Below are 461,373 nucleotides of genomic sequence, written 5' to 3' on the forward strand. Positions count from 1 at the left end.
CAGTGGAATTCCAAAAGACTCCGCAGTCGTGTATGGCATTTCCAACGTAGATATGGACTTTTCCATTCCCATCATCTGATAAGTCTGTTCGACCTCCATCATATCGTCGGAGGTTTCACGAATTCCTACAATTGTCACCTCCTGAATACCGCTGTCAACCGCAAGCTCCAGACTCATTCCAATGACGTTGGTATTTCCAAAGAGATACAAGGCTGCGATTTCATCAATTACACAGACGGGGTTCGCATTGGAGACATCATTGTCCGTAAAATATTTTCCCTTTACGAGAGGAGAAGTGTACTGCGCGTTTTCATAGTCTGGTGTAGTAAAGGTAATATAAGTATCGAAGGTTCCTTTTCTTGTCGTTGCTTTTCCAATAGAAGTCTCTGCGGCAGATACGCTTTGCACACTGTCATTTAAAGAGGTCTTCAGATAAGCAATATCGTCTCCGGTAATGATTTTTGTGTCGGTGACCTCGTCTTCATTTGCCTGGATAGTTACAGTATTGTTCTGCTCATTGGAAGCGTCAACCACATCTTTTTTCAAACCATTGCCGATAGAAACAATCGTGACAACGGAGGTGATGCCGATGATGATACCGAGCATTGTCAGAAAGGAACGGCCTTTGTTGGAACGGATATTATCCAGAGCCATTTTTACATATTCAAGAAATTGTCCCATAGTATGTCCTCTTTTCTTTTTAGAGCAGAAGCATTATTCTTCTTCCTTTTCGACTGCAACTGCCTTCATTCCTTCTTTTATATCCACATTCAGATCATTTACAACCTTGTCACCTTCTTTTAGTCCACTTTTGATTTCTGTATGCGTAGTAGAAACTGTTCCAAGCTCTACAGGCCGTTCTTTCACGACGCCGTTTTCCACCACATAGACGAAATCTCCGTCAGAGGAAGCATTGATAACTTCGTTGGGAACAATGAGCACGTTGTCTGACTTGGCAACGGTCATTGTAATTTTTGCGGTTGCCCCGATACAGATATTTTCATCCGGGTTACTGATATGGATCTTGGCTCCGATGACAGGAGTTCCTTTTTCGTTTTTTACAGCGATTTTATTGGTTTCTGTCAGGGTACCCTGATAGGTATGTTCACCGACTTTAATAGAAACGGCGCTGCCAGTTTTCATTTTTTCATAATCATCCGGAGAAACTTCGATTTTTACCCGAACATTCTCTGTGCTGGCGATTGTAAAGAGCGCCACACCCTGCGTAGCCATGTTGGTCTGCAGAGCGTCTACGGAGGCAATTACACCATCCATATCAGCTTTCATTCCCTCTTTTCCCTTTTCCAGAAGTTCCTCCGGAGAGAGCGCTGCGAGCTCTGCGAGGTTATCGCTGATGTCCAGGTTGTTCAGCTCTGCCGCACTCATACCAACAGAAGCAGAGCTGCCGCCTGCCGCCGTATAAGCGGACTGCCACTGGGCGTAAGCTTCATCATACTGGGCTTTTAATGCAGTATATCCGGCATCGTCCACATTCGGATCCACAAGGGAATTGAGCTGGCTGTTGGCGTCGTCGATTGCCGCCTGTGCCGCATTGCGCGCCGAAACGGCGTTGTCGTAATCTTGAAAAACAGCTTTGAGAGAGGTTAAAAGTTCTTTTTCTTGTGGGGTTAAGTCTTCTCCCTTAGACTCTAGTTCGGCAATCTGCGCGCGTCCGCCGGAGTAGCCGGAGTCAATACTATCAATAATGGACTGGTTATAGCTGACCGTCTTTGTGTTTTCTGCAATCACTGCGTTTAATTGTTCCCGTTTTGCCTGTATCTCCTGTGCCTGTGTACCGGCCAAAGCAAGATTTGTCTGGTACTGCTCGTAAGCGGTGTTTACCTGCGCGGCAAGTGCATTTACAGTGTCTGCAAGTGCATTTGCGGTTTCTGCTGCCTGAGCGCTGGCTGCATTTGCCGCATCGATTGCCTGGGCATTCTGTGCGCGGGCTGCCTGTGAGGTATTGAGGCTGGATTGTAAATTTAGCTGTGCTTGTTCATTGCTGCGCTCTAAATCGGTTGTATCAAACGTGACAAGCAGATCCCCAGATTTGACGGTTTTGCCTACTTCGGCGTTGCATTCTTTGATAGGCGCCGAGACGGGAGAATAGTAAGTCTTTGTGTTTTCACTTTCAATCGTTCCCGTAGAATTGTAAACTTCTTTTACATTTCCTTTTTTGACTTCCGTTACTTTTAATGTACTGCTTGCAGATGCCTCCTTAGAGCCTCCTGTGAGTTTGGAAAGTCCAAAGGCGCCAAGCAGGAGAACGGCGAGAATTGGCACGATGACCCAGGCGGGCAATTTCTTTTTTGGTGGTTTGGAGGAGGTGCCGGCTTCTTCATCTGGAAAATCGTCTTCCAAAAGGATATCTGTAGTGTCAAAGTGTTCTTCCTGTGTGTTCTTCTTTTTAGAAAACATAGTGTGTATCCTCTCTTTCTTCATTCAAATAATCGTCTTCGATTCTGCCGTCTATAATACGGATGACACGATGAACCTGACTGGCGATTTCATCATCATGGGTGATAATGATAACCGTGCGTCCGCCTGTGTGCAGTGCTTTTAGGATATTCATAATTTCTTTGGTAGATTTGCTGTCCAGATTTCCTGTCGGCTCGTCTGCCAGAATGATAGGAGGCTGTGCCGCAATTGCGCGCGCCACAGCGACACGTTGTTGCTGTCCGCCGGAGAGTTCGTTTGGCTTATGCTTCATTCTTGTGCCAAGTCCTACTTTTTTCAGCGCCTGTACAGCAATGCGGCGACGCTTTTGTTTGCCAAGTCCGCGGTAAATGAGGGGGAGTTCAACGTTGCCTATAGCATCCAGATTGGCGACGAGGTTGAAGCCCTGGAAAATAAATCCGATTTCTTTATTCCGAATTTCAGATAGAGCATTGTCAGACAGACGAGACACATCTTTCCCATTCAGAAAATAGTTACCGGAGGTTGGAATATCCAGACAGCCGAGCATATTCATCAGAGTCGACTTACCAGAACCAGAATGTCCGATAATCGCGACAAATTCACCTTTTTGAATTTCAAGGCTGATTCCGTCCAGTGCTCTTACCTCGTTTTCGCCGGGATTATAAATTTTATGTAAGTCCTCGACTTTAATGAGTGGTTCCATGTAAATTCCTCCATCAATATAAGTATGATATATTGTATTAGTTAAATAATACAATATACTTGCCCCTTTAAAATGTCAATACATTTTTATAAATTTTTCTCTTTTTGCGTATCAGTTCAGCCATACAGTGTGAGGGAAGCATAAAACATGCTTGCATGTTTTTGCGAGCGTACATCTGTATGAGCTTAAGCGCCCATCAATGAGTAAAACGGTGGCGGCAGCCACGATAAGCACGCAGTGCAGTTTTACGAATGGCGCGGGCTGAACTGATATGTAATGACATTTGTCAATAGATAAATCACAAAAATCATCACAAATTTTATGTTTTTGTTTTGGAGACATCCTGAAAAGGCTTTAGACATATCAGTCCCCGGCATTGGCCACTCTGATATACGTGGATTCGGATCGCTCCTTACCGACAGGTCAATGGTCCGCCGTGAGCCCTGCTGTCTGTTAGCGTGGATCATAGTTCCCTATGCCGACATAGTTCAGTCGCAGATAGCTCGAACCTTGAAAGATGCTAAAGCCCTTCCAGGGTGTCTCCAATCGTTCGGTTTTCCTGCCGTAAGCAGCACTATCCTGCTTACGGCGCTTGTTTATCCGCCATAACTGCGGAATGGAAATGTCAGGGCTGCCCGGCACCGCCTGCGGCGGCTCGGCCTTGATATTTCTGGGACGCTGTGATAAATCCTTGTTTATCTTTCCGTCAGATTTCCTACCATCATCCCCCATATAAAGCACGCCAATTCTCTTGCAATCGCTGTCTTTACAACATTCACCTTTTTCCCTTTCGTCAAAACCATCGTATAATACTTACGCCGAAAACGTTCGTTGGCTTTGTCGGCATATGCGATGACATCTGCCGGGTTACCGTACTGTCTTTCCTTCAATGCCTTTGATTTAAACCCGACACGTCCCCGCGTGTAACTTTGGGCTGCTTCTACCAACAAGGTACGGATGTGGCTGTTTCCCGCCTTTGTGATCCCCAGTCTGTTCTGGGACTCACTGCTGGAACGCTCCCCGGGCACAAGCCCCAGATAAGCAGCAAAACGCTGGGCAGAAGAAAAACGTTTGAAATCTCCAACCTCAACCATTGTAGAAAGCGCAGTCTGTATCTTGATTCCAAGAAAACAGGATAGTTTTTTGACGCCCTCCCTGTATTGCGGTTCGCCTGCAAGTTCCTCAATGCGTCTGTCCATACGTTCGATCTTATCTGTCAGCTGATCGTAGGTAGACAGGTATTCCATCAAAATATCACGATAAAGCCCTTCCGGTTTTAAAGCCCTCAGCCATTTGAGATGAGCCTGTGTCCACTGGTTTACAGTTGCGTCATAGCGGTAGCCATGCCGCAGGCAGAACGCACTGATTTGCTGCTTTACTTTTTTGAGGGCAATCTTATGGTCGTTACGCATCCGGATATATTCCTTCACCTGTTCATCTTTTTCGGAAGGAATGTGTACCGGGCTGTAATCGTGATGTGCCAGACATCTTGCGATCAGTGCGGCATCGCGTTTATCCGTTTTGACCTTTTTCCTGCTGGTTGGCTGTGGTATTGTTGTCGGGGCGAGAAGGATACATTTTACGTTATGGTCCATGAGTTCGTGGTATAAGGTGTAGCCAAGGCATCCCGCCTCATAACCACAAATAAACAAAACATCATCGCCATAGTGGAAACGCATAGCTTCCAGATAATTCAGGACTTTGCTGTAATGAGGGGCTGTTTTTTGAGGATATTCAGCCTGCTCTTTTTCATTTGTGTAGCAGCAAAGTGAAAAACTTTTTTTGTGTACATCCATTCCTACGTAAACTGTGTTATAATTCATTTGATGACCTCCATTTGTATGCGGTAATCCCTGTTACCATTTATTGTTCCGATTTATAGTATACAGGTAAATCCACGAACCTACAAATCGGAGGTCATTACATATTGTCTGTTACCTTTTTGCTGTAGAGAATTTAGTCGAAAAGCATTTTATAATTTGTCGGGAGAGGCATCATAAAGAAAAAACTCCATCTCTGCATTTTTACCCTTCATGTCTAAAGTACATCTATACATTTGACGCCGTGTCATTTTCTGATGCTCATAAAAACCGAAATTGCAGCTTGAATCTGTATATAAAAAGAAAGTGTTAAGCTGTTCTTGTTTCATGTAGTTAAGCATGCTGTGAAATAATTGATTGCCTAATCCTAGTCCGCGGTACTCCTCGTCTAGGACAAACAGAGCAACCTCCCCGTCATACTGCCTGTCGGCCTGTCGAAAAAGACGTGCATCTATCTGGCTGATATGCTGAAAAAAATGAAGCAGCTCTCGTCCTTCTTTTCTAGAGAGAAGCTGGCATAGCCCAGTGAACCAGCGGAGATAATATTTAAAAGAACAGGTGCGTTTTGTATGATTTTTTGCTAAAATAACGCCTGCCGCAGTGCCGTTTACTTCTGCAACCTGTGACCAGGTATGGCGTATAAGACAGGAGGCGAGATAAACCTTTGCCAACCTGCGGGCGCTTTCTGGAGATGTAAATGTATCATACTTCCAGGTTCTTCTGATGATGTTTTCTAACGCATTTAAATCCGAATGGTTTAAGGGTCTTAAGATAATTTTGTTTTCCATAGTATTTTTCCTTTCTTTTTGTTTCTGTACGATTTATACTAAGGATAAACTATCTAGTAACTGTAAAGTCAAGGAGGAGTTGTCCGGTGAAAAAGAGGGAAACATTGAAGCTGACTACAGCACAGTTTGCAAAGCTGCATAATGTGAACAGAAGAACGCTGCACTATTATGACAACATTGAGTTATTTTCTCCTGCCTATAAGGGTGATAATGGATACCGATATTATGATTACGCGCAGAGTATGGAATTTGAGTTTATCAGGATGCTAAAAGAGCTGCATTTAAGTATTGAGGAAATCAGAAGATTCACAGCCGGACTGGATGAACAGGAGTTTTTGCAGATAGCGGCAGAAAAACAAAAAGAGATTGATGAAGAAATAGGAAAGCTGCGGCGCATAAAAAAAGCACTTATTAAAAAGCAGGAAGAGGCCTTGCTCTGTCAACGTGTCAAAGATATGGAGATCGGGATAATAGAATGTAAAGAAGAATATTTTCTGACAGTACCATACAAGTTTGAAAATGATAATTATTTGGATGTACTTCAATATATACAGACTGTGTGGAAGCCGGAGCAGTATCGGGCAGGGGTTGGCAGTTATATTTCCCTGGAGAAGGTAAAGAAGGCACAGTTTGAAGAATATGACGGTCTGTTTTCACCGGCATATAAAAAAGAAAAGAAGATTCTGACAAAACCAAAAGGAAGATATTTGTGCGGGTATTTAAAAGGAACCTGGGACAGACTGCCAGAACTATATGGTAAAATGCTTTGTTATGCGAAAGAGTGTGGATTAGAATTAACTGGATACGCATATGAACAAGGGATGAATGACTTCATAATTGGAAAAGAGGAAAATTATGTGACACAGATAACCATTCAGATTGTAGAATAGTACAGAGGGAAAATAGAGTATTTTTATATGATGAGGTTTATGATAAGATAAGTGGGAAGATTAGCGTCGCCCCTTATACACCGACGCTAGGAAAAGACAGGAGAAAGAGATGAAATCACTGCTGGTATATTTAAAAGACTATAAAAAAGAAACAGTGCTTGCGCCGCTGTTTAAGCTTCTGGAGGCTTCGTTTGAACTGATTGTACCTCTTGTTATGGCAGCAGTCATTGACGTAGGAATTGAAAATAGGGACAGGCCGTATATTATAAAAATGTGCCTTATCTTAATCGCGCTTGGAGGGATTGGCCTTATCTGCTCGATCACAGCACAGTACTTTGCTGCAAAAGCGGCCACAGGGTTTGCGGCAAAGCTGCGTCACGAACTGTTTTGGCATATACAGAAATTTACGTTTACACAGATGGATACTATCGGAAGCGCAACGCTGATTACAAGAATGACAAGTGATATAAACCAGGTGCAGGCAGGCGTAAATCTGGTGCTTCGTCTATTTCTGCGCTCTCCGTTTATCGTGTTTGGCGCAATGGTGATGGCATTTGTTGTGGATGTGAAGGCTGCTTTTGTTTTTGTGGTTGTAATTCCGCTGCTTTCTATTGTTGTATTCGGAATTATGCTCATTACTATGCCTCTATATAAAAAGGTGCAGGCGAACCTGGACAGAGTGCTTCTTGTGACGCGGGAGAATCTGACCGGAGCGAGAGTGCTTCGTGCCTTTAATAAGGAAGAAAGCGAAAAAAAACGGTTTTTATCTGGAAATCAAATTTTGACAGATGCACAAAAATATGTCGGACGTATAGCAGGACTGATGAATCCTCTTACTTATATCATTGTAAATGCAGGAACTATCCTGCTGCTTTATACAGGCGCGGTTCGGGTGGATAAGGGAATACTGACACAGGGAGAAGTCGTCGCACTTGTCAACTATATGTCGCAGATTCTGGTAGAGCTTGTAAAGCTGGCAAATTTGATTATTACAGTGACAAAGGCGATTGCCTGTGGAAACCGTATTGAGAAAATACTGGAGGAAAAACCGGACAGAAAAGACGGGAAGTGGAAATGGGAGGAAAACGAGGAGACCCCTTTCATAGAATTTAAGCATGTTTCTCTTGTTTATGACGGAAATGGCGCAGAATCTTTAGAAGATATTACATTTACAGCAAAAAAAGGGGATATCATAGGGATTATCGGAGGAACTGGATCTGGAAAGTCTTCTTTGGTGAATCTGATTCCGCGGTTCTATGATGTCACAAAAGGAGAAGTGCGCATTAACGGTAAAGATGTCAAAGAATATGAGACCGAAAGCTTACGCGCGCGGATTGGGGTTGTCCCGCAGAAGGCGGCGCTCTTTAAAGGGACGATTGCAGAAAATATCAGATGGGGAAAGGCGGACGCCACCGAGGAAGAGATTGCAAAGGCGCTTGAAACGGCGCAGGCAGCGGAGTTTGTAGAAAAAAAAGAAGGAAAGCTTTCTTATAACATTGAGCAGAATGGAAGGAATTTGTCTGGAGGACAGAGACAAAGACTGACGATTGCAAGAGCGCTTGTCAGAAAACCGGAAATTCTCATTCTGGATGACAGTGCTTCTGCGTTGGACTTTGCCACAGATGCGGCGCTTCGAAAAGCGCTCCGCGCAAGAAAAGAAAAAATGACGGTGTTTATTGTGTCTCAAAGGGCAGCGTCAGTACAGGAGGCAGATCAGATTATTGTGCTGGACGACGGAGAAATAGCGGGGAAAGGAACACATAAGGAGCTGCTTCTTAACTGTCCGGCGTATCAGGAGATCTATTATTCGCAGTTTCCAAAGGAGGCGGAAAATGGAAGATAAGAAAAAAGTAAAACAAACAGAGATATTGAAAAAAGTGTTCCGCCGTCTTGGAAAATACCGAATTTTTCTAGTGTTTTCTATATTGTTGGCTTCTCTGTCTGTCGCTTTAACTTTATATGTGCCGAAATTAATCGGACATGCGGTGGATTATATCATAGGTGCAGGTGCGGTAAATTTTGCCGGTGTATATAAGGTGATGATTTCCATTGGAGTATGTACGTTGGTTACGGCTTTTGCGCAATGGATTATGAATATATGCAATAATAAGATGACGTATCAGATTGTGCGGGACATTCGCAATGAGGCATTTCAAAAAATTGAAATCCTTCCTCTAAAATATATAGACACCCATCCACATGGAGAGCTGGTAAGCCGTGTGATCGCAGACGTAGATCAGTTCGCGGACGGGCTTTTGATGGGATTTACACAGCTTTTTACAGGGGCGGCTACGATCTTGGGGACGTTCTGTTTTATGTTGTCAGTGAATGTAAAGATTACTTTTGTGGTTGTATTGATTACGCCGGTGTCATTTTTTGTGGCAAACTTTATCGCAAAGCATACCTTTGCCATGTTCAAGCTGCAGTCAGAGACACGAGGGGAACAGACAGGGCTGATTGACGAGATGATAGGGAATCAGAAAGTAGTGCAGACATTTGGCAGAAAAGAAGAAGTGACAGAACGTTTTGACGAAATCAACAAGCGCTTGCAGAAATATTCTCTTCGGGCAACCTTCTTTTCGTCCATTACGAATCCTGCCACGCGGTTTGTAAACAGTCTGGTATATACGGGTGTCGGGATTACAGGGGCATTTTCAGTATTAGGGGGCGGATTAAGCGTTGGACAGTTGACCAGCTTTTTAAGCTATGCAAACCAGTATACAAAACCGTTCAATGAAATTTCCGGTGTAGTGACAGAATTGCAGAATGCAGTTGCCTGTGCACAGAGAATTTTTGAACTGATTGAGGAAGAGCCGGAAATTCCGGATGGAGAAAGTGCAGTATGCTTAAAAAATATAAAAGGGAAGGTGCAGGCAGAGCATGTGTATTTTTCCTATCTTCCCGAACAAAAGCTGATAGAGGATTTTAATCTGGAGGTTGTTCCCGGACAGAAGATAGCAGTGGTTGGCCCGACAGGATGTGGCAAGACGACATTAATCAATCTGCTTATGCGTTTTTACGACATAGACAGTGGAAGTATCCGAGTGGAGGGACTGGATATTCGACAGGTGACGCGCCGAAGCCTGCGTGCGGGATATGGAATGGTGCTGCAGGATACCTGGCTGAAAACAGGAACTATATGGGAAAATATTACAATGGGAAAACCAGATGCGACAGAAGAAGAGGTGATTGAGGCGGCAAAAGCCTCTCATATACACAGCTTTATCCGACGGCTGCCAAAAGGCTATGAAACATGGATAACAGAAGATGGAAGTACACTGTCACAGGGGCAAAAACAACTTCTGTGTATTGCGCGGGTTATGCTTTTGCGGCCGCCGATGCTGATTCTGGATGAGGCGACATCTTCGATTGATACAAGAACAGAGATGAAAATTCAGGAGGCATTTGCAAAGCTGATGGAGGGAAGAACCACATTTATTGTGGCACATAGACTTTCCACTATCCGTGAGGCCGATGTGATTTTGGTGATGAAGGATGGGAAAATTGTGGAGCAGGGCAGACATGAAAGCCTGTTGAAGCAAAATGGGTTTTATAAGCATCTGTATGAAAGCCAGTTTGTAAAAAATGAAAGCGCCGGGAATTAATTCCGGCGCTTTCACTATTTTCCCCTATTCGATTATAGGTATTGTCAGTATTATTCTTCTGCCTGTTCTTTGTTTCCTTTTAGCTGCTTTTGTATCGTTTCGTGTTCTCTACGGATTTCGCTGAAGCATTGCAGCGCGTTCCAATTTTGATTTGTCGGGGTGAGAATGGCCTTATACGGAAAAGTTCCGGCTCCAGACTTCCTAAGCGCTGCTAAAGCTTGGTTTAAACGGTTGTCACTAAAGAAGGCAAAGACAAACAGAGTGTCCGAAAGCTCGTCTCCTTCGTAGGTTTCTTCAATTCGCGGTATATCCTTTACGCCTGCAAGTGCTCCTAAGGGCTGGACATAGTCCTCCTTTGCCACGCGGCGCAGCCGGACATGCAGCGGGAAAAGAGCCATCTCTATTTTTAACAGAGTATCTTTGTCAGGTGCATGAAAAAGTAAAATCGTTTCTTTCATTTTTCCCTCCTGGTGAGTCTTTATTTCCGCAGTGAAAAAATATATTTCAAATATCTGGCAGGATAGCTGTAGAGAAAATTTAAAAATTTTTCCGCAACAGAAAAATTGACTCAAAATTTTAGATAGCAGTAAATTTTAGTCGGCACAGATTGCATTTGTATATGCCGTTGTTCCTATTGTAGACGATTTGGAGAAAGAATGGAAGAGAAAAAGAAAAGGATTGACAATATAATAAAATATAAATATAATTGTATTAACACAACAATACAGTGAGACAAAGGACATTTTTTTCTATATGATTAGGGTGTCAAAAGGTAACTTTTGCAAATGCTTCCGGTAATTTTCACAAAAAGATAACTTGCCAGACGACTTTATGCGCGATGGAGATGAAACTCAAAAATCACGGAAGCCTTTGCTGACGTGATTTTCGTATTAAGAGGTTCAGCGGAATGCTCCGCGCACCGGAGTCTGAAAAGTTACTTTTTGTGAAAATTGATAAGAGAATTTAAATAAGTTACCTTTTGACACCCGAATCCTATAAAGAAAAAGGTGTCAAAGGAATCGCAATAAGGAAGTGTGAGATAAGGAGGGTAACGAAGTGATTGAGATAAAAAACCTGACGAAAATTTACCGTCTGAATAAAAAGCAGATGAAAGAGTCTAAAACGACCAATCCGGTCAAAACTGCTGTAGATGACTTAAGCCTTACGGCAAAACCGGGAGAAATCTATGGTCTGCTTGGCCCGAACGGAGCTGGAAAAACAACGACTCTGCGCTGTATTTCCACAATCATAAAGCCTACAAAGGGAGAAATTTTTGTATCTGGGCATGAAGTACAAAAAGAACCAGAGAAGGTTAGAGAAAAAATTGGATTTCTGACGGGAGATATTAAACTAGATCCCCAGTTTTCTGTTGATTATCTTTTTGAATTTTTCGGAAGACTTCATAAGGTGCCGGCAGAAAAGATAAAAGCGAGAAAAGAGGAACTATTTGCATATTTTGGCATGAAAGACTTTGCACAGAAGAAAATTAAGGAATTATCTACCGGTATGGCACAGAAAGCAGCGATTGCAGTCTGCCTGGTTCATGATCCGGACATCATCATTTTTGATGAGCCTACAAACGGACTGGACATTGTTACGGCAAGGAGTGTGACGGATTATCTCAAGAAATTAAGGGACGATGGAAAATTGATTATTATATCTACACATATTATGTCAGAAGCAGAAAAGCTGTGTGATAGAATAGGAATGATTATTGACGGGCGGAAGGCGACAGAGGGAAGCCTGGAAGAAATCTTACATGAAACAAATACACAGGATTTAGAAGACGCATTCTTTGTTTTATATAAAAATCAGAAGGAGGGACGATAAATGGAGGGAATCAGACAGATATGCGCGAAAGAACTTGCACGAGTATTTAAGGATGGGAAAATGCTGATTTCTGTTTTTATCTTTCCGGTTGCGATTATGATTGTGGTGATGAGTTTAGTCAGCAATTTGTCAAATCGTGCTGAAAAAGATGTAGAAGCACATAAATCAATTGTGTATGTAGAAAATGTACCGGAAGGATTTGAAAGCTTCCTTTTGACGGCAGATCAAGAATGCAGCATCTATACAAAAGAGACGATAGCGGACGTACTAGAAACAGAATGGAAGGGAACACCAGATGATACACAGGTAAAAGAGGCGGTGAAAGCCGCGATCAAAGAGGGTGGAATCGATTTGATGATAGCATTTCCCAAAGAGTTTACCCAATCTGTAAACTCCTATCAGGTAGGAGAAGAAATCCCTCAGGTCAAGACATTTTATAATCCCTCTGAGGAGTATTCGAAAGCAGCCTTTGAAGTGATTTCAAACGGCGTGCTGGAAAGCTACAGACAGAGCCTTCTTGCCCAGAGAGTGGACGATATGGAAGAATTGACCGTATTTACAGTCAATTCAGATAATCCAGATATGATACTTCAGGATAAAGAAAAGGCAGGAGGAAAGGTACTCGGTATGCTGCTTCCATATTTTGTAACAATTCTGCTGTTTGCAGGAGCGATGGGGATTGGAACAGATATGATTGCAGGGGAAAAGGAGAGAGGGACTTTGGCAAGCCTTCTTGTTTCTCCTGTTAAGAGAAGCTCCATTGTACTCGGAAAAGTATTTGCTCTGATGATTATTTCCGGAGCGACATCGGTTGTCTATGTGGCGGCGATGGTTGCTTTTATGCCTCAGATGATGGGAGGGCTTTCCAGTGAAGAATTAGGAATTGATTTGACTCTGAAGCCGGAACAGATTGCTATGCTTGCATTTTTATTGATTGCAATTGCATTTTTGTACTCTGCAATTATTGTTCTTGTTTCCGTATTTGCCAAGACAATCAAAGAGGCAAATTCTTATGTAATGCCAGTATATATAGTGATTTTAATTTTAGGTATCACTACGATGTTTACAACGGGGGCGCCGAAAGAATGGTTTTATGTAATTCCAATTTATAATACCTCGCTTACCCTGCAGGGAATACTGACACAAGAAGTGACAATGGCACAGTATGGTATGACTTTAGGCGTGACACTTCTGGCAGGAGGAATACTAATTACAGTAATTGCAAAGGCATTCGAAAGCGAGAAAGTGATGGCAGTATAGATATATAAATTTAAGTGACAAAATGCATTCCTTGTCTGTTAGAAAAATTTTAATAGAAGGTACGCAAAAAACACTGTATCAGAACACAGGGCAGGACCCGCTTTACCTCATCCGTTCGAGTGGTTCTAAGCACAAAACATCTGTGTGTCCATTGGAACACGCAGATGCCCTGCGCTAAGAACCAGGCGAACTGTATTCGGAACGCTCCTTGTCAATGCCCTGCTTATCTGATACAGTGTTTTTTGCTGTCACCTCCAGTCAGAAGTTTTCCCCCGCCATTCGGAAGGTACCTTGTTAGTTAAATTTTATAAAAAAGAAATCGGCTTCACGCTGTTATGCATTTCCAATCGGAAGTAGTATAGATACTTCTAATTGAAGGGCTGGAACAACGTGAAGCCGTTCTCTTTTTTATGAATTTCAGTTAGGGCGCCACCTTCCTATAGACGAAGGAAAAACTTCTGACTGGGAGTCTGTAGCAGCGTGAAACCGGTTCTGTTCTGTCTGAAATTGTGAATTTAATTGGGGAAGAACGTAAGCATAAAGAGAAGGCAGTGCATAAGCAGGGAATTTTAAGCGGAGCGTGGTAGATACAGATTGTTCTGTTTGTTAAGTGGGAAGCATGGAGTTCCAATGGACGATATGCTTCTTCACTGTTACAAACATTCAATCGGATTTACCACAGTGGAGCCCTGACCTGCGTTGCACTGCCTTCTCTTTTTGCGTACCATTCTTTCGTCAATTAAATTTATATTTATTTTTCTTGTAGTTTGTTTTCTGATGTGTTAAGGTAAGGGTACCTTTTCTATTATATTTTGGGAAAGGGAAGTATCTTTATTTCTTATATAAGGAATCTACATTCTAAAAATTTACATGTATCATTCTATTTATGTTCATCTGATGGACAATCGGTTTTTCTGGTATTTAACTGCCAGGGCATTCTAAATTTTTACCCAATGAAACAAAGGAAACTGCTGTGACAGCATCTGTTTTATTACTTACACTGCAGGTGAGGTATATATTTGTGTGTTTAATGTCTACTTTGCAGAAAGCACTATATCGTTTGCGGCAAATGCTGTGTAACTTAAGGGGAAAGTGTTGTAAACCGTAAGGCTTTTCCCTATAATAAAAGGAGGAAAAGTAAATATGGAACAAAAACAAAAAACATTGAAGGATTTGAATTTGCTGGATCGTTTTTTATTCTCACAGGCTGCCGATGACCCAGATACAATGCGGGACATGCTGGAGATTATTCTGGGAAGGGAGGTTGTCTTAAAACTCCTGCCCCAGACAGAAAAAGAGCAGCGCACCCATCCCTTGAACCGGTATGTCCGTCTGGATGTCTGGGCAATGGATGAAGAGGAACGCATATACAACACAGAAGTGCAGAGAGAGGATACAGGAAATCTGCCGAAGCGAAGCCGGTTTTACCAGGCGTTAATCGATTCCAACCTTTTAAAGCCAGGAGAAGTGGGGTTTCAAAGACTGAATCCCGTCTACATTATTCTTATCTGTCCCTTTGATCTGTTCGGTTATGGGTGGTTATACCGATATACCTTCCAGATGCAGTGTAAGGAAGTTCCTGGATTGTCATTACAGGACGGTGCTATTCGGATATTTTTAAATACCCGCGGACAGCACGCAGAAGGAGTACAGAAGGAGCTGATAGAGCTACTAAGGTATATGGAGCATACCACAGAGGAGGTAAGTGCCTCTTGTACCAGTGAGAGGATACATAATATCCAGAAACGGATCCACGCCATCAAATCCAGTGAAAAGATCGGGGTGAAATACATGCAGGCATGGGAAGAAAAGATATTAGAGCAGGAGAAAGCACGTGAAGAAGGACGCAAGGAAGGTCTTGCTGCGGGACTTTCACAGGGACATGCTTCCGGTTTAAGAGAAGGTTTAACACAAAAATTAAAAGAACAGGTAGAAAAGAAAGTACAAAAAGGATATGCAGCGGAAGAGATTGCAGAGATGCTGGAAGAAGATATAGAAGTTATACATGAGATAATGAAAAAATTATAATTTAATTGACAAAATGGTTCGCGCAAGAGGGCGTGTATTGCAACGTTCGTCAGGGCTTCGCCGGAATTCCTCACTTTTGCAACACACGCCCTCTTGCGCTTACACTTTCGCCAGCTTAAGTTTATAATTTAAGACAAAACAGAACCGACTTCACGCTGCTACAGAGTTCTAGTCAGAAGTTTTTCCTTCGTCTATAGGAAGGTGGCCCCCTAACTGAAATTCATAAAAAAGAGAACGGCTTCATGTTGTTATAGCTCTTCAATTAGAAGTATCTATACTACTTCTGATTGGAAATGCATAGCAGCGTGAAGCCGATTTTTTCCGTTACGAATTATAAACTTAAGCTGGCGAAAGTGTAAGTGTGAAAGAGATGCTTTGCGTGAGTGAGGAATTTCGGCGAAGCCCTGACGAACGATGCAAAGCATCTCTTTCACACGTCCCTTTTACCAACTTCCGCAGTGCCAGCTCAATTTCGCATACGCTCCATTTCGCTATCGGCAATCGCCGAATGAAAAGAAGCAGAAAGCACCCTGTTTACATGCAAGCATGACACAGAGTCTTCCTACTCTTTTCGCACTGCTTGTTGCTTCGTTAAATTTATATTTAGGTACTTACAATAAGGGTCTGGTATCCTGCACGTTTTAACTTGCGTTCCATATCAGCAGCATCATCTAAGGTTGTGTAACTTCCTACAAAGACACGGTAGAGTCCGTCTTCTTGTATGGTAACAGCGGGAAAATCCTGCGCTTTTAATTCATTTTCCAGGCGGGCAGCATAATTTTGATTACGAAAGGCCCCAGTTTGTACAGTGTAGCCGGCAGGTAGAATGCTATGTTCTACTTCCAGCGTGTCTAGGATTCCTGCTGCAATTGCCTGTGCAATGTCATCGAAATTATTGTCAAAAAGAGTATTATCTGTATCAGAATTAAGGAAACCAACTTCTACAAGTACAGCGGGCATTTTTGTTCGTCTAAGTACAACTAGGCCAGGACGTTCTTTTACTCCGAGGTTTACAAAACCGACGGACTCCAACTGCTCATCGATATCTTCGGCCATTTTCAATTTGATACCGGACTTATCGTAGACAAGTGTTTCTACTCCAGATACGGTATTGTCAGTAGGATAGGAATTGCGATGTATAGAGACAAAAAAATCTACGTCCGCATTGTTTGCTTCCATTGCTTTTTCATAAGGGGATTCATAAATATCTGTTGTACGTGTGTATTCTACATCAAGTCCATGATTTTGCAGGATCTCTCCTATGGCAAGAGTGAGACGCAGGGTATCGTCCTTCTCTTGTCTGCCATTGTAGACAGCGCCTGGGTCACGTCCACCGTGTCCGGCATCTAACATAATTGAATAAGGCATAAAAAGCCCTCCTGACATCCTTTCTATCAGCATATGCAGGAGGGCTTGTACTGGTACTGCATGAAGAGCAGGTTAATCTTGTTTTTTTGTATTTTTTTCAGTGAGAGCTTCTTCTGAATGTATTTCCGCTGGGAGATATACATGTACACTTTCCACTCTGTTTTTGTCCAGCTTTTCTACAACAAGGCGGACACCGTCCTGAGTAGTGACTTCATCACCTAATTCCGGAAGGCGATCTAAATGTTCTATAATAAAACCTCCCAGGGAATCATAATCCTCTGATTCAAAGTTCAGATCTAATTCATCATTCAAATCATCCAGACTGACTGAACCTTCGATTACATATTCACAGTCATTTATCTTCTGAATAAGCTCTTCTTCATTTTCATCATATTCATCATGGATTTCTCCGACAATTTCTTCCAGAATATCTTCCAGGGTAATCAGACCAGCAGTTTCGCCATATTCGTCTAAGACAATGGCGATATTAAAGGAAGCATCCCTCATTTCTACGAGGAGTTCGGAGATACTCTTATATTCATAAGTAAAATATGCCTCGCGCAGGATATCGCGTACATGGAAAGAATCAATTTTGTCATTGTCAAATAGAAGCAGATCCTTCATATTGATAGTTCCAATAACATTGTCTGTTGTATCTTCATAGATAGGCAGACGAGTGAATTTATCCTCGCGGAATATTTCAATTAGTTCTTCGTATGAGCTGTTTACATCTGCAAATGTGATCTGTACTCTTGGAACCATAACGTCCTTCGCCTTGGCATCGCCTAAATCGAATACGTTGTAAATCATTTCTTTTTCTTCAGATTCAATAACACCGTCCTCATGGCTTACATCCACGATTGTACGGAGTTCATCTTCCGTCATGGTAGTATTGCGTGCATTCGGATCTACCCGAAGCAGGAAAAGAATACCATGTGCAAAAAGATTAATAACAAAAATAACAGGAGTCATAATTGTCATAAAAATATGAATAATTGGTATATACAGCAGGGCAACCTTATCTGCGTGTATGGTTGCAAAGTTTTTCGGCGTTATCTCTCCGAAAACAAGGACTGCAAAGGTTAGGATAGCCGTGGCAATACTGACCATATATCCGCCGAAATCATAAGCGATAGTCGCAGATAAAGAAGAAGCAGAAAGGTTGACAATGTTGTTTCCAATTAAAATTGCACTCAGCATTTTAGAAGTGTGATTTTCCGTAATATCTAATATGAGCTTTGCGCGTTTGTTTCCATTTTCAGAAAGATAACGCATTTTCATTTTATTTACGGTCATCAGAGCAGTTTCTGCGGAAGAAAAAAAAGCAGAAAGTGCAAGAAGAATAATCAATATAATAAATTGTATAGTATCACTCGAGTCCAATACTGTTGTTCACTCCTTTTGGTACGAATAAATATTAAAATAAAATTGTACAGACACTCCTTAAATATACACTATTTCTCAATAATTTGCAAGATAGTCCCGACTTTACTTTGCAGACAGGTTGTTGTATTATGAAGGGGAAAACATGTAGGAAATGGAGTAAAAAATGGATTTTTATAAAGAACTATGTAGCGTAGCTGGAAAAGAAAATGTAGCTGTGGATGAACAAATGAGCAGACATACAACGTTTCGGATTGGAGGGCCGGCAGATTATTTTGTCACGCCGTCAAAGGAAGAGGAGATCGAGGCAGTTATCCGCGTTTGCAGACAATACAATATACCATTTTATATTATGGGAAATGGGAGCAACCTGTTGGTTGGAGATAAGGGATACCGCGGGGCAGTGATACAGATTTTTAAGAAGATGTATTCGATAGAGGTGAAAGAAAATCAGATTTGCGCCCAGGCAGGCGCTCTTTTATCTAAGATTGCAGCAAAGGCACTAAAGGCAGGATTGACAGGATTTGAGTTTGCGTCAGGAATTCCGGGGACACTGGGGGGAGCTCTGGTAATGAATGCAGGGGCATACGGTGGAGAGATGAAACAGGTATTAAAAAGTGCCAGAGTGTTGGATATTCAAGGAAATATATTTACCCTGTCCGCAGAACAGATGGAATTCGGATACCGAACGAGTATTTTTGCAAAAAAAGGATATATTGTTTTAAGCGCTGTAATTGAACTTCAGTCGGGGAATAAAGAGGCAATCAGAGAGAAAATGGAGGAATTAAGAGAACGGCGTGTCACGAAACAGCCATTGGAGTACGGAAGTGCGGGCAGTACGTTTAAACGTCCGGTAGGATATTTTGCAGGTAAACTGATAGAGGATGCAGGCTTAAGAGGGTTTCGGATTGGAGATGCACAGGTATCAGAAAAACACTGTGGATTTGTAATTAACAGAGGAAATGCAACGGCAGCAGAAGTGATAGAATTGATGGAACAGGTCGTCAGACGGGTGGAAAAAAATTCCGGTGTACATTTGGAGCCGGAAGTAAAGAGGATAGGAGAGTTTTAAAAATGCGTTTTGTGATTGTTACGGGAATGTCCGGCGCGGGAAAATCGACCGCATTAAAAATGTTAGAGGATATGGGATATTTCTGCGTAGACAATCTTCCTATATTGTTAATGACGAAATTTGCAGAAATGCTTTCGTCTCCTGACACAAAGATGAAAAAAACTGCGTTGGGGATTGACATCAGAGGAGGACAGGATTTTTCGGGACTGGAAGAGAGTCTGCGTCAGATAGATAGTATGGGAATTAAATATGAGATCCTTTTTCTGGATGCCAGAGATGATGTTCTTGTAAAACGTTATAAAGAGACAAGACGGCAGCATCCTTTAAGCGGTTCTGGCAGAATCGATAAAGGAATTGCCAGAGAACGTGAAAAAATTGCGTTCTTAAAAATGAAGGCGACGTATATACTGGATACAAGTAAGATGCTTACCCGGGAACTGCGTCTTGAACTGGAAAAAATATTTGTGGAGGGAAAGGACTTTAAAAATCTTTACATTACAATTATGTCTTTTGGATTTAAATATGGAGTGCCGCAGGATGCGGATCTTGTGTTTGATGTGAGATTTTTGCCCAATCCATATTATATAGAAGAACTGAAGGATAAAACTGGAAATGAGCCGGAAGTCCAGGACTACGTAATGGAAAACGATAAAGGAAGAATTTTCCTGATGAAATTGAAGGATATGATGGAGTTTTTGATACCAAACTATATTCTGGAAGGGAAAAATCAACTTGTGGTGGCAATCGGATGTACGGGAGGAAAACACCGCAGTGTAACGCTTGCTAATGCGCTGTATCATATACTAGAACCAGAGGAGAGCTATGGCATACGTATTGAGCACAGAGATATAGAGAAGGATGCCATAAGGAAAAAGAAGTAGAAGTCTTATTTATCAGAAGAAAAGGATTGTAGAAACAGAGGAGATGGCTATGTCATTTTCTGGGAAAGTAAAAGAAGAGATTGGAAAGAAAATCAGTGCAGCCAGGCACTGCCAGATAGCAGAGATTGCGGCTATATTGGAATTATGTGGTACAATTGTAATAAATCGATTCAATCAATACAGTATTAAAATTCATACGGAAAATTTGGTTGTTGTAAGAAAGGTCTTTACATTAATAGAAAAAACATTTAATATAAAGACTGATATCTCTATCCGAAGAAACGTTAGGAAATGTAGTGCATCATATTCCGTTATTGTAAAACATCACGAAGATGCGCTGCGGATTCTTCAGGCTACAAAAATGATAGACGATGATTACCGGAAAATGGTGGAAGTTCAGCCGGCAAATCCTCTTGTGGTAAGACAGACGTGCTGCAGACGTGCATTTATCAGAGGAGCATTTCTGGCGGCGGGCTCCATAAGTGATCCAGAAAAGTCCTATCACCTGGAAATTGTCTGTGCCTCAGAGAAAACGGCACTCAAAATTCAGGAATTAATATGTGGGTTTTCTATGGATGCTAAGATAGTCCGAAGGAAGAAGTCTTATATTGTGTACCTGAAGGAAGGGGAGCAGATAGTAGATATCTTGAATATTATGGAGGCACATGTCGCTTTGATGGAACTGGAAAATGTCAGGATACTCAAAGAGATGAGAAACTCTGTAAATCGAAAGGTAAATTGTGAAACTGCCAACATTAACAAAACCGTATCCGCTGCAGTAAAGCAAGTAGAAGATATTACATATCTCAGAGATACAATTGGTTTTGAAAAGTTGTCTGAAGGATTAGAAGAGGTTGCACTTGCCCGCCTATCGTATCCGGATGCAACGTTGAAGGAGTTGGGCGAGCTCCTCTCACCCCCCGTCGGCAAATCAGGGGTAAATCACAGGCTTAGGAAGTTAAGTGAACTGGCAGAGAAGGTAAGGCAAGAACAAGGAGGATTATTATGATTAAAACACCAGTCGTAGTAAGGCACAACAAAGGTCTTGACGGAAGGCCGATTGCATTGTTAGTACAGGAGGCAAGCCAGTACGCGAGCCAGATTCATATCATGGTAAACGGAAAGAAAATCAATGCAAAAAGCATTATGGGAATGATGAGCCTGAGTCTTGCAGAAGGAGAAGAACTTACAGTTGTTACAGAAGGTGATGATGAAAAGAAAGCTGCTGAAGGGATTAAGACTTTTTTTACGAAGGTGAAAGAATAAGCAGTTTATAATACAGGACATGAAAAGGAGGTTGTACTTTTGTACAGCCTCTTTTATAATAAAAAGACAGACGGGAGGAATAAAAAGATGAAAAAGATGCTGTTTATCTATAATCCAAACGCAGGTACAGGGCTTTTAAAGCCTAAATTATCAGATGTCCTGGATATTTTTGTGAAGGGTGGTTATGAGGTGACTGTATATCCGACGCAGAGGTACCATGATGCATTGGCCAAAATGGAAAGCTACGAAGAAGAGTATGATCTTGTCGCGTGCAGTGGAGGGGACGGGACTTTAGATGAAATAGTAACCGGTATGGCATTCAGGGAAAAAAAGGTTCCTATCGGCTATATTCCGACAGGAACAACCAATGATTTTGCTAACAGTCTTCATATCTCACGAAATATACTGGAAGCAGCAAATACAGTAGTTAATGGAGCCCCTTTTGCATGTGATGTAGGAATGTTCAATGATGATTATTTCATTTATATTGCGGCATTCGGATTATTTACAGATGTTTCATATGAGACAAAGCAGAGTATGAAAAATGTATTGGGACATTTGGCATACGTGCTGGAGGGGGCAAAGCGGCTGTTTAACATTCCGTCATATCAAATAAAAGTCACATATGAAGGCGGAATAGTAGAAGATGAATTTATATTTGGAATGGTGACAAATTCTCGTTCTGTTGGAGGCTTTAAAGGAATTATCGGACGTGATATTGTGTTTGATGACGGAGAATTTGAAGTAACGCTGATTAAGATGCCGAAAAATCCGATAGAATTGAATGAGATTGTTGCATCTCTGCTTATTAAACAGATTGATTCGAAACATATGTATTCCTTCAAATCAGGCAATGTGCGGTTTGAGTCTCTTGAAGAAATTCCATGGACATTGGATGGGGAATTTGGCGGCGAACATGATAAAGTCGTCATAAAAAATAAAAAGCAGGGACTTCAGATTATGGTACAAGAAAAAATGATTCCCGGTTTGTCTGCTAAGCCCCAAATAGAAGAGGATGGGGATATTTAAAAGTATAGAAAATATCTTTAAAAACGGTTGGATACCTGGTGCTTTTATATTATAATATAATAAGCAGGATGGTTAAATGGAGTATGAATAGGAGAAATGGTTATGTTAGACAAACAAGATTTAGAGGCGATTTCAGAGCTTATTGGAAAAAGAGCAGAAAAAACGGAGAAACTGCTTCTTGGAGAAATAGACAAAAGGGTAGAGAAAACGGAAAGTTTGCTTCTTGATGAAATCGGCAGAACACAAGTATACCTGGAAAATAAAATAGATATGGTTAAACAAAATATTGATGAATTAAACCAGTATTATAGAATAACGAAGCTGGAGAATGAAAATACTACCTTGCTGCTGCAGATGATTACAGACTTGAAACGTGAGGTTGAAATACTAAAACAAAAAATTGCGTAGAAAACAAGGCGTTTTCGGTAAAAAAATATCCGCAGAATTAGTTCTGCGGATACCTTTTTATCAGTGACTCCAAGGGGAATCGAACCAAACCCAATATACAAAAACTGCTTAGAAAGGGGATTTGCGCACATCGTCTAAGCAAGTGTAATCAAAAGTGTAATCAAATCTTTTCTTTTTTATCTTTTAATTGTTTGTATACCAATAAGGCTTTTGCATACATATCCTTATTTTGGTTCGCCCATTCTAAATTCTTTTCTAATTTTTCTTCAGTGGTCTTATAATTTGTAATTTCATCTACATAATCTATATTCTTTATTACCCAGTAAATCACTTCTTGTATTTCTGGCTTTGCATTGATATATAAGCTAAAAAAGTCTTGAAAATCCTTACACATAAAATATCCTCCTTTTCAAATTGGAATGTTATCATTCCGATTTTATCCTTTTTTACATGTAAAATCAATATCAAAATGGAATGTTTTTATTCCGAAAGGATATGTGATGTGGCACATGTAATTAAACAGGATATTTCAATTGGAGAAAATTTAAGGGTGCTTCGTGAAAAAGCAGGTCTGACACAAGAAGAAACCGCCGTAAAATTACAGCTTCTTGGTTTCGTAATCAGCAGAGAAATTATTTCTCAAATGGAGTTAGGAAAACATCATATCAGAGTAAGTGTTCTGCTTGCTTTGAAAACTTTGTATCATGCAGAAATTCAAGATTTTTTTGCTAATCTATAAGTAAAAACGCCAATCGGAATGTAATCATTCCAATATTTTAAAACAACTTGGATAGAATCAATAACATGTCGGAATATTTTTATTCCTATGTTCAGAGGTGATTCTATTATGTCAAAGATAATAAATCAAGATATTTCTATTGGCTCAAATTTAAAAGTTCTTCGTCAAAAAGCTGGTTTGTCGCAGGAAGCCGCCGCCGCTAAATTACAAATTATGGGATTTACTATGAGCAGAGAAGTTATTTCCCAAATGGAATTGGGAAAGCATAATATCAGAATAAGCGTGTTATTAGCATTAAGAGATATTTATAATGTGCAGATTCAAGATTTCTTTGACGGACTGTAAATCCATATTCAGTGATTAGAAAGCAGTAAGGTCAAGGGGCAAGCGGAGCGATACGCCGTAGGGCAACCCTTTACCGAACGGACAAAGGAATTTATCAAGATAAAGTAAGAGGACTTCCAATGTCACAATTAGGAAGTCCTCTTGATTATTCATCTATTTCGTATGCTTTTTTGTCAAGGTAAATATCTCCGTTGAGACCTCCTGTTCTCGCAGATATTCCGTCTTCTAAAATATCTACATAGGCTTTTCCCGCTTTAGCAATTTGTTCATCCAAAATTCCTATAACTGCTCTGTAAAGTTCTTCATTTTCACGTGTGTTTAAAATTTTTAATAACAAATTCCTCCGTTGGGATTTTTCAGTTTCTGAATATTGACAATAAAATGCAGCTTTATTGTTATACGCTATTTCTAAATTGTGCTGTTCTTCCCTTTTGAAAAAATCTTTGCCAAAAAGTAATTCAGCATCTACTTCTAATACTTCCGTTAATTTTTTTAGACGGTTTCCTGCAGGGAAGGAATTTCCTTTTTCATAATTTATAACGCTTTGTTTTGTCACTCCTAATCTTTCAGCAAGTTCTGTTTGCGTCATTCCCTTTCCTTTTCGTATTGTTTTTAAATTATTGGCAAATGGTTCTATTGGTGATGTCATGCTTTTCTCCTCCTTAAATTTTATAAAAATTTTACCATTTTCTTTTTGATTAGTCAATATATTCAAAAAAAGTAAATTTATTATTTACTTTTAAAGGTTGTTGTGCTATTCTATACTCACAAAAAAAATTTACTTTCTTCGAAGAAAAGTATTAAAAAAGTAAAAAATGAAAAAGAGGTAAACAAATGATTAAAGCAAAAAATTTTATTCTTGCTTCAGACAAATTAGAAAAGGAGTATCTTTTAGTGGAAGTAAGTAACTGGAATGATTATGAAACAAAGGCACATATGGGGTTCTACTATCAAGTACTCTTTCCTAAATTGCAATCTGAAAAAATCAAGATTGCAATCAAAGGTGAGAAACCGTATGTTACAAATGAGGAATTATGTAAAAGCGGTGGTGTTTGGGTAAAATTCAATAATTTAACTGTCCAGGGAAGCATGTATAATGGTGTCTTCTCTGCAAAAGGATTTGCAGACTCTTTGCAATTTGTCGAAAATCAAGGTAAATAGCTAATTGATGTAATTACATTACAGCGTCCGGCGCGCGCAGCTTTGGCTGAAAGCGTGCAGGAACGCTGTATAAGATGAGCGCAGCGAATCTTTTATACTTAACTTGATATATAAGCTAACATCTTCCGAAAAATAAATAAAAGGGTGATATTCGTGCATAAAAAAGGCGTATGTTTAGCCTATAATGCGAAAATCATTGAAACACCCACGACGAAAGAATTTTGGATATATGACAAACCAATCAGCAGGGAATTAACAGAAATTACAGACAATCAGAGTAACCATACAGAGAAAAAGACACGCAGGAAATTTGACAACTTATCAGCTATTGAACAAGGAAACAGTTTACAGAGAAAACAAAAATATTACGAACAAAAACGGTGGGACATTGCCCGACTTATAGACTGCAATTTTGATACCAATACAAAATTTATTACATTAACATTCAAAGACAATATACAGGATATAGACTATTCAAATACACAATTCAAATATTTCATTCAGCGTCTGAATTATTATCTCTTTAAAGAAAAATCCCAAAAACTAAAATATATAGCAACGTGGGAAAAACAACAGCGTGGAGCAATACATTATCATGTTGTATTTTTTGATTTTCCGTATATAAAGGCAGACGATTTACAAAGACTGTGGGGACATGGTTTTATAAAGATTAACCGAATACAGGTAGACAGGAGAGAAAATGTCGGTCGCTATATTAGTAAATATTTCGGCAAAGATTTGGATTTGAAAGAGCATAAGAAAAAGGCTTTTTTTAAATCGCAAAATCTAAAAATACCTGCTATACATAAAACTTTTTATACAGAGGACATGATACAGGCGTTAGAAGAAGAAAATATTATATTTCAAAAGGAATATGAAAGAATTGTATATGACAGTCATTCATTTGTTAAAACAGGCTCTCCTTTTATAACAAGCTCCGTCAGATATATAAAAGTCAAAAAGGAGATTCTGACAGAGGGGAGATACTCTAATGGATAGTAGAACTATAGATTATCCGCATACTTGTTCTCCAGACAGACAAGAAATAAATTTACTTTATTCAGCCTTAAAAAGTGGTATAATAAATATAGATGATGTGCAAAAACAAATGAATGAAAAAAGAAGAGAGGAAATTTTAAAGCAACACCCATACGATATATGGCAGGGAAAAGACGGGCGTTATCGTACCTATGTTGCGGATGAAGCAAAGACATCTGGAAGGAGGATGATAGTAAAAACACAAAAGAATGATTTACTGAAATATCTTGACAAATTTTATACTGCTCTTGATGATACAACACATTTAAGAAATATTTCCTTGAAGAAATTTTATCCAATGTGGAAAGAATATAAGACTTTACATACAAATGCAGAGAATTATATTCGGCGGATTAATGACGATTGGGAAAAATATTATCTAAATAGTGATATTGTAACTATTCCTATCTATAAACTGGATAAACTGACATTAGATAATTGGGTTCATAAATTAATTAAGCAGTATAAAATGACAAAGAAGCAGTATTATAATGTGACAATTATTATGCGTCAAGCATTAGACTATGCTGTGGATTGTAAAATTATTAAAGAAAATCCGTTTAGATTAGTAAAAGTTGACGGTAAAAGATTGTTCCAACCAGTTAAAAAGAAAGCTGATAATACACAAGTATACTTAAAAAATGAAACTCCTATGATTTATGAAATGGCTTGGAAACATTTTTTCTCGCCAAACAGACTGAAAAACAAACTTGCTCCATTAGCGTTATTGTTTCAGTTTCAGACAGGAATCAGATTAGGAGAATTATGTGTTATAAGTTATGCTGACATTGAGGGGAACTATTTGCATGTACAGAGAATGTATCGGTATGAAACATATGAAATTATAGAACATACGAAGAATTATGAAGATAGAAAAGTATGGCTTACAGAAAAGGCGCGGGAAATTATTCAGACTGCCAGAAATTTTCAGATGGAAAACAGACTTTCAACAGACGGATATATATTTTCTGAAAATAATCAACCGCTTTCTCCCTGGTCTGTTTCATACTTGTATATTAAATATTGTGAGGATTTAGGTATTATAAAAAAGAGTTCCCACAAATCACGAAAGACATATATATCGGCATTGATTGACGGAAGAGTAAATCTGAATACGATTCGGGAAATGGTGGGGCATGCTGATGAACGGACAACTTACGCAAGTTATTGTTTTGACCGCTGTACAGAAAGTGAAAAAACAGATTTGATTGAACAGGCATTATTGTGTTAAAGTGTAATCACGTGTAATCAAAAATGCAGGCACTTTTGATACACTTGCTACAAGCATGGAATATTTTTGGGTTCTTTAAAATTCCTTGAAAACAGGGCGTTTTCGGTAAAAAAATATCCGCAGAATTAGTTCTGCGGATACCCTTTTTCCAGTGACTCCAAGGGGAATCGAACCCCTGATTCCAGCGTGAGAGGCTAGCGTCTTAACCGCTTGACCATGGAGCCAAATTCAATTTTCCTGTGTGTGAAAATTATCTTTCTCTCACAAGCGAATTTTATTATACTACAAGCTTTTTGATTATGCAAGAACTTTTTTTATATTTTAAAGAGTTCGTACGAGCTAAACTATGTGAAGCGGCATATAATGTCACTATTAAACTGCCACTCTATTGCCGGAACAAGCCGGATACAAGTGGCAGTTTAAAGTTTTAGAGAATATATCTGCTGATTGTCTGTCCTATTTGAACAATGTTGCTGGAACCTGTGAATTCAAATTTGACTTTGCCAAGACCGCTGAAATACAATTCCAGTTCACTATCTAAGTCAAACACACCGGCTGTTTCTACAGAATAGGCTACTACCTTTGAGTAAGGAAGAGAAGAAAAATCTTTTTTCTTTCCAGTTACACCCTGCACGTTGACAGCAATCAGACGTTTATTTGTAAAAATGCAGTAATCACGAATTGCCTTGTAAGCCCCGATAATTTGTTCCTGCTCAATCAGAAGGGGCTGTACATCCTTTAGGACAGATGATGGATCTATCTGTTTGAGTTTGACATAATCGCTGTTTTTGAAATCAATCATTTTTAGTTCCTCCTTTAGGGTATAATTAAATATGTAAAATACAACATAATTATATCATAAAAAAATAAAAAAGAAACTGGTATGCTGTGGGCATTCTGCGAGACAGACTTTTTATGCGGTTGTGATTTATGGATTGTTTTTTAGGGTATGATAGGATATAATGAAGTAAGGTTTAAAACTAGTTTCTGTTCTTTGAGAGAGCAGAGGCAGAATTGGAGGAAGAGAAATATGTTAGTATCAGCAACAGAAATGCTTCAAAAAGCAAAAGCAGGACATTACGCAGTAGGTCAGTTTAACATCAATAACCTGGAATGGACAAAGGCAATTCTTTTGACTGCGCAGGAGTGTAATTCACCGGTTATTCTTGGCGTATCAGAGGGTGCAGGAAAATATATGACAGGATATAAGACTGTGGTAGGCATGGTAAACGGAATGCTCGAAGAGCTTGGTATTACAGTGCCGGTAGCGCTTCACTTGGATCATGGCAGTTATGAAGGCTGTATGAAGTGTGTGGAGGCAGGATTCTCTTCCATTATGTTTGACGGCTCTCATTATCCGATTGAAGAAAATGTAGAAAAGACAAAAGAGCTTGTTAAGATTGCGCATGAACACAATATGTCTATTGAGGCAGAAGTCGGCTCTATTGGAGGAGAAGAGGACGGCGTAATTGGAAGAGGAGAATGTGCGGATCCGCAGGAGTGTAAAATGGTCGCAGAGCTTGGAATTGATTTCCTGGCGGCAGGAATCGGCAATATTCATGGTAAATACCCGGATAATTGGGAGGGATTGAGCTTCGAAACTTTGGATGCAATTCAGAAGCTGACGGGAGATATGCCATTGGTGCTTCATGGCGGTACAGGCATTCCGGAAGATATGATTAAAAAGGCAATTGAACTGGGTGTAGCTAAGATCAATGTAAATACAGAGTGCCAGCTTTCCTTTGCAGCTGCGACGAGAAAATATGTGGAAGCAGGAAAGGATTTGGAAGGCAAAGGATTTGATCCTAGAAAATTACTGAAACCAGGCACAGACGCAATCATGGAGACAGTAAAAGAGAAAATGGAATTATTCGGCTCAGTAGGAAAAGCCTGATTATACAGTAAGTGTAACAGTTCAGCCCGCGCCATTCGTAAAACCGCGCTGCATGCTTATCGTGGCTGTTGCCACTGTTTTATGCATTGACGGGCGCTTTGCTCATCTGTATATCAGTCGCCGGATTCTTATGCAGGCATAAATCCGTCTTCCGGCACAATGGGGGAAACCCTGATGCAGCGACACCGGATTCTTATGCAAGCATAAATCCGTCTCCTGCTAACAGATGGCTGAACTATTACACAAATTACAAAAAATTATGAAATTTACTTGCCTTTTTTTGGCGATTGCGTTATACTAACATACGCAGATGTGACAGGGGCGTTCCAGCATAGTTGGAGTGCCCTTTTTTCTGCTCCGGCATAAGAAAAAAGTGAGAAAGGGAAAAAATATGAGTACAGAATTGTTCAATGTAGCAGACATTTTTGGAGAAAATGTATTTAACGATACCGTGATGCAGGAACGGCTTCCTAAGAAAGTCTACAAGAACCTGAAAAATACGATTGAAGAGGGAAAAGAATTAGATCTTGAGACAGCAGATGTCATTGCCCATGAGATGAAGGAATGGGCGATAGAAAAAGGCGCGACTCATTATACACACTGGTTCCTGCCGTTGACAGGTGTTACGGCAGAAAAGCACGATTCTTTTATTTCAGCTCCACTTCCAAGTGGGAAAATTTTGATGAGTTTTTCTGGAAAAGAACTGATAAAAGGAGAGCCGGATGCTTCTTCTTTCCCATCAGGCGGGCTTCGGGCTACATTTGAAGCAAGAGGATACACAGCATGGGACTGTACATCTCCGGCGTTTGTACGTCAGGATGCGGCAGGTGCAACTCTGTGTATTCCGACTGCATTCTGTTCTTATACTGGGGAAGCGCTGGATCAAAAAACTCCGCTTCTTCGCTCTATGGAAGCGATCAATACACAGGCGCTCAGGTTGCTGCGTCTGTTTGGAAATACGACGTCTAAGAAAGTGACTCCGTCTGTAGGAGCAGAGCAGGAGTATTTTTTGGTAGATGCGAAAAAGTTTCTTGAGAGAAAAGACTTAATATATACAGGGCGTACCTTATTTGGGGCGATGCCTCCGAAGGGACAGGAGCTGGACGATCATTATTTTGGAACAATCCGACAGAGGATTGCTTCTTTTATGCGGGATGTAAACATTGAGCTCTGGAAGGTTGGTGTATCTTCCAAGACACAGCACAACGAAGTTGCGCCTGCACAGCATGAATTGGCGCCGATTTATACGGAAGCAAATATTGCAGTGGATCACAACCAGATTGTCATGCAGACGTTAAAGCGTATTGCGAGTCAGCATGGAATGAAATGTCTGCTGCATGAGAAACCATTTGCGGGAGTAAATGGTTCCGGAAAGCATAATAACTGGTCCCTCATAACAGACGATGGGATTAATATGCTGGATCCTGGAAAAACGCCTCACGAAAATATTCAGTTTCTTCTGATTCTGACCTGTATCTTGAAGGCGGTGAATAAGCATGCGGATCTCTTGCGTGAATCTGCTGCAGATCCGGGAAATGATCACAGACTTGGGGCAAATGAGGCTCCGCCGGCGATTATTTCTGTTTTCCTTGGAGAACAGTTGGAGGATGTGATAGAACAGCTTATCAGTACCGGAGAGGCGACTCACAGCTTAAAAGGCGGAAAGCTGGAGACGGGTGTCAGGACACTGCCGGAGCTTATGAAGGATGCTACCGATAGAAATCGTACCTCTCCATTTGCATTTACAGGAAATAAATTTGAATTCCGTATGGTTGGTTCAAGAGATTCGATTGCGTCTTCGAATATTGTGTTGAACACCATTGCGGCGGAGGCATTTTCCGATGCCTGTGATGTGTTGGAAAATGCGGAGGATTTCCAGCTTGCTGTGCATGACTTAATCAAGAAATATGCTACAGAAAACCAGAGAATTATCTTTAATGGAGACGGCTACTCGGAAGCGTGGGTAGAGGAAGCAAAAAGAAGAGGACTCCACAATATCCGTTCTATGGTTGAGGCAATTCCGGCGATGGTGTCTGACAAAGCAGTATCACTATTTGAAAAGTTCGGAGTGTTCACAAAGGCAGAGCTGGAGTCGAGGGCAGAGATTCAGTATGAGTCCTATGCGAAGGCGATCAATATAGAAGCGCGCACCATGATTGATATGGCAAGAAAGCAGTTCATTCCGGCAGTTATGAAATATACAAAGGAGCTGGCAGATACTGTCAATACAGTAACAGCGGCAGGGGCGGACGCCAGTGTACAGAGCAGCTGTTTAAAGGAAGTGTCTGAACTGCTAAAAGAGACAAAATCTGCGCTGGATGTGCTGGAGAAGGTGACAAGGGAGGCATCTCAGAAGGAAGAAGGTCCGGAGGAAGCAAAGTTCTTTTATTATGAAGTAGTGCCTGCTATGGAGAACTTACGTACACCTGTGGATAAGCTGGAGATGATTGTAGACAAAGAAGCTTGGCCGATGCCGTCCTATGGCGATCTGCTTTTTGAAGTATAGAAATAACGAATGGACAATCAATAGTGAAAAGAGGAACCGGGATTTATCCGGCTCTTCTTTTATAGAGGACGATTTTATTATATGTACAGGCGTCCTGATGAAAGGGCTGCCGGGAAAGGAGTTAGAAACATGCAGACTGCGGCAGATTTAAGAAATTTATTGAACAAGATCGACCACAGAGGGTATCCTGCATATAAGGATACAAAAGGAACGTATCAATTTCCAGGATATGTTCTGTCGATCGATCATGTACAGGGGGATCCTTTTGCCTCTCCTTCTAAGGTCAGCGTTATTGTAAAAGGGAGGACAGCGGACTTTCCAAAAGAATTGTATATACAGACACATTTGAGAACTGCATTGCAGGACGAACTGACAAGGCAGTTCGGAAGGCAGGCAGAGCAATTCGCGTTTAAGGCAAAAGGTTCTGGGAAAAGCGGGCTTATTTCTTTAAGCCGTCCTGGACAGGAGGTGCTGGAGCGTACATGCTGCCAGATAGAACCAAAAACAGGAGATATAACAGTACGTATGGAAATTGGCTTTCCGGCAAATGGAAGAACGATCAACGCGAGGGAGCTTATCAAGATTTTGTTTGATTTCTTGCCGGTCTGTGTGGGAAAAGCATTGTATTATAAAAATCTGAATGGGAAACGGCTTAAGGAGATTGCGGATCTGGCAGAGGATCAGCAGTATATCCGCAGTCATTTGGAGGAAATGGGGCTGGTGGCATTTATTGCAAATGGAAGCATTCTTCCAAGAGAATCCGGTATTTCTTCCAGGCCGATGAAAAAAGGAATTGCATTTGTTTCTCCAAAGGAGATGGAAGTGACAATGGAACTTCCGCATAGAGGCGCAGTAACAGGAATGGGAATCAAAAAAGGAATTACCTTGATTGTAGGCGGCGGTTATCATGGGAAGTCTACCTTGCTCAAGGCATTGGAATTGGGAGTATATAACCATATCGCAGGCGACGGAAGAGAGTATGTCATCACAGACGACACCGCGTTGAAAATTCGGGCGGAGGATGGCCGGAGTATTCAAAAGACGGACATTTCTATGTTTATCAATGATCTGCCAAATGGGAAGGATACGGTGGGATTTTGCACAGAGGATGCCAGCGGAAGCACGTCCCAGGCGGCAAATGTAGTAGAGGGAATGGAGGCAGGAGCGAAACTTCTGCTTATTGATGAAGATACGAGTGCGACGAACTTTATGATCCGAGATGAATTGATGCAGCGGGTCATTCATCGTGATATGGAGCCGATTACTCCTTTTATAGAACGGATTCAGGAGTTATATAAAGAGTACGGCATTTCTACGATCATTGTGGCGGGCAGCTCCGGCGCCTATTTCCACATTGCGGACAAGATTGTACAGATGGAGCGCTATATTCCGAGAGACATTACAGACAGAGCCAAAAAGGAAGCGGAGCAATTCCCTGTTTTAAGTGTACCGGAGGAAAAGGCAAAGATACCCGATTTTCACAGATGTCCAAAGGCAAGTCCGGCATTTAAAGGGCAAGATCGGATAAAGATGAAAACGCTCGGACGCGAAGCGGTGCAGTTGAACCGTGAAACCATTGATTTAAGGTACGTAGAACAGATTACAGACAGCGAACAGGTGACAGCGCTTGGATACTGCATGCGGTATGCGCAGAAGCATCTTCTGGATGGCAGGAAGAATATGCGGGATATTATAAAAGAGCTGGAGGAAAAGATGGAGAAGGACTCTCTGGCAGGTTTATGCGAGAGCAGCTCGAATATTGCGCCGATGGCTATGCCGAGGAAACAAGAAATATTCGCATGTTTTAATAGATACAGAGGGCTTAGAGTATGAAGTTTTTCCATTTGTCAGACCTGCACATAGGTAAGATACTGCACGGATATTCATTAAAGGAAGATCAGGAACATATTTTAGAAGAGGTAGTGACGTATGCGAAGGAGCTTCGCCCTGATGCAGTTGTCATAGCGGGAGATATTTATGATAAATCGGTGCCGTCTGCGGAGGCAGTGTCTGTTTTTGACGAATTTTTAACGAAGCTTTGTGCGATAGAGCCTAAGATTCCTGTTTTACTGATTGCAGGGAATCACGATTCAGCGCAGCGGCTGGACTATTTAAGCAGAATTCTTGGAAGCCAGCAGATATATATTGCAGGGCGGGTTCCCGCGCAGAGAGAGGAACATTTAAAGAAAGTAACCTTGACAGATTCTTATGGGGAAGTAGATTTTTATCTGCTTCCATTTTTAAAACCAGGCTATATTAGAGGACTTTTTGAAGAGGAAGCGCCGGAAACTTATAGTGAGGCAGTCTTAAAGATGATAGAACGGGAAGAGATCGACTGGTCAAGACGAAATGTCCTTGTTTCACATCAGTTCTATATGGGGGCAGAAAAAGAGATCCTGACCTGTGATTCTGAAACCTTTTCAGTGGGTGGGATTGACAATGTGGACTGCCGTGTGATTGAGAAGTTTGACTACGCGGCGCTGGGGCATTTACACAGGGCGCAGACAACTGGAAAAGCGCAGATTTGTTACTGCGGTACGCTGCTGAAATATTCTGTCAGCGAGGCAGAGCAGGAAAAGGCGCTACATGTGGTAGAGCTGGGTGCGAAAGGAGAGGCGGTACGTTTAGAGCAGTTCTGCGTCCATCCGCTTCGAGATGTGCGAATATACCGCGGAGAACTGGAAGCGATTATAGAGTCTGTAAACGGACAGGAGGAAAAATGTGGAGAAGATTATGTAAGCATTACGCTTACAGATGAGGGAGAGCTTTATAAGCCAAAAGAACAGTTAGAAAAAGTATTTTCTCACATTTTGGAGCTTCGTCTTGATAACTCGCGGACGCGAAAGAAGCTGGAATTTGATAATGAAGAAGTGACGCTTCGTTCGCCTCTTACGGTTTTTGCCGATTTTTTTAGAGAAATGCAGGGAAGAGAGTTGTCCCTTGAAGAGCAAAGAATTGTGGAGGAGGCTGTGGAGGCGGCGACAGAATAACCGGAAGGAGATAAGATGAGACCAGTCAGGCTTACTTTATCCGCATTTGGTTCCTATGCGGAGGAGGAAACAATAGATTTTACACAGATTTCAGGCGGTTTATTTTTGATAACGGGAGATACAGGGGCGGGGAAGACAACGATTTTTGACGGAATTATGTATGCGCTTTATGACAGAACAAGCGGTGGAGAAAGGGACGGCAGTATGATGCGCAGCCAATATGCGCCGGAAGATGCGCAGACATACGTAGAGCTTGTCTTTTCCTACAGAGGAGAAGAGTATACAGTCCGCAGGAATCCAGAATATTACCGGGCAGGAAAAAGAAAACGCCCGGACAAAAAGACACATCTTGTGAAAGAAGCGCCTAAGGTCAGCCTGCTTTTGCCGGGAGGAGAAGAATACCAGGGAAAGAAAAAAGAGATTGACCAGAAGCTTGAAGAAATTATCGGGCTGGATGCAGCACAGTTTACCCAGACTGCTATGATTGCACAGGGAGATTTCTTGAAGCTTCTTCATGCAGAATCAAAAGAGAGAAAGCAGATTTTTTCAAGGATTTTCAAGACCTCCCTATACAGGAAGATGCAAGAGGAGTTAAAGGAGCAGGCGAAACAAGTATATACAGCGCTGGAGGAATGTGAACAGGACTGCAAAAAAGAGCTGGAACGTGTAGAATTTCCAGATTTTGGCAGCCTGGAAGAAGAGAAAAACAGATGGAAGGTATTTCTAGAACAAGAGATTCCCGACGAAAAAGAGGTTCTTAAACAGTTGAACGAAATCTGTAGGTATGATACAGAGGAAGAAAAGAAGCTGGCAGAAGAGTTGAGAGAGGTTCAAAAAGAGATAACCAGGCTTCAGATTTTTATTCAGAAGCAAGAAGAAATAGGGCGTCTGTTCGACACGCTTTGTAAAGAGGAAGAACAGCTCCAAAAACTGGACAGCCAGAAGGAACGGATAGAAGAGCTGAAGCAGCAGGCAAAAGGAGGGGCGCGTGCGCAGAAGGTATGGGGAAAGGAGGAGCTCTATAAAAGAGATAAAGAGCAGGAGCTGTTTCTGGATAAACATATAATGGAGAATACAGTGTGGCTGCAAAACTGGGAGGCAGAAGAGACAGCTTTGCGTAAAAAGGCAGAGGAGCTGTGCGGCCAGTTTGTTCCGGCAGAGAAGCAGCTGACAGAACAGATCGCTTCCCTTACAGCATTGCTTCCGCGTTATGAAAGAATCAGGGAGATGAAAACTGCCTGTCAGAAAGAGAGAGAGAAGATGGAACAATGTCTGGTATGGTGCAGGGAAAAGGCAGAAGCGTATGAGGAGGTGTACCGGCAGTTTTTTAAAGAACAGGCAGGCATATTAGCAGCGGATTTAGAGGAAGGGGCTCCCTGTCCGGTATGTGGTTCACTTTCCCACCCAAAGAAGGCAGTTCTTTCTGGAAAAGCGCCGGATCAAAAAAAGGTAGAGCAGGCAAAAAAGGCAAGAGACAAAGCAGAGAAAGAACGGCTGGAAGCATATGAGGCATTTCAGAAGATAAAAGGACAGTTAGATGCAGAAAAAGCACAGATTGGAGAGGAAAAAGAAGAGGAGGTGCGGCAGCGCTTAGAAGCGTTAGAACAGGAATTGGAACAGCGGCGCGGCCAGGCAGAGGCAGCAAAGAAAGAATGGCAGCAGCTAAAGGAACAAGGAAGGCAGAAAGAAGGCGAGTTACAAGAACAGCAAAAGCAAAAGGAACTGCTCGCGGCGCGTATAGCTAAGGAAAAGCGTGCCTATGAGACAGAGCTTACAGCGCAGGCTTACCCAGATGAAGAAGCATATCAGAAGGACAAGAAATGGATAGACGGTTGGGAAGAAAAGAATAGAAGTGTGCAGCAATTTGAAACAGACGTAAAGACGTGCTGTGCAAAAATGGAAACCCTGAAGCTTCAACTGAAAGGGGAAAAAAAGACAGATATAAGTGGGGACAAAAATGCTTTGAAAGAGAAGGAGGATAGAAAAGAATATCTGGATGACAGATTAAGAAACGTATATGCCCGAAGAAGAAAAAATGAGGACGTATGCAGACAACTGGAGGCGAGGTATACCTTTCTGGAAATGCTGAAAAAGAAATATGAGGTGCTGGGAAACTTAAGCCGCACAGCGAATGGCTCCCTTTCAGGCAGTGCAAAGCTGGATTTTGAAACGTATGTACAGCGGCAGTTTTTCCGTCAGATTATAAATGCGGCGAATCAGCGCCTGGCAAAGATGACAGAAAATGAGTTCCTCTTACAGTGTCGGGAACTGAAAGACTTGAAAAATCAAGGAGAGGCGGGACTGAATCTGGACGTATACCATCTGGTAAATGATGCGGTACGGGATGTAAAATCTCTTTCAGGAGGGGAATCGTTTCTTGCTGCGCTTGCTATGGCGCTGGGACTTGCAGACATTGTTCAAAATACGGCAGGGGCGGTTACATTGGATACCATGTTTGTAGATGAAGGGTTTGGCTCTTTAGATGAGGAGTCAAGGGAACGTGCCATACAGATATTGAAGCAGCTGGCAGGAGAACGGGGAATGGTGGGAATTATCTCTCATGTCAGTGAACTGAAAGAACAGATAGAGTGGAAGCTAGAGATAAGAAAAGATGAAAAGGGCAGCCATGCTTCCTGGAATATGTGACGAAGCCTTCTTGTTGTGTAGGAAACTTCGTTTCCTGCACAATAAAACCCTCTGGGGGATGCACACTGCGCGCAAAGTGGACAAGCACAAAACTCTATCACATTTATAACACAAAAACTTCACAAAAGTTTGTTACCTTAGATAACATGTATAAACAGAACAGGCAGGGAGCGTATGCCTGTTCTGCGCGGCATGAAAAAACATATCAGGGAGGTAAAGCTTTGATTGAAGTAAAGAATCTGGTAAAAAAATATGGAAATCATACAGCCATAAATCATCTCAGTTTCCGGATGGAAAAAGGGAAGATTTATGGCTTTTTAGGTCCAAACGGGGCGGGAAAGTCCACGACGATGAATATTATGACAGGCTATCTGGGAGCAACAGAGGGACAGGTGCTTATCAACGGACATGATATTTTAAAAGAACCTGAGGAAGCGAAAAAACATATCGGATACCTTCCGGAGCTGCCGCCCCTTTACATGGATATGACTGTGTCAGAATATCTGGAATTTGCGGCAGAATTAAAAGGGATACCGAAGGAAAAAAGAGAAAGCAGCATTGAGGAGGTTATGAAGCTTACAAAGATATTGGAGGTAAAGAGGCGTCTGATAAAAAATCTGTCTAAGGGGTACCGACAAAGAGTAGGGCTTGCACAGGCTATTTTGGGCTTTCCGGATATTATCATATTAGACGAACCGACTGTTGGGCTGGATCCGAAACAGATTATTGAGATTCGGGAGCTAATCCGGAGCCTGGCGAAGAAGCATACCGTAATTTTAAGCTCTCATATACTGGCAGAGGTAAGAGAGGTATGCGACTATATTCTGATTATCTCCAAAGGAAAATTGGTGGCGAGCGATACGCCGGATAACTTGGAACACAGGATGAACAGCAGTGAAGCAGTGGAAATTGAGACAAAAGCGGAAGCCTCCAGGGTGAGGGAAGTACTAAAGGATATACAGGACATAAAAGAATCGTCTGTGAAGAAGCAGACAGACGGAATTACCTATGCAAGACTGCTTCCGCGAGATGGAAAAGACATACGGGAGAACGTATTTTTGGCATTTGCAGAACAGAAGGTTCCTCTTTTGACACTGAAAACAGAGCATGTCAGTCTGGAAACTGTTTTCATGGAGCTGACGCAGAATGAAAACATAACGAAACTACAAGAGATGGAAGAAAGGGAGGAAACAGAATATGCTGGCGATTTATAAACGGGAAGTAAAGGCTTATTTCCAATCTATGACAGGATGTGTATTTATCGCATTTCTTGTAGCATATACAGGGATTTATTTTATGGCGTATAATCTGACATACGGGTATCCGTATTTTTCGTATACGCTGTCTGGAGCTTTGATTGTATTTCTTGTAGGAATCCCCTTAATCACCATGAAAAGTTTTTCGGAAGAACGGAAGAATAAGACCGACCAATTACTTTTGACTGCCCCAGTCAGCTTGGGGAAAATCGTCATGGGAAAATATCTGTCTATGGTGACAGTTCTTGCGGTACCCAATATCATTTTCTGCCTATTCCCGCTTATTATAAAATCACAGGGAAATGCATATCTGAAGGTGGATTATATTTCGATCGCTTTATTCTTCCTGCTGGGCTGTGTCTATACAGCTATCGGAATGTTTCTGTCTGCTTTGACAGAGAGCCAGATTATTGCATTTATCAGTACATTCGGGATACTGCTTGCACTGTATCTGTGGGACGGCATTCTGTCTATGCTTCCTAGCTCTGCGATCAGCGGGCTGGTGGGCGTGCTGCTTGTTCTGACACTGCTTGTATTTTATATCTATCATATGACTGCGAACTGGATGCTTGCAGCGGCAATAGAGGCTGTCGGCGCTGCCGCAGGGATTATTCTGTATATCGTAAAATCCAGTTTGTATGAAAATCTTCTGACAAAGCTGCTGGGAAGACTGGCTCTGGCAGATGTGTTTACAGATGTTGCATCCAATCAGATTGTAGATGTCACGGGAATTGTGTTGTATCTGTCCATCATCGCTGTATTTGTATTTTTGACTATACAGGCAATTCAGAAAAGACGTTGGAGTTAGGAGGCATAAAACCGTGGAAAAGATGAAAGCATTATTTAAAACAGCGGGGACAAAACAGGGGACGTATAGTGTAGCGGTGACAGCGGTTGTCATAGCTATCGTAGTAGTGGTAAACCTGGTGGCAGGTCAGATACCGGAAAGCTACAGGAATCTGGATGTAAGCAGTACTAATATTTATGACATATCAGATATAAGCAAGGAGCTGCTGCAAAGCCTGGATAAGGACGTAAAGATGACGGTGCTCTCCGTCAAAGAAGAGGCCGATGACAGAATCAAAACATTTTTAAGTAAATATGCCGCACTTTCCGATAAAATCAGTGTAGAGTGGATTGATCCGGTACTGCATCCGTCCGCGCTGACAGAGTATGGAGTGGATGAAAATACGATTGTCGTAGAATGTGAGGACACTGGGAAAACGACGAATATCGCATTTAGTGATATTATTGTGACAGATATGTATTCCTATTATTATACGGGAAGCGCCTCAGAATCAGAGTTTGACGGAGAAGGACAGCTTACTAGCGCTGTGGGGTATGTAACAAACGATACGAACCAGGTGATCTATACAACGACTGGGCATGGGGAAGCAGATATATCCTCTACCATATCGGATCTGATGGACAAAAATAATTATACGAGGACAGAGCTAAATCTGCTAATGAATCCGGAGATTCCGGAAGACTGTGATTTATTGCTTATGTACGCGCCGGCGACAGATCTGACAGAGGATGAAAAAGAGGCGGTTGAAAATTACCTGGCAGAAGGCGGAAAGGTGATGCTTGTTCTTGGAGATACAACCAGTGAAGAGCTGCCTAATATTACTGCGGTTATGAAAACATACGGAATGGAGATGACAGACGGCTACATTGCAGATCCGCAGAGATGTTATCAGGGAAATGCTTACTATATCTTTCCGGAGCTTTCTTTAAGCGGGGATATGGCAGACGGTATTTCCTCTCAGATGGTGCTCCTTATCAACACACACGGACTTACCTTAGAAGATCCGGAGAGGGAAACGATCTCTGTAGTACCGTTCATGCAGACGTCAGATGAGGCGTATGCAGTGACAGAAGAAAATCAGGAGCAGGGCAGCTATGTTCTTGGAGCTGTGGCAACAGAGGAAGTGAGCACCGAAGAAGATGCAGAGGATTCGGACAATGAGACGGAAGATTCTGATGAGACCACAGATACAGAGAAAAAGGAGAGCAGGCTGACTGTGATTTCAGCGGCAAGCATGATCGATGCGCAGATTACCGACACATTGACACAGCTGGACAATACAACATTGTTTATAAATGCAGTGACGGAAAACTTTGAAGGAGTGCAGAACCTGTCGATCGAACCAAAGAGCCTTACGGTAGAGTATAATACCATACAGTACGGAGGGTGGTTCAGTCTGTTGGTTATTTTTGGAATCCCGCTGGCAGTGCTGGTAAGCGGATTTATTGTATGGTTCCGCAGAAGAAAAGCATAGCAAAGGAGGCAGCAGATGAAGAAAAAGAAAGGACTGATTATACTTCTGGCTGTTTTTATAGTATTGCTGCTGGTGTATTTTACACTGCAGTCTTTTAACAAAAAGCAGGAGGAAAAGGAAACAGAAAAAGAAGCATCAGAAAAAATATATGTAACGGATATAGAAGAGGTAAGCAGTATTCGCTACAATGTAGGTCAGGGAGATTTTACATTTGAGAAAGACGGGGATACCTGGTACTATAGTACGGATAAAGAATTCCCTCTGATGCAGAGCTATCCGGAACAGATGGCTTCGACCTTTGGAAAGCTGGAGGCGCTGAGAAAACTGGAGAATGGGGACTCCCTGGAGGATTACGGATTGGATGAACCAGTATATACAGTGGAGCTCACGGACTCCGCTGGAAATACAACAGCTATATATTTTGGAAATGAAACGCAGGACGCCTATTATGTGACTGTGAACGATACGGAAGAGGTTTACACGGTGAACAGCAGCGTGCTTGCCGATCTGGAATATACGTTGGATGACATGGCGCAGTTTGACGATTATCCGAATATCGGAAGCGGTAATTTGAAGAAAGAGACAATTACGCAAGGCGAAGAAATAACGGTTTATGATGCAGAAAACGAAGACGACGCAGAGAATATTGCGGCTGTGGCAGGTGGCCTTGGCGCAGTCAGCCTGGATACCGCCGCGGATTATTCGGCAGAGGATGCAGATCTGCCGCAGTACGGACTGGACGAAGCGTCGCGGATCACAGTGGAGGCAGTGTATACCCAGGATGGGGAGGAAGAACTGCTGACACTCTATATAGGGAAGGAAGACGGAGATGGAAATCGTTATGTGATGATACAAGATTCCAGAATCGTATATCTGATAACGGATGAAATCTGCAATAACATACTCAATATAGAGGAATAGAATGGATGCGGAGAAAATACTATGCCGCAGGGCGGTTTTACGAATGGCGCGGGCTAAACTGTTACTACTTTATAAGAATTTTATAAAGGATTTCTTGACATTACAGACAAAACAGAGGAAAATATTTCTCATGTAAGTTAAATCCCCTTTCCTTAACAGTGTAGCGGCTGTTATAGAGAAAAGTTCTGTCTAAAGCTAGAGGGGAAATGTATACAGAAATTGAGGATGGATGAAGATGAAAGAAAAATTGATACGGTTTATGCAGGGAAGATATGGAGTGGATTCGTTTTCTAAGTTTCTGCTTGTCGCAGGCCTTGTAGTAGTATTTGTCTCTGCTATGTTTGCAGACGGGGCGGCAGGAGGTGTTTTGTATATCCTTGGATGGCTGCTTGTCATTTACTGCTATTTCCGGATGTTTTCTAAGAATGTTACTAAACGATATGGAGAAAATCAGGCATTCCTGGCAAAAACATCTAAAATCCGTAATTTTTTCAAGGGTCAGAAGAGTATGTGGAAACAAAGAAAGGTATATCACATATATAAATGTCCGGATTGTAAGCAAAAGATACGTATTCCTAAGGGAAAAGGAAGGATTGAGATACGCTGCCCGAAGTGCGGTGCGACGTTTATTAAAAAGAGCTGAAAGCCTGTCGGGCTTTAGATGAGAGGGAGAAAAGATGAGAGATCCATACAGTGTTTTAGGCGTAGAAAGGGACGCTTCGGACGAAGATGTGAAGAAAGCATACCGCAAGCTAAGCCGGCGGTATCATCCGGATGCCAATATCAATAATCCGAATAAAGATGAGGCGGAAGCGAAGTTCAAAGAGGTTCAGCAGGCATATCAGCAGATTATGGATGAGAGGGAAAAAGGATATTCCTCACAAAATAATAGTTACGGGGCAGGCGGCTTCGGCAGCTATGGAGGCTTCGGTGGTTTTGGCAGTTATGGAGGATTTTCCGGACAGCAGGCAAATGAAAGCGAAGCGGACATTCACATGAGAGCCGCAGCAAATTATATCAAGAGTGGACATTATAAAGAGGCATTAAATGTGCTGGATGGTATTAAGGACAGAAGTGCACTTTGGTATTTTTATAGTGCGTCGGCAAATGCGGGTGTCGGCAACAATGTGACAGCGGTAGAGCATGCAAAAGAGGCAGTGCGGCTGGAGCCTGGCAATATGCAGTACCAGATGTTGCTTGACAGGCTCCAGGGAGGAGGTACATGGTACCAGCAGAGGCAGTCTATGTACGGATATCCGGGCTCTTTTGACAGTAGCTGCTGTGTGAAATTGTGCGTGGCAAACCTGCTTTGCAACTTATGCTGTGGAGGAAGTGGAATGTGTTGTGGCGGCTATGGCGGCGGCTACGGAGGATATGTGTAGAAATAATCGAAAGCATAAAGACGTTTCAAAACCGATAGGACATTCGGTTTTGAAACGTCTTTTTTGGTGATATAGTATAAAATTACACGGCAAACAAGTGAAAACTAGAAGAACGTGTGGAATCGATAGTTATTTTTATTAGAGGTGTGTGCGGAAAATACCGATTCCTACAGCTCCCGGGCCGGTATGACACCCGATACTCATTGTCAGAGGCGCGGACTTTAATTCCATATCTGGAAAATGCTGTTTCATCTCATATTTAAAATAAGAGAGCTTTTCTTCTTCCATCAACGTAGTTGCAATTCCAGCCTGTATAAGTCCTTTCTTATGCAGTTCGGCAAAACGGGTATCTAAATCCTTCTGTACTTCTTTGCACATTGCCTTAAATGCAGCCTTCATTCCCCTTGTTTTAGAGCAGGCGTCCAGCTTGTCTCCCTGTATGGTGAGCACAGGCTTTAAGTTCAGCACAGTTCCTATAGCCGCTGCCGCTGCTGTAATACGTCCGCCCTTTTTTAAGTATTCCAGTGTATCAACAGCGATATAAATACTTGCGTCTAAGCTTTCCGCTTCCAGAAGCTGTTTGATTTCTTTTCCGCCGGCGCCAGATTCGGCAAGAAACCTTGCGTCGTATACGGACTGTTCCTGCGTAATGGAAATTCTATGATTATCAACGACATGTACTTTTCCATTATAAGGCTCCTCCTGTGAGAGTACAGAGGCAGTCTGGCAGGAATTTGAAAGTCCGCTGGACATAGGAATAAATACGATCTCTTCATACGATTTTAATAAGGAATCCCACATCTGAGTGACTTCTCCAGGCGAAGGCTGTGAGGTTGTTACGGAAGCGCCCTGTGAAAGCTTTTCATAAAATTCTGCGGGAGTAATATCATATCCCTCATAGTAAGTACGCCCGTCTATCAGAATGGGCATGGAAATGACATGAATTCCCTGTGCATTTCCTTCCTGTGGCATAATCCCACTGTTGCTGTCTGTCATAATGGCAATTTTTGGCATGTTCAATCTTCCTTTAATTAAAGTTTTCTATAACCTTACAGGTTGAATGTTATTTTAACAGGTGTTAAAATTATAGCAAAATGTATATTTAATAACAAGAAACAATAATTTGAAAATGTAAGCTAATTATACAGATTGGAGAATATGTAAGGAAATGGAAGACAAACGTATCAGAAAGACAAAGAGAAATCTGAAAGATACTCTTGTAGAGCTTCTCATGGAGGTTCCATTTGAACAGATTTCTATTACAGAATTATGTAAAAGGGCAGATATAAGCCGTATTACATTTTATTCCCATTACAGTGATAAGTATGCACTGGTAGATGAGATTTTCGCAGATATGACGGAGATCGGTACTATAGATTACCGGCGCAGGCAGAAGGAGAATAACCCCAATCGGGATTTGGTGATAGGATATATTAATGTATTGGACAGTATTCTCTCTATTTATTACGACAGGTTTGAGTTCTTTCAACACACTAATCCGGATAGAAACCCGTATCTTGCATTTGCATTTTATAATATTGTCCTGGATACGGTAGAACTTCATACAAGCAGAATTCAGAAAGCAAATCTGGAATTAAAGTATTCTCCGCGGAAAATAGCAGGCTTCGTCTGTTTTGGAATTCTTGGCTTTATCAATGAGTGTCATAAAGCAAAAACACCGTTGGTGAAGATCAAGAAAGAGGCAAGAGGACTTCTTGCAGATATTTTAAAGTCGGATGTTGTAGTGAAGAAAAAAGAGGAGGAAAAGGAGGAAAAGAGATGAAAAGAAAAAAGGTGAAAAAATTAGTGGCAATTCAACCGGTATCTTTTTTACCGGAAGGGAAAGAAGCAGTCAGGGCATATTGTGAGGAGGTTGTGTTTTATGATACGGAACCGGAGGATGACGCAGAGATTATCCGGCGAATCGCAGATGCGGACGCTGTGTTTGTAAGTTATAATCGTACCATAGGGGCAAAAATTTTATCTGCGTGTCCGAATGTCAAATACATTGGAATGTGCTGCAGCTTATATTCAGAAACGAGTTCTAATGTAGACATTGCATATGCAAGAGCACATGGAATAAAGGTGACGGGTATCCATGACTACGGTGACGAAGGGGTGGCAGAATATGTGGCGGCAAAGCTAATCGGCAGACTTCATGGAATGGACGGACATGCTCCCTTACTGGGAGAGTGCTCGGAAGTATCCGGAGTGAAAGTAGGAATACTGGGAATGGGAGCAAGTGCACAGGCAGTAGCACGCGTGCTTTCCTTCCTAGGAGCAGATATTTACTATTATAGCCGGTCGAGAAAGGAAGAAATAGAGACGAAAAACGGATATACATACTGCAATTTGGAGGAACTGCTTACAGGCTGTAATGTAATCTGCAGCTGCCTAAGTAAGAATGTTACACTTCTCTATGAAAAAGAGTTCGAACAGATGGGGGAGAATAAAATCCTGTTTAATACGGCGCTCAGCCCATGCTATGAACCAGAGGCGCTGAAAAAATGGCTGGAAAAGAAAAATACTTGGTATTTCTGTGATACTCTCATGGGCGTAGGAGAGGAAACGCTTTTAAGGTATGAAAATGTAAATTGCCAGAAGAAATCCTCCGGTATGACAAAACAGGCGGCAGAGAGGCTAAATAAGAAAGTGCTGAAAAATCTGGAAGAATATTGTAAGGAATTGGAGGATTAGGAAAGAGGAAAAGGTGCTTGCTTTTTCCGCGGAGTTCAAGTATACTGAAATCAATATTTCTTGACGGATTTCAGTAAAAAAGAAAAGGAGAATACATAAATGAAACGCTCGAACAAGATACTCTTCGCCTCTGCCCTGGCAATTGGCATAATGGGCGCGCAGACTGTAGCGGCTTTCGCAGCGCCGTATACGGAAGAAGGGGCAGGCGAACAGGTTGGCCTGTCTACAGAACAGTTTCAGAACACTGGGGGGGGCGAAACTAAGAATACAGAAAATTCGGGCGTAGATGACGAGAATTGGGATTTGGATTTGGAATTTTCTGACGGCTCGGGTGTGCGGATAGCGCCTTCTGACGAAATAGAAGGCATATGGGATATGGAAATTACGTTAAAAGACGCGGACACAGAACTGGCCGTACCGGAAACCATTATGCTGTACCGTCTGAATGAAGAAACAGGGGAACTGGTGGAGGACATGAATGCGTACCGTCCGGGAGGGACTGTCTATATACCACTGTTGGACTGGGATGTAAAAAGCGGTACAGATTACGGAAGGGTTTGGAAAATGATGAATCTGTTTGACATATTCGCTCAGGAAGCGGCAGAGCAGTTGAACGGAGTGCCATCTTCCCGCGAGGTTTCGTTTGAGATAGTAAGCGGAAAAGAGCAGGTGGAAAGTATTTCCTACGTAGTGGACGAGAGGCTTGAAGAATACGGAATCGGCTGTGTGAAGATAGAACTGGCGGAGGATCCCGTTTTCTTTGATGAAGCGCTCTCATTTGGGATACGTGTGGAACAGTTGAACAGAAATACCATTTTTGGCGGAACAAATGCAGATAGCCTGCCGCCGCAATATGCTCCGCTGGCAGATGGCCTGTTGGCGCAGTATCTTCCGGAAGTGCTGAGCTGCCTTACGGATATGGCGAAAGAAGAAGGGGTGCCGGGAGCAGAGTGGTTAGGAGAAGAGTCTGTACAGGAAGCGGTGATAGAAGGGCGGATATTCCTGACGAATCCGGTAATTTTAAAAACTGACTCTCCGGTTACCCTCGAGGGCGCAGGATACGGGATAAAGGGTATGGAACAGGGGCAGAGCTATGCAAAAGACAGTGTGATTCGTGTGGAGGCAGAAGGTTCGGGCTTGGACAATGACGCACCGGGCGAAGGTGCTGTCCGTTACCTTCCGGCCAGATGGGAGATTACAAAGGATACGGCTGGGATAAGGAACGGGTTCTGGCAGGAGGACGGTCCTTTTACGATAGAGGAGACAACAGAAGGACTTGAGCCAGGGGAGTATGTGCTCACCGTAGAATTTGACTATCAGATTTATGAGGAGTCTGACGGAGGCTGGACAACTGCGCAGACGATAGAAAAGAAGACTGCTTTTGCGGTAGAAGGCGCTCCAGATGAAACAAATCCACAGGAGAGTGGCAATGACGGCGGCGGAGACGCACAGAAAGAGACTCTGGTGCAGACCGCTGATTCTATAAAGGACAAGGAAACAAAAAAATCCCCGCATACAGGGGATGAGAATAGTATGTGGAGTATATTGCTCTATGGCGGACTGTTATGTATTGCAGGAACCGGAATTATAAGAGTTAAATCACATAGGCAAAAGGCATGACGAATGTGCAAGAGGGAATGATAATCACAGATACAAAAGAGAAAACAGCGGGGCAGCGAAGTCTAATGACGAGTTAAGGAATTTTTATATTGCTATTTGTACAAAAAATCCTAATTCTTTAAAAAAGAATTAGGATTTTTAATATCTACTATAAAAAGCATATCACTTTATTGATGAAATGCGGAAGAAGAGACTTGAACTCTCACAGGATTAACTCCCACTAGAACCTGAATCTAGCGCGTCTGCCATTCCGCCACTTCCGCCCGACAGAAAATATCTTATCATAATCGAACTATTTTGTAAACCCCTAAATTTAATTTTTAACATAGTTTTTCAGCCATAGAAAATGAAAGAAGTTCTGTATGTATTATGCTATAATAAAAACATTCCAAATAAGATAGATGAAGTACAATATTTCTAAATGATATACATGTGATAAGGAGGCATTTATGAAATGGAAATCAGACAATTGAATATGCAGAATGAAAAAGAAATTATGGAGATAATAAAAGATGCGTTTGCAGTTGATCCCTGGTATGATAATTGGGATGATGAAGAAATATTTCATCTTTATATTTTGGACGTAATAGGGAACGTAAATTCTTTGGCATTGGGACTGTATGAAGGGAATGAATTAGTAGGAGTGTCATTAGGCAGGTTGAAACATTGGTTTAATGGAACAGAATACTGTATAGATGATTTTTGTATTCGCTCCTCCTGCCAGGGAAAAGGTGCGGGTTCCTTATTTTTAAAAATGTTAAGAGCATATGGCAGAAAAAAGAACTATAAGAAAATAACCTTGCGTACGAAAAGGACAGCTTCGGCATATGAGTTTTATAAGAAAAACGGTTTCAGAGAGATAGAAGAAGATGTATTTTTCAGTATGGAATGTAATATATAAATTTAAGCTGGCGAAAGTGTAAGCGAGGGAGTGTGTTGCAAAAGTGAGGAATTCCGGCGAAGCCCTGACGAACGTTGCAATACACTCCCTCTTGCGCGGATCGTTTTCGTCAATTAACTTTATAATTTTTTCTCTTGACATTTATTATTTATGGTTTTAAAATGTTGTATGTCAAACAGTTTGATTTCGTACAGTTTGATATACAACAAAATAAGCGAAAAATGCGATCTGCTGAACTAGGAGAAGAAATGAAGAAAAAATATGTGGGTATGGAGATAAGAGCCCTGGATAATTTAATCAAAAGGTTTATTGACAACAGTATAAATAAGGAACGTCTCGTTCAAGTGACTGGATCTAATGGATGGATTATTGGCTATCTGTGGGAAAATAGAGAGAAGGACATCTATCAAAAAGATCTGGAATCAGAATTTCATGTGACCCGTTCTACGGCGTCTAAGGTTGTAAACCTGATGGTTGAAAAAGGGCTGATTGTCCGCGAAAATGTGCATACAGATGCACGATTGAAGAAGCTGGTATTGACAGAAAAAGCAATAAAGATGGCAGAGGAGATGGAGGAAGGACACGAACGGATTGAAAGACAGATAATTAAAGGATTTTCGAAAGAAGAACTGAAACAATTTTATTCTTACTTGGAAAGGCTGAAGAAAAATGTAGAACAGGAGGAGCAGCTATGGTAAAAATTTTATCCAGGAGTATACGAGAATATAAAAAAGAATCCATTCAAGCGCCGATTCTGGTTGCACTGGAAGTGGTAATGGAAGTAGTTATTCCGCTTCTGATGGCAAATTTGATTGATTATGGAATTGAAAAAGGGGATATGGGATATATATGGAAGATGGGACTGGCGCTTTTAGTGGCAGCTTTTTTATCCCTCTTTTTTGGAGTCGGGGCTGGAAAGGCAGCAGCATACGCTTCAGCAGGATTTGCGAAAAACCTAAGAAAAGATATGTACTATAATGTGCAGAATTTTTCGTTTTCAAATATTGATAAATTTTCTACATCTAGTCTTGTGACAAGACTGACTACAGATGTGACAAATGTGCAGATGGCATATCAGATGATTATCCGAATGGCGATACGTTCTCCATTTATGCTGGTATTTTCTTTGTTTTGTGCCTTTAAGGTAGACGCGCAGCTTTCTTTAATATTCGTAGGATGTATTCCAATTCTTGGTATCGGACTGTATGTAATTATGACACGTGTGCATCCGATTTTTAAAAGGGTATTTAAAACATATGATAAGCTGAACAATGTTGTACAGGAGAATCTGAGAGGGATTCGGGTTGTCAAATCATTTGTGAGAGAAGATTACGAACGGGAGAAATTTGGAAGTATTTCTGCACAGATATATAAAGATTTTTCTAAAGCAGAAAAAATGCTTGCATTTAATATGCCTCTTATGCAGTTCTGTATGTATGTCTGTCTGATTCTGCTGTCTTGGTTTGGCGCGAAGGCGATTGTATCAAGCGGCGGAAATCCAAACACTGGTTTAAGTACAGGAGAATTGATGAGTCTGATTACGTACACAATGCAGATTTTAATGAGCTTGATGATGCTTTCTATGGTATTTGTTATGATTGTTATGTCCAAAGCATCGGCAGAAAGAATTGCGGAGGTGCTGACAGAAGAAAGTGATTTGAAAAATGGCAGCAATCCAGTAATGGAGGTGCCGGACGGCTCAATCGAATTTGAACATGTTTCATTTAGTTACTCGAATAAGGCGCATAAAAAATGCCTGGATGATATACATTTAAAAATTTCATCCGGAGAAACGATAGGAATTATCGGGGGAACCGGAACTTCCAAATCTACATTAGTACAGTTGATTCCTCGCCTGTATGATGTGACAGAAGGAGAGCTAAAAGTTGGAGGAAGAGACGTCAGAGAGTATGATCTGGAAGTTCTGAGGGACAATGTGGCCATGGTGCTGCAAAAAAATGAACTGTTTTCTGGTACAATCAAGGAAAATTTGAGATGGGGAAATGAGCATGCTACAGAGGAAGAAATCAGGCATGCATGTAAGCTGTCTCAGGCAGATGATTTTATAGCAGGTTTCCCTGATGGATATGACACATATATTGAGCAGGGAGGCACAAATGTTTCGGGAGGACAGAAGCAAAGACTGTGTATAGCAAGGGCGCTTCTAAAAAAACCGAAAATATTGATTTTAGATGATTCTACGAGTGCTGTGGATACAAAGACAGATGCCATGATAAGAAAAGCATTTCTCGAAGAAATTCCGCATACGACAAAAATCATTATTGCACAGAGAATATCCTCTGTACAGGATGCGGACAGAATTATTGTGATGGATGATGGAAAAATCAGTGGTATCGGTACCCACGAAGAGCTGGTCAAAAATAATGCAATTTATCGTGAAGTATACGAATCACAGCAGAAAGGAGGCGGCAAGGATGAATAAGAACAAAGGACAGCAGTTAGATTTAAAGACATTAAAACGTCTTATGTCATATCTGAAGGACTATAAAAAACGTTTCATATTTGTATTGATCTGTATTGCCTTAAATGCAGGTGCAATGGTGGCGGCGTCCTTGTTTTTACAGGTGCTTATAGACGACTATATCACGCCGCTTCTTTCGGACGCTTCACCAGGATTTTCCGCCTTGTTTCACGTATTGATAATACTGGCGGGAATTTATTTAATTGGGATACTGGCGTCTTTATTTTACAGCCGGACAATGGCGGTAATATCGCAGGGGATTTTAAAAGAGATCAGAGATGAAATGTTCTCCCATATGCAGACATTACCGATTAAATATTTTGATACACATTCCCATGGGGATGTAATGAGCCATTATACAAATGATACAGATACTTTGAGGCAGATGATTTCTCAGAGTGTTCCGCAGCTTTTTTCTTCTATTATTACGATTGTAGCCGTATTTTTTGCAATGCTTTCGATCAGTATATGGCTAACCTTATTTGTAGTCATTCTGATTGTAGTAATTATGAAAGTTGTTTCTGGGATTGCAGGAAAAAGCGGGAAATATTTTGTACGCCAACAGGAGGCGATCGGGGAGGTCAACGGCTATATTGAAGAAATGATTAACGGGCAGAAAGTTGTAAAGGTTTTTTGCTATGAAGAGAAAGCAAAAGAGAAATTTAATGCAAAAAATGAAGCGCTTTGCGAACAATCGTCTAAGGCATTTACTTATGCAAATATTTTGATGCCAGCGATGAATAATTTAGGCTATGTGCTGTATGTGATGGTCGCCATAGTAGGAGGAGCAATGGGAATTGCAGGACTAGTGAATGTCAGCCTGACAGGGCTTGGAGTTCTTTCTCTTGGAATGATTGCTTCCTTTTTACAGTTATCCCGCAGCTTTATCCAGCCTCTCGGGCAGGTTTCCCAGCAGTTAAGCGCAATTATAATGGCACTGGCAGGGGCAAAACGTATCTTTGAGCTTATTGATGAAGTGAGCGAACAAGATAACGGTTATGTGACATTGGTAAATGCGCAATATAAAGATGGTATTTTGATGGAGGCAGATAAACGGACAGGATTATGGGCGTGGAAGCATCCACATGAGGACGGAACTCTGACTTATACGGAATTAAAAGGTGAAGTGCAGATGTTCGATGTAGACTTTGGCTACGAAGAAAATAAAGTGGTACTGCACAACATTACCTTGTATGCGAAGCCAGGACAGAAGGTGGCATTTGTAGGCGCTACCGGTGCAGGTAAGACAACGATTACGAATCTGATTAACCGTTTTTATGACATTGCGGACGGCAAAATCCGATATGACGGCATTAATATCAACAAAATCAGAAAATCCGATTTGAGGCGTTCTCTTGGAATTGTACTTCAGGATGTAAATTTATTTACTGGAACTGTGATGGAAAATCTCAGATACGGGAAGCTGGATGCCACAGAGGAGGAGTGTATTGCAGCGGCAAAGCTTGCCAATGCAGACAGCTTTATCCGCATGCTGCCGGATGGGTATGACACAGTGCTCTCCGGTGATGGAAGTGGACTCTCTCAGGGACAGAGGCAGTTGATTTCCATTGCACGTGCCGCGGTGGCAGATCCGCCAGTTATGATACTGGATGAAGCGACTTCGTCTATAGATACCCGAACGGAGGCGATTGTACAGAGGGGAATGGATTCTCTGATGCAGGGAAGAACTGTATTCGTGATTGCACACAGATTGTCTACTGTTCAGAATTCAGATGTGATTATGGTATTGGAGCTGGGTAGAATCATAGAGAGAGGAAGCCATGAGGAATTAATTGAAAAACGAGGCAAATACTATCAGCTTTACACAGGAGCATTTGAATTATCTTGAATATAATATGTGCAATATCAGACAATTTTATGTTATGATAATAAATAAGTAATTTTGTGCTGCAAAAAGCACCAAAAACATAAAGAGAAAGAGGAAAAAGCATGATTAACAAATTAGTGGAAAAGATTAAAAAGACGGGAGCGCCGATTGTAGTCGGGCTGGATCCGATGTTGAATTATATTCCAGAGCATATACAGGAAGCTGCATTTGCAGAATTTGGAGAGACTCTTGAGGGTGCTGCACAGGCAGTATGGCAATTTAATAAAGAAATCATTGATAAGACATATGATTTGATACCGGCAGTAAAGCCCCAGATTGCTATGTATGAACAGTTTGGAATTCCAGGTATGGAAGTATTTAAGAAAACAGTAGACTATTGTAAATCAAAGGATCTGGTTGTGATCGGAGATATAAAAAGAGGGGATATAGGCTCTACTTCTGCCGCTTATGCGACAGGGCACCTGGGCAGGGTAAACATAAGAGGAAACGAATTTACTCCGTTCGGGGAAGATTTTGTGACTGTGAATCCGTACCTTGGTTCAGACGGCGTGAACCCGTTTGTTGACGTGTGTAAAAAGGAAAAGAAAGGTCTGTTTATTTTGGTGAAGACGTCTAATCCTTCCAGCGGGGAGTTTCAGGATCGCCTGATAGAAGGACGTCCGCTTTATGAGTTAGTTGGAGAGAAAGTAGCGGAGTGGGGAGAAGAATGCATGGGTGATGCATACAGCTATATCGGCGCTGTTGTAGGTGCAACCTATCCTGAATTGGGAAAAGTTCTGCGAGAGATTATGCCAAAAGCGTATATCTTAGTTCCAGGATATGGCGCTCAGGGCGGACAGGGAAAAGATTTAGTACACTTTTTCAATGCGGACGGTCTTGGAGCAATCGTAAATTCTTCTCGTGGTATCATTGCAGCGTATAAGCAGGAAGCATATGCAAAATATGGCGCGCAGAACTTTGGAGATGCTTCCAGGGCAGCGGTAGAGGCGATGGTGAAGGACATCAGCAGTGCAATTGAGGCAAAAAGATAAAGAAGATTATAGCAAGCTATATAAATATTCGACGGATAATAAGAGATGCAGACTGCTGCGTGCAGCCTGCATCTTTTGGTAATGAATCACAGACAGAATAGAGCAGCATATGACTGACCTGAAAGGACAGAACTATGCAATAGGAAAGGTGAATCTGACATGATAAATATACGAAATGAAAAAGAGGCAGACTATAAAATAGTGGAGGATATTACAAGACGGGCTTTTTATAATCTTTATATTCCAGGCTGTATAGAGCACTATTTGGTCCACATTATGCGCGGACACGAAGATTTTATAGCGGAGCTGGACTTTGTGCTTGAGCTGGACGGACAAATTATAGGGAATATCATGTATACAAAGGCAAAACTGGTGGATAGAAATGGAAAGGAGAAGGAGATTCTTACCTTTGGGCCTGTCAGTATTGTTCCAGAGTATCAGAGAAGGGGATACGGGAAAATGCTTATGGAATATTCTTTTGAGAAAGCAGTGTCACTTGGTTATGATGTGATAGTTATATTTGGGAGTCCTGCCAATTATGTAAGTCGTGGATTTAAAAGCTGCAAAAAGTATAATATCTGTGTGGAAGGCGGGAAATATCCGGCGGCAATGATGGCAAAAGAATTGATTCCCAATGCGCTGGACGGGAGACAATGGTTTTATTACGACAGTCCTGTAATGGCAGTGAAAGAGGAAGAAGCAAAAAAATATGATGATACATTGGAAAAACTGGAAAAAAGAGTTCAGCCGAGCCAGGAAGAATTCTATATTATGAGTCATTCTTTTATAGAATGAGAAAACCTGTGTAAAATTTTATGTTATTTAGGAAAAGGCCTTGTTACGCTAAAAGAGCTCTGCATTGACGGAACAGAAATCGAGGCAAATGCGAACAGATTACGTTCATCTGGTGCGGCAGCTTCAACTATCATCTTGCCGGTCTGCCAGATACTATAGATACCCTTTACGCAAAGTATAATACGTTTTTGTTCGAAAACGGGTATGGCCCCAAATACGACTCGGGACTGCCAGAATATTTGTAATTGAAGGAGTGAACAAAGTCCGTAAGGTCATTGAGGAAAACAGAAAACGAAAGCCGACAAAACATAAGAAGAGCTCCAATAACATCATCCTTGAGATTGACCGCTGTTCCCCACTGGAGATTCTGAAACTGCAAATGAAATTAACATATGATAAGATGAAATTTAGGAGAAATAACTATATGGTAAACGAGGAAAGACAAGAGATTGTTTTATTTGAAGATGATGGCATAAAATTAGAAGTTCCTGTATCTCCCGATCAGGATACTGTATGGTTGAATCGAAATCAGATGGCAGAATTATTTGAACGAGATGTCAAAACAATAGGTAAACACATAGGAAATGCATTAAAAGAAGAACTGGATGATTCAACTGTCGCAAAATTTGCGACAGTTCAAAAGGAAGGCGACAGATATGTAATGCGAGATATTGAGTATTATAATTTAGATATGGTTATTTCCGTAGGCTATCGTGTAAAATCCAAACGAGGCACGGCCTTTCGGAAATGGGCCAATTCAGTTCTTAAACAGTACATATTACGAGGATATGCGGTCAATCATAATCGTATGACACAGCTTGGAGAGGTGATACGGATTATGAAACGGACGGAAAATAGTCTTGATGCAAAACAGGTGTTGTCGGTTATTGAAAAATACAGCCTTGCACTGGAACTGTTGGATGATTATGATCACCAGACGATGAATCGTCCATCCGGAAATAAAGCAGTATATGTGTTATCTTATGAGGAATGCAGGAAGATTATTGACACAATGAAATATAATGTGGATTCGTGCGTTTTCGGAAATGAAAAGGATGATTCTTTTAAAGGCAGCATTGGAAATATTTATCAAAGTTTTGGAGGAGAGGATGTTTATCCGTCTTTAGAAGAAAAAGCTGCAAATCTTTTATATTTCATTACAAAAAACCATAGCTTTTCAGATGGAAATAAACGGATTGCGGCCACTATGTTCTTGTACTTTTTGGACAAGAACGGCGTATTGTTTAAGGAAGGTGAGAAATTGATAGAGGATCATACACTGGTAGCTCTGACAATTATGATAGCAGAATCGAAACCAGAAGAAAAAGAAATGATGATTAGTGTCATCATGAATTGCATTGCGTAGTTAAATTTTAGGAGGTTTCCCACGAGTTCAGAAATTTCTTGCCAACGGTTCTTTCTTGCTTTGCTTAATTGCGACTGCGGATATGTGTTCTATCTGTTGGATTAGGAGAAGAAAAACAGGAGAATACCGTTCTTCTTGAGAATAGAGCTGAAATTAGCCTCAATAACGGAGATGTAACCATTAAAGAGAACAGCGCTTATATCATTAACGATACAGGTGAAAAAACTTCCAATACAATCAGCGTAGCGGAACAATTGGAGGTACAGGCGTTCTAACCGCAAGCAATATCAGCCCAACACTAACTGACGGTAACGGAAATAATGTTTATGTTGCCAAGCTAACAAATCAGAACGGCATTAATGAAGTGACAGTAGATAGTAGTAAAATATTCGCAAGAGCAGGCAACCACTCTGACGGAGATACAACTTTTTATCTCTATTTGACAGGAAAAGAACATGACCTGACTACTTTTAATGATACTTATAAAGCAAAATAGAACGCTGATGAAGGATTTGTAATAAACCAACTTGCTCCCCTTCTGATTTTTACTACAACACAGACAGCTACTGCTATCACCGTGAATTTGACAAATCATAAAGAAGCATATGGTGCAGTACAATATAGATTAGACGACGGCAACTGGCAGGCAAGCAATACATTTTCTGACTTGGAGCCAAATCCGGATATACTGTTTTTGTTCAATATAAGGGAAGCGGTAAGGGAATTTACAGTCAAGGCGAAGGAAACACCGTCAGAACCGGCACAGCCTGCTGACCTTGCAAATCCGACAGAGCCGTCCAAAGAAAACGGCGCGCAGACCGCCGTATGCACGGGAGATACCTATAGTATCCTGCCGTGGGGAATAACGAGCGTATTGTCAGCGCTGGTTTTAAGCCATCCTATGTGTGAAACTTTGAGAGCGTTCCTCGATTGAAATAAACAGGAAATTGTGGTAAAATTGAAAAGATTTCACAGTTCTTTTTATAAGACGCGGGGTAACCGTATCAAAAAAACGGTGTGGAGAAAGCTGATACCGGTTTGTTAGTTAAGATAGAAAGGCTTACAAAAGCCTGTAAATACAGGAGGTTAAATATGGAACAGTACAAAAAAGAATTTATCGAATTTATGGTAGAAAGTGATGTACTGAAATTCGGTGAATTTACGTTGAAGAGTGGCAGAAAGTCACCGTTTTTTATGAATGCAGGTGCTTATGTTACTGGTTCGCAGTTAAAGAAACTGGGGGAATACTATGCAAAGGCGATCCATGACGTATATGGGGATGACTTCAATGTTTTATTTGGGCCGGCATATAAAGGGATTCCGATCAGTGTGGTGACAGCAGTTGCATACAGTGAATTATATGGAAAAGAAATCCGCTATTGTTCTGACCGTAAAGAAGAAAAGGATCATGGTGCAGATAAAGGGAGTTTTCTAGGCAGTAAGCTTCAGGATGGGGACAGAGTTGTAATGATTGAAGATGTTACAACTTCCGGAAAATCTATGGAAGAGACGGTTCCGAAGGTAAGAGGAGCAGCGGATGTGGAAATCGTTGGGCTTATGGTTTCCTTAAACCGTATGGAAGTAGGAAAAGGCGGAGAAAAGAGCGCACTTGAGGAAGTGAAAGAGTTGTACGGTTTTGATACAAATGCAATTGTAACAATGGAGGAGGTTGTAGCACATCTCTATAATAAACCGTGCAACGGAAAAATTGTGATTGATGATACATTAAAAGCGGCGATCGATTCATATTATAAAATATATGGAGTAAAATAAGGAGGCAGGTTTATGGAAAAAGCGTACCGTACAATGCGCAGTACAGGAGCAGGGAATATTGCTTTGGGAATTATTATAATGGTTACAGGAATAGCGGCAGGGATACTGACGATTGTAAATGGGGCTCGCCTGCTTAAAGATAAGAAAGAAATTACATTTTAGATATGTCTGTTTCAAAGAGGACATACAGTATAAAAAAGGGGATGTTTGCACATCCCCTTTTATACCTTATATTTAGAATAAACAGGAGATTTGGCATTACAAGAAGGAGTAGTATTTTTGAGCAGGCAGCATATTAAAAAAATTCGGGCACTCGGAAAGATACTGTTTGTGCTGTATCTTATATTTTTATTGTATTTCTTAATCTTTTCAGATTGGTATGGAAGGACAGGAGTGCTGCAGGAATATAGTTATAATCTGGTATTATTTAAAGAGATAAAGCGGTTTATTATATATAGAGAAACATTGGGAGCATTTGCAGTATTTACAAACCTGTTTGGCAACATCTTGATTTTTGTTCCATATGGTTTCTTTATTTCAATGGCGAGCAAATCCAGAGGCTTGTCAAAGACATTTGTATACAGCTTAGGTTTAAGCCTTTGTGTAGAGATTTTTCAGCTATTTTCGAAAGTAGGGAGTTTTGATGTCGATGATCTTCTGCTGAATACGACAGGAGGCATTGTCGGATATATTTTATTTATAATCTGCAATGGAATAAGGAGAAAACAGTATGTTCGGAAACGAAAAAAGCACTAAAGACAGACAGAAGGAACGAGAGAGGAAAAAGAGAGGAACAAGGAAATACGGACAGGCAAAACTGAAACACTCCAGGATGGGCGTATATTCCTGTTTTTATGTCCTTGCAGCAGTCTTGATAGTAGCCGCCTGTATTCTTATCTCTTTTTTAATGAGTGGGAAAACGGCGGGATTTATTGGAGGGCTTGGAATTTTATCTATTGTTCTGGGTATCCTTGGAGTAAGGGCAGGAATGAAAGGCTTAAGGGAGAGAGAAAAAAATTATATTACCTGTAAAATAGGTATAGTGGGAAATATGTTAATTTTAGTATTTCTGCTTATGATATTTATAGGAGGATTGAGATAAATGGAATGGTTTGTGCGGCAGGCAAAAAAAAATGAAGCATATAAAGAACGACATCAGTTATCGACAGACAGACTGAAAACGATTGTGACAGAGGAAACAACAGGGGAGAAGTACTGTCCGTATTTTCAGATGATGGCAGCATTTCTGCTGGAACTGGAGGCGGTTCGGCGAAAAGTGGAAAGCGGAGCGTTTTCTTCAATGGAAATTTCAGATATGAAAGAGATAAATGATACATTATATGCAGATATTGTCGGAAAGGCTTACGGGAAAAGCTACGCAAATCCGACGTATGCCTCCGAAAAGCTGGGGGAAGAGCTGGGAGTGCTGTTAGGCTGTCTATATGCGGAATTTCGTGCAGGGATTCCGTACGCCTTTGAGAACCGAATGGATTATCTGACGATTTTAAATGAGCTGTTTTTAGAAGTATATCATTGCTTTGAGGAGGAAAAGGAGCCGGACTATAAGACGATACGAGATATTTTATATTGGTATGCCAGTGATTACTGTGACGTATTTTTAAAGGAACGGATTGAGGAGCAGCTTTATCCAGAGGAATCCTTCGCAGCAGAATGGATTGAAAAAGCAGATCTGGAAAGTGATAAATATCTGTATTGCTTTGGGGAGTACATTACAGAGAATGAACTTCAGACTGCAAAACATCTGCGTGCGCTTCCAGAAGAGACTATCCAGAAGATGGCAGATGTATTTACAGAGGGGTATCGAATAGGCTTTATCAATACAGGAAAGGATTTGTCAAAAAAGTCCGTTGTGAATATTCGTTATACACTTGGCTTTGAGAGGGTAATAAGGCAGGCTGTCCAGAATTTTGCAGAAATGGGGTTAAAACCAGTTATTTACAGGGCAGCTTCCAGTGTGATTACGAAGAAGGAACAGTATAAAATCGGGTATTACGGAAGTACTGCAAATAAACAGTATGATTACGATCACCGTATGGATCAGGCATTGTTTATGGACAAACGGTATATGGAACGTAAGCTGGATGTGCTTAAGGATACGTATGAGAAAAATAAGGAACAGGCGGCTTGCTTTGCGGGGCCGGCAGTTATGGAGATTTTTGGAGAGACTCCATTTTCACCAGAGGCAAAAAAAGAAGCGCCTTCCTACAGCGAAAAACAGCGTAAAAATTCTCTTGCCTATGACAGTAAATCCGGACAGATCACGAACCAGTATATTAAGGGAGAGGAACGCAGTTTTACGATTATCGCCTATCCCGTTCCGGAAATCGGGGAGAAGTATGAGGAAATCTTTGACGAGGTCATCCGTATTAACACATTGGACGCGGCTCTCTATGAGAGAGTACAGCAGACGTTGATTGATGCGTTGGACGAAGGTGAATATGTCCATGTGACTGGAAAAGGGAAGAACCAGACAGATATAAAAATCCAACTGTATCCATTGAAAGATAAGAAGAGAGAAACCATATTTGAAAACTGTGTTGCGGATGTCAATATTCCTGTGGGAGAGGTGTTTACTTCTCCGGTTTTAGAGGGAACCGAAGGAGTCCTATATGTAAGTAAGGTTTATTTAAACGGTCTGCAGTACAAGGATTTGAGGCTGGAATTTAAGGAAGGGCGGGTGACAGACTATACTTGTAAGAATTTCGATTCTGAAGAAGAGAACAGAGAATACATCTATGATAATATACTCCACAGCCACGACAGTCTGCCACTCGGTGAGTTTGCCATTGGCACAAATACTACGGCATATGTGGCGGCCAGGAAATACGGAATAGAGGAGAAGATGCCGATTCTGATTGCAGAAAAAACAGGCCCGCATTTTGCGGTGGGAGACACATGCTACAGTTGGAGTGAGGACATTCGTGTCTATAATCCAAATGGCAAGGAGATTGTAGCAAAAGACAATTCTGTCTCGATTTTGCGCAAAGAGGATGTACAGAAAGCATACTTTCAGTGCCATACAGATATAACTATACCTTATGAAGAGTTAGAAGAAATAAGTGTAGTGACAAAAGAAGGGAAAACGATTATACTATTAAAGGATGGGCGGTTTGTGCTGGAAGGGACAAAAGTTCTCAATGAACCGCTTGATAAGGAATTATAATAAATACAAAGGATTCTGTTCGGATAAGAAGCAGGCGTTTTATATGTTTTGCGTTCTTGTCAAGAAAGTAAAGAAAGGTGGTAACCAAATGCCAAAAGTAGGAATTGTAATGGGCAGTGACTCTGATTTAAAGGTGATGAGCAAGGCTGCTTCCATGCTTGAGAAGCTGGGGATTGATTATGAAATGACAATTATCTCTGCACACCGTATGCCGGACGTATTTTTTGATTGGGCGAAGGCGGCAGAAGGAAAAGGAATCAAAGTAATTATCGCCGGAGCAGGTATGGCAGCGCATCTTCCGGGAATGTGCGCAGCGCTTTTTCCAATGCCGGTTATCGGCGTGCCAATGTCTGGAAAAAACTTAGACGGAGTGGACGCGCTATATTCGATTGTACAGATGCCGCCGGGAATTCCGGTTGCAACGGTTGCCATTGACGGAGGAATGAATGCGGCGATACTTGCGGCAAAGATTCTTGCCACTTCAGATGAAGGGATCTTAAATAAATTAAAAGCGTATTCTCAGGAAATGAAAGAGACCGTACAGGGAAAAGCAGATAAATTAAATGAACTTGGATATGAAGAATATCTGAACAGAAAATAGGAGATAAGCGGTATGGATTATAAAAATGCGGGTGTGGATATAGAAGCAGGCTATAAATCGGTAGAATTAATGAAAAAGCATGTACAGGAAACCATGCGTCCGGAGGTTTTGACGAATCTGGGAGGGTTTTCCGGAGCTTTTTCAATGGAAAAGTTTAAAAATATGGAAAAGCCAACACTTGTGTCTGGCACAGACGGAGTTGGCACAAAGTTAAAGCTGGCGTTTATTTTAGAAAAGCATGATACGATAGGAATTGACTGTGTAGCAATGTGTGTCAATGATATTGCATGCGCAGGAGGAGAACCGGTGTTTTTCCTGGATTACATTGCATGTGGAAAAAATGAACCTGAAAAAATCGCGACGATCGTCAGCGGTGTCGCGGAGGGCTGCAAGCAGTCAAATGCTGCCCTGATCGGAGGAGAAACAGCGGAAATGCCAGGCTTTTATCCGGAAGATGAGTATGATCTTGCGGGATTTGCAGTCGGTGTGGTGGATGAGAAGGATTTAATAACAGGGAAGGACTTAAAACCAGGAGATGTTTTGATTGGCATGGCTTCCTCCGGTGTGCACAGCAATGGTTTTTCCCTTGTCAGAAAAGTGTTTAACATGAAAAGAGAAGCGCTGGATACATATTATGACAGCTTGGGCTGTACGTTGGGAGAAGCGCTGCTTGCTCCGACGAAAATCTATGTAAAAGCATTGAGAAGTATAAAAGATGCCGGTGTGACAATCAAAGCATGCAGCCATATTACAGGGGGCGGATTTTATGAGAATGTTCCGCGCATGTTAAAAGAGGGGACTCGTGCGGTGATAAAAAAGGACAGCTATCCGATTCCGCCTATTTTCCAGATGCTGTCTGTAGACGGAGACATTGAAGAGCATATGATGTATAATACATTCAATATGGGGCTTGGTATGGTGCTGGCAGTAGACGCGGCAGATGTAAAAAAAGCAATGGCAGCAGTAGAAGCAGCAGGAGAGATGCCCTATGTAGTTGGACAGATCGAAGCGGGAGAAAAAGGAGTTACCTTATGTTAAGAATTGTCGTGATGGTGTCCGGCGGAGGGACAAACCTGCAGGCAATTATCGACGGTGTAAAAGACGGTACGATTTCCAATACGGAGATTGCAGGAGTTATCAGCAACAATAGAAATGCCCATGCTCTGGAACGTGCCAGAATAAACGGGATAGCAAATATATGTGTTTCTCCGAAGGAGTATGCATCCAGGGAAAGCTTTAATGAGGAACTGCTAAAGACGGTGGATGCATTTTCACCAGATTTGATTGTACTTGCAGGATTCCTGGTCGTGATTCCGCCTAAGATGACAGCGAAGTATGCAAACCGTATGATTAATATTCATCCGTCTTTAATTCCTTCTTTTTGTGGTACAGGCTTTTACGGACTGAAGGTACATGAGGCTGCACTTGCACGTGGTGTAAAGGTTGCCGGAGCAACGGTACATTTTGTGGACGAAGGGACAGATACGGGGCCGATTCTCTTGCAAAAGGCAGTGGAAGTGCTGCCGGAAGATACACCCGAGATACTGCAGCGCAGAGTGATGGAGCAGGCAGAGTGGAAGATTCTTCCCCAGGCGATTGACTTGATTGCAAACGGTAAAGTGAAGGTAGAAGATAAAAAAACGGTGATTATATAAGTAAGAGGAGAATACGAATGAAAGTATTGATTGTTGGAAGCGGAGGAAGAGAGCATGCCATTGCGTATTCTGTGGCAAAGAGTGAGAGAGTAAGTGAAATATACTGCGCCCCGGGAAATGCAGGAATCGCCGAATATGCGCAGTGTGTAGAGATTGGAGCGATGGAATTTGAAAAGCTGGTAGTATTTGCAACAGAAAAAGAAATCGATCTGTGTATTGTGGGAATGGACGATCCGCTGGTAGGCGGGCTGGTGGATGAGATGGAAAAAGCCGGTATCCGCACGTTTGGCCCAAGAAAAAATGCTGCGATATTGGAGGGCTCCAAGGCATTTTCTAAAAATTTGATGAAGAAATATCACATTCCAACTGCGGCGTACGAAAATTTTACAGATCCAGAGAAAGCACTTGCGTATCTGGAGACAGCGAAATTTCCGATTGTCTTGAAAGCGGACGGCCTTGCACTTGGAAAAGGAGTATTAATCTGTCAGAATTTAGAAGAGGCAAAAGAAGGCGTAAAGACGATCATGCTGGATAAGAAATTTGGAACTGCCGGCAATGAGATGGTGATCGAGGAATTTATGACAGGGAGAGAGGTATCTGTTCTTTCCTTTGTAGATGGAAAAACGATCAAGACTATGACCTCAGCCCAGGATCATAAACGTGCCGGAGACGGGGATACCGGTTTAAATACCGGAGGAATGGGGACATTTTCTCCAAGCCCGTTCTACACAAAAGAAGTAGAAGCATTTTGTGAGAAATATATTTATCAGCCTACTGTAGATGCGATGGCAGCAGAAGGGCGTCCCTTTAAAGGGGTTATCTTCTTTGGTCTTATGCTGACGGCAGAAGGCCCGAAGGTGCTGGAATATAACGCTCGTTTTGGGGATCCGGAGGCACAGGTCGTACTTCCGCGAATGAAAAATGACATGATCGACGTAATTGAGGCATGTATAGACGGTACACTGGATAAGCTGGAGCTCCAGTTTGAGGACAACGCTGCTGTCTGCGTGGTACTTGCCTCTGACGGGTATCCGGTGAAATATGAGAAAGGCTTTCAGATAGAAGGTCTGGAGAAATTCAAAGGCCAGGACGGATATTATTGTTTCCACGCGGGAACGAAAAAAGAGAACGGAAAAATCGTGACGAATGGCGGACGTGTGCTCGGTGTGACTGCTAAAGGAAAAGATTTAAAAGAGGCGCGTGCAAATGCGTATAAAGCGACAGAGTGGATACAGTTTGACAATAAGTATATGAGACAGGACATCGGTAAGGCGATTGACGAGGCGTAATGGAAGAATTATTGAGGCAGGCGCTGCCGTTTTGGGAAAATTTGACAGAGAAAGAGAAAAGAAAACTGGTCTCTAAGACGACAAGGTCTTCTTGCGTGAAACATTCGCTCCTCCATTTTGGCGGAGGAGAGTGTGCCGGCGTCCAGGTGCTCGAACAAGGCAGGGCGCGTGTGTTTATTACATCGCAAAACGGCGGGGAAATTACTTTGTTTCGTCTGCTGGAGGGTGATGTGAGTATTCTGAGTGCTGCATGTATGCTGAATGGAATGGATATTGAATTGGATATGGAAATGGAGACAGATACGATTCTCTGTACGATCCCAAAGTCTGTTTATAAAGAGTTGTATGACGCCAACAGTGCTGTGAAGGATTACACAGTAGAAATGATTTCCGAAAAATTTTCCGATGTGATGTGGCTGTTTCATCAGTACGTATTTTCAAATGTGGCATCTCGGCTTGCCGGTTCCCTTTTGGAGCATCGGGCATTAGAAAAACAGGATGTATTCTCCATTACCCACGAGGCGCTGGCAAAAGATGTAGGTACTGCAAGAGAAGTAGTAACCAGACTTTTAAAGCAGTTTCAGACGGACGGGCTAGTGAAGTTGACAAGAGGAAAAATAGAACTTTTGGATGTCAGGCGTTTAGACAAAATATAGTAGAAGAATTTCCTGTAAAATGTGATTTTGTCACAGACATTTTTCTATATTGTGGTATACTAAGAGCATAACAAAGGCAATCTATTCATACAGATTGTCAGAAACTTAAAAAGAAATTCCTTAGTATAGAGGAGACAGGAGGATTAGAAATATGGCAGTAATAAAATTGACAGAGGCAAATTTTGAACAGGAAGTAATGCAGTCAGATAAACCGGTATTGATTGATTTCTATGCAGACTGGTGCGGGCCATGCCAGATGATGGGGCCGGTTGTAGAAGAAATCTCCAACGAAGTGACAGATGCAAAGGTATGCAAGGTCAATATAGATGAAGAGATGGCGATTGCACAGAAATATAGCGTGATGAGTATTCCTACTTTCGTGGTAATTAAAAACGGAGAAGTCATTGCAAGGGATATGGGAGCAAAACCCAAAAGCGCTGTGCTGGAAATGTTAAAATAATTGTGACTTAAACTGGTATTATTAAAAGAAACAGACAGAATCCATATCAAGTACACATGTAAGAGTATGAGATGGGATTCTGTCTGTTTTTAGCTTTCTTAATTATAATGGTATGATTTTCGTAGCAATATTTTGCGTGAAGGTATGGTCGTGTTCTATGAAGAGGAGTGTAGGCTTGTACTTTAACAGAAGTTCTTCCAACTGCATACGGGAGAAAATATCAATAAAATTAAGGGGCTCATCCCATAAAAACAGGTGTGCTTCCTGGCATAAGGAGGACGCCAGCAGAACTTTCTTCTTTTGGCCTTCACTGAACACCTCCATATGTTGTTCAAATTGACTGCATAGCATCCCAAAATGAGCCAGAACCGTTTTAAATAAAGCCTCATTGATATTTGCTTTTTCAGCAAAGTCTGGGATAGTGCCTTTTAGGAAGGAAGTATCTTGTGGAACATAAGATATTTTCAAACCGGAAGCAATAGTATAGTTTCCTTGAAAAGGAATTAATTCCCCGGTGAGAAGCCTCAAAATACTTGATTTACCGCAGCCGTTTTTTCCTGTCAGGGCAATGCGGTCTCCTGCATGGAGTTCCAGCGTGAGTGGAGTAAATAGAGGTTCCTGGTCATAAGTGACAGTAAGCTTTTGTAAGGACAATAATCTGTCTGTATGGAAGGGAATCGGATTGAGTTTTAGCGGGGGAACTTTTTCTATATTTTTAAGTAGCCCTCTTTTTTCAGTCAAAGCAGTCTGCTGACGGGCTTCTAACGATTTAGCCCGTTTCATCATCTTGGCGGACTGGTGTCCAATATATCCACGATCAGGGCGTAAGCCGGCGATGCGCGTTCCGGTTTTTGTCTGTTCTATTTTATCCGCCCAGCGTGCTGTCTGTTTCGCTGCAATATCCAGTTTTCGGATATCTTTTTTTAGTTTTGCGCTTCGTTCTTCTTCCAGATGATCCGCTGCCTGTTTGTTGGCATACCAGGAAGAAAAATTTCCTTTTTGTACTTCTATATTTTGCCGGTTGAGCACAAGTACGTGGTCAATACAGGCATCGAGAAATGCTCGATCGTGGGAGACAAGAATGAATCCTTTCTTAGAAGAAAGATAATCTGCTACCTTCTGCCGCGCCTGCGCGTCTAAATGGTTCGTGGGTTCGTCAATAAGCAGAAATGTATTTTCTTTCAGAAAAAGAGCCGCGAGAAGTACCTTCGTCTGTTCTCCCTGGCTGAGTGTGCAAAAAGGACGGTAGAGAATGTCTTGCGGACATGCTCCCATCTGATTTAACTCTTTGGAGATCTGCCATAGTTCCATATCAGGATTCAAACGTTCTAGTATATAGAAAGTAATGTCGGAAGGATTTTCCACAGAAAATGGGAAATATGCAAAATCTTCAGAAGTATGAATACTGCCGCTGTATGCATATTGTTTCATCAGCAGTTTTAAGAAGGTTGTTTTGCCTCTGCCGTTTCTTCCGATAAATCCAAGTTTCCAGTCTATATCAAGCTGAAAGGAGACATGATCGAAAAGAAGATTGTAACTGTTTTCATAACAAAAAGTTAGTTCGTTTATTTGTATGACGGACATAGAATTGTACCTCCAATCTTAAAAATAGCAAAAGGAACCGCAGAAAAGTCTCTTTCAGCGGTTCCTTTCGATTACAGAGCTTATACAGGAGCATACAAGACTCCTGCCAAAGTAAATCCAAATAAATGAAAGAACTTTCCTGCGCTGGCACAATAAAAAATGGCAGACTTTCGCCTGGAATTTATTGTACACATGTGATTAACAGGAAAGTTTCTTCATCTTTTCATCTCCAATCTTACAAAAAGCAATAAAAATGATAATTACTGCTTTTCTATTTCTTTTTTAATAAACGGAATATATTGCTTTTATACGCCGCCTTTATAGTAACAGAGAAGTAAAGGAGATGTCAATGTGTCTTTTTGGACTTGGGCAGAGCAGGGGGCAGACAGAAAATAATATTCTGGGGTTTGTTTCTATGGTATAATAAGCTGGCAAGGAGAGAGTTCGTGTACACGCCGGTGTGTGTCCTTGTAAAGAGAGGGTATGGGTTAAAATTTTTATTTTATGTACAGAAAAATGTACAGGAGGTCTTTATGTCATTACAGTTTATTTTCGGAAATTCAGGCAGCGGGAAATCCTATTATCTATATAACTATATTGTAAAGGAGTCCATAAAGCACCCTGACAGGAATTACCTGGTGATTGTGCCGGAGCAGTTTACAATGCAGACGCAGAAGGATTTATGCCTCATACATCCGCGGGGCGGGATTATGAATATCGACGTATTAAGCTTTGCGCGTCTCGCACATAGAATATTTGAAGAAATGGGAGCAGGCAGACAAAAAATACTGGATGATGAGGGGAAAAATCTGATCTTAAGAAAAATTGCCGGAAATTACGAGCAGGAGTTGAAGGTACTTAGAGGAAATTTAAAAAAACAGGGGTATATCAGTGAAGTGAAGTCTGTTATTTCAGAATTTACCCAGTACGGAATTGGCGTTGAAGCGTTAGATTCACTGTTGGAGACTCTGGATATGCATAGTTACTTATACTATAAGTTGCAAGATATACGTCAGGTATATGAAGGCTTTGAAAGCTATCTGGCAGATAAATATATAACGAAGGAAGAACTGCTTGACGTATTAAGTGGTGTGGCCAGAAAATCTAAGATTTTAAAAGATAGTGTCATAGCGCTGGACGGCTTTACCGGCTTTACTCCCGTACAGGACAGGCTTCTGGGAGAACTGCTTGGCGTTTGCAGGAAGCTTCTTATAACAGTAGAGATGGATCAAAGAGAAAATCCGTTTATTTACCGGCATCCATATCAGCTTTTTGCCTTGAGTAAACAGATGGTTGCTTCTCTGACAGAGATTGCGCGCAGAAATCAGACCGAAATAGAGGAACCGGTTACCCTTTATGAGAAACCAATTTATCGATTCCGTCAAAATCCGGCGCTCGGGTTTTTGGAGGCTGAATTATTCCGTTATTCTAGAAGGCGGTTTGAGAAGGAGCAGGATGCAGTAAGTCTGCATGCAATCAGAAATCCGATGGAGGAAGCCAAGTTCGTGGCAGCCAGAATAAGAAGGCTTGTGCGTCGAGACGGATACCGTTACAAAGAAATGGCGGTAATATGCAGTGATATGGAGGTATATGCATCTCACTTAGAGAAGGCATTTCAAACGTATGAAATTCCGTTTTTTATGGATCACAAGAAGAGTATCCTCCAGAATGCGTTTGTAGAATATATCAGAGGATTGCTTTCCATGGTGGAACAAAGCTTTACGTATGAGAGTGTATTCCGGTTTTTGCGGACAGGATTGACAGATTTTACGAAAGAAGAGACGGATAAACTGGAGAATTATGTGCTGGCGGTAGGAATAAAAGGGTGGAAAAAGTGGCAGGAAGTGTGGGCGAGGTGTACGGTTTTGATACAAAAGGAGGAGCTTTCCTCCTTGAATCATCTGCGCGTCCGGTTTGTAGAGCAGCTTGAAAATTTGACATTTGTTTTAAAACAGAGGAGCAAGACAGTAAGAGACATAACACAGGCAGTATATGAATTTCTTGTGCAGGAAAATATGCAGGAAAAGCTAAAAGAGCTGGAGCAGAATTTTCAGAAATCAGGAGAGCTGGCGCTGGCGAAAGAATATTCCCAGGTTTACCGGATTACACTGGAATTATTTGATAAATTTGTAGAGCTGTTGGGAGATGAGAAAATCTCGCTAAAGGAATATTGCGAGCTCTTAGATGCAGGGCTGGAAGAAGCAAAGGTAGGCGTTATTCCTCCAAGCCTGGATCAAGTTGTGATTGGAGATGTGGAACGGACAAGGCTTAAAAATATAAAAGTATTGTTTTTTACAGGGGTAAACGACACGCTGCTTCCGGGAAATCTCGGCGCGGGAGGACTTCTTTCAGAACGGGACAGAGAACGCCTTCAGAGAGAGAAAATTACTTTGTCTCCGGGAGCGAAGGAAAAAACATATATACAAAAATTTTATTTATATATGAATCTGACGAAACCAACCGAAAAACTGATTCTCTCTTACAGTAAAGCTTCAGCGGATGGAAAGTCTCTGCGTCCGGCATATCTGGTACAGGATATACGAAAGCTCTTTCCGGCCCTTCAGATCATGGAGGAAGAAGAGGGAATTCTGAAAAAAGAACTGACAAAAAAGACAGGGCTCTCCTGCCTGGCAGAAGGATTACGGGAAAGGAAATCAGGGATAGACAGAGAGTGGAAGGAGTTGTATAGCTGGTACGTTCGGGAAGAGAAGGACGAGGTAGAAAATGTATTAAATGCTGCCTTTTACCGGCATGGAAAAGAAAAACTTACGGAAGAACAGGCGCGGCTTTTATACGGAGAGAAGCAGATACCCAGTGTAACCCGCTTAGAAAAGTTTGCAGCCTGTGCGTATGCACACTTTCTGTCCTATGGACTTAAGATCTCCGAGAGGGAGGAATACCGGTTTGAAGCTTTAGACTGGGGAAACATTGCACACCGTTCTATGGAACGTTTTTCGAGAAAAGCGCAGGAAAGAAACCAAAATTGGAAGGATATAGACGAAGAAACAAAAGGACGGCTGGTTGAAGAGAGTGTGGAGGAGAGTATTCTGGATTATGGAAATACGGTGCTTTACAGCTCTGCGCGGAATGAATATCTGATTACGCGTATTAAAAAGCTGATTCGGCGTTCTGTGTGGGCTCTTACAAAACAGATGGAGTGCGGGGATTTTGTTCCCAGTGGATATGAATTAAATTTCGGCAGCGGGAAAATTGACAGGATAGATACGTGCGAAGAGGATTCTAAGGTGTACGTAAAGGTGACAGATTATAAGACAGGGATGAAAAGTTTTGATATTACAGCATTTTGCCATGGGCTGCAGCTGCAGCTTCCCGTATACCTAAATGCGGCATTAGATGTAGAGAAGAAGAAAAATCCAGGAAAAGAAGTAATTCCTGCTGGAATTTTTTATTACCGTATGCAGGATCCGATCGTGGAGAAGGAAGAAAATGAGGAAAAACTGGAAGAAAAGCTTTTAAAAGAGCTGAAGCTGGATGGAATTATCAATGCGGATGAGGAAGTTCTAGAGCACATGGAGCATGATTTAAAAGGAACCTCCCGTTATTTCCCTATTGGAAGAAACAAGGATGGGGGCTTAAGCAAAAATTCCAGAGTATTGTCTCCGGAGGAGTTTTCTCTATTTTTGGATTATGCAGAAGAGTTAAAGAGGCATATCTATAAAACTATGCAAAGTGGAGAGACGACAGCCGCCCCTTATGTGCTGGGAACAGATACCGGATGTGATTACTGTGCGTATCATGGCATCTGTGGTTTTGATCCGCGCGTAGAAGGGTGTGAATACCGGAGGTTGGAAAAGTATTCCAAGGAAGACGCGCTGGAGCAGATGAAAAAAGCAGGAGGAAAGACAGATGAGCGTAACATGGACACAGGAACAGCAGAAAGTAATTGAGCTTAGAAATCGTAATATTCTCGTTTCTGCGGCAGCAGGCTCAGGAAAAACGGCTGTTTTAGTAGAACGTATTATAAAAATGCTGACTGCACAGGAAAATCCAATAGATGTGGACAGACTGCTGATTGTGACGTTTACAGAGGCGGCTGCCGCAGAGATGAAAGAGAGAATCCGCGAGGCAGTGGAAAAAGAATTGGAAGTACAGCCGGAAAATGTTCATTTGCAAAGACAGGCAACATTGATTCACAGCGCCCAGATAACAACGATTCACAGCTTCTGCCTGTCTGTTATACGAGAACATTTTCACGTGATAGATATGGATCCAGGCTTTCGAATCGCGGAGGAAGGAGAATTAAAGCTCTTAAAACAGGACATTTTAGAGAGACTGCTGGAAGAAGAATATGAAAAAGGAGAAAAAGATTTCCTCGCATTTACAGAAAAATACAGCAGCGGACGCAGCGACAGAAAGATTGAGGAGCTGATATTAAAGCTGTATGAATATGCATGCAGTTATCCGCAGCCTGAAAAATGGCTCCAAGAGTGTACAGAAGCCTATCATTTGGAGGCGGCCAAAGACGAAGCAGGAAATAAAGAAGGAGCAGAAGTATTTGAAAAGGCGAAAAAGCAGGTGAAAAAGTATCTTTTTGATATAAGTGAGACGCAAAAGCAGGCTTTGCTGCTCTGCCAGGAGGCGGACGGGCCATATATGTATGCTTCTATGCTGGAAAGCGATATAGAAGGGCTGGAAGAAGCTCTTAAGGCAGAGACTTTCGAGGCGGTTAGCGGTAAAATAAAAGGGCTTGCCTGGAAACGGCTTTCTCCTAAGAAGGATGATTCCGTATCAGAAGAGAAAAAAGAACAGGTAAAAAATATGCGGGAACGTGTGAAAAAGCAGGTGAACAAGTTAAAAGAAATGTTTTTCTATGATGCGGCAGAAGAACAGATGCTGGACATGCAAAAGACTTATGGCTCCGTACAGATATTAGTTGATTTGGTATGCCGGTTTGCAAAAGCATTTGCGGAGGCTAAAAGGAGCAGAAATGTGATTGACTTTCACGATATGGAACAGTCTGCGCTCGCGATTCTGACGGAAGAAAAGAATGGTGCGCTGTGTCCTTCAGAAGCGGCGAAAGAATACCAGGAACAGTTTGCAGAAGTGATGATAGATGAGTATCAGGACAGCAATCTGCTTCAAGAGACGATACTGACCAGTGTATCCCGTATGGGACAGGGGAAGAACAATCTTTTTATGGTAGGGGATGTGAAACAGAGTATATACCGGTTCCGGCTTTCAAGACCGGAGCTGTTCATGGAAAAATATGATACGTACAGTACAGAAGAAGGAGAAAAACAGAGGGTAGATCTGCACAAAAACTTTAGAAGCCGCGCCGAAGTGTTGGAAAGCGTAAATTTTCTGTTTGAACAGATTATGAGAAAGGAGTTAGGAGGCGTTGCCTACGATGAAAACGCAGCCTTGTATCCTGGAGCAGACTATCGTCCACAGACAGATGCGCAGGGAAATACCCTTTATCAGACAGAATTGCTTTTGTTCGATAAACAAGACGAACAGATACCGGGCGGCGATGAAAAGGAAAAGGAAGCCTATCTGATTGCCGGAAGGATAAAAGCACTGCTGAGAGAAGGAAGGGTGTTGGATAAGAAAAGCGGAGAATACAGGCGGCCGCAGTACAGGGATATGGTCATTCTGACAAGAAGCATAAAAGGCTGGGCGAAGGAATTCGCGGATATTCTGGTAAAAGAGGGAATACCGGCATATTCGGCGAGCAGGGAAGGCTATTTTGAAACATATGAGGTAAGCGTGCTTTTGGATTATTTGAGGATTCTGGACAATTTTAGGCAGGATATTCCTCTCGCGGCGGTGCTTGCATCTCCATTTTGCAGGTTAAATGCCAGAGAGTTGGCAGAAATAAAAACAGCATTTCCAGAGCTTACATTCCATGAGGCGGTATCTGCCTGGATGGAGGAGAAAGAAAAGCGTAAAGGGACAGGGAAAGAGGACGGTACATTAAACGAGAAGCTGGAGAAATTTTTCGCAGATTATGAGAAATTCAGAGAAATGGTTCCATACACGCCGATCCATGAGCTGCTCTGGAGAATCATGGAAGATACCGGATATGGAATTTTTATGGAGGCAGTACCCGGGGGCGGGCAGAGGAAGGCAAATCTGCATATGCTGGCAGAGAAGGCAGCAGCATTTGAGAAGACCAGCTATAAGGGGCTGTTTAATTTTGTACGTTATATCGAGCAGTTGAAAAAATACGATGTGGACTATGGAGAAGCGAGCATAGAGGATGAACAGGCAGATACAGTGAGGATTATGAGTATACACAAAAGTAAGGGACTGGAATTTCCCATTGTTTTTGTCGCCGGTATGGGTAAGAAATTTAATATGCAGGATATGTCAGGGGGGATTGTCATCCATCCGCAATGGGGAGTAGGAATGGATGCGGTAGACCTGGACAGAAGGACAAAGGCTCCGTCCTTTCTTAAAAAAGTGATACAAAATGAAGTGCTGCTTGAAAATTTAGGAGAAGAGATGCGGGTTTTGTATGTGGCTATGACCAGGGCAAAGGAAAAACTGATTCTGACCGGCAGTCTGTCTCATGCAGAGGAGACCTTAGAAGAGGAAAAGCAAAGAGCAGAGTTGACAGGCAGAAAGAAAGAACGGATACCTTTTCTGGAGCTGGCAGAGGCGAAAAGTTATCTGGACTGGATACTGCCTGCCGTATTGATAAAAGAACAGAGGCATCCGATCCTGGTCAGACAGCTCAAAGGGGAAGAATTGGCCTTAGAAGAGCAGACAGCAATACAGGCGGAAGAGCTGGCTTTTGATGTGTTAAAGCATTGGGATGTGCAGAAAATATATGTGCCAGAATATAAGGAAGAGCTTGCAAGGCAGCTTTCCTTTGCCTATCCGTACGAAAAGGAAGGAAAACTGAAATTAAAATTTACAGTTTCAGAGTTAAAAAAAAGAAGCGCTCTGGAGGAAGAAGCCGGAGAAGTGCTGTATGAGGAGGCGGATGCCGTTCCGCTGGTTCCGCAGTTTTTAAAAGAGGAAGAAGAATTAAAGGGAGCTTCCAGGGGAAGTGCGTACCATAAATTTTTAGAACTGCTGGATTTTGCGGCAGAATATGACAAAGCAAGCCTGGAGAGATATATAGAAGAACTAAAAACAGAAGGAAGACTTGAAAAAGACATGGCTGCGTGCATCCGGCCGGAGGATATTCTGGCTTTTTTGCAAAGCGAGAGTGGAAAAAGGATGTCCCGGGCGGCAAAAAAACAGAAATTATATAAAGAACAGCCCTTTGTTCTGGGGATAGAGGCGAAGGAGATATACCCTGAAGAAGATGCAGAGGAGACAATTCTCGTACAGGGAATTATCGATGTGTATTTTGAAGAGGAGGACGGACTGGTCGTACTCGACTATAAGACAGATAAAGTGCGTGCTGCGGGGGAGCTTAAGGAAAAATACCATGCACAGCTGGAGTATTATGCACAGGCTTTAGAACGGCTTCTTAGAAAACCGGTGAAGGAAAAAGTGATTTATTCCTTTACGCTCCAGGAGGAAATACAAGTATGAACGGTGTTATTTTTTATCTCGGGCTCGTAAATTTTTTTGCCTTTGTACTGTACGGGGCAGATAAGAAAAGGGCGGTGGAACATGCGTTTCGGATTCCAGAGAAGACGCTGCTTTTTATAGCCTGTATCGGAGGCGCTTTGGGCAGTCTTATAGGAATGTTTTTCTTCCGGCATAAAATACGTAAGCCAAAGTTTTTTCTTACCGTTCCTATTCTTTGTATCGTACAGGGAATATGTTTCGGGATGTATTTTATTGATGGCACATTCTTTTATAAATAACATTGACATATAATATTATACGGTGCATAATATCTGTAAAGAAAGGCGTAAGGAAAGGGAGAGCCGTCATGGTTTTTAATACAGGAGCAGCGCTTCTGGATGCCGTTGTACTGGCGGTTGTATCCGGAGAGGCAGAAGGAACATACGGATATAAAATTACACAGGATGTAAGGAATGTGATGGATGTATCAGAGTCCACCCTGTATCCGGTTTTACGGAGACTTTTAAAGGATGGATGTCTTACAAGCGAGGACAGGCAGTTTGACGGCAGAAACAGAAGATACTATAAGATAACAGACAAAGGCAGAGAAAAACTCGGAATCTATAAAGAGGAGTGGAGAATATATTCCAGTAAGATCAATGCGATATTTTTAGGAGGAATTTAAGATGGGAACGAAAAAGTTATACCGTTCAAAAACAAATAAAATGCTCTGCGGTGTATGTGGTGGGATTGGCGAATATTTCAATGTAGATCCTACGCTGATAAGACTGCTGTTCGTAATTTTTGGATGTACTGGTTCAGGAGTGCTGGTGTATATTATTGCGGCCATTGTCATACCACAGGAATAAGAAAACAGAAAATGCAGGAAAGGTGCAGAGAGAAAGCCCGTTCAAAATGTAATATTTTGAATGGGCTGTTATTTTTGTGGCAATACTTCAGCAAAAAGAAGAAAGAAGGATTGCCATGGCAAAGAAAAAGGAAAAACCGATAGATTTGAAAAACCTGGAACCAGAAGAGAAGATAAAATATGAGATTGCAGAAGAATTAGGGCTGCTGGATAAAGTGCTGGCAAATGGCTGGCGTTCCTTGACATCCAAAGAGACTGGAAGAATCGGAGGGCTTGTGACAAAGAAAAAAAGAGAAGTAAAATCTTAGAACATAGTCTGTCTTTAGAGAAATTCACGGTTTTTCTGCTGATAAATATTTTTCGGTACGGCGAAAACCGTGGATTTTTTGTATTTGCGAAGATAGCAGAACAAAAACCCAAAAAGCGGGAGTCTTTACAAAAGTATACATATCTGCTAAAATATTACGACTGGGGAGAAAGTTCATGGGTGATAAGAATGAAAGAGACAATCAATATATTTGATGTGAATATGCACAGCTTCACTGCAAAAGAAGCGATGAAGCGGGTCATAGAATATCTGGGGACGGAATCCCTTCATACAATAGAAATTGTGACAATGGACATGCTCTTAAAGGAGCAGGACAACGTACAGTGGAAAGAGAAAATTGGAACAATGGATCTGGCACTTCCCGGGGAACAGGAAATTCTTGTGGCTGCAGAGGTACAAGATCGGAGTTTGATACGGGAGGCAGATGACAAGGTATTTCTGAAATTGTTTTTAAAATACCTTCAGAAGAATAGAAGAAGAATTTTTCTTTTAGCGGACAGTGAAGAAGTATTGGAGTCCTTGAAAGAAGAAATACGGCATTACCACAGAGGGATTGTGATTACGGGTGGTGCTGCTTTGCCGGAAGACGCAGGGCAGGAAGAAAAAGTAATCAATGAAATCAACGGGACAGAGACAGACTGTCTGGTTTCCGTACTCTCCTCCCCCTGGCAGGAACAATTTATAGCGGGACAGAAAGCATTGCTGAATGTGAAATTATGGATGGGGTGCGGCACCCTGCTTATGCAGAATTATACGGATAAAAAAATGCGTGGAAGGCTGAAAGAATTTTTTTTGAAGAAATTATTCCGTTACAGAGTGGAAAGACAGAAGAAGGAAAACTAGTTTTTAAGCAGGCTTTTGTTAAACTTGTATATATGTAAAAATGTGAATTTTTTGTAAAAATTATTGGGAAATGCCTAAAAATAATAGATTTACTCTTTCTTTTTTTGCTGTTTTGCCTTAATATAGTATTTGTATATGTGTGCATGCGTTTTTTGCGGGATAGGGATTTTGTGAAAAATGCACATGGAATTAGGTGGACGAGTGGAGGAAAAAAGTATGATTTCGAATCAGATACTTCAAAGCACAATTGAAGGATTAAAGGGTATTTCCAGAATTGATTTCTGTGTATTGGACACAGAGGGGAAAATACTTGCCGCTACATTTGAAGAAGGGCCTAAGTTTGAAAATGCGGTACTGTCATTTGTGGAATCTCCTGCGGACAGTCAGGTTATCCAGGGTTGCCAGTTTTTCAAAATTTTTGATGAACAGCAGTTAGAATATGTACTCCTGGCGGACGGAGAGAGTGAAGATGTCTACATGGTGGGAAAGATTGCGGCATTCCAGATACAAAGCCTTTTGGTAGCGTATAAGGAAAGATTCGATAAAGATAATTTTATCAAAAATCTTTTGCTGGATAACCTTCTTTTGGTCGATATTTATAACCGAGCAAAAAAATTACATATTGACACAGAAGTAAAACGTGTTATCTTTATTATTGAGACATCACACGAAAAAGACAGCGCAGCGCTTGACAATGTCAGAAATCTTTTGGGCGGGAAGTCAAAAGACTTTATCACAGCGGTAGATGAGAAAAATATCATCGTCGTGAAAGAGCTTTCGGAGAAGGATGGCAGCAGGGAACTGGATAAAATGGCGCGGGATATGCTGGAAACGCTCAAAGCAGAGGGAGGCGATGAGCGAATTCACATAGCATACGGAACGGTAGTAAACGATATTAAAGAGGTTTCTAAATCCTATAAAGAAGCAAAGCTTGCGTTGGATGTAGGGAAGATATTCTTTGATGAAAAGGATATTGTGGCCTACAGTACACTGGGGATTGGGCGCTTGATATATCAACTTCCGATTCCACTGTGTAAGATGTTTATAAAAGAGATTTTTGAGGGGAAATCTCCGGATGATTTTGATGAGGAGACATTGACGACTATCAACAAGTTTTTTGAAAATAGTCTGAATGTATCAGAAACGTCCAGACAGCTTTATATTCACAGAAATACTCTTGTATACCGTTTAGATAAGCTACAGAAGAGTACAGGACTTGATCTTCGCATTTTTGAGGATGCGATTACATTTAAGATTGCTCTTATGGTAGTAAAATATATGAAGTATATGGAGTCATTGGAGTACTAAGGAGTATGAATAATTAGGAGGAGCATATGATTGAATTAAGAAATGTAACGAAGGAATACTCTAAGGGGAATGCTGCCCTGAACGGAGTATCCGTGAAGATCGAACAGGGAGAGTTCGTATTTATCGTTGGGGACAGCGGTTCTGGAAAATCCACGCTGATTCGGCTGATTATGAAGGAGTTGAACCCGACAGACGGCACAATCATTGTAAACGGACAGAACCTGAATCGAATGAAGCATCGTCACATTGCTAAGTACAGAAGAGGCCTAGGGGTTGTCTTTCAGGATTTCCGACTTCTGAAAGACAGAAATATTTATGAAAATATTGCTTTTGCACTGCGTGTTACGGAGACACCAACAAGGATTATCAAGAGAAAGGTACCGGCGGCGTTATCTCTTGTGGGACTTGCACAGAAGTACAAGTCATTTCCAAAAGAACTGTCAGGGGGAGAACAGCAGCGTGTCGCGATAGCAAGGGCAATTGTAAATGAACCTGCAATTTTGTTGGCAGACGAGCCGACTGGAAACCTGGATCCGACAAACTCATGGGAGATTATGAGTCTTTTGAAGGAGGCAAACGAGCGTGGAACGACAGTCCTTGTCGTGACACATAACCAGGAGATCGTAAACGAGATGAACGAACGTGTTATTACGATGAAACAGGGCGTAATCGTTAGTGATGAACAAAAAGGTGGGTATATAGATGAGAATTAGTACATTAGGATACGTAGGAAAACAAGGGGTTAAGAATATCTGGAGAAACAAGATGTTTTCGCTCGCATCCGTTGCGACGATGTCAGCTTGTATTTTTTTGTTTGGGTTGTTCTTTTCAATCATCCTGAATTTTCAGTATATTATAAGAACAGCAGAGGAAGGAGTTGCCATCACTGTGTTCTTTGATGAGGACACAACAGATAAACAGATAGAAGAAATCGGAGATAAATTAAGAGAGAGAGACGATGTTTCCGAAGTGAATTATATCTCAGCAGAGGAAGCGTGGGAAAGCTATCAACAAGAATATTTTAAAGATAAACCGGAGTTGGCGGAAGGCTTTGCAAATGATAATCCGCTTGCAAATTCTGATCACTACGAGGTATATATGAAAACATCGGAGGACGCAGGAGATCTGACGGCAAGAAGCAAGTCACTTGCCTCCACGCAGCAGGATCTTGTAAAATTTGCGAAGAGTCTGGACGGCGTTAGGCAAGTAAATAAATCCGATGTGGTGGCAAATACACTGACCAGTGTAAATAAGCTGGTAGGATATGTATCCATAGCGATTATCGCGATTTTGTTTGGTGTTTCTATCTTCCTGATAAGCAACACAGTTACGATGGGAATCACAGTCCGTAAAGAAGAAATCGCAATTATGAAATATATCGGAGCGAAAGACTTTGTGGTCCGGTCGCCTTTCGTAATCGAAGGGTTGATTATAGGACTCTTTGGAGCAATTATTCCATTGTCGCTTCTTTATGTGCTGTATGAAAAGGCTGTACTGTACATCATGGAGAAGTTCAGTATTCTGCAAAATATCATCAGTTTTCTTCCGGTATCAGATGTGTATAAATATCTGCTGCCGATAGGAATTGTTCTTGGTATTGGAATTGGATTTATCGGAAGTTTCTTCACAGTGCGCAAGCATTTGAAAGTATAGGAGGCAGCTATGGGACGAAAGAGGAGTATAATAAGCGGGGTACTTGTTTTTGTAATGAGCGTCGGGATGGTAATGAATGTAAATGCAACTACGATAGAGGACGCACAGAAAAAAGCAGAAGAATTAGAAGGACAGAAAAGCGCGGCGGAGGCAGAGAAAAATTCTCTTACCACGCAGTTGAATGACATTGTCGAGGACATGAATGAGACGCAATCGAAGATGACGAAGAAGCAGAGTGAAATAGAAGAAGCGGAAAATGATCTGATTGCGGCAAAGGTAGACGAAAACCAGCAGTACCAGAGCATGAAAAAGCGGATTCAGTTCATGTATGAAAACGGCGATACAAAGATTCTTGAAGTAATGATGGAGAGTCAGACTCTGGGAGAATTTTTAAATAAAGCGGAGTATGCGTCCAAGATGTCTGATTATGACAGAGAGAAGTTAGAAGATTTTCAGGATATTGTAGCAGAAGTAGAAGAAAAAGAACAGACGCTTCAGACAGAATATGATGAATTAAGCGACCTTCAGACAGAACTGACGGCGAAGCAGACAGAGGTAGAGGCATTGCTCGACAGCAATGAGGTTCTTCTAGCAGATTTAGACGCGCAGATTGGAGATAATGCGGAAACACTGGAAAAACTGCTCGCGGATGCAGAAGAAGCAAAAAGGATTCAGCAGGAGCAGGCGGCTTCACAGTCACAGGGCGGAGGCTCATGGACACAGCCGGGTGAGAATGTAGTGAGTGGAAATGGATATTTTACACATCCATGCCCGGGGTATAGTTATCAATCTAGTTATTTTGGGGAGATTCGTGAATTTGAGGTCGGTGGACATAAAGGGCATGATTATGCGGCACCGGAAGGAACACCTACATATGCGGCAGCAGCAGGAACAGTCATAATCGCAGGATATAGTTCAAGTGCGGGCAACTGGGTGGTAATCGACCATGGAAACGGCCTGACGACAAAATATATGCACCACAGCTCTTTATGTGTTGTGCAGGGGCAGTACGTAGAAAAAGGACAGCAGATTGGCTGCGTGGGGACAACAGGACAGTCTACAGGGCCGCATCTTCATTTCCAGGTAGAAGAAAATGGAGTGGCAGTGAATCCGGATAAATATATGTAAATTACAGAAGGAAAGATATGAGGGAAGGACAAAGCAGAGAAAATACTCTGCTTTGTCCTTTGTATACTGACAGAAGCTTGGAACAGCATTGCTCGTATTAGTGAAAAGGAAATATAGTAAGAAAGCAGGATGAAAAGATGAAAGAGGATAGAAAATTTTTAAAAGGAATGTTCGCCGGAGCAGTAGTAGCTCTACTTGTGATTGGATGTATCTGGGGTGCGTGGAAGATAATTCCAGGCATGATGCCGGAGAAGGGAGAGGCACAAGGCTCTCTTACAGATGATAATAAAGAGATTGAGCAGAAGCTGGAACAATTGGGAAAATGGATAGACGCCTATTATCTTTACAGTGATGAGATAGATGGAGATGCTCTGGTAGATGGGATTTATTCAGGGTATGCACAGGCCCTGGGAGATCCATATACGGAATATTATAATGAACAGGAGACAAAAGAGCTCTTAGAAACAACGTCCGGTAAATTTTTCGGCGTGGGCGCCACGCTTACGCAAAACCTGACAAGCAAAGAGATTGTGATTGTGAGCGTGTACGAAGACTCACCTGCCGCGGATGCAGGTCTTCGGGCAGATGATGTTTTATATCGGGTGGATGATCATGTGATAGCAGATGAGAGCCTTACAGAGGTTGTTTCATGGATCAAAGGGGAAAAAGGTACAACAGTCGATTTATATGTAAAAAGAGATGGAGAAGAGGTAAAGCTGACTGCTGTGCGGGATGAGATAGAGGCGCAGACTGTCGAATATGAGATGAAAGACGGCCAGATAGGCTATATCGCAGTAAGCGAATTTGATGAAGTGACCTATGAGCAGTTCAAGACAGCACTTGAAGAGCTTGAATCGCAGGGAATGCAGGGACTGGTGATTGATTTGCGCAGTAATCCAGGAGGAAATCTGGACACAGTGACCGAAATGCTGAAACTGATTCTGCCGGAGGGCACGATTGTGTCTACCAAAGATAAATACGGAAATGAGGAGAAAATTACTTGTGACGGGAAGCATACATTCACAAAGCCGCTGGCAGTGCTTGTGAACCAGTACAGTGCGAGTGCGTCTGAAATATTTACAGGTGCAGTGCAGGACTATGGCATTGGAACCATTGTAGGAACAACAACGTATGGAAAAGGTGTAGTGCAGCAGTTAATCGACTTGGAGGACGGAACCTATTTGAAACTGACGATAGCAGAATATTATACACCGAGTGGAAGAAGTATCAATGGAACTGGAATTACACCAGACATTGAGGTGGAATACGAGGTGAATGCAGAGAATCCAGAGGCAGACAATCAGCTTGAAAAAGCGCTGGAAACAGTGCGGACAGAATTAAGTGGAGAAGAATGAATCCGCAGTGAAATTTTATTTGAGAGAAATGTTTGAGATTGTTTCTAAACAAACAGATGGAAGTACAGAGGAGGCAGAATATAAGATGCGTTGGGAAGAGATGTGCATTTAGCAATAAAGATGTCTAAAAATGATATTAAAAAGCCTGTGATGCATATTAAAAGTCTGTTAAGAGTATTGCAAAAAAGGCATGAATTGGAGTATAACGGAAAAATCGAAAGCACATATATTTCTCTAGACAGGGAATTCAAAACGGAAGGGAATGGTACAAAATGGGGTGAAAACAGAAAAAGCAAAACAGTTTGCGACAGATATATTTTTTGACATTGCCGGCAGCATTTTATATTCGCTGGGAATCTATACGTTTGCCAAAACGGCAAATTTCGCGCCAGGAGGAGTATCAGGTCTTGCATTGATTATCAACCATTTGTGGGCGCTGCCGATTGGTATAACAACGCTGGTAATTAATATTCCGCTGGTTATTTTAAGCTGGCGTATTGTTGGAAAACGATTTTTAATCAAGACGGCGCGCAGCATGATTTTCTGTACAATTTTTCTAGATGTTGTCTTTCCGCATACACCGTCCTATACAGGCTCGCCTCTGATGGCAGCGCTGTACTCAGGTGTCTGCCTGGGAGCAGGAATGGCGCTGTTTTACATGCGGGGCTCTTCTTCCGGCGGAACGGATTTTCTTACGATGTCTATCAAAGCACTTAAGCCGCATTTTTCTTTAGGGACAGTGACAATGGCAATTGATTTGATTATTATTCTGCTTGGGTGGCCGGTGTTTGGAAATATTGATTCTGTTCTGTATGGTTTGGCGGCGACCTTTGTGACATCGGTAGTGATTGATAAGATTCTTTACGGCATGGGCTCTGGCACCTTGCTGATTATTATTACAGATCATGGGCAGGCGGTTGCAGAGAAAATAGGCGAAAGTATCGGCAGAGGATCTACAGCTATTCAGGCGCGTGGTACATATACAGAGGCACAAAAAGAAGTATTGCTGTGTGCGTGCTCTACTTCTCAGGCATATACGGTGAGAAATACCGCCCATGAGGCAGATCCAGACGCATTTGTGATGGTGACAGAGACGAGCGAGGTTTTTGGAGAGGGGTTTATCGAGCGTAAATAGCCCCTTGTACACCGACACTAAGAAGCTTTTTGGATAAAAAATAAGTCTGTTCTTCTGAGGGAATAAATTTTCCAGATTTTACACATACTGATTTCACGGCAGCTCAAGCTGTCGGTGGGAAAGGTAGGAGAACAGGGAAGATGACAGGAAAGAAAAGGGACGCAAAGAAGCTATGTCTGGATATATTGTATGATATTGCAGGAGGAACCCTGTATGCCGCGGGAATTTATACATTTGCAAAAAATGCAGAATTCGCGCCGGGAGGAGTGTCCGGACTTGCTCTGATTTTAAACCATTTATCAGGGCTTCCTGTCGGAACAACAACGCTTCTTTTAAATATTCCGTTGATTGCAGTCAGTTATAAACTGGTCGGCAAACGGTTTCTTATGAAATCGGCTGTATCCATGCTGGTTTCGAATATCATTCTGGATGGAATTTTCCCCTTTACTCCGGCTTATACAGGCTCCCCATTTTTGGCAGCATTGTATGCGGGCGTCTTTCTGGGAACGGGAATGACGCTGTTTTATATGCGGGGATCTTCTTCAGGGGGGATCGATTTTCTGGCGTTGTCAATTAAGAAAAAGAAACCACATCTTTCTATCGGTACCTTGATTATGCTGATAGACCTGGTAATTATCTTGCTTGGCTGGCCGGTATTTGGAAATGTAGATGCCGTATTGTACGGGGTGGCTTCTACTTTTGTGTGCACAGTCGTAATTGACAAGGTGCTGTATGGTACAGGGGCAGGGTCACTTGCGATTATCATAACTGGCAAAGGCAAAGAGACAGCAGAGAGAATTGGAGAGATAAACAGAAGAGGAACGACGGCGATTCAGGCACTTGGAACCTACACAAATACAAGAAAAGATGTACTTTTGTGTGCGTGTTCCAAGTCTCAGGCTTACGCCGTTAAAAACGTAGTACATGAAGTAGATCCGTGTGCTTTTTTAATGTTTACGGAGACAAGCGAAGTGTATGGAGAGGGATTCAGAGAGAATACTCCATAATATAATCATCCATGATATACCCGCCGCCAATGTCTGCTTCTTGTTCATCGATTGTCTGGAAGCCTAGATGACGGTAAACTGCAAGGCTTCCATCGTTATGTTTGTTGCAGGTAAGCCAGATGGCACAGAGCCCTCTTTCACGGCAAATATTTTTTAAAAACTGAAAGGTCTGTGTGGCGAGATGCTTTCCGCGAACTTCTTTTTTCAGATAGAGCTTGCTTAAAAAGAGGCGGTTCTCTTCCGGATGAATACCGCAATATCCACAGAATTCTCCGGTAAAATATATCTGATAATACTCATATCCATTTTTTAGCTGCTCTGTCAATGCGGAGTAAGACTGAAACTTATCTACCATATAATTGACCTGTCCTTCCCCGATAATGGGAGTGAAATGTTCATGCCAGATTATTTCGGCAAGCCTGGCGATCTCTTTTATCTGTGTATCATTCTTTACTTTTTTCATCATAAAGTTTTCCATGAGAAATCTCCTTCTTATAAATGTATTTCGCACATTTTCGCGCCAAAGTACGGCTGCGTCAGCAGCTTGTTTTCCATTTACGCGCAGTGTGCATCACGTATTTTACGCCTCCGGCAGGCGAGCTTCGCCCGATAAAGTACAATTTATTATAGCATGTTAAAAATAAAGTTTATAGATATTTAATAAATTTTACGGTTTTATTAGCACTCTAAATGAAAGAGTGCTAATTTTTTGTTGACATTTAAAATTGACTGTATTAGAATATTTTTTAGACATGAATGAAAGTATTTTATGGAAAGAGGAGTGTTATATATGGCGACAAAAAAGGGTAATTTATCGATTGACAGTGAGAATATATTTCCAATTATCAAAAAATGGGTATATTCGGATCACGACATTTTTTTCCGCGAGCTGGTGTCCAATGGCTGCGACGCGATTACCAAATTAAAAAAGCTGGACATGATGGGCGAATACGAACTGCCGGAAGATTATAAGGCAAAGATTGAGGTGATTGTTAATCCGGAAGAAAAGACATTGAAATTTATTGACAATGGTCTTGGAATGACAGCGGACGAGGTAGAAGAATATATTACGCAGATCGCGTTTTCAGGCGCAACACAGTTTTTGGAAAAATATAAGGACAAAACGACAGAGGATGAAATGATCGGGCATTTCGGACTAGGTTTTTATTCTGCATTTATGGTCGCAGATGAAGTGCAGATCGATACGTTGTCCTATCAAAAGGATGCTGTACCGGTGCACTGGGCCAGCCAGGGAGGTACGGAATATGAGATGCAGGATGGCAATAAGACGACGGTTGGAACAGAGATTACCTTGTTCTTAAACGAGGACAGCCTGGAATTTGCAAATGAATACAGGGCAAGAGAAGTCCTCGAAAAGTATTGCTCTTTTATGCCGGTGGAAATCTTTTTGTCCAAGGCGAATGCAGAGCCTCAGTATGACACGATTGATGAAGAGGACGTACTTGAGTCAGATACTGTGGTAGAGCATATTACGGAAGAGCCAAAAGAGGGAGAAGAGGGCGAGCCGAAGAAGAAGGCGAAAATTGTAAGGCGTCCGGTGTCTATCAGTGATATACATCCTCTTTGGGGAAAGAATCCGAGTGAGTGTACGAAAGAAGAATATATAGAATTTTATCGGAAAGTGTTTATGGATTATAAAGAACCGCTGTTCTGGATCCATCTGAACATGGATTATCCGTTTAATTTGAAAGGGATTCTGTATTTCCCGAAAATCAATATGGAGTATGAATCCATAGAGGGAACAATCAAGCTGTATAATAACCAGGTATTTATCGCAGACAATATCAAAGAAGTGATTCCAGAATTTTTGATGGTGTTAAAAGGCGTGATTGACTGTCCGGATCTTCCGCTGAATGTATCTAGAAGTGCTCTGCAAAACGACGGTTTTGTAAATAAAGTGGCTGATTATATTTCTAAAAAGGTAGCAGACAAATTAACCGGAATGTTTAAGACGGACAGAGAAAATTATGAGAAATACTGGGATGACATCAGTCCGTTTATCAAATTTGGATGTCTGAAGGATGAAAAATTCGGTGAAAAGATGAAAGATTCTATGATTTATAAGAATCTGGAGCACAAATATTTAACACTGGAAGATATCATCAAAGAAAACGGCGGTTCTGCAGCAGAACCAGAGGAAGAAAAAGAAGTACAGGACAATGCAGAACAGGCAGAAGCGGCAGATAAGGAAGAAGAGAAAAAGACGAATATTTACTATGTGACAGATGAAGTACAGCAGAGTCAGTATATCAATATGTTTAAAGCACAGGGACAAGACGCTGTGATTCTGACACATAATATTGATTCTGCCTTTGTAAGCTATCTGGAACAGAAACATACGGATGTGCGTTTCCTGCGGATTGACGCTGATGTGCATGCGTCTATGAAAGATGAAGTGTCTGAGGAAGAAAAAGAGCAGTTCCAGAAGACAACGGACAGCTTAGTTGAGATTTTTAGAAAAGAATTGAACAATGATAAGCTGGACGTAAAGGTAGAAAAATTAAAGGATGATAATGTCGCTTCTATGGCAGTTCTTTCAGAAGAAAACAGAAGAATGGAAGAAATGATGAAAATGTATGGAATGAGTGGCATGGATATGAGTGCATTTGGAAGCAAGGCAACACTGATTTTAAATGCGAATCATCCGCTTGTAAAGTTTTTGGTAGAACATAAGCGCAGCAAGAATGTTTCGATTATATGCAAGCAGCTTTATGATTTGGCAATGCTTGCACATAAGCCTTTAAATCCGGAAGAAATGACAGCATTTGTACAGAGAAGCAATGAAATTATGCTGCTGCTGACAAAATAGAATCTAATATCCGCCATATCAGTAATGGTATGGCGGATATTCATTTATCTCCAGTTTTCCAACAGGAATTTATATATGTCAGCAGCACTGGGAGGACACCCTTTCAAGCTTTTATGGAAGCAGGAGGTGCACTGTCCGATGCCGATTTTCCCGTCTTTGCCGCGGAAGCCCTGTCCAATACCAAGTTTGGGAAGAGCAGTGTGCAGGAATCCTTTTTCGTTTAATCTGTCCAGAGCATAGATAAGTGAACCATAGCATGCACTGCATGCATCAGAGGAAGAGATGTATTTCGCCAATTTTTGCACCCGCCTTGTCTGAGGCAGTTGTCGTTCTGCTTCCGGATGATTTAAATAGATACAGTTAGCATGAGAAAGGTCGGTACTGCCAATTTTCAAATTTTCTGCCAGAGTGATATAGGGGACATCTTCGGTGGCATATCCCATTGTTTTACATACGAAGGCATCACAGAGAACCGGATCTCGGAAACCGAGAATACGATTCATCTCTACGGGATTTCCGCCTTCTTCAAAATCCAAATCCCCACATATATTATCAACCAATATAAAGTCATTTCGGACAATTGTATTTAAGTGTGCGATTGGCCTGTGCAGTCCCAAAGTATGAAAGCGGCGCTTTTCACTGTTTGGGATGACCCCCTTTTGATTTTTTAAAGCACAGGTGACGGCGGTCTGGCAATGTCCTTTGAGTACAGGAATATTGATCATAAAATCGGCAGCAGCGGCTTTATCACAAAGCCGGATTTTCATTCCACAGGCATCATATTCATGCCAGGTGTCTTTCTGTAAATCAGCAAATGGAATGTTATATTTTTTTAAAATGCGGTCATAGCCCGTGGCACGAAGAGCATCGCTGGTCTTTGCTCCTACCCAGGAGCCTTCCATAACCGTAATATTGCAGAAATGATGTTCCAGAAGATATTCCAACGTTCCTTCTATTAGCTCTCCGTGGGTGGTAGCGCCTTCAGAAGGAGAAGAAGGGGCGACGAGATTTGGCTTTAAGGCAATGCGTTTCTGCGAATCGTTGATTAGCCCTGCTAAATCTGCTTTTTCCAATAGGTGTTTGGTCATTTCTTTGTAATTAGTACCATGTATTAAGAGAATATCGTTTCTATTCATAACGTCTCCTTTTTAAAATTTTTTTATACAGTATTTTTAGCAGAGGGAAGAGGAGATTCCTCTTTTAAATGTCTTTTCATATGAAGTAAAAACCAGCCAAATAGAATCACCCCTTTTAATATACTGGAGATGGTGATTGCCCACCAGATCCCGTTTAAACCCAACGGAGTGAGTATGAGAAGGAGGGCAAGTGGAATCCGCGCAGCAGTCAGTATAATTCCTTCTACAGCAGGGGGAATTGTACGCCCTAATCCATTGAAGGCTCCGGCTGTTGTGATCTCCATGCACATGAAGAGCTGAGATACAGCGAGAATTTTCAGATAATCTACTCCCATAGGAAGAAGCTCTTTCTCTGTGATGAAGATACGAAAGACAGGCTCTGGAAAGACAAACAAGACAAAGGTTGTAAAGGCACCCCAGAGCAGCACTACAGTCATGGCACATCGATAGCCTAAGCGCACCCGATTCGTATTTTTGGCTCCGTAGTTTTGTGCGACAAAAGAGTTGACCGCAGCGGCAAAACCATCCGACGTCATCCAGGAAATGGATTCAATCTGGGAACCGACCTTTTGTACTGCAATAGCGGCATCTCCAAAACCAGAAATGATGCGTGCAATTACCATAGAGATACCGGAAAAGATCATACTTTGTACTGCCGTTGGAAGACCGATTCTTATGAGCTCTCTTATGATTGGAAAATCCGGTGCTTTAAAAATCTGTACATGTCGAAAAAGAAACGTGTCTTTTATGCAGAAGAGAAGAAACATCAAGGTAACAACAGCCTGCGCAAGTACGGTGGCAACGGCGGCGCCGGCAACGCCCATTTCTGGAAACGGGCCGATTCCGAAGATAAGAACCGGATCTAGAATAATATTCATTACCAGCCCGACAGCGGTTGCCAAAAAGGAACTGCGGCTGTTTCCCATAGCAGTAAAAATTCCGGTAAAGGCCTGGTTCAAAAAGGAAAATAGAACCAGCCCGCAGGTAATGGCAAGATAGATTCTGGCATCTGCTATTACGGAAGGACTGTTGAGGCGAAAAAATCCGATCAGAGGTTTTTGGAGCAGAAGGGATAAAACTCCATATAAAATTCCAAGAAAGGAAGTCAGCTGAAGTGCATTTTTGGCATAGCGGGCGGCGAGTGTGATATTGCTTTCGCCGATGGAGTGCCCTACTTTTACCTGTCCGCCTATGCGGGAGAGTGTGGCGATACCGTTGGCAAACCACATATACATTCCGGCGGCTCCTACAGCAGCGACGGCATTGCTGCTGATCCGTCCTATCCAAATCATATCTGTCATATTATAAGCCATCTGGACGAGTGAAGTCGCCATGATGGGAAAAGCAAGCTTTGTGAGAGAAGGGAGAATATTTCCCTCCAGAAGATTGATATTCTTGTTCATATAGGTATTCCTTTCCTGCTTTTTCTGATAGAGAAGCTATAAATAAAATAACATAATTTACATAAACTGTATAGGTGCAAGGAGACCTGCTGTTTTTAGGAAACTTTCTTGTAAGTACGGCATATATAGATTATAATACCTTTATATTGTATGATGTATAGAAGGAAGAGAGGGATATGCTATGAAAAAAATATGCAGCAGCCTGCCGTTTAAGCTTTTACTGGGGGTTGTAATAGGAATACTGGTAGGTCAGGCGGCAGGAGAAAGTATAATGAATGTCGTTGTCACTGTGAAGTATGTATTAGGACAGTTCATTAATTTCTGCGTGCCATTGATTATTATTGGATTTATTGCACCTTCCATTACAAAATTAGGAAAAAATGCTTCACGTATGCTTGGAGTCGCGATTGTCTGCGCTTATGTATCTTCTGTATTGGCGGCGTTTATGGCAATGGGAGCAGGGTATGGTCTGATTCCACATCTGTCGATTGTATCTGAAGTTGACGGCTTGAAGGAATTGCCGGAGGTTGTATTCCAGTTGGATATTCCACAGATTATGTCAGTGATGAGTGCGCTTGTCTTTTCGGTTTTAGTGGGCTTGGCAGCGACATGGACAAAGGCAGTGACAATTACAAATGTTCTGGATGAGTTTCAGAAAATTGTTCTGGAGGTTGTATCTAGAATTGTAATTCCTGTTTTGCCGGTTTTCATAGGATTCACATTTTGTGCACTGTCTTATGAGGGAACGATTACAAAGCAGCTTCCTGTATTTATAAAAATTGTATTGATTGTGATGGCCGGACATTATATTTGGCTGGCACTTCTCTACCTGGTAGGAGGCTTGTACTCTAAGAATAATCCTTTGAAAGTGGTAAAGAATTATGGCCCGGCGTATATTACTGCAGTAGGTACGATGTCATCTGCGGCGACACTTGCGGTGGCGCTGCGCTGTGCGAAGAAGTCAGAGCCAGCTCTTAGAGACGATATGGTAGATTTTGGGATCCCGTTATTTGCGAATATTCATTTGTGCGGTTCGGTTTTAACAGAAGTCTTTTTTGTTATGACGGTCTCCCAGATTTTATATGGAGAAATTCCCTCCCTGGGAACGATGATTTTGTTCTGTCTTCTGTTGGGGATTTTTGCGATTGGCGCGCCGGGAGTTCCAGGAGGAACAGTAATGGCCTCTCTGGGGCTTATCACAGGCGTACTGGGATTTGACGAGACAGGGACGGCGTTGATGCTGACAATTTTTGCCCTGCAGGACAGCTTCGGAACAGCATGCAATATCACAGGAGACGGCGCACTGACTATGATTCTTACCGGATATGTGAAACGGCATAACATAGAAGAACAAAGGCTTCATATAGAATTGTAAAAAAATAAAAATTTTTCTTTACAAATCAGAGGCCGTTCTGTATAATAAACAGCGTTGTAAAAATGGAAAGAGAGGATATGCTTTTCGATGGGAAGGCATATCTTTTTTTGAGAATAAAGGGAACAAATATATCAAAAGGATAAGTGATTCAATAGTTACGAGAAGGATTGAGAAGATATGACAAATGATATGACAGTTGGAAAACCAGTAAATTTGATTGTGCGCTTTATGATCCCGATGTGTCTTGGGAATATATTTCAGCAGCTTTACAATCTGGCAGATTCTATTGTAGCAGGGCAGTTTATCGGCGTAGATGCGCTTGCCGCTATCGGAGGTACATCTTCTCTTATGTTTTTTGTAACAGGCTGGCTGAATGGATTGGCAAGCGGATTTGCCATCTTAGTAGCGCAGTGCTTTGGGGCAAAAAAACTGGAGAGGATGCGTCATTTTGTGGCTATGTCTGTGTATTTGATGACAGCCTTTTCTATTATAATGACGGTTGGCTTTGAGGCGGCAAACCGTCCGATCTTACGTTTGATGAATTCTCCAGAGAATCTGATCGGAGATATCAGCGCTTACATGGGAGTTATCTATGCAGGGCTATTTGTGACGGCGGCTTATAATTTTCTCGCGGCTGTATTGCGCGCTCTGGGCGACTCTAAATCTCCGCTGTATTTTCTGATGATTTCCGCGGCGATCAATGTGCTATTGGATATTGTACTGATCGTCAATTTTCATATGGGAGTAGAGGGATGTGCCTATGCTACTGTAATTGCGCAGGGAATTTCTGCGGCATTATGCCTGCTGTACATTGTGAAGAAATTTCCGATTCTGCATTTAAGAAAAGAAAACTTCCATTTTTCTATACAGAGTATCAAGAAGCTTCTAGGGCTGGGGATTCCTATGGGATTACAGTTTTCTATTACTGCGATAGGTACGATTATTGTACAGGGGGCTGTCAATGTATATGGAGCAGTGTATATCGCAGGTTTCTCTGCGGCAAGCAAGCTGCAGAATATTATAGCTGCCGTATTTGTTTCTTTTGGGGCGACAGCCGCCACTTTTGTGGGGCAGAACAGAGGCGCAGGGAAGATGGAACGCGTAAAGCAGGGCGTGCGCTGTACACAATGGATGATACTGGGGTGGAGCTTTGTGATGATGGTCTGTGTGTATCTGTTTGGAAAGTACATGGTTTTACTCTTTACAGATGGATCCGAAACAAAAGTGATTTATGCCGCGGTTACATATTTTAAAGCAGTTGCCTGGTGTTATCCATTTTTGGGATGCATTTTTTTATACCGCAATGCTCTGCAGGGAATGGGCTATGGTCTGATTCCTATGTTGGGAGGTGTTTTTGAACTGGTTGCAAGGACAGGAATTATTCTGCTTGTTTCAGGTAAGACGGGATTTATTGGCGTATGTCTGGCAGATCCGGCAGCTTGGATTGCAGCTTTGATTCCTCTTGTACCGTTTTACTTCTATATTATGAAAAGGAAAATTATGTGACAGTTCAGCCATACAGTGTGCGGGAAGCATAAAACATGCTTGCATGTTTTTGCGAGCGTACATCTGTATGGCTGAGCTGTTACAAATTTCCAACAGAATTTGTAGATTTTTATTGAAAATTGGTAGTACCAGTTATATAATTAATTATAAGTATGGTAAACAGGCAGAAGATAGGTTCTGCGGGCAGGAGGAATACATGAGCAGCGGATATGAAGGAATGGCAATCGGGATGTTTGAGTTGGAAAGCGAATGTGCATGTTTTGTGGCGTTGGATGCTGCGGCAAAGGCGGCGGATGTAAGAATACAGGCTGTGGAAAGAAACAGGCTTGGTACGGGCGCCTGCGTGAAAATGAGAGGGAGGGTGTCTGATGTAAAAGCGGCAATGGAGGTTGCTTTGGAGACAGCAGCACCACTTTCGAAGATCGTATCCCATACAGTGATTGCGGCTCCGTCAGCAGATACGGAGACAGCGATGACAATGACGATAGGAAAGTAAGAGATGAGATTGGGAAGAAAGCAGAGGATGGAAGTATGACATACGGAGCATTCGGATTGATAGAAGTTCTAGGGGAAGCAAATGCGGTGCTGGTAACGGACCAGATGTTAAAAACCGCAGATGTAAAATATGAGACACAGGATACAATGTGCGGCGGGCATGCGTTGATTTTTATGAGTGGAAGCGTATCTGCTATGAAAGCAGCGGTGGAAAACGTGGCAGAGAATCCGCCGTGCAGAATTTTAAACAAGGCGGTAATTTCAAATCCGTCACCGGAAATGGTGCAGATTGTGGAAGAGTTTAAAGCACGTGGAAAAAAGTCCAAATAATAACGGGCAGAGCGAGCCTCTGGATCAGCTGGCATTTACCAGCTGATCCAGAGGTTTTATCGTGTATCCCATATCTTCCCATTTTGTAAGAAGCTCATCTAATATCTGTGCATTGGTGGAAGAGGTACTGTGTAGAAGGACAATCGCGCCTGGGTGAATCCGGTTCAAGAGCTTGTCGAAGGCTTCTTCTTTGGAAGGCTGGTTGTCTTGGTACCAGTCTACATAAGCCAGGCTCCAGAAGAAAGTTTTATATCCAAGTTCTTTTGCCATCTTTAAATTTGCCTCATTGTATTTGCCCTGCGGCGGCCGGTAGAATTTCGTCATCTTTTCTCCGGTGGCGCTCTCAAATGCCTCTTCTACAGTTTCCAACTCTTCGCGGAAGGTTTCCATTGTAGAGATTTGAGACATATCAGGATGGTGATAGGTATGGTTTCCCACCGTATGTCCTTCTTCTACCATACGTTTCACCAACTCGGGCTCTGATTCTACATAAGTACCGACGACAAAAAAAGTAGCATGCACTTTATGCTTTTTCAGCGCATCTAAAATCTGTTCAGTATTTCCATTTTCATATCCGGCATCAAAGGTCAGATAAAGTACTTTTTCGTCTGTATCCTGCGCGTAATAAGCGTCATACTGTTTTAATTCTTCAAAAGAGGCATTGGCGGTGGGCGGCTGTCCGTCGTCTTGAAAGCTTAAGCCCCAGTTCCCTTCAGCGGAGGCCGGAACAGCTTCAGAGGATACGAAAGAAGCTGGAGCAGTTAGTTTTCCGATAATTCCGCCAGTGAAAAAAGCAACAGCAAATAGAAGGAGACATCCGCCTGCTTTTTTTACAGACGGCCGGTTAGGTAAAGGAATACGCATATGTTTATCACCCTGCCGGCATTACATTGCGCCGGCGTCATCCATTTTTAATACTTTATGCGTGTAAAAGAATGTTTATGCAGGAGGCTTTATGTGATGTCAGAAGCGGAAGGAATGTAACAGTACTATGGACATTTATAGGAAAGGGTGGTAAAGTGAAAAAAGATAAAAAGAATCTTTTAAATCTGGGAGAAGGAAGGGAATGAAAAAATCAGTTTTATTTTTTGATATTGACGGTACCATTTTAAGTGAAATAACCCATGAAATTCCACACAGTGCAATGGAAGCTCTTGCTTGTGCAAGAGAACAGGGGCATCTGTTGTTTATTAATACAGGGAGGACAGTGTGCAGTATTCCGCCGGAGCTTAGAAGGTTTCCATTTGACGGATATCTGTGCGGATGCGGAACATATCTTTTATATGGCAGTGAAGTATTGCTTGCCCACCCTCTTCCGAAAAAGAGAGGGCGTGAGATTATACAGAAGATGATCGAATGCAATATAGCAGGGGTGGCCGAGGGGACGGAAGATAATTATCTGCCGGAACGGGTTTCACGCTTTGAGCCATTGGAAAGCACAAGGCGGTATTTTCATCGAGCAGGAATTGGGCAGGAACAGTATATGGAGACAGGAGACTTCGTATATGATAAGCTGTTTGTGTACGCGGATGAACAAAGCAGAAAAAAAGAGTTCTTTGATTTTATTTCAGAAGATATGGAAATACTGGGGCGAGGAAAATACGCCTATGAAGTTATACAGAAAGGGTATTCTAAGGCGACAGCGTGTGAATATATATTGAAAAAATTTCAGATAGACATAGACAATGCATATGTGTTTGGAGACAGCAGCAACGATCTGGCAATGTTTGAATATGCCAGGCACGCAGTAGCTATGGGGGTTCACGATACGGTACTGCAAAAGCATACAGAATTCGTGACAAAGAAGGTAGAAGATGACGGGATTTACTATGCTTTGAAGCATTATGGACTCATATAATGAAAAGAGATAGGAAGTAATATAAGGGGACTGCTGAGTGTGACGGCAATCCCCTTAAAATTTAGAGAAATCTTTTTGCCAGACGATCATGCAGAATTGTACCTATAGCAGAGTCAAGAGATTTACCAAGCCAGATTTCTTCAGAGGCAATTGCCTGATCTACCAGCATTCTAAGTCCGGTGACAGTTAGAAGTCCGGATACTTCTGCAAGATGAAGAAATTCCGTCACCATAGGATTATAGACGATGTCTCCAGCGACAGAGAAACATTTTATAACAGAAGCGGGGACAGGGCTTGTCCCGACTTTTGGATACATACCAACCGGAGTTGTATTTATAATAATATCTCCGGAGGGAATATCATGTAGTGTGCAGGTATGAATATAAGGAAAACGCTCTTTTAAACGTTGCTTTGCCTCCTCATTTCTGGCGGCAACGGTAATTTTCGAAGCACCTTCTGTGTACATGGCATAGATCAGCGCTCTAGAGGCGCCCCCAGAGCCCAGGATAAGGATTTCTTTTTGGCAGAGTGCGACGCCTGCGCTTTGAAACATACTGACAGCGCCGAGATAGTCCGTATTGTAGCCATATGTCAAGCCGTTTTTTAACAGAACGGTATTGACAGCGCCGATACATGCGGCATGAGGATCCAGGATGTCTACCATCTGACATAATTTCTCTTTATAAGGAATGGTAACATTGATCCCGCTTATCTGTTTTTCTTTCAGTTCTTCCAGTATGCTGCCAACTTCTTCTTGCGAACGTTCCAACACTTCATAAGTGGCGTCTATCCCTTGTCGGCGAAATAACTCCTCGTGCAGCTCGGGAGAAAGTGTGTGGGGGAGATGCTCTCCCAGGATTCCAAAACGCAAAATTAAATCCCTCCTGCTTCTTTAAAAAATTGAATATCGGTCGGATAAATGTAGCTTTTTCCGATTTCATGCAGTAAGATGACATTCAGATTCCCGTTTAAATTCTTTTTATCCAATGTCATTGCATTTTTCAGTGTCTCTATGGGAAGTCCACAGGTGTGCGGCAGTCCATAAATATCGAGAGCTTTCTTGATGGAAGCGGCGCAGCCTGAGGCAGTGAGCCCCTTTGCTTCGGCAATCCGGCATATCTGGTACATACCGATTGCGACAGCCTCCCCATGGCTTTCTCTTTCATAATGATAGTGCTGTTCAATTGTATGAGCAAGCGTATGTCCGAAATTTAGAAGCATACGTTCCCCAGTGTCATACGGATCTGCTTCTACGACAACACGTTTTATGTCTACACAGCGCAGAATGACAGAGGCCAGCTGTGGCTTTAGCTCCTCAAAAGAAGAACAAGACATAAGTGTTTCGAACAGGGCGGCATCCTTGATACATCCATATTTGATTACCTCTCCCATTCCATCACTGATAAAATGTGCGGGAAGAGTGTCAAGAACATCCGGATCGATAAGAACCATCTTGGGATGATAGAAAGCACCGACCAGATTTTTTCCCTGTGGAAGATCTACGGCTACTTTTCCTCCTACGGAAGAGTCCACCTGCGCGAGAAGGGTGGTCGGTATTTGGATGAACTTGACGCCCCGCAGATAGCTGGCTGCTGCGAATCCAACGAGATCACCGATGACACCTCCTCCCAGGGCGATAACAAGGTCGCTGCGGGAAATTTTTGCATCAAGCAGAGCCGCATAGATGGACGGAAGTGTCTGAAAGCTTTTGGTCGTTTCACCGTGAGGGAGAACAAGAGAATGACACTCATAACCAGACAGAGTGGCAAGCAGCGTATTCCCGTATATAGGAAATACATGATCGTCAGAAATAATCATGATCTTTTTTCCGGTGTAAACCTTTGCAATCCATTCCCCAGCATGGGAGAGAATTCCATTTTTGATAAGAATTGGGTAACTGTTCTTTCCTAAATTGACTGTCAGTTCCATGTTTAAACCTCCTTTTTTTAAAAGTCCCCTGCACATTTTTACTCTGTGCAGGGGAGGTATACCTTGTCAGGCAAAGCCTGCCTGCCGAAGGCTAGGATATGACTTTTCCGACAACCTGTGCAATTTGCTTTACCTGTTTTAGCAAATTGTCATATTTAACAGGCTTTAAAGACTGAGCGCCGTCGCACAATGCATTTTCTGGATCGTTGTGGACTTCGATCATAAGACCGTCGGCACCGGCCGCCACTGCTGCCTTTGCCATTGGTTCTACAAGCCACCATTTTCCGCCGGCATGGCTTGGGTCAATGACAACGGGCAGATGTGTCTTTTTGCGCAGTACGGGGATGCTCTGTAAATCCAGCGTATTGCGTGTAAATGTTTCAAAGGTACGTATACCGCGTTCGCAGAGGATAACGTTTTCATTTCCAGATGCCATAATATATTCTGCGGACATTACCCATTCTTCATACGTTGCGTTTAATCCGCGTTTTAATAAAATGGGACGCTCTACCTGCCCCAATTGCTTGAGCAGATCAAAATTCTGCATATTTCTGGCGCCAATCTGGATTAAATCCACCTTCTCGTTAAAAATATCCAGATATTCAGTTGACATCAGCTCTGTGACAATGGGAAGCCCGACTTCTTCCTTTACGGCACAGAGAATTTCCAATCCTTTTAATCCGAGCCCCTGGAAAGAATATGGGCTGGTCCGCGGCTTGAAAGCGCCTCCTCTTAGAAGATTGGCTCCGGAAGCCTTCGCATCTTTTGCAATGGAGAGTACTTGGTCAAAGGTTTCTACCGAACAGGGGCCGGCGATTAATCCCATATGACCGCCGCCGATTTTTACACCGGATACGTCGATTACAGAATCCTCAGGGTGGAAAGCGCGGTTGGCAAGCTTGTAAGGCTCCTGCACATGCATTACCTTGTCTACACAGGAATCCACTTCAAAAAGCCTGGGGTCAATTAAAGTCGTATCTCCGATACAACCGATAATAGTCATCTCTGTACCGCGGACGATATGGGTATCTAATCCCTTCTTTTTAATTTGATTTTCTACCCGACTGATATTTTCTTCACTGGTATGTGGTTTTAATACAATAATCATTTTCTTTCCTCCAGTTAACTGAACAATAAAATGTAGTTATATAGCTTCTGTTTTAACTTCGCACTGTAAAATTTTATCTGTTTAAAGTGTGAAAACATACATATCATAAAACATAATAGAATAAATGTCAATGATTTTCATTTATGTATTGTATTTTAGACATAGTTTTCAAGATAGTCAATCAATGAGTGAAATTTAGACATATTAGATAGGGACGTTTGGAGATGTATCAGTTCAGCCCGCGCCATTCGCAAAACCGCACTGCGTGCTTATCGTGGCTGCCGCCACCGTTTTACTCATTGATGGGCTCTTAAGCTCATACAGATGTACGCTCGCAAAAACATGCAAGCATGTTTTATGCTTCCCGCACACTGTATGGTTGAACTGTTACGGAAGATAAGTAGTCTTAGGGATATATACATGACAAAATGGAAAAGTTATGTTATACTTCATTTTAGGTAGTTGCGGCAGACTGCCGTTATATTAAGAAGGTAAGAATAAAGGAGCCGGAAAAATGAAAAGAGTATTGCTGAAATTAAGCGGAGAGGCGCTTGCCGGAGAGAAAAAGACCGGATTTGACGAGGAAACTTGTCTGGGTGTCGCACGTCAGGTAAAAAAGCTTGTGGATAAAGGAATCCAGGTTGCAGTTGTAACAGGCGGAGGAAATTTCTGGAGAGGGCGCACAAGTGAGACAATTGACCGGACGAAAGCAGATCAGATTGGAATGCTTGCTACAGTGATGAACTGTATTTATGTTTCTGATATTTTCAGATTTGCTGGTATGAAAACAGAGGTGTTTACGCCGTTTATCTGCGGGGCATTTACATCTGTATTTTCAAAGGATGCGGCTGTGGAGGCAATGGAAAACGGTAAAGTAGTCTTTCTTGCAGGTGGAACCGGACATCCATATTTTTCAACGGATACAACGGCTGTTCTGGGGGCAATTGTAATAGAGGCAGATACGATGCTTTTGGCAAAGGCAATTGACGGAATTTATGACAGTGATCCGAAGCTCAATCCAGATGCGAAGAAATATGAAGAAATCACCATTCAAGAAATGATAGATAAAAAGCTGATGGCAGTGGATATGACAGCTTCTATTTTATGTATGGAGAATAAAATGCCCATGCTGGTGTTTGGGCTGAATGAAGAAAACAGTATTGTTAACACAGTAAGTGGAGCCTTTAACGGAACAAAGGTAACAGTATAGGAGGATTTGTAAAATGGATGAAAAATTAAAAGTGTATGACGAAAAGATGACAAAATCGGTGCAGAATTTAAATATGGAGCTGGCAACCATTCGTGCAGGGCGCGCGAATCCTCATGTGCTGGACAAACTCAGTGTAGAATATTATGGGTCGCCGACTCCGATTCAGCAGGTAGCAAATGTATCTGTTCCAGAAGCGCGGATGATTCAGATACAGCCCTGGGAAAAAAATATGTTAAAAGAGATTGAAAAGGCGATTCTGGTTTCCGATATTGGGATCAATCCGACGAATGACGGCTCTTGTATTCGCCTGGTATTTCCTGAACTTACAGAAGAGCGAAGAAAAGAACTGGTTAAAGATGTAAAGAAAAAGGGAGAAGCGGCGAAGGTAGCTGTCCGCAATATCCGCAGAGATGGAAATGACGCGTTTAAGAAACTAAAAGGCGGGGAAATCTCCGAGGACGGCATTAAAGATTTGGAAGAGGAATTGCAGAAACTGACGGACAAATACATCACACAGATCGATAAAGAGGTTGAGGCAAAATCAAAAGAGGTGCTTACTGTATAATTACCATATAAGGAATAGGAGGGGCTTAAGTACAATCTACTTGTAGTCCCTTTTTTTACGAATAATCCGGTTGGGGAGGAAAGAAGGATGAATATACCACAGCATGTGGCGATTATTTTAGATGGAAATGGCCGTTGGGCAAAAGCAAAAGGAATGCCCAGAAACTACGGGCATGCCCAGGGCAGTAAAAATGTAGAGAGGATCTGTGAGGAGGCGTGGCGCTTAGGGATTAAGTATCTTACTGTATATGCTTTTTCTACAGAAAACTGGAACCGGCCGAAAAATGAAGTGGACGCACTGATGAAGCTTTTGCGCAATTATATGAAAACCTGTTTGAAAACCGCAGAAAAAAATGATATGAAGATCCGTGTAATTGGAGACATAGAACCTTTGGATGATGACATCAAAGGGAGAATACGTGAGTTGGAGCAGGCGAGCAGAAATAATGGAGGGTTAAATTTTACAATTGCTCTGAATTATGGGAGCAGGGATGAAATGACACGGGCAGTGAAAAGGCTGGCAAAAGACTGCGTAGACGGAAAAGTGAATCCAGACGATATTGATGAAAGGCTATATGCTTCCTACCTGGACACATGTGAAATTCCAGATCCGGATCTTTTGATCCGTACAAGCGGAGAGCAAAGGCTGTCCAATTATCTGCTGTGGCAGCTTGCTTATACAGAATTTTATTTTACAGATATTCCATGGCCGGATTTTACAAAACAGGAATTAGAAAAGGCAATTGAGCAGTATAATAACAGAGACAGACGTTTCGGAGGAATAAAGGAGGAACGGAATGTTTAAGACAAGGTTGTTAAGTGGAATACTATTGATCATCATTGCGCTCTTTACAGTGGGGTCTGGAGGAAATATTCTGTTTGCGACGCTGCTCATTATCAGTCTGATAGGAATGACGGAGCTGTACAGGGTATTTCATATACAAAAAGATCCCCTGGGAATATGCGGATATTTGTTTGCCGTTCTTTACTACGGGCTGCTGTATATAAAGCCATCATTAAAAGAGAGCACGCCAGAAGCATTTATCCTGCTTTTTGTCGCATTGCTGATCTGTCTGATGGCGGTGATGGTATTCACTTATCCAAAATACAAAACAGAACAGGTGATGGCGGCATTTTTTGGGATGTTTTATCTTGCCGTGATGCTGTCTTTCATTTACCAGACAAGAATTCTGCCTGGCGGCGTGTTCACAGTATGGCTTGTGTTTATCTGTGCATGGGGGTGTGATACCTGTGCGTACTGTGTGGGAATGTTAATAGGAAAGCACAAGATGGCACCGGTTTTAAGCCCGAAGAAATCTGTGGAGGGTGGTATCGGCGGAGTAGTCGGCGCGGCACTGATCGGCGTATTATATGCGCTTGCTGTAAATCATTGGGGGAATGCGCAAATCAATGTGCTTTCTTATGCGGTTATCGGCGCGGCAGGAGGAGCTGTTTCTCAGATAGGGGATCTGGCGGCATCTGCGATTAAGAGAAAACATGATATTAAGGACTACGGAAAACTGATACCAGGGCACGGGGGAATCTTAGATCGGTTTGACAGTGTGATTTTTACGGCGCCGATCATTTATTGTCTTGCCGTCCTTTTGTAGGAGGAGTATACGAATGAAAAAAATTGCGATTTTAGGTTCTACGGGTTCTATCGGAACACAGACCTTGGAAGTAGTAAGTAATAATGGGGATATGCAGGTATGTGCTTTGGCAGCAGGGGGGAATATTTCGCTGCTGGAGGAACAGATACGTAAGTTTGGTCCTCGTCTTGTGGCTGTATGGACAGAGGAGAAGGCAAAGGAATTAAAAGAGAAAATAAAAGATTTAGATGTAAAGGTTGTATCCGGGATGGACGGTCTGCTTGAAGTGGCGGCAGTACCGGAGAGCGATATTTTAGTGACAGCCATCGTGGGTATGATAGGGATTTTGCCTACGATAGAAGCAATCAAAGCAGGAAAAAATATTGCGCTGGCAAATAAGGAAACGTTGGTGACGGCGGGGCATATCATTATGCCGCTTGCGGGGAAGTACGGAGTTTCTATTCTTCCGGTGGACAGTGAACACAGCGCTATTTTCCAATCTATGCAGGGCGGAAGGCAAAAGGAAGTGGCAAAGCTTCTTTTAACAGCGTCAGGAGGCCCTTTCAGGGGAAGAAAAAGAGAAGAGCTTATGAATATCCAGGTGGAAGATGCGCTGAAGCATCCGAACTGGGAGATGGGCAGAAAGATTACGATAGATTCTTCAACGATGGTGAATAAAGGGCTGGAAGTGATAGAGGCAAAATGGCTGTTTGATATTCCGACAGAACAGATTCAAGTAGTTGTACAGCCCCAAAGTATTATCCATTCTATGGTGGAGTATGTGGATGGAGCAGTCATTGCGCAGCTTGGAACGCCGGACATGAAGCTGCCTATTCAGTATGCTCTGTACTATCCAGAGAGAAGGTATCTTCCAGGGGACAGACTGGATTTTAAAGCCTTATCTCAGCTCACCTTTGAAGAGCCGGATATGGAGACCTTCTATGGGCTGAAGCTGGCATACAGAGCAGGAAAAGAGGGCGGCTCTCTTCCGACAGTCTTTAATGCGGCGAATGAGAAGGCAGTTTCTATGTTTTTAGAACGGAAGATAAAGTATTTACAGATACCGGAAATCATACAGGTATGCATGGAACAGCATAAGAATATAGAGTCTCCAACGGTAGATGAGATACTAAATACAGAAAAAGAGACATATGAATTTATTAAAAACAGGTGGTAGTGTATGGGAATAATTATAGCGATACTCATGTTCAGCGGGATTATTATTTTCCATGAGCTTGGACATTTTTTACTTGCAAAGAAAAACAAAATCCGCGTGGATGAATTTTCACTTGGGCTTGGGCCTACTTTGTTCGGCAAAGAATTTGGCGGTACAAAATTCTGCGTGAAGCTGCTTCCTTTTGGAGGGGCCTGCATGATGGGAGAGGACGATGCCGATGACATGTCAGAGGGAAGCTTTAACAGTAAGTCTGTATGGGCGCGTATGTCTGTGATTGTTGCAGGCCCGCTGTTTAATTTGATCCTGGCGTGGATTATGTGTACCATTGTGGTGGCATGGGTAGGGTATATGCCTCCTGTCGTCGATAAAGTGGAGCCGGGATATTCCGCCTATGAAGAAGGTATCCAGCAGGGAGATGTGATAAAGGAAATTAATGGAAAGAATATTCATCTCTGGAACGAGATCAGCTTGTATAATCTGACACATGCGAATGAAGAGACAGCGGAAATAGTCTATGAACGGGATGGTGAAGAACATACGGCTACGCTGGAACTGCGCCAGCTTGAAAACGACACATATAAAAAGCTGGGAGTTACAAACAGTGGGGAAGCAGTACGTCCGGGAATCCTGGGTTCTGTACAGTACGGCGCTTATACGGTGAAATACTGGATAGACTATACAGTAGATTGTCTGCGTATGCTGGTGACAGGACAGGTAGGAGTGCGGGATCTGTCTGGCCCTGTAGGAATTGTGAATGTGGTAGACAGTGCCTACCGGCAGTCCGCGTCGGCAGGATTAAAAGCAGTTGTTTTAAACCTGATGAATATTGGAATTTTAGTTACGGCCAACTTAGGGATTATGAATTTGCTGCCGATTCCTGCATTGGACGGCGGACGACTGGTGTTTCTGATTGTGGAGGCGATCCGCGGGAAGCGGGTGCCGCCGGAAAAAGAAGGCATGGTGCATTTTGCAGGGTTTGCACTTCTGATGATGTTGATGGTGTTCGTCATGTTTAATGATATAAGAAATCTCTTCATATAAAATATAATTTCTAGTTCCAAAAACAGACAGTGCTGCATATATTTAGGAGAGAGTCTTGTTGTGAGGAATGACATGAACCAGGTAAATATGATGCAGAATGGAAATACAGCAGGAGGAAAAGGTCGCCTTCAGATTAATGTCACGTCTGAAATAACGTCATATCCGGTTTCGGAGGCAGAGATTTCAATATCCTATACAGGAATACCGGAAAGCCAGCTTGAACGACTGAAAACAGATTCATCCGGCCAGACAGAGACGGTGGAATTAGACGCGCCTCCAGTGGAATACAGCTTGGATGAACAAAATGACAGGCAGCCCTATTCTGAATATACACTGGATATCAGTGCACCCGGTTATCAGCCGATGAGCATTGCAGGAACAGAGATTCTTGCCGATGTAAAGGCGATTCAGAATGTGCGTTTAAAACCAAGTGCGGAGGGGACGGAAGAGGAAGAAGTGTTTGTGATTCCGGCGCATACTCTGTATGCAGAATATCCTCCTAAAATTGCAGAGGAGGAGATCAAACCCGTCAATGAGACAGGGGAAATCGTATTAAGCAGAGTGGTGATTCCGGAGTATATCGTTGTGCATGACGGTTCCCCCAGGGACAGTACGGCGAAAAATTATTATGTCAGATACCGAGATTATATTAAAAATGTAGCGTCCAGTGAAATTTATGCCACATGGCCTGCTGACACAATCCGGGCAAATGTACTTGCTATTATGTCCTTTACACTGAATCGTGTATACACAGAGTGGTACCGGAATAAGGGATATGATTTTACAATTACATCGTCTACGGCATTTGATCATAAATGGATACCAGAACGAAATATTTATGACTCTATCTCGGTGATTGTGGATGAACTGTTTTCCAATTATCTGTCACGCCCTAACGTACGGCAGCCGATTTTGACGCAGTACTGTGACGGGCGTCAGGTGACTTGCCCGAACTGGATGACGCAGTGGGGTTCGAAGTCTTTAGGAGATCAAGGGTATTCAGCGATAGAGATTTTAAGATATTTCTACGGGGATAATATGTACATCAATATGGCACAGGAGATCTCAGGAATTCCGGCTTCCTGGCCTGGATACACTTTAGAGGTTGGCTCCAGCGGAGACAAGGTGCGCCAGATGCAGGAGCAGCTCAATGTGATTGCAGGCGCTTATCCTGCTTTACCAAAAATCAGTGTGGATGGAATTTATGGGCCTGCAACTGAAGAGGCAGTTAAGAAATTCCAAGAGGTATTTGATCTTCCGGTTACGGGAAAAGTGGATTATGCAACATGGTATAAAATATCAGGGATTTATGTAGGTGTATCGCGGATTGCAGAATTAGTATAAAAAGAATGTGCTTTGCACATTCTCGCGCCGGAGCGCGGCGGCGTCAGCAGCCGTTTTCCAATTGCGCGCAGTGCGCCTCCTCCCGGAGGGATTAATTGTACAGGAAACAGAGTTTCCTGTACAATTAAAACAGGAGCAGAGAATTTTCTGCTCCTGTAAAAAATTATTCTGCGAGAGAATAAAGCATAAGAAAATTTTCACGTTCGGATTCGTCCATGCGGACAAAATCAGTAAAGTCTACATCAACATAATACATCGGTTGTTCACAACAGACTGCATGTGCTTTATTGTTGGTGTAGTGATACCTTTTACATTTTATGCAATAAAAGACATGCATCATAATCAGTCACCCCTCTCTCTTTTTAGAATAGTAACATAAATGTAGGCATGAGTGGGAAGAAAATGCAATTTTGAGTATAAGATTTATACGGGAAGGCGGTATATGAAAGGAAAACGGACAGAGAGAAAAAGATGCAGGAGAAAGAAAAAGGGCGGTCTGGCAGGAATAATTGTAGCTGCTGTAATTGGAGCAGTCATCTGGAATGCCGACAGTTTTCCGCTTTTTTCGGATTCTTACAAAGAGGTTCGTTCTTCCGTTACTGTAAGAGGAGAAGAGGAAGTACAGTGCGGTGTGACAGGGCAGGAAGAAGCAGGAGGATTCTATTATCAGAAATTGTCTGGAGACGAACAAGAATTTTATGATGCGATCTGGCAGGGGGTGAAGGAAGAAAAGGAGTATATTGAAATCCCTACGACAGATGGAGAACAGGCAGCGAAGATATATGAGTATCTTCTGTATGACAGACCAGAGCTGTTTTGGTGTGACGGTACTTCACGGATGACGGTTTATGAAGAGAAACTTTGGTTTTATCCAGGTTATCATTGTACAGGAGAAAAAAGGCAGGAAAGGCAGGCACAGATACAGGCAGCAGTCAAAACATGCCTTGAAGGTATTTCAGAAGAAATGTCAGACTACGGGAAAATCCGGTATATTTTTGAGTATTTGGTGGAGACGATAGACTATGAGTCAGAGGCACCCGATAATCAGAATATATATAGTTCTCTTGTCAATAAGAAATCAGTCTGTGCAGGATATGCAAGGGCAGCACAGTATCTTATGCAGCAAACAGGGATAGAATGTATCTATGCGGTAGGAGACATTGCAGGTCAGGGCGCACATGCGTGGAATATTGTAAACTGCGAAGGAAAATACTATCAAATGGATGTGACATTTGGGGATCCTGTGTTTTTAAAGGAAGAGGAGGACGCTATCCTGCCTCAAAGCGCGATAAATTATGATTATTTGTGCTGTACAGACGAAGAGATCAGCAAGACGCACAGAGAAGATAAAAATATGACATATCCGGCGTGCACGTCGGAGGATTTGAATTATTACAGGCTGGAAGGCATGTATTATGAGGCGTTTGATAAAGAAGAAATGCTGGAGAAAATGAATGAAAGCTTCTATACAGGACAAAGCTTCTTTGCCTGCAAATTTGCAGACAGCGAGCTGTACCTGCAGGCACATGACACGATAATTGAGGAACTGATTCCAAGTGCAGCGGCAAATCTGGCAGACTATTATGGTATGAGCAGTGTGCAGTATACATATGTGGAGGATGAGAAACTCAATAAAATAACGGTGTTCTGGAATTACGAAAAATAAATTTGCAGTATTGAAATATAGACTCAAATGTAGTATAATCTTTACAATTTGAGAAAGTGGGCGCTCTGGATGAAAAGACTCCAAGAGTGCCTTTGTTATGTGCAAATCAAATAGAAAATCTACGAAGGGATAAGGTGAACAGATGAAGGCATTTCTAATATTAGAAGATGGAACTGTGTTTACGGGGACAAGCATTGGTTCAACAAAGGATATGATTAGCGAAATCGTGTTTAATACCTCCATGACAGGTTATTTAGAGGTATTGACTGACCCTTCTTATGCGGGACAGGCAGTGGTAATGACCTATCCATTAATTGGAAACTATGGAATTACACCCGACAAGGAGTCCAAAAAGGCATGGCCTGACGGCTATATCGTAAGAGAATTGTCCCGTATGCCAAGTAATTTCCGGTGTGAGGGAACCATTCAGGATTTCCTAAAGGAGCAGGATATTCCAGGGATCGCAGGAGTAGACACCCGCGCTCTTACAAAAATCCTCAGGGAAAAGGGAACCATGAATGGAATGATTACCACCAATGAAAATTATAAATTGGAAGAAATTCTTCCACGATTGAAGGAATATAGAGTGGGGGACGTAGTTACAAAAGTAACATGCAGCGAGAAATATGTCTTGGAAGGAACCGGTAAAAAGGTAGCGCTTCTGGATTTAGGAGCGAAAAAGAATATCGCCAAATCTTTGCATCAACGAGGCTGTGAAGTGACTGTATATCCGGCGCACACAACAGCAGAAGAAATCATTTCATCTCATCCTGACGGAATCATGTTGTCCAATGGGCCTGGAGACCCAGCAGACTGTACTTCCATAATAAAAGAAATTAAAAAACTATATGACAGTGATATTCCTATTTTTGCAATTTGCCTGGGACATCAGCTTATGGCACTCGCTACTGGAGCAACAACACATAAATTGAAATATGGACACAGAGGAGGAAATCATCCGGTGAAGGATCTTAAGACAAATCGGGTATATATCTCTTCACAGAATCATGGTTATGTTGTAGACGCAGAAAACGTAGATCCGAATATAGCTGTTCCGGCATTTGTGAATGTAAATGATGGTACAAATGAGGGGCTTTCCTATGTTGGAAAGAACATTTTTACAGTGCAGTTTCATCCGGAGGCGTGTCCGGGGCCGCAGGATTCCGGTTATCTGTTTGACCGGTTTATAGAAATGATGGGAGGGACGAAATAATGCCAAGAGACATAAGAATTAAAAAGGTTTTAGTGATTGGCTCCGGCCCGATTGTAATCGGTCAGGCGGCAGAGTTTGACTATGCAGGAACACAGGCATGTCGTTCCCTGAAAGAAGAAGGAATTGAAGTTGTACTTTTGAACTCTAATCCGGCGACAATTATGACGGACAAGGATATTGCCGATCGTGTCTATATCGAACCGCTGACAGTAGAGGTAGTAGAACAGCTTATTTTAAAGGAACAACCAGACAGTGTGCTGCCTACACTGGGAGGACAGGCTGGACTGAATCTGGCAATGGAGCTGGAAGAAGCCGGCTTTTTAAAAGCGCATGGAGTCCGGCTGATTGGAACAACCTCTGAAACGATCAAAAAGGCGGAGGATCGTCTGGAGTTCAAAGCAACAATGGAAAAAATAGGAGAGCCTGTGGCGGCCTCTCTGGTAGTAGAAAATGTAGAGGACGGGCTTGCGTTTGCGAACAAAATCGGTTATCCGGTTGTGCTTCGTCCTGCATATACACTGGGCGGAAGCGGCGGCGGTATCGCCCATGACAGTGAGCAGCTTGTGGAGATTCTGGAAAATGGACTTCGCCTCTCCCGTGTAGGGCAGGTATTAGTAGAACGCTGCATCGCGGGATGGAAGGAGATCGAATATGAGGTAATGCGGGATGGAAACGGTAACTGCATTACGGTTTGTAATATGGAAAATATCGATCCTGTCGGTGTGCATACAGGAGACAGTATCGTTGTGGCGCCCTCTCAGACATTGGGAGATAAAGAGTACCAGATGTTGCGTACGTCTGCTTTGAATATCATCAGCGAACTGAATATCACCGGGGGATGTAATGTACAGTATGCTTTGCATCCGGAAACATTTGAGTACTGTGTCATTGAAGTGAATCCGCGCGTGAGCCGTTCTTCTGCTCTTGCGTCAAAAGCGACGGGATATCCGATTGCAAAGGTGGCGGCAAAAATCGCGCTGGGTTATACATTGGATGAGATCAAAAATGCAATCACACAGAAAACATATGCCAGCTTTGAGCCTATGCTGGATTACTGTGTCGTAAAGCTGCCCAGACTTCCGTTTGATAAGTTTATCAGTGCAAAAAGGACACTGACAACGCAGATGAAGGCGACCGGAGAGGTTATGAGTATTTGTGACAATTTTGAAGGTGCTTTGATGAAGGCGATCCGTTCTCTGGAACAACATGTGGACAGCCTGATGTCCTATGATTTTACAGGACTTTCAGAGGAAGAACTGACAGAGCAGCTTTCTATTGTCGACGATATGAGAATGTGGAGAATCGCAGAGGCAGTGCGGCGCGGAATCAGCTATGACAAAATTCACAGCATTACTTTGATTGATGAATGGTTTATTGATAAGTTTGCACGTATCGTAGAAATGGAAAATGCGTTAAAGACGCAGGAACTCTCAATGGAGCTTTTAAAAGAGGCAAAGCGGATGGAATTTCCAGATACCGTCATTGCACGTCTTACAGGAAAGACAGAGAGAGAAATCCATGATATGCGCCACGCCAATCATATTGTGGCGGCATACAAGATGGTAGATACCTGTGCGGCTGAATTTGCGGCAGAGACGCCATATTACTATTCGGTATATGGAAGCGAAAGCGAAGTGGAAGAGACACACGATAGAAAGAAAGTGCTTGTTCTTGGTTCCGGCCCGATTCGGATTGGGCAGGGAATTGAGTTCGACTTTTGCTCTGTGCACTGTACATGGGCATTTTCAAAAGAGGGATATGAGACAATTATTGTAAATAATAATCCAGAGACAGTCAGCACAGACTTTGATATTGCAGATAAGTTATATTTTGAGCCGCTGACGCCGGAGGATGTGGAAAGCATTGTAGACATTGAGAAGCCGGACGGTGCGGTAGTGCAGTTCGGAGGACAGACAGCTATTAAACTGACAGAAGCGCTGATGAAGATGGGGGTTCCGATTCTGGGAACATCGGCAGAGAATGTAGACAAGGCAGAAGACAGGGAATTATTTGATGAAATTCTGGAGGAATGTGAAATTCCGCGTCCCACAGGGGGCACTGTCTTTACAGCAGAAGAAGCAAAAGAAGTGGCAAACAAACTGGGGTATCCGGTTTTGGTAAGACCTTCTTACGTGCTGGGCGGACAGGGTATGCAGATTGCCATCAATGACCATGATATTGATGAATTCATTGGGATTATCAACCGGATTGCACAGGATCATCCGATCCTTGTAGATAAGTATCTGCAGGGAAAAGAAATCGAAGTAGATGCAGTATGTGACGGAGAGGATATTTTGATACCGGGAATTATGGAGCATATTGAGCGTGCAGGAATTCACTCCGGCGACAGTATCTCTGTATATCCGGCACAGAGTCTGACAAAGAAAGCAAAAGAAAAAATTGCGGAGTATACAAGGAGACTGGCGAAATCTCTTCATGTGGTAGGTCTTATCAATATTCAGTTTATTGTGTGCGGCGAGGAAGATGTATACGTCATTGAAGTAAATCCGCGTTCCAGCCGGACAGTTCCATATATCAGTAAAGTGACGGGGATTCCGATTGTTCCCCTTGCGTCGAAAGTAATTATTGGGAATAAGATAAAAGAGCTCGGATATACACCGGGATTACAGCCGGAAGCAGAGTATGTCGCTGTAAAAATGCCGGTATTTTCCTTTGAGAAAATACGTGGCGCGGATATCAGCTTAGGGCCGGAGATGAAATCGACAGGAGAATGCTTAGGCATTGCCAAAACCTTTGACGAAGCGCTCTATAAAGCATTTTTAGGGGCGGGAATCAAGCTGCCGAGGTTCAAAAATATGATTATGACTGTCCGTGATGAAGATCAGCCGGAGGCAGTAGAAATCGGACGCAGATTCGAAAAAATCGGATATCATATCTTCGCCACAAGTGGTACGGCGCGTGCACTTAATGGGGCGGGTGTGAAGGCGACACCGGTACGTAAGATAGAGCAGGAATCGCCGAACCTGATGGATTTGATTCTGGGACATAAGATTGACCTGGTAATTGACATTCCGGCACAGGGGGCGGAGCACGCAAGAGACGGATTCATTATCCGGCGCAATGCGATTGAAACAGGGGTAAACGTGCTGACTGCGATTGATACGGCGCGTGCACTGATTACCAGCCTGGAAAATACAGATATTAAGAAATTGACACTGATAGATATTGCTACGGTGCAGTAAAAAGGAGTACAATGTTATCAAACATTATATAGAGGAGGTTATTTATGATGAAGAAAAATCTGAAGGGCATATGTGCTGTATTATTGGGGGGGGGGTAATATGGAGTTCGCTTTCCTTCCCGTCCTTAGCTGCTGAACAGGTAAATCTTGCCACAGCAGAGAGCCGGCCGTACAATGGCACTGCAATCGTTGACGTGACGGATATGTACTTTCAAGAAGCTGTTTCTGAGGAAGACTATGCAGATATGTCGGCGACGGCAAAGGGAGTCCTTGCGTCGCCGGATGCCGGACATTATACAATTCTGACAGAGATGACGGATTTTGCATTTTACAACCGTGATCCAGACAGTGACGTAGATTTTAATGACTGGTATGTTGTGCCGGAACGGATGGAAAACATTGCAACAGATGTAACGATTTCAAAGATAGATTCCGAATTGCGTATTTCCGCTTCCGAACAGAGTGCGGAGGGAGGAAGTGAGATTACAGTAAGTGCAGTTATTGTAAACGATTTTGGATATGAAGCAGGGCTTCCGAAGGCAGAAGAAATAGAATTTACGGCTGTCAATGCAAAGATGAAAGAAGGAACAGCTGTAACGCGTACGGGAAACAAGTACTCGGCTGTTTTTGTCCTTTCTGATGATGCACAGGCAGAAGAAGCTGATGTTACAGTGAATGTGTTACCGAGTGCAGTAAATTATAATGCGCTGGCAGAAGGCGTTTCGGCAAATATCCAGATTACACATAAGCAGGCGCCTGCCAGACCAGACGATACCTATCAGACGGACGATACGCAAAAAGCAGAACATACAGAGGTTCTAAAAGGAGCAGAGAAAGAAAGGGTATCTGAAGTACCCAAAACGGGAGACTGGAAAAACAGCATAGTGTGGTATATATTTGCCTTCTTGATAAGCGGAACAGCTTGTGTATGCCTGGTAAAAAGAAAAGGAAAATAAAAATTTCTTCATAAGAAATAACCGGAAATAACCAGAAAATCTCTGGCAACTACAAGATAGCCTTGTATTGCCAGAGATTTTGATATTAACACAATATATATTTGGCAAATGCGATTTCCAGATCGGCTTTGCAGGAACGACTTACAGGCAGTTCCTCACCGTCTACAAGTACAGTATTGCTCTGTATACTCTGCATATATTTCAGATTGACAAGATAGCGGTTATGGATTCTCACGAAAGTCGTATTTAGCTGTGAGGACAACTCATTTAACCTGCCGTAGAAGGTGTAGGAGGCATCGGTTGTAAAAACATGGATGATTCGGCGCTCACTGGCAAAATATTTAATAGAAGAAAGAGGAAGACGGATGTCGCCATCTTTTTTTTGTACAACAAAATACTTCTGGGCAGTATAATCCAATTCCTTGAGAGCAGTATGGAGTACCTCTGTAATTTTGCCAGCCTGATAAGGCTTCATAATATAGTTTAACGCACGCACTTCATATCCCTGGAATACAAAGTCCTGATAAGAGGTAACAAAAATAATTTGGGCAGTACTGTGCATAGCTCTTAATTTTTTTGCTGTTTCAATCCCGTTTAAATGCTTCATTTCTATATCCAGAAAAAGAATCTGATAATCGTAAACATGGAGCTCTTGCAGCAATTCCTCCCCACTTGAATATTCCATGATATGATATGCGATACCACACAAATCTAATTCGGTGGCAATAATTTTCCTTAAATTTTTGCGGAGGGCTTTTTCGTCGTCGCAGATAATGATTTCTAGCATCGTGTTTTCTAAGCCTTTCTAAAAAATTTCCGTTTCTGATTATAACACAGAATGATAGAAAAAAGAAAATAAATATAATACTCTTTTTTACAAAGATAGGAGTAATGACATGAAAGAAAATAAATATGACAATGCTGTATTTTTTGAAAAATACAGTGAAATGGAAAGATCGAAACAAGGTTTAAAAGGGGCAGGAGAGTGGAAAGAGTTAAAAAAGCTTTTGCCAGATTTTAAAGATAAAAAAGTATTGGATTTGGGATGCGGATATGGCTGGCACTGTAGATATGCGGCAGAAAAGGGAGCTGCATATGTAGTAGGGGCAGATATTTCAGAGAAGATGCTTTATACAGCAAAGGAAAAGAATCCACATGAAAGAATTCAATATATCAGAGGCGCTATGGAAGATTTACAGTTTGAAAAAGAAAACTTTGATGTGATTTTAAGCTCCCTTGCATTTCATTATATAGAAGATTTTGACACATTGGCATCCCATATCAGTCAGTGGATCAAAAGGGGTGGAAGCTTTGTCTTTTCTGTGGAACATCCAGTATTTACTGCAGAAGGGAGCCAGGACTGGTACTATGATAAGGAGGGACATATCCTGCATTTTCCAGTTGATAATTATTATAAGGAAGGAAAAAGGGAAGCGATTTTTTTAGGAGAAAAAGTGACAAAATATCATAGGACTTTGACGACGTATCTGCATACGCTATGGGACAACGGCTTTGAAATCCTGCGTATTGTCGAGCCGATGCCTCCGGAGGAAATGATGGGGATGCCAGGGATGCAGGACGAATTGCGAAGACCTATGATGCTGCTTGTCCAGGCAAAAAAGAAATAAAATCATTCTCAGGTAAAATATAAGAGACAGGCGAAAAAAACAGTGGAACAACGGTGATAAAAACAGGAGGCGGGTACGAATGGGATTTCAGATATATGAATGGTTGGAAAAATATGCAGAAGCGGTGGAGCAGACATTTGGATATAGAGTATGGTTTTTAGGGGTACAGGGAAGCTATGCGCGTGGAGAAGAAACAGAAAACAGCGATGTAGACGTTGTACTGATTTTGGATAAGCTGCTTGCGGCGGATCTGCGGCTTTACAGGAAGATGCTGGATGCCTTGCCATATAGAGAAAAGGTATGCGGTTTTATTTCCGGCAGAAGGGAGATAGAAAATTGGGCGAAGCCTGACTTGTTTCAGTTTTGTCGTGATACTGTACCCTTGAAAGGAAGTCTTGAAAATGTGCTTGCATCTGTGACGAAAGAAGACATACGACATGCAGTACATATAGGTGCATGCAATATTTACCATGGTGCATGTCACAATATCGTCCATGAACAACAAATGGAGATTACCGCGCAGCTGTATAAAGCAGCGGTTTTTGTGCTGCAGGCAAAGTACTTTTTAGAAACCCAGACGTATATCTATAAAAAGGCAGAATTATTCGTAAAATTGACCGGAAAGGAGCGAGAGATTTTATATACTGCTATGCAGATGAAAAAAGAAATAGGCAGACCTGACAGGAGTTTAGATGAAGTTACGCATAAACTGATAGAATGGACGTCGGAGATTATATGTAAAATGAATAATTAGAAAAATATTAAGTCATAATTTTGAAAAAACACAGCGAAAATTCGTTTTAAAAACAATGAAAATGCAAGAAAGGATTGACGAAATCGCATTTTGACGATACAATAACATGAAGTGAGATAAACATGGAAGAAAGTGGAGGATTTCGAAATGACAGCTTATAAAGATTTAAGCAGGGAGGAACTAAAACAGTTAAAAGACAGTCTGGAGAAAAAGTTTGCACAAATAAAGGCAAAAGGGCTTAAAATGGATATGTCCAGAGGAAAACCGTCTGCAGAGCAGCTGAACCTTTCTATGGGTATGCTGGATGTGCTGGACAGCAGTAGTACAATGTTCTGCGAGAACGGGATAGACTGTAGAAATTATGGTGCATTAGACGGAATTCCAGAGGCGAAGAAGCTGCTTGCAGATATGATGGAAGTGTCTCCCGACAATGTAATTGTATTTGGAAATTCAAGTTTGAATATCATGTATGACACAGTGGCGCGCTCTATGACACACGGTGTGATGGGAAGTACGCCCTGGTGCAAACTGGATAAGGTAAAATTTTTATGTCCTGTTCCGGGATACGACAGACATTTTGGAATTACAGAGCATTTTGGAATAGAAATGATTCTTATCCCAATGTCAGAGGATGGGCCGGATATGGACATGGTAGAAGAGCTTGTCAGCACAGATGCCGCTGTAAAAGGAATCTGGTGTGTTCCAAAATATTCAAATCCACAGGGAATTACGTATTCAGATGAAACAGTCCGTCGTTTTGCAAATTTAAAGCCGGCGGCAGAAGATTTTAGAATCTACTGGGACAATGCGTATGGCGTACATCATCTCTATGAGGATAGACAGGATCAGCTCCTGGAAATTCTAGAAGAATGCAAAAAGGCTGGAAATCCGGACATGGTATATAAATTTTCTTCCACATCCAAAATCAGTTTTTCTGGTTCTGGACTTGCTGCCTTAGCTGCTTCCAAAGCAAATCTAAAAGACGTCAGCAGTACGATGAAAATGCAGACGATAGGCCATGATAAAATCAATCAGCTTAGGCATGTAAAATTTTTCAAAGATTTAGAAGGAATTCATGCTCATATGAGAAAGCATGCGGAAATTATTCGTCCAAAATTTGAAGCGGTACTTACTACATTAGAAAACGAGCTGGGAGGTTTGGAAATTGGTTCCTGGATTGCTCCGCGCGGAGGGTATTTTATTTCCTTTGATGCACTGGAAGGATGTGCAAAAGCAATCGTCGCAAAAGCAAAGGAGGCTGGACTCGTTATGACAGGGGCAGGAGCAACTTATCCGTACGGAAAAGATCCACACGACAGCAATATTCGAATCGCTCCAACTTACCCAACGCTAGAAGAACTAAAAGAAGCAACAGAAATCTTCGTACTAAGCGTAAAATTAATAAGCGTAGATAAACTCCTTGGAAATTGACAAAAATACCTTCCTCTTGGAAATGTGTAGCAGTGTGAAGCCGAGTTTTTTCCGCCTGGAACTATAAACTTAAGCTGGCGAAAGTGTAAGCGCAAGAGGGAGTGTGTTGCAAAAGTGAGGAATTCCGGCGAAGCCCTGACGAACGTTGCAATACACTCCCTCTTGCGCGAATCATTTCCGTCAGCTTCCGCAGTGCCAGCTCAATTTGGCATATGCTTCCCTTCGCACTACCTGTTGTTTAGTTAAATTTATAATTCTTCTATTAGTTTTTGAATGGTTTCGATATCTTCTTCCAGCATTTCTGCAATCTCTTCTGCTGCATATCCTTTTTGTATTTTCTTTTCTACTAATTCCTGTAGTTTTTGTATGCCGCCTTGTGTTAAACCTTCTCTTAAACCGGAAGCATGTCCCTGTGAAAGTCCCGCAGCAAGACCTTCCTTGCGTCCTTCTTCACGTGCTTTCTCCTGCTCCAATATCTTTTCTTCCCATGCCTGCATGTACTTCACTCCAATCTTTTCACTGGATTTGATGGTGTGGATCCGTTTCTGGATATTATGTATCCTTTCACTGGTACAGGAGGCACTTACTTCCTCTGTGGTATGCTCCATATACCTTAACAGCTCTATCAGTTCTTGTGGTACGCCTTCTGCGTGCTGTCCGCGGGTATTTAAAAATATCCGAACAGCGTCGTCCTGTAATGTCAATTCAGGTACTTCCTTACACTGCATCTGGAAGGTATATCGGTATAACCCATAGCCGAACAGATCAAAGGGACAGATAAGAATAATGTAGACGGGATTCAGCCTTTGAAATCCCACTTCTCCTGGCTTTAAAAGGTTGGAATCGATGAGCGCCTGATAAAACCGGCTCCGTTTTGGCAGATTCCCTGTATCCTCTCTCTGCACTTCTGTGTTGTATATGCGTTCCTCTTCATCCATTGCCCAGACATCCAGACGGACATATCGGTTCAAGGGATGGGTGCGCTGCTCCTTTTCTGTCTGGGGCAGGAGTTTTAAGACAACCTCCCTTCCCAGAATAATCTCCAACATGTCCCGCATTGTATCTGGGTCATCAGCAGCCTGTGAGAATAAAAAACGATCCAGCAGATTCAAATCCTTCAATGTTTTTTGTTTTTGTTCCATATTTACTTTTCCTCCTTTTATTATAGGAAAAAGCCTTACAGTTTACAACACTTTCCCCTTAAGTCACACAGCATTTGCCGCAAATGATATGGTGCTCTCTGCAAAGCAGACATTAAACACACAAATATATACCTCACCTGCAGAGTAAGTAATAAAACAGATGCTGTCACAGCAGTTTCCTTTGTTTCATTGGGTAAAAATTTAGAATGTCCTGGCAGTTAAATACCAGGAAAATCGATTGTCCATCATCAGATGAACATAAATAAAATGATATATATAAATTTTTAGAATGTAGATTCCTTATATAAGAAATTTAAGATACTTCCCTTTCCAAAAATATAATAGAAAAGGTACCATTACCTTAACACATCAGAAAACAAACTACAAGAAAAATAAATATAAATTAGGAATTAAATTAGAAACTTATAATTTTACAGTTGTTTATCACACCTTATAGGGTTTTAATAAAATCCTCCGAAAGCCTTGAAAACAAAGGGGTTATCGCAATCAGTACGCCTTGTTTCTTTATATGATTTCACACAATGTTACCCTTGCTCTGCACAATCATAAGGGCAAAATCAAGGGCGAGAAAATCTGATAATAGGATAAACATAAGTGTGGCAGTCGGAGAACTGTAATGTATGTGCGAATATATTATAATGGAGGCTTTATTATATGGACAAGTTCAGTTTGGAGCGAAGGAGCCATGAAAATTGATAATAGCACAGTTAAAACAACATGTACCGGAGACTACGGATATGTGACGGAAAGCCTGTTTTCAAATGATACCCTCACGATTGAAGGAAATTCAGATGTTCTTATAATTGGTGCAATTTTTGGAAAAAACGGTGTCGTTATTTCTCCTACAGAGGGAAATAAGATTGATGTAAAGGTAGGAATTAAGGAGAATGGAGAAGAAGGCACAAAACATTTTAAAAGTTCTCCTTATGGCGAAACCACTACACTGGATAGTTATGATCTGTTAGGGGGATATACCTATGTTCACATAAAAAATCATATGCATGTATATGACCAGCAGAGCACAGATGACAGATATAAAATAAGCGGCGCTACTTGTACGGAACCTGCAAAGTATTATAAATCCTGTGTATGCGGCGAAAAGGGAACGGAAACTTTTGAAATCGGTCAGGCTGCAAGCCACAAAGCGGAAAAGACCGAAGTGAAAGCCCCCACCGCAACCGAGCCGGGCAATATTGAATACTGGTATTGCCCTCAGTGCGATACCTATTTTAAGGATGCAGAACTGACAGAAGCTATCACAAAGGAGCAGACGGTTTTATCACCTACAGGCGAGCCGGAAGAAAAGCCGAAAACACCGCCAACCGATACGCAGAAAAGTCCGGATAAAATAGGGGAAACAATCGGCAGCCCGCAGACCGGTGATGACAGCAATACAGCCCTTTGGATTGCGGTTATGCTGACTGTCGGAGCAGCTTTGACCGAAACACTTCTTTGCAACCGAAAGAAGAAATACAATAAATAATCCATAATAAAGCGCCCTGTGGAATAAAACCGCCGGGCGCATTCTTTATGTATGTACCGCAGGTTCCCAGCGGTGTTGTTTCCGATGGGAAATCTATTGTTCTCTTTCTTCGTGCGCACCCTTTTCCCTGTTTATGCACTGCTTTCTCTTTATGCTTACGTTCTTCCCCAATTAAATTCACAATTTCAGACAGAACAGAACCGGCTTCACGTTGTTATAGTCTTTCAATTAGAAGTATCTATACTACTTCCGATTGGAAATGCATAGCAACGTGAAGCCGATTTTTTTCACCTGGAAATATAAACTTAAGCTGGCGAAAGTGTAAGCGAGGGAGGGCGTGTGTTGCAAAAGTGAGGAATTTTGGCGAAGCCCTGATGAACGTTGCAAAGCATCTCTTTCACACGTCCTTTTCGTCGGTTCCTGCAGTGTCAGCTCAATTCCGCGTATGCTTCATTTCGCTATCGGCAGTCGCCGAATGAAAAGAAGCAGACAAACTTCTGTTTACATGCAAGCATGACACAGAGTTTGCCTGTTCTTTTCGCACTGCTTGTTGCTTCGTTAAATTTATAATTGATAAATACTGGATATGTTTGTTGAGATTCATAACGCGAATTCGTTCTTATAAATACAAGAGAACCGGAAATACTAATCCAGAAGGCTAGTTATTATGTAAGTTCAATCAAGCTGTCTGGGAGGTATAAATATAGCATGCTATCTAAAATATGTGTCAAAAATCCATATATAATGATTGTGGGTGTTCTGATAATTTTGATTTTGAGCATGGAAGGTTTTCGGAATATAGAAATAGAGTCCCTGCCTGCTACAGATGCACCTTGTATTGCGATTACGACTTTGTATGAACAGGCGGGTCCTGAAACAGTAGAGCAGAAGGTGACAAAAGAAATCGAAAATGCGATTTCATCTGTTCAAAATGTAGAACATATCCGTTCCATATCCCAAACAGGTATTTCTACGGTTGTTCTGGAACTTAGCAAAGGTACGGACATAGATACAGCGGTTATGGAGATAAGAGGACGGATAGAACAGGCAAGGGAAGTCCTTCCGGACAGTACGTCTAAGCCGAATATTTTGAAGATGGATTCAGAGGCGGCTCCGGTTATAGTCGCAGCGATCAGCACAAGCGGAGGGGATTCTGTAAAGGCGGCTCAGCTTACAGAAGAAAAAATACTTCCGCAGTTGAAGCGCCTGGAAGGAGTGGCATATGTCCAAACCATGGGGGCGGCAGAGCAAAGAGTGCAGATAACGCTTCACCCAGAAAAAATAGAAGAGAAAAATATACAGACAGAAGAAACACTAGAAGCACAGAGGAAATCAGCAGAGGGAGAACTGAAAACAGCAAAAGAAAAAGAGGAAGAGACAGAACAGACATACGGAGGAGAAAGCATGGAAGTCCTTCGTTCACAGCTTGAAGTGAAACAAAAAGAACTTAATCTGGCAGAAGTCCAATTTTCACAGACCGAGAATATGTTGGATGTTAAGCAGCAGGAAAGCGAGAATCGTAAAAAGGCGTTAGATACGGTAAAGGTACAGGAATCTGAGATAAAAGAGAACTATGAATCAATATCCAGCCAGATAGAAAATACGGAATCGGAGGATGCAGAAAAATTACAGGAACAAAAAAAGATTCTGGAAGAAGAACTGGAAACAATCGAACATTATGAACAAAATTTTGCCCAGATACAAAGTGCCCTGCTTCAGATTCAGTCACAGAAGGATAACCTGGACAATGCGGTATCTGCATTGGAATCTGAAAAAGAAAAGGCAGAAACACTAAAAGATACGCTCAAGACAGATACTTTGTCATTCAAAGAAGCAGAAGAAAAATTAGGGGAGCTTGACAGCCAGAAGATTCTAGAATTGGCGGCACAAAATACGAAATTGGCAGAAAAGGAAGAAACGGACAGAACGGATGAAACACTGCCAGAAACCGGAACACTTTTAACAGTGGAAAAAGTGAAGGAGATTCTAACGGCGCAGAATTTTGGTATGTCAGCAGAATATATAGAAAAGAATGGAAATGCATATTACATCTGGGTAGGAGATACGCTTCATTCCATTCAGGAGCTTGAAAGCCTTCCTATATTAGAATTAGAAGGGACAAAGCCTGTATATCTGTCTGATGTAGCAGATATTTGCGTTGTTGAAAAGGGAGACAAAACATATGCAGAGATCAATGGAAAAAGAGGCGTTCTTATCAGTGCACAAAAGGAGACGGGATATTCGGACGGGGAGGTCTGCGGACGGATACAAGCGAAATTAAGAGACCTGGAAAAAGAGAATTCACAAATGAAATGTGTGATATTACAGAGCAGTACTGAGTATATGGAAACGTTGGCAGCTTCAATGGGGAAGCACTTGTTTTATGCAAGTATTTTTCTGCTTCTGGTTATTGGAAGTACCTTGAGAAATTTGCGGGCAGGATTACTGGTTATGAGTTCGGTGTTAGCCGGTATATTTCTGATGTTAGCGTTGCTGTGTCTAAAAGGAGGTTCTCTTAATTTTGTTTCATTGTCTGTTCTGGCGGCAGGGACAGTATTTATGATAGATGGAACAAATACAGTGCTGGAGAATATACATCGGATAGAGACGAAGGAATATCTGCCTGTCTGTATGTCTGCTGTGAAAGGAGTAAGACAATATGCAGGAACATTTGCGGCAACGGTATTTGTGTTGGCAGCAGTATTTTTACCAGAAATTCTTACAGGAGAAAGAGAGCATATTCTGTACAGAGAGGCTGGGAGGACGGCGGTGTATGTTTTGATAGCAGGTATATTCTGTGTGTTTGCTATAGTGCCTGTATTGTATACATTCTTTTTTAAAAGAGCAGTCAAACGTGAATGGAAATTTTCTTTAAGAATAGAAAAGATACAAGAACGTATTTCCAGGAAGAAAAAATATCAAAAAGCGATACTGCTGGCAGGGGCAGTTGGATTGCTGTGTATGTGTGGCTGGATAGCTTTTTCCAAAGAAGAAACGATACTGCCGGAGATGGAAAGCTCCCAGTTTTATGTGAGAATGGAGATAGAAGGAGACACAGAGAGAGATAATGTGAAAGAGGCGGCGGAAAATGTGGCACGACAGATCTCAGAAATAGAAAGTGTCGGGGACGTCGGTTTCGTGTCACTGGACGAAACTTTAGAGACAGATACAAAAAGGGTTTATATGGTACAATTTTATATACAGACAAAAGAAAAGAATGCTATGTCAACAGATACCCTGGAGAAGGAGATTGAGAAAAAACTACAATCGATTCCATATTCTTTGCAGGTACAGACTATGCAGGAATATACAAAACAGGCAGGAACATCTGGAATCACAGTGGAAATCACAGGAGATGAAACCGAGACAGTGAAGCAGGCGGCGGAAGAGGTGAAAAAAACACTGGCAGAAATAAAAGGTACAGAAGAGGCAACAGGAATTCTGGATGATACAAAAAAGGAAGTCAGAGTAACCGTACAGAAGGAGAAAGCAGCACTGTATAATCTGACGGTTGAGGATGTATATAGACAGATAGAGGCGAAAATGACAGACTATAAGGATACAGCGGCAGTTCTTGAAACAGTAGACGGGACATTTGATGTTATGATAAAGGATATGGAAAAAGAACTGGAGAAAGAAGGAGACATTCAGGCGTTTGTACTGCATGCAAAATTAGAGGATGGAAGTGAAAAGGAAGTTCCCTTAAAAGAAATCGCTGTACTTGAGGAAAGAGATGTATACCAGACAATCCGGAAAACAGATGGGAGCAGGTATATGCAGGTGACAGCGCAGATACAAGAAGGATATCGTGTCAAAGAGGTAAAAAGTCACATACAGGAAAAGCTAAATGCACAGAGTCTGCCGGATGGATGTAAAGTGAAAATAACAGGAGGAGAGGCAGTACAATCTATAGGAATGGAAGTCTGGAAAACAGTGGGTATTGCTGGCGCGTGTGTATATTTTATTCTGGCGGCAGTGTTTCAATCCTTTTACATTCCGTTTCTGCTGCTGTTTTCTGTAGGGCTTGCATATACAGGGGGATTTTTGGCGTTAATTGTGACAGGGCAGCCAATGAGTACTCCAGCGGTAATCGGATTTTTGATTTTAAGTGGAATAATGGGAAAGAATGTTGCTGTATTGATAAAAAATATGAATCAATTTGAAAAGGAAGGAATGAATAGAAAGGAAGCTATACTTTGTGCGGAAAAGAAGGAAATGTGTCCGGCTGCTATGACAACAGCGGCGATTATCGGTGTTGCATTTCCAGTGGCGACCGGAATTGGAGCCGGAATGGAAGTTGTACAGCCAGCAGCAACTGTTCTTATTGGCGGCTTGCTGTATGGAATGGTGATGATACTGACGGCTGTACCATGTATATTTGAATTATTTCACAAAAAAAGAGTTTGTAATGAATGATATGTCTCCTGTCAATTTGACAGGAGACATAGTATAAAACTGAAGATTATTTGGAAATATTGGGCTACTTAAACTTTACAGCAGTTCCATATGCCATAACTTCGGCAGCGCCCTGTGCAATAGAACTGGTTGCAAAGCGCATGGCAACGATCGCGTCAGCAGGAAATCTGGCAGCATCCTGTACCATGCGTTCATAAGCAATATCTCGTGCCTGGTTCATCATTTCCACGTATGATTTCATTTCACCGCCCACTAAATTTTTAAAGGAGCTTCCAATATCACGCCCTATATTTTTACATTGGATCGTACTTCCTTTGACAAGTCCCAGGACTTCAAACTCCTGTCCGGGTATTTTTTCCGTAGTTACTACTAACATAGATATCCCTCCTTGCAGATATAAAAAGCAGTCTTTTATACTATTTTTCTTTGATCGTATTATAGCATGCTTTTACAGAAAATATAGGAAGAAATCATTTTTTATATAATAGGATTCGGGTGTCAAAAGGTAACTTATTTAAATTCTTTTGTCAACTTTCACAAAAAGTAACTTTTCAGACTCCGGTGCGCGGAGCATTCCGCTGAACCTCTTAATACGAAAATCACGTCAGCAAAGGCTTCCGTGATTTTTGAGTTTCATCTCCATCGCGCATAAAGTCGTCTGGCAAGTTATCTTTTTGTGAAAATTACCGGAAGCATTTGCAAAAGTTACCTTTTGACACCCTAATCATAATAGGAAATTTCAATAAATTTCCTATTATATAAAAAGCCCTCCGGGCGGGATGCGCACGCCGCAATAAGGAAATTTTACCGCTTTGCGGTATTGCGGCGGCGCGTAAAGTGGACAAGCCCCTCAGGAGTGCGGGCAGGGGAGTTGAAGTGGGCTTGCCCACTTTGTTCTATGGATGTAGCAAAATTTAGAGCTTTACCATATATGCAGGATATGTTGCATTCCAAGACTTACCAGGGTAATTCCTGTCCAGCAGCAAAATCCGGTAAAAATCGGTTTTCCTCCGGTACGCACAAGCTTTATAATGTTTGTGTTTAATCCGATTGCTGCCATTGCCATTACAATTAAGAACTTGCTACATTCTTTTAAAGGTGCAGTGACTGTGGCAGGCAGTTGGAAAACAGTTGTAATTACGCTGGCGAGAATGAAGAATAAAACAAAGAATGGGAAAGACTTTTTCAGGCTGAAGGAAGAGTCTTTTTTATTTTTTTCCTTTTTCCCTCTGTAGAGGGCGAGTACGAGTGTAATTGGAATAATTGCCAACGTTCGAGTCATTTTGACAATGGTTGCAGATTCCAGTGTGTGGCTGGCATGCATGCCGTCCCATGCAGCAGCGGCCGCTGTGACAGAAGAGGTATCATTGATTGCCGTTCCTGCAAACAACCCGAAACCTTCATTGCTTAGATGGAGAACCTGGCCTAGTGCAGGAAAGAGAAGTGCTGCAAGGACATTGAAGAGGAAGATAACAGAGATAGACTGTGCGACTTCCTCATCGGAAGCATGGATTACAGGAGCTGTGGCGGCGATGGCGCTGCCGCCGCAGATAGAGGAACCGACGCCTACTAAAATGGCATTATTAGGCCTTAATTTCAATGCTTTATAAAGCAGGAATGAAATTGCCAGAGATGTGGCAATGGTAGAGAGGATAATGGGGAGAGACTGTTTTCCTTTTGCCAGGATTTCAGTAAGATTCATACCGAATCCCAGAAGTATAACGGCTGCCTGTAAGATCTTTTTGGAAGTGAATTGGATCCCTCCGGCAAGCGTGTCTTTTTTGGTTATAAGAAGCGTAAGCACCATCCCAAATAGGATAGAAAATACAGGCCCTCCAATTACAGGGAATATTTGACCTAAAAACCATGCTGGTATAGAAATAACTAGGCAAAGTGCGATTCCGGCCCCATTTCTTTTTATAAAGTTCATAATAAAATCCTCCAATTGACAGATAATATGTAACAAACAGGCAATGTACCGGTACAGTATACAAAATTTACCAGGTGTATTTGCCGTCTAAAAAATAATAGCATAAAAATATAATAAAATATAATTATATATATTTATTTTATAATAAATATATGTTATGATAGGTGCAGGGAGTAGTTAATATAAAGCTGAGGATTCAGCATATAAGGAGTGCGGGCTATTCGAATAAACGAGTATCCCGCATTTGTTCACAAGAAGATACAGTTAAGAGGTTGAAGATTAAGAGGGGTTGTCATGCTTGATTTTCGGATGGAAACATTTTTGACAGTTTGTCAGTGTATGAATTTTACAAGGGCATCAGAGGAACTGCATATTACGCAGCCGGCAGTCTCACAGCATATTCGTTTTCTAGAGAAGTATTACCATACAAAGCTGTTTCACTATGAAGGGAAAAAACTACGTTTGACAAATGCAGGAGAACTGCTTAGAAACGCTTCACTGACTATGAAACATGATGAGCTTTTTCTTCAGAATGAAATGATAAGAGAAGGGGAAGAATTAAAGGAAATACGGTTTGGAGCGACCAGAACAGTAGGAGACGCGCTCATGGGCAAGGTTTTGCAAAAGTATTTGTCCAGATATCCCGATGCGAAAATACATATGGAAGTGGAAAATACAAATGCTTTGTTAAATAGACTAGATGAGGGCAAGATAGATTTTGCGATTGTAGAAGGTTTTTTTAAGAAAAGAGAATATGATTTTCTACATTATTCCACAGAAAGATATATTGCTGTCTGTGGCAGAAATTATTCATTTTTGAAGAAGCCAGAGAAAGTAGAGGACTTGTTTGGAGAGCGTCTTTTACTTCGTGAACTAGGCTCTGGTACAAGAGAAGTGCTGGAAAGATTTTTAAGCTCTCAGAATTACAGTCTGGAGGATTTTAAAAAATCTATGGAAGTAGGAAGCCTGCAGACGATTAAAGAGTTGACAAAAGCGGGATGCGGTATTACATTTTTATATGAAGTTGCAGTCAGGGAAGAACTGGAAAAAGGAGAAATGCAAAAGATATGTCTGAAAGACTTTCAGATTTTCCATGATTTCACTTTTCTTTGGAGACGAGGAAGCATCTATGCCGATCGTTTCAAAGAAATATTCCGGAGATTTTCGGTATAAGAAACAGACAATACACAAGATTAGTAAAAGGAAGTGATTCAAGTGTTACAGGTAGAACATTTATTATATGATATTCTAGAAGAAGGGCGGCAGTCAGAAATTCTCTCAGATGTCAGTTTTACTGTGCAGGATGGAGAAATGCTGGTGATTACAGGACCCAATGGAGGCGGTAAATCTACTTTGGCAAAGCTGCTGATGGGGATTTACAAAGAGACAGCGGGGAAAATTTATTTGGACGGACAGGATATTACAGAACTGTCAATTGACGAGAGGGCGAAAGCCGGAATTGGTTTTGCATTTCAGCAGCCTCCACGCTTTAAAGGAATGACTGTAAGAAGGCTGTTGTCTCTTGCAGCGGGAAAAGTGCTGGATGAAAAAACCTGTTGTGAGCTGCTTAGCAGTGTAGGCTTATGCGCCAGGGAATATATCGACAGAGAGGCAGATGCAACATTATCCGGCGGAGAAATGAAGCGGATTGAGATTGCGACGGTTTTGGCGAAACGACATGCACTTTGTATTTTTGATGAACCAGAAGCCGGAATCGACTTGTGGAGTTTTTCTATGCTGATTAAACGGTTTGAACAGATTCACAAAGAGAAGAAGGAAAGTTTGATTTTGATTTCGCATCAAGAGCGAATTATTCAGATGGCAGATAGAATTATGGTTATTTCCGAAGGAAAGTTAGAATCCATCGGTGCAGCAGAAGAAATTATGCCGAGCTTATTTGGAAAAGAGTTAGATTCCTGTGAATGCCGCAGACAAAAAGGAGGGGATCTCTATGGAGCTTAATAAAGTGACGCAGGATGTATTAAATGTAATAGATTCCTATGGATTTAAGCAGGAGGGAGCATATAATTTAAGATTGAACGGTATGGCTGTGTGTCATGGAGACAGCAGACATATCCAGATAGTAAAAAAAGCGGATAAGGCGGGAATTGACATTCATATCAGTGGGGAAGCAAAAGACGAGCAGGTGCATATACCTGTCGTGATGTCCAAAGAAGGGATTGACGTTGTATATAACGATTTTTATATTGAAGATGGAGCAGACGTCACAATCGTTGCCGGCTGTGGAATTCATGGAGAAGGATGCAGTGAGACAAGACATGACGGTATTCATACGTTCCATGTAGGAAAAAATGCCAATGTAAAATATGTAGAAAATCATTATGCGCAAGGCAATGGAACTGGAAAAAAAGTGCTGAATCCAGTTACAAAGATATATGTGGGAGAAAATTCAGTCTTTACGCTTGAGACATCCCAAATTAAAGGGGTAGATTCTACAGAAAGGGAAAATTATATTGAACTGGCAGAAAACGCAAAGCTTTTTGTGACAGAAAAGCTGATGACGCATGAAGATCAGACAGCAGTTTCGAATATGGATGTGTATCTAAATGGAGAAAACAGTTCTGCGCGGATTGTGTCACGTTCTGTAGCAAAGGGGACTTCCAGGCAGGTATTTCATCCAAAAGCAATAGGAAATAACCTTTGTCATGCACATATTCAGTGCGACTCCATTATTATGGATGAGGCTGAAATCAGCTCTATTCCAGAAATTAATGCAAGACATATAGATGCGCAGATTATACATGAAGCAGCAATAGGAAGAATTAATGATGAACAGCTTACAAAGCTGCGGACATTCGGGCTTAATGCAGAAGAAGCAGAGGCAGTAATTATAGAGAATTTCCTGAAATAAAAGAGAAGAATTCAATACAGTAGATATGTAAATAAAAAAGTGGGGGGTTCCCACTTTTTTATTTACATACATCAATCCATTCTTTTGTATTGGCATATTTTTCTAGTTCACCACAGGTTAATTCTACGGCCGAATTTGAACTGCCGGCAGCAGGAAATACAGTGGTAAAACGCTTTAAAGATATATCTAAATAAGTAACTGCTGTATCCGGATTTCCAAAGGGACAAACTCCCCCGATTGCATGCCCTGTATAAGCTTCTACATCATCAGCAGATAACATTTTTGCCTTCATTCCAAAGAAATGTTTGAATTTACTATTATCTATTTTCATGTCTCCTGCTGTTACGATTAGGATGGCCGCGTCCCGTTCTTTTGTGTAAAAAGAAAGGGTTTTAGCGATACGGGCAGGTTCTACTCCGGCGGCCTGGGCTGCCAGTTCAACGGTTGCACTGGAAACGGGAAACTCTATTATTTCTTTATTTATATTATTGTTTTTAAAATAATTTTTAACGATTTGTACGGACATAGTAAACTCCTTTATTGAATTACAAAATCATGGTGAAAAGACAGATTTGATTTTACTGCCGTTTTTTATTATAACAGAATCGTCTTTACAGTAAAAGTAGATTGTGATAAGATATTTCCGGATATCCGACAAAAGTTTTCCTGGGCGGGGAGCGCCGTCTGGGTTTTTACTGTACTTTACGTACGAGGTACGAAAATAACCTGCGAGGGAATCCGTGTTCCGGAGTGAGAGGATACCAGTGAGTATCGACCGTTATTTCAGGAGGTTAATATGAAAAACAATCACGTGAAAAAACTTGCTTTGGCAGGTATTCTTGTAGCTGTCGGTATTGTATGTTCGCCATTATCTATTCCGGTCGGCGCCTCAAAGTGTGCTCCGATTCAGCATTTTATTAATATATTAAGTGGCGTGTTTTTGGGGCCGGGGTACGCAGTAGGAATGGCATTTGTGACAAGTCTTTTGCGAAATTTGATGGGAACGGGGACACTGCTTGCATTTCCAGGGTCTATGTGTGGGGCATTTCTATGCGGCATATTGTACAAATATGGAAAACATCTTCCATATGCATATGCGGGAGAGCTGTTTGGAACATCTGTTATCGGAGGACTTTTGAGCTATCCGGTCGCTGTACTTTTGATGGGAAGTAAAAGCGCAGTGTTTGGCTTTGTAGTTCCATTTTTCATCTCTAGTTTTGGTGGTACTATTTTGGCAGTAGTGCTTGTCACTGCAATGAAAAAAATGAAAATACTAGATGTGTATCTGGGAAACTTGAAGTATCAATAAAAATAATAGGGGAGCTTGCGTGCGAAGCAGGCTGAGAGTAGGCTGAAGCGCCTAGACCCGTAACCTGATTTGGATAATGCCAACGTAGGGAGAATATAAACGCATTTGTAGCGGGTATACCTCATTGGTATACCTGCTTTTTACTATTTATGAAATATAGGAGGAGTTGACGTATGATAAAACAATGCATGTTACAAGTCAAAAAGACAGCACCGCTGATCCACAATATTACAAATTATGTTACGGTCAATGATGTGGCAAATATTCTTTTGGCATGCGGGGGAAGTCCGATTATGTCGGATGAAGCGGAGGATGTAGAAGACATTACTTCTATTTGCTCTGGTTTGAACATCAATATTGGCACCTTGCATAAGACCAGTATAGAGGGGATGTTTAAAGCGGGAAAGAAGGCCAACGAATTAGGACATCCGGTTTTGCTCGATCCAGTTGGGGCAGGAGCAAGCACCTTGCGCACGAATACAGCGCTGGAATTAATGAGAAAAATCAACCTGACGGCCATTCGGGGAAATATATCGGAAATAAAGACATTGGCATATGGGAAGGGGACTACAAAAGGCGTAGATGCGGATGTCGCCGATACAGTAACAGAGGAAAATTTAAAGACTGCAATCGACTTTGTAAAGGAATTTGCGAAGGAAAGCGGTTCTATTATTGCGGTGACAGGAGCGATTGATCTGGTTTCAGATGGTGACACATGCTATGTGATTCGGAACGGACGTCCGGAGATGGGAAAGATTACAGGCACCGGCTGCCAGTTATCCGGCATGATGGCAGCATATTTGGCAGCAAATCCAGAAGAACGTCTGGCGGCAGCGGCGGCATCTGTCTGTGTGATGGGGCTTGCGGGAGAAATTGGCTGGAAATATATGCAGAGAGGGGACGGAAACTCGGCATACCGCAGTCGGATTATTGACGCAGTCTATAATATGACAGAGGATGAATTAGAAAGAGGTGCAAAATATGAGGTGTTCTAAAGAAAGCCTGTTGCTCTACGCGGTAACAGACAGAAGATGGCTGGCAGGAAAAACGTTGTATGAACAGGTGGAAGAGGCGTTGAAAGGAGGCGCCACCTTCATACAGCTCAGAGAAAAAAATTTGGAGAAGAAAGAATTTCTAAAGGAAGCAAGGGAGATAAAAGCACTCTGTGAAAAATATAAGACACCATTCGTGATTAATGATGATGTAGAGATAGCAAAGGCTATAGATGCAGATGGCGTGCATGTAGGGCAAAGTGATATGGAAGCAAAGGATGTACGTGTCACATTGGGAAAGGAAAAAATAATTGGAGTTTCGGTACAGACAGTAGAACAAGCTCTGGAAGCTCAGAGACACGGTGTAGATTATCTGGGGGTCGGATCGGTATTTGCAACGGGAACAAAGGAGGACGCAAAAGAGGTAAGCCATGAGACTTTGAAGGAAATTTGCGAAGCAGTAGATATCCCTGTCATTGCCATCGGCGGAATTAACGAAAGGAATGTGATGAAGCTGGAAGGAAGCGGGATCTGCGGAATAGCAGTTATCAGCGCTATTTTTGCACAGCCAGATATAAAGGAAGCGGCAAGGCGGCTGCATAGACTTGCCGAAGAAATGATAGACAGAATGTCAGGGAAAAAGAAAGGGACAATATAAGCAAAATGATAAAAGGCGTCATATTTGATGTAGATGGGACTCTTTTGAATTCCATGCCAATTTGGGAGAACTTAGGTGAATTATATTTGAAAGGCTTAGGAATTACGGCAGAGAAAGGCTTAGGAAATATTCTGTTCGAGATGAGCATGGAGGAAGGGGCGGCATATTTGATTGATGTATATGGGCTCACTCTTACAGTGCCGCAGGTAGTGCAGGGACTTAGCGAACAGGTAGCAAAGTTTTATAGAGAGAAAGTTCCCTTAAAAGAGGGGGTAAGGCAGTATCTGAATGAATTTAGAGCACGGAATATTCCTATGTCAATCGCAACGGCCGGAGACAGGAAGAATACAGAAGCAGCGTTGAAACGGTTAAAGGTGTATTCTTATTTTCAGGGGATTTTTACTTGTTCTGAAGTAGGCAGTGGAAAGTCACATCCAGATATTTATCTGGCAGCGGCGCTTCAGATGGATACAGAACCTAAAAATACATGGGTGTTTGAGGACGCGTATCATGCTGTGTTGACGGCAAAAAAAGCCGGATTTAGGACAGCAGCTGTGTATGACAAAGCGAATGACAAGCAGCTTGCGAGGATTTGGAATACAGCAGATATTTATCTGCCAGAATTTTCGGATTTTGAGCTGTTTTATAAAAGAGCATCTTAAGATAGAGAAGCAGAGAGCAGAAATTGACACTGACACTATGAAAGGAGACAAACATGAAAACAGCATTGACAATTGCTGGCAGTGATTCCAGCGGAGGCGCCGGCATCCAGGCAGACATTAAGACAATGACGGTAAACGGTGTATTTGCTATGAGTGCAGTGACAGCCTTAACTGCACAGAATACAACCGGTGTAGCAGGGATTATGGAAGTGACACCTGCATTTTTGAAGGAGCAGTTAGACAGTATATTTACAGATATTCGTCCGGATGCGGTAAAAATCGGGATGGTATCCTCCGCCGGATTGATACAGGCGATAGCAGAAAAATTAAAAGAGTACCATGCCAAGCAGATTGTCGTAGATCCGGTAATGGTAGCGACCAGCGGAGCAAAATTAATCAATGATGATGCGGTTTCGGTATTGAAGGAGAAATTACTTCCTCTGTCGGATATAGTAACTCCCAATATTCCAGAGGCGGAGGTGCTTTCAGGAATAGAGATAAAAACGGAAGAAGATATGACAGCAGCAGCGGAGATAATTGGCAAGCTCTATCACTGTGCTGTATTGTTAAAAGGCGGACACCAGTTAAATGACGCCAATGATCTGTTGTATTCCCAAGGAGTCTGCCGGTGGTTTTACGGAAAACGTATCCATAATCCAAATACACACGGTACAGGATGTACGTTATCCAGTGCGATTGCTTCGAATCTGGCAAAAGGGTTTTCTATGAATGAATCTGTCAGACGGGCAAAAGAGTACATATCGGGAGCACTGTCGGCAATGCTTGATCTAGGAGCAGGAAGCGGCCCAATGAACCATGCTTTTGATATAAAAGGAAAATATACGAAAGAGAAGACGCAGAACAAGGACAGTAAACAGTAATGCTGTGAGCTGGCTGCGGTATCGCGGCGGACAGGGAAGGAAAATTCCCCTATCCTATCATGCAACCGAAAATTTACATGATTTTCTCTAAATGCAACCTCATTTTGCTTGTGCTTACATAAGGATTTTCATATAATCGGGGAGGATGAAAACATACGTCCAGACCGGTCAAGAAAAGGAAGAAAGGCAGGAAGTTAAAAATGAGTTTAGGTCAGAATCTGCAATTTTATAGAAAAAGAAAGAATATTACCCAGGAACAATTAGCAGAACAGCTTTGTGTGTCTCGGCAGACCATATCTAAGTGGGAGGCAGATGCATCCTATCCAGAAATGGAAAAGATACTGCAGTTATGTGAAATGTTCGGGTGTTCTATGGATACGCTCTTAAGAGGAGAGGCAAAAGAGGACTTGGCAGAGGATACGGCAGGATATGACAGCCATATGAATCGCTTTTCCAAAAGGATTGTTATTGGGATCGAATTGATTATTTTAGGAGTAGCAGGCGGTATACTGGCAGATTCCTTTTATGCGCCGGCATATATATCAGATTTAGTGACATTTAGTTTCGTGATAGCAGGAGCGCTGGTACTTGTGGCGACAGGACTTCAGCATAGAAGGTTTGCAGAGAAAAATCCGAAGATTCAGCCATTTTATAAGGAAGAGGAAATAGAGAGGTTTGAAGAAAAATTTCCGGTTTTTATTACAGGAGGAATTGGGGTAATTTTAGCAGGCGTTGTTGTATCGGCACTTAGTGAACAGTTTCCAGAAGCTAAGGGATATACAAAGGAAATCTATAATGCAGTGCTGCTTTTGTTTATTGCGGTTGGAACAGGGCTTCTAGTCTATGCTGGCATGCAGAAGTCAAAATTTAATATCAAAGAATACAATGAAGAGAACAAGCCGAAATCATCTCAAAAAGAACGTCTCCAGGGAATGTGGTGCGGATGCATTATGATATTTGCTACCATTCTGTTTCTTATAGGTGGATTTATATTTGGAAAATGGGAAATATGCTGGATATGCTATCCGATTGGCGCTTTGTTTTGCGGGATTGCCTCTATCATTATCAATGGAATTTATAAGGAGGAGCCGTAAAAAGCAAGAAAAAGATTGTATATTGCGGGAAGATTCGATAAAATGTATATAATGTCTGTTGGCAGAAAGGCTGCTGAGAGTCTAAAGGAAAGAGAGAGAGGTTTTTTCATGGACGGTTCAATTTTTATCGGAACATGGTGGTCACTAGTGCCGCCGCTTCTCGCAATCCTTCTTGCTTTTATTACGAAGGAAGTGTATAGCTCACTTTTTATAGGAGTTGCTGTAGGAGCATTTTTATACAGTGGGTTTGATCCCTGGAACGCATTTGTATCATTTTTTGAGATTATGAAGAACAGTATGAACTTAAATATTCTTATCTTTGATGTACTGCTCGGCATGATTATCGTACTTATGGCAAAATCAGGAGGCTCGTCTGCATATGGAAACTGGGCGGGCAAAAAAATCAAAAGTAAGAAAAGTGCATTGCTTGCGACAACTGGACTTGGGGTTTTAATCTTTGTAGACGATTATTTTAACTGTCTGACTGTAGGTTCCGTTATGCGTCCTGTGACAGACCGCTATAAAGTATCCAGGGCAAAGCTTGCATATATTATTGATGCGACTGCGGCTCCAGTATGTATTATTGCTCCGATTTCAAGCTGGGCGGCTGCGGTGAATTCCTATGTACCTGAGGATGCGGGGATTACAGGATTTCAGCTTTTTCTGCGGACAATTCCATACAATCTTTATGCACTTCTGACGATTCTTATGGTGTTATTTATCATTCTTTCAGGGTTTGATTTTGGATTGATGAAAAAGCATGAGAGAAATGCAGAAAAGGGAGATTTGTTTACAAGCGGAGGAGAAGAGTTTGACAAAATAGAGGAAGAATCTGGTTCTAAAAAAGGAAAAGTAATCGATCTTGTACTTCCGGTAGCTGTGTTGATTGTTTCGGCTATAGGAGCAATGATTTATACGGGCTTCTTAGGCGGAGCAACCGATTTAGTGACCGCTTTTTCGGGGTGTGATTCGGAGACAAGCCTTATTTTTGCCACAATGGTGACGGTATTGTTTATGTTTCTTTTGTATATACCGCGAAAGGTTATTACGTTCAAAGGATTTATGGACAGCTTTGTAGAGGGATTTAAGCTTATGATACCGGCTGTGGCAATTCTTATCTTTGCATGGTCTTTGAAAGGCGTAGGCGATGCGCTCGGCATTGCAGATTTTGTAGGGAATGTTGTGGGCAGCAATGCACACGCCAGCATTTTTATACCAGTCATAATGTTTGCGGTTGCAATTTTTCTTTCATTTTCTACAGGGACTTCCTGGGGAACATTTGCTATTTTGGTGCCGATTGTAGTCGCTATGTTTTCGGACGCTTCGAATATGGAAATGATGGTGATTGCCGTTTCTGCAGTGCTTGCAGGAGCTGTGTGTGGTGATCATATCTCACCTATATCGGACACAACCGTTATGTCCTCCGCGGGAGCACAGAGTAATCATATCAATCATGTCTCTACACAGATGCAGTACGCGGCAGTTGTCGCCGGTGTATGTATGGTTGGCTACATAGTCGCAGGGCTGATAAAAGTATGGTGGATCACACTTGGACTTAGTGCCGCACTGTTACTTTTGGTATTATTTAGTATGAAACTATTTTTGGGACGGTCTCAAAAGGCGGCGGAAAATGGTTAGGATAAATGTGCCGTATATCGACCAAAGCAGAAGGTATCCGACGGGTTGCGAAAGTGTATCTGCTACGATGCTGTTGAGATTCCTGGGAGTTGAACTTACAGTGGATGAATTTATACAGGACTATCTTCCATGTAGGGCATTCGAAACGGTGAATGGAGAAATTTATGGCCCCAGTCCCTATGAATATTTCTGTGGGAGCCCTTATGACGAAGATGCATTCGGCTGCTATGCGCCGGTGATACGCAGTGCTTTAGAAAAGGTGTTAGGAGAACCAAGGATAAAGGCACAGCTTGGAGAACGAGCATTTAAAGTATTGGATGAAACTGGACAAACGATAGAATATCTGACAAAAACTTATATAGATAAAGGTATGCCAGTCATTTTGTGGGCATGTATTAATATGCGTGTTCCAGTGATTGGACCACAGTGGATGCTGCTGGATACAAAAGAAACCTTTACATGGATATCGAATGAACACTGCATGGTAATGACAGGATATAATGCAAATGGATATTATTTCAACGATCCCTACGAAAATAAAGGCAGCGTTTACTATGAAAAAAACCTCACAAAAGATAGATTTGCCGCGCAACATATGCAGGCAATAGGAGTGCAGGAAATATAAAGTTAATTGACGAAATGGTTCGCGCAAGAGGGAGTGTATTGCAACGTTCGTCAGGGCTTCGCCGGAATTCCTCACTTTTGCAACACACTCTCTCTTGCGCTTACACTTTCGCCAGCTTAAGTTTATAATTTCAGACAGAACAGAATCGGTTTCACGCTGCTACAGACTCCCAGTCAGAAGTTTTCCTTCGTCTATAGGAAGGTGGCGCCCTAACTGAAATTCATAAAAAAGAGAACGGCTTCACGTTGTTATAGCCCTCCAATTAGAAGTATCTATACTACTTCCGATTGGAAATGCATAGCAGAGTGAAGCCGATTTTTTCCGTTACGAATTATAAACTTAAGCTGGCGAAAGTGTGAGTGTGAAAGAGATGCTTTGTGTGAGTGAGGAATTTCGGCGAAGCCCTGACGAACGATGCAAAGCATCTCTTTCACACGTCCCTTTTGTCAGCTTCCGCAGTGCCAGCTCAATTCCGCATGTGCTTCATTTCGCTATCGGCAGTCGCCGAATGAAAAGAAACAGACAAACTTCTGTTTACATGCAAGCATGACACAGAGTTTGCCTGTTCTTTTCGCACTGCTTGTTGCTTCGTTAAATTTATATTACAGTAATTGTATGCCATTGGCGAGTGCTTGTTCTACTACTTCTTCAGGCCAAATTGAGGACTGGACTTCACCGATATGTGCTTTTCTTAAGTAATACATACAGATACGGGACTGTCCGATGCCTCCTCCAACTGTATAAGGAAGTTCACCATTTAAAAGGGCCTTCTGGAAAGGCAGTGATGCGCGTTCTTCGCAGTTTGCGAGTTTCAACTGTTTTTTCAAAGCACCTTCATCAACGCGGATTCCCATGGAAGAAAGTTCCAATCCAATGTCCAGAACAGGATAATATACGATAATATCGCCGTTTAATTCCCAGTCATCATAGTCTGGTGCACGCCCGTCATGTTTTTCTCCGGAGGCAAGTTCTTTACCGATCTGCGAGATGAATACAGCGCCTTTTGCTTTTGCGATGCGGTGTTCTCTTTCTTTTGGAGTATCTTCAGGAAACATATCTTCTAATTCCTGGGAGGTGATAAAGAAAATATCATCAGGCAGCCAGGATTCTATGTAATTGTAACGTCTGGAAATAAATTCTTCTGTATCCTTCAGAGCGCTATATACCTTGCGGACAGTGTATTCTAAGGTCTCCGTATTTCGTTCTTCTTTTGAGATGATTTTTTCCCAGTCCCATTGATCCACATAGAGTGAATGAATATTATCTGTCTCCTCGTCTCTGCGGATCGCACTCATATCCGTATAGAGCCCTTCGCCAGAATGAAAATCATAGTGTTTTAAAGCATAACGTTTCCATTTTGCAAGGGAGTGGACAATTTCAGCAGCGGCTTCATCTTGCTCTTTGATGCCAAAAGAAACTGGGCGTTCTATACCATTTAAATTATCATTCATACCGGATTCTGGTTTTACAAATAAAGGCGCAGAAACACGGGTTAAATGGAGTGATTTTGCAAGTGCACGTTCAAAATGGTCTTTGATTTCTTTGATTGCCACTTCCGTCTCACGAATTGTGAGGGGGGAGTGATAGCTGTTAGGGATTCTAAGTTGTTCCATAGTAGTGGCTCCTTTGATTTATTATATTTACCTATTTTAATGTCAGAAGTCCTGGAAGTCAACTGTAGGAATAGAAGGAATTAGGTTTTATATATAGAAGAATTGTGGTAAGAAGAGATAATAACAGATAAAAATAGAAATTAATACAAATTAGCAGATAAAATATAAAAAATACAAAATTAAACTAAAAATATATTGACAAAACGCAGTGTATATAGTATTATAAATTCAACAAATAAAAGTAGTCAAAAAATAATCCGGCTAAACAATAAAAAACGGAAAAGAACATGGAGAAATTATCATAATGACGAGAAAGTTATGAGAGAAGTAAAATCCATGAGAAGAAAAAGTACCGTTTATTTAGCAGGAAATCTAAAGAATAGGAGGTACAGACCACCAGCAACGTAAAAGTAAAATAAAAACTATCAGAGCGATAGAAAAAGAGGTAAAAGAGAATGATAGAAATACCAATATAAAAGTGGGTGTTAATCAAAAGTAGATTGGTTAGCATCCATTTTTATGTAAAGAAATATTACGAATCTAAATAATACAGATATTTCTAAAATTATTTATATAGAGCAATGGAAGCAGAGGGTTCAAGTAACAGGTATAGTAGAAAAGTTCTTGTCTAATAAAGAAAAAATTGATAGAATGATTTCGGATAGGAAAAGCAACAAGGGAGAAAAGCATGGCAAAGTCTTGCAATCAGAAAGCTAAGATACTCTATCTAATGAAATTATTTTTAGAAGAGACTGATGAACAGCACACATTGTCTAGAAAACAGCTAGAAGAGCATTTGGAAAAATTTGGAATCCATACAGAAAGAAAAAGTTTGTATAATGATATTGAGACGTTAAAAATGTTTGGTATGGATATCTTATACAGAAAAGAACGACCGGAAGGTTATTATCTGGCAGAGCATGAATTTGAGTTGGCAGAATTAAAGCTTTTGGTTGATGCGGTACAATCATCTAGATTTATAACAGAAAAGAAATCAGATGCGCTGATCAAAAAGATAGAAGGGCTCACAAGTCGGTATGAGGCTAGGCAATTACAAAGGCAGGTTGTCGTTGCAGATCGTATTAAAGCGATGAATGAAAGTATTTTCTATAATGTAGATAAACTGCATATGGCAATAGCCTCTAATCAACAGATTATGTTCCGGTATTTTGAGTGGACTGTAAAAAAAGAAATGCGCCTGAGAAAGGATGGAGAGCCGTATCAGGTCAGTCCATGGGCATTAACCTGGGATGACGAAAATTATTATCTGATAGGATTTGATATGGATGCTGAGCGTTTAAAGCATTTTCGTGTAGATAAAATGGTAGATATTGAGCTTCTTTTAGAACCGAGAGGGGGAAAAGAAGAATTTTCACGATTTGATATTGCCAGTTATACGAAAAAGACATTTGGGATGTTTGGAGGTGAAGAAAGAACAGTTCGGCTGCGGTTTGAAAATCGTTTTATCGGAGTTGTGCTGGACAGGTTTGGCAAAGAAGCAAAAATCCGTCCAGATGGGGAAGAGCATTTTATTATACGGACAGAGGTTGCAGTCAGCGAGCAGTTTTTCGGATGGCTGACCGGACTTGGCAGGGGAGTGATGATACTTTCACCGGAGGAGGTAAAAGAAGCATACTGTAATTTGCTGAAAGACATTGCGAACGTTTATGGGGAAGAAAAATAAGGGACAAAGGAGTATAAAAATATGGATTGGGGTACGATAGTAGATAGAATAAGCAGTACAAGTATTGAATTTTTTATATACGGAGAAAAGGGCAGGGTGCTTACCTCACAGGAGATACTGTTTTTCGCAGTGATTATAGCAGTGGGTGCATTATGGTGCTTTTTGGGATTAAAGCTGGTACGTTTCTGGTCAGCCTTGATCGGTCTGGCAGTTGGCTTTGCAATAGGTTCTTTTGCGGCAGAGATTCTGGGAATGGAAAATACGGTTGTATATGCGGCAGGAGCTATATTGGGAATGATACTGCTGGTTCTGTGTGCAAGGTTTTACCGGTTCGGTGTATTTGTATGCGTATGGTGTGTTGGGGCTGTAAGTACAGCATGTTTTATAAATCCTAAGAACTGGATATGGATTGCTGTCTGCACTGCGGTAGGGTTGATTCTGGCATTAATCTCTGTTAAGGCTACAGAAATTATCGTGATGATAGTTACAGCATTTTTTGGCGCGATGGCAGTGGAATCTGCAGCGGCATTTCTACTTCCCATACAAGGAATGGCTGTAGAAATCGTGATAGGAGCTGTTCTGGGGGCTGCAGGGGTACTGGTGCAGCTTCTGTTGGAATCAAAGAAGAGGAAAAAGCTAAGTTTAAAAAAGGCAGCAGAAATACGTGATACACAATCTACAGAGAATGAAGTGGAAAAAGCAAGGGCAATGATGGAAAATCTGGACAGTATCACAGAGAAAAAAGAAGAGTCAGATGAGGAAGAGACGTAAGAAATAATAAAATGGAAAAGTGAAAGAAGAGTCCGTTTTATGACACACCCTTTTTGGTATGCTAAATGCATATCAAAGAGAGGTGTGATTTTTATGTATGTTAAAAAATCGATAGTTAGCGGCATAATTACTTTTTTGGGGATAATTGTACTCTGTATTCTTTCTATTCTCTACTGCTTTACAGAATTAAATATTCCTGAGGTTTTCTATTTTCTTGCATGGGGATTGTGTATTTCTTTGATGGTGGGAAGCGTTTCTAGGATAGAAAGACAGATATGAAAGAGCAAATTATCAGGGATGAAAAGTTTATGTCTTAAGTTGTCAGGGATTTTATAAAGTTGTATAATTAGTCTAAGAAAACCAGATAATAGAAGAGGCAAAGGAGGCTTATTGATGAAGATTGATATGCACTGCCATATAAAAGAAGGTTCTATTGACAGTAAGGTGAGTTTAGATGAATATATAACAATTTTGAAACAAAAAGGTTTCCAAGGTATGCTGATAACAGATCATAATACGTATAAAGGGTATCGCTATTGGAAAAATAATATAAAAGGAAAAAAACATACAGATTTTGTAGTACTCAAAGGGATAGAATATGATACCAGAGATGCCGGCCATTTCCTTGTTGTTATGCCAGAGGGAGTAAAAATGCGGGTTTTGGAAATGAGAGGTATGCCTCTGGCTGCTTTGATAGATCTTGTGCACCGTAACGGCGGAGTGCTCGGTCCAGCGCATCCTTGTGGGGAGAAATATATGAGCTTTATGAATACAAAGCGATTTTATAAATCACCAGAGATTGTAAAACGGTTTGATTTTGTAGAAGCGTATAATTGCTGTGAGTCAAAAGAATCGAATGAAGGAGCAGCAAAATTGGCGGCAAAATATTCTAAGGTAACAGTAGGAGGAAGTGATTCACACAAGGCAGATTGTGTGGGACGTGCCTATACGATTCTGCCAGAGCCGGTTGCATGTGAGACAGAGCTGATCTCCATGATTCACAAGAAAACACATTTCGAGGTGGGAGGAATTCCTTATGAAAAGACAACAAAAGAGAAAATAGGAAAAGTAAATAAGGTGCTGGTATATTCGTTTTGGCTTTATAATAAAGGTGGTGAGCTGATCAAGCGGCATGGGCGTAATGGAAAGATGGAGGAAGAAAATCCGTTTGATCCTATCGATCCAATTGAGATGTACTATCGGTTTTAAATACAGACCTTTCAAGAGATTTTATATCCGTTCTGGATATAGAATCTTTTTTTTGACTGATTATTAATGAAGAAAGAAAAATTACCTGTATCGATGTGTAGAGTATGAGGGCGTATAGAAAATGCCGATTAAATTGACTTCTATTAAAAAACATTTTATAATCCGATATAGAGAAAAATTATCAATAAGAGAACGAAGGATAAAAAAGATGAGATTGAAAGAGGGAAAAGATAACTGTACTTATATAGTAGAGTCGATTGATATGGAACTAAATCTGGAACGCAGACTGGAGGCGCTTGGACTTACACAGGGTTCTAGGATTACTATTTTAAACAACGATAAAAAGGGTGCCATTACTGTACGTTTCCGTGGTACGAGATTTGCGCTTGGGAAAAGGATTGCAGATCATATTATGGTAGGAGAGAATATGGCATGAACCAGAATATAATTAAAGTCGGGTTTATTGGAAATCCAAACTGTGGGAAAACAACATTATTCAATGCCTACACCGGAGCAAATTTAAAAGTGGCAAATTGGCCAGGGGTTACTGTAGAAAAGAAGGAAGGCAGAACCGTTTATAAAGGCCAGGAATTTCTGTTGATAGATCTGCCAGGAATATATAGTCTTACATCTTACACGATGGAAGAAAAGGTATCCAGAGAGTGCATTATGAGTGAAGAGGTAGATGTGATCGTGGATGTTGTGGATGCATCCTGCCTGGAACGCAATTTATACTTGACGCTTCAGTTGATTGAACTGGGAAAACCTGTCGTACTTGCGTTGAATATGATGGATATAGTAGAAGAACGGGGGATGGAAATCGATCTCCATAGATTACCGGAGATGCTTGGGATACCAGCGATTCCCGTATCAGCAAGGAAGAAAACAGGGCTGGAGATCCTGATGCATGCAGTGGCTCATCACAAGGAATATGCAAAACAGGGGCCTTTTATTCACCACCACTCTGAAAATACGCAGCATCAGCATAATCACCATACGGAATACGCAATGGTCTATGACGATTGTATAGAAGACAAAATTGATATGCTCATTTCTCAGTTCGATGAGAAATATCCAGACATGAAAAATAAACGGTGGCATGCAATCAAATTTCTAGAGCAGGATGAAACAGTTATGAGGCAATATCCGTTAGAAATAAAGGCGCTGGCAGAGCATAATTACGAAAAGGAGATTATTAATCAAAAATATGACTTTATTGAGGAAGTAATAGAAGAAATATTGGTTAATAAGAGCAGAAAGGAAGAAAGCACAGATAAAATTGATCGTTATATGACTGGAAAATGGATAGGGCTGCCCATTTTTTTAATAGTGATGGCACTTGTATTTTTCCTGACCTTTACAGTAGGAGACTGGCTGAAGGGATACTTTGAAATTGGATTAGAGATTGTAACGGAAAAAGTAAGCGGCATACTCTATCTCTGGGGAATCAATCCAATGTTGGAATCACTGATAGTAGATGGAATTATCTCAGGAGTAGGGGGAATTCTGACATTTTTGCCTAATATTTTTATTCTTTTTTTGGCTCTTGCATTTTTAGAGGATAGTGGATACATGGCAAGAGTTGCTTTTGTTATGGATGATATTATGGGGCGTCTTGGGTTATCTGGCAGAGCATTTCTTCCAATGCTGCTTGGGTTTGGCTGTTCGGTTCCGGCGATTATGGCGTCTCGTGCATTAGAACACAGAAAAGACCGTTTGAAAACAATTTTGGTGACACCCTTTATGTCTTGTAGTGCAAGACTACCGATTTATGTTTTATTTTCTTCTATGTTTTTTGGAAAACATGCGATGCTGGCTTGTTATTCTATGTATTTACTAGGAATTGTAATTGCAATTTTAACGGCTTATATTTTATCCAGAATAGATGGCAGCAGGGCAGAACAATCTCTTCTTATTGAGCTGCCGGAATATAAAGCGCCCAATGCGCGGACAATAACGATTTATGTATGGGAGAAGATAAAAGATTATTTGACAAAAGCAGGAACCGTAATCTTTCTGGCCTCAATTGTTATGTGGATTCTTTTGAACTTTGGGCCGCAAGGATATGTAACAGATATTACCCAGAGCTTTGGCTCTATAATTGGAAGAGCTGCTGTACCAATATTTGCACCATTAGGACTTGGCTACTGGCAGATTGTTGTAGCACTGATTTCAGGTATTGCGGCGAAGGAAGTAGTAGTTTCTAGCTGTAGTGTATTATTTGGAATCCAGAATATTACGACTGCACAAGGCATGGAAAGCTTTGTGGCAACGCTGGGGGCAATGGGATTTGGAGCCGCAAATGCATATGCACTGATGGTGTTCTGTCTGTTGTATGTACCATGTACAGCGACAATTGCTACAATAAATCGGGAGGTAGGAAGCAAGAAGCTTACGGTTCAAATTTTACTATTTCAGCTTGCTGTTGCATGGAGTGTAAGCTTTATTGTGTATCATATAGGGAAACTGTTTCTTCTATAGAGAATACAATTTTTTGTATAAGTCAATAAGGAATCGGCATTATATTAACAAAGAGCAGTTGATTTAGAGGAAGAAAAATAATCGTGATAGGACGTCTTTTGACGTCCTAAATTAATTTTAATAGAAAACATGTTTAAGAAAAAGACCTTTGGGGTCACAAGGTAGGCTTGGCGCCTGTACGCCTGTTAAGACACTTTCTACGGTATCTTTTCTGCGGATACCCAATCCAATGTCTAAAAGTGTGCCGATAATAAGACGGGGCATTTTAGGAAGAAAATCATCCGCAGTCAATGTCAGGGAAATTTTTTCAGGCGTTGTATCTATCTGTATATCAAAAAGCTCTTTTTTTGTATTTTTTTTCGTGTGTCCAGATGCAAAATACTTGAAATCGTGTTTCCCAATAAGGGGCATTGCGGCCTGTTGCATAAGTGCAGCATCAGGACAGGGAAACTGATGGAGCGCATACTGCCGTTTGAAAATATCCTGCACAGGCAGTATGCACAGATGATAAATGTAGGTACGTGATTTGGCATTTAAATCAGCGCGGAAACGTTCTGGCATCTGGCAGGCACGACGGATTGCTATATCCTGTGGAAGATAAGTATTTAAATACTGTACGAAATCTTCTGGTGAGGCAGTACAGGAGGTTTGGAAAGATACTTCTTGTGCGAGAGCATGTACACCAGGTTCGGTTTTGGCAGCACAGTTTAATATGGGAGATTCTCCGGTCATGCGGCGGAGAACTTCTGAGAGCTTATAAGAGACAGTACGTGCTGCATTATTTCTGATAGGGCGCTGCCAGCCTAAGTAACGTGTCCCGTCATATTCTAATGTAAGCCAAATGTTCTGCATTTTCGTTCTTCCTTTCAGAGCATATTCATATTTGGTATGCATATTTATTTTACAGGATGTATTTCGGGAAGTACAGAGTTGATTTTTATAAGCAGTACCATTTATAATTTATATATGAAGATAATATACAAGCGTTAGCGGGACAGAATAAAATAGACGAGTGTCTGTTTGCGGAAAGGATAAGAGTGAGTATGATGGCAGAACAGAGAAGTGTAGAAGATTCTAAGGTAGAGACAGTGCGCCTTGTGCGTCCAAATCATCTTAATGCAGCAGGAAGGCTTTTTGGTGGCATATTGATGCAGTGGTTGGACGAGACGGCAGGATTAGTGGCAATGAGGCATACACGAATGAATGTTATTACTGCCTCTGTAGATAATCTCCGTTTTATACATGGCGCATATAACGGAGAAATGGTAGTGATTGTGGGAAAAGTTACCTATGTAGGAAATACCTCTATGGAAGTACGGGTAGATACGTATGTAGAAAATGAAAAAGATGGCTTGAGAAGGCCGATTAACAGAGCCTATTTTACAATGGTTGCCATTGATGAAAATGACAGGCCTGCAAGAGTACCACGGCTTATTCTAGAGGGAGAAGAAGAAAAAGCAGAGTGGGATGCCGCAGAAAAAAGAAGAGAAATGCGGATAAAAAGAAAAGAAGAAGGATTTTAGAATATAAATTTAACTAACAAAATGCATTCCTTGTCTGTTAGAAAAATTTTAATAGAAGGTACGCAAAAAACACTGTATCAGAACACAGGGCAGGACCCGCTTTACCTTATCCGTTCGAGTGGTTCTAAGCACAAAACATCTGTGTGTCCATTGGAACACGCAGATGCCCTGCGCTAAGAACCAGGCGAACTGTATTCGGAACGCTCCTTGTCAATGTCCTGCTTATCTGACACAGTGTTTTTGCTGTCACTTCCAGTCAGAAGTTTTTCCCCCCGCCATTCGGAAGGCACCTTGTTAGTTAAATTTAAATGAAAAGAAATCGACTTCACGCTGCCACGAGTTCCCAATCAGAAAAATTTGTTTACTTCCGATTGGAAATGTGTAGCAGCGTGAAGCCGATTTTTTCCGTTACGAATTATAAACTTAAGCTGGCGAAAGTGTAAGCGCAAGAGGGCGTGTGTTGCAAAAGTGAGGAATTCCGGCGAAGCCCTGACGAACGTTGCAATACACGCCCTCTTACGCGAACCATTTCGTCAATTAACTTTATAATTTACTTATTGTGCTTTTGAAAGATGGAGTTTGTCATGCGGATTGTTTTATCTATTTGTTCCTGTTCTTCTTTTGATTTGCCTTCTTTTAGTATTTCAAATATAAGGGAGACTTCATCGGAAGTGAAGCGAAGTCCTTTTTTATTTGCGCTGGTAATCAGGGCGAGCATAATCGGCGCAAGTTCTTTTCCTGATTTACCAGCCGTTTGTTCTGCTGCTAGTTTTATAAGCTCTAGCTTGGCAGGATCAATATTTTTCATTGCCGGGTGGTTTATCCATTCGTTCAACTATATCATCTCCTTTCTGAGAGTTTCCTATATCAATATTATCATTATTGGAAAATATAGAATTATATGCTTCAAACATTTCTTTTTGCTCAGGAGTGAGCATTCCCATCATCATTTCCAGGGGTGAAATTTGTTCCTTTTTATCTGAAGGCTGGGTGGAAGAATCGTCTGGAACGAAAGAATCCTGAAATGTTTTCGCCACTTCCATCATCTGCATCATATTGGAAAATTGCTCCAGAGCAGAAGCTCCTTCTGGAGGTAAATATGGTCCTAGTTCTTCTAAAATTTCAGCAGGAGAAGAGGGGGCAGGTCGTTGGAGTGCCTGTGAATGAAGCTGCTGGCCGCGTTTCTGGAAAAAAGCAAGGGTTTCTTTTAGCTCGATAAATTTGATGAAAGTACCGAGCATTTGCTGACCGGATGCGGGTGTATAAGGAAGTAGCAGTTTCATTGTCTGAACTGCGGGCGGGGTGACAAGTTCATCAAAAGGAGTCATTGGTCTGGGCAGTTTCTTCTCCATAAGTGCTCCTGATTATAACGTTATAAATATATATGTCTTTTGTATCTGAAATATGATTTTGGCAGCAGGAATATATAAGCTGTAGATTGGCAATACTATGTGAAAGGGGAGAATAGATATAGGAGAGAAACACACCTGTACAGTAAGTTCTACATAATATAATAAAGAAACAAAAAGAATGGTGAATAAGATATGAAAAGAAAATTGATTATTGATGGAAATGCGGTATATGAGTTAGATGAAGAATGTATGCTTCAAAAGAAGATGGACAAAGAGAGAATAAAAACAGAAGGGCAACATGTAAATAAAAATAAAGAAGAATATAGGGAAGAACATTAATAAGAATATTATAAACGGAATAAAAATAGGATGGAACAGGAAGTATATACTTTCTGTTCCATTTTTACAACAAAGGTCTATTCTAAAATACTGTCCTTTTTCTCGAGAATTGCTTCTACTGCTGCGCAGGCAGGGCAGTCACAGTATTTAGCACCGGCAGCTTTTATTTCTTTTGCATGTGCGGCTACATTCGGCGCATTGTCACCGAAAACCTTTGGCCCGTTTTCAGATTCTGCAAATTGAATCAGATTATCTATCGGCATAATATCTGCTTCTAATTCCTGGATATATTTTTTTGTTTCCGCTGTCTCCTTATCGGTTCCTATAGCATCCAGCCATGCTTGTGCAGCTTCCTTTGTTTCACTGCTGCAGGTAGGAGCGTTTATTAGCTCTTTTGTTTTTTCAACCGTGAAATCCAAAACATTTTTTTCCATATCGTCCATCCTTCTTTCTTCTAAAATTTGTCCTTATTTTAGCATGGATACATGGAAATATCAATATAACAAAAGGCTGTGGCCTTGGCAGATGTTTTACCCGCCTAAGCCACAGCCTATCAGTATTTAGAGATTATGTGTTTATCAGCATCCGCAGCCATTGTTGCCGAATCCGCCGCAGCAGCAGAGAAGTAAGATGATCCACAGGCAGCTGTCATTGCCGCCGAATCCGCCGCCGAAACCATTTCCGCAGCCGCCGCAGCAGCAAAGCAGGATGATAATCCACAGACAGGAAGACATTCCGCCTCCGTTTTCGCATCCGCATCCACAGTTTGTAGCACTTAATTCACTCATATTGAAATCCTCCAAATATGTTTATTTACAGTTACATAATATGCTGACAGAAAGAATGTGTGCGAAGAAAAAGAAAATTTTTTACTAAAAGGCGAGTTTCTACTGACAAGTAAAAAGAAATGGTTATAATCTTTGTGACAGCATTCCTAATTCTGCTTGAACAATAGCCATAAGCGAACAAACTATGGATGATTGTGTATTTAGATATGCAGAGTCTTTATTGAAAGCTATTAACTTTAAAATTTAATATCTATTAAGTTGTTCTGTGGTATAATAAAGGACAAATTGAAAGTTATGGGGGATTCTTATGGAATATATCAGAGTGACAAATGAGAATATTGATGAGGAACATATATGCTGTGCAATTTCAAACAACAATGATATTCAAGTGTCATCGAAAAAGACTTGGTTAAAAGGGGAATTTGACGATGGCTTAGTTTTTCTAAAGAGCGAAGAACGGGGAAAGTGTTTTATTGAATATATTCCTGCTGAAAATGCATGGAATCCTATTATTGCAGATGATTATATGTATATTAACTGTCTTTGGGTTGCCGGAGCTTTTAAAGGGCATGGCTATTCAACAGACTTATTAAACAGTTGTATTGAAGATAGTAAAAATAAAGGCAAAAAAGGAATATGTATTTTATCATCTAAAAAGAAAAAGCCATTTTTATCTGACTCTAAGTTTTTAAAGTACAAAGGTTTCACTATCTGTGATGAAGCAGATAATGGGATTCAGTTATGGCATTTTCCGTTTATTACAAATGCTTCTTTACCAAAATTCAAAGAGTGTGCAGCACACCCGCACATTGAAGAAATGGGATATGTTTTGTACTATACCAGCCAATGTCCATTTAATGCGAAATATGTTCCTATTATAGAAGAAGTAGCAAAGGATAAGGGCGTACAATTTAAAGCAATTCATTTGCAAAGCAAAAAAGAAGCGCAGAATGTACCTACGCCAATTACAACGTATGCTCTGTTTTATAATGGAGAATATTTAACAAATGAGCAAATGAATGACAAGAGATTTTTAAAGCTATTAGCAAAATAAATTAGAAGGTGTAAAAGGAGTTAAAAATATGAAACGATTTGTTGCATTGTTAAGAGGCGTCAATATAAGTGGAAAAAACAAAGTGCCAATGGCAGAATTAAAGAAAGGCTTTGAAAACCTTGCATTTGAAGAAGTCAGGACATATTTAAACAGTGGCAATGTGATTTTTTCCAGTGATGAAAATGATACAAGGAAGTTTACACATCAGATTGAGGCAATGATAAAAAAACAGTTTGGTTTAGAGATTCCTGTTTTTGTCATATCAAGAGAACTGCTTGAGGATATTTTGCACAATGCACCTGACTGGTGGGGAAATGGCGATAAAGAAATCTATGATAATTTGATTTTCATTATACCGCCAGCGACTTTTTCTGATGTATATAATGAAATTGGAGAGCCTAAACCTGAATTAGAAAAGATAAAAGATTACAAAGATGTAATATTCTGGTCTTTCAGTCGAAAAGATTATCAAAAAACAAATTGGTGGTCTAAAACGGCAAGTACAAATATCAGCACAAAATTAACAATAAGAACAGCAAATACAGTAAGAAAAATAGTTGGCATGTAATTGCTTTTTAAATTCCGGAATGTACCCATCAAATTTGTAAAGGACTGTATGCGATTAATAAAGCAACAAATTTTGAAAGTATGGATGACAAGACCTGTGATTTTCAAAATAGAATGAATGGGCATACCAAAAACAAAGAATGAGAAAAGCGACAGACTGAAATTTTGAGGCAGGAGGAAGACAACTTGAAAAAATATTTTACAGGCAGTACATTAAAAATTATAGCAGTTATATCCATGATACTTGATCATTTTAGTCAAATTATTTTGAAACAGGGGATTATACTGAACGCACCATATGCAATGTTTACAGATGCGCAATTTTCTGTGCTTTTAACAGTTTCTGACATCTTTCACATTTTAGGCAGGATTGCGTTTCCCATTTTTTGTTTTTTATTAGTAGAAGGTTTTTTACATACACAGAACTTGAAAAAATATTTTTTGAATTTAGGAATTTTCGCTGTTCTTTCAGAGCCTATTTATGACTGGGCGGCGTCAGGGACAATGTTCAGCCTGGAGCAGCAAAATGTTTTATTTACATTATTATTAGGTCTGTGTGTTCTTACATTGATAAAGCGGTTTGAAGGAAATAGTATAGCTTTTATTATCATTACGCTGATAGGAGCCGGTGTATCTTATATATGCCAATTAGATGGCTGGTATTACGGCATATTCCTGATTGCCGTATTTTATCTTTTCCATAATAAACCAGTGTTGAAAAGTATATCAGCAATTTTGGTTATGTATATATGCGGGCTGGACTTTTCGTTATCAGGACTTGTTGAACCTAATTTTTTGCTGGCAGTGAGCTCTTTGATATTTATAAATTTATATAATGGAAAACGGGGAATAAAATTGAAGTATTTCTTTTACTGGTTTTATCCAGCACATTTACTGCTTTTTACCCTTGTAAGTACATACATTGTTCTGCCATTGGTCAGTGGATAAGCACCCTGCAGATGTAGAAAAATCCAGTTGTTTGAATGAAAAATATAGATTTGACAGAAAGAAGGATTGTTATGAGGTTTATAAGTACTAGAAAATTTACTTGGATGATTTGTGGTATAGGCTGCTTCATAGCCCTTATCAGTATATTTTTCCTGCCAGACAGTATTCCAATACATTTTACAAATGATGGTATTGCAGATAATTACGTAGGAAAGATACAAATTTTCTTATTTCCTATCATACAAATACTAATTGTATTTTTGACAGGACGAGAAAAAATAAAATACTGTTTGACGCATTCCAAAACACCCCTGACGGATACGCAGTATAACTGGATAGTAGATGGTGTTCTTTTACTTGTGATAGTTGCGGAAGTGCAGATTATATATGCTTCATTTACATAAAATTTGGCAGCTTTCCTTTTTCTCCTGCATTATGCGTAGAATTAAATTATTGGATAGTTTTACCGCAGTTGCTTTACATTTTTATTAAAAACTTAAAGAAAAACGCATGGACGTCATAGTCTATGCGTTTTTTTATATAATAGGAAATTTCAATAAATTTCCTATTATACAAAAAGCCCTCCGGGTGAGATGCGCACGCCGCAATAAGGAAATTTTACCGCTTTGCGGTATTGCGGCGGCGTGCAAAGTGGACAAGCCCCTCAAGAGTGAGGGGCAGAGGAGTTGAAGTGGGCTTGCCCACTTTGTTCGTGCCACATTGCCTTTAATACGATTTTAATATCCAACCCCTTTGTTATAATCCAGATTTTATTTCCGCTATGCTATATTTTTTAACGTGCTAAATTTATATATTCAACAAGAATAAAAGAAAGGAATGAAAAAGCTATGATGGATGTTCTTATGGTTTTAACGTTGCTTGTCTGCTTCGGACTGATGAAGCTTCTGGCGGACTGGTGTGAAAAACAGGTAAGAGTACCTAAGGTGGAAGGACAGGAGGAAGAAAAATGATTGCACTTGGAATTATTATCATCTTACTGGCAGGATATCTGCTCTATGCATTAGTATATCCGGAAAAATTATAGTTAGGATATCATAAAGTGGAGGACAAATAAATGTTACAGATAATTTTAACGCTTGCAATATATATGGTACTGGTTATCCCGATGGGAGCCTATATGTACCACATTGCTACAAACAAAAAGACGTTTGCAGATCCGGTGTTTGACCGTGTAGACGGAGCGATTTATAAAGTATGTAGAATAAAAAGAGAAGGGATGACCTGGAAACAGTACGCGCTGCACCTTGTTATGACGAACGCAGTGATGGTGCTGGTAGGATATGCGATTTTGAGATTCCAGGGATTCTTAATGGCAAACCCGAACGGGATTGAAGGCATGGAACCGACCTTGTCGTTCAACACAATCATCAGTTTCATGACGAACACAAACTTACAGCACTATTCCGGTGAATCCGGACTTTCTTATTTAAGCCAGATGCTTGTCATCATCTTTATGATGTTCACATCAGCAACTTCTGGTTATGCGGCATGTATGGCATTCTGCCGCGGGCTTGCAGGAAAGAGAAAAGACGTCGGTAACTTCTATGAGGATATGGTGAGAATCACAACAAGAATTATGGTTCCGGTATCCATCATCGGCGGACTTCTTCTGATTTGGCAAGGAGCGCCGGAGACATTCCAGGCAAACTTCACTGTACATACACTGGAAGGGAAATTACAGGATATTCAGACAGGGCCTGTTGCGGCACTGGAAATCATTAAGCATCTTGGAACGAACGGCGGTGGTTTCTTCGGAGCAAACTCAACGACACCATTTGAAAACCCGACCATCATTTCTGACTTGATTGAACTTTGGTCTATGATGATTCTTCCGGGCGCATGTGTCATTACATTTGGTAAAATGACGATGGCAAGAAGAAAAGAAGAAAAGGCCGCACGTGCAGCACAGGCAGCACAGAATACACCAGCAGTTGCTCAGAAGGCTCCGGCAAAAAGAGTATTCTTTGGAAAACAGGGAAGAACTGTTTTCGCAGCAATGGCTGTTATCTTCCTGATTGGCGTTACGGTGTGCTTCGTATCAGAGAGCAACGGGAACCCAATTCTAGAGCAGGCAGGGCTGAATCAGGATATGGGAAGCATGGAAGGAAAAGAAGTCAGATTTGGAATTGCACAGTCTTCCTTGTTTACGACAGTAACTACATCCTTTACGACTGGTACAGTCAACAACATGCATGATACACTGACACCACTTGGCGGTATGGTTCCGCTGCTTCACATGATGTTAAACTGTGTATTTGGCGGAAAAGGTGTAGGTTTGATGAACATGATTATGTATGTCATCCTCGCAGTATTCCTTTGCGGACTGATGATAGGGCGTACGCCGGAATATTTAGGAAAGAAAATTGAAGGGCGTGAGATGAAGCTGGTTGCGATTGTACTAATCGTACATCCGCTTTTGATTCTTGGCTTCTCTGCTTTGGCAGTCATGACCTCTGCAGGTTTGGAAGGAATTACGAATCCAGGATTCCACGGACTGTCACAGGTATTGTATGAATATTCTTCATCAGCGGCAAACAATGGTTCTGGTTTCGAAGGACTTGCTGATAATACCTATTTCTGGAATATCACAGCAGGACTTGCGATGTTCTTTGGAAGATATATCGCAATCATTGCACAGCTGGCAATTGCAGGAAGTCTGCTTGCTAAGAAACGTGTCAATGAAACGATTGGTACATTGAGAACAGACAATGCGATTTTCGTAATCATTCTGGTAGCAGTTGTATATATTTTCGCGGCATTGACATTCTTCCCTGCACTGGCGCTCGGACCAATTGCAGAGCATCTTGTTCTGTGGATGTCATAATCCGGCGGGAGCAGAGAATTGAGGTTGAGAAAGGATATCGATTGAGATGGCTAAACAAGAAAAAAGAACGAAATTTATTACACGGGATATACTGAAAAGCTCTATTATCGGCGCTTTCCAGAAACTGGATCCTAGATATATGATTAAAAATCCTGTTATGTTCGTTGTTGAGGTTGGATTTGTGCTTGCACTCGTGATGACAATCGTACCGACTGTTTTTGGAGATGACAGCACATTAAGGCTATATAACGGGATTGTAACAGTAATATTGTTTATTACAGTTTTGTTTGCGAACTTTGCAGAATCTGTTGCAGAGGGACGTGGCAAAGCGCAGGCAGAGTCTTTGAAAAAGACAAAAAGAGATACAATGGCAAATCTGCTTTTACCAGACGGTACAGAAAAGGTAGTCAACGCCTCTGAACTGAAAAAGGGCGATGTAGTCATTGTAAGAACAAATGAAATGATTCCAAACGACGGTGAAGTAATCGAAGGAATCGCGTCTGTTGACGAATCTGCAATCACAGGTGAGTCTGCTCCGGTTACAAGAGAGGCAGGCGGGGATTTTTCCTCTGTAACAGGAGGAACAACGGTAGTCAGCGACTGGCTGAAGGTACGTATCACTTCCGAACCAGGACAGTCCTTCCTTGACAAGATGATTTCACTGGTTGAGGGTGCTTCCAGACAGAAGACGCCGAACGAGATTGCACTGAACACACTGCTTGTTGGATTGACAATTATTTTCCTGATTGTCGTAGTAACGTTGTATTGCTTTGCAGATTATTCAGAAGTACAGATTCCAATTGCAACGGTGATTGCACTTCTTGTGTGTCTGATTCCGACAACAATCGGCGCATTGCTTTCTGCGATTGGTATCGCAGGTATGGACAGGGTAACAAGATTCAATGTCATTGCAATGTCCGGTAAAGCAGTTGAGGCGTGCGGAGACGTTGACACAATGATTCTGGATAAGACAGGAACGATTACATATGGTAACCGTCTTGCGGCAGATTTCAGACCTGTAAAGGGCATTAAGAAGGAAGACCTGATTGATTATGCGGTTATGACATCCCTGTGTGACGCGACACCGGAAGGAAAATCAGTTGTAGAGCTGGGAAAAACACTGGGAACAAAGATTACAGAAGATTTATCTTCACAGATGGAATTTATAGAGTTTACAGCGCAGACAAAAATGAGTGGTGTAAACTTAAAGGACGGCACTCCTGTAAGAAAAGGAGCTTATGACGCAATCAAGACATATGTAACAGAAAACGGCGGCACAGTACCGGCAGACTTAGAGGGAATTGTGACAGAAATTTCAGGACTTGGCGGAACTCCGTTGGTTGTATGTGTAGGAAATGTGGTTTACGGTGTGATTTATCTTAAAGATACTGTAAAACCAGGACTGGTAGAAAGATTTGACAGATTAAGACAAATCGGAATCAAGACAATCATGTGTACAGGAGATAACCCGCTGACTGCTGCTACAATTGCAAAGGAAGCAGGTGTAGACGGATTTATCGCAGAGTGTAAACCAGAAGACAAGATTGTAGAAATTAAAAAGGAACAGGCAGAAGGAAAGATTGTTGCCATGACTGGAGACGGTACAAATGATGCTCCGGCGCTTGCACAGGCGGACGTAGGTCTTGCTATGAACAGCGGTACTTCCGCAGCAAAAGAAGCGGCAAACATGGTAGACTTGGATTCCGATCCGACAAAGATTCTGGAAGTTGTAGAAATCGGAAAACAGCTCCTGATTACACGCGGTTCCCTGACAACATTCAGTATCGCGAACGACGTGGCAAAATATTTTGCCATCATTCCGGCGATGTTTACATTGGTGATTCCACAGATGGAAATACTGAATATCATGCATCTGTCCACTCCTTACAGTGCGATACTTTCTGCATTGATATTCAACGCCATTATCATTCCGTGTCTGATACCGATCGCTATGCGCGGTGTTAAGTATAAACCAATGAGCTCAGAAAAGATGCTTTTGAAAAACATGGGAATTTACGGTGTAGGTGGTCTGATTCTTCCATTTATCGGAATCAAGATTATTGATATAATTGTAACACCATTGCTTGCACTGATTGGATTATAAAGGTAGGAGAAGATAAAAATGAAAAGTTTTGGATCTTATTTTAAGAGAGCATTGATTCTCACATTAGCGTTATTAGTTATCTGCGGAATCTTGTATCCGCTGGTACTGACCGGACTTGGACAGTTGTTTTTCAACAAGCAGGCAAACGGGAATATGATTGAAGTAAACGGTGAGGCTGTCGGTTCCGAGCTGGTTGGCCAGGCATTTGAGGGAGATGAGTACTTCCATGGAAGAGTTTCCTCAGTGAATTACAACACATACACAGAAGAAGAAAAAGAAAACGGCGACTATGCAGGAGTGTCTTCAGGAACATTTAACTACGGTGCTACAAACGAAGATTTGGAAGCACGTGTGAAGGAAGATGTTGCGGCATTCAAGGAACGCTACAAAGATGTGGTTGGAGAGGAATTTACAGGAGAAATTCCAGCAGATATGCTGACAGCTTCCGGTTCCGGACTTGACCCGCATATCAGCCCTGCAAATGCTAAGGTACAGACTCCGATCGTAGCGGCTGCTTCCGGACTTTCAGAGGAGGAAGTGGCGCAGATTGTTGAAAACAATACAGAACATAAGGTATTGGGCGTCTTTGGAGAGGAAAAGGTCAACGTTTTGAAATGCAACATTGAGATTGCTGAAAAAATTGGGGCTATCACAACAGAGGAATAATAGTGTATAATAAAAAGGGAGACTGCGATACGGTCTCCCTGAAATTATTTTAGGAGGACCCCAGATGAGTGAGATAGGAAGAGCAAACCCTGAGGAGCTGTTGAGAAGAATTCAGGAGGAAGAAAAGCGGAAAAAAGAAGAGGCAAAAGGAAAATTATATATCTTTCTCGGATATGCGGCAGGTGTTGGCAAGACCTATACGATGCTGGAGACTGCGCACGCGATGAAAAAGGACGGCGTAGACATTGTGGCAGGGTACATAGAGCCGCATGACAGGCCGGAGACAAGAGAAAAGGAAGACGGTTTGGAAAAGATCCTGCCGCTTATGGTGGAATATAAAGGGATTCAGTTAAGAGAACTGAATCTGGATGAGGTTTTAAAGCGAAAACCTAAAGTGGTGCTGGTAGATGAGCTGGCGCATACAAATGCACCGGGGATGCGGCATCAGAAACGGTATGAGGATATTGAGGAAATCTTAGATGCGGGAATCGACGTATATACGACCGTAAATATACAGCATTTGGAGAGCTTGAACGACATTGTAGAAAAAATTACGGGAATCCATGTAAAAGAAAGAATTCCGGATTCTGTATTTGATTCTGCGACGCAGGTGAAGCTTGTCGATATTGAACCGGATATTTTAATAGAACGGCTCAAGGAAGGAAAAATTTATAAAGCGGTACAGGCAGAGCGTGCGCTGAATAACTTTTTTGCAAAAGAAAAGCTGATTGCATTAAGAGAGATTGCGTTAAGAAGGATGGCGGACAAGGTTAACCGCGTGGCGATTCAGGAGCATCTGATGCGGCAGAGCAAAGAAGGACGGGAGTATTATCAGGGCGAGCATATTCTGACCTGTATTTCTCCGTCACCTACCTGTGCAAAAGTCATAAGGAGCGCATCTAGACTCGCATATGCCTTTCATGCACAGTTTACTGCCTTGTACGTGGAGACTCCGTTTTTGCAGAATGCAGATGAGTCTGTGAAGAAGATGCGGGACGATAACGTACACCTTGCCGAGGCATTGGGAGCCAAAATTGTTTCTGTATTCGGGGAGGACGTGGCGTTTCAGATTGCAGAGTATTCCCGAGTCAGCAGTGTGACAAAAATTGTACTTGGAAGAACGAATCACAGAATTTTGTTTGGACAAAAGAAGGGAACCTTGACGGATCAAATCAGTGAATATATTCCGGATATTGATATTTATGTTATTCCAGATACCGGAGAGAGGCAGCGAAAGCTTCTTCTTAGAAAGCCTAAAAAACGATATGTCAATGCCAAGAGAACGGAAAGTCTTGGAATGGACATTCTAAAAGAGGCGGCCATATTGTCAAGTGTTACGGCGATTGGATTTGGAATGAAACAATTCGGTTTCTTAGAAGCGGACATTATTATTATGTATCTTCTGGGTATACTGATATTATCCGTATTTACAACGCGCAGGTTTATCTCTGTATCAGCGGCGCTTATCAGTGTTCTTCTGTTTGACTGGCTTTTTGTAGAGCCGCTGTACAGTTTTGCAATTTATCTGAAAGGATATAGTGCAACCTTTGCCTTTATGCTGGCATTTGCCTTAATTATTTCTACGATTGTATCGAACGAAAGAAGGCAGGCAAGAGAGAGCGCGAAGCTGGTGTACCGGACAGAGCTTCTGCTGGACAACAGCCGGAGGATGCGGCGTGTGGATTCTGTAAAAGACTTGCTGATAGAATTAAGCGGGCAGGTTTTGAAATTGATGAATCTTTCAGTGGTATTTTTTATCCGGAAGAATGGGAAGACAACTGGCCCCTGGCTGTTTCCGAAAAAAGGAGTGTCTAAGGAGCAGCTGAGAAATATGGTGGACAGCCAGGAAAGAGCAGTGGTGGACTGGGTAATGGTAAATCAGAAGCGGGCGGGATGTTGTACCCATACGTTACCTGGAGCAAAGGCAATGTATCTGCCGATCAAATCCAGTGATGAGATATATGGAGTGATGGGGATTGTGCTGGAGGAAAAAAGAGAGATTCCGCCGTTTGAATATGGGCTTCTTACGGCAATGCTAAATGAAGCGGCACTCGTATTTGCAAGGATTTATCTGGTAAACCGCAGGAGAGATTCATAAGAAGATATAAAAATGATTTTTATACCATTTTAATATAATTTTAATATGAGGTGGGTGTTCTTTAACACCCATTTTGTATTATGCGTGCTACTTTATAACCGGAAGGAGGCAGAAGAAATGAGAGAAAATGAGGCAAAAGAAAAGCAAATGGAAGATTTTGCAAAGCTTTGCAGAGTGATCCGCAATTATGTAAAGGATAAGCGATGGGATGAATGTGAAGTTTTGATACCGAAATATATGGAATTATATCCGCACAGTGCTGTTCCGCACAATTTGATGGGAATCATGCTTGAAAAGCAGGGAAAGCATCCGCAGGCAATGTGCCATTTCAGAGCTGCGGCAGCCCTGGACGCGTCGTATCTGCCGGCGGGATATAATATGAAATTATATTCTGCTTTTGAAAAAACCAGAGATAATAAAGAGCCGGCATATGATGAGGCGGACTGTGAGGATTTCAACGAGAAGAGTCAGAATGAGAACCAGTTTTAGAGGGTGAGAGAATGGAAAATACAATCGTACAGTACGGGTTGTGTATTGCCATATTAGTTGTATTGGCAGTTCCGCTTGGCGGATATATCGGAAAAGTGATGAATGGAGAAAAGGTCTTTTTGACAGGACTGCTTTCTCCTGTTGAAAGACTGATATACCGGACGCTTAAAATCAATAAAGAAGAACAGATGGGCTGGAAGAAGTATGCTGTCAGCATAGGAGCATTCAGTCTGTTTAGCTTTGTGTTTTTGTTTTTGATTTTACTGCTGCAGGGTGTACTGCCCTTGAATCCCCAGGGAGTAAAAGGGATGAGTCCGGATCTCGCTTTTAATACGGCGGTAAGCTATGTGACAAATACAAACTGGCAGGCATATAAAGGCGAGGTTTCTATGTCTTATTTTTCACAGATGGCAGGATTGACCGTGCAGAATTTTGTATCGGCGGCAGTTGGAATTTCTGTCCTATTTGCACTGATACGGGGATTTGTAAAGGTGAAATCAGAGGGGCTTGGAAATTTCTGGGCAGATTTGACAAGAATTCTTCTTTATATACTGATTCCACTTTCTATCCTTGTGTCTGTCCTCCTGGTATCGCAGGGAGTTGTGCAAAACTTAAACAGAAATGAGACAGTAGAGCTTATAGAACCAGTGGTGACGGAGGACGGCGATGAGATTACGGAAGCGACAGTACCTATGGGCCCTGCCGCAAGCCAGATAGCAATCAAGCAGTTGGGAACAAACGGTGGAGGCGTGTTTGGCACAAATTCGGCTTTTCCGCTTGAGAATCCGACGGCTCTGTCCAATCTGATTGAACTGATTTCTATTTTGCTGATCCCTGTATCTCTGTGTTTCACTTTCGGAAGAAATATCCGAGACAAGCGGCAGGGAGTCGCTTTATTTTCCGCCATGCTGATCCTTTTGCTGCTTGCACTGTCGGCCACCTTTGCTGCAGAGCAATCTGGAACTCCGCAGCTAAAAGCACAGGAATCCGTTAATATAGAGCAGACGGACGGTCAGGCGGGCGGCAATATGGAAGGAAAAGAAGCGAGATTTGGAATTGCAGATTCTGCTATGTGGGCGACATTTACGACGGCGGCTGCAAATGGCTCTGTCAATTCTATGCATGATTCCTATACCCCGCTTGGAGGCGCGATTCCGCTTCTGCTCATGCAGATTGGAGAGGTGGTATTTGGCGGAGCAGGAAGCGGACTGTACGGAATGATTGGATTTGCCATTATGACAGTGTTTATTGCAGGTCTTATGGTAGGCAGGACGCCGGAATATTTGGGGAAGAAGATTGAAGCACACGAGATGAAAATGGCGTGCATTATCTGTCTTATGACATCCGTAGCAATCCTGGCAGGAAGCGGAATCGCCGCACTTGTTCCGGCCGTAGAAAAGAGTGTGAATAATACAGGAGCACATGCACTGACAGAGATTCTGTATGCGTTTTCTTCGGCGGGAGGAAACAACGGATCTTCCTTTGCAGGGCTGGCAGCGAATACGGTGTTTTTAAATCTTTCACTTGGAATTGTGATGGCACTGGTAAGATTTATTCCAATGATGGCGATTCTTTCAGTAGCGGGAAATATGGCAAAGAAGAAAAAAACAGCGGTGACGACAGGAACATTGTCTACATGCGGGCCATTGTTTGTAGGATTGTTGATTTTTGTAATATTGCTTATAGGAGCGCTTAGCTTTTTGCCGGCGCTTTCCCTTGGGCCGATTGCAGAGTATTTTCAGATGATAGGCTAGGAGGCAGTGTAAGAAGATGAGAAGGAGAGGGAAAGACAGACTGATAACAAAGAAGCTGGTTATCAGGGCAGTAAAGGATTCATTTATCAAATTGGCTCCAAAGACGGAGGTAAAAAATCCAGTCATGTTTCTGGTATATCTGTGTGCGTGCATTACTACACTGTTGTTTATAGCAGGACTGTTTGGACTTCAGGATACTTCTACAGGGTTTGTATTCGCAGTAGCAGTCATCCTATGGTTTACGGTACTGTTTGCGAATTTTGCTGAGGCAATTGCGGAGGGACATGGAAAAGCACAGGCAGATTCACTGCGTGCATCGAGACGGGATGTGACGGCATACCGAATTCCATCTGCGGATGAAAAAGACAAGAAAGAAAAAGTTCTGTCATCTATGTTAAAAACAGGAGATCTGGTATTCGTGGAGGCCGGACAGCATATTCCGGCGGACGGCATAGTGGTAGAAGGGGCGGCGTCTGTAGATGAGAGCACCATCACAGGAGAGTCTGCTCCTGTAATCCGAGAAACACAAGGGGAACGCAATTCTGTGACAGGCGGAACGACGGTGATTTCAGATTACTTGGTCATCCAGGTGACGAAGGAGGCAGGGGAACGGTTTCTGGACAAAATGATTGCAATGGTCGAGGGGGCAGCGAGAAAGAAGACGCCCAATGAGATCGCGCTGGAGATTTTTCTTGTAGCTCTTACGATTATTTTTATTTTTGTTACGCTGTCACTCTATGCATTTTCTTCTTTTTCTGCTAGACAGGCGGACAGGGTGAACCCGACGACAATTACCTCCTTGATTGCACTTTTGGTATGTCTTGCGCCGACGACGATCGGAGCGCTGCTCTCGGCGATTGGGATTGCCGGAATGAGTCGGCTGAATCGGGCGAATGTACTTGCTATGAGTGGACGTGCAATCGAGGCGGCGGGAGATGTGGATGTACTGCTTTTAGATAAAACCGGAACAATTACACTGGGAAACCGTCAGGCGAGCAGGTTTATTCCAGTGGACGGACACACAGAACAGGAGCTGGCAGATGCGGCGCAGCTATCTTCTCTTGCGGATGAGACGCCGGAAGGGAGAAGCATTGTGATTCTGGCAAAAGAAACCTTCGGAATTCGGGAGAGGAACCTGCAGGATATGCAGATAGAATTTATTCCATTTACAGCTAAGACGCGGATGAGTGGAGTAGATTTAAGAGGAAGTGAAATAAGGAAAGGCTCTGTTGATGCGATCAAAGAATATGTAGAAGCGGCAGGAGGGAGGGTTTCTTCTCAATGTGAAGCGGTAGCCTCCCAAGTGTCACAAAAAGGCGGAACCCCTCTGATCGTCGCGAAGAACCATGAAGTCCTGGGGGTAATTTATCTGAAAGACATTATCAAGGCAGGAGTCAGAGAGAAGTTTTCAGATTTAAGAAAAATGGGAATTAAGACGATTATGATTACCGGTGATAACCCTGTGACGGCTGCGGCGATCGCGGCGGAGGCGGGAGTGGATGACTTTTTGGCGGAGGCGGCGCCGGAACAGAAGCTGGAGAAGATCCGTATGCTGCAGGAGGCAGGACATCTTGTGGCAATGACTGGTGATGGAACAAATGACGCGCCGGCACTTGCACAGGCAGATGTGGCGGTGGCAATGAACTCTGGGACACAGGCAGCAAAAGAAGCGGGGAATATGGTAGATTTAGATTCCTCACCGACCAAACTGATCGAAGTTGTGCACATTGGAAAACAGCTTTTAATGACGAGGGGGAGCCTGACTACTTTCAGTATCGCAAATGATGTGGCAAAATATTTCGCGATTGTACCGGCAATGTTTGTAGGACTTTATCCCGGGTTGTCCGCACTTAATATCATGGGACTTAGCAGTGCTACAAGCGCGATACTTTCAGCAGTTATATATAATGCACTGATTATTATCGCCTTGATTCCTCTTGCATTAAAAGGGGTAAAATACAGGGAGGTATCGGCAGGGAGGCTCTTATTCCGCAATCTTTTGTTCTACGGGGTTGGAGGAATTGTAACACCGTTTGTATGTATTAAACTGATCGATATGCTGCTTACGGGCATAGGACTTAGTTGATAAGAAGGGAAATGTATATGAAACTATGGAAATCAGCACTGCCGAAAGCATTTGCGGCTGTTCTTATATTTACTCTGCTCTGCGGAGTGATGTATCCGCTTCTAATTACCGGAATATCCCAGCTGTTTTTTAAGGAGAAGGCGGACGGCAGTATTATTGAGATAGAAGGGGTAAAATACGGCAGTGAGTTATTAGGGCAGCAGTTTTCAGGGGAAGAATACCTCTGGGGAAGAATTATGAATGTGAATACAGAAATGCTGAAAAACGAAGACGGAGATCCAACTGCTTACGGAGTGCCCTCTAACTTGAGTCCGGCAGGAGAAACATATGCTAAGCTTGTAAAAGAGAGGGTACGGAAAATAAAAGAGGCGAATCCACAGATGGAAGAGGAAAAGGTTCCAGTGGATCTGGTGACGGTATCCGGCAGCGGACAGGATCCGCATATCAGTGTGGACGCCGCTTATTACCAGATTCCGCGGCTGGCAGAAAAAAGGAACAGGACAGAGGAAGAGATACAAGGTGTGATAGATAAGTATACAACAGGAAGGTTTCTGGGGATTTTTGGAGAAAAGACGGTCAATGTACTGGAGGTCAACCTTGCATTGGATGGGATTTTAAAGTAAGATGAAACAAAAAAGAGGAGCAGAACATGGGAGAAAAGAAGGAAACAGAAGAGCATCTGCTGATTTGTCTATCTTCATCGGAATCCAATGAAAAGGTTATCCGCCAGGGAGCAAAGCTTGCGCGTGCCTTTCATGGAAAATTTACGGCGCTGTATGTAGAAACCCAGAAAAATGCAGGTATTACAGAGGAAAACAGAAAAAAACTCAATAAAAATATTCGACTTGCCCAGCAGCTGGGCGCGCGGGTTGTAACCTCTTACGGAAGCGACATTGCAGAGGAGATTGCCGCTTATGCCAGAGTTTCAGGAGTGTCGAAAATTGTTCTGGGAAGAACCTATACAAAACGCCATCCACTTTTTATTCGGGACAGTTTATCTGAAAAGCTCTCCAGACTGGCGCCCGGGCTGGAGATATTTCTGGTTCCAGATGCCTACGGAAAAACCTACCGTTATAAGTACCAGAAGACAAAAGCAATCGAATATAAAGAGCTCTGGAAGGACATGGCGATCTGTATACTGGGACTCGGGCTGTCAACTGCAGTGGCTTCTTTGTTTGTGGGACTTGGCTTAAGCGATACGAACATTATCATGGTCTATATACTGGGGGTTCTTTTGGTGGCGATTTTGACGAGCAGGCAGATATGGGGAATCCTCACCAGTATTTTAAGTGTGCTGATATTTAACTTCTTTTTTACTATGCCAGTCTATACGTTTAATGTCAGTGATCCTGCCTATATCGTTACATTTTTTGTTATGTTTGTGACGGCATTTACCTGTTCGGCTCTGACAAAAAAAGTGAAAAACTATGCAAGACAGAGTGCGCGGAAATCTTACCGGACAGAGCTTTTACTGGAAACGAGCCGGAAACTGCAGGAGGCGACAGACTTAAGGGAGATTGCCATGCAAACTGTACAGCAGCTTGGAAGGCTTCTGGAGAAAAATATTTACTTCTATTTTGGTAAGCCAGAGATCAGTCATATTCCAGAGGTATATAAGAAGAATGACAACGCTCCCTCTATGCTGGAGGAGTCGGAGATTGGCGTGGCACAGTGGACATACCGCAATAACCGTCGTGCGGGCTTTTCCACAGAGACGCTTCCGGGTTCCCGCTGCATGTTCCTCGCCGTTAGAAGCGCAGAGAGTGTGTTCGCAGTGGTGGGAATTGATATGGAGGGAGAGGAGATTCCTTCCTTTGAGGCGGGGATTATGGAGGCAATTCTCAATGAGTGTGCGTTTGCGCTGGAAAAAGAAAATCTTCTGGCACAGCAAAAGGAAACAGACCTGCGGCTTCAGAAGGAACAGCTGCGCGCAAATCTGCTGCGATCGATTTCCCATGACTTAAGAACACCGCTTACAAGTATTTCGGGTAATGCAGAAAACCTTCTTATGAATGAGGAGACGATGTCAGAGGAACAGCGGAAGAAGGTATACAGGGACGTCTATGATGATTCTATGTGGCTGATTAATCTGGTGGAAAACCTTCTGTTTGTAACAAGGATAGAAAATGGGACAATGGAATTGAATATCCAGGGTGAAATTGTAGAAGACGTAATAGAAGAAGCAGTAAGACATGTGAACCGCAGAGGAAAGAACCAGGAGATCTGTGTGGAATGTGACGGGCTTTTGATGGCAAAGATGGATGTAAAATTGATGATGCAGGTAATTATCAACCTGGTAGACAATGCAGTGAAGTATACGCCGGCAGATTCCAAAATAACAGTGAAGGCAAAGCAGTACCAGAATAAAGCGGTCATTTCTGTTGCGGACAATGGCCCGGGGATTCCGCCCGAACAGAAAGAAAAGCTTTTTCAGATGTTCTATACGCTGGGAAACACAGTGGCGGACGGTCGGCGCGGAATGGGACTGGGGCTGTCGCTTTGCCGTTCGATTGTCAACGCCCACGGCAGTGAGATAAAGATATATGATAATGTGCCTTGCGGCGCGGTTTTCAGATTTGAGTTAGAAGTGGAGGATGTAAGACTATGACAAATAATGGAAAGCCCTTTGTTTTAGTGGTAGAAGACGATATGCCTGTGCGGAACCTGATTACGACAACCTTGGAATCACAAAAATACAAATACGAGACGGCGGTAAATGGAAATCAGGCTGTTATGGCAGCGGCGTCCGGAAATCCTGATATTATTTTGATGGATTTGGGACTGCCGGATATGGACGGTATTGACGTAATACAAAAGATCCGTACATGGTCGGTGGCGCCGATTATTGTCATCAGTGCGCGCAGCGATGATCAGGATAAAGTAGATGCTTTGGACGCAGGGGCGGACGATTACCTGACAAAACCCTTCAGTGTGGAAGAACTGCTGGCAAGAGTGCGCTCTACATTGAGAAGGCTACAGTATTTAATGAAAACGGAAACCTCCAATGTAAGTGTATTTCATAATGGGGAGCTTACCATTGATTATGGAGCAGGGACGGTAGCGGTTGACGGGCATGAGATCCATTTGATGCCGTTAGAATATAGCTTATTATGCCTCCTGGCGCAGAATGTAGGAAAGGTTCTGACCTATCAGTTTATACTGGATAAGGTATGGGTCAATGCTCTGGAGAGCGATATGTCCTCTCTTAGGGTATATATGGCGTCTCTTAGGAAAAAAATTGAGAAGGATACGGCACACCCTAAATATATACAGACGCATATCGGGGTGGGATACCGTATGATTAAAGTAGAGGACAGCACTCCTTCCGGACAGGAGTAAAAAAGAAAAATAACAAAAATCCATTTTTCGAATATTCTGGTAAAAAAGGGTGTTTGTATGAGATGGGTAAAAGAATCGATCGGATACTGGTGTGAGGATACTGTGTCCGGTAAATTTACAGGACAGGGTGTATGCGCGGCGGTACTGGATACCGGAATCGCGCTGCACCCTGATTTTGACAGCAGAATTTTGGAATTTAAAAATTTTACGGGAAATAAACAAGAGATCCATGACGACAGCGGACATGGCACACATGTATCCGGAATTCTGGCGGGAAGCGGAAAGCAGTCCGGAGGCAATTATGCAGGGATGGCCCCGCATGCAGGACTTTTGATTGGAAAAGTCCTGGACAAGGAAGGAAATGGGGCGGTTCATACAGTGCTCAATGGAATTGAATGGATCTTTCAGATGAGAAGGAAGCACCCGATACGGATTGTCAACATTTCAGTAGGGACGCAGCCGGATTTGGAAGAACGCCAGAAAACCCTGCTTTTAGAGGCAGTAGAGGATCTGTGGAATGAGGGAATGGTCGTAGTTGTGTCGGCGGGAAATTATGGGCCGGGTGCAGGGACAGTTGCGGTTCCCGGCAACAGCCCAAAGGTAATTACAGTAGGAGTTCCGGACAATGTAGAAGCTTTTGCGAAAGCTTTGCCTGTACAAAGTAAAGGGAAGCTGAAAAACTATTCAGGAAGAGGGCCTACAGATACCTGTGTGGTAAAACCAGACGTATTGGCGCCCGGGACGGGGATTATAAGCTGCAACAGCCGGTTTAAAAATAGGCGGGAGGGATTTTACACAATGAAAAGCGGGACTTCTATGGCAACGCCGGTCGTATCTGGTGCGATAGCCTGTCTTTTGTCAAAGGAACCGGATATGACGAATGTAGAGGTGAAATTAAAGCTGCGTTCCTCCTGTGTAGAACAGGATAAAGAGATGGGATGGGGAATGCTGCATGTGGGAAAATTATTATCGTAGGAAGTTTAAGAGGCGTCAAGAGAAAATACTTGACAATGCTTTCCTTTTCGTGTAATATAGCAGAGGTGATAAAAATGGATGAGATTTTTAAACAGGCTCTGCTGTATGATTTTTATGGAGAGCTTTTGACGGAACATCAAAAGGAAATCTATGAGCAGTTTGTCTTGGAAGATTTATCCTTAAGCGAGATTGCGTTAAGTGCCGGTATAAGCAGGCAGGGAGTCCATGATATGGTGAGACGCTGTCAGCGGATTTTAGAAGGATATGAGGAGAAGCTGCAGCTTGTTGAAAAATTCGTCTCTATCAAGGAAAAGGTGCATGAGATTGATCGGATTTTGGAGACATATGGAAATAAAAAAACCGACACAAAGAAAATGATAGCGGATATCCGCAGGATAGCGGATAAGATTATAGAGGAGTTGTAGAATGGCATTTGACAGCTTAACAGAGAAACTTCAAAATGTATTTAAAAGCTTGAGAAGTAAAGGCCGCCTGACCGAAGAAGATGTCAAGGCTGCCTTAAAAGAAGTCAGAATGGCTCTTTTAGAGGCGGATGTTAATTTTAAGGTTGTAAAGAATTTTGTAAAAGAGGTACAGGAGCGTGCCGTCGGGCAGGATGTTATGAACGGACTGAATCCCGGACAGATGGTTATTAAGATTGTAAATGAAGAGCTTGTTAAATTGATGGGCTCTGAGACAACGGAGATTCGCCTTCAACCGGGAAGTGCAATCACTGTCCTTATGATGGCAGGGCTTCAGGGAGCTGGTAAGACTACCACAACGGCGAAGCTTGCCGGAAAATATAAATTAAAAGGAAAAAATCCGCTGTTGGTTGCGTGTGACGTATACCGTCCCGCGGCAATCAAACAATTACAGATAAACGGAGAGAAGCAGGGGGTCGAAGTCTTTTCGATGGGCGAGAAAAACCGTCCTGCGGATATTGCAAAGGCAGCTTTAGAGCATGCAAAGAAGAACCATAATAATCTGGTTATTCTAGATACGGCGGGGCGCCTTCATATAGATGAGGAGATGATGTCGGAGCTTCAGGAAATCAAAGAGGCAGTGGAAGTGCATCAGACAATTTTGGTAGTGGATGCTATGACCGGACAGGATGCAGTGAATGTGGCCGGAAGCTTTAACGAGAAAATCGGAATCGACGGTGTCATTGTAACGAAATTAGACGGTGATACAAGAGGCGGTGCGGCGCTTTCCATCAAAGCAGTAACCGGATGCCCGATTCTCTATGTCGGTATGGGGGAGAAGCTTTCAGATTTGGAGCAGTTTTACCCTGACCGGATGGCTTCTCGTATACTGGGAATGGGAGATGTCCTGACCTTGATCGAAAAAGCCGGAGCTGAGTTAGATGAAGACAAAGCGAGGCAGATGGCTGAAAAGATGAAAAAGGCCCAGTTTGATTTTGAGGACTATCTGGAAAGTATGAACCAGATGAAAAAAATGGGAGGACTTTCCAGCATACTTGGGATGATGCCAGGACTGGGAGGCTTGGGCGGTTTAGGAAAAGGTAAGCTGCCAGAGCTTGACACACAGGAGAATGAGAAGAAGATGGCGCGGATGGAAGCGATGATTTATTCCATGACAGTGGAAGAGAGAAGAAATCCGGATATTTTAAATCCCTCCAGAAAGCACCGGATTGCAAAAGGGGCCGGGGTGGATATTGCAGAAGTAAACCGTATGGTAAAGCAATTTAACGAGACCAGAAAGATGATGAAAAAGCTTCCTGGCATGATGGGTGGCAGAGGTGGTAAAAAAGGCAGGTTTAAACTTCCTTTTTAACACATAAATTCCTTTTCTGACTGTCAGAAGGGGAAAAGAAAAATGAAAATAAAGAAAGAAAAACAGAGGTGAAAGAAAATGGCAGTAAAAATCAGATTAAGAAGAATGGGACAGAAGAAGGCTCCTTTTTATAGAATCGTAGTTGCTGATTCAAGGTCCCCGAGAGACGGAAGATTTATCGAGGAAATCGGTATCTATGATCCAAACCAGGATCCGAGCTTATTTAAAGTGGATGAAGAAGCAGCAAAAAGATGGTTGAATAATGGAGCACAGCCAACAGAAGTTGTAGGCAAGATTTTCAAAGCAGCAGGAATTGAAAAATAGGCTGTTTTCGCGGAGGTGCGCGTAAATGAAGGAATTAGTAGAAGTGATTGCAAAGGCATTGGTAGATAATCCGGAGGGTGTTTCCGTAACAGAGAGACAGGACGGGAGAACTACTGTGTTGGAACTGCGTGTATCGGATGGCGATATGGGTAAAGTCATCGGAAAGCAGGGACGTATTGCAAAGGCAATCCGTTCTGTGGTAAAAGCAGCGGCGGCAAAGGAAGACAAAAGAGTTGTCGTTGACATTATGTAGACAGGATGCAGGCATTTTCAGCCTGTGGGAAAAGGGCAGCCTTCATAGGTAAGATATGGAAGCTGCTCCTTTTTCATATAATAGGAAATTTTGATAAATTTCCTATTATATGAAAAGCCCTCCGGGCGGGATGCGCACGCCGCAATAAGGAAATTTTACCGCTTTGCGGTATTGCGGCGGCGCTCAAAGTGGACAAGCCTCTCAAGAGTGAGGGGCAGGGGAGTTGAAGTGGGCTTGCCCACTTTGTTCTTGTAGGAAAAAGCCGGTTTTCCGGCATAAAGGAGAGCGTGATAATGGAACAGTTGCTGCAAGTCGGCGTAATTACATCGACACATGGAATCCGAGGAGAGGTCAAGGTGTACCCTACGACGGATGATCCGGAACGTTTTAAAGCATTAAAAAAGGTCATACTAGAAAGCGGAAAAGAACAAATACCTTTAAAAATACAAGGTGTCAGATTTTTTAAAAAGTTTGTGATTGTAAAATTTGAAGGTATTGACGATATAAATGATATAGAAAAATATAAAGGGAAAGCGCTTTTGATACCGCGGGAAGACGCAGTGGAGCTTGACGAGGACGAATACTACATTGCAGATTTGATTGGAATGGAAGTATTTACAGAGGAAGAAAGGTTCGGTGTCTTAAAGGATGTGATAGAGACAGGGGCCAATGAGGTATATGTTATAGACTCTCCAAAACATGGCGAAGTGCTTATTCCTGCGATACGGCAGTGCATTTTGGACGTGGACATAGAGGCAGGAAGAATGAAAATCCATCTTTTGAAGGGATTGATCTAGGAGAGGAGTGAAAGGAAGGTATATGCATTTTCATATATTGACGTTGTTTCCGGACATGGTGCTGGGCGGGCTGCATACGAGCATTATCGGCAGGGCGGTGAAAAATCAATTGCTCAGTATTGAGGCAGTGAATATTCGGGACTTTGCGTTCAACAAACACCAGAGTGTGGATGACTATCCCTACGGCGGAGGGGCGGGAATGCTTATGCAGGCGGAGCCGGTATATTTGGCCTTCCAGTCTGTGGCAGAGAAATTAAAGAAAAAGCCCAGAGTTGTCTATCTCTCACCGCAGGGGCAGACATTCTCTCAAAAGATGGCGGAAGAATTTGCCAGGGAAGAGGATCTGGTTCTTCTGTGCGGACATTATGAAGGAATCGATGAACGTGTGCTCGAAGAGATTGTGACAGACTATGTATCTATCGGGGATTATGTGCTTACCGGAGGCGAGCTTCCGGCAATGGTGATGGTGGATGCGATTTCTCGTATGGTGCCGGGAGTTTTGCACAATGACGTTTCAACAGAGTTTGAATCCTTTCAAGACAATCTGCTGGAATATCCGCAGTATTCCAGGCCGGAAGAATGGCATGGAAAAAAAGTCCCCTCCGTGCTTCTGTCTGGTCATCATGCGAACATAGAAAAATGGAGAAGGGAACAATCCATTTTAAGGACATGGAAGAATCGTCCGGATTTATTGGAAAAAAGTATCCTTACAGAGACAGAAAAGGAGTTTATCAAGAAAAATCAAAACAGCACTTGAAACCTGGACGAAAATGTGGTAAACTACGATAGTTGTGAAAAGAAACCGATGGTCCTCTGACACGCATACATGTGTTAAGAACGTCTAATATGAAGGAGGTCACACAAAATGAATGAAATTATCAGAAAAATTGAAGCAGAGCAGATGAAAGAGAATGCTCCTGTATTTAATGTAGGCGATACTGTAAAGGTATATGCTAAGATTAAAGAAGGAAATCGTGAAAGAATCCAGGTATTTGAAGGAACTGTCCTGAAAAAGCAGGGCGGCGGAGTGAGAGCTACTTTCACAGTAAGAAAGAACTCCAATGGAATCGGTGTTGAGAAAACATGGCCAATTCACTCCCCACACGTGGAAAAAGTAGAAGTTGTCCGCAGAGGTAAAGTAAGAAGAGCAAAACTGAACTACTTAAGAAAACGTGTCGGAAAAGCTGCGAAAGTAAAAGAATTAGTAAGATAAGATTCAAAATAAGTAACTATGAGAGGGACAATTACAAATGTGTAGATTGTCCCTTTTGTTATATCAGATGGTAGACATTCTATAAGAGGGAGAAGAATGCAGGATTTAAAGTTTCGCAAAAAAAGGAAAAGAAGACGCAGAACATTAAATTCTGAAAAGAAAAAAGGTCTGCGTTTTGAGAACAGCATAAAGTCTGTACAGCCGTCCGGTCAGCGAAAGCCGTCCGGTCGATATGAGCGTGGGCACATGCTTGCCTGGGGATTAGAAATTCTGCTGGTCTGTGTATTTGCCGTAATGCTCGTCTGGTTTTTTGGACAGAGAGTCAGTAATGCAGGAGATTCTATGAAGCCTTCTTTAAACAACGGTGATGTGGTTCTTGTAAATCGGCTTGTATATGATGCGGTAAAGCCGGGAAGAGGAGATGTCATTGCATTTCGGCCCGGCGGGAACGAAAATGTACATTACTCAATTAAGCGGATTGTGGGGCTTCCGGGAGAGAGTGTCCAGATTAAAGACGGGGCTGTCTATATCAATGGCGAGAAGCTGGATGGGGAGCTGTATGCTGCAGATATAGAGTATGCCGGTGTGGCCGAAGAGCCGGTACAGCTTGGAAAAGGAGAGTATTTTGTGATGGGAGACAACCAGGCAGGAAGTGATGACAGCCGTATGGCGGATATAGGGAATGTAAAAAGAGAAGAGATATATGGAAAAGTCTGGTTTGTAGCAAGTTTTGGCTCGAACTTTGGATTTGTAAAGGATTAGAGGAGGAAATAACATGCATTTTCAATGGTACCCTGGACATATGACCAAGGCAAAAAGGATGATGCAGGAAAATATAAAACTAATCGACCTTGTAATTGAGCTGGTGGATGCCAGGATTCCGGCAAGCAGCAGGAACCCTGATATCGACGAGCTGGGAAGGAATAAAGCGCGCCTGATTGTATTAAATAAAGCAGATTTGGCACAGGAAAAGTACAATGAGGCGTGGACAGAATATTTCAAAGAAAAGGGATATGTAGTTGTAAAGGTCAACTCGAAAAAGGGGACGGGGATAAAGTCTATTCAAGGTGTTATTCAAAAGGCATGTAAAGAAAAGATAGAAAGAGACAGAAAGAGGGGGATCCTGAACCGTCCGGTGCGGGCAATGGTCGTGGGGATTCCAAATGTTGGAAAATCTACTTTTATTAATTCTTTGGCAGGAAAGGCATGTGCGAAGACAGGAAATAAGCCGGGAGTTACGAAAGGAAAGCAGTGGATACGCTTAAATAAAAATGTAGAGCTGCTGGACACGCCGGGGATTCTCTGGCCGAAATTTGAAGACCAGAACGTGGGGCTCAACCTTGCCTTTATCGGTTCTATGAAGGATGAGATTTTGCAGATAGAAGAGCTGGCATGTAAGCTTCTTACATTTTTGAAGCAATATTATGCGGGGATACTTGCAGAGAAATATGAGATATTGGAGACAGAAGACGCGTATACATGTCTCAAGGCAGTGGCGAAGCAAAGACATTGTCTCCTGCAGGGGAACGAATTAGACACAGAAAAGGCGGCAGGGCTGATATTGGATGATTTCCGAAACGGGCGTCTCGGAAAAATAACACTTGAATTCCCTTCCAATAATCACTAAGATAGAGATAGACAGCAGAAAGAAGGTAGGAAATGGAGCACGAGAAGAGTATTATCAGAGAATTATTAGGATGGGTTGTATATATTCTGGTGATTGTCGGACTTACATACCTGATTATCACGTTTGTAGGCGTGAGAACGCGGGTGAGTGGTTCCTCTATGGAGACGACACTTTCCGACGGAGATCAGTTGATTGTAGACAAGATATCCTACCGGTTCCGCGATCCGAAGAGATATGATATTGTAGTATTTCCGTACCAGTATGAGGAGGATACCTATTATATAAAAAGAATTATTGGGCTTCCAGGTGAGACGGTGCAGGTAGGAGGCGGAAAGGTTTATATCAACGGGGAAGTGTTAGATGAGCACTATGGAAATGAAGAAATGCTCAATCCAGGGATTGTGGAGGAGCCGGTTACTTTAGGAGAAGACGAATATTTTGTCCTCGGAGATAACAGAAATCACAGTCAGGACAGTCGCGATCCAAGCGTTGGAGCAGTGCACAGAAAGGATTTATTAGGAAGAGCATGGATCCGTATCTGGCCGTTTGATAAATTTGGGGTGATCAAGCATGAGTAAAAGCATAGGAGAAATCAAGGCGGAATTTGAACAGGCAGAGGAAGAAATGCTCCCTTCTCTGTATGAACTGTATAGAGATGATACAAGAAGCGGTGTAAGAAAATTGATTGCAAGGTATCAAAAAGAGCAGGAGAAGCTTGCCGCTGAGAGAGAACGCTTAGAGCAGATGCGAATATTTGAAAGAGAATATGAAAGGTTTGCGTATATTTGCGGGATTGATGAGGTGGGAAGGGGCCCTCTTGCGGGGCCGGTAGTTGCCGGAGCTGTGATCCTTCCAAAAGACTGCGAGATCCTCTGGATCAATGATTCAAAAAAGTTATCCGCAAAAAAGCGGGAAGAATTGTATACAGAAATTGCGGAAAAAGCAGACGCCGTAGGAATTGGAGTCGTTTCTCCAGACAGAATTGATGAAATCAACATTCTGCAGGCGACCTATGAGGCGATGCGTAAGGCAATCCAAAGCCTGAAAGTGACACCGCAGCTTTTGCTCAATGATGCGGTGACGATTCCTAGGGTGAACATTCCGCAAGTTGCGATTGTAAAAGGGGATGCAAAAAGTGTTTCGATTGCTGCAGCGAGTATTGTGGCAAAGGTGACAAGAGATCATATGATGGAGGAATATGACCAGACATATCCAGGTTATGGATTTGCGCAGAATAAAGGATATGGATCGAAGGAGCATATCGAGGCGTTAAAAAAGACAGGGCCTTGCCCTATTCATCGTCGCTCTTTTATCGGACACTTTGTAAAAGATTCGTGAATCGAACAGGTACAAAAGAGAAAATGTGGTGTTTTCTGGGTACAGGTGCATGGGAAATTCATGGCAAAGGACAATGTAAGAAAAGGAAGAGAATATGAGAAGAGGGCAGGGTGGTATTTAGAACAGGAAGGACTGAAAATTTTAGAGTATAATTATCGGTGTGCCCTCGGAGAAATCGACATTGTTGCTCGTGAGGAGGAAACCCTTGTATTTTGCGAGGTGAAATACCGGACGGATACAAGGAAGGGAACTCCGTTAGAAGCAGTGGACAGTCGAAAGCAGAGGAGGCTGTTTTTAAGTGCAATGCATTATATGATGAAAGCAGGGCTTACGGAAGTGCCCTGTCGGTTTGATGTGATTGGAATTCAGGGAGATAAGCTGCAGCATATCCGGAATGCGTTTGAGGGATATTAAAGGAGACAGGAAGCTAAAAAAGGAGCAGTGACTATGGGATTGGGATTACAGTATAAAAATAAACAGCATATTTTTGATGAGATAGAAACGGATACTCCTTATTTGGAATATCCGTTGTTTCGCAGTACGGGGATTGTTCGGCATGGTTTTTCTACGCGGCTGGGAGGCGTAAGCGAAGGCTGCTTTGCATCGTTGAATTTAAGCTTTACCAGGGGAGATGATGCATGTAAGGTAAAAGAAAATTTCTTGAGAATAGGGCGGGCAATCGGCGTAAAATGTGAAGATATGGTATTTTCCCAACAGACACATACAGTGAATGTACATGTGGTTACAGAAAAGGAACGTGGAATGGGAATTTTAAGACCGAGAGATTATATAGATGTAGATGGTCTCGTGACAAATGTTCCAGGTGTCTGTCTGGTAACGTTTTATGCGGATTGCGTTCCGTTATATTTTGTAGATCCGGTAAAAAAGGCAGTTGGCTTAAGTCATTCCGGCTGGAGAGGGACTGTAGGGAAAATCGGACAGAAAACAGTCGAGAAAATGCAGAAGGAATACGGAAGTGATCCGAAGGATATTCTGGCAGCAGTCGGGCCTTCGATCTGTCAGGACTGCTATGAGGTGAGCCAAGATGTGGCAGAGCAGTTTCAGGAAAATTTTCCGGAGAGTACATGGAAAGAGATATTTTACAGAAAAGAAAATGGGAAATATCAACTGAACCTCTGGAAGGCAAATGAGCTCATTTTGAAAGAGGCAGGAATTACAGAGGAACATATGGCAGTGACAAATGTATGTACGCGCTGTAACAGCAGGATTTTATATTCTCACAGAGAAATGGGAGAGCGCAGAGGAAATCTGTGCGCATTCCTGGCATTGAAAAGAGAGGAGGAGCTGGAATGATACAATCTCTGTTTACTGCTGCTCCGGTCACAGAACAGTCCGCCCAGGATGTGCTGGAGTCAGCAGGAGACGTCGCGGTGGAGGCGACGCAGGAGGTCAATCAGTTTGTAAAATTTTTTCAGGAGAATATACCTGGTTTAGTAGCTTTTGGGATCAAGGTGCTGTTGGCGCTTGTATTCTTTTTTATCGGAAGGGCAGTTATCCGCGGAATCCGAAAATTTGTAAAACATTCTATGCAGAGGGCGAATGCAGATACGGGAGTGATGCAGTTTGTAGATTCCCTTTTGAAGTTTGGTCTGTACGCACTTTTAATCTTCTCTATTGCGACGAAATTTGGGGTAGAATCCTCGTCTGTAGCCGCAATTATTGCATCTGCCGGCGTCGCGGTCGGCCTGGCGCTGCAGGGAAGTCTTTCAAATTTTGCGGGAGGCGTTTTAATACTGCTGTTAAAGCCGTTTGTCGTGGGAGACTATATTATTGTGAACAAGGAAGAGATAGAAGGCACAGTAAAAGAAATCCAGATTTTTTATACGAAGATGACGACAGTGGATAATAAGACGGTTATCATTCCAAATGGGACACTGTCTAATCAGAGCCTGACGAATGTGACAGCACGTCCGGAAAGACAGTTAGATTTAAAGATAGGCATTGCGTATGAGGCAGATTTAAAGAAGGCAAAAAGGATTCTGGAAGAAATGCTATTGACGGATCCGGCGATTATTCAAGACGAGGATAAAAGAGTCTTTGTAGATTCTCTTGGAGAAAGCAGCGTTGTTCTCGGTGTGCGTGCGTGGGTAAAAACAGAAGAGTACTGGGCAGTGCGGTGGCGTCTGTTAGAAGAAATAAAACTGACGTTTGATAAAGAAGGGGTCAAAATACCCTATCCGCAGATGTCTGTGCATATGTGCAGAGAATAAAGTTTCGTATACCGGAGGGTTTTATTGTATAGGGAACGAAGGTTTCTATACAATAAAAAAAAGCTGGAAATCGGACTTGAACCGACGACCCCTTCATTACGAGTGAAGTGCTCTACCAACTGAGCTATTCCAGCTTATCGCCATGCGACTTTGTTATTATATCGCTTTTTTTAATGAATTTCAACAGTTTTTTTAAGAAAGGAGGGGAAAAGCTGTGAAACCATCAGAAGAAATCATAGAATTATTTGAAAAGGACCGTTTTGCTACGGAAAACGGAGCTGTAATAGCGGAGGTGGACGACCACTATGCAAAATGTACTTTGGAAGTACAAGAACGCCATAGGAATGCAATGGGGGCGGTAATGGGAGGAGTCTATTTTACATTGGCAGATTTTGCATTTGCGGTGGCGGCAAACTGGCAGGAAATCGGAACAGTCTCCTTACATTCGGATATCGCTTATCTGGGAACGGCGAAGGGAAAGCGCCTTACAGCAGAGGCATTCTGTGTCAAGAATGGAAAAACCACAAGCTATTACCGGATAGAAGTAAAGGATGAGTTTGATAATCTGGCAGCTGTGGTCAATACTACAGGCTATAGAAAGATATAAGGAAAAGAGGAAACCACATGGAAAAATCAAAAGTATATTTTACAGATTTGCGTGCCCTTCCGGGGACAAGTCTTCCGCAGAAGCTTCAAAAATTAATAAAAAAAGCGGGAATCGGGAAGATTGATTTTGAAAAAAAGATGGCGGCTATTAAAATCCATTTTGGAGAGCCGGGCAATCTGTCCTTTTTGCGCCCCAATTATGCAAAGGCGGTAGCAGATGTAATAAAAGAACTGGGAGGACGCCCGTTTCTTACAGACTGCAATACGCTGTACGTAGGAAGAAGAAAGGATGCGCTGGAGCATTTAAGTGCTGCGTATGAAAATGGATTTAATATATTGTCTACAGGATGCCATATTGTTATCGGAGATGGGCTGAAGGGAACAGATGAGGTGTATGTTCCGGTAGAAGGGGCAGAGCTGGTAAAGGAAGCGAAGATAGGAAAGGCGATTATGGATGCGGATGTGTTTATCAGTCTTAGTCACTTCAAAGGACATGAACTGACTGGGTTTGGCGGCTGCCTGAAAAATATCGGCATGGGCTGTGGAAGTCGGGCAGGAAAGATGGAACAGCATAACAGTGGAAAACCCTCTGTACATACAGAAAGCTGTGTAGGGTGCCAAGTCTGTTCGAAAAATTGTGCGCACGGCGCAATTTCTTTCCCCCAAAAGAAAGCAGTGATCGATCACAATCTATGTGTAGGGTGCGGAAGATGTCTGGGGGTATGTAACTTTGACGCGATTTACAATGAGAATGCCTCCGCCGTCAAAGAGCTGAACATGAAGATGGCGGAATACTCCAAAGCAGTTGTAAATGGACGGGACAGCTTTCATATCAATCTGGTAATGGATATTTCTCCATACTGTGACTGCCATCCGGAAAATGACGTGCCGATTCTGCCGGATATAGGAATGTTCGCAAGCTTTGATCCTGTGGCGCTTGACCAGGCGTGTGCGGATGCTTGTAATGCACAGAGCCCTATGCCTGGAAGTCTTTTAGATGAACATCTGCACGATCATAGTCTGTGCGACCATCACGACCATTTCACGAACACGACTCCGGAGAGTGAATGGCAGACCTGTCTTGCACATGCGCAGAAAATCGGCTTAGGCAGCAGAGAATATGAGTTAATACAGATATAAGGAAGAGGAGATTAAAAAAGTAAGGGAGATTGCACAAACAATGTGTCTCCCTTATTTTTTACTTCATATATAAACACCCATCACCACCCATAAGTGCAGTCATTTCCTCAATGCGTTCTAAAGGAAATGACGGCTGTGATAATGAATTGCCCATTCTCCTGTCTTTCGTACCCATACGCCTACCGGCTCCATAATTCCTCCGCAATCAGCTTCTCTATCGCCGGGTTCAATATCTAAATGTAAGCTGCTCAGGCAGTTCGGGCAGTGATTCCTATGACCGCTTCCGGCTCCTGCAGATACTACAAGTCTGCCGCATACCTTACAGGTAAAGCTATCTTTACAGCTATGCGTTTTATAATATCCTTTTTCAAATTGTTTTCTTTTGTTTTCTCGATTCATAACTACTCCTTTAAGGACAGAGTTGGGGTGAAAAAAAGACGCATATGTTTTTGCAGCGCATCACGATATTTCTGTGTAAGCGCTAGATATTGCTTCTGTTCTTCATCTGTCCATTCATTCCAGATTCTATTTTCAATTTCAAATATGGGACGAATCTTTTCTTCTGAAATTTTTTGTCCCTTTTCGGTTAAACAAACAATGGTATTTCGTCCATGTCCTTGTTCCAGGCACACGATTCCGTTTTTTTTCAAATTTTGGATCGCGGAATTGATTGTCTGACGGCTGATACCAGTCAGTTTGCTTATTTCACTTTGAAGACATTTATCTCCTTTTTCACAAATGACATATAAAATATTCAAAACACTATCTGAAAGTCCCATTCTAACCGCTATTTCATGGTAGAGAGAATTAATTTCTCCGGATAAATGCGTATATTCTGCCGCGCTTAAATAGTGCATATATATTCATCTCCTTGTCCGATTTCGTACATATATTATATCCGATTTCGTACATATGTCAACCTCATTTTTAGGAGTATAAGACTATCCAAGAATTTTTCTGAAAACCCATTTTCATAAATTTCCCCAAAATACACGTATCGAATGAGAAATGTCGTTGTTATATCCAGCGATTATTGAAGCTTTAAAAGAATTTATTATGAGAAAAATTGTGAAAAAATAAACAATAAACATAAAATATCAGAAAAATAAATAGGAATTAAAAAAGAGTAGAAAAATATTGACCTTGCCCTTACGGCAAACTGTAGAATTTCACTTAAGAGAAAACATAGCTGGGGAATACAAAAAAGGAGGTACATATGTTTCGTATTGGTCAATTAGCAGGAATCTATAAAATTTCAGGAAAGACACTTCGGTATTACGACGAATTAGGGTTGCTGAAACCTCAGTATGTGGATCAGATGACAGGATATCGTTATTATACATCCTCCCAGATTCCAGTACTAAACGAGATATTTCTATTAAAGGAAATGGGCTTATCCCTGAAAGAGATTGCATATCTGATGCAGAGAGAGGAGGAAAAGGATAACACAGTATTAAAAGGGGTTCTCGATTTAAAACAGATGGAGCTGGACAGACAGATTCAGGAATTGAACCAGAAAAAACAGATGATTGCACTCTTGAAAAAGAAGCTGGACGGAGAAGGAAAAATAGAAATCTCCGGGCTGAATGTAGGAACAAAGAAAATCGGAAAGATGAAGGTGGCAAGTCTTGAAGCGACGATCAGCGCTTATTCTACGCAGGATTCTTTGTGGAGTGAGCTTTTAGAGTTTTTGAATCAGTCCAGAATAAAGACAGGGACAGAGAGGTACACGATTTACTATGATTCTGTATTTAAAGGCGACGATATTCAGGTGGAAATCCAGAAAAGAGTATTGACGGATTTCAAAGGAAACGAAAGAATCCGGTGCAAAGAGGTGGATGCTCTTGACCAGGTGGCCTACTTACTGCATACGGGGGAACATGAAAGTGTCATCAATTCTTATGAAGCGATTCTGACATGGATAGAAGAGAATCACTATGAAATTACGGGAAATATTCGTGAGGAGTTTCATATGGATGACTTTATGACAAGTAATCCAGAAGAATTTGTAACAGAAATCCAGATACCAATTCAGAAAATAAAGAATGTGAAATGATGAAGCGAGCGATATTGAAGTGAAGGGAGATGTTTTTTGTGAAATATATTGACTTGACAAGAGAAATTAACAATAGCACACAGGTCTGCCCGTGCGACAGGGTTCCGGTGGTAGAAAATTATACAACGACAGAAAAAGAAGGGGTAAACGTAAAATTTATGAAGATGGGTACCCATACAGCTACTCATATCGATGCTCCACATCATTATTACAGAGAAGGAAAAACATTAAATGATTTTCCGGTGGAATATTTTTTAGGAAAGGGAATTGTGCTGGATTTCAGCGACAGAGGAGAAAAATACGCCATCACAAAAGAAGATATTATGGCATATGCCGAACCTCTTAAAAAGGTTGCGTTCGCAATTTTAAATACCGGCTGGGAGAAATATTACGGTACGTGGGATTTCTTTAAACATCCTTATTTGACAGAGGAAGCGGCCAAAGCACTTGTGGATCTGGGGATTCGGATTGTAGGGACAGACGGAAGCTCGGCGGACGCCGCGTTTGGATTTTCCACTGCACAGAGAGTGGAGAATCCTACATTCGAAGAAATACTGGAGAATATGGACAGAGAAAATGTGAGAAATGAAGCGCACCATATGTTGCTTGGAAACGAGACTCTGATTGTGGAATATCTCTGTAATCTGGAGGCTCTGCCGAAAGAAGAAGCTTTTTATTCCTTCCTTCCTTTGAAAATTCTAGAGGCAGACGGCTCACCGGTGCGTGCGATTGCGATGGTGGAAAAATCCTAGAAGAATGTGAGTAATAAGGAGGGTAATTTATGGGTAATACGACAAATGCAAGTGAAGAATATACCACAAAGCAGCTGCGGCGGGTGTTAGGGAAGAAAGAACTGATTTCGATGGGGATCGGGCAGATTATCGGATCCGGTGTCTTTTCCCTGACCGGAGTTGCAATCGGATATACAGGGCGTTCCGTTATTTTTGCATTTTTATTCGGGGCGTTGTTTTCACTGGCTGTAACAATACCAAGCATCTTTGCGGGAAGCGCGGTACGTTTACGCGGAGGTCAGTATACAATGGCAAGCCTTTTGCTGGGAGAGAAATTTTCCGGTTTTTATATCATTATCTACATAGTCGGAAATATTTCTATTGGTATGTATGCGTTATCGCTGGCAGACTATCTGCTGGCGCTCGTCCCGGGAATTCCGCGAGTTCCTCTGGCTGTGGCTGCGCTGACTTTATTTTTTGTAATCAATCTGTTTGGAGTAAAGGATGCGGCGATTGTACAGAATGTCATGGTGATTGTTCTGGCAGTTGCGTTAGGTGTGTTTGCAGCGGTGGGCGTATTTAATATCGAACCAGGATATTTTACAAACCCAGAGCCGCCATTGTTCGTAGGCGGATGGAAAGGCTTCTGTATGGCGGCGATTTTCACTTCCTTTGCGACAACAGGTGGAGGAAATCTGGTTAACTTTTCAGGTGAGTGTAAGAATCCTACGAAAGACCTGCCATTTGCAATTGTACTGTCAACACTGGTTGTAACTGCGCTGTACACAATCATCGGTTTTGTGGCGGCAGGCGTTCTTCCGGTAGAAGAAGTGATGTATCAGTCTCTCGCGGTAGCGGCGAAAGAATTCCTTCCGGGCCCGCTGTACGTATTTTTCGTAACCGGCGGTGCGCTTCTTGCTTTGTCCACCACGCTGAACGCTACATTTGGCTGGGTGACGAAGCCGGTACTGCAGGCGAGTGTAGACGGCTGGTTCCCGAAGAAGCTGGGCGTAATCAATAAAAAGTATGGTACTCCGCATTTACTGCTGATTTTATTCTATATTGTAGGCTTGATTCCGGTTATCAGTGGCCTGGATATTGAACGTATCGCGAATATGTCCATGATTCTGATGAATGTTACTACCTTCCTCGTTGTGGTTGCTACCGCACGCTTGCCGAAGATTCTGCCGGAGGCATGGGAGAAATCTACGTTTAAGATTCCAAAAGGTGCGTTGAAGGCAATCTGTTACTTCTGCGGGGCGTTGTTAATTTTCCAGAATTGGCTGCTGATTGAAGACAATACACCGGAAATTATAATCGGCAACATTATTCTGCTGGTACTGACATTTGTTTTCATGGTGGTTCGTTATAAATCCGGAAAAGTGAAGGTGGAAATCAGCTATGAGACAGAGGAAGACGGGGAATAAAGAAAGGATATGAAAAAATAGTATGGAAGAAAAGCTGACATTGGAATATGCAAGAGAACTGGACAAAAAAGATGTTCTTGCAAGGTATAAGGAAGAATTCTATCTGCCATCCTATTTATATTATGAAGCAAATGGGCTGGGGCCTATGTCCCGACGTTCAGAGGCAACCCTTTTAAGGGTTGCCTCTGAATGGAAAGAGCAGCTTGTCGCAGGATGGTTTAGCGGAAAAATCCCATGGTTTTACTATCCAGAACGCATTGCGGCAATGGAACGGGACTTGGTAGGGGCAGTGGACAAGGAACTGATCATTAATGGAACGACTACGACGAATATACACTGTGCGCTGGCTTCTTTTTACAGGCCGCAGGGAAAGCGGACAAAAATCTTGTGCGACAGGCAGATTTTTTCTTCTGATAAATATGCAGTAGACGGACAGATCCGGTTAAAGGGAATGGATCCGGAGGCAGAGCTGATACTGGGAGGCGGAGAGGAGCTGCTGCTGGACGAAGAGAAAATTGTGGAGGCAATGACACCGGAGGTTGCTCTGGTATTCTTAGGCTCTGTCATACATTCGACAGGGCAGATTCTGGATATGGAGTATCTTACAGAGGAAGCACATAAAAGAGGTATCCCGATTGGATTTGATCTAAGTCATTCGGCGGGAGTAGTGCCCCATAAACTGCATGACTGGAAGGTGGATTTTGCAGTATGGTGCAATTACAAGTATCTAAACGGAGGTCTGGGATGTCCGGCGACTTTGTTTATACATGAATCAAATTTCAGTGTATATCCGGCTATGCCCGGTTGGCATGGATATAAGAAATCGCTTCAGTTTAAAAAGCTGCCGGAATTTGAGCCTGAAACAGGGGCAGGGGGATGGCAGCATGGTTCTCCTATGATCCTCAATATAGCTCCTCTGGAGGGGGCCCTCGAGATGATACAGGAAGCGGGGATAGATAAGATACGTAGAAAATCACTGGAAATGACAGGATTTTTTATGGAGCTTGTAAAAGAAAAGCTTATGCCGCTGGGAGTACAGATTATCACTCCAGAAGAAGCGAAACGCAGAGGCGGGCATGTCACAATCGCGCATATCGCGTCGGAGGAGATGACAGAATTTTTGGACAGCGGTTCTCATATAACAAAAGAATTAAAGGAAGCCGTAGAGAAAAAAATAAAAAGTGAAAAAAGACCAGACGCGTCAAACCAGGTCAGAATTGCTTTTTCTCCGTTGTTCACCAGCTTTGCAGACGTGTGGCAGACGGCGGAGAATCTGTATGGACTTCTAAAAAATAAAGATTGACTTTCCCCCGAAGGGGAGGCTGTATAATGAACCCAGAAAAGTTAAAGGAGGTAATCCACAATTATGAAAGAATTGAAAGATGTCTGCTATTGGGATAAAAAGGCAAAAGAGCAGGCGGACAAACTTTCCAGACCGGTTTATGAAGTGAGGATAGAAAAAGACAGACCGATTGTGATGAAAGATGATGTAAGACTCTACTGTGATGTATACAGACCGGACGATACAGAACGCCATCCGGTACTTATAGGATTCTCACCCTTTGGAAAGACGGCACAGGAGACAGGCAGAAGAAGAGACCCCATTGGGCTGGGAAAGTTTATGTACGAACAAGGGATAGAAATCGCGGGAATTGATTATTTTGCACAGCGCGGTTATATTGTGGTTGTAGTAAACCCGAGAGGGATTGGAAATTCAGAAGGGATCTGGACAGGGGTGTTAAGCCGGCAGGATCAGACAGACTGCGTAGAGGTGATCCGCTGGGCAGGACATTATCTCTCTGATGGAAATGTAGGTATGCTCGGGTGCGGTTATGCGGGAAAAATACAGCCGCTTGTCGCAGCAATGGAGCCTCCATATTTGAAGGCAATCATGCCAGTAGATGTCATAGACGATATGTATATGGACTGTTATCCGGGAGGAATTTTAAGCGATATTAATTATCCTCTGTGCAGTTATATTCCGCATACCAATACCGTTTCAGAGGCGGAAATGGAGAATTCTCCGGAAAAGCTAAAGGAAATGCTTGCTGCGGCGAGAAAACAGCCGGAGATCGCGACGAACTCTTATTATTACCGCGGGTTGGACAGTTTTCCACCGCGCCATTATACATGGAATATTGACATTATGCTTCATCCATACAAGAGCGAGTGGTGGGACAGAAGGAGCTTTGGAGACAGGAAAGTGAGGATTCCGGTTTATATCGTAGGTATCTTTTATGAGTATGGGGCCTCTACGGTGTCTGCTTATGATATTTTCAATAAGCTGGATACAGATGTACCGAAGAAGCTTCTGATGATCGATCCGGCAACAAAGAAAACGTCCCCGTATGACAATCCGGTTCCAGAAGAGCTTCGCTGGTATGATTACTGGCTGAAAGGCATTGACACAGGACTCATGGAAGAGCCGCCGATTAAGACGCTGGTTATGGGAGAAGAGAAATACCGTTACGACACCCAATGGCCGGCAAAGGAGACAGAGTACCAGAAATTTTATTTAAAGAAAAACAACAGCCTGGATACAAATAAGGCAGAGGCGGACGGTGTGGATACGATCCGGCACATACCGCCTACCCAGGTATCACAGATGCCGGAGGAAGTCCCTGCACTTACGTATACTTCCGAACCGTTTACAGAAGACACAGAAATGGCGGGACCTGTGACGGGCTGCCTATATGCTGCAATTGATATAGAGGACGCACATCTGGCTTTAAAGCTATGGGATAAAGACAGCAAAACAGGGTACCGTACATTACTTTCCTGTGGGTATCTGAAGTGCTCACATAGAAAAATAGACGAGAATACAAGTACACCGCACAGGCCAAAACACGATCATACACAGGAAGAACAGGTAATACCGGGAAAAGTATATGAATATATATTCGAAATGGCGCCGATCGATAATATGTATAAGGCCGGACACTGTGTGGAAGTAGAATTCAAGACGATGGATCAGCAATATTTTGATTTCAACGAGATGGCAAGCCTGCCGCGACTCTATACATCAGGACGTGTGGCAGGGCCTCACCCACTGGCAAAGGAAGTAAATTTTGAGATTCATCTGGGGCAGGATACGGCGTCCTGGATCGAGCTGCCAGTTGTAAACGGCAAAAAAGACTGGATTGAATAAAGGAGGGGTGTTTGTGATGGAAATGAAAGACAAATTAGATATTGTAGGTCTAGAGAAAAAACCGGCATATTGGGATAACCGGTATATGGACGGTATAGAGAAGATGACGCCCAGAAAATATGAAGTAAAAAAGGAAGAGGACGTAATAATGGAAGTACGGGACGGCACCCGATTAGCAGTAGACATCTATCGTCCGGATACAGAGGAAGAGGTGAAATTTCCAGGTTTGGTTGCGTTTTCTGCATACGGAAAATCTATCCAGACACTGGAACGTACTTCTATGCAGTTTAAGACAGTGCTGTTTGACCATACGATTGAGGCAGGGGATATTTATGAGTATGTGCGGCATGGCTATATTGTTGTTGTTCCAGATCCCAGAGGAATCGGAAAATCAGAGGGGGCATGGGACGGCCTGTATGGACGGCAGGAACAGGAGGACTGTTATGATGTGATTGAATGGACTGCACAGCTCCCTTACTGTAATGGCAATATCGGTATGATAGGGATTTCTTATTTTTCTATTTTACAGCCGGTAGTGGCAGCTTTGCAGCCGCCGCATCTAAAGGCAATTATGATGGTAGAGGTAGTGGATAATATGTACCATCACAACTATCCGGGAGGCGTGTTTGTAAACCGTTCCTTTATGTATACAGATTTCTGCCCGGATGTCAATTCTATGTCCACAGCGGAGAGAACGTATACGACAGAGGAGTTAAAGACACGTATTCAAAAACGCCTTGCCGATCCGGATATCAATCACAGCGCGCTCTACTCAGGAATTTTGAGCTGCTTCCCGCCGCGGAATCAGACGTATTTCTTTGATATTCTTCTGCATGATGATGACAGTGACTTCTGGAGAGAACGTTCGATTCAAAGCCATCCAGAGGATATCAAAGTGCCTATGTATCTGATTTCAGAATACTATGAGCTGGGGAGATTTTCACAGGGGCCATTTTTCCTGTTTACCCACGGAGACATGTCGGTTCCGCGAAAACTGGCGGCGCCGGAAGAACATGACGCCTTACACTTGCCGCATAGGATTATGACGCCGGAATACCTGCGCTGGTATGACTACTGGCTCAAGGGGATTGACACAGGAATCATGGACGAACCGCCGATGAAGCTTCTCGTACGGGGAATTAATAAATTCCGTTATGAGAAGGAATGGCCGCTTGCGCGTACCAACTGGACGAAATATTATCTGCGGGACGGCGGACTTCTTTCTACAGAAAAAGAAAAGGACGAACACGTGCCGCCTACAATTCTTCAACATAAGAGTCCTTACAAAGATGGCTCCAATGAGACGTACGCAGTGCCGAATGTTGTATTTAGAACGCCTGTGCTCACAGAAGATGTGGAAGTGACCGGCCCGATTGTCATGCATTTAAAATGTGCGATCGATAAGACGGACGCGAATTTTACTATCATGCTCAATGATGTTCCGCCGGAAGGCGAAGGCAGACCTTTAAATCTGGTGACTGGAAACTTGCGGGCTTCTCACAGGGGACTGGAAAAGAAAGAATTAAAGCCATGGGAATTTAACAACGACCATACAAGAAAAGTTCCGGTAACGCCGGGAGAAATCAATGAGTATACAATTGAAGTGATGAATACGTCCAATGTATTTAAGAAGGGGCACCGGATTGAGGTTGAGATCAAGAATTATGACGCAAATCCGTATCATTGGATGGTACAGCTTCCAAACAGCGAGGATATCGAATATCAGATACATGTGGATGCGGTACATGACTCGTATATTTATCTGCCGATTATCCCATATTCTGACGAAGAACAATGGATTCAGTAGGAGGGAATACATGCGCGTAGGATGTGTCAGAGAAATTAAGAAGCAGGAATATCGGGTGGGATTGACACCCGGCAACGTAAAAGATTATATCCATGCAGGACATGAGGTATATATAGAAAAAGACGCGGGAGTCGGTTCCGGATTTTCTACAGCGGAATATGTAAAAGCAGGGGCAAAAATACTGGATACGGCAAAAGAAGTGTGGGATATTTCCGAAATGATAGTAAAGGTAAAAGAGCCGTTAAAAGAGGAGTATGCATATTTTCATAAAGATTTGATTTTGTATACGTATCTGCACCTTGCCGCAGATCGCGATCTGCTGGATGCGATGCTCACAAGCGGCGTTAAGGGCGTTGCGTATGAGACACTGGAGGAAAACGGCAGTCTGCCGCTACTCGCGCCCATGAGTCAGATTGCAGGACGGTTAAGCGTTCAGGAAGGTGCAAAGTACCTGGAGAAACCATTTGGAGGAGAAGGAGTACTTTTGGCGGGCGTTCCGGGAACACCAAAGGCAGAGGTAGTCATCATAGGAGCCGGTTCAGTAGGGACAAATGCGTGCAAGATAGCGGTCGGCATGGGAGCGAATGTAACGATGCTGGATGTAAATCTTGCCCGTCTTGCCTACCTGGATGATATTTTCGGCGCCAGAATCCAGACATTAATGAGCACAGATGCAATGATAGAAGAGGCAGTTTCAAAGGCAGATCTGGTAATCGGGGCGGTATTGATTCCTGGAAAGGCAGCTCCTAAGCTGATGAAGAAAGCCTACTTAAAATATATGAAGCCAGGCAGTGTGATTGTAGATGTAGCTGTGGATCAGGGCGGCTGCTGTGAGACGACGAAGGTGACCTACCATGACGATCCGATTTATGTAGTGGACAATGTAGTGCATTACTGCGTAGGAAATATGCCGGGAGCAGTGCCGCGCACCTCAACCATTGCATTGACAAATGCAACATTAAGGTATGGACTGCTTATCGCAGAAAACGGGTTGGAAGAGGCATGCAGAAAATATCCGGTTCTCTATTCCGCTGTAAATACCTATGCCGGAAAGATAACGTATGAAAATGTAGCGCTTAGCTTTGGACTGGACTATACGGACATTCAAAGTGTATGCTGATTTTTGTAGCAAACAAACCGACCGATACACAAAAACCGTTTAAAGACAGTGGAACACTTACGGTAAAACGCAGAAAAGAAAACAAATAAAATACAATTTTATGAAAGAGCAGGGTTACAGCTGCGAGAAAAGGGAGATACACATTCTTTGTGCAATCTCCCTTACTCTTTTTCTCAAGGTTTATTCAAGTATGCTAAATATCTTGGAGGAACATTGGAAGAAACTCTAAACCCTGTATAATAGAATTTCCCGTTGAAGGAGAGGTACTGCCTGCAGGTGGAAAATGGAATGTTTATAGTACAGGATTTGCTTGACAGCGGGAAGAGTCTGTCATAAGATAAAAAAGTGTTTTAAATTGGCATATAAATAAGAAAGGGTATATGTGTATATTTAAAGAGGGAGAAACAAGATGAAAAGAGAAAAGTTTGGATCCCGGCTGGGATTTATCTTGATTTCAGCAGGATGTGCAATCGGGCTGGGGAATGTCTGGCGCTTTCCTTATATTACGGGACAGTATGGCGGCGCGGCATTTGTGCTGATTTACCTGTTCTTTTTGTTGATTCTGGGACTGCCTATTATGGTAATGGAATTTTCGGTGGGACGTGCGGGACAGTCCAGTATTGCTCTTGCATTTAACAAGCTGGAACCAGCGGGTACAAAGTGGCATTGGTATAAATATTTTGGAATGGCAGGAAACTACCTGTTGATGATGTTTTATACCACAATCGGCGGATGGATGATTTTGTATCTGATTAAGATGGCGTCGGGGCAGTTTGCAGGGCTAAATGTAAGCGAAGTTGAGATGGTTTTTGATGAAATGAAAGCGCAGCCTGTAACTATGACTGTATTTATGATTTTAGTCGTTGCACTCTGCTTTGGAATCTGCTGTATGGGGCTGCAAAAAGGTGTGGAAAAAATTACAAAAGGAATGATGCTGCTTTTGCTCGTTCTGATGATTATCCTTGCGGTTCGTTCCATTACGCTCGAAGGTGCAGGCGCAGGGTTGGAATTCTACCTGTTCCCAGACTTTGGAAAAGTGAAGGAAAATGGGATCATGGAGGTAGTATTTGCCGCGATGGGACAATCCTTCTTTACATTGAGCCTCGGGATTGGCGCGATTGCGATTTTCGGCAGTTATATTGACAGAAGCCGCAGCCTTACAGGAGAGGCGGTCTGTGTGACGATACTGGATACATGTGTGGCATTGATTGCAGGACTTATTATTTTTCCAGCAAGCTTTGCTTTTGGGGTGAATCCAGACAGTGGGCCGAATCTGATTTTTATTACTCTTCCCAATATTTTTAACTCTATGGCGGGCGGAAGAATATGGGGAAGCATCTTCTTTCTGTGTATGTTTTTTGCAGCGGCATCTACGATTATAGCAGTGTTTGAAAATATTATTTCGTTTGCGATGGATTTAACTGGCTGCAGCAGAAAGAAAGCAGTGCTTGTGAATTTTATAGTGATTCTTGTCTTGTCAATGCCCTGTGTGCTTGGATATAATGTATTAAGTGGGGTATCGCCGCTAGGTGAAGGTAAGACAATACTGGATTTTGAGGATTTTATTGTGAGTAACAATCTGCTTCCGCTGGGAAGCTTGGTATATGTTTTATTTTGTACAAGCAGATATGGCTGGGGATGGAAGCAGTTTCTGGCTGAGGCGGACAGCGGTGTGGGATTGAAGTTCCCGAAATGGGCGCGTGCTTATGTTTCTTTTGTACTGCCACTCATTGTACTGTTTATTTTCGTACAGGGGTACTGGTCTTTGCTGCATTAAGAAAGAGCAGCTGTACAGGAGAGTGAAAAGGAAAGAGGAGAAGGTGAAGAGATGGAGGAAGGACATACGCATGTGCATTCCGAAGGATATGAGAAGGCAATTATAAACCGGCTTTCCCGTTCCATAGGGCATTTAGAATCCATCAAGCGGATGGTAGAGAACGGCAAAGACTGCAGCGAAGTGCTGATACAGCTTGCAGCAGTGAAAGCGGCAGTCAATAATACAGGAAAAGAAATTTTAAAAGAGCATTTGGAACACTGCATTGTAGATGCAATTGAGCATGGAGACATGGAAAGTGTAGAGAAGCTGAACAAGGCGATTGATATTTTTATCAAGTAAAGGAGAGATTACGGTTATGGGCGGATTTTTTGGTGTTGCTTCAAAAAAGAACTGTACGTTGGAATTGTTTTACGGAGTGGATTATCATTCTCATCTTGGTACAAGAAGAGGGGGAATGGCTCTATATGGAGAAGATGGGTTTCAAAGAGCAATTCATAATATTGAAAACTCACCGTTTCGTACAAAATTTGAAAAAGATGTAGATGAATTGAGGGGGCATCTTGGAATTGGATGTATTTCTGACTATGAACCTCAGCCGCTTCTAATCCAATCTCATCTGGGAAGCTTTGCGATCACAACGGTGGGAAAGATTAATAACCAGGAAGAATTGCTTAAGATGGTGTATAAGGATGGACATTCCCATTTCCAGGAGATGAGTGGCGGAAAAATCAATGCTACAGAATTGATTGCCTCCTTGATCTGTAAGGCAGACAGTATTGTAAATGGGATCCGGTATGTCCAGAGCCTGGTCGACGGCTCCATGACAATTTTGCTGATGACGGAAAAAGGACTGTACGCGGCGCGTGACAAGTATGGCAGGACACCGGTAGTTATCGGGAAAAAAGAAGACGGCTACTGTGTTTCCTTTGAAAATTTTGCATATATCAATCTCGGCTATCTGGATTATAAAGAGCTGGGGCCGGCTGAAATTGTCTACATAACGCCAGATGGAACGGAGACGGTCGGCGCTGCGGGAGAGGATATGAGAATCTGTTCTTTCCTGTGGGTGTATTATGGCTATCCTACATCTGCGTATGAAGGCGTCAATGTAGAAGAGATGCGGTATAAGTGTGGAAGTATGCTGGCAAAAAGAGACAAAGGAAGTGTTTCGCCGGATATCGTCGCAGGTGTGCCGGATTCGGGAATTGCTCATGCGATTGGGTATGCCAACGAATCCGGAATCCCATATGCAAGACCTTTTATCAAGTACACGCCGACATGGCCGCGATCCTTTATGCCGACCAACCAGAGCCAGCGTGAGCTGATTGCGCGTATGAAATTAATACCGGTGCAGGCGTTAATTAAGAATAAGAAACTGCTTTTAATCGATGATTCTATTGTAAGAGGAACACAACTGCGCGAGACAACGGAATTTCTCTACCAGAGTGGAGCTAAGGAAGTGCACGTTCGTCCTGCATGTCCGCCGCTGCTGTATGGATGTAAATATTTGAATTTTTCACGTTCTAAGTCAGAGCTGGATTTGATTACAAGGCGGATTATTAAGGAAAGGGAAGAGAAGGTAACACCGGAAATACTAGAGGAATATGCAGATCCATGTAGTCAGAAATATGATGAAATGGTAGAGGAGGTAAGGTGCCGTCAGAATTTTACAACACTGCGCTATCACAGATTGGATGATCTGATTGCCTCTATTGGGCTGTCTCCATGTAAATTGTGTACTTACTGCTTTGACGGAAAAGAATAGGAAAATAGAAAAAGAAAGATTTAAGTGCAGGGCTGAATCAGCTTTGCACTTTTTTTCTGTTAAAAACTGTTTTTACAGATATAACGTTTGTTGACGGCATGCTTAGAAGACGCTATAATTAAAAAATATGGTGTTGGAAGAAATTTCCAATAATATATCAGGTTTTATATCTGTCAGGGGGGCATACAGACAGGAGGAAGGCAGTATTGATACGTGAATATTTGCAGAAGAACGTGTATGAGGCTTTGCAGGACAGACTGAAATTAATCTTTGAAGATTTCGACAATATCTATGTCTCTTTTTCGGGAGGAAAGGACAGCGGACTTTTATTAAATCTTGTCTTAGATTATCAGAAGAAATATTATCCTCAGAAGAAGCTAGGAGTGTTTCATCAGGACTTTGAGGCACAATATACAGTTACAACAGAATATATAGAAAGAACCTTCGAGAGAATTAAGGAGGAGGTGGAACCTTACTGGGTCTGTCTGCCTATGGCGACAAGAACAGCATTGAGCAGTTATGAAATGTACTGGTATCCATGGGATGACACCAAGAAAGACATCTGGGTGAGAGATATGCCGAAGAAAGAATATGTCATTCATCTGGAGCATAACCCTATGATAACCTACAGATATAGAATGCATCAGGAGGATCTCGCAAAACAGTTCGGAAGATGGTACAGACTCTCTCATGGAAACAAAAAGACGGTATGTCTGCTGGGAATGAGGGCGGACGAATCCCTGCAGAGATACAGCGGTTTTTTGAATAAGAAATACGGATATAAAGGAGAGTGCTGGATCAGCAAGCAGTTCAAAGATGTCTGGTGCGCTTCCCCTCTGTATGACTGGTCATTAAGGGATGTCTGGCATGCGAACTATTTGTTTGGATATGACTATAATGCCCTGTATGATCTGTACTACAAGGCCGGATTGAAGGTGTCACAGATGAGAGTGGCATCGCCGTTTAATGATTACTCAAAGGATGCGCTGAATATGTATCGGGTGATAGATCCTGAGATATGGACAAAGCTGGTCGGAAGAGTACAAGGAGCAAATTTCGCATCTATATACGGAAAAACAAAAGCAATGGCTTACCGGAGCATTACGCTGCCGGAGGGACATACATGGAAGAGCTATACACAGTTTCTGCTGGATACACTTCCTACTCGTCTGCGAAACAATTATATAAAAAAATTCAGCGCTTCTATTAAGTTCTGGCATGAAACAGGGGGAGGGCTGGATGAAGAAGTGATTCAGGAATTGGAGGAACATGGATACCAGATCCGCAGAAACGGAGTATCTAATTATACATTGAATCACAAATCACGTATTGTATTTGTCGGAAAAATACCAGATCATACGGACGATATAAAATCTACAAAGGATATACCAAGCTGGAAAAGGATGTGTTATTGCATTTTGAAAAACGATCATATCTGTCGGTTTATGGGATTTGGAATGACAAGAAAACAGCAGAAGCGTATAGATATTATACGAAATAAATACAGAAGCATTGAGGAGATAGAATATGGAGTATAAAAGTCCTGTATATAACATTATAGCTGTGCCGGTAGAGAAAATAAAACCCAATACATACAATCCAAACAAGGTAGCTCCTCCGGAGATGAAACTTCTGTATGAAAGCATCAAGGAGGACGGATATACGATGCCGGTGGTCTGTTATCACGCGAAAGAACAGGATGTCTATGTTCTTGTGGATGGTTTCCACCGCTATCGGGTCATACTGGAGTATCCGGATATTTATGAGAGAGAGAAGGGAATGCTTCCGGTATCTGTAATTGACAAACCTCTTGCGCAGAGAATGGCGAGTACGATACGGCACAATAGAGCGCGCGGCAGCCATGATGTAGATCTGATGAGCAACATCGTAAAAGAACTGCATGAGCTGGGGCGTTCCGACGCATGGATTTCCAGACATCTTGGAATGGAACGAGATGAAATATTGAGACTAAAACAGATTACTGGGTTGGCAGCACTCTTTAAGGATGTAAAATTTGGAAAAGCATGGCTGCCGACAGAAGAGGGCGAAGAATGAAAGAGACTATCATTATTAAATGAGATTTGAAGCAGATATTTCTCCTGTGCTAAGAAACACAGATTATTGAAAGAAGGTAACAGCTGATAAGATAATTGGCAGCTGCCGTATTAGAAGAGTTAAGTGAAACACATGTAGTAGAGGAGACATGGATAAATATGTTAAATACAAACAGAAAAAATATTGAACGGCACATTAAGACACACTCGGAACATTCTGCAGAAGATCAGGCGGCTGTATCGATTTTGAAAACCTTTTTGAGATCAAATGGTAAAATAAACACAAATTTTTCGTGTGGTGATAAATGGCCAAATACAGATGGAACACTTGAGTTTGTCTCGAATCCCTGTGTTTCAAGGAGACCGGAACAGAATTTTTTTGTTCAGATTAAAGGAACCCATAAGTACAGTGAAAAAGATGGGGAAATCAAATATTCACTAAAAAGTCTTTCCTTTCCAGCATTTATGTGCTGTGGAGGTACTTATGATCCCGGAATTCTATTTGTCGTAATTAACCCTGATGAACGCGGAAGCGAGAGGGTATTCTGGAAATACATGTCCGCAGATTTTCTTCATTCAATTGATTTTAGTAAAGACAGTGCTACGATTTGTTTTACAGCGGATGAGGAGATAAAAAATTTAGATGAAAGTGTCGATGAGTTCTGTGTCAAACTTGCAGATATTAAAAATCATCATTCTTTCGTGGCGCGTCTGGATGATAGCGATTACTCAAAAGAGGATATTCTTAATATTATAAAAGAATGTGACAGGCAAATTACAGAATGTATTGAAAGAATAGAAATCTATGATGAAACCCGGGATGATGTATCGAGAAGAATGCTGACGCGTTTAGAGGATATAAGTGTGGCTGCGCTTTTACTCAATACATTAAATATGGGATACAAAGAGGCAAGTATCCGTTTAGCATGGGAACGTTCCTTGTTAAGTATAGAAACAAAATATCTCGGGATGTTTTATAAAGCATTGGAATATATCGGATATAGAATTCCTGGGGAGGGGCAGTCGGAGCGTCTGATGCTTAAATATTATGATTTCCTCTGGCAGATTAGACAATCTTTTTGGAAGAATAATAGGTTAGTTATATTACATAACTTGGAGAAGTTCCCCCTCTGTATGGACAGTACGGATTATGAATACTATAAGTTGATAGCCGCAGCGGTTGATTCTGCTGATAAAAGTCCCAGAGTAGTAGAATCCTCAAGATTTTATATACAGAAAAAAACACCATTTTTTGTTGGAAAAGAAAGATATTACGAGATTACTTTACAGTTGGCAGGAGTCTATGCTACGAAATATAATAGGATAACTGCCTATACAAGAGAAAATCTTTCGACAAATTATGCTGTTCAAATAAGCTATGTAGACGCGACAATCAACTTATGGAATATACCTTCCAAAATAAAAGTTATTACAAACTGGAAAGTGTCGATAGATCCAGTATGCTTAAATAAACTTGCCAAAATACTTGAAATCTCAATGAGGCTGAGTGCGAATTATCGTGAGTACACAGAACTGATGAAGTTTCTTACAAGAACGGGTATCAATTTTCTTGATTTAATAGATTTGAAAGAAATTGAGTTTCATACGTTAATTGATTCGATATATGCACAAACAAACACTTCTGAGTTTAAAGAGGTTTTGCTGAAATTAAAAGAGGATTATTCAGAAGGATCATGCAGGCCAGGGCGGAATATAATTAGATATTTGCTGCTGAATCTGCGGGAAGAAACAATAGAAAATGTATTGCCTACAAAATATAGACCACATTGTTTACGCGACTGTCCTACTTTGTCGGCAAGGTGTTATCCGTTTGAAAAGAACCCGTTTATATCTAATTTGGCAGGCAGTAAAACGAGTGAAGAAAATCACATCCGGCGCGTTGTAAGAGTAACGGGATACGACAGAATGGAAGTAGTGCGCCCATATTTACTGGTTAGAAATGCGATAAAACAAACAGGAGAAATATACTTTGAAACAGAATCAATTGCGCAAACAGATGAAATCAATTCTTATAACGCGCAGCTGGATTCGTGGGAATGTGATCAAGGGTACAGGATAAAACAAGAAAAAGGATTTGTTGGTATAGAACATTATGAAAAAACTACAATTAACATTTTGAAAATTCTTATTGAGTTTTCGCGAAATGGAAATAAAGGGCAAAAACAATATAATAAAAGTTTTATAAGTCAGGGAGGAATCGGTTATGCGGGTGATCCATTGAAAATACAGGCCGTAGAAGAAGCTTTTGTCAATTCTCGTCTTCTATTGATTTATGGAGCTGCGGGAACTGGGAAGACAACGCTTATTAACTATATTTCAAACTTGGCAGGTGGTAAGCGTAAATTATTTCTTACAAAAACGCATACTGCACTGCAAAACTTAAAAAGGCGTATTACGAATCCGGGAGCAGGAAGTGAGTTTTTAAGTATTGATAGTTTTACAAAAAAAGTGACTCTTTCGGAATATGATATTATTTTTATTGATGAATGTAGCACAATTGATAATCGAATAATGGAGGTGTTTCTTAAGAAATTAAAACCGGATACCTTCTTAGTTTTGGCTGGGGACATTTATCAGATTGAATCCATTGATTTTGGTAATTGGTTTTTTTATTCAAAAGATATAATTAAAACTCCCGGTGCTAAAATAGAATTACTTAATACCTGGCGTACAGAAGACGAAGCGTTGATTAGCCTTTGGGATGCGGTAAGAAAGAGGGATTCTCTAATTACAGAAAAACTTGTTATTGATGGTCCTTTTTCGGAAAATATAGGACAGAACGTATTAGAAAAAGAAGAAGAGGACGAAGTTATACTTTGTCTTAATTATGATGGAAAATTTGGCCTGAATAATATGAATAATTATTTTCAGACTGCAAATAAAAAGGGAGAGGCGGTATTTTGGAAGGAGTGGAGTTATAAGCCGGGAGATCCTATACTTTTTAATGAGACAAAACGGTTTCCTGTTTTGCATAATAATTTGAAAGGGCGCATTGTAAATATTTTCAAATATCAAGATAAGATTACATTTACCGTGGACGTAGATATGAATCTGACAGAGATGGAGTGTAAGAGAGAAGAGTTGGAATTTATTGAGGCACTGGAAAATTCAACCCGTATACAACTTACAATATATGATTATGAAAGCAATGATGTTACACAGGATGAAGAACTTGCCCGAATGAGAACAGTGATTCCGTTTCAGCTTGCTTATGCAGTTTCCATTCATAAAGCGCAAGGTCTGGAATATGATTCTGTTAAGGTAATTATTCCGAATAGTAATTCGGAGAAAATAACGCATGGGATTTTTTATACAGCAATTACACGTGCAAAGAAAAGGTTAAAAATTTATTGGAGTGCAGAAACAATGAATAAAATAGTTAAAAGCTTTTCAGTGGACGAAACAAAACGTAGAAGTCTGGAAATTGTAAGGTCAAAGTTAGGATTGTAAGATAAATGAAAACAGTATAGATACCCCCATATAGTTTTTACTTTAGAATAGTATGGGGGCATCTTAAATTTGCTGCAGATTTTAAAACCTTTTCCTACACCATTTTTCCAGCAGAGCAATCCCCTGATACAGTACCATTGCGATAATACACAGAAGCACAATAGACATCAGCAGCCAATCTAGCTTAAAGACTTGGCTGGAGTAGATAATCAGATAACCAAGCCCATTTCTGGCGGCCAAAAATTCTCCAATAACGACACCTACCAGGCAAAGTCCGATATTGACCTTCATATTACTGATTATGACAGGGATAGAACCTGGCAGTATGACTTTGGAAAGTACATGTCGCTTTGTGCCGCGCAGCGTGTAAATCAGTTTGATTTTTTCTTCGTCAATAGAAGTAAAGCTGGTATATAAGTTTAATATGCTTCCAAAAATTGCTACGGACATTCCAGCGACGATGATCGTCGTCTCATTTGCGCCCAACCATACGATAAGAAGAGGAGCGAGGGCGGACTTGGGAAGGCTGTTTAATACGACGAGATAGGGGTCAAGTATTTCAGATAATTTACGACTGTACCAGAGTATTACAGCAATTAAGATACTGAAAAATGTAACCAGCAGAAAGCTTACGATAATTTCGTACAAGGTAACGCCGATATGGAGGAAGATTGTTTTATCGATCACCATTTCCCAAAAACATTCTGCCACTCTGGAGGGGCTGCTGAAGATGAAGGAATCGATCAGTCCTGTATTAGCAGTAATTTCCCAGAGAAGGAGAAAGAGAATTAGAATCAGAACACGGGAGATAATGACAATACGGTGGTGCCTGCGCAGGCGGCGTAGATATAATTGTTGTCCTTTGGAAAATTCATTCATATGCCTTTAACTCCTTCCATATAATATTGAAATAGTTCTTGAATTCCGGCGCGTTTCGTCTCTCCATTGGAGTATCCTTTTCGAGGGAAAATGTAATGGGCAGTATTTTTACAATGGTTGCAGGGCGCCGGCTTAAAATGACAATACGATCTGCAAGGCTGACTGCCTCGGACAGATCGTGAGTGACAAGCAGTGCTGTTTTTCCTGAACTGCGTATAATCTGTCCTATATCATCGCTGACAGAAAGCCGAGTTTGATAATCTAAGGCGGAAAATGGTTCGTCAAGAAGCAGAAGCTCCGGTTCTAAAATAAGTGTTCGGATAAGGGCAGCACGCTGTCTCATTCCTCCAGACAAGTCAGAAGGCTTTGCATTACGAAAATTTTTAAGGCCGTACTGTTCCAGAAGAGCGTCTGCCTTTTTACGGGTTTGAGCATTTACTTTGTGCTGGATTTCGAGACCGAGCAGAATATTGCGATAAACGCTGCGCCATTCAAAAAGATGATCGTGTTGCAGCATATAGCCGACATTGACCGTGCTTTCATCTAATGTTTTTCCACAGATGGTAATTTCTCCTTTTTCTGGTTTTAAGAGACCCGCTATCAGAGAGAGCAGTGTGGATTTTCCACATCCGGATGGGCCGACAATGGCGGTGAATTCCCCAGAACTGACTGAGAAAGATATATCAGAGAGTGCTTTTGTTTCTCCTTCATAACTGTGATAAGCATAATTTATTTTGGATAATTTTAAGATTGCGTCCATAACATCACTCCAGTCGACAGATATATAGTTAGTTTATGAAGAAAATAAATATAGGTGCATAGCGTTCAAATATGGTATACTGTATATAAATATAGGCACAAGGCTTACAAAAGGTACGTTTTTGTGCCAGCATCAGGAAAAGTACAGGAGTTAGTTATATGAACGTACAGAGGATTAATTATCAGAAAGAGCTGGAGAAAATACTGGATAGATTGGAAAGAGAGAAAAGGGTGCCGAAGCTTCTGCTGCATAGCTGCTGTGCACCATGCAGCAGCTATGTGCTGGAATACCTGTCAGAGCATTTTGAGATTACTGTGTATTACTATAATCCCAATATCTATCCGGAGAGCGAGTACACAAAGCGGCTTTTGGAACAGCAAACGCTGATTTCAGAGATGTCGTTTAAATATCCGGTCTCTTTTTTAGCAGGAAGATATGATAAGGAAAAATTTGACGAAATAGCGGCGGGCTTAGAGCATATTCGAGAGGGCGGTGAGAGGTGCTTTAAGTGCTATGAGCTTCGTCTCGCACAGACAGCAGAGACAGCACGAAAGGGTGGATTTGACTACTTTACTACGACCTTGAGCATCAGCCCTATGAAAAATGCGCAGAAGCTAAATGAAATTGGCAAAGAAGTCGGAGAAAGGTACGGAATTCCCTATCTTTGTTCTGATTTTAAGAAAAGGAACGGTTACAAACGTTCTATTGAATTGTCAGGAGAGTATGGGCTGTACAGACAGGATTACTGTGGATGTCAATTTTCTTATGAAAGTAGGAAAAATAAGGAGAATATAAAGTAAAAATAAAGAAAATATAAATTAAAACAGAGAAAAACACCAGCAATTGTCCCATTTGTATCAAAGAGGGAGAATTTCCTGGTGTTTTTTGGTGAAATCATATAATCAAAAATGCAAGAGAAAAGATAAAAAGTGCAAATTAATTGCGTAAAATTTTGGTATAATAAATTTTGTAAGCAGATGTTACTTCTCACAAGTTAAGAATATGAGGAGTACTTTTTAAAAGGCATTAGGACGGCGCTTTTACCGGCCTGATAAATGTCGGAAATTATAAGAAAGGGGGATACGAACATGCCAGATATTCGATTGACGAGAATTGACAATCGGCTGATTCATGGTCAGGTTGCAACGCAGTGGTGTGGTGTAGTAGGTGCAAACCTATTGCTGGTTGCAAATGACGCAGTTGCCGGGGATGAGTTCCGCCAGGGATTGATGAATATGGCTGCACCATCTTATGCGCAGACAAGGTTCTTCACTCTGGAGAAGACAATCAATATCATCCACAAAGCTTCTGCTAACCAGCATATTGCAATTATCTGCGAGACACCACAGGATGTGCTGAAGCTGGTTGAGGGTGGAGTGCCGATCAAGAAAGTAAACATCGGAAATATGCACATGGCTGATGGAAAGCGTCAGGTTGCGACATCAGTTGCGGTTAATGATGATGATGTTGCGGCTTTCAAGAAAATGCAGGAGTTAGGTGTGGAACTGGAAATTAAGCGTGTTCCGGATACACCGGCAGAGAGTATTGACAAATTATTTAAATAACTAGTTGGGTTTATTAGTTTATTGGAAAGGAGCAAACATGGGAGATATTACAATTATCCAGGCGATTCTGGTCTTCGTAGTTGCCTTTATCATGGGTATTGACCAGTTCAGCTTTTTAGAGTCTCTGTACCAGCCAATTGTAACCTGCCCGATTATCGGTGCAATCTTAGGTAACTTTGAGCTTGGTATCGTAGTAGGTGGTGCTTACCAGCTTATCCAAATCGGTAGTATGCCGATCGGTGGGGCACAGCCGCCAAATGCAATTATGGGAGGTATCATGGCAACCGTATTTGCTGTGTCTCTGAACATGGAAGCGACGGCGGATGGTGTCGGTGCAGCATTGGGACTCGCAATTCCATTTGCAGTATTTGGACAGTATGCAGTAACACTGACATTTACATTTATGTCAGGTATGATGGCAAAAGCGGATAAATATGCAGAGAATGCAGATGTAAAAGGTATCCGCAACATTAACTTCCTTGAGATGGGAGTTTTAGGTGTACTTTTTGGTGTATTGGCTGTAGCAGGTCTGTACGGCGGTACAGCGCTTGGCGATACATTGAAAGACTTTTCTTATCAGTTCTCATGGGTAATGGCAGGTTTGGATGCGGCAGGCGGAGCTATGAAGTTTGTCGGATTTGCTATCCTGATGAAGGTTATGATGTCCGGAGAAATGTGGGGATTCCTGCTCGCAGGCTTTGCAATGTCCCTGCTTTGCAGCTCAAATGCAGCGACATCTGGAGCAACCTTGATTCTTTGCGCATTCGTAGGCGTTGCAATTGCAATCTATGACTTTACAATGCAGACAAGAATTAAACAGAACGCGGGCGCAGGCGCCGGCTATGTAGGAGGTGACGAGGATGGCATATAATATTCCTGATAAATATCAAGACCTGACTCCGGCACCGCAGCTGGATAAGAAAACTCTGAATAAGATGGTTTGGCTTTCCTGTTTCCTGCAGGCATCCTTCAACTATGAGAGAATGCAGGCAGCAGGCTGGCTTTGGTCAATACTTCCGGGTCTTCAGAAGATACATACGAATAAAGAAGACTTGAAGGCGTCTATGGCGCATAACCTGGATTTTTTGAATACACATCCGTTCCTTGTAACATTTGTAATGGGTATCGTGTTATCACTTGAGCAGAATAAGGCGGACACACAGACGATTCGTTCCGTACGTATTTCTGCAGCAGGCCCTCTGGGCGGTATCGGTGATGCATTGTTCTGGCTGACATTGGTTCCTATTACGGCAGGATTGACAGCGAATATGGCGATGGAAGGGCAGATTATTGGTGCTATTCTCTTCCTGCTCATCTTCAACGTAGCACAGTTTGTCATCCGTTTTGCATTGATGTACTGGTCTTATGGACTGGGTACAAAAGCAGTTACTCTGCTGACATCTAACGCAAAAGAATTTACACGTGCTGCAAGTATCCTTGGTATTTTCGTAGTCGGCGGACTGATTGCTAACTATGGAAGCACTACAGTACGTATGATTGTAGGCGATACACAGATTAACATTCAGGGACTGTTAGACGGCGTACTGCCAAAATTGATCCCGTTGTTGATTACACTGGGAATCTATGCTCTGATTAAGAAGGGCTGGACACCGGTAAGATGTATCATTTTGATACTGGTAGTTGGTATCGTAGGATGTGCGTTTGGTATTTGGACAGGTGATTCTAAGGCAATGGATGCTGAGGGAAATACACTTCCAGGCGGATATACACCTCTTGTAGAGTGGTATGATTATCCGGAACCGGAGGCACCAGCGGAATAACTGTTCTTCTAAATGAAATAGTCTGCCGTTTTTGACGGCGGATAATCGGGAGGGGAGGGATTTTAATCCCCCCTCCCATTTACTTTTATACGGAAATCAGGTGGCTATTTGAATACAGTAACAATTTCGATTATAATCATTGCGGCCGTGGGGTATTTTGTTTTCCAAGGCATAAAAAATTTCCAGCTGCACAGTATGGATGTTGCGCTTCGTAAGAAGGACAGTGATATGGTAGAACGGGTAGCGGATATGGGTATGTCTCGAAGATTATTGGGTGAATATGTCTGTGATTTGTACAAATTGAGGGTATATTATATAGCCAAAGAGCATGAAAAATTTGAAAAGATGCTTCGATATATGATAGAGACAAAATATCGGGATCCTGCAGATAAAAAGAGCTTTCTGGAAGTATATTTTCATACATTTTTGATAAAAGGAAACCGTAAATATGCAGACTGGCTTCTGGAAGAGATAAAGAATACGAAGGAGCCTGCTTTCATTCATTACAATGAGATGGCGTATGCTGTCATGCTGGATGAAAGAAATGACCTGATAGATGAGATGGTGGAGGAGATTAATTCCAAGAAGTATTATGGATTTGCGCTTGGCGTAATTCTGTTTATGGTGGCAAAGCAATATTCTTATCTGAATGATAAGAAAAATGCAATAGCATATTATCAAAGTGCAAAAGCGTGCTTTCATCCAAGGTCTGTTTATATGCCTGTTGTTGACAGATGTCTCAGAGAGGAAAATACAGACGGGGAACATGCTTTAGAGTAGGAGAGATAGAATGATTGGATTATTAGTAACAGGACATGCAAATTTTGGTTCAGGTATGACAAGTTCCGTGAATTTGATTGCAGGGGAACAGGAAGCATATCGTTATGTTGATTTTTTGCCGACGTACAGTACAGAAGATTTGACGCGTGAGCTTACGAAGGCGATGGATGAGTTAAAGGATTGCGAAGGAATTATATTATTTACAGACTTGATGGGAGGAACGCCGTTTAATGTGGCAGCCCAGCTTGGACATGGAAAAGACAATGTCAGGATTATAGCCGGAACAAATCTGCCGATGTTGGTGGAGATCGTCATGTCCAGAAAGTTTATGGATGATTTGGACAGACTGGTAGATTCAGTTCTGGAGACAGGAAAAGAACAAGTGACAAAATATGAATTCAAGCAGGTAGTACAGGAAGAGTCGGAGGACGGTATCTAATCTGCATACTATAAAAAATATTCTGCTGCTATGTAAGGCGGCTCAAAAAAGGAGAAAGGAAAAGAAAATGAGCAAGATTTTTGATGTGACTGAGGAAAAGATGAAAGAAACTTCCTCAACATTTACTCTTACAGAGATTTATCAACAGCCCGCAACATGGGAGAAAACATGCAAACAGATTGAAGCGGAGAAGGACGCAATCCAGAAATTCATTGATCAGGTAATTACCTGTGAAGACTTTGATGTGATTTTGACTGGAGCAGGGACAAGCGAGTTTGTCGGAAATGCGTTGTTCCCACATCTGGCGGGTGTTTTAAACCATAAAGCAAAATCTTATGGGACAACCGACATTGTGGCAACGCCGGAGGCGTATTTGTCTCGGGAAAAACCTACATTGTTAATCAGTTTCGGGCGTTCTGGAAATTCACCGGAGTCAGTGGGGGCCATTGACGTTGCAGAGAGTGTGTGCGATAATATTTACCATCTGTTTATCACATGTAATAAGGACGGCGCTTTATCTAAAAGAGCTGCTGTAACAGAGAATTGCTATGCAATCAATTTGACACCGGAAACGCACGATCAGAGCTTTGCGATGACATCTAGTTACTCGAATATGTATTTGGCAGCGTATCTTTGCTTCCATTTAGGAGAACTTGATAAAGTGTTGGAAGAAGTACGGAAGATTGCGGCAGCAGGGCAGAATTTCCTGGACAGTAAATTCGAAATTGCGCAGAAAATTGTAGGAGAGTATGATTTCAACAGGATTGTTTACCTGGGAAGTAATACTTTAAAAGGAACAGCACAGGAATCAGCATTAAAAATGCTGGAACTGACAGCGGGAAAAGTGGTAACAATGTATGATACCCCGATGGGATTCCGCCACGGGCCAAAATCGATCATTGATGACAATACAATTACAGTCGTGTATTTAAGTGATGATGCGTATACAAGACAGTATGAAATCGATTTGATCAAAGAAATGAGTGGCCAGCGCAAAGGAAATAAAATCGTGGCAGTAATGAGCCGGCAGGACGATGAGGTCGCTGCTCTGGTTGATTACGCAGCTGTATATGAACTTGATGGAAAGACAGAAAATGTGCTGCTTGGACTGGACTATATTTTATTCGCACAGACACTGGCAGTGCTGAAATCGCTGTCCATGTCAATTACACCGGATAATCCGTGCCCAACAGGAGAGGTAAACAGAGTGGTGAAGGGAGTAACTCTTTATCCATATACAAGAAAATAGGAAATAGAAAAAATAAGAACATGGTTTGCTTTTTGGCAAACCATGTTCTGACAAGGAGGAAGAAACAGCAATTATGAATTGGGAAGTCATTGGATGGAGTTGTGTGACTGTAGGTGTTCTGATAGGAATATGTGCGATTGTACTCACCTTTATTTCTTCGCGGAATATGAAAAAGAACCGAGAAGCAATGCGAAAGCTGCAAGAAGGAATCAAGGTCGGGGCAAGGATCATGTTTGCAGGCGGTATTTATGGAAAAATTGTAAAAATTAAAGATGACCTGATTGATGTGGAAATCAATAAAACTACGGTGGTGCAAATATCACGCTATAGTATTCAAAATGTGATCGAATAATCCGCATAAAAACGTATCAGAGCTCTTCAGGAGGTGAGCTCTGGCTATCCATTATTTTTTTAACATAGGCGCTTGGCGTAATATTGAAATACTTTTTGAAAAGTCGGGAAAAATAGTGGATAGAGCTAAAGCCAAGCATATAAGCAATCTCACTGATTGTATACTGATTCTCCCGAATCAGTTCTTTGCTTTTCTGCAGCTTGATGTTAAGCAGATAGTTTTTGGGAGAACTGTTTAAATGGGTTTTAAACAGTGCCTGCAGAGAAGAGCGTGATATATAAAACTCATGGCAGATTTCCTCTATGGTAATTGGTTCATCGATACGCTTATTCATATATGCAAGAATTTCGGACAGTAAATCATTCATATGAGATTTACTGTCGGAGAACAATGCCTTGTGGTTAATGGTTTCATAAAACTGCATAAGCAGCATGAGTGCTTCCTGTAAATAGCAGACCATAAGGGTACGGGTATAATATGAATTTGCAAAGCTTTCAATCAAAAGCTTCCATAAAATCTGCTGTAATTCACTGGTGCAATGGAAGGTTTGATTCAAGATATGCAGAGGTTTTCGTTGATTTACATCAAAAATTGTGGTTAAATACGAACAGGTAGATTTGATGTCTACGGTTGCCGCATCGGATTTAAATAATATCAGATCATGCGGCTGAAGTGTATAGATGCCGCGTGAGAGAGTAATATCCAGAGTGCCTTCATATACGTAGATGAGTTCATATGATTTATGGGCTCTTTTAGATATACGGCATGGTTCCATCTGATTGGTAAACCAGCAGTCCAAAATTCTGCGGACGTGAAAAGGCGAGGACACCGGCTGATATGTATAGGGTGTCGGAAGCGGAACCGTGCAGGGCTCCCCCTGGGAGGAGATAAGAGTCCAGGTAAATGGGGTGGAAAGAGGAATCAGATTGAAATACATGTTGGGATTGATTTTTATGTAGTGCCGTATGGGAAATGTTTTTAGATCCTCCATATCAGGCGAGCTGGCGATTAAAAGCATCGAAAGACCCTGTGTACATTCAATATATGTCTCACAGGAGAAAACAAAAAGACGTTCTATCTTTTTAGAATTGGATGTGATTTCCTGACGAATAAGGTTGTGCTTTTCGACATCAACTGGTTCGTCATAAAAGGTTCCAAAAGGTTCGAAGCTATGGTCAGCTATTTGATTTATCATGTTCAAAATCCCCCGTATTATATGGATTATGCAGTTCATTATAATAGAAAATTATAGTATAACTGCCGGTAAAAATCAAGGTTTCAAACATCTGTCGCGGCAGCGGCGGTGCAGCGTATCTTTAGCTTATAAAAGACAGGAGGAAGGATTATGATTATCCAAAGTAAGAAGGTCTGGATGGCAGACCAGTTTGTGGCAGCACAGATAGAAATGAAAGATGGAAAGATTACAAATCTATACGAATATGGAAAGTATCCAGTAGATTATGATTATGGAAATGACTGGATTCTGCCGGGATTCATCGACGTACACTGCCATGGAGCATACGGGTTTGATACGAATGATGCACAGGAAGAAGGTCTGCGCTATTGGGTGAAAAATATTGTGTCAGAAGGGGTTACTGCGCTTCTTCCGACAACGATTACACAGAGTGAAGAGGTTCTTATAGAAGCGCTTAAAAATGTTGCCAGGGTAGTGGAGAAAGGCTATACGGGCGCTGAAATTTTAGGAGTTCATTTCGAAGGGCCATTTCTGGATATGAAGTATAAAGGTGCGCAGCCAGAGCAGTTTATCCGGAAACCTACAGTAGAACAGTTTAAGAAGTATCAAAAAGCAGCGAAAGGTTTGATCAAATATATTACAATGGCGACAGAAACAGATGAGGATTTCGCGTTGACTAGATACTGTGCAGAGCATGGAGTGGTAGTCAGCATCGGTCATTCTGCAGCTACAAGTGAGCAGGCGATCCAGGCATTTGCACATGGAGCAAGAACAATGACACATGTTTACAATGGAATGACTCCATTTAACCATCGCGCAAACGGGCTGGTGGGAGCTGCGTATCGCATGAAGAGTATGTATGGGGAGATTATCTGTGATGGAAACCATTCTACGCCTGCTGCGCTTCATCAGTTCTTTGAGGCAAAGGGGCCACATTATGGCGTGATGGTAAGTGATGCTCTGATGGCAAAGGGAAAGCCGGTCGGATCAAAATTTTTGTTTGGAGGTAATGAGATTGAGATTTATCCAGATGGAAGCGCTCATTTGACGTCTACAAAAGGGCTTGCGGGCTCTACTTTGCGTATCAATGACGGACTGCGAATTTTGATAGAAGAGGCACTTGTGCCTGTAGATACAGCCATCAATTCTTGTACAAAAAATCCGGCTTCATGTCTGCACATCGATGACCGGAAAGGTTCTATCAAAGTGGGGATGGATGCCGACATAGTCGTTCTGGATCGGGACTATCGCGTGCTTGAAACATACTGTATGGGAAAAGCTATGCTGGAAAAAGAAGCATAAATAAACAAAAGATATGGAAGAGAAGATAAATGGGGAAGAAAAAGAATTCAAAACCAGCGGAAAAAATCCGCTTGTCAGGCAGAAATATTTATACAGATAAAAGAAAACGTACAATCTATTATGATTTTGTGACAAAGCAGGGGTATTTGATAGAGAAGAAAAATGAAAATTCTGCATTGTTTTATAAGAATCGTTTTGTTGTGATTCTCTTTGCGGCAATCTTGTTTGGCGCTACTTTTTTGACAGTGCTTCAGGCAGTGATAGCAGGCGCGGTTATGCTGGCTTTGGCGGAGATTGCGTTCAGGCGCTCTTTTCTGAAGAAACTCGAACCTGTCACAGATGTAGATTTTGAAAAAAGAGTTTCTGCACTTGAGTATATCGTCACAAGGAAGGAAAAAAGCAGAGTGATTGCTCTGGCTGTTTTATACCTGGTATTCGCGGTCTTAGTCCTGCTGAATGCATATCAGGAAGAATATGGGACAGGGCTGCTCATATTCAGCGCATGCCTTGCTATAGTAGGTGTATACTTTAGTGTTCTTCATATAATTGCGCTGATAAAAATAAATAAAAAAGAAAAGAAAAAAAGAAGATAAAATTAAATGACGAAATATAAATTTAACTGACAAAATGCATTCCTTGTCTGTTAAAAAAATTTTAATAGAAGGTACGCAAAAAACACTGTATCAGAACACAGGGCAGGACCCGCTTTACCTCATCCGTTCGAGTGGTTCTAAGCACAAAGCATCTGTGTGTCCATTGGAACACGCAGATGCTTTGTGCTTAGAACCACTCGAACTGTATTCGGAACGCTCCTTGTCAATGCCCTGCTTATCTGATACAGTGTTTTTTGCTGTCACTTTCAGTCAGAAGTTTTTACCTTGCCATTCGGAAGGCACCTTGTTAGTTAAATTTTATAAAAAAGAAATCGGCTTCACGCTGTTATGCATTTCCAATCGGAAGTAGTATAGATACTTCTAATTGAAGGGCTGGAACAACGTGAAGCCGTTCTCTTTTTTATGAATTTCAGTTAGGGCGCCACCTTCCTATAGACGAAGGGAAAACTTCTGACTGGGAGTCTGTAGCAGCGTGAAACCGGTTCTGTTCTGTCTGAAATTGTGAATTTAATTGGGGAAGAACGTAAGCATAAAGAGAAGGCAGTGCATAAGCAGGGAATTTTAAGCGGAGCGTGGTAGATATAGATTGTTCTGTTTGTTAAGTGGGAAGCATGGAGTTCCAATGGACGATATGCTTCTTCACTGTTACAAACATTCAATCGGATTTACCACAGTGGAGCCCTGACCTGCGTTGCACTGCCTTCTCTTTTTGCGTACCATTCTTTCGTCAATTAAATTTATATTTTATTTATTTCGGATGACTGCATTGTATAGTAAAGCAATTCTTTATAGTAAGCGCGATTGCTGAATATAATCCCTTGATAAAAGGAATCAATGATAACCAATTCTGCAACACGTCTATTGACGCTATCTCTGCCGATAGTTGTATCTATTGAAGAAATAAACAGACTAATATCAGAATATTTGACGAGAGGAGAGCGACCGGTCTGGGTAATACAGATCACAAATCCCCCCTGTTCTTTTGCTAATTTTACTGAATTGACTACATTTTGTGAGCGACCGCTGCTTGAGATTGCAATTGCCACATCTTCTTTGGTCATGCGAAGGGCGGTTTCATATTGATATACGACATCTGAACAAACAACCGTATGCAGACCTAAACGGCTGAATTTGGCATGAGCATAACTGCAGCTTGACAGAGCATCACCTGTAGCGAAGAGATAAATGTTTTTGGCGTCAAGAATTTTTTGTAGCGCAATTTCGTATTCATCTGTCATTAAAAGCTGAGTGTTTTCTAGCGTTCGGATGATTCCTTGAATCGTTTTGGAACAAATGGCTTTCATATTGTCCTGTTCGGTAACAATTTCTGGCAACTCTGCCTCTTCCTCTTCTATAGAAGCAAGGGCAAAAGCCTGCCTTAACTGGATAAAATTTGTAAATCCGAGACGCTTACATAAACGCAGAACAGTAGCCTCACTGACTCCGGTTTCCTGTGAAAGTACTGCAAGAGTCATATCGGCAATCTGTCCCATATTTTTTTGCATATATTCTGCAAGTTTCTTTTCAGCGCGTGGCAAAGAAGGAAGTAAAAATTGAAGTTTTACCTGTGTTTTATTCATATGCGGCTCCTATAAATAATTTTATTTTTGTGTGAAATATTCATCAAAACAATATATATACTATATTATAAATAAAATATTTTCTTTAATCAAATAAAAAGTAAAACTTTCAAAAATATAAAATTAAAAAAGAGTAATAAATATGGAAAAATATGTAATAAATATAAAAAAATAAATTTATACAAAATATTATATGCAAAATACACAAAAAAATCAAGAATTATAAGAGGAAATTCACAAATTTACTTCTTTTTTAAAAATAAATATTGAAGTATATATGACAAGATGATATATTGTGATTAACAAAATAATATAAGTACAGGGAGGTAGTACGATGAAGAAAAGGCAAATACTCTTGGCAACGATTATGGTAACATGCATGGCGCTCTGCGGATGCTCTGGTGGAACGAAAGAAGCAGAGGACAAGTCAGAGACAACTCAGTCATCAGAAAAAAGTACAGATTCTGAAGGAGGACTTGAAGGGAAGAAAATTGGCGTTGCATTTATGAAATCAGATCCGTTTATGGTACCCCTGGCTCAGAGCATGAAGGATGTATGTGAAGAAAATGGAATGGAGCTTATCGAATATTATGCGGATAATGATATTGAAACGCAGATTTCACAGTGTGATGACCTATTACAGCAGGATATTGATGGATTGATTGTAATGCCTGTTGATTATGAAGGAATTACTCCTGCATTGGAAGCCGCGGAAAAAGCGGGGGTTCCGGTTGTATCTGTTGACGCGGAAGCTGCCGCAAAAGAAAAAACAATTGCGTACATAGCATCGGACAATTATAAAGCAGGACAGCTTTGCGCAGAAAATGTATTGGAAACTTTAGATGGGGGCAAAGTTGTTATTTTAAGCCATCCGGAGATTAAGTGTACGATTGACAGACAGGCGGGCTTTGAGGAAACCCTTGCTCAGAATGAAAATTTTGAAATTATTGCAGAACAGCCATGCAAAGGATTGATGGATCAGGCGATGAATGCGATGGACAATATTATACAGGCAAATCCAGATATAGATGTTGTGTTTGCTATAAATGATGGTTCGTCGCAGGGTGCTATTGCATCTTTGCAGGCAGCAGGAATGATTGACGATGTGCAGGTATATGGAATCGATGGACAGCAACAACAAGCGGATTATATTATGGAAGGTCTGCTTACGGCAGAAGCGGCTCAGCGGCCTTATGATATGGGAAAAGGTGCGGCTGAATTATTGATTAAACATTTTAATGGTGAGCCATATGAATATGAGAATCTTCTGGATGTAGATTTGATTACAGAAGAAAATGCTGCTGATTATGAAGGCTTTTAATTGCTGAAAGGAGACCAAACTATGGCTGTTGTACTATTAGAAGCGAAAGGAGTTTCTAAATCCTTTCCAGGCGTAAAAGCGCTTGACAAAGTAGATTTGGTAATACATGAAGGTGAAGTACATGGGCTGATAGGTGAAAACGGAGCTGGTAAAAGCACAATTATTAAAATCCTCGCGGGTGTGTATACACCCGACGAGGGCTCCATCACATTTCAGGGAGAGAATCTTGGCGCAGGAAACATTGAAAATATGTTGAATAGAGGAATCAGCATAATTTATCAAGAGTTATGTCTGGTTCCATATTTAAAAGTATATGAAAATATTATGCTGGGAAATGAACCATGTAAAAGAGGTATATATTCTGCCAAGGAGGCAAAAAGAAGGGCGGCACAGATTGTCGAGAAAATCGGAATTGATTTGCCGTTGGAAGCAGAAACAGGAAAGCTAGATATTGCGGTACAGCAAATGGTAGAGATTGCAAAGGCTCTATCAAGAAATTCCAAACTGATTATCATGGATGAACCTACATCATCGCTGACAAATAGAGAAGTAGAAAAATTATATAAAATAATAGAAAATCTGAAAAAACAGAATATTTCTGTTTTATTTGTATCACATAAATTAGAAGAGATACAGGAAATATGCGATCGCATCACTGTTTTTCGAGACGGACAGTTTATCGAGACAAGAGATACGAAAGGCTTAAGTAGAGATGAGATGGTATATTCCATGGTTGGAAGAGAGATAACCAATTATTATACAACAACACATGTACCGACAAAAGAAAAGATTTTAGAAGTTAGAAATCTGGGGAAAAAGGGGATGTTAAGGAACGTCAGTTTTGAACTGTATAAAGGGGAGGTGCTTGGATTTGCAGGATTGATAGGAGCAGGAAGAAGTGAGATGGCACAAATTTTATTTGGGCTATATACTTCGGATGAGGGAGAGATACTCGTAAATGGAAAAAAGCGTGTGTTTCATAATCCCAGTGAAGCGGTGAATGCAGGTATAGCAATGGTTCCGGAAAACAGAAAGGAGCAAGGGATAATTCCACAGATGGGAGTGGGATATAATATCACTCTCAGTGTGTTAAAGCAGTTTATAAAATATGCGCGGGTCAATAAGAACAGAGAAAAATCTATTATTGATAAATATTTTACTTCGCTTAGGATTAAAGCCTCTTCCTCTGAACAGATCATCAGTAATCTCAGTGGAGGAAACCAACAAAAAGCAATTTTTGGAAGATGGCTTGCGACAAATCCGCAGATATTGATTTTGGATGAACCGACAAGAGGGATAGATATAGGTGCCAAGACAGAAATCTATTCGATTATTGATGAACTGGCAAAGCAAGGGGTCGCGATTATTATGATTTCTTCAGAGCTTCCTGAAGTAATGAATACAAGTGACAGAATTGTTGTTATGAAGCATGGTACGGTATCAGCGACGCTCAATAAAGAAGATTTTTCACAAGAGAAGATTATGCATAACAGTTTATAGGAGAAAATTATGACGGAAAAGAATTTGATAAACAGGACGGTAAAACCTGGAGCAGATTATGTCAGAAGAAATTCTGGAATACTGATTGGGTTGTTAGTGATGGTTATAATAGTAAGCCTTATATCGGATAATTTTTTGAAAACCTCTAATATTTTGAATGTTTTCAGACAGATTTCCACGAATGCATTTTTAGCGTTTGGAATGACTTTTGTAATTTTAACAGGAGGAATTGACTTAAGTGTAGGGTCTGTTTTAGCATTTTCGGGTGTATTTACAGCATATGCGCTGGCGAACTGGCAACTACCGTTGTGGGTTGTTATTGGAGTTGCTTTGTTCCTAAGTGTAGCAGTAGGAATATTTAATGGAGCAGTTTCTGCAATTACAGGAATAGCGCCTTTTGTGGTTACCCTATCGACGCAGACGATATTCCAGGGAGTTGCTAAACTGATCTCAAATGGAATGCCTATACGCGTTACGGAACAGACACTGGTTCAGATAGGAACCGGATATGTTGGACCGATAGCCCTTCCGATTATCTATACTATTGTCATCATGTTTATATGCTTTCTTCTATTAAATAAGACAAAATTTGGGAGAAATGTATATGCGATTGGTGGAAATAGAATGGCGGCCAAATTTGCCGGAATAAAAATGATTCGTACAGAGGTGATTGTGTATGCTATTTCAGGTTTTTTATCCGGTGCAGCAGGGATTGTATTGGCAGGACGGTTGTCAGCAGGTTCGCCAAATACGGGGGATGGATACGAGCTTGATGCGATTGCAGCGGTAGTATTAGGAGGAGCTAGCTTCACTGGAGGAGTTGGAACCATTGGAGGAACATTATTAGGTGTAATCGTGATCGGTGTGCTTAATAATGGACTAAATATGTTGAACGTATCTTCGTTTTGGCAGTATGTTGCAAAGGGAATTGTAATCTTTTTGGCAGTTTTAGCGGATGTTATTAGAAAGAAAAACCAAGAAAAGAAAAAAATAAAAATTCAACTTGAAAAGAAGGGGTAAAATGATGAAATTAACAACCCAGGAATTAGAACAGAAGGCAAAAGAGATTAGAAGAGTATGCTTGGAATTGGCAAAAATTGCAGACAGTGAAGGTGCACATGTAGGACCAGCCCTTTCTTTTGCAGACATTGCGGCAGTTCTTTATTTCGACGCTATGACATATAAACCAGAAGAACCAGACTGGGAAGAAAGGGATAGGTTTATTTTGAGTAAGGGGCATGGTGTTTTAGGGCTGTATGCACCGCTGATTGTACAAGGTATGATCAGTAGAGAAGAGATGCGAACCTTTAACCACGACTTTACAAGACTGGCAGGACATCCGAGTGGAAAGGGACTAAAAGGGATAGAACATCCGGCTGGTTCATTGGGACATGGCTTGTCGGTTTCGTGTGGAATTGCATATGATGCCAAAGTGAATAAAAAAACATATCACACCTATGTCCTTTTAGGAGACGGAGAAAATGGAGAGGGGAGCGTATGGGAGGCAGTTATGTTTGCAGCAGAGCACGGGCTGGATAATCTGACTGCTATAGTAGATGCGAATGGATACCAATATGGTGGTGTTGTGGATAAATGGGATCACTGGGACAATCTGGCAGAGAAATGGAAAGCATTTGGCTGGAATGTAAAGATAGTAGACGGGCACGATATAGAGGAGTTAAGGGAGGCTTTGGACAAAACAAAAAGGAAAACGAACTATCCGACCTGCGTGATTGCTAAGACAATAAAAGGAAAAGGGATCGCTGAGGCAGAAAACAATAATAACTGGCATCATATTAAGTTAAGTGAAACGGAGTATTGTACGGCTATGAAGGAGCTTGAATAATATGAATAATTTTGAAATTAATAGAGAAAATGTGAAAAATTGGAATATAAAAGAAAGACCTTTTTTCGGTCAGTTGGTAGAATATATAGCCGAGCAGAATGAAAATGTATATTTTGTTGTCGCTGATTCTGGCCAGGCATGCAGATGTTGTGGGTTTAAAAGTGCAAAAAAGCGATTTGTAGAATGTGGAATAAGTGAACAAAATATGATCGGAGTGGCAGCGGGGTTAGCAAGAAATAAAAAGAAGCCGATTGCATTTGCGTTTGCGCCATTTGCTACAGAACGCTGTTTTGAGCAGATTAAAGTAGATGTAGCGTACAGTGGACTTCCGGTTATTATTGTAGGGGGCGATTCTGGTGTAGGAATGGGAACACAGGGAGTTACTCATTTTGGCTGGGAAGATATTGGGGTTATGACGTCTCTTCCGAGTATTACTGTTTTAAGTCCGGCTGACAATAGCGAAATGATAAAATGTTTAAAAGCGGCACTAAAGGCAAATAGCCCGGTTTATATCCGTCTTGGGGGCGGCATACCAGAAGTGATATATGAAGAAGAATATGATTTTCAGATTGGAAAAGCGATTGAACTAAACGAAGGGAAGCATTTGTATTTTATTGCTACAGGAACTATGGTAGCGGCAGCAAGAAAGGCAGCTGGCATTTTACAGAAAAAGGGGATAGAGGCAGGAGTTGTTGATATGCATACAATCAAACCACTCGATACAGAGATAATTCGGCACTGTGCAGAAAAAACAGGCGCGATTGTGACATTAGAGGAACATTCTATACAGAACGGAATGGGCTCCATGATTGCTAATTATTTAATGGACGCGGAAATAGGATGTAGATTCTTGAAGATAGGACTTCCAGATGAATATCCACATACCGTTTCTACTTATAAAACGTTTTTAGAGATATATGGATTGACTCCACAGGCTATTGCAGACAGAACAAAAGATTTTTTGTCGAAAAAGATATAGTGGAAAGGACTGTGAAAACCCAAAATGTTGAAATTTTCAGAAAAAGAAAACGATGTGTGTATCTTTGGGATACCAATGGTGGAACTTATTAAAGAAGGATATGACTCTCCTTTAAAAGAACAGGGGTGTTTCAAAGGGCCATATCCTGCGGGAGATCCGGGAATCTTTTTAAATGCATGTGCATTACAGGGGCGAAAGACTGTATATATAGGAACCGCAGGAAAAGACGATTTTGGAGCTGCATTTGTCAATCAGATGGAAAGACATCATGTTTGCACAAAATACATAGAACAGATACCTGATTCAATGACAGGGCTTTCCGTTGTATCGAAGTACAGTAATGGGAAAAGAGATTTCTTTTTTACTTTAAAATCTTCCGCCGCCGCAAAATTGAAATGGAGGGAAGACTATATAGAAATACTTAAAAATGTAAAAGTTTTCCACATTTCCGGTTTTGCCTGCGCGGTGAGTGAGTCGATAGCAGAAGCGTGCAGACGGGCATTAAACTATATCGATGACACGACAATCGTAAGCTTTGATCCTAATTACCGCAAGGAAATGATGGCAGAAAAAGAATTTGTAAAAATGTGTACTCCATTTTTTGAAAGAAGCAATCTTTTCTTGCCAAGTGAGGGAGAAGCAGAGTTGTTTCTGGGAGAAGGCGACGAAAGGGAGTCTTGTAGAACATGTTCCGAGAGAGGGAAAATTATTGCCTTAAAATGTGGCAGCAAAGGGAGCTATGCATTTGAAGAAGGAAGAACATACTATGTCCGTCCATATGAGGTAGAAGAGATTGATTCTACTGGAGCAGGGGATATTTTTGGAGGTGTATTTCTCCATAGCCTGATGCGGGGAAGGGATGTGAGCGAAAGCCTGGATTTTGCTGCCCTGGCAGGTGCGTATGCTGTGACAAAAACAGGTCTTATGAATGCAGCCCCAGACAACAGGCAGTTAGAAGAATTCAGGGAGAAAATGCACAGGCGGTGAGAGCGATGAAAATAGCAATTGGCTGTGATGAGGCAGCTTATGAATTAAAAGTGGTGTTGGAAGAATATCTAGATAAAAAGAAAATCGAATGGAAAGACTTTGGCGCGCAAAAAGGAGAAAAAGTCTTATATCCAGATGTTGCAGAGAGAGTTTGCATGGCAATTCTTTCGAAAGAATGTGAACGCGGAATTTTAGTCTGTGGGACAGGGATAGGAATGGCAATTTCGGCAAATAAGATCCCAGGAATCAGAGCAGCAGTATGCCATGACGCCTTTTCGGCGGAAAGGGCGCGCAAGAGTAACAATGCACAGATTCTCTGTATGGGGGAGCGAGTGATAGGGTTCGAGCTGGCGAAAACAATTTTGGATATATGGCTAAAATGTGATTTTGCAGGAGGTGCATCGCTTCCCAAAGTAGAGAGAATCGAACATATCGAAAAGAAATACCGTATATAAGAGAAGGCAGGGAAACAAACGATGCTTTTTATAGGAATGGATCTAGGAACGTCTGCAGGGAAACTTCTATTGATGAATGAAAACGGAGAGGTATATAAGACAGTGTCTAAACAATATGCGGTTTCTTTTCCGCAAAGAGGGTGGGCAGAGCAAAATCCAGAAATTTGGTTTCAGAATATAATAGAAGGTTTAAAGGAACTGACGGCAAATCAGGAGAAAGACAAAATTGCAGGGATTGGATTAAGCGGGCAGATGCACGGACTTGTATTGTTGGATAAAAAGGGGAAAGTAATTCGCCCTGCCATCCTCTGGAATGACGGCAGGGCAGAGGAAGAGACAGATTATCTGAATCGTGAAATTGGAAAGGAAAGATTAGCACAATATACCGGAAACATTGCATTTACAGGATTTACAGCATCCAAAATACGTTGGCTTAAAAAGCATGAACCGGAAAACTTTTCTAAAATCTGTAAAATCATGCTCCCCAAAGATTATATTACCTTTCGCCTGACAGGAGTATTTTGCACAGATTTTTCGGACGCGTCCGGTACACTTTTGTTTGACGTTAAAAATAAAAGATGGTCTAAAGAAATGATGAGAATATGCGGGATATCGGAAACAATGCTCCCAAAACCGGTAGAAAGCTGGGAAATAGTCGGAGAATTGACAAAAGAGATATGCCGCGAATTAGAAATAAGCGGAACTATAAAAGTAGTAGCGGGAGCAGGTGATAATGCGGCTGCTGCAATAGGAACAGGGACAGTAGGAAATAACAGATGCAATATATCTCTTGGAACAGGGGGAACAATTTTTATTTCTAGTGATACATTCAGAATGGATGAAGGGTATGTATTACATTCTTTTGCGCATGCAGATGGAAAGTATCATTTAATGGGATGCATGTTAAGCGCGGCATCCTGCAATAAGTGGTGGATGGAAAGTGTACTGGAGACGGAAAATTATGGAAAGGAACAGAAAGGAATCAGACACTTGGGGGAAAATAAAGTGATGTATCTGCCGTATTTAATGGGAGAGAGGTGTCCGCATAATGATCCAAATGCCCGTGCTGCTTTTGTTGGGATGGATATGAACACCTCCAGAAAGGAGATGACACTTGCCGTGATGGAAGGGGTGGCGTTTGGGTTGAGAGATTCGCTGGAAGCGGCACGTATGACGGGAGTGATGCCAAAGAGAGCGAGTATCTGCGGAGGAGGTGCAAAAAGCTTTTTGTGGCGTAGAATAATGGCAAATGTGATGGGAATGGAATTAGATAGTATGGAACAGGAAGAGGGTCCGGCGTACGGTGCTGCAATTTTAGCAGCCACAGGATGCGGAAGATATGCAAATATCAAAGAGGCAGCAGAAAAGCTGACAAAAGTGAAATGCACAGTTGTTCCAGAAACAAAACTTGTGGATAGATATGAAAGCCAATATATAAGATTTAAAGAGCTATATCCAGCATTAAAACAATTTTTTGACAGAAAAAAATGGCAGGGAGCATAATCCACTCTCTGCCGATTTTTTCGTTCTATAGATGAATCCTTGTTCCTGTTTTTCCAAGAATTCCGTCTTTTGCCTTTTCCAGAAGTGTGATGAGTGCCTGTCTTCCTGGTTTGGATTCAGCAAATTCTACGGCTGCCTGTACTTTTGGCAGCATAGAGCCGGGAGCGAAGTGCCCTTCTTCCATGTAGGAACGGGCCTCTTCGGGAGTCAGTTCATCCAGCCATTTCTGTTCAGGCTTTCCAAAGTTGATTGCCACTTTTTCTACTGCTGTTAAGATGATCAAAAAGTCTGCATCCAACTCTTTGGCGAGCAGGCAGCTCGCGAAGTCCTTGTCAATTACGGCGCTGGCGCCTTTTAAGTGATTGCCCTGGCGTGTGACGGGGATTCCGCCGCCGCCGCAGGCAATGACCAAATCGCCGGAATCTACCATTGTGCGGATGGTTCCAATTTCTACGATTTCCTGTGGCTTAGGGGAAGCGACAACACGACGGTAACCGCGTCTGGCATCTTCCTTCATAATATAATCATATTTTTCTTCCATCAGTTTTGCCTGCTCTTTTGTAAGGAAACGGCCAATCGGCTTAGAAGGATTGGAAAATGCAGGATCTTGCGCATCCACACGAACCTGGGTAATCATAGTGGCAACAGGTATATCTGTTATATTCCGATTTAAAAGTTCTTCCCTCAATGCATTTTGCAGATCGTATCCAATATATGCCTGGCTCATGGCGACACAGACAGACAGAGGGGTATTGGGCTGCAGCGGATCCTCATGGGTGAGAGCGAGCATGGCGTTGTTGACCATGCCGACTTGGGGGCCGTTGCCGTGTGCAACGACAACCTCACAGCCCTCCTCAATCAGATCCACGATCGCGCGGGAGGTAATTTTTACGGCTTTCATCTGTTCAGGGAGCGTATTGCCAAGAGCATTGCCCCCCAGAGCGATGACGATACGTTTTTTCTTTTCCATAACGGACCTCCTGGAATTAAGCCTCTTTTACTGCGGCGATGGTCTCTACTTCACAGAGTACTCCCTTTGGCAGTTCTTTTACTGCGACGCAGGAACGCGCTGGTTTTCCAGTGAAATATTTTGCATAGACTTCATTAAATGCAGCGAAGTCTTTCATATCCGCGAGAAAACAGGTCGTTTTTACTACGTCGGTAAATGACGCGCCCTGGCTGTCTAAGAGAGCCTGGATGTTTTTCATAACCTGTTCTGCCTGTTCCTCTACTGTGGAGCCGACCACCTCGCCGGTCTCAGGGTTCAATGGAATCTGTCCGGAAAAGAATGCGATTCCATTTAATACGATGCCTTGTGAATAAGGTCCGATAGCTGCCGGAGCCTTTTTTGTATCTACATATTTTAACATGAGTTTTTCTCCTTCCTTATATACGCTTTTTATTCATTGTACGTTTTATTCAAAGACGCGCGGTGTCTTTTTTTCTTCTAGTTTTTTCAGAATGTCCGCCGGATCTGCAAATTTTGCGAGGAAGATCATAGCGGCGATGATGTATGGCTTGTAGCTGGCCTCTTTGTAGAGGGGATCTCTGTAGCGGTCAAATACGCTGGCATCTACCTCACCGGACTCGCAGCTTACGCCTGTAATGTCAGCCGGCAGGCAGTGCAGGTAAAGTGCCTTACCGTCTTTTGTTGTTTTCATCAGTTCTTCTGTACAAGCCCAGTCCTTGTGCTCCGCGTTCTGTGCGAGTAGTTCTTTTTCCAGCTTATTGATTCCTTCAAAATCACCGTTGCCATAGAGCTCTGTACGTTTTTCCATTGCGGCAAACGGCGCCCAGCTCTTTGGATATACAATATCTGCGTCTTTGAATGCTTCCTCCATGCTGTTTGTCTTTGTAAATGTACCGCCGGATTTCTTCGCGTTTTTAGCAGCCACTTCTTCTACTTCCGGGAATACCTCGTATCCTTCTGGATGTGCCAGAACAACATCCATGCCGAAACGTGTCATAAGTCCGATGATTCCCTGTGGGACGGACAATGGCTTTCCGTAGGAGGGAGAGTAAGCCCATGTCATAGCGAGCTTCTTTCCCTTTAAATTTTCGACGCCGCCAAATTCATGTATGATATGGAGCATATCAGCCATTGCCTGTGTTGGATGATCGATGTCGCACTGTAGGTTTACAAGTGTTGGTTTCTGCTCCAGAATGCCGTCTTTATTCCCCTGCGTCACAGCATCAACAACTTCATGCATGTAGGCATTTCCTTTACCGATATACATATCGTCGCGGATTCCAATTACGTCTGCCATAAAAGAAATCATGTTGGCCGTTTCGCGTACTGTCTCGCCATGAGCTACCTGTGATTTCCCTTCGTCCAAATCCTGTACCTCTAATCCCAGAAGATTACATGCGGAAGCGAAAGAAAAACGGGTACGTGTAGAATTATCACGGAACAGAGAAATTCCAAGACCACTTTCAAATACCTTTGTAGAAATATTATTCTCACGCATGAAACGCAGTGCGTCAGCGAGTGTAAAGACCGCTTCCAGTTCGTCGTCTGTCTTTTCCCATGTAAGGAAAAAGTCACCATTGTACATATCCTTAAAGTTCAGGGAATTCAGCTTGTCAATATAATCCTGTAAAGTTTTCATTGTTTATTTCCTCCTAATATAATGAAATTGTATATAAATTTAAATTTAGACAACGTGGTTTATGTAATGTACTTTCGATATGGGAATACCTTACTGTTCCTCACAATAGATGGTTGGAAGTGCCGCGTATACTGCCGCACATACTACAAGGTCAGCTTTCCAGGTTTTTTCGTTTGGGGCATGTGCCTGTGCCTCTGCACCAGGACCAAACCCAATACACGGTATTCCATTTCTTCCCATGATGGATACACCGTTTGTAGAGAACGTCCATTTGTCTGTCAGTGGACGGCTCTGGCGCATTTGCAGTGTTTCCTCTGCGCCGATTCGCTTATCTCCATAGAGAGAGGTGTACGCTTTCTCCAGAGCCTTTGTTACCTTATGATCCTTTGGAATTGCCCATGTCGGGAAGTAACACTCAATTTCATACACACATCCTGTGTAGGAAGGACGGTCATAGTTATACATAGATACTTTGACATCATCGCCATATTTCTTTACACTTGGAAGCGCGCGAATTTCATCCAGGCAGCTTTCCCATGTCTCGCCGAATGTCATACGGCGGTCAAGAGATACCGCGCAGGAGTCTGCCACTGCACAGCGACTGGGGGAGGTGTAGAAGATCTGAGATACGGTAACGGTACCGCGTCCGAGAAAACGCGCTTCTTCCCAGTCTGGATTGTATTTTGGATTTAACATTTTTACAAGTCCTTTGATTTCGGTCTCCTCTGCATCATCATTTTCATTCAGCGCACGTACATCCTGGAGGATATCCGCCATTTTATAGATGGCATTGTCGCCGCGTTCCGGAGCAGAGCCATGACAGGACACTCCTTTGACATCCACACGTATTTCCATGCGTCCGCGCTGCCCGCGGTAAATACCTCCGTCAGTAGGCTCTGTAGAAACAACGAATTCTGGACGGACTTTATCTTCATTGATGATATACTGCCAGCACAGTCCGTCACAGTCCTCCTCCTGGACAGTACCGGTTACAAGAACCGTGTATTTGTCGCTTAAAAGTCCTAAGTCTTTCATAATTCTTGCGCCATATACAGCGGATACAATACCGCCGCACTGATCGGAAACGCCGCGGCCGCCAATCTCTGTGTCGGATTCGAATCCTTCATAGGGGTCAAAGTTCCAGTTATCCATATTTCCGATTCCTACGGTGTCGATATGAGCGTCAAACCCGATTAAAGTTTTGCCGGTTCCCATGTAGCCGAGTACATTTCCCTGAGGATCAATTTCGACTTTGTCAAATTCTAGTTTTTTCATTTCTTCGGCGATCCGGTCGATATGTGCTTTTTCATCGCAGCTTTCGCCGGGATTTCTTACGATCTCCCGCAAAAATTTTGTCATGTCCGCTTCATAATTTTTTGCCGCTTCTTTGATTTTGTTGAAATCCATAATTTTTCTCTCCTTATAAAATAATGATTTACTGTGTTATTTGTCATTTCCGTCCCATACGATCGACTTATATCTTTCGGGATCTGTATCGCCCTCTGTGGAGAAGAGCAGTACCTTTGCATTTGCATCGAGGCCAAGGTGTTCCCTTAATGGTTTGTATTCTTCCATTGTCATAATGCAGGACAAAACTCCGAAAGGAGCAGCACCGGACTCGCCGGAGGTAACTGGACTGTCTCCTTTGATTGGAGCTGCTAGCATACGCATTCCCTTTGCTGCTGCCCAGTCAGGAGCTGCCACAAATGTATCTACGTGGTTTTTTAAAATATCCCACGAGATGGTGTTGGGCTCTCCACAGGCAAGGCCTGCCATAATGGTAATCATGTCGCCGTCTACAATCCGCAGTTGTCCGTCTCCCGCACAGGCACCTTTGTAGAGGCATGCCGCTGCTTCGGCCTCCACAACGACAACCTTCGGCGGATTCTGGGGATAACGGTTGGCGAAGTAGCCTTGTACTGCTCCGGCGAGAGACCCGACTCCTGCCTGAATAAATACGTGAGTAGGACAGTCGCATCCTGCACTGTGGAGCTGTTCGTCCGCCTCCATTGCCATTGTGCCGTAGCCCTGCATAATCCATGCCGGTATTTCTTCATATCCTTCCCATGCGGTATCCTGTACCATGATTCCGTTTTCTGTTTTTTCTGCCATCGCATTTGCCATGCGGACACATTCATCATAGTTGTACTCTTCAATCGTGGCGTGTGCGCCCTCTGCCAGTATATTATTCAGACGAGTTTGCGTTGTACCCTTCGGCATAAGAACGACGGCCTTTTGACCGAGCTTGTTGGCAGCCCATGCAACACCGCGTCCATGGTTCCCATCGGTAGCAGTGAAAAAAGTTGCCTGGCCGAATTCCTTTTTTAATGCTTCCGATGTCAGGACTTGATAGGGAAGCTCTGATACATCTCGTTTGGTTTGTTTTGCAATGTACTTTGCCATAGCAAAAGAACCGCCCAGAACCTTGAAAGCATTTAGTCCAAAACGATAAGATTCGTCCTTGATATATACTTTGCCGAGTCCTAAATAAGATGCCATATGCTGCAAATCTGCAAGCGGAGTTACACTGTACTGGGGAAAGCTTTTGTGAAAATTTCTGGCCTTCTCCACCTCGGCAAGCGCCATGACTTTCAGCTGCGCGTCTTCTGTATGAGGCAGATTGTTTACTGTCCATTTGATTGTATCCATTGTGAAACCCTCCTTTTTATCATTCAAAATTTAGCTGTCTGTTTTTACTATTTCCCAGCATCCATATAACTGTAGAGTGTAAATTTAGAGATGCCGAGAAAAGAAGATACTTTATCGCCGGATTTTGTGATCAGGAAAGCGCCGGCATCGTTTAAGTACTGCACTACTTTGATTTTGTCATCCTTGTTCATCAAAGCGACTGGTTTTCCAACCAGGGCAGTTGCCTGGTCAATCAGCTGATCGAGCAGCTCTGTGACATTATGCGTAATAGTTGTAGGAGCGTTGGATGTATGTTCATTTTTGCCATCTGTTCGATTTTCGGCTTCTGTCTGTATCAGTGGTTGAACTGCCGCCTGTGCTGCGATCAGAGGAGTGATGTCATAATTTAAAGAGAAGATATAAGAAATCGTATTGTCCTCCCCGCGGATGTACATGGTACTGGATTTGAGTATCCTGCCGTCCTCTGTTTTGGTAAGATAGGAGAGCTTATCCTGAATCTTTTCAGGATCGGATTTTAGCGCCTCCAGTACGATTCCGGAAGGCCCGTCACCGGTCTGGCGATTGGATACGTGTCCGTTTTCTATATACACAATAGAACGGCTTAAATCTTGCTGATTTAAATCATGGATTACAATTTCACAGCAATTGCCAAACTGTACGGCAAGGCCATGTGCAAGCTGCTTTAAAAAATCGAGTCTGTATCCCATTTTCCTGCCTCCTTTCCATATTGGATAAGATGAAAAATCTGTGCTTCTTAAACTCATCATATCATAAAAAAAATGAAAATCAATACTTTTTCTAAAAAAAATTTAGGTAACTAAAAATAATTTAGAATTTGTGTTGCAATTAATGAAGTTTGATGGTATTCTATAGACAACAAAAAGTGTCCGAAAAAATTTGTATGAAAAAGGAGACGAAGATTATGTTGATTTTAGGAAACGGCAGGGTGATTACGAGAGATGCAAAGGAACCTTTCCTGGAAAATGGCGCGGTAGTGCTGGACGGAAATACGATACAGCAGGTAGGGCCACTGGAAGAAATGAAAAAAGCATATCCAGAGGCAGAATTTATTGATGCAAAGGGTGGGCTGATTATGCCGGCATTTATCAATGTCCATGAGCATATATATAGTTCCTTTGCAAGAGGACTGTCTATTAATGGGTATAACCCGAAAGGATTTCTGGATATCCTGGATGGAATGTGGTGGACGGTGGATAGAAATTTAACACTCCATGATACGTACTTGAGTGCGATGGCCACTTATATCGAATGTATTAAGAATGGGGTGACTACAGTTTTTGACCACCATGCAAGCTTTGGTTCTGTGAAGGGCTCGCTGTTTGAAATCGAAAAAGCTGCGAAAGAGACCGGTGTGCGCTCCTGCCTGTGCTATGAAATTTCTGACAGAGACGGGAAAGAAAAGGCAAAGGAAGCTGTGATGGAGAATGCAGAGTTCATTCGGTATGCTTTGAAAGATGAGACAGATATGATTGCCGCGATGATGGGAATGCATGCCCAGTTTACAATTTCAGACGAGACAATGGAGCTGGCGGCGGCAAACAAACCAGATGAGGTGGGATATCATATTCACGTGGCAGAGGGCATTGAGGATCTGCATCACTGTTTGAAAACGTATGGAAAACGGATTGTAGACCGTCTGATGGATTGCAAAATTCTCGGAGAGAAAACGCTGCTTGGACATTGCATCTATATCAATCCACATGAGATGGATTTGATAAAAGAGACAGATACAATGGTGGTACATAACCCAGAATCAAATATGGGAAATGCATGTGGATGTCCTCCTACAATGGAGCTTGTCCACAGAGGGATTCTCACCGGACTGGGGACAGATGGATATACACACGATATGATGGAGTCCTTCAAGGTGGCGAATGTGCTTCACAAGCACCATCTCTGTGATCCGAATACTGCATGGACGGAAGTACCGCAGATGTTATTTGAAGGAAATGCCCAAATCGCAGGCCGGTATTTTAAGAAGGAGTTAGGTGTTTTGAAGAAAGGAGCAGCGGCGGATGTAATCATCGTAAATTATGACCCTCTTACGCCGATGCATGCCGGAAATATCAACGGACATCTTGTATTTGGAATCACCGGACATGATGTGACAACGACAGTGGCAAACGGCAAGGTTCTGATGAAAGACAGAAAACTGACAGAGATTGACGAAGCGAAGGTGATGGCAGACTGCCGTCAGGCAGCATCCGAGCTGGCGAAGAGAATCAACAGTAGATAGCCAGAGAACAGTAGAAAGGAATGCAAAAGCATAGAGGGAATGATGCATGAGTACAGAAAAAGAAAAAAGAAATCGAAAGGATAATTCAGAATTATTCAAATGGGATGGGAATCCGTCCTTGGGGCAGATGCTGCCGCTGGCAGCACAGCATGTGCTGGCAGCAGTCGTCGGCTGCGTAACTCCAGCGATTTTAGTAGCAAATGCGGCAAACAATGCGGGCGGGAATGTAAATATGGGACTTTTGATACAGGTTTCCCTTGTATTTGCCGCATTGTCTACCTTTTTACAGTTATTTGGAAATAAAATTCATCTAGGTTCCGGACTTCCGGTTATCATAGGCGTCAGTTTTGCCTATGTGCCTACCATGACTGCGATTGCTGCGCAGGCACAGAACGTAGACACGATTTTAGGAGCTATGGTGATCGGCGGTATTGTAGCGATTATTGTGGGGCTGTCCATCAAACAGATTCGGAAGGTGTTCCCTCCACTCGTAATTGGAACCGTTATTTTTGCAATCGGTCTGTCTCTCTATACGACAGCGATCAATTACATGGCAGGTAATCCGTCCAATACATATGAGGTAATTGTAGAAGAACAGGGAAAGACAGCGGCTTTAGTGTTTGGCTCCTGGCAGAATTGGTTAGTGGCGTTTATCACATTGGGGATTGTCGTGGCATTGAATCACTATGGGAAAGGGCTGTTTAAGCTTGCTTCTATTTTAATCGGTCTAGTCTGTGGGTATGTGGTGGCCTTGTGCTTTGGAATGGTGGATTTTTCCGCACTGTCTAGTGCGGGATGGTTCCAGATTCCAAAACCTTTTGAATTCGGTATGCGTTTTGAAGTTTCCGCGATCATTCCGCTGGCGATTCTGTTTCTGGTCAACTCTATACAGGCGATGGGGGATTTCTCTGCTACCACCAGCGGCGGAATGGACAGACTGCCTACAGATAAAGAATTAAACGGCGGGATTATCGGATACGGGATCAGTAATATTGTCAGTTCCTGCTTTGGATGTCCTCCAACGGCAACCTTCAGCCAGAATGTAGGAATTGTAGGTTCTACAAAAGTGGTGGCAAGAAAGGTTTTTGCAATGGCTGCGGGCATTTTGCTTGTGGCAGGTATGATTCCCAAATTTTCCGCATTACTGCGCACCATTCCGCAGTGCGTGCTTGGCGGGGCGGTAGCGTCTGTATTTGCCTCTATCGCGATGACGGGAATCAAGCTGCTTGTGACAGAGAAGCTGACGTTCCGCAATACGACAGTGGCAGGATTGTCCATTGCAATTGGAATGGGGGTATCCTTAAGTGACGGATGTTTAAATCAGATGACACAGAGTATTCACAGCGCGCTTCACATGAGTATGAGCCTGGAAAATTTCCAGTCTATCATCAATAATACATTTGCTTCCTCTCCGGTTGTTCTTGCGACGATTTTTGCAGTGCTTTTAAATCTGGTGTTGCCAAAGGATAAGCCAGAGACGGAGTAAGAAACTGGAAGGAAAAGAAGTGGATTAGGAGGGAAGAATATGAGTGATATTATGAGGCCTATGGCTTTTGAACAGTTATTAAACTGGATATTAACAGAAAAAAAACAAGCAGGAACAGTATTTGGAGAACACCACCCTTATTATGCAGATGAAAAATATAATCGGACGATCTTTGGACGGAGGCTCGAAACTCCTGTAGGGCCGGCAGCAGGGCCGCACACACAGCTTACACAGAATATTGTGGCTGCATATTATACAGGAAGCCGCTTTTTTGAACTGAAGACGGTGCAGGTGATGGACGGCGCCAAATTGTCTGCATGTGTGAATAAACCATGCATCAAGGCAGATGACGAGTGCTATAACTGCGAATGGTCTACAGAGCTTTATGTGCCTGAGGCAATGGAGGAATATATCAAGGCATGGTTCCTTTTGAAAGTGATTTCTAAGGAATTTGGGCTGGGAAGCATGGATGGTTTCCAGTTTAATATTAGTGTAGGGTATGACCTGGAAGGAATTAAATCTGAAAAGATTGATACGTTCCTTAATACGATGCAGCATGCACAGGATGCAGAGATTTTTAAGAAATGTAAAGCGTATCTTTTAGAGCACATAGATGTATTTGAGCATGTGACAAAAGAAGATGTTGAAGGAATTTCAGGTGACATATGCAATTCCGTTACAATTTCTACTCTGCATGGATGTCCTCCGCAGGAGATTGAGAAGATAGCGATGTATCTGATAACAGAAAAGGGATTCCACACATTCATCAAATGTAATCCTACGCTTCTTGGATATGAATATGCAAGAAAGACAATGGATGAGATGGGATATGACTATGTGGCGTTCGGAGATTTTCACTTCTTAGATGATCTGCAGTATGAAGATGCGGTTCCGATGCTTACCAGGCTGATGCAGGTATGCAAAGAGAGAAATTTAGAATTTGGGGTAAAGATTACCAATACCTTCCCTGTAGATGTAAAGCAGAATGAGCTGCCCAGTGAAGAGATGTATATGTCAGGAAAATCGCTGTATCCGCTGTCTATCTCTCTGGCAGCAAAGCTGGCAGAAGAATTTGAAGGAAACTTACGCATTTCGTATTCTGGCGGAGCAGATTATCATAATATAAAGGGGATCGTAGATGCAGGAATCTGGCCTGTGACAGTAGCGACAACCTTGTTAAAGCCAGGCGGATATGACAGGATGGCACAGATGGCAAGCCTGCTGGAAAAGGAAGGGGATGTATTTGAGAAGGTACACGTGGAGAAGACATGCAGACTTGCAAGAGAGGCAAAGACAAGTCCTTATCATGTGAAGGCGGTAAAACCGCTTCCTTCCAGAAAGATGAAAAAACAAGTGCCGCTTCTCGATTGTTTTGTTGCTCCCTGCAAGGAGGGATGCCCGATTCATCAGGATATTCCGGCATACCTTCAGCTTGTAAAGGAAGGAAAATACGAAGAGGCGTTGGAAGTGATTACAGAGAAGAATCCGCTTCCATTTATTACAGGTACGATCTGTTCTCATGCCTGCATGGGAAAATGTACCCGCAATTTTTATGAAGAGCCTGTGCATATCCGTTCTATGAAGCTGGTGGCAGCAGAAAACGGATACGATGCATTACTTGAGAAGGTACAGGCACCCCCTGTCACGAAAGCCGGCAGAGTGGCTGTTATTGGCGGAGGTCCGGCAGGCATGGCGGCGGCATACTTTTTAAGAAAAGGCGGCATGGCTGTTACATTGCTTGAAAAGACAGGGGCACTTGGAGGTGTGGTACGCCATGTGATTCCAAGCTTTCGGATTTCTTCTGAGGCAATCGACAAAGACGCGGCACTGCTTGAAAAGATGGGAGTAGATATTTGTCTGCACACAGAAGCAGACAGCGTTGAAAAACTAAAAGAGCAAGGATATACGGCGGTAGTTTTCGCGGTAGGCGCATATAAGCCCGGCATGCTCAAGCTAGAATCAGGTGAAGCAGTCAATGCACTGGAATTTTTGGCGAAATTCAAAGAAACAGACGGAAATTTAGATATTGGAAAAAATGTAGTTGTTATTGGCGGTGGAAATACCGCGATGGATACTGCGAGAGCAGCAAAACGTACCCAGGGTGTAGAACATGCATATCTTGTATATAGAAGGACAAAACGATACATGCCGGCAGATGAAGAGGAATTGCTGTTGGCAGTGGAGGATGGAGTGGAATTTATGGAGCTGCTCTCTCCTGTAAAGCTGGAAAATGGAAAACTTCTGTGTGACGTAATGAAATTAGGTGATTTTGACAGCTCTGGCCGAAGAAGTGTGCTTTCGACAGGAGAGCAGAAGGAAATTCCCGCTGATACAGTGATCGCGGCAGTGGGAGAGAAGGTACCGTCCAAGCTTTACGAGGCAAATGGAATCCGCCTCAACGAACGAGGCAGGGCATTTGTCAATGAAGAGACACTGCAGACGAATATTCCCGACGTGTATGTAGCAGGTGACGGACTGGGTGGACCGGCGACCGTAGTAGAAGGGATCCGTGACGGAAAAAAGGCTGCGGAGGCGATTATAAAAGAAGCACTGAGCAGGGAGTTTGAGGCATGTACAGACGAAGCTGTTATCTATGAGAGAAAAGGAAATATAGCAGATATGCATTCTGGCAGTGAAGAAGGCGGCAGATGTCTTGGATGCTCCAGTATATGTGAAAACTGTGTAGAGGTCTGTCCGAATAGAGCAAATCTTTCTATCCACGTGCCGGGGATGGAGAAGCACCAGATTATTCATGTAGATTATATGTGCAATGAATGTGGCAACTGTAAGAGCTTTTGTCCATATGACAGTGCGCCGTACCTGGATAAATTTACGCTGTTTGCAGATGAAAAGGATATGGCGCAGAGTAAAAATCAGGGATTTGCGGTTCTTGATAAAACGAGGGTGAAATGTGCGGTCAGGTTTATGGGCGAGACGAGTGTTTGGGAAAAAGGAGAAGAAAGCCGGATTCCAGATGCGCTGTTAAGGCTGATGGAGGCAGTGTGCACAGAGTATTCTTATCTGATTAGATAACTGGATGGGACAGATGGAAATACGATATAGAAAAGGACAGAACTGGCAGAGAGCAAATTCTATCATCGAGAGGATTGGGGCGGCTGATTTGAAAGCACCGATCATCTCGGTGCTTGGCGCAGGTGGAAAGACAACGACCATTCGGCGTATGACGGAGGAATTTGCACAGTTAAAAAGAAAAGTGATTGTCACAACGACAACACATATGAGAGTAGAAGAAGATCCTTGCTTTTTGACTATTCCCTCTTTGGATAGGCTGCAAGAGCTTCTACATAAGTATGAAAAGGTATATGTCGGAAGTCCGGCAGAGGACGGAAAAATGAAAAGTGTTTCTCCTTCATTTCTGAAAAGAGTTCTTGCTCAGGAGCTGCCTCTTTTGATTGAGGCAGACGGGGCAAAATGCATGCCGTTAAAAGTGCCAAAGGAGCATGAACCTGTGATTTTACCGCAGACTACGCATGTGTTGGCAGTGTATGGGATGGATTCTATTGGAAAGCCGCTTAGGGAGGTTTGCTTTCGTATTGATAAAGCGGCAGAACTGTTAAAGAAAGGGAAGGCAGAAACGGTGACACCACAGGATATTGCAGCGATAGCGGCTTCCCAAAGGGGTGGAAAAAAGAACTGTCCGCTGGATGCACAATACTGGGTGATCCTAAACAAGGCAGAGGGTGCCTCTCGGCTGGAAGCAGCCGCGCAGATTTGCCAGATGCTTTTCGAAAAGGGAATAAACAATATACTTGTGACGGGCAAAGGAGAGCGAGGCAGGCGATGAAAATATTGATTAAAGGTGCGGGAGATTTGGCTACTGGAATCGCGTCCAGATTATATAGATGTGGACATCAGATTGTAATGACAGAGTTAGAGGTTCCATTGACTGTAAGAAGAAGCGTGGCACTTTCCAGAGCAGTATATGAAAAATGTGCGCAGGTAGAAGATATGACAGGGATTCTTGTCTCTTCTAAGCAGGAAGCGGAAGCGGTTCTGAAACAGGGAGACATTGCGGTTGTCGTAGACAAAGAGGCAGATACGCGCCGGTGGTTTTGTCCGGACGTGATTGTAGATGCGATTCTGGCAAAGAGAAATCTTGGCACTTCTATCACAGATGCGCCCTTTGTAATCGGTGTAGGGCCTGGATTTTCCGCCGGAGAGGATTGTCACTGTGTAGTAGAGACGAAAAGGGGGCATACACTCGGCAGTGTAATATGGAAGGGGAGCGCCATCCCGAATACCGGAGTACCTGGAAATGTAGGTGGTTATACAATAGAAAGACTGATTCGCGCGGCCGAAGAGGGGACAATGCAGGCAAAGGCAGAAATTGGAGAGTATGTTGAGAAGGGGCAAACGGTAGCTGTGACAGGGGGTGTCTCTGTACAAGCACAGATGTCTGGAATTGTCAGAGGAATGCTGCAGAATGGGGCTTGGGTAAAAAAAGGACTGAAAATTGGAGATATTGATGCGAGATGTGAAGCCTCCCATTGTGTAACGATTTCTGACAAGGCGCGGGCGGTTGGCGGTGGAGTTTTAGAAGCCGTCAGCCAGTTTGAGCATATGAGGGAGCGATTTGCTTTTGTTATTCTGGCGGCGGGGAGAGGAGAGCGCTTCGGAAGAAATAAATTAAAGGAATCGCTTTCCGGTAAGACACTTTACCAGACGATTCTCCAAAAAGTGGAAGCTTTCTCAGGGTATCCGGTTGTTGTAGTGACAGGGGATGAGGCGATAAAAAGAGAAGCAGAGAAAAAAGGATTCTTCGTGGAAAAAAATCAGGAGCCAGAGCTTGGGATTTCTCATTCTGTGAAGCTGGGACTGAAAAAAGTACTTACAATCCAGGAAGAAATACAGGGGATTCTTTTTACTGTAAGCGATCAGCCCAATTTAAAGATTTCTACTATTCAGAGAATTTTAAACGAAGCGTTTTTGCATCCCAGACAGATTATATGTGCAGGAAATGAGGGAAAAACAGGGAATCCTGTCCTATGGGATGCGAAATACTTCTCAGAGCTTTTAAAGCTGTCTGGGGACAGCGGAGGAAGGCAGATATTCAAATATCATCAAAAAGAGGTGCGCATTGTGGAGGCAGAAAGAGAAGAGCTTAAGGATATAGACCGGCAAAAGGATCTGGAATGCTTAAGAAAGGAAGTAGGCGTATGATTACGGTTCTTGTAAATGGGAAAAAGTATGAGGTTGAGAGAGACAAAAAACTGATGCGATTTCTGCGGGATGATCTGCATTTGACGTCTGTAAAAGATGGATGCAGTCAAGGGGCATGCGGTACGTGTACTGTTTTAGTGGATGGGAAGGCAACGCGGGCATGTATACCGATGCTTTCTAAATTGGAAGGAAAAGAAATCCTGACAGTAGAAGGCTTGAGCGACAGAGAAAAAGACGTGTATACGTATGCGTTTGCGACTGCGGGGGCAGTGCAGTGCGGATTTTGTATTCCAGGCATGGTGATGTGTGCAAAGGGATTGCTTGATAAAAACCCAGATCCGTCCAGGCTGGAGGTGATTGCGGCGATCCGCAACAATATCTGTCGTTGCACCGGATACAAAAAGATTATTGAAGGGATTCTTTTAAGCGCAAAAATTTTCCGAGAAAATCTGAGTGTAGAGGAAGAAAGCGGAAAAGTGACTGTCGGGCAGGCGATGCAGCGGATCGATGCGAAAGAAAAGGTGACGGGTACGGGAGAATATCCGGACGATATATACCTGGATGGCATGATATACGCAGGTGCAGTCCGTTCAGAATATCCCAGGGCAAAGGTGCTTGCGATCCATGCAGAGGAAGCGCTTGCTATGGAAGGGGTCATCGGAGTCTATACGGCGGAAGATATTCCAGGGAATGTAAAGGTAGGACATTTAAAGCAGGATTGGGATACGATGATTCCAGTAGGAAAAGTCACACACTATCTGGGGGACGCTATCTGCCTTGTGGCTGCAAAAGACCAGGAGACATTGGAAAATGCCAAGGCAAAAATTAAGGTGGACTACGAAGTCTTAGAACCCGTACTGGATCCCTTCGAGGCAATGAAAGAAGGAGCGCCGCTTGTACATGCGTCAGGAAATATTCTTGCACATGAGCATTTGGTGAGAGGAAATGCAGATGAAATAATTGCCGCGTCAAAATATAAGGTGACGAGGCACTACGAGACGCCTTGGACAGAGCATGCTTTTTTGGAACCGGAATGTGCAGTCGCTATGCCCTTTGATGAGGACGGAGTATTTATCTATTCTACAGACCAGGGCACCTATGATACACAGCATGAGTGTTGTATTATGCTGGGACTGCCTCCAGAGAAAGTGATTGTAGAAAATAAACTGGTAGGAGGAGGATTTGGAGGAAAAGAAGATGTAAGTGTCCAGCATCATGCAGCGCTGGTGGCCTATCTGACAAAACGGATTGTAAAAGTGAAGCTGTCCAGGCAGGAGAGTATCGTTGTTCATCCAAAGCGTCATCCTATGTGGATGGATATTACAACGGCATGTGATGAAAACGGGTATCTGACAGCTATGAAGGCAGTGGTTGTTTCAGATACAGGCGCGTATGCGTCTCTGGGAGGGCCTGTCTTGCAGCGTGCCTGTACACATGCGGCAGGGCCATATAATTTCCAGGTGATTGACATTGACGGAAAAGCAGTCTACACAAATAATCCTCCGGCGGGAGCATTCAGAGGATTTGGTGTGACACAGACCTGTTTTGGTTCGGAAAGAAATTTGGATCTGCTGGCTGAAATGGTGGGAATTTCTCCGTGGGAGATCCGTTACCGAAACGCGATACGTCCTGGTCAGGTTCTGCCAAACGGACAGATTGCAGATGCCTCTACTGGTGTGGCGGAGACGCTGGAGGCGGTAAAAGAGACTTATGAGAGTGAGCCCTATGCAGGCGTTGCCTGTGCAATGAAAAATGCGGGTGTAGGCGTGGGGCTTCCCGACTGGGGACGCTGCCGTCTGCTGATAAAAAATGGAAAAGTACAGATTCACGCAGGAGCCTCCTGCATTGGACAGGGGCTGGGCACAGTGTTGACACAAGTGGTATCGGAGACGGCGGGACTGACGCTGGAGGAGATAGAATACTGCAGACCAAATACGGCAAATTCTCCAGATTCCGGAACGACTTCCGGATCGCGGCAGACATTAATTACCGGAGAGGCAGCGAAACGGGCGTGCCAGAAGCTTAGAGAAGATTTAAAAGGAAATGTTCTTGCCGATCTGGAGGGCAGAGAATACTATGGAGAATATCTTGCCAAGACAGACAAAATGGGTAGCGATGTACCTAATCCAGTGTCACATGTGGCATATGGATACGCGACGCAAGTCTGTGTGTTAAACGAAGATGGAACGGTGAAAAAGATCGTTGCGGCCCATGATGTAGGCAAGGCGGTAAATCCGGTCAGTGTCGAAGGACAGATTGAAGGCGGCGTTGTCATGAGTCTGGGGTATGCGCTGACAGAGAAGTATGAATTAAAGGCTGGATATCCTGTATCCAGATTTGGAACACTGGGACTGTTTAAGGCAGATAAAGTGCCGGAGGTAGAGCCGATTATTGTGGAGAAACCAGGCGTGGAGGTAGGCTATGGGGCGATCGGTATCGGAGAAATTACCTCGATTCCGACAGCGCCTGCGATTGCAGGGGCATATTACAGATGGAATAAGGATTTTCAGACAAAGCTTCCCCTTGTAGGGACACCTTATGAAAAAAAGAAAAAATAAAGAGTAAAAGAAAACAAGAAAAGACTGCTGTGAACAAAAATTTCCTGGCAGCTTTTTCTTGAAAAAGCAAGTTGTTTTTAAAAATAACTTGCTATATAATAAAATTAGATTTCATAACAAAGGAGGAGAAAATATGAAAAGAAAAAAACTGACAGCAATTTTGATGACAGCGGCACTGGCCGGAGTCATAGTATTTGGGTGCGGTTCAAACAGCGCAGATGAGGAGAACACAAAAAATACATCAGCGGACGCACAGGACGAGGAAAAAGAGGAATCAGTGGAGCTTTTGATTGCGGCGGCGGCAAGCCTGGAATATTCTTATGAAGATGAGCTGATCCCGATGTTTGAAGAGGAAAATCCAGGTATTACAGTAAAAGGAACCTATGACAGTTCTGGAAAGCTTCAAACACAGATAGAGGAAGGAATCGAGGCAGATGTATTTATGTCTGCGGCTACAAAACAGATGAATGCACTGGTAGAAGAAAGTCTGGTGGATAAAGATTCTGTAGTAAACCTTTTAGAAAACAAGATTGTACTTATTACTTCGGTGGATTCTGGCTTAGAACTGAGTGATTTTACGGATATTACAAAAGCAGAGACAATTGCAATTGGAGATCCGGCAAGTGTACCTGTGGGACAGTATTCAGAAGAAGCCTTGACAAACTTAGGACTGTGGGAAGAAGTATCGGCGAAAGCAAGCTTTGGAACCAATGTAACAGAAGTGTTGAACTGGGTGGCAGAGGGCAGCGCGGATGCCGGTATTGTGTATGCGACAGACGCAGCAACCACAGATAAAGTAAAAGTAGTCGCAGAGGCGCCGGCAGAAAGCCTGGCAGAGCCTGCAATCTATCCGGTAGGAGTAGTAACTGCTTCTGCAAATAAAGAGGCTGCCCAGAAATTTGTAGAATTTTTACAGAGTGAAGAAGCAATAAAAGTATTTGAAGAATACGGATTTATCCAATATAATGAGTAAAGTAAAGCATACAAAGGGGAAGACATTATGGAATTGTCACCGATTCTAATTTCGCTGAAAACAGCAACGCTGTCTGTCTTTATTACATTTTTTCTGGGAATAGCAGTTGCTTATTGGGTTGTACGTATGCGCCATGAAAAAGTAAAGATGATATGTGATGGGATTCTGACGCTTCCGCTTGTGCTTCCGCCGACAGTGGCAGGCTTTTTCCTGCTGTATATCTTTGGAGTGAAGCGGCCGCTGGGGCAGTTCTTCCTGGAGTTCTTCGGAGTGAAAATTGCATTTTCCTGGGGAGCTACGGTGCTGGCAGCGGTCGTGATCTCCTTTCCTTTGATGTACCGGTCGGCGCGGGGGGCTTTTGAGCAGGTGGATGCAAACCTCCTCTACGCAGGCAGGACTTTGGGTATGTCTGAATGGAAAATTTTCTGGAGAGTGTTGTTTCCAAATGCGCTTTCGGGAATTCTCTCAGGCGGGATTCTTGCATTTGCGAGAGGGCTTGGAGAATTTGGAGCTACGGCGATGATAGCAGGAAATATTGCAGGAAAGACAAGGACGCTTCCTTTAGCGGTATACTCGCATGTCTCGGCGGGAGATATGGAAGGGGCGTATCAATATGTTTTGATTCTCGTTGTGATTTCTTTCTTTGTCGTAACGGGGATGAACTATGCAACGTATGTTTTCCAGAAATATAACCGGAGGTAGGCAGTGGGCGAACTAGAGGTAGAAATTCAAAAAAAATTCAAAAGGTTTTGTCTGGACATGCAGTTTTCCATGAGAGGGGAAAGTCTTGGTATACTGGGTGCCTCTGGCTGTGGAAAAAGCATGACATTAAAGGCGGTGGCAGGAATTGTGACTCCGGACAGGGGAAAGATTCGTACAGAAAAAGCGGTCTTTTATGATGGAGCCGCGAGAATCAATATGGTGCCTCAGAAAAGGAAGGTCGGGTATCTGTTTCAGAACTATGCACTTTTCCCCAATATGACAGTGGAGGACAACATTGCGGCGGGAATTCGGGAGAAAAAAGCAGAGAAATACAAGAAAGTAAAAGCACTTTTGGAACAGTTTCAGTTAAATGGGTTGGAAAAGCAGTATCCGCATAAACTGTCAGGCGGGCAGCAGCAGCGTGTGGCGCTCGCCAGGATACTGGCATCCGAACCAGATATTTTACTGCTGGATGAACCATTTTCTGCTATGGACAGTTATTTAAAGGAAGAATTACAGCTGGAACTAAAGGAACAGCTGAAATATTTTCATGGATGCACGATTATTGTAAGCCATGACAGGGATGAGATATATAAACTATGTGACAGAACAATGATTATGGGCAATGGTGTGAATTTAATCTGCGAAGAGACAAAAGAACTGTTCGATCAGCCGCGGCGTATGCTGGCGGCACGGTTGACGGGATGTAAAAATATTTCCCGGGCGGAGAAACGAGGGAACAATACAGTATATGCAGCAGATTGGGGGATAGAATTAAAAGTTCACTGTGAGATACCTCAGAAGCTGGCATATATAGGAATACGGGCGCATGATTTTCTTCCTGCCAGTCCTTCTAAGACACAGGAGAATCTTATCCGCGTTCTGCCAGGGGAAAAGACACAGGCGCCATTTGAATGGATCCTGCTGTTTCAAAATGCGGACAATCCGCGGGGTACAATGTGGATGAAGCGAGAACGAGGAGACAGGCAGATTCCAGAATTTGTGCAGGTCAAACCAGAGAAAATATTATTGTTGGAGGAATAGTAGGAGGAAAGTATGTTTTATCCGGCGGTGAAGATAAAGGTTTATAACGAGGAGCTAGTGTTTGGACCGGGGCTTTCTATGCTGCTTGGGCACATAAAAGAGACGGGGTCTATGAAGGAAGCGTGCAGCGCAATGGGAATGTCATACAGTAAAGGCTGGAAGATCGTCAATCGGGCGGAAAAGGAATTGGAGTACGCGCTGATTACCAGGCAGCATGGAGGAAGCAGGGGAGGCAAATGCGAGATTACCCAAAAGGGCGCTGCTTTGATTCAGCGATATGAAAAACTGGAAAAAGACGTGCAGGAATACACAAAAAAAATATTCCTGGAATATTTTCCGGAATATGATTGCTGTGCGGATAATCAGTTAGGCGAAGTCCAATGACTGCATCTGCAGGCTGCAGACACAGCCATTGTCTTCTGTTTTCATAAATTAAGAATAGCAGGTAATTGTGAATCTGCTGTGACAAGAAACAGAATAAATTCTAAAAATTATAAAAAGGAAATAAAGTGGTAAATATAAAAGAAAAATATCTGTTATTTTCTTGCAAGGACGGTGTGCATCATTTCTTTCGAGGCTGCAAACCACCGTTCTTTCTGCGCGTTAAATTGCTCATGCAGCCAGTTGATTGCTGCATCCATGCCTTCTTCCGTCAACGGAAAGGAGGCTTTTTCTTTTTCCTCTTCAGGGGTCTTTTCAAAAGACCAGGGTTCTGGATAGATATAGACGAAGAAAGTCTCTTTGCTGTCGTCACACTGGAAAAAATAACGCATTCCATTGTGGCTGCCGGAGAAAGGTTCTTTTTTTAGTCCACCTACGGGAATTAATGTTTTGTCAATCATGTCGAGTCTCCTTTTTTGTAAAATATGTATGCATTCGCACTGCCAGATAAAGTAAAACCGCATCCCGAAATCTGCGGGGATTCAGTTTGCATTTTTTATAAATATGATCCAATTTATATTGCAGTGTATTTTTGTGAAGAAATAGCTGTTCTGCTGTTTGTAAGAGTGACATATCGTTCTCAAAATAACAGGAGATCAGTTCCAGTTCCGAAGCTGACAGAGCTTCAATTGTCTTTTTTAAATAGGCGTTCCTGTTTTCCGCAGTCATAGAGGATAAAATGAGTTCTAAAGTCAGATTGTCAAAAACAGCGAAATGCAGCTGTGTGCCAGATAGGCTGTTTAGGGCAGTTAAGGCAGAGTCATAGGAATCGGCCAGAGAAATTCCCTTTACTGCTTTACCAACGGCGATACACAGACTTTCAGAGTATTTCTCGGCGAACATCTGCAGATCAGAGGCGTAGTCGGAAAAATATGTATCCTCCATCACAGCCAGGTATTCATTGGGATAGTGGTAAGAGTAAAGGACAGTGCGGGTGCGGGAAAACAGTTCCAGAATCCTTTGCTCCATAAGAGGAAGTCTGTCCGGGCGGTAAGAAGATTTCAGCCGGACAATAAGAAGTCGTTTGGCAGATTCCTTTTCTATGTTCAGTTCTTCCAGACAGTGCAGAATATAATCGTAGTTTTGAAGTCTGCTGCTGATAAGAGAGTGGAGAATATAATGGCGTTTTTCTGCCTGTGTTCTGGAAAAAGCGCTGACCTCCTGTTCGCGGATAAGAAGGCGGGTGATACGCTCTGCCAGATAAGCAAATTTGCGTACTTCTTCAGGATCTCCGCTGATGCCGATCACAGCCACTATAGAGTCTTTGTAATGGATAGGAAGGTTGACTCCTTTGTGTGTACCTGAAAATCCGGTATCTGTGTCGACCTCTAACATACTGCCTGCCTGGGCTGCTTTTCTTCCGATTTCATGGAAGGTACCGATACGCTGTTTGTTGGTACTGGCAAAAATCATTCCAGAACAGTCGATAAAATTTACATCGTGTCCGCAGACATCTTTTACTGTATTTACAATCTGCTGTGCCAGGTCCCGATCGATGATGGAAAGCATATGGTTCCTCCCTACTTTAAAAATATTTCTACTGTAAAGTATAAAGAAAAAACAGAATAAATACCATAGAAATTTGCAAAAATCTTTTACAGTGCTATAATAAAAAAAGGAAACAAGAACGGAGGAGATTACGATGAAGATTGCAGTGACATATGAAGAAGGACAAATCTTCCAGCATTTCGGGCATTGTGAAGAATTTAAGCTTTACGATACAGAGGATGGAAAAGTACAGGTAGCCGAGGTGATAAGTGCAGAAGGAAGTGGACACGGAGCGCTTGCAGGATTTTTAAAAGAACATGGGGTGGAGGTGCTTATCTGTGGAGGCATTGGTGCAGGAGCACGTGCAGCACTCCAAGAAGCGGGAATCGAATTGTATCCCGGTGCATCCGGAGATGCAGATAACAGCGTCAGGGCATTTCTTGCCGGAGAGCTTCAATATGATCCAGAGACGACCTGCGCCCATCATCACCATGAAGAAGGAGAGCAATGCGGTGGACATAGCTGCAAAGAGGATAAAAACGGATGTGCAGGAAACTGCGAATGATACATTGTTTTAAAAGATAAGGAATATAACTTTTATGATAAAAAGTTCCGGCATGGAAAAAGAGGAACTTACGAAATTTTCCATGCCGGTTTTTTCGTTCTAAAAAAGATTTTTTAGCCAGCTAAGTAGTTATTCTGTGACATTTTCTACAGCTTTTTCTGCAAATTCAGTCGTAACCAGATCTTCATAAGGCGCTCTTTCACTTAATTCACCGGCGCTTTCCAAAATATCCTGCAGCAAATCAAAACTACTTTCTTCGAATATCAAATTCTCTTTCCATGTGTCCTGTTCATAATATCTTGTGACAATGGTAGTGATGGTATCCAGATCGGTCTCTGGGAACTGCGGCTCTATAGCAGCAGCAATTTCTTCCGGAGTGTGAGACTGCACATAAGTCATTCCTTTTTGAAGGGCATTGGTAAAGCCTTGAATCACCTCAGGATTTTCATCCATATAGCTTTTCTTTGCGCTGAAGGCTGTATAAGGAACATAGCCGCTGTCTTCTCCTAAAGAGGCTACCACATAGCCCTTGCCTTCAGATTCCAAAGAGGTAGCTCCAGGCTCAAATTCAACAGTAAAGTCGCCCTGCCCTTCCGAAAAAGCGGCGGCAGTAGAGCCAAAGTCAATGCTTTGGTTGATTTCCAAATCTGTTTCTGGGTCAATACCATTTTCCTTTAAGATATATTCAAATACCATTTCCGGCATACCGCCTTTTCTTCCTCCGAGAACAGTACTGTCTTTGATGTCATCCCATGTAAAATCGGAGATTTCTTCTCGGGCAACGAGAAAGTTGCCTGCCCGCTGTGTAAGCTGCGCAAAATTGACAACATAGTCATTTGCTCCTTCATTATAGGTGTAAATGGAAGATTCAGAGCCCATAAATCCAATATCTGCTTCACCGGAAATAACGGCAGTCATTGTTTTGTCTGCTCCGAACCCGCAGACGAGGTCTAGATGGATCCCTTCTTCTTCAAAATATCCTTCTTCAATGGCGATATACATTGGGGCGTAGAAAATAGAATGTGCCACTTCATTCAATGTAACATCGACAGTTTCTTCTTTTTCCTGCTGGCTGGCTGAAGCGGAAGTTTCTTTGGAAGAAGCTTCTTTTTCAGAGGAGCATGCACTGAACATTGTCATGGCAAGGGAAGCCGCCAGCAGAACGGCAAATACACGCTTTTTCATAATATCCTCCTGGAAAATCAAGTTCTTAATACTATATGAAAAAAGGAGGAGATGCGTGAAAAAAAGTGTCCTGGAGATAATATCCAGGACACAGAAAAATACAGCGGTAAAACTTAATAATTGTCGTAATCATCTTCAAAAGGATCATCATAATCGTCCTCATCATAGCGCTCGCCGGCTCCAAGAGAGAGAATTGTCAGTATAATGAATACGACAGCAAGAACAGAACAGCCAATTGCACAATACATCAACATAGAATCACTGCTTCTTTTCAAAAATGCGAATACAGCCGCACCTATTGAAAATAATGCAGGGAATAAAAACGCAAGCAGGGTATTCTTTTTCCGAAGGATAAATAACAGAATACCGGACAACAACAGGCAAAGCGCCAGGATAATATAAGTAGTTCCAGCGCTGCTCTCATTTCCGGAGGTTACGTCACTTAATCCTGTTGTAAAAGCCTTATATGTAAAGAATGCAAAAACAAGGAGAGAGAGGATGCCAAACACAATCTTGACAGTGCCAAATCTTGGTGTTTCCTCCTCATATAAATTCTCTTCTGCAACGGATGGTTCTGGTTCCGGTTTTCTACGTGCAGGCGGTGTGGATTTTGTTGCTTTTTTACGTACAGCAGGTTCTTCTATTTCTGTACGTTTCTTTTTGAGAGGGCGCCGGTTTGGATCGGTTGCCAGCATATCCTCGTATCCCTTTCTTACTGCTTTTTCACGTTTTGTTCTGATCTTTTCAGGTGGAATATTGGCATAACGCTGCTCACTGGGAGTATCTGTGACAGGAGCAGCTGTACGTCTCTTTGGTTGAACCTGGACAGATTGTTTTTGCTGTCCGTTTTCAGAAACACGTTTTGATGCTTTTGGTTCCGCAGCTTCTTTAGCAGGTGTCGGTCTGGCAGTTCTCTTAACAGGAGATTTCTCAGAAGGTGCTTTTCTAAGTTCGGTTGTTTTTTTCGGAGAAACGGTCGCATTTGTTTTGTTTTCTGTTCCCTTTTTGGGAGTTGCTTTTGGCGCGGAACTCTTCGCCGACTGGCTACTGGAAGCTGCCGCCTTTTTTGCTGCTTTTTTCGCGCGCTGCTTATCTAAATTCCACTGCTTTTTACAATCCCGACATATCGCGTATTCATTAAAGATTGGTTCATTATTATCGTTGACACCAATCTGCTTTTTCTTTATTTCGACTTCTTTCTGGCATATTGGACACTTCATAACTAAATCTGTACTCCTCTCTTTCGCAGACAAATCCAATGGATTAATTTACAACGCTTCTATTATAACATTTTGAAGCTGTAAGAACAATGAAAAAATGCAAGAAACATCGAATCTTGACGAAAAATGTAAAAACGGCACTGCCTTTTTGGGCAGCGCCGAATGAAGGAAAGAAGTGGAGGAAAAAAGTGGTATTATTTATGACAGGGGGTTCTTTTTTTTGCGGATATGACGGGAGGAGTAAACTGGTATACATCATTGTAAGACTCCAGTTCTTCTTCTGATTTAGCCAGGGTGGGAATCAGTCCTGTACAATCCATAGAGGAGGCTGCATTTGAAAGATAGTCATAATCATCGATTATCTTTTCATTTTGTTTTGGGTTTAACATAACAATCACCTCACAATTATTGTATCCTATTTAGAAAATTGTATTCTGGAAAAAATATGGTATAATCGGAATGGAAAAAATAGAAATTTTGGAAATTTTTGTATTTTACATTTAGGAGGAAGAAAATGAAGATTGTTGCAGATACGCATGCTCACACGCTGGTGAGTGGACACGCCTACAGTACAATCCAGGAGATGGCAGCAGCAGCGGCAAAAAAAGGGCTTCAAGTGATGGCACTGACGGAGCATGCACCAGAGATGCCTGGAACATGTGGAAAGTTTTATTTTGACAACTTGGATGTAGTACCAAGGACAATGAAGGGGGTTAAAATGCTCTTTGGCGCAGAGCTAAATATTATGGATGCGGAAGGAACCGTAGATTTGCCAGAAGCAACTTTACGTGGCCTGGATATTATTATTGCCAGTATCCATCCTCCATGCTATGGAACAGGGCATACAGAAGAAGAAAATACAAAAGCCTATATAAAGGCGATGGAAAATCCATATGTGAATATTATCGGGCATCCAGATGACGGCAGATTTCCGGTTGACTATGAAGAAATCGTGAAGGCGGCAAAGAGAACAGGAACGCTCCTAGAATTGAACAATTCTTCTTTAAGACCACAGAGCTTTCGGCAGGGTACCAGAGAAAATATGCTGACAATGTTGGATTTGTGCCGGCAGTATGATGTATTTGTGTCAACAGGAAGTGATGCCCATGTAGATGTGGATGCAGGAAATTTTACATATGTAAGGGAAGTGCTTGCGTATTGCAATTTTCCCCAGGAATTAGTAGCGACGACAGATTTCCAACTCTTGAAGGGATTCTTAAATCTATATAAAACGGTATAAAAAGGTAGACTTTAAAAGTTTAGTGTGCTAAAATGTATAATAGTCATTAGGCTGTTAAAGGAGAGCGTAAATTATGAGTAAAAAGATAAGAACAGAAGCAGTAGACTATCTGTTTCGTGCGATTTTGAGTCTGGAAAATAAAGAAGAATGTTATACGTTTTTTGAAGATATCTGTACGATCAATGAGCTGCTTTCGCTTTCGCAGCGATTTGAAGTGGCGAAAATGTTAAGAGAACAGAAGACATATCTGGAAATAGCAGAAAAGACAGGAGCTTCCACTGCCACAATCAGCAGAGTGAATCGTTCTCTAAATTATGGAAATGACGGGTATGACATGGTGTTTGAAAGGATTAATAAATAGTAGAAGAAAACAAAGACACTGATGCTTCAGACAGAAATCAGTGTCTTTGTTTTTTATATAATAGGAAATTTTGATAAATTTCCTATTATACAAAAAGCCCTCCGGACGGGGTGCTGCGTGCCAGTGGCACGCGTTTAGCACCGACCGAAGCGGCAGCGGAGACTGCACACAAGTGCGAAGAGGAAATATGACGCTTACGCGTCTGCACTTGGCGCGAGAAGTTCGCAAGCGAACTTCTTTCTTATGGCAAAACAGCAAATACATTTTGGAGATTTACGTCTCTTTGAGATTGTCGATCAACTTTTCGATAAGCTGTTTTTTGACATATACATCAAAGCTCAGATTACAGATAAATGTAAAGAGCTGGAGATATTCCCGATCTTTATCCGGTAAATCTGTGAACATGGTTTCTGCCTGTTCATGGGCTGTTTTTACCGTTTCTTTTAAAGGCTCGATGCGCTCCTTTTCGATCTGGCAAATTTCCTCATACAGAGAGGACATATCTATACTGCCGTTTCCGTCAAAATAATTTTCTGTAATAGGTTTTAAGAGAGATTCGATGTCTTTTATAGACAAAATATTTTTGAAATAATAAATAAAAATCAGGATTAGGACATGCTCTTTGGAATATTTCTTCTTAACAGGCGGAGGAAGCAGATTGTTTTTTGCATAGTTATTGATCATTGTCTTTGTCAGAATTTTATCGTCCTCATGCCGTTTAGTGGAAGCAAGCTGGCTGTCCATGAAAGTAGTTACCTGATCCATGTATAAATCAATATTAGGAATGTCACCCGGATGGATATAATCGATACGGGAAAGACTTTCTAAAATACTGTTCAACATATCATTCGTATTTATTGTCATAGTATCACCTCGATGTATTTATTATATAGTAATTAAAACTATATGACAAGTTTTTTCTGTTTACAGTTAGCAGAAAGATTTATAAATGATACGGTGATCTATTTTACTGATCCGGCAGACAGGCAGCAAGACGAATTATAGTTGACAATTGGGAATGTGTGTTCGATAATGATAATACCCGAAGAGAAAGCATTTATTGTAATTTATTGTATAGGAAGAGAGAAAACAAAGGAGAAAAGACAGTGCCTGCATATTTTGGCGCTGCTTGAGGATAGGAGAAGAAGTATGAGTATATATGACAGCTTAAATGAGCCGCAGAGGGAGGCGGTATTTCACACAGATGGTCCGCTTTTGATTCTAGCAGGAGCCGGCTCTGGAAAGACAAGAGTGCTGACGCACAGGATTGCATATCTGATTGAGGAAAAAGGAATAAATCCATGGAATATCCTGGCAATTACTTTTACAAATAAAGCGGCAGGAGAGATGAGGGAACGTGTAGATCAGCTGGTGGGATTCGGTTCTGAAAGTATCTGGGTGAGTACCTTTCATTCTATGTGTGTCAGAATTTTGCGGCGGTATATTGACCGGCTTGGCTATGACACGGCGTTTACTATATATGATACAGATGACCAGAAAACTCTGATGAAGGAGGTTTGTAAACTGGCGGATATTGATACGAAGGTTTACAAAGAAAGAGCTATTTTAAGCGCTATTTCCTCTGCGAAGAATGAGCTGGTTTCTCCGGAAGAATTTGAACTGAACGCAGGAGGAGACTACGGCAGGCAGAAAATCTTAAAGGCTTACCGAGAGTATGAAAAACAAATGCGGTCTAACAATGCGCTGGATTTTGATGACCTGCTTGTAAAAACAGTGCAGCTCTTTCAGACTCAGCCAGATGTATTAGAGTATTATCAGGAACGGTTCCGCTACATTATGATCGATGAATACCAGGATACAAATACTGTGCAGTTTAAGCTGGTCAGTCTGCTTGCACAGAAGTATAAAAATCTTTGTGTAGTCGGAGATGATGATCAGTCCATATATAAATTCAGAGGAGCAAATATAAAAAATATTCTGAATTTTGAACAGGAATTCCCAGATACTAAGGTGGTGAAGCTGGAGCAAAATTACCGTTCAACTGGAAATATTTTAAATGCAGCAAACGCAGTAATCAGGAATAATTGCGGCAGAAAAGAAAAGACACTGTGGACAGAAAATGAAGCGGGAGCCAGGATCGCCTTACGCCAGTTTGACACTGCCTACGACGAGGCAGAGTTTATTGCAGAGGACATTGAGAAAAATATAAGAGAAGGCGGCTCCTATAATGACAATGCAATTCTCTATCGGACAAATGCACAGTCCCGTCTGTTTGAAGAACGGTTTGTGGCGGCGAACATTCCATATAAAATCGTTGGAGGGGTTAACTTTTATGCCCGCCGAGAAATTAAAGACTTACTTGCCTATTTAAAAACGATTGACAATGGACAGGATGACCTGGCAGTACGCCGTATTATCAACGTACCTAAGCGGGGGATCGGGCTGACAACTATCAACCGGGTACAGGAGTCCGCGCTGGAAAGGGGAATCGGCTTCTACGAGGCTTTAAAAGGGCTTGATTTGATTCCGAATATCGCCAGAGGAGTGGCAAAACTGGACTCTTTTGTAGCGCTGATTGAATATTTTAAGGGGCGGGCCAGAACAGAGAGTATCTTAGATTTGCTGCAAGAAATCATAGAAAAGACAGGCTATATGGAGAGCCTGGAGGCAGAGGCAAAAAGAGAGGACGAGGCACATGACAGGGCTGAAAATATCGACGAACTCCTAAATAAGATTGCTGCATATGAAGAAAACTGTGAAGATATGGGAGAAAAAGCAACACTAAGCGGATTTCTGGAAGAGGTCGCATTGGTGGCGGATATTGACAGCCTGGATGAAGAGCAGGAATATGTGGTGCTGATGACTTTACACAGTGCGAAAGGTCTGGAATTTCCAAATGTCTATATGGCAGGAATGGAGGATGGCCTGTTCCCTGGTTATATGACAATCAGTTCCGGCGATCTGGAAGAGATGGAAGAAGAGAGAAGGCTCTGTTATGTAGGAATTACCAGGGCAGAGGAAAAACTGACCGTAAGTTGTGCCAGAATGCGGATGGTGCACGGAGAGACACAATACAACCGAATGTCTCGTTTTTTAAAGGAAATTCCTGTTACTCTGCTGGATACTGGCGAGGTATTTGTGAAAAAAGCAGAAGAAACAGAAAAAGAAAAGACAGTGTTTACAGCTTCTAATCCTTATTTTCATGCTAAGAAGAGCTTTAAGGCACAGCCATTTTCAGTGATGAAGGGGGCAGAACAGTTTGCGGCATCTAAGGAAAAAGGATTGGATTATACAGTAGGAGATCGCGTGCGTCACCTCAAATTTGGCGAAGGAATCGTGGAGAACATTGCAGAAGGCGGACGGGATTATGAAGTGACTGTGGAGTTTGATACTGCGGGGCGAAAAAAAATGTTTGCTTCCTTTGCAAAATTAGTGAAAGTAGAATAGTCCTGCTTTTCATTTAGGGGCGACAGATTTATTTTCTATATGCGGATAGGACGGTATTGCTTGTCTGCCTTGCGTAAAGGTACAAACTATAGAAGCGAACAAAATATAATTGAGATTTTGGCATAAATTAGTAGTAATCTGAAAATGATAGTGTTATAATAACAGAAAGTAAACCATTGTCGGTAGGACAGGGGAAAGGACGTGAATAGCATGAGCAAGGTAGAAGAATTAATAGCAGAGACAAAATTAAATGATTTATTACACAGAAATGAATCAGAGAAACATAAGAACACTGTAATCTGGGTACTCGCGATAATTGGGGCAGTGGCAGCAGTGGCAGCCATCGCTTTTGCGGTATATCGGTTCTTTACACCAGATTATCTGGAGGATTTTGAAGACGATTTCGATGATGATTTTGACGATTATTTCAGCGAGGAAGACCAAGTGTAACAGCTTCAAATAAGACAAAGAAAATATAGGCAGGATGTAGTCAAAGACACTGCACCCTGCCTGTTTTATGCCATGATTGCTGTAAAAGGAGCGAAGATATGGCAGCGTTGGCTTTTATGACGGAATAGCTATCCTATCTGAAGAAGCTGTGTGTGGTACGCTGATTGAAAGTAACGCAACAGGACGCAAAATTTACTCTTTATCGACCGTATGTGCTCTTGTAAAGAGAAGGTAACGAAGTAGAATATATAAAAGAGGGAACATCAGGCTATGAAAAAAGGACAAGTATTAGAAGGAACTGTTGAGAAGGTAGAATTTCCCAACAAGGGAATCGTTTCTGTACCGGAGGAAGAAAAATGTGTAATCGTAAAGAATACGATGTCGGGACAGAAAATCAAGTTTTGTATCCATAAATTTAAGCGGGGAAATCCAGAGGGAAGACTTCTGAAGGTGCTGAAAAAATCTCCTTTAGAAACAAGAGAGCCAGTCTGTAGTATTTTCCCAGAATGTGGGGGATGCATGTATCAGACAATGTCCTATGAAGAGCAGCTTAAGATGAAGGCGGGACAGGTAAAAGAAATTCTGGATGACGCTGTAAAAGGGGATTGGTGTTTTGAAGGAATAAAACCATCTCCGCAGGAGTTTGCATACCGCAATAAGATGGAGTTTTCCTTTGGGGATGAATATAAAGACGGCCCGCTGTCTCTGGGGTTGCATAAAAAGGGAAGCACCTATGATGTGCTGACTGCTTCAGACTGTAAACTGGTACATGAGGATATGACAAAAATTCTGTCATGCGTGCTTGCATATTTTAAAGAGAAGAAAACGAGCTATTACAGAAAAATGCAGCACATAGGTTATCTAAGGCATCTTCTATTGCGCAGGGGAGAGTATACGCAGGAGATTCTGGTAAATTTAGTGACGACGTCACAGGAGGAATTAGATCTGCAGCCCCTTGTCCAAGCACTTTTGGAACTGGAATTAAAAGGGCGGATTGTCGGGATTCTACACATTGTGAATGATTCACTTTCAGATGTAGTGCAGAGTGATGAGACAAGGGTTTTATATGGACAGGAGTATTTCTATGAGAAGCTGCTGAACTTAGAATTTAAAGTAACGCCGTTTTCATTTTTCCAGCCAAATTCAAAGGCTGCGGAAGTCTTATACAGTACAGTACGAGAGTATATCGGGGATATTCAGGATATGACAGTGTTTGACTTATTCAGTGGAACCGGGACAATCGCGCAGCTTCTTGCACCTGTGGCAAAAGAGGTGATCGGCGTAGAGATTGTCAGAGAAGCGGTGGAGGCGGCGCGGGAGAATGCGGCGCATAATGGGCTGTCCAATTGTAAATTTATAGCAGGAGATGTATTTAAGGTACTGGATGAAATTGAAGAAAAGCCGGACGTTATTGTACTGGATCCGCCAAGAGATGGGATTCATCCGAAGGCGCTGCCGAAAATATTAGATTACGGGGTAGAAAAGATTGTATATATATCCTGTAAGGTGACTAGCCTGGCAAGAGATCTGGAAATGATACAGGCGAAGGGATATAAAGTAGAAAAATGCGTGGCTGTAGATCAATTTTGCCAGACGGTGCATGTGGAGACTATTGTGTTGCTACAAAGGAAAAACTCGTAGAAATCCTTAATTTTAGGCACTTTGCAAGGCATTTCGTGTTTACATCCGAGGGTGAAAAAATGCGAAATAAGAGCCTGAAAAATTACTTTGACGTTTCTGTGGTGGTTGACATCGGGTGTGGGAACACAAACAGTAATTAAAGACTTGCCTAACTTCACTTATCTATGTAGTGTACACTCTACCGTTAAAACGTAGGCGACAAACCATTAAAAATATAATGACGACAAGCGTATCATTAGAAGTGGTACGCTTATTTTTATCCTTTTCATCCCTGTGAGCTGTTTTCCGGCATTATATATAATAAGATGGTATGGAATATTATGGGGTTGTACACATCCGATTGGCGGCGATAAATTTCGGTCTTAGCTAAAAATTCTTCAATTTTTTTGCCCGCCTGTACTCTAATGGGTTCATCTGAAAGTACTGTCGGAACACCTCTGCAAATTTACCTTGTTTTGTATATCCAACCCGCGAAGCAATTTCGGATATAGGTAATTTGGTTTCGGCAAGTAATTTTTCAGCTATGCTCATTCTCAAGTCTCGTAGATAGTTGGAAACATTTTTACCGTATACGCCTCGAAAGTAATTTTTTAAGCTGGTTTCGCTGACGCCAAATTGTCGGGCGATCTGCTTCATCGGAATATGCTGCTTCAAATCGGCAGTAAGTATCTGCTCTGCCTTTTTTGCAATTTCCACCTGTATACTGGTATAAAAGGAAAGAGCTTTCTCTTGAGATATATCTTTTTTGTCCAAAAGCTGATGGAGCAAATTTAGAACACAGAGTTTCATGTGGAAAGCAGATGGCGACTCATAGAGCTGCCACAAGTGGTGAAGTGCTTTTTTCATTTCACTGCACGCTTCTGCAATATAGGTATCTTTCTTTTCAAAGTAGATTTCCGGCAGTCTGTATAAGTTAAGGTTGAAAAGCTCTGCTACATTTTGGTTTGCTTCTGTGAAAAAATCCGGATCAAAATACATTGTGATTCCATGATAATATTTTGTGGGAAAATAGGATTCACTCTGAGAAGTCTGCCTGCTGATACAAAAATCGTTTTCCTTAAGATAGATGTAAGAGTTATTATCTAAGAGTAACTCGATTCTTCCGCCAATACAGTAATTAAACTGCAATGGATGGAACTGGGCGTTCTCTGCAATTTCGCCCGGCAGTGACTGGGCGCGGAGGTCAAAAAAGATCAGGTGCATATAAGGCAGGACGTTGTAAAGACTTGCTTTGCTGCTTCCTTCTGGTGAATTGATAGTAAAAGATACACTATCCGGCCCTTTTTGCAACTGCACATTAGATGTGGCTAAGTAGTTATCTAGCATTTGATTTAAGGTTTCTCCCACTATATCATCTCTTTTCTGCCTAATTTTTCTGAAAATCGTTTTCGATACGAATTATTATCTTCTTTTTTAGTTTCTATGTCAAGTAGAAAACTCGTTGCTATATAGGGCTAAAATACTGATATAGGGATAGAAATAAAGAAAAGCTCTATGCTATACTGCAAGTTGGTTAGCGATTCCTAACTAAACTGCATATAGGAGGATAAAAAAATGAACAACAAGCTGCAGGGTAAGGACTTGATTAATATTGGTATCTTTGCCGCTATCTATTTCGTGGTGGTTTTTATCGTATCCATGCTGGGGGTTATCCCTGTCTTTATTCCTTTATTGGATGTATTGGTGCCATTGATTGGAGGTATTCCCATGATGCTGTACTTCTCAAAAGTCAAGAAATTTGGTATGCTTACAATTTCTGGTTTGTTGGAAGGTATCTTAATGCTTCTTACGGGTATGGGGTATTGGTGCATTCTGACAGGATTGGTTTTTGGGATGATTGCCGATTTTATGTTAAAACATTCTGAATATAAGAGCGCAAAAATGGAAGTCTTAGCACATGGTGTCTTTTCCATCTGGGTATTTGGCGCTTTCATTCCAATCATCATGACGCGCGACAGCTACTATGAAAAGTTAATTCCGACTTTTGGACAGGAGTATGCCGACACTCTGATGGGGTATATGCCGGACTGGATTTTGCCTGCTATGGCTGTTGCAGCATTTATAGCTGGTATTATCGGCGGTTTGATTGGGCGTAAAATCTTTAAAAAGCACTTTGAACGGGCAGGAATTGCATAATGGGATCTGAAATCCTCGCAAGTCAAAAACAAAATGCAGGAATTTCTTTTGATCCTCGGACAAAACTGGCAGTTTTAATCACATTAGTGGTATTAGTTTTAGGCGGTTCCTTTCAAACGAACATGTTCTACATACCAGCGGCTGCTCCGCTTATTGTACTGTTGTTATCGAAAATGTGGAAAAGTTCTGTTGTTTATTTTGTTACATATGGAACAGCTATTTGCCTGCAAGAGTTTTGGCTGGTAAATATTCCCGGCATTGTGAGGTATCTTGTGATGCTTGCCGCAGGTCTGCTGCTCTATTTTGGGCCGAGTATTGCAATGGCCTACTATGTCGTTACTACTACCACAGTCGGTGAGTTTATCGCAGGAATGGAGCGCCTGCACATACCAAATCAGATCACAATTCCTATGGCGGTGATGTTCCGTTTCTTTCCCACTGTGATGGAGGAATGGCGCGCCATCGGAGATGCAATGAAAATGAGAGGGATTCGTCTGCGCGGAGGGAAAGCCGGTTCCATACTGGAGTACCGGCTTGTCCCTATGTTGATGTGCAGCGTTAAGATTGGCGAGGAACTTTCTGCGGCTTCTCTGACTCGTGGATTAGGCGGGCCGGCGAAACGTACAAATATTTGCAGCATTGGAATTCATGTGCAGGATATCTTTCTGCTTTTGTTCTGTTTTACAGGATTGGCAGTACAGCTCAGCTTGTGGATAAGGGGGTGAACCGATGATTGAATGTAAAAATGTCTCTTTTTCCTATCGTTCCAACGGGAAAAGTACATACGCTTTACAAAATAGCGGCACCTTGAAGAATATCTCCTGCTCCATTGAGGATGGTTCTTTCGTTTTACTTTGCGGAGCTTCCGGCTGCGGGAAAACAACATTGACGAGACTGTTCAACGGCCTTATTCCCCATTACTACGAAGGAGAACTTTCGGGACAGGTGCTGCTGGATGGAAAAGAGTACAAAGCCCTTTCTCTGTTTGAAATTTCAGAAAAGGTCGGTTCTGTGTTTCAAAATCCGCGCAGCCAGTTTTTCAATGTGGATACCACATCCGAGCTTGCCTTTGGTCCGGAAAATCATGGCCTGCCAGAACAGGATATACGAAACCGGGTACAACAGACAGCCAGGCAGTTAAATCTTGTCGGACTGTTGGAACGGAGCATTTTCTCGCTGTCTGGTGGAGAAAAGCAGAAAATTGCCTGTGGCTCTGCGGCTGCTATGGAACCGGAAGTTTTTGTGTTTGATGAACCCTCTTCTAATTTGGACGCTTATGCCATTGGCGATCTTCGGAGATTACTGAAGATCTTGAAAGAGGAAGGTAAGACAGTTATTATCGCAGAACACAGGCTCTATTATCTCTATGATCTGGCAGACCGTGTTCTCTGCTTAAGAGATGGAGAGATTACAGGAGATTATACCGGTAAAGTGTTTTCGTTGCTGGAAGAATCCCAGCGGGAACGGATGGGGCTTCGTCCTTTGACACTTTCCAGCCTGCAGCAGGTTACGCATGAACGACGAACAGCTGCCGGTCCGGCATGGAAGGTGAAAAAGTTTCATTTTTCCTATCGGGGCAGCAGAGAAGAAGCTCTTTGTTTAGATAAGGTTGAACTGTTCCCTGGCTGTGTTACAGCGGTGATCGGTCACAACGGAGCTGGAAAAACCACCTTTTCCCGGTGCCTTTGCGGTTTAGAAAAGCGGTGCGGCGGTTTTTTACAACAGGAAACAAAACAATATGGACGCAAGCAGCGTATAAGGCTGTGCTATATGGTTATGCAGGATGTAAATCACCAGCTTTTTACAGAAAGCGTCCAAGAAGAAATCCTCATCAGTATGCCGCAAGATGATGAAAAACGGTTGGATTCTCTTTTAGACGAGCTGGATCTGCTTTCATTCAAGGAGTGTCATCCGATGGGGCTTTCCGGCGGACAAAAACAGCGTGTGGCGATTGCGTCTGCAATAGCTTCGGAGAGGCCTATTATCCTCTTCGATGAACCGACCAGCGGACTTGACCTCAATCATATGAGGCAGACAGCGGAAGCTGTCAATCGACTGGCTGCTTCTGGTAAAACGATTGTAATCGTTACACATGATCCAGAGTTTATCCTGCGCTGCTGCGATCAGGTTATCCATATGGAAAATGGGCACATAGTAGAAAACTATGGGTTGGAGAAAAAGACAGATCGGAATCGACTGCTACGTTTTTTCATGGGAGAAAGCAAGGAGGTGCAAAAATCTATGGAAAACCAAAAGAAAAAATCTCCCCTTGCCACTCTTTGGAACTGGGGGAAGGTTCATCATGGCAAGTTTATTTTCAGTATTATTCTGGCAATTCTCGGTGTAGCCTGCCAAATGATACCATATTTTTGTGTTGTTACTATCATTTCGAAAATGTTTGCTGGAGAAACCATGTTTTCCGTATATCTGCCAGTATGTCTTGTTGCCTTGTCCGGATACTGCGGGAAGGTGATTTTTTCAAATTTATCCACTGTGATTTCCCATAATGCGGCATATAGTACGCTGCGGGATCTGCGGGAGCGAGTGATGTCTAAGCTTGCAAGGGTTCCGATGGGAACTATTTTAGACACTCCATCCGGCCACTATAAAAGTATTATTGTTGATCGGATTGAGAGCATGGAGGTTCCTTTTGCTCATCTTCTGCCGGAAATGACCTCAAATATGCTGGTGCCGCTGTTCATTATTGCATATCTGTTTGTTTTGGATTGGCGGATGGCGCTTCTTTCACTGGCAACTCTGTTTATCGGACTGGTCATTATGTCTTTGGGTATGCGAAACTATGCCGCAGAGGGTGCAGGTGCAATGGCCGCCAGTAAGAAAATGTCCGATGCTGTTGTTGAGTATATCGGTGGAATTGAGGTTGTCAAAGCGTTTAGTCAGTCGGCAGGTTCCTATGAAAAATATGCGGACGCTGTCAGGGGTAATGCGGACTATTACATAAAATGGATGGCGAACAGTCAGAAAACCATGTGCTCTTACAATGCAGTGATTCCCTCCGTACTTTTCAGTGTTTTACCGGGAGGTATGGCATTATGGCTGTCCGGAAGTCTGGAGACCATGACTTTTATGGCTGCGGTTATTTTTTCTCTCGGTCTTGTAGGGCCGATTATGGAGGTTTTCTCCTTTAGCGGTTCTCTGGCTATGCTCGGAAAGAATACAGAGGAAATCGACAGTATCTTAAATGCTGAAGAGCTGCATCATGCGGATGCTCCTGTAGCATTAGACAGCCTGGAAATTGACTTGAAGAATGTATCATTCTCTTACGATAAACAACAGGAAGCTTTGCATGGAATCAGTCTTTCAATCAAGCCTGGAACAATGACTGCTTTTGTTGGGCCATCCGGTTCCGGCAAATCTACGATTGCAAAGCTGATTGCCGGTTATTGGGATGCAACAGGCGGCAGTATTTCACTGGGCGGTTATCGACTGGAAGAAATCCCATTATCACAGCTTGCTGCACAGATTTCTTATGTATCCCAGGACAATTATTTATTTAATCGCAGTATTCGTGAAAATATCCGTATGGGAAATCCGGCTGCATCTGACAAAGAGGTGGAACAGGCTGCAATCCGGAGTGGCTGTGACAGTTTTATCCGAGGGTTGGATAAAGGCTATGAAACGATTGTCGGCAGCAGTGGTTCTCAGCTTTCCGGCGGTGAACGTCAGCGTATTTCTATTGCCCGCGCCATGCTAAAGGACGCTCCTATTGTGATTTTAGACGAGGCGACAGCTTTTATTGATCCGGAGAATGAGGCCGTTGTCCAAAAAGCGATTTCTGCATTGATTGCCGGAAAGCACCCTTTGGGTATACCTTTATGCGATTCGGAGAACAAGAAGAAAACGTTGATTGTGATTGCGCACCGTCTTTCTACGATCATAGGAGCAGATAACATTGTGGTAGTCAATGATGGAAATATTGAAGCACAAGGTACACATGAACAATTACTGGCGCATTGTCCGCTTTACCGCAATATGTGGCAGGCACATATTGGTGCCAGAGACGAGGCATAAGGAGGTGTTTTCATGATTGGTACATTAAAGAAAATATTTGCATTTGCGGGCAGCAGGAAAGGGCTTTTGAAAAAATCGTTGTTTTTTTCCTTGCTTAACGGAATTTTTGCCTCCTTTCAATTTGGCGCACTTTATTTCGTCGTAGACGCTTTGGCTTCTGATAATCATAGCTTTACTTCTGTATGGCTATCTTTAGGCATGATGGCGCTTTCCATCACTGGTCGGATTTTTGCCTCATTTTTTTCCATGAATGAACAGACAGTAGTCGGTTATGGCATGGTAGCCGATAAACGGATTTCTATTGGCGACCGATTACGCTACATTCCGATGGGATATTTTAATAAGAATAACATCGGTTCTATCACCGGTATTGTTACCACTACGTTGGGAGATGTGGAAGGTGCAGCTCCTGTTGCACTTGTTAATATGATCGGCGGCTTTTTCAATTCCGTCGTATTGATTGTGTTCCTTCTGTTTTTTAATTGGCAGCTTGGTCTTGCAGCTATTGCAGGTGTGCTGGTCTATTTACTGGTGACGGAAGCAGCATCCAGAAAATCTGCTTCTGCCGCAGAAAAAAGGCAGAACGTCCAACGGGGATTGGTAGAGGCTGTTTTGGAGTACATTCAAGGGATGGGCGTGGTAAAATCCTTTGGATTTGAAAAGGACAGCTCTGGATCAATTTTTGCTGCAATCAGGGAGAGCAATAAAGGCAATTTGAAGCTGGTTTATGCGGTAGCTCCATATATCACTTTACAGCAGTTAGTAATACGGGTATTCAGTGCGATTCTATTAGTACTGACACTTTACCTTTACACCAAAGGAGCATTTTCTTTTGTATATGGTATTCTTTTTGTTGTGCTGTCTTTTATGGTATTCAACAGTCTGGAGAGCGCGGGCAGCCAGATTACTATGCTGCAAATGCTGGCTTCTTCTATTGATACTGCCAATTCTGTGGATGATACGCCGGTTATGGATGAAAAAGGAAAGGACATTACGCTGAAGAACACAGATATTATATTTGACAGTGTAGACTTTTCCTATTCTACCCGGCAGATTTTAGACCATGTAAGTCTTTCCATTCCAGAAAAAACGACAACAGCGATTGTTGGGCCATCTGGTTCCGGTAAAACGACTGTTTGTAATCTAATCGCCCGTTTTTGGGATGTGAACGCCGGAAAAATCACCATTGGTGGTATGGATGTACGAGATTTCAAGCTGGACAGCCTGATGAAGAATATCTCAATGGTGTTCCAGAACGTGTATCTCTTTGCCGATACGATTGAGAACAATATCAAGTTTGGGTGTCCGGACGCTACCCATGAACAAGTGGTGGAGGCAGCAAAAAAGGCTTGCTGTCATGACTTTATTTCTACTTTACCGAATGGCTACGATACCGTAATTGGAGAAGGCGGCGGAAATCTGTCCGGCGGCGAGAAGCAGCGTATTTCCATCGCCCGCGCCATGCTGAAAAATGCGCCCATCATCATTTTGGACGAAGCTACAAGCAGCGTTGATCCGGAGAATGAAGAAGAATTACAACGGGCTATTGAAGCGTTGACTCATGATAAGACCATTATTATGATTGCCCATCGGCTGAAAACCGTTCGGAACGCTGACCAGATACTTGTGCTGAACAACGCTCATATCGTCCAGCGCGGCACCCACTTGGAACTGATTCAACAGAAGGGCTTGTATGCCGACTTTGTAGCTGCCAGACAAGAGGCCATAGGCTGGAAATTAGCATAATAAAAAATAACTGTATGTAAAAAATCAGCGGTCTGTGTTATACTATGCGTCATAGGAACCTGGAAATGAAATGTAATGCAGGAAAACATATTACAGGGGAAGGAGATATAGGATGGAATGGAAGGATGGAAAGACAAGATGCTGGTGGGCGAACCCTAAAAATGAAACGTATATACACTACCATGATGCTGAATGGGGCATTCCGGTATATGACGATCACAAATTGTTTGAAATGCTGGTACTGGAATCTTTTCAGGCAGGACTGTCATGGGAGTGTGTGTTGAACAAACGGGAGGCGTTTCGAAAAGCGTTTGATGATTTCGATTTAGAGAAGGTTTGTGCTTATGACGAGGAGAAGATAGCAAGTCTTATAGAGAATCCAGAGATTATACGAAACCGTCTGAAAATTCAGGCTGCTGTAAATAATGCGAAGGTGTTTCGCAGTCTGCAGGACGAATACGGCAGCTTTTCCGATTATCTCTGGCATTGGACGAACGGAGAGGTGATCTATGAAATAGGAAAGTCAAGCTCTCCGTTGTCCGACGCAGTATCTAAAGATCTGAAAAGGCGTGGAATGAAATTTGCAGGTACAACGATTATCTATGCGTATATGCAGGCAGTGGGCGTGATTTTTTCTCACAATGAGGAATGTTTTTTGAATGAGAAAATACATTGACATAGAGTCAGCTCCAGAGCTTATAATAAAGGATAAGGAAAGGAGTGGATTATATGGAACAATATCTCGGAGAAAAGATTCCGAAGCTGGGATTTGGACTGATGCGTCTGCCAATGAAAGACAATGCCATTGATATAGAGCAGACGAAAGCAATGGTAGACAGATTTTTAGAAGAAGGATTTTATTACTTCGATACGGCGTATGGATATAATAACGGAGAATCAGAAAAAGCAATCAAAAAAGCACTGGTAGACAGGTATCCGCGTGAAAAGTTCATGCTTGCGACAAAGCTTCCGGCATGGGCAGGGGCGAAGAACAGAGAAGAGGCGGAACGGATGTTTTATACCTCTCTTGAACGTACAGGAGCAGGGTATTTTGACTTCTATTTATTACATAATTTAGGAGAACAGAGAACGCACTTTTTTGATGATTACGACATTTGGACATTTCTGGCAGAGAAGAAAAAAGAGGGACTGATTAAGCATCTCGGATTTTCTATGCATGACAAGGCAGAGGTGCTGGATGAAATATTGACTGCCCATCCGGAAATGGAATTTGTACAGCTCCAGATCAACTATGCCGACTGGGAGGATCCGACGATTGAGTCGCGGAAGTGTTATGAAGTGGCACGAAAACACCAAAAACCGATCATTATTATGGAACCAGTCAAAGGCGGTACTCTGGCGAATCCACCAAAAGAAGTGACAGAGGTTTTAAGGCAGGCAAATCCAAAGGCATCTCCGTCCTCCTGGGCGATTCGCTTTGCAGCATCGTTAGATGGAGTGATTACGGTGTTATCTGGTATGTCTAATATGGAGCAGATAGAAGATAACCTTTCTTATATGAAAGAGTTTCAGCCACTGACAACAGAGGAACAAAAGACAGTAGAAACAGCGCGAGAGATTTTTAACGCCTTTCCGAAGGTGCCATGCACAGCGTGTGCATACTGTATGAAAGGCTGTCCGCAGCATATCGCAATCTATGGTTCCTTCCAGGCATATAATATTTACAGTATGTATGGAGATTTAGGCGGAGCGAGGAACAAATATACGTGGAATACAGATGGGCATGGCTGGAAGAAAGCGTCCGCATGTATTGCGTGTGGAAAATGTGAGAAGGTCTGTCCGCAGCATATTTCTATTCGGGAGGAGCTGAAAAAAGCAGCAGCGGCTTTAGAAGGGTAAAAGGACAGGCAGGAGCTATAGATAGGGGCAGGATATTTCTTAAAAAGGAATATCCTGCCTGCTTTTTATATAATAGGAAATTTCGATAAATTTCCTATTATACAAAAAGCCCTCCGGGCGAGATGCGCACGCTCAATAAGGAAATTTTACCGCTTTGCGGTATTGCGGCGGCGCGCAAAGTGGACAAACCCCTCAAGAGTGAGGGGCAGGGAAGTTGAGGTGGGCTTGCCCACTTTGTTCAATATTAGGAAAGTTCTCCCTTTTAGAAAAAGAGAAAAAATAGTCCACTTAAAAAATGGGCATGGGAAATAGACGATATTAGAAAAGATAAAAATCTTCTTCTTCAAAATCGTCATCGTCATCAAATTCATGTAGAAAATAATCCATATCCAGAAGGTCACTGTCGCTCATGTATTTAATATCATAAGGAGTCATACCTTCCGGAGGAGATTCGATGTATTGCTTCCTGAGTTTCTCTGCAAGTTCATGCTCACTTATGGGTTTCATGGGAATACTGCCTCCGTTTCATACTTGATATTCTGATTGTATCATGAATGAAAAGGAGATAAAAGAAATTTACTTTTAGCAGGAGAACGGGGCAGGTACTTTCGCATTGCTTTTTCGTATAATTCTTGCAGAGAAACAGGATGATGGTTGTAGTAAATTTCAAGGAGGAGCATGGTTTTGCCACATTTAGGACACTTTAAAGGGTCATAGCCGAAAGAGGCTATGATGGAGCAGCGCCATTTGTTGAAGCTAAGGAGAAAAGGACGGGCTTTTTGGGAAATAGCCCGGAAAAGGAGTTTGTCTGATTCGCGGTGCCTTGCATAAAGACCGTAATAGCGAATCATTTTAAAGTGCTTTTCTGGGATGTGTTGAATCAAGCGGGAGATAAAGTCCAAGGCAGGGAGTGTTTCAACAACAAGTTTTTCATCCTCATGGCGGTTGTAATGAAAGGTGACGGAATCGCCATTGTAAGCATCAATGCGGGAAGTGGCAATGGGAGGGCGGCCGAGATAGCGGCCGATATATTTGGAGACGGCATAGGGGTTGCAAAGATTGGGTTTGGCATAAACATAAAAGCCGTTCCTGCAGTGTCGATAGCAAAAAGCTTTCATTTTTTTTAAAGAGGGACCAAGCTGCTGATGAAGTGAATTGAGGAGTGCGGTACAAAAGGCGCTGCGCAGAAAAGAGAAGTTGAAATGAGAGAGTTTGCGCCAAAAATTATCGTGGCTAAGCCCGCCTTCGGTAACAAGACAATGAATATGTGGATTCCATTTCAGGTCACGACCGAAAGTATGAAGGACGCAAATAAAACCGGGAGTAAAATTTTTGGATGTATTCACCTTAGAAAATAAGCGGAAGATAACGCTTTGGACTGCGGAAAAAAGGCAGTTAAGAAGATAACGGTTGTGGAGGAAGAAAGGGCGAAGCTGTTCAGGGATAGTGAAGACACAATGGCGGTGAGTGCAGACAAGGAGCTTAAAAGACATAGAAGTGGTACGGTGGATGGAATACATGTTGCCGCAGGTAGGGCAAAAGCGGCTGTGGCAGCGAAAGGGAACGAACTTCCATTCTGCGCAGTGGGGACAGTGGTACATTGCGCCGCCGAAAGAAGGGTCACCGCAGTGAATCATCTTTTCAACATTCTCAATAACAGAGATACGGGGATGTAAAATATAAATCATTTCTTCATAATGGTCTGCAAAGATAGTTTGTAAGATATTCATAAAACTATTATGAAGGAAAACGTAACAAAAAGAAACCCCTAATTCCCTCAAGATTGAGGGGCAGGGGTGTTGAATAGGCGAAGCCTATTTTTTATAGATTCAGAGCTTTGTAAATGCGAGGATAATAAGAAAAATACCTGCGACAAAGGAGAGATCCAAGCGGAATTTTTCTCCAATCTTGCGACCGATCAGGAGCCCTGTATGGGCGGCTGCTTCTCCAAACAGAAATGTACACAGAACTGTCAGCGGTACAGACAGCTTCATAAATGCGGCCATTGTACCGATTACCAAACTGTCCAGGGACATGGCAAGAGAGAAGAAAAAGGTCTCTTTCCAAGAAAGTGTTTTGTTGTAGTCACGGTCTGCCTCTATCGGATTTCCATAGATATTGATAATAAAATGCAGGCTGGAAAGGGTAAAATGGATATCCTTGTGCATCTGTTTATGTGCTTTTAAATAACCGCGTATACTGGAATCAGTAAGCTTAAGAATTCCCAGAAAAAGAAGGGTAAAGAAACAGACTCCTTTTGTAAAGCTTTCCGGAACCCAGTAATCAATGAGTGTTCCAAATAAAAGAGAGACGCCCAAGCAGGACGAACAGACTCCATTTAGGAGCAGAATCTGTTTCCAGGAAAATTTGATACCGCCAGTTCCATATGCAGTACATGCGATGAAAGTGTCCAGACAGAGAGTGGGGGCAAGCAGAAAAATATCAATCATAACCAATATGCCTTTTTCACTACTATATTCTGAAAATACATATTTGACATAAAACCACTGCCGGAATCATATAATCAGTGGAGGAGGTGAAAATGTGACAGGTTTAGGTTCTGAAATTCTACTGTTTATTATGGGAATGGTGTTTTTGGTATGGGGCAGCAGTCTGTTTGTGGACAGTGCAGTTCGGATAGCAAAACATTTCCATGTACCGGAGGTACTGATAGGGGCGACGATTGTCAGTCTTGGCACAACACTTCCAGAGGTATTATTTTCAGTGACTGCTTCCTTTAAAGGCTTACCCGATATGGCGCTGGGAAATGCGCTTGGCTCCATATTGTGCAATACGGGAATGATTGCTGGAATTCTGCTGCTTCTTCGTCCTATGGAGATAAAGGAAGGCGAGAGACAAAATCTGATATGGAATGCAGGGATTCTATCAGCAGCTTTTCTTATCTATGCTGTCAGCGGGTTCTTATTTGGAGGGCTGCCTGGTGTCTCGGGATTAGTACTTCTTGGACTCTGTATATATTACCTGTGGAATATAAAAAAGCGAATGACAAAGCAGGAGGAGACATTCTTAGAAGAACCATTTCAGACAAGTGACTGGATACGGGTTGTAATGGAAGCAGTATTGATCTATATAGGAGCTTCTGTGTTGGTGGATATAGGGCCTCAGCTTGCACACAGGCTAGGGGTTCCGGAAGTCGTGATTGCACTGGTATTTGTGGCGGTAGGTACCTCGCTGCCGGAATTGATTACTTCCCTTATAGCAATAAAAAAGAGACATGCAGCGCTGTCTCTTGGAAATATTATCGGTGCAGATATTTTGAATTTTGTTCTGGTCGGAGGTCTGTCCTCCCTTATACATCCGATCCATTATCCAGATACAGTTATGCGTCTGGATTTGCCTTTTGTGGCTTTGGTTTTAGTGACACTGTGCCTTCCGGCAGTCTTAAAGAAAAAGACAGCCAGAGGGCAGGGAGTGCTTTTGGTACTTTTCTATATAGGATATCTTCTGGTTTTAAACAGAGATTACATATTGTAGTAATGCGCATAAATACCATCTTTTTTCAGTAGAGTTTCATGCGTTCCACGTTCTGCTATGCCGTCTTCTGTAATGACAATAATTTCATCCGCGTGCTTAATGGTAGAGAGACGGTGGGCAATGGTGATCGTAGTCCTGTTTTTAGCAAGTTCTTCCAAACTTTGCTGGATAAAGCGCTCACTTTCATTGTCCAGAGCGCTGGTTGCTTCATCTAAAATAAGAATTGGCGGATTCTTCAAGAAAACACGTGCAATGGATATACGCTGTTTCTGACCGCCAGAGAGACGGGTGCCTCGTTCTCCGACAAATGTGTCATATCCGTCTGGGAGTTCTTCAATAAAGTCGTGGATATTCGCCTTTTTTGCCGCGGCAATGATCTCTTCCATAGAAGCCTCCGGTTTTCCATATGCGATATTTTCTTTGATGGTTCCGCAAAACAGATATACATCCTGCTGTACAATTCCAATCTGATCGCGCAGGCTTTTAAGCGTCAAATTCCGCACATCTTTTCCGTCAATGGTGATCCGTCCGCCGGATACGTCATAAAAACGAGGGAGGAGGGAGCAGATCGTTGTCTTTCCACTTCCAGAAGGGCCGACTAAAGCGATGGATTTCCCAGCAGGGATCTGAAACGATACGTGGGATAATACGGCTGTATCGTCATCACTATAATGGAAAGAAACATCCTCGTAGGAAACTCTGCCGAGCACATTGTCGAGGGGCTGTGCATCCTCTGCATCCTGAATGTCAGGCTGTGTTTCGATAACATCTAAGAAACGGCGGAATCCAGACAGACCTTTCTGCATCATTTCTGTAAGCTCTACCAGGATCTGGATGGGATTGATAAATATACCTATATAGAGTGCGTACATAGCGAGATCAGCAGCGTGCATCTGTCCTTTTGCAATCAGATACCCTCCGAATACAAGGGTGACGAGATACATCATACCTTGGAAGAATAGATTCCATCCCATAAAGCTGCCCATACAGCTATAGTTTGCACGCTTGGATATAAGGAATCCATGGTTGCTTTTCCGAAATTTTTTGCGTTCTATTTCTTCATTGGCAAAAGACTGCACCACCCGAATACCTGCCAGCGTATCCTGGAGACTGGCATTGACGTCTCCAATTTTACGTCGGTTTTCCATAAAGGTTGCCTGCATGCGTTTATTCTGGCTGAAAGAAAACAGGAACATACACAAAACTAAAAATAAGAGTGGAATAGCAAGCCTCCAGTTAATAAGAAACAGGAAGATGAAAGAACCGACGATTTTTATTAAAGAGATAAATAAATTCTCTGGCCCGTGATGTGCAAATTCGGAAATATCGAATAGATCGGATACGAGCTTACTCATCATCTGTCCGGAATTGTGCTGATCGTAGTAAGAAAAAGAAAGGCGTTCATAGTGCTCAAAGAGCTGCTGGCGCATATCTCTTTCCATATGAGCCCCCATCATATGCCCCTGATAGCTTACATAATATTTACAGAGACTTTGGACTACGTACATCACAAGCAGGGCAAGCGCAATCGGCCCGAGAGCTTTTAATATAACGGCGCGGCCTTCTGTAAACAGAGTATTTGTCAATGTACGGAGAATTTGCGGATATGCCAGATCTACAAAACTAATCATGGCAGCACAGAGCAAATCAATGAAGAATACAACCTTGTAAGGACTGTAATATTTTATGAAACATTTTAATGTATGCAATAGAATTCCCCTTTCTTTTCATTCCCGCGAGCAACGAGCCAAGCGGCCAGGCTGGCATGGATATTTGACTTCCGCACGGCAAAAAGCCGGAAACTTTGAGAAACCACAACAATCTTAGCATAATTAGATAAAATGTACAAGCAGCCGGAAATTTTGACGAGAGGAAAGAAGGCAGATGAAGTAAAAAGGATAAAGTAAAAAGAAAACGAAGACTTGACAGGGAAGGGGCTGTATGCTATCCTACCATAGATCGAAAAAAGAATTGTAATGGAAGAAAAGAGAATATACAGGGTCGGCAATACCAATATCATTCCATGTAGCCTGTTTGTTTTATGGGAAAACAAAGACTACATGGTTTTTTATATAATAGGAAATTTTGATAAATTTCCTATTATATAAAAAGCCCTTCGGGCGGGATGCGCACGCCGCAATAAGGAAATTTTACCGCTTTGCGGTATTGCGGCGGCGCGCAAAGTGGACAAGCCCCTCAAGAGAGTGAGGGGCAGGGGAGTTGAAGTGGGCTTGCCTACTTTGTTATGATTCAGTAATTTTGTACTCTGTTCAGATAAAGGAGTGGATAGATATGGCAGCAGAGATAAAAAAAGAAGAAGATCACAATAAAATGGGTACGAAAGACATATTTCCGCTTTTGATGGGAATGTCTCTTCCAATGATGCTCTCGATGCTGGTACAGTCTCTGTATAATATTGTAGACAGTATCTATGTGTCAAGGCTGGGGACGCAGGCGCTTACGGCAGTTTCTCTGGCGTACCCTCTTCAGAATATCGTAGTTTCTGTTGCGGTTGGGATAGGAGTAGGTATTAGTTCTGTCTTGTCTATCAGCCTGGGAGAAAAAAACCAGCAGAGAGCAAATCAGGCCGCGACAATGGGGATATTGCTTACGGGGATTCACTGTATTCTGTTCGTGATTGCAGGAATACTAGTTACAAAACCATTTTTAGGTCTGTTCACACAGGATGAAGCGGTATTTGCACAAGCGTGTGACTATACATATATTGTGCTGTGCGTCTCATTCGGGGCACTTTTACAAGTGGCGATGGAAAAAATCTATCAGGGTGTAGGCGCCATGAAAACAACAATGTTTCTTCTGGGCGCTGGATGCATTATCAATATTATTCTGGACCCGATTCTGATTTTTGGAATGTTCGGCTTTCCCGAAATGGGTGTTAAGGGCGCAGCAGTCGCTACAGTGATTGGGCAGATCAGTGCCTTTTTGCTTTACATTATTGTATATCTGAAAAAGAACCCCGGCGTTGTGATCCATCCTAAGTACATACGATTTGACTGGAAATTAATCAAACAGATTTATGCGGTAGGTATTCCGTCCTCCCTGATGATGACAATGCCGTCTATTTTAGTAGGAGGGCTCAATGGAATTTTAGCGGGTATGTCAGAAGTATATGTGGCGGTACTCGGTATTTATTTCAAGCTCCAGACATTTATCTACATGCCGGCAAACGGAATTGTCCAGGGAATGCGGCCGATTATTGGCTATAACTATGGAGCTGGAAAAATTAAGAGGGTAAAGACGACGATCCGTTACAGTCTCTTTGCAGCGGCAGTGCTCATGCTCATTGGCACGATTTTATCTTTAGGGTTCCCGAAAATGATTCTGGGAATGTTCCAGGCAGACGCAGAGCTTTTAAGTGCTGGAACACTGGCATTGCGACTGATATCCTTAGGATTTTTAGTCTCTTCTATGGGAATTATCGCATGCGGTGTATTTGAGGCAGTGGGTAAAGGAATGCAGTCTCTTATTATTTCTTTACTCAGACAGCTGGTGATTATTCTGCCTCTGGGGTTTATACTGTCCGGTTTTGTCGGAGCAGCAGGAATCTGGATAAGCTTTCCGATTGCAGAATTGCTGGCTGCTGTAGTGGCATGCGTTTTGATGAAGAAACTAGACGGCGGAACATATTTCCCGTTTGGGAAAGGAGAATAAAATGCAGTTTTATTTGGCTCCTCTGGAGGGGATTACGGGGTATATATTCAGGAATGCGGTACATGACTGTTTTGGAGGATTTGACAAATATTTTATTCCGTTTATCAGCCCGAATCAGAAAGGGCATTTCAGTGCGCGGGAGAAGCAGGATCTTCTTCCTGAACATAATAAGGGAATGTATGCGGTTCCGCAGATACTAACAAATTCCGTAGAAGATTTTTTAAGTACGGCAAAACGCTTAGCAGAATATGGATATGAAGAAGTGAATTTAAATTTAGGCTGTCCTTCCCGCACTGTTGTGACAAAAGGGAGGGGAGCTGGATTTTTGGGATTTCCGGAGAAGCTTCAGCAGTTTTTGGAACGGATTTTTTGTAGCTGCCCGCTGAAAATCTCTATTAAAACAAGACTTGGAGTAGAAACTTCAGAAGAATTTGCAGAGCTTCTTAAAATTTATAATCAATATCCTATGGAAGAGCTGATTATACATCCGAGAGTGCAGAAAGATTTTTACAGAAATAAGCCGGATATAGCGGCATTTGAAAAAGCATGGACAGAAAGGCAGAATAAAATATGCTATAATGGAGATGTTTTTACTAAGGAGGATGTACGGAGAATAAGAAAGCAGTTTCCAGACTTAGAGTGTATGATGTGCGGCAGGGGGATTCTTATGAATCCCTCGCTAATGCGGGAGGCACAAGGAGGAAAATATTTGGATAAAGAAGAACTAAAGCAATTCCATGACCAGATATATACAAATTATCAGAAAGTCTTGTTCGGAGAAAAAACGGTACTTTTTAAAATGAAGGAGCTGTGGACATATCTTGCTCCCTTATTTACAGATTCAAAAAAGTATGCAAAAAAGATAAAAAAATCTGTATATTTTCATGCATATGAGGAGGCAGTGGAAGCGTTGTTCACAGAACAGGAAATCAGACGTCAGACACAGTGACAAAGGAAATTTTGAACAGTAAGGAGAAAGATGGAAGTATTAATACAGATAGACGAAAATATTCTTCTGTTTATACAGGAATATCTTCGCAGAGACTGGATGAATGGATTTTGGAGTACAGTGACTCATTTAGGAGACAGCGGATTTATTTGGATATTAATAGGCGTGCTACTTTTGATTTTTAAAAGAACCAGGAAGGCAGGGGCGGCGGTTTTACTTGCTCTTATATTTGGCGCGGTTATAACGAATGTGATTCTCAAAAATGTAATAGCACGAATACGTCCCTATGAAGCGATCGAAGGACTCCATCTGCTGATTGAACGCCAACATGATTTTTCGTTCCCTTCAGGACATGCCTGTGCAGCATTTTCCGGAGCGATGGCGCTATACAGAACTATACCTAGAAGGTACGGTATCTGTGCGCTGGTTTTTGCAGGAATGATAGCACTATCCAGGCTGTATGTAGGCGTACATTATCCGACGGATGTGATGGCAGGAGTGTTGATTGGAATTTTCTCAGGATGGGCGGCGTGGAAGGTAATGGAATTTATAATGGAAAAAAAGAGAAAGACAGGAAAATAAAAAAACCCCGGAATCTGATAAATACAAATATTAGATTCCGGGTATTCTTTTTAATGATAAATTTGATCTGTCTCGTAGATTGCTTCACAGGTAAGCTGAACACCGAGTTTCTTGAAAATTTTAATGTCTACATCAGAGAGCATGACGGAGGTGTGTGCCTGACAGCCGTTTAATTTAGGAAGCTGTCTTAAGGCAAGACGTGCATCTGTACTCAATGCAGCGCTGGTAGATAGCGCAATCAGGACTTCATCAGTGTGGAGTCTGGGGTTTTTGCTTTTCAAGTAATCTACTTTCAGCTTCTGGATCGGTTCAATGGATTCCGGAGAGATAATGTGGAGCTCATGATCCAGGCCGGCAAGCTCTTTTAATACATTTAGCAGGAGAGCAGCGGAAGCTCCCAATAGGTTCGTCGTTTTGCCGGTGATAATTCTTCCGTTATCTAATTCCATTGCAGCAGCAGGGCCGCCTGTTTCTTTTGCACGTTGTAATGCTGCTCCCACGACCTTGCGATCCTGTATGTTAATACCTGCCTGGTTCATCAGTAGTTCAATTTTCTGTGCCTCTTCCTCTGTACTGGTTCCCTTAAGTAAGGAATTTAAAGAGGCATAGTAACGGCGGATAATCTCCTGACAGGAGGCTTCTCGGCAGACTGCGTCGTCACAGATACAATTCCCTGCCATATTGACCCCCATATCGGTAGGTGACTTATAAGGGCTTTTACCATAAATTTTTTCAAACATGGTATTCAATACAGGAAATATTTCTACATCGCGGTTATAATTGACGGTCGTTTCCCCATAAGCTTCCAGATGAAAAGGATCGATCATGTTGACATCATTTAAGTCAGCGGTTGCGGCCTCATAGGCAAGATTGACCGGATGCTTAAGAGGCAGATTCCATATCGGAAATGTTTCGAATTTGGCATAGCCCGCATGGATTCCGCGTTTATGCTCGTGATAGAGCTGGGAAAGGCAGGTTGCCATTTTGCCGCTTCCAGGTCCTGGGGCTGTGACAATGACGAGAGGACGTGTTGTCTTTATATACTCATTTTTGCCATAGCCTTCATCGCTGACAATCAGCGGAATATTGGAAGGATACCCGTTTATATTATAATGCAGATAAACAGGGATTCCTAGATTTTCCAGATGGTTTTTAAATAAGACAGCTCCGTCCTGACCGGAAAACTGGGTAATAACGACGCTGCTTACGTACAGTCCCTGATCTTTGTAGGAGTCCATCAGACGCAGCACATCGGAATCATACGTAATTCCAAGATCACCGCGTATTTTATTTTTGTCTATATCTTTCGCACTGATAGCGATAACGATTTCCGCCTGATCACTTAACTGCTTTAAAAGAAGCAGCTTACTGTCCGGGGCAAAACCAGGAAGTACCCTGGAAGCGTGGTAGTCGTCGAAGAGCTTGCCTCCGAATTCCAGGTACAGCTTGTTGTCAAACTGGTCAATCCGATGACGGATATGTTCAGACTGCATTTTTAGATATTTTTCATTATCAAAACCAATTTTCATTTTTCTATTCCCCAATCCATGACATATTTCGTAACCAGTATACTATAAAATAGTATGGTTTTACAATATTTTCATAATCTTTTTATTGATTTATGGGTGGCCTGTATTTATAATGATAATAGCGTTGCAGCAGAAGGGACATACGTTGTTCTTTCCCTGCTTTAGTTGTATTTAGGAGGCAAAGAATGGACAATCAGAATAATAATAAAAATCCCAAGAATAACCGGCAGGGTTGGGGCGTTATTCTCGTCACGACACTGCTGGTCACTTTTATAGTGCTGGGGTTGTATTCGCTGATGCAGGATAATAATCCAGAAGAAATCAGCTATGATAAATTTTTGGAGCTGGTAGATGACAAAAAAGTAGAAGAAGTCACAATCGATACTTCCAGAATTTATATCACACTAAAGGAAGAGACAAAGAAGGAAGAAGCACAAAAAGACAGTGGGACAGGTAATCTGGTCAATCAACTGGAAGAAAGCGTAAAAGGAAATGGAAATAGGCAAAAGGATCCGGACTATTACACAGGCGTGGTAAATGATGAAGGATTAACGGAACGCCTGGAAAAAGCAGGTGTAAAATTCAGCGCCAAAATTCCGGATACCCTTTCTTCGATGCTGTTTGAGCTTTTTATTACTTTGGTGATACCAATTTTGATGCTCGTTGTTCTCTTTAATTTCCTGATGCGCCGTGTATCCAAAGGCGGCGGTATGATGGGAATTGGCAAGAGTAATGCCAAGGTCTATGTGGAAAAAGAAACCGGCGTGACGTTCCAGGATGTGGCAGGACAAGACGAGGCAAAAGAATCCCTTCAGGAAGTAGTGGACTTTCTGCATAATCCAGGAAAATATACCGGAATTGGAGCAAAGCTGCCAAAGGGTGCACTTTTGGTAGGGCCTCCGGGAACAGGAAAGACGCTGCTTGCAAAAGCGGTTGCCGGAGAGGCAAAGGTTCCGTTTTTCTCCCTGTCAGGCTCGGCATTCGTAGAGATGTATGTAGGAGTTGGCGCGTCCAGAGTCCGCGACTTATTTAAACAGGCACAGCAGATGGCACCCTGCATTGTATTTATTGACGAGATTGATGCGATCGGTAAGACGCGAGATACAATGATGGGTGGCAATGATGAAAGAGAGCAGACCTTGAACCAGCTTTTGGCAGAGATGGACGGATTTGATACGAACAAAGGCTTGCTTCTCCTGGCGGCGACGAACCGTCCGGAAGTCCTGGATCCTGCGCTTCTGCGTCCGGGACGTTTTGACAGGCGTATTATTGTAGACAAGCCAGATTTAAAGGGCAGAATCGATGTGCTGAAAGTACATGCGAAGGATGTAAAGATGGATGAGACAGTAGATTTAGAGGCGATTGCACTGGCGACATCTGGAGCAGTGGGTTCTGATTTGGCAAATATGATTAATGAAGCGGCGATCAATGCGGTAAAGCATGGACGACAGGTAGTCAGCCAGAAGGATCTCTTTGAAGCAGTAGAGGTTGTTTTAGTCGGCAAAGAAAAGAAAGACCGTATTATGAGCAAAGAAGAGCGCCGGATCGTGTCCTATCACGAGGTTGGACATGCACTTGTGACAGCGCTGCAGAAGAATACGGAGCCGGTGCAGAAAATTACGATTGTGCCCAGAACAATGGGAGCGCTGGGATATGTGATGCAGACGCCGGAGGAAGAGAAATTTCTTAATACAAAGAAAGAACTGGAAGCGATGCTGGTTGTCTCACTCGGAGGGCGCGCTGCAGAAGAGATTGTATTCGATACGGTGACGACAGGGGCCTCCAATGACATTGAGAAGGCGACAAAGATTGCAAGGGCAATGATAACACAGTACGGTATGTCAGAGAAATTCGGCTTAATTGGCTTAGAATCGATACAGAACCGTTATTTAGACGGCAGACCAGTCTTAAACTGCGGAGATGCTACAGCCGCCGAGATAGATGCAGAAGTGATGAAAATGCTGAAGGCTGCATATGAGGAGGCAAAAAGGCTGCTCAAAGAAAACAGGGAGGCGCTGGATAAGATCGCAGACTTCCTTATAGAAAAAGAGACAATCACCGGTAAGGAATTTATGCAGATTTTCCGCGAAGTAAAAGGAATTGAAGAAACAGAGGAAAACAAAATGCAGACGGAAGATAAAGAAGAGACAGAGCAGGAAGGAAGAATCACAATGAAGTCTGCGGATATATAGAGGAATAACGGCATAGCTGAAGAAAGATCGGCTATGCCGTTTTATCGCAGTAGTTCTTGTCTTGAAAAGGAAAAGAAAGTATAATAAAAGACATGGAAAATACGAATTTTAACATTGAAGAAGAATTAAAAAAACTGCCGGGAAAACCGGGCGTCTACATTATGCACGATGAGAGAGACAATATTATATATGTAGGAAAGGCGATTAGTCTGAAGAATCGGGTGCGTCAATATTTTCAGAGCAGCAGAAATAAAGGAGTTAAGATCGAACAAATGGTGACGCATATACGCAGGTTTGAGTATATCGTGACCGATTCGGAGCTGGAGGCACTGGTTCTGGAATGCAATCTGATTAAAGAGCATCGTCCGAAATATAATACGATGTTGATGGATGACAAGGCGTATCCATTTATTAAAGTGACGATAAATGAGACGTATCCCAGAGTCATGCTGGCGAGGAGAATGCAGAAGGATAAGGCAAAGTATTTTGGGCCGTATTCCAGCACACAGGCTGTAAGAGATACGCTCGATTTGCTGCACAGGCTGTACCATGTCCGAAGCTGTAATCGGAATTTGCCTAAGGATACAGGGAAAGAACGTCCTTGTCTGAACTATCATATTAAGCAGTGCGACGCTCCATGTCAGGGGTATATTACGCCGGAGGAATATGGAAAGTCGATAAGCGAAGTCATCCGTTTCCTAAATGGAAATTATGAAGGCGTATTAAAAGAACTGGAAGAGAAAATGAATACGGCTTCGGAAGAGCTGGAATTTGAAAAGGCGATTGAATACAGAGAGCTTATAAATAGTGTAAAAAAAATAGCACAGAAGCAAAAAATCACAGACAGCAGCGGGGAAGACAGAGACATTCTCGCAGTCGCCACAGAGGAAGAAGACGCAGTAGTACAGGTATTTTTTATCCGAGGAGGACGCCTTATAGGAAGAGAGCATTTCTATCTCAGGATTTCAAAGGGAGAAGAGAAATGCAGCATTTTAGACAGCTTTATTAAACAGTATTATGCAGGAACGCCTTTCATTCCAGGGGAATTGATGCTGCCCGAAGAGATAGAGGACAAAGAGCTGATAGAGGAATGGCTGAGTGGAAAAAGAGGGCAGAAGCTTTCTATACGGGTTCCTAAAAAGGGTACGAAAGAAAAGCTTGTTGAACTGGCCGCAAATAATGCGCGCCTTGTTTTGGATAAAGATAAGGAAAGGCTGAAACGGGAAGAAGGAAGAACTATCGGCGCTGTGAAGGAGATTTCGGCATTGCTTGGATTAGACAGCATCAGTCGGATGGAGGCGTTTGATATTTCCAATACGAATGGGTTTGAATCGGTCGGCTCCATGATTGTATATGAAAGAGGCAGACCGAAGCGTAACGACTACAGGAAGTTTAAGATAAAAGGGATTCAGGGAGCAGACGATTATGGAAGTATGCGGGAAGTGCTGACCCGCAGATTCACACATGGATTGAAGGAACGCAGAGAAAATAAAGAGTTTGGGAACTTTACAGTATTTCCAGATTTGATATTGATGGATGGAGGAAAAGGCCAGGTTAATATTGCGTTAGAGGTATTGGAGAGCCTGCATCTGCATATTCCTGTCTGCGGGATGGTAAAAGATGATTATCACAGAACAAGAGGGCTGTATTATCATAATGAAGAAATACCGATTGACAAATCTTCAGAAGGCTTTAAGCTGATTACAAGGATTCAGGATGAAGCGCACCGATTTGCGATTGAATTTCACCGTCAGTTAAGAGGAAAGGGACAGGTACATTCTATACTGGACGATATTGAAGGGATCGGCCCCGCCAGAAGAAAGGCGCTGATACGGCATTATATGAGTCTTGACGCTATTCGGGCTGCGAAGAAAGAAGAGCTTGCCGCCATTCCCTCTATGAATGAAAAAGCCGCAGAATCCGTATACAATTTTTTTCATAAATGATATAATGAACGCATAGCGACGAGCGCAGAATCGGGAAGACAACGACCGGCTGCGGGGCAGACGAGGCGGTGTCATCCAGAATCTATGAGAGTGCAACGAACAGTGAGACGAAGCGAAGCAAAGTCGAACTGAGCGCGAGGAGCTACCCCGAAACGAGGGGCAGAATCGGGAAGACAACGACCGGGTGCGGAGCAGACGGGGCGGTGTCATCCAGAATCTATGAGAGTGCAACGAACAGTGAGACGAAGCGAAGCAAAGTCGAACTGAGCGCGAGGAGCTACCCCGAAACGAGGGGCAGAATCGGGAAGACAACGACCGGGTGCGGAGCAGACGGGGCGGTGTCATCCAGAATCTATGAGAGTGCAACGAACAGTGAGACGAAGCGAAGCAAAGTCGAACTGAGCGCGAGGAGCTACCCCGAAACGAGGGGCAGCGTCAGAAAGGAGAGAGTAATGGGACAAGGTATTAAATTGAGTGAAATTGCCGAAAAGATGGATTTGAAGAATCTTACTCCAGATGTGAGTCTGTCAGATAAGGAGGTGCATGTACCTGATATTAACCGTCCAGCGCTGCAGCTTGCAGGATATTTTGACCATTTTGATTCGGATCGTGTACAGATAATCGGGTATGTAGAATACACATATTTACAGACGCTGACAGAAGAAAAGAAGAACAGAATGTATGAGGAATTGCTTTCTCATCAGATTCCATGTATTGTCTTCAGTCGGAATCTGGAACCAGATGAGGAGCTGCTAAGGAAAGCAGAAAGGAAAGATACTCCGATTTTGACAACGTCCAAGCAGACTTCTGATTTTATGGCAGAAATTATCCGCTGGATGAATGTAAAACTGGCTCCCTGTATTTCTATTCACGGCGTATTAGTAGATGTTTACGGCGTAGGAGTTTTGATTATGGGAGAAAGCGGAATTGGAAAAAGTGAAGCGGCGCTCGAATTGATTAAAAGAGGGCACCGTCTTGTCACAGACGACGTGGTGGAGATCCGCAAGGTAAGCGACGATACTCTGGTAGGCTCGGCTCCAGACATCACGAGACATTTCATTGAATTGCGGGGAATTGGAATTGTGGATGTGAAATCTATGTTCGGTGTTCAAAGTGTAAGGGAGACACAGAACATTGATCTGGTGATTACACTGGAGGATTGGAGCAGAGAAAAAGAATATGACCGTTTGGGATTGGAAGAAAATTATACGGAATTTCTTGGGAACAGAGTTGTATGCCACAGCATTCCAATTCGCCCGGGCAGGAATCTTGCCATTATCGTAGAATCTGCGGCAGTCAACCACAGACAGAAACAAATGGGTTACAATGCCGCGCAGGAGCTGTATAAACGTGTGCAGGAAAATCTGGCAAAAAAAAGATAGGAGAGCAGACATGAGATATTGTTTCGGAGTAGATATCGGCGGAACTACAGTAAAAATAGGACTTTTTGGGGAAGATGGCACGATCTTGGATAAGTGGGAAATTGTATCCCGCACAGAAAAGGAAGGAGAGGCGATTCTTCCTGACATCGCGGAAGCAGTTTTGAAAAAAATGGAAGAGCGCCGCATACAGAAAGCAGAAATCATAGGGATTGGGGTAGGCGTGCCTGCTCCTGTGACAGAAGACGGAGTCGTCAATGGAAGCGCAAACCTGGGGTGGAAGTATAAGGAAGTGAAGAAAGAGCTGGAAGGACTGACATGCCTGAAAGTAAAAGCTGGAAATGATGCGAATGTGGCAGCCCTGGGAGAAATGTGGAAAGGCGGCGGAGAAGGAGAAGAGAACCTTATCATGGTAACGCTGGGAACCGGAGTAGGCGGCGGAGTGATTGTAAATGGGAAGATATTAACAGGAGCACATGGAGCCGGCGGAGAAATAGGACATATCTGTGTGAATTACAGTGAGACAGATAGCTGTGGCTGCGGAAATCATGGATGCCTGGAGCAGTACGCTTCGGCTACCGGAATCGTGCGTCTGGCGAAAAAGAAGCTGCAGACATTTGAGAAACATACAGTGCTGCGTGAGAAAACACTTTCCGCAAAAGAGGTATTTGATGCGGTCAAAGCAGGAGATGAAGCGGCGCAGGAGATTGCGACTCAGTTTGGAGAATATTTGGGCTGGGGACTGGCAAATCTTGCAGCGGTGACAGATCCGGCAGTGATTGTGCTCGGCGGCGGAGTGTCAAAGGCAGGAGAAATACTCATCTCATTCATTGAGGGACCATACAGAGAACATGCCTTCTTTGCAAATAAAAATGTGAAATTTGTGCTGGCAAAACTGGGGAATGACGCAGGTATCTGCGGAGCAGCTAAATTGATGATGGATGACATTTAGGATGAATATACAGTAAGTAGTATGCTTTGCACGCTGAAAAAGTTATATAAATAGGTGACAAACCTCCTGGCGGATTTACCGTCAGGAGGTTTTTGCATGAGTCATATATTATTAGAAATAGAAACGGTCTATTGTCCGGTTCCTTCTCCAGAACCACCGCCAGAGTCACCACCGCCGGTTCCTCCACCAGAGTCACCACCGCCGGTTCCTCCACCAGAGTCTCCGCCGCCAGTATCGCCACCGGAATCGCCGCCACCGGTTCCACCGCCAGAGTCACCACCGCCAGTATCGCCACCGGAGTCGCCGCCACCAGTTTCACCACCGGAATCACTGCCGCCGGTTTCGTTTCCTGTATCTCCGTTGTTGGTATCACCGGTATCAGAGGTGTCCTTATCATCGTCCTTATCTTTCTCGGAATCATCAGATTCTGACTTATGTCCGGAACAGCTCTGTGTCGGAACTGTACCCTTTGCAAAATATTCGGTCAGGGAAGGGCAACCGTCTACTGCCAGCAGTCCTGTCTTCGTACAGATTGTTTTCTGTTCTACGGAGGACGGCATTGAAAAGTCTTTATACTCCAGTCCCTCGTGGACACGATCCATAATATTTTTCCACAACGTCATATGCCAGGACTGACTGATACTGTCCATCGGTTTGTTTTCATCATATCCACCCCATACAGAGCAGGTATAATATGGAGTATAAGCAGAGATCCACAAGTCTGTACTGTTCTCGGTCGTACCTGTCTTGCCGGCAGCAGGCATGCTGTTCAACCTTGCCGGAGTACCGGTACCCTTTTCGATAACGTCTTTCATAGCACTGGTAAGGAGGGCTGCAGTCGAATCCTTGAGTACCTGATGTGTATCGGGTGTTGTATTGTCCAGCAGGACATTTCCGTCATGGTCAAGTACCTGCGTATACAGAATGGGCTTTGTATATACACCGTTATTTGCGATAGAAGCATAAGCGGCGGTCATCTCTGTATTATAGACACCCCGTGTGATACCTCCTAATGCAGTAGCCTGCTGTACATCTGTCATGTTAGGATAGTTGTCATCATTGCCGTCTACCAATGTTGTAAATCCGAAATCAATCAGCTTGTCATAGCCTGTCTGTTCACCAATTGCAGTCAGAGTCTCTACGGCGCAGACATTGATGGAATGTTCGATAGCGTAGCGGACAGTGGACTGTCCTGGGTATACGTTGTCCCAGTTATTTGCCTTATTGCCGTCCTTGTAGGTAAACGGCCCTTTATTGTCAATCATAGTTGCAAGTGTATAACCTGCGCTGTCCAATGCAGGAGCATAGGTAGAGAGAACCTTGAAACAGGAACCAGGCTGTCTGGGAGAGTCAGTGGCACGGTTCAGAGAAAGACTTGCCTTCTTTTCCCCACGTCCTCCGACAATTGCTTTTATCTCTCCTGTATACTGATCCATCAGAACGACAGAAGCCTGCGGCTGTGGTGTAATATCAATCCGTTCATCTACGATATCGCCCTCCGCAATATTCAAAGTACCTTTATATTCGGCGATAGCACTGTTTGCCTCATCTTCTGAATAAAATACCAGAGGATATTCGCGTCCCCATGCAGAGCCGATATACTCTCCAAGCATTTCTTTACTGTAGTTTTCCACTGTACCATCTGCGCGGGTGATTGTCAGCGCATAATCAAGTCCGTATTCCCATACGCCCAGATAATCGCCTACATTTGCTACTTCCTCATCACAGATCTGCTGTATAGTGGGATCCTGGGTTGCTGTAATGGTAAGCCCGCCGCTGTACAAAGCATTGTGCGCCTGTGTCTCCGTAAAGCCTTTTCTATCCATTAAATCCTGGATGACTTGTTCAGCCAAGGCATCAGAGAAATAGGAGTAAGGGGTTGCATCAGAAGCCGGCGCTGTCTGCAGTACACGTTCATATACTGGATCTGCCAGGGCTTCCTCATATTCTGCCTGTGTAATATATTCCTGATCCAGCATTTTTTGCAGAACCTCTTCCCGCCGTTTGGCATTGTGATCCGGATTTGTAACAGGATCATAGTAAGTAGGATTCTGCGTGATACCTGCGATCACTGTGGATTCAGAGAGTGTCAGCTCTGAGACGTCCTTGTTAAAATACCGTTTGGAGGCTGCCTGAACTCCCAGACAACTCTGTCCCAGATTGATCGTATTCATGTAGGACTCCAAAATTTCGTCCTTGCTCATCTGCCGTTCAATCTCAACGGCGAGATATTGCTCCTGCAGCTTTCTTTCCAACCGGTCATAAAAAGTTTTCTCTTCTGTAAAATTAGGAAATACATTGTTTTTGATAAGCTGCTGGGTTAAAGTACTGGCTCCTTGTGAAAAATCACCGCCGGAAGTAACCCCGACAACAGCGGCTCTTAAAATTCCCTGCAAGTCGATTCCGTTATGCTCATAAAATCGCTCGTCCTCAATTGCGACAAAAGCATTTGCCAGATATTCTGGAATTTCATCGATTGTCTTATACACACGGTTGGATCCGGATTCCTTGAACTGTTCCAATTCCGTACCGTCCTTAGCATATACAAAAGTGGTATATCCCTGCGGCTTAATATCTGCGGGAGTGACTTTCGGTGTATCATCTATGATTTTCTTAGCAAAAAAAGCGGCTCCGGCTATGCCGATAATACCGATAAGAAGCACACAGATGATTACTGACTTAAATACCCGGACACCTACCCGTTTCTTCTTCATGTTCTTTTTAGAAGAGATATTTTTCTTCCTCTTGGAAAGATTCTCTTTTCCGTAATTCATGTCAAATCCTCCTTATATACGCCTGGGGGCGATAAAACACAGACAGAAACAACCGTCTGTGACGATGAGACGCCGAAAATATTCCGGCGTGTAGAATCACTCTTATGATTATAGCAAATTTGCCAATCTAAATAAAGAAAAAAATAAAATCTTCACATTTCTAAGTAAATCTTAAGAAATTCTTGTAGTTTTTTTCAAGTCTGGTATAGTGTTAATAGCAGAAAAGAAATGAGGTTGGTAGTTTGGAACGTTATCAGACAGTATATCAGGGAGCCTCTGCGGAAATTACAGAGAAAAAATCCCGTTTTATTGCAGCGGTATTTCCGGTCTCCTCTGAAGAGGAAGCGACAGAAGCCTTAGAAAACATAAAGAAGCAGTACTGGGATGCAAGACACCACTGCTGGGCATATGTAATTGGAACAGAACAGGTGACAGAGAGGTTTAGTGATGACGGAGAACCAGGAGGCACTGCGGGAAAGCCGATCCTCGAGGTAATCAGGGGACAAAAATTATATAATGTATTGGTTGTGGTGACAAGGTATTTTGGCGGAACACTTCTTGGAACAGGCGGGCTCGTACGGGCATATTCCTCTGCATGTAAGGAGGGGCTTGCTCACAGTACGATTATTACCAAAATAAAAGGATTTAAACTAAAAATCCGAACAGATTATAATGGGCTTGGAAAAATTCAGTATATTCTGGGAAAAGACAGCGTGCCTGTGATAGAAACAAGCTATGCAGAACAGGTGGAGCTGATTGCTTTAGAGGAAAAAGAAAGAGAAAAGAGACTGCGCTTTGAGATTACAGAGGGGACGAACGGGAAAGCACAGATAGAGAGAATCGGGACATGCTGGTTTGCTAAAGTGAATCAAAAGACAGAAATATTAGAAGAGGAGTAAGAAACAAAAAACCGGATCAGCGTAAGCAGATCCGGCTTCTTTACTATATTTCATCTTCTTATGCAAATTCTGGTTCAATCAGACCAAAGGAACCATCTTTACGTTTATATACGACATTTACCTCTTCTGTTTCAGCGTTGCAGAAAACGAAGAAGCTATGTCCGAGAAGATCCATCTGAATACATGCATCTTCTGGATACATTGGCTTGATGCCAAAGCGTTTTGTTCTTACGATGCGGATTTCATCATCCTCGATGGAATCTTCCTCAGATTCAAAAAATTCCTTTTTAAAATTATTTCCGGAGGAAGAAGCGGTAGGATGTCCCTGACTTTTTGCAACTAACTTGTTCTTGTATTTGCGAAGCTGACGTTCGATTACCTCCTCGACAAGATCGATAGACACATACATGTCATTGCTTGTCTGTTCGGAACGGATGATGTTTCCTTTGACAGGAATCGTGACTTCGATTTTCTGACGTTCTTTTTCCACACTGAGAGTTACGATAATTTCTGTTTCAGGAGTGAAATACCTTTCAAGTTTTCCTAATTTTTGTTCGATGGCATCCCTTAATCCGGGAGTCACTTCAATGTTTTTACCACTGATAATAAAATTCATGCTGCTCAACTCCTTTTGTTCATATTATACAAGCAGAAAGAAAAAATCTGTTTGTATTATGTAGATATTATAGCATGAAACCTGTCTAATGTATAGAACGAATCACTTCAATTCGGGTGATTTTTCCATCTGTAATTTTGGCAACACGGAGACCAAAATCAGAAAAATACGTACATGCGCCTGTTCCAATTTCTGTATCTTCCTCTTTCAATTTTTTTGTGATTACATCCAACAGAGTTTCGTCATTTTCATATGGAATATTTACATGGATGAGCCGATTGACATGTCGTACTTTCTGATTGGCGCGAAAGATCGTTTTTTCCGCCTCGTCAAAGGTTACAAAGAGAAATTTTCTGGTCGCAAACAAAATGGCAATGGCGATTACACCGAGCAGGCTGTTGACAGGAGAAGAGTGATCGATGATAACCTGCCGTGCAATCGCAAAAAGAAGGACTTCGAAAACGGTTATCGGTGTGTGCAGGTACAACATACGAATCATCTCTACACCGATGATTAAATTGAAGCATACGGTGAGTAGATCTTCGTAATTTGGATATTTACTGATGTCTGTCAGGTGGCTGAAGCTTCCCACCACCTGCACGATCATAATGATGATTCCGCCTGCCAGCAGCGCCGCAATAATATATTCCAAGGCAGTGGTCAGACTTTTGAGAAATGCTTTTGCATATTTTTTCATAAAGAGTTTCCTTTCATCAACTGTCTTTTGCGGACGCGGCATGGCGAAGCGAAAACGTGCAGAGCTTTATTTCAGATTGCTGCGCTTACGCATTCTGGAGTCCAGAATTTTTTTTCGAATCCGCAGAAATTTAGGAGTTACTTCCAGAAGCTCGTCTGTATCGATAAAGTCGAGCGCCTGTTCCAGGCTTAAAATACGCGGCGGAGTAAGGCGAAGCGCTTCGTCAGCGCTGGAAGAGCGAGTATTTGTAAGATGCTTGGTTTTGCAGACGTTTAGCTCAATATCCTCTGCCTTTCCATTCTGTCCGATTACCATACCCGCATATACTTTTTCACCGGGCCCTATAAATAATGTACCACGTTCCTGGGCGCTGTACAATCCATAAGTTACAGATTCGCCTGTCTCAAAGGCAATAAGAGACCCTTGCTTCCGGTATTGAATATCCCCTTTATAGGGAGCATACCCGTCAAAGGTCGTATTTAAAATTCCATTTCCCTTTGTGTCAGTCAAAAATTCGCCGCGGTATCCAATCAGTCCTCGGGCGGGAATGGAAAATTCCAGGCGGGTGTAGCCTCCATTTGAGGCGCCCATATTTCGAAGCTCTCCTTTTCGCTGGCTTAATTTGTCTATTACGGTTCCAGTAAATTCTTCGGGCACATCTACATAGGCAAGCTCCATTGGCTCTAACTTTTTCCCATTTTCGTCTGTTTTATAAAGTACCTCTGCCTTGCTGACTGCAAACTCATATCCTTCGCGGCGCATGTTTTCTATCAGGACAGACAGATGGAGCTCGCCGCGGCCTGATACCTTGAAGCTGTCCGCATTTTCCGTCTCCTCCACGCGAAGGCTGACATCTGTGTTCAACTCCCTGAAAAGACGCTCTCTGATATGGCGGGAGGTGACATATTTCCCGTCCTGTCCTGCAAAAGGACTGTCGTTGACGATAAATTGCATAGAGATAGTAGGCTCTGATATTTTCTGAAACGGAATCGCCTGTGGATTCTCAGGAGAACAGAGCGTGTCCCCGATAGCAATGTCAGAAATACCGGAGATAGCGACAATGGATCCGATACCGGCTTCTTTTACTTCTACTTTATTCAGACCATCGAATTCATAGAGCTTACTGATTTTTACTTTTTCCTGTTTATCTGGATCGTGGTGGTTGACAAGTAGCATTTCCTGATTGACGGCGATAGTACCATTGTCGACTTTGCCGACACCAATGCGGCCCACATATTCATTATAATCAATGGTACTGATAAGCACCTGGGTAGGAGCCTGCGGATCTCCTTCGGGAGCTGGAATATAGTCGATAATCGTTTCAAAGAGAGGTTTCATATCCTTTTCATCATCCGTTAAGTCCAGAACGGCAACGCCAGATTTGGCGGAAGCATAGACAAAAGGACAGTCCAACTGTTCATCAGAAGCATCTAAGTCCATGAATAATTCCAGCACTTCGTCGATGACCTCGTCAGGCCTTGCCTCCGGACGGTCAATTTTATTAATGCAGACAATCACTGGAAGATTTAGTTCGAGTGCTTTGCGCAATACAAATTTTGTCTGTGGCATAGCTCCCTCAAAGGCGTCAACTACCAGGACGACACCGTTTACCATTTTCAGCACGCGCTCGACTTCTCCTCCGAAATCGGCATGTCCGGGGGTATCGATGATGTTGATTTTCACTCCATTGTAAAATACAGCAGTATTTTTGGACAAAATGGTAATTCCACGTTCCCGTTCAATATCATTGGAGTCCATGACCCGTTCCGCAACCTCCTGATTTTCACGAAAAACACCACTCTGCTTGAGCAGCTCGTCCACCAGGGTAGTTTTACCATGATCTACATGGGCGATGATCGCAATATTTCTAATATCTTCACGTTTTGTTTTCATAAATAACACTCTTTCTTTATCCAATATTCAGGTTTTATTTTTACAACTGTATTATTCTATCATAAAATAGAAAATTTACAAGGGGGATAAAAAGACTGGCTCTTTTTGTCGAAGGATTCTTAAGGTATATCTGTTCTAAATAAGAGATACCCTTCATAAACTTAGTATTGACTCAAAAATACCAAACAGAGGAAGGGAGAACTACAAATTATGTCAGATAAGATTATTGAGAACAACCAGGTGACAATTATAGGCGAGGTGGCTTCTACATTTACATACAGCCACGAAGTGTTCGGGGAGGGCTTCTATATGGTGGATGTTCTGGTCAGACGCTTAAGTAATTCAAATGACCGGATTCCGCTTATGGTTTCAGAACGATTGATTGATGTGACACAGGACTACAGAGGGGCCTTTATTATGGTATCCGGACAGTTTCGCTCCTATAACCGCCATGAGGAACAGAAAAATCGCTTGGTGCTGTCTGTGTTTGCGAGAGAAGTAGAATTCATTGAGGAAGAACCAGACGGCGCTAAGACAAACTATATTCTTTTAGAAGGATATATCTGCAAAAAGCCGGTTTACAGAAAAACACCTCTAGGAAGAGAGATTGCGGATTTGCTACTTGCGGTAAACCGCCCCTACGGAAAATCAGACTATATTCCATGTATCTGCTGGGGGAGGAATGCAAGGTATGCATCTGGATTCGAAGTGGGAGAGCATGTGCAGGTGCTTGGGCGGATTCAGAGCAGGGATTATGTAAAAAAATTATCAGAAACAGAGACAGAAGTAAGGACAGCATATGAAGTGTCTGTCAGCAAGCTGGAATGTTTAAACGAAGAAGAATAGAGCCTATTTGTGAAAAGGATATCAATGTTGAGGAAAGAACTCAAATGTGGTATCCTTTTTTTGACAGTATCGGTGAATACAGACACCGGAACATAAGGAGGAGCAAATATGGTTAAAATAATCTTACATGGCTGCAATGGGAAAATGGGAAGAATGATTACAGAAATCGTGAAGAGTGATGCAGAAGCAGCGATTGTAGCGGGAATCGACACATACACAGAGACAATGAATGAATATCCGGTGTTTGAGGACATCAAAACGTGTGATGTTAAAGCCGATGTGGTGATTGATTTTTCCAATGCAAAGGCAGCAGATGCGTTACTGGACTACTGCGAGGAAAAGAAGCTGCCCGTTGTATTGTGTACAACTGGACTTTCCGAAGAACAGTTAGAGAAGGTGGATAAAGTATCTCATAAGATTGCGGTATTAAAGTCTGCAAATATGTCTATGGGGATCAATTTATTGTTGAAATTGTTAAAAGAAGCAGCAAAAGTGTTGGCTCCTGCCGGATATGATATGGAGCTGGTGGAAAAACATCATAATCAGAAGCTGGATGCACCAAGCGGCACAGCTCTGGCGCTGGCAGATTCCATGAATGAGGCGCTGGACAATGCATATACCTACGTCTATGACAGAAGCCAGGCGAGAAAAAAACGGGACAGCAAAGAAATAGGTATTTCTGCTGTGAGAGCAGGAACGATTGTAGGAGAGCACGAAGTGTTTTTTGCGGGTACAGATGAAGTGATTGAGTTTAAGCATACAGCATATTCCAGAAGCGTATTCGCAAAGGGCGCAGTGGAGGCGGCAAAGTTTTTGAAGGGAAAGACAAGCGGCATGTATGACATGGGAGATGTGATTGCGTTTTAACAGATAACTGGTTTTATATTAGGGAGGAATCCATGAAAGAGCTGGAGACAAAATATTTGGAGAGACTGTCGGATTTATATCCTACGATTGCGGCAGCGTCTACGGAAATTATCAACCTGCAGGCAATTTTAAACCTGCCCAAAGGAACGGAACATTTCCTTACAGACATTCACGGAGAATACGAAGCATTTGCCCATGTTTTGAAAAATGGTTCAGGTTCTGTCAGAAGAAAGATCGATGATGTCTTTGGTAATACTTTAAGTTCAAGAGACAAGCAGTCTCTTGCCACCTTGATCTATTATCCAAAAGCAAAGATGGAGCTGGTGAAGAAAACAGAAAGCAATATGGAGGACTGGTATAAGATTAATTTATACCGCCTGATCGAAGTAAGCAAGCGTGCAGCGAGTAAATATACTCGGTCCAAAGTAAGAAAAGCACTGCCTAAGGATTTTGCCTATGTAATCGAGGAGCTCATTACAGAGAAAGCAGAGATCAATGACAAAGAGTCCTATTATAATTCGATTATTATGACGATTATCCGCATAGGAAGAGCAGAAGAATTTATTGAGGCGATTTCAGGGCTGATTCAACGGCTGGTTGTAGATCATTTACATATCGTAGGCGATATTTATGACAGAGGGCCAGGGCCGCATATTATTATGGACAAGCTGGCAACTTACCATTCTTTGGACATACAATGGGGAAACCATGACGTGCTGTGGATGGGGGCCGCAGCAGGGCAAAGAGGGTGTATTGCTAATGTGATACGTATCTGTGCGCGTTATGGGAATTTGGATATTCTGGAGGATGGATATGGAATCAATCTTCTGCCGCTGGCTACGTTTGCGCTTCGGACGTATCAGGATGATCCATGTACTTGTTTTAAATTAAAGGGGCCGGAGAAACCGAATAAAGCGGAGATGGAGATGGATCTGCGTATGCATAAGGCAATCTCTATCATTCAATTTAAGGTAGAAGGGCAGATTATAGCCCAGCAGAAAGACTTCCATTTAGAAGAGCGTGCGCTTCTGGATAAAATCAATTATGAAAAAGGTACCATTATGCTGGATGGAAAAGAGTACGGACTGCTGGATACCAATTTTCCTACGATCGATCCTAAGAATCCTTATATGTTAAGTGAAGAAGAAGAGGATATTATGGAACGGCTGGAACGGGCATTTACAGGCTGTGAAAAGCTGCAGGAGCATATGCGGCTCCTTCTTGCAAAGGGAGGTCTGTATAAAGTATACAACAATAATCTGCTCTATCATGGCTGTGTGCCTCTTAATGAAGATGGAAGCTTAAAAGAAGTAGAGCTGTTCGGAAAGAAGTATAAAGGAAAGAGACTATACGACGCTCTGGACAGTTATATACGGAAAGGTTTTTTTGCCTTACATGAGCAGGAGAAGCAAAACGGCAGAGACGCAATGTGGTATATCTGGCTGCATCCGGATTCTCCGCTGTTTGGAAAGAATAAGATGGCGACCTTTGAACGGTATTTCCTGGCAGAGAAAGAAACACATGTGGAAAAAAAGAACCCATACTATTTCCTTCTGGAAAATGAACAGGTTGTGGACACAATTATGAAAGAATTTGGCCTGAATCCGGAGAAAGCACACATTGTAAACGGACATGTTCCGGTAAAGAGAAAAGATGGAGAGAGTCCGATCAAATGTAATGGAAAAGTAATGGTAATCGATGGAGGATTTTCCAAGGCATATCAGAAAGAAACCGGAATCGCAGGGTATACGTTAATTTACAATTCTTATGGGCTTCTTCTTGTGGCGCACGAGCCCTTTGAGTCTACAGAAGCGGCTATCCAAAAGGAAAGTGATATACACTCTGAGATGATGGTGGTAAAAAGAGTATTAGAACGCCGTCTTGTAGGAGATACAGATATTGGAAAAGAATTAAAGGAACAAGTGAAAGATTTGGAATCACTTCTTTTGGCATATAGAAGCGGAAGAATTGTGGAAAAATTATAATGGAGATTATGATTTATGGATGACAAAATAGAGCAGGAGATTACGATTCCAGAAGATGTGGAAGCGACAGAGCCTCTGAAAATCTACTTAAAAGAAATCGGACAGATTCCTCTTCTGACGGAAGAAGAGGAGCGTGTGCTGGGGCAAAAAAGTGCACAGGGAGATAAAGAAGCAAAGAGAAAATTAGAGGAGGGAAACCTGCGTCTGGTTGTCTCTATAGCGAAGCATTATACCGGAAGAGGGCTTTCCTTTCTGGATTTGATTCAGGAAGGAAATCTGGGGTTGATGCGCGCTGTGGAAAAATATGACTATACAAAGGAAAACCGGTTTTCCACTTATGCTTCGTGGTGGATAAAAGAAGCAATAATGCGGGCTTTAGATGAGCAGGCGCGGGAGATCCGTGTTCCGGTTCATGTGGCAGAAAGCATGAAAAAAGTCCAGAAAATCCGAAAAGAGCTCCAGCAGAAGCTGGGAAGAGAGGCAACTGCGGCAGAGATTGCACAGAAATTAGAGAATAAAACAGAGGAATATGTAAAAGAAATTTTAAGTTACCTTCAGACACCAGTTTCACTGGAAACCCCTATAGGGGAAGAAGGGGATACCAGTCTGTCAGATTTGGTGGAAGATAAGGCAGAGCAGACTCCGGAGGAAGCAATGAATCTTCTTGTACAGAAAGAAGAAGTGAAAGAACTGTTGAATATGCTCAGCCCAAGAGAGCAGGAAGTCATAAAAATGCGTTTTGGCCTGGAAGGCGGGAAAGCATGCACTTTAGAAGAGGTAGGAAAGGTACTGCATGTGACCAGAGAACGGGTGCGGCAGATTGAAGAGCGCGCTATGGAAAAGCTAAGAAAAGGCGTAAAATAAAAAAAGTTTTCTCCTGATGCATAAACAAGGAAATTTGTGTGGATATTAATGTTATACCCTAAAAGACATACCGTAATACATTCCCTTCGGGAAGGCGGGCTTCGCCCGATAAGGTATACTCTAAAGGACAGTAGAACATACATGTCCTGCAAATTAAGGGACACAATATTTTATGGAAAGGGAGAGATTCTTATGAAAAGAATGAAAAAATTTCTGCTTCTTGCTCTCTGCGCGGTAGTATTAAGTACAGCGACGGCATGCGGCAGTGAAAAAGATGCAGACAATGGCGCAGATCAGACAAAGACAGAGGACAATGTAAATGATGCAACAAAGGGAACAGATACAGACGATAAATCTGACAAGGGCAACGGGATTGTCAACGATGCCGTAGATGATGTGACTGACGGAGTAGATGATGTGACAGACGACATCACAGATGACGTGGACAAAGCGGCTGATGACATGACAGAAAATAACGGTGTGGAAAAAACAACAGAGGAAAACCGATAGAAGGGGAGCTACCCCTTCTATTTTTTGTGCGATAAGTCCGGAAAGGGGTTGCTGTGCTTGCACGAGTAAGCATTTGCCGGACGACGGACAGCGAACGGCTTTGCCGTGACCTGTCCGAGGTGTCGCGTTGAACGTATAGGAAATTTTGTTTCTCCTGGTTACAAAAAGAAATGACGGTATTTTAATGTCGTGATATAATGTATAGAAATATAGAAAGGATTTGCAATGGTGAAAACAATTTATTTAATGCGGCATGGGCAGACTTTATTCAATGTGATGGACGCGAATCAGGGATACAGCGATTCGCCTTTAACAGAAGAAGGAATCCGGCAGGCATTGGCAGCAAAATCCTGGTTTGTGAACCGCCATATTCAATTTGACTCCGTATATAGTTCTACGGCAGAGAGAGCCTGTGACACTGCTGAATTAATTTCTGATATGCCTTACAAGCGTCTTAAAGGATTAAAAGAAATCAATCTGGGAACAAAAGAAGCAACACCGAATTGTGAAAATCCATCGTATCCTTATGGCGATTATTTTGTACAATTCGGTGGAGAAGATCTAGATGCTTTTACCGAACGTATATATCATACTATGAAAGAAATTGCTGAATCTGAAAAAGGAAATACAATACTTGTGGTAACACACGGTATGGCGATTAAAAGATTTTTGACAGCAATTTCCTATATGGACGGCGCGGAATATCGTTTTATTGGTAATTGCGGAATTGTACAGCTTACCTTTGAAAATCATTCTTTTACGGTAGAGCAGATGATTCATACGACTTAATATAGTGACAGGTTTAATCTAGAGGGAAAAGGAGAAAGCAATGAAATTCAGGCCATGTATTGATATACATAACGGAAAAGTGAAACAGATTGTCGGGGGAAGCTTAAAAGACGAGGGAAATGAAGCGGTGACGAATTTTTCCTCAGAACAAAGCGCTGCATGGTATGCGCAGTTATATAAAAGAGACGGATTAAAGGGCGGGCATATTATTCTTTTAAATTCCAAGGAGTCCGCATATTTTGAAGCGTCAAAACAGCAGGCGCTGTCAGCGCTTCGCGCCTATCCCGGAGGCATGCAGATAGGCGGGGGAATTACGCAGGAGAATGCGGCAGATTACATAGAAGCCGGGGCAAGTCATGTGATTGTTACCTCTTATGTGTTTTCGGGAGGAAAATTCCACCAGGAGAATCTGGAAAAGCTGGTGAAAAAAATTGGAAAAAGGCGTCTGGTTTTGGATTTAAGCTGTCGCAGAAAAGGAAAAGACTACTATATTGTGACAGACAGGTGGCAGAAATTTACCGATGTAATATTATCGGAGCAGGTGCTGTACCGCCTTGCTGGAAGCTGTGATGAGTTTTTGGTTCATGGAGTAGATGTGGAAGGAAAAGCGGCAGGATTTGACAGAGAACTGGTACGTATATTAAAAGAACATACCTCCTGTCCGGTTACTTATGCAGGAGGTATTGCAAGCATGGAGGAGTTAAAAGAATTTGAAAAGGAATGTGAAGGCAGGCTGGATTTTACCATAGGGAGTGCGCTGGACTTGTTTGGAGGAAAAGTCCCTTATCACATTATTGCAAAGCTGTAAAGGAATTATGAACAAGTTATGAATTGGTTGAATTAGGCGATCGTTAGTGATAAAATGTAGCGTAGAGTAAATTTAAACAAGGAGTAAATTGCAGATTATGGGTTTAGTAGAGAAGATTTTCGGGACACATAGTGAGAACGAATTAAAGCGTATCTATCCGATTGTGGACCGGATTGAGGCACTGGAGCCGGATATGAAAGCGTTGTCCGATGCAGAGCTAAAAGAAAAAACGCGGGAGTTTAAGCAGCGGTTGCAAGACGGAGAGACGCTTGACGATATTCTGCCGGAGGCTTATGCAGTAGTCAGAGAAGCGGCAGGCAGAGTGCTTGGCATGCGGCACTACAGGGTGCAGCTGATCGGCGGGATTATCCTTCATCAGGGACGAATCGCGGAGATGAAGACAGGAGAAGGAAAAACCCTTGTATCCACGCTTCCAGCATATTTGAACGCATTGGAAGAAAAAGGAGTTCACATTGTCACAGTCAATGATTACCTGGCAAACCGTGACGCCCAGTGGATGGGGAAGGTACATGAATTCTTAGGTCTGACGGTAGGTGTTGTCTTAAACGGAATGGACAATGACGAACGCCGCGCCGCATACAACTGTGATATTACCTATGTGACAAATAACGAACTGGGATTTGACTATTTGAGAGACAATATGGTGATATATAAAGAGCAGCTTGTACAAAGAGGACTCCACTTTGCTATTATTGACGAGGTAGATTCGGTTCTGATTGATGAAGCGAGAACACCTTTGATTATTTCTGGACAGAGCAGTAAGTCTACAAAGTTATATGAAGCCTGTGATATTCTGGCACGCCAGTTAGAGAGAGGCGAGGCAAGCGGCGAGTTTTCTAAGATGAACGCAATTATGGGCGAGGAGATTGAGGAGACAGGAGATTATATCGTCAATGAGAAAGAAAAGGCAGTAAATTTAACAGAAGACGGTGTAAAAAAAGTCGAGAAGTTTTTCCACATTGAAAACCTTGCAGATCCGGAAAATCTGGAAATCCAGCATAATATTATTCTTGCGCTGCGCGCCCATAATCTGATGTTCAAGGATCAGGATTATGTCGTAACGGCAGAAGGAGAGGTCATGATCGTCGATGAATTTACAGGGCGTATCATGCCGGGGAGACGGTATTCTGATGGGTTACACCAGGCGATTGAGGCAAAAGAACATGTAAAAGTCAGAAGAGAAAGCAAGACGCTGGCGACCATTACTTTCCAGAATCTGTTCAATAAATTTGACAAAAAAAGTGGTATGACGGGTACTGCACTCACAGAAGAAAAAGAATTCCGTGACATTTATGGCATGGATGTTATTGAAATACCGACAAATATGCCGGTGCAGAGAAAAGATTTAGACGACGCAGTATTCAAGACAAAACGTGAAAAATATGAGGCGGTAGTAGAGGCAGTTAAGGAGGCGCACGCAGGAGGACAGCCGGTTTTAGTCGGCACGATCACAATTGAAGTTTCTGAGCTTTTAAGTAAAATGCTGAAAAAAGAAGGAATCAAGCATAATGTATTGAATGCGAAATACCATGAATTAGAGGCACAGATCGTTGCGGACGCAGGTGTGCACGGTGCCGTTACTATTGCGACAAACATGGCAGGGCGTGGTACAGATATTAAGTTGGACGAAGCGGCAAGAGAGGCTGGCGGTTTGAAAATTATCGGTACAGAACGCCATGAATCCAGGCGTATTGATAACCAGCTGCGCGGCCGTTCCGGACGTCAGGGAGATCCGGGAGAATCCCGTTTCTATATTTCATTGGAGGACGATCTGCTCCGGCTGTTCGGTTCAGAGAGACTGATGGGAGTTTTTAATGCACTGGGAGTGGCAGATGGGGAACAGATTGAACATAAAATGCTCTCCGGCGCAATTGAGAAAGCACAGAAAAAAATAGAGAGTAATAACTTCGGGATACGAAAGAATTTGCTGGAATATGACCAGGTGATGAATGAACAAAGAGAGATCATCTATGGAGAGAGGCGCAGAGTACTGGATGGAGAGAGTATGCGTGATACTATCTACAGCATGATTACAGAGTATGCCGAGAATACGGCGGACAGGTTTGCTTCCGCCGAGGCAGAGCAAGAAGATTGGGACATCAAGGGAATGGAAGTCGCTATCCACGACATCATTCCGCAGCTTATCCTTCCGCCGGAAAAAGAGCTGATGGGCATGCAGCAGAAAGAGCTGAAGCATCTTTTGAAGGAAAAAGCGGTGAAATCGTATGAGAACAAAGAAGCAGAGTTCCCGGAGGCAGAACAGTTAAGAGAGATCGAACGGGTTGTGCTTTTAAAAGTAATTGATGCGCGGTGGATGGATCATATTGACGATATGGATCAGCTGCGGCAGGGAATCGGACTTCAGGCGTATGGGCAGAGAGATCCACTTGTCGAATACAAGATGATGGGATATAATATGTTTGGCGAGATGACAGGCGCGATTGCAGAGACGACGATTCGTACATTGTTCCATATCCGCGTTGAGCAGAAAGTCGAGAGAGAGGAAGTAGCGAAGGTGACAGGCACGAACAAGGATGAAAGTTCTGTGCGGGCGCCGAAGAAGCGAGAGGAGAAAAAGATTTATCCGAACGACCCATGCCCATGTGGAAGCGGCAAGAAATATAAACAATGCTGCGGCAGGAAATAAGAAAACGTTCGATAGGATACGCAATGATAAAGTGCGGCATTTTAACTGATGCCGCACTTTTTCAGATAATTATTTACTGAAATAAAAAGAAAGAGGTGAAAAAGGTGGTTTTATTAGAAGAATTGAAAAACAGATTGTCTGCTTACGAAGAGCCGCTGAAAGATTTGAGGGATTCACTTTGACTTAGCGTCAAAGAATGAGCAGGTAGAGGAACTGCAGAGAAAAATCGAGGAACCAGGCTTTTGGGACAATCCGGAAGAATCACAACAGACGATGAAGGAACTGAAGGATTTGCAGGGATTTCTGGAGCAGATCGAGAAGTTAAGCGCTCAGTACGAGGATTTAAAGGTTCTGATTGAACTAAGTGCAGAGGAAGCGGACGAGGAAGTGGCGACAGAAATTGAGGAAGAACTAGAACAGTTTGAAAAAGAGTTCGAGGAAATCCGGATTCGGACGCTGTTGACAGGCACTTATGACAAAGACAACGCGATTGTGACCCTGCATGCCGGAGCCGGAGGGACAGAGTCCTGTGACTGGGCAGGGATGCTTTACCGTATGTATGTAAGATGGGCGGAGAAAAAAGGGTTTGCCGTAGAGGTACTGGATTATCTGGAAGGTGATGTGGCAGGAATCAAAGGAGTTACCTTTGAAGTGAAGGGTATAAATGCATATGGATACCTGCGTTCGGAAAAAGGGGTTCACCGTCTTGTACGTATTTCCCCCTTTAATGCGGCAGGAAAGAGACAGACTTCTTTTGCCTCCTGTGATGTGATTCCAGATATAGAAGAGGATATCGACATTGAGATCAATGAAGACGATTTGAAGATTGACACATATCGTTCCAGCGGCGCAGGCGGACAGCACATCAATAAAACATCCTCTGCAGTGCGGATTACGCATCTGCCGACGGGGATTGTAGTACAGTGTCAGAATGAGCGTTCACAGCATATGAACAAAGACAAGGCCATGCAGATGCTCAAATCTAAATTATATCTGATGAAACAGCAGGAACAGGCAGAAAAGATGTCAGATATTCGGGGCGAAATCAAGGAGATCGGGTTTGGAAGCCAGATCCGTTCTTATGTCATGCAGCCGTATACTATGGTAAAAGACCATCGGACGAATGTAGAGGTAAGTAATGTAAACGCGGTGATGGATGGCAGTCTGGATACGTTTATTAATGCTTATCTGAGCAGAAAGGACGCATAGTGTCAGTGGAAGAGGCACGGACAACAACAAACAGTAGAGAAGGGAGAAAAAGATGGTAAATATAGCAGTGTTGGGATATGGAACGGTAGGCTCCGGTGTGGTAGAAGTAATCAATACAAACGGAAGGCGGATTAATCAGAGAGTAGGAGATGAAGTCTATATCAAATACGTGTTGGATCTACGGGATTTCCCGGGCGATCCGGTGCAGGAGAAGCTGGTGCACGATTTTGAGGTGATTATAAATGATCCAGAGATTCAGATCGTAGTGGAAGTGATGGGAGGTATTGAACCTGCATATACGTTCGTAAAACGAAGTCTGCTCGCCGGAAAAAGTGTGGCGACCTCGAATAAAGCTCTGGTGGCAAAGCATGGGGCAGAGCTTTTGTCGATTGCAAAAGAGAAAAATATTAATTTTCTGTTTGAGGCAAGCGTAGGGGGAGGAATTCCGATTATACGTGCGCTGAACTCTTCTATAACAGCGGACGAGATTGAAGAGATTACCGGAATATTAAATGGGACGACAAATTACATGCTTACGAAGATGTTTTATGAAGGTGCGGACTATGACGAGGTGTTAAAGGAAGCACAGGAAAAAGGATATGCAGAACGTAATCCGGAAGCGGATGTGGAAGGATACGATGCATGCCGTAAGATTGCGATTCTTTCCAGCCTGATTTCAGGTTATCAGGTAGATTTTGAGGACATTTATACAGAAGGAATTACAAAGATTACAAAGCAAGATATGATGTATGCAAAGGCGATGGGAATGACAATCAAGCTTCTTGCTTCCAGTAGAAGAGAAAAGGAGCATCTGCATGCAATTGTGGCCCCGTATCTTCTTCCTGAAGAACATCCGCTATACAGTGTAAATGGTGTTTTTAATGCGGTTTTTGTACATGGAAATGTACTGGGAGATGCAATGTTCTATGGAAGCGGCGCAGGGAAGCTGCCAACCGCCAGTGCAGTAGTAGCTGATGTGGTGGATGAGGCAAAGCATTTAAACAAAAATGTAATGACTATGTGGGAGAGCGAGAAAGTAGAGCTGTTCCCGATAGAAGAGACTTCAAAACGATTCTTTGTGCGTATCAGTGGAGATGCGGAGGCGATGAAGCCGCACCTGGAAAGTAAATTTGGAGCGATTGATGTAGTAAAGGTAGAGAAGCTTGCAAATGAATTTGGATTTGTAACCGGTGTGATGACAGAAGGGGAATACAGCAGAAATGCGGCGGAATTCCCAGGAATTCTGCATATGCTCCGGATAGAAGAATAAGAGGACATGAAGGCGTATGAAATACATAATTGTACTGTGTGATGGAATGGCAGATGAACCACTCGAAAAACTAGGAGGAGAGACACCTCTGGAGGCGGCGGTGACAGTAAATATGGATAGACTTGCCCGAGATGCAGAGATTGGAATGGTGCGCACTGTGCCGGAAGGAATGGCGCCGGGGAGTGACACTGCGAATTTATCAGTGATTGGGTATGATCCAAAAAAATATTATACCGGACGTTCTCCTCTGGAGGCATTGAGCGTGGGGGTTGACATGACTCCTTCGGATGTGTCCTTCCGCTGCAATCTTGTCACACTCTCAGAAGAAGGCGATACATATGAGGAACGAAGAATACTCGATCACAGCTCCGGTGAAATCACAACACAGGAGGCAGCCATCCTTCTAAACGCATTAAAAGAAGGGCTGAAAAGAGAGGGCTATGAGTTCTATGTGGGAACAAGCTACCGGCATTTACTGGTTTGGAAAAATGGAAAAGTAAGAGAGCTGACTGCTCCCCACGATATATTGACAAAAAGGATTGGAGATTACCTGCCGTCTGATCCTGTACTGCGGGAAATGATGGAGAAAAGCTATGCTATATTAAAAGACCATCCAGTGAACCAGGCACGTAAGGAAAAGGGATTAAATCCGGCAAATTCTGTATGGTTCTGGGGTGCTGGTACGCGGCCTATGCTTACATCCTTTGAGAAAAAGAATCAGGTCAAAGGCGCAATGATTTCTGCCGTAGATCTGCTCAAAGGGATCGCAGTAGGGGCCGATATGTATAATATTACAGTGGAGGGGGCCAACGGGGGACTTCATACAAATTATGCGGGAAAAGCGAATGCTGCGGTAAAAGCGCTGACAGAGGAAGGATATGATTTTGTCTATATTCATATTGAGGCGCCGGATGAGATGGGACATCAAGGAAATATAGAAGATAAAATAGAGGCGATTGAACGGATTGATGCGCAGATTATCGGGCCGGTAGCAGATAAGCTGAGAGAAGCAGGGGAAGCTTTCCGTATGCTGGTGCTTCCGGATCATCCGACACCGATACGTCTAAGAACGCATACTAGCAGTCCTGTGCCATATCTTTTGTATGACAGCACACAAAAAGCAGAAGGAAAAGAAAGCTATTGTGAAAAAACAGCAGAGCAGACAGGAATTTTTCAAGAAAAAGGACATGAACTGTTAAAGCATCTTCTGAAAAAAGGGAAATAAGCTTTATGAATATGTCAGCATCAAAGTACGAGCTGGACTTTTAAGAGTCCAGCTCGTATTTACTATTCTGGTATTGAAATGATTGGAATTTCTGTTTTTTTCAGACACTTGTCAGAGTAAAAATTACAGCACAAGAGAAGGAGCCGCATAGGTACGGGCAGCCATCTCCTGATCTAACAAATACAGGCTCTTCGGATCAGAGCCAAAAAGCTCCATTTTCTTAATCAAATCAGAAGCGTTTGTCTCCTCTTCCCCCTGCTCCTTTACGAACCAGTCTAAAAACTGCATGGTACGGAAATCCTTTGCATCGCTTGCAGCTCCGTAAATATTGTGAATCAATCCAGTTACATAACGCTCGTGGTTTAATGCAGCTTTTAAAATATCGATATGTTCGTTTGCGTCAAATTTAGGCTGCTCAATGGCCTCATAGGTTACAGGAATGTCATTGTTCTGCATATACTGTACAAACAGCATGGCATGATCACGTTCCTCCTGCGCCTGTATCTGATACCAGTTGGCAAATCCATCCAGGCCCGCATCTGAAAAATAATTGGAAAATGCAAGATAGAGATATGCGGAATAAAATTCTTTGTTTACCTGCGTATTTAATAATTCTGCTACTTTTTCGTTTACCATTATATGTTTCTCCCTTCTTTTACGTTTGAAGTATGGGCGTCTGTATTATTTGGAAACCAGAAACGCCCCTTCTTACAAACATAGCACAGGTATATAAAAAAAGCAATTGTTCTATGTGGAAAAAATATCCTTTAAGGTATCAGTTCAGCCATACAGTGTGAGGGAAGCATAAAACATGCTTGCATGTTTTTGCGAGCGTACATCTGTATGAGCTTAAGCGCCCATCAATGAGTAAAACGGTGGCGGCAGCCACGATAAGCACGCAGTGCAGTTTTACGAATGGCGCGGGCTGAACTGATATGTAATGACATTTGTCAATAGATAAATCACAAAAATCATCACAAATTTTATGTTTTTGTTTTGGAGACATCCTGAAAAGGCTTTAGACATATCAGTCCCCGGCATTGGCCACTCTGATATACGTGGATTCGGATCGCTCCTTACCGACAGGTCAATGGTCCGCCGTGAGCCCTGCTGTCTGTTAGCGTGGATCATAGTTCCCTATGCCGACATAGTTCAGTCGCAGATAGCTCGAACCTTGAAAGATGCTAAAGCCCTTCCAGGGTGTCTCCAATCGTTCGGTTTTCCTGCCGTAAGCAGCACTATCCTGCTTACGGCGCTTGTTTATCCGCCATAACTGCGGAATGGAAATGTCAGGGCTGCCCGGCACCGCCTGCGGCGGCTCGGCCTTGATATTTCTGGGACGCTGTGATAAATCCTTGTTTATCTTTCCGTCAGATTTCCTACCATCATCCCCCATATAAAGCACGCCAATTCTCTTGCAATCGCTGTCTTTACAACATTCACCTTTTTCCCTTTCGTCAAAACCATCGTATAATACTTACGCCGAAAACGTTCGTTGGCTTTGTCGGCATATGCGATGACATCTGCCGGGTTACCGTACTGTCTTTCCTTCAATGCCTTTGATTTAAACCCGACACGTCCCCGCGTGTAACTTTGGGCTGCTTCTACCAACAAGGTACGGATGTGGCTGTTTCCCGCCTTTGTGATCCCCAGTCTGTTCTGGGACTCACTGCTGGAACGCTCCCCGGGCACAAGCCCCAGATAAGCAGCAAAACGCTGGGCAGAAGAAAAACGTTTGAAATCTCCAACCTCAACCATTGTAGAAAGCGCAGTCTGTATCTTGATTCCAAGAAAACAGGATAGTTTTTTGACGCCCTCCCTGTATTGCGGTTCGCCTGCAAGTTCCTCAATGCGTCTGTCCATACGTTCGATCTTATCTGTCAGCTGATCGTAGGTAGACAGGTATTCCATCAAAATATCACGATAAAGCCCTTCCGGTTTTAAAGCCCTCAGCCATTTGAGATGAGCCTGTGTCCACTGGTTTACAGTTGCGTCATAGCGGTAGCCATGCCGCAGGCAGAACGCACTGATTTGCTGCTTTACTTTTTTGAGGGCAATCTTATGGTCGTTACGCATCCGGATATATTCCTTCACCTGTTCATCTTTTTCGGAAGGAATGTGTACCGGGCTGTAATCGTGATGTGCCAGACATCTTGCGATCAGTGCGGCATCGCGTTTATCCGTTTTGACCTTTTTCCTGCTGGTTGGCTGTGGTATTGTTGTCGGGGCGAGAAGGATACATTTTACGTTATGGTCCATGAGTTCGTGGTATAAGGTGTAGCCAAGGCATCCCGCCTCATAACCACAAATAAACAAAACATCATCGCCATAGTGGAAACGCATAGCTTCCAGATAATTCAGGACTTTGCTGTAATGAGGGGCTGTTTTTTGAGGATATTCAGCCTGCTCTTTTTCATTTGTGTAGCAGCAAAGTGAAAAACTTTTTTTGTGTACATCCATTCCTACGTAAACTGTGTTATAATTCATTTGATGACCTCCATTTGTATGCGGTAATCCCTGTTACCATTTATTGTTCCGATTTATAGTATACAGGTAAATCCACGAACCTACAAATCGGAGGTCATTACATATTGTCTGTTACCTTATAAGAGACAGAAAACAGATATGTATATTTTAAACAGAAATAGGAGAAAATGTATAGGAAGAATTGTAGCTGAAATACCTAAAATGTTTAAAATGAGAATATCTCTCATGTAATGAGTTGATTTCGAGAAAAAGTTTTGGTAGAATATAGTGGGTTAGAAATAACTAACCACATGTGAATAAGTCATGGAGAACTCCTTTTTGCCCTGTAATACCTGAGCCAGGACAAAAAGGAGCTGCCATGGGAAAGGACGTATTGTATGGATTATTTAGAAATTGAAAAGGTAATAGGACGTGAAATTATTGATTCCAGAGGAAATCCGACAGTTGAAGCTGAAGTACATTTGGCAGACGGCACGATTGGAAGAGGGGCAGCGCCGAGTGGTGCTTCTACAGGTGAATTTGAAGCTTTGGAATTGAGAGACGGAGACAAGAACCGTTTTGGAGGAAAAGGGGTTTCCAAAGCAGTGGAAAATATTAATACAATCATTTGCAAAACCTTAGAGGGTATGGATGCATCAGATATATATGCGGTAGATAAGGCTATGATAGAGGCAGATGGAACACAGGACAAGTCTAAGCTGGGGGCAAATGCAATTCTGGCTGTTTCTATTGCATGTGCAAGGGCAGCAGCAATTTCCCTGGATATTCCCCTGTATCGTTTTTTAGGAGGAATCAACGGAAATTGCCTTCCGGTTCCTATGATGAATATCTTAAACGGCGGGGCACATGCTGCAAACACAGTGGATGTACAGGAATTTATGATTATGCCGGCAGGGGCTTCTACATTTCAGGAGGGCCTGCGTTGGTGTACAGAGGTATTTCATGCACTGGCAGCACTTTTAAAAGAGAAAGGGCTGGCAACGTCTGTAGGCGATGAAGGTGGTTTTGCGCCGGATCTTGCAAGTGATGAAGAGGCAATCGAATACATCTTAGAAGCAGTGAAAAAGGCAGGATATGAGCCGGGAAAAGATTTTGTACTTGCAATGGATGCGGCATCAAGTGAATGGAAGGGAGAAAAGAAAGGCGAATATGTACTTCCCAAATGCAAGAAGAAATTTACTTCAGCAGAATTAGTTGAACACTGGGAGGCGCTTTGCGATAAGTATCCGATCTATTCTATCGAGGACGGCCTGGATGAGGAAGACTGGGAAGGATGGCAGCTTCTGACACGTAAGTTGGGTGAGAAGGTGCAGCTTGTCGGTGATGACTTGTTTGTAACAAACACAGAAAGACTGAAAAAAGGAATTTTACAAGGCTGTGGCAATTCTATTTTGATTAAATTAAACCAGATTGGTTCTGTGTCTGAGACATTAGAGGCAATCAAAATGGCGCATAAAGCAGGGTATACGGCAATTGCTTCCCACCGTTCAGGAGAGACAGAGGATACGACGATCGCTGATTTGGCAGTGGCGCTGAATACCTGTCAGATTAAGACAGGCGCACCGAGCAGAAGTGAACGTGTGGCAAAATATAATCAGCTGTTAAGAATTGAAGAGGAATTAAATGACAGTGCGGTATATCCGGGATTCGAAGCTTTTCATGTGAAAAGATAAAAAATAAGAAATGAGTCAGGAACCGGCAGGACAGTAGTTCTGCCGGTTCTTTGTATGTGGACTTCACAGAGAATGAAAAACAGACAAGACCGTTGTAAGAGAAAAAGAAAATGGATATAATCAATGTGAGGAGGAGCATATGTGTGGCAGATATTATATAGATGATGAGACAATGAAAGAGATAGAAAAACTTGTGAGAAGCTTGGACAAAAAACTTTTTGTTTACGGCAAAGGAAGAGATATTTATCCTTCGCAGGAGGCAGCGGTACTGTTTGAATATCAGCAAAACGTATCGGCAGATTTTATGAACTGGGGGTTTCCTGGTTACGGGAAAGGACAGCTTCTTATTAACTCCAGGGCTGAAAGCGCTCTGGAAAAGAAAACCTTTCGGGAAAATATTTTAAACCGGAGATGTATCATCCCTGCAAAGGGATTTTATGAATGGAATATGCGAAAAGAAAAAAGTGCTTTTTTTCGTGATGACGGTATGCCCCTTTTTATGGCGGGATGTTATGGGGTGTTTGATGGACAGAGAAGATTCTCAATTTTAACTACAGCGGCGAACGTGTCTGTTTTTCCAGTCCATGCCCGCATGCCGCTTATTTTAGACCGAGATGAAGTATCTGACTGGATATTAGAGGAAAGAAGTACCAGAGATTTACTGCATAAAATACCGGCACCGCTTAAGAGAGAGCAGGACTATGAGCAGATGAGCCTATTTTGATGAAAAGAGTTTAAAAGCAAGACGGAAAATATCTGATGGAAAGCGGTATAGGTGTATCTTCTTTTTTGTACTTTCATAAAATGGAAAATAAAAAGGAGATTACAAAACCATGGCTTCAATTAGTCTCTGTATGATTGTAAAAGATGAAAAGGAAGTGTTGGACAGATGTCTGACAGGGGCGAAAAAACTTGTAGATGAAATTATAATTGTGGATACGGGTTCTAAGGATGGGACTGAAAAAATAGCAGAAAAATATACAGATAAAATATATTATTATCCATGGTAAGATGATTTTGCAGCGGCACGAAATTTTGCTTTTGAAAAAGCAAATATGGAATATTGTATGTGGTTGGATGCGGATGACGTGATTTCAGAGGAAAATGCGGCAAAATTTCTTATAATGAAAGATACGTTACCAGAAGATACAGATATGATCATGCTTCCGTATCAGACAGCATTTGATGAAAGAGGAAATCCTGTATTCTCTTATTACAGAGAAAGGATTGTAAAAAATAAAAGAGGATTTTTCTTCCAGGGGAGAGTACATGAAGTGATTCCTCCATCGGGAAAAATTTTGCGCAGAAATATTCCGATAGAACATAGAAAAAAGAAACCTTCGGCAGGAGAGAGGAATCTGCGGATATATCGACAGATGGAAGAGGAAGGAACATATTTTGACAGTCGGGCTTTATATTATTACGGCAGAGAATTGTGCGCACATGCACAATATGAAAAGAGCAGGGAAATTCTGGAAAAGTTTTTAAAACGAAAGGATGGTTGGATCGAGAACCGGATAGAGGCAACGCGGCAGTTGGCTTTTTGTTTTTATCAGATGGGAGAAGAAGAAAAGGCACTGTATTCGCTTCTGCGCGCATTTCAGTATGATGTGCCGCGGGGAGAGACCTGCTGTGATTTGGGAAAGCACTTTTTAGACAGGGAACAGTATGAGCAGGCGATTTACTGGTACAAACAGGCTTTTACAGCAAAGAAAGAAACGGAATCAGGTGCATTTGTGCAGGAGGATTGCTATGGTTTTATTCCCGCTATTTCTTTGTGCGTATGTTATGATAGAATAGGAAAACAGAAATTAGCAGAGCAGTACAATGAGATGGCTGGAAGATATAGACCGGATTCCGTTTACTATCTAAAAAATAAAGTATATTTTCAAAAATATCGGCAGGGTGGCAGTGCAGAATAGGCAAAAAAGAATTCAGAACATATATTAATAGAGAAGTTTATAAGAAATGAAGGAAAAATATATGTTATGGTTTAAGAAAAATAAGGATGAGGAAGTAAGAAATCAAGAGATGCAGAAGCAATCGGTTCGTTGTGGATGCAATCAAAAACCATCTTGTCCGCCTCCTTGTCCGCCCTGCCCTCCCGGAAGACCCGGGGCTACAGGCCCAAGAGGTCCAAGAGGACCTGAAGGAAGAATGGGACCAGTAGGCCCAACCGGAGCGACTGGCCCGTCTGGAGGGCCGACCGGAGCAACTGGGGCAACTGGGGCTACTGGAGCCACAGGAGCGACCGGAGCCACTGGAGCCACCGGTGCTACAGGTACAGCAGCGACGATTCAGGTTGGAACAGTGACGACAGGAGAGCCAGGAACAAATGCAGAAGTGACAAACCGAGGAGATGAAAACAACGCGGTATTTGACTTTGTAATTCCACGTGGGGCAACTGGAGCAGCAGGAGCGACCGGAGTTACCGGAGCAACAGGAGCCACAGGAGCGACTGGAGCCGATGGAGCAGCGGGAGCCACAGGAGCGACTGGAGCCGATGGAGCAGCAGGGGTCACCGGAGCCACCGGTGCTACAGGTACAGCAGCGACGATTCGGGTTGGAGCAGTGACGACAGGAGAGCCAGGGACAAATGCGGAAGTGACAAACCGAGGAAATGAAAACAATGCAATATTTGACTTTGTAATTCCACGTGGGGCAACTGGAGCAGCAGGAGCGACCGGAGCCACAGGGGCCACAGGAGCTACCGGAGCAGACGGAGCAGCGGGAGCCACAGGAGCGACTGGAGCCGATGGAGCAGCAGGGGCCACTGGAGCCACCGGTGCTACAGGTACAGCAGCGACGATTCGGGTTGGAACAGTGACGACAGGAGAGCCAGGGACAAATGCGGAAGTGACAAACCGAGGAGATGAAAACAATGCAATATTTGACTTTGTAATTCCACGTGGGGCAACTGGAGCCACCGGAGCGACTGGGGCCGATGGAGCAGCGGGGGCAACTGGAGCGACTGGGGCCGATGGGGCAGCAGGAGCCACTGGAGCGACTGGAGCAGACGGAGCAGCGGGAGCTACCGGAGCCACAGGAGCGACTGGAGCAGACGGAGCAGCAGGGGCCACCGGAGCTACCGGAGCAACAGGAACAGCAGCAACAATTCAGGTTGGGACGGTGACAACAGGAGAGCCAGGGACAAATGCGGAAGTGACAAACCGAGGGGATGAAAACAATGCAATATTTGACTTTGTAATTCCAAGAGGAGAAACAGGAAGCGGCGGCGATACGCCGCGGGAATTTTTGTCAGCGTATTCGACACCACCTCATCCGGGAACCAGTGGAGCTACGTTGGATTTTGATAGAAATAATGCTTCAAATGGAAATTCAATCAGTCATGCAGAAGGAAGTGCGGACTTTATAATAGAAGAGCCTGGATATTATTACGTTTCCTTCCACGGTACTCTTTCACCAGCAAGTGGAGTAGACTTTCCTTTGGCACTTTCACTGGTTTTGCAGCAGCAGGGTGCCTCTGTCCCGGGAACATCGGTTTATCATACTTTCCAGACATCAACGGATACCAGCAATGTTGCCTTTACACAGATTATAGAAGCGACAACTGCCCCTATTACTTTGAACATGGTAGGAAGCGGCGGCAATTTTATTTATGCGAATATATCCATGGTAATTCACAGAATGAGTGGGCTGTAAAAGGATTTGTCAGGAGACACCGGCATTGGGAAACCAGTGCCGGATTTTTCATTGTCTATATTGATTCGGGTGTCAAAAGGTAACTTGTTTAAATTCTCTTGTCAATTTTCACAAAAAGTAACTTTTCAGACTCCGGTGCGCGGAGTATTCTGATGAACCTATTAATACGAAAATCACGTCAGCAAAGGCTTCCATGATTTTTGAGTTTCATCTCCATTGCGCATAAAGTCGTCTGGCAAGTTATCCTTTTGTGAAAATTGCCGGAAGCATTTGCAAAAGTTACCTTTTGACACTCTAATCCTATATTATAAAAAATAAATTATGAGAAAAAATCTCAAAATAAAAAATAAACTTGAAATATACCCCTTAAGGGTATATAATCTGAAACAGAGGTGAAGAAAATGAAAGAAACAAAAGAATGTTGTTGCACACATAAAACAAAAGAACGCTCAGAAAAAGAGAGCAGGGATTTAATAAACCGCTTAAGTCGGATCGAAGGGCAGGTACGGGGAATAAAGAAAATGGTAGAAAATAATGCATACTGTACAGATGTTTTGATCCAGGTATCTGCGGTGAATGCTGCGTTAAACAGTTTCAATAAGGTACTTCTTTCCAACCATATTAGAACTTGCGTGGCAGAGGATATACGGGAAGGTAAAGAAGAGACAATTGATGAACTAGTTACGACTTTACAGAAATTGATGCGGTAAGCGAGGAGGAGAAACAATGAAACAATATACGGTGACGGGAATGAGCTGTGCCGCCTGCAGTGCACGTGTGGAAAAGGCAGTTTCCAAAGTCCCGGGAGTGACATCCTGTTCAGTGAGCCTGTTGACAAATTCAATGGGAGTAGAAGGGGATGCAGAGGCGGCGGCCATTATATCAGCGGTGGAAGAGGCTGGATATGGGGCGGCAGAAAAAGGAAAAGAGAAGAAAAGCAGTGCTGTTTTGGCGGCAACGCAGGAAGATTCTCTGAAAGACAGAGAAACACCGTTATTAAAGAGAAGACTGATTGCTTCGCTGTGTTTCCTCATTCCTTTGATGTATTTTTCTATGGGGCATATGATGTGGAACTGGCCAGTTCCAGCGGCTTTAAACGGCAATCATGTTGCAATGGGGTTAATACAGCTTCTTTTTACATCGATTGTCATGGTGATTAACCAGAAGTTTTTCATCAGCGGCTTTAAAAGCTTATGGCACAGAGCGCCGAATATGGATACCTTGGTGGCATTAGGAGCGACGGCTTCTTATGGGTACAGTATTTATGCGCTGTTTGCTATGACAGACGCACAGATGCGTGGAGATATGGCAGGTGTAATGGCATATATGCACGAGTTTTATTTTGAGTCAGCAGCAATGATTTTGACGCTTATTACTGTTGGAAAAATGCTGGAGGCACGTTCAAAAGGAAGGACAACGGATGCTTTAAAGAGCTTAATGAAACTGGCGCCAAAAACAGCTACTGTACTGAGAGAAGATATGGAAGTAGAAGTGTCAATTGAACAGGTGAAAAAGGGAGACGTTTTTGTAGTGCGCCCTGGTGAAAACATACCGGTGGATGGAATTGTACTGGATGGAAACAGTGCAGTCAATGAGTCTGCCCTTACTGGAGAAAGCATTCCAGTTGATAAGAAACCGGGAGATCAGGTATCTGCGGCGACGCTGAACAATTCCGGATTTATCCGGTGCGAGGCTTTAAGGGTAGGGGAAGATACTACCTTGTCCCAGATTATACAGATGGTAAGTGATGCGGCAGCTACAAAGGCGCCGATTGCAAAAGTTGCAGATAAAGTGTCAGGTGTTTTTGTGCCGGCGGTAATTTCTATTGCTGTAGTGACGATCATTGTATGGCTTCTGCTCGGGCAGACTGTTGGATTTGCTTTGGCAAGAGGAATTTCTGTTTTGGTAATCAGTTGTCCCTGTGCATTGGGATTGGCCACGCCTGTTGCGATTATGGTTGGAAATGGTATGGGCGCGAAGAATGGAATTATGTTTAAGACGGCAGTATCCCTGGAGGAAACAGGAAAGATGCAGATTGTTGCATTAGATAAGACTGGAACCATCACAAGCGGGGAACCTCGTGTGACAGATATAATTCTGGCAGATCAAATGACTGAGGAAGAGCTGTTGTCTTTTGCCTATGCATTGGAGAAAAAAAGCGAGCATCCCCTGGCTCATGCAGTATTGGCGCAGGCACAGAAAAAAGGTATTGCTCCTGCAGGAGAGACACAGGATTTCCATGCTGTTCCAGGAAACGGGCTTTCTGGAAGACTAAATGGAAGCTTGCTGGAGGGCGGAAATTTGAAATTTATCAGAGAAAGAGCTATTATTTCCGACGAAATACAAAAGAAAGCAGAGCTGCTTGCAGAGGATGGAAAGACACCTTTGTTCTTCAGCAGGGATGGAAAGCTGATGGGGATTATTGCAGTAGCAGACGTAATAAAAGAGGATAGCCCACAGGCAGTAAAAGAGCTGCAGAATATGGGAATTCATGTTGTTATGCTGACCGGAGACAATGAGCGTACCGCTAAGGCAATTGGACGTCAGGCTGGAGTAGATGAAGTGATTGCAGGCGTATTACCAGATGGAAAGGAAAGTATTATCCGCAAGCTGAAGAAAAAAGGGAAGGTTGCCATGGTGGGAGATGGAATAAACGATGCACCGGCACTTACCAGAGCAGACATGGGAATTGCTATTGGTGCGGGGACGGATATTGCCATTGATGCAGCGGATGTAGTTCTGATGAAAAGCAGATTAAGTGATGTACCGGCGGCAATTCGTTTAAGCCGTGCGACTCTTAGGAATATCCATGAGAATCTTTTCTGGGCGTTTATTTATAATATAATAGGAATTCCACTGGCTGCGGGAATCTGGATTCCGATTTTTGGATGGCAGTTGAATCCAATGTTTGGAGCAGCAGCTATGAGCTTATCCAGCTTTTGTGTTGTGACAAATGCACTGCGTCTGAATTGGTTTAAAATGTATGATGCAGCTAGGGATAAAAAAATAAAACAAAATAAAATGAATGAAAAACAGGAGGAGACAACAATGAAAAAAACAATGAAAATCGAAGGAATGATGTGTGAGCACTGTGAGGCGAGAGTAAAGAAATGCTTAGAGGCGCTTCCACAGGTGGATGAGGCGGCAGTAAGCCATAAGGACGGCACAGCAGTTGTTGTATTAAATGCAGAGGTATCTGATGATGTACTGAAAAAGACAGTGGAAGAACAGGATTATACAGTGGTTGGAATTGACTGAGTAAAACGGTGGCGGCAGCCACGATAAGCACGCAGTGTGGTTTTACGAATGGCGTGGGCTGAACTGTTACTATTATCTTAAGAAAAAACCCGTTTTATATAGTAGTATTTACCAATATGGGGTACTATATAGATAAAACGGGTTTTTGTATTGTAACAAAGTATGGGAGGCGAAGTCAAATATGGAATTTTTAAGTATATTTGATGTATTAGGGCCTAATATGATAGGCCCGTCCAGTTCGCACACAGCAGGTGCCGCATCAATTGGACGGATGGCATGGAAGATGTTCCAGGATCGTATAAGAAATGTGAAGTTTATTTTGTATGGTTCTTTTGCCAGAACCTGTCAGGGACATGGAACAGATAAAGCTCTGCTTGGGGGGATTCTTGGATTTGAAACAGATGATATACGTATTCGTAAATCGTTCCAGCATGCAAAAGAACAAGGTATTTCCTATGAATATATTCTGGATACGGAGACAGTACCGGATCATCCTAATACGGTGGACATTGAATTAGAGGGATATAAAGGGAAGAGGATGTGTATAAGGGGAGAGTCCGTCGGCGGCGGAAAAATAAAAATTACACGCATCAATGGAATCCATGTAGAGTTTACTGGAGAGTACAGTACCTTGATTGTAAAGCAATCTGATAAGCCGGGAGTAGCAGCCCATATCAGCCAAAGCCTTGCAGGTCAAAATGTGAACATAGCATTTATGAGACTATTTCGTGAAAATAAAGGGGAATTCGCATATACAGTGATAGAATCAGACGAAAAGATACCGGAAGCAATACTAGAAGAGATTAAGCAGAATCCGGCCGTACAGGAAATTTTACTGGTTCAGTTGTAGGAGGCAGTTATGGATTTTAAATCAGGAGCAGAATTATTAAATTTGTGTGAAAAAGAAAAGACAGTCATCTCTGCGATTATGAAGCAGCGTGAAATAGATAACGGAGAAATAACAGAAGCAGAAATAGAAGTCAAGATGCACAAAGTACTGGATATTATGAAAGCGTCGATAAAAACACCACTGATACATCCAGAAAAATCAATCAGCGGGTTAATAGGAGGAGAGGCGCAGAAGATTGCCACATTCGGGAAAAGTACAGGCAGTGTCTGTGATTCCTTTATGAACCGTGTAATCACCTATAGTATGGCTGTGCTGGAGGTTAATGCTTCTATGGGGCTGATTGTCGCTGCGCCGACGGCAGGGTCATCTGGGGTAGTCCCGGGGGTACTACTGGCGTTACAAGAAGAAAAAAATTTAACAGATGAAGAAGTATATCGCGGACTATATTGCGCGGCTGCGATCGGGTATCTTCTGATGAGAAATGCGTCCGTCTCTGGGGCAGAGGCAGGATGTCAGGCAGAGATTGGCTCTGCTTCTGCGATGGCAGCAGCTGCAGTGACAGAGATAACAGGAGGAACGCCACAGATGTGTTTAAATGCTGCAGGAATGGCACTTGCCAATATGCTCGGATTAGTCTGTGATCCAGTGGCAGGATTGGTAGAGATTCCCTGCCAAAGCAGGAACTCTTTAGGTGCCTTAAATGCGATTGCCTGTGCGCAGACTGCTTTAAGTGGTATAACATTTCAAATTCCTTTTGATGAGATGGCAAAAGCAATGTATCGGGTAGGAAAGAATATGCCGATGGAATTAAAGGAAACTGCTTTGGGTGGATGTGCGGGCACACCCACAGGATGCTCCTTGAAATGTACTACCTGTAAAACAAAGGCTCCATGAACTGGGAAAGAAAATATATTTGATGAATATGCTTTGATATTATAAAATGAGTTAGTGATTTCTCTCTTTTTTAATGATAGAATAGATATAGCGACAGTTTGCAAAAAGAAAGGGGAAAATTATGTATCATATTTCGAATCTGTTTAATAATGATGACATCAAAGTGCTGGATTCAAAAGGAAGCTTTTCTGTTATTGAATATCAAAGAGACTTAAGCGTTACGCCAGAATCAGCGATAGTAGCGTATTACTGCAATGCCATGAATATCCGGAAGAGACAAGTGGTATGTGTGTTGAATCAGTCGTCTGTTGTATTGCAGGCAGGAGCTATGCAGTGGATGGCAGGAGATATCAATGCTACGACGGGAATCAAAGGAGTGGGAGATTTCTTAGGCAAAGCAGTGCGGGGAAAAGCAACCGGAGAATCAGCAATTAAGCCGGAATATACAGGCACAGGGACACTAGTGTTAGAGCCTACATATAAATATATCATTCTGTTGGATGTAGGAGAGTGGAATGGTTCTGTGGTGCTGGATGATGGATTATTCCTGGCATGTGATGCGGGACTTCAGCACAAAGCAGTAATGCGTTCTAATCTGTCATCAGCAGTGGCTGGCGGTGAGGGGCTTTTTAATCTGGGAGTTATGGGGAATGGGATTGTGTGCCTGGAGGCGCCTTGTCCGAAAGAAGAACTCATTGAGATTACACTTAATAATGATACATTGAAGATTGATGGGAATATGGCGATTGCCTGGAGTGGAAGCCTGAATTTTACAGTAGAACGTTCTGGAAAAACACTCATTGGATCGGCTGCTTCCGGAGAAGGTCTTGTAAATGTGTACAGAGGAACGGGGAAAGTGTTGATGACACCGGTTCTGGACAAACCAGTCTGATTAAGAATTACTAAAAGTTTAAAAAGTAAAAAAGAATGTGCTTTGCACATTCTCGCGCCGAAGCGCGCCTGTGTCAGCAGCCATTTTCCACTTGCGCGCAGTGTGCATATTGTATAGGGAACGAAGTTTCCTATACAATAAAAAGAGACTGCTGCAGCTCAAACAAGCTGAATGAAGCCTGTTTAAGCCGCAGCAGTCTTTATTCATCATCCACCTCTTTTTTAGATTTTGTTTTTGAAGAAAATCCCAGTTTATCCGGAGATTTCCATATAAATAAGGCGCCAAGCCCTGCTATGATATAGAGCAGGGTGACTAAAATAGCGAATTATCTTGAAGCGCCCATACAATCAGAACAATAGAAGCAAGAACTGCGATTAGCTCCAGTGTAGAAAAAAAGCGTTTCTCACGACGTTCCTTGTATTGAAGAACGCGCTCTTCATGGTTATTTTCCAAATAGGAGGTGATATGCTCTTCTGTAATTCTGCATGCCACCTGATCAGAAGGTGTAAAAGCATGAAGATTTTCCAGAATCTCCTTGTAAACTGCCTCGTAGACTTCTGGATTTACTCTGGGCTCTTGTATGTCCTTACCGGATGTGTCGTGGGAAGCTTGCTCGGGAGAGCTGGCAGCTTCGCTCTCTTTTTGCATATTTATATCTTCTGTTATCTGCGGTTTTACTTCTGGACTTTGAGATGTCATTTCATTGGCTCTGTTTTCTTGTTCCATTTTTGTACCTCCTGGCATTTCTATAAGGATTTAGGTGTGAAAAACTACTATATATAAAAACCCTTCTTCTATTTAAACCCTAGCGTCAGTGTACAAGGGGCAACACGCCTCAAATCGCCGAAATTTCTGCGGTTAAGGTCTGCGAGTCGTGAAGAGACAAATTTAAGCCTCTTTTAGGCACTTGAACGACGCGTACAGAGACGTACGCGGAGTGAAAGTAACGACAAAGCGGCTTAAATTTGTCCTTCATCGACCGTATTGCCCCTTGTACACCGACGCTATATATTTATCATAACAGTTATTTACAAAAGAGAAAAGAAAAATGTCGAAAATTGAGGGTTCTTTTTTATAAAACTAGTAACAGTTCCGCCCGCGCCATTCGTAAAATCGCACTGCGTGCTTATCGTGGCTACCGCCACCGTTTTACTCATTGATGGGCGCTTAAGCTCATACAGATGTACGCTCGCAAAAACATGCAAGCATGTTTTATGCTTCTCGCACACTGTATGGCCGAACTGTTACTAAAACTATAGTTTCTATATGATTATGTATTGCATTTCACAAAAAATGTGGTACAATTAAAACAACGGAAAACCACAGATAATAAAAAAGAAAACTAATAAAAACCACATAAATTTGTGTGGCATTTGGTGAAAAGTAATGGAAACAGTGGGATTCAAAGAAAACATAGGAGGTAAAGTATGAAAGTCTTAGAGTGTAAATTTCTCCAGGATTTTGTCAAAATGGCAGAAGATGGATATCAGCAGGGCTGGCATGAAAGAAACGGTGGCAATTTGTCTTATCGCCTGAAAAAGGGTGAAGTAGATGCAATCCGCCAGCGCCTTTCGGAAACTGCATCCTGGCAGCCAATTGGTACTTCTGTACCGGGACTTGCAGGGGAACATTTTCTCGTAACAGGAAGTGGAAAATATTTTCGGAATATTATTGTGGATCCAGAGGCATGTCTGGCGATTATTGAAGTAGATGGAAGTGGAAATAATTATCGTATCCGTTGGGGACTTGCAGAGGGAGGAAATCCGACGAGTGAGCTGCCAACACATTTGATGAACCATGAAATAAAGAAAAAACTTACAGGTGGAAAACACAGAGTAATTTATCATGCACATACGACAAACACGATTGCATTGACATTTGTCCTTCCACTTAATGATGAAGTATTTACCAGAGAGCTTTGGGAGATGGCGACAGAATGTCCGGTTGTATTTCCGGAAGGTGTCGGCGTCGTAGGCTGGATGGTGCCAGGAGGCCGTGACATTGCAGTGGCGACAAGTAAACTGATGGAGCAGTATAATGCAGTTATATGGGCGCATCATGGTATGTTCTGTTCAGGAGAAGACTTTGATCTGACCTTTGGACTCATGCATACCATTGAAAAGTCTGCGGAAATACTGATCAAAGTAATGTCTATGGTACCACAGAAAAGACAGACGATTGAGCCGGATGATTTCAGAGCTTTGGCGAAGGGATTCAATGTAGAGCTTTCTGAACGTTTCCTGTATGATAAGAGAAGCCTGTCTATTTAGAAAAATGAATTAAGAAATAGAAAAACTGTCGGACACAGATGCTGGGAGAAAGGAATGCATCTGTGTCTTTTTATTGTATAGGAAACTTTGTTCCCTATACAATAAAACCCTCCAGGTAGATGCATACTGCGCGCAAGTGGAAAATGGCTGCTGACACAGCCGCGCTTCGGCGTGAGAATGTGCAAAGCACATTCTTTTTATGTATAAATGCTTGTAATCTGCGGAAAATACTGTATAATAGAAATATAAATAATTCCTAGTAAAATAATAGGAATTATCAGAGAAAGGAGGAGGCCAAGATGATTAATATACAAAAGGCAGCAGTAATAGGGTGCGGATTTGTAGGTTCTTCTATTGCATATGCTTTAATGCAGAAAGGAACTTTTTCGGAGATTGTTCTGCTGGATGCGAATCAAAAAAAGGCAGAAGGGGAGGCAATGGACATCAGCCATGGGCTTCCGTTTGCACATGCAATGGATATTTATGCAGGAGGATATGAAGACATTCGGGATGCAGCTGTCATTATTATTACAGCAGGGGCAAATCAGAAGCCTGGAGAAAGCAGGCTGGATTTAGTACAGAAAAATGCAAAGATTATGAAATCTGTGATTGGAGAGATAAAAAGAGTCAAATGTGAAGGAATTCTGTTGGTTGTCTCTAATCCGGTGGATATTCTGACATACGTAGCTTTGAAGGAATCGGGATTCCCGCCGTCTCGGGTAATCGGATCAGGAACTGTTTTGGATACAGCAAGGCTGAAATATATTTTGAGTGAGAAACTGAAAGTAGACAGCCGGAATGTACATGCTTTTATTATCGGGGAGCATGGAGACAGTGAGCTAGCTGCCTGGAGCTGTGCAAACATATATGGGATTCCACTTCAAGAATTTGCCAGGATGAAAGGATACAAAAGCTTTACAAAGGAGATGGATGAGATCTATCATGCAGTGAGGGACAGTGCTTATGAGATTATCGAGCGCAAAGGAGCGACTTACTATGGAATCGGAATGGCGGCTGCGAGGATTGCCGAATCAATTGTACGCGACAGCCATACTGTAGCGCCGGTGTCCGTTTTGCTGAATGGAGAATACGGTCTCTCTGGATTATGCTTAAGTATTCCGGCAATTGTCGGAAATGAAGGAGCAGAGCAGGTGCTGGAGATTGCGTTTAGTGAAGAAGAAAATGAGAAGCTGAAAAAATCTGCCGGAGAACTAAAAGCAGTATTAGAGAATATTCGGTAGATAAAAGTATAGCATGCGATATTAAAAAAGGGAATTTCCAGAGAAAAAGGGTCTTTACAATTAAAGAAATATCTGATATAGTACAGGTGTTCACTCGGAGGGTGAGCCATTCACAGGAAATGGCAAGCTGGATAAGGTGACAGGCTGAAATGTCTGTTAGTTTATCTGGCTTTTTTTGTATAATAGGATTAGGGTGTCAAAAGGTAACTTTTGCAAATGCTTCCGGCACTTTTCACAAAAGGATAACTTGCCAGACGACTTTATGCGCGATGGAGATGAAACTCAAAAATCACGGAAGCCTTTGCTGACGTGATTTTCGTATTAAGAGGTTCAGCGGAATGCTCCGCGCACCGGAGTCTGAAAAGTTACTTTTTGTGAAAAGTGACAAGAGAATTTAAATAAGTTACCTTTTGACACCCGAATCATAATAGGAAATTTCGATAAATTTCCTATTATACAAAAAGCCCTCCGGGTGGGATGCGCACGCCGCAATAAGGAAATTTTACCGCTTTGCGGTATTGCGGCGGCGCGTAAAATGGAAAATGGCTGCTGACACAGCCGTGTTTCGGTACAAAAGATGTACAAAGCACATTTTTGTTTATATTAAAAGACAGAGAAGGGAGCATACAATGGAATTTTTAAAGGAAAATGTGAAAAAACTTTACTTTAAATATTTATCTGCCGCATTTGGAAGCGCTTTAATTACTTCTATTTACGGAGTTGTGGATATGGCAATGGTGGGACAATACCAGGGGCCGGACGGCACTGCCGCCTTGGCGGTCGTTGCACCAGTGTGGAATATTATATATAGCCTTGGATTGCTTATGGGGATAGGTGGTTCTGTCTTGTTTGGTGCTGTCAGGGGAAAACAAAAAGGGGGAACAGAAGACAACGAATATTTTACGGCAGCTCTTATTGGAGCATGTATTCTTGCGGTGGTAAGCTGGATTGCAGTAGCTGTCTTTGACAGACAGATGTTGACGATTTTTGGGGCGGAAGAGACATTACTTCCTCTGGCAGAACGGTACTTACTTCCAGTAAAATTTGCTGTGCCGTTTTTCCTGTTTAACCAGATGCTCGCTGCATTTTTAAGAAATGATAATGCGCCGGGACTGGCTACAAAAGCTGTTTTAAGCGGCGGTATATTTAATGTTTTCGGAGACTACTGTTTTGTATTTGTGCTGGATATGGGAATATTTGGGGCAGGCCTTGCAACTGCTATCGGAGCAGCGATTTCTTTTTTCATCATGCTGACACATTTCTTTGCCAGGACGAATACATTGCGGCTGGTAAGACCGAAACGTCTGATTTATAAACTGCGACAGATTTCTGTAAATGGGTTTGCGACATTTTTTATAGATGTGGCGATGGGGATACTGACGATGCTGTTTAATAGGCAGATTATGAAATATGCAGGCACAGACGCGCTGGCAGTATATGGGATTATTGTAAATATCAGTACATTTGTACAGTGCTGTGCATATAGTGTAGGACAGGCAGCACAGCCAATTATTTCCGTAAATTTCGGCGCAGGAAAATGGGACAGGATTCGGCAGACATTGCGATATGCGCTGCTTTCAGCCGGATTTTTCAGTATAATATGGACAGGCTTATCCCTGGCAGTGCCCAATATGTTTGTACAAATTTTTATGGAGCCGACAGAAAATGTGCTTCAGATCGCGCCTTCGATTATTCGGGCTTATGGAATTTCATTTTTACTGCTTCCCTTGAATATTTTTTCTACGTATTATTTTCAGTCTGTAATGAAACCGAAAATCTCCTTTCTTGTCTCGGTTGCGAGAGGAATGGTGATCAGCGGATTCTTTATCTATCTTTTGCCGGCTGTGGCAGGGGAAGAGGCGCTTTGGTTTGCCATGCCTATTACGGAATTGATTGTAGCCATATTTGTTGTGATATGGATGGTGCGCTGCACTAGGCAGGGAGAAGGGAAAGCTTCTGTGGCAGAAACAATTTATATAGATGAAACGTGTATATAAAATCAACTATGCAGGTGGAAATAAAAAGGCAAGCAGAATTTTTTTGAGGGGGGAGTTCCGCTTGCTTTTTCTCTAGGGAGGCAGGTTTTCAGGCCTAACTACTACGATTATGATCGTGTGTGGTATAAGGACATTATCAAAAATGGAGTAGAAACTTAAAATAAAAGCTTGACAAATCTGAATGAACCAGTTAGAGTATTTGATGAAACAGCGATGAAACAATGAAAGAAAATGTACGATATCCTGTTTCGCAAAGAGAAGTTCAGGTGAAATCTTACAAAGGGAAGATACGGCGTTCCAGATTTACAGATGGGTATAAGCGCCGAGATAGAAAGGAGCGCCATATGAATTTATTGGACGCCAAAGAAGGTAAAGAGTATATTGTAAAGGATATTGTAACAGAGGATGATGAGCTGAAAGCATTTTTGTTTTCTCTGGGTTGTTACAGTGGTGAACCAATTACAGTGGTTTCACATTTAAAAGGCGGCTGTGTAGTTTCTATTAAGGACGGGCGCTATAATATTGATATTGATTTGGCGAAAGCTATTTCAATATAAATTATTCTCAAGATAATGATTTAGTTCATTATTTTTTTTACAAAACGGTTAGTGTATACTAATCAAAATAAAGGAGGAAATTTTCATATGAGAGTTGCTTTTGCAGGGAACCCTAACAGTGGAAAGACAACCATGTACAACGCACTCACAGGAAGAAATGAGCGTGTTGGAAACTGGGCCGGTGTTACGGTGGAAAGAAAAGAAAGCATGATTAAAAAGGCGTACTATAGCGGAGGGGAGGAACTGGTTGCAGTAGATTTGCCCGGTGCTTATTCTATGTCGCCTTTTACTTCTGAAGAAAGTATCACCAGCAGCTATGTAAGACATGAAAATCCGGACGTAATCGTTAATATCGTGGATGCTACAAATTTAAGCCGGAGTTTGTTTTTCACGACACAGCTTTTAGAACTTGGAGTTCCGGTTGTAGTAGCGCTGAATAAAAGTGACATTACAGAGAAAAAACAGACAAAAATTGATGAAAAGCTGCTGTCTGAAAAATTAGGATGCCCCGTTATTAAGACGATTTCTACTTCTTCCGGCCACGAGGGACTCAAAGAAGTCATAGAGCAAGCTGCTGCTTTAAAGGGCAAAGGGCAGAAAGCGCCTTATGATGAAGGCGACGTTGATCTGACGGATAAGAACGCGGTAGAAGCTGCCGATAGAAAACGTTTCGACTTCGTTAATGGGATTGTAAAAAAAGTAGAAGAAAGAAAAGTCCTGACAAAGGATAAAAATGCGCAGGATAAAATAGATGCGGTTATTACCAATAAAATTTTAGGTATTCTGATTTTTGTTGGAGTTATTTTCCTTGTATTCTACATATCACAGACTACAGTAGGAACCTGGATCGCAGACTGGCTCGTTGGGTGGATTGAAACATTCCAAGGCTGGGTTGGCGGATTGATGGAAAGCGCAAATCCGTTGTTGTATGCACTTCTTGTGGATGGTATCATTGGCGGCGTGGGCGCAGTAGTTGGATTCCTCCCGCTGGTAATGGTAATGTATTTCCTCATTGCTTTGCTGGAGGATTGTGGGTATATGGCACGTGCGACGGTTGTACTTGATCCTATCTTTAAGAGAGTTGGACTTTCCGGTAAATCCGTTATCCCAATGGTAATCGGTACAGGATGTGCTATCCCGGGCGTTATGGCTTCCCGTACAATCCGTAACGAGAGAGAACGCCGCACAACAGCGATGCTTACACCATTTATGCCATGTGGAGCGAAGATTCCGGTAATCGCATTGTTCGCAGGCGCGTTCTTCGCAAATGCGTGGTGGGTGTCTGCTACCATGTATCTGGTAGGTATCCTTCTGGTTCTTTTCGGAGCTCTGCTTGTAAAGAGAATCACAGGACAAAAATACAGAAAATCTTTCTTTATTATCGAACTTCCGGAATACAAGATTCCAAGTTTAAAGAGAGCTTGTGTATCCATGCTTGAGCGTGGTAAAGCATATATTATCAAAGCAGGTACTATTATTCTGGTGTGCAACACGGTTGTACAGATTATGCAGACATTCAACTGGCAGTTCCAGGTTGTTGCAGAAGATGCGGCGGATACATCTATCCTTGCAAGTATCGCACATCCGTTTGCCGTACTGTTTATTCCGGTTGGGTTCGGCGTATGGCAGCTTGCAGCGGCAGCAATTACAGGATTTATTGCAAAAGAGAACGTAGTTGGTACTTTGGCAGTTGTTTATGGTATTACAAATGTGATTGATACAGATGAGTTGGCTTTGGTTGGTAGCGGTAATGAAGTGGCAGCGGTTATGCAGCTTACAAAAGTAGCAGCTCTTGCGTATCTGATGTTCAATCTTTATACACCTCCGTGTTTCGCAGCTCTCGGAGCTATGAACTCAGAGATGAAGAGTGGAAAGTGGCTGCTAGGTGGTATCTGTCTTCAGCTGGCGACCGGATATACAGTAGCATTCCTCGTATACCAGATCGGAACACTGGTGACAACAGGAGCTCTTGGAACTGCATTTATACCAGGATTGATTGCAATCATTGTATTCGCGTTAATCATTCTTTGGAGAATACGCAAGTCCGACAAAGAATTTGCGGCAGAGTATAGCTTAAAAGCAAAAGCGTAGACAATATAATAGTAGCAGCGGACAGGGTGTTATACTTTGTCCGCTGTTTTACGCCAGACAGAAAAGGAGGAGCTTATGGCAAACATAATTTCAGTGCTTGTATTGGTAGTTATAGTCGGAAGCGCAATATTCTATATAATAAAGGCAAAGAAAAAAGGGGTAAAATGTATCGGCTGTCCGGCGGGTGGAAACTGTCCAAGTAGTAAGACGCTGCCGAAGAAGAAATTGGAGGGGCCGGTAATCGGTAAAAAGACAATAAAAATAGAAGGGATGCACTGTGAACACTGCGCGGTGAACGTGACAAAAATGTTAAACCAGATTGACGGTGTCCGGTCGGACGTGAATTTATCCAAAGGAATTGCCGTTGTTTCCTATGATCGAAAAATTGAAAGCAGCGTTCTGAAAAATGCGATAGAAAAAATAGGATATAAAGTGATAGATATATCTGAAAAGAAAGGATAATGCTTTTATCTAATCTGTCTTGGCTCCCTCTATATCTATGAAAAAATCCGGCAGTGACCCGATTCATAAAGTCCTGCCGGATTTTTGAGGAAATGAAATTATCCCTCATGTTCTTTTATTCAGTTGAAAAAATTCTGTAGACAACACATTCTTACTAATTTTGTGTTTTGGTTTTGTTTCGGTTGATATGGTTTTTGATTGCCTCGAAACTTTCCACGCTGATTACGTGTTCAATCCGGCAGGCATCGGCAACGGCAGTGCTGGCCTCTACTCCAAGCTGCTCAAGCCAGGAGGAAAGCAGTGTATGACGTTCGTAAATGCGGTCGGCAATCTCTTTTCCAGAGGCAGTCAATGTAATATACCCCTCCGGAGATACGAGAATATGGTTATTTTCCCGAAGTTTTTTCATAGCTACGCTGACGCTGGACTTTTTAAATCCAAGCTCTGCCGCGATATCTACGGAACGAACAACAGGATGTGCGTTACTCAATACTAAAATGGTTTCCAGATAATTTTCAGCAGATTCGTTTACATTCATCATCATAGATACACCTCGATTTTCTATAGTTTAAATACTGTTTGATATAACGGCAGCGCGAGCTGTATTTTACGCTACGGCACTTTATATAATAGTCAGTATAACATATCTGATTTATAACATCAAATGTAATAAAATAAAAAACTGAAAATATAAAGAAGTCCTTGACAACTAATCCTTGTTAGCATATACTAACTGTTGGGAGTTGAAAAAAATTATCATTTTAATTTTGTATTCCCAGTTTGTTCCGTACCGGTAACTATTTTTCAAAAAGTAAGAAAGAAGAATAAGAGGAAATGCAATGGCAGATATAATTGTAGTAATAATTGTAATTGTTTTGCTTGGGGTTGCACTTAGAGGTTCGATTAAGCATTTTAAAGGAGAAAGTTCCTGCTGCGGAGGAGGCTCCGGTACCAGGAAAAAAGTGAAAAAAAAGACTTTAGACGGACCTGTGATAGGCAAAAAAACGATAAAAATATCCGGCATGCACTGTGAGAACTGTGTAAACAGTGTAACGAAAGCAATTAATCATGTGGAAGGAGCTTCGGCAAAGGTAAGTTTAAGTGACGGCAGTGCAGTTGTATCTTATGACCGCGAAGTAAGTGAAACGGATTTAAAACGTGCTGTTGAGAGTGCTGGATTTGAGGTAATAAGTATATCGTAATGGTTATTGCAAGTGAGGCGGAGGTTACCATGAGTAAGAAAGAACAAGTTATTGAACAGCTGAAAGAAAACGGATGCAGGATTACAAAGCAGCGTCTCATGTTAATCGATATTATTCTGGAAAATGAGTGTTCCAGCTGTAAGGAAATATATTATAAAGCGTCTAAAATAGATGAACGTATCGGCGTTGCGACTGTCTATCGGATGATAAATGCTCTTGAGGAGGTCGGGGCAATCAGCAGAAAGAATATGTACAAAGTGAATTGTTCTGAAAACTGTAATTTTGAACATGCCTGCAAGATCGTATTGGATGACGAAACAAGTTTTCAGTTATCGTCAGGCAGTTTGAATAAGGTGATTCAGGAGGGACTGAAACGGTGTGGATATGTGAAAGACCAGAAGGTGACATCTATCAAGGTTCATTCTGAAAATGAAAAGTTGAAATGTTGACAAAAAGCGCTTACTGAGAGTATTCCCGATAAGCGCTTTTCGTCTGTAAAAGTCAATTGGTATTAGAAAGAAAAAAGAGGTGGCTATGAAAAAAATAGTAAATGGATTTTTTATTGGATTGGGATTTTTCTTTGTTGGACTTGGGGCAGTTGGAATTGCTCTTCCTGTGTTGCCGGCAACTCCATTTTTAGTGTTGGCAACGATTTGTTTCGCAAAAGGTTCTAAAAAGTTTCATACGTGGTTTTTACAGACAGGGCTGTATAAAAAGTATGTGGAGCCGGCTGTGCACAAGAAGGAAATGTCGAAGAATGCAAAAAGAAAGACATTATGTACACTATGTCTGATTTTTTTAATCAGCTTTTTAGTTGTTCCGATATGGTATGTTAAGGGGATCATTTTTTTAGTCGCCCTGTTTCATATTTATTATTTTACATTTAAAATTCGTACAGCTAAGACAGAGGAAAAGAAGTTGGAAATGGCAGAATAACAGGCAGGTGCAAAAATGGACAAAAATAATAGGATTGAAAAAAAGCGCAAGCAGGAAATTGAAATGCTGGACTGCATGATACGAATCTACTGTAGAGGAAACCATGGCACAAAGGAGAAGCTTTGCGAGGACTGTCAGGCACTTCGTGAGTATGCGGTGACAAGAACGCAGAAGTGCCCGTTTATGGAGACAAAAACCTTCTGCAGTGCATGCAAGGTACATTGCTATTCTCCACAGATGCAGCAGAGAGTAAAGGCAGTTATGCGGTATGCAGGGCCGCGTATGTTATTTGTGCATCCGGTAATGGCTTTGAAGCATGTGAAGGTGACTTTGGCAGAGAAGAAAAAGAACAGCAGAAAAGGAATGTAAAAGAAGGATATGATTAAGAAAAGACTGGTGGGATTATTGTCCCATGCGAAAAAGTATATTATATATAATGTCATCTGGCAGTGGATTGCACTGCTTTCCCAGATTGCCGCAGTATTTACGATTGCAAGTATGGCAGAACGCGTTTTGCGTGAGAGCATAAAGGCGGAGAATATCAGGAATGCAGTGCTTATTTTGGCGGTAGTTATAGTTATACGGTTTGTATGTGAGAAAATGGCGGCGAAGGCTTCCTATCAGGCAAGCGCAGATGTAAAACGGATTCTGCGGGAAAAAATCTATGAAAAGCTTTTGAAACTGGGTGTTTCTTATAAAGAAAAGGTGCCCACCTCTGAAATCGTGCAGGTAAGCACAGAGGGAGTAGAACAGTTAGAAACATATTTCGGAAAATATTTGCCACAATTATTTTACAGTCTTTTGGCACCGGTTACACTGTTTATAGTATTAGCCCCTATCAGTTTGAAAAGTAGTGCAGTACTTTTAGTATGTGTGCCTTTGATTCCGGTTTCTATTGTAGCAGTACAGAAATTTGCCAAAAAACTGCTGCATAAGTATTGGGGAATCTATACTGGGCTGGGAGATAGTTTTCTTGAGAACCTGCAGGGACTGACAACACTGAAAATCTACCAGGCGGATAAAAGGAAAGCGGAAGAGATGGATGTGGAGGCGCAGCGGTTCCGCAAGATTACAATGAAAGTACTTACTATGCAGCTAAACTCTACAAGCGTGATGGATATTGTGGCATATGGAGGAGCAGCTGTAGGAATGATTGCAGCAGTATGGGAATTTCTCCATGGAAAGCTGGACTTGTCAGGAACGCTGTGCGTCATTCTTTTAGCCTCCGAATTTTTTATTCCTCTGCGACTTCTCGGCTCTTTCTTCCATATTGCTATGAATGGAATGGCGGCAAGTGATAAAATTTTTCGGATTTTGGATATGGAGGAGCCGGCGGAAGGAACAGAAGAGCTGGAGGATAACGAGCTTGAAATAGAATTGGAAGAAGTTTATTTTTCTTATGAGGAAGGAACAGACCTGCTCAAAGATATTACACTTACAATTCCGGCAGGTTCCTTTATATCACTGGCAGGAGAATCTGGATGTGGAAAGAGTACGATAGCAGGGCTTATTACCGGAAAAAATAAAGGGTTTGCAGGAAAAATAAAAATTGGTGGAAAGGAATTGGCTTCTGTGAAGGAAGCGTCTCTTTTAAGCAGAGTTACTTTGGTGCGCCATAACAGCCATCTGTTTAAAGGCACTGTGGCAGAGAATTTAAAAATGGCAAAAGCAGATGCTTCGAAGGAGGAAATGGAAGAAGCTTTAAGAAAGGTGAATCTTTTAGAATTCTTAAATACCAGACAGGGGCTTGATACGCCATTGCAGGAACGGGCGGCAAATCTCTCCGGTGGACAAAGGCAGAGGCTTTCGATAGCCAGAGCGCTTCTAAAAGGTACCCCTGTTTATATATTTGATGAAGCAACCTCAAACATCGATGCGGAAAGTGAAGACATGATTATGAATGTGATCCATGAACTGGCAAAGACAAAGACTGTACTTCTAATATCGCACAGACTTTATAATGTGACAGGATCAGACCGTATCTATATGCTTTCTGGTGGAAAAATAGTAGAGAGTGGAACTTTCCAGGAGTTAATGGAAAAACAGGGGATCTTTGCAAAACTTTATGAAAACCAGAGAAAACTAGAGGAATATAAAAAGGAGGTGCAGGCATGAAGAAGGAAAGAAAAAGAAGAAGCGGGATGAAAATCATGCTGGACTTAATTGGGCTTGTAAAACCGCTTCTTCATATTATGATTGCGGCAGTTCTCCTTGGGACTTTAGGCTATCTCTGTGCGATATTTCTCACCATACTGGCAGGAAAGGCAGTGCTTGAAGGAGTGTATGCAGGGCAGAATGTCAGGCATATTTTCATTCTGATGGTGGCGGCCGCAATCTTAAGGGGACTTCTTCACTATGCGGAGCAGTACTGCAACCATTTTATTGCTTTTAAACTGCTCGCTATCATTCGCCATAAGGTGTTTGCTGCACTTCGAAAGCTCTGTCCGGCAAAACTAGAAGGAAGAGACAGAGGAAACTTAATTTCAATAATTACAACGGATATAGAACTTTTGGAAGTGTTTTATGCGCATACGATCTCTCCAATTGTGATCGCTGTTTTGACTTCCCTGGTTATGCTTCTGTTTATTGGACGGCAAAGTCTTATTGCCGCTGGACTTGCATTTATTGCATATGTTATTGTAGGAGGCTTGATTCCGTTTTGGAATGGAAGACGGGGCGGAGAGAAAGGAATGGAATTTCGTTCAGAATTTGGAAAACTGAATAGCTTTGTTTTGGATTCCCTGCGTGGGCTGGATGAAACGCTCCAGTATGGACAAGGAAAGAATCAAAAAGAGGAGATAACCAGGAGATCGCTAAAACTGGCGCAAATGCAGGAAAAATTAAGCAAAATGGAAGGGACGCAGAGATCCTTTACTAATTTGGTGATTTTGTTGTTTTCCTTTGGGATGTTTTTCCTGACGTTGTTTCTTTATAATGCAGGAAGTATGAAATTTGACGGGGTTTTGATTTGTACTCTGGCAATGATGGGGTCTTTTGGTCCGGTTGTGGCTCTTTCCAGTTTGTCCAATAATCTAAACCAGACGTTGGCAAGCGGAGAGCGTGTACTTTCTATTCTGGAGGAAAATCCAGAAGTGGAGGAGGTTCCAGATGAAAAAGACAAGCAGGCGGGCGTAAAAGTACCTTTTACAGGAGCAAAAGCAGAGCATGTAGATTTTGCCTATGAGGACGAATGGATTCTAAAGGATTATAATTTCTCTGTAAAGCCCGGGGAAATTATTGGAATTCATGGGGCAAGCGGTTCAGGAAAATCTACCTTGCTAAAGCTTCTGATGCGGTTCTGGGATGTCAAAAAAGGGGAGATTAAAATATCGGGAAGAGATGTAAGAAAGATCCCTACTACGTATCTTCGGGATACAGAGAGCTATGTGACGCAGGAAACACATCTTTTCCATGATTCGATTGCCAATAATATTGAGATTGGAAAACCAGGAGCATCAAGGAAAGAGATCATAGAAGCAGCGAAAAAGGCTTCTATCCATGAGTTTATTATGACGCTTCCAAAAGGGTATGACACAGAAGTCGGAGAGTTAGGGGATACACTTTCTGGAGGGGAAAGGCAGAGAATCGGAATAGCCAGGGCATTTTTGCATAATGCGCCCTTCCTTCTGCTCGATGAGCCTACGAGTAATCTGGATTCTCTCAATGAAGGCGTAATATTAAAATCTCTGGAGGAAGCAAGAAAGAATAAAACCGTCCTCTTAGTTTCCCACAGAAAATCTACAATGAATCTGGCAGACAGAGTATTTGAGATGGATAATGGAAGGATTTCATAAGTGAGAAACAGAAAAAGGATATGTAAAAATGTGGAGATTAATGATAAAATTTATCGAAAAATAGTGTTAGAATTGACTAGCCGGAAGGTCAGTTGCTATGATAGGTCACTGTAAAGAATGTTTCACAAATGTTTTAATGTGTAAAGGGAGTGGTGAAAATGAAGCAGCACAGATTCTGGGCATGGGCGTCAGTCTTTTGCTTTCTCATGGTATTCTACACAGGATACAAGCACAAATAATATCCCGATAGAAAATAAACAGGGGTATACACAGACACAGAAAAATTACATATATTAATAGGAGGTTTTAATTATGTGGGATATTTTTAAATTGAAAAAGTTAGGTATTTTTGCAGGTGGAGTATTGTTTGGGACAGCAGGAGTAAAGCTTTTGTCAAGCAAGGATGCGAAGAAGGTCTATACGAGCTGTACAGCGGCCGCACTTCGCGCAAAGGACTGCATTATGAAAACAGCGACGACTGTACAGGAAAATGCAGAGGACATTCTTGCAGAGGCACAGCAGATGAACGAAGAGAGGGCGGCGAAGGAAGCCGCTTGTGTAGAAGAAGATGCCAAGGAGCAGACAGCTACAGAAGAATAGAATGTAAGGATTATTCCCCCGCAGCTGCCTGCGGGGGAATCACTTTGGAGGTAACAGTGTGAAATTTATTATTAAGCATGAAATAAAAGGACGTCTCCGTATACATTTTGTACAGGAGCGAATGTCCTATGAGGAAGCAGATATATTGCTGTATTTTCTTAACGGTCTGTCTAATGTTACAGAAGCAAAAGTATATGAGCGCACAGCAGATGCGACAGTTTCTTATACAGAGGATCGCCAAAAAATCATACAGGCGCTGAAAACATTTCGGTATGAGGATATACAGGTTCCGGCAAATGTTTTGGAAAGCTCCGGCAGAGAGTTAAATGCAAAATATCAGGAAAAGCTGATTTTAAAAGCCCTTCTGCACTATGGAAGAAACGCATTTCTTCCATATCCAGTGCGGGCAGCATATATTGCATTGAAGTCTGTAAAGTATATCTGGAAAGGGGTACGGTGCCTGGCAAAAGGAAAAATTGAAGTTCCTGTGCTGGACGCGACCGCAATTGGAGTCTCTATTCTTCGGGGAGATGTTAAGACGGCTGGTTCTGTTATGTTTCTTCTGGGAATTGGAGAGATTCTGGAGGAATGGACGCATAAGAAGTCAGTGGGTGACTTGGCGCGCAGTATGTCTTTGGATGTAAAGAAGGTATGGCTGAAAAGAGAAGAACAAGAAGTGCTTGTGGATGCTTCTGAAATTGAACCGGGCGACGTAGTTGTTGTGCATATGGGAAATGTGATTCCTTTTGACGGAGAGGTGGTAGCCGGTGAAGCGATGGTAAACCAAGCGTCCCTGACAGGAGAAGCGCAGCCGGTGAGAAAGCAGAAAGACAAATATGTATATGCAGGAACAGTACTGGAGGAAGGGGAACTGGAAATCAAAGTAAAGGCGGTTATGGGAGCGACCCGTTTCGAAAAAATTGTCGCTATGATTGAAGATTCCGAGAAGCTGAAGTCCTCCGTCGAAAGTAAGGCAGAGCATTTGGCAGACAGGCTTGTGCCGTATACCTTGGTAGGTACTGTGCTTGCCTGGCTTGTGACACGCAATACGATGAAGGCGCTTGCTGTCTTAATGGTCGATTTTTCATGTGCATTAAAGCTGGCTATGCCAATTTCCGTACTTTCTGCCATAAGAGAGGCAGGACAACACAAGATAACTGTAAAAGGAGGAAAATACCTGGAAGCAGTTGCAGAGGCGAAGACGATTGTATTTGACAAGACAGGCACACTTACGAAAGCGACGCCTACTGTGAAAGAGGTTGTTACCTTCGGGCTGGGAAATGAAGATGAGCTGCTTCGAATCGCAGCTTGCCTGGAAGAACATTTTCCACACTCTATGGCAAAGGCAGTTGTGGATGCGGCGAAGAAGAAGGGGCTGGATCATGAAGAAATGCATTCAAAGGTAAACTATATTGTAGCACATGGAATTTCTTCTTATATAGAAGAGAAGAAGGTTATCATTGGAAGCTATCATTTTGTATTTGATGATGAAAAATGTCAGGTGCGCCCAGAATACAGGGAGAAATTTGACGGGCTGCCAGAAGAGTATTCGCATTTATATCTGGCTGTAGATCAGGAACTGGCAGCGGTTATCTGTATTGAGGATCCACTGCGGGAAGAAGCGGCGGATATTGTCAGAGAGCTAAGAGAGGCAGGCATTGAAAATGTCGTAATGATGACAGGTGACAGTGAGCGTACGGCAGCGGCAATCGCACGAAAAGTTGGGATTGAGGAATATTATTCCGAAGTATTGCCGGAAGAGAAGGCTGGATTTATTGAGAAAGAGAAGGCAGCGGGACGTAAAGTGATTATGATAGGAGACGGCATCAATGATTCACCGGCTCTTTCTGCTGCAAATGTAGGAATTGCAATCAGCGATGGAGCAGAGATAGCCCGCGAAGTAGCAGATATTACTATTATGGCAAGCGATCTGCATGAGATTGTGACACTTCGTTATTTAAGCAGAAGTCTGATGAAACGGATTCATACAAACTATCATAGCATTATAGGTATCAATGCGGCTCTGATACTTTTAGGTGTGGGCGGGCTGATTCAGCCTACTACATCCGCATTGCTTCATAATATGTCTACATTGGCAATCAGCTTAAAAAGCATGAAAAATTTGATTGAAGAAGAAAAACTTTAATAAAAGGTACGCAAAAAACACTGTATCAGAACACAGGGCAGGACCCGCTTTACCTCATCCGTTCGAGTGGTTCCTGTCAATGCCCTGCTTATCTGACACAGTGTTTTTTGCTGTCACTTTCAGTTAGAAATTTTCACCCCGCCATTCGGAAGGCAGCTTTATTAGTTAAATTTCATTAAAAAGAAATCGACTTCACGCTGCCACGAGTTTCCAACCAGAAAAATTTGGCGTACGCTTCTGTTCTTTTCGCACTGCTCGTTGCTTCGTTAAATTTATAATTCTGCTATTATTTTTTGAATGGTTTCTATATCTTCTTCCAGCATTTCTGCTATCTCTTCTGCTGCATATCCTTTTTGTATTTTCTTTTCTACTAATTCTTGTAACTTTTGCATACCACCTTGTGTTAAACCTTCTCTTAAACCGGAAGTATGTCCCTCTGAAAGTCCTGCTGTATGCCCCTCAATCCCACAGCAAGACCTTCCTTACGTCCTTCTTCGCGCCCCTCTTCACGTGCTTTCTCCTGTTCTAATATCTTTTCTTCCCATGCCTGCATGTATTTCACTCCAATCTTTTCACTGGATTTGATGGCGTGGATCCGTTTCTGGATATTATGTATCCTTTCACTGGTACAAGAGGCACTTACTTCCTCTGTGGTATGCTCCATATACCTTAGCAGTTCTATCAGTTCTTGTGATACTCCTTCGGTATGCTGTCCGCGGGTATTTAAAAATATTCGAACAGCGCCGTCCTGTAATGACAATCCAGGTACTTCCTTACACTGCATCTGGAAGGTATATTGGTATAACCCATAGCCGAACAAATCAAAGGGACAGATAAGAATAATGTAGACGGGATTCAGCCTTTGGAATCCCACTTCTCCTGGCTTTAAAAGGTTGGAATCGATGAGCGCCTGATAAAACCGGCTCCGTTTTGGCAGATTCCCCGTATCCTCTCTCTGCACCTCTGTGTTGTATATGCGTTCCTCTTCATCCATTGCCCAGACATCCAGACAGACATACCGGTTCAAGGGATGGGTGCGCTGCTCCTTTTCTGTCTGGGGCAGGAGTTTTAAGACAACCTCCCTTCCTAGAATAATCTCCAGCATGTCCCGCATTGTATCCGGATCATCGGCAGCCTGTGAGAATAAAAAACGATCCAGCAGATTCAAATCCTTCAATGGTTTTTGTTCCATATTTACTTTTCCCCCTTTTATTATAGGGAAAAGCCTTACGGTTTACAACACTTTCCCCTTAAGTTACACAGCATTTGCCGCAAACGATATGGCGCTCTCTGCAAGGCAGACGTTAAACACACAAATATATACCTCACCTGCAGCGTAAGTAATAAAACAGATGCTGTTACAGCAGTTTCCTTTGTTTCATTGGGTAAAAATTTAGAATGCCCTGGCAGTTAAATACCAGGAAAACCGATTGTCCATCAGATGAACATAACTAGAATGATACATGTAAACTTTTAGAATATAGATTCCTTATATAAGAAATAAAGATACTTCCCCTTCCCTAATATAGATAGATATTAGAAAAGATACCCTTACCTTAACACATCAGAAAACAAACTACAAGAAAAATAAATATAAATTTAACGCAGCAACAAGCAGTGCGAAAAGAACAGGCAAACTCTGTGTCATGCTTGCATGTAAACAGAAGTTTTTCCTTCGTCTATAGGAAGGTGGCGCCCTAACTGAAATTCATAAAAAAAAGAACGGCTTCACGTTGTTATAGCCCTCCAATTAGAAGTATCTATACTACTTCTGATTGGAAATGCATAGCAGCGTGAAGCCGATTTTTTCCGTTACGAATTATAAACTTAAGCTGGCGAAAGTGTGAGTGTGAAAGAGATGCTTTGCGTGAGTGAGGAATTTCGGCGAAGCCCTGACGAACGATGCAAAGCATCTCTTTCACACGTCCCTTTTGTCACTTAAATTTATATTTATGCTTTTCCTTCAGAACCGCATACGGCAATTTTTTCTTTTACGAGATTGATTACGTTATCCATGCCTGTTTTACCATATTTTTTCGGATCGAAGGCATCTGGATTCTCATGGAGATATTTTTTTACGCCGTCGCTAAAAGCAATCCTCAGTTCTGTTGCAAAATTGACTTTACAGATTCCGCGTGTGATGGATTCGCGTACTGCTTCATCTGGTACGCCGGAAGCTCCATGAAGAACCAATGGAATTGAGACAACTTCGCGGATAGCGCTAAGGCGATCAAAATCTAACTTTGGAGTTCCTTTATACAAGCCGTGAGCCGTGCCGATTGCAACAGCAAGAGAAGTAACTCCGGTGCGTTCTGCAAACTCTTTTGCCTGCTGTGGATCTGTATAAGGAGAATCATCTGCGGCAACAAGGTCGTCCTCTTTTCCGCCGACCTTTCCAAGCTCTGCTTCTACACTGATTCCGGACGGTGCACAGGCGTCTGCCACACGGCGGGTAAGTGCGATATTGTCCTCGAAGGATTCGTGAGAACCATCGATCATAATGGAAGTATAACCTGTCCGAAGTGCCTGCATGGCCAATTCAAAACTACTGCCGTGATCGAGATGCATGGCAACCGGAACGGAGGTTCTTTGTGCAGCAGCACGAACCATTGCGAGATAGTAATCAAGACCAGCATATTTTACTGTGGACGGAGTTGTCTGCATAATAACCGGGGCGTTCATTTCTTCTGCTGCCTTTAATACTGACATAACCATTTCCATATTTTCTACATTGAATGCGCCGACTGCATAGTGTCCTTCCTGTGCTTTCTTAAGCATTTCATTTGTTGTAACTAATGACATAGAAATAACCTCGATTCTTTATAGATTTTACTTGGTAACAGTATAGCACACAACCGCATTTTTTGTCTCTCTATTTCTTGCTTTCTTAAAAAATGCAAATGATTGTTTAATAAATCCAAAGTATGGTATCTTTTTTCGTGCTAGGATGAAGAAAGAAAAGGAGGGATTATCATGTTGTTAAATCCACTGAAAAAAATAGTAGAACTGCAGAAAGAAGGAAAAAACGTCGGAATCTATTCCGTCTGCAGTGCAAACAAATATGTGATTGAAGCAGCTCTAAAGAGGGGCAAATCAGATGGTTCCTGTGTACTGATCGAGAGTACGGCAAACCAATGTGATCAAAACGGCGGTTATACTGGAATGAAGCCGGCAGATTTTAAGGAGTTTGTTCTGGAAATTGCTAAGAAGAACGGGTTTGACAAACAAAAGATATTCTTGGGCGGAGACCACCTGGGGCCTCTGACGTTCGCCGGAAAGGACGAAGCAGAGGCAATGGCAGATGCGGAAGAATTAATCCGTCATTATGTGGCAGCCGGATTTACAAAAATCCACATTGATACCAGCATGAAGGTGAGAAGTGATGCGGAGGATGAAAGATTGTCTGATGAAGTCATCGCAAGGCGTGGGGCACGTCTGGCACAGGTGGCAGAGAAGACATATCAGGAACTTTTGAAAAAAGAGCCGGATGCGATCCCGCCGGTATATATTATCGGAAGTGAAGTGCCAATTCCAGGAGGCGCAGTGGGAAGTGAGGATACGGGAGTCCAGGTGACGAAAGTAGACGACTTTAAAAATACGGTACAGACATTTGAGAAAGCTTTTGCGGACGCAGGACTTGGACAGGATGTATGGGAACGTGTTATCGGAGTTGTTGTACAGCCAGGCGTAGAAGAAAAGGACAGTGGGTGTACAGAATATGATCGTGAGAAAGCAAAGGAATTGATGGCTTCTATTAAGGATTTTCCTAACCTTGTATTTGAAGGACATTCGACCGATTATCAGACAAAAATCAAGCTGCGGGAGCTGGTTGAGGACGGTGTCGGTATTTTGAAGGTAGGGCCGGCGCTTACATTTGCGATGCGTGAGGCAATGTTCGCCCTGGAGCATATTGAACAAGAGCTGCTCTATGGCACAGATATTACTCCGAGTCATTTTGCCGAGACGCTGGATGAGGAAATGTGTAAGGATGATAAATATTGGAAAAAACACTATCAGGGAAGTGCACTGGAAATACGCATGAAAAGGAAATACTCTTTCTCTGACAGGTGCAGGTATTATATGCCGACACCAGCAGTGGAAAAGGCTTGTGACCGTCTCCTTGAAAATTTAGGGAAATTAGGAGTGCCGCTGCATCTTTTGAGTCAGTTTATGCCGATTCAGTATACGAAAGTACGGGAAGGACTGCTGGAGAATGAACCGGTAGCACTGGTAGAAGACCGGATTATCAATACGATTGACGAATACTTGTATGCCACACATCAGAGGAAGCTTCTGTAATGTGTAAAAGAGGCATGCAGATGGCAGGGATTTAAAAAGACAGGAAACCGTTGTACTGTTGAAAAGAAGCAGAAATGTCTGTTTAACAGTATGGCGGTTTTTCTATATTAAGAAGTAACAATGCCGTAACAGTTCAGCCCGCGCCATTCGTAAAACCGCACTGCGTGCTTATCGTGGCTGCCGTCACCGTTTTACTCATTGACGGGCGCTTAAGCTCATACAGATGTATGCTCGCAAAAATATGTAGGCATATTTTATGCCTCCCGCACACTGTATGGCTGTTACACAATGTCAAAGAATTTCTGGTGATAGACTGGACAGGCTGTGCTTCTATGTGATAAACTAGTGTGAAAAATATGAGCGAAGAAAAGAGGAAGAAAAATGGCGCAGTTATGGGGCGGCCGTTTTACGAAAGAAACGGATCAGTTGGTATATAATTTTAACGCATCAATTTCATTTGACAAAAGGCTCTGTGAACAAGATATACGAGGAAGTCTTGCTCATGTGAACATGCTGGGAAAGCAGGGGATTCTGACAGAGGAAGAGAAAAATCAGATTACAGATGGCCTGGAGGGAATTTTAAAAGACGTAAGGGAAGGCAGACTGGCAATTACGGATGAATATGAGGATATTCACAGCTTTGTGGAGGCGGTGCTGACGGAAAGAATAGGTGCGGCAGGCAAAAAGCTGCACACTGGGAGAAGTCGGAATGACCAGGTTGCGCTGGACATGAAGCTGTATATTCGGGATGAAGTGACAGAACTGGACGGGCTGTTAAAAGAAATGCTGGAAGTACTGTTAAAGCTGATGGAGGAAAACACCGAAACCTTTATGCCAGGGTTTACGCATCTGCAAAAGGCACAGCCGATTACACTGGCTCATCACCTGGGAGCATATTTTGAAATGTTCAAGCGCGATCGGATGCGCATGAAAGATATTTATGCAAGGATGAATATGTGTCCGTTGGGCTCGGGAGCGCTCGCGGGGACAACGTATCCTCTGGATAGGGAATATACAGCAGAGCTTATGGACTTTGCAGGTCCTACACGTAACAGTATGGATTCTGTGTCGGACAGAGATTATCTGATTGAGCTCCTTTCGGCGATGTCTACCATAATGATGCATTTAAGTCGGTTTTCAGAGGAAGTGATTATCTGGAATTCCAACGAATATAAATTTGTAGAGATTGATGATGCATACAGTACTGGAAGCAGCATTATGCCGCAGAAAAAAAATCCAGACATTGCAGAGCTTGTAAGAGGAAAGACAGGCCGTGTCTATGGAGCATTGATGGCGCTTCTGACAACAATGAAAGGGCTTCCTCTTGCCTATAATAAAGATATGCAGGAGGACAAGGAGCTTACATTTGACGCAATTGATACGACAAAGGGGTGTCTGCTTTTATTTACTGGGATGCTGGCAACTATGAAATTCAATGAAAGGCAGATGGAGGATAGCGCCAAACGTGGGTTTACCAATGCGACAGATGCGGCGGACTATCTTGTAAACCATGGCGTTCCGTTTCGGGATGCACATGGAATAGTCGGAAGGCTTGTGCTGCATTGTATTGAGAAACATATAGCGCTGGACGATTTAAGTCTTGCGGAATTTAAAGCAGTCTCTCCAGCGTTTGAAGAAGACATTTATGAGGCGATCAGCATGAAAACCTGTGTGGAACAAAGAAATACTGTGGGGGCGCCGGGCAGACAGGCGATGGAAAAGGTAATAGAAGAAGCACGTGCCTATTTGGCAAAGTAGGATTAGATAAGAGCAGGGCTAATAGAGAAAGAAAGTCCGTAGAATATATACAGCAAGAAGAAAGAAGGAGAGGAAAAATGGAACAGAAATTAAGAGTTGGAATTTTGGGAGCAACGGGAATGGTAGGACAGAGATTTATTTCTCTTTTGGAAAATCATCCCTGGTTTGAAGTAGTGACAGTAGCTGCAAGCCCGCGTTCTGCGGGAAAAACATATGAAGAGGCAGTAGGTGGAAGATGGAAAATGGATACGCCTATGCCAGAGGCAGTGAAAAAGCTGGTTGTGATGAATGTAAATGATGTGGAGCATGCGGCTTCTACGGTTGATTTTGTATTTAGCGCAGTGGATATGACAAAGGAGGAAATCAAAGCGATAGAAGAGGCATATGCCAAGACAGAGACTCCCGTCGTATCGAACAACAGCGCGCACCGCTGGACGCCGGACGTGCCTATGGTTATTCCGGAGGTCAATCCAGAGCATTTTGAAGTGATTGCAGATCAGAAAAAACGTCTCGGAACAACACGCGGATTTATCGCGGTAAAACCAAACTGCTCCATTCAAAGCTATGCGCCTTGCCTTGCGGCATGGAAGGAATTTGAGCCAAAAGAGTTGGTTGTGACTACCTATCAGGCTATTTCGGGGGCAGGAAAGACATTTAAGGATTGGCCGGAGATGGTAGAAAATATTATCCCGTATATTGGCGGAGAGGAAGAAAAGAGTGAGCAGGAGCCGCTGCGTGTTCTTGGTAAAGTGGAAAATGGGCAGATTGTAAAAGCCGAGCTTCCAAAGATTACCTGCCAGTGTGTACGTGTGCCGGTATTGAACGGACATACCGCCGCGGTATTTATCAATTTCGAGAAAAAACCGACAAAAGAACAGCTTGTTGAGAAGCTGACAAGCTTTAAAGGATTTCCACAAGAAGCTCTTCTTCCAAGCGCTCCGAAGCAGTTTATACAGTATTTAGAGGAAGATAATCGTCCGCAGGTTAAAATGGATGTAGATTATGAAAAAGGAATGGGCGTATCTATTGGGCGTCTCAGAGAGGACAGCATCTATGACTATAAATTTATCGGCCTGTCCCACAATACAGTGAGAGGCGCAGCAGGCGGAGCCGTATTGTGCGCAGAGTCCCTGACAGCAAAAGGATACATCCAGGCAAAATAATTTCAAAAATAGTAACAGTTCAGTTCGCGCCATTCGTAAAACCGCACTGCGTACATCTGTATGGCTGAACTGATATGTAATGACATTTGTCAATAGATAAATCACAAAAATCATCACAAATTTTATGTTTTTGTTTTGGAGACATCCTGAAAAGGCTTTAGACATATCAGTCCCCGGCATTGGCCACTCTGATATACGTGGATTCGGATCGCTCCTTACCGACAGGTCAATGGTCCGCCGTGAGCCCTGCTGTCTGTTAGCGTGGATCATAGTTCCCTATGCCGACATAGTTCAGTCGCAGATAGCTCGAACCTTGAAAGATGCTAAAGCCCTTCCAGGGTGTCTCCAATCGTTCGGTTTTCCTGCCGTAAGCAGCACTATCCTGCTTACGGCGCTTGTTTATCCGCCATAACTGCGGAATGGAAATGTCAGGGCTGCCCGGCACCGCCTGCGGCGGCTCGGCCTTGATATTTCTGGGACGCTGTGATAAATCCTTGTTTATCTTTCCGTCAGATTTCCTACCATCATCCCCCATATAAAGCACGCCAATTCTCTTGCAATCGCTGTCTTTACAACATTCACCTTTTTCCCTTTCGTCAAAACCATCGTATAATACTTACGCCGAAAACGTTCGTTGGCTTTGTCGGCATATGCGATGACATCTGCCGGGTTACCGTACTGTCTTTCCTTCAATGCCTTTGATTTAAACCCGACACGTCCCCGCGTGTAACTTTGGGCTGCTTCTACCAACAAGGTACGGATGTGGCTGTTTCCCGCCTTTGTGATCCCCAGTCTGTTCTGGGACTCACTGCTGGAACGCTCCCCGGGCACAAGCCCCAGATAAGCAGCAAAACGCTGGGCAGAAGAAAAACGTTTGAAATCTCCAACCTCAACCATTGTAGAAAGCGCAGTCTGTATCTTGATTCCAAGAAAACAGGATAGTTTTTTGACGCCCTCCCTGTATTGCGGTTCGCCTGCAAGTTCCTCAATGCGTCTGTCCATACGTTCGATCTTATCTGTCAGCTGATCGTAGGTAGACAGGTATTCCATCAAAATATCACGATAAAGCCCTTCCGGTTTTAAAGCCCTCAGCCATTTGAGATGAGCCTGTGTCCACTGGTTTACAGTTGCGTCATAGCGGTAGCCATGCCGCAGGCAGAACGCACTGATTTGCTGCTTTACTTTTTTGAGGGCAATCTTATGGTCGTTACGCATCCGGATATATTCCTTCACCTGTTCATCTTTTTCGGAAGGAATGTGTACCGGGCTGTAATCGTGATGTGCCAGACATCTTGCGATCAGTGCGGCATCGCGTTTATCCGTTTTGACCTTTTTCCTGCTGGTTGGCTGTGGTATTGTTGTCGGGGCGAGAAGGATACATTTTACGTTATGGTCCATGAGTTCGTGGTATAAGGTGTAGCCAAGGCATCCCGCCTCATAACCACAAATAAACAAAACATCATCGCCATAGTGGAAACGCATAGCTTCCAGATAATTCAGGACTTTGCTGTAATGAGGGGCTGTTTTTTGAGGATATTCAGCCTGCTCTTTTTCATTTGTGTAGCAGCAAAGTGAAAAACTTTTTTTGTGTACATCCATTCCTACGTAAACTGTGTTATAATTCATTTGATGACCTCCATTTGTATGCGGTAATCCCTGTTACCATTTATTGTTCCGATTTATAGTATACAGGTAAATCCACGAACCTACAAATCGGAGGTCATTACATATTGTCTGTTACACAAAATAATTTTGTGCGTTTTTATGAATTGTCCCTTCCGGTTGGATATGCTATAATGAATATCCCAGCGAAAAGCAGATGAAATTTTTGTCTGTCAGGCAGCAGCCGGAAAGGACAATTTTCTTTTTGGCGGCAGCGTCGTAAAAACACTCGTCGAAGACAGCGAATCAAACGCTAAATTCTGAAATCAAATCAGTAATTCAATTATCCGGGGAATTTCTTCCCTTGAATTCCAAACGAGGAGAAAGAAAAAATAAAAGCAGAGAGGAGGCAGGAGGAACTTCTGCATGTCCGGTGTATACGTGCAGGAGAAGAGGTATTTTCTGCTGGGGAAAATGCTGTTTTAATGGTACAGGTTTTCTTAGGACAGGAGATGTGTATGAAGGAAAAATGGAAAAAGGGCGGAAAGACCTTTTTATTTGTGTTTGTTATTTTTATATTTGCCTTTTCTTGTATGCAGGTTGTGGCGGCAGAGGAAGAGCAGCCGGATGTAAAGCAGGAGAAGCGCAGACCTATGTATGATACGGCATATCTTTCAGAGCTGTTAAAGGGAGTCGGATTTGCCGAAGAAACGGCAAATGAAATGCAAGGAAGGAGCGCTGCCGCAGGAAGTACGGTGTATACCAGTGTCCTTGCTGCAGATCAGGGAACAATTGATATGGTAAGATACAGTCCTGACGGGCAATCATGGGAAATGGTGGACAGTTGGTCGGAAGGAGTATTGGGAGCAGATGGAGAATGGGCGTTCTGCGCGGATCCGACGGTGAGCTTTCAGTCAGGAAACAAACAGGTGTATGACGCGAAAATGTATTACAGCCAATATACAATAGATACGATTGGCAGTGCCTTTGCCTGGTATGATGAGTGGAAAACGACGCTGGACTTCTCCTTTACTTCCAGCCAGGATTACTTTTTTAAACAGATCTTAGTATGGGAGGTACTAAATGAGGTGAACGGCTGGTATCCGGGTATTACGCTGGAATTTGGGAATAATGTACTGTGTCCGGACGGAGTGCACTATGTATCGGAATATACTTGGCAGGTGCTCCAATATGGAATTGAACATGCTGTAGACCCAGAGTGGAGGGAAAAGTGGGAATGCAGCGGTGTGATTTTAAAAGGAAATGGCCAGGATCTCTGCCAATGGGAATACCATCCGGCCGGCGGTTATATAGAAATACAGAAAAGCTCTTCCGATCCAGGGCTTTCAGAGGGAAACTCCTGTTATACGCTGGAAGGAGCCGAATATGGCGTGTACCAGAAGGATGTGTTAAAAACAGTGCTGGTGACGGATGAAGCAGGGTATGCAAAAAGTGAGAAGCTGTCCGTTGGAGAGTATACAATATGTGAGATAAAAGCGCCATCGGGATATAAGCTGGATACAAAAAGTTATGCTGTCTCTGTGGAGAACGGGAAGACAACCAGCGTGGGAGTCAAAGATATTCCGGTCAGCGCAAAGGCTGACTTGCAGCTAGTGAAGGTAGATGCGGGAACAAAAGGCAGCATACCGCAGGGATGTGCGTCTCTTGCGGGTGCGCAGTTTGCCGTAGATTTCTATGAGGGGGAGTATACAAAGGATTCTCTTCCGGAGGAACCAGATCGGACTTGGATATTGGAAACAAAAGAGACGAAAAAAACAAAAGAGGTCGAAGAGCAGCAGGCATGCTGGGAACTTTCGGAGGAATATAAAATAGAAGGGGACGACTTCTACTATGCGGCAGGAAGCGACGAGCCGGTTCTTCCGCTTGGCACGCTTGTCATAGAAGAGGTAAAAGCGCCGATGGGATATTTGTTAAAAGGGGTACTGTTTAAAGCGGAGGAGGATAGAACAGAAGAACAGGAAAAAGAAAATGTGGCTGCAGAAGAGGAAGGATGGCTTACCGCGTGTGTCATACCAATAAAGCAGGAAGGAGAAGAGGTGAAGCTAATCGGAGGCAACAGGTGTCAGGCGGCGGACAAAGTGATACGGGGAGATTTCTCATTTACAAAGATAGAGGAAAAGACACAGAAGGCAATGGCAGATATTCCTTTCCGTATTACGTCTATGACGACAAAAGAGAGTCATGTCATTGTAACAGATGAAAATGGGTATTTTTCATCTTCCTCAGAATATGTGAAACATTCTGTGGATACCAATGCAGAGAAAGCCGGAGCAGGGCTGTGGTTTGGAATAGGAGATGAAAATGCATGTGTTCCGGTAGATGACGGACAGGGAGCACTGCCATTTGACACTTACAAGATCGAAGAGCTGCGCTGTGAGAAAAATGAAGGAAAGCAGTTATACGAGGGAGAATTTGTCATCTCGAGAGATGAATTTATACTGGATATGGGGACGATTGAAAATGCAGATCTGTCAAAAGAAAATCCTCCGACAGATGAGGAAATACCTAAAAAGGAAAAACAAGAGACGATACATACCGGAGATGAAACAGTTATTCGTATGTATATTGTGGGGATTCTTATAAGCCTCGGCGTCCTGCTGCTGGTATTTGTAGACAAAAGTCGCAAAAGAGGATAAGATTCCTGTCTTTTCTTTAAAGCCTGTGTGTGATAAAATGTCTCACATAGGAATAGGAAAAGGAGGCTGTCACAATGGGAATGACAATGACGCAGAAGATCCTGGCGGCGCATGCGGGACTGGATTCGGTTTCCGCCGGACAACTGATTGAAGCGAAGCTGGATGTGGTCATGGCAAATGATATTACCGGGCCTATGGCACTGCCAATTTTTAAACAAATGGCAGACGTGGTCTATGATAAAGAGAAAGTAGTGTTGGTGCCGGATCATTTTACACCAAATAAAGACATTAAATCAGCGGAAAATTCAAAAGCAATCCGTGAATTTGCAAAGGAACAGGGACTGAAATGGTATTTTGAGCAAGGAAAATCCGGCGTAGAGCATGCTATTTTGCCGGAGGCGGGTGTGGTGGCCGCCGGTGAGTGTATCATCGGGGCGGATTCACATACCTGTACATATGGGGCAATCGGCGCGTTCTCTACAGGTGTAGGAACAACAGATATTGCAACAGGAATGGCGACAGGAGAACTATGGTTTAAGGTGCCAAGTGCAATCAAATTCATTCTGACCGGAAAACCAGGGCCGTATGTTAGCGGAAAGGACATCATTATCCATATTATCGGAAAAATCGGAGTGGATGGAGCACTATATAAATCCATGGAATTTACAGGGGACGGAATTGAAAACCTGTCCATGGACGACCGCTTTACAATGGCGAATATGGCGATTGAGGCGGGCGCAAAGAATGGAATCTTCCCTGTAGATGAGAAGGCAGAAAGGTATTTAAAGGAACATACCCAAAAAGAATATAAGATCTATGAAGCCGATGAAGATGCATCCTATGATGAAGTGGTAGAAATTGATCTTTCAAAGGTGCGTCCGACTGTAGCGTTTCCACATTTGCCAGGAAATGCAAAAACCATCGATGAAATTGAAGAGATGGAATCAATCAGGATTGACCAGGTGGTGATCGGATCCTGTACGAATGGAAGAATGGAAGATATGAGAAAAGCAGCTGCGATTTTGAAAGGACATACCGTACATCCAGATGTACGCGTTATGGTAGTACCTGCAACGCAGAAAATTTATAAACAATGTATTCAGGAAGGACTGCTGGATATTTTTGTGGATGCAGGATGTGCAGTAAACACACCGAGCTGCGGCCCTTGTATGGGAGGCCATATGGGAGTTATGGCAGCGGGAGAGAAGTGTGTGTCTACGACAAACCGAAATTTCGTAGGCAGGATGGGACATGTAGATTCTCTGATTTATCTGGCATCACCGGAAGTGGCGGCTGCGAGCGCGATTGCCGGTTATATCGCGAATCCTGAGAAAGTAGGTGAGAGAGAATGAAAGCACTGGGACATGTATTCAAATATGGAGACAATGTAGATACAGACGTCATCATTCCGGCGAGATATTTAAATAGCTTTGATGCAAAGGAGCTGGCGAGCCACGCAATGGTTGACATAGATCCGGATTTCGTGAAAAAAGTACAGCCGGGCGATCTGATTGTGGCAAATAAAAATTTTGGATGTGGATCTTCTAGAGAGCACGCGCCTCTTTGCCTGAAGACGGCTGGGGTAAGCTGTGTGATTGCAGAGACATTTGCCCGTATTTTTTACCGGAATGCAATCAACATCGGGCTTCCGATCATTGAATGTCCGGAGGCAGCCAAAGGGATCGAAGCCGGAGACGAGGTAGAGGTGGATTTTGACAGCGGGACAATTTATAACCGTACGAAAGGTACGCAGTACCAGGGACAGGCATTTCCGGAATTTATGCAGAAATTGATTGCGGCCGGAGGGCTTGTGAATTATACGAACAGTAAGAAAAAAGAGAATAAGCTATGAGGAAAGAAGAAGTAAAAGGCAGAGGAATAGCGCTTTTGCCGATCGGGGTGTTTCTGGTTATTTTCCTTGGTTCGGGGATTGTATTTGGAGATTTTAATGCAATGCCTGCAGTGGTAGGATTTTTGATTGCGCTTTTTGTAGCATTTTTACAGAACCGCCAATTGTCTTTTGCGGACAAAATTAAGGTAGTATCGGCAGGAGTAGGTGAGGAAAATATTATTACTATGAGCCTTATCTTCCTGTGTGCAGGCGGGTTTTCTGGTGCGGTAACGGCAGCGGGAGGTGTGGACAGCACTGTGAATTTGGGTCTGTCCTTCATTCCTTCACATTTTGCAGTGGCAGGGCTGTTTATCATCGGTTGTTTTATATCTGTTTCCATGGGAACTTCTATGGGGACGATTGCCGCACTGGCGCCGATCGCCGTGGGAATCAGCGAAAAGACAGGATTTTCACTTGCTGTCTGCATTGCGGCTGTAGTGTGCGGAGCGATGTTTGGGGACAATCTGTCGATGATTTCTGACACTACGATAGCGGCAGTAAAAACACAGGGATGTGAAATGAAGGACAAATTCAAGGCAAACTTCCTGATTGTACTTCCTGCGGCTATATTGACGATGGTCTTTTTCTGGATGATTACGAGGAACGGAAACTTTCATATGGAAGGCGAATTGTCTTATAATCTGTGGAAGGTTTTGCCGTATGTGATTGTACTGGCGGGTGCTTTGATTGGAATCAATGTGTTTCTCGTATTAATCAGTGGGATCGTGGTGTCTTTAATTGTGGGAGTGTTCACCGGCAGCATTGCAGTTTCAGAAATTTTCAGTGTAGTGGGCGGCGGTATTACGTCCATGTATGACATTACCGTTATTTCTATTGTGGTGGCATGCGTGGTTTCTCTGGTAAGAGAATACGGGGGAATACAGTTTATTCTGGACATGATTAAAAAACGGATTCATGGGAAAAGAGGAGGAGAGCTTGGGATTGCCCTTCTTGCCCTTTTTGTAGACTTGTGTACAGCGAATAATACCGTAGCGATTGTCATGGCAGGGCCGATTGCGAAGGAAATCAGTGATGAATTTGAAATTGAGCCGAAACGTTCTGCATCACTTTTGGATATGTTCACTTCTGTCGGGCAGGGAATGATCCCCTATGGGGCACAGCTTCTTTCGGCGGCAACGCTGACGGGGCTGACGCCGTTTCAGATTATTCCCCATCTGGTATACCCGATTTTGATGGCAATATGTGGCCTGGCGGTTATTTTGTTCCGCAGACAGAAAAACAACTGACAAAAAGACATAAAAAGCGAAGGAAACAAAATTGCTTAAAAAAGAAACTTATGATATAATGCAGAGCAGTAGCGTAAAAGCAGAGACGCGTACTGCTCTTTGTATATAAACGTAGATATAGTGAAAGAAAAAGAGGGAGAAGACATGGAGTTATTATACAGAAGTACACGCAGCACAGAAAAAACAGTGACTGCCTCCGAGGCAATATTGAAAGGTCTTGCAGACGACGGCGGACTATTTGTGCCGGAGAGGATTCCAAAGCTGGATGTGTCGATGGAAGAACTCAAAGAGATGACGTATCAGGAGACGGCGTATACAGTGATGAAGCAGTTCCTTACAGATTTTACAGAGGAGGAGCTGAAGTGCTGTATCGCAAGTGCTTATGACTCCAAATTCGATACAGAAGAGATTGCGCCGCTGGCAAAGGTAGGGGATACATATCATCTGGAGCTTTTTCATGGGGCGACCATTGCGTTTAAAGATATGGCGCTGTCCATCCTGCCGCATTTGCTTACAACCTCGGCAAAGAAAAACCATGTGAAAAATGAAATTGTAATTTTGACAGCGACGTCAGGAGATACAGGCAAAGCGGCGCTTGCAGGGTTTGCAGATGTGCCGGGGACGAGAATCATTGTATTCTATCCAAAGGGCGGGGTAAGTAGAGTGCAGGAATTGCAGATGGTGACCCAGAAAGGGGCGAACACCTCTGTTGTGGCAATTCATGGGAATTTTGACAATGCGCAAAGTGGAGTGAAAGCAATCTTTGAAGACAAAGACTTGGCAAAGGAACTGGATGCATGCGGATACCAATTTTCTTCTGCAAATTCCATCAATATCGGACGGCTGGTTCCACAGGTTGTCTATTATGTGTATGCCTATGCGAAGCTTTTGAAGAATGAGGAAATTTCTGCTGGGGAGACAATCAACGTGGCAGTGCCTACCGGAAATTTTGGAAACATTCTTGCGGCATATTATGCAAAGCAGATGGGAGTGCCGATTGCAAAACTGATCTGTGCGTCCAATGAAAATAAAGTACTTTTCGACTTTTTCCAGACTGGAAAATATGACAGAAACAGAGAATTTGTGCTTACCTCTTCCCCTTCTATGGATATTCTGATTTCCAGTAATCTGGAGCGTCTTATCTATACGATTGCCGGAGGAGATGCGAGGAAAAATGCAGAATTGATGCAGTCGTTAAAAGAAAGAGGGGTATATGAAATCACCAGTGAAATGAAAGAGAAACTGGAGGATTTCGTTGGTGGGTATGCGACGGAAGCACAGACAAGCAAGAGAATCCAGAAAACTTACCAGGAGACCGGATATGTGATGGATACCCACACAGCTGTGGCTGCACATGTATGCAGAGAGTACAGAGAGAAAAGCGGGGATGTAAGAAAAGCCCTTGTGGCCTCTACAGCAAGTCCGTATAAGTTTGCGCACAGCGTAATGACGGCGATCGATGAAAAATATAAAGACTGGGAGGAATTTGCATTGATCGACGAGCTGCACAAGATCTCAGGCATGGAGATACCTGCGGCGATAGAAGAGATCCGCAATGCGAAAATCCGACATACGAGAGAGTGTGATGCGGATAAGATGAAAGAAACAGTAAAAGAGATACTTAAGGGTTGAGGTGTAAAAGATGGATGATTTTTTTGGAATTATCAGTGTGATAGTCTTTGGATGTGGGATTTATGGTTTTTACGCTTATATTCAGATGAGAAGAGACGGACATATCAATGCGACACTTCTGCTGGGAAAAGATTATACAGAGCAGATGTGTAAAGACAAAGAAGCCTACATGCAAAAGGCGGTTCCCGCAGTGCTGGTATTCAGTATTGTTGCGACCTTATACGGCGCGATTGACATGTTCCATTATTTTGTGCAGCCGATTATGCTGATTGATGTGATTGGAATGGTAGTCTTTCTTATTATGCTTGTATGGTTTATGGTATACACAACAAAATTGAAAAATAAGTATTTTTGATTGATTTTTAACAATATATTGTGTATAATGTATTCTGGCACGAAATTTTTGTGCTCCCCTGTTGAATGACTGGGGAAAATATAAATGTCAAATATTGTTTTACTGTATTTGACAACTCTATACTATAGAAAGAAAGAGGTTGAGTGCAAGATGGCAAATATTGATTTAAGTCAGTATGGTATTACAGGAACCACAGAAATTGTTTACAATCCTTCTTATGAGATGCTGTTTGAGGAAGAGACAAACCCCAGTCTGGAAGGGTATGACAAGGGACAGGAAAGTGAGCTTGGCGCAGTCAATGTTATGACTGGTATCTATACAGGCCGTTCTCCGAAAGATAAATATATTGTAATGGATGAGAACTCCAAGGATACTGTCTGGTGGACTTCCGACGAATATAAGAATGATAATCATCCTGCTACAGAGGAAGCATGGAATACAGTAAAAGAAATCGCACAGAAAGAGCTTTCAGGAAAGAGACTTTTTGTAGTAGATGCGTTCTGCGGTGCAAACAAGGATACACGTATGGCGATTCGTTTTATTATGGAAGTTGCATGGCAGGCACATTTTGTTAAAAACATGTTTATCTGCCCGACAGAGGAAGAATTAAAGGAATTCAAGCCGGATTTTGTTGTTTACAATGCGTCTAAGGCAAAAGTGGAAAACTATAAAGAGCTTGGATTAAACTCTGAAACAGCGGTAATGTTCAACATTACAAGCCGCGAGCAGGTTATCGTCAATACATGGTACGGCGGAGAGATGAAAAAGGGTATGTTCTCTATGATGAACTACTATTTGCCGCTGAAAGGTATTGCTTCTATGCATTGTTCTGCAAATACAGATATGAACGGAGAAAATACAGCGATTTTCTTCGGACTTTCCGGAACAGGAAAAACAACGCTTTCCACAGATCCGAAGCGCCTTCTGATTGGAGACGACGAGCATGGCTGGGATGACAATGGCGTATTTAACTTCGAAGGCGGATGCTATGCAAAAGTAATTGACCTGGATAAAGAATCCGAACCAGACATTTACAATGCAATTAAACGCAATGCTCTTTTAGAGAATGTTACATTGGACAAAGACGGAAAAATCGACTTTACAGATAAGAGCGTGACAGAGAATACGCGTGTATCTTATCCGATCGATCATATTGAAAAAATCGTACGTCCAGTTTCTTCTGCCCCAGCGGCAAAGAATGTAATCTTCCTGTCAGCAGACGCATTTGGCGTACTTCCTCCGGTATCTGTTTTGACTCCGGAGCAGACAGAATACTATTTCCTGTCAGGATTTACAGCAAAGCTTGCGGGTACAGAGCGCGGAATTACAGAGCCTACTCCTACCTTCTCTGCATGCTTTGGACAGGCATTTTTGGAGTTGCATCCGACAAAATATGCGGAGGAGCTCGTTAAGAGAATGAAAGAAAGCGGAGCGAAAGCATATCTGGTAAATACAGGATGGAACGGAAGCGGAAAACGTATTTCCATCAAAGATACGCGCGGTATCATTGATGCAATTTTAGACGGTTCTATCTTGAGCGCGCCGACAAAGAAGATCCCATTCTTCAACTTTGAGGTTCCGACAGAGCTGCCAGGCGTAGATCCGAAGATCCTGGATCCACGTGATACGTATGCAGATGCTTCTGAGTGGGAAGAAAAAGCGAAAGACCTTGCAGCTAGATTTGTTAAGAATTTCGCAAAATACGAAGGAAACGAAATCGGAAAAGCATTGGTTGCAGCAGGGCCACAGAAATAATAAAAAGATTTCTTAAGAAAAGGAAAAAGTATCCCAAAGTTCTTCTGGACAATGGGATACTTTTTTTGCGTGATACGCCCGGAAAGTGACCGGACGAGTGGGCGAGCTTGCTCGCACAATAGGACGATCATTTGACGGGCAACGGACAGCGAACAGCATTGCTGTGAGCTGTCCGTTGCCCGTCAAAGAGAGTATTTACAGAAAAATATCGGCTGCTTTGTCACTCTGACAGACTTTTGTAAGCTTCTTTGTAAGCATATTCAGCTTCATTGTACTGACGCTTCTTGCTTTCTGCCGGCAGATGCGCACACATTTCTGACAACTGATGCATTTTTTCTTGTCGGTCTTTTTAGGATCTGCCAGAGAGATGGCGCCGGAGGGACAGACTTTTGCGCAGGAACTACATTCTGTACAAAGATTTACATCTACTTTAGGATATAGGCCTGCAGTTCCGTATTTTCGGTATGGATGATTACCAGGGACATGTATGTCATAGCTGCTGAAGGGTTGTTCTGCCTTTAACCTCCGGTTTAACTGGATACCGAAATCAGAGATGCCTTTTAAATCTTCTTTGTTCGGACGTCCAAGCCCGATAGAACGTACAATAGAGTGTTCCGTTGGGAAGGCGCCGGCGCCGATCACCTTGAAGCCTCTGTTTTCTACTTCTGTTTTTAATTCGAGAAGGGCATCCTCATATTCCCGACACCCGTAGGTTGCGATAAGTGCGGCGGGGGTGTCATTCCCATGAATTTGTTCGAGATATTCTATGAAGGTACGGGGAACCCTTCCGGCATATACAGGAATTCCAAAGAGTACAAAGTCGTTTGGCATAAATGTAAGGGCAGGCCTTTTTTCTTTATGTACAGAAAAGTCAAAAGATACAGATTTCAGGTCAATATTTTTTGCAACTTCCATAATGACCTTTCTGGTGGTTCCTGTAGGGCTGAAATAGACAAGTTTTAATTCGTTCATTTTCATAAAGCAAAACTCCTTATCTGATGAAATAATACTGCCAAAAATATATTGGCAATATGGTAACTATATCATATTATGGAATAGAATGCACGCTGTCGATATGGGAAAATTGGTTGTAAATTTGAGATAAATGGGGTATAATACTTCTAGAGTTAAGAACATAACCTGAAATGTACGACAACCCTGTAATTTTGAACCTACATTTACTTGAAACGGGATTCCTATATTTCTGTAATATGTCAGGCCTCCGTTCGCAGTGGAAGACAAAAAAACAGATGCGGTTGCCCACCTAGCTGTGGCTAGGAGTCAAAATACAGGACCGGCATTTTGGGGAACTACTAAAGAGAAAGGCGGCTGTTTCGTGCAGCCGCTTTTTGTTTGATGAAAACCCGCTGCGGTTGCTTAAGTCGGGGAAGTATGGTATGATTTGGAAAACTGGTGAAAAGTCAGGAGTTTATAGATGTCGGGGAAAAGCAAGAATATAAGAAAGAATATAGAGACGGTTTTGGAAACTATATCATCGCATCATACGGGGGCATATGCAGCACAGGCGGCATATTTTTTTGTGCTGTCACTGATACCAATTATCATTCTGCTCTTAACAATGGTACAATTCACCTCTGTGACAATGGAGGATGTGATGACAGCGGTGCTTCAGGTGTTCCCGTCATCGGTAGAAGAGCTGATCCGTTCTATCGTTCTGGAGGTCTATACACGTTCTGGAAGTATCATTCCGATTACGATTTTGGTCGCTCTCTGGTCGGCAGGCAAGGGCGTTTTGTCTGTGACATCAGGTCTGAACTGTATATATGATAACACAGAAACGCGGAATTACTTATATTTGCGTATCAGGGCGTCCTTTTATACAGTGATATTTATATTGGCGATTATACTTTCGCTTGTATTGTCTGTATTTGGAAATAGTATTAGTATGATGGTATATGAACATGTTCCGTTTTTGAGTAAGGTTGTAGACTTTATAATCAGAATCCGGACGGTAGTGACGCTGGTAGTGCTGACTGTATTCTGGGATCTGGTTTATAAGTTTCTTCCCAACCGGAAAAATATGGCGAAAACTACATTGAAGAGACAACTGCCGGGCGCTTTATTTACTGCATCAGGATGGCTGCTGATTTCTTTTTTCTTTTCTGTCTATCTGGATGTATTTACTGGATTTTCAAGTATGTATGGGAGTCTTACGACGATTATATTAATTATGCTCTGGCTGTATGTCTGCATGTACATTATTCTTTTGGGCGGAGAAGTAAATGCCCTTTTGGAAGGGTTTACAACGAAAAAAGAAAAATAGTAACAGTTCCGCCCGCGCCATTCGTAAAACCGCACGGCGTGCTTATCGTGGCTGCCGCCACCGTTTTACTCATTAATGGGCGCTTAAGCTCATACAGATGTACGCTCGCAAAAACATGCAAGCATGTTTTATGCTTCCCGCACACTGTATGGCTGAATTGTTACGAAAAAGAAAAGCGGATAGAGATAAATTTCTTGACAAACAAAAAACGTATGATAAAATGAAAGAGTAATTCCGTCAGGATATGGCGGATAAAATCAGAAAAAAGCGATGAACGTGTAAAGTAGAGACCCATTTTCTATCAGAGAGAGAAAATCACCGGCTGTAAGTTTTCTTTAGTTCAGATGGCAATCGAATTTCCCACGGAAGCTGCACTTTTGAAGAGAATTTAAGTAGATAGTGCCGTATGTTGTACGTTACACAAATTTGAGTGTCCGCTGGTTTACAGCGGGAAACAGGGTGGTACCGCGATTTCAGACTTCGTCCCTTTGCAGGGAACGGAGTCTTTTTTATTGTATAGGAAACTTTGTTTCCTATACAATAAAACCCTCTGGGAGATGTCCACTTTGTTCAGAAAGGAGAAGAAAAATGAAGGAAAAATTAGAGCAGATAAAAGCAGAAGCAATTGCTCAGATTCAGGCGGCAAACGCACCGGAAAAATTAAATGATGTGCGTGTGAAATTTTTAGGAAAGAAAGGAGAACTGACGGCGGTTCTAAAAGGAATGAAAGACGTTGCACCGCAGGACAGGCCGAAGGTGGGGCAGCTTGTCAATGAGACGAGAGCGCAGATAGAGAAGCTTTTAGAAGATTCAAAGACAAAAATGGAAAGAGTGATTCGTGAGGCAAGGCTGAAAGCAGAAGTAATTGACGTTACACTGCCATCTAAGAAAAACAGTGTCGGGCACAGACATCCGAATACGATTGCCTTGGAGGAAGTGGAGCGTATCTTCATCGGTATGGGATATGAAGTGGTAGAAGGGCCGGAAGTAGAGTACGATCTGTATAACTTTGAAAAATTAAATATTCCGGCGGATCATCCGGCAAAGGATGAACAGGATACGTTCTACATCAATAAGGACATTGTCCTGCGCACCCAGACTTCACCGGTTCAGGCGCGTGTGATGGAAAAGGGAAAACTTCCGATTCGTATGATTGCTCCGGGAAGAGTATTCCGTTCTGACGAGGTGGACGCAACACACTCCCCGTCCTTCCACCAGATAGAAGGGCTTGTAATTGACAAGAATATTTCCTTTGCGGATTTAAAAGGGACTCTGGAGGTTTTTGCGAAAGAATTGTTTGGGCCGGAGACAAAGACAAAATTCAGGCCGCATCATTTCCCGTTTACGGAGCCAAGTGCAGAGGTGGATGTAAGCTGCTTTAAATGTGGAGGAAAAGGCTGCCGTTTCTGTAAAGGCTCCGGCTGGATTGAAATTCTGGGCTGCGGAATGGTGCATCCACATGTTTTAGAGATGTGCGGAATCGATCCGGAGGAATACAATGGCTTTGCCTTTGGTGTTGGTCTGGAGAGAATTGCGCTTCTAAAATATGAAATTGATGATATGCGACTGTTGTATGAAAATGACATCAGATTTTTGAAACAGTTCTAGTATCAGGGAAAGGAAAGGGTGTAAATTATGAATACTTCATTATCATGGATAAAAGCATATGTTCCGGATTTGGATGTGACCGCGCAGGAATATACAGATGCGATGACACTTTCGGGAACAAAAGTAGAAGGATATGAAAAACTGGATGCAGATTTGGACAAGATTATCATCGGACAGATTGAAAAAATTGAGAAGCATCCGGATGCAGATAAACTGATTATCTGTCAAGTCAACATCGGAGCAGAGACGGTGCAGATTGTCACAGGAGCGCCGAATGTAAAGGAAGGCGACAAGGTTCCGGTTGTATTGGATGGAGGACGGGTTGCCGGAGGACATGAGCCGGGACAAAAAGTTGCAGGCGGTATAAAAATCACAAAAGGAAAACTGCGCGGTGTGGAGAGCTGCGGTATGATGTGCTCTATTGAAGAGCTGGGTTCAACAAGAGAAATGTATCCGGAAGCTCCGGAATACGGTATCTATATTTTCCCAGAGGATGTAGAAGTAGGGGCAAATGCGATTGAAGCGCTGGGGTTGAATGACGTTATATTTGAGTATGAGGTTACATCAAATCGTGTAGACTGCTTTAGTGTTATTGGAATTGCGCGGGAAGCGGCAGCGACCTTCCGCAAGGAGTTTGTACCTCCAGTTGTAGAAGAGACAGGAAACGCAGAAGACGTAAATGATTACATCAAGGTGACTGTCGGGAATACAGAATTATGTCCGCGCTACTGTGCGAGAGTGGTAAAAAATATTAAAATCGGACCTTCTCCGAAATGGATGCAGAGGAGACTTGCCTCTGTCGGAATCCGTCCGATCAACAATCTGGTTGATATTACGAATTATGTAATGGAGGAATATGGACAGCCGATGCATGCCTATGATCTGGATACGATCGCAGGACATCAGATTATAGTAAAGACAGCCGAGAACGGAGAGAAGTTTACGACGCTGGACGGGCAGGAGCGTACAATGGATGAAAATGTCCTGATGATCTGTGACGGTGAAAAAGCGATCGGAATTGCCGGAATTATGGGAGGAGAAAATTCCATGATTACAGACAATGTACAGACGATGCTGTTTGAAGCGGCGTGCTTTGACGGGGTAAATATCAGAAAATCAAGCAAGCGCGTGGGACTGCGTACAGATGCGTCAGGAAAATTTGAAAAAGGGCTGGATCCGAATAATGCGAAAGCAGCAATCGATCGTGCATGTCAGCTGGTGGAAGAAATGGGCGCCGGAGAAGTAGTCGGCGGTACAGTCGATATATACGGGAAGAAAAAAGAGCCGGTCAGAGTTCCCTTTGATGCGGAAAAAATCAACGCTATGCTGGGGACAGATATTACGGAGAAGGAAATGCTGGCATATTTGGAAAAAGTCGGACTTGTATATGATGCACAGACAAAAGAAATAATTGCACCGACATTCAGGCATGACATATTCAGACTTGCCGATTTGGCAGAGGAGGTGGCCAGATTCTATGGGTATGACAATATTCCGACGACGCTGCCGAAGGGAGAAGCTACGACGGGAAAATTGTCCTTTAAACTGCGCATAGAACAGACTGCGAGGGATATTGCTGAATTTTGTGGATTTAGCCAGGGTATGACCTATTCTTTCGAGAGCCCGAAGGTATTTGACAAGCTGCTGCTTCCAGAGGACTCAACGCTTCGGAAAACAGTGGATATTATGAATCCATTGGGAGAGGACTATAGTGTGATGCGGACAACCTCTTTAAACGGAATGTTGACTTCCCTTGCTACAAATTATAATCGCAGAAACAAAAATGTCCGTCTCTATGAATTAGGGAATATCTATCTTCCAAAGCAACTTCCCATAACAGAATTGCCGGAGGAAAGAATGCAGTTTACACTTGGAATGTATGGAGATGGAGACTTTTTCAGCATGAAAGGTGTAATCGAAGAATTCTTTGAAAAAATCGGCATGAAGAAGAAAGAAACCTATTGTCCGGACGCTGGGAAGCCATATCTTCATCCAGGACGCCAGGCGGAAATACGCTATGAAGGGAAGGCGGTCGGATACCTGGGCGAGGTACATCCAGATGTGCTGGACGCCTATGGAATCGGGGAGCGCGCTTATATAGCGGTGATCGATATGCCAGAGGTTCTGCACTATGCGACATTTGACAGAAAATATACAGGAATTGCAAAATATCCGGCAGTTACCAGGGACATCAGTATGGTTGTTCCAAAACAGGTGCTAGTGGGGCAGATTGAAGAAGTAATTGCCCGACAAGGCGGGGAATATCTGGAGAGCTATTCTTTGTTTGACTTATATGAGGGTTCCCAGATTCAAGAAGGATTTAAGTCTGTGGCATATTCCATTGTATTCCGAGCCAAGGATAAGACACTGGAGGATACAGAAGTTTCTGCTGCTATGAAGCGGATTTTGGAGTCACTGGAAAACCTGGGAATTGAATTGAGACAGTAGGAAAACAGAGGAGAACCAGGATGAAAACAAGTGATTTTTATTATGAACTGCCCCAGGAGCTGATCGCGCAGGATCCTCTTGCAGATCGTTCCAGCTCCAGGCTTCTTGTATTGGACAAGGAGTCTGGAAAAACGCAGCATCGCGTATTTAAAGAGCTTGTAAATTTTCTGCGTCCCGAAGACTGCCTTGTAATCAATGACACGAAGGTGATTCCGGCGCGGTTGATCGGCGTGAAAGAGGAAACAGGGGCAAAAATAGAAGTGCTTCTTTTAAAACGAGTGGAAAAGGATATATGGGAAACGCTTGTAAAACCAGGAAGGAAAGCAAAGCCAGGAACAAAAATCAGTTTTGGGGATGGACTGCTTACCGGAGAAGTGATGGAGATAGTGGACGAAGGAAACAGGCGGATTCATTTTGAATACGATGGAATTTTTGAGGAAATATTGGATCAGTTAGGGCAGATGCCTCTTCCGCCGTATATCACACACCAGCTAAAAGAGAAGGAACGCTACAATACCGTCTATGCTTCCCATGAAGGTTCAGCGGCGGCCCCCACCGCAGGATTGCATTTTACTCCAGAGCTTCTGAAAGAAATAGAAGAAAAGGGGATTGAGATTGCAAGAGTGACCTTGCATGTGGGACTGGGCACTTTCCGTCCGGTAAAAGTAGAGGATGTGGAAAAGCATCATATGCATGCAGAATTCTATATGATTGACAGCGAGGCGGCAGAAAAAATCAACCGGACAAAAGAACGGGGAGGGCGCGTTATCTGTGTCGGCACGACAAGCTGCAGGACAATCGAATCTGCGGCGGACGAAAATGGATATATGAAGGCATGCAGCGGCTGGACAGATATTTTTATCTATCCAGGCTACCGGTTTAAAGTGCTAGACTGTCTGATTACCAATTTTCATCTGCCGGAATCTACACTGATTATGCTTGTTTCAGCGCTTGCCGGAAAAGAACATGTACTGGCGGCATATGAAGAAGCAGTAAAAGAAAAGTATCGCTTTTTTAGCTTTGGAGATGCAATGTTTATTCAATAGAAAAATGATATACTATTATTTTATTCAACGATTTAAGGGGAAATCGGTTAATGCCGATTTCGACCGATTATAAAAAGAAATAGAGGTATCCCGCAGGAATGCGTGCCTTACGGCACTGGCATATTTTGCGGGGTATCTCTATTTCTAAGATTCATAAGTATTTTTGAACGCACAAAATAAAGGGTGTCTATCGAATTGTCGCGCTTTTCATTATGCTGCGTTTTCTTCCTTTTTCCCTTCAAATTTCTTGAGCTTATTGCATTGGAATCGATGGTATTTATTCATATTTCTACCAATCGCATAGAGCATAAACTCTTTATACACTTTTTCTGCTGAACGATGATGGAATCGTCGAAAGCCATCATTTTCCTTGATGTCTCCAAAGTGTCCTTCCGTTTGAATCGAACGTATCTGACGATTTAGAATCCCTTTCTCACTCTGGATATTTGCATGAGAGTGTTCTTTTAATTCTTCCCAACGTTCATTTATCTTCATAACCTTATTTTTATCGGCATCTTTTTCCGGGTTATATTTGTAAAGGCATTTTGCTTTGTATTCGCAGTCACTACAATCGGCACATCCGTACACTTCAAGAGTCTGTGTATAGCCGCCCATGTCTTTTTCTTCTGTGCGGATATGTCTTAATTCTCTTCCGTCATGACAGATATAGTAATGCTCATCTTCAAATATCTGCATTGTCATGTTATGGTATTTTCCTATGTTTTCCTTATAGGCACGGGTCTTTCTTTGTTCATGCTCCTGCAGCTTGATATAGCTTTCGATGTTGTGTTCTTTTAGAAACAGTAAGTTTTTCTCGCTGCAATAGCCACTATCTGCAGTGACTTCCTTTACTGTTTCACCAAATGCATAGATATGTTTTTGGACAACGGGAATCAGGGGATTGTAATCGGTTCTGTCATTACTTACATAACCATGAATGATAAAGTAATTCTCCACAGCAATCTGAACATTGTAGGCTGGTTTTAACTGGCCATTCATCATGTGATCCTCTTTCATTCGCATGAAAGTTGCTTCTAAATCTGTTTTCGAATAGCTGTTACGGTCGTTCCCCATAATCTCAAAACTCTCTTTATATGCCATAAGTTTTTTACCACAGGTTTCTAATTCTTCGTAAAGCTGCTGAATCCTGGACTTTTTCCTGCCTTTTCCATAAACGAACGCAATCCCTTCTCCCTCTGCGATCGCCGATAAGTTCTTTTGCAATTTTAACAAGTCCAGTGGGGAACAGTTGTCTATTTCAAGAATACGATTGTTTGACAGTTTTTTATGTTTTGTAAGTTTTCGCCTGCGATTCTTTTCGATTACTTCACGCACTTTGTCCATGCCTTCGATAATGAACATCTGCGCATTTCCTAATTTGTATTTTCTGCCATATCCGCTTTCTTCTAATAGTACATTGTACTTTGTGTAAAGAGAGTCAATACTCTCCAGCAGTCCTGCCAGATGATAGTTGAGCGTTCCTCGCCACACAAAAGTGTAACGGTTTGCATTTGCTTCTATCTTTGTTCCGTCGATAAAGAGAGATTCTAACGTAATCAGGCCTTCCTTTTTTAAACGTCGTAGTAATTGATAATTCAGGTCATCCAGGATTTCAGCTGTCAGCTTTTTATTTATGAAATCATAAAAGGCATCCCGTTTTGGCTGTTCGTCCTGCGTCAGCCAGATGAATGCCAGGTCTCTTTGACATAGTTCAACGATGCGGTCAATCTCACGAATCCCCCGCATGTTTGCATATGTGAGAACTCCATATTTCATGATTGGGTTAAACCCGCGTTTCCCCTTATCTGAATACTGCGCTAATAAAGCAGTAAAATCCATTTCCTCCATTACTTTTTTTAGGGTAAAGACCGGATCGTCGTCAGGTAAACTCAATTCATAAAATTTAAAGTTCATTTTCTGTTGCCCTAATTCAAAAAATTCGTTATAATAATCTTGTTTTTGCATAGTTACATTATAACATGTAACGGAGAGAAGATGGTTATCGTTAGCCATCTTTTTCTCTTTTATAGGGATAATTTTAGGGAAGGCAGTGACTCGGACAAGTCACTGCCTTCCCTATTCATCGCTATCTATTAACCGATAGCCCCTTAAAAGTTATTTTCCATCGGGAAAAATGGCAGAACATAACATGTCTGTGATTGTTTTTCCGGTTTCTGACACAAGCATAATATTCCGTTCCATATTTTCTAACATTCTTGCAGTTGGACCGGAGATACTTACAGCGGCAATTGCCTGTCCGCTAAAATCAAAAATCGGTGCAGCGATGCAAAACAATCCATATTCACTTTCTTCATCATCAATGGCATATCCCTGTTTTTTTATTTTTTTCAGTTCCTTCATAAGAGCCTCTCCGGAGAGAATACTTTTTTTGGTCATAGCATCAAAAGAAACATTTTGGATATAGTTCTCCTGTGTTAAATCGGAGCTATATGCAAGCAGGATTTTTCCGCCCGCAGTATAGTGAGAATGTCGGATAAATCCAGTATGTGAATCCATATGAATCGTAGCATTACTTACCACTTTATCGATGAAACGAATGAAAAATGTGCGGTAAGAAATTGTAAGGTGTGAAGTCTCGCCGGATTTTGCAGATAATGTTTCGAGATATGGATGGCAGTATTTAATAAGGTTGTCCTGATCCATTGCAGCCTGTCCTAAATAGGCAAGCTTAATATCCAGAGAATATCTTGCATCCTCTGATTTTTTAACATAATTCTTATCTTCTAATGTGGCGAGAATACGGAATACAGAGCTTTTTCCGAAACCGGACAATTCTGATATTTCCGGAACGCTTAAATTTTTGTTTTCAGCAAGAAGATCTAAAATATCTAATGAATTTGATACAGATTGCAAAATATATTTATCATTTTTTTCTGACATAAAAATCCTCCTATTTTTTTTAAAACGAAATCCTATATTTAGAATAACATATTTACTTCGCTATGTGAAGTGGCGTAAAAAATAGTGCAATTCGCATAAAGAAAAGTAAAATTCACTAAAAACAGTTGTGAATATTTGGTAACTACGGCTAATGACAAAATTGAGTTTACCAAGTATAATACACTTAATAATTCTTTATAAGAATTAAATAGTTCGTATAGAGAAATAAAAGGAGGTAGAAAAATGCAAAAAATTAAATTTTACGGAATAGGAGGGCAGGGAGCTGTTACAGCGGCAAAGATCCTTTCTATTGCCGTATCGCTCCACCAGAGTGAGTATGCAATCACAGTTCCTGCCTATGGACATGAGCGTCGGGGTGCTCCGGTTTTTGCGCATATCATCGTAGATGATAAGCCAGTACTTCTTAATTGTTATGTGTATGAACCGGATATTATTGTTGTTTTTGATGAGAATCTGATTGACATGGGAGTCAATGTGGGAGAGGGGTGCACAGAAGATACCATTATGGTTATCAATGCATCTAATCAGGAGATTGTAGACAGATATAAAAAAGAGTACGGACTTAAAAAGGTCTATGCATGTAATGCGACAGAAGCGGCATTAAAAAATATCGGATTAAATATTCCGAACAGTGCAATGCTCGGGGCGTTGGCGAAAAGCGGAGTTGTAAAAATCGAAGCAATCGAAAAAGCAGTAACAGAAAGTTTTGGAAAGGTTGGTGAAAAGAATGGCAATGCAGCAAGATATGCATACGAACACACCTGGGAAGCGTAGAGTTCTGGGCCCTTGTTCTCATATTTTCGCGGCTTCAAACACTGGAAGCTGGAGACTTATGAGACCAAAGGTAGATAACGAGACATGTATTAGATGTGGAATTTGCGAAAGATATTGTCCAACGGCCTGTATTACAGTTGACAAAGAGAAGAAAATACTGGAGTTTGATTGGGATTATTGTAAAGGATGCGGAATTTGCGCAAATGAATGTCCGAAGAAAGCATTGGAAATGATACCGGAAGGGAGTGAGAAATAATGGCAATAAAAATGTTTGACGGAAATGGGGCTGCGGTAGAAGCGATCCGACTTGCCAGACCAGGCGTAATCGCAGCGTATCCAATTACACCACAGAGTTCCATTGCAGAGCATTTGGCAGATAAAGTGGCGGAAGGGAAAATCGATGCAGAATATATTCGTGTGGAATCTGAACATTCCGCAATGTCTATGGCAATTGGCGCACAGCTCACGGGTGTAAGAGTTGCAACAGCGACGGCATCTGTAGGGCTTGCATTGATGCACGAGGTGTGCGGTGTGGCGGCAGGGTGCAGAGTTCCGATTGTAATGCCTGTAGTAAACCGTTCTCTTGTTGCTCCATGGTCTTTATGGTGTGACCATTCTGACACAATGGCAGAAAGAGACACAGGATGGCTTCAGTTTTACTGTTCCACAGTTCAGGAGATTTTAGATTTGCAGTTATGCGCATATCGAATCAGTGAGCATGAAAATGTAATGACTCCGTCCATGGTCTGTTTTGACGGTTTCTATTTATCTCACTCTATGCAGAGAGTTGACACACCTTCTGATGAAGAGGCGTGGGATTTCGTAAAACCATATGTGCGTAAAAATATGTATCTGGATACAAAGGATGTTATGTTTATCAACGACTTATGTCCGACCGTAGAGCATACGGAGATGAAATATCAGCAGAAAGTAGGCTTTGATGAGGCGGCGAAAGTGGCAAAGGAAGTTTTTGCTGAGTATGAAGAACGTTTTGGAAGAAAGCTTCAGGCGGTAGAAACATATTGTCTTGAAGATGCAGAAGTAGCAGTTGTGACAATGGGGTCTATGTCAGGAACCGGAAAATATGTTGTAAACCAGCTTCGTGAACAGGGAATTAAAGCAGGACTTCTCAGAATTTGTATGTTCCGCCCATTTCCTGCAGAAGAAGTAAAAGAAGCGTTAAAGAACATTCCGATTATCGGAGTTGTAGACCGTTCCAGCGGATTAGGAGCTGCACAGGGGCCAGTATGTAGTGAAGTAAAAGCTGCTCTTAGCGGTATGGATAATAAAGTATTTGGCTATGTTGGCGGAATTGCCGGACGTGACATTTCTGACGGCTCATTCAGAAAGATTTTCGGCGAGTTACTAGATATTCATGCCGGAAAAGCAGACGCAGTTACAACATGGTTTGATGTAAGACCAGATGCTATGGATATGAGGGAGGTGGAAACCAATGTTAACGTATAAAGTTCAGCCAAAGAGCTTGGTGTCTCCAGGAATCAATACATGTCAGGGATGTATGATTGATGTGATTTTTAGAAATCTTCTGGATGTTATGGGAGAGGATACTGTTCTTGTAATTCCGCCAGGATGTGCGGCACAGTTTTCAGGATGTGGGCCGGAATCTGCAGTGACAGTTCCAGGAATTCAAGGTAACTTAGAGAACTCAGCGGCAATCGCAGCAGGGATTGCCGCAGGTTATAAGCATCAGGGAAATGACCATACACAGGTAGTGGCAATCGCGGGTGACGGAGGTACGGTAGACATCGGACTGCAGTCATTGAGTGGCGCTATGGAAAGAAATGATAACATCTTATACATATGCTACGACAATGAAGCATATATGAACACAGGAATACAGGGAAGCAGTTCTACTCCTATGGCAGCAGAAACAACAACTACCCCTGCCGGAAAGCTGGTGAATAATAAAGATTTAATCCAGATTGTAATGGCGCACCATGTACCTTATGCCGCTACAGCATCTGTTGCAAATATTCCGGATTTGAGAAAGAAACTGGAAAAAGCAAAATCTGTAAAAGGATGTCGCGTTCTTCACATTATGAGTCCATGTCCGACAGGATGGGGATATAAGATGGAGAAAACGGTAGAGGTTGCCAGAGAGGCAATGAACAGCGGAGCCTGGGTTTTATTAGAGTATGAGGGCGGAAAAGTAAAACTTGGTAAAAAACCGAAGAACTTGGGGGATGTAGATAAGTATTTTTCTATGCAGAAGAGATTTAAAGGAATTGACGATGCGAAAAAAGAAGAGATAAAAGAGCATTTAATTTCTCGTTACGAATATCTAGAAAAGCTCGCTTCAATTTAGCAGAGGAAGGAGAGAGAAGGGTATGAAAAAATCAACAAAAATATATATTGAGTTATTCATAGCAATTTTGTTTTATCTGGCACTTTCTAATGTTGCTCCTCCAGAGGGACTTTCTGAAAATGGCTGGAAAGCGTTACTGCTTATGGTTTGCTGTGTATACACATGGGTAACAGAATTTATTCCAATTGGAATTTCTTCCTGTTTCCTGCTGTTTTTACCGGGACTTTTAAAGATTGAAGAAACTACAGCCGTATTAAGTAACTTTGGCATTGCTACGATGTTCTTTGTAATGGCAGCGTTAGTGATTGCAAAAGTATTTATTAGCAGTGGATTGGGCTATCGAATTTCTCTGTATATCACACCACTTTTTGGCGCTAAAAGCAGCAGAGTACTTTTAAGCCTTATGTTGTGTGGATGTCTGATTTCTTCTGTTCTGGTAGATATTCCGACAGCAATTATTCTGGCGGGTATCGCGCTTCCATTACTGAAAGAAAGCGGATGCGAGCCTGGAAAAAGCCGTTATGGTAAAGCGGTAATGATTGGTATTCCAATATCCGCGGCGTTAGGTGGAATTGGAACACCTGCAGGAAGTGGGCTGAACATTTTAACGATCAATCTGCTGAACAATGTAGCGGGCAAAAATATTACATTTATGCAGTGGACAGCAATTGGATTCCCAATGGCAATTATTCTTGTATTAATTGCATGGTTTGTCATCATTCTTGTATTCAAACCGGAAATTGATACGGTAAAAGGTCTGGATGATATTAAGTCAAAGAGAAAAGAATTAGGACCAATGAGCAAAAATGAAAAGAAATTTTTAGTTATTTTTATCATTGTTATGGTTATGTGGTTTACACAGTCTATGACAGGCATTGAGACAGCGTTTGCCTCTCTGTTAGCTGTATGCGTATTCTTCCTCCCGGGCGTGGATCTCATGGATTGGAATACCGCCAAAGAATCTATCAGTTGGGACTCTGTTTTATTAATGGGTTCTGCAAATGCTCTGGCAATGATTTTAAGTACGCAGGGAACGGCAGAGTGGATTTCCAATAGCATCCTTGGCTCTATGGCAGGCGTATCTTTATTTGTATTAATTATGGCTGTTACCGCTTTTGGAATTTTCAGTCACTTACTTGTACCGGTTGCAAACGCAGTATTGTCTGTCTGCGTACCGATTGTAACGGTGCTGGCGACATCCATGGGAGTAAACCCACTTTATCTGGTACTTCCACTAGGATTTACAGCATCCGCAGTATTTATCATTCCTCTTGACCCGATTCCGCTTACGACCTATGGGTATGGATACTGGAAATTAGGCGAAATGGCAAAGCCGGGCATCATCATTTCCCTCATATGGATTCCGGTCTGTGCAATATTTGTATTACTTGGAAAGATGGTGGGAATTATTTAACAGGAGGCATATAAATGAAGAAAATTGTAGCGATTAATTTAGGCTCTACATCTACAAAAATTGCGTATTATGAAGATGAAACGTGTGTTTTTAAAGATAATATTAAACACGAAGCGTCTGTCATAAAAGAGTTTAACAGTATCTGGGATCAGTTAGATTATCGTACGGAGCAGATTGAAACATATCTGGCTAAGAAACATATTAAAATTGAAGACCTGGATGCAGTGGCGACAAGAGGCGGACATACAGAACCAATTGTAGGCGGCGTATACCGTATTAATGAGAAAATGCTGGAGCAGTCCGGAAGTGAGAAATATGGAAATCATCCAACAGATTTGGGGCTTCGCATTGCAAATGAGTTTGCAAAAAGAGGAGTACAGGCATTTACTGTAGACCCTCCGACTACAGATGAGTTTGAGAAGCTGGCGCGATATTCAGGGATTCCATCTATCGAGAGAAGAAGCAGTTTCCATGTATTAAATCACCGTGCAGTAGGTATGCAGTATGCAAAAGACATGGGGGAAAAATACGAAGATTTGAACCTGGTAGGAGTGCATATGGGAGGAGGAATCAGTGTATCCGTACATAAAAAAGGCAAACTTGTAGATGCCAATAATGCATTGGACGGCGACGGACCATTTTCAGCGAACCGCTGCTGTACAGTTCCAATCGGCGAGTTGATTAAACTGTGCTATTCCGGAGAGTACACATATGCGCAGATGCGTAAGCTAATTAACGGAAATTCCGGACTTATGGGATATCTGGGAGAAAATGACGCTAAGATTATAGAAGAGCGTGCTTTGGCAGGAGATGAAAAATGTAAAGAAGTCATGGAGGCAATGTGCTATCAGGTGGCAAAAGAAATCGGCGCAGATGCAACTGTATTAAAAGGGGATGTAGACGCTATCTTATTTACGGGCGGTATGGCGCATTCCAAGTGGATTGTAGGCATGATTTCTGAATATGTAAAATATATTGCGCCTATCGCAGTATATCCGGGCGAATATGAGATGCAGTCATTAGGCTTAAATACACTGGCAGCATTGAATGGACAAACGGAAATTAAAGAGTTAAAATAAGAAAGACAAACAGATAGGAGAGAAATATGTTTCACAGTTTTAAAGAAATTGAAGAATATATTTTAGAAAAAAATATTAAAAAGAGACTGGCGCTTGCTAACGCTCAGGATGAAGATACACTTTCTGCAGTTGTAATGGCAGCAAAAAGAGGGGTAATTGAGCCGGTGTTAATCGGTGTTCCAGAGAAAATCAAAGAGCTTTTAAAGAGCATGGGAGAGAATCCGGAAGCTTATGAAATCATCGAAGAACGGGATGAAAGAAAAGCGGGTATGCTGGCGTGCCAGATGGTAAAAGATGGCGAAGCGGATATGCCTATGAAAGGACTTATGCAGACAGCAACATTTATGCGCTGTATTCTCGACAAAGAGCGTTATGGTTTTGTTCCGGACGGAGCGCTGTTAAGTCAGGCGACTGTTATGGAATTTCAGGATCGTATGATGATTGTGACAGACTGTGCGGTAAATGTGACACCGGATTATAATGATAAAGTAAAGCTTATCAGAAATGCTGTGAAGTTGGCAGGAGATATTCATATTGAATGCCCCAAAGTAGCGGTTGTTTCAGCGCTTGAGACAGTGAATCCAAAGATGCAGTCTACAGTGGATGCGGCAATGCTGAGTAAAGCGGCAGACCGCGGACAGATTAAAGGATGTATCGTAGACGGGCCATTTGGACTGGATAATGCAATTTCAGAAGAAGCTGCGCTTTGCAAAGGAATTAAAAGTCCTGTTGCCGGAAAGCCGGATATCCTTCTTATGCCGGACTTATGTGCCGGAAATATATTTACAAAATCCATTCACTATTTTGCAAATATTGTTTCCTCCGGTACATTATGTGGTACAACAGTTCCGGTTGTCATGACAAGCAGAACAGATTCACCGGAAGACAAATATTATTCTATTTTGACTGCTATTATGCAATGTGTATAGCAAGAAAGGGGAGGCAGGAGCCTCTCCTTTATGTGATAGAAAGGAAAAGCAAGATATGAGTAAAAAAATAGACGATTTGAGAAGTGCGTTAGAGCTTCTAAAGGAGTTAGACGGTCAGTTGATTGAGACGGATGCAGAGGTGAATCCGGAAGCGGAGCTGGCAGGTGTATATCGGTACGTTGGGGCAGGTGGAACTGTTATGCGTCCGACGAAAGAAGGCCCGGCCATGATTTTTAACAATGTAAAGGGACATCCGGATGCAAAGGTTGCAATTGGCGTGCTGGCAAGCAGAAAACGTGTGGCGGCGCTGTTAGATTGTCCTGCAGAAGATCTTGGAAAGCTTCTTCATAAGAGCCTGGAAAATCCAATCTCACCAGTAGTGTCAGAAGAAAAAGCAAAATGCCAGGAAGTAGTACACTTGGCGACAGAGGAAGCGTTTGATATTCGTAAAATCATTCCTGCGCCTACCAATACACCGGATGATGCCGGCCCGTATATTACAATGGGAATGTGCTATGCGACACATCCGGAAACCGGAAAGAGTGATGTGACGATTCATAGAATGTGTCTTCAGAGCAAAGATGAGATTTCTATTTATTTTGTTCCGGGAGCAAGACATATCGGCGCGATGGCAGAGTGCGCGGAAAAAAGAGGCGAGCCTCTCCCGATTTCCATCAGTATCGGAGTAGACCCTGCTATCGAGATTGGCTCTTGTTTTGAGCCGCCGTCTACACCGCTGGGTTATGATGAGCTGGCAATTGCCGGAGCGCTCCGGGGAGAAGCTGTAAAATTATGCCCGTGTCTGACAGTAAAACAAAATGCCATTGCCAATGCGGAGTATGTCATTGAAGGAGAGGTTGTTCCGAATGTGAGAGTACAGGAAGACCAGAACAGTCACAGCGGGTATGCTATGCCGGAGTTTCCGGGCTATACGGGGCCTGCAAGCAACCAGTGCTGGATGATTAAGGTAAAGGCAGTGACGCATCGGAAGAATCCGATTATGCAGACCTGTATCGGACCAAGCGAAGAACATGTATCTATGGCAGGTATTCCGACAGAAGCGAGTATTTACGGAATGGTAGAAAAAGCGATGCCGGGGAAACTACAGAATGTGTACTGTTGTTCTTCCGGCGGTGGAAAATATATGGCAGTGCTGCAGTTTAAAAAGACGGTGCCAAGCGATGAGGGACGTCAGCGCCAGGCTGCGCTTCTGGCGTTTGCTGCATTTGGTGAGTTGAAGCACATCTTCCTGGTAGACGAAGATGTAGATTGCTTTGATATGAATGATGTACTTTGGGCGATGAATACAAGATTCCAGGGAGATGCAGATATTATTACAATTCCGGGAGTGCGTTGTCACCCATTAGACCCGTCCAATGACCCGACCTGTTCACCGGGAATCAGAGATCATGGAATTGCATGTAAAACAATCTTTGATTGTACAGTGCCATTTGACCAGAAGCAGCGTTTCCGCAGAGCAAATTTCATGGAAGTAGATGCGGAAAAATGGGTATAGTAAAAAGTCAGAGGTGAAAAGATATGCGTATCATTGTTGGGGTTACGGGAGCTACAGGTGTGGAGATGAGTTACTATCTGGTAAAAGCGTTAAAAAATATTTCAGATTGTGAAGTGGATTTAATCTTAAGTGAGAGCGCAAAAGTAACATGGGAAATGGAAAGTCAGATTCCAATGGAAGAACTTCTGAAACTGGCAGACCATGTCCATGATGCGTATAATCTGGCGGCATCTGTGTCCAGTGGTTCTGTTATGACAGATGGAATGATTATCATGCCATGCAGTATGAAAACATTGGCTGGAATTGCCACAGGATACGCAGAAAATCTGATTGTGCGCGCAGCGGATGTGTGTATGAAAGAAGGACGCAAGGTAGTGTTGGTTCCAAGAGAAATGCCGCTGGGGAAAGTGCATATTAGAAACTTAAAGGAGGCGGCGGAGCTAGGCTGCGTGATTGTGCCGCCGGTATTGACATTTTATAATCATCCACAGACCATTGAGGATATGATTCATCATATTGTGGGAAAAGTATTAATGCAATTTGGGATTGTGCATGATAAATTTATCTCATGGACAGGGGTGGAAGAATGTTAAAAGAAAAATTGTTTCACGGCTATGAAATTCAATGTGATGTAATTCAAATGGGAAAAGACTATACGATAGCGTTATATGGCGGTGAACAGCCACATGTAGGCTGTGTAGTGATGACAACTGCCAGACCCAGTTTAAGTGGAACTGGTATTGGTGTGACATCTTCTGTGATTTCCAGTGTGGGGCATAAGGAGGAGATTGTGGCCCGAAGGTTTGCGGAAAGACTGGCGAAAGAGAAGAATTGTACAGTTGTTTGTTCCTGTGGAATCCATATAGATAATATTACATCGGAGCAGATTGATATTGTTCAGGAAAAATGTGAAAAATTAATAGACAGAATACTAGCAGAAGGGGCTGCCGCACTAAATACATAGTGCGGCGGCCTCTACAACTGTATCCTCAAAATTCTAAGGCAGATCGACAAAGATTTTTGCAGCAGCTTTATAGCTCAGTAATATGCTCCTTTTAGCTGTTTTAAGCAGAAGGGGACCTTCATATTTACCGCTTTTTTCTAGTGTGATTTTCATGCCGATATAAATTCCTTCCTCCTGAAGATAATCCATCAGCTCTGTTTCCTCCGTTATTTTGCGGATATGGGAGGTCTCTCCTTCTGTAAGACTGCTTAAGGGGCGAAGGCGGCGTACTGTGGGAACGCCGTCTGCAGGAGGAATGAAGGAGCCATGAGGGCAGAAAACAGGATGCTGCAAATATGCATCCAGGCGGCAGGCAAGTCTTTTTGAAGTACAGTGTTCCAGAAGATGTGCTTCTTCATGTGCTTCACTCCAGGTATAGTGAAGATATTCCGTCAGAAATACCTCCCACAGCCGGTGGGAACGGGTAACAGAAAGTGCAAGCTCCATACCAGACGGCGTGAGACGGCTTCCTTTGTAGGCGATATAGTCAATATACCCCTCTTTATAGAGTCGATTGACCATTTCACTGACAGAGGGAGAGGACACGTGGAGTGTCTGTGCAAGCTCTTTGTTTGTTACTCTGTCTTGCTTTTCTCCCAAATAATATAATGCTTTTAAATAGTCTTCTCTGCCTCCTGTCATAGTAGAGCCTCCTCCTGTTACATAAAAGAATAGATGATACAAAAAACCAAAACGAGCAGTATAGCGATAAGTATTGGTTTTTTCTGCTTTAGTACTTTTTTTGCCTTCAACCTGACACTCCTTTTTGATTCGAATTTAGGTATACCTAATATTAAGTTTATTATATACGAAAATATAAAAGTATGCAATTGGAAATATAGAGTTGACAAAATAAGAAACAAGCGTATAATAAGTATCGGGTAAAAAAGTTTATTAAGAAACCATTTTTATATAAACCGTTTTTTGATAAACGAAAAGGAGGGGCAAAATGTATATAAATACAGAATATTGGGTTCGGATACGAAAAATTATGAAGCTGTATGAAGAAATGTTAAAGAGCGTCGCTCTCCATTATGGACTTACTACAATAGAGACAGACATTATCAGTTTCCTACAGCATAATCCTGGGAAAGATACGGCAGTGGATATTGTGGAATTCCGCATGTTGTCAAAGGGCTGTGTTTCTAAGGCTGTGGAGTCTTTGATTCAGAAAGGGCTGCTTAGGCGGCAGCAGGATGAGAAGGACAGGCGGAAGATACATCTGAAAATACTGAAAAAATGCGAGCCGGTTATGGAAAGCATAGAAAGCGTACAGGAAAAATACTGGCATACAGTATTTAAGGGATTTACAGCAGAAGAAAAGGCAATGTATTTTCAGTATAACAGCAGAATTTCACAAAATGTACAGGAAGCAATAGAAGGGAGCACAGACAGATGAATAAAGAAAAAGATTTTCTGGAAAAGGAACCGGTAGGAAAGCTGCTTTTTAAGCTTGCCTTTCCCACTGTTGCAGCACAGCTGATCAATATGCTATACAATATTGTGGACCGTATATATATCGGACATATTCCTGACATTGGGGCAATGGCACTGACAGGGGTGGGCGTATGCATGCCGTTGATTATGATTGTGGCTGCTTTTGCCTCTCTAGTCGGATATGGCGGTTCTCCGAGGGCTTCGATTTTTATGGGAAAGAAAGAACCAAAGGAAGCAGAGCATATATTGGGAAATTGCTTTAGCCTCCAAGTTATGATTTCCATTCTTCTGACCATCATTTTGTTTCTGTGGAACCGTGAATTTTTGATGGCATTTGGAGCCAGTGAAAATACGATCGAGTATGCAGTCAGTTATATGAATATCTATGCCCTCGGCACAATTTTTGTACAGCTTACACTTGGGATGAATGCGTTTATTACTGCGCAGGGATTTGCAAAAACAGGAATGCTTTCTGTTCTTATCGGTGCGGTTGCAAATATTATTTTAGACCCTGTATTTATCTTTGTTTTCAATATGGGAGTGCGCGGAGCTGCACTGGCTACCATTTTGTCGCAGGCACTTTCCTGTATATGGGTACTGCATTTCCTGTTTGGAGAGAAGACATTTTTGAAAATAAAGAAAGAAAATTTAAGGTTAAAAAGTAAAGTAATTCTGCCTTGTCTTGCCCTGGGTATTTCTACGTTTATTATGCAGGCAAGTGAGAGTATTATTTCTGTCTGCTTTAATTCATCTTTGCTGAAATATGGGGGAGACATTGCTGTTGGAGCGATGACGATCCTAACCAGTGTAATGCAGTTTGCCATGCTGCCCTTGCAGGGATTAGGACAGGGCGCGCAGCCAATCATCAGTTATAATTACGGGGCCCGCAATACAGGGAGAGTGAAGGCGGCGTTCTGGCTGCTTTTAAAGGTCAGTCTGTGTTATGCAGGGGTTCTGTGGTTGAGCGTAATGCTATTTCCACAGGGATTTGCAGCGATGTTTACATCAGATGCAGAGTTGATGGAATTTACAAAGACTGCGCTTCGAATTTATATGGCTGTGATGTTTATGTTTGGAATTCAGATGGCATGCCAGATGACCTTTAATTCACTTGGAAAGGCGAAAGAATCTATTTTGGTGGCAGTTATGAGAAAATTTGTCCTGTTGATCCCTCTGATCTACATTATGCCTGCTCTGTGGAGGTCTAACCAGACATTTGCCGTATATATGGCAGAGCCTGTGGCAGACGCGATTGCCGTTACTTTCACTGCAATACTCTTTACGGTGCAGTTCAAAAAGGCGCTGGCAGCAATAGCGGAAAATGGAAATGAAAGAATAAATGAAAAAAGATAGTTTGGAAAAAGAGAATCTTGACAAAAGTAACTTAAAATGATATATTGTAAACGGTGTTAGCTAATACTGTTCGCTTAAGGAGAAAGTGGACTATGCCAAAAGACAAAACAAAAACACATGAAAAAATTATTCCGGCAGCGAAAGCAGAATTTATGGAAAAAGGATTCGAGCAGGCATCTATGCGTTCTATTGCAGAACGCGTCGGCATGAGCGCGGCAGGGCTTTACAGACATTTCAAAGATAAGGAGGATTTGTTTGCAGCGCTGGTAAAACCGGCGCTGGATGCCTGTGAGAAGTGGTACCAGGAGCATAAGGCAAAGGATTATGAACTGCTGGAGGAAGGAAAACTGGATATGATGTGGGAGAGTGGGGCGGATATAGAGATGATACGCAATGTAGTCTATCCTAATTTTGATGCGTTTAAGCTGTTAATCTGTCGGGCAGAAGGAACAAAATATGCAGATTTTCTGCATGATCTTGTTATGCTGGAGCAAAAGGAAACACTTGCTTTTATAGAATGTGTAAAGGCAAAGCAGATTCCTGTAAAAGAGATACGGCCTGAGGAATTACATCTTCTGCTCACTGCTTATGTCAGAGCTTTATTCGAGGTGGTAGTCCATGATTTTCCTGAAAAAGAAGCGGAGCACTATTTAAGTACCTTCCAGGAATTTTTCTGTTCTGGTTGGAGAGCTGTTTTGGGGTTTTAATGCCCCTGTTTTTATAACTGTTAGTTAGTTTTAACTAACTATTATCCGAGGAGGTATCTGATGTGAAGGAAAAGAGTGTGAAAGATAAGCAGGAAAACCCGATCCAAGTGTTGTTTGGATTCGCGGGAGAAGAAAAAGGCAAAATGACATTGTCAGTTATACTTGCAATTTTGGGGGAGCTGTGCGGAATGCTTCCGTTTCTGGCAGCAGCGATGTTGGCAAATGAGGCTTTTTCAGATACAGCGAATATAAGGAGTGCCTGCTTCTGGGCAGGGGGAGCAGCGCTTGGAATCATATTGAGGACATTTCTTTGCACGAAATCATCTGCAAGAAGCCACAAAATTGCATTTACTATTTTAAGGAATATACGGAGGGAGATTGCAGATAAAATGCGCAGGGTTCCGATGGGAGTCATGCTGGAGACGCCATCTGGAGCGTATAAGACTTTACTGGTTGACAATGTGGGAAAATTAGAAGATTCTATTGCCCATGTAGTACCAGAGGCACCATCACAGATAGCGGCCCCTGCAGCGTGTCTGGTTTTGATTTTTCTGTTAGACTGGCGGATGGGGCTTGCGTCTCTGGTGACGATCCCGCTGTCGATCCCGTTCATAATCGGCATGATGCAGGGGTATTCGGAAAAGATGGCGACTTATCTAAAAGCAGGAAATGAGATGAATGCAGCCCTGGTCGAATATGTAGGCGGAATTCAGGTGATTAAGGCATTCGGAAGATCTGGGGTGTCCTTTGGTAAATTTTCGGATGCAGTGAATTTTTTCCATGACAGTACACTCGCATGGTGGCGGCAGTGTTGGTTATGGATGGCGGCGGTGAAGGCAGTGATTCCTTCTACTTTGCTTGGCAGCCTTCCTATTGGGGCATGGCTTTATATGCAGGAGAAAATTACACTGCCGGTGTTTATCGCGTGTATTGTGATTCCGATAGGATTTATCGCCCCTTTGATGAAGCTTGCATTTGGCGGTGAACAGCTTACAACAATTGCGGCAAATCTAAAACCAATCCGTGAATTTCTGGCGATTCCAGAACAGAGTCGCCCAGAAAAATGGGTAGAACTGGATGGAAGTGCGTATGTATTTGAGGAGGTTTCTTTTGCTTATAATAGTACAAAGGAAGTCTTACATAAAATATCATTTCAGACGGAATCGGGGACAATGACTGCGATTGTGGGGCCGTCCGGTTCAGGAAAATCTACAATCGCAAAACTCATGGCAGGATTCTGGGATGCTTCGCAAGGCCATGTCCGGTATGGGGGCAGAGATATTCGGGACATTCCGTTTGAGCAGATGATGCAGGAGATCAGCTATGTAGCACAGGATAACTTTTTGTTTGACACATCGATTAGAGAAAATATTCGTATGGGAAATCCAAATGCCACAGACAGGGAAGTAGAGGAGGCGGCAAAGGCAGCAAACTGTCATGGATTTATCAGCCGGCTTCCCGACGGGTATGACACAATGGCAGGAGATGCCGGAGACCGACTGTCAGGAGGGGAGCGTCAGCGTATCACAATTGCACGTGCCATGCTGAAAAAATCAGCAGTTGTCATTTTAGATGAGGCGACGGCATTCGCAGATCCGGAAAGTGAAGCACAGATTCAGGAGGCAGTGGGCCGGTTGGTAAAAGGAAAGACACTGATTGTCGTGGCGCACCGTTTATCGACGATTCAAAACGCAGACAAGATTCTGGTGGTAGATGATGGGCAGATAAAGGCCTGCGGAACACAAGAAGAACTTATCGCGTCATGTAAGTTATACAAAACAATGTGGGAACGACATATCGGAGCGTTAGACAAAGCAGAGGAAGGAAGTGATAAGGTATGCTAAATATGATAAAACGGATTCTGCACATTTCAGGCAGATATAAGTCTAAGATTTTACTTGGAATCTTCTTTAATTTTTTAAAAAGTGTATCTATGGCAATGATGCTGCTTGCCATCTATTTGATTGTGGAACATATAGATACTTTGACGCCGAAGATTATCTTCACTTCACTTGGCGTTCTGCTTGCCAGCATTATAGGACGTTTTTTGTTCCAATGGCTGATGGATATTTCGATGAGTGCGAAAGGATTTGACATGTTCAGAGATTATAGGCTGGCGATTGGAGAGAGAATGAGAAAAGCGCCGATGGGCTATTTTTCAGAGCAGAGACTGGGAAGCATCCAGACAGTGCTGACATCTACAGTTGTGGAGCTAGAGCAGTATTCCATGCTGGCAATTACCGATCTGACCGGAGGGGTACTGATGACGCTTGTGGTGATGGTGTTTTTCTTGTTTTTTAATCCGATATTTGCATGGATTACTCTGGCAGGATTATGTGTGGGAATGGGAATGCTTCATGTGATCCAGAAAGCGGCAACAAAGCATACACCGTATGTTTTGGCGGCACAGGAGAACATGACAGTTCAGGCACTGGAATATATTCGGGGGATTGCTGTGCTGCGGGCTTTTTCTCAGGCAGAGGGAAGTGAAAGTGCGGTTTATGAGTCCTTTGACAGGAAAAGACAGGCAGATTTAGATCAGGAGTATGCATCCCTTCCGCTTCTAAAGGTCTATCAGGCAGTCTATAAGATAACAGGCTGTATCCTCATGTTTACAGCGGTGCTCTGCTATTTGGCGCAGAGTATTTCCCTTTCGTATTGTCTGTTGTTCATTGTGAGTGCGTTTATCGTTTATTCGGAGATGGAACAGATGGGGGACGGAGCCTTTCTTGCAAGAAAAATAACAACAGAGTTAAACCGCCTGGAAGCTGTGACAGATATGCCTGAAATGGATAAGACAGAAAAGGAACTGACACTAAAGAATTTTGATATTGAGTTAAAGGATGTTTCGTTTGGCTATGACCAGAGACGCGTTATAGAGCATGTGTCTGTCAAGATTCCGCAGGGCTCCTCCTGCGCCATTGTAGGCCCATCCGGATCCGGCAAGACAACATTGTGCAACTTAATTGCAAGATTCTGGGATGTACAGGAGGGAGAAATACGTATCGGAGGGGAAAATGTAAAAGACTATACAGCAGACAGTCTGATGAAATATGTCAGCATGGTGTTCCAAAATGTATATTTATTCAATGATACTATCGAAAATAATATTCGGTTTGGCAATCCTGGCGCAGATCACAGGCAAATAGTAGAAGCGGCAAAGAGGGCACAGTGCCATGAATTTATTATGGCGCTGCCCAAAGGATATGACACAATGGTGGGGGAAGGAGGTTCCACTCTGTCTGGAGGAGAAAAACAGCGTATATCTATTGCGAGGGCGATCTTAAAGGATGCCCCGATTATCATTTTGGATGAGGCGACCTCCAGTGTAGATCCAGAGAATGAACATGAGCTGCTTCTTGCTTTTTTGGAGCTGACAAAAGGCAAGACACTTCTTACCATTGCCCACCGTCTGACGACAGTGCGGGATGCGGATCAGATCCTGGTAATCGATGAAGGAAAGCTTAAGCAAAAGGGAAAACATGCAGAGCTGATGGAAGAAGAAGGAATCTACAGGCGGTTCTGGAAACAGCGGGAAAGGGCAATAGGATGGAGACTTTAAGCAAGTCTCCATCCTATTGCTTCCTCTCTGGCGTGCAGGAAATCTTTGTAAAGTCCTGGAACCAAAGATAACTCGGCATGTGTCCCCTGTTGTACAATATGCCCATTATTAAGAACAAGTATCTGATCTGCATGCTTTACTGTTTTGAGGCGATGGGCGATCATAATAATGGTCTTATTATGGGTCAGCGCCTCAATAGCCCTTTGCAGATCTGCCTCGTTTTCCGGATCTACACTTGCGGTAGCTTCATCCAGAAGAATGATAGGAGCATCCTTTAACATGGCACGTGCGATGGAGATTCTCTGTTTTTCCCCTCCAGAGAGTGTGCCGCCGCCTTCACCGACGACTGTGTCATAGCCGTCCGGCAGGTTCAGGATAAAATTGTGGCAGCAGGCTTTTTTTGCTGCTTCAACGACTTCCTCGTGCGTGGCATCAGGTTTTCCGAATTTGATGTTGTTTTCAATTGTGTCCTGGAACAGATAGACATTTTGAAATACCATAGAAATATTTTTCATCAGGCTGTCTAGTTTATATTCCTTTACGTCATGTCCTCCTATAGTAATCGTTCCGCCCTCTACGTCCCAAAATCTGGAAATTAAACTGCAAAGAGTTGTTTTTCCGCCGCCGGAGGGGCCGACAATGGCAGTGGTAGTGTTGGCAGGGATTGTGAAAGAGACACGATCCAGGATTTTCTTTTCCCCATAGGAAAATTCTACATTGTCGAATACGATTGAACCGTCCGCAGGCCGGATATTGGCGCCGTCTATATCCATGACAGGTGTTTCATCTACGGAATTTGCTTTGTCCATAGAAGCATCCATCATCTGCAGCATAGCCGACATATTTCCGGCATTTTCCAGCTCTTTATAAATCATAAAAGAGGCAATCAGCATCAGCATACAGCGGGAGAGAGTCATGCTTTTATCCAGGTAAAAAAGCAGTGCGGCAATGACAAGGAGGACGGAAAATACTCTGACTACAAATTGCTGCAGCGCCATCCAGGGTACTATAGTGTATTCTACATTTAGCGCTTTTTTACTGCTGTCTTCTATGGCTTTTTTGACGGATTGGTGTTTATCCTTTTGTAGTCCGAATGCCTTGACAACGCTCATTCCCTGGAGGTATTCAAGGACTGCTTCTACCAGAGATTCCTGTGCATGCTGCCGTGCGGGGCCTGCTGCGGCAGAGTGCTTTTGGGAAAGCTCGGTGGCAACGAGATAGAGCAGGAGGCCGGCAAGGGCAATCAGACCCATACGGTAATCCGAGCCCAAGAGCATAAGGAGAAGCGCAAAAGTATTTAAAAACCCGCCCAGAATCATAACAAGACAGCGAGCTGCAGAATTTTCGACATCTGTCAGAGTCGTTGTGACTACAGCAGTAATATTTCCCAGGCTGTTTTTATTGAAATATCCCATCGGTATATAGCGCAGTCTGTCTCCAATATGGATTCGTTTGTCAGCTACCATAAAGTAGCCGGTCTCTGTCTGCTGATTCGTAGAAAAATAGGATGTAATATCTTTTCCAATAATAGATACCAGCATAATCCCAAGAGAAATCCAGAGTATGGAAATCTGCTTTTCTCCTGCAATCAAGGCATCCAGTACTACCATCAGAGCAAGAAACTGCAGGGCGGAGAAAACAGCGCCTATAAACGAAATAAAAATAGATCGGATCAACAAGCCTTTTCGCTTTCCGGAAAATGCAAATATTTTTTTAATTACACGAATCATAATGTGTCCCTCCTTCATTTAAGCCGCGTCTTTTGCATCTATATGAGATTTCCACATCTGGGCATACAAAGGACAGGTGGAAAGTAAGGTTTCTTGTCTGCCCTGGGCGGCAATTGCTCCGTCTTTTATGACGACAATATTGTCCGCGTCTGAAATGGTGGAAAGGCGATGGGCGATGACAATCAATGTTTTGTCTTTGACAAGAGCAGAGAGCGCCTTCTGGATGGCCGCTTCATTTTCAGGGTCAATGCTTGCAGTTGCTTCATCCAGTATGACAACAGGTGCGTTTTTCAGCATAGCGCGGGCGATGGAGATACGTTGTTTTTCCCCTCCGGAGAGATGACCTCCGCCTCCGCCGCAGATCGTATCGTAGCCTTGCGGAAGCTGCCGGATGAACGCGTCGCAGCCGGCGTCTTTTGCGGCCTGCTCTACTTCTGCATCGCTGGCATTGAGCCGCCCTATGCGGATATTTTCGCGGACAGAAGTGTTGAACAAGTAATTGTCCTGTGAAACATAAGCAATCTGTGAATTTAACTGGTTAAGAGGAATGTTCCGCAAATCTACGCCTCCAAGCGTAATAGACCCCTTTGTGACATCCCAGAAGCCGGCAATCAATTTGGCAATGGTAGATTTGCCGGAACCGGACGGACCTACCAGTGCTGTAACGGTTCCCGGGTAAATGTGCAGATCAATCTGGTGTAGAACTTCATTCTGCTGGCTTCCATAGGAGAAAGAGACTTCAGAGAATGTGATTTCATGTCCAGTTAAAACAGCAGGCTTGGCAGGACGAGACAATTCCTCTGCATGTAAAATTGCAGCGATTTCCTGTGTGTTTGTTCCGACAACGGCGAGATCGTCTACAAACGACATGGCGGCAATAATCGGACCGGTCAGCCCAAGAGAAAGTACAATAATTGTCAGGAAATCGGCTATTTCCAGACTGCCGTTTATCCAAAGCAGGAAACCGGTGGGAAGGATAGTCACAAGCACTGCGGGGATAACAGCAGTCCAGCCGGCCATATATTTCTGACTATCCTTCATCCAGTTTACATAATATCCGGCGTTATAATTGACGGCATCCGCGTATTTTTTATAAGAACCTGCGGATTGACTGAATGCCTTGACCACCTGTATTCCGCCGACGTACTCTACGATTGCATTTGCCATATTACGTCCCGCCTTGACTGCGCCTTCCCAACGTTTTGCATAAGTTTTCGCACTTCCCATTGCAATGCAGATTCCAATTACCAGGGTTACGATAGAGGCAAGCGCCATTCTCCAGTCGAGAACAAACAGGTAGATGAAAATAGCGACAGGCACCAGAATATTGGAGGTCATTTCAGGGATAAGATGTGCCAGTGTCGGTTCCATTCCTTCTACCCGATCTACGATAGTAGTTTTATACTGTCCGGAAGGGGTGTCGAGAATCGTTCCCATAGGTACGCGGGACAGCTTATCTACCAGGTTTTTACGCAGGTCTTTCAAAGTATGATATGTGGCAGTGTGCGACAAAGCAGTAGAGAGACTGGAGAAAAGAACTTTGCCCAGGTAACCGGCAAAGGCTGTGATGCACCAGGGAAGATAGGCAGAAAATTCTACACTGTTATTCAACAGCAGATGAATAATCTCTGCAATACAGAAATAAGGCAGTATACTTGAAGCCACGCCCAGGATTGCAAGTATCACAGAGCCGATGAAGCCGCTGCGGTAAGCGTGCGCCCATCCCCACAGGACGGGCCAGGATGAAAATTTTTTGTTTTCGTCCATATCAGACATCTCCTTTTTACAAATTTGTTATAGCTTTACTGTCAATAGTTAGAAAATACTAACTTTTTGGTGAAAGAAAAGGGATTCTCAATGTTTCAAATCCCTAAAATTTTAAACCATCCGGCAGAATAAAAATCCCGCAGACTTAACATGTACCCATAAGCCTTCTCACGCGGCATACCATGACGGACTGTTTCAAACATACCAGAAAAAAGTGCGCTGGAAACGATATGTATCAGTTCTACATCTATCTGTTGGACTTTCATGCCAGCCTGTTTCATTTTGTCAATCAGAAGCAGACTGGCATCTACCTCGATTTGAATCAGTGTATCAATGTAACCGGCATACCGAGTTCCTTCTGAACAACAGGTGATTAGTTTAAAGGCGTCAAAATGATTATAAATATGTTCCATCATCCACATCTGCCCATCATCAGATACCTCGGGAAGATTTTTAAGTTCCTCCTCTAGAGAAAGAGAGGCGAATGCCTGCTGTGTTTTTCGGTATCTGCTTTCTAATTCCTGCGCCGGTTTCTCCACCAGAGCGTCAAACAGGGCTTCTTTATCCGTATAGTATTTATAGATCGCTCCGGTTGTGGCGTTTGCGCCTTTGGCAATTTCCCGCAATTGTGCCCGAATATAGCCGTTTGCAAGAAATTCTTTTTTTGCGGCAGAGAGGATATCCATTTTTAGTTTTTCGTTTTGTAGTCTCATGTCTCCTCCTAAAAATAACAAAGTTATTTAATAACAATGTTATTTTAAGTGAAGAGGAAGCGTTTGTCAATAGCAATGAGAAAAAATATCAAATGAAAAAAATAATAGGAATTATTATTGACAAGAAAAGGAAAATTGTTTATATTGAACACATAAAGTTAGAAATAACTAACTGTTGAAAAAGGAGGAAGATTTTATGTCAATGATAAACAAAGAGATTAAGGATTTTTCTGTACAGGCGTACTTAAATGATGCATTTACGACAGTGACAAAAGAAGATATTCTTGGAAAATGGAGTGTTTTCTTTTTCTATCCGGCGGACTTTACTTTTGTATGCCCGACAGAGCTGGAGGATTTAGCAAACAAATATGAGGAATTTAAAGCGGCAGGCTGTGAGATCTACTCTGTATCCTGTGATACGCACTACGTTCACAAAGCATGGCATGACGCTTCAGAGAGAATTCAGAAAATACAGTACCCAATGCTTGCAGATCCAACCCATGCACTGGCGGAGGATTTTGAAGTATATATTGAGGCAGACGGTGTCGCGGAACGGGGAAGCTTTATTGTAAACCCTGAGGGAAAGATTGTCGCGTATGAAGTAATTGCCGGAAATGTAGGCCGCAATGCAGATGAGCTCTACAGACGGGTACAGGCGTGTCAGTTTGTCGCAGAGCATGGAGACGAGGTTTGCCCGGCAAAATGGCAGCCAGGAGCTGAGACACTGAAACCGAGCCTTGATTTGGTAGGACAATTGTAAGTATCTCTAAAAAGGAGAATCGTATGGATAGAAAGCAGATAAATGACAGCAACCGAGACAGGCTGTATGATGTGGTTGTTGCCGGCGGCGGCCCTGCGGGGCTGACCGCCGCGCTCTATCTTGCCAGGGCGCGTTACAGGGTATTGGTAGTAGAGAAAGAACATTTTGGCGGTCAGATAACGATTACTTCTGAGGTTGTGAATTTTCCGGGTGTGGAGACGACAAGTGGGACAAAGCTGACAGATACAATGCGCAGACAGGCACAAAAGTTTGGCGCAGAGTTTTTGCTTGCAGAAATAGAAAAGCTGGATATGGACGGAGAAATAAAAGTGATTCATACCAGCAGAGGGAAACTGTATAGTTTTGGCGTGCTGCTCGCGACAGGAGCGCACCCGAGAATGGTGGGCTTCGCCGGAGAGGAAGAATTCAGAGGGCATGGTGTCGCATATTGTGCTACCTGCGACGGAGAGTTTTTTACGGGGAAAGATGTATTTGTTGTAGGCGGTGGATTTGCGGCGGCAGAAGAGAGTGTTTTTTTGACAAAATACGCAAGACAGGTTACTGTTTTAATCCGCGGTGAAGATTTTACTTGCGCGAAAGCGGTAGCAGATGCCGCCCGCAACCATGAAAAAATCAAAGTACTGACGAATGTCCAGGTGGAGGAAGTGTCAGGAGATTCCGCCTTGAGATTACTTCGTTACCGGAATACAAAGACAGGAGAGAAAACAGAATATATGCCACCTGAGGGAGAAACCTTCGGCGTGTTTGTATTTGCAGGATATGAACCTGCGACCGGACTGATAAAAGGAATCGCAAAATTAAATGAACAAGGATATGTGGAAACAGACAGAAATCAGAAAACCAATGTGGACGGTTTGTATGCCGCAGGAGACGTATGTGTAAAAAGTCTAAGACAGGTTGTAACGGCGGCCGGTGACGGGGCAGCAGCGGCTACGGAATTGGAAAAGTATGCGCGGGCTATGCAGGAAAAAACAGGACTGCATCCTGTTATGCCTGCGGCAAGGGAAGAAAAGACAACCTCCGGCACAGAAAAACAGGGAGAGAAAACCGCAGGAGATGCTTTGTTCTCAGAAGATATTCTGGCGCAGCTTACGGCAGTGTTCTCTAAGATGGCGCAGCCGCTTAAACTGAAGCTGTATTTAGATGAGCGACCGGTTTCAGAAGAATTAAAGCAGTACATGAGCGCTTTAGCTGACAAGACAGAGAAATTGATCCTTGAAACGGAGATGTCTCCGGACGAAGAAAAAGGAGAGCGTCCCTGTGTGCGGATTCTGAAGGTAAACGGAGAGGATACAGGGCTTGCCTTTCATGGAGTCCCGGGAGGACATGAGTTTACATCTTTTATACTGGGGCTTTACAATGCGTCCGGGCCAGGACAGGCTTTGGAAGAAGATGTGGAAAAAGAAATCCAGTCCATACAAAGCGATGTGCATATGAAAATACTGGTGTCACTGTCCTGTACAATGTGTCCGGAGCTGGTTACGGCGGCCCAGAGGATCGCTTCTGCAAGTCCGCATGTGACGGCTGATGTATATGATTTGAATCATTTTGAAGATTTAAAGGAAAAATATAAGGTTATGAGTGTGCCATGCCTTGTTTTAAATGACACAAAGGTTTCTTTTGGAAAGAAGAATATCAGACAGCTGTTGGAATTGATAAACGATCTTCCAGAAGAATAAAAGAAAGCATAAAGAAAAAATCACCTTCATATGTTGGATACGGAGGTGATTTTTTGATTTATATTGTAAATGCGGGGGATACAGTGTCTTCGATTGCACGAAAAACAGATGTTCCAGTGTGGAAAATTGTATATGATAATGAGTTGACAGACAGAGAACAGCTTGTACCGGGGCAGGCGTTGCTTGTTGTACCGTCGGGCGGGGAAGCAGGCGAAAGAGGGCGTCTGTCTGTGTCAGGATATGCATATCCGTTTATTGAACCCTACATTTTAGAACAATCTTATATTGCACTGAATGAATTACTTATTTTTTCCTATGGTTTTACTTTTGAGGGAGAGCTGGTTCCGCCGCGTCAGGATGATTTGTGGATGATAGAATCTGCATGGAAAAATGGAATTTCCCCGATGCTTGTTCTGACGCCGTTTTCAGGGGGAGGTTTTAATAATCAGCTTATCAAGGTAATCGTAGAAAACGAAGAGATACAGAAAAAAGTAATGGAAGAGCTGCTTTTTGTTGTGGAGGACAGAGGGTATGCAGGGGTTAGTGTGGATTTTGAATATATTCTTCCGGAAAATAAGATACAGTATGCTGTCTTTATGGGAAGGTTAAAGGAACTGATGAATGAAAATGGATATAAGGCGTCTGTGGCGGTAGCTCCAAAGACAAGCGCAGAACAGAAAGGGCTTCTCTATGAAGGGATGGACTACAGGCTGCTGGGTGAAAATGCAGATTCGGTTTTTTTGATGACCTATGAATGGGGATACACATATGGCCCTCCTATGGCAGTGGCGCCTATCAACAAGGTACGAGAAGTAGTAGAGTATGCAGTGACAGAAATTCCGGCCCAAAAGTTGGTTATGGGAATTCCAAACTATGGGTATGACTGGCAGCTTCCTTATGAAAGAGGCATCACAAGGGCGATTACAATCGGAAATGAGGAGGCGGTGTCCATTGCTGTAGAGAATGGGGCTTCCATTCAGTTTTCAGATAGTTCTATGAGTCCCTGGTTTACTTATCAAAAGGCAGGGATGACACACGAAGTATGGTTTGAGGATGTAAGAAGCATACAGGCAAAATTAAAGCTGGCAGAAGAATATGGACTGTCCGGAGTCGGCTACTGGAATCTGATGCGTCCATTTCGGGCGAACTGGCTTCTGCTTGGGAAGTTTTAAATAAGGGAGTAGTTTTATTTCAAGAGTGTGCTATACTGATGATAGTATATATGACTTGGAACCGCATTGTCTCGTACACCGACGGCGCCATGTGGAAAATACAGAGATAAAAGAGAGGGAGAGAAGGATACGGGATATGGAAAAAAAGCCTCTTGTAATATTTAGTTTTACAAAGACAGGAAGCAGAAAAAGCAGGGAAATCATAGAAAGTCTTTCTGAATATGAAGGAATATGTAAAGGATACACACTTTCTAAATATGCAGACAAAGAAATGCTGAATACACTGCCATCTGATTTGGGGCAATGGATAGGGGCGCGATGGGGAGAAGCTGTCTTTCTATTTATCGGGGCGACAGGAATCGCAGTGCGTATGATCGCTCCCTGGGTGCGGGATAAATATACAGATTCTGCGGTTTTAGTGATGGATGAAAAGGGACGATATATTATCCCTCTTCTTTCCGGACATATAGGAAATGCAGTGGAGATAGCAAAGTGTATCGCTTCCTGTACGGGGGCGGAGCCTGTGCTTACGACAGCGACGGACGTGCAGGGAAAGTTTGCGGTAGATGTATTCGCATGTAAAAATCAACTGTACCTCTCGAACAGAGAATTGGCAAAAGCAGTGTCTGCGGCGGTATTAGAAGGCAGAAGGATTGGGTTTTACAGCGCATATCCATGGGAGGGAAGGCTGCCGGAGGAGCTGGCGCTGTGTGAGAGTATAGATGAGATGAGAGAGAAATGGGAGCTGGGAGTCGCAGTAACCGGAGAAACAAAAGAGGATCTTGCCGCTTACAAAGGCATCCTCTTTCTGCCGCCGAAGAATATCATCGCGGGAATTGGATGCCGTAAGGGCATTCGGCAAAGCGCATTAGAGGAACAGATACGCTGCGTGTGTAAAGAGCAGGGGATCTGGCCGGAGAGAATACGGGCTGTAGCAAGTATTGACTTAAAGAAGGAAGAAAAGGGAATCCAGGAATTTGCCCGAAAATATCGAATCCCCTTTTATACTTATACAGCAAAGGAGCTTCAGTCGGTGCCGCTTCTAAAAGAAGGCTCTGCATTTGTAAAACAGGTGACAGGGGTGGACAATGTCTGTGAACGGGCAGCGCTGTTTGCCTGTCCTGACGGCAAAATACTTTTGCCAAAGCAAAAACGGGATAAAATGACGATTGCACTCGTGGAACAGGCAGCAGAGCTGCGATTTTAAAGAGGAAAGAACAAGAGATATGAAGAAGATATTACTATTTGCCGGAACGACGGAGGGAAGGCTGCTCGCTTCAAAAGCAGGTGAATTGTGTCTGGACTGTTATGTCAGTACGGCGACAGAATATGGAAAAGAAATTTTAAGAGATATAAAGGGTGTGCAGGTTTTAAGCGGGAGAATGGAAGAAGCAGAGATTGTAAAGTTCATCCGTATGGAAGAGATAGAGCTGGTGATCGACGCCACACATCCGTTTGCCTGTGCCGTCACAGAAAATATACGGAAGGCATGTGAAGAGACACGATGTGAATATCTGCGGTGCCTGCGCCAAAGAGAACAGACAAGCGGTACAGACGGAAAGAAAAAGGTATTTTGTGATGTGCGGACAGCGGTAGAGTTTTTGAAACATACCGATGGGAATATACTGATTGCGACAGGCGGAAAAGAATTAAAAGAATATACGAAAATTCCCGGGTATGAAAAGCGGTGCTATGCGCGTGTGCTCTCTACGCTGGCTTCTGTAGAGCAGGCGACAGCACTGGGATTTGAGGGGAAGCATTTGATTGCTATGCAGGGCCCATTTTCAAAGGAGTTGAATACAGCATTGCTCCATCAAATACAGGCAAAATATTTTGTGACAAAGGAATCGGGGCAGGCAGGCGGCTTTGCAGAGAAAGTTAAGGCGGCGAAGGAGACAGGCGCGCTGCTTGTAGTGATTGCAAGACCGCAGGAGAAAGGAAAAAGTCTGGAAGAGGTGCTGCGTTATTTAGAGACATGGAAAGACAGTTTCATTGGAAGATAGGAGGGAATATATGCAGTATATCAGTTACTATAAATCGCCGTGCGGAGAAATTCTTTTGGCGGCGGATGAAAAGGGATTGACAGGGCTGTGGTTTGAAAATCAGAAGTATTACGCACATTCGCTGGAACCAGAACGAGAGGAAAAAGAGATTCCTGTTTTAGAAGAGGCAAAACGCTGGCTTTCCATTTACTTTTCCGGCAGGGAACCAGAATTTATGCCGCCTGTGCATATGACAGGAACTCCTTTTCAGCTTGCAGTGTGGGAGATATTAAGACAGATTCCCTATGGAAAAACAATTACTTACGGGGAAATCGCACAGAAGATTGCACAGCAAAGAGGGGTAACGCATATGTCCGCGCAGGCTGTGGGAGGTGCGGTAGGGCACAATAAGATTTCCATTGTAATTCCCTGCCACCGCGTGGTAGGAACAAACGGGAGTTTGACAGGATACGCAGGAGGGATAAACAGAAAGATAAAATTACTGACCTTGGAGAAGGCAGATATGAAGTCCTTCTTTGTACCCCAAAAAGGAACGGCGCTGTAAAAGCAAAAATGCCGCAGGCTTTACTTGCCTGTTTGTATATGATAAAATAAAACAGATTTTAAATGCAAGGGAAACATCCTTTACAAACTATAATTGGCATACATTTAAAAGAATGTCCGCGTAGTTATGCGGACGGAGGAAGACAGGTGAGAATCCTGCACAATACCCGTTGCTGTAATAGCTTAGCGGTGTTCCACAGTGCCACTGTAACAAGGTTATGGGAAGGCGGAGCATCCGTGCCGGAGGCTTAAGTCAGAAGATTCACTTTTAAATGCATTAGATGGTTACGGGGATATAATCGGGTATGTGCCGCAGTTTTTTTTCTGTGGCTGCCTGGCTGTTTTAAGAATGGGCAGTCTATAGGTCTGGCTGTCCTGCGTGCAAAAAGCTGATTTTTGCGCAGGCTTGTCCGTCTGCCGGTTCTGGCAGCAGTATTTCCAGTTTATGACAATCGTTATATGTAGAGAAAATGAGGAAGAAAAAGGAGATATAGAAAAATGGATGGAAAGAAAGCGATATTAGTTGTCAGCTTTGGAACCAGCTATCTTGACACGTTGGAAAAAACGATCGGGGCGATTGAAAGAAGGATTGCCGGAGCCTATCCGGATTATAAGGTTTACCGCGCCTTTACAAGCCAGATGATTATAAACAAATTAAAAAGAACGGAAAATCTGCAGGTGGATACTGTAGGAGAAGCATTAAAAAGGATGGCGGCAGAAGGGATAGAAAGAGTGATTGTACAGCCGACCCATGTGATCAACGGGATTGAGAATGACAGGATGATGGAGGACTTGATGGAATATATGGATAAATTCCGCAAGATCAGTGTCGGAAAGCCTATGTTAAGCAGTGTGGATGATTATAAAAAGGCAATCCATGCAGTGATGGCGCAGACAGAATTAAAGGAAGAGGAAATGCTTGTTTTGATGGGGCATGGGACAGATCACCACGCAAATGCCGCCTATCCTACGTTAGAGTATACCTTTCACGCGCTGGGCTATCAGCAGGTTCTTGTGGGGACAGTAGAAAGCTTTCCAGAATTAAAAAATGTCATGGACAAGCTGCGCATCTCCGGAAAGAAAAAAGTGCTTTTGATGCCCTTTATGATTGTGGCAGGGGATCATGCACAGAATGATATGGCAGGGGAAGAAGATTCCTGGATGAGCGCGCTTACAGAAGACGGATATGAGGTTCGTGCGGCTGTTCGCGGACTGGGAGAAATGGAAGGAATTCAAAATCTGTTTTTAGAGCATATTGAAGAGGTATTGTAAACGTGACAGTAGAAATCGGACGTACAAAAGAGGGGCTGCGGTTTGGATATACCACAGGAAGCTGCGCTGCCGCCGCTGCAAAAGCGGCGGTTTTTATGCTGCTTACCGGTACGGAGATCCGGCAGGTGAAATTGATGACGCCAAAAGGAATTCTGTTATATCTGGATGTAGAAAGTATTGTGAGGACAGAAGCTTTTGTAAAGTGCGCAGTTAGGAAGTACAGCGGAGACGATCCCGACGTGACGGATGGAATTCTGGTATTCGCCAAAGTAGAAAAGGTAAAGACGGCGGGAATTTTTCTGGAGGGCGGAGAAGGGGTCGGCAGAGTGACGAGAAAAGGACTGGAACAAAGTATCGGTGAAGCTGCAATCAACAAGGTTCCGCGCGAAATGATTGTAAAAGCGGCGCAGGAAATGTGCAGGGAGATGGAGTATACAGGAGGTATACAAATTGTAATTTCCATACCCGAAGGAAAAGCGCTTGCCAGTCGTACCTTCAACCCGAGGCTGGGGATTGAAGGGGGGATTTCTGTTCTGGGGACAAGTGGGATTGTGGAGCCTATGAGTGAAAAGGCGCTGACAGATACCATCTATCTGGAAATGAAGGTATTAAGAGAAAACGGACACAAAATGTGCTATCTGGTGCCAGGAAATTACGGCAGTGATTTTCTAAGAGAAGAACTTGGCTATGATGGGGAATTGGCAGTGAAATGCAGTAATTATATTGGGGAAGCCCTGGATGATGCGCTTCATCTTCAAATGGAGGCAGTGCTTCTCATTGGACATATCGGGAAATTGGTAAAGCTTGCAGCGGGGGTAATGAATACCCATTCCCGCCAGGCGGACTGCCGAATGGAGGTCTTTGCATCCCATGCGGCTGTAAAAGGTGCGGACAGGGGGTGTGTGCAGCGGATAATGGGATGTGCGGTAACGGCAGAAGCACTCGGATATTTAAAGGAGGCTGGAATACTGAAAAGTGTGATGGAATCTATAATGGAGAGGATAGCCTTTCACTTAGGGCAAAGATGCCAGAACAGATTACAGGCAGAGGCGATTGTGTTTTCTAAAGAAGAGGGGATTCTGGGGAAAACGAAAGGTGCGCAGGCTCTGTTAGAACAGATAAAAGGAGAAGGAACATGAGTGGAACATTTTTTTGTGTCGGCGTCGGGCCGGGAGATCCAGAGCTTTTGACATGGAAGGCAATAAGCGTGATAGAACAGGCAGACGTGCTTGTTATCCCTGTGTCAGATAAGAGCTTGGAAGAACCGGTTTATACAGATAAAACGGATGTAACTATGCAAAAATATCTTGTACAATGTATGGCATACCAGATTGTAAAGGAAAAGCTTCCTGGTCTTAGAGAAAAAGAAAAATTGTACCTTCCTATGCCGATGATAAAGGATAAAGAAAGGTTAAAACAGATACATGACAAGGACACAGCGATACTTTTGCATATACTCGATCGGGAAAAGACAGCCGCGTTTATTACGCTGGGAGATCCGAGTGTCTACTCCACCTGTCTGTACATACAGAAACGAGTAAAGAAAAAAGGCTATCCGACAGAATTAGTTCCCGGGGTACCATCTTTTTGTGCAGCTGCCGCAAGGCTGAATAAAGGGCTGGCGGAAAATAAGGAACAGATACATATCATTCCGGCGTCATACGGCGTGGAGGAGGCACTTTGCCTTCCTGGAACGAAAGTTTTGATGAAGGCAGGGAGGAAAATGCCGGAAGTAAAACAAGCAGTAAAAAGATGTGGCATGGAGATGGAAATGGTAGAAAACTGCGGCATGAAAGGGGAGAGAATCTACACAGATATAGAGGAGATTCCCGATGAGGCAGGTTACTACTCTCTGCTGATCATCAAGGAGAAAAAGGGATAAAAACAGACACGTTTAAGAGAAAGACAGGAGGAAGAAAATGGTTGTATTTGTCGGCGCCGGCCCCGGGGCAGTGGATCTGATTACGGTGCGGGGACAGGCGTTTTTAAAAGAAGCAGATATTGTGATATATGCCGGCTCTCTGGTAAACCCAGAGTTGCTTAAGCTGTGCGGGCCAGACTGTGAAATCTATAACAGCGCCTATATGACACTAGAAGAGGTCATACAAGTGATGGAGGAAGGGGTGCGAAAAGAGAAGCGCATTGTCCGCCTGCATACGGGCGATCCTTCCTTGTATGGGGCAATCAAAGAGCAGACGGATATTTTAGAGGAAAAGGGGATCCCCTATGAAATTTGTCCTGGCGTCAGTTCCTTTTGCGGGGCGGCGGCAGCGTTGCAGGCAGAATATACACTGCCCGGGATCTCCCAGTCGGTTGTGATCACGCGCATGGCGGGGCGTACCAGTGTCCCTGAGAAAGAATCTATCCAAAGCCTGGCTGCTCATCAGGCGACAATGGTGATTTTCTTAAGTGCAGGGTTATTAAAGGAATTGCAGCAGGCATTAATAGAGGGCGGCTATCCGGAAGATACTCCGGCAGCGGTTGTCTATAAGGCGACATGGGAAGATGAAAAGGTGTGCCGCTGCAAGGTATGTGAGCTCTATGATACAGCGCGAAAAGCGCAGATTACAAAAACGGCGCTGATTGTCGTAGGAAATATACTAAAGGGCGCTTACAGGCGATCGGAGCTTTACAATCCGTCTTTTTCCACTGCATACAGAAAAGCACATGTCCCATATGAAGAACAGGTGGCAAAGCCAGAGAGAAAGGAGCAGTATCCAGATGGGTAAGGTATATGTAGTAGGATTAGGGCCCGGAGCAGGCAGCCAGATGACGCTCTGCGCGAAAGATGTGATAGAACACTGTCCGGTGATTACAGGATATACCGTATATGTAGATCTGCTGAAGGGGGAATTTCCAGATAAGGTATACCTGACAACTCCGATGAAGCAGGAAGTGCAGCGGTGTGAAATGGCCTTTCAGGAGGCAGAAAAAGGACACGACGTAGCGATGGTGTGCAGCGGGGACGCAGGGATATATGGTATGGCAGGCCTGCTGTATGAGATAGGAAAGAAGTATCCGGATATAGAGCTGGAAATCATACCGGGAATTACTGCGGCATGTGGAGGCGCCGCAGTTTTGGGGGCACCTCTGATGCATGATTTTGCGGTGATCAGCTTAAGTGATTTACTGACGCCCTGGGAAAAGATTGAAAAAAGACTAAGGGCGGCAGCCATGGCAGATTTTGTCATCTGCCTTTATAATCCGTCTAGCAAGAAGCGGGCAGATTATCTTTCCAGAGCGTGCGACTGTATGCTGGAGTACAAAAGAAAAGATACAATATGCGGAATTGTCCGCAATATTGGGCGAAGGGAAGAGTCCTATGAGATATTGACTCTGGAAGCATTAAAAGAGAAGCAGACGGATATGTTTACCACTGTATTTATCGGAAATGAACAGACGGACATCATCAGAGGTAAGATGGTGACACCGAGAGGATACCGGAATGTGTAAAAGAGAAAAGACAGTATATTTGCTGGGAATTGGAATGGGAAGCCAGTCTGGCTTTACAGGAGAGGTGCGGGAAGCACTTTTAAAATGCGGCTGTATCATCGGGGCGGCGCGCATGGTTCAAAGCGCTTTAGACGGAATTTCAAAAGCCGGAGGACAGGAAGGAAAACAAGAGGAGGTTTTAAAAGAAACCTTCATAGAGTACCGCGCAGAGGCGATTGCACGTTTTGTAAAGGAGCATCGAACGTGCACTGTGTTTGCGGTTGTACTTTCCGGGGACAGTGGATTCTACAGCGGAGCAAAAAACCTGGTGCGGGAATTAAAAGGGGTCAGGGTGAAGCTTTTGCCGGGCATTTCTACTGTGTCTTATCTGGCGGCAAGGCTTGGCACATCGTGGGAGGACGCGAAGGTGGTAAGTCTGCATGGGCAGAAGGCAAACTTTATCTATGAGATCACCCACCACGAAAAGACATTCCTTTTGCTTGGAACAAAAGGGCAGGGGCGTACGCTCTGTGAGAAATTAAAACAGTATGCGCTCACGGATGTCCAGGTAACAATCGGAAGAAATTTATCGTATGCGGAGGAAGAACTGATTACCAAAAAAGCAGGGGAGCTTGTGCCCGAGGATTGGGAAGGGCTGTCCGCGGCGATGGTTGTCAATCCACATCCCGTCAAAAGATATAAAAGAACGGTGGAGGATACAGAATTTATAAGAGGAAAGGTGCCTATGACAAAAGCGGAGGTGAGGACAGTCTGCCTTGCAAAGCTGCGCCTTGCGGCAGGGGCAGTTCTCTATGATATTGGGGCAGGCACTGGCTCTATCTCTGTGGAAGCCGCACTTTCGGGGCCGGATATCCGAGTATATGCGATAGAAAAGAAGCCGGAGGCAGTACAGCTTTTAGAAGAAAATAAAAGAAAATTTGCGGCTGACTGGATGGAAATTGTACAAGGGACGGCGCCGGAGGCAATGGAAGAGCTGGAAACGCCAAGCCATATATTTATTGGCGGAAGCTCCGGCAATTTAAAAGAGATTCTATATAAGGCACGCGCGAAAAATCCCCGGGTGCGCATTGTAATGACAGCCATTTCTTTAGAAACAGTGAAGGAAGCGATGGAGGCAATGGAAGAAGGACTGCTTCCATCTGCAGAGATAGTACAGATAGCAGTGGCAAAGTCACGCAAGCTTGGTAATTTTCATATGATGATGGGCGAAAATCCTGTCTACGTTATTTCTGCCGGAGGAGAGGAGGACTTATGAGGATTCCAAGAATATTGCTCGCTGCTCCCTCAAGTGGCAGTGGAAAGACAGTGTTGGCATGCGCGCTGATGAAAGCGCTGGAAATGCGGGGCAAGAAGGTTGCGGCATATAAATGCGGCCCAGACTATATTGATCCAATGTTTCACCGAGAAGTGTTGGGAATTGACTCGGAGAATCTGGATTTGTTTTTTGACAGCCAGGAGGAGCTTCCGAGGATATTTGCCCGTCATGCGAAGGAGAAGGAGATTGCGGTCATTGAAGGTGTGATGGGATATTATGACGGAATGACAATGGGATCTTTGTCGGCGAGTTCTTATGATGTGGCGCGGGTGACAAAGACTCCCGTACTGCTTGTGCTGTCCTTAAAGGGCATGGCACTCTCCGCGGCAGCGCTTGTAGAGGGAATGATCGGATTTCAGAAGGACAGTAATATCCGGGGACTGCTTTTAAACCGGACATCAAAGAAGCTATATCCCCGTATGAAACAGATGTTAGAACAGGAGCTTCAAAAAAGAGGATATACAATCCCTGTTTTAGGGTATCTTGCACAGGACGAAATATTTTCCCTTGAGAGCAGGCACTTAGGACTTGTAACACCAGAGGAAATACAAGGACTTCAGGAGCAAATGGCACAGGCAGGAAAACGACTGGCGGAGACGGTAGACTTAGACGCTATCCTGCAAATCGCACAGTCCGCCCCTGCGCTTTTGGTATCGGACTGTAAAAAAGAGAACAAACAAAAGGAAGAAAAGAGAGCTGGAAAAGGACATACACCTGTTTTGATTGCTGTGGCGCGGGATAAGGCATTTGGATTTTATTACAAGGAGAATCTGGAGTTGTTAAAAGAGCTGGGGTGTGAACTTGCGTTTTTCAGTCCTCTTTCGGATACCGAGCTTCCCAAAGGAAGCAAAGGACTGGTATTGGGCGGCGGGTATCCCGAGTTGTATGCAAGGAAGCTGTCAGAAAATAAAGCAATGTTAACATGTATTCGGGAAGCAGTACAAGGAGGTATGCCCTGCCTGGCGGAATGCGGCGGTTTTCTCTACCTGCATGAAAGTCTGGCAGATCCGGAGCAAAAGGAGTACCAGATGGCGGGCGTGATAAAGGGAAAAGCAGCTTCCCAGGGAAAACTTGTCCGGTTTGGTTATATTTGTATAGAAGGCCAGAAAGACGGCGCGTATTTAAAAAACGGGGAAGTTATCCGAGGACATGAATTTCATTACTGGGACAGTACAGACAACGGCAGAGACTGTCTTGCGGTGAAGCCGGACAAAACACGTTCCTGGCAGTGTATCCATATGGAAGGAAATCTTTTTGCAGGGTATCCGCATTTGTATCTGCCCTCCTTTGTTCCTTTTGCCAGGAGATTTGTAAACCAGTGTATGGAGACAGGAGAATGAGCAGATGAAAGACGGTCAAATAAGAGAAAAGGACAGGGAAAAAGAGTGTTTAGAGGCACTGTTAAGCCAGATTGTCCCCGTAGATGAAGTGAGCAAAGAAGTAGCCGGGAAGCGTTGGAGGACAGTGGGGAAACCTTTGTTTAGTCTGGGAAAGTTAGAACAGGCGGTGATCGACATTGCAGGGATAAAAAGGACGGCAGAGTATACCTTGAAGAAAAAAGGACTTTTGATTTTCTGCGCCGATAACGGTGTGGTAAAGGAAGGCGTGACCCAGACCGGTCAGGAGGTAACGGCAATCGTGGCGGAGAACTTTACCAGGCGTGCGGCGAGTGTCTGTATGATGGCAGAGCGCGCCGGCGTGGATCTTTTCCCGATTGACATCGGGATGGTCAGGGACGTAGAGGCTGTGACGAAGAAAGAATACAAAGTTGCGTATGGAACAAGAGATCTTTTAGAGGAAACAGCGATGACAGAAGCACAGACGCTTAAGGCAATTCTGACGGGAATCAGGCTCGTGAAGGAGAAAAAAGAAGAGGGATATGAGATTCTTGCAACCGGAGAGATGGGGATTGGAAATACAACGACCAGCAGTGCAGTTGCCTGTGTTCTGTTAGGAGAAGACGCAGAAGCAGTGACGGGAAAGGGAGCAGGATTGAGCAGCGCCGGTCTGGAAAGAAAAATAGAAGTGATACGTCGGGCGATAGAGAAGCACCGGCCAAATCGGGAGAATGTGCTGGATGTACTGTCCAAAGTAGGCGGTCTGGATCTCGCAGGACTTACCGGAGCGTTTTTAGGAGGTGCGATCTATCATATTCCCGTTGTGATGGACGGATTTATCTCCGCCGCCGCCGCACTGTGCGCGGTTCGGCTGTCTCCGGCTGTATCGGGTTATATACTGCCGTCCCACGTGTCGAAGGAGCCGGGAGGACGAAAGCTTTTAGACGCGTTACAGTTAGAACCATTCCTGACCTGCGATATGTGTCTGGGAGAGGGAAGCGGGGCAGTGGCAGTTATGCCCCTTTTGGACATGGGATTGTCTGTATACCGCGAGATGAGCACGTTTGAGGAAATCCATGTAGAAGCGTATGAAGTATTATAAAAGAGGAGAATCCAATGAGGCTTATGCAGGCGTTTTTGATTGCCTTATCTATGTATTCTAAAATTCCAGTGCCGCGTGCAGAGTGGAATGAAAAAAATATGAAGTATGCAATGTGTTTTTTCCCAGTCGTAGGCGTTGTGACAGGAGGATGTGTATACCTGGCAGGTTTTTTTCTGCTTCGTTTTACCTCCTGCGGTTCGGTATTTTCAGGGGCGGCGCTTACGCTTGTTCCGATCCTGATAAGCGGCGGGATTCATCTGGATGGATTTATGGATACGACAGATGCCCTTTCCTCTTATGGCGACAGGGAGAAAAAACTCTCTATTTTAAAGGATCCCCATACAGGAGCATTTGCCATTTTAGGAATGGGCTGTTATCTGCTGTGGAGTGTGGCGGTGTACAGTGAAGTGAAAATAGAAATGCTTCCCTCCTTATCTTGTATATTTGTTCTGTCCCGCGCCTTGAGTGGATTTTCTGTAGTGACCTTCCCTGCTGCAAAGGACAGCGGGCTTCTTAGGACTTTTCAGGATAAGGCACAGAAAAAGAATGTCCGTATTGTGATGCTTCTCTGGGCTGCGGCAGCGCTTTTGTCACTTATCTGGCTGGATGGAAAGACCGGAGGGATGGCAGCGCTTTGTGCGGGCGGAACATTCCTCTACTATGGTTGGATGAGTAAGAAGAAGTTTGGCGGAATCACTGGCGATCTCGCCGGATACTTCCTAAGTCTGTGTGAAGTATGTATGGCGACAGGTATTGTACTGGCAGGAGGCGGAATATGAAACTTATTTTTATCCGGCATTTTTCTACGGCGGGAAATGAAAAGAGACAGTATATCGGCAGAACCGATGAAGCGATTACGGAACAGGCGCGAAAGATATACTTAAGAGAGCTGTTCCATTATCCGGACGTGAGGCAGGTGGTGGCGAGTCCCATGAAGCGATGCGTGCAGACGGCAAAGCTTTTATATCCGAAGAAAAAGATCTGGACACAGGAGTTGCTAAGGGAATGTGATTTCGGAGAATTTGAGGGCAGAACCTATGAAGAGCTAAAAGAAGACTTCCGCTATATCCAATGGATGGAATCAGGCGGCACACTTCCCTTTCCGGACGGAGAGTCACAAGAGGAGTTTTGCGAAAGATGTGTGGCAGGATTTAGAAAATGTATAGAGTATCTGCAAAAGGAAGAGGGGATTGCCGGAGAAAAAGCATGTCAGGCAGAAGCTACAGCCGCATTTGTTGTACATGGCGGTACGATGATGGCAATTCTCTCTGCTCTGGATAAAAAGCAACGCGGATTTTATGAATGGCAGGCGGCGAACGGACAGGGCTTTCAAGCGGTTCTGCAGGAGGAAAAGTTTGAGGCAGGAAAAAGATGCCTGTATGAGATAGAACCGTTAAAGCAGATGTACGGACCATAAACAAGAGACAAATTTAAGAAGGAAAGGAAAATATAACAGATGGTTTCACTGGCAGCATGTGTGGCAGGGTTTATATTGGATTTACGATTCGGAGATCCGGCATGGCTTTATCATCCGGTACGCCTGATCGGAATGTGGATTTCTTTTCTAGAGAAGCGCATTTTGCGTTTTGGCAGCCGATATGAAGGGAAGGAAAAACAAAAAAAGGTCTTGCTCCTTGGGGGAGCCCTGTTGTGTGCGTGTGTTGTGACAGTAAGTACGGCAGTTCCGTTACTTTTGCTGGCTCTGGCAGGGAGAATACATCCCTTTTTGCGGTTTGGACTAGAGGCATTTTGGTGCTGGCAGCTTCTGGCAGCGACGTCACTTCGAAAGGAGAGCAGAAAAGTATATGAAAAGTTACAGGAAAAAAATCTGCCAGAGGCGAAAAAAGCAGTTTCTATGATTGTGGGAAGAGATACAGAGAATTTGGATGAGAAAGGCGTCATAAAGGCGGCGGTGGAGACTGTTGCGGAGAACACATCGGACGGGGAAGTGGCGCCTTTGTTTTATCTGCTGCTTGGAGGCGTCCCATTCGGGTTCTTTTATAAAGCAGTCAATACAATGGATTCGATGGTAGGATATAAAAATGAAACCTATTTGTATCTGGGAAGGATTCCGGCGCGTCTGGATGATGTGATGAATTTTTTGCCGGCACGTATCAGTGCAGGGCTTATGATTGTCGCTGCTTTTCTGCTGAAAATGGATGGAAGGAATGCATGCGCGGTGTACAAAAAAGACAGAAAAAAGCATGCGAGTCCCAATGCGGGACAGACAGAGGCTGTATGTGCGGGAGCGCTTGACATAGAGCTTGCAGGAGATGCGTATTATTTCGGAAAACTGGTTCACAAAGAGACGATCGGTACGGCTTTCCGTAAGCCGGAGCCGGAGGACATCAACCGAGTGGGGAAACTAATGTATATGACAGCAATTCTGGCTCTTTTGCTTCTGGGGGCGGCAAAGGCATGCGTACTGTTTTTCTTTTGGTGAAGGCAGCAAAAAAGGAGGAAGAAGGATGGAATATCTGCATGGAGGAGATATTTACACATATGAGAATATGCTGGACTTTTCGATCAATATCAATCCGTTTGGCCCGAGCGAAGAGGTGCTTTGCGCAGTGCAAAGAGCAGTGCCGGAGATTGCGAAATATCCGGACAGCCGCTGCCGGAAGCTTCTGAGGGCATTAGCAGAGGAAAAAGAAATGCCGGCCTCCTGGTTTATATTTGGAAACGGCGCTGCGGAGCTTATCTTCTCTCTGGTACAGGCAGAGAGGCCCAAAAAAGCGCTGCTGCCGGTTCCGTCCTTTGGAGAGTATGAACGTGCGCTTCACAATGTAGGATGTGATATTACCTATTTCGGTTTAAAGAAGGAGCAGCATTTTGATGTGACAGAAGCGCTCTTAGACAGGCTGGATGACAAGACGGACATTCTATTTCTGTGTTCTCCGTCGAATCCTGTCGGCAGGGTGATAGAAGAAACGCTGCTTGGGCAGATACTTGACGCCTGTGAGCGTCTGCATATCCGGCTTGTATTGGACGCCTGCTTTATGGAATTTCATTCTAAGACAGAGGAGAGCGTGAAAAAACTGTGTCAGGAGGACTCCCACATGCTGTTTGTGCTGGGGGCGTTTACAAAAACATATGGAATCCCGGGACTGCGGCTTGGATATGGGATTTCGAAAGACAAGGCATTGCTGGAGAAAATGAAAGAGGGAATGCAGCCCTGGAATATTTCTGTACTTGCACAGGCAGCGGGAGTGGCCGCATTGAAGGAAAAGAAGCGCACTGTAAAAATGCGATCCTTTATAGAGCAGGAAAGAAACTGGATGGAGCTGGAATTAGAAAAAGCAGGGATAGAATACATTCCGTCTGCGGCAAATTATATGCTGCTGTTTAGTCCCTATGATTTGTTTTCTTTACTTCAGGAGGAGAGCATTTTGATACGCGACTGTCAGAATTATCGGGGGCTGGAGAAAGGATATTACCGGATTGCCATCAAACAGCATGAGGAAAATAAAAGACTTTTGGCAGCGCTTAAGAAAATCTACCAAAAAGGGCAGGAGGAAACAGGAACATGGCGAAACCGATTATGATACAGGGGACAATGTCGAATGTGGGAAAGAGTATTCTCGCGGGAGGCTTATGCAGAGTGCTTATGCAGGATGGCTACAAGGTGGCGCCTTTTAAATCTCAGAATATGGCGTTGAATTCTTTTATTACAGAGGAAGGGCTGGAGATGGGGCGGGCACAGGTGATGCAGGCGGAAGCGGCAGGAATTTCTCCTTTGGCGGCGATGAACCCGATCCTCTTAAAACCTACGAATGACACAGGCTCTCAGGTGATTTTAAACGGCAGAGTAAAAGGAGTGATGGCAGCCGCAGAATATTACCGCAGGAAAAAAGAATTCATCCCTTATATTATGGAAGCGTACAGCCAGCTTGCAAAAGCGTTTGATGTGATTGTCGTGGAAGGAGCAGGAAGTCCCGCCGAAATAAACTTAAAAAGCGGGGATATTGTGAATATGGGCCTGGCAGAAATGATTGATGCGCCTGTTCTGCTTGTGGGAGATATAGACAGAGGCGGTGTTTTCGCCCAGATTGTAGGGACGATTGCACTGCTTGAGGAGCAGGAGAGAAAAAGGGTGAAGGGAATCGTTATCAACAAATTTCGCGGAGATAAGGAGATTTTGAAACCAGGACTTTTCATGCTGGAGGAACGGATTCAAATTCCAGTGCGCGGAGTGATTCCTTATTTTCATCTGGATATTGATGAGGAGGACAGTCTTACAAGCCGGTTTGAAAAGAAGGAAAAGGCAGGACTTATCGATCTTGTGGTTGTACGTGTGCCGCGGATTTCAAACTTTACGGATTTTGCGCCTTTAGAGTGTATGGAGGAGGTGTCTGTCCGGTATGTAACAGATCCGAAGGAACTGAAAAATCCAGACGCCGTACTTCTGCCGGGAAGCAAAAATACGATAGAGGATCTGCTCTGGCTGCGCCAAAGCGGAATGGAGGCAAGGATCCTACAGTATGTAAAAAAAGGAGGCGTGGTTTTCGGCATCTGCGGTGGATACCAAATGCTGGGAAGCCAGATATCCGACCCAGAGGGGATAGAAAAAAAAGGAACCGTCAAAGGAATGGATCTGCTTCCCATGCACACGGTGTTTGAAAAGGAAAAGACGCGAACCCAGGTACAGGGAACATTTCTTTCCATGTCAGGTGCCTTAAAAGGGCTGGAGGGGGCCTTCCTGGAAGGCTATGAAATCCATATGGGAAGAACCGTCTTAGAAGAAGGGGGACAACCCCTCCTTATGCTTGGGGAATCTGCAAATGTGGACGGCGCCCAGGCGGGAAGTGTGTATGGCTGTTATATACATGGGATTTTTGACAGTGCAGATGTCTGCGGCAGATTTGTGTCCTGTCTGCTGACAAAGAAGGGATACAGTCCGGACAGTGTCCATGCGGTAGATCGCAGGGAGTATAAAGAGAAGCAGTATGATCTTTTGGCAGAGATTATCCGGAAGGATCTGGATATGGGTGCGATATATGAAATGATAGAGAAAGGAAAGGATATGTCATGTCACCGGTAATTCGAATTGGCAGCAGGCAGAGCAGGCTTGCAGTGATGCAGGCAGAAATTGTAAAAAGGCAGATAGAACGCTTACATCCACAGGTGAAAGTAGAGATTATCACAATGAAAACAACCGGAGATAAAATCTTAGACAGGAGCCTGGAAACAATCGGAGGAAAGGGGCTGTTTGTCAAAGAATTGGACAGAGCGCTGTTAAACGGGGAGATTGATATTTCGGTACATAGCCTAAAGGATATGCCTATGGAGACAGATGAGCGCCTTCCTATTCTCGCGTACACGAAGCGGGAGGATCCGCGGGATGTGCTGATCGTAAAGCCGGGGAAAACGGAGGAAGAGGCGAGAAAAACAGGCGCGGTGATCGGTACCTCCAGCAGAAGGCGTTCCCTCCAGCTGAAAAAACTGTACCCGAATTGTGTCTTTCATGGAATCCGCGGGAATGTACAGACCCGTCTTTCAAAGCTGGAGCAGGAGGAATACAGTGCAACTGTGCTCGCGGCAGCAGGACTGCACCGGCTGGGAATGCATGGAATCATTGAGAGATATTTTGAGGTGGATGAAGTGATCCCGGCGGCAGGGCAGGGAATTTTGGCTGTACAGGGAAGAAGAGGGGAGGTCTGGCCGTATCTGGAAGGGCTGGACGATCCGGAAGCAAAAACGGCAGCGCTGGCGGAACGTGCATTTGTGAAAGCGCTGGACGGAGGCTGTACTTCTCCTGTGGCAGCGTATGCACAGATAAAAGGAACTACATTAAAGTTAAGAGGGCTTTATTATGAGGAAGGCGCGCAGCAGTATATAGTAGATACCATTGTCGGAGAGGCAGAAGAGGCGGAAGCATTAGGAGAATATCTCGCCATAAAGATGAAAGAGGAGGCGTAAAGGATGTCTGGATATAGAGAACAGGCAGGCAAGGTCTGGATTGCAGGAGCAGGGCCGGGAGATAGGGAGCTTTTGACTGTAAAGACAGCGCGGCTTATAAAAGAGGCGGACGTGATCGTCTATGATGCATTGATTAGTGCAGAGATTCTGACACAGATACCTGAACAAAAAGAGCTCATCCATGTAGGAAAACGCTCCGGAAATCATACGGTGCCGCAAGAAGAGATCAGCCGGATTCTGGTACAGGAGGCAAAAAAAGGGAAAAAAGTTCTGCGGTTAAAAGGCGGAGATCCCTTCGTGTTTGGACGGGGAGGAGAAGAAGTGGAACTGCTTGTAAAAGAACAGATTCCATTCGAGGTGGTACCTGGAGTTACTTCGTGTACAGCAGTTCCCGCCTATGCGGGAATTCCGGTGACACATAGAGACTGTGCCTCGTCTTTCCATGTGATCACCGGACATGCACAAAGAGACGGAGAAATCCGGATCGATTTTCCTTCGCTGGCGCGTCTGGGAGGCACACTTGTATTTTTGATGGGATTGGCGCGTCTTGGCTGGATTGCAAAAGGGCTTCTGGATGCAGGAATGAAAAAAGACACTCCGGCGGCAGTGGTGGAAAATGGGACGACGGCAAAACAAAGAAAGGTGATTTCTGTTCTTTCGGATATTGAAGAGAAAGCAAAGGAGGAAGATATACAGACGCCGGCTATCATTATAGTAGGAGAGGTCTGCGCATTTTCTGAAGCCTTCGACTGGACGGCGAAACGAAAGCTGGGAGGCAGACAGTTTCTGACAACCAGACCAAGACAGAACAGCTCACGTCTGGCTAAGCGTCTGCGGGATTTAGGCGCGCAGGTAATTGAAATGCCGTCGATTCGGACAGAGGAAATTCTGCCGAATCCGAGGTTGGAAGATGCGCTGGCGCGTCTGGGAGAGCGAAGCGGCGAGCAATGGCTTGTCTTTACAAGCCCCATTGGGGTATCTGTATTTTTTGACGGATTGCGCAGAAGAAAAACAGACATCCGAAAACTGCTGGGAGGCTCGGCAGTCATAAAAGTGGCAGCGATTGGATCAGCGACAGCGGCGGCGCTGGAAGAAGCAGGAATATTCGCAGATTTAGTTCCGGAAAAATATAATGCAGAAGAGCTGGGAAGAATACTTGCAGAAACTGCGGCTAAGAATAGTCATATTACTATCTTAAGAGCAGAGGCAGGCTCTCCTATGCTACTGCCTCCACTGTATAAAGCCGGTATTTGGGTGGAGGATGTGGCATTGTACCGAACTTGTACAGAGGGAGAAAGCAGATGGAAGGAGAAGCTGACCGAGATGCTAAAAAGAGGAGAGATCGACGCGGTAGCTTTTACAAGCGCTTCCACAGTAAGAGGGTTTGCTCAGATGATGGAAGGATTTCCCCTCTCACAGATACATGCGCTGTGTATCGGCGAACAGACAGAAAAAGAAGCGGCAAACTATCACATGCAGACAGAAGTGGCCCTGGAAGCCTCTATGGACGGGATGGAAAAGCTGATTTTGCAAAAGTACGGCATCAGATAAGGAGTGCATATGGCAGTCTATACAATGAAGAGAATCGCAGTGGGAATGATTTCCCTGTTTGTTCTGGTGACTGTGACCTTTTTTCTGACCAGAATGATGCCGGGAAGTCCTTTTGAGGACGGAAACGTGTCCGCCTCTGTGACAGAGGCGATGGAGGAAGAATACGGACTTAGGGATTCTCCTGTGAAGCAGTACAGGACATATATGACAAATCTTTTAAAAGGCAGACTTGGAGTTTCTTATAAACAGCAGGGAGTCACCGTAGAAAGTATTATCGGAAATGCAGCGCCTGTGACGGCATCTCTGGGGGCGGCGGCAGTCATAACGGCGGCAGTGGCGGGAACAGGTCTTGGCATCTGGAAAGCGGTGTCAAAGAAAAAAACAGTCAGAATTCTGCTGTCCGGAGGAACCCTTCTCGGTGCGGGAATTCCCAATTTTGTGGCAGCGCTTTTGCTTCTGCTTGTATTTGGAGTGACTTTAAAATGGTTCCCTGTGACGGGATTGTTTACTCCGGCTCATTATGTACTTCCGGTTCTCTCCCTTGCATTCTATCCGACAGCGGTAGTGGCGGAGATGATATATAATACGTTTGCAGAAGAAATGAAAAAAGAGTATGTAGTGCTTGCCAGGGCGAAAGGGATGGGGTTCTGGCAAATAGCAGTATTCCATGTGTTGAAAAATGCCTGGATACCGGTTTTGAATTATCTGGGGCCTCTGTCCGCTTTTCTTCTGACAGGCAGCTTTGCAGTGGAGAGTATCTTTAACATTCCAGGGCTTGGCAGGGAATTTGTCAGTTCTGTTATGAACAGGGACTATACATTGATTATGGGATTGACGATTTTCATGGGAAGTGTGGTGATCGGAGTGAACCTTTTTACAGATCTGCTCTGCGCATGGCTGGATCCCAGGGTGAGAAACAGCTATCTGGAAAAGAGGTGGGGGGATTGAAAAAGAAAAAAAATCCATGTTTGCTGTACGGGGCGGCGCTGCTTTTGCTCTGGATAGCGGCAGCGCTTCTGGTGCCGGAGCTTTCCCCCTATACGTACACAGGTATAAATGCGGATATCCGGAATCAGGGGAGTTCCTGCCTGCATCTGTTCGGTACGGATAAATTTGGAAGAGATATTTTTGTGCGGGTATGGTATGCGGCGCGTATCAGCCTGCTTGTAGGAGTGACAGGCGCCGGCATAAACGCAGCTTTCGGATTGCTGTATGGGAGTATTTCTGGATATGTGGGAGGAAAGGCAGACTTTCTTCTGATGCGCATAGCAGATATTTTAGCGTCCATACCGTCTCTTTTGTATGTGATTTTGATTACACTTGTTATGGGCGCTGGAGTAGAAAGCATCATTGCCGGTATCTGTGTGGCAGGATGGGTTGACATGGCAAGAATTGTGAGAGGAGAGATTATCAGGGAAAAAGGAAAGGCGTATATTCGGGCGGCACAGATGGAGGGAATCCGTCCGTTTCGTATTCTTTTCGTACACCTGCTCCCTAATGTGGCGGGGCCGATATTGGTCAATCTGACATTTTTAGTTCCTCAGGCAGTTTTTACGGAGGCATTTTTAAGCTTTCTGGGAGTTGGGATTGCCCCTCCATCGGCGAGCTTAGGTGTGCTGATCCAGGAGGCAAAGAGCCAGATTCAGTTGTATCCATATCAAATGTTGTATCCGATGTGTATTTTGTGTCTGTTGATTCTGGCTTTGCGCCTGTTTGGACGAGGGCTGGAGAATGTATATGGAGAAAAGACAGAAAGGTAAATAGAAGATGAGTCTGCTGGAGGTTGGCAACTTAAATGTACAATTTCATAAAGATGGAAAGAAAATCAGAGCAGTCAAAGACCTTAGCTTCCATGTAGGAGAAGGCGAGATTGTGGGGGTAATCGGAGAGTCCGGATGTGGGAAAAGTACGGCGATGCGCGCGTTGATGGGATTGCTTGGGAACGAGGCGGATGCCTCCTGTGACAGATTTTGCTTTCTGGGAGAGGAAGGAACCTTTTCTCCGAACAAGGTACAAAAGAAGATGGCAATGATTTTTCAGGATCCTTTTTCGTACTTAAATCCTACAGTGAAGATAGGAAAGCAGATTGAGCAGGCAGTGCGTATTCACAGCGGAGGGAACAAAAAGGAAAGAAAGCAGAGAGTATGTGATTTGTTAGAGATGGCAGGCATTCGTATGCCTAAGCAGCGCATGTCCCAATATCCTCACGAGCTTTCCGGAGGCATGCGGCAAAGGGTGGTAACTGCCATTGCGCTCGCCTGTAATCCAAAGTTGATTATCGCAGATGAGCCGACAACGGCTCTGGATGTCATTGTACAAGGACAGATGATCCTGCTGTTAAAAAGGCTTGCAAAGGAGACGAAGGCGGCAGTCCTGCTTGTCAGCCATGATTTTGGGGTAATCGCCTCCATGTGTGAACGGGTATATGTGATGAAAGAGGGAACCTTTATTGAGCAGGGAACAGTGGAGGAGATTTTCTATGCTCCACAAAAGACATATACAAAAGACCTTCTGAAAAATGCAAGGCGCACGAGAATAAAGGTAGATGCGACAGAGACAGAAGAAGTGCTGCTGAAGCTTTCCAATGTCACAAAATTATATCCAAACAGATTCATACAGGGAAAAGCCGCACAAAAAGAGGGGGTACAAAATATTTCTTTTGCGATCAGAGAAGGAGAGACCTTTGGTCTGATTGGAGAAAGCGGATGTGGAAAAAGTACGCTGGCTGAAATCATTACCGGACAGAAACGGCCGGATGCGGGAGAAATGTATTACAGGTCATTTCGGACAGACTTGCTAAAAAAGAGTGCGCGCAAAAAATACCTGGAAAAAATTCAGATGGTGTTTCAGGACACTTGTGAATCCCTGAATCCCAGAATGACGGCAGGAAAGGCGCTTACGGAGGCGTTAAAGGCAGATAAACGGCAGATACTTACGGCAGAGGAAAGAAAAGAAAGAGCAGTGCAGATATTAAAGGATGTCGGGTTGGCAGAGGAGGACATGTGGAAGTATCCAAAGGAATTTTCCGGCGGACAAAGACAGCGTGTCTGTATTGCCCGCGCCCTGATACGAAATCCAGAGCTTCTGGTGTGTGACGAGGCGGTATCTGCGTTGGACGTCTCTATCCAGACACAGATTTTAAGGCTTCTTAAAGAGATCCAGAGAAGAACAAGGATAGCCTGTCTGTTTATCTCCCATGATTTGGAGGTTGTGGGGAAAATCAGTCAGAATGTAGGCGTGATGTATCTGGGAAACCTGGTGGAATGTGGGAATACACAGGAAATATGTACAGATCCGTGGCACCCTTATACAAAACAGCTTTTGGAGTGCAAGCCGGATCCAGATCCCAAAAAGGCGAGGCGGAAGAAATACGCCCCGCTGCGGGAACGGCAGGAGGAGACACATAAAGGCTGTCCCTATCTGGGACAGTGCAGCTATCGGATGGAGTGCTGTGAGAAAGCAGCGCCGCCCCGCTATCAATTTGGCAGCAGAAAGGTAGCGTGCTTTTTATATTCTAGGGAACACAGGAAAGGCAATACAGACATGCCGATGACATCACAGATTTGAAAGGAAGAAAATGAGGAAACGATTTGTTGCATTTATACTGGTAATTTGTATTTTCTGTACCGTTTTTGCCGGAGGGTGTATAAAAAGACAAAAAGCTCCTGCGGCAGAGGGAAAATCTATTACAATCGCCATAGGAAGTGATACGGGTTCTATGGATCCTGCCGGCTCTATTGCGCTGACATTTCTTTCCTATAGTGTAAGCGCTTTGGACGAGCTGCTGACATTTGACGAAAATGGAGATATAGAATATCGTGCCGCACAGTCCTATGAAGTCAACGAAGAGAAAACCATATGGACTTTCCATTTACGGGAAGAGGCATGCTGGTCTGATGGAAGTGCAGTGACTGCGGCGGATTTTAAAAATACAATAAAGCGTGCATTAGACCCTAAGAACGGCAGCGGCTATGTGAGCTATCTGTTCCCTATACAAAATGCAGAAGAGATTTATAATGGGGAGCTGCCGTATGAAAGTCTGGGTGTAGAGACTCCGGATGAACATACACTGGTGTTTTATTTGGAAGAGCCCTGCGCATATTTTCTGGATTTACTGCGTCTGCCTGTATATATGCCGTCTTGTGAAAAATACGCAGATTCGGCGCTTAGCGGCTGGGACAAAAACCCAGAAACCAGTCTGACAAACGGTCCGTTTTTTCTTGCAGAGTATGAGCCGAAGCAGTATGTTGTACTGAAAAAAAATGAGAAGTACTGGAATGCGGATGAAATTCATCTGGACACAATCATCTACCGCTTTTTTGATGACCAGCAGTCTATGGCGAATGCTTATGAGACGAAAGAGGTAGACGTGGCTGTATCGTTACAGTCTGCTGTCATGGAGCTCTATGAAGGAAAACCAGATCTGCTGGTGACAGAACTGATAGCTACAAGATATATATATTTGAATCTGGAAGTAGAGCCTTTAGATGACGTGCGGGTAAGAGAGGCGCTCAATCTTGCGATTGACAGGGAGGAGTTATGTAAGATTGTAGGAAAGGACGTAAGTCCGGCATATAACCTGGTCGCAAATTATATGGTAAATAAAAATACAGGGGCGTATTTTGTAGAGGAGGACAAACAGCCGTTTCAGGAAAATAAAGAACGGGCGAGGGAGCTGCTTGCCGAAGCAGGGTATCCAGATGGAGAGGGATTTCCGGTTCTGACCTATAAGTATCCTGCCTTGGAGATGGATTCGGACACAGCGCAGGTCATTAAGGAGCAGTTAAAGCAAAACTTAAATATTGATATAGAGCTTAAAGCACAGGAGCTTCAAACCAACTATGCGGATCGCCATGCAAAGGATTTTGAGCTGTGCCGGATGAACTGGACGGCAGATTTCGCAGATCCATATACGTATCTGTCTATGCTGCTTTCTAATAATAGCTATAATTGCAGTCATATTCAAGATGAAAAATATGACGCGCTTATCCGCCGATCAGAAATAGAACTGGATGTAAACAAACGGTTCCAGCTGCTGCATGAAGCGGAGCAATATGCTGTGGGAGAGCAGTTCTATATTATCCCCCTGTATGGGATGAAAAGCTGTAACCTGGTAAGCAGGCGGATAACAGGGATTCGACAGATTCCTGCAAGCGGCGCACTGGAATACAGATACGCGGATGTAGCCGAGTAAATAAGGCAGAGGAGAAGGAAAAACCAGTATGTTTTGTGTTATTACGGGAGGAAGCGGCAGCGGAAAATCAGAATATGCAGAGAATCTGATACAAACGCTTTGCAAGGAAAGCGGGGGAGGAATCATGTACTATTTTGCTACCATGGTTCCCTTTGGAGAGGAGACAGAAAAGAAAATCCAGAGACATAGAACGCTGCGCGCCGGAAAAGGATTTTGTACCGTAGAGTGCTATACGGGACTGAAAAATACGGTGGAGAATGTAAGGAAAGAGCAGGAAAAACGAGGAGACGGTTCTAAAAAAACATGCGTCCTCTTAGAATGTATGTCGAATCTGGCAGCAAATGAGTTATACATGGAAAATGGGGCAAAAAAGCAGACGGTACAGGAAATTCTGGAAGGAATCAGCGTTCTTCAAAAATGGTGTGAACATCTGGTAGTAGTGACAAACGAAATTTTTTCTGAGGCGGAGAAATATACAGAGGAAATGCAGTACTATAAAAAGGCGTTAGGAGAAATCAACTGCCGGATGGGAGAACGGGCGGAGTATATCGCAGAGGTCGTATATGGGATTCCATTTCCGGTAAAGGCAGAGGCAAGGTTAATAGAACAAATCACAAAAAGAAATAGTAAAGATACCAGAGAAAGGATGACAATACAGATGAAGCTGATCGTCGGCGGATCGTGCCAGGGGAAACAAAAAGCTGCACAGGAAGAATATCCGGAAATTGAATGGTGTGACGGGGCAGTTTGCAGTATGGATGCAATATACAGTTGCCAGGGGATATATCATTTTGAGGCTTTCATAAGACGCAGGCTGAAAGAGAATCCAGATCTAGAGGCAGAGACATTTGTTAGCAGCCTGGCAGAGAAGAATCCCAAACTCGTACTTATAAGCGATATAGTCGGGTGCGGGCTTGTCCCTGTGGATGCGTTTGAGAGGCTGTACAGAGAACAGACAGGCAGAATTTGTACCTGTATTGCCAGACGGGCAGAGGAAGTTCTTTATGTTATATGCGGAAGAAAAATCTGGCTGAAAGGGCCAGAAAATAAGCACGCCGATGCTATAGGCGGTGAAAAATAACAAAAGAAAAGAGAAAAAAGGAGCATAGACAATGAAAACAGAATTAGAAAAGGTTCTTCCGTCAGAGATAGAAAAGCGGAGCTTTGAAATCATTACAAAGGAATTGGGAGGGAAAAAAATACTTCCCGAGACAGAAGCGATTGTAAAACGGTGTATCCACACCAGTGCAGATTTTGAGTATGCCGACAATCTGGTCTTTTCAGAAGGAGTAGTGGAAAGGGCGCTTAGAGCAGTACATGAGGGCGCGTGTATCGTTACGGATACACAGATGGCAAAGGCAGGAATCAATAAGAAGAAATTGGCAGAATACGGCGGAGAAGTATATTGCTTTATGTCAGATGAAGATGTGGCGAAAAAGGCAAAGGAAAGCGGGACAACGCGGGCAAGTATAAGTATGGATAAGGCGGCAGAGCTTGCAAAACCGTTGATCTTTGCGATAGGAAATGCACCGACAGCATTGGTGAGGCTCTACGAGCTGATTCAGGAAGGGAAAGTAAAGCCACAGCTTATTATTGGCGTTCCGGTGGGGTTTGTCAATGTAGTACAGTCAAAGGAACTGATTTTATCTCTGCCAGATATTCCTTATATTGTAGCGAGAGGAAGAAAAGGCGGAAGCAATATTGCCGCATGTATTGTAAACGCACTGCTGTATATGTAGCGGGAGGGAATCAAAAGTGTATTTTCCATTATTTGTTGATATTTCTGAAAAAAAGATACTGGTAGTTGGAGCCGGTAAGGTTGCCGCGCGTCGCATAGCGGCATTGCAGATGTTTACAGAGCAGATATTTGTGGTGGCTCCAGATGTGTGCCCTGCAATAGACAAGCTGGAGAAAGAAGAAAAAGTAATTTTAAGCCGCAGAGAATTTCGAGAGTCTGATTTAGAAGAAAAAGAAATCGTGCTGGCAGCGACAGATAATCCAGAAGTAAATTTTCATATCTGGAAAGCATGTAAAAAACGGGGGATTTTAGTCAATGTATCGGATCGAAAAGAATTATGTGACTTCTATTTTCCAAGCATTGTCAAGAAAGAGGACATTATTATCGGACTTAATTCTTCCGGCACTTCTCCGGGAAAAGTAAAGGAAATCAGAAAGAAAATCGAAAAATTATAAAAGTGATATAAAGTATTATAAAATAAGTGATAAAGTCACTGACAGTCAGAGCATCTTCTGTTAGAATACAACCAACAGCAGGAAAATGAAATAGTAAGAACAAAAAAAGCAGTTGGCTTAAGGAGGTTAATATGACTATAGAAAGATATTACATTTTCATAAATAAGGGAATCGGCAGAAAATTAAAAGAGATCATTAACGGACTGATTCCAGGTCTCATAAAAGAACCAGTACCAGTGCGAGTTCCAGTGAGAAAAATATAAATTTAACTGACAAAATGCATTCCTTGTCTGTTAGAAAAATTTTAATAGAAGGTACGCAAAAAACACTGTATCAGAACGCAGGGCAGGACCCGCTTTACCTCATCCGTTCGAGTGGTTCTAAGCACAAAGTATCTGTGTGTCCATTGGAACACGCAGATGCTTTGCACTAAGAACCAGGCGAACTGTATTCGGAACGCTCCTTGTCAATGCCCTGCTTATCTGACACAGTGTTTTTTGCTGTCACTTCCAGCCAGAAGTTTTTATCCCTCCATGCGGAAGGCACTTTGTTAGTTAAATTTTATTAAAAAGAAATCGACTTCACGCTGCCACGAGTTCCCAATCAGAAAAATTTGTTTACTTCTGATTGGAAATGTGTAGCAGAGTGAAGTCGATTCTTTTTTGTCTGAAAATATAAACTTAAGCTGGCGAAAGTGTAAGCGAGGGAGGGTGTGTGTTACAAAAGTGAGGAATTTCGGCGAAGCCCTGACGAACGTTGCAATACACTCCCTCTTGCGCGAACCATTTCGTCAGCTTCCGCAGTGCCAGCTCAATTCCGCATATGCTTCATTTCGCTATCGGCAATCGCCGAATGAAAAGAAGCAGACAAACTTCTGTTTACATGCAAGCATGACACAGAGTTTGCCTGTTCTTTTCGCACTGCTTGTTGCTTCGTTAAATTTATATATTCGTTTTTAATGGTTTGAGCTTGAGTCGGTTGATTCTTTTGAAAAGCAGTGTGGACAATACTACGGAGACAACTTCTGCAATTGGAATTGCGAACCAGACTGCGCTTAATCCCCATATATTGGCGAAGATGTAAGCGACTGGAAGGATAACAAGAAGCTGTCTTGCAATAGAAATAATCAGGCTGTATACGCCGTTTCCGAGTGCCTGGAATACGGATCCCATTATGATACAGTATCCGGCGAAAATGAAGCTTAAGCTGATTGTCCTAAGCGCTGGGATTCCAATACTTAACATATGCTGTGAGGCGTCAAAAAGCTTTAACAGGCTTTCTGGAAGTAGTTGGAAGATAAGCAGTCCGATCAACATGATGCCGACAGCAATATAAATGCTTAGACGAATCGTAGATATAATCCGTTCACGTTTTCTTGCTCCATAGTTATAAGCCACAATCGGTATCATTCCATTATTTAAACCAAAGACAGGCATGAAGATGAAGCTCTGTAGTTTGAAATAAACACCGAATACAGCGGTAGCGGTAGAAGAAAACGGCATCAGTATTTTGTTCATGCCAAAGACCATAACAGAACTGATAGACTGCATGATGATGGAAGGAACGCCTACCTTATAAATGGTAGAAATAATCCTTTTGCTGGGACGAAATTTTCTCATATTTAAGTTTAATTCTGTATTCTTCCGGCAGTTAAACATCAAGGCGAGAAGCATAGCAACAATCTGACCGAATACAGTGGCAAGTGCGGCGCCAGCAACCTCCAGTCTCGGAAATCCAAACAATCCGAAAATCAGAATTGGATCCATGATAATATTAATGATAGCACCGGTTCCCTGTGTAATCATGGTATAAAAGGTTTTTCCTGTAGCCTGCAAAAGGCGTTCAAAAGTGATTTCCAGAAAAATACCAAAGGACAGAATGGTGACAATCATCATATATTGTGTTCCATAGTTGGCAATTACAGTATTGTCTGTCTGGGCAGAGAAAAAGATGCGGGATCCTACAAGTCCAAGTAAAGCAATACAAATAAAACTGATGAAGCCAAGAAAAATTCCGTTTCTGGCAGCTAAATTTGCCTCCTCAAAACGTTTCTCCCCCAGATTTCTAGATAACAGCGCATTGATTCCGACCCCGGTTCCGGCAGCGATGGCAATCATAAGGTTCTGCACTGGAAATGCGAGTGAAACGGCAGTTAAGGCGTCCTCGCTTAATTGAGCAACGAACATGCTGTCAATGATGTTATATAAAGCCTGTACGAGCATGGAAATAACCATAGGAAGAGACATGCTGATTAAAAGTTTGGGAACGGGCATGACTCCCATTTTATTTTCCTGAGAATTGATAGCGTCCATAAAAATCCTCCTTTGTAATTTGTAGACTAACTAAAATATTATAACATCAATAAATGAGAATCACAATGCATATATTTTTAAGAAAAGGTAGTAAAGGGTAACAGTTCAGCCTGCGCCATTCATAAAACCGCACTTCGTGCTTATTGTGGCTGCCGTCACTGTTTTATTCATTGACGGCGCTTCGCTCATCTGTATATCAGTCGCCGGATTCTTATGCAGGCATAAATCCGTCTCCTGCTAACAGATGGCTGAACTATTACAGTATAAAAATATGAAAAAAGACAGGGCTGCGAAGGGGCAGTTAAAGAGAATGATACAGGCAATAGGGATGATCTATGTGTTCTTGACACTGCCGGTTTGCCTCCCGTTCACATTTCAGGCAGGGGAGAAGGAGGACACAAGGAATTCCTGGAAAACCGTAAGTACAGATTCCGAAGATATAAAATCAGAAAAAAATATACAGGAAACAGACAACGACATAAAACCTAAAGTTGCTCTTACATTTGACGACGGCCCCAATGCATTGTATACGCCTGTATTGCTGGAGGGCTTAAAAGAGAGAGAGGTCAAAGCAAGTTTTTTCCTGATAGGAGCAAACATAGAAAAAGAGAATAACAAAGAAATAGTAAAACAGATGTATGAGGATGGACATTTAATCGGGAATCATACGTATCATCATGTAGATCTGGCCGGATTAAGCAGAGAACAGGCGCTTACAGAATTAGAAGAGACCAGTCAGTGTATTGAAGAAATAACCGGAGAAGCAGTGGAGTATGTAAGGCCGCCATTTGGTTCCTGGAGAGATGATTTTGATGAAACATTCGAAGCAATTCCGGTAATGTGGAGCGTGGATCCCCTTGACTGGACTACAGAAGATGTAGAAGGAATTGTAAATAAAGTAGTGACGGAGACAGAAGAAAATGATATGATTCTGTTGCACGACTGTTATAAAAGCTCAGTGGAAGCAGCACTTCAGATTGTCGATATTTTAAAAGAGAAGGGATTTGAGTTTGTTACCGCGGATAAACTGCTTCTAGATTAAGAAAAGAGGTGGAAATGACAATGTATGAATATTCCAGGACAGAGCGTTTGCTTGGAAGGGACGGAATGGAACGACTTTTTGCGTCTTCAGTTATTATATTTGGAGTGGGAGGCGTCGGGTCTCATTGTATCGAGGCTTTGGCAAGAAGCGGCGTCGGGAAGCTGACGCTGGTGGACAACGACAAAGTAGGACTGACAAACATCAACCGCCAGGCAGTTGCATTTCACAGTACTATTGGCAGATATAAGACAGAAGTAATGAAAGAGCAGATAAAGGATATTTGTCCGTCCATAGAAGTAAAGACTTATGAAAGTTTTGTACTGCCGGAAAATGTAGACACGTTTTTTGAAGAGCGATATGACTATATCATAGATGCGGTAGATACTGTAACAGCAAAGCTGGCGCTGGTTCAAAAAGCACTGAAAGCACAAATTCCGATTATCAGCAGTATGGGTACGGGAAATAAACTGCATCCAGAGTTGTTTGAGATTGCAGATATAGCGGATACAAGTATGTGTCCTCTTTGCAAGGTGATGCGGAAGGAATTGAAAAAAAGAGGAATTATGCATTTGAAGGTTCTTTATTCCAGGGAAAAACCGATAGAGCCCCTGGAGGTCAATATAGAAGAACTGGGTATGGAAAAAACAGAGGGAGCCAGACGCAGCATTCCGGGAAGTATTTCTTTTGTTCCGCCCGCAGCAGGTCTTTTGATCGCCGGAGAAGTAATCAGAAGTTTAAGCAAAATAGGAGAATGATATATGGATTTATTTGATTATATGAGAGAGACAAATAAGGAAAAGGAGTCTCCGCTTGCATCCAGGATGCGCCCGTCGACTCTGGAAGAGGTGGCAGGACAGCAGCACATTATAGGAAAAGATAAGCTGCTGTACAGGGCAATCAAGGCAGACAAGCTTGGTTCTGTTATTTTTTATGGCCCTCCGGGGACGGGCAAGACAACACTCGCCAGAGTGATTGCAAATACGACACAATCTAGATTTACCCAGATTAATGCAACAGTGGCAGGCAAGAAGGATATGGAAGAAGTCGTAAAGGAAGCAAAAGATTTGTATGGTATGTATCAACAGAAAACGATTCTGTTTATTGATGAGATCCATCGGTTCAATAAAGGGCAGCAGGATTATCTGCTTCCTTTTGTGGAGGACGGGACGCTCACGTTAATTGGGGCAACAACCGAAAACCCGTTTTTCGAGGTAAACGGAGCCCTTCTTTCGCGTTCCAGTGTATTCGAATTAAAGGCTTTGGAAAAAGAAGATATAAAAAAATTAATTGAAAGAGCCGTATATGACAAAGAAAAGGGAATGGGAAATTATCATGCGGTTATAGACGAAGATGCCTTAGAGTTCTTAGCAGAGATAGCCGGAGGGGACGCCAGAAGCGCCTTGAATGCGGTAGAGCTTGGCGTGCTTACAACAGAGCGTGCGGACGACGGGAGAATACATATCACGTTAGATGTGGCGGCAGAGTGCATACAGAAACGAGTGGTTCGTTATGATAAAACAGGGGACAATCATTATGACACAATTTCAGCATTTATTAAGAGCATGAGAGGTTCTGATCCAGATGCGGCGGTATATTATCTGGCAAAAATGCTTTATGCGGGAGAGGATATCCGTTTTATTGCCCGCAGAATTATTATTGCTGCGTCAGAGGACGTAGGAAATGCAGATCCAATGGCACTGACAGTAGCAGTATCAGCGGCACAGGCAGTGGAGAGGATTGGGATGCCGGAAGCGAGAATTATTCTTTCCCAGGCAGTTCTTTACGTAGCGTCAGCGCCAAAGAGTAATGCAGCGGTGAAGGCGATTGGCGCGGCAGATGAGAATGTCAGGCAGTATAAGACGACAGTACCGTCCCATCTTCAGGATGCACATTATAAAGGAGCGCAGAAATTAGGACATGGTATCGGATATAAATATGCACACGACTATCCCGGGCATTATGTTCATCAGCAGTATTTACCGGATGAAATAAAAGACGCCAGATTCTATGAACCTGGCGATTTAGGGTATGAAAGAAAAATCAAAGAACGATTAGAGGAGCTTAGAAAGGAGTAGGGAATAAATCTCCTGGCTCTGTGCTGTCCAGCGTCCTGCAATGGTTTCGGCCTCTTTTTCAGTAGGTACAGTCAGTTTTAAATCAATGAGGCTGAAACCATTTTCTACAATCTGACACCGAACCTCATATTCATGGTTCGTGTTCAGATAATAGTCCGCTTTGACGGCAGACTCTTCTTTTAAATCGTACTGCTTTTCTTTTAAGAAATCATCAATGTCTTTCTGAATTGCCGGTGAAAGCTTACTGTGAAAGAAATGAATGGTTTCTTCCCCATTCTCTGTCAGATGATAGAGTGTCCGATTATGTGTGGTTTCCACATCGAGAAGATGGGAGAATGTCATTTCAGAAAGTGTTTCCTGAAGTTTAAAATAAGAAGTATAACCTTTGTCCAGAATAAATTCAGATATCTGTGAGGTTGTCAGCGGAAAATCGACTTTATCCAGCATATATAAAACAATGAGTTTATATAAAGTATATGTTTCAGCCATGATACTCCTTTCCCTGCCATATATCTTTTTCTTTCAGGCAGTGTTCCAGTGTGTTTAAAACCGTCCGTTTTCTTCCAGTCCAAAGAGGGGCAATTAAAAGATCCTTCGGCCCGTCTCCGGTCAGCCGGTGAATAACCGTACGCGGGCTTAAGTGCGAGATACATTCTCCCAGCAGCTCGACGTATTCTTCCATATCCGGTACATGAAAAGGATTTGCCAGAAAATCAGAGGCAAGATCCGTTCCTTTTAAAATATGCAGAAGCTGCAGCTTAATTCCCTGAATGTCCATATGATTTAAATATGCGATTGTCTGCAGCATTTGCTCCTTTGTTTCTCTGGGGAGGAAAAGGATTGTATGGACAATGACAGTAACCCCGATTCTTCGCAAATTGCGCACCGCCTCATCAAATACAGAGAGGGGATAGCCTCTCCGAATATAGGAGGCGGAATCGGGATGAATGGTCTGTAATCCCAATTCTACCCAGACGGGTGTTCTTTTGTTTATTCGGGACAGAAGTGCAAGCACCTCCTCTCCCAAACAGTCCGGTCTGGTAGCAATGGAGAGAATTTTTACGTCGGGATCCGCAATTGCCTCGGTATAGAGGGATTCCAACTTGTCAACCGGAGCATAGGTGTTTGTAAATGCCTGAAAATAGGCAATATAGGAATGAACAGGGCGCTTCCCGTTTAAATCTGCTTTTCCTTTTGCAAGCTGCGCTGCAATAGAATCCTCCGGACATCCTGCAAAATCTCCAGAGCCTTGACCGCTGCAGAAGATACATCCTCCGGTTCCGACTGAACCGTCGCGGTTGGGACAGGTCAGATTTGCATTCAATGTAATCTTATAGAGCTTTTCTCCATAGGTCTGTTTGAGAAAATAGTCCAGAGAATAATAGCGTTTTTCACCCCAGCGTTCCATTAAATCAGTTCCTTTACAGCGCTGCTCACAGCATCAGCGACGCGTGGATCAAAAGCCTCCGGAAGAATGTTATCTTCGGACAGCTCTTCCTCTGGAACTAGAGAAGCGATTGCTTTTGCTGTGGCAAGCTTCATTTCCTCTGTAATTTGCGAGGCCCTTCCTTCCAAAGCGCCTTTAAAGATACCAGGAAAAGCGACCACGTTGTTTACTTGATTAGGAAAGTCAGAACGTCCGGTTCCGACCACCTTTGCCCCCGCCTCTTTGGCCATATCCGGCATGATTTCCGGCACAGGGTTTGCCATGGCAAAGAGAATCGCGTCTTGGTTCATGGATGCTACCATTTCTTTTGTTACAATATTCGGTGCAGATACCCCGACAAAAATATCGGCGCCTTTTAATGCGTCAGCGAGTGTGCCGGTCTTGTTTTCCAGATTTGTTACTTCCGTCATTTCTTTCTGCATCCAGTTGAGATTTGGAGAATTCTTCCCAATGATTCCATGGATATCACACATTGTGACATGCACAAATCCGTAGGTGAGCAGAAGCTTTGTGATAGCAACTCCGGCGCTTCCGGCGCCATTGACTACAACGCGGCAGCGCTCCTTTTGCTTTTGGGTTACTTTTAAAGCGTTGATGATGCCGGCGAGCACGACGATTGCAGTTCCGTGCTGGTCATCGTGAAACACCGGAATGTCCAGAAGCTCTTTTAGCCGTTGTTCTATTTCAAAACAGCGTGGTGCAGATATATCTTCTAAGTTGATTCCGCCGAAAGCAGGAGCGATATTTACAACGGTACGGATAATTTCCTCTGTATCCTGTGTATCCAGACAAATCGGAACAGCGTTGACGCCTCCGAATTCCTTGAATAAAACAGCTTTTCCTTCCATGACTGGCATAGCTGCGCGGGCGCCGATGTTTCCGAGGCCGAGTACAGCGCTTCCATCGGAGACAACAGCGATGGTATTGGATTTCATTGTGTACTTGTAAGCAGCTTCAGGATCTGAAGCAATAACCTTGCATGGCTCTGCAACGCCGGGAGTATAGGCAACTGCCAGATCCTCACGGGTATTGACATGTGCTTTTGCGGTAGTTTCTATTTTTCCGTTCCACTGTTCGTGCATTTGTAATGCTTTTTCACTGTTCGTCATAACGATTATACCTCATTGCTTTTTTAATAGTTTATCTGCTGACTATCATAACACTGTTGCAGGATACGTGCAACCAGTAGAAAAAAGACTTTTCTTTTTGCTGTATTTAGAGTATAATAGGAACAGCGCAAGAGAAAACAGCGTTTTGAACTCTTTGTTCGTAGATATTTTCAATTTCAGTCAATTCAGACTACTTTTTCTTGAAAAGAGAGAGTAAAATTCCCGAAAGTATACGAAAGAATCAAATAATTAAGTAAGTGAATAAACGTAGGAAAGGCTGCGGTTTAAATATAAAGAAGCTTCTATAAATATGTTGAAGAAAAGAAAGGACAGGTATTTTTTATGACACGGGAAAAGTATGAGTCACTGCCACTTGCAACCTTGAAGGACTTGGCAAAGGCAAGGAAGATGAAGGGTATTTCTGCCATGAAAAAGGCAGAGCTGATTGAGGCAATGCTTGCTCAGGACGAAAAAGAAAAACAAGAGGTGGCAAGAGAAGAGGCAAAGGAAGAGGTTAAGGAAGAATTAAAAGAGAAGAAGGACGGAACCGATATTGAACAGTTGGACAGCGGGAAAACAGCCAACGGGATTTTAGAAGTACTTCCGGATGGATATGGATTTATCCGGTGTGAGAATTATCTTCCAGGGGAAAATGACGTCTATGTGTCGCCGTCACAAATACGCCGGTTCAATTTAAAGACTGGGGATATTATTATGGGCAACACAAGGGTAAAGACACAGTCAGAGAAATTCAGCGCACTTTTGTATGTTTCTACTGTAAATGGAGTTCGCCCATCAGAAGCTGCAAGACGTCCTAATTTTGAGGATTTGACTCCGATTTTTCCAGATAACAGGTTAAAATTAGAGACGCCGGGCAGTTCTACAGCGATGCGGATTGTGGACTTGCTTTCTCCGATTGGCAAAGGACAGAGAGGAATGATCGTGTCTCCTCCGAAAGCCGGTAAAACGACGCTTTTAAAAGAGGTGGCGCTTTCTGTACAGAAGAGAGAGCCGAAGATGCACCTTCTGATTTTGCTTATCGATGAGCGACCGGAGGAAGTGACGGATATTAAAGAAGCGATAGCAGGCAAGAATGTAGAAGTAATCTACTCAACATTTGACGAACTGCCGGAACACCACAAACGCGTATCCGAGATGGTGATTGAACGGGCAAAACGTCTGGTAGAGCATGGGAAAGATGTGATGATATTATTAGACAGTATTACAAGGCTGGCGCGCGCCTACAACCTGACGGTACCGCCTTCAGGGAGAACTCTGTCCGGCGGCTTGGATCCGGCAGCTCTGCATATGCCGAAACGTTTCTTCGGTGCTGCTCGGAATATGCGCGAAGGAGGAAGCCTTACCATTCTTGCGACAGCGCTGGTAGAAACAGGAAGTAAGATGGATGATGTAGTCTATGAAGAATTTAAAGGGACAGGAAATATGGAGCTGGTATTAGATAGAAAATTACAGGAAAAAAGGGTGTTCCCAGCGATTGACATTCCAAAATCAGGAACCAGAAGAGAAGATCTGCTGCTGAATAAAGAAGAGCAGGATGCAGTCTATATCATCCGCAGGGCGATGAATGGAATGAAAGCGGAAGAGGCGGTGGACAATCTTTTAAATATGTTCTCTCGGACAAAAACAAATGCAGAGCTGGTACAGATGGTAAACCGGCAGAAATTTATATAATAGAATTGATGTAAGAAAAAGGAGCTGTTGGATAATTTTGAGCTGCCCCTGTGATATGCTCTCTCCTAAGCGATAAGCTTTTATTATTTCACTTGTCTATTTAGAAGAGAGCATATCATATGTTTACTGTTCTGAACACAAATCTTCATTCCAACGATTGCCGTTAACCGGCCGTCAATATTACTTAAACTTATTTGCAATCCGCCTTTCTAAATTCTTTAGGTGTGCATCCATATTTTTTCTCGAAGCAGGTATAGAAATGATTCAGATTGCCAAAGCCTGAAGTCTCCGAGATTTTTTGTATGGAGAGTGTCGTGTTTAAAAGCAGAGATACTGCTTTTTCTAATTTTAATTCAATAATAATATTGATAAATGATTTTCCGGTATGTTTTTTCAAAAGACGAGTCAGATAATTAGGGTGAAAGTGAAAATACATGGCGGTATCCTCCAAAGAGATGTCCATATAATTTTCGTAAATATAATACAATATATTTAAGACAGAAGAAAGGGGGTCGCGTGAGCCGTGAACATCCGATAAATATTTGTTTTGACAGTTTAACTCCCGTGTGAGTAATGTAAAAAGGATTACCATAAGACTTGTAATGTATTCTTGCGACCCCAGATCTTTATGTTTTAATTCTAAAAGCACATCTTCTATATAACTTCTGACCTTAGTTCCGTAAGGAAGCGGAAAGAATAAATAGCTCCCATTTAACCTCGTTTTATAGATTGCAGAGACTATAAAAGCTGCGATTCTGTTGTCTTTAGAAAAACGTTTCATTAATTTATCTGTAAAGTAATTCCGGCGCATTAAAATATTGATAACGATCGTGTCTTTATCAACTGGCTCAATGCTGTGCACTACATTAGTATCCAGTAAAATAAGACTTCCTTCGGGGGCATGGACAGAGGTATTATTGATGTGCTGAGTAAAATTACCTTTAAATGCATAAGCCAATTCAAGAAAATCATGTTTGTGGCTGCTAATATTTACAAAACGAGGATGCTTATAGTAAGTAATATCTTCTTCCGGTTTAAAATAGAGATCTGTTTTCAACTCGCGGACTCCTTGTTCTGTGTAGTCGAAAGTCACGCCCATTTCTTTCCAGACTTCAATATTATTTGACTGATTATGCTTTACTGCAAGCTGTTCAAATTCATTTAGCTCCATGAATTCTTCCAATAGCTCCAGATTATAAGTATTTGTATTAGACATTGTTACCTCCTTACAGGATACTTTCTTGTATTATATTATCCAATAAATTGCTGAAAGGCAATAGATACATATATGCAATAAATAGAAGTGAGAATAGGTTTGAAAATGGTAGGAATATGGTTTGATTACTTCATTGTCCCAAAGTGAGGAAGAGGGTAATATTTAAATTAATATAAAAAGCTTTAGCAGGCAGCATAGGACATAGTCGGAATCGATTAAAGCACAGAAAACAGTTTGGAGGTACAGAATGAATAAGATTTTACAATTACGATGTAATGGAGGCACAGGGGAACTGGGTATTACAAAACCGGTGTTTTCCTGGGGGCTGGAAAGTGATGAGAGATTTGTCAGACAAAAGCGCTTTCAGCTTCAGGTAGCTTTAGATGAAGCATTTACAGAGGTGATTTGGAATTACCAAAAGTATACGGACGATATGCAGTTTGTAAAGTATATGGGGCCTGGTCTTGAGTCTATGACGAGATATTATGTCAGAGTGCGAGTTTGGACGGATGACGTAACGGCAACAGAGTGGTCAGAGCCGATTTGGTTTGAGACTCCGTTGCTTGAAAAGGAAGAGTGGAAAGCGCAGTGGATCAGACCGGAATGTGTGGAATATCATGGTAAAAAGCAATGCCGCAGACCGTTCTGCGCGGAGAAAAAATTCTGTCTGAGGGAAAGAGTAAAGCGAGCGCGGTTGTATATTACAAGCCTAGGCGTATATGATGTCTATATGAATGGCGAGAGAGTGAACAGCGACTATTTCCGGCCGGGATTTACAGACTATAATTACAGTGTACAGTATCAGTCATACGATGTGACAGGATTTATAAAAACGGAGAATACAATAGATGTGAATATATCTGAAGGATGGTTTTCAGGTTATTTAGGATGGAGGGGACGCAAGGATACATACGGAAACTATAATGCACTCATCGCTCAGCTTGAAGTGTGGTACGAGAATGGAGAACGAGACACAATCTGTACGGACGGAACATGGGTACAGAAGTTCGGAAGACGGCTTTATTCTGATTTTTATAATGGTGAATTCTACGATGCCAGAGAAGAGGAACGTATTTGTGGGAAAATGCTCACTTTTGCATATCCTAAAAATACACTTGTGCCGCAGGAAGGTCCATCGGTGAAAAAAATCATGGAAGTGAAACCTGAACGGATTTTCCGTGACAATAATGGAGATATGATTCTTGATATAGGTCAAAATATGGTAGGCTGGATTCGGTTTAAAAATACACATTGTGTAGACGACACGATCGTACTTACGCATGGTGAGGTGTTGGACAAAGAGGGGAATTTCTTCAATACCAATTTAAGAACAGCCGATGCGGAGGATACTTTTATATTAGAAAAAAATGACGGAAAGCTGTACGAGCCTCAGTTTACCTTTCACGGTTTTCGCTATGTAAAATTAAAAGGGTTTTCCGAAGACGTCCCGCTTGAAAATTTTACTGGAATTGTGATCGCAAGTGAAATGGAAACAACAGGGGAATTTGTGACAGGCAACGAGAGGATTAACCGGCTTCAAAGTAATATTCTCTGGGGGCAGAGGGGCAATTTTGTGGATATTCCTACAGATTGTCCTCAGAGAGACGAAAGGCAGGGGTGGACTGCCGATGCGCATATTTTCCTTCCAACAGCAGCGTTTAATATGGAGGTGAACAGGTTTTTCCGGAAGTGGCTTAGAGACCTTGCTGACGGACAATCGGAGATGAACGGCGCAGTCCCTTTTGTAGTACCGGATATTTTAAAAGGAATGTTTTCCGAAGGACGTGCATATACAACGGCAGGGTGGGGAGATGCTGCTGTAATCTGTCCTTGGAAGCTGTATGAGATATACGGCGACCGAGAAATATTAGAACAACAGTATGACAGTATGAGAGCTTGGGTTGAATATGTAAGAAAAATGGGAAGTAGTGAGTATCTATGGGACAAGGATCTGCAGCTTGGCGACTGGCTTGGTCTTGATGCAAGAGAGGGAAGTTATTATGGTGCGACAGACGGTGCATTATGTGCTACGGCGTTTTATGCCTATTCGGCAGAGCTGCTGGCGAAGACGGCAAATGTTCTGGGAAAAATGCATGATTTTAAGGAATATACGGAATTAAGCGGAAATATAAAAGCGGCGTTTCGAAAACGATTTATGCCGGACGGAGTACAGATACTCTCTAATACCCAGACTGCACATGTACTGGTTCTTAAATTTCATCTGGCAGAGCCAGAGAAGGAGGAACAGATAGCGGCGAACCTTGTGAAAATGCTTCATCAGAATAATGACCATCTGCTGACAGGGTTCCTTGGAACACCGTATCTGTGTCAGGTACTTTCCGAACAGGGGTATGCTGATATGGCATATACGCTTCTATTTCATAATGATTTTCCGTCTTGGCTGTATCAGGTAGATCAGGGAGCTACCACAATGTGGGAGCATTGGGACAGCCAGAAGCCGGACGGCTCCTTTTGGTCAAATGAAATGAACTCTTTTAATCATTATGCCTATGGCTCGATTGGTGAGTGGATGTATAAATATATCGGCGGAGTTTGGCCGAAAAAGCCGGGATATAAAAAAGCGGTTATTGCTCCAAAACCAGAAAAGCGTATAGGCTCCTGCCGCTGTTTTATCAGGACCTCATATGGGATTACCGGATGCGAGTGGAAATTGGATGGACGCAGATTGAAACTGACGGTAAAGATACCGGCCAATACGAATGCATTCGTAATTTTGCCTGAACCGGAGGACAGAAAAGCTTTGATTCTGGAAGTGAAACGTGTTACAGATGATCATGCGGTATACACAGAAGGAAAAGTGCCGCTGATAGTTGAGGAATATCGAGGGGGAGATCCATACGAGGAGACACCAGATCGTGAGGAAACAGAGGTGAAAGTGCCGGAAGGTGCAGTTGGATTTGAACTTGGCTCAGGAGAGTTCATGTTTGAATATATACTGAAAGAGGAGGTATAAAAGGATGAAGAAAGATTTAAAATCTATGAAACTGCCAATGAGTGAAAAGGTTACATATGGTTTTGGCAATCTGGCGGCAACACTTATGTTTACAACAGCCGGTTCTTTCATTACATATTATTATACGGATGTAGTTGGGCTGAGTGCAGCCATAGTTGGAAATATCCTGCTTTGGGCGAGGGTGTTTGATGGAATATCGGATCTTATTATGGGGACGATCGTAGATAAGATGGCAAATAAAAAAGGAAAAGCCCGTCCTTGGATCATTAGAATGGCAGTTCCCTACGCTTTTGCGTTGATTTTATTGTTCTCATCGCCAGACTTTTTGGAAGGAACAGGAAAGGCAGTATATGCGTTTGTCACCTATGTGATTGCGATGGCAGGCGTCTACACAGCGACAATGGTGCCGTATAATACAATGCTCAGCACATCGACCAATAATCCAGTAGAGAGAGGAACACTTTCTACATCACGCACGATCTGCGGATATGCGGGAGCCACAATCGTAAACGCCATTGTGTGGCCTCTGGTGACATTCTACGGGAATGATAAACCGGCTTGGACTATGACAGCGGCAACCTTAGGATTTGCTGCGACGGTACTCCTTATTATCATGTTTTGCAATTCTGCCGAGCGTGTGATCGACAGGGAAGAAAAGAAAGAAAAAGTAAAGATACCAGTGCGGGTTCAGGTGAAGAACCTTGTAAAAAACAAATATTGGCTCATCATTATTTTGTACATGCTCACCAATTTTATTAACTTCGGGTTAAATGGAATCAATGTATATTACGCAAACTGGATTCTTGGGGACGGCAACAAGGTCGGTGTGATAGGCTCTGCGACCTATGCATCTATCATGGTGGGCGCTCTGCTTATGCCGACATTGATGAAAAAATTTCCGAAACGTACTCTGTGCATGTGCGGAAGTGCGGTATATATTACAGGGATACTTATACTTGCGCTATTCTCAGATAATTTTTATATGATGATACTAGGTGTAGCTGTAAAAGGTTTGGGGTGTGCGCCGGGAGCTGTTTCAGGGTATGCGATGCTCGGTGACATAGTGGATTACGGACAGTGGAAAACAAAGATCAGAAATGAAGGAATGGTGTTTTCCGCAGCAACATTCGGCGAGAAGGTTGGTTCCGGTTTGGGAGGTCTGATTCTCGGAACTGTACTAAGTATTGGCGGTTATGTCTCTACGGCAACGGTTCAGTCCGCTTCAGCGCTGCTGTCGATTAAAGCAGTATTTATCTATGTTCCGCTTGTATTTTCTGTAATAGGTCTTATTCTCTTGTGTTTTTATAATTTGGATAAGAAAATGCCGGAGATTAGAAAGCAGATGCAGTAAAATGTGAAAATGAATTATAAAAATCTCCATTCTTCCGTCTTTTAGCTGGCGGTAGAATGGAGATTTTTATACTGGAAAAGAAAACCTATAAAACATACTTGACAAATAGGTATTTGAAAAATATAATACAAAAATAAACATACTAAATTGATAGGAAAAGGAGGTATTTGTTGTGTCGAGAATTTATAAAGGTACATTAGAACTAATAGGAAATACACCGCTTGTTGAAGTTACAAATCTGGAGAAAGAGCTGGAGCTTGAAGCGAGGATATTGGTAAAGCTGGAATATTTTAATCCGGCAGGCAGTGTGAAGGATCGTGCTGCCAAAGCGATGATTGAGGATGCAGAAGAGAGGGGGATTTTGAAGCAGAATTCCGTTATCATTGAGCCTACATCTGGGAATACAGGGATTGGACTCGCGGCGATGGCTGCGGTAAAGGGATACCGTATGATTCTTACCATGCCGGAGACGATGAGTGTGGAGAGAAGGAACATATTGAAAGCATATGGTGCAGAGATTGTGCTGACAGATGGAACAAAGGGGATGAAAGGAGCAATTGAAAGAGCAGAGGAGCTTGCCAGAGAAATTCCAAACAGCTATATTCCCGGACAATTTGTAAATCCTGCCAATCCAGAAATACATAAAAGAACGACGGGGCCAGAAATATGGAAAGATACAGACGGTAAAGTAGATATATTTATCGCTGGTGTCGGAACAGGAGGGACATTGACAGGAGTTGGAGAATATTTAAAGGAACAGAATCCAGAAGTGAAAATAGTAGCATTGGAGCCGGCGTCCTCTCCGGTTTTGTCGGAGGGAAGAAGCGGTGCACACAAAATACAGGGAATAGGAGCAGGGTTTGTACCGGAGGTTCTAAATACAGAGATCTATGATGAAATTATAAAAGCAGATGCAGACGATGCGTTTCGTATGGGAAAACTACTTGCAAAAACAGAAGGGATATTGACAGGCATTTCTTCAGGGGCTGCTTTATGGGGAGCAACAGAGCTTGCAAAACGTCCCGAAAACAGAGGAAAGACAATCGTTGCATTGCTTCCGGACAGCGGAGACAGGTATTATTCTACCCCACTGTTTACGTAAGAATGAATAGCGTCGGTGTACAAGGGGCAACACGCCCCTTGTACACCGACGTTAATAGAAGGAAAAGAATAGAAAACGAGAGGTCTGGTAAAAAGGAGAGATGATGATGGACAGAAAAGTAAAACGAGAAGACAGAAAATTAAAATTTGAAACATTGCAGCTTCATGCAGGACAAGAACAGGCAGATATAGCAACTGACGCAAGAGCAGTTCCGATTTATCAGACCTCTTCTTATGTATTTCACAGCAGCGCACACGCGGCGGAACGGTTCAGCCTTGAAGATACGGGTAATATTTATGGAAGACTTACAAATCCTACGGCAGATATATTCGAAAAGAGAGTTGCAGCGCTGGAAGGAGGTACCGCGGCCCTCGCGGTAGCATCAGGCGCTGCGGCGATCACCTATACATTCGAGAATCTTGCACAGCAGGGAGACCATTTTGTATCCGCAAAGAATATTTATGGTGGTACATACAATCTATTGGCACATACGCTTCCACAGTATGGAATACATACTTCATTTGTAGATATTTTTAATTTAAACGAGGTAGAAACAGCAATCAGGGAAAATACAAAGGCGATTTTTATTGAAACCCTGGGAAATCCAAACTCGGATGTCGCTGACATTGAAGCAATAGCAAAGATTGCACACAGGCATCAGATTCCGCTGGTTGTAGATAATACATTTGCAACACCCTATCTTGTCAGGCCATTTGAGTATGGAGCAGATATTGTTGTCCACTCTGCTACAAAATTTATAGGCGGACATGGCACTACATTAGGTGGGGTGATTGTAGAAAGTGGAAAGTTTGATTGGGAAGGTTCCGGAAAATTTGCAACATTAACGGAGCCAAATCCGAGCTATCATGGAATCAGTTTTACGAAGGCAGCAAAAGGAGCAGCATTCGTAACGAAAATCCGTGCTGTTTTGCTTCGAGATACAGGCGCCTGCATTTCTCCTTTCCATGCATTTCTTCTGTTACAAGGCCTGGAGACATTATCGCTTAGGGTGGAGCGCCATGTGGAAAATGCGCTGAAGGTGGTGAAATTTTTAGAAAACCATCCGCAGGTAGAGAGAGTACATCATCCATCTGTGTCCACAGACAAAATCCAGAGAACACTTTATACGAAGTACCTTCCAAAAGGCGGTGGTTCCATTTTTACATTTGATATCAAGGGAGATAAAGAAAAGGCGCAGGCGTTTATTGATAATCTGGAAGTATTCTCTCTGCTTGCCAATGTGGCAGACGCAAAATCTCTGGTGATTCATCCGGCAACAACGACACACAGCCAGTGCACAGCGGAAGAATTGGAGGAACAGGGAATACAGGAAAATACAATTCGTCTATCGATAGGAACAGAGAATATCGATGATATTATCCAGGATTTGGAGGAAGCGTTTAAGGCAGTAGAAAACAAGGAGTAAAGAAACATGAAATTATCGAAGAGGACACGATATGGTTTACATGCACTGATAGATTTGGTGATACATGCAAAGACAGAACAGATTGCATTAAACAGTATTGCCCAGAGAAACGGTATCTCTGAGCAATATCTGGAACAGGTATTTTCTGCTCTTAGAAGGGCACGTATTGTCAAAAGTGTAAAAGGTGCCCAGGGAGGATATTTTTTGGAAAAAGATCCGAGCGATATTACGGTATCCGAAGTTGTTGAAGTCCTGGAGGGAAATTATTTCCTGGAAGATGAGACAGGAGGAACAGAAGAAGGAAGAAGAGTAATTCAAGAGCTGATTGTTGAAAGGGTAAATAAAAGCTTAAAGGAAATTTTGGAGGGTATTACCTTACAGGATCTGGCAGAACAATTTATGGAATATCGGAATTATCCGCAGGATATGTATTATATATGAAAAAGATTGTGTAATCTATGTTCGGGGAGAAAAGTGATATAACGTGTTTTCATGGTTTTAGAAGAAAAATGCTTGCCAAAGGAAGAAACTTATGCTACAATAACATAGCTGTTTAGAGATTATAATAATTATTTTAAAATAGAGAGGTGAAAAGCATGCGCGAAGGAATCCATCCAGAATACCATCAGGCGACTGTAACTTGTAACTGTGGAAATACATTTGTAACAGGTTCTACAAAGGAAAATATTCACGTGGAAATCTGCTCCAAATGCCATCCGTTTTATACAGGACAGCAGAAAGCAAGCCAGGCTCGTGGCCGTGTTGATAAATTCAACAAGAAATATGGTATTAAATAAGAATGAGGAAACACAGGCTGAGGTAAAATCTCAGCCTGTTATATTATATTCGAAAGGGCAATCATAACGTATTCCCCAGGGGATACCAGACTTTGTCCGGCAAGGGAAACTCGGAGTACAAAACAGGAGGCAGTATGAAATCATCAAATATAGGCGGCCAGGCAGTATTGGAAGGCATTATGATGAAAAATGGTGAAAAGTACGCTGTAGCAGTAAGGAAACCAGATAAAGAGATTGCAGTGGATGTGAAAGATTACAAAAGCTGTATTCCATGGAAAACGCCGACAAAGATTCCGTTTATAAGAGGAATTTTTAATTTTATAGATTCTTTGATTCTTGGAATGCGGACACTTACTTATTCCGCAAATTTTTATGAGGAAGAAGAACCGCGGCAGATGACAGAGGAAGAGGCGCGAAAGCAGGAGAGAAAAGATAGAGTATTTATGAATGTTACAATCGGGGTTTCGGTTGTCCTCGCCGTAGCAGTTTTTATGATTCTTCCTTATTTTCTAAGTAGCTTTCTGAAACAATTTACGGAATCTCGGGCAGTGATGGTGATCCTCGAAGGTGTAATCAGAGTTTTGATTTTTCTTGGATATATTCTTTTGGTATCCCGCATGGAAGATATACAGAGGACGTTTATGTATCATGGGGCGGAGCACAAATGCATCAATTGCATCGAACAGGGGCTTGTGCTTAATGTTGAAAATGTAAGAAAAAGTTCGAAGCAGCATAAACGCTGTGGAACCAGTTTTCTATTTTTTGTAATGATTGTCAGCATTTTGTTCTGCTTTTTTATTACTGCAGAATCACAGCTGATAAGAATACTTTTAAGGATTGCGTTGTTTCCGCTGATAGCCGGAGTTTCCTATGAAATTATCCGACTTGCGGGGAACAGTGACAATGCGATAGTCAATCTTTTAAGTAAACCGGGGATGTGGGTACAGAACTTAACAACGAAAGAACCGGATGACAGTATGATTGAGGTTGCCATCTGCGCGGTGGAAGCAGTGTTTGACTGGAAAACATGGCAGAGGGAGAATCTATGAAACCAGTAACAGAAACGATGCAGGATACATATGAATGGGGGAAAAACAGGCTAAAGCAGGCTGGTATTCAGGAATATGTATTGGATGCATGGTATCTTTTGGAGTATGTGACTGGAATCGATAGAACACGATACTATGCAGAACCAAAACAGGAGATAGAGAGAGAACAAAAGCTAAGATATGCGTGCCTGATCGAGAAGAGACAAAAACGGGTTCCTTTGCAGCATCTGACAGGCGAACAGGAATTTATGGGTTTGAAGTTCAAGGTAAATGAACATGTCCTGATTCCGAGACAGGATACAGAAACATTGGTTGAGACAGCTTTGGAATTTCTGCAAAAAGAGGAGGTTCCGGAAAAGAGAGGCAGCATACATCTTCTGGATATGTGTACCGGATCGGGATGCATTTTGTTGAGTATTCTGCATTGGGTAAAAGAAAAGAGCAGAATAAAAGGCATTGGCGCCGATATTTCAAAAGAAGCGCTTGCAGTGGCGAAAGAAAATGCAAAAGCCCTGATGCTGCGCGCCGAATTTACCGAGGGAAATTTGTTTGAAAATATAAAAGGAAAGTTTGGGATGATTGTTTCTAATCCGCCGTATATTCGGACTTCGGAAATTGGAAATCTGGAGCCGGAGGTGAGAAATTATGATCCAATCCAGGCGTTGGACGGGAAATGTGACGGGCTGCATTTCTATAGAGAGATTATAAGAATATCTGGAACATATCTGGAAAAAAGAGGTATTCTGCTTTTAGAGATCGGGTGCGACCAAGGCGCAGAGGTCAAGGCGATGATGTATAAGAACGGTTACAGTAACGTGACTGTAAAAAAGGATTTGGCAGGGCTTGACCGTGTAGTCTGGGGCGTGTATGATAGGTAGAGTGAGTAAAGTAGAAAGGATAGAAAAAAGATGTTTGACAAATTGGAGGATTTATTAATCCGCTATGAGGAAATCATGGGGGAGCTGCAGGAGCCGGGTGTGGCAGACGATCCGGAACGTTTCCGCAGACTGATGAAGGAACAAAGTGATCTCGCTCCGATTGTAGAGGCATATAGAGAATACAAACAGTGCAAGCAGAACATTGAGGACAGCTTAGGTTTGCTGGAAGAAGAGGCAGATGAAGAATTGAGAGAGCTTGCCAAGGAAGAATTAAATGAATCTAAAGTACGGGTGGAAGAACTGGAAAAAGAATTGAAGATTTTGTTGCTTCCCAAAGATCCGAATGATGAGAAAAACGTAATCGTGGAAATTCGGGCGGGCGCCGGCGGAGATGAGGCGGCATTGTTTGCGGCTGAAATTTACCGGATGTATGTGCATTATGCAGAAGACCGCAGATGGAGAACAGAGTTGATTTCTTTAAATGAGAACGGAATCGGCGGCTTTAAGGAATGTGTGTTTATGATTACCGGACAGGGAGCGTATTCCCGACTGAAATATGAAAGCGGCGTACATCGCGTACAGCGTGTGCCGGAAACAGAGAGTGGAGGCAGAATCCATACTTCTACAGTGACGGTAGCGATTATGCCGGAGGCGGAAGAAGTGGATATTGTGATCGATGAAAAAGACATCCGGATTGATGTTATGAGGGCATCTGGAAATGGAGGACAGTGTGTCAATACCACAGATTCTGCTGTGCGTTTAACCCATTACCCGACAGGGATTGTGATTTACAGCCAGACAGAGAAGTCCCAGTTGCAAAATAAAGAAAAAGCGTTTAGGCTGCTGCGTTCCAAGCTGTATGATCTGGAACTGGAGAAACAGCAGGCATCCGAGGCAGAGGCAAGGAGAAGCCAAATTGGGACAGGAGATCGTTCAGAAAAAATTCGGACATATAACTTCCCGCAGGGACGTGTTACGGATCACAGAATCAAATTGACGCTGCATAAACTGGATACCATTTTAAACGGAGATTTGGATGAAATCATAGACAGCCTGATAGCAGCAGACCAGGCGGCGAAGCTGGCAAATATGAATGAAGAATAGAAAAACTAAGAGCGCACTGCCGCTGGTGGTTTCACCGACTTAAATGTATAAAAAGAAAAAATTGGCTTCATGTTCTACAATATTCTAATCAGAAGTAAACAAATCCTTCTGACTGGGAATAGTGGAAATATGAAGCTGTTTTTTTGGATATTCGACAGACATAAACACGTCTAAATCTACTTTTAAGTTTTTGCGTTTTAGAGAATAATATGATATACTAACCCAATATGAGCAATTGTTTTACAATATCAGGAAGTGAAGGAGAACTATGGAAGAAGTCAATTTTAAAAGGCCGGAGCTTGAAGATCAGGCATTGATACGTTCCTATTTTGACAAGGCGCCGAGCAGAAGCTGTGAGAGAACCTTTGTGGATGTATACTTGTGGTCGCGGCATTATAAAGTGACCTTTGCGGTGATAGAAGATGCTCTGGTGTTCCGGGACGGAGGAGAAACACCGGCGTTTTCTTATCCGGCAGGAGAGCCGCAGAATGTAAAAAGAGCAATCGAATTCTTGAGAAGATACATGGAAGAGAGAAAGGAACCGTTCAAGCTTTACAATGTGACAGAGAAACACTTTGAACAGTTAAATGAATGGTATCCGGATGAATTTGAGATCGCATATGTAAGAGATATAGCAGATTATATCTATGAGACAGAGAAGCTTGCCACACTGGCAGGCAAAAAGCTGCATGGAAAGCGAAATCATATCAATAAATTTAAGAAAACATATCCAGACTGGAGTTATGAGCCGCTGTGTGATGAAAACATGGAGGAATGTTTTCAGATGGCTTTAAAATGGAGAAATGCAAATGGATGTGAGGAGGATCCGGAAAAGAATGCAGAGATGTGCGTGACACTCAATGCACTGCGCCTGTATAGAGAAATGAATCAGGTCGGGGGTGTATTAAGAGTGAACGGCGAAGTTGCAGCTTTTACGATCGGGGAGCGTATGTGCGAGGATACATTTGTTGTCCATATAGAAAAAGCATTTGCAGAGATTGACGGCGCTTACCCGATGATAAACCAGCAGTTTGTGCAGCACGAATGCATGGCTTATAAATATGTAAACCGGGAGGATGACACAGGAAGTGAAGGATTAAGAAAGGCAAAACTATCCTATCGTCCGGCATTTTTAGAACAAAAGGGAATTGTGACAAAAAAAGGAGTGTAGGGAAATGATCTCAAAAAAAATGGAAAATATGGTGGCAAACAGCTCGGCAATCCGCGCGATGTTTGAAGAGGGAAACCGGCTTGCAGGAATTTACGGGGCGGAGAATGTCTTTGATTTCAGCCTTGGCAATCCAAACGTTCCGGCGCCGAAAGCCGTCAAGGAGGCGATTATAGAGGCGTTGAATGAAGAGGATCCGGTTGTGCTGCATGGGTATACAAACAGTAATGCAGGATATGAGGACGTCAGAGAGGCAGTGGCACAGTCGTTGAATAAGCGGTTTGGCACAGCGTTTTCGGCGAATAACATTACGATGACAGTCGGTGCGGCAGGCGGTTTGAATGTGATCTTAAAAGCCCTGCTGAATCCAGGGGATGAGGTGATTGTCTTTGCTCCGTATTTTGGAGAATACAGAAGCTATGTCAATAATTATGACGGTGTTCTTGTGGAAGTATCCCCCAATACGGAAGATTTTCAGCCCAAATTAGATGAGTTTAAGGAGAAGATTACGGCAAAGACAAAAGCGGTTATCGTAAATACACCGAATAACCCGACGGGTGTAGTATATTCTGAGGCAACGATCCGAAAATTGGCAGAGATTATGGAAATGAAACAAAAAGAGTTTGGCACGGATATTTATCTGATTTCAGATGAGCCGTACAGAGAACTTGCATATGATGGAGTGGAAGTGCCGTATCTGACGAAGTACTATGCCAATACAATTGTAGGATATTCTTACAGCAAATCATTGTCTCTCCCAGGTGAAAGGATAGGATACCTTGTCATTCCAGATGAGGCGGCAGACAGTGAGAAGCTGATCAGTGCGGTAAATGTAGCGACCCGTATTCTGGGATTTGTCAATGCGCCTACACTACAGCAGAAAGTAGTAAAAGCATGTTTGAACGAAAAAACAGATATTTCCTATTACGACAAAAACAGAGAGACATTGTATAGTGGTCTGAAAGAACTGGGATTTGAATGTATCAAGCCAGAAGGGGCGTTTTATCTGTTTGTGAAATCGCCGGTGCCAGATGAAAAAGAGTTCTGTGCGGCAGCGAAGAAGTATAATATTTTGCTTGTGCCGGGAAGCTCTTTTGCGTGTGCGGGGTATGTGCGTCTGGCGTACTGCGTAGCTTATGATACAATTGTAAACGCGCTGCCAAAGTTTAAAGAGCTGGCGGCAGAGTATAAATAGAAAAAGGACTGCAGTTATGGGAATCCATCCAAGTGTATTAAAAAATATCCGTCACGTCACGCCGTATGTGCCGGGAGAACAGCCGCAGAGAAAGGTGATTAAGCTAAACACGAATGAAAATCCGTATCCGCCTGCGCCGGGTGTGCGCAAAATGCTGGAAGAATTTCGTACAGATGCTTTGAGGCTGTATCCAGATCCGGCATCTGAGCTTCTGACAGAAGAGTTAGCCAGGTTTTATGAAGTGGAAAAAGAGCAGGTGTTTCCGGGAGTTGGCTCCGATGATGTGCTTTCGCTTTGCTTTCTGACCTTTTTTAACTCAGAGAAGCCGATTCTCTTTCCAGATATTACATATTCCTTCTATAAAGTATGGGCAGAGCTGTACCGGATACCATACCGCTGTCCGAAATTGGACAAAGAATTCCGAATGAATCGAGAAGACTATTATCAGGAAAATGGAGGTATCATCTTTCCAAATCCGAATGCTCCGACGGCCGTCTATGAAGAATTAGAATTCATAGAAGATATTCTTGAACACAATCAAGAAAGTGTGGTGATTGTGGATGAAGCATATGTAGATTTTGCCGGAAAATCTGCTTTAGAGCTGATTGAAAGATATGACAATCTGCTGGTTGTACAGACCTTTTCTAAGGCGAGGAGCATGGCAGGAATGCGCATTGGTTATGCGATAGGAAACAAGGAATTAATCCGGTACTTAAATGATGTGAAATATTCATTTAACTCTTATACACTGAATCAGCTTTCTTTAATCTGTGGGGCAGAGGCAGTGCGTGACAGAGCATATTTTGAAAAAAATATCCGTAGAATAATACAGACGAGAGAAAAGGCGAAAGGAGAACTTGCAAATCTAGGTTTTGTATTTCCAGATGCGAAAGCGAATTTTATTTTTGCCACTCATCCGGATTATTCTGCAGAAGAACTGTTTCTGGCATTGAAAAAAGCAGATATTTATGTCAGACACTGGAACAGTGAGAGAATACGTGAATATTTACGTATTACAATTGGAACCGAAGAAGAAATGAGGATATTATTTGACTTTTTGAAACATTATATAAAGTAAGGAGAAAAAATGCTGAAAAAAATATTACAAGGAATGGTAGTAGGAATTGCCAATATTATCCCCGGAGTAAGCGGTGGAACTATGATGGTCGCAATGGGACTTTATGATAAGCTGATTTACTCTATTACCCATTTAAAAAGTGACTTTAAAAACAGTATGAAGCTGTTGATTCCCATTTTTGTGGGAGCAGGTATTGCGATTGTGGCACTGTCCCGTTTGTTTGAGTTTCTGCTTCGCGATTATCCGATCCCTACGAATTTTGCATTCTGCGGTTTGATAGCAGGGAGTCTTCCGTTTATTTTTAAGAAAGTGCAGGGGCATGTAGTTTCTGTCGGAAAGATAGTTGCGTTTATCATTTTCTTTGCGATTGTAATTCTGATGGCTGTGCTGGGCGAGACAGGAGGAAAAAGCGCAGATGTCACTTTTGGAATGATCAATGTGATAAAACTTCTTCTGGTAGGAATCATTGCCGCGGCGACAATGGTAGTCCCGGGCGTAAGTGGTTCTATGATGCTTATGCTGCTTGGATATTATGATACGATCATAAAAACAATTAACCGGTTCATAGACGCGCTTGTTATTTTAAACTTTGAAAAGCTTCTGGAAGCCTGCACAGTGCTGGTTCCGTTTGGAATTGGAGTAGTGCTCGGGATTTTCCTGATTGCAAAGCTTATCGAATTTATCTTTCAAAAAGCAGAGATTCATGCATATTATGCGATCCTGGGGCTGATTATCGCTTCTCCAATCGCTATTCTTCTGAAAACAGATTGGTCTGGCGGATCAGTTCTGACAGTAGGCATAGGAATTGTTACTTTTGCGGCAGGCTGGTTTGCAGCCTCAAAACTAGGCGGGGAATAGTACGCTGTCTAAGATGAGGATAGTTTTAGAAAAGGCGGGGCGTTGACACCGCTATTGAAAATTCGTATAATGAGACATAAGGAAAAGAAGGGACGGTAACAGATGATTTTCAAAAACGATGAAGGGAAAAGAAACAGCATCTGGAAGATTGTAATGTCTGTATCTACGGTACTGATTGTTATTATCGCTGCCTTTTTTATCATAAAACTGTTTACAGCAAATCCGCTGGAAGGAACGTGGCACAGTACAGACAACGGGCTTACCATGACGGTGAATGGAGATGGGACGGCAGAGTTTGAATGGCAGGAAGAAGAAGGCAGGCCTGTGAAAACAGACGTCAAATATAAGATTGACAAAGAAGAAAAAGTATTTAACCTTTATACGGATGAAAGTACCGGTGAAGGGACAGATGCAGACAGTGAAGAAGTAGAACGGCTGCGCAGTACACTGGATACTTCATATGATTACAGCATAGAACAGGAAGAACTGACACTGACAGATCGGGAATATGGGGAACAAATGGTATTTGAAAAGCAATAACGCTGGTATATGCCAGTGTTTGGAGAATATGGGAGGGTTGGCAGATGCCATCGCTCCCATATCTTCTATATCTGTGCAGGAAATAAAGCCATCCGGCGGCTTATAGAAAGGCAGAGGTGCCTTTAGGAGGACAAGAGATGTTAAGAAATGAGACAAAGGAAATCAGAATCGGAAAGGTCTGTATCGGAGGAAGTCATCCCGTAGCGATACAGTCCATGACGAATACAAAGACAGAGGACGTACAGGCGACAGTGAATCAGATCTTAAAACTGGAGGCGGCAGGATGCGAGATTATCCGATGTGCAGTTCCAACGTTGGAGGCCGCAGAAGCATTGAAGGAGATAAAAAAGCAGATTCATATTCCTCTTGTGGCGGACATTCATTTTGATTACCGGCTTGCGATTGCAGCGATTGAGAATGGTGCAGACAAAATTCGCATCAATCCGGGAAATATCGGCAGCGCCGATAGAGTACGCGCGGTGGTAGACAAGGCAAAGGAAAAGAAGATCCCAATCCGTGTGGGAGTCAACAGTGGTTCTCTGGAAAAACATATTCTGGAGAAAAATGGCGGGGTGTCAGCAGAAGGAATTGTGGAGAGCGCGCTTGATAAGGTACATATGATTGAAGAGATGGATTATGACAATCTTGTCGTGAGTATAAAATCTTCAGATGTGCTGATGTGTGTAGAAGCGCATGAACAGATTGCAAGACAGTGCAGGTATCCTCTGCATGTCGGAATTACAGAATCCGGAACAGTTTATTCGGGAAATATCAAATCGTCTGTCGGACTTGGAATCATCCTTCATGCAGGGATAGGAAATACGATCCGTGTGTCTCTGACAGGAGATCCGATAGAAGAAATTAAGACGGCAAAGCTTATATTGAAGACACTGGGCTTAAGAAAAGGGGGGATTGAAGTTGTGTCCTGCCCTACCTGTGGAAGGACGAAGATCAATCTGATAGAGCTGGCAAATAAAGTGGAGCATATGGTGGCAGATATTCCTCTGAATATTAAAGTTGCTGTGATGGGATGCGTCGTGAACGGACCAGGAGAGGCAAAAGAAGCAGATATTGGTATCGCAGGGGGAGTCGGAGAGGGATTGTTAATTAAAAAAGGTGAGATTATCAAAAAAGTGAAGGAAGAAGAGCTTCTTCCGGCACTTCGTCAGGAGTTGTTGAATTGGAAAGAGTAAGCAGTGAAAAAGTCTTTTTTGAAGTATTTCCGACATTGAAGGTAGAAGAAGATATACAGTTGTTGTTTCAGGATGTTGAAGTAAAGAAAATCACGACAAATACAAATCGTGATTTTCTTCATGTACATATTTTCAGCCGGCACCTGATACAGAAAAAGGACATATGGAGAATGGAACAAAAGATAAAAGAACAGTTGTTTGGGACTTCTCCGGTGGCGATCCGTATAGAAGAACAGTATGCACTTTCAGGGCAGTATTCTGCGGAGGCTCTTCTGAAAGAATACAGGGACAGCATTATGGAAGAGCTAAGTGTGGACAGTGTTCTTGCGGCAAATATGTATGCGCAGGCAGAAATTCAGTTTAAAGAAAATGCAGTCTGTCTGGAACTGTTGGATACCATTGTGTCGGAAGGACGCAGGGAAGCGATCATAGAGTATTTGGAAGAAATACTAAATAAACGTTTTCAGATTGGGGCTGAGGTTCGGGTTTCCTATAAAGAGGCATTTGGAAAAAATGGACGGGAACAAGAGGAAGAGAGGATTCAGCAGGAAATCAATGAGATATTCAGGCGAAGAGCAGTGCAAAGAGGCGAGGAAGAGCCAAAAGCTGTAGAAAAGAAGCGCACATCTCCAAAGGAAACTACAAGCCTTAAGAGAAGGGAAAAAGATACAGGAAAAAGAGAATTTAAGAAGAAAGAATTCTACCGTCCGTTAAAGCAGGGAGACGATCCAAATCTTATCTATGGAAAAAGCTTTGAAGATGAACCAATTCCTTTAGAGCAGGTAGTCACAGAGATGGGAGAAATTACGGTTCATGGAAAAATTATCAGCTTTGATACCCGTGAAATACGTAATGAGAAAACGATCGTTATGTTTTCTGTGACAGACTTTACGGATACGATTACAGTAAAAATGTTTGCGCGAAATGAACAGCTTCCAGAGCTTTTAGGAGAGATAAAAAAGGGAGCGTTTATTAAAATTAAGGGTGTCACCACTATAGACAAATTTGACGGAGAACTGACGATCGGCTCCGTAACCGGAATTAAAAAGATTGGAGATTTTACTGTTTCCAGAAAAGATTTAAGTACACAGAAGAGAGTAGAGCTTCACTGCCACACAAAGATGAGCGATATGGATGGCGTTTCCGAAGTAAAAGATATTGTGAAACGCGCCCATGACTGGGGGCATCCTGCGATTGCCATTACGGATCATGGAGTGGCGCAGGCATTTCCCGATGCAAACCATTATATAGAGACACTGGATAAATCCGATCCTTTCAAGATTATCTATGGCGTAGAGGGGTATGTCGTAGATGATTTAACAGAAATTGCGGTAGGGGCAGGAGAACAGACTCTGAATGATACGTATATTGTATTTGACTTAGAGACAACCGGATTTAGCTCAATTAAAGATAAGATTATAGAAATCGGTGCTGTGAAAGTGGTGGACGGAGAGATTGTAGATTCCTTTAGTACTTTTGTCAATCCCAAGAGACCGATTCCGTTTGAGATTACGAAGCTGACCAGTATTACAGACGAGATGGTAATGGATTATCCAGATATCGAGACGCTGCTGCCAGAGTTTTTGAAATTTGTAGGAGACGGTATTTTAGTGGCGCACAATGCCGGCTTTGACGTAGGATTTATTGAGCAGAACTGCCGGTACCAGGATATAGAACCGCATTTTACCTATGTGGACACAGTGGCGCTGGCGAGAGTACTGCTTCCGACGCTGTCTAAATATAAGCTGAATGTGGTGGCGAAGGCGCTCAATATTTCACTGGAAAATCATCATAGGGCGGTGGATGATGCGAAAGCGACGGCGGAGATTTTTGTAAAATTTGTAGAGATGCTGAAGAAGGAAAATATCACGACTTTAAAGGAGATGAACCGGTTTGGAGATATGAACCCCAATGCGATTCGAAAATTGCCGACGTATCACATTATTATTCTGGCAAAGAATGACATTGGAAGATATAACCTTTATCAGTTGATTTCAGAATCTCATCTGACCTATTATGCAAGACGGCCGCGTATTCCTAAAAGCCTTTTAAACAAGCACAGAGAAGGACTGATCATCGGAAGTGCCTGCGAGGCGGGGGAACTCTACCAGGCGCTTTTAAATAAGAAATCTGCTGAATTTATTGCAAGACTGGCAGACTTTTATGACTATTATGAGATACAGCCTTTGGGAAACAACCGGTTTATGATTGAGAGCACTCGTTTGCCGGATATTACCTCTGAGGAAGATTTAATAGAGATAAACCGCCAGATTGTAGAATTGGGAGAAAGATTTAAAAAGCCGGTAGTAGCGACCTGTGACGTACATTTTCTTGATCCTGAGGATGAAGTGTACAGAAGGATTATCATGGCGGGAAAGGGATTTGATGATGCAGATGTACAGCCTCCGCTGTATCTGCGCACGACAGAAGAAATGCTGGAAGAGTTTGCCTATCTTGGATCTGCAAAGGCACGCGAAATTGTCATTGAAAATCCGAACAAAATTGCAGAGATGGTAGAAAAAATTTCTCCTGTCAACCCGAATAAGTGCCCTCCAGTCATTGAAAATTCAGATCAGGAATTAAGAGACATCTGTTATAAAAAAGCGCATGAGATGTATGGGGAAGATCTGCCTGTGCAGGTTTCTTCGAGACTGGAAAAGGAGTTGAACTCTATTATATCAAACGGATATGCCGTTATGTATATCATTGCCCAGAAACTAGTGTGGAAGTCCAATGATGACGGGTATCTGGTAGGCTCACGTGGCTCCGTCGGTTCCTCCTTTGTAGCAACCATGGCGGGCATTACAGAAGTAAATCCGTTGAGTCCGCATTATTACTGCCAGGAATGTCACTACAGTGACTTTGAGTCTGAAGAGGTGAGAAGCTATGCCGGCGGATGTGGGTTTGATATGCCGGACAAGCCTTGCCCTAAATGTGGCGCGCCGCTTGTAAAGGCAGGATTTGACATCCCATTTGAAACTTTCCTTGGTTTTAAAGGAGACAAGGAGCCGGATATTGATTTGAATTTCTCCGGGGACTATCAGGCGAAAGCACACAAATACACAGAGGTTCTCTTTGGAACCGGTCATACCTTTAAGGCGGGGACGATTGGAACCTTAGCAGATAAGACAGCATATGGATTTGTGAAGAATTACTACGAAGAAAAAGGACAGAGAAAACGCAGATGTGAGATCGACAGGATTACATTAGGGTGTACGGGGATCCGGCGCAGCACAGGTCAGCATCCGGGAGGAATTGTTGTATTGCCGCATGGACATAACATCAATGAATTTACACCGGTACAGCATCCGGCAAATGATATGGAAACAGACATAGTCACAACCCATTTTGACTATCACTCGATTGACCATAATCTTCTGAAACTGGACATTCTTGGACATGATGATCCGACCATGATCCGTACTTTGGAAGATTATATTACTTCGGATGCGATGGAAAATGAGTATAACAAGGAAAATCCGTTTATTGCTACTAAGATACCACTGGACGATGAACAAGTCATTTCCCTGTTTCATAATACAAGTGCGCTTGGAATTAAGCCAGAAGATATAGACGGCTGTAAGCTTGGCTGTCTGGGGATTCCAGAATTCGGGACAGAGTTTGTCATCCAGATGGTACAGGATACGAAGCCGCAGACACTCTCTGATCTGATTCGTATTTCCGGCCTTTCTCATGGCACGAATGTGTGGCTCGGCAATGCGCAAGAACTGGTAAAATCCGGGAAGGCTACGATTTCTACAGCTATCTGTACAAGAGATGATATTATGATTTACTTGATTAATCAGGGAGTAGAAAGTGCTCTTGCCTTCACTATCATGGAGAGCGTGCGTAAAGGAAAGGGATTAAAGCCGGAGTGGGAGGTGGCAATGAAGGAAAAGAATGTGCCGGATTGGTATATCTGGTCTTGTAAAAAGATCAGCTATATGTTTCCGAAGGCACATGCGGCTGCATACGTTATGATGGCATACCGGATTGCCTATTGTAAAATTAACTATCCACTGGCGTATTATGGAGCTTATTTCGGAATCCGTGCCGACGCCTTTTCCTATGAGATTATGTGTCAGGGAAAGGAAAAACTAGATTATTATATGAAGGACTATAAGCGCAGAAGTGATTCGCTGAGTAAAAAGGAACAAGATGTATTAAAGGATATGAAGATTGTACAGGAAATGTACGCACGTGGGTTTGAGTTCCTTCCTATTGATATTTATAAAGCGAAGGCAACTAAATTTCAGATTATGGACGGAAAACTGATGCCTTCTTTATCCAGTATCGAAGGTATGGGAGAGAAGGCGGCGGAAGCTGTGGAAGAAGCGTCAAAGGATGGCCCGTATCTGTCGTTGGATGATTTCAGGATGCGGACGAAGGTCAGTAAAACAGTGATTGACTTAATGGCGGATTTGGGGCTCTTTGGGAATCTGCCGCAGAGTAATCAGCTTTCTCTGTTTGATTTTTAAAAGAGAGGTTCTAAGCTTTTAAAACAGATTTTCCCAGGCACGCCTGTACAGAGGAGCAAGGCGTGTGTTATAATAGTGACAATGGGCTTAAAAGCCGATCAAAGAATATCTTCCAGGGTACGCAGTCTATGCTCCTTAAGGGGGCTTTGCCCGATAAGGTATGCAGAATAAAATAATATGGAGGAATACGAAAATGTACGATTTCGAAGAAATCAAGAGGACAGATGCCGAGATTGCAAAGGCGATTGAGGAGGAGATGAAAAGACAGAACTCACATATTGAACTGATTGCTTCTGAAAACTGGGTAAGCAAGGCAGTGATGGCAGCAATGGGAAGCCCTCTGACGAATAAATATGCAGAAGGATACCCGGGAAAGAGATATTACGGCGGCTGTCAGTGTGTGGACGTGGCAGAGAATCTTGCCAGGGAAAGAGCGAAAAAACTTTTTGACTGTGAGTATGTGAACGTACAGCCTCATTCCGGAGCACAGGCAAATATGGCGGTGATGTTCGCAATGCTGACGCCAGGAGATACTGTGATGGGAATGAACTTAGATCATGGCGGCCATTTAACACACGGTTCACCGGTCAATATGTCAGGAAAGTATTTTAAAATTACCCCTTACGGTGTCAATGAAGAAGGTGTAATTGATTATGACAATGTCCTTAAAATTGCAAAAGAATGCAGGCCAAAGCTGATTATTGCAGGTGCGAGCGCTTATGCCAGAACAATTGATTTCAAACGTTTCCGAGAAACCGCAGATGAAGTAGGAGCGTATCTGATGGTGGATATGGCGCATATTGCAGGGCTGGTGGCAGCAGGGCTGCACCCAAGTCCGATTCCGTATGCGCATGTGACGACAACGACAACACATAAGACATTAAGAGGCCCAAGAGGGGGAATGATTCTCTCCAGCAATGAGATGAATGAGAAATTCAATTTTAACAAGGCGGTATTTCCTGGAATACAAGGCGGCCCTTTGATGCATGTGATAGCCGCGAAGGCAGTATGCTTTAAAGAGGCTCTGGAACCACAGTTTAAGGAATATCAAGAGCAGGTGGTGAAAAATGCAAAGGCACTCTGCGCAGGGCTGATTAAGCGTGGTGTAAAAATTGTCTCCGGCGGGACAGATAATCACCTTATGTTGGTAGATCTTACGGAAAAAGAGGTCAGCGGAAAGGAACTGGAAAAACGGCTGGATGATGCACACGTGACATGTAATAAAAATACGATTCCAAATGATCCACGCTCTCCGTTTGTGACAAGTGGTGTGAGACTTGGAACACCGGCAGTGACAACCCGCGGTTTGAAAGAAGAAGATATGGATAAAGTGGCAGAGATTATTGCGATGGTAATTGAAAGTGAAGAGAATGTAGGAAAAGCAAAAGAAATGGTAGCCGAACTGACAGAAAAATATCCTCTGTGTTAAAAAATATAAATTTAACGAAGCAACAAGCAGTGCGAAAAGAATAGGAAGTCCCTTGTGTCATGCTTGCATGTAAACAGGGGGCTTTCTATTTCTTTTCATTCGGCGACTGCCGATAGCGAAATGACGCGTATGCGAAATTGAGCTGGCACTGCGGAAACTGGTAAAGAATGGTACGCAAAAAGAGAAGGCAGTGCAACGCAGGTCAGGGCTCCACTGTGGTAAATCCGATTGAAGGTTTGTAACAGTGCAGAAGCATATCGTCCATTGGAACTCCATGCTTCTCACTTAACAAACAGAACAATCTGTATTTACCACGCTCCGCTTAAAATTCCCTGCTTATGCACTGCCTTCTCTTTCTGCTTACGTTCTTCCCCAATTAAATTCACATTTCAGACAGAAAAGAACCGACTTCACGCTGCTGCAGACTCCCAGTCAGAAGATTTTCCTTCGTCTATAGGAAGGCGGCTCCCTAACTGAAATTCATAAAAAAGAGAATGGCTTCACGTTGTTATAGACTTCCAATTAGAAGTATCTATACTACTTCCGATTGGAAATGCATAGCAGCGTGAAGCCGATTTTTTCCGTTACAAATTATAAACTTAAGCTGGCGAAAGTGTGTGTGTGAAAGAGGTGCTTCGCGTGAGTGAGGAATTTCGGCGGAGCCCTGACGAACGATGCAAAGCCTCTCTTTCACACGTCCCTTTTGTCGTTTAAATTTTATATTTCGTCAATTAAATTCATATTTTGGCAATAATGAGAAATAATATCATAAAAAGATATTGATATTGGTTCTCAATTCATGTATTATATACACATGAGTTAGATATAACTAACCTTTAAGAGCATTATAAATCTACCAGAGTATAAGGAGGTTATTATGAGTGTTGTGATCATTGGTGGACATGACAGAATGGTCTGTCAATATAAAAAAATATGTAAACAATATAACTGTAAAGCAAAAGTATTTACACAGATGTCAGCCAGCTTAAGCAAGCAGATTGGCAGTCCAGATTTAATCGTACTTTTTACAAATACGGTGTCACATAAAATGGTACGCTGTGCGGTGGAAGAAGCAGGAAGATGTAATGCAGACATTGTAAGGTGCCATACAAGTAGTAAAAATGCTCTGGAAGAGATTTTAGAAAACGTATGTGCTTAAAATAAATTAAGAAATCTTTTGACGGCAAGATGTAGGAGGCCTCTCATCTTGCCGTCAACTGTTTGGATACAAATCCAAATAAAAAACAGGAAAAAGAATCTGATAATATCCTTTTCCTGTTTAAAACCGATGAAATGAATCAGTATTACAAATTTAAGTTTTTAAATAAATCACCGAGATTGGTTCCGATATTTTCACTTTTTGGAATTTCTACCTTTTCTACTTTTTCCTCTGGAATTTCTTCCAGGGCTTTCATACTCAGACTGATTTTTCCATCTTTTACACCGATAATTTTTACATTGACTTTGTCGCCTGTATGCAGAACATCGGAAGGAGTTTTTACTCTTTTCTGAGAAATCTGAGAAACATGAACGAGTCCAGACAGTCCATTTTCCAGCTTGACAAATGCTCCATAGTTTTGAAGTGTTTCCACAGTGCCTTCCATAACAGTACCCACTTTGATATTTGCAATCTTTTCTTTTTGTGCCTGTTTTTCTTTTTCTTTCAGAATTTCACGTGCGGAAAGTACAAGGCGGTTGTTTGCCTGATCCACATCAATAACACGGACTTCAATGTCTTTTAAAAGATATGTTTCCAAATCTTCAATGTAGGAAAGGGATAGTTTAGAGGCAGGAACGAATCCTCTAAGTCCTTCTACCATAGCGATTACGCCGCCGTTTACGACACCTTCTACTTTTACAGGAAGGATTGTCTTGTTTTCCATATATTCTACAACCCGGTTCCAAGGATTGGCATCATCAAAATGCTCCTCGTAATCTGCCATTGTTTCTGCTTGTTCGTTTGTTTGTAATTCTTCTTTTAATTCTTCGCTCATCGTAGCACCTCAATCTAATTTTTTTACATAAAATCAGTATAGCATATGTATAGATAAAAAGACAGAGAATCTTGAAAATTTGATACAAACACCAGGGATTGGCAATGGGAAACGAAAGAAATATAAGAAAAGCAGTATTGGAACGCAATGGAAAAAGGGTTGACGAATAATCTAAAAAATGGCAATCTATATATACATTTAATGTCAACGCGGGTGAAAAAGCAGTTCTATATCTTGGACAGCTCTGAAATCAGCCCATATATATTGTTGCAGGAAAAAGAATTTGATGAGACACTGGTAAAGTGTACTGTAATGGATGACAGAAAAGAGGAAAAGATGAAAAAGGAAGAAAATGGAAGAAAAGTATATGTTGTAGGGCATAAAAATCCAGACACAGATTCTATCTGTTCGGCGATTGCCTATGCGGATTTAAAGACAAAATTGACTGGAATTGAACATACGCCGAGAAGGGCAGGACAGCTCAATGAAGAGACACAGTATGTTTTGGAACGTTTTGGTGTGAAGGTTCCTGCACTTTTATCAGATTTGCGTGTACAGATTAAAGATGTGGAGTTAAGACATGTGGAGGGTATACAGGGGAGTATGTCGATTAAAACTGCCTGGGCGGAAATGAAGGAATTAAATATTAAGACGCTCCCAGTCACCAGGAATGGAAAGTTGGAAGGGTTAATTACAATTGGAGATATTGCCACTTCTTATATGGACGTGTATGACAGCACCATTCTCTCTACAGCGCGGACGCAGTACAGGAATATTGCCAGTGCAGTAGGGGGAAAGGTGATCACAGGAAATGCACACAGTTATCTCCAGAAAGGAAAGGTTGCGATTGCGTCATCCAGCAAGGTGCTGATGTCAGAATTTATTAAAGAAAATGATCTTCTGATTGTGGGAGATCGGCCAGATGCACAGCAGTATGGAATAGACGCAAATGTTGGATGTATTGTAGTATGCCACAATGCACCTATAGCAGATAGAATTATACAACAGGCAGAAGAAAGACAGATTGTTATGATTCAGACTCCATATGATACATTTACAGTGGCAAGGCAGATTAACCAGAGTATACCGGTCAGACATTTTATGAGTAAAGAAGGACTGGTTACTTTCCGGATGAGGGATTATGTGGACGACGTAAAAGAAGTGATGGCGCGAAAGAAATTTCGTGATTTTCCAATATTAGACGGGAAAGGAAATTTCCTCGGATTTATTTCAAGAAGGCGTCTGTTAAATTGTAGAAAAAAACAGGTTATTCTAGTAGATCACAATGAGAAAAACCAAGCAGTTGACGGAGTGGAAGAGGCTGAGGTTTTGGAAATTATCGATCACCACAGACTCAGCAGCATTGAAACAATGGGGCCGGTGTTCTTTAGGAATCAACCGGTTGGATGCACAGCGACGATTATTTACCAGATGTACCAGGAGGAGGATATATTAGTAGATGCTCAGAATGCGGCTCTTTTGTGTTCCGCAATTATTTCTGATACACTGATGTTTCGTTCTCCTACGTGCACTCCATTGGATGAACAGAGTGCAAGAAATCTTGCAAGAATAGCGGGAATTGAGATTGAAGAGCTGGCACAGGAAATGTTCCATGCCGGAAGCAACCTGAAGGGAAAAACGGCAGAAGAAATCTGCTTCCTTGATTTTAAGCAGTTTACAGTCAATGATACAGTATTTGGAGTGGGGCAGGTTAACTCTATGAGCGCAGATGAGCTAAAAGAGATTAAAGAGATTGTGCTGCCGCATTTGGAAAAAGCACGAAAGAGCCATAGTTTGGATATGATTTTCTTTATGCTGACAGACATTATCGCAGAGTCATCTGAATTATTATGCTGTGGTATGGAGGCAAGAGAAAAAATTATCAATGCATATGATTTGAGAGAAGATACAGCAGATTTGATGCTAAAGGGTGTTGTCTCGCGTAAAAAACAGCTTGTTCCTACTCTGGTAGGAGCGCTTCAGCAATAGAAAAGAGGGGAAAGAGGATGGGAAAACAAATATGGAAGGCGGGGAATATGCTGTATCCTCTTCCGGCAGTGCTGGTAAGCACAGGAGATAAAAACGGAAATAGCAATATTTTGACAGTCGCGTGGACTGGAACAGTGTGTACGAATCCGCCGATGGTATATATTTCAGTAAGACCGGAAAGATATTCTTATCATATGCTTCAGGAATCTGGAGAATTTGTGATCAATCTTACAACAGAAAGGCTTTCCAGAGCAACAGATTACTGTGGAGTACGTTCTGGAAGAGATACGGATAAATGGAAGGACTGTTTTTTGACACAAAAGAAGGCACACAGCTTGAAATGGGCGCCGATAATCGAAGAAAGTCCTGTCAATATTGAGTGTAAGGTTACAGAGATAAAAGAATTAGGCAGCCATCATATGTTTTTGGCAAAAGTACAGGCAGTGCAGGCAGATGAGGCCTATTTGAATAAACAAAATAAATTCGAACTGAATAAAACCGGACTGATTGCATACTCTCATGGAGAATACCTAAATCTTGGGAAAAAAATCGGGACCTTCGGTTATAGCGTGAGAAAAAAGAAAAAGTAGAATATAAAGTTAATTGACGAAATGGTTCGCGCAATAGGGCGTGTATTGCAACGTTCGTCAGGGCTTCGCCGAAATTCCTCACTTTTGCAACACACGCCCTCTTGCGCTTACACTTTCGCCAGCTTAAGTTTATATTTCCAGGCGGAAGAAATCGGCTTCACGCTGCTACACATTTCCAATCGGAGATAAACAAATTTTTCTGATTGGGAACTCATGGTAGCGTGAAGTCGGTTTCTTTTTAATAAAATTTAACTAACAAAGTTCCTTCCGAATGGCGGGGGAAAAACTTCTACTGGAAGTGACAGCAAAAAACACTGTGTTAGATAAGCAGGGCATTGACAAGGAGCGTTCCGAATACAGTTCGCCTGGTTCTTAGTGCAAAGCATCTGCGTGTTCCAATGGACACACAGATACTTTGTGCTTAGAACCACTCGAACGGATGAGGTAAAGCGGGTCCTGCCCTGTGTTCTGATACAGTGTTTTTTGCGTACCTTCTATTAAAATTTTTCTAACAGACAAGGAATGCATTTTGTTAGTTAAATTTATATTTTAATCATTTTCTTCTGTCTGGACGGAGTAGGTCTGGCGTTTTCTTGCCATTTCATCGTTTTCCAGGTATTCATCATAGGTGGTGATTTTATCAATCAATTTTCCGCCTGGTACGATTTCCATAATCCGGTTGGCGGTAGTCTGTACAATCTGATGATCGCGGGAGGTGAACAGAAGAACACCAGGGAACTTGATTATTCCGTTGTTGAGCGCTGTAATTGCTTCCATGTCAAGATGGTTGGTAGGTTCGTCTAAAAGCAGGACATTGGCTCCGGAAATCATCATTTTTGAGAGCAGGCAGCGCACTTTCTCACCACCGGAGAGCACTTTCAGGCGTTTGACGCCGTCCTCACCGGAGAAGAGCATTCTTCCGAGAAAGCCGCGTACATACGTTGCATCTTTATTTTCTGAATACTGGGTCAGCCATTCTGTAATAGAGTAATCATTGTCGAATTCACCGCCAAAATCTTTAGGAAAATATGCCTGTGAAGTAGTAATTCCCCACTTATAAGTTCCTGCATCGGGTTCCATTTCCCCAATCAGAATTTTGAAAAGTACAGTTTTAGCCAGTTCATTTCCACCGACAAATGCCACTTTATCATCATGTCCTAAGGTAAAGGAAATATTATCGAGTATTTTTTCTCCGTCAATGGTTTTAGAAATACTGTCAACTATCAGTACTTCATTTCCAATGTCTCTGTTCGGACGGAAATCAATATATGGATATTTACGGCTGGAAGGCTTGATTTCATCCAGCTCAATTTTTTCAAGAGCACGTTTTCTGGAGGTAGCCTGTTTGGATTTAGACGCATTGGCGCTGAATCGGGAAATAAATTCCTGCAGCTCCTTAATTTTTTCCTCTTTTTTCTTGTTTGCCTCTTTCATCTGGCGGATAAGAAGTTGGCTGGATTCATACCAGAAATCGTAATTTCCGGCATAGAGCTGAATCTTTCCATAGTCTATATCTGCAATCTGTGTACAGACTTTATTTAAGAAATACCGATCGTGCGAAACCACAATGACGGTATTATCAAAATTAATCAAAAATTCTTCCAGCCATGCGATAGCGTCCAGATCTAAATGGTTGGTCGGTTCATCGAGAAGTAAAATGTCGGGATTTCCAAATAAAGCCTGTGCCAAAAGAACTTTTACCTTTTCCGGACCAGTTAAATCTTTTAAGTATTTAGAATGAAGTTCTGTATCAATGCCAAGGCCGTTTAAAAGTGTAGCGGCGTCAGATTCCGCTTCCCATCCGTTCATGGTTGCGAATTCACCTTCCAGTTCACTGGCTCGTATTCCATCTTCGTCAGTAAAATCTTCTTTGGCATAAATAGCTTCTTTTTCTTTCATAATTTCATAGAGTCTTGCATTTCCCATAATTACTGTATCCAGGACGGGATATTCGTCATATTTGAAATGATCCTGTTGTAAGAAAGAAAGCCGTTCGCCCGGGGTAATGGCAACCTCTCCCTTGGTAGGCTCCAACTGTCCAGAGAGGATTTTTAAGAAAGTAGATTTTCCCGCCCCGTTAGCGCCGATCAAACCATAGCAGTTTCCTTCTGTAAATTTGATATTGACATCTTCAAATAACGCCTTTTTACCGACGCGAAGGGTTATATTATTTGCACTAATCATATGGATTCTCCTTTTTATATGTTTTTCCTATACATTGTTCCAAAGAATGGCTGTTGCTCGGGTCATATATACCTTATCGGGCAAAGCCCGCCCTCCCGAAGGGAATAAATTGCGGTATGCCCTTTAGGGTATATCTTATCGGGTGAAGCCCGTCCTCCCGAAGGGAATAAATTACGGTGTACCCTTTAGGGTATAAATGACCTTCTATTTCAGACAGATTCCAACGCTTATATTACCATGAGATTACTGAAAATGGCAAGGTTTACAGTGATTTAAAAAAATTTAACAATATTTAAGGTTTGCGATTTAAAAAAAACGTTATATAATGGAAAGAAAAAGCGAGGGGATTCTATGTTGAAAGCAACGATCGTTTTAGAAGGCGGGGCAACAAGAGGTGTATTTACATCAGGAGCCTTAGATTACCTGATGGAGAAAGATATATATATGTCACATGTAATCGGTGTTTCGGCGGGCGCCTGCAACGCGGTAGACTATGTGTCGAAACAGCCGGGCAGGACAAGGGACTGTATGATACCGACAGATAAAGGGAGCAGCTATTATTATGGAGTTCGGGAATTTATCAAAGAGAAAAGTCTGATGAATATGGATTTGATTTTTGATACATTTCCAAATGAGAAAATCAAATTTGACTACGATACGTATTTTCAATCGGAGATGGAATGTGAGATTGTGACGACAAACTGTATAACGGGTAAAGCTGAGTACATGAAGGAACGGTCGGAAAAAGAAAGACTTATGAAAATTTGCCGCGCTTCATGCAGTATGCCGCTTGTAACCCCGATTGTGAATATAGGAGAAGTGCCTTATTTAGATGGAGGACTTGCGGATTCAGTTCCGATTTTAAGAGCGCAGAAGGCTGGAAATGAGAAAATCGTAGTGATACTGACGAGGAATGCAGGATACCGTAAGAAAGTAGTTTCCAGGGGAATGGCAAATGTATATCGCAAAGCATACAAATCCTATCCAAATTTGGTGCGCACGATTTTGCGCAGAAGCTTTCAGTATAATAAAACCATGAATTATCTGGAACATCTGGAGAGAGAAAAGAAAGTATTCGTACTGCGGCCTCTTGTGAAACCAGTGGCAAGACTGGAGCGCAATAAAGAGACATTGATGGCGTTTTACAGACATGGATATGAGCTGATGGAAGAAAATTTGGAACGTATGATGGAATATTTAGAGGAGTAAAAATATGAGTGAAGGTAAGTTGGAATATACGCAGAACAGAGAATTATCTTGGCTTAGGTTTAATCAAAGAGTTTTAGAGGAGGCCAGGGATGAAAGTGTGCCGCTTCTGGAGAGAATGAAATTTGTAGCAATTTTTACGAGCAATCTGGATGAATTTTTTATGATTCGTGTCGGGAGTCTCTATGCGATGGAGGAGGCGGATAATAAAAAAGTGGATATAAAGTCTGGACTGACGCCGAGAGGCCAGTTGGATGCGATATATGCCGCAGTAGCACCTCTTTATAAGGAACGGGATAAGACGTACGCAGAAATTAAAAAACAGCTTCATCCATATGGTGTGTGCGGACTGGACTTTAAAGAATTGGAAGCACAGGAAAAGAAGTATGTAAAGAAGTATTTCAAAGAACAGATACTTCCTGTACTTTCTCCACAAATCGTAGATGTCAATCATCCATTTCCGCATCTGCTGAACAAAGAAATCTATGTGGTAGCTGATTTGAAAATGGATAATAAATCTATGCTGGGAGTGGTACCCGTACCACAGTTTATTTCTGATATTTTATATCTGCCGGGACATGATATTCGGTATATACGGATGGAGAAAGTGATTTTAGAGTATTTGCATCTTGTCTTTGAACAGTATGAAGTGTCAAATGGAAATTATATATGTGTGACGAGAAATGCGGACGTATCGCCGGATGACGAGGCGTATGCGGATAATGAAGATTTTCGGTATATTATGCAGGAGACGCTGAATAAGAGAAGAAGAATGGCGGTCGTGCGTCTGGAGACAGCAAGTCCCCTTAGCAAAGAGATGGAAAAATATTTTTGTGAGAAGTTTCATATTACGCCAAAATGTATTTTCCGGACAAAAATGCCGATGAAGCTGGACTATATATTCGCAATTGCGGATAAAGTTCCGCCTGCCATGAAACGTTCTCTGATTGACGAACCATTTACGCCCCAGCCCTGTGCTGCTTTGGACGGAGGAAGCGTCATGGCGCAGGTGAAGAAGAAAGATATATTGCTGTCTTATCCGTATGAAAGTATGGATCCGTTTTTGAAAATGCTGAAAGAGGCAGCGGTTGATCCGAATGTCATTACGATTAAAATCACAATTTACCGTCTTGCAAAGAAGGCGAGGCTTGTGGAATATCTCTGTGCCGCTGCGGAAAACGGCAAAGAAGTGACGGTGCTGATTGAACTGCGCGCCCGCTTTGACGAGCAGAATAACATCGACTGGTCGGAGCGCATGGAAGAGGCAGGATGTCGGGTTATCTATGGATTTGAAGGGTATAAGGTACATTCTAAAATATGCTTGATTACATACCGGAATAAAAATGAAATCAGATATATTACACAGATTGGAACAGGGAATTACAATGAAAAAACAGCGAAAATGTATACGGACTATTCTCTGTTGACGGGAAATCAGATGATTGGCGAGGATGCCGCTGTATTTTTCAAAAATATGTCTATCAGTAATTTGAACGGAGCTTACCAGCATTTGATTGTCTCACCGACCAGCCTGAAGCAGAAAGTGCTTGCTTTGATGGAGGAAGAGATCAAAAAGGGAAGTCAAGGCAGAATTGTGATGAAAATGAATTCGGTTACAGATATTGACTTTATCCGGAAAACAGCCCAGGCTTCCCAGGCGGGAGTGCACATTGACTTGATTGTAAGAGGGATTTGCTGTATACTTCCGGGGATACCGAAAAAGACGGAGAACTTAAGAGTGACCAGTATTGTCGGGCGTTACCTGGAGCATCCGCGAGTATTTGTCTTTGGAACGGGAGAGGCGGCAAAGGTATATATTGGTTCTGCTGACATGATGACGCGGAATACAGAAAAAAGAGTAGAGATTGCATGTCCGATTTATGACAGAGATATCAAGAAACGTCTGATAAGAAATTTAAATATTATGCTGTCCGATAATGTGAAGGCAAGAGAGATGGCAAGCGACGGAACCTATAGAAAGAAGAAAGGCGATGAGAGAGCTGTTAATTCGCAGGAAGTATTTATGAAAGAGGCGATGAATTCCAGGCGGGTATATCCACAGAAGAAAAAGACGGTGTTCGAGAAGGTGAAGCACTGGCTGAAACGGTAGGATGACAGCAAAGGAAAGAATGGGAAAATCAGTATATATAGCGGAAAAGCCCAGTGTGGCACAGGAATTTGCAAAAGCATTGAAGTTAAATACAAAGAGAAAAGACGGGTATCTGGAAGCAGAGGAAGCAATTGTGACATGGTGTGTCGGACATCTGGTGACAATGAGCTATCCAGAGGAATATGACCCTGTATTGAAACGGTGGAGTTTGCAGACTCTGCCGTTTATACCGAAAAAATTTAAATATGAAGTGATTCAAAATGTAGCAAAACAATTTGAGATTGTAAAAAGGATTTTGACACGAGAAGATGTGGAAAAAATTTATGTCTGTACAGACTCTGGACGGGAAGGAGAATATATTTACCGACTGGTCGAGCAGGAAGCGCATGTGGAGGGGAAAAAGCGTCTTCGTGTCTGGATCGACTCACAGACAGAGGAAGAGATTCTGCGGGGAATACGGGAAGCAAAGGACTTGTCAGAGTATGACAATTTAAGTGCTTCGGCATATTTAAGAGCAAAAGAAGATTATTTGATGGGAATTAATTTTTCCAGGCTATTGACTTTGAAATATGGAAACAGTATTTCAGGCTATTTGAACACAAAATATGCTGTCGTATCGGTAGGCAGGGTGATGACTTGTGTGTTAGGGATGGTTGTGCGCAGAGAACGTGAAATTCGGGAGTTTGTAAAAACACCGTTTTATCGTGTGATCAGCGCTGTGGATGCGTCCGGACAAATATTTGAAGGGGAATGGCGTGCCGTAACAGGATCACGTTATTTTGAATCCTATGATTTATATAAAGAAAACGGCTTTAAAAAAGAAGAAAAGGCAAAAGAGCTGATTGCATATCTGTCAGAGGAAAAACCTGTAACCTGTATGGTACAATCGGTAGAAAAAAAGAAGGAAAAGAAAAATGCACCGCTTCTCTATAATCTGGCAGAACTGCAGAATGACTGTTCCAGAAGGTTTAAGTTAAGCCCGGATGAAACACTTAGAATTGTGCAGGAGCTATATGAGAAGAAACTGGTTACTTATCCGCGAACTGACGCCAGGGTGCTTTCCAATGCAGTTGCCAAAGAGATTACAAGAAATTTAAACGGACTGTCAAAATATCAGATGGCTGCGCCGTATCTGCAGGACATTCTTCAGTTGGGAAGCTATAAAAATTTAGCAAAAACAAGGTATGTCAATGACAAGCAGATTACGGATCATTATGCAATCATACCGACGGGACAGGGGCTGACAGCATTGTCTGCACTGTCTTCTACGGCAAAAAAAGTGTATGATTGTATTGTACGGCGCTTTTTGAGTATTTTTTATCCGCCTGCAGTATATCAGAAAGTATCGGTGGTTACAAAAATCCGAGGGGAGCAGTTTTTTTCCAGCTTTAAGGTACTTGTGGAGGAAGGATATTTAAAAGTTGTAAAGCCGATGCAGGACAAACAACCGGCGAAAGAAAGTGAAAAAGATACAGAAAAAAGAGCAGAAGAAGACAGTATGCAGAATCAGGAAGGGCAGGAGCAGAATTTAGACAGCACGATGCTGGCAGTCATTAAAAAATTAAAAAAAGGAGATGTTCTGCCGGTTCAGTCTCTGGAAATAAAGGAAGGAGAGACTTCTCCACCAAAACGATATAATTCAGGCTCTATGATCCTGGCGATGGAAAACGCAGGGCAGTTGATCGAGGATGAGGAGCTAAGGGCGCAGATTAAAAGCAGCGGAATCGGGACAAGTGCTACCAGGGCAGAGATTTTGAAAAAGTTGATTCATATCAGCTATCTGGACTTGAATAAAAAGACGCAGATTATTACGCCTACCTTACAGGGGGAAATGGTCTATGAGGTAGTGAACCATTCAATTAAATCACTTTTAAATCCGGAACTGACAGCGAGCTGGGAGAAGGGCCTCAATTATGTGGCAGAGGGAAGCATTACCCCAGAAGAATATATGCAGAAGCTGGATCATTTTATTGTAAGCCGGACAAACGGCGTAAAAGGTTTAAATAACCAATATCAGCTTCGCAGCTGTTATGAAGCTGCGGCTGTATTTTATAAAAAGAAAAAAGCAAAGAAGGGAGACAAAACATGAAAGGACTTACAGTAGGAGAGCTTTACACACTCGAGGAAACCATTGCAAAGGAGATTTTTGAAGGGGTCACATATCCGTGGGAGGTATTGCCGAAAATTAGCAGCTTTATTCTGGAGCTTGGAGAAAAATTAAGCGAGGAAGAGTATGAAAAAAGAGGAGAAAATGTGTGGATTGCAAAATCGGCAAAAGTAGCTCCGACAGCTTATATAAACGGCCCTGCTATTATTGGAAAGGATGCGGAAGTCAGACATTGTGCATTTATCCGCGGCAATGCGATTGTAGGGGAAGGAGCTGTAGTAGGCAATTCTACAGAGCTTAAAAACGTCATTTTGTTTAATAAAGTACAAGTACCACATTATAATTATGTGGGAGACTCGATTCTCGGGTATAAATCACATATGGGCGCCGGTTCGATTACCTCCAATGTAAAATCAGACAAGAAACTGGTTGTTGTAAAGACCCCGGAAGAGAATATAGAAACAGGCATGAAGAAATTTGGAGCGATGCTTGGGGATGAGGTAGAAGTAGGATGCGGAAGTGTTTTGAATCCAGGAACTGTAGTGGGAAGCCACAGCAATATTTATCCACTTTCCTCTGTAAGAGGGTATGTGCCGGGAGGAAGTATCTATAAAAAACAAGGAGAAATAGTAGAGAAAAGATAAAGAAGCGAAAGCTGCTGCTAAGTATATACAAAGAGCCTTCTATGACTAAGAAAACATAGAGGGCTCTTGTGTTTACAAATGTTTATAACAGCCGGAATACTTGTTCAGCAGTCGCTTTCATATTGGCATATGCATTTTCAGGGTTCATGGCAGCTTCCAATGTTGTAACTCCTCGAACTATGGGAAAGAAAGCGTCGATTCCGGCTTGATTGCAGGCGGAAGCGCCTAGGGTCACGCTTCCGGCAAATGCAATCACTTTTATCCCATATTTTTTAGCAAGGCGGGCAACTCCAACCGGCGCCTTGCCCATGGCAGTCTGGGAATCCATCCGGCCTTCTCCGGTAACGACAATGTCCGCATCTTTTACATCTTCTTCCAGATGTATGGCGTCTAAAATCAATTCTACTCCAGGTATGAGCTTGGCATTCAAAAAGTTTAAGAAAGCGAATCCAAGCCCGCCGGCAGCTCCTGCACCGGCATAACAGGAAAAGTCCTTTTCGAACGTCTGATTTACAACCTGTGCATAGTGGTTCATGGCAGAATCTAAAACAGGCTTTAACTCGTCGGTAACTCCTTTTTGAGGACCATAAATATAAGTAGCCCCATTTTCACCGCAAAGAGGATTGGTTACATCACAGGCAATGCGGAAACGACAGTCAGATAATTCCGGTAATTTGTTTGAAATATCAATCGAAGAAACTGTATCTAATGCCTGCGCCCCCTCCAGTGTTTCTTTTCCATTTTTATCTAAAAAAGAGAATCCCAAAGCTTTGAGCATACCAATGCCGCCATCGTTGGTGGCGCTGCCTCCGATTCCAATAATGAAATCGCGACATCCTTTTTGTACAGCGTCTTTGATCATTTCACCGACTCCGTAAGTAGTCGCGCGAAGAGGAGCTTTTTCAGACTCTGTAAGAAGTGTGATTCCAGCGGCGGACGCCATCTCCATTACAGCAGTATTGCTGTCAGGCAGCAGTCCGTAATATGCATGGACAGGAGAACCTAAAGGCCCTGTTACAGTGATATTTATTTTCTTTGCACCCAGTCCTTCAATGAGCGCATCTGTTGTACCTTCGCCTCCGTCTGCAAGAGGCTTTAGGATGACGTCTGCATGAGGGTGAATTTTGAGAATCCCCTCTTTCACAGCATTTCCAGCCTGTATAGAGGAAAGGCTGCCTTTTAGAGAATCAATTGCAAGGACAACTTTCATAAAGTAAACCTCCTGTTTTTTTATTCTCGCGAAGCAGCCGTTTAACTGTGCATATTTGTATATGAGACTGTAGCTGCTGCGAGGAAAATCTGGCAGTTATTTTGGCAGTATCTTATGAGAGATACTAGCGTCAGTGTGCAAGGGGCAACACGCCTCAAATTTGTCCTTCATCGACCGTATTGCCCCTTGTACACCGACGCTAGGTTAAGTATAACAGAAAAGAAAAGAATTTATATGTTATAGATAATAAAAAAATAGAAATATTTATAAAAAAAATGTAATAAGTAACAAAAAATGAAAGAAAGTTCACAGCTTGAAAAAAGTATGATAAGGTAGGAAAAGAAAGAAATGACAGGAGGGACTATAAGTGAAGAGAATCGGTTTTATCGGTGTTGGTATTATGGGGAAATCTATGGTGCGCAATCTGATGAAGGCAGGCTATGAACTCCATATTTATGCCAGAAAAAAAGAAAAAGTAGAGGATGTCATACAAGAGGGAGCCAGATTTCACAGTAGTATAAAGGAATGTGTATCGGCAGCGGATACAGTAATTACGATGGTAGGTTTCCCGAAAGATGTAGAAGAAGTATATTTTGATGAAGGGAATATTATGGACAGCGCGAAAACAGGAACTATCCTGATTGATATGACTACGACGAGTCCTCAGATTGCAAAGAAAATATATGCGGAAGGCAAAAAGAAGTCTCTTTTTGTTTTGGATGCACCGGTGACGGGCGGAGATGCAGGGGCAAAAGCCGGAACCCTTTCTATTCTCGTAGGGGGAGAAAAAGAAGTATTTGAAAAATGTCTGCCTCTTTTTAAGGCTATGGGAACAAACATTAATTACCAGGGAGAGGCAGGATGCGGACAATACTGTAAACTGGTGAATCAGATTATGATTGCAGGTACATTGTCAGGCGTCTGTGAGGCGCTCTCATTTGCAAAAGCAAAAGGCTTGAAGCCTGAGACTGTATTAGATTCTGTATCAACTGGAGCAGCAGGAAGCACACAGCTTAATACTCTGGGACCCAAAATTGTGTCGAGAGATTTTGCACCGGGATTTTTTATGAAACATTTCGTGAAAGATATGAAATTGGCATTGATTGAGGCGAATATGAGTGGACTGGATTTAGGCGTTTTAAGCCAGACTCTTGCCAATTGCGAAGAGCTCGAAGCAGAAGGACTTGGAGAAATGGGAACACAGGCATTAATAAAGTATTATGAGGAAGGAAATATACAAGGATGAAACTGACAATTTTAGGGACAGGCAACGCACTGGTTACAGAATGCTATAATACTTGCTTTGCAATTTCTGACAACCAAAAGCATTTCTTGGTAGATGCAGGAGGAGGGAACCAGATACTAAAAATTTTAAAAGAGAAAGAAATTGCTTTGGAGGAAATACACGATATTTTTATTACCCATGAGCATATCGATCATCTGCTTGGACTCATCTGGCTGGTGCGTATGATCGGACAGAAAATAAATCAGGGAAAATATGAGGGGGTACTCCATATATACTGTCATAATGAGCTTGTTACGGTTATCAAGACGATAACCAGTCTGACAATCGAAAAGAAAGTAGCGAAGCATATCGGTGAAAAAATCTGCTTAATTCCTGTTGAAAGCGGCGAAACAAGGGAAATTCTTGGATGTCCAGTGACATTTTTCGACATCGGTTCAACAAAAGCAAAACAGTTTGGTTTTTCTATGATTCTGCCAGACAAGAAAAAGCTTTCCTGTTGTGGAGACGAGCCGTACAATGTATGCGAAGAAGCTTATGTAAAAGGGAGTGACTGGCTAATGCATGAGGCGTTCTGTCTGTATAAGGAGGCGGATAAATTTCATCCGTATGAAAAACACCACAGTACAGTGAGAGAAGCATGCCAGCTCGCAGAACAGCTTGGAATTCCAAATTTAATTCTCTATCATACAGAAGACACACACATAACAGAACGCAAAAAATTATATTGTAAAGAAGGAAAAGAATTTTACAGTGGCAGTCTGTATGTTCCAGAAGATGGAGAAGTATTTGAACTATAAAATCTTCGTAACAGACAATATGTAATGACCTCCGATTTGTAGGTTCGTGGATTTACCTGTATACTATAAATCGGAACAATAAATGGTAACAGGGATTACCGCATACAAATGGAGGTCATCAAATGAATTATAACACAGTTTACGTAGGAATGGATGTACACAAAAAAAGTTTTTCACTTTGCTGCTACACAAATGAAAAAGAGCAGGCTGAATATCCTCAAAAAACAGCCCCTCATTACAGCAAAGTCCTGAATTATCTGGAAGCTATGCGTTTCCACTATGGCGATGATGTTTTGTTTATTTGTGGTTATGAGGCGGGATGCCTTGGCTACACCTTATACCACGAACTCATGGACCATAACGTAAAATGTATCCTTCTCGCCCTGACAACAATACCACAGCCAACCAGCAGGAAAAAGGTCAAAACGGATAAACGCGATGCCGCACTGATCGCAAGATGTCTGGCACATCACGATTACAGCCCGGTACACATTCCTTCCGAAAAAGATGAACAGGTGAAGGAATATATCCGGATGCGTAACGACCATAAGATTGCCCTCAAAAAAGTAAAGCAGCAAATCAGTGCGTTCTGCCTGCGGCATGGCTACCGCTATGACGCAACTGTAAACCAGTGGACACAGGCTCATCTCAAATGGCTGAGGGCTTTAAAACCGGAAGGGCTTTATCGTGATATTTTGATGGAATACCTGTCTACCTACGATCAGCTGACAGATAAGATCGAACGTATGGACAGACGCATTGAGGAACTTGCAGGCGAACCGCAATACAGGGAGGGCGTCAAAAAACTATCCTGTTTTCTTGGAATCAAGATACAGACTGCGCTTTCTACAATGGTTGAGGTTGGAGATTTCAAACGTTTTTCTTCTGCCCAGCGTTTTGCTGCTTATCTGGGGCTTGTGCCCGGGGAGCGTTCCAGCAGTGAGTCCCAGAACAGACTGGGGATCACAAAGGCGGGAAACAGCCACATCCGTACCTTGTTGGTAGAAGCAGCCCAAAGTTACACGCGGGGACGTGTCGGGTTTAAATCAAAGGCATTGAAGGAAAGACAGTACGGTAACCCGGCAGATGTCATCGCATATGCCGACAAAGCCAACGAACGTTTTCGGCGTAAGTATTATACGATGGTTTTGACGAAAGGGAAAAAGGTGAATGTTGTAAAGACAGCGATTGCAAGAGAATTGGCGTGCTTTATATGGGGGATGATGGTAGGAAATCTGACGGAAAGATAAACAAGGATTTATCACAGCGTCCCAGAAATATCAAGGCCGAGCCGCCGCAGGCGGTGCCGGGCAGCCCTGACATTTCCATTCCGCAGTTATGGCGGATAAACAAGCGCCGTAAGCAGGATAGTGCTGCTTACGGCAGGAAAACCGAACGATTGGAGACACCCTGGAAGGGCTTTAGCATCTTTCAAGGTTCGAGCCATCTGCGACTGAACTATGTCGGCATAGGGAACTATGATCCACGCTAACAGACAGCAGGGCTCACGGCGGACCATTGACCTGTCGGTAAGGAGCGATCCGAATCCACGTATATCAGAGTGGCCAATGCCGGGGACTGATATGTCTAAAGCCTTTTCAGGATGTCTCCAAAACAAAAGCATAAAATTTGTGATAATTTTTATGATTTATCTATTGACAAATGTCATTACATATCAGTTCAGTCATACAGTGTGCGGGAAGCATAAAATATACTTGTATGTTTTATGCTTCCCGCACGCTGTATGAACTGAGCGCCCGTCAATGAGTAAAACGGTGGCGGCAGCCACAATAAGCACGCAGTGCGGTTTTACGAATGGCGCGGGCTAAACTGTTACAGATCTTCTGACCTAAAAGAGAAAAAGATTGACAAAAAAAGAAAAGTCACGTATTATTGTATTAAATTAATAATACAATAAACGGGGCTTTTTATTGCTTTTATGTAGGAGGGTATTATGCTGGAAATACAGGGATTAAGTAAAAAATATGGAAAGCATTTGGCAGTAGATCAGGTGAATTTAACGGTGCCGGATGGAAAGATCGGAATTCTTCTCGGGCCCAATGGAGCAGGAAAATCTACAATTATCAAATCTATAGCGGGACTCCTCAGGTATCAGGGAATGATCAAAATACAGGGAAATCCTGCAAAAACATTGGAGGCAAAAAAACAATTCGCCTATGTACCGGAAATTCCGGCAATGTTTGATGCTCTGACAGTCAGAGAACATATCGAATATATGCGCAGGGCATATAACAGTACGATAACAGACGAGGAAGTAGAAGAGCTTTTGAAACGTTTTGAACTGGACGATAAGCAGGAAAAGCTGGGGAATGAATTGTCTAAAGGGATGATGCAGAAAGTAAGTATCTGTTGTGCACTTTGTGTGCATCCCAAAGTGATGCTTCTGGATGAACCGATGGTGGGACTGGATCCAAAAGCGATTAAAGAATTAAAAGAAGTGATTTTGGAATTAAAGGAACAAAATGTAACTGTTTTAATCAGCACACATATGCTGGAGATGGTAGAAGATATATGGGACATCATGTTTGTAATGGAGAAGAGTCATATAATAGGAGCTTACCGGAAAGAGGATGTAGGAAATAAAGATTTGGATGATCTGTTCTTTGAACTGACAGGTGGTGAGAAAGAATGAAAGCATTGATGTATCTGACGAAACGAAGTTTTATTAACAGCATAAAGAAAGCAGTGAAAAAGCCGGTTACACTGATTGCATTTATCTTTGGAATTGCATATGGCGTTTTTTTATTTGCCATGCTGGCAGGATTGGCGGTGGGAGTTCGGTTTAATTCCAGTAGCGGTCTGGTTATCATTATGACGCTGTGGGCGATTTATATAACCTTGAGTAATTTTATGATGTATTCTTCAAGAAAAGGAGTTATTTTCCGTCCTGCACATACGCATTTCGTTTTTACTGCGCCAATTAACCCGAAACTCATACTTTTACATGGCGCTTGGATGAATTATGTATTTTCTGTTATTGTCTGGATTATATTGGCAGTTGCAGGACTGACTGTATTCCAGGTAGAGACGTGGAAGGTGGGCTTGTTTTTTCTGGCGGGATGTGTACTGGAAATCGTTCTGGAAGTCTCTGTGATGGTGACAATTTACGCAAATGACCGTCTTCCGGAAAAGCTGATGAAGGGAATCTGTACGGGAATAAAAATCCTTCTTATAGCAATTACCATAGCGATTGTCCTGTATTTCAGAAAAGAAGGAATTTCCATGGAATCTGCCCGCGCATTCATAGATTGGAAAGGATTACAGATTTTTCCTGTTGTAGGGTGGAGTATTGCTGTTTATCGTCTGATTTTGTTAGGGCCGGACACACTGAATATTGTTTGTTCTATCTTATATTTGCTTACAGTATTCCTGATGACGGGGCTTGCAGTGAAGATGGACTGCGGCGGAGGCTATTATGAGGACGCAGCCAAATTTGCAGATGACTACGCCGATATGAAGAAAAGAAAAAAGAACGGCGAAATGGTCATGGGAATTGAAAAAAAGAAAAAGAAATTCCGGAAAATTTCAGAAACAATACAGGCATCTGGCGCAAAAGCAATATTTTACAGGCAGCTTCTCGAATATAAGAAAGAGAAATACTTTATTTTTTCCAAGATGAGTGCATTCTGCCTGTTTTTCGGAGTATTTTTTGCATACGCAATGAGAAAAAATGCGATAGAGTCCGGATATCCTCAGATGTTTCTGCTTGGGACGGTGGCCTATATTTCCCTTGTGATGACGGGCTATCTTGGAAAATGGGAGAATGAGCTGAAAACTCCATATTTATTTATGATACCGGACAGTGCGTTTAAAAAGCTGTGGTATTCTACATTGATAGAACATATAAAAGCGCTTGTGGATGGCAGCCTTCTATGTATTCCAATGGGATTTTTCTGGAAAATACAGCCCTTGTATGTGATTCTATGTATTCTGATTTATACTGCACTGCAGGCAAACCGGATGTACACGAAAGTAATTGCCCAGTGTCTGGTTGGAGATGTTTTGGGGAAAACAGGACAAAATCTGGTGCGGGCATGTATCCAGATGACAGTGCTGGGGATGGGAGCAATGGTGGCAGTGCTCGTAGGAATTTTTGTAAATGTGAATCTGATATTTCCAATTTTGCTAATTTATAGTATTATGGTAACTGTAGCGGTAGGTCTTCTGGCCTCGCTTCGATTTGGTTCTATGGAGCAGCTTGCCTGATGAACTTCCGTAATAGACAGGAGGAAATAGGATGTTAAATGAGAATTATGTTACAATGGAAATAGGAAAAGCAAAACATATTGCATTGGTAGCACATGATGGAAAGAAAAAAGAGTTGGTGGACTGGTGTGACAGAAATAAGGAAGTGCTTAAAAGTCATTTCCTATGTGGTACGGGAACGACTGCGAGACTGATTTCTGAGCGTACAGGACTTCCGGTAAAAGGATATTGCAGCGGGCCGCTGGGCGGCGATCAGCAGATCGGTGCAAAAATAGTAGAAGGACAGATTGATTTTATGATTTTTCTGTGGGATCCATTAGAGGCGCAGCCACATGATCCTGACGTTAAGGCGCTCCTTCGTATTGCAGTTGTATATGATATTCCAATCGCCAATAATCTGGCGACGGCAGATTTTATGCTGCACTCTAAATATATGTCTGAAATTTACAGCCGGCGTATAGAGAACTTTAATAAGACGATTCAAGAACGGGTTGAAAAAATGAAATAAGAATAAAAAAGGCAATAAAAATAAAGTAAGCAGGTTGACACGGAAGTAAGTTCCGTGTTAATCTATGTATGTTTACTTTAATACTTTAAAGCGTTGCGCTTTAAAGTAAATTAGTGGAGGCGAGGAAGAGAAGATGGGGATTAAAATCATTTTGTTAATTGTATTTTTTGCAGTGATGGCAGGTGTAGGGCTGTATTCCAGAAAACATGCCAGAAGTGTAGATGGATTTGTTTTGGGTGGGAGAAGCGTCGGCCCATGGCTGACAGCATTTGCATATGGCACTTCATATTTTTCAGCAGTTGTTTTTGTGGGATATGCCGGACAATTTGGCTGGAAATATGGAATTGCCTCCACATGGATTGGAATTGGAAACGCAGTTTTAGGCAGTCTTCTTGCATGGGTGGTATTAGGCCGCAGAACGAAGGTTATGACACAGCATTTAGGTGTGAAAACAATGCCGGATTTTTTCGGTGCTCGTTTTGACAGCAAAGCATTGAAAATTACAGCATCTATGATTGTGTTTGTATTTTTAATTCCTTATACAGCATCCGTTTACAACGGTCTGTCCAGGCTGTTTGGAATGGCATTTGATATTCCGTATGCGTACTGTGTAATTGCAATGGCAGTTTTTACAGCGCTGTATGTGATTCTGGGAGGATATATGGCGACAGCGATCAACGATTTTATACAGGGAATTATCATGCTTTTCGGAATTGTGGCGGTGATTGCAGCAGTATTAAACGGGCAGGGAGGATTTATAGAGGCAATTGGTAAAATGGCAGAAATTCCAAGTGATATTGCAGTGACACAAGGACAGCCCGGTGCATTTACTTCATTTTTCGGGCCAGATCCTCTCAATCTGCTCGGTGTAGTCATTCTGACATCTCTTGGAACCTGGGGGCTTCCGCAGATGATCGGAAAATTTTATGCAATAAAAGATGAGAAATCGATCAATACTGGTACAGTAATCTCAACAGTTTTTGCAATTGTAGTATCTGGCGGCTGTTATTTTCTAGGCGGTTTTGGAAGATTGTTTGATGCTCCGGAGATATATGATAAGCATACCGGAACAGTTGTTTTTGATAGTATTGTTCCGCATATGTTATCTACGCTTCCGGATATTTTGATCGGAATTGTAGTTGTGTTGGTACTTTCTGCATCTATGTCTACACTGTCTTCTCTTGTATTGACCTCCAGTTCTACGATGACATTGGATTTGCTCAAAGGAAATGTAATGAAAGATATGAGCGAAAAGAAGCAGATTGTCACAATGCAGATTTTTATTGTATTTTTTATCCTGGTCTCTGTGGTGCTTGCGTTGGATCCTCCTACTTTTATCGCCCAGCTGATGGGAATTTCTTGGGGAGCACTGGCAGGAGCATTCTTGGCTCCATTCTTGTATGGTCTGTACTGGAAGGGAGTGACACGCTGCGCTGTGTGGGCAAGCTTTATCTGTGGGATTGGTATTACCGTGTCGAATATGTTCCTGCATTATATTGAGTCATCCATTAATGCGGGAGCTGTGGCGATGGCGGCAGGACTTGCTGTTGTCCCATTAGTCAGTCTTATTACACCGAGAAT

At 42.7% G+C, this 461,373-nt stretch carries 410 protein-coding genes, 3 tRNA genes, 1 other RNA gene, 2 pseudogenes, 2 riboswitches and 1 other annotated feature (2 of these 419 running past the window's edge); of the genes and pseudogenes, 329 read left to right on the top strand and 87 right to left on the bottom strand.

Features of this window, described 5'->3' with window-relative positions; genetic code table 11:
• The 6 genes from ACZ5C4_RS05515 to ACZ5C4_RS05540 all read right to left on the bottom strand — a co-directional run.
• A protein-coding gene (locus ACZ5C4_RS05515) for an ABC transporter permease (RefSeq protein ID WP_464520110.1) crosses the window boundary here: on the bottom strand, window positions 1-681 show its 5' portion. It extends 561 nt beyond the left edge of the window; 681 of the gene's 1,242 nt are visible here — the first part of the coding sequence; its start codon is at window positions 679-681; the stop codon falls past the left edge of the window.
• 33 nt (window positions 682-714) lie between these two features.
• The gene (locus ACZ5C4_RS05520) at window positions 715-2,418 is read right to left on the bottom strand and encodes an efflux RND transporter periplasmic adaptor subunit (protein WP_464520111.1); all 1,704 of its coding nucleotides are present in this window, start codon (window positions 2,416-2,418) and stop codon (window positions 715-717) included.
• Complete coding sequence (locus ACZ5C4_RS05525; protein ID WP_464520112.1) at window positions 2,408-3,121, bottom strand: ABC transporter ATP-binding protein; 714 nt, start codon at window positions 3,119-3,121, stop codon at window positions 2,408-2,410. Before ACZ5C4_RS05525 ends, ACZ5C4_RS05520 begins: the two co-directional genes overlap by 11 nt.
• Before the next feature lie 453 nt (window positions 3,122-3,574).
• A complete protein-coding gene (locus ACZ5C4_RS05530) occupies window positions 3,575-3,853 on the bottom strand; it encodes a hypothetical protein (RefSeq protein WP_464522376.1) in 279 nt (92 codons plus the stop codon).
• Window positions 3,817-4,944: an IS110 family RNA-guided transposase gene (locus tag ACZ5C4_RS05535; RefSeq protein ID WP_464520113.1), complete on the bottom strand. Its 1,128-nt coding sequence runs from the start codon at window positions 4,942-4,944 to the stop codon at window positions 3,817-3,819. Before ACZ5C4_RS05535 ends, ACZ5C4_RS05530 begins: the two co-directional genes overlap by 37 nt.
• 149 nt (window positions 4,945-5,093) lie before the next feature.
• On the bottom strand, window positions 5,094-5,729 hold the full coding sequence (locus tag ACZ5C4_RS05540; protein ID WP_464520114.1) for a GNAT family N-acetyltransferase: 636 nt from the start codon (window positions 5,727-5,729) through the stop codon (window positions 5,094-5,096).
• 86 nt (window positions 5,730-5,815) lie between these two features.
• On the opposite strand from ACZ5C4_RS05540, the gene ACZ5C4_RS05545 reads away from it, so the two are divergent.
• From ACZ5C4_RS05545 to ACZ5C4_RS05555, 3 genes are all read left to right on the top strand, one after another.
• Entirely contained in the window at window positions 5,816-6,619 is an 804-nt protein-coding gene (locus ACZ5C4_RS05545; RefSeq protein ID WP_464520115.1) for a MerR family transcriptional regulator, read from the top strand.
• Window positions 6,620-6,728: 109 nt separating this feature from the next.
• Window positions 6,729-8,462 (top strand): ABC transporter ATP-binding protein, encoded by a 1,734-nt coding sequence (locus tag ACZ5C4_RS05550; protein ID WP_464520116.1) that lies wholly within the window; start codon window positions 6,729-6,731, stop codon window positions 8,460-8,462.
• The gene (locus tag ACZ5C4_RS05555) at window positions 8,452-10,224 is read left to right on the top strand and encodes an ABC transporter ATP-binding protein (protein WP_464520117.1); all 1,773 of its coding nucleotides are present in this window, start codon (window positions 8,452-8,454) and stop codon (window positions 10,222-10,224) included. Before ACZ5C4_RS05550 ends, ACZ5C4_RS05555 begins: the two co-directional genes overlap by 11 nt.
• Before the next feature lie 50 nt (window positions 10,225-10,274).
• On the opposite strand, the gene ACZ5C4_RS05560 is transcribed toward ACZ5C4_RS05555, so the two are convergent.
• Window positions 10,275-10,682 carry a DUF3783 domain-containing protein gene (locus tag ACZ5C4_RS05560; protein WP_464520118.1) on the bottom strand — a complete coding sequence of 136 codons (408 nt, stop codon included), beginning with the start codon at window positions 10,680-10,682 and terminating at the stop codon, window positions 10,275-10,277.
• Between the two features lie 598 nt (window positions 10,683-11,280).
• On the opposite strand from ACZ5C4_RS05560, the gene ACZ5C4_RS05565 reads away from it, so the two are divergent.
• The 3 genes from ACZ5C4_RS05565 to ACZ5C4_RS05575 all read left to right on the top strand — a co-directional run bounded on the left by ACZ5C4_RS05565 (window position 11,281) and on the right by ACZ5C4_RS05575 (window position 15,342).
• Window positions 11,281-12,054 (top strand): ABC transporter ATP-binding protein, encoded by a 774-nt coding sequence (locus tag ACZ5C4_RS05565; RefSeq protein ID WP_464520119.1) that lies wholly within the window; start codon window positions 11,281-11,283, stop codon window positions 12,052-12,054.
• A complete protein-coding gene (locus ACZ5C4_RS05570; RefSeq protein WP_464520120.1) occupies window positions 12,055-13,314 on the top strand; it encodes an ABC transporter permease in 1,260 nt (419 codons plus the stop codon). It begins immediately after the preceding gene.
• Window positions 13,315-14,457: 1,143 nt separating this feature from the next.
• A complete protein-coding gene (locus ACZ5C4_RS05575) occupies window positions 14,458-15,342 on the top strand; it encodes an Rpn family recombination-promoting nuclease/putative transposase (RefSeq protein ID WP_464520121.1) in 885 nt (294 codons plus the stop codon).
• A 603-nt stretch (window positions 15,343-15,945) separates the two neighbouring features.
• Here ACZ5C4_RS05575 and ACZ5C4_RS05580 read toward each other — a convergent pair.
• Both ACZ5C4_RS05580 and ACZ5C4_RS05585 read right to left on the bottom strand, forming a co-directional pair.
• Window positions 15,946-16,710, bottom strand: a complete 765-nt coding sequence (locus tag ACZ5C4_RS05580; protein WP_464520122.1) for an N-acetylmuramoyl-L-alanine amidase — start codon at window positions 16,708-16,710, stop codon at window positions 15,946-15,948.
• A gap of 72 nt (window positions 16,711-16,782) precedes the next feature.
• Window positions 16,783-18,093 carry an HlyC/CorC family transporter gene (locus ACZ5C4_RS05585; RefSeq protein WP_464520123.1) on the bottom strand — a complete coding sequence of 437 codons (1,311 nt, stop codon included), beginning with the start codon at window positions 18,091-18,093 and terminating at the stop codon, window positions 16,783-16,785.
• Window positions 18,094-18,259: 166 nt separating this feature from the next.
• Between ACZ5C4_RS05585 and murB the strand changes: the two genes are divergently transcribed.
• The 6 genes from murB to ACZ5C4_RS05615 all read left to right on the top strand — a co-directional run bounded on the left by murB (window position 18,260) and on the right by ACZ5C4_RS05615 (window position 22,749).
• Window positions 18,260-19,165 carry a UDP-N-acetylmuramate dehydrogenase gene (gene murB, locus ACZ5C4_RS05590; protein ID WP_464520124.1) on the top strand — a complete coding sequence of 302 codons (906 nt, stop codon included), beginning with the start codon at window positions 18,260-18,262 and terminating at the stop codon, window positions 19,163-19,165.
• 2 nt (window positions 19,166-19,167) lie between these two features.
• Window positions 19,168-20,046, top strand: coding sequence for an RNase adapter RapZ (gene rapZ, locus ACZ5C4_RS05595; protein WP_186875320.1), 879 nt, complete (start codon window positions 19,168-19,170; stop codon window positions 20,044-20,046).
• A gap of 49 nt (window positions 20,047-20,095) precedes the next feature.
• The gene (gene whiA, locus ACZ5C4_RS05600) at window positions 20,096-21,055 is read left to right on the top strand and encodes a DNA-binding protein WhiA (protein WP_464520125.1); all 960 of its coding nucleotides are present in this window, start codon (window positions 20,096-20,098) and stop codon (window positions 21,053-21,055) included.
• On the top strand, window positions 21,052-21,312 hold the full coding sequence (locus ACZ5C4_RS05605) for an HPr family phosphocarrier protein (protein ID WP_186875318.1): 261 nt from the start codon (window positions 21,052-21,054) through the stop codon (window positions 21,310-21,312). Before whiA ends, ACZ5C4_RS05605 begins: the two co-directional genes overlap by 4 nt.
• Before the next feature lie 87 nt (window positions 21,313-21,399).
• Window positions 21,400-22,341: a diacylglycerol/lipid kinase family protein gene (locus ACZ5C4_RS05610; RefSeq protein ID WP_464520126.1), complete on the top strand. Its 942-nt coding sequence runs from the start codon at window positions 21,400-21,402 to the stop codon at window positions 22,339-22,341.
• A 102-nt stretch (window positions 22,342-22,443) separates the two neighbouring features.
• Window positions 22,444-22,749: a hypothetical protein gene (locus ACZ5C4_RS05615; RefSeq protein ID WP_464520127.1), complete on the top strand. Its 306-nt coding sequence runs from the start codon at window positions 22,444-22,446 to the stop codon at window positions 22,747-22,749.
• A gap of 160 nt (window positions 22,750-22,909) precedes the next feature.
• Here the strand turns inward: ACZ5C4_RS05615 and ACZ5C4_RS05620 are convergent, their stop codons facing one another.
• Window positions 22,910-23,143, bottom strand: coding sequence for a hypothetical protein (locus ACZ5C4_RS05620; RefSeq protein ID WP_464520128.1), 234 nt, complete (start codon window positions 23,141-23,143; stop codon window positions 22,910-22,912).
• A 108-nt stretch (window positions 23,144-23,251) separates the two neighbouring features.
• On the opposite strand from ACZ5C4_RS05620, the gene ACZ5C4_RS05625 reads away from it, so the two are divergent.
• On the top strand, window positions 23,252-23,488 hold the full coding sequence (locus tag ACZ5C4_RS05625) for a helix-turn-helix domain-containing protein (RefSeq protein WP_464520129.1): 237 nt from the start codon (window positions 23,252-23,254) through the stop codon (window positions 23,486-23,488).
• Window positions 23,489-23,596: 108 nt separating this feature from the next.
• Complete coding sequence (locus ACZ5C4_RS05630) at window positions 23,597-23,833, top strand: helix-turn-helix domain-containing protein (protein ID WP_464520130.1); 237 nt, start codon at window positions 23,597-23,599, stop codon at window positions 23,831-23,833.
• Window positions 23,834-23,978: 145 nt separating this feature from the next.
• On the opposite strand, the gene ACZ5C4_RS05635 is transcribed toward ACZ5C4_RS05630, so the two are convergent.
• A complete protein-coding gene (locus ACZ5C4_RS05635; RefSeq protein WP_464520131.1) occupies window positions 23,979-24,482 on the bottom strand; it encodes a helix-turn-helix domain-containing protein in 504 nt (167 codons plus the stop codon).
• Window positions 24,483-24,667: 185 nt separating this feature from the next.
• Here ACZ5C4_RS05635 and ACZ5C4_RS05640 point away from each other — a divergent pair, with 185 nt between their 5' ends.
• The 3 genes from ACZ5C4_RS05640 to ACZ5C4_RS05650 all read left to right on the top strand — a co-directional run bounded on the left by ACZ5C4_RS05640 (window position 24,668) and on the right by ACZ5C4_RS05650 (window position 27,263).
• The gene (locus tag ACZ5C4_RS05640) at window positions 24,668-24,994 is read left to right on the top strand and encodes a hypothetical protein (RefSeq protein WP_464520132.1); all 327 of its coding nucleotides are present in this window, start codon (window positions 24,668-24,670) and stop codon (window positions 24,992-24,994) included.
• A 153-nt stretch (window positions 24,995-25,147) separates the two neighbouring features.
• Window positions 25,148-25,993 carry a rolling circle replication-associated protein gene (locus ACZ5C4_RS05645; RefSeq protein ID WP_464520133.1) on the top strand — a complete coding sequence of 282 codons (846 nt, stop codon included), beginning with the start codon at window positions 25,148-25,150 and terminating at the stop codon, window positions 25,991-25,993.
• A complete protein-coding gene (locus tag ACZ5C4_RS05650) occupies window positions 25,986-27,263 on the top strand; it encodes a tyrosine-type recombinase/integrase (RefSeq protein WP_464520134.1) in 1,278 nt (425 codons plus the stop codon). The genes ACZ5C4_RS05645 and ACZ5C4_RS05650 overlap by 8 nt, the downstream gene beginning before the upstream one ends.
• Before the next feature lie 152 nt (window positions 27,264-27,415).
• Here ACZ5C4_RS05650 and ACZ5C4_RS05655 read toward each other — a convergent pair.
• Window positions 27,416-27,487: transfer RNA gene (locus tag ACZ5C4_RS05655), tRNA-Glu, on the bottom strand.
• A gap of 203 nt (window positions 27,488-27,690) precedes the next feature.
• A complete protein-coding gene (locus ACZ5C4_RS05660) occupies window positions 27,691-28,065 on the bottom strand; it encodes a PH domain-containing protein (protein ID WP_464520135.1) in 375 nt (124 codons plus the stop codon).
• Window positions 28,066-28,293: 228 nt separating this feature from the next.
• On the opposite strand from ACZ5C4_RS05660, the gene fba (ACZ5C4_RS05665) reads away from it, so the two are divergent.
• The 12 genes from fba (ACZ5C4_RS05665) to ACZ5C4_RS05720 all read left to right on the top strand — a co-directional run bounded on the left by fba (ACZ5C4_RS05665) (window position 28,294) and on the right by ACZ5C4_RS05720 (window position 43,140).
• Window positions 28,294-29,157, top strand: coding sequence for a class II fructose-1,6-bisphosphate aldolase (gene fba, locus ACZ5C4_RS05665; protein ID WP_186875315.1), 864 nt, complete (start codon window positions 28,294-28,296; stop codon window positions 29,155-29,157).
• Between the two features lie 391 nt (window positions 29,158-29,548).
• Window positions 29,549-31,663 (top strand): glutamine synthetase III family protein, encoded by a 2,115-nt coding sequence (locus ACZ5C4_RS05670; RefSeq protein WP_464520136.1) that lies wholly within the window; start codon window positions 29,549-29,551, stop codon window positions 31,661-31,663.
• Complete coding sequence (locus ACZ5C4_RS05675) at window positions 31,653-31,814, top strand: hypothetical protein (protein ID WP_464520137.1); 162 nt, start codon at window positions 31,653-31,655, stop codon at window positions 31,812-31,814. Before ACZ5C4_RS05670 ends, ACZ5C4_RS05675 begins: the two co-directional genes overlap by 11 nt.
• Entirely contained in the window at window positions 31,793-33,496 is a 1,704-nt protein-coding gene (locus ACZ5C4_RS05680) for an ABC-ATPase domain-containing protein (RefSeq protein WP_464520138.1), read from the top strand. Before ACZ5C4_RS05675 ends, ACZ5C4_RS05680 begins: the two co-directional genes overlap by 22 nt.
• Window positions 33,493-34,653, top strand: coding sequence for an exonuclease SbcCD subunit D (locus ACZ5C4_RS05685; RefSeq protein WP_464520139.1), 1,161 nt, complete (start codon window positions 33,493-33,495; stop codon window positions 34,651-34,653). The genes ACZ5C4_RS05680 and ACZ5C4_RS05685 overlap by 4 nt, the downstream gene beginning before the upstream one ends.
• A gap of 15 nt (window positions 34,654-34,668) precedes the next feature.
• The gene (locus ACZ5C4_RS05690) at window positions 34,669-37,299 is read left to right on the top strand and encodes an AAA family ATPase (RefSeq protein WP_464520140.1); all 2,631 of its coding nucleotides are present in this window, start codon (window positions 34,669-34,671) and stop codon (window positions 37,297-37,299) included.
• Window positions 37,300-37,520: 221 nt separating this feature from the next.
• Entirely contained in the window at window positions 37,521-38,513 is a 993-nt protein-coding gene (locus tag ACZ5C4_RS05695; RefSeq protein ID WP_464520141.1) for an ABC transporter ATP-binding protein, read from the top strand.
• A complete protein-coding gene (locus ACZ5C4_RS05700; RefSeq protein ID WP_464520142.1) occupies window positions 38,497-39,363 on the top strand; it encodes an ABC transporter permease subunit in 867 nt (288 codons plus the stop codon). The genes ACZ5C4_RS05695 and ACZ5C4_RS05700 overlap by 17 nt, the downstream gene beginning before the upstream one ends.
• A gap of 13 nt (window positions 39,364-39,376) precedes the next feature.
• Window positions 39,377-40,837 (top strand): Gldg family protein, encoded by a 1,461-nt coding sequence (locus ACZ5C4_RS05705; protein WP_464520143.1) that lies wholly within the window; start codon window positions 39,377-39,379, stop codon window positions 40,835-40,837.
• Between the two features lie 15 nt (window positions 40,838-40,852).
• Window positions 40,853-41,758 (top strand): DUF4340 domain-containing protein, encoded by a 906-nt coding sequence (locus ACZ5C4_RS05710; RefSeq protein ID WP_464520144.1) that lies wholly within the window; start codon window positions 40,853-40,855, stop codon window positions 41,756-41,758.
• Between the two features lie 235 nt (window positions 41,759-41,993).
• Entirely contained in the window at window positions 41,994-42,401 is a 408-nt protein-coding gene (locus ACZ5C4_RS05715; RefSeq protein WP_464520145.1) for a zinc ribbon domain-containing protein, read from the top strand.
• Window positions 42,402-42,435: 34 nt separating this feature from the next.
• Entirely contained in the window at window positions 42,436-43,140 is a 705-nt protein-coding gene (locus ACZ5C4_RS05720) for a J domain-containing protein (RefSeq protein WP_464520146.1), read from the top strand.
• A 138-nt stretch (window positions 43,141-43,278) separates the two neighbouring features.
• Here the strand turns inward: ACZ5C4_RS05720 and ACZ5C4_RS05725 are convergent, their stop codons facing one another.
• The gene (locus ACZ5C4_RS05725) at window positions 43,279-44,154 is read right to left on the bottom strand and encodes a DegV family protein (protein WP_464520147.1); all 876 of its coding nucleotides are present in this window, start codon (window positions 44,152-44,154) and stop codon (window positions 43,279-43,281) included.
• Between the two features lie 154 nt (window positions 44,155-44,308).
• On the opposite strand from ACZ5C4_RS05725, the gene ACZ5C4_RS05730 reads away from it, so the two are divergent.
• The 3 genes from ACZ5C4_RS05730 (at window position 44,309) to ACZ5C4_RS05740 (ending at window position 47,457) form a co-directional block, all read left to right on the top strand.
• On the top strand, window positions 44,309-44,923 hold the full coding sequence (locus ACZ5C4_RS05730) for a TetR/AcrR family transcriptional regulator (RefSeq protein WP_464520148.1): 615 nt from the start codon (window positions 44,309-44,311) through the stop codon (window positions 44,921-44,923).
• Window positions 44,920-45,837 (top strand): NAD(P)-dependent oxidoreductase, encoded by a 918-nt coding sequence (locus tag ACZ5C4_RS05735; RefSeq protein WP_464520149.1) that lies wholly within the window; start codon window positions 44,920-44,922, stop codon window positions 45,835-45,837. Before ACZ5C4_RS05730 ends, ACZ5C4_RS05735 begins: the two co-directional genes overlap by 4 nt.
• Window positions 45,838-45,936: 99 nt before the next feature.
• Window positions 45,937-47,457, top strand: a complete 1,521-nt coding sequence (locus tag ACZ5C4_RS05740) for a hypothetical protein (protein WP_464520150.1) — start codon at window positions 45,937-45,939, stop codon at window positions 47,455-47,457.
• A gap of 179 nt (window positions 47,458-47,636) precedes the next feature.
• On the opposite strand, the gene ACZ5C4_RS05745 is transcribed toward ACZ5C4_RS05740, so the two are convergent.
• Window positions 47,637-47,720, bottom strand: a tRNA-Leu gene (locus tag ACZ5C4_RS05745).
• A gap of 191 nt (window positions 47,721-47,911) precedes the next feature.
• Between ACZ5C4_RS05745 and ACZ5C4_RS05750 the strand changes: the two genes are divergently transcribed.
• The 20 genes and pseudogenes from ACZ5C4_RS05750 to trxA all read left to right on the top strand — a co-directional run bounded on the left by ACZ5C4_RS05750 (window position 47,912) and on the right by trxA (window position 65,499).
• Window positions 47,912-48,358 carry a GNAT family N-acetyltransferase gene (locus tag ACZ5C4_RS05750; protein ID WP_464520151.1) on the top strand — a complete coding sequence of 149 codons (447 nt, stop codon included), beginning with the start codon at window positions 47,912-47,914 and terminating at the stop codon, window positions 48,356-48,358.
• A gap of 248 nt (window positions 48,359-48,606) precedes the next feature.
• The gene (locus ACZ5C4_RS05755) at window positions 48,607-49,056 is read left to right on the top strand and encodes a MarR family winged helix-turn-helix transcriptional regulator (protein WP_464520152.1); all 450 of its coding nucleotides are present in this window, start codon (window positions 48,607-48,609) and stop codon (window positions 49,054-49,056) included.
• Complete coding sequence (locus tag ACZ5C4_RS05760; protein WP_464520153.1) at window positions 49,050-50,801, top strand: ABC transporter ATP-binding protein; 1,752 nt, start codon at window positions 49,050-49,052, stop codon at window positions 50,799-50,801. The genes ACZ5C4_RS05755 and ACZ5C4_RS05760 overlap by 7 nt, the downstream gene beginning before the upstream one ends.
• On the top strand, window positions 50,794-52,689 hold the full coding sequence (locus tag ACZ5C4_RS05765; RefSeq protein WP_464520154.1) for an ABC transporter ATP-binding protein: 1,896 nt from the start codon (window positions 50,794-50,796) through the stop codon (window positions 52,687-52,689). The genes ACZ5C4_RS05760 and ACZ5C4_RS05765 overlap by 8 nt, the downstream gene beginning before the upstream one ends.
• 101 nt (window positions 52,690-52,790) lie before the next feature.
• Window positions 52,791-53,720 (top strand): orotidine-5'-phosphate decarboxylase, encoded by a 930-nt coding sequence (gene pyrF, locus ACZ5C4_RS05770; RefSeq protein ID WP_464520155.1) that lies wholly within the window; start codon window positions 52,791-52,793, stop codon window positions 53,718-53,720.
• Between the two features lie 159 nt (window positions 53,721-53,879).
• Window positions 53,880-54,515, top strand: coding sequence for a GNAT family N-acetyltransferase (locus ACZ5C4_RS05775; RefSeq protein WP_464520156.1), 636 nt, complete (start codon window positions 53,880-53,882; stop codon window positions 54,513-54,515).
• 33 nt (window positions 54,516-54,548) lie between these two features.
• Window positions 54,549-54,903, top strand: a pseudogene (locus ACZ5C4_RS05780) (IS1182 family transposase); the annotation flags it as partial.
• Window positions 54,904-54,939: 36 nt separating this feature from the next.
• Entirely contained in the window at window positions 54,940-55,881 is a 942-nt protein-coding gene (gene rhuM, locus ACZ5C4_RS05785) for a RhuM family protein (protein WP_464520157.1), read from the top strand.
• 577 nt (window positions 55,882-56,458) lie between these two features.
• The gene (locus ACZ5C4_RS05790) at window positions 56,459-56,815 is read left to right on the top strand and encodes a hypothetical protein (protein ID WP_464520158.1); all 357 of its coding nucleotides are present in this window, start codon (window positions 56,459-56,461) and stop codon (window positions 56,813-56,815) included.
• A gap of 158 nt (window positions 56,816-56,973) precedes the next feature.
• A complete protein-coding gene (gene pyrE, locus ACZ5C4_RS05795) occupies window positions 56,974-57,654 on the top strand; it encodes an orotate phosphoribosyltransferase (RefSeq protein WP_464520159.1) in 681 nt (226 codons plus the stop codon).
• 12 nt (window positions 57,655-57,666) lie between these two features.
• Window positions 57,667-57,816 (top strand): hypothetical protein, encoded by a 150-nt coding sequence (locus tag ACZ5C4_RS05800; protein WP_186875280.1) that lies wholly within the window; start codon window positions 57,667-57,669, stop codon window positions 57,814-57,816.
• A 90-nt stretch (window positions 57,817-57,906) separates the two neighbouring features.
• On the top strand, window positions 57,907-58,410 hold the full coding sequence (locus ACZ5C4_RS05805) for a VanZ family protein (RefSeq protein ID WP_330604873.1): 504 nt from the start codon (window positions 57,907-57,909) through the stop codon (window positions 58,408-58,410).
• The gene (locus tag ACZ5C4_RS05810) at window positions 58,385-58,756 is read left to right on the top strand and encodes a DUF6142 family protein (protein ID WP_186875279.1); all 372 of its coding nucleotides are present in this window, start codon (window positions 58,385-58,387) and stop codon (window positions 58,754-58,756) included. Before ACZ5C4_RS05805 ends, ACZ5C4_RS05810 begins: the two co-directional genes overlap by 26 nt.
• Window positions 58,757-60,838 carry an aminopeptidase gene (locus tag ACZ5C4_RS05815; protein ID WP_464520160.1) on the top strand — a complete coding sequence of 694 codons (2,082 nt, stop codon included), beginning with the start codon at window positions 58,757-58,759 and terminating at the stop codon, window positions 60,836-60,838.
• An 88-nt stretch (window positions 60,839-60,926) separates the two neighbouring features.
• Window positions 60,927-61,439: a 5-(carboxyamino)imidazole ribonucleotide mutase gene (gene purE, locus ACZ5C4_RS05820; RefSeq protein WP_464520161.1), complete on the top strand. Its 513-nt coding sequence runs from the start codon at window positions 60,927-60,929 to the stop codon at window positions 61,437-61,439.
• Between the two features lie 12 nt (window positions 61,440-61,451).
• The gene (gene purM, locus ACZ5C4_RS05825; RefSeq protein ID WP_464520162.1) at window positions 61,452-62,477 is read left to right on the top strand and encodes a phosphoribosylformylglycinamidine cyclo-ligase; all 1,026 of its coding nucleotides are present in this window, start codon (window positions 61,452-61,454) and stop codon (window positions 62,475-62,477) included.
• A complete protein-coding gene (gene purN / locus ACZ5C4_RS05830) occupies window positions 62,471-63,094 on the top strand; it encodes a phosphoribosylglycinamide formyltransferase (RefSeq protein ID WP_464520163.1) in 624 nt (207 codons plus the stop codon). Before purM ends, purN begins: the two co-directional genes overlap by 7 nt.
• Before the next feature lie 17 nt (window positions 63,095-63,111).
• Window positions 63,112-64,383, top strand: a complete 1,272-nt coding sequence (purD, locus tag ACZ5C4_RS05835) for a phosphoribosylamine--glycine ligase (RefSeq protein WP_464520164.1) — start codon at window positions 63,112-63,114, stop codon at window positions 64,381-64,383.
• Window positions 64,383-65,039, top strand: a complete 657-nt coding sequence (locus tag ACZ5C4_RS05840) for a Crp/Fnr family transcriptional regulator (RefSeq protein ID WP_464520165.1) — start codon at window positions 64,383-64,385, stop codon at window positions 65,037-65,039. Before purD ends, ACZ5C4_RS05840 begins: the two co-directional genes overlap by 1 nt.
• Before the next feature lie 151 nt (window positions 65,040-65,190).
• Window positions 65,191-65,499 (top strand): thioredoxin, encoded by a 309-nt coding sequence (trxA, locus tag ACZ5C4_RS05845; protein ID WP_464520166.1) that lies wholly within the window; start codon window positions 65,191-65,193, stop codon window positions 65,497-65,499.
• A 102-nt stretch (window positions 65,500-65,601) separates the two neighbouring features.
• Here the strand turns inward: trxA and abc-f are convergent, their stop codons facing one another.
• Window positions 65,602-67,083: a ribosomal protection-like ABC-F family protein gene (gene abc-f, locus ACZ5C4_RS05850; RefSeq protein ID WP_464520167.1), complete on the bottom strand. Its 1,482-nt coding sequence runs from the start codon at window positions 67,081-67,083 to the stop codon at window positions 65,602-65,604.
• Window positions 67,084-67,616: 533 nt separating this feature from the next.
• On the opposite strand from abc-f, the gene ACZ5C4_RS05855 reads away from it, so the two are divergent.
• The 14 genes from ACZ5C4_RS05855 (at window position 67,617) to ACZ5C4_RS05920 (ending at window position 84,196) form a co-directional block, all read left to right on the top strand.
• On the top strand, window positions 67,617-70,991 hold the full coding sequence (locus tag ACZ5C4_RS05855) for a PD-(D/E)XK nuclease family protein (RefSeq protein WP_464520168.1): 3,375 nt from the start codon (window positions 67,617-67,619) through the stop codon (window positions 70,989-70,991).
• Complete coding sequence (gene addA, locus ACZ5C4_RS05860) at window positions 70,951-74,592, top strand: helicase-exonuclease AddAB subunit AddA (RefSeq protein ID WP_464520169.1); 3,642 nt, start codon at window positions 70,951-70,953, stop codon at window positions 74,590-74,592. The genes ACZ5C4_RS05855 and addA overlap by 41 nt, the downstream gene beginning before the upstream one ends.
• Entirely contained in the window at window positions 74,589-74,870 is a 282-nt protein-coding gene (locus tag ACZ5C4_RS05865; protein ID WP_464520170.1) for a DUF1294 domain-containing protein, read from the top strand. The genes addA and ACZ5C4_RS05865 overlap by 4 nt, the downstream gene beginning before the upstream one ends.
• 68 nt (window positions 74,871-74,938) lie before the next feature.
• A complete protein-coding gene (locus ACZ5C4_RS05870; protein WP_464520171.1) occupies window positions 74,939-75,256 on the top strand; it encodes a PadR family transcriptional regulator in 318 nt (105 codons plus the stop codon).
• 1 nt (window position 75,257) lies between these two features.
• Window positions 75,258-75,440, top strand: a complete 183-nt coding sequence (locus ACZ5C4_RS05875; protein ID WP_464520172.1) for a PspC domain-containing protein — start codon at window positions 75,258-75,260, stop codon at window positions 75,438-75,440.
• A 115-nt stretch (window positions 75,441-75,555) separates the two neighbouring features.
• Complete coding sequence (locus ACZ5C4_RS05880; protein ID WP_186875265.1) at window positions 75,556-75,747, top strand: small, acid-soluble spore protein, alpha/beta type; 192 nt, start codon at window positions 75,556-75,558, stop codon at window positions 75,745-75,747.
• Window positions 75,748-75,935: 188 nt separating this feature from the next.
• The gene (locus ACZ5C4_RS05885) at window positions 75,936-76,610 is read left to right on the top strand and encodes a WecB/TagA/CpsF family glycosyltransferase (RefSeq protein WP_464522308.1); all 675 of its coding nucleotides are present in this window, start codon (window positions 75,936-75,938) and stop codon (window positions 76,608-76,610) included.
• 216 nt (window positions 76,611-76,826) lie between these two features.
• Window positions 76,827-77,918 (top strand): PucR family transcriptional regulator, encoded by a 1,092-nt coding sequence (locus ACZ5C4_RS05890; RefSeq protein ID WP_186875264.1) that lies wholly within the window; start codon window positions 76,827-76,829, stop codon window positions 77,916-77,918.
• Window positions 77,919-77,944: 26 nt separating this feature from the next.
• A complete protein-coding gene (gene ftsE, locus ACZ5C4_RS05895) occupies window positions 77,945-78,631 on the top strand; it encodes a cell division ATP-binding protein FtsE (RefSeq protein WP_464520173.1) in 687 nt (228 codons plus the stop codon).
• Window positions 78,621-79,571, top strand: coding sequence for a permease-like cell division protein FtsX (gene ftsX / locus ACZ5C4_RS05900; protein ID WP_464520174.1), 951 nt, complete (start codon window positions 78,621-78,623; stop codon window positions 79,569-79,571). Before ftsE ends, ftsX begins: the two co-directional genes overlap by 11 nt.
• A gap of 9 nt (window positions 79,572-79,580) precedes the next feature.
• The gene (locus tag ACZ5C4_RS05905) at window positions 79,581-80,699 is read left to right on the top strand and encodes a murein hydrolase activator EnvC family protein (RefSeq protein WP_464520175.1); all 1,119 of its coding nucleotides are present in this window, start codon (window positions 79,581-79,583) and stop codon (window positions 80,697-80,699) included.
• A 137-nt stretch (window positions 80,700-80,836) separates the two neighbouring features.
• A complete protein-coding gene (locus ACZ5C4_RS05910; RefSeq protein WP_464520176.1) occupies window positions 80,837-82,054 on the top strand; it encodes a S41 family peptidase in 1,218 nt (405 codons plus the stop codon).
• Between the two features lie 262 nt (window positions 82,055-82,316).
• Window positions 82,317-83,189: a YitT family protein gene (locus tag ACZ5C4_RS05915; protein ID WP_464520177.1), complete on the top strand. Its 873-nt coding sequence runs from the start codon at window positions 82,317-82,319 to the stop codon at window positions 83,187-83,189.
• Between the two features lie 140 nt (window positions 83,190-83,329).
• A complete protein-coding gene (locus tag ACZ5C4_RS05920) occupies window positions 83,330-84,196 on the top strand; it encodes a YitT family protein (RefSeq protein ID WP_464520178.1) in 867 nt (288 codons plus the stop codon).
• Here the strand turns inward: ACZ5C4_RS05920 and ACZ5C4_RS05925 are convergent.
• The gene (locus tag ACZ5C4_RS05925) at window positions 84,177-84,674 is read right to left on the bottom strand and encodes a GNAT family N-acetyltransferase (RefSeq protein WP_464520179.1); all 498 of its coding nucleotides are present in this window, start codon (window positions 84,672-84,674) and stop codon (window positions 84,177-84,179) included. The genes ACZ5C4_RS05920 and ACZ5C4_RS05925 overlap by 20 nt on opposite strands.
• Window positions 84,675-84,986: 312 nt before the next feature.
• Between ACZ5C4_RS05925 and htpG the strand changes: the two genes are divergently transcribed.
• On the top strand, window positions 84,987-87,026 hold the full coding sequence (gene htpG / locus ACZ5C4_RS05930; protein ID WP_464520180.1) for a molecular chaperone HtpG: 2,040 nt from the start codon (window positions 84,987-84,989) through the stop codon (window positions 87,024-87,026).
• Window positions 87,027-87,070: 44 nt separating this feature from the next.
• Here htpG and ACZ5C4_RS05935 read toward each other — a convergent pair whose 3' ends face one another.
• Entirely contained in the window at window positions 87,071-88,162 is a 1,092-nt protein-coding gene (locus tag ACZ5C4_RS05935; RefSeq protein WP_464520181.1) for a DUF362 domain-containing protein, read from the bottom strand.
• A gap of 23 nt (window positions 88,163-88,185) precedes the next feature.
• On the bottom strand, window positions 88,186-89,565 hold the full coding sequence (locus ACZ5C4_RS05940; RefSeq protein ID WP_464520182.1) for an MATE family efflux transporter: 1,380 nt from the start codon (window positions 89,563-89,565) through the stop codon (window positions 88,186-88,188).
• A gap of 181 nt (window positions 89,566-89,746) precedes the next feature.
• On the opposite strand from ACZ5C4_RS05940, the gene ACZ5C4_RS05945 reads away from it, so the two are divergent.
• The 4 genes from ACZ5C4_RS05945 to ACZ5C4_RS05960 all read left to right on the top strand — a co-directional run bounded on the left by ACZ5C4_RS05945 (window position 89,747) and on the right by ACZ5C4_RS05960 (window position 93,271).
• Complete coding sequence (locus ACZ5C4_RS05945; protein ID WP_464520183.1) at window positions 89,747-90,940, top strand: dicarboxylate/amino acid:cation symporter; 1,194 nt, start codon at window positions 89,747-89,749, stop codon at window positions 90,938-90,940.
• A 177-nt stretch (window positions 90,941-91,117) separates the two neighbouring features.
• Window positions 91,118-92,446 carry an MATE family efflux transporter gene (locus ACZ5C4_RS05950; protein ID WP_464520184.1) on the top strand — a complete coding sequence of 443 codons (1,329 nt, stop codon included), beginning with the start codon at window positions 91,118-91,120 and terminating at the stop codon, window positions 92,444-92,446.
• Between the two features lie 196 nt (window positions 92,447-92,642).
• Window positions 92,643-92,942, top strand: a complete 300-nt coding sequence (locus ACZ5C4_RS05955; protein ID WP_464520185.1) for a BMC domain-containing protein — start codon at window positions 92,643-92,645, stop codon at window positions 92,940-92,942.
• A gap of 35 nt (window positions 92,943-92,977) precedes the next feature.
• Complete coding sequence (locus ACZ5C4_RS05960) at window positions 92,978-93,271, top strand: BMC domain-containing protein (RefSeq protein ID WP_464520186.1); 294 nt, start codon at window positions 92,978-92,980, stop codon at window positions 93,269-93,271.
• 24 nt (window positions 93,272-93,295) lie between these two features.
• Here ACZ5C4_RS05960 and pdaA read toward each other — a convergent pair whose 3' ends face one another.
• The gene (gene pdaA, locus ACZ5C4_RS05965) at window positions 93,296-94,135 is read right to left on the bottom strand and encodes a delta-lactam-biosynthetic de-N-acetylase (protein ID WP_464520187.1); all 840 of its coding nucleotides are present in this window, start codon (window positions 94,133-94,135) and stop codon (window positions 93,296-93,298) included.
• 202 nt (window positions 94,136-94,337) lie between these two features.
• Here pdaA and ACZ5C4_RS05970 point away from each other — a divergent pair, with 202 nt between their 5' ends.
• On the top strand, window positions 94,338-95,129 hold the full coding sequence (locus ACZ5C4_RS05970) for a Cof-type HAD-IIB family hydrolase (RefSeq protein WP_464520188.1): 792 nt from the start codon (window positions 94,338-94,340) through the stop codon (window positions 95,127-95,129).
• 61 nt (window positions 95,130-95,190) lie between these two features.
• On the opposite strand, the gene ACZ5C4_RS05975 is transcribed toward ACZ5C4_RS05970, so the two are convergent.
• From ACZ5C4_RS05975 to aroF, 3 genes are all read right to left on the bottom strand, one after another.
• Window positions 95,191-96,000, bottom strand: coding sequence for a shikimate dehydrogenase family protein (locus tag ACZ5C4_RS05975; RefSeq protein ID WP_464520189.1), 810 nt, complete (start codon window positions 95,998-96,000; stop codon window positions 95,191-95,193).
• Between the two features lie 2 nt (window positions 96,001-96,002).
• A complete protein-coding gene (gene aroB, locus ACZ5C4_RS05980; RefSeq protein ID WP_464520190.1) occupies window positions 96,003-97,058 on the bottom strand; it encodes a 3-dehydroquinate synthase in 1,056 nt (351 codons plus the stop codon).
• Between the two features lie 91 nt (window positions 97,059-97,149).
• On the bottom strand, window positions 97,150-98,166 hold the full coding sequence (gene aroF / locus ACZ5C4_RS05985; protein ID WP_464520191.1) for a 3-deoxy-7-phosphoheptulonate synthase: 1,017 nt from the start codon (window positions 98,164-98,166) through the stop codon (window positions 97,150-97,152).
• A gap of 514 nt (window positions 98,167-98,680) precedes the next feature.
• On the opposite strand from aroF, the gene pyrH reads away from it, so the two are divergent.
• The 11 genes from pyrH (at window position 98,681) to ACZ5C4_RS06040 (ending at window position 112,128) form a co-directional block, all read left to right on the top strand.
• Window positions 98,681-99,376, top strand: a complete 696-nt coding sequence (gene pyrH, locus ACZ5C4_RS05990; protein WP_464520192.1) for a UMP kinase — start codon at window positions 98,681-98,683, stop codon at window positions 99,374-99,376.
• A 13-nt stretch (window positions 99,377-99,389) separates the two neighbouring features.
• The gene (gene frr / locus ACZ5C4_RS05995; RefSeq protein ID WP_464520193.1) at window positions 99,390-99,941 is read left to right on the top strand and encodes a ribosome recycling factor; all 552 of its coding nucleotides are present in this window, start codon (window positions 99,390-99,392) and stop codon (window positions 99,939-99,941) included.
• Window positions 99,942-100,028: 87 nt separating this feature from the next.
• Window positions 100,029-100,745 (top strand): isoprenyl transferase, encoded by a 717-nt coding sequence (locus ACZ5C4_RS06000; protein ID WP_464520194.1) that lies wholly within the window; start codon window positions 100,029-100,031, stop codon window positions 100,743-100,745.
• Window positions 100,738-101,550, top strand: coding sequence for a phosphatidate cytidylyltransferase (locus tag ACZ5C4_RS06005; protein WP_464520195.1), 813 nt, complete (start codon window positions 100,738-100,740; stop codon window positions 101,548-101,550). Before ACZ5C4_RS06000 ends, ACZ5C4_RS06005 begins: the two co-directional genes overlap by 8 nt.
• Window positions 101,551-101,563: 13 nt before the next feature.
• Window positions 101,564-102,706, top strand: a complete 1,143-nt coding sequence (locus tag ACZ5C4_RS06010) for a 1-deoxy-D-xylulose-5-phosphate reductoisomerase (RefSeq protein WP_464520196.1) — start codon at window positions 101,564-101,566, stop codon at window positions 102,704-102,706.
• A gap of 3 nt (window positions 102,707-102,709) precedes the next feature.
• Entirely contained in the window at window positions 102,710-103,747 is a 1,038-nt protein-coding gene (gene rseP, locus ACZ5C4_RS06015) for an RIP metalloprotease RseP (protein WP_464520197.1), read from the top strand.
• Window positions 103,748-103,819: 72 nt separating this feature from the next.
• On the top strand, window positions 103,820-105,091 hold the full coding sequence (locus ACZ5C4_RS06020) for a peptidoglycan-binding domain-containing protein (protein ID WP_464522309.1): 1,272 nt from the start codon (window positions 103,820-103,822) through the stop codon (window positions 105,089-105,091).
• A 442-nt stretch (window positions 105,092-105,533) separates the two neighbouring features.
• Window positions 105,534-106,757, top strand: coding sequence for a transglutaminase domain-containing protein (locus ACZ5C4_RS06025; protein WP_464520198.1), 1,224 nt, complete (start codon window positions 105,534-105,536; stop codon window positions 106,755-106,757).
• A 142-nt stretch (window positions 106,758-106,899) separates the two neighbouring features.
• Complete coding sequence (locus ACZ5C4_RS06030; protein ID WP_464520199.1) at window positions 106,900-107,970, top strand: carbamoyl phosphate synthase small subunit; 1,071 nt, start codon at window positions 106,900-106,902, stop codon at window positions 107,968-107,970.
• A complete protein-coding gene (carB, locus tag ACZ5C4_RS06035) occupies window positions 107,970-111,173 on the top strand; it encodes a carbamoyl-phosphate synthase large subunit (RefSeq protein ID WP_464520200.1) in 3,204 nt (1,067 codons plus the stop codon). Before ACZ5C4_RS06030 ends, carB begins: the two co-directional genes overlap by 1 nt.
• 70 nt (window positions 111,174-111,243) lie before the next feature.
• Window positions 111,244-112,128 (top strand): hypothetical protein, encoded by an 885-nt coding sequence (locus ACZ5C4_RS06040; protein WP_464520201.1) that lies wholly within the window; start codon window positions 111,244-111,246, stop codon window positions 112,126-112,128.
• 85 nt (window positions 112,129-112,213) lie between these two features.
• On the opposite strand, the gene ACZ5C4_RS06045 is transcribed toward ACZ5C4_RS06040, so the two are convergent.
• Window positions 112,214-112,915: a LytR/AlgR family response regulator transcription factor gene (locus ACZ5C4_RS06045; RefSeq protein ID WP_464520202.1), complete on the bottom strand. Its 702-nt coding sequence runs from the start codon at window positions 112,913-112,915 to the stop codon at window positions 112,214-112,216.
• A 109-nt stretch (window positions 112,916-113,024) separates the two neighbouring features.
• Here ACZ5C4_RS06045 and ACZ5C4_RS06050 point away from each other — a divergent pair, with 109 nt between their 5' ends.
• The 3 genes from ACZ5C4_RS06050 to ACZ5C4_RS06060 all read left to right on the top strand — a co-directional run bounded on the left by ACZ5C4_RS06050 (window position 113,025) and on the right by ACZ5C4_RS06060 (window position 115,941).
• Entirely contained in the window at window positions 113,025-113,756 is a 732-nt protein-coding gene (locus tag ACZ5C4_RS06050) for a class I SAM-dependent methyltransferase (RefSeq protein WP_464520203.1), read from the top strand.
• A 79-nt stretch (window positions 113,757-113,835) separates the two neighbouring features.
• Complete coding sequence (locus ACZ5C4_RS06055) at window positions 113,836-114,510, top strand: nucleotidyltransferase domain-containing protein (protein ID WP_464520204.1); 675 nt, start codon at window positions 113,836-113,838, stop codon at window positions 114,508-114,510.
• A gap of 147 nt (window positions 114,511-114,657) precedes the next feature.
• Window positions 114,658-115,941: an aspartate aminotransferase type Ic gene (locus tag ACZ5C4_RS06060; protein WP_464520205.1), complete on the top strand. Its 1,284-nt coding sequence runs from the start codon at window positions 114,658-114,660 to the stop codon at window positions 115,939-115,941.
• A gap of 248 nt (window positions 115,942-116,189) precedes the next feature.
• On the opposite strand, the gene ACZ5C4_RS06065 is transcribed toward ACZ5C4_RS06060, so the two are convergent.
• Window positions 116,190-117,083, bottom strand: coding sequence for an Rpn family recombination-promoting nuclease/putative transposase (locus ACZ5C4_RS06065; protein WP_464520206.1), 894 nt, complete (start codon window positions 117,081-117,083; stop codon window positions 116,190-116,192).
• A gap of 706 nt (window positions 117,084-117,789) precedes the next feature.
• On the opposite strand from ACZ5C4_RS06065, the gene ACZ5C4_RS06070 reads away from it, so the two are divergent.
• Both ACZ5C4_RS06070 and ACZ5C4_RS06075 read left to right on the top strand, forming a co-directional pair.
• Entirely contained in the window at window positions 117,790-118,587 is a 798-nt protein-coding gene (locus ACZ5C4_RS06070) for a hypothetical protein (RefSeq protein WP_464520207.1), read from the top strand.
• A 708-nt stretch (window positions 118,588-119,295) separates the two neighbouring features.
• On the top strand, window positions 119,296-123,003 hold the full coding sequence (locus tag ACZ5C4_RS06075; RefSeq protein WP_464520208.1) for an efflux RND transporter permease subunit: 3,708 nt from the start codon (window positions 119,296-119,298) through the stop codon (window positions 123,001-123,003).
• A gap of 64 nt (window positions 123,004-123,067) precedes the next feature.
• On the opposite strand, the gene ACZ5C4_RS06080 is transcribed toward ACZ5C4_RS06075, so the two are convergent.
• The gene (locus ACZ5C4_RS06080; RefSeq protein WP_186875230.1) at window positions 123,068-123,379 is read right to left on the bottom strand and encodes a heavy metal-binding domain-containing protein; all 312 of its coding nucleotides are present in this window, start codon (window positions 123,377-123,379) and stop codon (window positions 123,068-123,070) included.
• Window positions 123,380-123,925: 546 nt separating this feature from the next.
• Window positions 123,926-124,933, bottom strand: coding sequence for a YeiH family protein (locus ACZ5C4_RS06085; protein WP_464520209.1), 1,008 nt, complete (start codon window positions 124,931-124,933; stop codon window positions 123,926-123,928).
• 294 nt (window positions 124,934-125,227) lie between these two features.
• Between ACZ5C4_RS06085 and ACZ5C4_RS06090 the strand changes: the two genes are divergently transcribed.
• The 3 genes from ACZ5C4_RS06090 to ACZ5C4_RS06100 are packed head-to-tail and all read left to right on the top strand — an operon-like array spanning window position 125,228 to window position 127,805.
• Entirely contained in the window at window positions 125,228-126,106 is an 879-nt protein-coding gene (locus ACZ5C4_RS06090) for a LysR family transcriptional regulator (protein WP_464520210.1), read from the top strand.
• 42 nt (window positions 126,107-126,148) lie between these two features.
• Complete coding sequence (locus ACZ5C4_RS06095; protein ID WP_464520211.1) at window positions 126,149-126,895, top strand: ATP-binding cassette domain-containing protein; 747 nt, start codon at window positions 126,149-126,151, stop codon at window positions 126,893-126,895.
• Window positions 126,885-127,805, top strand: coding sequence for a SufB/SufD family protein (locus ACZ5C4_RS06100; RefSeq protein ID WP_186875226.1), 921 nt, complete (start codon window positions 126,885-126,887; stop codon window positions 127,803-127,805). The genes ACZ5C4_RS06095 and ACZ5C4_RS06100 overlap by 11 nt, the downstream gene beginning before the upstream one ends.
• A 58-nt stretch (window positions 127,806-127,863) precedes the next feature.
• On the opposite strand, the gene ACZ5C4_RS06105 is transcribed toward ACZ5C4_RS06100, so the two are convergent.
• The gene (locus ACZ5C4_RS06105; protein WP_464520212.1) at window positions 127,864-128,331 is read right to left on the bottom strand and encodes a YbaK/EbsC family protein; all 468 of its coding nucleotides are present in this window, start codon (window positions 128,329-128,331) and stop codon (window positions 127,864-127,866) included.
• A gap of 270 nt (window positions 128,332-128,601) precedes the next feature.
• Here ACZ5C4_RS06105 and thiW point away from each other — a divergent pair, with 270 nt between their 5' ends.
• From thiW to ACZ5C4_RS06145, 8 genes are all read left to right on the top strand, one after another.
• Complete coding sequence (thiW, locus tag ACZ5C4_RS06110; protein ID WP_186875224.1) at window positions 128,602-129,114, top strand: energy coupling factor transporter S component ThiW; 513 nt, start codon at window positions 128,602-128,604, stop codon at window positions 129,112-129,114.
• A riboswitch (TPP riboswitch) is annotated at window positions 129,112-129,223 on the top strand. (Overlaps the previous gene by 3 nt.)
• Before the next feature lie 64 nt (window positions 129,224-129,287).
• Complete coding sequence (thiM, locus tag ACZ5C4_RS06115; RefSeq protein ID WP_464520213.1) at window positions 129,288-130,109, top strand: hydroxyethylthiazole kinase; 822 nt, start codon at window positions 129,288-129,290, stop codon at window positions 130,107-130,109.
• Window positions 130,096-130,764: a thiamine phosphate synthase gene (gene thiE / locus ACZ5C4_RS06120; RefSeq protein ID WP_464520214.1), complete on the top strand. Its 669-nt coding sequence runs from the start codon at window positions 130,096-130,098 to the stop codon at window positions 130,762-130,764. The genes thiM and thiE overlap by 14 nt, the downstream gene beginning before the upstream one ends.
• 5 nt (window positions 130,765-130,769) lie before the next feature.
• The gene (locus ACZ5C4_RS06125; protein WP_464520215.1) at window positions 130,770-131,426 is read left to right on the top strand and encodes an HAD family hydrolase; all 657 of its coding nucleotides are present in this window, start codon (window positions 130,770-130,772) and stop codon (window positions 131,424-131,426) included.
• A 53-nt stretch (window positions 131,427-131,479) separates the two neighbouring features.
• On the top strand, window positions 131,480-132,307 hold the full coding sequence (thiD, locus tag ACZ5C4_RS06130) for a bifunctional hydroxymethylpyrimidine kinase/phosphomethylpyrimidine kinase (RefSeq protein ID WP_464520216.1): 828 nt from the start codon (window positions 131,480-131,482) through the stop codon (window positions 132,305-132,307).
• Window positions 132,308-132,507: 200 nt separating this feature from the next.
• A complete protein-coding gene (locus ACZ5C4_RS06135; RefSeq protein ID WP_464520217.1) occupies window positions 132,508-133,401 on the top strand; it encodes a helix-turn-helix domain-containing protein in 894 nt (297 codons plus the stop codon).
• A 108-nt stretch (window positions 133,402-133,509) separates the two neighbouring features.
• Window positions 133,510-135,039: a Na+/H+ antiporter NhaC family protein gene (locus tag ACZ5C4_RS06140; RefSeq protein ID WP_464520218.1), complete on the top strand. Its 1,530-nt coding sequence runs from the start codon at window positions 133,510-133,512 to the stop codon at window positions 135,037-135,039.
• Window positions 135,032-135,664: a C39 family peptidase gene (locus tag ACZ5C4_RS06145; protein WP_464520219.1), complete on the top strand. Its 633-nt coding sequence runs from the start codon at window positions 135,032-135,034 to the stop codon at window positions 135,662-135,664. Before ACZ5C4_RS06140 ends, ACZ5C4_RS06145 begins: the two co-directional genes overlap by 8 nt.
• Before the next feature lie 602 nt (window positions 135,665-136,266).
• On the opposite strand, the gene asnA is transcribed toward ACZ5C4_RS06145, so the two are convergent.
• Entirely contained in the window at window positions 136,267-137,277 is a 1,011-nt protein-coding gene (gene asnA, locus ACZ5C4_RS06150; RefSeq protein ID WP_464520220.1) for an aspartate--ammonia ligase, read from the bottom strand.
• A gap of 688 nt (window positions 137,278-137,965) precedes the next feature.
• Here asnA and ACZ5C4_RS06155 point away from each other — a divergent pair.
• From ACZ5C4_RS06155 to feoB (ACZ5C4_RS06175), 5 genes are all read left to right on the top strand, one after another.
• On the top strand, window positions 137,966-138,961 hold the full coding sequence (locus ACZ5C4_RS06155) for a helix-turn-helix transcriptional regulator (RefSeq protein WP_464520221.1): 996 nt from the start codon (window positions 137,966-137,968) through the stop codon (window positions 138,959-138,961).
• A gap of 21 nt (window positions 138,962-138,982) precedes the next feature.
• Window positions 138,983-139,732, top strand: a complete 750-nt coding sequence (locus ACZ5C4_RS06160) for a hypothetical protein (protein ID WP_464520222.1) — start codon at window positions 138,983-138,985, stop codon at window positions 139,730-139,732.
• A gap of 393 nt (window positions 139,733-140,125) precedes the next feature.
• On the top strand, window positions 140,126-140,941 hold the full coding sequence (locus ACZ5C4_RS06165; RefSeq protein ID WP_464520223.1) for a PHP domain-containing protein: 816 nt from the start codon (window positions 140,126-140,128) through the stop codon (window positions 140,939-140,941).
• 208 nt (window positions 140,942-141,149) lie between these two features.
• On the top strand, window positions 141,150-141,377 hold the full coding sequence (locus ACZ5C4_RS06170; RefSeq protein ID WP_464520224.1) for a FeoA family protein: 228 nt from the start codon (window positions 141,150-141,152) through the stop codon (window positions 141,375-141,377).
• A complete protein-coding gene (gene feoB / locus ACZ5C4_RS06175; protein ID WP_464520225.1) occupies window positions 141,374-143,422 on the top strand; it encodes a ferrous iron transport protein B in 2,049 nt (682 codons plus the stop codon). The genes ACZ5C4_RS06170 and feoB (ACZ5C4_RS06175) overlap by 4 nt, the downstream gene beginning before the upstream one ends.
• A gap of 117 nt (window positions 143,423-143,539) precedes the next feature.
• On the opposite strand, the gene ACZ5C4_RS06180 is transcribed toward feoB (ACZ5C4_RS06175), so the two are convergent.
• The gene (locus ACZ5C4_RS06180; protein WP_464520226.1) at window positions 143,540-144,274 is read right to left on the bottom strand and encodes a tRNA pseudouridine synthase A; all 735 of its coding nucleotides are present in this window, start codon (window positions 144,272-144,274) and stop codon (window positions 143,540-143,542) included.
• 194 nt (window positions 144,275-144,468) lie between these two features.
• On the opposite strand from ACZ5C4_RS06180, the gene ACZ5C4_RS06185 reads away from it, so the two are divergent.
• Window positions 144,469-144,945 (top strand): acyl-CoA thioesterase, encoded by a 477-nt coding sequence (locus ACZ5C4_RS06185; RefSeq protein ID WP_464522310.1) that lies wholly within the window; start codon window positions 144,469-144,471, stop codon window positions 144,943-144,945.
• Between the two features lie 550 nt (window positions 144,946-145,495).
• Here ACZ5C4_RS06185 and ACZ5C4_RS06190 read toward each other — a convergent pair.
• Window positions 145,496-145,780 (bottom strand): hypothetical protein, encoded by a 285-nt coding sequence (locus tag ACZ5C4_RS06190; RefSeq protein ID WP_464520227.1) that lies wholly within the window; start codon window positions 145,778-145,780, stop codon window positions 145,496-145,498.
• The gene (locus ACZ5C4_RS06195; RefSeq protein ID WP_464520228.1) at window positions 145,740-146,297 is read right to left on the bottom strand and encodes a hypothetical protein; all 558 of its coding nucleotides are present in this window, start codon (window positions 146,295-146,297) and stop codon (window positions 145,740-145,742) included. Before ACZ5C4_RS06195 ends, ACZ5C4_RS06190 begins: the two co-directional genes overlap by 41 nt.
• 192 nt (window positions 146,298-146,489) lie before the next feature.
• Here ACZ5C4_RS06195 and ACZ5C4_RS06200 point away from each other — a divergent pair, with 192 nt between their 5' ends.
• On the top strand, window positions 146,490-146,636 hold the full coding sequence (locus tag ACZ5C4_RS06200; protein ID WP_464520229.1) for a hypothetical protein: 147 nt from the start codon (window positions 146,490-146,492) through the stop codon (window positions 146,634-146,636).
• A 77-nt stretch (window positions 146,637-146,713) separates the two neighbouring features.
• Here the strand turns inward: ACZ5C4_RS06200 and ACZ5C4_RS06205 are convergent, their stop codons facing one another.
• Both ACZ5C4_RS06205 and ACZ5C4_RS06210 read right to left on the bottom strand, forming a co-directional pair.
• The gene (locus ACZ5C4_RS06205; protein WP_464520230.1) at window positions 146,714-147,070 is read right to left on the bottom strand and encodes a molecular chaperone Hsp90; all 357 of its coding nucleotides are present in this window, start codon (window positions 147,068-147,070) and stop codon (window positions 146,714-146,716) included.
• 144 nt (window positions 147,071-147,214) lie between these two features.
• Window positions 147,215-147,424: a chorion class high-cysteine HCB protein 13 gene (locus ACZ5C4_RS06210; protein WP_082667519.1), complete on the bottom strand. Its 210-nt coding sequence runs from the start codon at window positions 147,422-147,424 to the stop codon at window positions 147,215-147,217.
• A gap of 307 nt (window positions 147,425-147,731) precedes the next feature.
• Here ACZ5C4_RS06210 and ACZ5C4_RS06215 point away from each other — a divergent pair, with 307 nt between their 5' ends.
• The 31 genes from ACZ5C4_RS06215 (at window position 147,732) to ACZ5C4_RS06365 (ending at window position 175,926) form a co-directional block, all read left to right on the top strand.
• Window positions 147,732-148,478, top strand: coding sequence for a GNAT family N-acetyltransferase (locus ACZ5C4_RS06215; RefSeq protein WP_464520231.1), 747 nt, complete (start codon window positions 147,732-147,734; stop codon window positions 148,476-148,478).
• Between the two features lie 28 nt (window positions 148,479-148,506).
• Window positions 148,507-149,046: a DUF1697 domain-containing protein gene (locus tag ACZ5C4_RS06220; RefSeq protein ID WP_464520232.1), complete on the top strand. Its 540-nt coding sequence runs from the start codon at window positions 148,507-148,509 to the stop codon at window positions 149,044-149,046.
• A gap of 185 nt (window positions 149,047-149,231) precedes the next feature.
• Window positions 149,232-149,993, top strand: a complete 762-nt coding sequence (locus ACZ5C4_RS06225; protein WP_464520233.1) for a TraX family protein — start codon at window positions 149,232-149,234, stop codon at window positions 149,991-149,993.
• A 71-nt stretch (window positions 149,994-150,064) separates the two neighbouring features.
• Window positions 150,065-150,397 carry a DUF1648 domain-containing protein gene (locus ACZ5C4_RS06230; RefSeq protein ID WP_464520234.1) on the top strand — a complete coding sequence of 111 codons (333 nt, stop codon included), beginning with the start codon at window positions 150,065-150,067 and terminating at the stop codon, window positions 150,395-150,397.
• A gap of 444 nt (window positions 150,398-150,841) precedes the next feature.
• Window positions 150,842-150,964: a hypothetical protein gene (locus ACZ5C4_RS06235; protein ID WP_279287355.1), complete on the top strand. Its 123-nt coding sequence runs from the start codon at window positions 150,842-150,844 to the stop codon at window positions 150,962-150,964.
• Window positions 150,961-151,038: a K(+)-transporting ATPase subunit F gene (gene kdpF / locus ACZ5C4_RS06240; RefSeq protein WP_117975237.1), complete on the top strand. Its 78-nt coding sequence runs from the start codon at window positions 150,961-150,963 to the stop codon at window positions 151,036-151,038. Before ACZ5C4_RS06235 ends, kdpF begins: the two co-directional genes overlap by 4 nt.
• A gap of 30 nt (window positions 151,039-151,068) precedes the next feature.
• Window positions 151,069-152,838: a potassium-transporting ATPase subunit KdpA gene (locus tag ACZ5C4_RS06245; protein ID WP_464520235.1), complete on the top strand. Its 1,770-nt coding sequence runs from the start codon at window positions 151,069-151,071 to the stop codon at window positions 152,836-152,838.
• Window positions 152,839-152,884: 46 nt separating this feature from the next.
• Entirely contained in the window at window positions 152,885-154,942 is a 2,058-nt protein-coding gene (kdpB, locus tag ACZ5C4_RS06250; RefSeq protein WP_186875201.1) for a potassium-transporting ATPase subunit KdpB, read from the top strand.
• 18 nt (window positions 154,943-154,960) lie between these two features.
• Window positions 154,961-155,608, top strand: coding sequence for a potassium-transporting ATPase subunit KdpC (gene kdpC, locus ACZ5C4_RS06255; protein WP_464520236.1), 648 nt, complete (start codon window positions 154,961-154,963; stop codon window positions 155,606-155,608).
• Between the two features lie 64 nt (window positions 155,609-155,672).
• The gene (locus tag ACZ5C4_RS06260; protein WP_464520237.1) at window positions 155,673-157,706 is read left to right on the top strand and encodes a DUF4118 domain-containing protein; all 2,034 of its coding nucleotides are present in this window, start codon (window positions 155,673-155,675) and stop codon (window positions 157,704-157,706) included.
• 117 nt (window positions 157,707-157,823) lie between these two features.
• On the top strand, window positions 157,824-158,195 hold the full coding sequence (locus tag ACZ5C4_RS06265) for a hypothetical protein (protein ID WP_186875198.1): 372 nt from the start codon (window positions 157,824-157,826) through the stop codon (window positions 158,193-158,195).
• 11 nt (window positions 158,196-158,206) lie between these two features.
• Window positions 158,207-159,949 carry a potassium-transporting ATPase subunit KdpA gene (gene kdpA, locus ACZ5C4_RS06270; RefSeq protein ID WP_464520238.1) on the top strand — a complete coding sequence of 581 codons (1,743 nt, stop codon included), beginning with the start codon at window positions 158,207-158,209 and terminating at the stop codon, window positions 159,947-159,949.
• 16 nt (window positions 159,950-159,965) lie between these two features.
• Window positions 159,966-162,035 (top strand): potassium-transporting ATPase subunit KdpB, encoded by a 2,070-nt coding sequence (gene kdpB / locus ACZ5C4_RS06275; protein ID WP_464520239.1) that lies wholly within the window; start codon window positions 159,966-159,968, stop codon window positions 162,033-162,035.
• Between the two features lie 17 nt (window positions 162,036-162,052).
• Entirely contained in the window at window positions 162,053-162,658 is a 606-nt protein-coding gene (kdpC, locus tag ACZ5C4_RS06280; protein ID WP_464520240.1) for a potassium-transporting ATPase subunit KdpC, read from the top strand.
• 26 nt (window positions 162,659-162,684) lie between these two features.
• On the top strand, window positions 162,685-164,643 hold the full coding sequence (locus ACZ5C4_RS06285; protein WP_464520241.1) for an ATP-binding protein: 1,959 nt from the start codon (window positions 162,685-162,687) through the stop codon (window positions 164,641-164,643).
• Window positions 164,640-165,374: a response regulator gene (locus ACZ5C4_RS06290; protein WP_186875193.1), complete on the top strand. Its 735-nt coding sequence runs from the start codon at window positions 164,640-164,642 to the stop codon at window positions 165,372-165,374. The genes ACZ5C4_RS06285 and ACZ5C4_RS06290 overlap by 4 nt, the downstream gene beginning before the upstream one ends.
• A 57-nt stretch (window positions 165,375-165,431) precedes the next feature.
• Window positions 165,432-166,349: a S8 family peptidase gene (locus ACZ5C4_RS06295; protein WP_464520242.1), complete on the top strand. Its 918-nt coding sequence runs from the start codon at window positions 165,432-165,434 to the stop codon at window positions 166,347-166,349.
• Window positions 166,350-166,423: 74 nt separating this feature from the next.
• A complete protein-coding gene (gene ylxM / locus ACZ5C4_RS06300) occupies window positions 166,424-166,774 on the top strand; it encodes a YlxM family DNA-binding protein (protein WP_186875191.1) in 351 nt (116 codons plus the stop codon).
• A gap of 1 nt (window position 166,775) precedes the next feature.
• Window positions 166,776-168,143 (top strand): signal recognition particle protein, encoded by a 1,368-nt coding sequence (ffh, locus tag ACZ5C4_RS06305; protein ID WP_464520243.1) that lies wholly within the window; start codon window positions 166,776-166,778, stop codon window positions 168,141-168,143.
• A 78-nt stretch (window positions 168,144-168,221) separates the two neighbouring features.
• Complete coding sequence (gene rpsP / locus ACZ5C4_RS06310; protein ID WP_186875189.1) at window positions 168,222-168,467, top strand: 30S ribosomal protein S16; 246 nt, start codon at window positions 168,222-168,224, stop codon at window positions 168,465-168,467.
• A gap of 25 nt (window positions 168,468-168,492) precedes the next feature.
• Window positions 168,493-168,720, top strand: a complete 228-nt coding sequence (locus ACZ5C4_RS06315) for a KH domain-containing protein (protein ID WP_186875188.1) — start codon at window positions 168,493-168,495, stop codon at window positions 168,718-168,720.
• A gap of 293 nt (window positions 168,721-169,013) precedes the next feature.
• On the top strand, window positions 169,014-169,517 hold the full coding sequence (gene rimM, locus ACZ5C4_RS06320; protein ID WP_464520244.1) for a ribosome maturation factor RimM: 504 nt from the start codon (window positions 169,014-169,016) through the stop codon (window positions 169,515-169,517).
• 22 nt (window positions 169,518-169,539) lie between these two features.
• Window positions 169,540-170,274 carry a tRNA (guanosine(37)-N1)-methyltransferase TrmD gene (gene trmD / locus ACZ5C4_RS06325; RefSeq protein ID WP_464520245.1) on the top strand — a complete coding sequence of 245 codons (735 nt, stop codon included), beginning with the start codon at window positions 169,540-169,542 and terminating at the stop codon, window positions 170,272-170,274.
• A gap of 108 nt (window positions 170,275-170,382) precedes the next feature.
• Window positions 170,383-170,730, top strand: coding sequence for a 50S ribosomal protein L19 (gene rplS / locus ACZ5C4_RS06330; protein ID WP_186875185.1), 348 nt, complete (start codon window positions 170,383-170,385; stop codon window positions 170,728-170,730).
• 96 nt (window positions 170,731-170,826) lie between these two features.
• Window positions 170,827-171,492 (top strand): signal peptidase I, encoded by a 666-nt coding sequence (gene lepB / locus ACZ5C4_RS06335; protein ID WP_464520246.1) that lies wholly within the window; start codon window positions 170,827-170,829, stop codon window positions 171,490-171,492.
• 13 nt (window positions 171,493-171,505) lie between these two features.
• Complete coding sequence (gene ylqF, locus ACZ5C4_RS06340; protein WP_464520247.1) at window positions 171,506-172,357, top strand: ribosome biogenesis GTPase YlqF; 852 nt, start codon at window positions 171,506-171,508, stop codon at window positions 172,355-172,357.
• 32 nt (window positions 172,358-172,389) lie between these two features.
• The gene (gene lepB, locus ACZ5C4_RS06345) at window positions 172,390-172,935 is read left to right on the top strand and encodes a signal peptidase I (RefSeq protein ID WP_464520248.1); all 546 of its coding nucleotides are present in this window, start codon (window positions 172,390-172,392) and stop codon (window positions 172,933-172,935) included.
• Window positions 172,928-173,695, top strand: a complete 768-nt coding sequence (locus tag ACZ5C4_RS06350) for a ribonuclease HII (protein WP_464520249.1) — start codon at window positions 172,928-172,930, stop codon at window positions 173,693-173,695. Before lepB (ACZ5C4_RS06345) ends, ACZ5C4_RS06350 begins: the two co-directional genes overlap by 8 nt.
• 60 nt (window positions 173,696-173,755) lie before the next feature.
• Entirely contained in the window at window positions 173,756-174,109 is a 354-nt protein-coding gene (locus ACZ5C4_RS06355; protein WP_464520250.1) for a YraN family protein, read from the top strand.
• Window positions 174,110-174,142: 33 nt separating this feature from the next.
• Window positions 174,143-175,009 (top strand): peptidoglycan editing factor PgeF, encoded by an 867-nt coding sequence (gene pgeF / locus ACZ5C4_RS06360; protein WP_464520251.1) that lies wholly within the window; start codon window positions 174,143-174,145, stop codon window positions 175,007-175,009.
• Window positions 175,006-175,926 carry a mechanosensitive ion channel family protein gene (locus tag ACZ5C4_RS06365; RefSeq protein ID WP_186875178.1) on the top strand — a complete coding sequence of 307 codons (921 nt, stop codon included), beginning with the start codon at window positions 175,006-175,008 and terminating at the stop codon, window positions 175,924-175,926. The genes pgeF and ACZ5C4_RS06365 overlap by 4 nt, the downstream gene beginning before the upstream one ends.
• A gap of 61 nt (window positions 175,927-175,987) precedes the next feature.
• On the opposite strand, the gene ACZ5C4_RS06370 is transcribed toward ACZ5C4_RS06365, so the two are convergent.
• Window positions 175,988-176,060 (bottom strand) — tRNA-Thr (locus tag ACZ5C4_RS06370).
• A gap of 80 nt (window positions 176,061-176,140) precedes the next feature.
• Here ACZ5C4_RS06370 and ACZ5C4_RS06375 point away from each other — a divergent pair.
• Both ACZ5C4_RS06375 and ACZ5C4_RS06380 read left to right on the top strand, forming a co-directional pair.
• Window positions 176,141-176,533, top strand: a complete 393-nt coding sequence (locus ACZ5C4_RS06375) for a PaaI family thioesterase (protein WP_464520252.1) — start codon at window positions 176,141-176,143, stop codon at window positions 176,531-176,533.
• Between the two features lie 17 nt (window positions 176,534-176,550).
• Window positions 176,551-177,672 (top strand): DUF362 domain-containing protein, encoded by a 1,122-nt coding sequence (locus tag ACZ5C4_RS06380; protein ID WP_464520253.1) that lies wholly within the window; start codon window positions 176,551-176,553, stop codon window positions 177,670-177,672.
• Window positions 177,673-177,789: 117 nt separating this feature from the next.
• Here ACZ5C4_RS06380 and ACZ5C4_RS06385 read toward each other — a convergent pair whose 3' ends face one another.
• Window positions 177,790-178,071 (bottom strand): RNHCP domain-containing protein, encoded by a 282-nt coding sequence (locus ACZ5C4_RS06385; RefSeq protein WP_464520254.1) that lies wholly within the window; start codon window positions 178,069-178,071, stop codon window positions 177,790-177,792.
• A 2-nt stretch (window positions 178,072-178,073) separates the two neighbouring features.
• Window positions 178,074-178,529, bottom strand: a complete 456-nt coding sequence (locus tag ACZ5C4_RS06390) for a MarR family winged helix-turn-helix transcriptional regulator (RefSeq protein ID WP_464520255.1) — start codon at window positions 178,527-178,529, stop codon at window positions 178,074-178,076.
• Window positions 178,530-178,888: 359 nt separating this feature from the next.
• Here ACZ5C4_RS06390 and ACZ5C4_RS06395 point away from each other — a divergent pair, with 359 nt between their 5' ends.
• The 13 genes from ACZ5C4_RS06395 (at window position 178,889) to ACZ5C4_RS06455 (ending at window position 197,028) form a co-directional block, all read left to right on the top strand.
• Window positions 178,889-179,728, top strand: a complete 840-nt coding sequence (locus ACZ5C4_RS06395) for a MerR family transcriptional regulator (RefSeq protein WP_186875174.1) — start codon at window positions 178,889-178,891, stop codon at window positions 179,726-179,728.
• A gap of 38 nt (window positions 179,729-179,766) precedes the next feature.
• Window positions 179,767-180,480, top strand: a complete 714-nt coding sequence (locus tag ACZ5C4_RS06400; protein WP_464520256.1) for a cyclase family protein — start codon at window positions 179,767-179,769, stop codon at window positions 180,478-180,480.
• 29 nt (window positions 180,481-180,509) lie between these two features.
• Window positions 180,510-181,886, top strand: a complete 1,377-nt coding sequence (locus ACZ5C4_RS06405; protein ID WP_464520257.1) for an APC family permease — start codon at window positions 180,510-180,512, stop codon at window positions 181,884-181,886.
• 22 nt (window positions 181,887-181,908) lie between these two features.
• On the top strand, window positions 181,909-183,189 hold the full coding sequence (kynU, locus tag ACZ5C4_RS06410; RefSeq protein WP_464520258.1) for a kynureninase: 1,281 nt from the start codon (window positions 181,909-181,911) through the stop codon (window positions 183,187-183,189).
• 63 nt (window positions 183,190-183,252) lie between these two features.
• Window positions 183,253-185,034 (top strand): CocE/NonD family hydrolase, encoded by a 1,782-nt coding sequence (locus ACZ5C4_RS06415; RefSeq protein WP_464520259.1) that lies wholly within the window; start codon window positions 183,253-183,255, stop codon window positions 185,032-185,034.
• A gap of 16 nt (window positions 185,035-185,050) precedes the next feature.
• Window positions 185,051-186,841 carry a CocE/NonD family hydrolase gene (locus ACZ5C4_RS06420; RefSeq protein ID WP_243207145.1) on the top strand — a complete coding sequence of 597 codons (1,791 nt, stop codon included), beginning with the start codon at window positions 185,051-185,053 and terminating at the stop codon, window positions 186,839-186,841.
• A 10-nt stretch (window positions 186,842-186,851) separates the two neighbouring features.
• Window positions 186,852-187,961 carry an alanine dehydrogenase gene (ald, locus tag ACZ5C4_RS06425; protein WP_464520260.1) on the top strand — a complete coding sequence of 370 codons (1,110 nt, stop codon included), beginning with the start codon at window positions 186,852-186,854 and terminating at the stop codon, window positions 187,959-187,961.
• Window positions 187,962-188,370: 409 nt separating this feature from the next.
• Window positions 188,371-189,738: a sodium-dependent transporter gene (locus tag ACZ5C4_RS06430; RefSeq protein WP_464520261.1), complete on the top strand. Its 1,368-nt coding sequence runs from the start codon at window positions 188,371-188,373 to the stop codon at window positions 189,736-189,738.
• A gap of 51 nt (window positions 189,739-189,789) precedes the next feature.
• The gene (locus tag ACZ5C4_RS06435; RefSeq protein WP_464520262.1) at window positions 189,790-190,077 is read left to right on the top strand and encodes a metal-sensing transcriptional repressor; all 288 of its coding nucleotides are present in this window, start codon (window positions 189,790-189,792) and stop codon (window positions 190,075-190,077) included.
• A gap of 16 nt (window positions 190,078-190,093) precedes the next feature.
• The gene (locus ACZ5C4_RS06440; protein ID WP_464520263.1) at window positions 190,094-191,503 is read left to right on the top strand and encodes an amidophosphoribosyltransferase; all 1,410 of its coding nucleotides are present in this window, start codon (window positions 190,094-190,096) and stop codon (window positions 191,501-191,503) included.
• Window positions 191,504-191,709: 206 nt separating this feature from the next.
• Window positions 191,710-193,041 (top strand): phosphoadenosine phosphosulfate reductase, encoded by a 1,332-nt coding sequence (locus ACZ5C4_RS06445; protein ID WP_464520264.1) that lies wholly within the window; start codon window positions 191,710-191,712, stop codon window positions 193,039-193,041.
• Window positions 193,031-193,558: an IbrB-like domain-containing protein gene (locus ACZ5C4_RS06450; protein ID WP_464520265.1), complete on the top strand. Its 528-nt coding sequence runs from the start codon at window positions 193,031-193,033 to the stop codon at window positions 193,556-193,558. Before ACZ5C4_RS06445 ends, ACZ5C4_RS06450 begins: the two co-directional genes overlap by 11 nt.
• Window positions 193,559-193,716: 158 nt before the next feature.
• Window positions 193,717-197,028, top strand: a complete 3,312-nt coding sequence (locus ACZ5C4_RS06455) for an ATP-dependent DNA helicase (RefSeq protein ID WP_464520267.1) — start codon at window positions 193,717-193,719, stop codon at window positions 197,026-197,028.
• Window positions 197,029-197,109: 81 nt separating this feature from the next.
• Here ACZ5C4_RS06455 and ACZ5C4_RS06460 read toward each other — a convergent pair whose 3' ends face one another.
• Both ACZ5C4_RS06460 and ACZ5C4_RS06465 read right to left on the bottom strand, forming a co-directional pair.
• On the bottom strand, window positions 197,110-197,907 hold the full coding sequence (locus ACZ5C4_RS06460) for an ABC transporter permease (RefSeq protein WP_464520268.1): 798 nt from the start codon (window positions 197,905-197,907) through the stop codon (window positions 197,110-197,112).
• Complete coding sequence (locus tag ACZ5C4_RS06465; RefSeq protein WP_464520269.1) at window positions 197,900-198,667, bottom strand: ABC transporter ATP-binding protein; 768 nt, start codon at window positions 198,665-198,667, stop codon at window positions 197,900-197,902. The genes ACZ5C4_RS06460 and ACZ5C4_RS06465 overlap by 8 nt, the downstream gene beginning before the upstream one ends.
• Before the next feature lie 158 nt (window positions 198,668-198,825).
• Here ACZ5C4_RS06465 and ACZ5C4_RS06470 point away from each other — a divergent pair, with 158 nt between their 5' ends.
• From ACZ5C4_RS06470 to yajC, 8 genes are all read left to right on the top strand, one after another.
• Window positions 198,826-199,467 carry an epoxyqueuosine reductase QueH gene (locus ACZ5C4_RS06470; RefSeq protein WP_186875159.1) on the top strand — a complete coding sequence of 214 codons (642 nt, stop codon included), beginning with the start codon at window positions 198,826-198,828 and terminating at the stop codon, window positions 199,465-199,467.
• 288 nt (window positions 199,468-199,755) lie between these two features.
• Window positions 199,756-200,232, top strand: a complete 477-nt coding sequence (gene agaV, locus ACZ5C4_RS06475) for a PTS N-acetylgalactosamine transporter subunit IIB (RefSeq protein WP_464520270.1) — start codon at window positions 199,756-199,758, stop codon at window positions 200,230-200,232.
• 37 nt (window positions 200,233-200,269) lie between these two features.
• Complete coding sequence (locus ACZ5C4_RS06480; RefSeq protein ID WP_464520271.1) at window positions 200,270-201,103, top strand: PTS mannose/fructose/sorbose/N-acetylgalactosamine transporter subunit IIC; 834 nt, start codon at window positions 200,270-200,272, stop codon at window positions 201,101-201,103.
• Window positions 201,093-202,013 carry a PTS system mannose/fructose/sorbose family transporter subunit IID gene (locus tag ACZ5C4_RS06485; protein ID WP_464520272.1) on the top strand — a complete coding sequence of 307 codons (921 nt, stop codon included), beginning with the start codon at window positions 201,093-201,095 and terminating at the stop codon, window positions 202,011-202,013. Before ACZ5C4_RS06480 ends, ACZ5C4_RS06485 begins: the two co-directional genes overlap by 11 nt.
• A 108-nt stretch (window positions 202,014-202,121) precedes the next feature.
• Window positions 202,122-202,793, top strand: a complete 672-nt coding sequence (locus tag ACZ5C4_RS06490) for a hypothetical protein (RefSeq protein WP_186875156.1) — start codon at window positions 202,122-202,124, stop codon at window positions 202,791-202,793.
• A gap of 10 nt (window positions 202,794-202,803) precedes the next feature.
• A complete protein-coding gene (gene agaF, locus ACZ5C4_RS06495; protein WP_464520273.1) occupies window positions 202,804-203,232 on the top strand; it encodes a PTS galactosamine/N-acetylgalactosamine transporter subunit IIA in 429 nt (142 codons plus the stop codon).
• Window positions 203,233-203,299: 67 nt separating this feature from the next.
• Entirely contained in the window at window positions 203,300-204,481 is a 1,182-nt protein-coding gene (locus ACZ5C4_RS06500) for an SIS domain-containing protein (RefSeq protein WP_464520274.1), read from the top strand.
• A 73-nt stretch (window positions 204,482-204,554) separates the two neighbouring features.
• Window positions 204,555-204,833, top strand: coding sequence for a preprotein translocase subunit YajC (gene yajC / locus ACZ5C4_RS06505; RefSeq protein WP_464520275.1), 279 nt, complete (start codon window positions 204,555-204,557; stop codon window positions 204,831-204,833).
• A 16-nt stretch (window positions 204,834-204,849) separates the two neighbouring features.
• Here the strand turns inward: yajC and ACZ5C4_RS06510 are convergent, their stop codons facing one another.
• Entirely contained in the window at window positions 204,850-206,028 is a 1,179-nt protein-coding gene (locus ACZ5C4_RS06510; RefSeq protein WP_464520276.1) for an AraC family transcriptional regulator, read from the bottom strand.
• A 150-nt stretch (window positions 206,029-206,178) separates the two neighbouring features.
• On the opposite strand from ACZ5C4_RS06510, the gene nagA reads away from it, so the two are divergent.
• Together nagA and ACZ5C4_RS06520 are read left to right on the top strand one after the other, a co-directional pair.
• A complete protein-coding gene (gene nagA / locus ACZ5C4_RS06515) occupies window positions 206,179-207,330 on the top strand; it encodes an N-acetylglucosamine-6-phosphate deacetylase (protein WP_464520277.1) in 1,152 nt (383 codons plus the stop codon).
• A gap of 29 nt (window positions 207,331-207,359) precedes the next feature.
• Window positions 207,360-207,923, top strand: a complete 564-nt coding sequence (locus tag ACZ5C4_RS06520; RefSeq protein ID WP_186875150.1) for a hypothetical protein — start codon at window positions 207,360-207,362, stop codon at window positions 207,921-207,923.
• 758 nt (window positions 207,924-208,681) lie between these two features.
• On the opposite strand, the gene ACZ5C4_RS06525 is transcribed toward ACZ5C4_RS06520, so the two are convergent.
• Entirely contained in the window at window positions 208,682-209,524 is an 843-nt protein-coding gene (locus ACZ5C4_RS06525; protein WP_464520278.1) for a MurR/RpiR family transcriptional regulator, read from the bottom strand.
• Between the two features lie 334 nt (window positions 209,525-209,858).
• Here ACZ5C4_RS06525 and ACZ5C4_RS06530 point away from each other — a divergent pair, with 334 nt between their 5' ends.
• Genes ACZ5C4_RS06530 through xylB form a run of 8 tightly spaced genes read left to right on the top strand, consistent with a single transcriptional unit; the run spans window position 209,859 to window position 218,115 of the window.
• Window positions 209,859-210,845 carry a substrate-binding domain-containing protein gene (locus tag ACZ5C4_RS06530; RefSeq protein WP_464520279.1) on the top strand — a complete coding sequence of 329 codons (987 nt, stop codon included), beginning with the start codon at window positions 209,859-209,861 and terminating at the stop codon, window positions 210,843-210,845.
• A 21-nt stretch (window positions 210,846-210,866) separates the two neighbouring features.
• Window positions 210,867-212,345: a sugar ABC transporter ATP-binding protein gene (locus ACZ5C4_RS06535; RefSeq protein ID WP_186875147.1), complete on the top strand. Its 1,479-nt coding sequence runs from the start codon at window positions 210,867-210,869 to the stop codon at window positions 212,343-212,345.
• Window positions 212,346-212,354: 9 nt separating this feature from the next.
• Window positions 212,355-213,365 carry an ABC transporter permease gene (locus ACZ5C4_RS06540; protein WP_464520280.1) on the top strand — a complete coding sequence of 337 codons (1,011 nt, stop codon included), beginning with the start codon at window positions 212,355-212,357 and terminating at the stop codon, window positions 213,363-213,365.
• A 1-nt stretch (window position 213,366) separates the two neighbouring features.
• Window positions 213,367-214,191: a transketolase gene (locus ACZ5C4_RS06545; protein WP_464520281.1), complete on the top strand. Its 825-nt coding sequence runs from the start codon at window positions 213,367-213,369 to the stop codon at window positions 214,189-214,191.
• Window position 214,192: 1 nt separating this feature from the next.
• Window positions 214,193-215,170, top strand: a complete 978-nt coding sequence (locus ACZ5C4_RS06550) for a transketolase family protein (protein ID WP_464520282.1) — start codon at window positions 214,193-214,195, stop codon at window positions 215,168-215,170.
• 24 nt (window positions 215,171-215,194) lie between these two features.
• Entirely contained in the window at window positions 215,195-216,157 is a 963-nt protein-coding gene (locus ACZ5C4_RS06555) for a sugar kinase (RefSeq protein ID WP_464520283.1), read from the top strand.
• Window positions 216,158-216,162: 5 nt separating this feature from the next.
• Complete coding sequence (gene rpiB / locus ACZ5C4_RS06560; RefSeq protein WP_464520284.1) at window positions 216,163-216,612, top strand: ribose 5-phosphate isomerase B; 450 nt, start codon at window positions 216,163-216,165, stop codon at window positions 216,610-216,612.
• A 21-nt stretch (window positions 216,613-216,633) separates the two neighbouring features.
• Window positions 216,634-218,115, top strand: coding sequence for a xylulokinase (xylB, locus tag ACZ5C4_RS06565; protein ID WP_464520285.1), 1,482 nt, complete (start codon window positions 216,634-216,636; stop codon window positions 218,113-218,115).
• A 25-nt stretch (window positions 218,116-218,140) separates the two neighbouring features.
• On the opposite strand, the gene arcC is transcribed toward xylB, so the two are convergent.
• The 6 genes from arcC to ACZ5C4_RS06595 form a co-directional block, all read right to left on the bottom strand.
• Window positions 218,141-219,085 carry a carbamate kinase gene (gene arcC / locus ACZ5C4_RS06570; RefSeq protein ID WP_464520286.1) on the bottom strand — a complete coding sequence of 315 codons (945 nt, stop codon included), beginning with the start codon at window positions 219,083-219,085 and terminating at the stop codon, window positions 218,141-218,143.
• Between the two features lie 16 nt (window positions 219,086-219,101).
• Entirely contained in the window at window positions 219,102-219,485 is a 384-nt protein-coding gene (locus tag ACZ5C4_RS06575) for a RidA family protein (protein ID WP_464520287.1), read from the bottom strand.
• A 45-nt stretch (window positions 219,486-219,530) separates the two neighbouring features.
• Window positions 219,531-220,724, bottom strand: a complete 1,194-nt coding sequence (gene ygeW / locus ACZ5C4_RS06580; protein WP_464520288.1) for a knotted carbamoyltransferase YgeW — start codon at window positions 220,722-220,724, stop codon at window positions 219,531-219,533.
• A gap of 90 nt (window positions 220,725-220,814) precedes the next feature.
• Window positions 220,815-222,131: a YgeY family selenium metabolism-linked hydrolase gene (locus ACZ5C4_RS06585; RefSeq protein ID WP_464520289.1), complete on the bottom strand. Its 1,317-nt coding sequence runs from the start codon at window positions 222,129-222,131 to the stop codon at window positions 220,815-220,817.
• Between the two features lie 36 nt (window positions 222,132-222,167).
• A complete protein-coding gene (dpaL, locus tag ACZ5C4_RS06590) occupies window positions 222,168-223,373 on the bottom strand; it encodes a diaminopropionate ammonia-lyase (protein ID WP_464520290.1) in 1,206 nt (401 codons plus the stop codon).
• Window positions 223,374-223,420: 47 nt separating this feature from the next.
• On the bottom strand, window positions 223,421-224,080 hold the full coding sequence (locus tag ACZ5C4_RS06595) for a helix-turn-helix transcriptional regulator (protein WP_464520291.1): 660 nt from the start codon (window positions 224,078-224,080) through the stop codon (window positions 223,421-223,423).
• A gap of 215 nt (window positions 224,081-224,295) precedes the next feature.
• On the opposite strand from ACZ5C4_RS06595, the gene ssnA reads away from it, so the two are divergent.
• The 10 genes from ssnA (at window position 224,296) to ACZ5C4_RS06645 (ending at window position 237,958) form a co-directional block, all read left to right on the top strand.
• A complete protein-coding gene (gene ssnA / locus ACZ5C4_RS06600; RefSeq protein WP_464520292.1) occupies window positions 224,296-225,630 on the top strand; it encodes a putative aminohydrolase SsnA in 1,335 nt (444 codons plus the stop codon).
• Window positions 225,631-225,676: 46 nt separating this feature from the next.
• Entirely contained in the window at window positions 225,677-227,116 is a 1,440-nt protein-coding gene (locus tag ACZ5C4_RS06605) for a uracil-xanthine permease family protein (RefSeq protein WP_464520293.1), read from the top strand.
• Window positions 227,117-227,155: 39 nt separating this feature from the next.
• The gene (ygfK, locus tag ACZ5C4_RS06610; RefSeq protein ID WP_464520294.1) at window positions 227,156-230,149 is read left to right on the top strand and encodes a putative selenate reductase subunit YgfK; all 2,994 of its coding nucleotides are present in this window, start codon (window positions 227,156-227,158) and stop codon (window positions 230,147-230,149) included.
• Window positions 230,150-230,162: 13 nt separating this feature from the next.
• Window positions 230,163-230,921, top strand: coding sequence for a selenium cofactor biosynthesis protein YqeC (gene yqeC / locus ACZ5C4_RS06615; RefSeq protein WP_464520295.1), 759 nt, complete (start codon window positions 230,163-230,165; stop codon window positions 230,919-230,921).
• A complete protein-coding gene (gene yqeB / locus ACZ5C4_RS06620) occupies window positions 230,918-232,297 on the top strand; it encodes a selenium-dependent molybdenum cofactor biosynthesis protein YqeB (protein WP_464520296.1) in 1,380 nt (459 codons plus the stop codon). Before yqeC ends, yqeB begins: the two co-directional genes overlap by 4 nt.
• On the top strand, window positions 232,294-234,855 hold the full coding sequence (gene xdh, locus ACZ5C4_RS06625; protein WP_464520297.1) for a selenium-dependent xanthine dehydrogenase: 2,562 nt from the start codon (window positions 232,294-232,296) through the stop codon (window positions 234,853-234,855). The genes yqeB and xdh overlap by 4 nt, the downstream gene beginning before the upstream one ends.
• Before the next feature lie 133 nt (window positions 234,856-234,988).
• Window positions 234,989-235,828, top strand: a complete 840-nt coding sequence (gene modA, locus ACZ5C4_RS06630; protein ID WP_464520298.1) for a molybdate ABC transporter substrate-binding protein — start codon at window positions 234,989-234,991, stop codon at window positions 235,826-235,828.
• Between the two features lie 27 nt (window positions 235,829-235,855).
• Window positions 235,856-236,530 (top strand): molybdate ABC transporter permease subunit, encoded by a 675-nt coding sequence (gene modB / locus ACZ5C4_RS06635; RefSeq protein ID WP_464520299.1) that lies wholly within the window; start codon window positions 235,856-235,858, stop codon window positions 236,528-236,530.
• Between the two features lie 3 nt (window positions 236,531-236,533).
• Window positions 236,534-237,574, top strand: coding sequence for a sulfate/molybdate ABC transporter ATP-binding protein (locus tag ACZ5C4_RS06640; protein WP_464520300.1), 1,041 nt, complete (start codon window positions 236,534-236,536; stop codon window positions 237,572-237,574).
• A gap of 12 nt (window positions 237,575-237,586) precedes the next feature.
• On the top strand, window positions 237,587-237,958 hold the full coding sequence (locus tag ACZ5C4_RS06645; RefSeq protein WP_464520301.1) for a winged helix-turn-helix domain-containing protein: 372 nt from the start codon (window positions 237,587-237,589) through the stop codon (window positions 237,956-237,958).
• Window positions 237,959-238,110: 152 nt separating this feature from the next.
• On the opposite strand, the gene ACZ5C4_RS06650 is transcribed toward ACZ5C4_RS06645, so the two are convergent.
• Both ACZ5C4_RS06650 and ACZ5C4_RS06655 read right to left on the bottom strand, forming a co-directional pair.
• Window positions 238,111-238,416 carry a hypothetical protein gene (locus tag ACZ5C4_RS06650; RefSeq protein WP_464520302.1) on the bottom strand — a complete coding sequence of 102 codons (306 nt, stop codon included), beginning with the start codon at window positions 238,414-238,416 and terminating at the stop codon, window positions 238,111-238,113.
• The gene (locus tag ACZ5C4_RS06655) at window positions 238,409-239,524 is read right to left on the bottom strand and encodes a CdaR family transcriptional regulator (RefSeq protein ID WP_464520303.1); all 1,116 of its coding nucleotides are present in this window, start codon (window positions 239,522-239,524) and stop codon (window positions 238,409-238,411) included. The genes ACZ5C4_RS06650 and ACZ5C4_RS06655 overlap by 8 nt, the downstream gene beginning before the upstream one ends.
• A 133-nt stretch (window positions 239,525-239,657) precedes the next feature.
• Here ACZ5C4_RS06655 and ACZ5C4_RS06660 point away from each other — a divergent pair, with 133 nt between their 5' ends.
• A complete protein-coding gene (locus ACZ5C4_RS06660) occupies window positions 239,658-240,068 on the top strand; it encodes a NifB/NifX family molybdenum-iron cluster-binding protein (RefSeq protein ID WP_464520304.1) in 411 nt (136 codons plus the stop codon).
• Between the two features lie 129 nt (window positions 240,069-240,197).
• Here the strand turns inward: ACZ5C4_RS06660 and ACZ5C4_RS06665 are convergent, their stop codons facing one another.
• From ACZ5C4_RS06665 to ACZ5C4_RS06675, 3 genes are all read right to left on the bottom strand, one after another.
• The gene (locus tag ACZ5C4_RS06665) at window positions 240,198-241,253 is read right to left on the bottom strand and encodes an ABC transporter substrate-binding protein (protein ID WP_464520305.1); all 1,056 of its coding nucleotides are present in this window, start codon (window positions 241,251-241,253) and stop codon (window positions 240,198-240,200) included.
• 113 nt (window positions 241,254-241,366) lie between these two features.
• Window positions 241,367-242,473 carry a hypothetical protein gene (locus tag ACZ5C4_RS06670; RefSeq protein WP_464520306.1) on the bottom strand — a complete coding sequence of 369 codons (1,107 nt, stop codon included), beginning with the start codon at window positions 242,471-242,473 and terminating at the stop codon, window positions 241,367-241,369.
• A gap of 194 nt (window positions 242,474-242,667) precedes the next feature.
• A complete protein-coding gene (locus ACZ5C4_RS06675; RefSeq protein ID WP_186875120.1) occupies window positions 242,668-242,862 on the bottom strand; it encodes a hypothetical protein in 195 nt (64 codons plus the stop codon).
• Window positions 242,863-242,987: 125 nt separating this feature from the next.
• Here ACZ5C4_RS06675 and ACZ5C4_RS06680 point away from each other — a divergent pair, with 125 nt between their 5' ends.
• Together ACZ5C4_RS06680 and ACZ5C4_RS06685 are read left to right on the top strand one after the other, a co-directional pair.
• Window positions 242,988-243,713: a phosphatase gene (locus ACZ5C4_RS06680; RefSeq protein ID WP_464520307.1), complete on the top strand. Its 726-nt coding sequence runs from the start codon at window positions 242,988-242,990 to the stop codon at window positions 243,711-243,713.
• 73 nt (window positions 243,714-243,786) lie between these two features.
• Entirely contained in the window at window positions 243,787-244,074 is a 288-nt protein-coding gene (locus ACZ5C4_RS06685) for a YerC/YecD family TrpR-related protein (RefSeq protein ID WP_117975852.1), read from the top strand.
• 273 nt (window positions 244,075-244,347) lie between these two features.
• Here the strand turns inward: ACZ5C4_RS06685 and ACZ5C4_RS06690 are convergent, their stop codons facing one another.
• Complete coding sequence (locus tag ACZ5C4_RS06690; RefSeq protein WP_464520308.1) at window positions 244,348-244,938, bottom strand: DUF1836 domain-containing protein; 591 nt, start codon at window positions 244,936-244,938, stop codon at window positions 244,348-244,350.
• 285 nt (window positions 244,939-245,223) lie between these two features.
• On the opposite strand from ACZ5C4_RS06690, the gene pcrA reads away from it, so the two are divergent.
• The 3 genes from pcrA (at window position 245,224) to rlmD (ending at window position 249,573) form a co-directional block, all read left to right on the top strand.
• Window positions 245,224-247,482 (top strand): DNA helicase PcrA, encoded by a 2,259-nt coding sequence (gene pcrA, locus ACZ5C4_RS06695; protein ID WP_464520309.1) that lies wholly within the window; start codon window positions 245,224-245,226, stop codon window positions 247,480-247,482.
• A gap of 210 nt (window positions 247,483-247,692) precedes the next feature.
• Window positions 247,693-247,932, top strand: a complete 240-nt coding sequence (locus tag ACZ5C4_RS06700) for a hypothetical protein (protein WP_186875116.1) — start codon at window positions 247,693-247,695, stop codon at window positions 247,930-247,932.
• Window positions 247,933-248,202: 270 nt separating this feature from the next.
• Window positions 248,203-249,573: a 23S rRNA (uracil(1939)-C(5))-methyltransferase RlmD gene (gene rlmD, locus ACZ5C4_RS06705; RefSeq protein ID WP_464520310.1), complete on the top strand. Its 1,371-nt coding sequence runs from the start codon at window positions 248,203-248,205 to the stop codon at window positions 249,571-249,573.
• A gap of 366 nt (window positions 249,574-249,939) precedes the next feature.
• On the opposite strand, the gene ACZ5C4_RS06710 is transcribed toward rlmD, so the two are convergent.
• Window positions 249,940-250,899: a helix-turn-helix domain-containing protein gene (locus ACZ5C4_RS06710; protein WP_464520311.1), complete on the bottom strand. Its 960-nt coding sequence runs from the start codon at window positions 250,897-250,899 to the stop codon at window positions 249,940-249,942.
• A 228-nt stretch (window positions 250,900-251,127) separates the two neighbouring features.
• Here ACZ5C4_RS06710 and ACZ5C4_RS06715 point away from each other — a divergent pair, with 228 nt between their 5' ends.
• The 6 genes from ACZ5C4_RS06715 (at window position 251,128) to ACZ5C4_RS06740 (ending at window position 259,347) form a co-directional block, all read left to right on the top strand.
• Window positions 251,128-251,709 (top strand): MptD family putative ECF transporter S component, encoded by a 582-nt coding sequence (locus ACZ5C4_RS06715; protein WP_464520312.1) that lies wholly within the window; start codon window positions 251,128-251,130, stop codon window positions 251,707-251,709.
• The gene (locus tag ACZ5C4_RS06720; protein WP_464520313.1) at window positions 251,709-252,434 is read left to right on the top strand and encodes an energy-coupling factor transporter transmembrane component T; all 726 of its coding nucleotides are present in this window, start codon (window positions 251,709-251,711) and stop codon (window positions 252,432-252,434) included. Before ACZ5C4_RS06715 ends, ACZ5C4_RS06720 begins: the two co-directional genes overlap by 1 nt.
• 4 nt (window positions 252,435-252,438) lie before the next feature.
• On the top strand, window positions 252,439-255,741 hold the full coding sequence (locus ACZ5C4_RS06725) for an energy-coupling factor transporter ATPase (protein ID WP_464520314.1): 3,303 nt from the start codon (window positions 252,439-252,441) through the stop codon (window positions 255,739-255,741).
• Between the two features lie 12 nt (window positions 255,742-255,753).
• A complete protein-coding gene (locus tag ACZ5C4_RS06730; RefSeq protein WP_464520315.1) occupies window positions 255,754-257,487 on the top strand; it encodes an ABC transporter ATP-binding protein in 1,734 nt (577 codons plus the stop codon).
• A 112-nt stretch (window positions 257,488-257,599) separates the two neighbouring features.
• Complete coding sequence (locus tag ACZ5C4_RS06735; protein ID WP_464520316.1) at window positions 257,600-258,163, top strand: DNA-3-methyladenine glycosylase I; 564 nt, start codon at window positions 257,600-257,602, stop codon at window positions 258,161-258,163.
• A gap of 53 nt (window positions 258,164-258,216) precedes the next feature.
• Window positions 258,217-259,347 carry an aldo/keto reductase gene (locus ACZ5C4_RS06740; RefSeq protein ID WP_464520317.1) on the top strand — a complete coding sequence of 377 codons (1,131 nt, stop codon included), beginning with the start codon at window positions 258,217-258,219 and terminating at the stop codon, window positions 259,345-259,347.
• A 318-nt stretch (window positions 259,348-259,665) separates the two neighbouring features.
• Here the strand turns inward: ACZ5C4_RS06740 and ACZ5C4_RS06745 are convergent, their stop codons facing one another.
• The 3 genes from ACZ5C4_RS06745 to ACZ5C4_RS06755 all read right to left on the bottom strand — a co-directional run bounded on the left by ACZ5C4_RS06745 (window position 259,666) and on the right by ACZ5C4_RS06755 (window position 261,797).
• Window positions 259,666-259,854, bottom strand: a complete 189-nt coding sequence (locus ACZ5C4_RS06745) for a hypothetical protein (protein WP_186877231.1) — start codon at window positions 259,852-259,854, stop codon at window positions 259,666-259,668.
• Between the two features lie 41 nt (window positions 259,855-259,895).
• Window positions 259,896-261,077 carry an IS91 family transposase gene (locus ACZ5C4_RS06750; protein WP_464520318.1) on the bottom strand — a complete coding sequence of 394 codons (1,182 nt, stop codon included), beginning with the start codon at window positions 261,075-261,077 and terminating at the stop codon, window positions 259,896-259,898.
• Between the two features lie 99 nt (window positions 261,078-261,176).
• The gene (locus ACZ5C4_RS06755; protein WP_464520319.1) at window positions 261,177-261,797 is read right to left on the bottom strand and encodes a manganese efflux pump; all 621 of its coding nucleotides are present in this window, start codon (window positions 261,795-261,797) and stop codon (window positions 261,177-261,179) included.
• 94 nt (window positions 261,798-261,891) lie between these two features.
• Here ACZ5C4_RS06755 and ACZ5C4_RS06760 point away from each other — a divergent pair, with 94 nt between their 5' ends.
• A complete protein-coding gene (locus tag ACZ5C4_RS06760) occupies window positions 261,892-262,842 on the top strand; it encodes a calcium/sodium antiporter (RefSeq protein WP_464520320.1) in 951 nt (316 codons plus the stop codon).
• Here ACZ5C4_RS06760 and ACZ5C4_RS06765 read toward each other — a convergent pair.
• Window positions 262,830-264,551 (bottom strand): ABC transporter ATP-binding protein, encoded by a 1,722-nt coding sequence (locus ACZ5C4_RS06765; RefSeq protein WP_464520321.1) that lies wholly within the window; start codon window positions 264,549-264,551, stop codon window positions 262,830-262,832. The genes ACZ5C4_RS06760 and ACZ5C4_RS06765 overlap by 13 nt on opposite strands.
• Window positions 264,552-265,134: 583 nt before the next feature.
• Here ACZ5C4_RS06765 and ACZ5C4_RS06770 point away from each other — a divergent pair.
• From ACZ5C4_RS06770 to ACZ5C4_RS06780, 3 genes are read left to right on the top strand one after another with little or no spacing between them, the layout of a single operon-like run.
• Entirely contained in the window at window positions 265,135-266,514 is a 1,380-nt protein-coding gene (locus tag ACZ5C4_RS06770) for an MATE family efflux transporter (RefSeq protein ID WP_464520322.1), read from the top strand.
• A gap of 1 nt (window position 266,515) precedes the next feature.
• A complete protein-coding gene (locus ACZ5C4_RS06775) occupies window positions 266,516-267,463 on the top strand; it encodes a tRNA dihydrouridine synthase (RefSeq protein WP_464520323.1) in 948 nt (315 codons plus the stop codon).
• Between the two features lie 30 nt (window positions 267,464-267,493).
• Window positions 267,494-268,045, top strand: a complete 552-nt coding sequence (locus tag ACZ5C4_RS06780; RefSeq protein WP_464520324.1) for a phosphatase PAP2 family protein — start codon at window positions 267,494-267,496, stop codon at window positions 268,043-268,045.
• Window positions 268,046-268,095: 50 nt separating this feature from the next.
• Here the strand turns inward: ACZ5C4_RS06780 and ACZ5C4_RS06785 are convergent, their stop codons facing one another.
• Complete coding sequence (locus ACZ5C4_RS06785; RefSeq protein ID WP_464520325.1) at window positions 268,096-269,574, bottom strand: DUF1846 domain-containing protein; 1,479 nt, start codon at window positions 269,572-269,574, stop codon at window positions 268,096-268,098.
• A 185-nt stretch (window positions 269,575-269,759) separates the two neighbouring features.
• On the opposite strand from ACZ5C4_RS06785, the gene ftsH reads away from it, so the two are divergent.
• The 4 genes from ftsH to ACZ5C4_RS06805 all read left to right on the top strand — a co-directional run bounded on the left by ftsH (window position 269,760) and on the right by ACZ5C4_RS06805 (window position 276,043).
• Window positions 269,760-271,766, top strand: coding sequence for an ATP-dependent zinc metalloprotease FtsH (gene ftsH, locus ACZ5C4_RS06790; protein WP_464520326.1), 2,007 nt, complete (start codon window positions 269,760-269,762; stop codon window positions 271,764-271,766).
• Between the two features lie 92 nt (window positions 271,767-271,858).
• Entirely contained in the window at window positions 271,859-273,712 is a 1,854-nt protein-coding gene (gene uvrC / locus ACZ5C4_RS06795) for an excinuclease ABC subunit UvrC (protein WP_464520327.1), read from the top strand.
• Window positions 273,713-274,164: 452 nt separating this feature from the next.
• Window positions 274,165-275,094, top strand: a complete 930-nt coding sequence (gene hprK / locus ACZ5C4_RS06800; RefSeq protein ID WP_464522311.1) for an HPr(Ser) kinase/phosphatase — start codon at window positions 274,165-274,167, stop codon at window positions 275,092-275,094.
• A 10-nt stretch (window positions 275,095-275,104) separates the two neighbouring features.
• The gene (locus ACZ5C4_RS06805; RefSeq protein ID WP_464520328.1) at window positions 275,105-276,043 is read left to right on the top strand and encodes an ROK family glucokinase; all 939 of its coding nucleotides are present in this window, start codon (window positions 275,105-275,107) and stop codon (window positions 276,041-276,043) included.
• Window positions 276,044-276,171: 128 nt separating this feature from the next.
• On the opposite strand, the gene ACZ5C4_RS06810 is transcribed toward ACZ5C4_RS06805, so the two are convergent.
• Window positions 276,172-278,817: a transglycosylase domain-containing protein gene (locus tag ACZ5C4_RS06810; RefSeq protein WP_464520329.1), complete on the bottom strand. Its 2,646-nt coding sequence runs from the start codon at window positions 278,815-278,817 to the stop codon at window positions 276,172-276,174.
• Window positions 278,818-279,059: 242 nt separating this feature from the next.
• Here ACZ5C4_RS06810 and ACZ5C4_RS06815 point away from each other — a divergent pair, with 242 nt between their 5' ends.
• On the top strand, window positions 279,060-279,716 hold the full coding sequence (locus ACZ5C4_RS06815; protein WP_464520330.1) for a YigZ family protein: 657 nt from the start codon (window positions 279,060-279,062) through the stop codon (window positions 279,714-279,716).
• A gap of 58 nt (window positions 279,717-279,774) precedes the next feature.
• Here the strand turns inward: ACZ5C4_RS06815 and hpf are convergent, their stop codons facing one another.
• The 3 genes from hpf to typA all read right to left on the bottom strand — a co-directional run bounded on the left by hpf (window position 279,775) and on the right by typA (window position 282,922).
• Window positions 279,775-280,332 carry a ribosome hibernation-promoting factor, HPF/YfiA family gene (hpf, locus tag ACZ5C4_RS06820; protein ID WP_464520331.1) on the bottom strand — a complete coding sequence of 186 codons (558 nt, stop codon included), beginning with the start codon at window positions 280,330-280,332 and terminating at the stop codon, window positions 279,775-279,777.
• A gap of 85 nt (window positions 280,333-280,417) precedes the next feature.
• Complete coding sequence (locus ACZ5C4_RS06825; protein WP_186875098.1) at window positions 280,418-281,029, bottom strand: transporter; 612 nt, start codon at window positions 281,027-281,029, stop codon at window positions 280,418-280,420.
• Window positions 281,030-281,095: 66 nt separating this feature from the next.
• Window positions 281,096-282,922, bottom strand: coding sequence for a translational GTPase TypA (gene typA / locus ACZ5C4_RS06830; protein WP_464520332.1), 1,827 nt, complete (start codon window positions 282,920-282,922; stop codon window positions 281,096-281,098).
• A gap of 210 nt (window positions 282,923-283,132) precedes the next feature.
• Between typA and ACZ5C4_RS06835 the strand changes: the two genes are divergently transcribed.
• The 11 genes from ACZ5C4_RS06835 to ACZ5C4_RS06885 all read left to right on the top strand — a co-directional run bounded on the left by ACZ5C4_RS06835 (window position 283,133) and on the right by ACZ5C4_RS06885 (window position 295,963).
• Window positions 283,133-283,768 carry a single-stranded DNA-binding protein gene (locus ACZ5C4_RS06835; RefSeq protein ID WP_464520333.1) on the top strand — a complete coding sequence of 212 codons (636 nt, stop codon included), beginning with the start codon at window positions 283,133-283,135 and terminating at the stop codon, window positions 283,766-283,768.
• Window positions 283,769-283,876: 108 nt separating this feature from the next.
• On the top strand, window positions 283,877-284,635 hold the full coding sequence (dapB, locus tag ACZ5C4_RS06840) for a 4-hydroxy-tetrahydrodipicolinate reductase (protein ID WP_464520334.1): 759 nt from the start codon (window positions 283,877-283,879) through the stop codon (window positions 284,633-284,635).
• A gap of 32 nt (window positions 284,636-284,667) precedes the next feature.
• Window positions 284,668-286,620 carry a fructose-1,6-bisphosphatase gene (locus ACZ5C4_RS06845; RefSeq protein ID WP_464520335.1) on the top strand — a complete coding sequence of 651 codons (1,953 nt, stop codon included), beginning with the start codon at window positions 284,668-284,670 and terminating at the stop codon, window positions 286,618-286,620.
• A gap of 15 nt (window positions 286,621-286,635) precedes the next feature.
• A complete protein-coding gene (locus ACZ5C4_RS06850; protein ID WP_464520336.1) occupies window positions 286,636-287,484 on the top strand; it encodes a sigma-70 family RNA polymerase sigma factor in 849 nt (282 codons plus the stop codon).
• Window positions 287,485-287,676: 192 nt separating this feature from the next.
• Window positions 287,677-287,994, top strand: a complete 318-nt coding sequence (locus ACZ5C4_RS06855) for a hypothetical protein (RefSeq protein WP_464520337.1) — start codon at window positions 287,677-287,679, stop codon at window positions 287,992-287,994.
• Window positions 287,995-288,219: 225 nt separating this feature from the next.
• A complete protein-coding gene (locus ACZ5C4_RS06860; protein ID WP_464520338.1) occupies window positions 288,220-288,783 on the top strand; it encodes a histidine phosphatase family protein in 564 nt (187 codons plus the stop codon).
• A gap of 40 nt (window positions 288,784-288,823) precedes the next feature.
• Window positions 288,824-289,591, top strand: a complete 768-nt coding sequence (gene hisA / locus ACZ5C4_RS06865; RefSeq protein ID WP_464520339.1) for a phosphoribosylformimino-5-aminoimidazole carboxamide ribotide isomerase — start codon at window positions 288,824-288,826, stop codon at window positions 289,589-289,591.
• A gap of 97 nt (window positions 289,592-289,688) precedes the next feature.
• Window positions 289,689-292,259, top strand: coding sequence for a preprotein translocase subunit SecA (secA, locus tag ACZ5C4_RS06870; RefSeq protein WP_464520340.1), 2,571 nt, complete (start codon window positions 289,689-289,691; stop codon window positions 292,257-292,259).
• A 104-nt stretch (window positions 292,260-292,363) separates the two neighbouring features.
• Window positions 292,364-293,468, top strand: a protein-coding gene (gene prfB, locus ACZ5C4_RS06875; protein ID WP_464520341.1) for a peptide chain release factor 2 whose coding sequence is annotated in 2 segments (ribosomal slippage) — window positions 292,364-292,438 and window positions 292,440-293,468 — 1,104 coding nt in all. Because the reading frame shifts where the segments join, the coding sequence is not laid out codon by codon here.
• Window positions 293,469-293,520: 52 nt separating this feature from the next.
• Window positions 293,521-294,738 (top strand): homoserine dehydrogenase, encoded by a 1,218-nt coding sequence (locus ACZ5C4_RS06880; RefSeq protein ID WP_464520342.1) that lies wholly within the window; start codon window positions 293,521-293,523, stop codon window positions 294,736-294,738.
• A gap of 16 nt (window positions 294,739-294,754) precedes the next feature.
• Window positions 294,755-295,963, top strand: a complete 1,209-nt coding sequence (locus ACZ5C4_RS06885; RefSeq protein ID WP_464520343.1) for a cofactor-independent phosphoglycerate mutase — start codon at window positions 294,755-294,757, stop codon at window positions 295,961-295,963.
• Between the two features lie 123 nt (window positions 295,964-296,086).
• Here the strand turns inward: ACZ5C4_RS06885 and ACZ5C4_RS06890 are convergent, their stop codons facing one another.
• From ACZ5C4_RS06890 to ACZ5C4_RS06900, 3 genes are all read right to left on the bottom strand, one after another.
• Window positions 296,087-296,599, bottom strand: coding sequence for a ferritin (locus ACZ5C4_RS06890; protein ID WP_464520344.1), 513 nt, complete (start codon window positions 296,597-296,599; stop codon window positions 296,087-296,089).
• Between the two features lie 481 nt (window positions 296,600-297,080).
• A complete protein-coding gene (locus ACZ5C4_RS06895; RefSeq protein WP_464522376.1) occupies window positions 297,081-297,359 on the bottom strand; it encodes a hypothetical protein in 279 nt (92 codons plus the stop codon).
• Entirely contained in the window at window positions 297,323-298,450 is a 1,128-nt protein-coding gene (locus ACZ5C4_RS06900; RefSeq protein ID WP_464520113.1) for an IS110 family RNA-guided transposase, read from the bottom strand. The genes ACZ5C4_RS06895 and ACZ5C4_RS06900 overlap by 37 nt, the downstream gene beginning before the upstream one ends.
• 377 nt (window positions 298,451-298,827) lie before the next feature.
• On the opposite strand from ACZ5C4_RS06900, the gene eno reads away from it, so the two are divergent.
• The 9 genes and pseudogenes from eno to ACZ5C4_RS06945 all read left to right on the top strand — a co-directional run bounded on the left by eno (window position 298,828) and on the right by ACZ5C4_RS06945 (window position 309,680).
• Window positions 298,828-300,123, top strand: coding sequence for a phosphopyruvate hydratase (gene eno / locus ACZ5C4_RS06905; RefSeq protein ID WP_464520345.1), 1,296 nt, complete (start codon window positions 298,828-298,830; stop codon window positions 300,121-300,123).
• A gap of 139 nt (window positions 300,124-300,262) precedes the next feature.
• On the top strand, window positions 300,263-300,847 hold the full coding sequence (locus tag ACZ5C4_RS06910; protein ID WP_464520346.1) for an SOS response-associated peptidase: 585 nt from the start codon (window positions 300,263-300,265) through the stop codon (window positions 300,845-300,847).
• Window positions 300,848-300,977: 130 nt separating this feature from the next.
• Window positions 300,978-302,045: pseudogene (locus tag ACZ5C4_RS06915) on the top strand (tetratricopeptide repeat-containing glycosyltransferase family 2 protein).
• 235 nt (window positions 302,046-302,280) lie between these two features.
• Window positions 302,281-303,786, top strand: coding sequence for a TNF domain-containing protein (locus ACZ5C4_RS06920; RefSeq protein ID WP_464520347.1), 1,506 nt, complete (start codon window positions 302,281-302,283; stop codon window positions 303,784-303,786).
• A gap of 401 nt (window positions 303,787-304,187) precedes the next feature.
• A complete protein-coding gene (locus ACZ5C4_RS06925) occupies window positions 304,188-304,496 on the top strand; it encodes a metal-sensing transcriptional repressor (RefSeq protein ID WP_464520348.1) in 309 nt (102 codons plus the stop codon).
• 16 nt (window positions 304,497-304,512) lie between these two features.
• Window positions 304,513-307,044 carry a heavy metal translocating P-type ATPase gene (locus ACZ5C4_RS06930; RefSeq protein WP_464520349.1) on the top strand — a complete coding sequence of 844 codons (2,532 nt, stop codon included), beginning with the start codon at window positions 304,513-304,515 and terminating at the stop codon, window positions 307,042-307,044.
• 181 nt (window positions 307,045-307,225) lie between these two features.
• Window positions 307,226-307,894: an L-serine ammonia-lyase, iron-sulfur-dependent subunit beta gene (gene sdaAB / locus ACZ5C4_RS06935; protein ID WP_464520350.1), complete on the top strand. Its 669-nt coding sequence runs from the start codon at window positions 307,226-307,228 to the stop codon at window positions 307,892-307,894.
• 9 nt (window positions 307,895-307,903) lie between these two features.
• Window positions 307,904-308,788: an L-serine ammonia-lyase, iron-sulfur-dependent, subunit alpha gene (gene sdaAA, locus ACZ5C4_RS06940; RefSeq protein ID WP_464520351.1), complete on the top strand. Its 885-nt coding sequence runs from the start codon at window positions 307,904-307,906 to the stop codon at window positions 308,786-308,788.
• A 121-nt stretch (window positions 308,789-308,909) separates the two neighbouring features.
• Window positions 308,910-309,680, top strand: a complete 771-nt coding sequence (locus tag ACZ5C4_RS06945) for an AIM24 family protein (RefSeq protein WP_464520352.1) — start codon at window positions 308,910-308,912, stop codon at window positions 309,678-309,680.
• A gap of 312 nt (window positions 309,681-309,992) precedes the next feature.
• On the opposite strand, the gene ACZ5C4_RS06950 is transcribed toward ACZ5C4_RS06945, so the two are convergent.
• Entirely contained in the window at window positions 309,993-310,406 is a 414-nt protein-coding gene (locus ACZ5C4_RS06950; RefSeq protein ID WP_464520353.1) for a hypothetical protein, read from the bottom strand.
• 701 nt (window positions 310,407-311,107) lie between these two features.
• On the opposite strand from ACZ5C4_RS06950, the gene rhaD reads away from it, so the two are divergent.
• The 6 genes from rhaD to ACZ5C4_RS06980 all read left to right on the top strand — a co-directional run bounded on the left by rhaD (window position 311,108) and on the right by ACZ5C4_RS06980 (window position 318,298).
• Window positions 311,108-311,950, top strand: coding sequence for a rhamnulose-1-phosphate aldolase (gene rhaD / locus ACZ5C4_RS06955; protein WP_186875076.1), 843 nt, complete (start codon window positions 311,108-311,110; stop codon window positions 311,948-311,950).
• A 299-nt stretch (window positions 311,951-312,249) separates the two neighbouring features.
• Window positions 312,250-313,191, top strand: a complete 942-nt coding sequence (locus tag ACZ5C4_RS06960) for an L-lactate dehydrogenase (RefSeq protein ID WP_464520354.1) — start codon at window positions 312,250-312,252, stop codon at window positions 313,189-313,191.
• Between the two features lie 629 nt (window positions 313,192-313,820).
• Window positions 313,821-315,188 carry an MATE family efflux transporter gene (locus tag ACZ5C4_RS06965; RefSeq protein ID WP_464520355.1) on the top strand — a complete coding sequence of 456 codons (1,368 nt, stop codon included), beginning with the start codon at window positions 313,821-313,823 and terminating at the stop codon, window positions 315,186-315,188.
• A 344-nt stretch (window positions 315,189-315,532) separates the two neighbouring features.
• The gene (locus tag ACZ5C4_RS06970) at window positions 315,533-315,745 is read left to right on the top strand and encodes a FeoA family protein (protein ID WP_464522312.1); all 213 of its coding nucleotides are present in this window, start codon (window positions 315,533-315,535) and stop codon (window positions 315,743-315,745) included.
• A gap of 87 nt (window positions 315,746-315,832) precedes the next feature.
• Entirely contained in the window at window positions 315,833-317,836 is a 2,004-nt protein-coding gene (feoB, locus tag ACZ5C4_RS06975) for a ferrous iron transporter B (protein WP_464520356.1), read from the top strand.
• Between the two features lie 75 nt (window positions 317,837-317,911).
• Window positions 317,912-318,298, top strand: a complete 387-nt coding sequence (locus ACZ5C4_RS06980) for a heavy-metal-associated domain-containing protein (protein ID WP_464520357.1) — start codon at window positions 317,912-317,914, stop codon at window positions 318,296-318,298.
• A 154-nt stretch (window positions 318,299-318,452) separates the two neighbouring features.
• Here the strand turns inward: ACZ5C4_RS06980 and ACZ5C4_RS06985 are convergent, their stop codons facing one another.
• Window positions 318,453-318,836, bottom strand: a complete 384-nt coding sequence (locus tag ACZ5C4_RS06985; RefSeq protein ID WP_464522313.1) for a metal-dependent transcriptional regulator — start codon at window positions 318,834-318,836, stop codon at window positions 318,453-318,455.
• A 301-nt stretch (window positions 318,837-319,137) separates the two neighbouring features.
• Between ACZ5C4_RS06985 and ACZ5C4_RS06990 the strand changes: the two genes are divergently transcribed.
• The 8 genes from ACZ5C4_RS06990 (at window position 319,138) to ACZ5C4_RS07025 (ending at window position 326,976) form a co-directional block, all read left to right on the top strand.
• A complete protein-coding gene (locus ACZ5C4_RS06990; protein ID WP_464520358.1) occupies window positions 319,138-319,500 on the top strand; it encodes a heavy-metal-associated domain-containing protein in 363 nt (120 codons plus the stop codon).
• 29 nt (window positions 319,501-319,529) lie between these two features.
• Window positions 319,530-319,949, top strand: a complete 420-nt coding sequence (locus ACZ5C4_RS06995) for a Fur family transcriptional regulator (protein WP_464520359.1) — start codon at window positions 319,530-319,532, stop codon at window positions 319,947-319,949.
• Window positions 319,950-320,034: 85 nt separating this feature from the next.
• Window positions 320,035-320,436 (top strand): YbaN family protein, encoded by a 402-nt coding sequence (locus ACZ5C4_RS07000; RefSeq protein ID WP_464520360.1) that lies wholly within the window; start codon window positions 320,035-320,037, stop codon window positions 320,434-320,436.
• A gap of 15 nt (window positions 320,437-320,451) precedes the next feature.
• A complete protein-coding gene (locus ACZ5C4_RS07005; RefSeq protein ID WP_464520361.1) occupies window positions 320,452-320,805 on the top strand; it encodes a nitrous oxide-stimulated promoter family protein in 354 nt (117 codons plus the stop codon).
• A gap of 9 nt (window positions 320,806-320,814) precedes the next feature.
• On the top strand, window positions 320,815-322,551 hold the full coding sequence (locus tag ACZ5C4_RS07010) for an ABC transporter ATP-binding protein/permease (RefSeq protein ID WP_464520363.1): 1,737 nt from the start codon (window positions 320,815-320,817) through the stop codon (window positions 322,549-322,551).
• Window positions 322,548-324,230 carry an amino acid ABC transporter ATP-binding/permease protein gene (locus ACZ5C4_RS07015; RefSeq protein WP_464520364.1) on the top strand — a complete coding sequence of 561 codons (1,683 nt, stop codon included), beginning with the start codon at window positions 322,548-322,550 and terminating at the stop codon, window positions 324,228-324,230. The genes ACZ5C4_RS07010 and ACZ5C4_RS07015 overlap by 4 nt, the downstream gene beginning before the upstream one ends.
• Window positions 324,231-324,542: 312 nt before the next feature.
• Window positions 324,543-324,830, top strand: coding sequence for a DUF6110 family protein (locus ACZ5C4_RS07020; RefSeq protein WP_186875062.1), 288 nt, complete (start codon window positions 324,543-324,545; stop codon window positions 324,828-324,830).
• 58 nt (window positions 324,831-324,888) lie between these two features.
• Entirely contained in the window at window positions 324,889-326,976 is a 2,088-nt protein-coding gene (locus ACZ5C4_RS07025) for a heavy metal translocating P-type ATPase (RefSeq protein ID WP_464520365.1), read from the top strand.
• Window positions 326,977-327,391: 415 nt separating this feature from the next.
• On the opposite strand, the gene ACZ5C4_RS07030 is transcribed toward ACZ5C4_RS07025, so the two are convergent.
• On the bottom strand, window positions 327,392-328,168 hold the full coding sequence (locus ACZ5C4_RS07030; RefSeq protein WP_464520366.1) for an Rpn family recombination-promoting nuclease/putative transposase: 777 nt from the start codon (window positions 328,166-328,168) through the stop codon (window positions 327,392-327,394).
• A 758-nt stretch (window positions 328,169-328,926) separates the two neighbouring features.
• A complete protein-coding gene (fba, locus tag ACZ5C4_RS07035; RefSeq protein ID WP_464520367.1) occupies window positions 328,927-329,778 on the bottom strand; it encodes a class II fructose-1,6-bisphosphate aldolase in 852 nt (283 codons plus the stop codon).
• A gap of 171 nt (window positions 329,779-329,949) precedes the next feature.
• On the opposite strand from fba (ACZ5C4_RS07035), the gene ACZ5C4_RS07040 reads away from it, so the two are divergent.
• From ACZ5C4_RS07040 to asd, 3 genes are all read left to right on the top strand, one after another.
• Window positions 329,950-331,275 (top strand): class II D-tagatose-bisphosphate aldolase, non-catalytic subunit, encoded by a 1,326-nt coding sequence (locus ACZ5C4_RS07040; protein ID WP_464520368.1) that lies wholly within the window; start codon window positions 329,950-329,952, stop codon window positions 331,273-331,275.
• A 381-nt stretch (window positions 331,276-331,656) separates the two neighbouring features.
• Complete coding sequence (gene argH, locus ACZ5C4_RS07045) at window positions 331,657-333,033, top strand: argininosuccinate lyase (RefSeq protein ID WP_464520369.1); 1,377 nt, start codon at window positions 331,657-331,659, stop codon at window positions 333,031-333,033.
• 77 nt (window positions 333,034-333,110) lie between these two features.
• Window positions 333,111-334,196 carry an aspartate-semialdehyde dehydrogenase gene (gene asd / locus ACZ5C4_RS07050; protein WP_464520370.1) on the top strand — a complete coding sequence of 362 codons (1,086 nt, stop codon included), beginning with the start codon at window positions 333,111-333,113 and terminating at the stop codon, window positions 334,194-334,196.
• Window positions 334,197-334,452: 256 nt separating this feature from the next.
• Here asd and ACZ5C4_RS07055 read toward each other — a convergent pair whose 3' ends face one another.
• Together ACZ5C4_RS07055 and ACZ5C4_RS07060 are read right to left on the bottom strand one after the other, a co-directional pair.
• Window positions 334,453-334,731 (bottom strand): hypothetical protein, encoded by a 279-nt coding sequence (locus tag ACZ5C4_RS07055; protein ID WP_464522376.1) that lies wholly within the window; start codon window positions 334,729-334,731, stop codon window positions 334,453-334,455.
• Window positions 334,695-335,822, bottom strand: a complete 1,128-nt coding sequence (locus tag ACZ5C4_RS07060) for an IS110 family RNA-guided transposase (RefSeq protein ID WP_464520113.1) — start codon at window positions 335,820-335,822, stop codon at window positions 334,695-334,697. The genes ACZ5C4_RS07055 and ACZ5C4_RS07060 overlap by 37 nt, the downstream gene beginning before the upstream one ends.
• 494 nt (window positions 335,823-336,316) lie before the next feature.
• Between ACZ5C4_RS07060 and ACZ5C4_RS07065 the strand changes: the two genes are divergently transcribed.
• The 7 genes from ACZ5C4_RS07065 (at window position 336,317) to pckA (ending at window position 345,335) form a co-directional block, all read left to right on the top strand.
• On the top strand, window positions 336,317-338,455 hold the full coding sequence (locus ACZ5C4_RS07065) for an MSCRAMM family protein (RefSeq protein ID WP_464520371.1): 2,139 nt from the start codon (window positions 336,317-336,319) through the stop codon (window positions 338,453-338,455).
• A 74-nt stretch (window positions 338,456-338,529) separates the two neighbouring features.
• Window positions 338,530-339,807, top strand: coding sequence for a 3-isopropylmalate dehydratase large subunit (leuC, locus tag ACZ5C4_RS07070; protein WP_464520372.1), 1,278 nt, complete (start codon window positions 338,530-338,532; stop codon window positions 339,805-339,807).
• A complete protein-coding gene (gene leuD, locus ACZ5C4_RS07075) occupies window positions 339,804-340,307 on the top strand; it encodes a 3-isopropylmalate dehydratase small subunit (protein WP_464520373.1) in 504 nt (167 codons plus the stop codon). Before leuC ends, leuD begins: the two co-directional genes overlap by 4 nt.
• The gene (locus ACZ5C4_RS07080; protein ID WP_464520374.1) at window positions 340,304-341,593 is read left to right on the top strand and encodes a Na+/H+ antiporter NhaC family protein; all 1,290 of its coding nucleotides are present in this window, start codon (window positions 340,304-340,306) and stop codon (window positions 341,591-341,593) included. The genes leuD and ACZ5C4_RS07080 overlap by 4 nt, the downstream gene beginning before the upstream one ends.
• A gap of 144 nt (window positions 341,594-341,737) precedes the next feature.
• Window positions 341,738-343,225, top strand: coding sequence for a threonine synthase (thrC, locus tag ACZ5C4_RS07085; protein ID WP_464520375.1), 1,488 nt, complete (start codon window positions 341,738-341,740; stop codon window positions 343,223-343,225).
• Between the two features lie 10 nt (window positions 343,226-343,235).
• Complete coding sequence (locus tag ACZ5C4_RS07090) at window positions 343,236-343,580, top strand: hypothetical protein (protein WP_464520376.1); 345 nt, start codon at window positions 343,236-343,238, stop codon at window positions 343,578-343,580.
• Between the two features lie 150 nt (window positions 343,581-343,730).
• On the top strand, window positions 343,731-345,335 hold the full coding sequence (gene pckA / locus ACZ5C4_RS07095; protein ID WP_464520377.1) for a phosphoenolpyruvate carboxykinase (ATP): 1,605 nt from the start codon (window positions 343,731-343,733) through the stop codon (window positions 345,333-345,335).
• A gap of 195 nt (window positions 345,336-345,530) precedes the next feature.
• Here pckA and ACZ5C4_RS07100 read toward each other — a convergent pair whose 3' ends face one another.
• Entirely contained in the window at window positions 345,531-346,313 is a 783-nt protein-coding gene (locus tag ACZ5C4_RS07100; RefSeq protein WP_464520378.1) for a 4Fe-4S binding protein, read from the bottom strand.
• 156 nt (window positions 346,314-346,469) lie between these two features.
• On the opposite strand from ACZ5C4_RS07100, the gene ssrS reads away from it, so the two are divergent.
• From ssrS to queA, 5 genes are all read left to right on the top strand, one after another.
• A non-coding RNA gene (ssrS, locus tag ACZ5C4_RS07105) (6S RNA) lies at window positions 346,470-346,648 on the top strand.
• 122 nt (window positions 346,649-346,770) lie between these two features.
• A complete protein-coding gene (locus ACZ5C4_RS07110) occupies window positions 346,771-347,619 on the top strand; it encodes a YihY/virulence factor BrkB family protein (RefSeq protein ID WP_464520379.1) in 849 nt (282 codons plus the stop codon).
• 261 nt (window positions 347,620-347,880) lie between these two features.
• Window positions 347,881-348,110, top strand: a binding site (T-box leader).
• A 97-nt stretch (window positions 348,111-348,207) separates the two neighbouring features.
• Window positions 348,208-349,227 carry a phenylalanine--tRNA ligase subunit alpha gene (gene pheS, locus ACZ5C4_RS07115; RefSeq protein ID WP_464520380.1) on the top strand — a complete coding sequence of 340 codons (1,020 nt, stop codon included), beginning with the start codon at window positions 348,208-348,210 and terminating at the stop codon, window positions 349,225-349,227.
• 27 nt (window positions 349,228-349,254) lie between these two features.
• The gene (gene pheT / locus ACZ5C4_RS07120; RefSeq protein WP_464520381.1) at window positions 349,255-351,675 is read left to right on the top strand and encodes a phenylalanine--tRNA ligase subunit beta; all 2,421 of its coding nucleotides are present in this window, start codon (window positions 349,255-349,257) and stop codon (window positions 351,673-351,675) included.
• 20 nt (window positions 351,676-351,695) lie between these two features.
• The gene (queA, locus tag ACZ5C4_RS07125; protein WP_464520382.1) at window positions 351,696-352,721 is read left to right on the top strand and encodes a tRNA preQ1(34) S-adenosylmethionine ribosyltransferase-isomerase QueA; all 1,026 of its coding nucleotides are present in this window, start codon (window positions 351,696-351,698) and stop codon (window positions 352,719-352,721) included.
• Between the two features lie 210 nt (window positions 352,722-352,931).
• Here the strand turns inward: queA and ACZ5C4_RS07130 are convergent, their stop codons facing one another.
• Together ACZ5C4_RS07130 and ACZ5C4_RS07135 are read right to left on the bottom strand one after the other, a co-directional pair.
• On the bottom strand, window positions 352,932-354,686 hold the full coding sequence (locus ACZ5C4_RS07130) for an IS1182 family transposase (RefSeq protein ID WP_464522314.1): 1,755 nt from the start codon (window positions 354,684-354,686) through the stop codon (window positions 352,932-352,934).
• Between the two features lie 150 nt (window positions 354,687-354,836).
• Window positions 354,837-355,622 carry an IclR family transcriptional regulator gene (locus ACZ5C4_RS07135; protein WP_464520383.1) on the bottom strand — a complete coding sequence of 262 codons (786 nt, stop codon included), beginning with the start codon at window positions 355,620-355,622 and terminating at the stop codon, window positions 354,837-354,839.
• A 243-nt stretch (window positions 355,623-355,865) separates the two neighbouring features.
• On the opposite strand from ACZ5C4_RS07135, the gene ACZ5C4_RS07140 reads away from it, so the two are divergent.
• From ACZ5C4_RS07140 to lpdD, 10 genes are read left to right on the top strand one after another with little or no spacing between them, the layout of a single operon-like run.
• Window positions 355,866-356,417 carry a 2-oxoacid:acceptor oxidoreductase family protein gene (locus ACZ5C4_RS07140; protein WP_186875043.1) on the top strand — a complete coding sequence of 184 codons (552 nt, stop codon included), beginning with the start codon at window positions 355,866-355,868 and terminating at the stop codon, window positions 356,415-356,417.
• 58 nt (window positions 356,418-356,475) lie between these two features.
• Window positions 356,476-356,673 carry a 4Fe-4S binding protein gene (locus ACZ5C4_RS07145; RefSeq protein WP_464520384.1) on the top strand — a complete coding sequence of 66 codons (198 nt, stop codon included), beginning with the start codon at window positions 356,476-356,478 and terminating at the stop codon, window positions 356,671-356,673.
• Complete coding sequence (porA, locus tag ACZ5C4_RS07150) at window positions 356,673-357,884, top strand: pyruvate ferredoxin oxidoreductase (RefSeq protein WP_464520385.1); 1,212 nt, start codon at window positions 356,673-356,675, stop codon at window positions 357,882-357,884. Before ACZ5C4_RS07145 ends, porA begins: the two co-directional genes overlap by 1 nt.
• Entirely contained in the window at window positions 357,871-358,743 is an 873-nt protein-coding gene (locus ACZ5C4_RS07155; protein WP_464520386.1) for a thiamine pyrophosphate-dependent enzyme, read from the top strand. Before porA ends, ACZ5C4_RS07155 begins: the two co-directional genes overlap by 14 nt.
• Window positions 358,744-358,765: 22 nt before the next feature.
• On the top strand, window positions 358,766-360,157 hold the full coding sequence (locus ACZ5C4_RS07160) for an SLC13 family permease (RefSeq protein WP_464520387.1): 1,392 nt from the start codon (window positions 358,766-358,768) through the stop codon (window positions 360,155-360,157).
• Between the two features lie 14 nt (window positions 360,158-360,171).
• Window positions 360,172-361,236, top strand: coding sequence for a butyrate kinase (gene buk / locus ACZ5C4_RS07165; protein ID WP_464520388.1), 1,065 nt, complete (start codon window positions 360,172-360,174; stop codon window positions 361,234-361,236).
• 26 nt (window positions 361,237-361,262) lie between these two features.
• On the top strand, window positions 361,263-362,165 hold the full coding sequence (locus ACZ5C4_RS07170) for a phosphate acyltransferase (RefSeq protein ID WP_464520389.1): 903 nt from the start codon (window positions 361,263-361,265) through the stop codon (window positions 362,163-362,165).
• A gap of 55 nt (window positions 362,166-362,220) precedes the next feature.
• Window positions 362,221-363,681 carry a UbiD family decarboxylase gene (locus ACZ5C4_RS07175; protein WP_464520390.1) on the top strand — a complete coding sequence of 487 codons (1,461 nt, stop codon included), beginning with the start codon at window positions 362,221-362,223 and terminating at the stop codon, window positions 363,679-363,681.
• A 23-nt stretch (window positions 363,682-363,704) separates the two neighbouring features.
• Complete coding sequence (locus ACZ5C4_RS07180) at window positions 363,705-364,274, top strand: UbiX family flavin prenyltransferase (RefSeq protein ID WP_464520391.1); 570 nt, start codon at window positions 363,705-363,707, stop codon at window positions 364,272-364,274.
• Window positions 364,268-364,645: a prenylated flavin chaperone LpdD gene (gene lpdD, locus ACZ5C4_RS07185; protein WP_464520392.1), complete on the top strand. Its 378-nt coding sequence runs from the start codon at window positions 364,268-364,270 to the stop codon at window positions 364,643-364,645. Before ACZ5C4_RS07180 ends, lpdD begins: the two co-directional genes overlap by 7 nt.
• Before the next feature lie 33 nt (window positions 364,646-364,678).
• On the opposite strand, the gene ACZ5C4_RS07190 is transcribed toward lpdD, so the two are convergent.
• Window positions 364,679-365,326: a metal-dependent transcriptional regulator gene (locus ACZ5C4_RS07190; protein WP_464520393.1), complete on the bottom strand. Its 648-nt coding sequence runs from the start codon at window positions 365,324-365,326 to the stop codon at window positions 364,679-364,681.
• Window positions 365,327-365,633: 307 nt separating this feature from the next.
• Between ACZ5C4_RS07190 and ACZ5C4_RS07195 the strand changes: the two genes are divergently transcribed.
• From ACZ5C4_RS07195 to ACZ5C4_RS07215, 5 genes are all read left to right on the top strand, one after another.
• Entirely contained in the window at window positions 365,634-366,083 is a 450-nt protein-coding gene (locus ACZ5C4_RS07195) for a MarR family winged helix-turn-helix transcriptional regulator (protein ID WP_464520394.1), read from the top strand.
• Window positions 366,080-367,474 (top strand): MATE family efflux transporter, encoded by a 1,395-nt coding sequence (locus ACZ5C4_RS07200; RefSeq protein WP_464520395.1) that lies wholly within the window; start codon window positions 366,080-366,082, stop codon window positions 367,472-367,474. The genes ACZ5C4_RS07195 and ACZ5C4_RS07200 overlap by 4 nt, the downstream gene beginning before the upstream one ends.
• A gap of 92 nt (window positions 367,475-367,566) precedes the next feature.
• Complete coding sequence (locus tag ACZ5C4_RS07205; RefSeq protein ID WP_464520396.1) at window positions 367,567-368,181, top strand: TetR/AcrR family transcriptional regulator; 615 nt, start codon at window positions 367,567-367,569, stop codon at window positions 368,179-368,181.
• A gap of 77 nt (window positions 368,182-368,258) precedes the next feature.
• Window positions 368,259-370,025: an ABC transporter ATP-binding protein gene (locus ACZ5C4_RS07210; RefSeq protein ID WP_464522315.1), complete on the top strand. Its 1,767-nt coding sequence runs from the start codon at window positions 368,259-368,261 to the stop codon at window positions 370,023-370,025.
• The gene (locus tag ACZ5C4_RS07215) at window positions 370,019-371,743 is read left to right on the top strand and encodes an ABC transporter ATP-binding protein (RefSeq protein ID WP_464520397.1); all 1,725 of its coding nucleotides are present in this window, start codon (window positions 370,019-370,021) and stop codon (window positions 371,741-371,743) included. The genes ACZ5C4_RS07210 and ACZ5C4_RS07215 overlap by 7 nt, the downstream gene beginning before the upstream one ends.
• Here ACZ5C4_RS07215 and ACZ5C4_RS07220 read toward each other — a convergent pair.
• From ACZ5C4_RS07220 to ACZ5C4_RS07230, 3 genes are all read right to left on the bottom strand, one after another.
• Window positions 371,740-373,473, bottom strand: coding sequence for an ABC transporter ATP-binding protein (locus ACZ5C4_RS07220; protein WP_464520398.1), 1,734 nt, complete (start codon window positions 373,471-373,473; stop codon window positions 371,740-371,742). The two genes, ACZ5C4_RS07215 and ACZ5C4_RS07220, sit on opposite strands and share 4 nt — an antisense overlap.
• An 18-nt stretch (window positions 373,474-373,491) precedes the next feature.
• A complete protein-coding gene (locus ACZ5C4_RS07225; protein ID WP_464520399.1) occupies window positions 373,492-375,240 on the bottom strand; it encodes an ABC transporter ATP-binding protein in 1,749 nt (582 codons plus the stop codon).
• A gap of 95 nt (window positions 375,241-375,335) precedes the next feature.
• On the bottom strand, window positions 375,336-375,953 hold the full coding sequence (locus tag ACZ5C4_RS07230) for a TetR/AcrR family transcriptional regulator (RefSeq protein WP_464520400.1): 618 nt from the start codon (window positions 375,951-375,953) through the stop codon (window positions 375,336-375,338).
• 196 nt (window positions 375,954-376,149) lie between these two features.
• Here ACZ5C4_RS07230 and ahpC point away from each other — a divergent pair, with 196 nt between their 5' ends.
• From ahpC to ACZ5C4_RS07375, 29 genes are all read left to right on the top strand, one after another.
• Entirely contained in the window at window positions 376,150-376,713 is a 564-nt protein-coding gene (gene ahpC / locus ACZ5C4_RS07235; protein WP_464520401.1) for an alkyl hydroperoxide reductase subunit C, read from the top strand.
• A gap of 23 nt (window positions 376,714-376,736) precedes the next feature.
• A complete protein-coding gene (locus ACZ5C4_RS07240) occupies window positions 376,737-378,413 on the top strand; it encodes an FAD-dependent oxidoreductase (protein ID WP_464520402.1) in 1,677 nt (558 codons plus the stop codon).
• A 53-nt stretch (window positions 378,414-378,466) separates the two neighbouring features.
• The gene (locus ACZ5C4_RS07245; RefSeq protein WP_464520403.1) at window positions 378,467-379,585 is read left to right on the top strand and encodes a glycosyl hydrolase family 18 protein; all 1,119 of its coding nucleotides are present in this window, start codon (window positions 378,467-378,469) and stop codon (window positions 379,583-379,585) included.
• Between the two features lie 136 nt (window positions 379,586-379,721).
• Window positions 379,722-380,792 (top strand): cobalt-precorrin 5A hydrolase, encoded by a 1,071-nt coding sequence (locus tag ACZ5C4_RS07250; protein WP_464520404.1) that lies wholly within the window; start codon window positions 379,722-379,724, stop codon window positions 380,790-380,792.
• 19 nt (window positions 380,793-380,811) lie between these two features.
• Window positions 380,812-381,588 (top strand): precorrin-6A reductase, encoded by a 777-nt coding sequence (gene cobK / locus ACZ5C4_RS07255; RefSeq protein WP_464520405.1) that lies wholly within the window; start codon window positions 380,812-380,814, stop codon window positions 381,586-381,588.
• Between the two features lie 10 nt (window positions 381,589-381,598).
• The gene (locus ACZ5C4_RS07260; protein WP_464520406.1) at window positions 381,599-382,132 is read left to right on the top strand and encodes a methylated-DNA--[protein]-cysteine S-methyltransferase; all 534 of its coding nucleotides are present in this window, start codon (window positions 381,599-381,601) and stop codon (window positions 382,130-382,132) included.
• Window positions 382,133-382,223: 91 nt separating this feature from the next.
• Window positions 382,224-382,415, top strand: a riboswitch (cobalamin riboswitch).
• 214 nt (window positions 382,416-382,629) lie between these two features.
• Window positions 382,630-383,403, top strand: a complete 774-nt coding sequence (locus tag ACZ5C4_RS07265) for a sirohydrochlorin cobaltochelatase (protein WP_464520407.1) — start codon at window positions 382,630-382,632, stop codon at window positions 383,401-383,403.
• Between the two features lie 2 nt (window positions 383,404-383,405).
• Window positions 383,406-384,542: a cobalt-precorrin-5B (C(1))-methyltransferase CbiD gene (gene cbiD, locus ACZ5C4_RS07270; RefSeq protein WP_464520408.1), complete on the top strand. Its 1,137-nt coding sequence runs from the start codon at window positions 383,406-383,408 to the stop codon at window positions 384,540-384,542.
• On the top strand, window positions 384,539-385,285 hold the full coding sequence (gene cobI / locus ACZ5C4_RS07275; RefSeq protein WP_464520409.1) for a precorrin-2 C(20)-methyltransferase: 747 nt from the start codon (window positions 384,539-384,541) through the stop codon (window positions 385,283-385,285). Before cbiD ends, cobI begins: the two co-directional genes overlap by 4 nt.
• A 37-nt stretch (window positions 385,286-385,322) precedes the next feature.
• Entirely contained in the window at window positions 385,323-386,132 is an 810-nt protein-coding gene (gene cobM, locus ACZ5C4_RS07280) for a precorrin-4 C(11)-methyltransferase (RefSeq protein WP_464520410.1), read from the top strand.
• Window positions 386,125-386,856: a precorrin-3B C(17)-methyltransferase gene (gene cobJ, locus ACZ5C4_RS07285; RefSeq protein WP_464520411.1), complete on the top strand. Its 732-nt coding sequence runs from the start codon at window positions 386,125-386,127 to the stop codon at window positions 386,854-386,856. Before cobM ends, cobJ begins: the two co-directional genes overlap by 8 nt.
• Window positions 386,849-388,111, top strand: coding sequence for a precorrin-6Y C5,15-methyltransferase (decarboxylating) subunit CbiT (cbiT, locus tag ACZ5C4_RS07290; protein ID WP_464520412.1), 1,263 nt, complete (start codon window positions 386,849-386,851; stop codon window positions 388,109-388,111). The genes cobJ and cbiT overlap by 8 nt, the downstream gene beginning before the upstream one ends.
• Window positions 388,108-389,511, top strand: a complete 1,404-nt coding sequence (locus ACZ5C4_RS07295; protein WP_464520413.1) for a cobyrinate a,c-diamide synthase — start codon at window positions 388,108-388,110, stop codon at window positions 389,509-389,511. The genes cbiT and ACZ5C4_RS07295 overlap by 4 nt, the downstream gene beginning before the upstream one ends.
• Before the next feature lie 4 nt (window positions 389,512-389,515).
• Window positions 389,516-390,610, top strand: coding sequence for a nicotinate-nucleotide--dimethylbenzimidazole phosphoribosyltransferase (gene cobT / locus ACZ5C4_RS07300; protein ID WP_464520414.1), 1,095 nt, complete (start codon window positions 389,516-389,518; stop codon window positions 390,608-390,610).
• 14 nt (window positions 390,611-390,624) lie between these two features.
• The gene (locus tag ACZ5C4_RS07305) at window positions 390,625-391,389 is read left to right on the top strand and encodes an adenosylcobinamide-GDP ribazoletransferase (RefSeq protein ID WP_464520415.1); all 765 of its coding nucleotides are present in this window, start codon (window positions 390,625-390,627) and stop codon (window positions 391,387-391,389) included.
• The gene (locus ACZ5C4_RS07310) at window positions 391,386-392,027 is read left to right on the top strand and encodes a histidine phosphatase family protein (RefSeq protein WP_464520416.1); all 642 of its coding nucleotides are present in this window, start codon (window positions 391,386-391,388) and stop codon (window positions 392,025-392,027) included. The genes ACZ5C4_RS07305 and ACZ5C4_RS07310 overlap by 4 nt, the downstream gene beginning before the upstream one ends.
• A 39-nt stretch (window positions 392,028-392,066) precedes the next feature.
• Window positions 392,067-393,053, top strand: coding sequence for an adenosylcobinamide-phosphate synthase CbiB (gene cbiB / locus ACZ5C4_RS07315; RefSeq protein WP_464520417.1), 987 nt, complete (start codon window positions 392,067-392,069; stop codon window positions 393,051-393,053).
• Between the two features lie 25 nt (window positions 393,054-393,078).
• Entirely contained in the window at window positions 393,079-394,155 is a 1,077-nt protein-coding gene (locus ACZ5C4_RS07320) for a pyridoxal phosphate-dependent aminotransferase (RefSeq protein WP_464520418.1), read from the top strand.
• On the top strand, window positions 394,137-395,651 hold the full coding sequence (locus ACZ5C4_RS07325; RefSeq protein ID WP_464520419.1) for a cobyric acid synthase: 1,515 nt from the start codon (window positions 394,137-394,139) through the stop codon (window positions 395,649-395,651). Before ACZ5C4_RS07320 ends, ACZ5C4_RS07325 begins: the two co-directional genes overlap by 19 nt.
• Window positions 395,639-396,529 (top strand): hydroxymethylbilane synthase, encoded by an 891-nt coding sequence (gene hemC, locus ACZ5C4_RS07330; RefSeq protein ID WP_464520420.1) that lies wholly within the window; start codon window positions 395,639-395,641, stop codon window positions 396,527-396,529. The genes ACZ5C4_RS07325 and hemC overlap by 13 nt, the downstream gene beginning before the upstream one ends.
• A gap of 3 nt (window positions 396,530-396,532) precedes the next feature.
• Window positions 396,533-398,080 carry a uroporphyrinogen-III C-methyltransferase gene (gene cobA, locus ACZ5C4_RS07335; RefSeq protein ID WP_464520421.1) on the top strand — a complete coding sequence of 516 codons (1,548 nt, stop codon included), beginning with the start codon at window positions 396,533-396,535 and terminating at the stop codon, window positions 398,078-398,080.
• A 9-nt stretch (window positions 398,081-398,089) separates the two neighbouring features.
• Window positions 398,090-399,028, top strand: coding sequence for an ABC transporter permease (locus tag ACZ5C4_RS07340; protein ID WP_464520422.1), 939 nt, complete (start codon window positions 398,090-398,092; stop codon window positions 399,026-399,028).
• A complete protein-coding gene (locus tag ACZ5C4_RS07345) occupies window positions 399,016-399,840 on the top strand; it encodes an ABC transporter permease (RefSeq protein WP_464520423.1) in 825 nt (274 codons plus the stop codon). The genes ACZ5C4_RS07340 and ACZ5C4_RS07345 overlap by 13 nt, the downstream gene beginning before the upstream one ends.
• Before the next feature lie 7 nt (window positions 399,841-399,847).
• Window positions 399,848-401,647: an ABC transporter ATP-binding protein gene (locus tag ACZ5C4_RS07350; protein ID WP_464520424.1), complete on the top strand. Its 1,800-nt coding sequence runs from the start codon at window positions 399,848-399,850 to the stop codon at window positions 401,645-401,647.
• 10 nt (window positions 401,648-401,657) lie between these two features.
• Window positions 401,658-403,274 carry a peptide ABC transporter substrate-binding protein gene (locus tag ACZ5C4_RS07355; protein ID WP_464520425.1) on the top strand — a complete coding sequence of 539 codons (1,617 nt, stop codon included), beginning with the start codon at window positions 401,658-401,660 and terminating at the stop codon, window positions 403,272-403,274.
• Between the two features lie 28 nt (window positions 403,275-403,302).
• Window positions 403,303-404,355 carry a bifunctional adenosylcobinamide kinase/adenosylcobinamide-phosphate guanylyltransferase gene (locus ACZ5C4_RS07360; RefSeq protein ID WP_464520426.1) on the top strand — a complete coding sequence of 351 codons (1,053 nt, stop codon included), beginning with the start codon at window positions 403,303-403,305 and terminating at the stop codon, window positions 404,353-404,355.
• A gap of 31 nt (window positions 404,356-404,386) precedes the next feature.
• Window positions 404,387-405,013: a precorrin-8X methylmutase gene (locus ACZ5C4_RS07365; RefSeq protein WP_464520427.1), complete on the top strand. Its 627-nt coding sequence runs from the start codon at window positions 404,387-404,389 to the stop codon at window positions 405,011-405,013.
• A gap of 16 nt (window positions 405,014-405,029) precedes the next feature.
• Window positions 405,030-405,467 (top strand): precorrin-2 dehydrogenase/sirohydrochlorin ferrochelatase family protein, encoded by a 438-nt coding sequence (locus ACZ5C4_RS07370; RefSeq protein ID WP_464520428.1) that lies wholly within the window; start codon window positions 405,030-405,032, stop codon window positions 405,465-405,467.
• A gap of 131 nt (window positions 405,468-405,598) precedes the next feature.
• Window positions 405,599-405,730, top strand: coding sequence for a hypothetical protein (locus ACZ5C4_RS07375; RefSeq protein WP_464520429.1), 132 nt, complete (start codon window positions 405,599-405,601; stop codon window positions 405,728-405,730).
• A 678-nt stretch (window positions 405,731-406,408) separates the two neighbouring features.
• Here ACZ5C4_RS07375 and ACZ5C4_RS07380 read toward each other — a convergent pair.
• Entirely contained in the window at window positions 406,409-407,779 is a 1,371-nt protein-coding gene (locus ACZ5C4_RS07380) for an MATE family efflux transporter (RefSeq protein ID WP_464520430.1), read from the bottom strand.
• Between the two features lie 271 nt (window positions 407,780-408,050).
• Here ACZ5C4_RS07380 and ACZ5C4_RS07385 point away from each other — a divergent pair, with 271 nt between their 5' ends.
• Genes ACZ5C4_RS07385 through ACZ5C4_RS07395 form a run of 3 tightly spaced genes read left to right on the top strand, consistent with a single transcriptional unit; the run spans window position 408,051 to window position 410,896 of the window.
• Entirely contained in the window at window positions 408,051-408,821 is a 771-nt protein-coding gene (locus ACZ5C4_RS07385) for a polysaccharide deacetylase family protein (RefSeq protein WP_464520431.1), read from the top strand.
• A 20-nt stretch (window positions 408,822-408,841) separates the two neighbouring features.
• Window positions 408,842-409,576 carry a tRNA threonylcarbamoyladenosine dehydratase gene (locus ACZ5C4_RS07390; protein ID WP_464522316.1) on the top strand — a complete coding sequence of 245 codons (735 nt, stop codon included), beginning with the start codon at window positions 408,842-408,844 and terminating at the stop codon, window positions 409,574-409,576.
• A 3-nt stretch (window positions 409,577-409,579) separates the two neighbouring features.
• A complete protein-coding gene (locus ACZ5C4_RS07395; RefSeq protein ID WP_464520432.1) occupies window positions 409,580-410,896 on the top strand; it encodes a replication-associated recombination protein A in 1,317 nt (438 codons plus the stop codon).
• Here the strand turns inward: ACZ5C4_RS07395 and ACZ5C4_RS07400 are convergent.
• From ACZ5C4_RS07400 to ACZ5C4_RS07410, 3 genes are read right to left on the bottom strand one after another with little or no spacing between them, the layout of a single operon-like run.
• Window positions 410,873-411,385, bottom strand: coding sequence for a DUF4364 family protein (locus ACZ5C4_RS07400; protein WP_464520433.1), 513 nt, complete (start codon window positions 411,383-411,385; stop codon window positions 410,873-410,875). The genes ACZ5C4_RS07395 and ACZ5C4_RS07400 overlap by 24 nt on opposite strands.
• On the bottom strand, window positions 411,378-412,304 hold the full coding sequence (gene mnmL, locus ACZ5C4_RS07405; protein WP_464520434.1) for a tRNA modification radical SAM protein MnmL/YtqA: 927 nt from the start codon (window positions 412,302-412,304) through the stop codon (window positions 411,378-411,380). Before mnmL ends, ACZ5C4_RS07400 begins: the two co-directional genes overlap by 8 nt.
• Window positions 412,304-413,452, bottom strand: a complete 1,149-nt coding sequence (locus tag ACZ5C4_RS07410; protein WP_464520435.1) for an NAD(P)-dependent malic enzyme — start codon at window positions 413,450-413,452, stop codon at window positions 412,304-412,306. Before ACZ5C4_RS07410 ends, mnmL begins: the two co-directional genes overlap by 1 nt.
• A gap of 342 nt (window positions 413,453-413,794) precedes the next feature.
• On the opposite strand from ACZ5C4_RS07410, the gene rho reads away from it, so the two are divergent.
• Window positions 413,795-415,144: a transcription termination factor Rho gene (gene rho, locus ACZ5C4_RS07415; protein ID WP_464520436.1), complete on the top strand. Its 1,350-nt coding sequence runs from the start codon at window positions 413,795-413,797 to the stop codon at window positions 415,142-415,144.
• Between the two features lie 190 nt (window positions 415,145-415,334).
• Here rho and ACZ5C4_RS07420 read toward each other — a convergent pair whose 3' ends face one another.
• A complete protein-coding gene (locus tag ACZ5C4_RS07420; protein ID WP_464520437.1) occupies window positions 415,335-416,360 on the bottom strand; it encodes an AraC family transcriptional regulator in 1,026 nt (341 codons plus the stop codon).
• Between the two features lie 247 nt (window positions 416,361-416,607).
• Between ACZ5C4_RS07420 and ACZ5C4_RS07425 the strand changes: the two genes are divergently transcribed.
• From ACZ5C4_RS07425 to ACZ5C4_RS07510, 18 genes are all read left to right on the top strand, one after another.
• Entirely contained in the window at window positions 416,608-419,334 is a 2,727-nt protein-coding gene (locus ACZ5C4_RS07425) for a family 78 glycoside hydrolase catalytic domain (protein WP_464520438.1), read from the top strand.
• A 4-nt stretch (window positions 419,335-419,338) separates the two neighbouring features.
• A complete protein-coding gene (locus ACZ5C4_RS07430) occupies window positions 419,339-420,685 on the top strand; it encodes an MFS transporter (RefSeq protein ID WP_464520439.1) in 1,347 nt (448 codons plus the stop codon).
• 172 nt (window positions 420,686-420,857) lie between these two features.
• Window positions 420,858-421,787 (top strand): cysteine synthase A, encoded by a 930-nt coding sequence (cysK, locus tag ACZ5C4_RS07435; protein ID WP_464520440.1) that lies wholly within the window; start codon window positions 420,858-420,860, stop codon window positions 421,785-421,787.
• 106 nt (window positions 421,788-421,893) lie between these two features.
• Entirely contained in the window at window positions 421,894-423,213 is a 1,320-nt protein-coding gene (locus ACZ5C4_RS07440; RefSeq protein ID WP_464520441.1) for an O-acetylhomoserine aminocarboxypropyltransferase/cysteine synthase family protein, read from the top strand.
• Between the two features lie 6 nt (window positions 423,214-423,219).
• Complete coding sequence (locus ACZ5C4_RS07445; protein ID WP_464520442.1) at window positions 423,220-423,654, top strand: RrF2 family transcriptional regulator; 435 nt, start codon at window positions 423,220-423,222, stop codon at window positions 423,652-423,654.
• Between the two features lie 155 nt (window positions 423,655-423,809).
• A complete protein-coding gene (gene rpmE / locus ACZ5C4_RS07450; protein WP_059069942.1) occupies window positions 423,810-424,010 on the top strand; it encodes a 50S ribosomal protein L31 in 201 nt (66 codons plus the stop codon).
• A 134-nt stretch (window positions 424,011-424,144) separates the two neighbouring features.
• A complete protein-coding gene (locus tag ACZ5C4_RS07455; protein ID WP_464520443.1) occupies window positions 424,145-425,059 on the top strand; it encodes a DUF1385 domain-containing protein in 915 nt (304 codons plus the stop codon).
• Window positions 425,056-425,937 carry a peptide chain release factor N(5)-glutamine methyltransferase gene (gene prmC, locus ACZ5C4_RS07460; RefSeq protein WP_464520444.1) on the top strand — a complete coding sequence of 294 codons (882 nt, stop codon included), beginning with the start codon at window positions 425,056-425,058 and terminating at the stop codon, window positions 425,935-425,937. Before ACZ5C4_RS07455 ends, prmC begins: the two co-directional genes overlap by 4 nt.
• A 30-nt stretch (window positions 425,938-425,967) precedes the next feature.
• Window positions 425,968-427,041, top strand: a complete 1,074-nt coding sequence (prfA, locus tag ACZ5C4_RS07465) for a peptide chain release factor 1 (RefSeq protein WP_464520445.1) — start codon at window positions 425,968-425,970, stop codon at window positions 427,039-427,041.
• A gap of 268 nt (window positions 427,042-427,309) precedes the next feature.
• Complete coding sequence (locus ACZ5C4_RS07470) at window positions 427,310-428,212, top strand: DUF2156 domain-containing protein (RefSeq protein ID WP_464520446.1); 903 nt, start codon at window positions 427,310-427,312, stop codon at window positions 428,210-428,212.
• Window positions 428,213-428,216: 4 nt separating this feature from the next.
• On the top strand, window positions 428,217-429,404 hold the full coding sequence (locus tag ACZ5C4_RS07475) for a pyridoxal phosphate-dependent aminotransferase (RefSeq protein ID WP_464520447.1): 1,188 nt from the start codon (window positions 428,217-428,219) through the stop codon (window positions 429,402-429,404).
• Window positions 429,405-429,420: 16 nt separating this feature from the next.
• Window positions 429,421-430,482 carry a histidinol-phosphate transaminase gene (gene hisC, locus ACZ5C4_RS07480; protein ID WP_464520448.1) on the top strand — a complete coding sequence of 354 codons (1,062 nt, stop codon included), beginning with the start codon at window positions 429,421-429,423 and terminating at the stop codon, window positions 430,480-430,482.
• A 9-nt stretch (window positions 430,483-430,491) separates the two neighbouring features.
• Window positions 430,492-431,340: a DUF368 domain-containing protein gene (locus ACZ5C4_RS07485; protein ID WP_464520449.1), complete on the top strand. Its 849-nt coding sequence runs from the start codon at window positions 430,492-430,494 to the stop codon at window positions 431,338-431,340.
• Between the two features lie 102 nt (window positions 431,341-431,442).
• Window positions 431,443-431,880: a hypothetical protein gene (locus ACZ5C4_RS07490; protein WP_464520450.1), complete on the top strand. Its 438-nt coding sequence runs from the start codon at window positions 431,443-431,445 to the stop codon at window positions 431,878-431,880.
• A 137-nt stretch (window positions 431,881-432,017) separates the two neighbouring features.
• Window positions 432,018-433,073 carry a flavodoxin-dependent (E)-4-hydroxy-3-methylbut-2-enyl-diphosphate synthase gene (gene ispG / locus ACZ5C4_RS07495; protein ID WP_464520451.1) on the top strand — a complete coding sequence of 352 codons (1,056 nt, stop codon included), beginning with the start codon at window positions 432,018-432,020 and terminating at the stop codon, window positions 433,071-433,073.
• Window positions 433,061-437,551, top strand: coding sequence for a PolC-type DNA polymerase III (locus ACZ5C4_RS07500; RefSeq protein WP_464520452.1), 4,491 nt, complete (start codon window positions 433,061-433,063; stop codon window positions 437,549-437,551). Before ispG ends, ACZ5C4_RS07500 begins: the two co-directional genes overlap by 13 nt.
• Before the next feature lie 193 nt (window positions 437,552-437,744).
• The gene (gene glyA, locus ACZ5C4_RS07505; RefSeq protein WP_464520453.1) at window positions 437,745-438,980 is read left to right on the top strand and encodes a serine hydroxymethyltransferase; all 1,236 of its coding nucleotides are present in this window, start codon (window positions 437,745-437,747) and stop codon (window positions 438,978-438,980) included.
• Between the two features lie 877 nt (window positions 438,981-439,857).
• Window positions 439,858-440,139 (top strand): DUF2325 domain-containing protein, encoded by a 282-nt coding sequence (locus tag ACZ5C4_RS07510; RefSeq protein WP_464520454.1) that lies wholly within the window; start codon window positions 439,858-439,860, stop codon window positions 440,137-440,139.
• A 145-nt stretch (window positions 440,140-440,284) separates the two neighbouring features.
• Here the strand turns inward: ACZ5C4_RS07510 and ACZ5C4_RS07515 are convergent, their stop codons facing one another.
• Window positions 440,285-440,974 (bottom strand): S1 RNA-binding domain-containing protein, encoded by a 690-nt coding sequence (locus ACZ5C4_RS07515; RefSeq protein WP_464520455.1) that lies wholly within the window; start codon window positions 440,972-440,974, stop codon window positions 440,285-440,287.
• A 336-nt stretch (window positions 440,975-441,310) separates the two neighbouring features.
• Here ACZ5C4_RS07515 and ACZ5C4_RS07520 point away from each other — a divergent pair, with 336 nt between their 5' ends.
• Both ACZ5C4_RS07520 and ACZ5C4_RS07525 read left to right on the top strand, forming a co-directional pair.
• Entirely contained in the window at window positions 441,311-442,963 is a 1,653-nt protein-coding gene (locus ACZ5C4_RS07520) for a putative manganese-dependent inorganic diphosphatase (RefSeq protein ID WP_464522317.1), read from the top strand.
• Window positions 442,964-442,980: 17 nt separating this feature from the next.
• Window positions 442,981-443,553, top strand: a complete 573-nt coding sequence (locus ACZ5C4_RS07525; RefSeq protein ID WP_464520456.1) for a flavin reductase family protein — start codon at window positions 442,981-442,983, stop codon at window positions 443,551-443,553.
• A gap of 549 nt (window positions 443,554-444,102) precedes the next feature.
• On the opposite strand, the gene ACZ5C4_RS07530 is transcribed toward ACZ5C4_RS07525, so the two are convergent.
• Window positions 444,103-445,737, bottom strand: coding sequence for an ABC-F family ATP-binding cassette domain-containing protein (locus ACZ5C4_RS07530; RefSeq protein WP_464520457.1), 1,635 nt, complete (start codon window positions 445,735-445,737; stop codon window positions 444,103-444,105).
• A 351-nt stretch (window positions 445,738-446,088) separates the two neighbouring features.
• On the opposite strand from ACZ5C4_RS07530, the gene ACZ5C4_RS07535 reads away from it, so the two are divergent.
• From ACZ5C4_RS07535 to ACZ5C4_RS07550, 4 genes are read left to right on the top strand one after another with little or no spacing between them, the layout of a single operon-like run.
• The gene (locus tag ACZ5C4_RS07535) at window positions 446,089-446,946 is read left to right on the top strand and encodes a patatin-like phospholipase family protein (RefSeq protein ID WP_186874969.1); all 858 of its coding nucleotides are present in this window, start codon (window positions 446,089-446,091) and stop codon (window positions 446,944-446,946) included.
• Between the two features lie 4 nt (window positions 446,947-446,950).
• Entirely contained in the window at window positions 446,951-449,053 is a 2,103-nt protein-coding gene (gene ppk1 / locus ACZ5C4_RS07540; protein WP_464520458.1) for a polyphosphate kinase 1, read from the top strand.
• Window positions 449,054-449,072: 19 nt separating this feature from the next.
• On the top strand, window positions 449,073-451,142 hold the full coding sequence (locus ACZ5C4_RS07545) for a DNA topoisomerase (protein ID WP_464520459.1): 2,070 nt from the start codon (window positions 449,073-449,075) through the stop codon (window positions 451,140-451,142).
• Window positions 451,139-451,804, top strand: a complete 666-nt coding sequence (locus tag ACZ5C4_RS07550; protein ID WP_186874966.1) for an acyltransferase — start codon at window positions 451,139-451,141, stop codon at window positions 451,802-451,804. Before ACZ5C4_RS07545 ends, ACZ5C4_RS07550 begins: the two co-directional genes overlap by 4 nt.
• Before the next feature lie 82 nt (window positions 451,805-451,886).
• Here ACZ5C4_RS07550 and ACZ5C4_RS07555 read toward each other — a convergent pair whose 3' ends face one another.
• Window positions 451,887-453,014, bottom strand: coding sequence for a glycerate kinase family protein (locus ACZ5C4_RS07555; protein WP_464520460.1), 1,128 nt, complete (start codon window positions 453,012-453,014; stop codon window positions 451,887-451,889).
• Between the two features lie 367 nt (window positions 453,015-453,381).
• Here ACZ5C4_RS07555 and ACZ5C4_RS07560 point away from each other — a divergent pair, with 367 nt between their 5' ends.
• From ACZ5C4_RS07560 to ACZ5C4_RS07590, 7 genes are all read left to right on the top strand, one after another.
• Window positions 453,382-454,260 carry an NAD(P)-dependent oxidoreductase gene (locus tag ACZ5C4_RS07560; protein WP_464520461.1) on the top strand — a complete coding sequence of 293 codons (879 nt, stop codon included), beginning with the start codon at window positions 453,382-453,384 and terminating at the stop codon, window positions 454,258-454,260.
• Entirely contained in the window at window positions 454,257-455,057 is an 801-nt protein-coding gene (locus tag ACZ5C4_RS07565; RefSeq protein WP_464520462.1) for an MBL fold metallo-hydrolase, read from the top strand. The genes ACZ5C4_RS07560 and ACZ5C4_RS07565 overlap by 4 nt, the downstream gene beginning before the upstream one ends.
• Before the next feature lie 122 nt (window positions 455,058-455,179).
• Entirely contained in the window at window positions 455,180-456,307 is a 1,128-nt protein-coding gene (locus ACZ5C4_RS07570) for an IS110 family RNA-guided transposase (RefSeq protein ID WP_464520463.1), read from the top strand.
• Between the two features lie 704 nt (window positions 456,308-457,011).
• Window positions 457,012-457,710, top strand: coding sequence for an ABC transporter ATP-binding protein (locus ACZ5C4_RS07575; protein WP_464520464.1), 699 nt, complete (start codon window positions 457,012-457,014; stop codon window positions 457,708-457,710).
• Entirely contained in the window at window positions 457,707-459,284 is a 1,578-nt protein-coding gene (locus tag ACZ5C4_RS07580; protein ID WP_464520465.1) for a putative ABC exporter domain-containing protein, read from the top strand. Before ACZ5C4_RS07575 ends, ACZ5C4_RS07580 begins: the two co-directional genes overlap by 4 nt.
• 31 nt (window positions 459,285-459,315) lie before the next feature.
• Window positions 459,316-459,792 carry a methylglyoxal synthase gene (locus tag ACZ5C4_RS07585; protein WP_464520466.1) on the top strand — a complete coding sequence of 159 codons (477 nt, stop codon included), beginning with the start codon at window positions 459,316-459,318 and terminating at the stop codon, window positions 459,790-459,792.
• Between the two features lie 133 nt (window positions 459,793-459,925).
• On the top strand, window positions 459,926-461,373 hold the 5' portion of the coding sequence (locus tag ACZ5C4_RS07590) for a sodium:solute symporter family protein (protein WP_464520467.1). 82 nt of this gene lie beyond the right edge of the window; 1,448 of the gene's 1,530 nt are visible here — the first part of the coding sequence; its start codon is at window positions 459,926-459,928; its stop codon lies off the right edge, out of view.

This window comes from Mediterraneibacter flintii, assembly GCF_055387595.1.

Coding starts and splice junctions, on each gene's coding strand:
- ACZ5C4_RS05520 (WP_464520111.1), bottom strand. CDS start 2,418: ATGTTTTCTAAAAAGAAGAACACACAGGAAGAACACTTTGACACTACA.
- ACZ5C4_RS05525 (WP_464520112.1), bottom strand. CDS start 3,121: ATGGAACCACTCATTAAAGTCGAGGACTTACATAAAATTTATAATCCC.
- ACZ5C4_RS05530 (WP_464522376.1), bottom strand. CDS start 3,853: ATGGGGGATGATGGTAGGAAATCTGACGGAAAGATAAACAAGGATTTA.
- ACZ5C4_RS05535 (WP_464520113.1), bottom strand. CDS start 4,944: ATGAATTATAACACAGTTTACGTAGGAATGGATGTACACAAAAAAAGT.
- ACZ5C4_RS05540 (WP_464520114.1), bottom strand. CDS start 5,729: ATGGAAAACAAAATTATCTTAAGACCCTTAAACCATTCGGATTTAAAT.
- ACZ5C4_RS05550 (WP_464520116.1), top strand. CDS start 6,729: ATGAAATCACTGCTGGTATATTTAAAAGACTATAAAAAAGAAACAGTG.
- ACZ5C4_RS05555 (WP_464520117.1), top strand. CDS start 8,452: ATGGAAGATAAGAAAAAAGTAAAACAAACAGAGATATTGAAAAAAGTG.
- ACZ5C4_RS05560 (WP_464520118.1), bottom strand. CDS start 10,682: ATGAAAGAAACGATTTTACTTTTTCATGCACCTGACAAAGATACTCTG.
- ACZ5C4_RS05570 (WP_464520120.1), top strand. CDS start 12,055: ATGGAGGGAATCAGACAGATATGCGCGAAAGAACTTGCACGAGTATTT.
- ACZ5C4_RS05575 (WP_464520121.1), top strand. CDS start 14,458: ATGGAACAAAAACAAAAAACATTGAAGGATTTGAATTTGCTGGATCGT.
- ACZ5C4_RS05580 (WP_464520122.1), bottom strand. CDS start 16,710: ATGCCTTATTCAATTATGTTAGATGCCGGACACGGTGGACGTGACCCA.
- murB (WP_464520124.1), top strand. CDS start 18,260: ATGGATTTTTATAAAGAACTATGTAGCGTAGCTGGAAAAGAAAATGTA.
- rapZ (WP_186875320.1), top strand. CDS start 19,168: ATGCGTTTTGTGATTGTTACGGGAATGTCCGGCGCGGGAAAATCGACC.
- whiA (WP_464520125.1), top strand. CDS start 20,096: ATGTCATTTTCTGGGAAAGTAAAAGAAGAGATTGGAAAGAAAATCAGT.
- ACZ5C4_RS05605 (WP_186875318.1), top strand. CDS start 21,052: ATGATTAAAACACCAGTCGTAGTAAGGCACAACAAAGGTCTTGACGGA.
- ACZ5C4_RS05610 (WP_464520126.1), top strand. CDS start 21,400: ATGAAAAAGATGCTGTTTATCTATAATCCAAACGCAGGTACAGGGCTT.
- ACZ5C4_RS05615 (WP_464520127.1), top strand. CDS start 22,444: ATGTTAGACAAACAAGATTTAGAGGCGATTTCAGAGCTTATTGGAAAA.
- ACZ5C4_RS05620 (WP_464520128.1), bottom strand. CDS start 23,143: ATGTGTAAGGATTTTCAAGACTTTTTTAGCTTATATATCAATGCAAAG.
- ACZ5C4_RS05630 (WP_464520130.1), top strand. CDS start 23,597: ATGTCAAAGATAATAAATCAAGATATTTCTATTGGCTCAAATTTAAAA.
- ACZ5C4_RS05635 (WP_464520131.1), bottom strand. CDS start 24,482: ATGACATCACCAATAGAACCATTTGCCAATAATTTAAAAACAATACGA.
- ACZ5C4_RS05640 (WP_464520132.1), top strand. CDS start 24,668: ATGATTAAAGCAAAAAATTTTATTCTTGCTTCAGACAAATTAGAAAAG.
- ACZ5C4_RS05650 (WP_464520134.1), top strand. CDS start 25,986: ATGGATAGTAGAACTATAGATTATCCGCATACTTGTTCTCCAGACAGA.
- ACZ5C4_RS05660 (WP_464520135.1), bottom strand. CDS start 28,065: ATGATTGATTTCAAAAACAGCGATTATGTCAAACTCAAACAGATAGAT.
- fba (WP_186875315.1), top strand. CDS start 28,294: ATGTTAGTATCAGCAACAGAAATGCTTCAAAAAGCAAAAGCAGGACAT.
- ACZ5C4_RS05670 (WP_464520136.1), top strand. CDS start 29,549: ATGAGTACAGAATTGTTCAATGTAGCAGACATTTTTGGAGAAAATGTA.
- ACZ5C4_RS05680 (WP_464520138.1), top strand. CDS start 31,793: ATGCAGACTGCGGCAGATTTAAGAAATTTATTGAACAAGATCGACCAC.
- ACZ5C4_RS05685 (WP_464520139.1), top strand. CDS start 33,493: ATGAAGTTTTTCCATTTGTCAGACCTGCACATAGGTAAGATACTGCAC.
- ACZ5C4_RS05690 (WP_464520140.1), top strand. CDS start 34,669: ATGAGACCAGTCAGGCTTACTTTATCCGCATTTGGTTCCTATGCGGAG.
- ACZ5C4_RS05700 (WP_464520142.1), top strand. CDS start 38,497: ATGCTGGCGATTTATAAACGGGAAGTAAAGGCTTATTTCCAATCTATG.
- ACZ5C4_RS05710 (WP_464520144.1), top strand. CDS start 40,853: ATGAAGAAAAAGAAAGGACTGATTATACTTCTGGCTGTTTTTATAGTA.
- ACZ5C4_RS05715 (WP_464520145.1), top strand. CDS start 41,994: ATGAAAGAAAAATTGATACGGTTTATGCAGGGAAGATATGGAGTGGAT.
- ACZ5C4_RS05720 (WP_464520146.1), top strand. CDS start 42,436: ATGAGAGATCCATACAGTGTTTTAGGCGTAGAAAGGGACGCTTCGGAC.
- ACZ5C4_RS05725 (WP_464520147.1), bottom strand. CDS start 44,154: ATGCCAAAAATTGCCATTATGACAGACAGCAACAGTGGGATTATGCCA.
- ACZ5C4_RS05730 (WP_464520148.1), top strand. CDS start 44,309: ATGGAAGACAAACGTATCAGAAAGACAAAGAGAAATCTGAAAGATACT.
- ACZ5C4_RS05735 (WP_464520149.1), top strand. CDS start 44,920: ATGAAAAGAAAAAAGGTGAAAAAATTAGTGGCAATTCAACCGGTATCT.
- ACZ5C4_RS05740 (WP_464520150.1), top strand. CDS start 45,937: ATGAAACGCTCGAACAAGATACTCTTCGCCTCTGCCCTGGCAATTGGC.
- ACZ5C4_RS05750 (WP_464520151.1), top strand. CDS start 47,912: ATGGAAATCAGACAATTGAATATGCAGAATGAAAAAGAAATTATGGAG.
- ACZ5C4_RS05755 (WP_464520152.1), top strand. CDS start 48,607: ATGAAGAAAAAATATGTGGGTATGGAGATAAGAGCCCTGGATAATTTA.
- ACZ5C4_RS05760 (WP_464520153.1), top strand. CDS start 49,050: ATGGTAAAAATTTTATCCAGGAGTATACGAGAATATAAAAAAGAATCC.
- ACZ5C4_RS05765 (WP_464520154.1), top strand. CDS start 50,794: ATGAATAAGAACAAAGGACAGCAGTTAGATTTAAAGACATTAAAACGT.
- pyrF (WP_464520155.1), top strand. CDS start 52,791: ATGATTAACAAATTAGTGGAAAAGATTAAAAAGACGGGAGCGCCGATT.
- ACZ5C4_RS05775 (WP_464520156.1), top strand. CDS start 53,880: ATGATAAATATACGAAATGAAAAAGAGGCAGACTATAAAATAGTGGAG.
- rhuM (WP_464520157.1), top strand. CDS start 54,940: ATGGTAAACGAGGAAAGACAAGAGATTGTTTTATTTGAAGATGATGGC.
- pyrE (WP_464520159.1), top strand. CDS start 56,974: ATGGAACAGTACAAAAAAGAATTTATCGAATTTATGGTAGAAAGTGAT.
- ACZ5C4_RS05800 (WP_186875280.1), top strand. CDS start 57,667: ATGGAAAAAGCGTACCGTACAATGCGCAGTACAGGAGCAGGGAATATT.
- ACZ5C4_RS05810 (WP_186875279.1), top strand. CDS start 58,385: ATGTTCGGAAACGAAAAAAGCACTAAAGACAGACAGAAGGAACGAGAG.
- ACZ5C4_RS05815 (WP_464520160.1), top strand. CDS start 58,757: ATGGAATGGTTTGTGCGGCAGGCAAAAAAAAATGAAGCATATAAAGAA.
- purE (WP_464520161.1), top strand. CDS start 60,927: ATGCCAAAAGTAGGAATTGTAATGGGCAGTGACTCTGATTTAAAGGTG.
- purM (WP_464520162.1), top strand. CDS start 61,452: ATGGATTATAAAAATGCGGGTGTGGATATAGAAGCAGGCTATAAATCG.
- purN (WP_464520163.1), top strand. CDS start 62,471: ATGTTAAGAATTGTCGTGATGGTGTCCGGCGGAGGGACAAACCTGCAG.
- purD (WP_464520164.1), top strand. CDS start 63,112: ATGAAAGTATTGATTGTTGGAAGCGGAGGAAGAGAGCATGCCATTGCG.
- ACZ5C4_RS05840 (WP_464520165.1), top strand. CDS start 64,383: ATGGAAGAATTATTGAGGCAGGCGCTGCCGTTTTGGGAAAATTTGACA.
- trxA (WP_464520166.1), top strand. CDS start 65,191: ATGGCAGTAATAAAATTGACAGAGGCAAATTTTGAACAGGAAGTAATG.
- abc-f (WP_464520167.1), bottom strand. CDS start 67,083: ATGTCCGTCATACAAATAAACGAACTAACTTTTTGTTATGAAAACAGT.
- ACZ5C4_RS05855 (WP_464520168.1), top strand. CDS start 67,617: ATGTCATTACAGTTTATTTTCGGAAATTCAGGCAGCGGGAAATCCTAT.
- addA (WP_464520169.1), top strand. CDS start 70,951: ATGAGCGTAACATGGACACAGGAACAGCAGAAAGTAATTGAGCTTAGA.
- ACZ5C4_RS05865 (WP_464520170.1), top strand. CDS start 74,589: ATGAACGGTGTTATTTTTTATCTCGGGCTCGTAAATTTTTTTGCCTTT.
- ACZ5C4_RS05870 (WP_464520171.1), top strand. CDS start 74,939: ATGGTTTTTAATACAGGAGCAGCGCTTCTGGATGCCGTTGTACTGGCG.
- ACZ5C4_RS05875 (WP_464520172.1), top strand. CDS start 75,258: ATGGGAACGAAAAAGTTATACCGTTCAAAAACAAATAAAATGCTCTGC.
- ACZ5C4_RS05880 (WP_186875265.1), top strand. CDS start 75,556: ATGGCAAAGAAAAAGGAAAAACCGATAGATTTGAAAAACCTGGAACCA.
- ACZ5C4_RS05885 (WP_464522308.1), top strand. CDS start 75,936: ATGAAAGAGACAATCAATATATTTGATGTGAATATGCACAGCTTCACT.
- ACZ5C4_RS05890 (WP_186875264.1), top strand. CDS start 76,827: ATGATTTCGAATCAGATACTTCAAAGCACAATTGAAGGATTAAAGGGT.
- ftsE (WP_464520173.1), top strand. CDS start 77,945: ATGATTGAATTAAGAAATGTAACGAAGGAATACTCTAAGGGGAATGCT.
- ftsX (WP_464520174.1), top strand. CDS start 78,621: ATGAGAATTAGTACATTAGGATACGTAGGAAAACAAGGGGTTAAGAAT.
- ACZ5C4_RS05905 (WP_464520175.1), top strand. CDS start 79,581: ATGGGACGAAAGAGGAGTATAATAAGCGGGGTACTTGTTTTTGTAATG.
- ACZ5C4_RS05910 (WP_464520176.1), top strand. CDS start 80,837: ATGAAAGAGGATAGAAAATTTTTAAAAGGAATGTTCGCCGGAGCAGTA.
- ACZ5C4_RS05915 (WP_464520177.1), top strand. CDS start 82,317: ATGGTACAAAATGGGGTGAAAACAGAAAAAGCAAAACAGTTTGCGACA.
- ACZ5C4_RS05920 (WP_464520178.1), top strand. CDS start 83,330: ATGACAGGAAAGAAAAGGGACGCAAAGAAGCTATGTCTGGATATATTG.
- ACZ5C4_RS05925 (WP_464520179.1), bottom strand. CDS start 84,674: ATGGAAAACTTTATGATGAAAAAAGTAAAGAATGATACACAGATAAAA.
- htpG (WP_464520180.1), top strand. CDS start 84,987: ATGGCGACAAAAAAGGGTAATTTATCGATTGACAGTGAGAATATATTT.
- ACZ5C4_RS05935 (WP_464520181.1), bottom strand. CDS start 88,162: ATGAATAGAAACGATATTCTCTTAATACATGGTACTAATTACAAAGAA.
- ACZ5C4_RS05940 (WP_464520182.1), bottom strand. CDS start 89,565: ATGAACAAGAATATCAATCTTCTGGAGGGAAATATTCTCCCTTCTCTC.
- ACZ5C4_RS05945 (WP_464520183.1), top strand. CDS start 89,747: ATGAAAAAAATATGCAGCAGCCTGCCGTTTAAGCTTTTACTGGGGGTT.
- ACZ5C4_RS05950 (WP_464520184.1), top strand. CDS start 91,118: ATGACAAATGATATGACAGTTGGAAAACCAGTAAATTTGATTGTGCGC.
- ACZ5C4_RS05955 (WP_464520185.1), top strand. CDS start 92,643: ATGAGCAGCGGATATGAAGGAATGGCAATCGGGATGTTTGAGTTGGAA.
- ACZ5C4_RS05960 (WP_464520186.1), top strand. CDS start 92,978: ATGACATACGGAGCATTCGGATTGATAGAAGTTCTAGGGGAAGCAAAT.
- pdaA (WP_464520187.1), bottom strand. CDS start 94,135: ATGCGTATTCCTTTACCTAACCGGCCGTCTGTAAAAAAAGCAGGCGGA.
- ACZ5C4_RS05970 (WP_464520188.1), top strand. CDS start 94,338: ATGAAAAAATCAGTTTTATTTTTTGATATTGACGGTACCATTTTAAGT.
- aroB (WP_464520190.1), bottom strand. CDS start 97,058: ATGGAACTGACAGTCAATTTAGGAAAGAACAGTTACCCAATTCTTATC.
- aroF (WP_464520191.1), bottom strand. CDS start 98,166: ATGATTATTGTATTAAAACCACATACCAGTGAAGAAAATATCAGTCGG.
- pyrH (WP_464520192.1), top strand. CDS start 98,681: ATGAAAAGAGTATTGCTGAAATTAAGCGGAGAGGCGCTTGCCGGAGAG.
- frr (WP_464520193.1), top strand. CDS start 99,390: ATGGATGAAAAATTAAAAGTGTATGACGAAAAGATGACAAAATCGGTG.
- ACZ5C4_RS06000 (WP_464520194.1), top strand. CDS start 100,029: ATGAATATACCACAGCATGTGGCGATTATTTTAGATGGAAATGGCCGT.
- ACZ5C4_RS06005 (WP_464520195.1), top strand. CDS start 100,738: ATGTTTAAGACAAGGTTGTTAAGTGGAATACTATTGATCATCATTGCG.
- ACZ5C4_RS06010 (WP_464520196.1), top strand. CDS start 101,564: ATGAAAAAAATTGCGATTTTAGGTTCTACGGGTTCTATCGGAACACAG.
- rseP (WP_464520197.1), top strand. CDS start 102,710: ATGGGAATAATTATAGCGATACTCATGTTCAGCGGGATTATTATTTTC.
- ACZ5C4_RS06020 (WP_464522309.1), top strand. CDS start 103,820: ATGAACCAGGTAAATATGATGCAGAATGGAAATACAGCAGGAGGAAAA.
- ACZ5C4_RS06025 (WP_464520198.1), top strand. CDS start 105,534: ATGAAAGGAAAACGGACAGAGAGAAAAAGATGCAGGAGAAAGAAAAAG.
- ACZ5C4_RS06030 (WP_464520199.1), top strand. CDS start 106,900: ATGAAGGCATTTCTAATATTAGAAGATGGAACTGTGTTTACGGGGACA.
- carB (WP_464520200.1), top strand. CDS start 107,970: ATGCCAAGAGACATAAGAATTAAAAAGGTTTTAGTGATTGGCTCCGGC.
- ACZ5C4_RS06040 (WP_464520201.1), top strand. CDS start 111,244: ATGTGCTGTATTATTGGGGGGGGGGTAATATGGAGTTCGCTTTCCTTC.
- ACZ5C4_RS06045 (WP_464520202.1), bottom strand. CDS start 112,915: ATGCTAGAAATCATTATCTGCGACGACGAAAAAGCCCTCCGCAAAAAT.
- ACZ5C4_RS06050 (WP_464520203.1), top strand. CDS start 113,025: ATGAAAGAAAATAAATATGACAATGCTGTATTTTTTGAAAAATACAGT.
- ACZ5C4_RS06055 (WP_464520204.1), top strand. CDS start 113,836: ATGGGATTTCAGATATATGAATGGTTGGAAAAATATGCAGAAGCGGTG.
- ACZ5C4_RS06060 (WP_464520205.1), top strand. CDS start 114,658: ATGACAGCTTATAAAGATTTAAGCAGGGAGGAACTAAAACAGTTAAAA.
- ACZ5C4_RS06065 (WP_464520206.1), bottom strand. CDS start 117,083: ATGGAACAAAAACAAAAAACATTGAAGGATTTGAATCTGCTGGATCGT.
- ACZ5C4_RS06070 (WP_464520207.1), top strand. CDS start 117,790: ATGAAAATTGATAATAGCACAGTTAAAACAACATGTACCGGAGACTAC.
- ACZ5C4_RS06075 (WP_464520208.1), top strand. CDS start 119,296: ATGCTATCTAAAATATGTGTCAAAAATCCATATATAATGATTGTGGGT.
- ACZ5C4_RS06080 (WP_186875230.1), bottom strand. CDS start 123,379: ATGTTAGTAGTAACTACGGAAAAAATACCCGGACAGGAGTTTGAAGTC.
- ACZ5C4_RS06085 (WP_464520209.1), bottom strand. CDS start 124,933: ATGAACTTTATAAAAAGAAATGGGGCCGGAATCGCACTTTGCCTAGTT.
- ACZ5C4_RS06090 (WP_464520210.1), top strand. CDS start 125,228: ATGCTTGATTTTCGGATGGAAACATTTTTGACAGTTTGTCAGTGTATG.
- ACZ5C4_RS06100 (WP_186875226.1), top strand. CDS start 126,885: ATGGAGCTTAATAAAGTGACGCAGGATGTATTAAATGTAATAGATTCC.
- ACZ5C4_RS06105 (WP_464520212.1), bottom strand. CDS start 128,331: ATGTCCGTACAAATCGTTAAAAATTATTTTAAAAACAATAATATAAAT.
- thiW (WP_186875224.1), top strand. CDS start 128,602: ATGAAAAACAATCACGTGAAAAAACTTGCTTTGGCAGGTATTCTTGTA.
- thiM (WP_464520213.1), top strand. CDS start 129,288: ATGATAAAACAATGCATGTTACAAGTCAAAAAGACAGCACCGCTGATC.
- thiE (WP_464520214.1), top strand. CDS start 130,096: ATGAGGTGTTCTAAAGAAAGCCTGTTGCTCTACGCGGTAACAGACAGA.
- ACZ5C4_RS06125 (WP_464520215.1), top strand. CDS start 130,770: ATGATAAAAGGCGTCATATTTGATGTAGATGGGACTCTTTTGAATTCC.
- thiD (WP_464520216.1), top strand. CDS start 131,480: ATGAAAACAGCATTGACAATTGCTGGCAGTGATTCCAGCGGAGGCGCC.
- ACZ5C4_RS06135 (WP_464520217.1), top strand. CDS start 132,508: ATGAGTTTAGGTCAGAATCTGCAATTTTATAGAAAAAGAAAGAATATT.
- ACZ5C4_RS06140 (WP_464520218.1), top strand. CDS start 133,510: ATGGACGGTTCAATTTTTATCGGAACATGGTGGTCACTAGTGCCGCCG.
- ACZ5C4_RS06145 (WP_464520219.1), top strand. CDS start 135,032: ATGGTTAGGATAAATGTGCCGTATATCGACCAAAGCAGAAGGTATCCG.
- asnA (WP_464520220.1), bottom strand. CDS start 137,277: ATGGAACAACTTAGAATCCCTAACAGCTATCACTCCCCCCTCACAATT.
- ACZ5C4_RS06155 (WP_464520221.1), top strand. CDS start 137,966: ATGGCAAAGTCTTGCAATCAGAAAGCTAAGATACTCTATCTAATGAAA.
- ACZ5C4_RS06160 (WP_464520222.1), top strand. CDS start 138,983: ATGGATTGGGGTACGATAGTAGATAGAATAAGCAGTACAAGTATTGAA.
- ACZ5C4_RS06165 (WP_464520223.1), top strand. CDS start 140,126: ATGAAGATTGATATGCACTGCCATATAAAAGAAGGTTCTATTGACAGT.
- ACZ5C4_RS06170 (WP_464520224.1), top strand. CDS start 141,150: ATGAGATTGAAAGAGGGAAAAGATAACTGTACTTATATAGTAGAGTCG.
- feoB (WP_464520225.1), top strand. CDS start 141,374: ATGAACCAGAATATAATTAAAGTCGGGTTTATTGGAAATCCAAACTGT.
- ACZ5C4_RS06180 (WP_464520226.1), bottom strand. CDS start 144,274: ATGCAGAACATTTGGCTTACATTAGAATATGACGGGACACGTTACTTA.
- ACZ5C4_RS06185 (WP_464522310.1), top strand. CDS start 144,469: ATGGCAGAACAGAGAAGTGTAGAAGATTCTAAGGTAGAGACAGTGCGC.
- ACZ5C4_RS06195 (WP_464520228.1), bottom strand. CDS start 146,297: ATGGAGAAGAAACTGCCCAGACCAATGACTCCTTTTGATGAACTTGTC.
- ACZ5C4_RS06200 (WP_464520229.1), top strand. CDS start 146,490: ATGAAAAGAAAATTGATTATTGATGGAAATGCGGTATATGAGTTAGAT.
- ACZ5C4_RS06205 (WP_464520230.1), bottom strand. CDS start 147,070: ATGGAAAAAAATGTTTTGGATTTCACGGTTGAAAAAACAAAAGAGCTA.
- ACZ5C4_RS06210 (WP_082667519.1), bottom strand. CDS start 147,424: ATGAGTGAATTAAGTGCTACAAACTGTGGATGCGGATGCGAAAACGGA.
- ACZ5C4_RS06215 (WP_464520231.1), top strand. CDS start 147,732: ATGGAATATATCAGAGTGACAAATGAGAATATTGATGAGGAACATATA.
- ACZ5C4_RS06220 (WP_464520232.1), top strand. CDS start 148,507: ATGAAACGATTTGTTGCATTGTTAAGAGGCGTCAATATAAGTGGAAAA.
- ACZ5C4_RS06230 (WP_464520234.1), top strand. CDS start 150,065: ATGAGGTTTATAAGTACTAGAAAATTTACTTGGATGATTTGTGGTATA.
- ACZ5C4_RS06235 (WP_279287355.1), top strand. CDS start 150,842: ATGATGGATGTTCTTATGGTTTTAACGTTGCTTGTCTGCTTCGGACTG.
- kdpF (WP_117975237.1), top strand. CDS start 150,961: ATGATTGCACTTGGAATTATTATCATCTTACTGGCAGGATATCTGCTC.
- ACZ5C4_RS06245 (WP_464520235.1), top strand. CDS start 151,069: ATGTTACAGATAATTTTAACGCTTGCAATATATATGGTACTGGTTATC.
- kdpB (WP_186875201.1), top strand. CDS start 152,885: ATGGCTAAACAAGAAAAAAGAACGAAATTTATTACACGGGATATACTG.
- kdpC (WP_464520236.1), top strand. CDS start 154,961: ATGAAAAGTTTTGGATCTTATTTTAAGAGAGCATTGATTCTCACATTA.
- ACZ5C4_RS06260 (WP_464520237.1), top strand. CDS start 155,673: ATGAGTGAGATAGGAAGAGCAAACCCTGAGGAGCTGTTGAGAAGAATT.
- ACZ5C4_RS06265 (WP_186875198.1), top strand. CDS start 157,824: ATGAGAGAAAATGAGGCAAAAGAAAAGCAAATGGAAGATTTTGCAAAG.
- kdpA (WP_464520238.1), top strand. CDS start 158,207: ATGGAAAATACAATCGTACAGTACGGGTTGTGTATTGCCATATTAGTT.
- kdpB (WP_464520239.1), top strand. CDS start 159,966: ATGAGAAGGAGAGGGAAAGACAGACTGATAACAAAGAAGCTGGTTATC.
- kdpC (WP_464520240.1), top strand. CDS start 162,053: ATGAAACTATGGAAATCAGCACTGCCGAAAGCATTTGCGGCTGTTCTT.
- ACZ5C4_RS06285 (WP_464520241.1), top strand. CDS start 162,685: ATGGGAGAAAAGAAGGAAACAGAAGAGCATCTGCTGATTTGTCTATCT.
- ACZ5C4_RS06290 (WP_186875193.1), top strand. CDS start 164,640: ATGACAAATAATGGAAAGCCCTTTGTTTTAGTGGTAGAAGACGATATG.
- ACZ5C4_RS06295 (WP_464520242.1), top strand. CDS start 165,432: ATGAGATGGGTAAAAGAATCGATCGGATACTGGTGTGAGGATACTGTG.
- ylxM (WP_186875191.1), top strand. CDS start 166,424: ATGGATGAGATTTTTAAACAGGCTCTGCTGTATGATTTTTATGGAGAG.
- ffh (WP_464520243.1), top strand. CDS start 166,776: ATGGCATTTGACAGCTTAACAGAGAAACTTCAAAATGTATTTAAAAGC.
- rpsP (WP_186875189.1), top strand. CDS start 168,222: ATGGCAGTAAAAATCAGATTAAGAAGAATGGGACAGAAGAAGGCTCCT.
- ACZ5C4_RS06315 (WP_186875188.1), top strand. CDS start 168,493: ATGAAGGAATTAGTAGAAGTGATTGCAAAGGCATTGGTAGATAATCCG.
- rimM (WP_464520244.1), top strand. CDS start 169,014: ATGGAACAGTTGCTGCAAGTCGGCGTAATTACATCGACACATGGAATC.
- trmD (WP_464520245.1), top strand. CDS start 169,540: ATGCATTTTCATATATTGACGTTGTTTCCGGACATGGTGCTGGGCGGG.
- rplS (WP_186875185.1), top strand. CDS start 170,383: ATGAATGAAATTATCAGAAAAATTGAAGCAGAGCAGATGAAAGAGAAT.
- lepB (WP_464520246.1), top strand. CDS start 170,827: ATGCAGGATTTAAAGTTTCGCAAAAAAAGGAAAAGAAGACGCAGAACA.
- ylqF (WP_464520247.1), top strand. CDS start 171,506: ATGCATTTTCAATGGTACCCTGGACATATGACCAAGGCAAAAAGGATG.
- lepB (WP_464520248.1), top strand. CDS start 172,390: ATGGAGCACGAGAAGAGTATTATCAGAGAATTATTAGGATGGGTTGTA.
- ACZ5C4_RS06350 (WP_464520249.1), top strand. CDS start 172,928: ATGAGTAAAAGCATAGGAGAAATCAAGGCGGAATTTGAACAGGCAGAG.
- ACZ5C4_RS06355 (WP_464520250.1), top strand. CDS start 173,756: ATGGCAAAGGACAATGTAAGAAAAGGAAGAGAATATGAGAAGAGGGCA.
- pgeF (WP_464520251.1), top strand. CDS start 174,143: ATGGGATTGGGATTACAGTATAAAAATAAACAGCATATTTTTGATGAG.
- ACZ5C4_RS06365 (WP_186875178.1), top strand. CDS start 175,006: ATGATACAATCTCTGTTTACTGCTGCTCCGGTCACAGAACAGTCCGCC.
- ACZ5C4_RS06380 (WP_464520253.1), top strand. CDS start 176,551: ATGGAAAAATCAAAAGTATATTTTACAGATTTGCGTGCCCTTCCGGGG.
- ACZ5C4_RS06385 (WP_464520254.1), bottom strand. CDS start 178,071: ATGAATCGAGAAAACAAAAGAAAACAATTTGAAAAAGGATATTATAAA.
- ACZ5C4_RS06390 (WP_464520255.1), bottom strand. CDS start 178,529: ATGCACTATTTAAGCGCGGCAGAATATACGCATTTATCCGGAGAAATT.
- ACZ5C4_RS06395 (WP_186875174.1), top strand. CDS start 178,889: ATGTTTCGTATTGGTCAATTAGCAGGAATCTATAAAATTTCAGGAAAG.
- ACZ5C4_RS06405 (WP_464520257.1), top strand. CDS start 180,510: ATGGGTAATACGACAAATGCAAGTGAAGAATATACCACAAAGCAGCTG.
- kynU (WP_464520258.1), top strand. CDS start 181,909: ATGGAAGAAAAGCTGACATTGGAATATGCAAGAGAACTGGACAAAAAA.
- ACZ5C4_RS06415 (WP_464520259.1), top strand. CDS start 183,253: ATGAAAGAATTGAAAGATGTCTGCTATTGGGATAAAAAGGCAAAAGAG.
- ACZ5C4_RS06420 (WP_243207145.1), top strand. CDS start 185,051: ATGGAAATGAAAGACAAATTAGATATTGTAGGTCTAGAGAAAAAACCG.
- ald (WP_464520260.1), top strand. CDS start 186,852: ATGCGCGTAGGATGTGTCAGAGAAATTAAGAAGCAGGAATATCGGGTG.
- ACZ5C4_RS06430 (WP_464520261.1), top strand. CDS start 188,371: ATGAAAAGAGAAAAGTTTGGATCCCGGCTGGGATTTATCTTGATTTCA.
- ACZ5C4_RS06435 (WP_464520262.1), top strand. CDS start 189,790: ATGGAGGAAGGACATACGCATGTGCATTCCGAAGGATATGAGAAGGCA.
- ACZ5C4_RS06440 (WP_464520263.1), top strand. CDS start 190,094: ATGGGCGGATTTTTTGGTGTTGCTTCAAAAAAGAACTGTACGTTGGAA.
- ACZ5C4_RS06450 (WP_464520265.1), top strand. CDS start 193,031: ATGGAGTATAAAAGTCCTGTATATAACATTATAGCTGTGCCGGTAGAG.
- ACZ5C4_RS06455 (WP_464520267.1), top strand. CDS start 193,717: ATGTTAAATACAAACAGAAAAAATATTGAACGGCACATTAAGACACAC.
- ACZ5C4_RS06460 (WP_464520268.1), bottom strand. CDS start 197,907: ATGAATGAATTTTCCAAAGGACAACAATTATATCTACGCCGCCTGCGC.
- ACZ5C4_RS06465 (WP_464520269.1), bottom strand. CDS start 198,667: ATGGACGCAATCTTAAAATTATCCAAAATAAATTATGCTTATCACAGT.
- ACZ5C4_RS06470 (WP_186875159.1), top strand. CDS start 198,826: ATGAACGTACAGAGGATTAATTATCAGAAAGAGCTGGAGAAAATACTG.
- agaV (WP_464520270.1), top strand. CDS start 199,756: ATGCCAGATATTCGATTGACGAGAATTGACAATCGGCTGATTCATGGT.
- ACZ5C4_RS06480 (WP_464520271.1), top strand. CDS start 200,270: ATGGGAGATATTACAATTATCCAGGCGATTCTGGTCTTCGTAGTTGCC.
- ACZ5C4_RS06485 (WP_464520272.1), top strand. CDS start 201,093: ATGGCATATAATATTCCTGATAAATATCAAGACCTGACTCCGGCACCG.
- agaF (WP_464520273.1), top strand. CDS start 202,804: ATGATTGGATTATTAGTAACAGGACATGCAAATTTTGGTTCAGGTATG.
- ACZ5C4_RS06500 (WP_464520274.1), top strand. CDS start 203,300: ATGAGCAAGATTTTTGATGTGACTGAGGAAAAGATGAAAGAAACTTCC.
- yajC (WP_464520275.1), top strand. CDS start 204,555: ATGAATTGGGAAGTCATTGGATGGAGTTGTGTGACTGTAGGTGTTCTG.
- ACZ5C4_RS06510 (WP_464520276.1), bottom strand. CDS start 206,028: ATGATAAATCAAATAGCTGACCATAGCTTCGAACCTTTTGGAACCTTT.
- nagA (WP_464520277.1), top strand. CDS start 206,179: ATGATTATCCAAAGTAAGAAGGTCTGGATGGCAGACCAGTTTGTGGCA.
- ACZ5C4_RS06520 (WP_186875150.1), top strand. CDS start 207,360: ATGGGGAAGAAAAAGAATTCAAAACCAGCGGAAAAAATCCGCTTGTCA.
- ACZ5C4_RS06525 (WP_464520278.1), bottom strand. CDS start 209,524: ATGAATAAAACACAGGTAAAACTTCAATTTTTACTTCCTTCTTTGCCA.
- ACZ5C4_RS06530 (WP_464520279.1), top strand. CDS start 209,859: ATGAAGAAAAGGCAAATACTCTTGGCAACGATTATGGTAACATGCATG.
- ACZ5C4_RS06535 (WP_186875147.1), top strand. CDS start 210,867: ATGGCTGTTGTACTATTAGAAGCGAAAGGAGTTTCTAAATCCTTTCCA.
- ACZ5C4_RS06540 (WP_464520280.1), top strand. CDS start 212,355: ATGACGGAAAAGAATTTGATAAACAGGACGGTAAAACCTGGAGCAGAT.
- ACZ5C4_RS06545 (WP_464520281.1), top strand. CDS start 213,367: ATGATGAAATTAACAACCCAGGAATTAGAACAGAAGGCAAAAGAGATT.
- ACZ5C4_RS06550 (WP_464520282.1), top strand. CDS start 214,193: ATGAATAATTTTGAAATTAATAGAGAAAATGTGAAAAATTGGAATATA.
- ACZ5C4_RS06555 (WP_464520283.1), top strand. CDS start 215,195: ATGTTGAAATTTTCAGAAAAAGAAAACGATGTGTGTATCTTTGGGATA.
- rpiB (WP_464520284.1), top strand. CDS start 216,163: ATGAAAATAGCAATTGGCTGTGATGAGGCAGCTTATGAATTAAAAGTG.
- xylB (WP_464520285.1), top strand. CDS start 216,634: ATGCTTTTTATAGGAATGGATCTAGGAACGTCTGCAGGGAAACTTCTA.
- arcC (WP_464520286.1), bottom strand. CDS start 219,085: ATGGAAAAGAAAAAACGTATCGTCATCGCTCTGGGGGGCAATGCTCTT.
- ACZ5C4_RS06575 (WP_464520287.1), bottom strand. CDS start 219,485: ATGTTAAAATATGTAGATACAAAAAAGGCTCCGGCAGCTATCGGACCT.
- ygeW (WP_464520288.1), bottom strand. CDS start 220,724: ATGAAAACTTTACAGGATTATATTGACAAGCTGAATTCCCTGAACTTT.
- ACZ5C4_RS06585 (WP_464520289.1), bottom strand. CDS start 222,131: ATGGATTTCAACAAAATCAAAGAAGCGGCAAAAAATTATGAAGCGGAC.
- dpaL (WP_464520290.1), bottom strand. CDS start 223,373: ATGGATACAATCAAATGGACAGTAAACAATCTGCCTCATACAGAAGAC.
- ACZ5C4_RS06595 (WP_464520291.1), bottom strand. CDS start 224,080: ATGGGATACAGACTCGATTTTTTAAAGCAGCTTGCACATGGCCTTGCC.
- ssnA (WP_464520292.1), top strand. CDS start 224,296: ATGTTGATTTTAGGAAACGGCAGGGTGATTACGAGAGATGCAAAGGAA.
- ACZ5C4_RS06605 (WP_464520293.1), top strand. CDS start 225,677: ATGAGTACAGAAAAAGAAAAAAGAAATCGAAAGGATAATTCAGAATTA.
- ygfK (WP_464520294.1), top strand. CDS start 227,156: ATGAGTGATATTATGAGGCCTATGGCTTTTGAACAGTTATTAAACTGG.
- yqeC (WP_464520295.1), top strand. CDS start 230,163: ATGGAAATACGATATAGAAAAGGACAGAACTGGCAGAGAGCAAATTCT.
- yqeB (WP_464520296.1), top strand. CDS start 230,918: ATGAAAATATTGATTAAAGGTGCGGGAGATTTGGCTACTGGAATCGCG.
- xdh (WP_464520297.1), top strand. CDS start 232,294: ATGATTACGGTTCTTGTAAATGGGAAAAAGTATGAGGTTGAGAGAGAC.
- modA (WP_464520298.1), top strand. CDS start 234,989: ATGAAAAGAAAAAAACTGACAGCAATTTTGATGACAGCGGCACTGGCC.
- modB (WP_464520299.1), top strand. CDS start 235,856: ATGGAATTGTCACCGATTCTAATTTCGCTGAAAACAGCAACGCTGTCT.
- ACZ5C4_RS06645 (WP_464520301.1), top strand. CDS start 237,587: ATGTTTTATCCGGCGGTGAAGATAAAGGTTTATAACGAGGAGCTAGTG.
- ACZ5C4_RS06650 (WP_464520302.1), bottom strand. CDS start 238,416: ATGATTGACAAAACATTAATTCCCGTAGGTGGACTAAAAAAAGAACCT.
- ACZ5C4_RS06655 (WP_464520303.1), bottom strand. CDS start 239,524: ATGCTTTCCATCATCGATCGGGACCTGGCACAGCAGATTGTAAATACA.
- ACZ5C4_RS06660 (WP_464520304.1), top strand. CDS start 239,658: ATGAAGATTGCAGTGACATATGAAGAAGGACAAATCTTCCAGCATTTC.
- ACZ5C4_RS06665 (WP_464520305.1), bottom strand. CDS start 241,253: ATGAAAAAGCGTGTATTTGCCGTTCTGCTGGCGGCTTCCCTTGCCATG.
- ACZ5C4_RS06670 (WP_464520306.1), bottom strand. CDS start 242,473: ATGAAGTGTCCAATATGCCAGAAAGAAGTCGAAATAAAGAAAAAGCAG.
- ACZ5C4_RS06675 (WP_186875120.1), bottom strand. CDS start 242,862: ATGTTAAACCCAAAACAAAATGAAAAGATAATCGATGATTATGACTAT.
- ACZ5C4_RS06680 (WP_464520307.1), top strand. CDS start 242,988: ATGAAGATTGTTGCAGATACGCATGCTCACACGCTGGTGAGTGGACAC.
- ACZ5C4_RS06685 (WP_117975852.1), top strand. CDS start 243,787: ATGAGTAAAAAGATAAGAACAGAAGCAGTAGACTATCTGTTTCGTGCG.
- ACZ5C4_RS06690 (WP_464520308.1), bottom strand. CDS start 244,938: ATGACAATAAATACGAATGATATGTTGAACAGTATTTTAGAAAGTCTT.
- pcrA (WP_464520309.1), top strand. CDS start 245,224: ATGAGTATATATGACAGCTTAAATGAGCCGCAGAGGGAGGCGGTATTT.
- ACZ5C4_RS06700 (WP_186875116.1), top strand. CDS start 247,693: ATGAGCAAGGTAGAAGAATTAATAGCAGAGACAAAATTAAATGATTTA.
- rlmD (WP_464520310.1), top strand. CDS start 248,203: ATGAAAAAAGGACAAGTATTAGAAGGAACTGTTGAGAAGGTAGAATTT.
- ACZ5C4_RS06710 (WP_464520311.1), bottom strand. CDS start 250,899: ATGCTAGATAACTACTTAGCCACATCTAATGTGCAGTTGCAAAAAGGG.
- ACZ5C4_RS06715 (WP_464520312.1), top strand. CDS start 251,128: ATGAACAACAAGCTGCAGGGTAAGGACTTGATTAATATTGGTATCTTT.
- ACZ5C4_RS06720 (WP_464520313.1), top strand. CDS start 251,709: ATGGGATCTGAAATCCTCGCAAGTCAAAAACAAAATGCAGGAATTTCT.
- ACZ5C4_RS06725 (WP_464520314.1), top strand. CDS start 252,439: ATGATTGAATGTAAAAATGTCTCTTTTTCCTATCGTTCCAACGGGAAA.
- ACZ5C4_RS06730 (WP_464520315.1), top strand. CDS start 255,754: ATGATTGGTACATTAAAGAAAATATTTGCATTTGCGGGCAGCAGGAAA.
- ACZ5C4_RS06735 (WP_464520316.1), top strand. CDS start 257,600: ATGGAATGGAAGGATGGAAAGACAAGATGCTGGTGGGCGAACCCTAAA.
- ACZ5C4_RS06740 (WP_464520317.1), top strand. CDS start 258,217: ATGGAACAATATCTCGGAGAAAAGATTCCGAAGCTGGGATTTGGACTG.
- ACZ5C4_RS06745 (WP_186877231.1), bottom strand. CDS start 259,854: ATGAAACCCATAAGTGAGCATGAACTTGCAGAGAAACTCAGGAAGCAA.
- ACZ5C4_RS06750 (WP_464520318.1), bottom strand. CDS start 261,077: ATGAATATCTTACAAACTATCTTTGCAGACCATTATGAAGAAATGATT.
- ACZ5C4_RS06755 (WP_464520319.1), bottom strand. CDS start 261,797: ATGATTGATATTTTTCTGCTTGCCCCCACTCTCTGTCTGGACACTTTC.
- ACZ5C4_RS06770 (WP_464520322.1), top strand. CDS start 265,135: ATGGCAGCAGAGATAAAAAAAGAAGAAGATCACAATAAAATGGGTACG.
- ACZ5C4_RS06775 (WP_464520323.1), top strand. CDS start 266,516: ATGCAGTTTTATTTGGCTCCTCTGGAGGGGATTACGGGGTATATATTC.
- ACZ5C4_RS06780 (WP_464520324.1), top strand. CDS start 267,494: ATGGAAGTATTAATACAGATAGACGAAAATATTCTTCTGTTTATACAG.
- ACZ5C4_RS06785 (WP_464520325.1), bottom strand. CDS start 269,574: ATGAAAATTGGTTTTGATAATGAAAAATATCTAAAAATGCAGTCTGAA.
- ftsH (WP_464520326.1), top strand. CDS start 269,760: ATGGACAATCAGAATAATAATAAAAATCCCAAGAATAACCGGCAGGGT.
- uvrC (WP_464520327.1), top strand. CDS start 271,859: ATGGAAAATACGAATTTTAACATTGAAGAAGAATTAAAAAAACTGCCG.
- hprK (WP_464522311.1), top strand. CDS start 274,165: ATGGGACAAGGTATTAAATTGAGTGAAATTGCCGAAAAGATGGATTTG.
- ACZ5C4_RS06805 (WP_464520328.1), top strand. CDS start 275,105: ATGAGATATTGTTTCGGAGTAGATATCGGCGGAACTACAGTAAAAATA.
- ACZ5C4_RS06810 (WP_464520329.1), bottom strand. CDS start 278,817: ATGAATTACGGAAAAGAGAATCTTTCCAAGAGGAAGAAAAATATCTCT.
- hpf (WP_464520331.1), bottom strand. CDS start 280,332: ATGAATTTTATTATCAGTGGTAAAAACATTGAAGTGACTCCCGGATTA.
- ACZ5C4_RS06825 (WP_186875098.1), bottom strand. CDS start 281,029: ATGAAAAAATATGCAAAAGCATTTCTCAAAAGTCTGACCACTGCCTTG.
- typA (WP_464520332.1), bottom strand. CDS start 282,922: ATGAAAACAAAACGTGAAGATATTAGAAATATTGCGATCATCGCCCAT.
- ACZ5C4_RS06835 (WP_464520333.1), top strand. CDS start 283,133: ATGTCAGATAAGATTATTGAGAACAACCAGGTGACAATTATAGGCGAG.
- dapB (WP_464520334.1), top strand. CDS start 283,877: ATGGTTAAAATAATCTTACATGGCTGCAATGGGAAAATGGGAAGAATG.
- ACZ5C4_RS06845 (WP_464520335.1), top strand. CDS start 284,668: ATGAAAGAGCTGGAGACAAAATATTTGGAGAGACTGTCGGATTTATAT.
- ACZ5C4_RS06850 (WP_464520336.1), top strand. CDS start 286,636: ATGGATGACAAAATAGAGCAGGAGATTACGATTCCAGAAGATGTGGAA.
- ACZ5C4_RS06855 (WP_464520337.1), top strand. CDS start 287,677: ATGAAAAGAATGAAAAAATTTCTGCTTCTTGCTCTCTGCGCGGTAGTA.
- ACZ5C4_RS06860 (WP_464520338.1), top strand. CDS start 288,220: ATGGTGAAAACAATTTATTTAATGCGGCATGGGCAGACTTTATTCAAT.
- hisA (WP_464520339.1), top strand. CDS start 288,824: ATGAAATTCAGGCCATGTATTGATATACATAACGGAAAAGTGAAACAG.
- secA (WP_464520340.1), top strand. CDS start 289,689: ATGGGTTTAGTAGAGAAGATTTTCGGGACACATAGTGAGAACGAATTA.
- ACZ5C4_RS06880 (WP_464520342.1), top strand. CDS start 293,521: ATGGTAAATATAGCAGTGTTGGGATATGGAACGGTAGGCTCCGGTGTG.
- ACZ5C4_RS06885 (WP_464520343.1), top strand. CDS start 294,755: ATGAAATACATAATTGTACTGTGTGATGGAATGGCAGATGAACCACTC.
- ACZ5C4_RS06890 (WP_464520344.1), bottom strand. CDS start 296,599: ATGGTAAACGAAAAAGTAGCAGAATTATTAAATACGCAGGTAAACAAA.
- ACZ5C4_RS06895 (WP_464522376.1), bottom strand. CDS start 297,359: ATGGGGGATGATGGTAGGAAATCTGACGGAAAGATAAACAAGGATTTA.
- ACZ5C4_RS06900 (WP_464520113.1), bottom strand. CDS start 298,450: ATGAATTATAACACAGTTTACGTAGGAATGGATGTACACAAAAAAAGT.
- eno (WP_464520345.1), top strand. CDS start 298,828: ATGGATTATTTAGAAATTGAAAAGGTAATAGGACGTGAAATTATTGAT.
- ACZ5C4_RS06910 (WP_464520346.1), top strand. CDS start 300,263: ATGTGTGGCAGATATTATATAGATGATGAGACAATGAAAGAGATAGAA.
- ACZ5C4_RS06920 (WP_464520347.1), top strand. CDS start 302,281: ATGGGACCAGTAGGCCCAACCGGAGCGACTGGCCCGTCTGGAGGGCCG.
- ACZ5C4_RS06925 (WP_464520348.1), top strand. CDS start 304,188: ATGAAAGAAACAAAAGAATGTTGTTGCACACATAAAACAAAAGAACGC.
- ACZ5C4_RS06930 (WP_464520349.1), top strand. CDS start 304,513: ATGAAACAATATACGGTGACGGGAATGAGCTGTGCCGCCTGCAGTGCA.
- sdaAB (WP_464520350.1), top strand. CDS start 307,226: ATGGAATTTTTAAGTATATTTGATGTATTAGGGCCTAATATGATAGGC.
- sdaAA (WP_464520351.1), top strand. CDS start 307,904: ATGGATTTTAAATCAGGAGCAGAATTATTAAATTTGTGTGAAAAAGAA.
- ACZ5C4_RS06945 (WP_464520352.1), top strand. CDS start 308,910: ATGTATCATATTTCGAATCTGTTTAATAATGATGACATCAAAGTGCTG.
- ACZ5C4_RS06950 (WP_464520353.1), bottom strand. CDS start 310,406: ATGGAACAAGAAAACAGAGCCAATGAAATGACATCTCAAAGTCCAGAA.
- rhaD (WP_186875076.1), top strand. CDS start 311,108: ATGAAAGTCTTAGAGTGTAAATTTCTCCAGGATTTTGTCAAAATGGCA.
- ACZ5C4_RS06960 (WP_464520354.1), top strand. CDS start 312,250: ATGATTAATATACAAAAGGCAGCAGTAATAGGGTGCGGATTTGTAGGT.
- ACZ5C4_RS06965 (WP_464520355.1), top strand. CDS start 313,821: ATGGAATTTTTAAAGGAAAATGTGAAAAAACTTTACTTTAAATATTTA.
- ACZ5C4_RS06970 (WP_464522312.1), top strand. CDS start 315,533: ATGAATTTATTGGACGCCAAAGAAGGTAAAGAGTATATTGTAAAGGAT.
- feoB (WP_464520356.1), top strand. CDS start 315,833: ATGAGAGTTGCTTTTGCAGGGAACCCTAACAGTGGAAAGACAACCATG.
- ACZ5C4_RS06980 (WP_464520357.1), top strand. CDS start 317,912: ATGGCAAACATAATTTCAGTGCTTGTATTGGTAGTTATAGTCGGAAGC.
- ACZ5C4_RS06985 (WP_464522313.1), bottom strand. CDS start 318,836: ATGAATGTAAACGAATCTGCTGAAAATTATCTGGAAACCATTTTAGTA.
- ACZ5C4_RS06990 (WP_464520358.1), top strand. CDS start 319,138: ATGGCAGATATAATTGTAGTAATAATTGTAATTGTTTTGCTTGGGGTT.
- ACZ5C4_RS06995 (WP_464520359.1), top strand. CDS start 319,530: ATGAGTAAGAAAGAACAAGTTATTGAACAGCTGAAAGAAAACGGATGC.
- ACZ5C4_RS07000 (WP_464520360.1), top strand. CDS start 320,035: ATGAAAAAAATAGTAAATGGATTTTTTATTGGATTGGGATTTTTCTTT.
- ACZ5C4_RS07005 (WP_464520361.1), top strand. CDS start 320,452: ATGGACAAAAATAATAGGATTGAAAAAAAGCGCAAGCAGGAAATTGAA.
- ACZ5C4_RS07010 (WP_464520363.1), top strand. CDS start 320,815: ATGATTAAGAAAAGACTGGTGGGATTATTGTCCCATGCGAAAAAGTAT.
- ACZ5C4_RS07015 (WP_464520364.1), top strand. CDS start 322,548: ATGAAGAAGGAAAGAAAAAGAAGAAGCGGGATGAAAATCATGCTGGAC.
- ACZ5C4_RS07020 (WP_186875062.1), top strand. CDS start 324,543: ATGTGGGATATTTTTAAATTGAAAAAGTTAGGTATTTTTGCAGGTGGA.
- ACZ5C4_RS07030 (WP_464520366.1), bottom strand. CDS start 328,168: ATGGAACAAAAACCATTGAAGGATTTGAATCTGCTGGATCGTTTTTTA.
- fba (WP_464520367.1), bottom strand. CDS start 329,778: ATGTCATTAGTTACAACAAATGAAATGCTTAAGAAAGCACAGGAAGGA.
- ACZ5C4_RS07040 (WP_464520368.1), top strand. CDS start 329,950: ATGTTGTTAAATCCACTGAAAAAAATAGTAGAACTGCAGAAAGAAGGA.
- argH (WP_464520369.1), top strand. CDS start 331,657: ATGGCGCAGTTATGGGGCGGCCGTTTTACGAAAGAAACGGATCAGTTG.
- asd (WP_464520370.1), top strand. CDS start 333,111: ATGGAACAGAAATTAAGAGTTGGAATTTTGGGAGCAACGGGAATGGTA.
- ACZ5C4_RS07055 (WP_464522376.1), bottom strand. CDS start 334,731: ATGGGGGATGATGGTAGGAAATCTGACGGAAAGATAAACAAGGATTTA.
- ACZ5C4_RS07060 (WP_464520113.1), bottom strand. CDS start 335,822: ATGAATTATAACACAGTTTACGTAGGAATGGATGTACACAAAAAAAGT.
- ACZ5C4_RS07065 (WP_464520371.1), top strand. CDS start 336,317: ATGAAGGAAAAATGGAAAAAGGGCGGAAAGACCTTTTTATTTGTGTTT.
- leuC (WP_464520372.1), top strand. CDS start 338,530: ATGGGAATGACAATGACGCAGAAGATCCTGGCGGCGCATGCGGGACTG.
- leuD (WP_464520373.1), top strand. CDS start 339,804: ATGAAAGCACTGGGACATGTATTCAAATATGGAGACAATGTAGATACA.
- ACZ5C4_RS07080 (WP_464520374.1), top strand. CDS start 340,304: ATGAGGAAAGAAGAAGTAAAAGGCAGAGGAATAGCGCTTTTGCCGATC.
- thrC (WP_464520375.1), top strand. CDS start 341,738: ATGGAGTTATTATACAGAAGTACACGCAGCACAGAAAAAACAGTGACT.
- ACZ5C4_RS07090 (WP_464520376.1), top strand. CDS start 343,236: ATGGATGATTTTTTTGGAATTATCAGTGTGATAGTCTTTGGATGTGGG.
- pckA (WP_464520377.1), top strand. CDS start 343,731: ATGGCAAATATTGATTTAAGTCAGTATGGTATTACAGGAACCACAGAA.
- ACZ5C4_RS07100 (WP_464520378.1), bottom strand. CDS start 346,313: ATGAAAATGAACGAATTAAAACTTGTCTATTTCAGCCCTACAGGAACC.
- ACZ5C4_RS07110 (WP_464520379.1), top strand. CDS start 346,771: ATGTCGGGGAAAAGCAAGAATATAAGAAAGAATATAGAGACGGTTTTG.
- pheS (WP_464520380.1), top strand. CDS start 348,208: ATGAAGGAAAAATTAGAGCAGATAAAAGCAGAAGCAATTGCTCAGATT.
- pheT (WP_464520381.1), top strand. CDS start 349,255: ATGAATACTTCATTATCATGGATAAAAGCATATGTTCCGGATTTGGAT.
- queA (WP_464520382.1), top strand. CDS start 351,696: ATGAAAACAAGTGATTTTTATTATGAACTGCCCCAGGAGCTGATCGCG.
- ACZ5C4_RS07130 (WP_464522314.1), bottom strand. CDS start 354,686: ATGCAAAAACAAGATTATTATAACGAATTTTTTGAATTAGGGCAACAG.
- ACZ5C4_RS07135 (WP_464520383.1), bottom strand. CDS start 355,622: ATGTCAGAAAAAAATGATAAATATATTTTGCAATCTGTATCAAATTCA.
- ACZ5C4_RS07140 (WP_186875043.1), top strand. CDS start 355,866: ATGCAAAAAATTAAATTTTACGGAATAGGAGGGCAGGGAGCTGTTACA.
- ACZ5C4_RS07145 (WP_464520384.1), top strand. CDS start 356,476: ATGAGACCAAAGGTAGATAACGAGACATGTATTAGATGTGGAATTTGC.
- porA (WP_464520385.1), top strand. CDS start 356,673: ATGGCAATAAAAATGTTTGACGGAAATGGGGCTGCGGTAGAAGCGATC.
- ACZ5C4_RS07155 (WP_464520386.1), top strand. CDS start 357,871: ATGTTAACGTATAAAGTTCAGCCAAAGAGCTTGGTGTCTCCAGGAATC.
- ACZ5C4_RS07160 (WP_464520387.1), top strand. CDS start 358,766: ATGAAAAAATCAACAAAAATATATATTGAGTTATTCATAGCAATTTTG.
- buk (WP_464520388.1), top strand. CDS start 360,172: ATGAAGAAAATTGTAGCGATTAATTTAGGCTCTACATCTACAAAAATT.
- ACZ5C4_RS07170 (WP_464520389.1), top strand. CDS start 361,263: ATGTTTCACAGTTTTAAAGAAATTGAAGAATATATTTTAGAAAAAAAT.
- ACZ5C4_RS07175 (WP_464520390.1), top strand. CDS start 362,221: ATGAGTAAAAAAATAGACGATTTGAGAAGTGCGTTAGAGCTTCTAAAG.
- ACZ5C4_RS07180 (WP_464520391.1), top strand. CDS start 363,705: ATGCGTATCATTGTTGGGGTTACGGGAGCTACAGGTGTGGAGATGAGT.
- lpdD (WP_464520392.1), top strand. CDS start 364,268: ATGTTAAAAGAAAAATTGTTTCACGGCTATGAAATTCAATGTGATGTA.
- ACZ5C4_RS07190 (WP_464520393.1), bottom strand. CDS start 365,326: ATGACAGGAGGCAGAGAAGACTATTTAAAAGCATTATATTATTTGGGA.
- ACZ5C4_RS07195 (WP_464520394.1), top strand. CDS start 365,634: ATGTATATAAATACAGAATATTGGGTTCGGATACGAAAAATTATGAAG.
- ACZ5C4_RS07200 (WP_464520395.1), top strand. CDS start 366,080: ATGAATAAAGAAAAAGATTTTCTGGAAAAGGAACCGGTAGGAAAGCTG.
- ACZ5C4_RS07205 (WP_464520396.1), top strand. CDS start 367,567: ATGCCAAAAGACAAAACAAAAACACATGAAAAAATTATTCCGGCAGCG.
- ACZ5C4_RS07215 (WP_464520397.1), top strand. CDS start 370,019: ATGCTAAATATGATAAAACGGATTCTGCACATTTCAGGCAGATATAAG.
- ACZ5C4_RS07220 (WP_464520398.1), bottom strand. CDS start 373,473: ATGATTCGTGTAATTAAAAAAATATTTGCATTTTCCGGAAAGCGAAAA.
- ACZ5C4_RS07225 (WP_464520399.1), bottom strand. CDS start 375,240: ATGGACGAAAACAAAAAATTTTCATCCTGGCCCGTCCTGTGGGGATGG.
- ACZ5C4_RS07230 (WP_464520400.1), bottom strand. CDS start 375,953: ATGAGACTACAAAACGAAAAACTAAAAATGGATATCCTCTCTGCCGCA.
- ahpC (WP_464520401.1), top strand. CDS start 376,150: ATGTCAATGATAAACAAAGAGATTAAGGATTTTTCTGTACAGGCGTAC.
- ACZ5C4_RS07240 (WP_464520402.1), top strand. CDS start 376,737: ATGGATAGAAAGCAGATAAATGACAGCAACCGAGACAGGCTGTATGAT.
- ACZ5C4_RS07250 (WP_464520404.1), top strand. CDS start 379,722: ATGGAAAAAAAGCCTCTTGTAATATTTAGTTTTACAAAGACAGGAAGC.
- cobK (WP_464520405.1), top strand. CDS start 380,812: ATGAAGAAGATATTACTATTTGCCGGAACGACGGAGGGAAGGCTGCTC.
- ACZ5C4_RS07260 (WP_464520406.1), top strand. CDS start 381,599: ATGCAGTATATCAGTTACTATAAATCGCCGTGCGGAGAAATTCTTTTG.
- ACZ5C4_RS07265 (WP_464520407.1), top strand. CDS start 382,630: ATGGATGGAAAGAAAGCGATATTAGTTGTCAGCTTTGGAACCAGCTAT.
- cobI (WP_464520409.1), top strand. CDS start 384,539: ATGAGTGGAACATTTTTTTGTGTCGGCGTCGGGCCGGGAGATCCAGAG.
- cobM (WP_464520410.1), top strand. CDS start 385,323: ATGGTTGTATTTGTCGGCGCCGGCCCCGGGGCAGTGGATCTGATTACG.
- cobJ (WP_464520411.1), top strand. CDS start 386,125: ATGGGTAAGGTATATGTAGTAGGATTAGGGCCCGGAGCAGGCAGCCAG.
- cbiT (WP_464520412.1), top strand. CDS start 386,849: ATGTGTAAAAGAGAAAAGACAGTATATTTGCTGGGAATTGGAATGGGA.
- ACZ5C4_RS07295 (WP_464520413.1), top strand. CDS start 388,108: ATGAGGATTCCAAGAATATTGCTCGCTGCTCCCTCAAGTGGCAGTGGA.
- cobT (WP_464520414.1), top strand. CDS start 389,516: ATGAAAGACGGTCAAATAAGAGAAAAGGACAGGGAAAAAGAGTGTTTA.
- ACZ5C4_RS07305 (WP_464520415.1), top strand. CDS start 390,625: ATGAGGCTTATGCAGGCGTTTTTGATTGCCTTATCTATGTATTCTAAA.
- ACZ5C4_RS07310 (WP_464520416.1), top strand. CDS start 391,386: ATGAAACTTATTTTTATCCGGCATTTTTCTACGGCGGGAAATGAAAAG.
- cbiB (WP_464520417.1), top strand. CDS start 392,067: ATGGTTTCACTGGCAGCATGTGTGGCAGGGTTTATATTGGATTTACGA.
- ACZ5C4_RS07320 (WP_464520418.1), top strand. CDS start 393,079: ATGGAATATCTGCATGGAGGAGATATTTACACATATGAGAATATGCTG.
- ACZ5C4_RS07325 (WP_464520419.1), top strand. CDS start 394,137: ATGGCGAAACCGATTATGATACAGGGGACAATGTCGAATGTGGGAAAG.
- hemC (WP_464520420.1), top strand. CDS start 395,639: ATGTCACCGGTAATTCGAATTGGCAGCAGGCAGAGCAGGCTTGCAGTG.
- cobA (WP_464520421.1), top strand. CDS start 396,533: ATGTCTGGATATAGAGAACAGGCAGGCAAGGTCTGGATTGCAGGAGCA.
- ACZ5C4_RS07340 (WP_464520422.1), top strand. CDS start 398,090: ATGGCAGTCTATACAATGAAGAGAATCGCAGTGGGAATGATTTCCCTG.
- ACZ5C4_RS07350 (WP_464520424.1), top strand. CDS start 399,848: ATGAGTCTGCTGGAGGTTGGCAACTTAAATGTACAATTTCATAAAGAT.
- ACZ5C4_RS07355 (WP_464520425.1), top strand. CDS start 401,658: ATGAGGAAACGATTTGTTGCATTTATACTGGTAATTTGTATTTTCTGT.
- ACZ5C4_RS07360 (WP_464520426.1), top strand. CDS start 403,303: ATGTTTTGTGTTATTACGGGAGGAAGCGGCAGCGGAAAATCAGAATAT.
- ACZ5C4_RS07365 (WP_464520427.1), top strand. CDS start 404,387: ATGAAAACAGAATTAGAAAAGGTTCTTCCGTCAGAGATAGAAAAGCGG.
- ACZ5C4_RS07375 (WP_464520429.1), top strand. CDS start 405,599: ATGACTATAGAAAGATATTACATTTTCATAAATAAGGGAATCGGCAGA.
- ACZ5C4_RS07380 (WP_464520430.1), bottom strand. CDS start 407,779: ATGGACGCTATCAATTCTCAGGAAAATAAAATGGGAGTCATGCCCGTT.
- ACZ5C4_RS07385 (WP_464520431.1), top strand. CDS start 408,051: ATGAAAAAAGACAGGGCTGCGAAGGGGCAGTTAAAGAGAATGATACAG.
- ACZ5C4_RS07390 (WP_464522316.1), top strand. CDS start 408,842: ATGTATGAATATTCCAGGACAGAGCGTTTGCTTGGAAGGGACGGAATG.
- ACZ5C4_RS07395 (WP_464520432.1), top strand. CDS start 409,580: ATGGATTTATTTGATTATATGAGAGAGACAAATAAGGAAAAGGAGTCT.
- ACZ5C4_RS07400 (WP_464520433.1), bottom strand. CDS start 411,385: ATGGCTGAAACATATACTTTATATAAACTCATTGTTTTATATATGCTG.
- mnmL (WP_464520434.1), bottom strand. CDS start 412,304: ATGGAACGCTGGGGTGAAAAACGCTATTATTCTCTGGACTATTTTCTC.
- ACZ5C4_RS07410 (WP_464520435.1), bottom strand. CDS start 413,452: ATGACGAACAGTGAAAAAGCATTACAAATGCACGAACAGTGGAACGGA.
- rho (WP_464520436.1), top strand. CDS start 413,795: ATGACACGGGAAAAGTATGAGTCACTGCCACTTGCAACCTTGAAGGAC.
- ACZ5C4_RS07420 (WP_464520437.1), bottom strand. CDS start 416,360: ATGTCTAATACAAATACTTATAATCTGGAGCTATTGGAAGAATTCATG.
- ACZ5C4_RS07425 (WP_464520438.1), top strand. CDS start 416,608: ATGAATAAGATTTTACAATTACGATGTAATGGAGGCACAGGGGAACTG.
- ACZ5C4_RS07430 (WP_464520439.1), top strand. CDS start 419,339: ATGAAGAAAGATTTAAAATCTATGAAACTGCCAATGAGTGAAAAGGTT.
- ACZ5C4_RS07440 (WP_464520441.1), top strand. CDS start 421,894: ATGGACAGAAAAGTAAAACGAGAAGACAGAAAATTAAAATTTGAAACA.
- ACZ5C4_RS07445 (WP_464520442.1), top strand. CDS start 423,220: ATGAAATTATCGAAGAGGACACGATATGGTTTACATGCACTGATAGAT.
- rpmE (WP_059069942.1), top strand. CDS start 423,810: ATGCGCGAAGGAATCCATCCAGAATACCATCAGGCGACTGTAACTTGT.
- ACZ5C4_RS07455 (WP_464520443.1), top strand. CDS start 424,145: ATGAAATCATCAAATATAGGCGGCCAGGCAGTATTGGAAGGCATTATG.
- prmC (WP_464520444.1), top strand. CDS start 425,056: ATGAAACCAGTAACAGAAACGATGCAGGATACATATGAATGGGGGAAA.
- prfA (WP_464520445.1), top strand. CDS start 425,968: ATGTTTGACAAATTGGAGGATTTATTAATCCGCTATGAGGAAATCATG.
- ACZ5C4_RS07470 (WP_464520446.1), top strand. CDS start 427,310: ATGGAAGAAGTCAATTTTAAAAGGCCGGAGCTTGAAGATCAGGCATTG.
- ACZ5C4_RS07475 (WP_464520447.1), top strand. CDS start 428,217: ATGATCTCAAAAAAAATGGAAAATATGGTGGCAAACAGCTCGGCAATC.
- hisC (WP_464520448.1), top strand. CDS start 429,421: ATGGGAATCCATCCAAGTGTATTAAAAAATATCCGTCACGTCACGCCG.
- ACZ5C4_RS07485 (WP_464520449.1), top strand. CDS start 430,492: ATGCTGAAAAAAATATTACAAGGAATGGTAGTAGGAATTGCCAATATT.
- ACZ5C4_RS07490 (WP_464520450.1), top strand. CDS start 431,443: ATGATTTTCAAAAACGATGAAGGGAAAAGAAACAGCATCTGGAAGATT.
- ispG (WP_464520451.1), top strand. CDS start 432,018: ATGTTAAGAAATGAGACAAAGGAAATCAGAATCGGAAAGGTCTGTATC.
- glyA (WP_464520453.1), top strand. CDS start 437,745: ATGTACGATTTCGAAGAAATCAAGAGGACAGATGCCGAGATTGCAAAG.
- ACZ5C4_RS07510 (WP_464520454.1), top strand. CDS start 439,858: ATGAGTGTTGTGATCATTGGTGGACATGACAGAATGGTCTGTCAATAT.
- ACZ5C4_RS07515 (WP_464520455.1), bottom strand. CDS start 440,974: ATGAGCGAAGAATTAAAAGAAGAATTACAAACAAACGAACAAGCAGAA.
- ACZ5C4_RS07520 (WP_464522317.1), top strand. CDS start 441,311: ATGAAAAAGGAAGAAAATGGAAGAAAAGTATATGTTGTAGGGCATAAA.
- ACZ5C4_RS07525 (WP_464520456.1), top strand. CDS start 442,981: ATGGGAAAACAAATATGGAAGGCGGGGAATATGCTGTATCCTCTTCCG.
- ACZ5C4_RS07530 (WP_464520457.1), bottom strand. CDS start 445,737: ATGATTAGTGCAAATAATATAACCCTTCGCGTCGGTAAAAAGGCGTTA.
- ACZ5C4_RS07535 (WP_186874969.1), top strand. CDS start 446,089: ATGTTGAAAGCAACGATCGTTTTAGAAGGCGGGGCAACAAGAGGTGTA.
- ppk1 (WP_464520458.1), top strand. CDS start 446,951: ATGAGTGAAGGTAAGTTGGAATATACGCAGAACAGAGAATTATCTTGG.
- ACZ5C4_RS07545 (WP_464520459.1), top strand. CDS start 449,073: ATGGGAAAATCAGTATATATAGCGGAAAAGCCCAGTGTGGCACAGGAA.
- ACZ5C4_RS07550 (WP_186874966.1), top strand. CDS start 451,139: ATGAAAGGACTTACAGTAGGAGAGCTTTACACACTCGAGGAAACCATT.
- ACZ5C4_RS07555 (WP_464520460.1), bottom strand. CDS start 453,014: ATGAAAGTTGTCCTTGCAATTGATTCTCTAAAAGGCAGCCTTTCCTCT.
- ACZ5C4_RS07565 (WP_464520462.1), top strand. CDS start 454,257: ATGAAACTGACAATTTTAGGGACAGGCAACGCACTGGTTACAGAATGC.
- ACZ5C4_RS07570 (WP_464520463.1), top strand. CDS start 455,180: ATGAATTATAACACAGTTTACGTAGGAATGGATGTACACAAAAAAAGT.
- ACZ5C4_RS07575 (WP_464520464.1), top strand. CDS start 457,012: ATGCTGGAAATACAGGGATTAAGTAAAAAATATGGAAAGCATTTGGCA.
- ACZ5C4_RS07580 (WP_464520465.1), top strand. CDS start 457,707: ATGAAAGCATTGATGTATCTGACGAAACGAAGTTTTATTAACAGCATA.
- ACZ5C4_RS07585 (WP_464520466.1), top strand. CDS start 459,316: ATGTTAAATGAGAATTATGTTACAATGGAAATAGGAAAAGCAAAACAT.